Raw genomic sequence first — 453,846 nt, 5'->3', positions numbered from 1 at the left:
CCGCCGAGTCGCCGAGCCAGGAAACCTTCGCCGCGGCCCGGGAACGGTTCGACCGGCAACTGATCAGCGCCACCCTGGCGCAATGCGCCGGCAAGGTGGACGAAGCGGCGCGACGCCTGGGGCTGGGCCGTTCGACGCTGTACAAGAAGATGGCGGCCTTGGGGATTGCTGAGTCTCCATAAAGAGACATCAATCTCTATTTAGAGAAGTTACCGGCGTGCTCCGCGCTTTTCGCTGGCAAGCCAGCTCCTACGGCGCTCCGAACGATCTCTGTAGGAGCTGGCTTGCCAGCGAAGCGGCCGACCAATCCAAAAAAGTCTCAAAAAAGAGACAATCAACTCCGAACCGCCTCTAGAAAAATAAAAATACTCATACATTTCAACAACTTAAGTAGATGGCACAGTTCTCGCTATAACGCTCTCCACACGCAACACCCGACAACAATAACAATCCTGGAGAGACACACCATGAGTGTGATCATTGCCTTGGCAGCCCTGGCGCTGCTGATGCTGGCGGCCTACCGTGGCTACAGCGTCATCCTCTTTGCCCCCATTGCCGCCCTCGGCGCAGTGCTGCTCACCGATCCGTCCGCCGTGGCGCCCGCCTTTACCGGGGTGTTCATGGAGAAGATGGTCGGCTTCATCAAACTGTATTTCCCGGTGTTCCTGCTGGGCGCGGTGTTCGGCAAGCTGATCGAGCTGTCGGGCTTCTCGCGCTCCATCGTCGCCGCGGCGATCCGCCTGCTCGGCACTCGCCAGGCGATGCTGGTGATCGTGCTGGTCTGCGCCTTGCTGACCTACGGCGGCGTCTCGCTGTTCGTGGTGGTGTTCGCCGTCTACCCCTTCGCTGCCGAGATGTTCCGCCAGAGCAACATCCCCAAGCGGCTGATCCCGGCGACCATCGCCCTGGGCGCGTTCTCCTTCACCATGGACGCCCTGCCCGGCACCCCGCAGATCCAGAACATCATCCCCAGCACCTTCTTCAACACCACCGCCTGGGCCGCGCCCTGGCTGGGCGTGATCGGCACCATTTTCGTGTTCTGCGCCGGCATGCTGTTCCTGCAGCGCCAGCGCAACAAGGCGCACAAGGCCGGTGAAGGCTACGGCACCGAACTGCGCAACGAACCGGAAACCGCCGAGGACCTGAAGCTGCCCAACCCCTGGCTGGCGCTGTCGCCGCTGCTGCTGGTGGGCATCATGAACCTGCTGTTCACCCACTGGATTCCCCAGTGGTACGGCAAGACCCACAGCCTCAGCCTGCCGGGCATGGCCGCCCCGGTAACCAGCGAAATCGCCAAGCTCACCGCCATCTGGGCGGTGCAGGCGGCCTTGCTGGTGGGCATCCTGATGGTGCTGGTGTGCGGCTTCTCGGCGATTCGCAGCAAGCTCGCCGAGGGCAGCAAGAGCGCGGTCAGCGGTGCCTTGCTGGCGGCGATGAACACCGCTTCGGAATACGGTTTCGGCGCCGTGATCGCCTCCCTGCCGGGCTTTCTGGTGCTGGCCGACTGGCTCAAAAGCATCCCCAACCCGCTGGTCAACGAAGCCATCACCGTGACCCTGCTGGCGGGCATCACCGGCTCGGCCTCGGGGGGCATGAGCATCGCCCTGGCGGCCATGTCCGAAAGCTTCATCAGCGCCGCCCATGCCGCCAACATTCCCCTGGAAGTGCTGCACCGGGTGGCGTCCATGGCCAGCGGCGGCATGGACACCCTGCCGCACAACGGCGCGGTGATCACCCTGCTGGCGGTCACCGGGCTGACCCACCGCGAAGCCTACAAGGACATTTTCTGCATCACCCTGATCAAGACCCTGGCGGTGTTCGTCGTCATCGCCACTTTCTACGCCACCGGCATCGTGTGAGGTATTCATGAGCACTCTTTCTGGCAAGACCGCCCTGGTCACCGGCTCCACCAGCGGCATTGGCCTGGGCATCGCCCGAGTCCTGGCCAAGGCCGGGGCCAAGCTGATTCTCAACGGCTTCGGCGATGCCTCGAAGGCGATCGCCGAGGTCGCACAATTCGGCGGCCAGGTCGGCCATCACCCGGCGGACGTCAGCGACCCGGCGCAGATCGCCGAGCTGTTCGCCTACGCCGAACGGGAGTTCGGCGGCGTCGACATCCTGGTCAACAACGCCGGCATCCAGCACGTGGCGGCGGTGGAGGAATTCCCCGTGGAGCGCTGGGATTCGATCATCGCCATCAACCTGTCCTCGGTGTTCCACAGCACCCGCCTGGGGCTGCCGGGAATGCGCGCCAAGGGCTGGGGGCGGATCGTCAACATCGCCTCGGTGCACGGCCAGGTCGGTTCCGTGGGCAAGGCCGCCTATGTGGCGGCCAAGCACGGGGTCATCGGCCTGACCAAGGTGGTGGGCCTGGAAACCGCCACCAGCAACATCACCTGCAACGCCATCTGCCCCGGCTGGGTGCTGACCCCGCTGGTGCAGAAGCAGATCGACGACCGCGTCGCCGCGGGCACCGATCCGCAACAGGCCCAGCATGATCTGCTGGCGGAAAAGCAGCCGTCCCTGGAGTTCGTCACCCCGTCGCAACTGGGCGAGCTGGTGCTATTTTTGTGCAGTGACGCCGGCGCCCAGGTGCGCGGCGCGGCCTGGAACATCGACGGCGGCTGGCTGGCGCAATAACCCCGCCCCTGCCCCCCCACTCTTTCTGTGGCGAGGGAGCGTGCTCCCGCCGGGTCGCGTAGCGGCCCTAAAACCAGGCAACCGAGATTCAACGACAAAACGCGGTCGTCTGGTGGACGACCGCTACGCGGCCGAACGGGAGCACGCTCCCTCGCCACAATGAACGACAGCGCACACCGAACATAAGAAGAAATAGAGGCCTTGCATGTCCGACCTTCTCTGGCAACCCAGCGCCGAGCGCATCGGCAAGACGCGGATGGATGCCTTCCGCCGCTTCGTTAATCAGCGCCACGGTCTGAACCTTCACGACTACCCCAGCCTGCACCAGTGGAGCATCGACCAGCGCGAACGCTTCTGGCAGGCCATCGTCGACTTCTTCGAGGTCAGCTTCCACCAGAGCGCCGAATGCGTGCTCCGCGAAGGCCCGCAGATGCCCAGCGCGCAGTGGTTTCCCGGCGCCACCCTGAACTTCGCCGAGCACCTGCTCAAGCGCCGGGACGACGCAGTGGCGGTGGTGGCGATCAACGAAAGCCGCCAGCGCGAACAGCTGACCTACGCCGAACTGGCGGCCCAGGTCGCCGGCCTGCAACGCAGCCTGCGGGCGGCCGGGGTCGGCCTCGGCGACCGGGTCGCCGCCTGCATGCCCAACACCTGGCAAACCCTGGTGGCGATGCTCGCCAGTACCAGCCTCGGCGCGGTGTGGTCCAGCTGTTCGCCGGACTTCGGCACCCAGGGGGTGATCGACCGCTTCGGCCAGATCGAACCCAAGGTACTGATCACCTGCGCCGGCTATCGCTACGCCGGCAAGGACATCGACCAGACCGCCAAGGTCAATGAAATCCTCGAGCGCCTGCCGTCCCTGGAGCAGTTGCTCATCGTGCCCCATGCCCGTCCGCAAGCCCGGGTCGAGGACTTTTGCACCCAGGCCCGCGTCAGCGTGTGGGACGACTTCTACCGCCCCGGCGGCGAGCCCGAGTTCGTCCCGGCGCCCTTCGCCCATCCGCTGTACATCCTCTATTCCAGCGGCACCACCGGGGTGCCCAAGTGCATCGTCCACGGCACCGGCGGGGTGCTGCTGCAACACCTCAAGGAACACGGCCTGCACACCGACCTCGGCCCCGGCGAGCGGCTGTTCTACTACACCACCTGCGGCTGGATGATGTGGAACTGGCTGGTGTCGGCGCTGGCCACCGGCGCCAGCCTGGTGCTCTACGACGGCTCGCCCTTCCACCCGACCAATGAACACCTGATCGACCTGATCGATAGCGAATCCATCAATGTCTTCGGCACCAGCCCCAAGTACCTGGCCGCCCTGGAAAAGGCCGGCAGCCGGCCGCGCCAGAGTCACCGCCTGGACAGCCTGAAGACCCTGCTGTGCACCGGCTCGCCGCTGTCGCCGCAGAGCTACGACTACGTGTACCGCGAGATCAAGCGCGACCTGTGCCTGGCCTCGATGTCCGGCGGCACCGACATCGTCGCGTGCTTCGTCGCCGGTAACCCGATCCAGCCGGTACGCCGTGGCGAGATGCAGGGCAAGGGCCTGGGCATGGCCATCGAAGTGTGGAACGACCAGGGCCAGCCGGTGATCGGCGAGAAAGGCGAACTGGTGTGCACCCGGCACTTTCCGAGCATTCCGGTGGGCCTGTGGCACGACCCGGACCAGAGCAAGCTCAAGGCCTCGTACTTCAGCCTGTTTCCCGGGGTCTGGGCCCAGGGCGACTACGCCGAACAGCTGGCCGACGGCGGCTGGTTGATTCACGGCCGCTCCGATGCGGTGCTCAACCCCGGTGGCGTGCGCATTGGCACCGCGGAGATCTACCGCCAGGTGGAGAAGCTGGAACAGGTCCTGGAAAGCCTGGCCATCGGCCAGAGCTGGGAGCACGACGTGCGGGTGGTGCTGTTCGTGCGCCTGCAGGACGGCGTGGTGCTGGATGAGCCCTTGCGGGAACGGATCCGCCAGGTGATCCGCGACAACACCACCGCGCGCCACGTCCCGGCGAAGATCCTCGCGGTCACCGACATCCCCCGCACCATCAGCGGCAAGATCGTCGAACTGGCGGTGCGCAACCTGGTGCATGGCCTGCCGGTGAAAAACACCGACGCCCTGGCCAACCCCGAGGCCCTGGAGCAGTTTCGCGACCGCGAAGAACTGCGCCACTGACGACGGCCAACCGCCGCCGCCCCCTTCACGGCTCAGCACTGTAGCCGCTACCGAGCCCGCGAGGCTGCGCAAAGGGCCGCAGGACCTTCGACGATCTCAAGGGCAGCGCTTCATGCGACGCAGTGCCGCCCGGAGCGTTCGCAGCCTGCGGCAGCGGCTACAGGAACCGTTCAGCCCCTCTAGACTGGTCATCCGCCGCAAAAGCGGGTGAAAATGCCGGCGTCAGAAACGCCTACACTCCATCCGTTTGAATATGCACGGCATGTCCATGCGACTTTTTCAGTACGCGACCCATGACGTTGCCGCGTAACACCGCTGCGCCCAGGACCCACCCGACATGAATGCCCCCCATTCCGGCAGCGAAGCCGCCACCCTGATTGCCCGCCTGGACTGGTCGGCCACGGCCCTCGGTCACTCCGGCCAATGGCCCCAGAGCCTGCGCACCGCGGTGGACATCGTGATCCATTCACCGATGCCGATGTTGCTGCTGTGGGGCGGCGAGCTGACCCAGATCTACAACGACGGCTTCGCCCTGCTGGCTGGCAACAAGCACCCCCACGCCTTCGGCCAGCCGGCGCACCTGATCTGGCCGGAGCTGATGGACTTCACCGACCCGGTCTACCGCGCGGTGCTCAACGGCCAGGTGCGCAGCTTCAGCGAGCAGCGCTTCAGCCTGCAACGCAGCAACGGCAGCGAATACGACCTATGGCTGGACCTGACCTACAGCCCGATCCGCAACGAGCGCGGGGACGTCGCCGGGATCCTGGTGACCGCCATCGAAACCAACGAACGCCGGCGCATCGCCCTGGAGCTGCAGCAGCGCTCCGAGGCCAGCCTGCGGGCCCAGCACGAAACCGAAGAGCGCCTGCAACTGGCCCTGGCGGCCACCGACGCGGTGGGCACCTGGGACTGGGACATTGGCGAAGACCGCTTCATTGCCGACGCCCACTTTGCCCAGTTGCACAGCGTCGACCCGCAGCAATCCCGGCAACTGCCCATCAGTGAATACCTCAAGGGCGTGCACCCGGAAGACCGGGCCATGGTGGCCCGGAGCATCAAGCACTGCATCACCCAGGGCAGCGAATACGCCGAGGAGTACCGCCTGCAACTGGCCGACGGCCAGGTGCGCTGGGTGTTCGCCCGGGGCCGCTGCTACAAGGATCACCATGGCCGGCCCACGCGCTTTCTCGGCGCCGCCCTGGACCTGACCGAACGCAAGCAGATGGAGCAGGCCCTGCGCCAGAGCCAGACCGAGCTGCAACTGATCATCAACGCCATGCCGGTGCTGATCGGCTATGTCGACCACGAAGAACGCTTTCGCCTGAACAACAGCGCCTACCTGGACTGGTACGGCCTGACCCCGCAGGAGCTGTACGGCAGGACCATTCGCGAAGTAGTAGGAGACGAGATCTACGCCACCCGCGCCGAGAACATCAAGGCGGCCCTGGCCGGTACGCCCTGCAGCTTCGAGGCCAACTCGCCGCACCGCGACGGCCGTCCGCGCCATGCCCTGATGAAGTACCTGCCGCGCCACGGCGCCGACGGCGCGATCAACGGCTTCTACATCTTCGTGATCGATGAAACCGAGCGCAAACAGACCGAAGAAGCCCTGCGCAACCTCAACGAAACCCTGGAAGAGCGGGTCAATCGGCGTACCGAAGCCCTGGCCACCGCCAACCAGCGCCTGCAGAACGAGATGTTCGAGCGCGAGCGCGCCGAAGACGCCCTGCGCCATGCGCAGAAGATGGAAGCCGTGGGCCAGCTCACCGGCGGCATCGCCCACGACTTCAACAACATGCTCACCGGCATCATCGGCAGCCTGGACCTGATGCAGCGCTACATCGATAACGGGCGCGGCGACGAAATCGGCCGCTTTACCGAAGCCGCCATGTCCTCGGCCAAGCGTGCCGCCTCCCTGACCCACCGCCTGCTGGCCTTTTCCCGTCGCCAGTCCCTGGACCGCCGGCCCCTGGACCCAAACCAGCTGGTGCGCTCGCTGCACGAGCTGTTCAACCACACCAAGGGCGAGCACATCCAACTGCAGATGCAACTGGCCGACGATGTCTGGCCGGTGAACACCGACGCCAGCCAGTTGGAGAACGCCCTGCTCAACCTGGTGATCAACGCCCGCGACGCCATGCCCCACGGCGGCCGACTGCTGATCGAGACGGCCAACAGCTACCTCGACGGCAGCGACATCCGCACCCTGGAACCGGTCAAGGCCGGTGACTACGTGATGCTGGGGGTCAGCGACAACGGCGCCGGCATGAGCCCGCGCATTCTGGCCAAGGCCTTCGACCCGTTCTTCACCACCAAACCCATCGGCCAGGGCACCGGGCTGGGCCTGTCGATGATCTATGGCTTTGCCCAGCAGTCCGGCGGCCACGTGACCATCAGCAGCGAACCGGACCAGGGCACCTGCGTGCGCCTGTACCTGCCGCGCCTGCACAGCGCGCCCCCGGCAACGGCGGAACCGGTGGGCAGCCCGCCAGCGCCCCAGGCCATGGCCGGGGAAAGCGTGATGGTGGTGGAAGACGACCCGGCGGTGCGCATGCTGGTGCTCAATGTGCTCAACGAACTGGGCTACCGCGCCTTCGAGGCCGAGGACGCGCGTAGCGCCCTGCCCTTGCTGGAGTCGCCGACGCGCATTGATTTGCTGGTGACCGATGTCGGCCTGCCGGGCATGAACGGCCGGCAGCTGGCGGAGATTGCCCGCCAGCAGCGCCCGGGGCTCAAGGTGCTGTTCATGACCGGCTACGCGGAAAAGGCCGCCGAGCGCCAGGGCTTCCTGGAGCCGGGGATGGACCTGCTGGCCAAGCCGTTTTCCATTGAAGAACTGGCGCAGAAGATTCGTCAGATGATCGGTTGCGAGCCCTGAATTCAGGCATAATCCGCGGCCGCCGATTTCCCGCTACAAGGTCACCCGCCCATGAAAGCCCAAGCCCGCCACATCCTGGTGAAAACCGCCGAAGAAGCCGAACAGCTCAAGCAGCGCATCGCCAAGGGCGAAGCCTTCGACGTCCTGGCCAAGAAATACTCCACCTGCCCGTCCGGCAAGCGCGGCGGCGACCTGGGGGAAGTGCGTCCGGGGCAAATGGTCGGCGCCATCGACCAGGTGATCTTCAAGAAGCCCCTGCGCACCGTGCATGGCCCGATCAAGAGCAAGTTCGGCTATCACCTGGTGCAGGTGTTCTTCCGCGACTGACGCCCCAGCCCCGACCCGTACCTCCCCGCCGTAGGAGCTGGCTGGCCAGCGAACGCGCCCGCAAGCACAGCGCCGACTTCAAAGGCCTCTTCGCCGGCAAGCCGGTTCCTACAAACCGGCCTCCCGGGGAATCAATGCCCCGTGATGCTGAATCACCCGGCTCGCCAACCGGTGCCCGGCCTCGGCGGCCTGCACCGGGCTGCCGCCTCGCAAGCGACAGGCCAGATAAGCCGCGCTGAACGAATCCCCCGCCGCCGTGGTGTCCACCACCCGCTGCACCGGCAGCGCCGGCACCTCATAGCGCTCGGCACCGCAACGCACCAGGCACGAATCCGCCCCGCGCTTGATCACCACCTCGGCAATGTTCGGGTAGGCCGCAAACACGCCATGGGCATAGTCATGGCCAAACAGCGCCTGCTCGTCCTCCAGGGTCAACAGCGCCAGGTCCACATGCTCCAGCACTTGCACATAGGCCGTCCGCGCCTGCTCCACCGAGGCCCAGAGCCTTGGCCGGTAGTTGTTGTCAAACACGATCTGCGCCCGGCGGATGCGTGCTTCCACCAGCAGGTCAATCAGCTTCTTGCGCCCCGCCTCGCCGAGCACCGCCAGGGTGATGCCGCTGAAATACAGCACATCGTAATCGCACAGGTCCGCCAGGATCGGACCCGCCGCCGCGGTGTTGAAACAGTCCCGTACCGCCGCCTCATTGCGCCAATACAAAAAGCGCCGCTCCCCCCGGGCATCGGTCTGGATGCAATACAGGCCCGGCAACCGCCCCGGCAGGCGCTGGACCTTGCCCAGGCCGATCCCTTCCTCGGCCCAGCCCTGGCACATGGCATCGCTGAAACTGTCCAGGCCCAGGGCGGTGACGTAATCCACCTCGGCCAGCGGCCCGAGCTCGCGGCACAGATACACCGCCGCATTCAAGGTATCGCCACCAAAGCCCTGTTGCAGGCTGCCATCGTGATGCTGCTGCAGCTCGATCATGCATTCGCCGATGGCCGCGATGCGTTTCTTGTTATTCATGTTCATCTCCCTGTAGGAGCTGGCTTGCCAGCGAAAGCCATGCGCAAAACCTGCGCCCCATCCAAGGGCCGCTTCGCCGGCAAGCCGGCTCCTACAACATCGTGTATTGCACCCACCCTGCAGGCGCTGGCTCGCCAGCGAAGGCGTCAGAAGCAGGTTTCCAGGTTCTCGATCACGCGCAGGTGCTCATCCACCAGCAGCCCGACGCGCCACTTGTCGAAGGTCAGGCACGGGTGCGAGGTGCCGAAGGAAATAATGTCGCCAATGCGCAGTTCCACGCCCGGCGCCACGGTGAGAAACGCATGCTGATCCATCACCGCGGTGACCTTGCACGCCGTCACATCATCCCCGGCGCCCGCCTCGGCCCCGGCGCGATAACGCCGCAGCGGCACAGGCAAACCGGCGTCGTAGGCCACATCGCGCTTGCCCAGGGCCACCACGGCAAAACCCGGCTCCGGCAGCGACTGCACATGGGCCCAGACTTCCATGGCCGGGCGCAGGCCCTCGTGCAGATCGCTGCGTCGATCCAGCACGCAGCACTGGGCCTCTTTGTAGATACCGTGGTCGTGGGCGATGTAACTGCCCGGACGCAACACGCTGAGGAAGCGCCCCTTGGCGTTGTGGGTCTCGAACGACTCGGCGATCAGGTCGTACCAGGCCGACCCCGAAGCGGTGATGATCGGCCGCTCGATGGCGAACAGCCCGTCGCTCTGCAGATCCACCGCCAGGCGCACCAGGGAATCGGCAAATTGACGAATGCCGCTGATGGCCTGATCGCCATGGATCACCCCTTCGTAGCCTTCAATACCGCACAGGGCCAGGGCCGGCTGCGCCTGAATCGCCTTGGCCAGGGCCAGCACCTCCTGCTCACTGCGGCAGCCGCAACGCCCGCCGACCACGCCGTACTCGATCATCACCTTGAGGGTGACCCCGCGCTGGGCGAAAAACGCCCCCAGGTCGGCGACGTTGTCCGGGTGGTCGACCATGCAATAGAAATCGAAATCCGCGTCCGCCAGCAGCTCGGCGATCAGCGCCATGTTCGGCGCGCCCACCAGTTGGTTGGCCATCAATACCCGGCGCGCGCCATGGGCGTAGGCGGCGCGGGTCTGCACCGCGGTGGCCAGGGTGATGCCCCAGGCACCGGCGTCCAGCTGCCGCTGGAACAGCGCGGGCATCATGCTGGTCTTGCCGTGGGGCGCCAGCTCGGCGCCGCTGTCGCTGACGAATTTCTGCATCCAGCGGATGTTGTGTTCCAGCGCCTCGCGGTGCAGCACCAGGGCGGGCAGGCTGACGTCGCTGAGCAGGCTCGCAGCGTGGGCCGCGGCGCCCTTTTCCACCAGGGGCAGATTCAAAGCGGAAGACATGTTGGCACTCCTTATCAAGGCGGCTGCGCACAGCCGCGACACTGTCATCAATCGTTGATACGCCGGGCCAGGCGGTTGGCGCTGTCGATCAGCACCCGGCGGTATTCCTGGTAATGGCTCTGCGCATCGGCCCTCGGCGCGACGATGCACAGGGTGCAGATGCACACCCCGCGCTCATCGCGCACCGGCGCGGCAAAACAATGGGTGAAGGTGTCGGCGACACTGTCGAAGGAAAAGAACCCCTCCTCGGTGGCCTGACGGATTTCCTCAAGGAAGGTCGCCAGCGGCAGGCGCTGGCCATCGGGGAGGATGAAGTCGCGCTCATCGATCAGCTCGGCAATCTGCGCATCGCTCATGTGCCCCAGCAGCAAACGCCCGGAAGCGGTCCAGGGGATCGGTGCGTTCTCGCCGATGTCCGAGGAGATGCGAAAATGCCGCTCGCCTTCCTTCATCAGCGCCACGGTGTATTTGCGCCCGTTGAGCAGACACATCTGCGCGGTTTCCCCGGTCTGGCTGACGATCTCCTGCAAGGCCTGATCGGCCTCGCGGCTCAGATCGAAATGACGCAAGTGCGCCTGCCCGAGAAAATACAGCTGACGCCCCAGGTACACATGCCCGTCCTTGCCCACCGGCTCCAGCACCCGCCGCTCCAGCAAGGACGCCACCAGCTCGTAGACCGTGGACTTGGGGCTGCCGATGCCCTTGGCGATATCGTTGGGCCGCAACGGCTGGCCGATCTCCTTGAGGAAATCGAGAATATCGAACGCCCGATCCAGGCCCTTGGCCCGGCGCTTGATGCTGTCTTCGCTCATCTACCTGCGCTCCCTCTATCGACCCGTAGGAGCCGGCTTGCCGGCGAAGAGGCCCTCAAGCCTTGTGTCGCCCTCACGGGCGCCTTCGCTGGCAAGTCAGCTCCTACAGGCCGTGGCCATCAGGCCTTCTGCTTGTACGCCACGCAATCGATCTCGACCTTGCAGTCGACCATCATGCTGGCCTGCACACAGGCCCGGGCCGGCGCGTGTTCGGGCTTGAAGTACTCACCAAAGACCTTGTTGAAACTCCAGAAATCCCGCGGGTCTTCCAGCCACACGCCGACCCGCACCACATCCTCCAGGCCGTACCCGGCCTCTTCGAGAATGGCCACCAGATTGCGCATCGTCTGATGCGTCTGCTCGACGATCCCACCGTGAATGATCTCGCCATCCATAGCCGGCACCTGGCCGGACACATGCAGCCAGCCATCGGCTTCGACGGCGCGAGCGAAAGGACGCGGCTGGCCACCGCCTGCGGTGCTGCCGGTGCCGTAACGGGTGATGCTCATGAGCGATTCTCCTGGTTGAAGGTTGACCATCTGGCCGCCCTGCCCGAGCGTCACCCGACTCGCCGCGGACTTCTGCGCGAACTCTGCCGCAGCAACCCGCGATGGCCTGGAAACGCAAAGGCGTGGAACAAACACATTCCGCTACAACGGAATAAAATATCAAATAGCGGAACAGGCGCCAGAGTGTGCCATGGAGCACAAAGGAGATAACAGGGGGGATGGAAAAACTTTCCGGAACGAGGAATGGAGAGATGAGAAACGGCCATCAGCCAATGTCAGGCATTTCTGTATTTGCTGAAGGCACGCCCGAATGCCTGGTGATGCTGCTCTCCACCTTCTACATTCCGTTGCGTCGCAGCCGTCCGCGACCGGATTTGGCCGTCCGAATCTCCATGAGCACACCTCAATATTCCTTCATGGAGCGTCACTGCTATGGATCTCCAACCTTTCACCTGCACCACCGATCACCCCGTCGCCTTGATCAACCCACAAGCGCCGTTGCTCGACCTGCTGACCTACGCCGGCCTGCGCATCCGCGCCGCCCGGGACATGCTGGACAGCCTTGCCGACATGACCAGCCGCAACGCCGATCACCTCGACCTCAAGCGCTTCTCCAGCGTGGCGACCCTGTTGTTGCAGGACGGCTGCGATGTGTTGCATGCAGTTGAGCAACGGGCAATGGATCTGCCCCGGGAGTAATGGCCAGGCTTCGCAAAAAACAACACACAAGTGTTGTACAAAAATATGAATGTTGTACCGTGCAGAAATCCAAGCCATGAGGCGAGGTGATGAAATTCAGCGAATTCAGACGATGGTTGAAAGCTCAAGGCGTGGTCTTCGAGGCCGGTAAAGGCAGCCACTTCAAAGTTACGGCCCCAAACGGCAACCAGACCACCTTCGCGGATCACGGCAGCAAGGAAATGCCCGAACCCACCCGCAAGGCAATCATCAGGCAATTGGGGCTCTAGGACTCACATCCATTCTCTGCATGCTGAAACATCGCCTCCGAGGAGTGACCATGTACGACTACGCCCTTCGCTTCGAGCAAGACCGTGCACCGGGACTGGCGGTCTTCTGCCGCGATCTGCCCGAACTCAATAGCTTTGGCGATGATCCTGAGCACGCCATCAACCAGGCCATCGACGCGCTCGAAACCACTCTGTCCCTTTACGTCGACCAGCGCCGCGCCATTCCCCCAGCCTCCGCGCCGCTACCAGGGGAGCAGGTCATTCATTTGCCAATGGTGACCGTGGCCAAGATAGCGCTGTGGAACACGATGATGGAGCGGGACATGCGCAAGGCCGATCTATGCCGACTGCTCGGAATCCACCAGGCCCAGGGAGATCGCCTGGTGGACTTTCTACACAGCTCCAAAATGGAACAGCTGGAAAATGCCCTGGCAGCCCTAGGTAAACGTCTTGCAGTATCAGTGGAGGCGGCATAGCCCAAAATGGCCGAACGCAGGCATTGATCCGTGGGCAACCCGGCAGGAGGCCGGGTTAGCCGCACCGGGCCTCAATCAACATCAGCCACGCACAACACCCACCACAGATTCCGCGCCCCCTGGCAGGCGACATAGGCAGAAGAAATAGTCGAATCCCTGGTCAACTCACACCAATCAGGACTATCGAACCGATACACCACCAGCTCGGAAAACGGCGCCGGAAACACAGCATCCAGCGCTTCGAACACCACCTGGCGGGCATTGGCCACGGACCCTCCACGGCTGGACGGATGACACCCGCCCCGCAGCAACGCCGCCAGCAACGAGCCCTCGAACTCGTATCGATTGAGCATGGAAAAGGGCCCGAACTCAGGCTCGATCTGCCCGATGGCCGTCGACCTGGCGAGGCCGCTGAAACGTTCGAGAAACTCGGCCAGTCGCGGCCTCTCACCCAACACCTTGATGGCGGGATCAGGCTTGAAGAAGCAGGACACCACCTCGCCACACTGGGCAAGCACCGCAAGCAGTTCGGCAAGGGGCTGCTTGTCGACGACAAACTCGCTGGCAGCGGTCAATGGCGCTAGCGCATCGTGCTTCAGGTTTTCATCTTGATTCATGCTTAAACACCGAAGGTTGATCACAAACAGGCAAACACCCCAGCGGCTACCGCACCCTGGGCTTTTGCGACCGCAGACAACTGCAACGGCACCGCTCGGAGCGAACAGGCCGGGAGGGGCGACAATGTATCGGCCGTACCGTTGCACGGCAAACCCGAAAACCATCCCCCGCTTACGCCTTGAAGGTCAGAATCGGAGAAAACCGCGCCATCACCGACACCGTGCCCTCTTCCACCTGGGACTGGATCACCTGGCCGATTTCCTTGTAGGCCCCTGGCGCCTCTTCGATCATCCGCTCTTCCTTGGTGGTGATGCACTCCACGCCCTGCAAGCCGAGGAATGCCTTGTCCTTCTTGGCCTTGAACACAATCTCGCTGCGCGACATCGAGCGCCCGGCGCCGTGGCTGGCCGAACGCAGCCAGCGCTCGTTGCCCAGCCCGGTGAGCAGGTAGGAGTCATGCCCCATGCTCCCCGGGATCAGCAGCGGCTGGCCGGCATAGGCCGGTGTCGCGCCTTTGCGATGCACGTTGCCCTCTTCTTCGCGCAGCACGATGTTGTGCGGCACATCGACAATCAGCGGCGCCTCGATGCCCGCACCAAACACTTGCCGGGTGCGCTGGCGCACCATCTCGGCGATCAGCGCGCGGTTGGCGTCGGCGTAGTGGGCAGCGCTGTGCATGGCCAGCAGGTACTCGTCGGCCATCTCGCCAAACAGGGCGAAGATCTTCGAATCAGGGTGCTTGATCCCCGCCGGCCACAGGGCCTTGGCCTTGTCCATCCAGCGCCGCCCGACATAGAAGCCCACGTCGCGCGAGCCGGTGTGGATCATCATCACCACCTGCCCCACCGACAGGCCCTGAGCAAAACAGGCCTGACGATCCACCAACTCGGTGACCACCTGGATCTCGACAAAGTGGTTGCCGCCGCCCAGGGAACCCAGGCCCGGGTCGCGGAGGATTTTGCGCGAACGGTCCTGCAAGGCTTCCGGCGCGTAGTCGGCGCTACCGCGGGCGAACGACGACTCATGCAAACCCGACAGCTCACGTTGCAGCTGGGCGAAGTCCGCCCCGGCAAACAACCCGATCGGGTCCTGCTGCTGCACCTGGGCCCAGAAATCCCCGAGCCCGGCCTGAAACAGCGCGGTCATGGCCATTGGGCTGGTGGGAATGTTGCGCGTGCCCTCCAGCAGATCGCCGCGCACCAGGGCGGTCCACTTGGCTTTCTGCGCCATGAACTGCTCGTAGTTCAGCCCCAGCTTGTGCAGGCGCATGCCGCAATTGATGTCGGTGCCGATGGCCTGCGGTACCACCATGTCGTGACTGGTGACAATCACGCTGCCCACCGGAATCGGGCTGCCGGTGTGGAAGTCCGGCGTGGCGCAGGCGCACTTCACTTCGCCGCCATGGGGGTGAGCCACCTTGGCGAAATCCATTAGTTGCAGGACGGCTTTTTCTTCGATGGCAAAGCTTTCGGGCAGCAACAGATCCACCTTGAGCCCGGCGTCATTGATCGAAGAGATGGAGAGGGAATTGGAATTCAGGCGTTCGATGGCCACCCCGGAACGGGCGAGCTTGTGCTGAATTCTTTTCAGAGGAGTCTTGGTCATTTTCAACTGCTTTTCTTGGACGCAACAAAACAACCACCCTTTTGGTGGCTGGAATTGTCTGGTCAGCAGCGAAACTTAGACGGCGCGGATAATGGGGAATGACGCCGTGGATGTAAATAGCCCGGGGGAAATTATTTGACCAGGCACCTGGGGAGGTGCCTGCCGGACGGCGTGGCGTCAGTGCGGTGCCGGGCCGCCGCGCCACGGCATGTATTCCACCAGCACCTCACCGCGGCTCAGGCCATCGGGCTGACTGACAAAGCCCGGCATCTGCCGCAGATCCAGCTGCTGGCAACGCTGGGTCAAACGTTGGCGCAGGGCGGCGTCGCTCTTGAACGCTTCCGGCCGGAACGCGCTGCGCTCCAGGTTTACCAGGCATTCCTGGACCTGCCCCTGGGCATTGGCGGTGTAGTAAAAACTGGCCACGCCGATGCTGTCGATGCCTGGCCCGGCGACTGCCTGCTCCCAGAAAAACCGGCTTTGCTGGTAGAGGCTGGAACTGAGCCGATACACCTGCTGCTCACGGCTGGGCAGTTGGCTGAAGCGCGGAAACTCCAGGTTGGCAATCGCATTGATGATGTCCCCATCGCCAAAGGCCTCGGGCGCGGCGGCAGGAAACAGGGTGTTCCAGCACACCTGTCGGGCCAGGTGCAGCAGGGTTGGGGTGGCCAGGACCTGGGAAACATCAACGCTGCCGGGGCGTACCGTGCAGTCGAGCACGTCGTTCTGCCGATTGAGCTTGATCCGCAACTTCACCGCGCCACTTAGGCCCTGGTGGTTGGCGGCCATCATGTTGCGCCTCAGCACTTCGCTGATGGCGACAGAGAATTCCAGGCTTTTCTGGGTTTCCAGGGCCTGGGCGGCGCTCTGCTCCGGAGTCTTGCTCTGGCAGGCGCCCAGGGTCAGCACGGCCGGAGTCAGCAAGGCCAGGGTCGAGGTGCGCAAGAATGCTAATGACATGAATGGGGAACTCATTGATCAATGACCGGGCGCAAGGGACACGCCCCGCACCCCGGAAAGGGCCGGCTCAATCACTGAACGAACCAATAGCCGAAGCTTTAGTGAAATCTGCATCACCGATGCGCACCAGCCAGGCTCAAGGTTCGGCGCCGCTTGCCTGCACACGCTGCGTGACCTTGTTCGGCCCGCCTTTCCACGGCGTGTAAAACACGCTGGCATGGATCGGCTGCGCCTGGCCCTGCTCGGCCGCAAAACCCGGCATCTGCCGCAGGTCCAACTGCTCGCACAGTTGGGTGACGCGATTGCGCAATTGATTGTCGGGCTTGAATGACTCGGGTCGGTAGCGCACCGCCCGCAGGTTCACCCAGCATTCCTGCACCCGGCCCCGGGGATCGGCCTTGACCTCAAAACTGGCCACTCCGACGCTGTCCACCGGCAACTGGGCCAGGGTGTGCGTCCAGAAGAAATGGCCTTTGGCGTATTGAGCGGTATCGAAGGCAAACTCCTTCAATTGCTCGCCTTCCAGGGTCAAGCGAGGGAACATCAACGTCCCTTTGACCTCCAGCACGCCATCAGGCTCAAAGGCGGCGGCGGGCGCCAGAGGGAACACGGTGTTCCAGCAGACACCCTCGAGCATCTCGCCCAGTTTCGGGTTGTAGGGATAGGCCCGCGCGTCAGGCAAGGGGCTGCTCTGCGCCGCACAACCGATGACCTGATTCTGCCGATTGAACCGCATGACCAGCTCCACGCTGCCCATCAGTTGCTCGGCATTGGCCCTGAGGCTCTCGCGGTACAGCACCTGCTGCACCGCGTTGGCATAGAACTGCGTCTCCAGCTGTCGTTGCTGCTCGTCCTGGGACAGCGGGGTGCCCGGCAAGTCCGATTGGCAACCGGACAGTGTCAGCAGCAGGCCGACCAGGAACCCGCACTGCGCCGGGGTTCCGTTCAGACAGTTGTACATGTTCAGTTCCTTTGATGGGTTCACTCACGAACCGTCCTGTTCTGCATTCAACGACCTCAAGAGGCCGGATCCTAAAGCAACAGCCACGTTGAAAGCCAACGCCACGACCGTCGCTGCTCCAGGCTCGCGATTGGCAACGGTGCCGTAGAAGCTTCTCCGGTCGCCCGCCGAAAATCAGGTTACCCTGGCGCTCCCCACCCGCTCATCACCCCAAGGAAGGAAGCTCCATGACCCGCGCCATCACCCTGCTCAGTGACAACTTTGCCGACTGGGAAACCGCCCTGATCAACGCCACCGCTCGTGGTTTCTACGGTTTCGACTGCCGCTACGCGTCCCCCAAGGGCGCCGTCGTCACATCCATGGGCGGCCTGCGGGTGACCCCGGACCTGGCGTTGGAAGACATTCATCTGGATGAGATCGACCTGCTGATGGTCTGCGGCGGTAGCATTTGGCAAAGCGCCAACGCACCGGACATCGGCGACCTGCTGCGCGCCGCCCAGGCACGCCAGATCGTGATCGCCGCCATCTGCGACGGCACCCGCGAACTGGCCCGGGCCGGGGTGCTGGATAACCTCAAGCACACCTCCAATTCGGCGGACAACCTGCTGGCGGTGGGTTATGCCGGCGCCGCGCACTATGAGGATGTGCCACACGCCGTGGCGGACCAGCGCGTGATCACCGCCCCGGGCAGCGCCCCGGTGAGCTTCATGGCGCAGATTCTCGGCACCCTGGGCATCAGCGACGCCAACCTGACCGCCTACCTCGCGATGCACGCAGCGGAACACCGCGCATCGCAGTGAATCGGCGTGCCCGCACGCCTACTCTGGAGTCTGGGAGCTTAAGTTCGACTCATACCGACCGCTCTCAGGGGTAAAGCAGACGAAGCTGTTGACGCCTTTCTTCTGGACCCACAAGCGTCCACAGCACTCACACTCATACACCGTCGAAATAGAGGCCAGGTAGAGACTGGTGAACTTGTCCCCGAAGAACTCCGTGGGCCTGGGCCGCCAGCCCCCCCTGCCATAGTGCCGCTCAAGCAGTTCATCGACACTACCGGCACTTGCGGCGGCCAGCAGTTCATTGGCCAGTAGCGAGGCATCGGAAAAAAAACCTCTTCGTGCTGCTCACGCAGCAAAGCGGCTTTGTAAGGCAAATCATCGGTCTGATCGACAATGATATGACCGCATCTGCAGACTAGTTTGCTCACGGACCGACCTCATCATTGATTAGAAAACCCCATCGAGCCACAGCCATCAGCCCCAAGTCATTTGACCAAGCGAAAATCAGCATGCTGCAACCAGCGCTCGAAATCCCCAGCACTGAAAAGCGACTCACCCTCATGCTCCAGAACGGCAAGCCGTGACAAAAAAACCGCATCCGCCGTATACGCGCCGATTCTGCCGCCAAAGGCGACTACGCCATCCAAGCGCCGCGTCATGTCCAACGCCACTTCTCCGAGCCGTTGGTGATCCGGGAGGTCATTGCCCATGGCGGCCAGATTGAGGATGCCTCTGGGGTTCCAGTCCAGCAGTTTCAACAGCCCGGCGTAATGCGCAAGCTCTTCGGGATAGTCCGGGCCAAACGCATACAACAAGGCACAGCCGCCAACCGAAAAGGTGCGGCGACCTGGACGTAGGTGATCCGCGCGCTGGGCTAGATATGCCTGCACAAGCTCTTCGGTTGACTGATCAGACTCAAAACGCAGCAGCACACTGATGGTTGGTCCAGCCATTGCTTCACTTGCCTCCACCGCTCTGTTACCAGCCGATATTTCGCACCTTGCTCAAGGCCGCTTCGGCCCACCCCTCCAGGGGCTGTATTGCAGTTCGACGAGGAATCGATCGCCCACCGTCTCCGAGGCGAAAAAGCCGGGCATCTGCCGCACATCCAGGGCCGCGCAACGCTCTTGCAGGCGCTGCACCCGTTCAGGGTCCGGCTTGAAGTCGGAGGCTCTGGCGGCAATGGCGGACAGTCGCACCTGACAACCCTGCACCTGTCCCTGAGCGTTGGCGTGGCCCTCGATCCGGGCGCTGCCCAGGCTGTCGAGGGTCTCTTCAGCGAACAGGTGCTGCCAGAAATACTGCTCTTGGGCCTTATACTCGCGCACCGTTTCCCGAATCTTCTGTTCCTCCGCGGGCAAGCGACCGGGACGGGTGACAACCACCGGCAACACCACCTCAAGATTGGCTGCGGGCCGACCTGAGAACAGCGCCGGTTCGGCCCTGGGGAATATCGAGTCCCAACAGACCCGCTCCACCGCCGAGGCCAGTAGGCGGTTATCCGGGTAACGCGGCAACGGGTATTCGGGGAGTGCCTCGGTGCTGCAGGCCACCATCCGATTCAGCGGATCAATCACCGCTCGCAGCGACACGCCGCCGGACCAGCCATCGAGATCGGCGCTGCGCACGCCCTGGTCCAGCACCAGGCGGAAGGCGTCGAGAAAGTGTTCGTAGCGGCGCTGCTGCTGTTGCTCCGGCGTCTCTGGGGCGGCGTTCTTGCAGGCGCCCAGCGCCAGCAGGCCGGCAAGCATCAGCGTCGCCAGAACGGGACGGGTCAGGTCAGTCGTGAAGGGGGCGTGCACGGTTCACTCCATGAAAAAGGGCCTCGGCCCCTGGACCTGAAACAGGCTCTAGCGTCACAGGGGCGTTGAGCATAAAGGCCGGCGCGGGGCCTCACAAAATTTTCTGCGCAGGAAAACGCCAGCATGCCCCCAAGGCATCGACCTGATGGGCCCAACTGGTCCAACGCCTGGGGTATGCGCCAGGGAACCACCCCCGGGGCTGTGCCAGAGGCCAGATGACTGGGCATTTTTCGCGTCGTTTTCCGACCTGCCCCCATCTCCTTTGCCAGCCGCGCACCAGCAGCCCTCTTGTGCTTGGCTCTCGTGCTTGAGCGCGACGCTCTCGGTTTGCTGGTTGGACAAGAGCGGTTCCCACTGCTTTCATTCACAGCCTGGTCCGGCTGCAGTGCGCTCAGGGAGTGAGTCAATGCCTTTTAAGATCATGATGGTTTTTGGTACGCGCCCGGAGGCAATCAAAATGGCGCCGCTGGCCCGGGTGCTGCGGCACTGGCCCGGTCTGCAACTGCATATATGCTCCACCGGGCAGCACCGGGAAATGCTCAAGCAGGTCCTGGACGCCTTCGAACTGCAAGTCGACCAAGACCTGGAAGTGATGACCCACGGCCAATCCCTCAATGGCCTGTCGCAACAATTGCTGAAGCACCTGGACACCACCCTCGAACGCCTGCAACCGGATATCGTCCTGGTCCATGGCGACACCACCACCAGCTTCATCACCGCCCTCGCCGCCTTCAACCGCCAGTTGCCCATCGGTCATGTCGAGGCCGGGCTGCGCACGGGCGACCTCAGGACACCCTGGCCCGAGGAGGCCAACCGGCGCCTGACCGGGGTCATTGCCGACCTGCACTTCGCTCCGACCGCCGAAGCCAAAGCCAACCTGCTGCGGGAAAACGTGCCCGCGGACAGCATCGAGGTCACCGGCAACACGGTGATCGATGCGCTGCGGTGGATGCGGCAGCACCAGCAACAGAGCCAATGGAGCCCCGCCATCGATTCGCCTCTGGCGGTGCTGGAACACAACCGGCGCATGGTGCTGATCACCTGCCATCGCCGGGAAAACTTCGGCCAGGGTGTCCGCCATATCTGCCAGGCCCTGGCAATCCTGGCCCAGCGCTATCCGGATGTGCAGTTCGTCTACCCGGTACACCTCAACCCTCAGGTGCAGAGCGTGGTCGGTGACCTGCTCTCGGATACCCCCAACATCTACCTGATAGCGCCTCAGGACTATCAGCATTTTGTCTGGCTGATGGCGCGCTCGTACTTGATCCTCAGCGACTCCGGCGGGGTCCAGGAAGAAGCCCCGGCCATCGGCAAGCCGTTGCTGGTACTGCGGGACGTCACCGAACGGCCGTCAGTGCTGGAGGGCGGCACCGTGCGGCTGGTGGGCACCGATCGTGAGCGCATCGTGCACCATGTCTGTGAACTGCTGGACGACGCCCAGCTCCACGCCCGCATGAGCCAGGTACTCAGCCCCTACGGCGACGGCCACGCCAGCGAACGCATTGCCCGCCGCCTGTACGACTGGCTCAAGGCAAGGGCCCGGCCTGACAGGGCATGCGCCTTGCCTGCACAGGCAGAGAACGGCCCGCTCAAGCAGGTCAACGAAGCCTAGCCACGCGACAGCGGCGACGATAGGCGCCAGCACATCGCCGCCGACATCCCCTCACGGGCATGGCCAAGGCTCGCGCCCTCGCCATTTGCTCAGTCCGCGGCCTGCCGCGACAGCAGCACCTGGGTCACCCGGCGCTCTTCCACGGCCTTGACCTGGAGCGCCCAACCGTCCCACTCCACCCGGTCGCCCTTGACCGGCAAGCGGTCCAGCAGGCTCATCACCAGCCCGGCCAGGGTCTGGTAGTCCTCGGTGGGCTCGGCGCCAAAGCCGGTGCGCTGGCGCACCTGCGGCAGATTCAGCGCGCCGTTGACCAGAAAGCCGCCCTCTTGTTCCACCACGTCCGGCCCTTCGATCTCACTGGCATCCGGCAGCTCGCCAGCGATGGATTCGAGAATGTCGGTCATGGTCAGAATGCCCATGAAGTCACCGAATTCGTTGATCACGAAGGCAATGTGGGTCGACGCCTTGCGCATCTGCTCCAGCGCGTTGAGGATCGAAAAACTCTCCAGCAGGTTGATGGTCTTGCGCACCAGGTGCTCAAGGTTCGGCTCGTTGCCCGCCAGGTACTCCTTGAGCAGCTCCTTCTTGTGCACGAAGCCCAGGGGCTCATCCACCGCGCCGTCGCGAATCAGCGGCAGGCGCGAGTAGGACGAATGCATCAGCTTGGTCCGAATGCTTTCCGGGCTGTCGGTCAGGTCGATGCAGTCGACTTCGGCGCGCACCGTCATCAGGCTGCGGATCGGTCGCTCCGCCAGTTGCAGGACGCCGCTGATCATCACCCGCTCGCGGCGGTCGAACAGCTCGCTGCTGGGGGCCTCGCCATCTTCCAGCAGGTCGGCGATGTCCTCGCCCACCTCTTCCGCCGCCAGCTTGCGCCCGCCCAGCAGGCGCATCACCGCGTAGGCCGTGCGCTCACGCATCGGGCGCAGGCCCTGCATGGATTTCTTGCGCCGGGCCCGGGCGATCTGGTTGAACAGCTCGATCAGGATCGAGAAGCCGATGGCCGCGTACAGGTAGCCCTTGGGAATATGGAAGCCCAGGCCTTCGGCGGTCAGGCTGAAGCCGATCATCATCAGGAAGCCCAGGCACAGCATGATCACCGTCGGGTGGGCGTTGACGAAGCGGGTCAGCGGCTTGCTGGCGACGATCATCACACCGATGGACACCACCACCGCGATCATCATCACAGCCAGATGCTCGACCATGCCCACCGCGGTGATGACCGCGTCCAGGGAAAACACCGCATCGAGCACCACGATCTGCGCCACGATCGGCCAGAACAGGGCGTAGGTGCTGCTGCCCGCGCGCTGGCTGACATGGCCTTCCAGGCGCTCGTGCAATTCCATGGTGGCCTTGAACAACAGGAACACACCGCCGAACAGCATGATCAGGTCACGACCGGAAAAGCTGTGCTCGAACACCTCGAACAGCGGCTGGGTCAGGGTCACCATCCACGAGATGCTGGCCAGCAGGCCCAGGCGCATCAGCAATGCCAGGGACAGGCCGATCAAGCGCGCGCGGTCACGCTGCTCCGGCGGCAGCTTGTCCGCGAGGATGGCGATGAACACCAGGTTGTCGATGCCCAGCACCAGCTCCAGGACGATCAGGGTCAACAGGCCTAGCCAGGCCGTGGGGTCTGCAATCCATTCCATAACGACTCAAGTTCTCCGGAAAATTCAAACGGCCAGACGCAGGCCGGCGCCAGTATGCAGGGGCTGCAAACGCGGGGGGACGGACTGAGCGCAATAGGGAGCGGCAAATGCCAGGGAAGTGCGGCCAGGAGAATAGCAGCCTGAGGAATGGGACCTCAGAACGGCCGGCAGGCCTGAGAAATCATGGGGAAAAACCAGAAAAGAGCGCCGACTGGGGGGCTCCGAGAGCGTGTTCATGCAAGTCCTGAGTGAAAAAACGGACTTGGAGGTTACAGGGACGTCGGCGTATTTCCCCAGCGGGAAATCATTACAAAACTTTATCCGGCATTCCTGACGTCGACACTAGAGCCGCTCGGAAATCTCGATCAGGTTCAGGTCCGGGTCCCGCAGGTACACCGAACGGATCGGCCCCGTGGCACCGGTGCGCGGCACTGGCCCTTCGATGATCGGCCAGTTGACCTGTTGCAGGTGGGCAATCACCTGTTCCAGGGGCACGCAGGCGATAAAGCACAGGTCCAGCGCCCCCGGCACCGGCAGGTGGGCCTTGGGCTCGAATTCCTGACCGCGCACGTGCAGGTTGATCTTCTGATTGCCGTACTTGAAGGCCTTGCGCCCTCCGGCAAAGGTTTCCAGGCGCATCCCCAGCACCCGTACATAGAAGTCCTCGGCAGCCACAGGATCGACGGTGGTCAGTACCAGATGGTCCAGGTGATCAAGCATCAACGACATCACTCCTGAAGGGTAAGAAACGGCCCGGGGATTATGCGCGCCGGGCGAGCCCTTGAACATGCGCTATCAAGCCTTGCGCCGGTACTCGCGGCGCACCTGCTCGATGTAGCGCACCACCGCCGGCGCCTGTTCGAAACGCCGGTGAATCAACGACAGCCAGGAGGTTGCCGAGCTGCCGCCGATGGGCCGGTACAGAACGTTGGGCAGGTTCACATGGCCCACCACCGATTCGGGCACCACCGCCACCCCCTGCCCCAGGGAAACCAGGGCCAGCACCGCCACCAGGCCACCGGGCTGAGCGCCCAGCTTGGGGGCGTAGGCCCCCTGGGCCGCCACCTGCAAGGTGCCGCTGATCTGCTCCGGCAGGATGAAGGTTTCATTGAGCAGGTGCTCGGAGGCGATCTGTGGCAGGCGGCACAGCCAGGACTCGGCGGACAGCGCCAGGACGAAGCCTTCAGCGTCCAGGGCAATGGCCTCGACGCCTTCGGGCAGGGTCATGGGCGAGCGGATGTAGCCGACATCCAGGCGCCCGTCGGCGATCCGCGCCGGCAGGGTCGCCATCGGGCACTCCCGCACATTCAGGCTGACGTCCGGACAATCGCGGCTGAAACCCTGGACCTGCTTCTGCAGCAACCCGCCATACACCGCCGACGCTACATAACCCAGCTCGATATGACCGATCTCGCCCCGTCCGGCGCGCTGGGCATTGCGCTGGGCGAACTCGAACTGGCGTACCGTGGCTTCGGCCTCCAGGAGCAAGGTGGCACCGGCTTCGGTCAGGCTGACCTCGCGCTGCTGACGCACGAACAGGCGGGTGCCGAGGGCTTTTTCCATGTCCTGGATCTGCCGGCTCAAGGTCGGCGGGGCGATCCCCAACTGCTCGGCGGCCCGGGTGAAATTGCGTTGCCGGGCCACGGCGAGGAAGTAGCGAAAGTGACGAATTTCCATTAACGGCATTAGCTCAAAGGTAATGAACTGGCGCTTGGCGGCTAACAAAAGCCCGCAAAGCCCGGGATAAGCTGGGCGGACCTTCACAGTAGAGAGCCTCTGCCATGCCCGTCAAACCTCTATTTACGGCAATGACCGTCTGCTGCGGCCCACATAACGCTGTGGCCGGGCGCACTCAAGTCGGCATTGCCTACAAAGCAATCGCTACCCTGGCCACTCACCAGGACCTGCTCGATACCCTCCTCAACCGACGGACCGCGCCATGAACCGCCCCATCAACCCGCGCGCGACCCTGCTGACCGCCTCCGGGGTCTGCTCGCTGATCGTCCTGGATACCAACATCGTCGCCGTGGCCCTGCCGAGCATCGCCCGGGACCTGGGGGCCAACTTCGCCGATATCGAATGGGTGGTCAGTGCCTACATGCTGGCCTTCGCCGCCCTGCTGCTGCCGGCGGGCAGCCTGGCAGACCGCTTCGGCCGCCGAAAGACCCTGCTCTGCGGCCTCGGTCTGTTCATCCTCGCCTCCCTGGGCTGCGGCGCCGCGCCCAACGCCCTGCTGCTGGATATCGCCCGGGCCTGCAAGGGCGTGGGCGCGGCGCTGCTGCTGACCTCGGCCCTGGCCTCCATCGGCCACACCTTTCATGACGAGGCGGAACGGGCCAGGGCCTGGGCCTTCTGGGGCGCCTGCATGGGCATGGCGATGACCGCCGCGCCCACCGTCGGTGGGCTGATCACCGAATACTGCGGCTGGCGCTGGATCTTCTACTTCAACCTGCCGGTGGGCGCCCTGCTGTTGTGGAGCGTGCTGCGCAACGTGCCCGAATCCCGGGATACCCAGGCCGCCCGCCTCGATCCCTGGGGCAGCCTGGCCTTCAGCGCCAGCCTGCTGTGCCTGATCTGGGGCCTGATCGAAGCCAACCGCATCGGCTGGAGTCACCCGGCCACCACCACCCGACTGCTGGCAGGTCTGGCCCTGCTGGGCCTGTTCGTGCTGATCGAACGCCTGCAACGCCGGCCCATGGTGGATCTGCAGCTGTTCCGTCACCCGCGTTTCATCGGCGCCCTGCTGGGCATGTTCGCCTACGCCGGCTGCGCCCAGGTGATGATGACCCTGCTGCCCTTCTACCTGCAGAACGGCCTGGGCTTCTCGGCCATTGCCTCGGGCCTGGGCATGCTGCCCTTCGCCCTGACCATGCTGATCTGCCCCCGGATCGGCGCACGCCTGGCGGGGCGTTATGCTCCGGCAACCCTGATGGCCGCCGGGCTGACCCTGGTGGGCAGCGGCAACCTGCTCAGCGCCTGGGCGGTGCACAGCGGCGGCTACCTGAGCTTCGCCCTGGCGATCGCCGTGACCGGCGCCGGGGCCGGCCTGCTCAACGGCGACACGCAGAAAAACATCATGGCCTGCGTCCCCCGGGAACGCACCGGCATGGCGTCGGGCATGAGCACCACCATGCGTTTCAGCGCCATCATGCTGGCCATCGGCGTGTTCGGTGCGCTGCTGGCCAGCCATACCCAGCAACTGTTGCAAGGCAGCCTGCGGCAACTGCCCGGGAACTGGGCGCTACACGCGCCGGACATCGCCTCCCGGGTGGTGGCCGGGGACATGCAAGGCGCCCTGGCTGGCCTGCCGCCGGAAGCCCGGGACCTGGTTGAGCCCCTGGCGCAGCAGGCGTTCGTCGGCGGCTTCGGGCTGGTGCTGGCGGTAGCGGGCCTGCTGGCCCTGCTCGGCGCGCTGGTGGTCGGGCGCCTGATGCGCAATCCCCTGCCCCAGGCGCAAGGGCTGGCCCTGAAGCTGGAGTAGCCGCCCTGTACCCGCTGGCGCAGTGCGCCAGCGGGTACAAGGCCCGAGGCTCGCTTGCAATTTCATAACAGTGCGCCCATTGCTCCAGGGTTCAGTCCCCGACTAAGGTGCGCCCGGCCCCCCCTTCATGCCGTAACGAGGTGCACATGCCGCCTGCGACCGTGATTGTGTTGGGCGCCGGGATTGTCGGCGCGTCCATTGCCTACCACCTGGCCCGCCAGGGCATGGCGGTGACGGTATTGGAACAGGCCGGCCCCGGCTCCGGCGTCACCGCCCATTCGTTTGCCTGGATCAACCCCCATGGCGCGTTTCCCGCCGCCGCCCGAGCATTGCGCTCCCAGGCCCTGGCGGACTATCGACGGCTGCAGCAGGAACTGCCGGACCTGCAGATCCGCTGGTCCGGCGCCCTGTGCTACGACGCCGCCGAAGGTGCCGCCAGCCCCCTTGAGCCGTTGCCCGGCGGGTCGGCCCAGTGGATCGACCGGGCCCGGATCGCCGAGCTGGAACCCCACCTGCAACCATTGCCGGAGCGGGCCCGCTACGCCCCCGGCGAAGGCAGCCTGGACCCGGTCGCCGCCACCCGCGCCCTGCTGCAAGGCGCCCGTGACCTGGGGGCGCAGGTGTTCGAGCAGAGCCCGGGCCTGGGCCTGTGCGTCGAGAACCGGCGGGTGATCGGGGTCGCAACCGCCACCGGCGTGGTGCGCGCCGAACACCTGGTCCTGGCCACCGGCTGCTGGACCCCGGCCTTGCTCCAACCCCTGGGCATCCACCTGCCGGTACAGGCTTCGCCGTCGATCCTGATCCGTGTCGATGCCCCGCCAGGCCTGGTCAAGACCCTGATTTCCAACAACCAGCTGGAGATCCGCGAAGCGGCCGACGGCAGGCTGTTGCTGGCGGAAGACTACCTCGACGCCGACGGTCCCCGCGGGCCGCAAGCCATCGCGCAGCAGGCCATGGCCAGCCTGCGGCGCGCGTTCCGCGGCGCCGAGAGCATCGCCTTGCGCAGCGTTGAAGTCGGCCAGCGCCCCATGCCCCAGGACCAGTTGCCCATCATTGGCCGCTGTGCGTCCTACCCGGGCCTTTACCTGGCCGTGATGCACGCCGGCGTGACCCTGGCCCCCACCGTGGGGCGCCTGATCGCCCAGGAACTGGCACTGGGGCAAGACTGCGCCGAACTCGCCGGCTGCCGCCCGGCGCGTTTTGCCTGAGGGATCAACCAACGGGCGCCCGATGGCGGCGCGGGGCCCCGGCCATGGGCTGAAAGGCAGCAACTTCAGGGCCCGGCGCCGCCCTAAAGAGTTCGTAAAGAATGCCGCGGCGGCCCCCGTTGTGCCCGGCAAATGCGCTTCAATAACGCTCACGCCAAGCCTGAAACTCCCGGAGCACACCATGAGCAAGCTTGCCCGCTACCTGCAGGTCGAAGACATTCTCCTGGCCGTCAACGTCTCGAACAAACAGCGGTTGTTCGAACAGGTGGGCCGTCATCTTCAGGAGACGCGACAGTTACCGGGCGATGGGGTCACGACCAGTCTGTGGCGCCGGGAGCTGGCCGCCAGTACCGCGATCGGCGATGGCGTGGCGCTGCCCCATGCCCGGCTTGCAGAACTGGACGGCATCCACGCCCTGTACCTGCGGCCGCAGAGCCCCATGGCCTTTGCCGCCCCCGACCATCAGCCGGTGAGCGATATTCTCGTGCTGCTGGTGCCCGCCCCCGCCGATCAGCAGCACCTGGACTTGCTGGCGGACACGGCCCGGCTGTTTTCCAACCCGCGCTTTCGCCAGGCGCTGCTGCGCTGCAAGGAAGCGGTACAGGTCAAGCAGCTGTTCGATCACTGGTAGGGCCAGCGCCGCCGAGCAGGCGCGGGGTCGATGGACACCGGTGGAGATAGCTCCAGGCCACCGATTGCCGCGCCGCACAAGATTTCCTCTATTGGCGGTTAGTCCAGTCATCCATTAACGTTCATGGCACCTCGCGCAGCCTGCTGCGTGAGGGGGATGCCTGTCCTGCGGTTGGCCCGGCAGCCAGATGGTCGTTGAAACCACTCACCGTTCGATCCATTCGAGTGATTATGAAAGAGCGACAGCTGCCGCCCCCATCCCCCGGCGGCCGGCGACCGTGCAGCGGCCGCGCCGGTCGAGAACCCGCCCGACACCCTGCTCTGTTCGCCTTCGCCCTGCGGCCCTTGAGCCTGATCTGCTACGCCTGGCTGGCCGGCTGCGCGGTGGGGCCGGACTTCACTCGCCCCGAACTCGCGGCAGACGCCGGCTACAGCGCCACGCCCCTGCCCGCCACCACCGCCTCGGCGCAGATCGCCAGCGGTGGCGCGGCGCAGCGCTGGGTGGCCGGCATGGACATCCCCGGGCAATGGTGGACGCTGTTTCGCTCCCGGGAGCTCAATGCCCTGGTGGAGGAAGCGCTGCGGGCCAACCCGGATCTGAGCGCCGCCCAGGCCGCCCTGCGCCAGGCCAATGAGCAGTTGTATGCCGAGCAGGCTTCGCTGTTCCCGTCCCTCAGCGCCTCGGCGTCGAAAACCCGGGAAAAAGCCTCCGCCGCCAGCGCCCTGGGCACCGGCGGCGCGGCGGCGGCCGGTGGCTCGCCAGGGCAGATCTTCACCCTCAACTCGGCGTCGTTGACGGTGTCCTACGCGCCGGACGTGTTTGGCGGCAACCGTCGGCAGATCGAGGCCAGCGGCGCTCAGGTGGACTACCAGCGCTACCAGCTTGAAGCCGCCTACCTGACCCTGACCGCCAACCTGGTGAACAGCGCCATCAGCCTGGCCTCGGTGCGCGACCAGATCGCCGCCACCGAAACCGTGATCGGCCTGCAGAGCGATCAGCTCGACCTGCTGCGGGCGCAACGCCGGCTCGGGGCCATCGGCGACAGCGACCTGCTGACCCAGGAAGCGACCCTGGCCCAGACCCGCGCCACCCTGCCAGCGCTGCAGAAGCAATTGGCGCAAACCCGCAACCAGTTGCAGGCCTACCTCGGCCGCCTGCCCAGCCAGGACCGCGGCGAGCAGTTCCAGCTGGCGTCCCTGCACCTGCCCCAGGAACTGCCCCTGAGTCTGCCCTCGGCCCTGGTCGAGCAGCGCCCCGACGTGCGTGCCGCCGAGGCCCAGTTGCATCAGGCCAGCGCCAGTATCGGCGTGGCCATCGCCAATCAGTTGCCGCAGTTCAGCATCACCGGTTCCCTGGGCTCCACGGCGCTGGCCGGCACCCGGCTGTTTTCCTCGGGCACCGGGGTCTGGAGCCTGGCCGGTTCGATCGCCCAGCCGATCTTCGACGCCGGCGCCCTGGAGCATCGCAAGCGCGCCGCGGTGGCCGCCTACGATGAGGCCGCCGCGCGCTATCGCAGCACGGTGATCGCCGCCTTCGAAGATGTGGCCAATGCCCTGCGCGCCCTGGAAGCCGACGCCGAGGCCCTCAAGCAGCAAGTGACTGCCGAGAGCGCCGCGCGCCAGAGCCTGGACCTGGCCCAGGCCCAGTACCGCCTGGGCGCCGTGGGCTACCTGAACCTGCTCACCGCCCAGCAGACCTACCAGAACGCCATTGTCAGCCGGGTCCGGGCCCAGGCCGCCCGCTACAGCGACACCGCCGCGCTGTTTCAGGCCCTGGGTGGCGGCTGGTGGCAACGCCGCGATGTCGATCCCGCCAGCCTCGGCAGCCCCGACCGTTTCGGCTGGCCGTCGCTCAAGGAGATGTATCCGCCGGCCCCTGGGCACGACCGCGACCACGCTCAAGTCGCGCCCGCGGCACCCGCGCCGGCGGCCCCCACCCGACCTGCACCCTTGCCCTAAGTGAGATCCGCCATGGCCGACGTCAATTCCAGCCCCTCCACCGCGCACCCCGCCGCGGCCCCGCAGACGCCGCGCAAGCGCCGCCTGCTGTGGCCCATGCTGATCATGCTGGGTGGGGTGCTGCTGATTGTCGCGGTGATCGGCGGGGTCAAGTTCGTGCAGATTTCCAAGCTGATCGCCCAGGCCAAGGTGCCCCTGCCTCCCGCCGTGGTGACCGCGCTCAAGGCGCAGTACGAAGACTGGCAACCGAGCCTCTCGGCCGTCGGTTCGATGAAGACCGTGCGCGGGGTGGATGTCACCACCGAGGTCGGCGGCATCATTCGCAGCATCGGCTTCAAACCCGGCCAGGAAGTGGCGGCAGGTGACCTGCTGGTGCAATTGAATGCCGACGCCGACATCGCCCAGTTGCGCGCGCTGGAGGCCACGGCCAATCTGGCCGCCACGGTGCTCAAGCGCGACCGGGCACAGTTGGCGGTGAATGCGGTGTCCCAGGCCCAGGTCGAAGCCGACGAGGCGGACCTCAAGGCCAAGCTCGCGGCCGCCGAGCAGCAACGCGCGCTGGTGGCGAAAAAGAGCATCCGCGCGCCCTTCGCCGGCCGTATCGGGATCACCGGGATCAACCTCGGGCAGTACCTCAACCCCGGAGACAAGATCGCCAACCTGCAGACCTTCGACCCCATCTACATCGACTTCAACGTGCCCCAGACCCAGGTGCAGCAGATCGCCCTGGGCCAGAGCGTCACGGTCAGCGCCGACGGCCTGCCCAAGCAGCGCTTCAACGGTCGGGTCAGTTCCATCGACACCCAGTTCGATGCCAATACCCGCAACGTCACGGTGGAGGCCACCGTCGACAACCCCCGGCACAGCCTGGTGCCGGGCATGTTCGCCCGGGCCGTGGTCGCCTCCGGCGGCACCCAGCGCTACCTGACCCTGCCCCAGACCTCGGTCACCTACAACCCTTACGGCACCACGGTGTTCGTCGCCACCCAGAAGAACAACGAGCAAGGCGAGGCGCTGTTCACCGCGCAGCAGACCTTTATCGAAACCGGCCCGACCCGGGGCGACCAGGTGGCGGTGCTGTCCGGCGTCAAGGAAGGCGACCTGGTGATCACCAGCGGCCAGATGAAGCTCAAGAACGGTTCGCCGGTGAAGATCGTCGACCGCGACGCGCCCTTGAACGATCCCTCCCCGACGCCACAAGAACACTAGGGCCCGGCCATGAATTTCACCGACACCTTCATCAAGCGCCCGGTCTGGGCCGTGGTGGTCTCGCTGTTCATCCTGATCCTGGGTCTGCGCTCGATCTTCGAGTTGCCGGTCAACCAGTGGCCGCGCACGGAAAACACCGTGGTGACCATCAGCACCTACTACTACGGCGCGGATGCGGCGACGGTGGCCGGTTTCATCACCCAGCCCCTGGAAGCGGCGATCGCCCAGGCCCAGGGCATCGACTACCTGTCCTCCACCAGCATCACCGGGCTGTCCACCATCACCGCGACCCTGCGCCTGAACTATGACTCGAGCAAGGCGCTGACCGAGATCAACACCCAGGTCAACTCGGTGAAGAACCAGCTGCCGGCCCAGGCCCAGGAGCCGGTGCTGACGGTGGCGGTGGGCCAGACCACCGATGCCATGTACCTGGGGTTCTACAGCGACACCCTGGCCACCAACAACATCACCGATTACCTGGTGCGGGTGGTCAAGCCCAAGCTCGACTCCCTGGAAGGCGTACAGACTGCGGAAATTCTCGGCGGCCGCCAGTTCGCCCTGCGCGCCTGGCTCGATCCCGACAAGCTGGCGGCCCACAACGTCACCGCCCAGGACGTGGCCAGCGCCCTGGCCAACAACAACTACCTGTCCGCCGTGGGCTCGACCAAGGGCCAGATGATCACCGTGGACCTCACCGCCGGCACCGACCTGCACACGGTGGACGAATTCAAGCGCCTGGTGGTCAAGCACAACGGCGACGCCCTGGTCTACCTGGAAGACCTGGGCACCGTCACCCTGGGGGCCGAAAGCTACGACAGCAGCGTGGCCTTCTCCGGCAAGCGTTCGGTGTTCATCGGCATCAAGGCAGCGCCAACGGCCAACATCCTCAATGTCGCCGAGAACGTGCGCAAAGCCTTTCCCGACCTGCAATCGCAATTGCCCGCCGGGGTGCGCGGCGAGATCGTCTACGACTCCACGGCGTTCATCAACACCTCGATCTACGAGGTGGTCAAGACCCTGGTGGAAGCCATGGTCATCGTCTCGGTGGTGATCTACCTGTTCCTCGGTTCGTTCCGCGCGGTGATCGTGCCCCTGGTGGCGATCCCGCTGTCGCTGGTGGGCACCTTCTTCGTCATGTACCTGCTGGGCTACTCCATCAACCTGCTGACCCTGCTGGCCCTGGTGCTGGCCATCGGCCTGGTGGTCGACGACGCGATCATCGTGGTGGAGAACGTCGACCGGCACATCAAGGAGGAAGGCAAGGGAGCGCTGGAGGCCGCGCTGCTGGCGGCCCGGGAGCTGGGCGGCCCGATCGTCGCCATGACCGTGGTGCTGATCGCCGCCTACGTGCCCATCGGCCTGCGCAGCGGCCTGACCGGGGCGCTGTTCAAGGAGTTCTGTTTTTCCCTGGCCGGCGCGGTGACGGTGTCGGCGGTGATCGCCCTGACCCTGTCGCCGATGATGACCTCGCGATTGTTCAAGAACGGCCAGGAAGAAGGCCGCTTCGCCCAGCGCCTGGATCGCGGCTTCGACTGGTTGCGGGGGCACTATCACCGGGTGCTGGCCGCCGGGCTGAACATCTGGCCGGTGCTGGTGACCTTCGGCTTCCTGCTGTTCCTGCTGGTGGCCGCCAGCGGCATGACCGCCAAGAGCGAGCTGTCGCCCACCGAGGACCAGGGCCTGGTGTTCATGCAGATCAAGGGCGCGCCCACCGCTTCGCCGCAGCAGATGGAGCGGATTGCCGACCAGGCGTTCCAGATCGCCAACAAGGAGCCCGAGTACCTGCAGATGTTCCAGCTGACCGGGCTGCCGTCGCTGAACCAGGGACTGGGCGGGGTGTTGCTCAAGTCCTGGGAAGACCGCAGCCGCACCCAGGCGCAGTTGATCCTCGACCTGCAGCAGAAATGGAACCAGGTGCCCGGCGCCGCCATCGCCGCCTTCCCCCTGCCGTCACTGCCGGGGGCCCAGGGCCTGCCGGTGCAGTTCGTGATCACCACCACCGAGTCGGTGGAAAACCTCAACGAAGTGGCCCAGGCGGTGCTGGCCGAAGCCACCAAGCAGCAGCTGTTCTGGTTCTCCGACCTGGACCTCAAGCTCGACAAGCCCCAGGCCAAACTGGTGGTGGACCGGGAAAAGATCGCCGCCCTGGGCATGACCCAGGCCGACGTCGGCGCGGCGCTGTCGGCGGCCCTGGGGGGCAACTACGTGAACTACTTCTCCACCGCCGGGCGCTCCTACCGGGTGATCCCCCAGGTGCTGCAGGTGGACCGCCTGAACCCGCAGCAGATCCTCGACTACTACATCCGCACCCCATCGGGGAGCATGATCCCGGCCAGCACCGTGGCCCATATCGAGACGTCCACGGAACCGGAGTCGATCAACCACTTCCAGCAACTCAACTCGGCCACCCTGTCCGGCGTCAGCGGCCTGTCCCAGGGCGAGCTGCTGGCCAAGCTCAAGGGCATCCTGGAACAGGTGGCGCCTGCGGGCTACTCCAGCGACTACGCCGGCGAATCGCGGCAGTTCATCCAGGAATCCGGAGGCTTCGTCGGCCTGCTGCTGTTCTCGATCCTGATCGTCTACCTGGCCCTGGCGTTCCAGTTCGAGAGCTACCGCGACCCGGTGGTGATCCTGTTCTCGGTGCCGCCGGCGCTGTTCGGCGCCCTGGCCTTCATCACCATGGGCTTTGCCTCGATCAACGTGTACACCCAGGTCGGCCTGGTGACCCTGCTGGGGCTGATCACCAAGCACGGCATCCTCATCGTGCAGTTCGCCAACCAGTTGCAACTGGCCGGCTACAGCAAGCGCGAGGCCATCGAAGAGGCGGCGGCGGTGCGCCTGCGACCGATCCTGATGACCACCGCGGCCATGGTCCTGGGGGTGGTGCCGCTGGTCTGGGCTTCCGGCGCCGGCGCCGCGGGCCGCCACGACATGGGCCTGGTGATCTTCGCCGGGCTGTCCATCGGCACCCTGCTGACCCTGTTCATGGTGCCGGCCATGTACCTGTTCATCGGCACCACCCACTCTGCGGTCGCCCATACGGCACCTGGCCCAGTGACCGGCGAGGACGTTGCACACCGGGCCTGAGCCGGCAGCCGAAGTTGCTGCAGCCTTTTCCGCGCTCCGGGCCACGTAGCAAGGTGCCAAGCCTGGCGGGTTCGACAAAAGAACAAGAGGCCTGTTGTCAGCTCCAGGACCTGCGCCACGTTGAGCAAAGCGGTAAGCGCTTCCGGGCGCCGCCGCGCCAGGCATGGTGCTACTCCTGGCGGACCCTGCCGAAGCGCAGATTGCGCGCCAGGCTGCTGGTCAGCACCGCCCCTTGCTCGGCAAAGCTGAGCACCCCCAGTTCCCCGGCGCTGAAGCGCTCCGCGGTCAGCGGCTGCATCGGGTAGGTGTGCGGGCCGATACGCACGTAGAGCTTGCCTTGCCGGGCATAGACCTTGAGCTGCCCGGGGCTGGTTGTCAGGGCATAGAGGCCGACGTAGGGGCGGATGTCCGCCGGCTTCCAGGCCGGGGCCAGGGCATAGCTCGAAGCCGGGTTGTTGGCCACGATCCGCCCTGGCCCAGCCGCCGCCAGGTAGATCGGCGCGCCGTCGTTGTCTGCCGCCAGCACCCGGTCGCTGCGGCGGAGCAGCGGCAGGACATCGGGGAAGCTTTCCAGGGCCCACTCCTGGCCGCTGCGTTGCAACTGGAGTTGATGACCCGACGCATCCAGGTAGAGGCCGGCCACCAGGGTGTCCAGGGCAGCCTTGGGCACCGCCCTGATGCTGGGCGGCGGCACTGGAATATCACCCGGCGCGGGAGCGCCGGGCGAGCCCAGCAAGGTGTCCAGCAACCGATGAGCGCGCTCCGACGCCTGGCCGTCCTCCAGGTTGCACAAGACCGCCGTGGCGACATCCAGCGTGGGATACCAGGCCACGTCGGTGCTGAAACCGGCCCAGCTGCCGCTGTGGGACAGCTCCTGCAGGCCGCGGTAGCTGCGGTTGACCAGGCCCGCGCCGTAGTGGCCCGGGTCACCGTCGTTGAAGGGCGCGGTCTGGCGCATCTGCTGCACCAATGCCGGACCGGCGACCCGCCCGGTGGACAGGTTGCGCAGCCACAGCATGAGGTCCGCCACAGTGCTGTGCACCTGGCCGTCGCCGGTCTGTTCCCAGCGCGCATCCACCGCCACCAGGGCCTTGCCCTGCTCGTCCAGCTCATGGCCCTGCGCCAGGTTCGGCAACTGCACCGGGTACTGGTCGACGATGCTGGAGCGCTCCATGCCCAGGGGCAGGAAGATGTTCGCCCGCGCGTAGTGCTTCAGCGGCTGGCCGCTGACCCGCTCGACGATGCTCGACAGCAGCAGGTAGCCGCTGTTGCTGTAGCTGAATTCGCTACCGGGCGGGAACATCAAACTGTCCTGGCGCACCAGCAGGTCCAGCGCCTGTTGCTGGGTGAAGCGCTGGGTCAGGGGGATCCCCGCCAGCTCGGCCAGCAGCATGTAGTCCTGCAACCCTGAAGTGTGGTGCAGCAGATGGCGGATCCTGATGCCCTGGGCATAGGCCGGCAGTTCGGGCAGAAAACGCCGGATCGGGTCATCCAGGCTGAGGCGCCCCTGGGCCTCGAGCTGGAGGATCGCGAAGCCGGTGAACTGCTTGGACACCGAGGCCAGGTTGAACAGGGTGTCGGCCTGGATCGGCGCGCCGGTTGCCAGGTTGGCGCGGCCGTAGCCCGCGCTCCAGATCAGCTTGCCGCCACGCATCACCCCGGCGGCGCAACCGGGCTGGTCGGCCGCAATATCCTCGAACACCTTGTGGAACGCCGGGGGCGCGCCGGCATGGGCCAGGGGCAAGGCCCCCAGGGTCGAGATCAGCAAGCAGGTCAGCAGTGCGCGCATGTCGTTCGTCCTTCAGTCGCGTCGGGCCCGGGTGCTCCGGCGGAGCAGGCGCCAGTATCCCCAGCGCCTGCGTTGCAATCTGTGGCGCAGCGGTGATTTTCTGTGAACAAACGTGCAGGGATGTAAAACGCGCCCGGAGCGGTCTGCCGCACTGCTCGGCGCGCCCCGCTAAACGCCGTTCAGCGCAGCAAGCGCCGCAGCCCCGCCTCGAAGGCTCCGTCCAGTTCCGCCCCGGCCTCCCCGGCCAGGGCCAGCGCCAGGGCATGGCCGTGGCTGTAGTCCACCAGCAGGTCGAACAGCACCGGGTCGGTGTCGAAGGCGCGCACTTCCTCGCGCAGGCGCTGGCTGAAGGCCGCCAGGGAGCCGCCGAACAACCGCGGATCACCGAGAATGCACAAGGTCAGCGCCGGGTGACGCCGGACCCGGGCCATATAGGCGCCCAGCAGCGCCTGGATCCGTTGTCCCGGCGGCAACGACGCTGCCGGCTCGGGCAAGGGCTCTGCGTGCACCCGCTCCACCAGCAGGCGCATCAGGTTGTGCTGGTCGCCAACGTGGTAGGCCACCGACATCGGGGTAATCCCCAGTTGCCGCGCCAGGGCCCGGCCACCGAAGCCCTGGGGGCCCAGTTCCTCCAGCAATTCCAGACCGACGTCGAGGACCTGTTCCAGGCTCAGCTCGCGACCCGCCGCGGGGCGGCCGCTGCGCTTGGGGCGCTCAGTCATGGGCGACCTCGCCTTCGACCCGGTAGCGAGTGCTGACCAGCCCGTCGGGATAGCGCCGGGAGTCGATGCAACTCAGGCGCAGGTCCTGCGCCAGGGCGCCGAACAGCGGCCGGCCACTGCCGATCAGCAGCGGAACCCGGGTCAGGGTCATTTCATCGATCAGGCCGGCCTGGAGAAAGGCTTGGATCAGTGTGCCGCCATCGATATAGGCGCTCTTCCAGCCCTCGGCCCGCAACTGCGCGACCAGCTCCACAGGCTGCACGGCACTGATGCGCACCCGGCCCTCCAGGCGCTGGGGCACGTCCTGCTGGCCAAGGGTGCGGCTGAGCACCACCACCGGCTTGGCGAACGGCCAGGGGGTAAAACCCAGCACGCTGTCGTAGGTGCCGCGGCCCATGACGATCCCGTCCACCCCGTCCATGAACGCCGCGTAGCCATAGTCCTCGCCGGATTCGCCGCTGGGCAGCCAATCGATGGCGCCATTGTCGCGAGCGATGAAACCGTCCACCGAAGTGGCGATGAATACCTTGCCGAATGCCATGGGCGTTGCCTCCTGAGGGCTTAAACATACAGCGTATGATAAACCGCCGGCGGGGCCGCCTGACAACCCTTCTCAAGCTCGCGGCCGTCAGCCGCCTTCGGCGTAGGCCGCCAGCCCCTGCACCAGCGCGGCAAAGGTCACCGCGCAACGCGGGCTGTCCCGCAGGTCTTCGTGCATGGCCACCCAGGTTTCCAGGCGCGGTGCAAACTCCGCGGCCAGGACACGCACCAGCTGCGGGTCGGCGCTGGCCAGCCGGACCTGGCAGACACCAATGCCGAACCCGGCGCGCAGGGCCGCCAGTTGCGCCAGATCGCTGTCGCTGCGCAGGGCAAAACGACCGCGGGACAGCAGCGGGTACTGCTGTTGCATGCGTCGGATAAAGGCGCTTTCCCGGTCGAAGCCGATCAGCGCATGGCCGTCCAGCTGCTCCTGCGTCTGCGGCGTGCCCTCACGCGCCAGATAATCGCGATGGGCATGCAGGCCCAGTTCGATATCCCCGACACGGCGCACCAGCAACGCTTCCTGGGTCGGGCGAAACATCCGCACTGCGATGTCCGCCTCGCGCTGCAGCAAGTCGTCGGCACGGTTGGACAGCACCAGCTCGACCACCAGTTGGGGATGCTGCTGGCGCAAGCGGGCGAGCATCGGCGGCAACACCTCGACGCCTATGACTTCGCTGGCTGAGATCCGCACACAGCCCTGCACGCCCTGCCCGTGGCTGCTGGCCACCCGGCGCAAGGCCGCCTCCCCCGCCGCCAGCTGCAGCAGGTAGGGCTTGAGTTCCAGCGCCGCTTCGGTGGCGGCGTAACCGTCGAAGGAGCGGATGAACAGCTTCAGGCCCAGGGTGGCCTCAAGCTGGTCGATATGCCGGCCAACCGTGGGCTGGGTCAGGCCCATGGCGCGGCCGGCAGCGGAAAGCGAACCGGTTTCCAGCACCGCGAGAAAGCTGCGGTACCAATCCCAGTGGGGGGTGTTGTCTGTCTGGGTATGCATTTTTTTATAGAGACCATCAAGGAACAGGCAATTTTCATTTAGTCGAGGATTTTGCACCCTGCAAGCACTCGTCAACCAAAAGGAACCTCGCCATGCCAAAAATTGCCCTGTTGGGTGCCGTCGGCGCCATCGGTCAAAGTATCGCCAGCAGCCTGCGCAGCCAGGGACAGGCCTATCGGGTGGTGGGCCGCGATGCGGCCAGCCTGCAACAGGCGTTCGGCGCCGACCCGCTGGCCGAATGCGTAACCTGGAACCCCGAGCAGAGCGCCAGCATCGAAGCCGCAGCCGCCGGTATCGACACCCTGATCTATCTGGTGGGGGTCAACTACTGGCAGTTCGAACTGCACCCGCAACTGATGCGCAAGACCCTGGACGGGGCAATCGCCGCCGGGGTGCGCAAGATCCTGCTGATCGGCACCGTCTATCCCTACGGTCCGGCCCAGAGCAATCCCGTGACCGAAGATCACCCGCGCCGGCCCAACAGCTACAAGGGGCGCATGCGCCTGGCCCAGGAACAGGTGCTGTGGCAGGCCCATGCCGAGGGAAAAATCCAGGCCACGGTGCTGCGCCTGCCGGACTTCTACGGCCCGGGGGTCGATAAAAGCCTGTTGCACGGCGCGTTCCAGGCTGCCGTCCGGGGCGGTACGGCGAACCTGGTGGGCCCCCTTGATCGCCCTCACGAATTCGTCTTCGTGCCCGACGTCGGCCCGGTGGTCTGCCGCTTGATCGAGCAGCCCGACGCCTTCGGCAAGACCTGGCACCTGGGCGGCGCCGGGGTCACCAGCCAGCGCCAACTGCTGGAGCTGATCCGCCAACACGGCGCCGTGCCCTTCAAGCAACGGGTGATCGGCAAGACCCTGCTGCGCCTGCTGGGACTGTTCGACCCCTTGCTGCGGGAGATGGTGGAGATGCACTACCTGCTCAGCTCGCCGCTGATCCTCGACGACTCGGCCCTGCAACGCTTGCTCGGGCCGATCGCCAAGACCCGCTATGCCGACGGCGTGCGCCAGACCCTGGCCGCGGCGATGAATGCACCTCAGAAGGACAAGCGATAACCCAGGTTGGCCGCCCACGGCCGGTCGATGTTCGTGCCTTCACTGGTCTCCAGCTCGGCATACAGCTGGTGGCGGCGGCTCAGCTCGGCGCTGATGCCGGCGCCAGCGTACCAGCCGCCACCGCTGCCATCGGGGCGGCTGGCGATGCCGTTGGTGCGGACCTTGTTCTGCGCCGACAGGTCCTCGACCCAGCCGGCCTTGAGGTAAGGCTGCAAACGCGTGCCATTGTCCAGTTGCAGGTGGCGCCCGGCCCGGGCACCGCTGCGGATCTGGGTCGACAGGCCCTCGCCGGGCTGCACCTGCAGGCCGTTGTCCAGGCGGTAGTTGTCGGAGCGCGCATAGAGCATGGACACCTGCGCCTGGGGTTCGACGAACCAGCGATTGCCCAGGTCGATCTGCTTGCCGGCTTCCACCGACAGGCCCGCGCCCTTGCTGCGTGAATGCCCGGAAACCTTGGCGCCGTCGGTGCCCCACACATCCAGGCGGGTGGACCAGCGGTTCAGGGTCAGCAGGGTGTCGGTGTACCAGCCCGAATCATCCAGGTAAGTGGCGTAGCCGCCCAGGTGGTAACTGTCGAGCTTACCGCTGCCTTCGCGCTTGAAGTCGCGGTCGGTCTGGCTGTAGCCGGCCAGCGCGCCCAGCACAAGGGTGCCGCCGGCGGTGTCGAGCCGGGTATCCAGGCCCAACTGGGTGCCTTGCACCTGCTGGGAAAAATCGCGACCGACGCTGTTGTCCAGCGACTGCTGCTGGCCGAAGCCACGGATCCACAGGCCTTGGCGATCCGCGCCTTCGCGCAGGTCGCCCAGACGCTGTACCAGGGTCGCGCGCTCGGCGTCCCAGGTCGCCCGCAAGGTGGCGATGGCGCTGCTGTTGAGCGCCGCGCTGGCGCCGGTGGACAGGTTGTCCGGCCCTGGCGCCGGCTGGGTCCGGCCGACGTTGACCAGGTTCCAGTTGCCCTGGCTATCGGCCTGCAAGCCGTAGCGATAGGTCCCGGCATCTACCACGCCGCCACGGTTGGCCAGGCTGAACGAACCCGGGCCGCCCGCGCTTTGCACCAGGGTCAGGCTCTGCCCTTCAGCCCCCGGCTCACCGCCGGAGTTGCGCACCAGGATGTCGTTGTGGCCGGTGACCTGGCCGCCGACCTGCAACTGGTCGCCCTGCTGGCGCCCCAGGTCGGTGTTCATGATGTAGCGGCCATCGCCACTCAGATCGCCACTGATGTGCAACTGTTTGAAGGCGCCCGCCAGCCCGGGGTCGGCAAACTCCACCACGCCGTTGTTGCTCAGGCGCGTGAGCTGCGAGTCGCCACGCAGGGTCCAGGCGCTGCTGTCATCCAGGCTCAACTGAGTGTCCCGGCTGCCGCCCCTGATCGCCCCGTCCAGGCTGGAATGGTCGGCCAGGGACAGTTGCAGGCTGCCGCCGTCCACCTGCACGTCACCCACCAGCTGCGACCGGACAGCCTGCAGTTGCACGGCGCCGGCCAGCACCCCATCGGCACGGTCGGTGATCCACAAGGCGATGCCCGGCTCGCCGCCGCTGCGGGCGCTCAGGCTGCTGTCGGTGAAGCGCGTGGTCAGGCCGCCGCCGTTGACCAGGATGCCGGCGCCGTTCTGGGTCTGGATATGGCTGGAGGTGACCTCGACGTTGTTCACCACCCCGGCGCCCGTGGCGTAGCTGACGATGCCGTGGGCGTCGGTTCCGCCGGTCACCAGGGTCGAGCCCTGCAGCCGGGTGGTCGCGTTGTTGCTGATGGCCAGGCCGTGGGCCTGCGCGCCCGAGGTCTGCACGTCGCTGTCGAGCAGTTGCACGCTGGCGCCGCGGCCCGAGGCGAACAGGCCATAGCCCAGATCACCGTGGGTGACGATGCGGCTGTTGCTCAGGCTGATGTTCGCCCCCGACATCCGGGCCAATGCCCCTACGGCGCCACGCCCGCTGGTTTCGATCAGCACGCGGCTGACGTTGAACACCGCGCCGGGGCTGGCAGGGGTGTCCGGCGAGGCGTACAGCGCATGGGAGCTGTTGCCCTGGGTGATGATGGAGCCGCCGTCCATGCTGAACACGCCGCCACGGTTGTCGATGGCCACGGCCTGGGTGCCGCTGGTTTGCAGAATGCTGTTCTTGACGTCGACCCGGGTATTGCTGCCCGGCATCCAGATCGCCGAGCCATAGGCACCCAGAGTGGTGATGTGCACGTTGTCCAGGTCGGCGGCGGACTGGTCGGCGTTGACGTTGATGCCGTAGCCGTTCTGCGAGGTGATCCGGCTGTTGCTGACCACCGCTGTGCCGCCCGGCTTCTGGTACAGGCCGCTCAAGGTGATGCCGTCGCCCTTGGCGTTGATGGTGCCGTTGCTGAAGGTCAGCGAAGCACTGTTGACGCCCACGCCGCGCCCGTTGCTGGCACTGATGTTGACGCCATTGGCGTTGATGGACGACCCCACGCCATCGGCGGACAGCGCCGACGAAGAGCCCTGGTAGTTGATGTCAACCTGCTCCAGTTCGATGCTCGCGCCGTCCTGGGCCTGCACGATCGAGGAAAATCCGCTCGCGGTGCTGCTCAAGGTCAGGTTTGATGCCTTGATCGCCGAGCCCTTGCCAGTGGCCGACAACGCCGAGGCCTGGTTGCCCGAGGTGCTGATGGAGCCCCCGGACAGCTCCGCCTGACCACCGGCAGAGGCCACCACGCCGCGGCTCTGGTTTCCCTGGGTGGTGATGTTCACGTTGTTCAGGACCAAGCGGCTGCCGGCGCCAGCAGACGTGGCGCCAGTGGCGAAATCGGAGCCGCCGGTGGTGATGGTCACATCGGACAACTGGGCCTTGCCACCCGCCTCCACCTGCACGCCCACCACCGAGTTGCTCGGGCCACCCGCGGTGGCGCGGATATCGTAGCCGCTGCCCTGCAACTGATTTTGCGAACCGGTGACGCGCACCGCCGGGCCGCTGCCGGCGTGGTCGACGCGCGCGTCATCCAGCACCCGCGATTCACCTTCGGCGGAAGAAACATCGATGTTTTCATAGTCGGCAGCGGTGGCGAATGGAGCAACAAATGTCATCAACGACAACGCGGAGCTGACCGCGAGACTGATGGTTTTCTTAAGCACAACCATAACTTCCAAGCCTTTGTGTTAGAGCACAAGAGGCAGAAATGGTCGAGCCAATAGGCAAACTAACAAATGAGAATCTTCTTAAACCCCCCGGCATTAAGAATATTCTGAAGATGGGTATGGAAAGTTCTCCTTACCATAGAGCAATGCATACACCAGCCCATTTTCCAGCCCTTACCAGCCACTTTTCCGGGTCCTATATTCCGGTGGTCCTGCTGCGGCTGTTCATGTACAGCCTGCTGTTCTGCATCCTGATCATCGCCGGCTTCGTGATTCAATGGTCACTTAATGAAACACTTTCCAACTATCGCCGGCAGATGAACGCCGCGGCATTTAACGCCCAACAATTCTTCAATCAACGGGAAAGCCTGTTGAAGGCCATTTCTTCCTCGGCGGTACGCACTAGCGATGATCGCCTTAGTTCTTCCACCCGCAACTTTCTGGCAACTAACGAGCAACTGCGGGTATTGCCATTCGGCCGTGCCGAGTCACCGCGCTGGGCGCTGGTGCTCACCGCCCGCGATCTGGTCGAGGTCGACAACACCCACAGCCAACTGCTCTACCTGGCCCCGGAACAGGGTCTGGTCAGCACCCTCTACGAGCCGCCGGGCAGCCAACCCACCCCGCCATCCGACAACGCCAGCGCCGCCCCCTGGCTCAAGCAGCTTGACCAGCGCGCCGCGCAGAACCTGCTGACCCTGCACCCGGGGGCGCGCACCTTGTGGTACTGGGCCGGTGCCGACGGCAACAAGCAGGTGTACCTGCTGCGCCCGGTGGACGAGCATCACGCCAGCGAGGGCTGGCTCGGCCTGGAACTCACCGAGATCGACCTGGCGCTCGACCCGCTGGGCCTGCACCAGGGCAAATACCTGCTCTATGACGCCGAAGGCGCGCTGGTGCTGCACAGCGCCAACTGGCAAGTGCCCGGCAGCCTGGCGCGCCTGCAAGCCGACGAAGACTCCTTCGGCCTGCACCGCCTGGGCGGGCTGCCCGACTACATCGTGCTCAACAAATCCGTGGGCAACGCCGGCTGGCGCCTGGTGTACTACGCGCCGGTCAGCCAACTGCTGCAAGACAGTTCCGGCCCGCTGTACAGCACCCTGCTGGTGACCTTACTGCTGTTCGCGGCGATCTTTCTCGGCGCTCGCTATATCCGCCTGCGCCTGGTGGAACCGGCGATGCGCCACTACAGCGCCCTGGCGGACAGCGTCTCGCTCAACCGGCGCTTCATCGAGGTCGCGCCGGTGGGCCTGTGCCTGATGCGCCGCGACAATGGCCGGCTGATCCTCTGCAACGAGTCCGGACGGCGCTGGCTGACCTCGGTCCCCGGCTTGTGCGAGCGGATTCTCGGCGAGCCGCATAGCCGCGTGCACGCCATCGACCATGCCTTGGAGGATGGCACGTTCATCCAACTGACCTGCGCACCCACCGGCTACAACGGCGTGGCGGCGGTGCTGTGCTGCATCAGCGACGTCACCGACTTCAAGGTGGCCGAGCAGTCGCTGCTGCAGGCCAAGCTGCTGTCGGACCAGGCCAACCGCGAGAAAACCCTGTTCCTCAGTACCTTGAGCCACGAGATCCGCACCCCTATGTACGGCATCCTCGGCTCCCTGGAAATGCTCCGTACCACCGCCCTCAGCACCCAGCAGGGCGACTACCTGGAAGCCACCCAACAAGCCTCCTCGGCGTTGATGCGGACCATTAACGATACCCTCGACCTGTCGCTGATCGAGTCCGGCCGGCTGAGCCTGAACCACGCACCGTTCTCTGCGATCCGGCTGGTGGAGGAAGTGGCCTTCAGTTACTCGGCCCGGGCCCGCAGCAAAGGCCTGCGCCTGTACGTGACCCTGGACCCGAATGTTGCCGAGCAGGTGCTCGGCGACGGCGAGCGCATTCGCCAGATCCTCAACAACCTGGTGAGCAACGCCATCAAGTTCACCGAATCCGGCCATGTGGTGCTGCGCCTGCATGCCGAAGCACCGGCGGGCCAGGCTCCGCGCCTGCGTTTCCAGGTGGTGGACAGCGGCCCGGGAATCGCTCCGGAGTTCCAGGCCAACCTGTTCGAGCCCTATTACCGCGTCCCCAACTGGCTGGGCCAGAAGACCTCAGGCACCGGGCTCGGCCTGGCCATCTGCCAACGGCTGGCGTGCATGATGCAGGGTCAGTTGACCGCCATCAGCGAGCCGGGGCTGGGCTCCAGTTTCAGTTTCAGCCTGGCCCTGGAGCCCTGCAACGCGGCACCGGCGCCGGACCTGCTGCGCCTGGGGGTAACCCCGGTGTATGTGCGCGGTGATGTCCAGGAAGTGAACCTCAACCTCTGCCACTGGTTACGCCGCTGGGGCGCGCTGGCGACCCCCTATGTCGCCGAGCGCGACCCGCCGTCCCGCAAGGCGGTGCTGGTCGAGGCCTTTCTCGGCCCATCGCGGCCGGTGGCCTGGAGTGGCCCGCGAGTGATCATGCACGCGCCCGGCATGGGCCCGCCGCAGCGCCAGGCCAGCGACAGCTGGATCGCCCGCACCTTCAGCCTCGACAGCCTGCGCAATGCCGTGGCCCAGGCCCAGTCCGGCATCGTCGCCGAGCGCCGCTTCGCCTCCCCCGAGGCCCTGGCTCCGAGCCTGGACCTCAAGCTGCTGGCGGTGGACGACAGCCCGTTGTCGCTGCAGGTGATCTTTCAGCAGGGCCGCTACCTGGGCAACCACATGGTGGCCTGTGCCAGTGCCATCGACGCCCTGAAACGCGATGACCTGCTGTCCTTCGACGGGGTGCTGACCGACCTGCAGATGGAGCACATGGACGGCCTGGCGTTTGCCCGCACCCTGCGCGAGCGCGGGTTCTGCGGCCCCATCATCGGCATCACCGGTGAACTGTCACCGGTGCTGCGCAGCCGCTGCGAAGCGGCCGGGATCCGCCAACTGCTCCTCAAGCCGGTCCCCCTGGACGCCTTGAGCGAGGTACTGCAATCCATCAAGAGGAAAGTCATGTGAGCTTGCCCAAAACCCTGCGCGTCCTGGTGCTGGACGACCACCCGATACACTGCATGCAGGCCCGGCAACTGCTGCAGCAGGCAGGGTTCGGCCCGGTGGACAGCGCCCTGGACGCGCGCCAGGCCCTGGCCATGCTGCACCGCCAGGTCTATGACCTGGTGCTGGTGGACCTGCACATGCCGGAAATGGATGGGGTGCAGTTCATCCACGCCCTGACCGGCGTCGAGCAAGTGCCGATCCTGGCGATCGTTTCCTCCTGCTCGCGACGGCTGATGAACAGCGTCAGCCTGATGGCCAAGGAGAAAGGCCTGGCGGTGCTCGGGACCTTCCCCAAGCCACTGGAAGCGACCCACGTCGAGCAGATCAGCGCCATCATCGGCAACCACCAAGGCCACGGGGTCGTGCCCCGGCCCGAGCATGCGGCGGTGTTCGACCGCCAGGTGCTGGAGCGGGCCATCGAGCGTCGCGAACTCAAGGCCAGGTTCCAGCCCCGGCGCTCGCTGAGCAGTGGCCGGATCGTCGGCGCCGAGGCCCTGGTGCGCTGGGACAGCCCGTCTTTCGGCCTGCTGATGCCAAACTCGTTCCTGGCCTCGATCAGCCGCTGCCAACTGGACCATCAACTGTTGCTGCTGATGCTCGACGACGCGATCCAGGCGCAGCAGCACTGGCAGCGCCTGGGCTATCGCCTCAAGGTCTCGGTCAACCTGCCCACCGGGCTGCTGGACGACCCCGGCCTGCCGGACCAGTTGCAGCGCCTGACCGTTGCCGCCGGGCTGTCCACCAGCGACCTGTGCTTCGAGCTGCTGGAGACCGAACGGCCGCTGTCCCCAGGCCAGTACCACATGGGCGCCAGCCGCCTGCGCCTGAAAGGTTTCGGCCTGGCTCAGGATGACTTCGGCATGGGCTACAGTTCGATGTACGCGCTGATTTCCACACCATTCACCGAGATGAAAATCGATCGCCACTTCGTCCATGGCGCCGCCGCCGATGACGCCCGTGCCGCGGCCCTGGTAGCGGCGGTGCAACTGGGCCGGCAGTTAGGCCTGGAAGTGGTGGCCGAAGGCGTAGAATCGGCCCGCGACCTGGAGTTCTTGCGCTTGATTGGCTGCGATAGCGCCCAGGGCTATCTTATTTCGGCGGCATTGGAGCTGGACGCTTTTACACAATTGCTGGGATGCAGTGTCACACCCCTTCTTTCTTCACCCACCCGGCCCGTCTCTCCACATCCATGCCAGACATCCCGCTACGACGCATTGCACAAAACTTCCGACGACTGAATCTGGTTCTGTTCGTCATCCTGCCCTTGCTGCTGATCATGGGGGGCGCCCTGTTCTGGGGTGGCCAACGGATCATTCGCCAGGAGCAGGAACGGATCGCCGTGGACTTCAAACTGCTGACCCGCTACATGGGCGAGCAGAAAGCCCTGCTCGAACGCCTGAAGAACGAGCCGTTCGGCGACGACGACCCGCAGAGCACGGCGCGCATCTTTCGCCTGATGGACGAGCAGCAGGCGCTCGGCGCGACCCTGTTCCAGGGCAGCCCGTCGCCTGTGGAAACCCCCTTCACCCTGGTCTGCGAGGACATGCTCCATTGCCCCCTGGATAGCGCCCGGGCCGCAAGCTTCGGCCGCTACCTGGCGGACCTCTACTCCAGCTTCTGGGTCCGCTCCAGCTACCCGGCCTCGGCCTTGCTGGTGGTGGATGCCGGTACCGGCAGCAGTTTTACCGTGCCGACCGTCGGCGCGCACCAGCCGTCTCTGTCCGCCGCCCAGGTCATGGCCAGCATCCAGGCCATCCGCAACAGCGCCCGCGGCGGCGGCAACGATGAGGTTCGCTGGATCCGCCTGCCGGGGTTTGCCGGCCACCTGCTGGCCTTCAAAGCACTGCGCAACCCGCGCTTCAGCAACGGCGCCACCGACACCGGCACCTACGCCGCCACCCTGAGCTACCGCCAGCGCATCGATGTCTTTTCCCGGCCAAGGCAACCGACCTTCTATGACGCCTTCTGGCTGGAAAGCCCGCACGATGGCCTGCTGCTGGGGGAACGCCCGCAACCGGCGGACATGGACCGGGCGGTCAACCTGCGCAGCGACGGCCTGGTCTTTCGCGTCAGTGACGACAGTGCCACCTGGACCGGCTACTACCTGCTGAGCTACCGGACCCTGTTCCTCGGCCATTCCTGGCCCCTGGCGGGGATCCTCCTGCTGCTGGTGCTCAGCCCCGTGGCCGGCCGCGCCTACGCACGCTGGTATCAGCGCCGGGTCATCGTGCCGGCGCAGCGGGCCCACAGCGAGCTGGTGGAAAGCGACCAGTTCAACCGGACCTTGCTGGAAACCACCCCGGTGGCGCTGTGCGTGTTGCGCCGCGAGCGCAGCCTGATTGTCTTCGCCAACACCCTGGCGCTGAAGTGGTTCGACACCCAGGTCGGCCAGAGCCTGCAGGACAGCGGCTTGGAACCGGGGCTGCTGGAGCAGATCAGCCAGGCCAGGGAACCGGGGGAGATCGAGAACTATCAGAGCCACGATGGCCGCTCGTTCTACATCGCCTACGCACCGACCCGTTACCGCAACCAGGACGTGCTGGTCTGCGCCTTCGCCGACCTCAGCGTGCGGGCCCAGATGGAACAGCAACTGACCCAGGCAAAACAGGCGGCCGACAAGGCCAACGGCGCCAAGTCGGTGTTTCTGGCGACCATGAGCCATGAAATCCGCACGCCGCTGTACGGCGTGCTCGGTTCGCTGGAACTGATGGGGCTCACCGACCTGGACCGCGAGCAACGCCAGTTGCTCGAACGCATCCAGGTGTCCTCGGGCCTGTTGCTGCAGATCATCAGTGACATCCTCGACATCACCCGCATCGAATCCGGCCAACTGTCCCTCGGCGATCAGCCGTTCGACCCCAGGGCGCTGGTGCAGCGCTGTACCGCGGCGTTTGTCGACGCGGCCCGCAACAAGGGCCTGCTGCTGTTTGCCTCGGTCGACCCGGCGCTGCCGCCGTTGCTGGGCGACCCCGGGCGGATCAGCCAGATCCTCACCAACCTGATCAGCAATGCGGTCAAGTTCACCCATTCCGGGCATGTGATCGTACGGGCCCGCAGCGAGCCCGGCAGCCAGGGCCGGGTGCGCTTGTCACTGCAGGTAGTGGACACCGGGATCGGCATCGGCCAGGAGGAACAGCAGCAGCTGTTCATCCCCTTCTATCAGATCGACGCCCACTCCCACACGGTGCACGGCGCCGGGCTGGGCCTGTCGATCTGCGCCCGACTGGCGGCACTGATGGGCAGCCAGATCCACCTCACCAGCGAGCTGGGCCTGGGCAGCAGCTTCACCATGAGCCTGGAACTGCCGGTGGCGGACGAGGTGCCCGACGCGCCTGTGCCGGACCTCGGCGGCACGCAGATCCATGTCCACAGTCCGCACCACGAGCTGACCGACAACCTGTGCCTGTGGCTGCAAAAATGGGGCGCCCAGGCCAGCCCCCTGGACGCCGCGGCCGCCACGCCCCACGGCGAGGGCATCCTCCTGCGCCTGCTGGACAACGGCCCGCAAGCGCCGTCGCCGGCCACAGGCCTGCTGCGGATTGACCTCGGCGGGCAGCACCAGGCCCCGGGCACGAGCCTGGCCGAGGCCTGTGATTTCATGGCCATCGGCCGTTTGATCGAACGCCGCCTGGGGCGCGCACCGGAGCCCAGCGAGCCGTCGCCGAGTGACCTGAGCGGCTTGCCGGCCCTGGGCTTGAACGTGCTGGTGGCCGAGGACAACCCGATCAACCAGGCGACCCTGAGCCATCAGCTGCAGCAACTGGGCTGTCGCAACACCCTGGCCGCCGACGGCGCCGAAGCCCTCGACCTGTGGCGGGTGGGCGACTACGACCTGCTGCTGACCGACGTCAACATGCCACGCATGAACGGCTATGAGCTGACCTGCATCCTGCGGGCCTCGGGGGATGACCGGCCGATCATCGGCATCACCGCCAACGCCATGTGCGATGAAGAAGCCCGTTGCCAGGCCGCCGGCATGGACACTTGGCTGGTCAAGCCGGTGCCCCTGCAGACCCTGCGGGCCAGCCTGGCGCGGCTCACCCAGGTGGCCCCCGAGGACGATCAGGACCCGCTACCCGACGCACCGACGCCCCCGGATAGCGGCAGCCTGCCGCCCAACCTGCGACAGATTTTCACCCACACCATGAAGCTCGACCTCGAACACCTGCGCCGGGCCCTTGATCAACACGACTACGAACGCATCTTCCACCTGCTGCACCGGATTCGCGGGTCGCTGGCGGTCGCCGGCTACGAGCCCCTGATCCAACAGTTGGAAGCCTTGGGCCAGAGCCTGCGCGAAGCCGGTTTGACGGCCACCACGCGCACGAATAGCCTGACACTGTTGCACGCCTTGCAGGACATCAGCCAGCCCGACTAACCTCTCGCAGCCCCCGTATCCCTGCGCATCTCCTTTGACGAAAATGGATCGTGTCCACCATGAAAAAAATCCGAGTTGCCCTGGCTGACGATCATCCCCTGGTGCTCGCTGCCGTCAGCGACCTGTTGCACAAGACCGGTACATATGAAGTCGTGGCCGCCGTCACCACCCCGAGCGCGCTGGTCCAGCAACTGGCGGACGACCCGCGGATCGATGTGGTGATCACCGATTACTTCATGGAGGGCGACGAGAAGTTCGGCGACGGCATTCGCCTGGTGACCTACCTGATCCGCCACTTTCCCAGGGTCCAGGTGCTAGTGCTGACCATGATGTCCAACCCGATGATCGTGGCCGCGCTGTATGACATCGGCGTGCGCTCGGTGCTGCTCAAGCGCCACGACATGAGCGAACTGCTCAGTGCCCTGGAAAACGTCCGGCTGGGACGCATCCACCACCCGCCGAGCCTGGTGCCGAACGAATTCCACAGCAGCCCGGTGCGCTCCATGGCCGACGGCCTGAGCAGCCTCACGCCCAAGGAATACGAGGTGCTGCGGCACTTCGTACGCGGTGAGTCGATGATGCAGATTGCCGCCAACCTCAAGCGCAGCGTGAAGACCGTCAGCGCGCAGAAGATCTCGGCGATCCGCAAGCTCAACCTCGACAGCGACCAGGCGCTGGTCGCCTTCTGCCTGGAGTCCGGCGAGTTCCAGTAGGCGCTAGGGCTTGGACAACGACAGCCAGTGGCGTCGCTGCACCGGAGCAACGTCGCACTCGGCGCGCACATGGCTGTACAGATGGAGCTTCATGGCCCCACAGGGGTAATCACCTGGGAAATCACTGCCCTACCTGGGCAGCGGCTGGGAAATCGCCAGGCGGCTGGTGGCCTTGACCTCGCGCAGCGCCAGGCTCGACTGGATCGAGGCGATGCCCGGCTGGCGCCTGAGCACGTGTTCGACAAAGTCGCTGTAGCTGTCCAGGTCCTGGGCCAGCACTTGCAGCAGGTAGTCGGCATCGCCGGTGATCTTGTGGCAGGCCTGGACCTCGGGCAGACGCATGATCACCTTCTCGAAATCGTCCGGGGTCTGGTCAGAGTGGGTGGCGAAACGCACATGGACGAACGCCAGGATGTCCAGCCCCAGCAGGCGCCGGTCGAGGTTGGCCTGATAGTCCTTGATCACCCCCTCCTCTTCCATGCGCTTGCGCCGGCGCCAGCAGGGGGTAAGGCTCAGGGACAGGCGCTCGCTGAGCTCGGCATTGGAGATGCTCGCGTCCTGCTGCAAGAGGGCGAGGATCGCCAGGTCGGTGTCGTCGAGGGCGACGCGCTTGGGAGTTTTTTTCACTATCAGCCACTCACGGGGAAAATATTACCCAAAATTCTAGTTTCATCCGAAGACAAAGCAAAGAAATCGCCGCCATGCCGGAACAAACTATTTGCACCGGACAACAACAATGGATGCCTTCAGCATGCTTACCGTCTTCAGCGAATCCCACCGCCTGCACCACGGCACCGAATTGAAGGACGGGGTGCTCAAGCCCTCGTTCGAGCAGCCCAGCCGGGCCGATACGGTGCGTGACCGGGTCAGGCACGTGGGGCTTGGCGAGATCATCGGGCCTCGCGCCTTCGACCGCGCCTGCTACGTCGCCGCCCACAGCGAACGCTACGTGGCCTTTCTGGAAAACGCCTGGCACCAGTGGACCGCCACCGGCCGCCGCCACGACGCCCTGCCCCTGGTCTGGCCGGTGCGCGACCTGGCCAACCAGCAGGTGCCGGAGTTCATCGACGGCAAGCTGGGTTTCTTCGCCATGGACGCCGGCTCGCCGATCACCGCCAGCACCTGGGACGCGGCACGCACCAGCGCCGATATCGCCCTCACCGGCCTGGCGCTGATCGACGAAGGCCAGGACAGCGCCTTCGCCCTGTGCCGCCCGCCAGGCCACCACGCCGCGCGGGAATACATGGGCGGCTACTGCTACCTGAACAACGCCGCGATTGCCGCGCAGCAGGCCATCACCCGGGGCGCCGGGCGGGTGGCGGTGCTGGACGTGGACTTTCACCACGGCAATGGCACGCAGAACATTTTCTACGACCGCGGCGACGTGCTGTTCGTCTCGCTGCACGGTGATCCGGCGGTGTCCTATCCCTACTTTTCCGGGTTCGCCTCGGAGCGCGGCAGCGGTGCCGGCGAAGGCTGCAACCTGAACATTCCCCTGCCCCGGGGCACCACCTGGCAGCGCTACCGCGAAGCCCTGGTGCAAGCCTGTGCCCGGCTGCGCGCCTTCAGCCCGGAGCTGCTGGTGGTGTCGCTGGGGGTGGACACCTTCAAGGACGACCCCATCAGCCACTTCCTCCTGGAGAGCGAGGACTTCCTGGACATGGGCCAGGTCATCGCCAGCGTGGGCACGCCGACGCTGTTCGTCATGGAGGGCGGCTACATGGTCGACGAGATCGGCATCAACGCCGTCAACGTGCTGCACGGCCACGCCAACCGCTAGTGCGTCCGGGCTTCTCCAGACAGCCCTCAACCTACTGACCGAAAGGGAAAACACCATGACCTTGTTCATCGATGTGGATCACGCCGCGGCCCTGTATGCGCGCCTGGGCATCGCCCGGGCGATCCGGGAGATGGCCGGCTACATCCAGGCCGACTATCGACGCTGGCAGGCCTTTGAAAAGTCCCCGCGCACCGCCAACCATTCAGCCACCGGGGTGATCGAACTGATGCCCGCCGACGATGGCCGGCAGTACGCCTTCAAGTACGTCAACGGCCACCCCGGCAACCCGGCGAGGCAGTTGCTGACCGTGATGGCCTTCGGCGTGCTGGCCGACGTCGACAGCGGCTACCCGGTGCTGCTCAGTGAACTGACCCTGACCACCGCAGTGCGCACCGCCGCCACCTCGGCCCTGGTGGCGCAGTCCCTGGCCCGCGCGGACAGCCGAGTCATGGCGCTGATCGGCAATGGTGCCCAGAGCGAGTTCCAGGCCATCGCCTTCCACGACATGCTCGGCATCGACGAGCTGCGGATCTTCGACATCGACCCGGCCGCCTCGCACAAGCTGCAGCACAACCTGCAAGCCTGGCCGGGCCTCAAGGTGCACATCGCCGGTTCCGTGGCCGAGGCGGTCAAGGGTGCCGATATCGTCACCACGGTGACCGCGGACAAGGCCTACGCCACCATCCTCACTCCGGAGCTGATCGAGCCCGGCATGCACCTCAACGCCGTGGGCGGCGATTGCCCGGGCAAGACCGAACTGCACGCCGAGATCCTGCGGCATGCCCGGGTGATCGTCGAGTTCGAGCCGCAGACCCGTATCGAGGGCGACATCCAGCAACTGCCGGCGGACTTTGCGGTGACCGAATACTTCCGCATCGCCCAGGGCCTGGAGCCGGGCCGCGAGCAGGCCGAACAGGTCACGGTGTTCGATTCGGTGGGCTTTGCCCTGGAAGACTTCGCCTCCCTGCGCTACCTGCATGACCTGGCACGCGAGCATGGCATCGGCGAGCAGATCCAGCTGGTGCCCACCCCGACCAACATCAAGGACCTGTTCCAACTGATCGAGCAGTGCCACACAGCCGCTGCCGGCGCCCCGCGCCGGTTGGCCAGCGGCTGAAAGCACCGGGATCGCTGAACCGGGCCAGCGCCGCGTGCCCCGGTTCAGCGGCCCGCCCCGAACCGGCTGCGCCACTCCGACCTACAACCACAGCGCGCAGTCCCCAGCACCTTTCACTGCCAAAACTCGACAACTATAAAATCAAGAGGTTTTGAGATGACTCCAGATACCTTGGGCGCCGCCGAGCGTCCGGCGCTGCAGCGCACCCTGCACAACCGTCATATCCAGCTCATGGCCATGGGTGGTGCCATCGGCACCGGGCTGTTCATGGGCTCGGGCAAGATCATCGCCATGTCCGGCACCTCGATCATCCTGATCTACATGATCATCGGCCTGTTCGTGTTCCTGGTGATGCGCGCCATGGGCGAGCTGCTGCTGTCGAACCTGAAGTTCAAGAGCTTCGCCGATTTTGCCGGCGCCTACCTGGGGCCGCGGGCGGCCTTTTTTCTCGGCTGGTCCTATTGGCTGAGCTGGAGTGTGGCGGTGGTGGGCGACGCGGTGGTGGTGGGCGGCTTCTTCCAGTACTGGTTCCCCGGCGTCGCGGCCTGGATCCCCGCCATCGTCATGCTGCTGACCCTGTTCGCCCTCAACGTGCTCACGGTGAAGCTGTTCGGCGAGGTGGAGTTCTGGTTCGCCATCATCAAGATCATCGCCGTGGTCACCCTGATCAGCGTGAGCCTGGTACTGATCGCCACGGCCTTTGTCTCGCCGTCCGGCGTGAGCGCTTCGCTGAGCCACCTGCTGGACCGGCAAGCGGCCCTGCCCAACGGCCTGATGGGCTTCTTCGCCGGTTTCCAGATGGCGATCTTCTCCTTCGCCGGCACCGAACTGATCGGTACCGCCGCCGCGGAAACCCGCGACCCGGAGCGCACCCTGCCCAGGGCGATCAACGCCATCCCCCTGCGCATCATCCTGTTCTACGTGCTGGCCCTGGCCTGCATCATCGCCGTGACCTCCTGGCAGCAGGTGTCGCCGAACAAGAGCCCCTTCGTCGAACTGTTCCTGATCGCCGGCTTTCCCGCGGCGGCGGGCATCGTCAACTTCGTGGTCCTGACCTCGGCAGCCTCCTCGGCCAACAGCGGCGTGTTCTCTGCCAGCCGCATGCTCTTCGGCCTGTCCGACCAGGGCAACGCGCCGCGACTGTTCAAGCACCTGTCGCGGCACAGCGTGCCGGTGACCAGCCTGGCCTTCACCTGCCTGCTGATGCTGCTGGGGGTCCTGCTGTTGTACATCGTCCCCGAGGTGATGACCGCCTTCACCATCGTTTCCACGGTGTCGGCGATCCTGGTGATCTTCACCTGGTCGACCATCCTGGCGTCCTACATCGCCTACCGTCGCAAACACCCCGAACTGCACGCCCGCTCGCGCTACAAGATGCCCGGCGGCGTGCCCATGGCCTGGTTCGCCCTGGCCTTCCTGCTGTTCGTCCTCGGCCTGCTGGCCCTGCGCCCGGACACCCGCCTGGCACTGTGCGTGATGCCGGCGTGGTTTATCTGGCTGGGCATCGCCTATCAACTGGGTTGGCGCGGCAAGCGCAGGTTGATCCCCGCGCGCTCATGACCTCAACCGGCCCCCGCTAGCACCAAGGAACGGTGCTACCTGTTCGCCATCAAGATCAAGCGCCGCGCCCTGCTGCAAAGGCGCATTGATGGCGCCAAATGAATGACACAAATAAGTCACCAATTGCCCCCCCCAAACACCCCCCTCCCACGCCGCAAATATCAAATTAAATCCATATAAAACAACACGTTAAAACCAACAAAAGAAACCAAAAGAATTAACCGTTGACTTAGTAAGGCGCCAAGATAAACTGCGCCTTATGAATATTTTAGAGAACAAACATCACATCATGCTGCAGGCACTGGAGAACATTTCTCCCGACGCTCGCGAGAGCGTCAGACTGTGCTTCGAACTGCTTTCGGCCGCAGCGACCATCAACCGCGTCTGTGCTGTACGGCTTGCCCGCTACAGCCTTTCAGAGGGGCGCTTCGTGATCATGCTGACCCTCAAGAGTGCGGGCGGGAAACTCTCGCCACTGGAACTCGCGACGCGCTTGTCCATCACCACCGGCACCGTGACCGGACTGCTCGATGGCCTGCAAGGCGATGGTTTCATCAAGCGCAAGCCAGACCCGACGGATCGACGCAAGCTGATCATCAACCTGACCGCGGAAGGCAAGCAGGTGGTGGACGAAGTGTTCGCCGATCACACCGATTGGATCTGCAGCATTATCGAAGGCCTGAGCGCGGAACAACGCCAGGCGCTGACTGAAGCGATCTATTGCATTTCTGCAAGCCCCGCCCTGGCACTGCAACCTCCTGACGGGGATTAGCGCCGGGCGTCAATGGTAGTAGCAACACATGGAGGTGACTGATGTTGCAGAGTCAAAAGGTAATGACCAATTTCGGCAGGAAGCCGCGTCTTCACAGTAGCGTCGATACGCTCAGGCATAGCCTGGCCTCATTGGAGCGTTACATTCCTCCCCCGCTCTACCGCCACCTGTTTCTCACGCGCATCGCCCGCGCGCCCCTGGCCATCGAGGGCTTCGAGTTCCGCCCGATACAAAGCCTCTTCGAGCTGGAAGAAGCCCTGCGACTGGTCAACGAGAGTTATGCACGCCGGGGAATCTCCACCGTCTGCCGTGCCGGCATGCGTTTTTCTGCCTTTCACCTGCTACCTGGCACCACGACCTTCGTCGCGATCAAGGAACAGCAGGTCATCGGCACGGTGTCATTGATCGAAGACTCGATGCTGGGATTGCCGATGGAAGAAGTTCACGGCAACGAAGTCCTGCTGCAGCGTCTGTCGGGCCAGCGCCTGGCCGAAGTCGGGACCCTCGCGGTATCCGCGCATTACCGTGGCAAGGGTGTGCCGCTGATGCTCTACAACGCGATGTTCCGATGGGCAATGCACTACCGCGGGATTGAAAAGCTGCTGATTGCCGTGCATCCCAGGGCCAGCTCCTTCTATCGCAAGGTGCTGTTCTTTTCGCCGATTGGCCGTGTGGAGCGCTACACCAAGCTCAACGACGCCCTTTCCCAGCCTTTGTCACTGGGGCTGGCAGACGCCCAGGACAGCTTCAAGAGCGTTTATCAGTCCTCCGGGGTCAAATTGGCGGTCGCGGGAAAGAGCACCAACTTCTTCGAATTTTTCTGCCAGCGCGACTTCGATGCGATTCGCCTGCCGGCCGATGCTGGCGTGCATCGCTGGCAGCAACAGGACGTGCTGATCCACATGGCCCGCTGCGGGGTCCATGGCAGGCACCTGAGCAACCGCATCAAACGGGCGCTGGCCCTGGCGTAAACACGCCCTTCCCCTGCCGAATTTCACACATCATTTCATGGAGGATGAGTCATGGATACGGGATTGCTGCGGGCGATTTACAGAGAAATCACCACTAAACAGCCGTTCATTCGCACACCGGAACCGGAGCTGGTCATGGAGGCCCAGCCCAGCGTTGCGTCCTATGCCAACAGCGCCGGACAGGGCCAGGCCCTCTCTGGAACCTACCTGTATCACGCGGCGCAGATGTGCGCGCTGATCAAGCCCGGGGACGTTGTCCTGGATATCGGCTGCGGGCCCGCCAGCCTGCTGCTGCAGGTGGCGCGACTCAACCCGCGGGCCGAATTCGTGGGGGTCGACCTATCAAGAAACATGCTCGACATCGCCCGGGATTCGATTCGGCAACAAGGCATCGACAACGTTGAATTGATTGAGGACGACATGTCTCGCCTGGGCCGGATCGGCGACCGCAGTGTCGACGTGGTGATTTCCTCCATGGCCCTGCACCACCTGGCGAGCCTGGAACAGCTGGAGTCCACCTTCAGGAACATTGCCCGGGTGCTGCGTAACGATCGCGCCATTTACCTGAATGACTTCGGGCGACTGAAATCAACCGAATCGGTGGATTATTTCGTTCAGCGCGCCAGCGACGGCGCCGATCGGGAAACCCTGTTGGACTACCGCCACTCGCTGTTGGCGGCCTTCTCCCTGGAAGAGTTCCAGACGCTGGCGGCCAGCTACCTGGGACCTTGCGCCAAGGTCTACAGCACGGCACTGAGCCCATTGATGATGGTGATCCGCACGCCCAAGCGACGCTGCGTCAAGACCATGAAGCCGGAGTTCAAGCGCCGTTATGCCGCGCTGCCAGCCAGCCGCAAGGCCGATGTACAGCAACTGCGCCTGTTCCTGCGGTTGGGAGGGTTGGCCAGTGCTTTCTGAAAGCACCCGCCTGCAGGCCGCCCTGGAGCAGTGGCGCGACGTTCTGGGAGAGTCGCAAGTGCGCCTCGATCACGCCGGCATCGCCCACGTCCAGCACGACACCATGCATTCTCCGGCCTATGCCCAGGCGGTGATCGCGCCCCTTTCCAGCGAGCAAGTGGCGGCCTGTGTGGCCATTGCCCACCGGCACCGCATCGCCTTGCACCCCATCAGTACCGGTAACAACTGGGGCTACGGTTGTGCCGCGACCGGTCGCGAGCACTGCGTCGTCATGGATTTGTCGGGCATGACGCGGATTCTGTCGTTCGACCAGGAGCTCTCAGTCGTCACACTCGAGCCCGGCGTTACCCAAGGCGCGCTGGCGCAATACCTGCAAGAACGTGGCCTGCCCTACCTGACACCGGTGACCGGTGCCGGCCCCTCTTGCAGCCTGCTGGGCAACGCTCTGGAACGGGGTTACGGGATTACTCCGCAGACCGACCACTTCCAAGCCGTCCTGGCCCTGGAGGCGGTGCTGCCCGACGGCCAGATCTACCGCTCACCGCTGTCGATGGGAGCCGCCAGTCCGTGTTTCAAATGGGGCGTGGGCCCCTATCTGGACGGCCTGTTCAGCCAGAGCGGGTTGGGCATCGTGACCCAGATGAGCCTCGCCCTGGTGAGAAAACCCCAGGTCATTCAGCCGTTCTATTTCTGGATCGAAGACCCGGCCAGGCTTGGCCCGGCGCTGGAGGGTGTGCGGCGCATCCTCGAACAGGCCCAGGGCCAGGTGGGCGGCATCAACCTCATGAACCGCACTCGCCTGCTGACCATGGCCAGTGAAGGCCAGGGCCTCGCCGGACGCTCCGGCGAACAACTGCGCCAGGCCGCCGATAGCCTGGGGCTGCCGGCCTGGATGGGGGTTGGCTCGATCTATTGCCACGCGGACCAGCACGCATCGCTCAAGCGCATGATCCGGCGCGAACTCAAGGGCTTTGCCGATCGCTCGATGTTCAAGACCCACCGCCAATTGGACCTGGCGCACGGCCTGTTGCAGCGGCTGCCGGGGCGTTGGGCGCGGCGCTGGCAGCGGACCCTGGAAAAGATGTTGCTCGGCGTTGAACTGATGGAAGGGCGCCCCAACGAAGTCGCCCTGCCGCTGGCCTACAGCGCAGGGGCCAAGCCGCCTCCCGGGCCAGGATTGAACCCCGCGCGCGACCACTGCGGGCTGATCTGGTACGCCCCGGTGCTACCGTTCAAGAAGCAACTGATCGAAGACTTCCTGCAGGCCATGAACGAGCAGTGCCAGATGCAGGACATGCTCTGCCCGATCACCCTGACCACGCTCTCGACCCGGGCCATTGACTGCACCGTGCCGTTGCTGTTTGCGCGCAGCGACCCTCAGGCATCCGCACGGGCCCATGACTGCTATCAGCAACTGTTCCAACTGGGCAAGGCTCGGGGGATCGTGCCCTATCGCGTCCCGGTGGCATTCATGCCGTTGCTGGCGGACCGGCAACAACCCGCCTGGCAGCTGGGGGCTCGCCTCAAGCACGCCCTTGATCCCCATCATCTGCTCTCGCCAGGCCGCTACTGCCTGCCTGCCGACACCCGAGCGCCCCTTGCCAACCCCGAGCCGGTAGCCTGCCATGAGTGAAGACACCACCCACCTGATCAATCAGGGACTGATCGAGACCCGCAACCTGGCGCAGTGCCTGGCCGTTGACCAGACCGCGCTGGCCACGGCCATTGCCGGCCAGCTCGACGAGAGCCTGGGACAGGCGCTGGTCGCCGCCGCCCAGGCAACCGAGAAACAGGGCATTTCGAAAAGAATCGCCGCCCTGGGGCTGGCTCTCGGGCAATGGCTGGAGCTCGCCGCACCGCCCGCGCGCCAACAGGCCTGGACCCTGTTGCAGGCCCATCCATCGGACACCGTGCGCAGTTGGGCGGCCTTCGCCAATGCCTACCGCGAACGCAATCAATCCCTGGCCACGGCGATCCAGAGCCAGCTGCACTTTGCCTGCGACAGCCACTTCGGCGTGCGCGAATGGGCCTGGATCGCCTTGCGGCCCTTGCTCAGCCAGGACCTTGCGACGGCCCTGCCCCTGCTGCGCCAATACGCGCTCAGCGAAGACCCGCTGATCCGCCGTTTCAGCATTGAGATCCTGCGCCCCCGAGGCGTCTGGTGCGAGCACATCGCCGCCCTCAAGAACACCCCGGAATTAGCCGAGCCGCTACTGATCCCGCTGCTCGCCGAAAGCCAGAAATACCCCCAGGACTCTGTCGCCAACTGGCTCAACGATGCCAGCAAGACGCGCCCGGACTGGGTTCGCCAGCTGTTTCAACGTTACCCACCCGATTGCAAGGCCTCCCACAGGATTCACACCCGGGCTACCCGAAGCCTGTCTCACTAGAAAAAAGGAGTTACGCATGTCTCTCAAGGAAAAGCTGCAAGGCGCAAAACAGCAGATGGCCGAACAACTGCCGGGCGAGATCCTGCAGAAGTTCGCGGCCTCACTGCAGGCACTGGTCGACAGCGGCCTGGCAACCAAGGCCCTGAAAGCCCGGGACAAGGCGCCGCTGGCGGTGCTCAAGGACCCGGATGGCCAGGATGTCGACCTGCGCCAACTGCTCGACAAGGGCCCCCTGGTACTGGTGTTCTACCGCGGCCTGTGGTGCCCGTTCTGCAACCTGGCCTTGAGCGCCTACCAACAGATGGTCGGCGACCTGGCAGCCTCCGGCGCCACCCTGGTCGCGGTATCGGCGCAGACACCGCAATCCTCGGCCAAGACCCGTGAGGCGCTGGGCATTCGCTACTTGCTGCTCAGCGACCCGGAAAACCGCCTGGCCGAGCAATACGGCATCGTCTTCAAGCTTGAGGATGAACTGGACGCGGTCTACCGCTCGCTGGGCGCCGACTTGAAAGTCTTCAACGGCTCGGATGCCCTGACGCTGCCAATGGCCAGCGCCTTCGTGATCGGCCAGGACGGGGTGATTCGCCACGCCTTTGTCAATGTCGACTACTCGGAACGCGTCGAACCCGCGACCCTGATCGAGGCTGCTGGCCGCTAAACCGTTCACCCCCCGGCCGAAGGCCGTCGCACCTTCGGCCCTCCCTATTTGTTCACGGACTGAGCCAATGAAACGTATCGCTATCATGGGGGCCGGCGTTGCCGGTCACCTGGCTGCCCTGTACTTCAAGAAACGCCTCCCCGGAGTCGAGGTCATCCTGATCGGCCGCCCGGATCGAAAGCGCCCGATAGTGGGCGAGTCGACGGTTGAGTTGACCACCCACTTCTTCAAGGGCCTGGGACTGGGCAGCCTGCTGGAGGAGAAGCACTACCACAAGTACGGCCTGACCTATTACCTGAAGCTGCGCAACAACCCGGAATGCCGCAACTATGTGGTGCATGAGGCGCCGGGGGTGATTCGCATGCCGGCCTACAACCTCAACCGGTTCAGTTTCGACCGAGACCTGCGGCGGATCGTCGACGAGCATCAAGTGCAGATGATCGAGGCCGACGTCAGCGCGGTGGACCTGCACCAGGGCGAGCATGCCACTCACCTGTTGACCTTGCGCAGCGACAGCGACGCGCCCCAGCAATTGACCGCGGACTGGATCATCGATGCCACCGGACGCAACCGCTTCATGGCCAAGAAGCTCAAGCTGCACAAGGAACCCACCTACCAGCGCAGCACCTTCTGGTTCCGCCTCAAGGACTTCGACCGCACCCTGCTGTCCAACATCAACATCCACAAGGTCAAGCACCACTGCTACGACCCCTACTACGTCACCCATCACTTCTACGGGAAGGGCTACTGGATCTGGATGATCCCGATGCGCAGCGACGATGGCAAAGACATGATCAGCATCGGCATCACCTACCGTCCGGACATGATCGAACAGAAGATCGGCACCCTCGAACAGTTCACCGACAAGGTCATGGCCGATCATCCGGTGATCACCGAACTGATCGCCAGCGGCCAGGTGGTCGATGCCCACGCCATGTACAACTACATGTATGAAGCCCAGCAGTACTACTCCACCGACGGCTGGTTCCTGCTCGGCGACGCCGCGTTCACCTTCGATCCGGCCAACAGCGCCGGGCTGGCCTATGTGGCACAGCAGATTCCGCAGATCGCGGCCATGATCGAAAAGGACCTCCATGCCAGCTTGACCCCGGCCTACGTCAACTGCCTGGAGTCTCACATTCAGGCGCAACTGGCGCTGCAGGACACCTGGAGCAAATGGTACGAGGTCATGGACGACCCGTTCATGATGGGCTGGACCCTGTTGTTCGCCAACATGGCCTACTTCCACGTCGTGCTGCCGATGTATATGACCGGCGACTTCCTCGACGGGCACCAGGCCCAGCAGTTTGCCGACCTGCTGCCGCGCTACCCCCGGGAGTTGCAGCCTTCTCCCCTGCCCTTTGCCTGCCTGCTGCAGGAAGTCCGCCGTTCCAACCCGGGCCTGAGCCCGGAGATGATGCCGAACCTGTACTCGCGCACCATCAACTTCGACCTGTACAAAGCCGAACATCGCGCCCGGCCGCTGTATGCCGCGCATTACTACCTGCGTTCGGCCGCACTGCGGGTCCGCCTGATGAAGATGGTCAAGTGGTCAGCGACGCCGCGGCACTTGAAACTGTTGCTGCGCCACAGCTGCGGCGTGGTGCAGGATCTGGCGCGGTCTCTGAGCCTGAGGCTCAAGCCCTCGCTGTTCTACAAATATGGCGAGTCGCCGGAACTGCTGAAGTCGCCCTTTGGCAATGACGGCGGTTTTCTCGATCTGGCCCGCCATTGATGTCCGCGCTGACGCCGTCGGCCTCCTGCGGCCGCCCGCCCGCGTTGCTGGAGCTGAGCGCGGTACAACTGGCGCACCTGATCAAGCGCAAGGACATCTCGCCGGTCGAACTGGTGGAACAGTCCATCGAGCGCTGCCAAGAGATCCAGGCCCTGTGCAACCCGATAGCGGTCGAACTCTACCGCTGCGCCCGTAGCGCTGCGCGTCGGGCAGAAGCTGATGTCTTGCGGGGCCACCCCCTGGGACGCTTGCATGGAGTGCCCTTCTCGATCAAGGAAGGCCTGGGGCTCGCGGGGTGGCCACAGACCTGCGGCTCGACCTTGCGTCGGCAGGTTACGGCCTCCTCGACGGCCACGGTTGCCCAGCGCCTGATCAGCGCGGGGGGCATTCCCGTGGCGCTGGGCAACCAGGCGGAGATGGCCCTGTGGCCGGAAACCGACAATCTGCTCTATGGCCGCACGCTCAACCCGTATCGCGCCTCGCGCACCGCCGGAGGCAGCAGCGGCGGCGATGCGGTCATGGTGGCCAGCGCCTGCGTGCCCTTTGCCCTCGGCACCGATGGCGCTGGCTCAGTGCGCATTCCCGCCGCGTTCAATGGGGTCTTCGGTCTCAAGCCATCGCGCGGCCTGGTGCCCTTGAGCGGTCATTTGCCACTGGACGAGCGTGGTCGCGAGCAAGCGAACGCGCAGGCGGTATCCGCTCATTTTGCGGCTGGCCCACTGTGCCGACATGCCGAGGACTTGAGCGAAGTCCTGCAGATCATCGCCGGGCCCGATGGCATCGACCGCAATATCCATTCGCGGTTTGCGCCCGTTGCCGAACCCGCGCGCCTGAGGCGGGTACACCTGTACCTGCCTGAGAGGATGAAATGGAGCAGCCCGGTGTCCGAGGCTGTCTCCCAGGCCTTGAACGACGCCGGGCAATGCCTGGCCAGCCAGGGCGCCACGCTGCATGCCTGGCAGGAACCGGGCATGCACAACGCCTTTTTCATCTGGCTGGCGGTGCTCAAGCTTGAGGCGCAGGTCCGCCTGGCGGACTACCTGGGCGATGGGCAGCCGCTGAGCTATTGGCGGGCAGCCCGCGCCAGCCTTGCAGGGCGTGCGCGACATGCTACGGGGCCGTTGCTGGCGACCTGGCTGGACAGTGTCGGCGACGCCCTGGGCAATCCGGGGCTGGGACGTTTTCTTGCCCAGCGCGATCACTTGCAACGAGCCTTCGCCGAGCTCTTCGACGGCCATAGCGTGCTGCTGATGCCCGTCACGCCAGGCGTCGCGCCGGAACACGGGCATGCCCTCAAGCGCCCCTTAGACGTTGCTTACTGCGCCCTGTTCAACGCCCTGGGCCTGCCGGCCCTCAGCGTGCCAATGGGGCGCCTGGATCAAGGTTGCCCGGTGGCCGTGCAATTGGTCGCCGGCCCCGGCCAGGACGCTTTGCTGCTGGACGCCGCAGTATTTCTGCAAACTCAGTTTGGTGGCTGGCTCAAGCCAGCGCTTTCACACTTCAAGGGATAGGAAGTCTCTATGCAAACCACCAGTGCGACAACCCAACAGCCCGCCAGCCCACCCATGGGGCAATCGGCTGTGGGCTCCCAGGCCGAACACCTGACGTTGCTGTTCCTGATCCAGCTGATCGTGATCTTTTCCGTCAGCCGGGTGATCTCCTGGCTCAGCACCCGCTGCCTGGGACAAACCCCGGTGGCCGGTGAAATCCTTGCAGGCCTGGTGCTGGGCCCAAGCTTGCTGGGGTATTTTTTTCCAGAGCTGTTGCACAGCATCTTCGTGCCGCAGACCTCTACCGCATTCATCGCGACGGCTCAGGTCGGGCTGATTCTGCTGATGTTCCAGGTGGGCCTGGAGTTCGAATTTGGCGCGCACCTCAAAGGCCGCAAGCGTTCGATCATCTTCATCAGTCTTGGGGGCTTGCTGGTGCCCTTCGCCAGCGGCTTTTTCAGCGCCGAATTTTTCTGGCTGCAGATAACCGGTGAGCGGCCTCCGCTGCTGGCCTTTCAACTGTTCTTCGCCACAGCCCTGTCAATCACCGCCCTGCCGATTCTGGGGCGCATATTCATGGAACTGGGCCTGTCGCGATCACGGGTGGCGACCCTGACCATCGGTGCCGCGGCAATCGACGATGTCTGCGGTTGGCTGATCCTGGGCGGCGTGACCTCGATCATTGCCTCGAACTTCAACGTCTGGACCTCGCTCCTGAGGATGCTGGCCCTGGCGCTGTTCATCGTCGTGGTGCTGTGGCAGGTCCGCCCCTTGATCCTGCGCTGGATCATCGGCGACCTGGAGCGTCGGCCCCTGTCGGCACACGGCATTTCACTGATGCTGATCGTGCTCTTTGCCAGCGCCGTCATCACCAACCTGATAGGGGTGTTCTCGATCATTGGCGGCTTCATCATGGGCGTGGCGCTGCATACTCACCGGCCCTTTGTCGCCCAGTGGAACGCCAAGGTCGGCGGCTTGGTCAACGCGTTCTTCCTGCCGGTATTTTTCGCCTATACGGGCCTGCGAACCGACGTAGGTTCGTTGGAGGGCAGTAACGCCCTGCTCAACTGTCTGCTGGTGTGCCTGGTGGCATTTGCCAGCAAATTCTTCGGGGCCTACGGTTCCAGCCGGCTGCTGGGAGAAAGCCCGCGAAACTCGGCGCTGATCGGGGTCTGCATGAACACCCGCGCCTTGATGGAACTGGTGGTGCTCAACGTCGGTTATGACCTTGGCGTGCTGCCCAAAGAGTACTTCACCATCCTGGTGATCATGGCGATCATCAGCACCTTCATCGCCTCACCGCTGATCCGCCTGCTGACTGCCCGCGAGCGCCTGGGGCAGCCGATGCCGATAGCGGGCAATCAGCCCGCCCAGTTGTGACAGCTCGGATCTGGTCGGTCGCGCCACCGACCAGATCCGCGCTTGGCTCATGCGCCGACGGTGGGCAGGCTCAAGGCGGCGTCTGGCTGCCTTGCCGGGTGCTCCGCGGCACAGGCAACGAAGTCTTCCTTGCGCAGCACCACCAGGGCAATCAGCGACGCCACGCCGGTGGCCACGTAGAAGTACCAGGGCGCGGTGATGTCGCCGGTGAGCTTGATCAGCCAGGTGGAAATCAGCGGCGCGCTGCCGCCGAACACCGCCACCGGAATGTTGTAGGCCACGGCGATGCCGGTGGAGCGGATGCGGGTGGGCAGCAGTTCGCTCATCAGCGCGTAGGTCGACGACGCGTAGAGCCCGAACAGGATCGCCACCGCCATCAACGGCCAGAACAGCGTGGCCGGGGTGGCGTTGGGCGCGGTCTTGAAGAACCAGTACATGGCCAGGGTGGCCAGGGTGCCGATCACCATCAGGAACGGCTTGCGTCCGTAGCGGTCGGTGAAGGCTCCGCCCAGGGGCATGACCAGGGCCGCCGAGAGGCTGGCGACGAACACATAGAGCAAGGTGGTGCCGCTGTCGAACTTGAGGGTGTTGGACATGTAGGTCGAGGCGAAGGTCAGCACCAGGTAAAAGATCGAGCTGTGCAGGGTGATGATGAAAAACACCAGGGCAATCGAGCGTTTCCACTGCCAGACTTCGCGCAGCGGCGCCTTGGAGGTCTCTCCGGCCTGCACCAGGGCGAGGAACTCCGGGCTGTCTTCAAGCTTCAGGCGGATGTACAGGGAAATGAAGCCCAAAGGACCGGCGAGCAGGAACGGAATGCGCCAGCCCCAGTCCTGCATCACTTGCGCCCCCAGGCCCCAGGTCATGCCGTTGGCCACCGCGCCGCCCAGCAACAGACCGAGCACCGCGGTGACCATCAGCCAGCAAGTGGCGAAGCCGCGGCGCCCGGGGCCGGCGTATTCGGCAATGAAGCTGGTGATGGTGCCGATCTCGCCACCGGCGGAAAACCCCTGCACACAGCGGATCAGCACCAGGATGACCGGCGCGGCGATGCCGATGCTGGCGTAGGTCGGCAACAGGCCCAGGAGGAAGGTCGAGCCGGCCATCAGCACCAGCACCGTGATCAGGGTCCGGCGCCGGCCGATGCGGTCCGCCAACGGACCAAAGAACAGGCCGCCCAGGGGCCGGATGAAAAAGCTCAGGGCAAAGGCCGCGAAACTCGCCAGCAGGCTGCTGGTGGGGTCATCGGAGACGAAGAACGCCTTGCCGATGTACAGCGCCAGAAAGCCGTAGACGCCGTAGTCGTACCACTCGATCAAGTGGCCGGAGGTGGCGCCGATAAAGGCCCGGCGCCGCTGGCGCTGGGGGTTGCAAGAGGACACGTCCATGTTGGGAGACTCCTGTCGTACTGCGGTCCATGGGAAAGTGCGTTCAGCGGTCGGTAACGGCCCCGGTCGGGTCCTGCAGCCACTGACGCAAGCGGGTCTTGAGAATCTTGCCGTAGCTGTTCTTCGGCAGCTCGGCGCAAAACAGGTATTTGCGCGGTTTCTTGAACGACGCCATGCGCGTCACGAACCACTGGTTGAGCACCTGCGGGTCCAGGCCGTCGGGGTCGCGCGCAACCACGAAGGCCACCACCGACTCGCCCCATTCGGCATCCGCCTGGCCCACCACGCACACCTCGAACACCTGGGGATGCTGCATCAGCACCTCCTCCACTTCCCGCGGGTAGATGTTGCTGCCGCCGGAAATGATCACGTCCTTGGAGCGGTCGGTCAGGGTCAGGAAGCCGCGGCTGTCGAGGAAACCGATATCGCCGGTGAGCAACCATCCCTCCACCAGGGTCGCCCGGGTAGCGGCCGGGTTGTCCCAGTAGCCGTGCATCACCGGGGCGCCGCGCACGGCGATTTCCCCGGGCTCGCCGGCCGGCAGGGGCTGTCCCCGGGGATCGAGGATGCGCACTTCGACACAGGCATGCGGGCGCCCCACCGACGCCGCCAGCGCCGGCCAATCCGGGTGCTGGCGCTCGGCGATCAGCTCCCGGGACAGCGCGCTGATGCTCATCGGGCACTCGCCCTGGCCGTAGATCTGCACCAGCCGCGGGCCGAAGGTGTCCAGGGCCTGGGCCAGGTCCGCCCGGTACATCGGTGCCCCGCCGTAGACGATGGTCTTGATGCCCGTGCCGTCATAGCCTTGTTGCCGGGCCTGCTCAACCATGCGCTTGACCATGGTCGGCGCGGCAAACAGGCTGACCTGTCCCAGTTCCTGCGCCAGCCCGAACAGCTCTGGCGCATCGAACCCCCGGGATTGCGGCACCACGTGCCGGGCACCACAGCGCACGTGAATGAAGTTGTACAGCCCGGCACCGTGGGACATCGGCGCGGCATAGACCAGCGCATCGCCGGCCCGCACCGGATCGACATCCAGCGGGTAGCACAGCGACATGGCGATCAGGTTGCCGTGGGACAGCATCACCCCCTTGGAACGGCCGGTGGTGCCCGAGGTGTAGAACAGCCAGGCCAGCTCGTCGTCGGCGCACGGCCAGGGCTCGCGCAGTTCGCCGTCCGGGGCGCCCGCCGGCGCCGGCATGACTTCGCCGGGCAGCTCGCGGCAATCGGCGGGCAAATCCTGCAGCTCGAAGGTCCGGCCGCCGTCGGTGAAGATCAACCTGGCCCCGGCATTGCCGACGATCCAGGCCGCCTCCCGCGGATGCAGCTTGCTGTTGACCGGCACCGCCACCGCCCCGCTCCACCAGATGGCGTAGAGCAGTTCCAGGTAGTCGCAACTGTTCTTCATCAGCAAGGCCACCCGGTCCCCGGCGGCGATGCTGTGGTCGTGCCGCAGGTGCAGGGCGCGGGCCCGGACCCGCGCGGCAAAACCCTGGTAGTCGGCCACCTGGCGGCGGCCCTCGAACAGCGCCGGGCGCTGCGGCCAGCGTTGGGCCGCGTCCAGCAGCCAATGGGCGATGTTCATGCTCAGGCCCTGAGCGCTTGCAGGACCGTGGCGTAGTTGGCCACGGCCATCCCGCCCATGTTGAACAGCAGGCCGAACTCGGCCCGGGGCACGCCCAGGCCAATCGGCTCGCCGATCAATTGGCGAAAGCCCAGGGCATGCATCGACACGCCGGTGGCCCCCACCGGGTGGCCCTTGGCCTTGAGCCCGCCGGACAGGTTGACCGGCAAACGGCCGCCGTGGCGCACGATGCCCTCGTCCAGGGCCCGATGGCCTTCGCCCTTGGGCGCCAGGCCCATGGCTTCATAGATCAGCAGCTCGGCGATGGTGAAGCAGTCGTGGACCTCGGCAAAACTCATGTCTCCCAGGCTGACCCCGGCCTCGCGCAAGGCGCCGTGGATGGCCCGCTGCGGACCGTCAAAGGCCAGGATGTCGCGACTGGCCATCGGCAGCAGGTCATTGACCTGGCTCAGGGCGCGGATCGCCACTTCGCGCCGGAACAAACGCGCGCGCTGCGGCGAAGCCAGGACAATCGCCGCGGCGCCGTCACTGATCAGCGAGCAGTCGGTGAGGCGCAAGGACGGCGCGATCAGCGGATTGCTCTGGGACACCTGGTTGCAATGCTCGAAGTCCATCGCTCGGTGCATCTGCGCCAGCGGGTTGGCCATGGCATTGCTGTGGTTCTTCACCGCGATCGCCGCCATCGAGGCCAACGGGCTGTGGTAGCGCTCGGTGTACTGCTGGGCGACCCGGGCAAACAGCTGCGCAAAGCTCAGGCCGGCTTCCGCGGGATCGTTCTGGTAACCGGCACCGGCCAGGGCTTGGGTGACCTCGGCGGTGGAGTTGCTGGTCATCTTTTCCGCGCCCACCACCAGCACCAGCTCAGCGGCGCCACTGCGGATCGCATTGACCCCCGCGAGGATCGCCGCCGAGCCCGAGGCGCAGGCATTTTCGCAACGGGTGGCCGGTTTGAAGCGCAATTGCGGGTCGGCCTGGAGCATCAGCGAGGCGGGAAAACCGTCCGGCACCAGGCCTGCGTTGAAATGCCCGAGAAACAGTGCATCGATCTCGGCGGCATCGATCGCGGCATCCGCCAGGGCCTCGCGGGTGACCTGGACGATCAGGTCCTCCAGGGTCAGCCCCTGGAGACGACCGAACGATGTGTGGGCGGCAGCGACAATGGATACGGAAGCATGATTCATGGTGATTTTCTTCTGTGCTTGAAGCGGACGTTCCCTACAATGGCGAGCGCCACAATCAGACGCTAGTTGGGGCAACTACGTACAACAGTAAGTAGTGCCCCCCGCGCCAGAGCGGCGCAACGACTTCCACGAGGCAGGATGCCCCATGACCGTATATGCCCAGCAGCTCCAGGACCTAGAGCGCCTGGCCTTCCAGGTTTCCCCCGCACCGCAGTTGATCACCGGGCATCGGCGCATGCTCGATTGCAACCAGGCTTTCCTGCGCCTGTTCGGCTATGAGCGCGAACAGTTGCTCGATCACCTGACCCTGTTGCTGTACCCGTCCCAGGCCGACTACCAGAGCATTGGCGAGCGCAGCGAACACTGGCTGCGCAACGGCCAGGGCGCGTCCTACACGGACGAACGCTTTATGCAGCACCGCAATGGCGAAGTGTTCTGGGCCCGGGCCCATGGTTTTTCCCTGACCCCGGACGACCCGTTCGGGCTGATGATCTGGCACTTCGAACGCCTGGACCGGCAGCTGGCGCCCACCGTGCGCCTGACCCCACGCGAGCGCGAGATCTCGCTGCACATCGTCAACGGCCTGACCTGCAAGGAAGTGGCGCGCAAACTGGCGATTTCCCACCGCACGGTGGAGGTGCACCGCGCCCGCCTGATGAAGAAGCTGCAGGCCAAGAACAGCGCCGAGCTGGTGTCGAAGATCATCTACATCAGCTAGGGGCTTGCCCCAGCACCTCGCTGGCGCTCAGCCGCAGCAACTTCAAGGGCCCGATCGTCCCGCCCTCCAGGCTGCCGCCCTGGTTCAACACCTTGTTCGCCGCGTTCATCTCGGCGCTGTGTTGCGTCACGCTGACAAAGGTGCCGTGGGGCAACTCCTCGCTCCAACCCGCTTCGAGCGTGTTGTAGGCCAGCATCAGCGCGGCGGTGAAATAGTGCTGGCTGGAAACCGGGATCTGCACCTCCTGGTCATTGTCGTCGTAGGCGATGAAGTGACCGACGAAGGTCTCCACCCCCAGGCGCTTGAGCAGCGGCCAGCTCAGGGCCGAGGGCACGAAGGCGTTGAGCTTCTCGGCGACGATGGCCGAGTAGCCACGGGCCTGGAGCATCTGCACGATCTCGTCTTCGCTGGCCTTGGGGTGGGCGCCCATCACTTGCAGGGCTTCGACCACGGCCTGGTGGGCGGTCTGGTGGTCGGGGTAATCGGCGCAATGCGCGCAGTTGGGCGGGCAGGTATCGGTCACGGGAGGCGAAGGTCCATATCGGTCTCAAAAAAACAGCCGCAGGGTAACCCCATGACCTGCGGCCCGCCAGTGTCCGGGCGCTTACTCAAGCGCCGCCCTGGCATCCAGACGCAGCAGTTGCACGGGCTCCAGGGTGGACCCCTGCAGGGACTCCCCGGCATACAGCGCCTCGTTGGCCATGGCCATTTCGGCGCTGCGGCCAGCCACCATTTCGTAGGTCTTGCGCGGCAGCACCTCGCTCCAGCCGTTTTCGAAGGTGTTGTAGGCCAGGGTCAGCGCGGCGGTGAAGTAGTGCTGATCGGCCACCGGAACCCGGACCTCCTCGCCCGCCTCATCCAGGGCGATGAAGTGGTTGGGCAGGTGTTTCACCCCCAGGCGCTTGAGCACGATCCAGGCCAGGGCCGATGGCACGAAGGCGTTGAGTTTTTCCGCGGCGATGGCCGAGTAGCCACGCGCCTGCAGCAGTTGGACGATGTCGTCCTCGCTGGCCTCGGGGTGGTCGGCCATCAACTTCAGGGTATCGAGTACGCCCTGATGGGCATTGGCGTGATCCAGGCAGCAGCTGCAGTCCGGCGGGTGCGAATCGTCATGCATGATCGGTCGATGATCCCTATCGGTCTTGGTGAGGGGGCGCAGGATAAACCCTGCGCCCGCCTCTCCACCAGCAAGCGCCGGCTACTTGATGACGATGGGGTTCACCGGTGCCCCGCTGCCGCCGACGATCTTCAACGGCGCGGCGGTGTAGAGGAAGGTCCACTGGCCGTCGGCGGCGCAATCCTCGGCCAGGTCTTCGAGCAGCACGATCTCGGTGAAGGCGATCCCCAGGTTGCGCATCAGCGCGCAGTGCAGCGGGATCTGTACCCCGGACACTGGGTCGGTGATCACTTCGTTGGCGATGGTGTCGGTGACCAGGTTGGGGATCTCCATCTGGTTGAACCAGTCCACCAGTTCGCGGCTGTAGGTCAGCCCGGGCTCCACCAGGTCCTTGAAGAACTCGGTCTTGCCGTACTCGTAGAAGGCGCCCATGGAGCCGGTGCGGATGATCAGGATGTCGCGTTTCTCGATGGCCACGCCCTGGGCCTTGGCGGCGGCCAGCAGGTCCAGGTGATTGAAGGTCTCGCCGCGGCCCAGGTACTTCTTGCCGCGGTGCCGGGCCATGTCGATCAGCACCGCGCGGCCCACCACGCCGCGCTCGGCAATCGGCAGCACGCTGGCCTTGGCCATGCCGCCGACGGTGCTGCTGGCGTCGTAGCCGTTCCACAGCTGGTTGTCGTACCAGGCGTGGCCCAGGGCGTCGTACTGGGTCGAGCCCTGCAACTGCATGAAGATCACGTCGTCGCAGTACTCGGCACCGCCGGTCATCGACGGCTGCTTGCCGGCCTGATAGTGGCTGCGGTCCAGGGTGTTGAAGCGCATCGAAGGGTTGCGCGCCGGCCACATCGGGTCACCGCCGGGGTGGCCGATCTGCACCTGCAGGGTGAAGGTCTTGCCCTGGCGCACCGCGGCAACACCGCGCAGCACCTCGGCCTGTTGCAGGTAGTTGAGGGCGCCAACCTCGTCGTCCGGCCCCCATTTGCCCCAGTTCTTTGGCAGACCTTCAAGCAGCTGCCGGGTATTGGGGTGGTGCTTGTCGTTATCGATCCCACACATGTCGAATGCACTCCATTGATTGGGTTGAAGCGGGCGAAAATGCCCGCGGGGCCTTGCTTGGGAGATCAACCATCACCCCAGGCGCCCTCTGGAACTGTGCGGCCCTGCGGGCCGTTCGCAGCCTGCGGCAGCGGCTACACCAGCCCGGATTAACACTGGCTGTAGTCGCTGCCGAGCCACGGCGAGGCTGCGAAAAGGCCCGCAGGGCCTTGCCTGGCGATCAACCGTCAAGCCCAGGCGCCCGCCGGAACTGTGCGGCCCTGCGGGCCGTTCGCAGCCTGCGGCAGCGGCTACACCAGCCCGGATTGACACTGGCTGTAGCCGATGCCGAGCCTCGGCGAGGCTGCGAAAAGGCCCGCAGGGCCTTGCCTGGCGATCAACCGTCAACCCCAGGCGCCCGCTGGAACTGTGCGGCCCTGCGGGCCGTTCGCAGCCTGCGGCAGCGGCTACACCAGCCCGGATTGGCACTGGCTGTAGCCGCTGCCGAGCCACGGCGAGGCTGCGAAAAGGCCCGCAGGGCCTTGCCTGGCGATCAACCGTCATCCCCAGGCGCCCTCTGGAACTGTGCGGCCCTGCGGGCCGTTCGCAGCCTGCGGCAGCGGCTACACCAGCCCGGATTGGCACTGGCTGTAGCCGCTGCCGAGCCACGGCGAGGCTGCGAAAAGGCCCGCAGGGCCTTGCCTGGCGATCAACCGTCATCCCCCGGCGCCCGCTCGGGCTTTGCGGCCCTGCGGGCCGTTCGCAGCCTGCGGCAGCGGCTACACAAAGCACGGATTACCCGCGGGCCTGGAGGGTTTTACAGATCATCAGACGCAACGTCCACCATCCACTTCCAGGCAGGTGCCGGTGATGAACGCCGCTTCGTCGGAGGCCAGGTACAAGCAGGCGTTGGCCACGTCCTGGGGGGTGGAGAAGCGCCCCAGGGGAATGGTGGCCATGAATTTCTGGCGGTTTTCCGGGGTGTCCGGCACCCCCATGAACTCACTGAGCAGCGCCGTGGCGCCCACCACCGGGTTGACGCAGTTGACGCGGATGTTGTCCGGCCCGAGCTCGGCGGCCATGGTCTTGCTCATCACCACCACCGCGCCCTTGCTGCCGTTGTACCAGACCAACCCCGGGCGCGGGCGGATCGCCGCGGTGGAGGCAATGTTGATGAACACCCCGCCCCCCTGGCCGCGAAAATGCGGCACGAAGTGCTTGGCGCTGAGGAAGATGCTTTTCACGTTGACCGCGAACACCCGGTCGAACTCGGCCTCGTCGACTTCCAGCATCGGCCGGTTGCGGTGGGTGGTGCCGGCGTTGTTGACCACGATGTCCAGGCCGCCGTATTGCTCCAGGGTGTTGCGCAGCAAGGCGCCAACGCTGGCGTCCTGGGCCACGTTGACCTCGATGAAGTGAGCCTGGCCGCCGGCGGCGCGGATCTCGTCCACCACCCGCTGGCCGCCGTCGGGGTTCATGTCGGCGACGATGACGTTGGCGCCCTGCTGGGCGAAGGTCTTGGCGATGCCTTCACCAAAGCCGGAACCGGCGCCGGTGACGATGGCAGTCTTGTTGGCTAGACGCATGGAAGTGACTCCTGTTTTTGTTGTTATGGACCGCCGTGGCGGCCGTCAGTCGTGGCGAATGGCGATGGTCTTCAAGGTGGTGAAACCCAGCAGTGCCTCGAAGCCCTTCTCCCGGCCATACCCACTGGCCTTGACCCCGCCGAAGGGCAGTTCGACGCCGCCGCCGGCGCCGTAGTTGTTGATGAACACCTGGCCGCAGCGCAGCTTGTGGGCCATGCGCAATTGCCGCGCGCCGTCCCGGGTCCAGACCCCGGCCACCAGGCCGAAGGCGCTGTCGTTGGCCAGGCGAATGGCTTCGGCCTCGTCCTCGAAGGGCATCACCGCCAGCACCGGGCCGAACACCTCCTCCCGGGCCAGGCGGCTGTCTGGCGGCACATCGCGAAACAGCACCGCCTCGTGGAAGTAGCCGCCGCTGCCAGCCTCGGCCACCACCTGCCCGCGCGCCGCCACCGGGATGCCGGCGGCCTCGGCTTCGCGGACGAATTCGCGCACCTGGCGCAGCTGCTTCTGATTGATCAGCGGGCCCATGTCCAGGTCCAGCTCCGAGGGCCCGGCGCGCAGTTGGCCAAAGCACTGGGCCAGGCGTTCCAGCAGCGGTTCATAGAGGCTGCGCTGCACCAGCAGGCGGCTGCCGGCGGAACAGGTCTGCCCGCAGTTCTGCACGATGGCGTTGATCAGCACCGGCAGCGCGCGCTCCACATCGGCGTCGGCAAAGACGATCTGCGGCGACTTGCCCCCCAGTTCCAGGGTCACCGGGCAATGCCGTTCGGCCGCCGCCTTGGCCACCCGGGCGCCGGTGCCGGTGGAACCGGTAAAGGAGATATGCGCAATGCCGGGATGAGCGCACAGCGCCGCGCCGGCTTCATGGCCGTAGCCGCTGACCACGTTGATCGTGCCCGCGGGGAAGCCGACCTGGGCCGCCAGTTCCGCCAGGCGCAGCAGCGACAGGCTGGCGTCCTCGGCAGGCTTGACCACGCAGGCGTTGCCCGCCGCCAGGGCGGCACCGACGCTGCGGCCGAAGATCTGCATCGGGTAGTTCCAGGGAATGATGTGCCCGGTGACGCCATGGGGCTCGCGCACCGTGAGCACGGTGTAGCCGGCCTGATAGGGCAAGGTGTCGCCGTGCAGCTTGTCGGCGGCCCCGGCGTAATACTCGAAGTAGCGCGCCAGGGCCGTGGCGTCGGCCCGGGCCACCTTCAGCGCCTTGCCGGTGTCCCGGGCCTCGATCTGCGCCAGCTCTTCGTGGTGCTCCAGCACTGCCTGGCCCAGGCGCGCCAGCAAGCGCCCGCGCTCCAGGGCCGACAGGCCGCCCCAAGGCCCGTCGAAGTTGTCGCCCAGGGCCCGTTGCGCGGCCTGCACCGCCAGGTCGATGTCCTCGGCGGTGCCGCGGGCGATGCACGCGTAGGCGATGCCGGTGCTGGGGTCGAGTACCGGAATGTCCTCGGCCCAGGACGAGGCTTGCCATTGGTTGTCGATGTAGTGTTCGAGGCTCATTTTCATCAGCTCCTGTTGCCAGCCAGACACTCGGCAATCGCCCGCCCGACTTCCACGGTGCTGGCGTTGCCACCCATTTCCCGGGTGCGCGGGCCTTCGGCGAGCACCGTCTCGATGCTCTGGACAATCGCCGCCGCGGCCCGCTGGTAAAGCTCATCGCCCTGCCCCAGGTGCTCGATCATCAGCGCCGCCGACCAGATCTGGCCGATCGGGTTGGCCACCCCAAGGCCGGCGATGTCCGGCGCCGAGCCATGCACCGGCTCGAACAGCGAAGGGTACAGGCGCTCCGGGTTGAGATTGGCCGAGGGCGCGATGCCGATGGTGCCGGTGCAGGCCGGGCCGAGGTCGGAAAGGATGTCGCCGAACAGGTTGGAGGCCACCACCACATCGAACCAGTCCGGGTGCTGGACGAAGTGCGCGCAGAGGATGTCGATATGGAACTTGCGCGTGTCGACCTCGGGGTAGGCCTTGGCCAGCGCCTCCACTCGCTCGTCCCAGAACGGCATGGTGATGGCGATGCCATTGGACTTGGTGGCCGCCACCAGGTTGCGCCGGGGCCGGCGGCTGGCCAGCTCGAAGGCGTACTTCACCACCCGGTCGACGCCGTGGCGGGAGAACACCGACTCCTGCAGGGCTATCTCCCGCGGGGTGCCCTCCCACATGCGGCCGCCGACGCTGGAGTACTCGCCCTCGGTGTTTTCCCGGACCACGATGAAATCGATGTCCCCCGGCACCCGCCCGGCCAGCGGGCACGGCACCCCGGGCATCAGCCGCACCGGGCGGATGTTCACGTACTGGTCGAACTGGCGGCGGATCTTCAGCAATGAATCCCACACCGCAATGTGGTCGGGGACGATGTCCGGCGCGCCCACAGCGCCGAAGAAGATCGCCTCGTGGTCGCCGATCTGCTCGGCCCAGTCCTCGGGCATCATGCTGCCGTGGGCCTGGTAGTGCTCGCTGCACCAGTTGAAATGATCGAACTGCAAGGCGATGCCGAAGCGCCGGCTGACGGCTTCCAGCACGCGCAAGCCTTCGGGAACCACCTCGCGGCCGATGCCGTCACCGGCGATCACCGCGATGCGATGGGGAGGTTTTACAGCGGGATTGATCCTGGACAAGCCGTCTCTCCTGGTCTGACGTGTTGTTGTTATGGAGGCAGGTCAAGCGCACGGGCGAGCCCATTCTGGGCACGGGGAAGCGGCCAGGGGAATTGCTCATTGTGGAAACCGCCTTCGCAAAATTCGAAGGCGCGTCAGAAAGGTCCTGCCTTGAGCAACGACTAGCCAGCCTGCGCCTCGGCCTGCCCGCAGCCGGCCAGGTAGTCGAACAGCTCGCGACTGGCCAGGGACGGTTGCTCCCGGCGTCGGCAGAGGAACATCTGGCGGTCGGCCCAGGCATCGTCGATTTCGATAAAACGCAAGGCCATCTCCTTGCGGAAGATCTGCACCGCGCCCTGGGGCAGCACTCCCACGCCCTGCCCGGCGGCGATCAGCCGGCACACCGCCTCGAAGCTGCGCACCTGCACCCGCAGGCGCAAGGGCATGCTCACCGCGGCCGCGGCTTCGGTGATCAGCGAGGTGATGGCGGCATTGTCCTCCAGGCCGACGAAGTCATAGCCCAAGAGGTCCTGGAAGCGCGCATGGCTCATCCTGAACGGGTGCTCCCGGGGCACGATCAGGCACAGCCGGTCGCGGCAATAAGGGATGTAGTGCAGGTCCTGGCCCTGCGGGCGCGTGGTGACGATGCCCACATCGGCCACACCGTCACGCACGGCGAGGATGATCTCGCGGCTGCGCTCCTCGCGGATGTCCACGCGAATGCCCGGATGCAGGTCGCTCCACTGGGTCAGCTGCCGGGGCAGCTCCTGGCTCATCGCCGAGCTGTTGGCATAGAGGCTGACCCGGCCGGTGGCGCCCTTGGCGAAGTCGGCCAGGTCGGCGTGCATCACATCCACCGCCCGCAGGATGCTCCGCGCGTGCTCGGCCAGGGCCTGCCCCGCCGCCGTGGGCTGGACCCCGGTGGAAGTACGGATCAGCAGCGCCACCTTGAAATGCTGCTCCAGCAGCGACAGACGCCGGCTGGCCGCCGACAGCGACAGGTGCGACTGCTCGGCGGCCCGGGACAGGTTGCCCAGGGTCAGGGCCTTGAGAAACAGCTCGATGGAAGTCAGGTCCGGGGCCATGGCAGGTTCCTTGTGCGCGGTCGGTGGAAACTACCCAGTCGGGCCGCCCCTGTCCAACCTGCGCCGGCTTCAACGCCCGGAAAAACGCAGCCGCGACAGCTGGCGCAGATCCCCTTCCAGGTAGTAGGCGTTGCTCCAGCTGTCGTCCACCGCCAGCGGCTGCACCTGCTTGAGGGCCAGCTGTTTGGCGAAATAGCGGAACCGGTAGTGCTCGTAGAAACGCAGCAGCTCCAGGCCGTAGCGGTCCGCCAGGTCGGTGTCGCCACGGATGATCAGGAAGTTCTCGTCGTTGCTCTGGCTGGCGCCGACGCTGAGGTTGTGGCTGCCGCTGATGATCACCGGCGAGTCGCTGGTGAAGTCGGTGACGATGGCCTTGGTGTGCACCAGCAGGTTGCCCTTCTGGCCCTTGAGCCCCTCCTTGAGCCAGCCCTCCAGGCCGTTGTTGAGCAGCGCGGTGGCGGCGAACTCGGCGGTGCGATCGGCGTGGAAGCCGGTGATGCGGCTGGCGGTGTTTTGCAGGCCGTAGCGCAGCACATCGTCATGGGGCTGGCCGAGCAAGGCATCGAGAATGCTGTCGGGCAAGGCGAAGGCGGTGACGAACAGCAGGTCGCGGCGGGCGCCGTTGATGATTTCGACGAATTCGCTCAGGTCACCCTGGCCGCTGCGCGGGGAAAACCCGGCGAACAGCGGCGCATCGGCTTGCATGGGGTTGTGCCGGGTCAGCCATTGACGGGTGGCGCCGACGTCCGCGGGGGTCGCCCAGACCTGTTCGAACACCTCCAGGTAGCGCGCGGCAAGCTCGGCGCGGTCGAGGCTGTGCAGCACGTTGGCCTGGCGGTAGACGCCGTTGGCGGTGAAGTTGGTGCTGCCGCAGAGCACCGATTGCGGCTGGCGCTGGCCGGTGGCGTCGAGGCGGCTGAGGACGATGAACTTGTCGTGGAAGATCGCGTGGGTCACCCGCCCGCGTTTGTTGGCCTCGGGCAGGTGCTGCAGGCTGGCCTGGTTCTGCGTGGTGTCGTCGTCCCCGGGGCCAGCGTGGTACAGCACCCGTACTTGCACGCCACGGTCGAAGGCAGCGTTGACCGCGTCAACGACGGCCTGCAACTGGTACTCGTAGATGGCGATGTCCAGGCTCCAGCTGGCGTCCGTGGCACGCTGGATAAAGCCCAGCAGCTCCTCCAGCAGGCCGTTTTCCAGCCATTGCCTGGGCGCGTCCGGCCAGTCCTCGATGGCCAGGTTCCTGTTGGCGCTGAGCTGCGCATCGAGCTCGGGAAACTTGCGCGAGAAGGCCTGACTGGCGGCCACCGCGCGATTGAAGATCACCCGCTGCCCCGGCGGCTGGCCGTTGTCGGCGTCGATGCTCAGTTCCAGGGCCTCGCCCAGTTGCGGCGCCTCGGGGCTGCCATACACCAGGTGCACCCGGTAGTTGAGGGTGGTGCCGGGGTGGACCGCGTAGTCGGCCCAACGAAACTTCTGCAGCGGCGCCTGATCGCTGGGGGTGGCGTTGTATTGCGGGAAGCTGTGGGCCTTGCCGGGAAAGGTCAGGCTGTTGAACAGGAACAGCCAGGGCTTGCTGCCGGTCTGCTTCTCGATGGCGAAGCCCAGCAGCCCCTTGCGCCGTGACGCATCCAGATCCATGGCCAGCAACACCCCATTGGTCCCGGCATAGGCCTTGACCCGAAAATCGTCCTTATCGTTACGCACCAGTACCCGCATCGTTTCACTCCTGTGTTGGCGCAGGCAGTGTAGCCGCTGCCAAGCCTCGGCGAGGCTGCGTAAAGGTCCGCAGGACCTTGCCTGGCGATCGACCGACGAACCTCTGGCGCTCTCAGGGTTTTTGCGGCCCTGCGGGCCGTTCGCAGCCTGCGGCAGCGGCTACAACCTCGGTTTGGTGTAGCCGCTGCCAAGCCTCGGCGAGGCTGCGTAAAGGTCCGCAGGACCTTGCCTGGCGATCGACCGACGAACCTCTAGCGCTCTCAGGGTTTTTGCGGCCCTGCGGGCCGTTCGCAGCCTGCGGCAGCGGCTACAACCTCGCATTGGTGTAGCCGCTGCCAAGCCTCGGCGAGGCTGCGTAAAGGTCCGCAGGACCTTGCCTGGCGATCGACCGACGAACCTCTGGCGCTCTCAGGTTTTTTGCGGCCCTGCGGGCCGTTCGCAGCCTGCGGCAGCGGCTACATCCTCGGATTGGTGTAGCCGCTGCCAAGCCTTGGCGAGGCTGCGTAAAGGTCCGCAGGACCTTGCCTGGCGATCGACCGACGAATCTCTGGCGCTCTCAGGGTTTTTGCGGCCCTGCGGGCCGTTCGCAGCCTGCGGCAGCGGCTACAACCTCGGGTTGGTGTAGCCGCTGCCAAGCCTTGGCGAGGCTGCGTAAAGGTCCGCAGGACCTTGTCTGGTGATCGACTGACAAACCTCTGGCGCTCTCAGAGTTTTTGCGGCCCTGCGGGCCGTTCGCAGCCTGCGGCAGCGGCTACAGGTCGATGTGTTGGTAGGCGGCGTTGAGGCGTGTGGCCAGTTCGCGGGCGCGGCCCAGGCGGATCGGGCCGCGTTCGATGTCGAGCAGCAAGGTCGGGCAGTTCAGGGGCTGCAGCGGCGGCAGGCTTTTCAGGCGGCCGTCGGTGATCAGCAGTACGCGCTGCTGTTCCGCCGGCAGGCGCCGCTGGCGCTGTTCCAGCCACCGGGCCGCTTCGCTCAGGGCTTGTGGCAAGGGGGTGCCGCCAGCAGCACCGAGGCCGTCGAGCCAGTGCCGCAAGTCCTTGGAGGCCTTCAGGCCCTGGACCTGCCAGTTCGGCGCGCGGCCGCTGGCGGTGAGCAGGGCCAGGCGCGCGCGCTGGCGGTAGGCGTCGTCGAACAGTTGCGCCAGCAGGCCCTTGGCGTCGCTCAGGGCGCTGTGACGACGGGTCGAGGCCGAGGCGTCGACGATCACCAGCCACAGCTCATGGGGCGCGCGGCTGCGCAGGCGAAACAGCAGGTCTTCACGCAGCCGTGGCCGGCCCTTGAGCAAGGTGCCGGGCCAGTTGATCGCGCCGCTGCCGGCGGTGCGACTGGCGCCGTGCCGACCTTGATCCAGATGCCCCGCCCGGGGCTTGGCATCCGCCCCCCGGTCACTCTGGGGGCGGATGCCTAGGGCTTTTTTGGCCAGCTGGGCACTTCTCGACGGGCACCGGTGGGCAAGGCCTGGGCCGGCATTTCGCCCCATTGGCCCTGGCCTTCGCTGGGGTTGGCGTTGGTGGATGCCGGTGCCTGGGGGCTTGACCCCGATGCCGGCGCGCTGGGCGCAGTCTCCCGCCGCCGGTGGCGCAAGGCGAACTCGGCCACGGCGTCGATATCTTCCTCGGCAATCGCCGGAGCACCGCGCCAGGCCGCATGGGCGCGGGCCGCGCGCAGCCAGACCAGGTCGGCGCGCAGGCCGTCCACGGCAGCGGCAAAGCAGCGCTCGGTGATCAGCGCCAGGGCCTGGTCGTCCAGCGGGATGCCGGCCAGGGCCGCCCGCGCCTGCTGGCAACGCTCGCGCAATGCGGCCTGGGCCGGGGCCCACTGGGCGCAGAAGCCCAAAGGATCGCTGTCGAAATCCAGGCGGCGGCGGATGATCTGCCCGCGTTCTTCGGGGGCCGGCTGGCCGTTCAAGGCGACGTTGAGGCCGAAGCGGTCCAGCAGTTGCGGGCGCAGTTCGCCCTCTTCCGGGTTCATGGTGCCAATCAACACGAACTTCGCCGAATGGCGGTGAGAAATGCCGTCGCGCTCGATCAGGTTGGTGCCGCTGGCGGCCACGTCCAGCAGCAGGTCCACCAGGTGATCGGGCAGCAGGTTGACTTCATCGACGTAGAGCACGCCACCGTCGGCCTTGGCCAGCACGCCGGGGGAAAACTGTGCCCGGCCTTCGCCCAGGGCCGCATCCAAATCCAGGGTGCCCACCAGGCGCTCTTCGCTGGCGCCCAGGGGCAAGGTGACGAACTGGCCGCTGGCCAAGAGATCGGCCAGGCCCCGGGCCAGGGTCGACTTGGCCATGCCACGGGGGCCCTCGATCAGCACGCCGCCGATCTTCGGGTCGATGGCGGTCAGGCACAGGGCCAGTTTCAGCGCTTCGGCGCCGACCACGGCGGACAGCGGAAAATGGGGGGTGTCGCTCATGTCGGGGGCTCGCTTGGGTCGGGTCGGTGGTGTCCAGGAGGACGCTTTCGCGAGCAAGCTCGCTCCTACAGGCATCGCATTGCCGTTGTAGGAGCGAGCTTGCTCGCGATCGAGTGCGCAGCACTCGCCGCCTCAGGAATCTTCTTCAATATCCAGCAACAGGTGCTCCAGGGCCTCGCGGTACTCGCCGGGCTCTTGCCACAGGCCGCGCTGCTGGGCTTCCAGCAGGCGCTCGGTCATGTCGCGCAGGGCGTGGGGATTATGCTGGCGGACGAACTCACGGGTCGAGTCGTCCAGCAGGTAGGCGTCCGCCAGCAAGGCGTACTGGTGATCGTCGATCAGCTCGGTGGTGGCGTCGAAGGCGAACAGGTTGTCCAGGGTCGCGGCCATTTCGAAGGCGCCCTTGTAGCCATGGCGCTTGACCCCTTCGATCCACTTCGGATTGGCCGCCCGGGAGCGGATCACCCGGTTCAGCTCTTCCTTGAGGGTGCGGATCTTCGGCAGGTCCGGCTGGCTGTGGTCGCCGTGATAGCTGGCGGCCTTGGCTCCGCTGAGGCTTTCCACCGCCGCCAGCATGCCGCCCTGGAACTGGTAGTAGTCGTTGGAATCCAGCAGGTCGTGCTCGCGATTGTCCTGGTTCTGCAGCACCGCCTGCACTTGCCCCAGGCGGGTGGCGAACTGCTCGCGGGCGGCGGTGCCTTCATCCTGGCCGCCATAGGCGTAGCCGCCCCAGTTCAGGTAGACCTCGGCCAGGTCTTCGCGGCTCTGCCACAGGCGACCGTCGATGGCGCCCTGGACCCCGGCGCCATAGGCCCCGGGCTTGGCGCCGAAGATCCGCCAGCCGGCCTGACGCGCCGCGCTGTCCTGGTCCAGGCCGGAGGCGATCAAGGCTGCGCGCTCGGCGCGGACCCTGGCCGCCAGCGGGTTCATGTCCTCAGGCTCGTCGAGGGCCGCCACCGCCTGCACCGCCGCGTCGAACAGGCGGATCAGGTTGGCGAAGGCGTCGCGGAAGAACCCGGACACCCGCAGGGTCACGTCGACCCGCGGCCGGTCCAGCAGGCTCAGGGGCAGGATCTCGAAATCGTCGACCCGCTGGCTGCCGGTGGCCCACACCGGGCGCACCCCCATCAGGGCCATGGCCTGGGCGATGTCGTCACCGCCGGTGCGCATGGTGGCGGTGCCCCAGACCGACAGGCCCAGGTGCAGCAGGTGATCGCCGTGGTCCTGCAGGTGGCGTTCGAGAATCAGGTTCGCCGACTGAAAACCGATGCGCCAGGCGGTGGTGGTGGGCAGGTTGCGCACGTCCACCGAATAGAAGTTGCGCCCGGTGGGCAGCACGTCCAGACGCCCGCGGCTGGGCGCGCCGCTGGGCCCGGCGGGGACGAAACGCCCGCTCAGGGCCTCCAGCAGGCCGCGCATTTCCGCCGGGCCGCAGGCGTCCAGGCGCGGCGCGACCACCTCGCGCAGGCCATCGATAATGCTCTGCACCGGCTCCCAGCCGGGTTCATCCAGCTGCGCCAGCGGGCCCTGGAGCGCCGCCTCGATCAACTCGGCGGCATACAGCTCCAGGCGCTCGCGCGTATCGCCGGCGGTGCGCCAGAGCCCATCGCTGATCTGCCGCAACGGCTGCGGTCGGCGTCCGGTCCAGGGTTCGGCCAGGGCACAGTCCAGCGGATCGAAGCCCAGGCCGAAGGCCTTGGCCAGGGCCCGCAACAGACTGGCGTGGGCGCCCTTGCCATCGCCCCGGGGAATGCGCAGCAAGGCCAGCAGGGTGTCGAGGCGCAAGCGGCCCTCGGGGGATTCGCCGAACACGTGCAGGCCATCGCGGATCTGCGACTCCTTGAGGTCGCACAGGTAGGTGTCCAGCCGCGGCAGCCAGATGGCGGCGTCGGCGTCGCTGTCGAGCGCGCCCTCCAGTTGCAGCTCGCGGTCGATATGGGTTTCGCGCACCAGCTGCAGGATGTCCCGTTGCAGCTCGCGGGCACGACGTGGGTCCAGCAGCTGGGCTTCGTAGTATTCGTCCGCCAGCAGTTCCAGGTTGCGCAGCGGGCCGTAGGTTTCGGCGCGGGTCAGCGGCGGCATCAGGTGGTCGATGATCACCGCCTGGGTGCGGCGCTTGGCCTGGGCGCCCTCCCCCGGGTCGTTGACGATGAACGGGTAGATGTTTGGCAGTGGCCCCAGCAGCGCGTCCGGCCAGCAGCTCTCCGACAGGCCGACGCCCTTGCCCGGCAGCCACTCCAGGTTGCCGTGCTTGCCGACGTGGATCAGCGCATGGGCACCGTAGGCCTGGCGCAGCCAGAAGTAGAACGCCAGGTAGCCGTGGGGCGGCACCAGGTCCGGGTCGTGGTAGACCGCGCTGGGGTCCACCTGATAACCCCGGGCCGGCTGGATGCCGACAAAGGTCAGGCCAAAGCGCAGGCCGGCGATCATCATCCGCCCGTTGCGGAACATCGGGTCCTGCTGGGGGGCGCCCCAGCGTTGCAGCACCGCCTCGCGATTGGCAGGCGGCAGGGCCTGGAACATTGCCGCGTAGTCCTCCAGGGCCAGGCTTTGCAGGCACGGACGCTGGTCGAGGCTGTCCAGGTCGTTGCTGACCCCGCCGAGCAACTGCTGGATCAACTCGGTGCCGCTGGCGGGCAACTCGGCCGGCAGCGGATAGCCTTCGGCGTGCAGGGCCTTGAGGATGTTCAGCGCCGCCGCCGGGGTGTCCAGGCCGACGCCGTTGCCGATGCGCCCGTCCCGGGTCGGGTAGTTGGCCAGCACCAGGGCAATGCGCTTGTGGCCGTTGTCCAGGCGCCCCAGTTCGACCCAGCGCCGGGCCAGCTCGGCGACAAAATCCATGCGTTCGGGCTGGCCGCGGTAGCACACCACGTCCGACTGGCTGCGCTCGCTGCGCCAGGCCAGGTCCTTGAAGCTGATGGGCCGGCTGATGATGCGTCCGTCCAGTTCCGGCAAGGCGATGTGCATGGCCAGGTCCCGCGGGCCCAGGCCCTGCTCGCTGTCGCGCCAGCCCGGCTCGTTGTCCTGGGCGCAGATGGCCTGGATCACCGGGATATTGCGGCGGAACGGCCGCAAGTGCGGCGCCTCGGGGCTGGACTGGGCAAAGCCGGTGGTGTTGAGGATCACCCCGGCCGCGGTTTCATCCAGCCAGTCTTCCACCTGGCTCAGGCAGCCGGGCTCCTTGAGGCTGGCCACCGCTATTGGCAAGGGGTTGAGGCCCACCGCCAGCAAACGCTGGCAGAACAGGTCGATAAATCCGGTGTTGGCCGCCTGCAGGTGGGAGCGGTAGAACAGCAGCGCCGCCACCGCTTGACCAGGCTGCCAATCGGCCTGCCAGTCGCTGAGGGCGGCCTGGCTCTTGTGCGGGTGATAGATCGCCGTGCGTGGCAGGGTCTGCGGTTCGCTCCAGGGATAGTCGCGCCCCAGCAGGCCGCTGGCCAGGCAACGGTAGAAATTCAGCGCGTTGTCCCGCCCGCCCTGGCGCAGGAACTGCCACAGTCGATCGCGCTCGACGGGGCCCACGGTGCTCAGGTCGCTGAGTTCCGGGTCCGGGCGGTCGTCCCCCGGCACCAGGATCAGTTGCACCCCGCGCTGGGACAGCTCCACCAGCCGCTCGACGCCGTAGCGCCAGTAGCCGATGCCGCCGTGCAGGGAGATCAGGATCACCTTGGCGTGGCGCAGCACCTGGTCGACATACAGGTCCACCGAAGCGTGGTTCTGCACCTGCATCGGGTTGGCCAGGCGAAAGCTGGGGTAATCCTCGGGCAACTGCTCGGCGGCATCCGCCAGCAGCGCCAGGCTGGAGTCGCCGCTGCACAGGATCACCAGCTCGGCGGGGGTTTGTCCAAGGTCGGCAATGTTGTCATCCGACACGAAACCGCCGGGCTGGGTCCTGAGCAGGTGCATGGCTTACACGCTGAGGGCGGCGCGCAGTTGCGCTTCGAGTTGGGCGGCGTCCAGCTCCTGGCCGATCAGTACCAGGCGCGTGGTGCGGGCTTCGTCAGCGCCCCACTTGCGGTCGAAGTGCTTGTCGAAGCGGGTGCCCACGCCCTGGATCAGCAGGCGCATCGGCTTGTTGGGGATCGCGGCGAAGCCCTTGACCCGCAGGATGCCGTGCTTGACCACCAGCTGGGTCAGGGCGTCCAGCAGCAGGCTTTCGTCGGCCTGGGGCAGTTCGATGGAGATGGAATCGAAGGCGTCGTGATCGTGGTCGTCGTGATCGTCATCGCCGTCGTGGTGATGGTCGTGGTGGCTGTGACGGCTGTCGATGTGTTCCTCGGAACCGGCGCCCAGGCCCAGCAGCACGTCCAGCGGCAGGCGGCCGCTGCTGGCTTCGATGACTTTCACCGCCGGCGGCAGTTCTTCGGCCACTTCCAGGCGCACCTTGGCCAGGTCTGCGGGGTCGATCAGGTCGGTCTTGTTGAGGATCACCAGGTCGGCGCTGGACAGCTGGTCGGCGAACAGCTCGTGCAGCGGCGATTCGTGGTCCAGGTTGGGGTCGAGCTTGCGCTGGGCGTCCACTTGGTCGGGGAACGCGGCGAAGGTGCCGGCGGCCACGGCCGGGCTGTCGACCACGGTGATCACCGCGTCGACGGTGCAGGCGCTGCGGATTTCCGGCCACTGGAAGGCCTGGACCAGCGGCTTGGGCAGGGCCAGGCCGGAGGTTTCGATGAGGATGTGGTCCAGGTCGCCACGGCGCGCCACCAGTTCGCGCATCACCGGGAAGAACTCTTCCTGCACGGTGCAGCACAGGCAGCCGTTGGCCAGCTCGTAGACCCGGCCGCTGGCCTCTTCCTCGGTGCAGCCGATGGAGCATTGCTTGAGGATCTCGCCATCGATGCCCAGCTCGCCGAACTCGTTGACGATCACCGCGATGCGCCGGCCCTGGGCGTTGTCCAGCATGTGCCGCAGCAAGGTGGTCTTACCCGAGCCAAGGAAGCCGGTGACGATGGTGACGGGAAGTTTGGCCAGTGTTTTCATCGGATGCCCCTTGGCAAAGGTGGCGGGCATACGGGACGAGAGCCGCAGCGCAGAGGCGCGCGGAGATTTCGCCACCGGATCACCCCGCCCGGTTGTAGTGAGAATCTGGGATCGAGGCAGGTCTCCTGGCTGAGGGCTTGCCAGTCGTCGGACCGGCGGTTGCTGCGCCTTCCCGCCGGCGTTCTGGACGCGCAGGCAGTGGCCTTGCAGAAACGAAACCCTTCACAGTTGCGGGGGCAGCCGCGGCATCGACCGCGTTCCCTTCTTAGCTTCGACCGCCGGCCGAAGAACCTCGAACGCGCAAGGCTACGCAGAGCGCGGGGGACGGTCAATCGGCAATGCAGCGCCTCGCGCAATTGACGGCATCACCCCGCCCATGATTTGCTACGCGCCTTGTTACGGGTGCCCTTCACAGGGTGAAACGGGAAACCGGTGAATCACGTGCTTAACTAAAAAGCCGTGACCAGTCCGGTGCTGCCCCCGCAACGGTAAGCGAGCGAAGTGTCAGATCCACTGTGCCATGGCATGGGAAGGCGACACTTGCCGGCACGGTACGACATCAGTCGGCCCCTGCCCCTCGCGAGCCCGGAGACCGGCCCGCAACACACACATAACAAACCCGCGGTGGGCGGGCGCTGTTGCAAACCCTGCGTGCTCCTCACGCGGGGTTTTCCTGCGCTCCTCCCCCGCCGACACTCCAAAGGGAAGCGCCATGTCGATCATCAGCAGCACCAGCCATTCCGCCAGCAGCACCTCCACCCTGAGCCAGCGTCTGGTGGCCGCCATCGGCGCGTCGCTGCTGGGCGCCTGCCTGGTGTATTTCGCCGGTTTCTCCCATGTCGAAGCGGTGCACAACGCCGCCCACGACACCCGTCACAGCGCCGCCTTCCCTTGCCACTGAGACCTGCCGACATGATCAAGCGTATTGCGCAAACCGCAGGGTTCACCGGGCTGCTGGCGGCCCTGCTGCTGACCCTGCTGCAAAGCTTGTGGGTCGCTCCGCTGATCCTGCAGGCGGAAACCTATGAACAGGCCCCGGCCGCCCAACCCCATGAACACGCCGCCGGCGCCATGACCGCGCACAGCCACGATGCCGAGGCCTGGGAGCCGGAAGACGGCTGGCAGCGCACCCTGTCCACCACCGGCGGCAACCTGGTAGTGGCGGTCGGCTTCGCCCTGATGCTGGCCGGGCTCTACACCCTGCGCGCGCCCAACCGTGCCTCGCAAGGCCTGCTCTGGGGTCTGGCCGGGTATGCGACCTTCTGCCTGGCCCCCACTCTGGGCCTGCCTCCGGAATTGCCGGGAACCGCAGCCGCCGACCTGGTGCAGCGCCAGGTGTGGTGGATCGGCGCTGCCGCTTCTACTGCCGTGGGCCTTGCCCTGATCGCGTTCGCCGGCCACTGGCTGCTGAAACTGCTGGGCGTGGCGATTATCGCCGTGCCCCACGTGATCGGCGCGCCCCAACCTGAAGTGCACTCGATGCTGGCGCCAGAAGCCCTGGAAGCACAGTTCAAGATTGCCTCGCAGCTGACCAATGCCGCCTTCTGGCTGGCCCTGGGCCTGATCAGCGCCTGGCTGTTCCGGCGCAAGAACACGGACCTGTACCCGGCATGATCGAAAGGCGCGCGGCGCCGGCCCTGGTGGTCGGCCTGGGGTGCCAGAAGGGCTGCCCGGTGACCACGCTGCGCGCCCTGCTTGAGCAGGTGCTGCAAGCCCACGGCCTGGAGAGCGGGCAACTCCTGGCCCTGGCCAGCATCGACTTGAAGCGCAGCGAGCCCGGCCTGCTGCAACTGGCGGATCAACTGGCCCTGCCGCTGACCTGCTTCAGCAGCAGTCAACTGGCGCCTTTTGCCTCGCGCCTGAGCCACCGCTCGCAGATCGCCTTTGAACACAGCGGCTGCTACGGCGTTGCCGAAAGCGCCGCCCTGGCCCTGGCCGAACAGTTGCACCCCGGCCCGGCCCGGCTGTTGATCCCCCGCCAGAAATACGCCCAGGCCACCCTGGCATTGGCCGCCAGCCGGTAGACTGGCCGACAATTCCCCGTCGCGAACATGAACATCGTTCATCTGCGACCCTGTTCCCGCCCTTTTTTCACAGGAGACAGCCATGACTGTCTATTTCATCGGTGCCGGCCCCGGCGACCCGGAGCTGATTACCGTCAAGGGCCAGCGCCTGATCCATCGCTGCCCGGTGATCATCTACGCCGGCTCGCTGGTGCCCGCGGCCGTCCTCGAAGGTCACAGCGCGGACCGGGTGATCAACAGTGCCGAACTGCACCTGGAACAGATCATCGAGGCCATCAGGCACGCGCACGACCAGGGCCAGGATGTGGCCCGGGTGCATTCCGGCGACCCGAGCCTGTACGGCGCCATCGGCGAACAGATTCGCTGCCTGCGGGAGCTGGGCATTCCCTACGAGATCGTCCCCGGCGTCACCGCCACTGCCGCCTGCGCCGCCTTGCTGGGGGCCGAATTGACCCTGCCGGATGTGTCCCAGAGCGTGATCCTGACCCGCTATGCGGACAAGACCGCCATGCCCGCCGGTGAAGACTTCGCCAGCCTCGCGGCCCATGGCGCCACCATGGCGATTCACCTGGGGGTCAACCACCTGGAGAAGATAGTCACCGAGCTGCTGCCCCATTACGGCGCCGACTGCCCGATTGCCGTGGTACACCGGGCCACCTGGCCGGACCAGGACTGGGTCCTGGGCACCCTGGCGGACATTGCCGAGAAGGTTGCGGCCAAGGGCTTCCGGCGCACGGCGCTGATTCTGGTGGGCCGGGTGCTGGCCACGGACGCGTTCAGCGAATCATCCCTGTACCGCGCCGGACACGCGCACCTCTATCGCCCCTGAGCCCTTTGCGGGAACTGGCTTGCCAGCAAAGGCAATCTCGGCATTGGCCCAAGGCTTGAGGGCCCTTTCGCCGGCAAGCCGGCTCCTACGAAGGCTTATTTCGGGAGGCGCTGGTTTGCGGGCATAAAAAACGGCGCTCACGGGGCGCCGTTTTTTTGTTCGCAGCGAACGCCTTAGTAGTAGGCGTTTTCTTTCTGCGTGTGGTCGGTGACATCACGTACGCCCTTGAGCTCGGGGATGCGCTCGAGCAGGGTGCGCTCGATGCCTTCCTTCAAGGTCACGTCGGCCTGGCCGCAGCCCTGGCAACCGCCACCGAATTGCAGCACGGCGATGCCGTCGTCCACCACGTCGATCAGGCTGACCTGGCCGCCGTGACTGGCCAGCCCCGGGTTGATTTCGGTTTGCAGGTAGTAGTTGATGCGCTCGTTGATCGGGCTGTCGGCATTGACCATCGGCACCTTGGCGTTGGGCGCCTTGATGGTCAGCTGGCCACCCATGCGGTCGGTGGCGTAGTCGACCACCGCGTCATCGAGAAAGCCTTCGCTGAAGGCGTCGATGTAGGCGGTGAAGCTTTTCAGGCCCAGGGCCTTGTCTTCGGGTTTCTCTTCGCCCGGCTTGCAATAGGCGATGCAGGTCTCGGCGTACTGAGTCCCTGGCTGGGTGATGAAGATGCGGATGCCAATCCCCGGGGTGTTCTGCTTGGACAGCAGATCAGCCAGATAATCGTGGGCGGCGTCGGTAATGGTTATGGCGCTCATGGTGGTTCCTCGCAGACGTGGGCGCAGTTTACGCCAATCGACGCCGCTGACAAAGTCCTAGTATTTTTGTCGGGATAGACCTTGGTATAGGTCACCCCCGGGGCCCGCCAGCGGGCGTCCCGAGGGCCGATCACGGCGCTATGTCAGAGGTTTTCGTAACGGTTCATGTCCATGACCCCGGCTTCCAGCGGATCGACTTCCTGCAGGTAGCGGGTCTGATCGTGAAAGTACTGCCAGAACTGCGGGTGACTGCGCCGGATACCCCAGCGCTCGACCACCCTGTCGAAACTTGCGCCATCCCGGACCGCCTGCATCGCCTCGACAAAGGCCGGCACCTGATCGGCCGGAACGTTGAAGATGAAGTTCGGGTAACTGCTGAGAATGCCCGGGAAAATCGTCAAGGTGTCCAGCCCCGGCTGATAACGCAGGGATTCGCCGAGCATGAAGGCCACGTTACTGTGGGCGCGGTTGCGCAGCATGCTGTAGAACTCGCGCTTGCCACTGGCGGTCTGGACACGCAGCAACGTCGCCTCGGGCAGTTGCTCGATGACCTTGAGCCCCGCAGCAGGACGCGACGCCAGGCGACTCAGGGCCTGCTCGGCGTCCTGCAGCGCCGGGTCGATGTTCGGGCGCGAACAGTAGGCGCCGTTGCAGCGGTTGATCGGGTCCGGCTTGGCGTTGAGTTCGCCATAGCGAGTCAGCAACTGGTTGACGAAGTCCTTTTTCGGGTCTTGGGGGTCGAGCTTCAGCGCGCTGCGCTTGTCGTCGTCGATGGACTCGTAATCCAGCCACATCTTGAACTTGCCGCTGTTCTGGTACCAATCGTCGAGGAAGTCCTCACGGCTGCCGGCCGGCATCAGGCGCAGGAAGTTCTGCTCGGCGCCGTTGCGGATCAGGTCGAAATACAGCCGGGTCTGGGCCTGGTGGGAGACGTTGCCGAACACGTCGAAGTTCACCGCCAACTGATAGTAGGTGCGCTCCAGCAACGGGTAGTCGAACAGCCACATCGTCTGCGGCACTTCGCCGATCAGGCCCTTGGTCACCGAGGCGCTGTCGAAGTGGCGGAAGATGCTCAGCAGCGCGTTGTCGTTGCCGGCCCACAGGCTGGACCAGCTGGGCGCCGGGGCATGGGCATAGAAGTCGCGGCGCAAGGCTTCGTATTCGTTGCGCTTGTCGCGGTAGGCCAGCCACAGGCTGAGCACGCTGCCGACGTCGTCGTTCTGCCCGGGCATGGCCAGCAGCGGCGTGGCCTGGCCGCGATAGACCGGGTCGGTGATGTACAGGTCGTGTTCCGGAGCCTGGAACAGCGCCCAGAAGTTGTCGCGAATCACATCCGTGGCGATCTGCCCGCGGCACACCGGACCGCGAATGAAGGTCCGCACGAAGTATTCGGCGTTATCCAGCATGAACTGGTAGCGGGCCTTGGCCGGAATCGCCTCGAAGGTCTCGAACGGGTTGGCCCGGCGCGCCGGTCCGTAGCCCGGCAAGGCGGTGACCTGCCAGTCGCCGCTGTAGAACAGGGTCTTGACCCGGGCCATCTTCGCCGCGCTCAGCGGGTAGGTGATGTGGGTCTTGTGCACGATCACCCCCTGCACCGGCCATAGGCGGTAATACACCTGGGTGCCCGGATCGTCGTTGGGGCGTCGGGTGTTGATCAGGTCGATCGGCTGGCCGCTGGGGGTACGCGAGCGCACCCACTGGAAGAAGTGCCCCGGCTCGCCGCCTTCGAAATAGATATGGGCCAGGAACCAGTGCTCGTAGAGCCAGCGCGCCACCAGGCTTTCCCGCGCGCCGGGGGCGTTGAGCAGGTTCTCCCACTGGGCCACTTGCAGGCTTTCCCGGGCACTGGGGGCCAGGCCCTGTTCGTCGATCGGCGCGCCGGAGGCCAGCCAGCGTTGCAGGGTCTGGTACTGCTGGTCGGTGAGGCCGGTGACGGCCAGGGGCATGCCTTCCTTGGGATGAGCACCGGCATAGGCGTCGAACTCCGCCGGCTGCGGGCACATGTTCTCGCGGCTCAAGCCCAGCACGATCTCGCTGGGCAGCTTGGCATTGGGTTGCAAGGGGGTGCGGTGGCCGAGTTCGAGCATGCGCGCCATCAGCGCTGCCTGGCTGCCCTGGGCGTCGAGCACCGAATAGAAGCCCTGGCGCTGCCAGGCCGCCTTGCCGCTGGCGTCATAGAACAGCCGCGTGGGCGCCTGGGCCTTGCTGCGCTCACCGTCGTACACCGGAATCTTCGACGCGCCACGACCGGCCCCTTCGCCGCTGCCCAGGTTGAGCTGACAGGCGGAGTCGTAGCAGGCATGACAGGCCACGCACTTCTCGGTAAAGATCGGCTGGATGTCGCGGGTGTAGGAAATGGCCGGTGCGGGACCTTGGGCCATGCACAATGAACTGAGCAGCAGCAAAGCGCTGGCAACGACAAAACGGTACGGCATGTCCCTGGTCCCGAAAGTAAAAAAAACGCCGCGATTCTACCGATGTCGCCCGGCCACCAACATGAGCGATATTCATGCAAAACCCGCACATGCCGCAAAACCATGCAGGTTTGTTATGATCCACGCCCTTCGTAATGGCCCTACCAGGTAGTTCTCATGTCTGATCGCAGTGCTCGCCTCCACGCTCTCCAGCAAGCCCTCAAAGAGCGCATTCTGATTCTCGATGGCGGCATGGGCACCATGATCCAGAGCTACAAGCTCGAGGAGCAGGACTACCGTGGCAAGCGCTTCGCCGACTGGCCCAGCGACGTCAAGGGCAACAACGACTTGCTGGTGCTGACCCGTCCCGACGTGATCGGCGCCATCGAAAAAGCCTACCTGGATGCCGGTGCCGACATCCTCGAAACCAACACCTTCAACGCCACCCAGGTGTCCCAGGCCGACTACGGCATGGAAGAACTGGTCTACGAATTGAACGTAGAAGGCGCCCGTCTGGCACGCAAGGTGGCGGATGCGAAAACCCTCGAGACCCCGGACAAGCCGCGCTTCGTCGCCGGTGTCCTGGGCCCGACCAGCCGCACCTGCTCGCTGTCGCCGGACGTCAACAACCCCGGTTACCGCAACGTCACCTTCGATGAACTGGTGGAGAACTACACCGAGGCCACCAAGGGCCTGATCGAAGGCGGCGCCGACCTGATCCTGATCGAGACCATCTTCGACACCCTCAACGCCAAGGCGGCGATCTTCGCCGTGCAGGGCGTGTTCGAGGAGTTGGGTTTCGAACTGCCGATCATGATTTCCGGAACCATCACCGATGCCTCCGGCCGTACCCTGTCGGGCCAGACCACCGAAGCCTTCTGGAACTCCGTGGCCCACGCCAAGCCGATCTCGGTGGGCCTGAACTGCGCCCTGGGCGCCAGCGAGCTGCGCCCGTACCTGGAAGAGCTGTCGAACAAGGCCAGCACCCACGTTTCGGCACACCCCAACGCCGGCCTGCCCAACGAATTCGGCGAATACGACGAACTGCCGGAACAAACCGCCAAGGTCATCGAAGAGTTCGCCCAGAGCGGTTTCCTCAATATCGTCGGTGGTTGCTGCGGCACCACCCCGGGGCACATCGGCGCCATCGCCAAGGCCGTGGCCGGCTACGCCCCGCGGCAGATCCCGGACATTCCCAAGGCCTGCCGCCTGTCGGGCCTGGAGCCCTTCACCATCGATCGCAACTCGCTGTTCGTGAACGTCGGTGAACGCACCAACATCACTGGCTCGGCGAAGTTCGCCCGACTGATCCGCGAGGACAACTACACCGAAGCCCTGGAAGTCGCCCTGCAGCAGGTGGAAGCCGGCGCCCAGGTGATCGACATCAACATGGACGAGGGGATGCTGGATTCGAAGAAGGCCATGGTCACCTTCCTCAATCTGATCGCCGGCGAGCCGGACATCTCCCGCGTGCCGATCATGATCGACTCCTCGAAGTGGGAAGTGATCGAAGCCGGCCTCAAGTGCATCCAGGGCAAGGGCATCGTCAACTCCATCAGCATGAAGGAAGGCGTGGAGCAGTTCATTCACCACGCCAAACTGTGCAAGCGCTACGGCGCCGCCGTGGTAGTGATGGCCTTCGACGAGGTCGGCCAGGCCGACACCGAGGCGCGCAAGAAGGAAATCTGCAAGCGCTCCTACGACATCCTGGTCAACGAAGTGGGCTTCCCGCCGGAAGACATCATCTTCGACCCGAACATCTTCGCCGTGGCCACCGGCATCGAGGAACACAACAACTACGCGGTGGACTTCATCAACGCCTGCGCCTACATCCGCGATGAGCTGCCCTATGCCCTGAGCTCCGGCGGCGTGTCCAACGTGTCGTTCTCGTTCCGCGGCAACAACCCGGTGCGCGAGGCGATCCACTCGGTGTTCCTGCTGTATGCGATCCGCAATGGCCTGACCATGGGTATCGTCAACGCCGGCCAGCTGGAGATCTACGACCAGATCCCGCAGCAGCTGCGTGACGCCGTGGAAGACGTGGTGCTCAATCGCACCGCCAATGGCACCGATGCGCTGTTGGCCATCGCCGACCAGTTCAAGGGCGACGGCAGCGTCAAGGAAGCGGAAACCGAGGAATGGCGCAGCTGGGACGTCAACAAGCGCCTGGAACACGCCCTGGTCAAGGGCATCACCACCCACATCGTCGAAGACACCGAGGAGTCGCGCCTGAGCTTCAGCCGCCCGATCGAGGTCATCGAAGGCCCGCTGATGTCCGGCATGAACGTGGTCGGCGACCTGTTCGGCGCCGGCAAGATGTTCCTGCCCCAGGTGGTGAAATCCGCCCGGGTGATGAAACAGGCGGTGGCCCACCTGATTCCGTTCATCGAGCTGGAAAAGGGCGACAAGCCGGAAGCCAAGGGCAAGATCCTCATGGCCACGGTCAAGGGCGACGTGCACGACATCGGCAAGAACATCGTCGGCGTGGTCCTGGGCTGCAACGGCTACGACATCGTCGACCTCGGGGTGATGGTGCCGGCGGAGAAGATCCTCCAGGTGGCCAAGGAACAGAAGTGCGACATCATCGGCCTGTCCGGGCTGATCACCCCGTCCCTGGACGAGATGGTCCATGTCGCCCGCGAGATGCAGCGCCAGGATTTCCACCTGCCGCTGATGATCGGTGGCGCCACCACCTCCAAGGCCCACACCGCGGTGAAGATCGAGCCCAAATACAGCAACGACGCGGTGGTCTACGTCACCGACGCCTCGCGCGCCGTGGGCGTGGCCACGCAGTTGCTGTCCAAGGAGCTCAAGGCCGGCTTCGTCGAGAAGACCCGGGAGGAGTACGTGGAAGTGCGCGAGCGCACCGCCAACCGCAGCGCTCGTACCGAACGCCTGAGCTACGCCGCGGCCATCGCCAAGAAGCCGCAGTTCGACTGGGCCGGCTACCAGCCGGTCAAGCCGACCTTCACCGGCGCCCGGGTGCTGGACAACATCGACCTCAAGGTACTGGCCGAATACATCGACTGGACGCCGTTCTTCATCTCCTGGGACCTGGCCGGCAAGTTCCCGCGCATCCTCGAGGACGAAGTGGTGGGTGAAGCCGCCACCGCGCTGTACAAGGACGCCCGGGAGATGCTCGACAAGCTGATCAACGAGAAGCTGATCAGCGCCCGCGCGGTGTTCGGCTTCTGGCCGGCCAACCAGGTGCTGGACGACGACCTGGAAGTCTACGGCGACGACGGCCAGCCACTGGCCCGCCTGCACCACCTGCGCCAGCAGATCATCAAGACCGACGGCAAGCCGAACTTCTCCCTGGCGGACTTCGTCGCGCCCAAGGACAGCGGCATCACCGACTATGTGGGCGGTTTCATCACCACCGCAGGCATCGGCGCCGAGGAAGTGGCCAAGGCCTATCAGGACGCCGGCGACGACTACAACTCGATCATGGTTAAGGCCCTGGCCGACCGCCTGGCCGAAGCCTGCGCCGAGTGGCTGCACCAGCAGGTGCGCAAGGACTACTGGGGCTATGCCCAGGACGAGCAGCTGGACAACGATGCGCTGATCAAGGAGCAGTACAGCGGCATCCGCCCTGCCCCGGGCTACCCGGCCTGCCCGGACCACACCGAGAAGAGCACCCTGTTCGCCCTGCTCGACCCCGAGGCCAGCGAAGGCCGCGCCGGGCGCAGTGGCGTGTTCCTCACCGAGCACTTCGCCATGTTCCCGGCGGCGGCGGTCAGCGGCTGGTACTTCGCCCACCCGCAGGCGCAGTACTTCGCCGTGGGCAAGGTCGACAAGGACCAGGTGCAGAGCTACACCGAGCGCAAGGGCCAGGACCTGGCCGTGAGCGAACGTTGGCTGGCGCCGAACCTGGGCTACGACAACTGATCAGGCGCGGCAGGAGCCGGCTTGCCGGCTCCTGCACCCGTCCGCCATCACCGGCCGTATTGTCTATGCTCTGTTGACACCCCACCGTGTCGAGGGATTTATGGACGATCCAAGCAACGACCATCAGCCTCCAACCTTCCTGCAGATGCTGCAAAGCGTGCTGGCTGCGGCCTTTGGCGTGCAAAGCGGGAAAAACCGCGCCCGCGACTTCAGCCACGGCAAGCCCAGTCACTTCATCGTGCTGGGCATTGTCTTCACTGCCCTGTTCGTCCTGGTGCTGTTGGGCATCGCCAACCTGGCGATGCATCTGGCGGGGGTCTGAAAGCGGGTCAGTGCAGCAACAGCTGCAAACCGAAGGGATAGCGATAGCTGTCCGGCTTGCCCTGGGCGGACAGCCCGTGAAAGTCGACGCGGGCCCCGACCTGATCGCCAAAGCGCAAGAGCTGCTGGGCTTGAGCGCGGGTCAATGACTGGAACAGCGACAATTGCCAGTCGGGCCCTCCCAGGCGCCGGGGATCCAGCCCCAGCGCATCGTCATGCAGGGCCACCAGGGCCCAGCCACCGATCGTGAAATGCCCGGCCATCAGCACCGACAGTTGCCCGTCGATCAATGCCCGCAAGGCTTCGGGCGAACTGTTGAGCCCGCTGAACAGCAGGTCGATCCCCGGCTTGCGGCCCAATTCCCGGGCAGCCTGCATGGCCCCCAGGGCCATTTCATCGTTGGCCGACCAGACCAGTTGCGTCTGCGGATAACGCTGCAGCAGCTGCCGCGCCTGTTCGTGCGCCCGCTGCCGGTTCCATTCGCCATACACCATTTGCCGCAGACGCACCTGAGGATGCTCCGCCAGGGCCCGACGCAGCCCTTGCTCGCGCAACTGCGCCGCCGGCGTGACTTTGACCCCGGAGAACGCCAGCAAGTCGATGGTCTGCCCTTCAGGCACAGGGCCGTGCTTGCGCAGCAGCTCGTTGAGCATTCGATAGCCGGCCTCTTCGTCGTTGCCCATCATGCTGCCGATCCAATCGGAGTAGCTGCTGCGACTTTGGCTGATCAAAGCCCGCTGATCTTCGGTCAGCGGGCTGTTGACGATGAACAGCTTGACCCCGGTGCCCTGAGACATGCGCAGGATCTGTGGCGCGACATATTGCTCGTTGACCAACATCAGGTAATCGGGCTTCTGCTCTCGCTGAAACAGCTCCCGGGCCTGATCGAGAGAATTCTGGGGATTACGTTCGCCATAGAGAATCTGCAGATCCATGCCCAGGTCCCGAGCGGCGGCCTGCATGAATTGCGAATAGCTGACCCAGAAGGTTTCCGTCGAATTGCCGGGATTGAGAAACACCACGGTCGTCGCCTGAGCCGCTGCCCAGAACGGCAGACTCAGAAGCAGCAAGCACTTGAACAGAACCTTGAACATTACGAAAGGAGCCCCAGAATTATCCCAGGCAGTATAACTGGCAACGTACTGGCCAACGGCGGCAAATTGTCATGATTGTCCGACAATTCGGGCTCCTGGGTTGGACTCGACTACTGGTGACTGACCCAAAACACGGCCGTACCCACGACCAGTATGATCAGAAAAAGAATGGCCCAAGCATCAACGCTACTGTCACTTTTCCTTGTTTTGGTTGGATGGCTCATAGCATCGCCTCTAGTAGATTTTGTCGGTGACTGCTCAAAGACACGATCACAGTTAAGCTCAGGATTGCCCCTACCACAAATGGGGTTACTGCATCTCCCCTACCGTTAGTCGTTTTGGTTCTTTTCATATACTCAAACATCACTTTTGCGCATAACCACAAACTGGTATCGTTCGCCGGCTCCGAAGGGAGTGCGCGGCCGTGCGCGCAGATTTGCTTACATGGGTGGCGTTGAGCGTGTGCGCTGGTGTGCCACCTGTAGCCTGAGAACTGGACCTATATGTACGTATACGACGAGTACGATCAGCGGATCATCGAGGACCGCGTCAAGCAGTTCCGTGATCAGACCCGACGCTATCTGGCAGGCGAGCTGAGCGAAGAAGAATTCCGCCCCCTGCGTCTGCAGAATGGCCTCTATATCCAACGTTTTGCCCCGATGCTGCGGGTCGCCGTGCCCTACGGCCAACTGACTTCGCGCCAAGCGCGGATGATGGCCAAGATCGCCCGCGACTACGACAAGGGTTATGCGCACATCAGTACCCGGCAGAACGTGCAGTTCAACTGGCCGGCCCTGGAAGACGTGCCGGACATCCTCGCCGAGCTGGCCACCGTGCAGATGCACGCCATCCAGACCAGCGGCAACTGCCTGCGCAACGTCACCACCGACCAGTTCGCCGGTGTCGCCGCCGACGAGTTGATCGACCCGCGCCCCTGGTGCGAGATCGTCCGTCAATGGACGACCTTCCACCCGGAATTCGCCTACCTGCCGCGCAAGTTCAAGATCGCCATCAATGGCTCGACCTCCGACCGCGCGGCCATCGAAGTCCACGACATTGGCCTGGAGCCGGTGTACAACGCCGCCGGCGAGCTGGGCTTTAGGGTCCTGGTGGGTGGTGGCCTGGGCCGCACCCCGGTGGTCGGCGCCTTCATCAACGAGTTCCTGCCGTGGCAGGACCTGCTGAGCTACCTCGACGCCATCCTGCGGGTCTACAACCGCTATGGCCGTCGCGACAACAAGTACAAGGCGCGGATCAAGATCCTGGTCAAGGCCCTGACGCCTGAAGTGTTCGCCGAGAAGGTCGAGGCGGAAATGGTCCACCTGCGCGGCGGCCAGACCACCCTCACCGAAGCCGAAGTGCATCGGGTGGCCAAACACTTCGTCGACCCGGACTACAAGGCCCTGAGCAACCAGGACGCCGAACTGGCGGCCCTGGACAAGGAGCACCCGGGCTTTGCCCGCTGGCGTGCGCGCAACACCCTGGCCCACAAGAAGCCGGGCTACGTTGCCGTGACCCTGTCGCTCAAACCTACCGGCGTAGCGCCGGGTGACGTGACCGACAAGCAGTTCGACGCCATCGCCGATCTGGCCGACCGTTACAGCTTCGGCCAGTTGCGCACCTCCCATGAACAGAACGTGATTCTCGCCGACGTCGAGCAGAGCCAGCTGTTCACCCTGTGGGGCGAGCTGCGTGAAAACGGTTTCGCCACGCCGAACATCGGCCTGCTGACCGACATCATCTGCTGCCCGGGCGGCGACTTCTGCTCCCTGGCCAATGCCAAGTCGATCCCGATCGCCGAATCCATCCAGCGCCGTTTCGACGACCTGGACTACCTGTTCGACATCGGCGAGCTGGACCTGAACATCTCCGGCTGCATGAACGCCTGCGGTCACCACCACGTTGGCCACATCGGCATCCTCGGGGTGGACAAGAAAGGCGAGGAGTTCTACCAGGTGTCCCTGGGTGGCAGCGCCAGCCGCGACGCCAGCCTGGGCAAGATCCTCGGCCCGTCCTTCGCCCAGGACGACATGCCCGACGTGATCTCGAAGCTGATCGACGTGTACGTGGAACAACGTACCGAAGACGAACGCTTCATCGACACCTATCAACGTATTGGCATCGACCTCTTCAAGGAGCGCGTCTATGCAGCGAATCATTAAGAACAACGAGGTCATCGACGAGACCTGGCACCTGCTGCCCAAGGACGCGACCCTCGACGGCATCTCCAACTGCGACGACCTGATCGTGCCGCTGGCCCTGTGGCGTGATCATGCTCACGCCCTCAAGGCCCGCGATGGCGGTCTGGGCGTATGGCTGGATGCGGACGAAGAAGCCGAGGAAATCGGCGACGACGTCGAGCATTTCCAAGTCATTGCCCTGAACTTCCCGGCCTTCACCGACGGCCGCAACTACTCCAACGCCCGCCTGCTGCGTGACCGTTATGGCTACAAAGGCGAACTGCGAGCGATTGGCGACGTATTGCGCGACCAGCTGTTCTACCTGCACCGCTGCGGCTTCGACGCCTATGCCCTGCGGGCCGACAAGGACCCTTACGAAGCCCTGGAAAGCCTCAAGGACTTCTCGGTGACCTACCAGGCCGCCACTGACGAACCGCTGCCGCTGTTCCGTCGCCGCTAAGCCCTGGCGTCAACAAAAAGCCCTGAACCGGGAAACCGGTTCAGGGCTTTTTTGTATCCGCCTCTCCCATCGACCGCTGGAGCCGGCGCCTGGGACACCGGCTCCTGAAGCCGGGGCTTACCAGAACCGCTGCTGGGTCAGGCGACTCCACCAGGTCAGCAGCACGCGATCGATGGAACCGCTGGCCGCCAGACCGACACGCTCCTGCAGACTCTTGCGCTCGGCATAGTGCAGGTGGAACACCTCGGCATTCTTGGCTTTTTCCGCCAGGTACTCATCGCTGGTCTGCAACTCGTCCACCAGCAGTTTTTCCTGCGCGGCCACCCCCAGCCAGACTTCACCGGTGGCCACTTCATCAATGGCCAGTTGCGGGCGATAGCGGGACACGAAGTTCTTGAACAGTTGATGGGTCACGTCCAGGTCTTCCTGGAACTTCTCCCGGCCCTTCTCGGTGTTCTCGCCAAACACCGTCAGGGTGCGCTTGTACTCGCCGGCGGTGAGCACTTCAAAATCGATGTCGTGCTTCTTCAGCAGACGATTGACGTTGGGCAACTGGGCCACCACGCCAATGGAGCCGAGGATGGCGAACGGTGCGCTGATGATCTTCTCGCCGATGCACGCCATCATGTAGCCGCCACTGGCCGCCACCTTATCGATGCACACCGTCAGCGGCACCCCGGCCTGGCGAATACGCGCCAGTTGAGAGGAAGCCAGGCCATAGCCGTGCACCATGCCACCGCCACTTTCCAGGCGCAGCACCACTTCATCCTTGGGCGTGGCCAGGCTCAGCAAGGCGGTGATCTCGTGGCGCAGGCCTTCAGTGGCGGAGGCCTTGATATCGCCATTGAAGTCCAGCACGAACACCCGGGACTTGGCTTCGGCCGGTTGTTTCTTCTGCTTTTTCTGGCTCTTTTCGGTCTTGCTCTGGGCCTTGCGCAGGGCCTTGAGCTGATCCTTGTCCAGCAGGCTCTGCTCCAGGCGCTCGCGCAGGTCCTTGTAGAAATCATTCAGCTTGCTGACCTGCAACTGCCCGGCGCCCTTGCGGCGCCCCTTGCCGCGCAGGGCAGCGGCAGTGACCAGCACCACCAGAATGGCAACCACCAGGGTCACGGTCTTGGCCAGGAAACTGGCGTATTCGGTGAAAAACTCCACAGGGACTCCTCAAACATGAACCGCTGCCAACCAGCAGCGCAATGGGCTCAAGCATACCGGCGCGACCTGCCGGCCACCAGTCGCGAAACCTCGTGTTACGAGGCTCCAACAAGCATTTCAAACAAGCGTATGTTTTTTCATTGACAGCTCACCGGCATCCTCATAACCTCGCAAAACTTTCAACGTACCGGGACGACACGGACGTGGGCAGCATCTATTTGATTCGACATGGCCAAGCCTCTTTCGGTGCAGACGACTACGACGTGTTGTCCGCCACCGGCGTGCGCCAGGCTGCGGTGCTCGGCGAGCATCTGGCTGCGCTGGGCGTCAGCTTCGATCGCTGCCTGTCCGGCGACCTGCGGCGCCAGCAGCACACCGCGCAGGCCGCGATGGAACAGATGAGCGCCGCCGGGTTTGACCACCCGCCATTGGAAATCGATTCAGCCTTTAACGAGTTCGACGCCGATGCCATCATCCGCGCCCTGCTCCCCGACCTGTTGCCCCAGGAACCCGAAGCCCTGAACATCCTGCGCAACGCTGCGCAGAACCGCGCCGAGTTCCAACGCATCTTCGCCCTGATCATCCAGCGCTGGCTGGCCGGCACCTACGATCCTCCCGGGCTGGAAAGCTGGCTGGGCTTCGTCGAACGGGTCCAGGGCGGCCTGCAGCGGATTCTCGAAGCCGCGGACAACCAGCACAAGATTGCCGTGTTCACCTCCGGCGGCACCATCACCGCCCTGCTCCACCTGATCACCCGGATACCTGCCCAGCAGGCGTTCGAACTGAATTGGCAAATCGTCAACACCTCGCTCAACCAGCTGAAGTTCCGCGGGCGCGAGGTGTCTTTGGCTTCCTTCAACGGTCATGCCCATCTGCAACTGTTGAAGGCGCCGGAGCTCATCACTTTCCGTTGAGCCCGGCTTACTGTGACCCTTGCTGTAACCACCCATAAAAGGATCGAACCATGACCTCCGTAGCTGACGCCGTACAAGCCATGCAAGCCAAGTTCAACCCAGCTGCCGCTGCCGGCCTGGACCTGGTTTTCGGTTTCCGTATCGATGATTCCAAGCACTTCTCGCTGGTCGTCAAGGACAGCACCTGTGAACTCAAGGAAGGCGAAAACCCAGACGCCCAAGTCACCCTGGTGATGGACGGTGAAACCCTGGACGGCATCGTCAGCGGCGAAACCGACGGCATGCAAGCCTTCATGGGCGGCAAACTGCGCGCCGAAGGCGACATGATGCTGGCCATGAAACTGAGCGAGCTGTTCCCAGCCTAAGCCCCTACAAGGTCCGGCTGCATGCAAATCCCGCCCCTGTGGCGGGATTTGTCGTTTCTGCTCCCGGCAAAGGCTCTGGCGCAAGCTTTTGCCCCAGGTCAATACCACTGGGCGGAACGCCATTTCAGGCGGCACGCTTGATTGATCTCGGTCAGTTATCCCAGCGCGGCACCCCTCTACTCTTGCGCCTCCATCGCGGCCAGGGACGGCACAGCCGGAACCCTTTGCCACTGTGCTATCACTCACGGAAGAGTCTGCTTATGCGATCACTGAAGATCATCCTGCTGTCCACCGCCTTCAACGGCCTGACCCAACGCGCCTGGCTCGACCTGCGCCAGGCCGGGCACCGCCCCAGCGTGGTGCTGTTCACCGGAGAAGAAGACGTCTGCCGGCAGATCGAAGAAGCCGAGGCCGACCTGGTGATCTGCCCGTTCCTCAAGGACCGGGTGCCGCAACGGCTGTGGAGCAACACCAAGCGCCCGGTGGTGATCATCCATCCGGGGATTGTCGGCGACCGCGGCGCCAGCGCCCTGGACTGGGCCATCAGCAAGGAACTCAAGCGCTGGGGCGTCACCGCGTTGCAGGCGGTGGAAGAAATGGACGCCGGGCCAATCTGGTCGACCCACGAATTCAACCTGCCCGCCGGCCTGCGCAAGTCCGAGCTGTACAACGGCCTGGTCAGCGACGCCGCCATCCACTGCATCCGCGACGTGGTGGAAAAATTCCGCAACGGCTTTACCCCGGTCCCTCTGGACTACGACAACCCCGCGGTGCTTGGCCGCCTGCAACCGAACATGAAGCAGTGCGACCGCACCTTCAGCTGGCACGACAGCGCGCAATTCATCAAGCGCAGCATCGACGCCGCCGACGGCCAGCCCGGCGTCCTGGCCAGCCTCGCCGGCGGCCAGTACTACGTGTACGACGCCCACCTGGACTCGCGCACCGGCATGCCCGGGCAACTGCTGGCGGTGCATGACGATGCGGTACTGGTGGCCTGCGGCGACCACAGCCTGTGGATCGGCTCTCTGCGCCTCAAGCCCCAGCCCGGCGAGGAAACCTTCAAGCGCCCGGCCCGCCACGTGCTCGGCGAGCGCCTGGCCGAGGTACCGGTGCTGGACTGGTCGGTCTCCAGCAGCCCGTTCAGCACCGAGCCCTACCAGCCGATCCGCTACCGCGAGGCCGGCCGAGTCGGCGAGCTGACCTTCGAGTTCTACAACGGCGCCATGAGCACTGAGCAATGCCAGCGCCTGGTCAGCGCCCTGCGCTGGGCCAAGGCCCGAGACACCCAGGTGCTGCTGGTGCGCGGTGGCCGCGGCGCCTTCAGCAACGGCGTGCACCTGAACGTGATCCAGGCCGCCCCGGAGCCGGGCCTTGAGGCCTGGGCCAACATCCAGGCTATCGACGACGTCTGCCTGGAACTGCTCAGCACCCGCCAACTGGTGGTCAGCGGCCTGACCGGCAATGCCGGCGCCGGCGGCCTGATGCTGGCCCTGGCCGCGGACGTGGTCCTGGCCCGCGCCGACACCGTGTACAACCCGCACTACAAGAGCATGGGCCTGTACGGCTCCGAGTACTGGACCTACAGCCTGCCCCGCGCCGTCGGCCAGGCCATGGCCAAGCAACTGACCGAAGCCTGCCTGCCCATCAGCGCCCTCCAGGCCCTGCAGATGGGCATGGTGCAGGAGATCGGCCCACGCTGCCCGGACGAGTTCGGCCTGTGGCTGCTGCAACGGGCCAATGGCGTACTCACCGACCCGCGCTACCAGCACCTGCGCCAGCGCAAGCTGGACGCCGACCCGCAACTGATGCAGCACTGCCGCAACGCCGAGCTGGAAGAGATGCACATGGACATGGTGCAAAACCGCAAGGGCTTCGCCGAGAAGTGCAGCAACTTCGTCTACAAGCGCAAGACCTGCTGCACACCGGAGCGGCTGATCGAAGCCTGGGCCAAGCCCCAGGACATCGCCCTGGTGGGTTGATCCAAAGCCTCCCCTTCCGCAACCGTCGCCCGGCTCGCCGGGCGACGCCTTCAGCCTCGTGGCTGCAACAGCAACGCCACCAGCGCCGTCCACCCCGTCTGATGGGACGCCCCCAGCCCACGCCCGGTTTCACCATGAAAATATTCATGGAACAGCACCAGCTCGCGGTCCTCGGCCTCTACCTGCAACTGCGGATAGCCGCTCATGGACGGCCTGCGCCCTTCCTCGTCCAGCAGAAACAATCGCGTCAGGCGCTGGCTCAAGCCGTCGGCCACTTCCTCCAGCGACGCCAGATACCCCGAACCCCGCGGGTACTCCACCGAAAAGTTGACGTCGTAGTAGCGATGAAACTCGCGCAGGGATTCGATCAGCAAGTAGTTGATCGGCATCCACAGCGGCCCGCGCCAGTTGGAGTTGCCGCCGTACAGCCGTGAATCGGACTCCGCCGGCACATAGCGGGCGCACAGTTGCTTGCCATCCACCTGCATGGCGAACGGCTGCTCGAAGGCCTTGGACAGGGAGCGGATGCCGAAGTCCGAGAGGAACTCGTTTTCATCGAGCATGCGCTTGAGCAGGTCCTTGGTGCGCTCGCCGCGCAACAGCGACAGGAGCATGCGGTTGCCCTTGCCCGGCTCGTACCAGCGCGACACCAGACTCGCCAGGTCCGGTCGGTGATGCAAGAAGCCCAGCAGGCGCTGGGCCAGCCCCGGTAGATTCTGGTGCTCGTGCTGCTCCAGCACCTGCACCGCGAACAGCGGCATCAAGCCAACGATGGAGCGCAGGCGCAGAGGTTCGTTCTGCCCATCGGGACGGTGCAGCACGTCGTAGAAAAACTGGTCCTGTTCGTCCCACAGCCCCTCGGCGCTTTGATCCATGCGGTTGATGGCCCCGGCGATATAAAGGAAGTGCTCGAAGAACTTCACCGCAATGTCCACGTACACGCCATTGCGCTTGGCCAGCTCCAGGGCGATGCGCATCAGGTCCAGGGCGTAGGCCGCGACCCAGGCCGTGCCGTCGGCCTGATCCAGAGTGAAGCCATCAGGCAACGGCGCGGAACGATCGAACAGGGCGATATTGTCCAGGCCGAGAAAACCGCCCTGGAACAGGTTGCGGCCCTCGGCGTCCTTGCGGTTGACCCACCAGGAAAAATTCAGCAGCAGCTTGTGGAAGATGCGTTCGAGAAAGTCCAGGTCGCCCACGCCGGTCAGGGTCTTTTCCTGCTGATAGACCCGCCAGCAGGCCCAGGCGTGCACCGGCGGGTTGGCATCATCGAAGCGCCACTCGTAGGCCGGCAACTGGCCGTTGGGGTGCATGAACCGATCCTTGACCAGCAACAGCAGTTGCTGCTTGGCAAAGCCGGGATCGATCAGGGCGAAGGCCACCGCCTGGAAGCCCAGGTCCCAGGAGGCGTACCAGGGGTATTCCCAGGTATCGGGCATGGAAACGATGTCGCAGTTGGACAGATGGCGCCAATGAGTATTGCGCAAGTGCTTGCGCTCGCTGGGGGGCGCCGGCTGCCCGGGATCGCCGTCCAGCCACCGGTTGACGTCGAAGTCATACAGTTGCTTGGACCACAGCAACCCGGCCAGGGCCTGACGCTGCACATTGCGCGCGTCCGCGCTTTCAATGCCCTGCTGCAGCGCCGCGTAGAACTCATCGGCCTCGCGTCGCCGCTGCTCGAACAGGTGGCGGGCGCTGACCGGTTCACTGTCGGCCGGGGCAAAGCGCAGGAACAGCCGCTTGCTCTCGCCGCCCGCCAGCTCCAGGACGAAATGCGCCGCCGCCCGGGTGCCGCCATCGAAGGCCACCGCGCTGGCTTGCCCGTCCACCAGATAGTCGTTGATGCCGTCCTTGAACGGCCCCGGCGTCGCCAGCCCGTCCAGCTTGGGGAAGTTGCTGTCGTTGTTGCAGAACAGCCACTGGCAAGGCTCGGCGCCCCAGGCGGTGATCTGCCGCTCGGGCAGTTGCCCGTGCCGCGCCAGCACCCTGTCGCCCTCCAGGCGCAGGCTCGGTCGCGGCTCGTCGCCCCCCCAACTCCAGGTGTTGCGCGCCCAGACCTGAGGCAGCACCCGCAACCGCGCCGGCTGGTGGAAACGGTTGTGCACGGTGACGAGCATGAAAATGTCATCGGCCCTGTGCTTGGCGTACTCCACCGTCACATCAAAGTAACGGTTGTCCTCGAACACCCCGGTATCGAGGATCTCGTACTCGGCATCATTCAGGCCGCGCCGGGCGTTTTCCGCCACCAGGTCGGCATAGGGAAAGGCCGCCTGGGGGTACTTGTAGAGCATGCGCATGTAGGCATGGCTGGGCACGCCGTCGAGGTAGAAATACAGCTCCTTGACGTCCTCGCCGTGGTTGCCCTCGGCATTGTCCAGGCCGAACAGACGCTCCTTGAGAATGCTGTCGTGCTCGTTCCACAACGCCAGCCCCAGGCACCAGTGCTGGGCCTTGTCGGAGAACCCCGCCAGCCCGTCCTCGCCCCAGCGGTAGGCGCGGCTACGGGCATGCTCGTGGGGGAAGTAGCTCCAGGCATCGCCATCGGCGCTGTAGTCCTCGCGCACCGTGCCCCACTGCCGCTCACTCAGGTACGGGCCCCACTGGCGCCAGCGCTCGGCCTCGCTGCCTTGCAGGCGCTGGCCTTCAAGGGTGTCGAGAAGGCGGGGTGCAGACTTTGCCGGCATGGGAGGTGTCCTTGGCCACGAAGATGAGTTGCAGTGTAGGAGCGAGCGGTCCCCCTGCCCCGTGACAAATGTTTCACGGTGCAAACGTCCACGGCGACGAAAACCCCGCGCAAAGCCCGTTCCAGAGCCTGTGCGGTTAAATTTTCCGCCCCTGGCTCGTTATAATCGGCAACCCTTTTATGGCCATGCGGATTCGATGATGTTCAGTTGCAAAGCGTTTTTCCCCAGCCTGTTACTGATGGCAGCCTGTTCGGCCCAGGCCGCCGGCCTTGACCTGAGCTACCCGCAGCCTCCGTTGCCGGCCACCGCCCAGGCCCCGGCACCGGAGAGCGACACGCCGAAGCTCAAGTTGCAGTTCAAGCCGGCCATCCGCTATGAGCACCACTGCAGCGGCCAATGCACCTACGAAACCAATATCGACCAGCTGCACGAACGCGAAACCCGCCACAGCGCAAGCGTCGGCTTCGACTGAGCCCCACCATTGAACCTGCGGCACGCTTGATCCACACTCGCGCTCCTGAGTCCTACAGCAAACTCAGAAAGTCCTGTCCTGTCAGTGCCTTGTTCCGTTTTGGGGGGCATGCCTATAGTCCCGGGTCGTCCTGATGACGAACGGGTTTGGCGACCCTGTGAATGGAACGAAGCGAGGCGCTGGCAGATTGGTCAGGGCTTTTGTTATCGCATGACCGCTTGATGGCGGCTGTGCGCGGGAGACCTTCGGGTCTGTCGGTTCTTCCATTCCCGGCTCGCCAACCCGCGTACAGCTGCCACCCTTTTGTTTGGCGACGATTGAGTGACAGCGCTCACCCCTGAATGGAGTTGGACTCATGAATCGCTACATGCCGATCACCGGCCACGACTGCACCATTCCTTCCCTGCTGATCGATACCCAGGCCCCTGCCGATGTGCTGTACGAAGCAGCCGCCTATCGCATCCGCGCCGTCACTCAACTGCTGGAAAACTTCGCCACCCGCCCCGACATCCCCGGCGATGCGGTGGTGCTGCAAGAACTGGCGCTGATCTGCGCCATTCCGCTGCGCGATGGCTGCGATGTGCTGGATGTGCTGGGTCGTCAGTTGCGCACCCAGGCCATAAGTTGAACCCCGTCAACGGCGAGGGCAATGCCGCCCTCGCCATTGGCAACTGCATGGACGTCATATGCCCAATAGAGGTTTTTACCTGAGCTTTCTCTATCCAGGCATATAGAGAAACTGAAGAGCACCGAACTACCAGATCAATCGCCACATACAATAAGAGAATCCTCACAGACATAACGCTTTTTGAAAGATCTAATCATCCGAGCTTTTTCGATTTGCCTGGAGGACAAACACTGCACCCCGACTTAAAACCTCTCCTGCTAATTTGCCAAGCAGTCTGACCACACAGACAAAAAACCTAATTGCGACGAGCATTGAAGCTCAACACCTCACAATTGATACGAACATTAATAGATCGTTCAATAACAATCAGGAAGATTGTGCAATGGCCAATCCTTTATGGTCTCATACCGCTATAACGACCCCCTCTCGCGGCGCCCCCCAGAGAGTTACCGTTGATATAACTCGGTACGTCAATAAAATTCACAACGAAAGTGGCTGGCTGCTTGTTGGCATGGACAATGTCCCTCGCGAGAATTGGCCACAGCTTTTCAAGTATTGCAAGGTCACACTAATAAACAATAAAGACAATAAGACCTATTTCAAAGTCCTTGAAGGAGTTCACAAAGGAAAAGTTGCATTCCTATCAGAAACAAACGCAAAGGAATACCTTGGAAAAATCGCACCAAAACAGAAGCCTATCGAGCTTGTCATGAACTATGAACGCTTAGACCAAAACTGAAAATCAATAACTAGAAACGAATATCTCCCATAACAAATAGCAAATGGAAACATCAACAATATCAACTTCAAAGTAACGATGAATACAGTATGGAACGGTATATACTTCCCTATTCCACCTGGCACTTACAAGATATTGCCACCTGACTTCCCTCACTCGAAAAACTACACCCAACAATATAAAAAAGAGTTTCCCAACCTGTCTCACCATCAAGTATGGTTCCCCATTGATCATGGTGACAGGAGCAGATACGTTCACGTAGGTAATGTATCGGAAGGGTGCATCACTGTCATAAGCCTGGATAAATGGTCTGAAATTCAAGAAATGCTGATTAGCCATCGCTCCTCCGATGGGAAAAGCGTGGGCAACCTTATTGTAAAAGGCAAGCCAGAGAGAGCAAATTAATGCGCAAAAAAAATTTATACGCATGGTCCATCCTCACTGCATCGCTCGCCACCCTGCCTTATATAAATGCGTGCGCATCAGATACTAACGAACGCTACATAACCGACTGGGAATTTTTCAACCAGATCATAAAAAGATATAAATCCGGAATAAAAAACAAAAAAGATATTGAAAACTCAAGCAAAGCTGAAGCAAGGGGAAAAGAGGCATTTCTAAACAATGATTATGTAAAAGCTGAATTCCATGGCTATGGCGACGCACTGGCCTGGATTCCCAGGCCAGAGTACTATTTTATAATTGGTGACATACAACTACGCAGCAAGTTGCACCTTCATACTGAATCACCTTATTCCACTCCAGAATACAAAGCCTGCTGGGACAAATACCTGTTCGCCCTGGATGCACGCAGGAGCGTAATAGACCACTTTGAAAGAGGCTTTAGCTTAACTGCAGAGTTGGATTTATCTGCCACTAAAAACTCGAAAATCTACCAACAAGCCCTAACCAATGCAGCCTGCTTTGCCCGACTGACCAGCAAGTACTCCGAAGGCGTTGGCCCTCAGTGCGTGCCGGTCGAAGAAGTCAAAAGCTGCCTCGGTAGCCCCCTGCTGTTCTTGTATCACTAGAAAAATCTGAGGCCGGTATCCAACAGTCATCGTGCGCAGGGATCGGCTGGTCATGGGTAATTCTGAGGCCGCCTTCGCGGGCAAGCCAGCGCCCATGAAAGCCTTGCTTGCACTAGAAGTGTCGAGGCTCCGTTTGCGGGCGCTGACCTGGGCCGAATGACGGGTTTGCAAAACACTAGCCGGTATCAGGGCATACCTTATCTGGCCTTACATTTATCCAACTCATCTTGAGTGGTTAACGTTGTCGCCAAACCCAACCGATACTTACAGTAGGCAATAACTTTCCGCCTCTCCAGGTCGCTTAATTCGGAGAGCGACTTATCGTCTGATTCATAGGCAAAGATGTTTTCAAACGCCATTTGAAAAGTTGGATACCTCTTGATGAAAAAAACTTTTTCCGGATAGGCGTCCTCCATCTTTTCGTAGAAACCAATGTATAAATAAGCGACCACCAGAACAGACAATACAAAAAATAGATTTTTCATTTGGACAGCGGCGGTAATAGTTGGATTTTGACTCGTAGTTTTCGCACTGACTCAATTCCAATGTTACTAGGGCAAATTTTTCCTTCACTCCAAGCACAGCCCCACTGAACCGGTAGGAGCCGGTTTGCCGGCGAAGAGGCCCGTGAGCCTTGTGCAAACCCTGAGGCCCTCTTCGAGGGCAAGCCCGCTCCTACAGCGATCGGTCGCAGTAGTACCGATACAGGTCTTCGTCCGGCCAAACCTCTTCGTAAGCACTGATAAGTCCCGCCAAGGCATGACTGCGAGGATTGATGGACGGCTGGTAAAGCGCCAAGGCGAAGCACTTGACCTCCTCCCATTGCAGCTCCCGCATGCAGAACTCCACAACTTCCAAGGGCGTGACGCGGGAAGAAAGCATGATTTTGAATTTCTCGACAAACAGATCCCGGGCCTGTGGATGAGACTTCACCAATTTCAGGATATCCAGCAAACGCGACTCGAAGCCCCCGTCACCCGTCTCGTCATAGGACAAAGCGACCAGTACACAGAGCTGGTCGAAGGTATCACTGATGCTAGTCATTGCTGTTCTGCCCCATCCCTGAATCCGCTTGAATACCTGTCACGATGAAGCGCACAACTTGAGATGAACCGCCGCGCCGGCTTGCTGGCGAAAAAGGTCCGCGAACCTTGTACAGAAAAGCCGTCTTCGCTGGCAAGTCAGTGCTTACATAAGCAAGCGCTGAGCGAGGAGGTTGATTGCCTCGCCCTTGGCAACAGCACACAGGTTTTGCTGAAGCCGTTCCTCTCGTTCAGAGCACAAACTACCGGGAGACATGGAGCGGCCGAAAAAATAGCCTTCTAACAGACCAATCACCACTGACAATAAGAAAACTCCCACATACATCCTGCCTTCTGAAAGTTCTACTTGATCGCACGTTCTCTGTTCGAGACAAAGCAATGCGATAATTTTTTGAGCCAATAACAGATTCCAGCCAGCTATTAACTCAACCCGCGCAAACCATGACTTTCAATTGCCAGCAGCATTGAGTCTCAACAGTTCACGATCAGTCCAATCACCGATTAACCCATCAAAAAACACTCAGGGAGACTAGGCAATGACCAACCCTTTATGGTCAGGCAGCAGCACAACTACGACCACTCCAGGACATATCCAGCAAGTATTTGCGGATATCACGCGCTACATCAACAAAGTCCCCAACGAAAGTGGCTGGCTGCTTGTTGGCATGGACAACGTCCCTCGCGAGAACTGGCCATTTCTTTTCAAGTATTGCAAGGTCACATTAACGTTCACAAAAAATCAGAAAACATACTTCAGGATTCTGGAGGGCGCGCACAAAGGTAAAACCGCATTTCTATCTGAAGCCAATGCCAAGGAATACCTTGGCAAAATTGCGCCTAAAAAGAAGCCTATCGAACTTGTCATGGTCTACGGGCGCTTCAATGACAAGTGGATGTCAATCACCAGAGATAGAGCATTACCGCAACAGCTGGCCAATGGGACGCTCAATGGCATTCACTTCGAAGCTGCCATGAATACAGTCTGGGACCTTAGATACTCTCCCATACCGACGGGTACTTACAGCATCCTCTTACCCGATGTACCACACGCAAAAGACTATACCGAGCCATACAAGGCAGAGTACCCCAACCTGTCCCACCACCAAGTGTGGTTTCCAATTGATCATGGAGATAGGAGCCGGTACGTTCACGTCGGCAATGTCTCGGAAGGATGTGTCACCGTTGTCAGTTTGAATCGATGGTCTGCGATTCATGAAGCGCTTGTCAGTCATCGCAGTCCCGATGGCAACAGCGTGGGAACTCTTATTGTCAAAGGCAAACCAGCGAGAACACAATGATGAGAACTCTCACTCTTAACATCCTTTGTTTTTTTAGCATGTCCCTGGTTCCCCTCCACGATGCAACAGCATTCGCAATGGATGCTGACGACAGGTACATAACAAACTGGGAGGCGCTCAAGCGAGTTGTGAAGAATTATAAAAAAGGAATCAACAACCAGAAAAACATCAAATACGCAAAAGAAGCCGAGGCACGGGGCAAAGCCGCCTTTCTCAACGGCGACTATGCAAAAGCAGACTACCGCGGCTACGGAGACGCAATAGCCTGGATTCCTCGGCCAGAGTATTACTTCATCGTGGGCGATCTCAATATGCGCAGCAAGTTATCCCTCCATACCGACTCACCTTATTCCACCCCGCAATACAAGGCCTGTTGGGACAAATACCTGTTCGCGCTGGATGTCGAGAAAAGTGTCGGAAACCTCTTTGAAACAGGCTTTAGTCTGACCGCCGAGTTGGATTTATCTGCCACTAAAAACTCGAAAATCTACCAACAAGCCCTGACCAATGCAGCCTGCTTTGCCCGACTGACCAGCAAGTACTCCGAAGGCGTTGGCCCTCAGTGCGTGCCGGTCGAAGAGGTCAAAAGCTGCCTCGGTAGCCCCCTGCTGTTCTTGTATCACTAGAAAAATCCGAGGCCACCTTCGCGGGCAAGCCCGCTCCTACACAAGTTTCCGGCATTAGGTGGGATGCGTGGGGCCGCAATGGATGATGCAGGGAGACACCACCGCAGTGCTCACAAAAACGCAACACCACGCTGCGTCCTTTGTGATGGTTGGGCTAAGGTGCAAGCGCTACAGTCGGGTCATCAGCAACCCGACTGACGCCCGACACAAGGATGCGTTCGATGACTGATTTGCACGATCTATCCACCGCCCAGTTGCTGGCGCAGTTCGCCAGCCGCCAGCTCTCGCCCCTGGACTACTACGACCATCTGCTGGCCCATATCGGGCGCTGGGAGCCGCATATCCGTGCGCTCTACGCCTTCGATCCGGAGCAGGTACGCCTGCTGGCCCGGGCCTCCACCGAGCGCTGGAACAAAGGCACCCCCAATGGCCCGCTGGACGGGATTCCAGTGACGATCAAGGAACTGATCGCCACCCAAGGCACGCCGATTCCCCTGGGCAGCGCGGCCACCGCCCTGAAGCCGGCCCTGCAGGATGCGCCACCGGCCGCGCGGATGCGCGAGGCCGGGGCGATCATCCTGGCCAAGACCACGGTGCCGGATTTCGGCATGTTGTCTTCGGGGCTGTCGAGCTTCCACGGCATTACCCGCAATCCCTGGAACACTGCCTGCAATACCGGTGGCTCCAGTTCCGGGGCCGCGGCCGCAGCGGCCGCCGGTTACGGGCCGCTGCACATCGGCACCGACATCGGCGGCTCGGTGCGCCTGCCGGCCGCCTGGTGCGGGTTGGTGGGGTTCAAGCCGACCCTGGGGCGGATTCCCATCGATCCGTATTACACCGGGCGTTGCGCCGGGCCCATGACCCGCAGTGTCGAGGACACGGTGCTGCTGATGCGCTACCTGGCCAAGCCCGACGCCCGCGATGCCACCAGCCTGCCGCCCTTGACCGGCGACTGGAGCGATGAACCGGTGTCGGTCAACGGCTTGAAGATCGGCCTGATGCTGGAGCCCGGCGCCGGGCTGCAGCCGGAAGGTTTTGTCTGTGAGGCGGTGGAGCGCGCCGCGAAATGGTTCGAAAGCCACGGCGCCCAGGTCCGCACCCTGGCGCCGATCATGGACCGCACGCAACTGGACGGCCTGGACCGCTTCTGGCGCGCCCGGCAATGGGCGGAACTCTCGGCCCTGGGCGCCGAGCAGTTTGCCAAGGTGCTGCCCTATATCCGCGACTGGGCGGCGCCGGGGGCCGAGCTGTCCGGGGTCGAGGCGGTGCAGGGCTTCAACCAGACCTTCGAGATGCGCCGGCGCGCCGCCCAGGTGTTCAGCGAGTTCGACCTGGTGCTGTCGCCGACCAACCAGATCAACAGCTTTCCCGCGCAGTGGCCGTCGCCGAGCAACGACCCGCAGCAACCGTTCGAGCACATCGTATTCACCCTGCCCTGGAACATGGGCGAACAACCGGCGCTGTCGATCAACTGCGGTTTTGCCGCCGATGGCCTGCCCATCGGCCTGCAGATGATCGCCCCGCGCTTTGCCGATCAATGGCTGCTGCAAGTGGCCAAGACCTATGAGAGCTGGCGCGGAGCAATCCACAGCTGGCCGAATCCGCCGTCTCACTGACACACCGAAACTGCCACCTTCACCCCTGCCCCGGGCCTCGCCGCCCGGGGCCTGGGCAACCTATGAATAAAAATTCGAGGGGCCAGTATGCACAGCCAAGCGTCCAATCCATCCACCACACCCGAGCCCGAAACGCCCACCGCGGCGGGGGGCAAGCGCAGCGTGTTCGCGGTGATCCTCGGCAATGCCGTGGAGTTCTTCGATTTCGGGGTCTACGCCACCTTCGCGGTGATGATCGGCCACACCTTCTTTCCCTCCGACAGTGCCTTCGTCAGCCTGATGCTGTCGGTCACCGCCTTCGGCGTCGGCTTTATCGTGCGGCCCCTGGGGGCGGTGCTGATCGGTGCCTACGCCGACCGGGTCGGACGCAAGCCGGCGATGCTCCTGACCCTGGTGATGATGGCCGTGGGCACCGGCAGCATCGCCATCCTGCCCAGCTACGAGAGCATCGGCATCGCCGCGCCGATCCTGCTGGTGCTCACCCGGCTGATCCAGGGCCTGGCCTGGGGCGGCGAGGCCGGCCCCGCCACCACCTACATCCTCGAAGCCGCGCCGCCGCACAAGCGCGGCACCTACGCCTGCTGGCAGGTGGTGGCCCAGGGCGTGGCCGCCATGGCCGCCGGCACCGTGGGCTACACCCTGACCCAGGTGCTGTCCCCCGAGGACCTCAACACCTGGGGCTGGCGCGTACCGTTCGTGTTCGGCCTGCTGGTGCTGCCGATCGGCATCTACATCCGCCGCAACCTGGCGGAAACCTTCCACGGCCAGGGTGAGCAGGCCAGCACCGGCAGCCTGGTGCGCCAGGTGTTCGGCGAACATCGCCGGGCCCTGGTGCTGGGGTTGCTGATTCTCTCCGGCAGCACCATCACCCAGTACTTCATCAACTACATGACCACCTTCGCCCTCACCGAGCTCAAGCTGCCCACCAGCATCTCCATGCTCTCGACCCTGGTGGCCGGCGCGGCGATGGCGGTGTGCGCAATTGCCGGCGGCATGCTCTGCGACCGTTTCGGCCGCCGCACCATCCTCATGGCACCAAGAGTGGTGCTGTTGCTGGTGCTGTTCCCGGCCTTGCAACTGATGACCGAACACCCCAGCCCGGCCACCTTCCTCTTGACCCTGGCGGTGCTCTCCGGCCTGCACGGCATGAGCGGCGCGGCGCTGATCGTGCTGCTGGTGGAGAGCTTTCCCAAGGCGGTGCGCTCCACCGGTTTCTCCATCGTCTACGCCTTTGGCGTGGCGGCTTTTGGCGGCACCGCGCAGATCATCATCACCTGGCTGATCGGCACCACCGGCAACCCGATGTCGCCGGTGGGCTACCTGTTGGTGGCCAACCTGGTGTGCCTGACCGCGGCCTGGTTCGCCAAGGAAACCCGCCCGCAGACACCCGGGCGCAGCCACCCCGGCCAACGGCTCGCAGAAGCCCGCGCCCGCTGAGCATTCGCCTCACGGCCCGACACCCTTTTACGGCACCGCGTTTTTCTCTACCCTGCCGGCCGCGCATGACCGCGGTCGGGCGGAGGACCGACGCCTTTGATTTGTGGGGAAGCACCATGCAACAGCCTGTACTGTTCACCCTGGCACTGGCGGCCAGTAGCGCCGTCATCGCCCAGGACAACCCGCGCCCGAGCCAGCAGGACCAGGCGCCGGGGTTCATCGAGGGCAGCCACCTGGACCTCAACCTGCGCCACTACTATTCCAACCAGCACACCCAGCGCGACACCTACCTGAGCATCAAGAAGCCCGACGGCATCGATCGCACCCGGGTGCGGGAAACCTGGGTACAGACCGGCATGCTCAAGTACAGCTCAGGCTACACCCAGGGCCTGATCGGCCTGGGCGTGGATGCCGCGCTGTTCAGCGCGGTGAACCTGGAGCGCGGTCATGGCCGGGTGGCCAATGGCGGCGACCGGGTGCTGGTGGACAGCGACGGCGACGCCCTGCCCACCTGGAGCCGCCTGGGCGTCGGCGATGTGCGCTTGCGCCTGTCCAACACCGAGCTCAAGGCCGGGCGCCTGATGACCGACAACCCGGTGCTGCGTTTCAAGGACAACCGCGCCCTGCCCTCAAGCTTTCAAGGCGTGGGCCTGTACAGCAACGAGACCGACTGGTTGTCGGTGCAGGCCGGCAGTTTCGACCGGGCCATCCCGCGCACCGGCACCGGCAGCGAGCGCCTGACCACCACCTTCGGCAACCGCGCCTACAGCGGTGAGCGCATCAGCTACCTGGGGGCCACCGTGAAACCCGGTCTGGGCCTGGAAGGCAGCCTCTACGCCTCGCGCTTCGAAAACATGTGGGACCAGTACTACCTGGGCCTGACCCACCGCGCCGGGGACAAAAGCCAGCTGGCGCTGAAGACCGCGTTCAACTACTACCACACCCAAGACCAGGGCCAGCAGCGCCTGGGCTACATCGACAACGACGCCCTGAGCCTGGCCATCACCGGCAGCCATCAGGCCCATAGCCTGACCCTGGCCTGGCAGCAGGTGTTCGGCAACGAGTACTTCGACTATGTCTGGGAGTCCACCGGCAACTACATGGCCAACTCCCTGTACTCGGACTACAACGGCCCCAATGAAAAGTCCTGGCAACTGCGCTACGACCTGGATTTTGCCGCCTACGGCGTGCCCGGGCTGAGCGCCAGTCTGTGGCACGCCAAGGGCTGGGACATCGATGGCACGCACTACGACGGCGATCGCAACGGCCGCAACCGCGGCTACAACGTGCGCGGCCTGGACGGCGCCAAGCACGACGAAAACGGCCTGATGCTGGCGTATGTGGTGCAATCCGGGCGGCTCAAGGATGCAGTGCTGCGCACCATCGTCTACAACCACCGCGCCAGCGGCGGGCAGATCGACGGCAGCTATGACGAGTTCCGCCTGGTGGGCAACTTTCCGTTCAAGTTGTTCTGAGAAATGGGGCGGTGCGATGGCGGGTGATCGCCAGGCAAGGTCCTGCGGACCTTGTCGCAGCCTCGCCACAGGCTCGGCAGCGGCTACAGGGTCATGTATGCAGGGACTCAATCGACCAGGGCGTAGCGCTGCATCGCCCGGGCGAGCATGTCCTGGCATTTCAGGGTGGCCACCGACAGGGGGCGGTTGCGCACCACGCACAGGTCGACGCGGATCCGCTCCAGGGACTCGTCGTCGATCGGCACCGCCACCAGGCCATCCCCCAGGTCCCGGGCTTCGGCATCCACCTGGGGCAGGATCAGCACCGCCGCTCGCTGGCGGGCCAGGCTTTTCTGCACCTCCAGGGAACTGGTGGTAAACACCGGCAGAATGCTCACCCCGCGCTTCTTCGCCGCCCCTTCCAGGGCCTGGCGCACGCCGTAGGCCGAATCGGGAATCGCCAGGGGCTGGCCCTGCAGGTCCGCCAGGCGAATGCTCGGACACTGGGCAAACGGGTGCTCGGCGCTGACCAGCACCCGGTGCCACAACTGGCAATGGGCGGTCACGTCCACCTCGGCCCGCTCCGGCAGGTAGAAGGCCAACCCCAGGTCGGCCTCGCCACTGCACAGGGCATCCAGGGTGGCGCCGGCACTGGCGATGACGATATTGAAGGTGACTTTCGGATGGGCCCGGTTGAACGCCGCAAGCACCGGCGCCAGCACGCTGGAAACGATACTTTCCGACACATGGATGCTGACGTTACCCGCCACCTGGCTCTGGCGACTGGCGATCACGTCGCGCACCTGATCGAAGCCGCGCAAGGTCGAGCTGACCTGCTCGGCCAGGCACTCGCCTTCCACCGTCAGGCGGATGCCCCGCGGGCCGCGCTCGATCAGCGCAGTGCCGAAGAAGTGCTCCAGCTGCTCGATCTGCCGGCTCACGGCGGTAGGCGTCACGTACAGACGCTCGGCCGCCTGACGCAGGGAGGCACACCGGGCCACCTCGTGGAAGTAACGCAACGCTCGTAACTGCATGGCCACAGGCCCCCTCGCTGAACGGATCCAGCAGGCACGCAATTACTGCGCCAGCCCTTGGCCAATCGCTCCTGACTCCGCGGATGTCACACAAAAGATTGATCTGCACGGTGCCCCTGCCTAACCTGCTAGAGCGCCGACGCTCTCCTTCGGCAAGCACCATTCCCCGCGCCCTGGCCGGCCCGTTTGCAAGGAATTTCCATGAACACTCTGCCCCGCACCGCATCCCTAGCCTCACTTCTCGCCGCTCTGGCGCTGCTCGGCGCCTGCTCCAGCGTGACCCGGGAAATCAGGCAGGAACCCACCATCACCTCCGCCGGGATCCTGGCCTTTCGCGATATCTGCCTGAAATCCGCGCCGTCCTTCGCCGGTGCCGAAACCGCCGCCCGGGCCCATGGCATTCTTGAGCTCACCGATGCCGGCTTCGCCAAGATGGGCATGAACGAGGACCAGACCCTGGGGGTCCAGGTCCAGGCCGGCAAGGAGTGCGCGATCACCACCCCGAGCCAGAACGACAGCTCGCTGACCCAGCAGTTTCTGAGCATGGCCGGCAAGTTCTCCAGCACCCCACTGGCGCAGAGCGTGCCGACCAAGATCACCCTCGACGGGCAGACCTTCATCCTCATGCACGATCGCCGTGGCGGTGAGGCCTATGTGCTGCTGAAGGCGCCGTAACCCGTTGCCAGCCCTCGCAGACAGACCTCCGATCTGACGCCGGCCACCTGCCCTCGGTCCTTGAGCGGCAGGTGCAACAGCGCAAACTTCCCACTTGAGAACGACCCTCAAGGACAGCGCGAAGGCCCCGGCAAGAAGCTTCTTGGAAAGCGACAAGGCGTTTCTTGCACGAATCCATTGCCCGTTTTTCTGAACTAACATGCTGGCGCCGCTGGCAACGCCTTCGCGCCCCCGGGCCCATGCCGGCGCTCCTCGGCCAGGCAAACAATCCTTGATCCCCTGCAACGGGTCATCAGGCCCAGGCCCCCCACAACAAAGACAGTGACCGTCGAGTGACCCATTTTTCGCCAAGAAAACCACCTGCTCTCCCTTGCGTGTCTTCCGAGGGCCTCATGAAGAACAAACGTGTACTGATCGTCGACGACCACCCGATCATCTGCGCCGCCGTCACCGAGCTGCTTGAAGAACATGGCTACAAGCCGATCGGCGAATCCTCCGACGGCTTCGACGCGCTGGAGAAGATTCACCAGCTGCGCCCGGACTACATGCTGCTGGACATCAGCCTGGACAACCTGGACGGGCTCTCGGTGCTGCAACGCATTGCCATGGATCACCTGGAGGTCAAGACCCTGGTGTTCACCGCCAATCGCGCCAGCACCTACGGCGTGCGCTGCATGCAGGCCGGGGCCATGGGTTTCATCAGCAAGAGCGCCGGCTTGCAGGAACTGGTCAAGGGCCTGAATGCCCTGGCCGACGGCTATCTGTATTTCCCCAAGGAAGTCCTGGAGATGTACCGGGGAATCGGCCACGCCGCCAATGACGCACTGAACAACCTGACCAACAAGGAATTGGTGATCCTGCAATTGCTGGCCAGCGGCTACAGCAACCTGGAAATCGCCAGCAAGCTCAACCTGAGCAACAAGACCATCAGCGGGCACAAGATCAACGTGCTGAAGAAACTCGGGGTGCGCACCACCATCGAACTGGCCACCATCGCCAAGGAGATGGACCTGCTGTGAGCGGTGCCGGCCCGCAGTGGCACTAGCCCTGACGGATCAGCCGCAGCGGCGGGCTGTCCGTGGCCAGCAGCCGGGCCAGCGCCGCCCCCTTCATCGGCCTGTGGAACAGATAACCCTGAGCCGCATCGATTCCCAGGCGCTGCAGATGCCGGCGCTGCTTCTCGGTTTCGATGCCCTCGGCCACCAACTCCAGGTCGAGCGAACGGGCCAGCCCCACCAGGGCCTCGATGATCCGGGTTTCCTTGTGCCCCAGGGCACTGGCGACAAAGCCCGAGTCGAGCTTGATCTGGCCGAAGGGAATGTCCGCCAGACGCATGATCGACGAATGCCCGGTGCCAAAGTCGTCGAGGGACAGGCGTACCCCGCTGTTGAGCAGAACGCTGATGTTCTCGATGCTCTGCATGTCCAGGGTCAGGGCCTGGCGCTCGGTGATCTCCAGGGTGACCTGAGTCTTGGGCACCCCGGCGGCGTCGATCTGCTGCAACACCCGGGCGGCAAACTCGGGGTCGGTCAATTGACTGGCCTCGATGTTGTAGGAAAACACCAGGGCCTCGCCGCCCGGCGTGCCCTGCAATTGCCGTTGCACCTGCAGCCCCTGGTGCACCAGGCACTCGAACAACTGGCGATGCCGCGACGGACTGTCGAACAGGTCGAGGAAGAATTGCGGCCCCAGCACGCCCTTGTCGGGATGCTGCCAGCGGGCCAGGACCTCGACACCGGTGATGCGTCGGGTGCGCAGGCACACCTGAGGCTGGAAGTAGGGAATGAACTGCTGCGCGGCCAGGGCTTGAAACACATCCCGTTGCGCCACCCAGTCGTTGCTGGCGTGGGGGCGTTTCGGCGCGGCCAGGGTGCTGCTGCGGGTGTGCTTGTGCACCGCGCGCTTGACGGTCAGGGCCTTGAGCAGCAAGCCGCTGATCTGCGTGGTGTCCAGGTCGCTGTAGCTGCCGGCGCAGTACTTGCCCGAATGTGCGCGGAAATTCGCCAGCCCCCAGCGGATGGGCGCATCCAGGGCCTCGCATTCGATCATCGAGAAAAAGCCATAGTGCTCGCAGAGCCGGCGCAGGTAGTAGATGGCCGTCAGCGACTGCAGGGAATCGCAGATCACCAGGTCCAGTTCATCAAGCTCGGGCGGGAACTGCGCCCATTGGCTTTCCTGACCGATCACCTGAACCCGGGCAACCCCGGAGGCTGTGAGTATTCTTGAAAGGCGTCGAACCCGAAAAGCGTTCGAACACAACAGCAGTACGCTCAACGTCGACATCAAGACAGCTCCGGAAAAAAATCATCCTATCCAAAACAGCTTCGCTTGAACTCAGGACGCTTCCTGAATCGGAGCAAGAGCTTTCAGAGTTCATGCCCTTGCCGGCCCCACCGCCCCCAGGGGCGGGTGTGACCAGTCGCTGCGGTTACTTGTAGGTCAGGGTAAAGGCCGCCCGGGCATTGGCCTTGCCTGGCTCGGGGCCTGCCGCCGAATCGGAGGTCTGGATGTAGCGGGCCTTGAGTTCGATGTTCATTTGGCTGCCGCTGAGACGGGCCATCGATACCTCCTGCCCCAGGGGCAAGGGGGTGACGCCATCCTTGCGCAGGACCTGCACCGCCACGCCCTTGGCGGTGGAGTCCGACGTCAGGCCGAGAATGCCCCGATGGGCGTCGAGGATCGCCGAGCCCTGGACGCCCTCCAGGCGCAGGTGGGCGTTGGCGTTCTGATAGTAGTTCCAGCCCTGATCCGTCGGGTAGGTGCCCGCCGTACAGTTGGTCAGGGGAATGACCACATCCTTGCTGTCCATGTGGCTGTCCTTGCCGTTGAACTGGCGACGCATGACCTCGCCCATGGGCACTTCGATGACGGTGTTGGCCGATTCCAGAGAACACTCGGAACGCACCACGGTCCCCATCAGAAACACGCTGTGAAAACGTCGTTTGCCAGACCAGAAACCCAGTGCCGAGCTACTGCTTTTGATGGCCGAAGTGCCCATGGGAATCTCGTTGCTGATCTTGACCAGCGTAAACGTGGTAATCACCGGATCGACAATAGTCAACGGCTGGGTGTTGCTCAGCTTGAAGGGCACATAAGGACTCACTCCGCTGACGGCACTCCACTTGCTCATTGAACGTCCCGGCGCCGTCATCACCAAGCCCACGCCAGGCACATTAGTCTTGGAGATCATTGCATTGCTCATCTCCAGCCCAGTAATCGGCGGCAGAGTGATGCCCTTCACCTTTGGCCATCCATTGATCCTGACTTCCCACAAATCGCCGACATTGCAGACGATATCGCTGGAGTGCTGATAGGAATAACGGACATTGGCCGTGCCGATCACCGAACCGATGGGCGCATCACGGGGCACATACTGAGTGCCCATGTCGAAGTCCAGATAACTTTCAGTATCACCACCGGTGCAATCGGCCCAGGCGCCGCCACTTATGCAACAAAGCAAAAACAATAATCGACCGTGCATTAACTGCCTCTGATGCTCTTTTCCAGCACAACTAAAAGAGTCAACAGGCTAACAAAAGCACCCGCCAAAAAAACCAAGAAGCTTCTTGTAGAAAACCAAGAACATCCTTAAAAGTCCGTCAGCGCACTGCTCTTTAGAACCGTCCAAGAGGGTGCGCAGGTATAATTCGGATGTTAAACCGGAGCTTTATCCTATACCGCTATAAACACTCTCCAAGTAAGAATCAGAATGAGGAAACCATGACGAGAACCGTACTGATCGTGGATGATCACCCGATTATCTGCGGGGCGATCAGAGTCACGCTGGAGCAACATGGCTATCAGGTCGTTGCCGAATCCACCGATGGCCTGGACGCCCTCGCCAAGATCCGCAGCCTGGCCCCGGAGTACCTGCTGCTGGATATCGGCCTCGATAGCCTGGACGGGCTGTCGGTGCTGCAACGCATCCACTCGGAAAACCTCAAGATCAAGACCCTGGTCTTCACCTCGCAATTGGCCAGCACTTATGCGGCCCGCTGCATGCAAGCCGGAGCCCTGGGCTTCATCAACAAGAGCGCCAACATGGATGAACTGGTGAAGGGGCTCAACACCATCAATGACGGTTATCTTTACTTCCCCAAGGAAGTACTGGCCCATTACATGGAACACGGGCAGAACAACGAGTCGGCTTCGCAGAGACTCACCAATAAGGAAATCATCGTTTTGCAACTACTGGTCCAGGGACTGAGTAATGTGGCCATCGGTGAACGCCTGCACTTGAGCAACAAGACGGTCAGCGGACACAAGATCAACATTCTTCGCAAGTTGGGGGTACGCACTACCATAGAGCTGGCCAGCATAGCCAAAGAAATGAATCTGCTTTGACCTGCGCCCTATGAATTCCATCTACCTGACGCTACTCCTGACTCTGTTCACGGCCCTGCTGCCCGCCGTTGTCCAAGGTGCCGACCCCTTCCAGTTATCGTCACGGGGACAAGCCCTGCAGTTCTCCGCCCAGGTCACCGAGCAAGACCGGGCCTGGCTCAGCCAGCGCAAGCCGGTCAGAATCGGCGTGACCTACCCCGACTACCCGCCGCTGACCATCTTCACCGAGAAAAAACAGCTGGAAGGCATCCTTGCGGAAAACCTGCTGGCGCTGCAGAAAGTCCTCAACATCCGCTTCGAGATCAGCAGCTATCCGGACCGCATGAGCGCCTTCAAGGCACTGCAAGCAGGAGAAATCGATCTGGTGGATGCCGCCACCCAACCGGAGGCGGAAAAGTACGGCGTACAAATCTCCTCGCCCTACGCCTATACCCAGATCGCCCTGTATTCCACCACCGGCAGCCTGCTTGACGTGGACCTGCGCGACCCTGCGGCACAGATTTCCTCCACCCCCGACGGCTTCATCGACGAGAACACCTTCAAGATCTTCCGCAGCGCCACCATCAAGAACTACCAGTCGCCCTATGAAGCCATCGCCGCCGTGCTCAAGGGGCAGGCCCAGGCCTACCTGGGCGACACCGTCAGCACCAACTACCTGCTGAACCAGAGCTTCAACAATCAGCTGGTGACCAACATCAGCGTCAACGGCCTGGAGGCCTACATCGGCTTTGCCTACACCGGGCAAAACCGGCGCCTGGTCTCGATCCTCAACCAGCAGCTGCAGTCGCGCAGCCGCTGCCAGATCATCCGGATGGTCAACTGGTGGGTGGTGACCCTCAAGTGCAGCGATGACGAATTCGTCAGCGTGCTCAACAACGAGGAAAAGCAGCTGCTGCAGAGCAAGAGGCCCTTCCGGATCGCCGTCAGCGAAGACCTCGCGCCCTACGCGCTGTTCGACAACAGCGGCCAGTTCGGCGGCACCATGTCCGACATTCTGGAACTGGTGCGCCTGAACTCCGGACTGCGCTTCGAGATCGTCCGCACCCGCTCGGTGCACAAGGCCATGGAACTGCTCGACAAGGGCGAAGTGGACCTGGGAATCATGTCGGAAACCGACTCGCGGGATCGCAAGTACCTGTTTACCCGCCCGGTCATCACCACGCCCTATACCCTGATCACCCGAAACAACGGCCCCGAGGAATTCAACCTCAAGGACAGTCCCGAGCAGAGCATCGCCCTGCCCACCTCCGACGCCCTGCTGGAACACATCCGCCAGAACTACCCGCACCTGAAGATCCACACCACCGACAACGTCGCCGACTCCCTGAACCGGGTACGCGACGGCGGCAGCGACTTCACCCTGACCTCCACCAACCAGGCCCGCTACTACCTGTCCTACAAATACGAGGACGCGCTGAAAGTCTCGGGCCTGCTCAAGGGCGTCAACGCACGGATCGGCCTCGCCAGCCAGCCGCAGAACAAGGTGCTGATCTCCATCATCGAAAAGGCCCTGCTGCGCATTTCCCCGAGCGAGACCGCGGCCATTTCCGGACGCTGGCGGGCCAACGCCGCCACCGACAACAAGTACTGGGAACAGGTGACCCTGTGGGTCTATCAGGTGCTCAGCGTCTCCTTCGTCCTGCTTCTGGCCACCTGCATCTGGATCCTTTACCTGCGCAAGCTGATCTTCAAGAAATCCATCGTGCGCAAGCAATTGCAGGAGCGCCTGAGCCTGATCCAGAACATCGTCGACAGCATTCCCCACCCGATCTACGTGCGTGACCGTGACGGCGAGCTGTTGCTGTTCAACACCCCCTACGCCCAGACCTTCGCCCCTGGCGCCACCTCCAGCACCAACAGCAAGGTCCTCGACGCGCTGCTCAGCCGCACCGTGGTCAATCAATGGCAGCACGACTATGAGCAGGTGGTGCGATCGGGCAGCGCGATTGCCCGGGACCAGACCCTGCACCTGGGCGGCCAGAGCCTGGATATCTACCACTGGATCCAGCCGCTGCGCGACGATCAGCAGCAGGTGTTCGGCGTGGTCTGCGGCTGGCTGGATATCGGCGATCGCCTGCGCATCCTCGAAGAACTGCGCCAGGCCAAGGAGGCCGCCGACCGGGCCAACAGCGCCAAGTCGACCTTCCTGGCCACCATGAGCCACGAAATCAGGACCCCGATGAATGCCATCATCGGCATGCTGGAGCTGGTACTGACCCGCAAGGCGCCCCAGGGCAAGAACCTCGAATCGCTGCAATTGGCCCACGAGGCGGCCGTCAGCCTGCTGGAGCTGCTGGGGGGCATCCTGGATATCTCCAGCATCGAATCCGGGCAGACCCGCCTGCACCTGGAAACCTGCACCCTGCGGCAGATAGTGACCTCGATCCGCGGGATCTTCGACAGCCTGGCGACCCGCAAGGGCTTGTCGATCATCACCCACTTCGATGCCTGCGCCGACCTGCCATTGCGCCTGGACCGGCTGAAGATCAAGCAGATCCTCTCCAACCTGATGAGCAACGCGATCAAGTTCACCGACAGTGGCGACATCACCCTGCGGGTCCAGGGCGTGGCGCTGGGCGAACAGCGCTTCGCCTTCTCCATCAGCGTGCAGGACACCGGCCCGGGCATCGATCCGGCCGACATGGCCAGCCTGTTCACGCCCTTCTCCCGGGTCACCGTCAACCGCAACAGTGGCGCCGGCATCGGCCTGTGTATCTGCCAGTCGCTGAGCCGGATCATCGATGGCGACCTGCTGGTGGACAGCACCCCGGGCAAGGGCACCACCATGACCCTGACCGCCTGCGCCGAAGAAGCCCCCCCAGCGACACCCCACTGGCGCTGCCCAAGAGCGAACCGGCGGCGCCCATCCAGCGGCGCCTGAAGATCCTCATCGTCGAGGACCACCTGCCGAGCCTGACTCTGCTCAAGGAGCAGATCGAACTGCTCGGCCACCTGCCAATCCTGGCCCACGATGGGCTTGAGGCGCTGTTCATCTGGGAGGACAACGAGGTCGACCTGATCATCACCGACTGCAACATGCCGGAGCTGGACGGCATCGGCCTGACCGAAGAGATCCGCCGCCTGGAACAGCAGATGCGCATGCCCCCCTGCACCATCATCGGCACCACCGCCAGCGCCCGGGGCGAGGACATGCAGGCCGGCCTCGCCGCCGGCATGGATGCCTGCCTGCTCAAGCCCTTGAGCGTGTCGATGCTGGCCCGCTACGTGCCGCTGTTCAGCGAGAGCAGGACGCCGCAGGAAGTGGAAGACGGCAGCTCGGCGCTGTTGCTGTTCAACCTGCCGGAGGACAAGCGCCGCAGCCTGCTGGGCCACCTGATCGTCTGCAATCAGCAGGACCTTCAGGCCCTGGAGGAGGCCATGGCCCGCCTCGACTTCAAGACCCTGGCCAGCCAGGCCCACAAGCTGAAAAGCTCGGCGCAGATGATGCAGTCCGACGCCCTGCTGCGCTTGTGCGAAACCCTGGAGCAAGCCCTGGCGGACAACGCCGCCGTCGACGCCCTGGCCCATCTGTGCCAGGAGGTCAGGACCCTGATGGAACAGCTCAACAGCACCCTGGCCACTTCCGCCCAGCCGCATTGACCCCGGGCGCACCAAGCCCGGGTGCAGAGTCAAAAAAAGCCCGCAAGCCGAAGCTTGCGGGCCGGGTCTGACGCCGGGACCGGGCGCTAGTGGCCCAAGGGCGCGCAACGCAGGTTCGCCAGCTTGAAGCCTTCCTGTTCCCGGGTCTGTTGCAGGTCCAGGGTGAAGGCACATTGCTGACTGGCGGCGGTCCCCCAGACCAGGCGGAAGTCGCGACTCTCGCCCACCGCCAGCAACACCTGACCCATGGGTCCCACGGCATTGACCTTATGCCCGGCGGCATCCAGCACCGCCGCGCCGAACGGCACCACCGCGCCCCCGGGCAGGGTCACGCTGGCCAGCACCTTCTCGGTGTGCCGGGCCTTGAAGCGCGCCAGCACCACCGCACCGCGCCGCGGGGTCACGGTGCTCACGCCGCTGTCGATGTCGGTGTTGGCGTCCAGCTTGCTGGTGTCCAGGCTGATGCGGTTGCGCCGGTACGGCTGCACATAGGGCACCAGGCTGTAGCCCTTGGCATCGGTAAAGGTGCCCGGCGCATTGTTGACCCCCACATTGGGGGTGTCCTTGACCTCCACCAGGGCCATGGTTTCGCCCAGGCTCTGGCCCAGTTGCACACCACCGGGGTGGGCCAGTACCGAGCCGGAGATGCCGACGTTGGCAGTCTTGTAGGCGCTGCTGCTGCTCAGGCCGGCATTGAGGTTGGCCCAGGGCGCGCGATAGCCGACGGAGGCCGAGCCGGTGTTGGCCGAATGCTCGCTGCGCAGCATGTCCAGGTTGTAGTTGAGGTTGTGGTAGTCCCCCGCCAGGCCGCTCAGGCCCAGGCGCTGGTCGTGGCTGCCGTCGGCATTGCGCTCCAGGCTGACGCTGGCGTTCTGCCGACCCAGCGGGAAGCTCAGAGTCAGGCCCACCTGCACGCCCTGGTCATCGCTGTCGCTCAGGCTCTTGCTGGCGTACAGCGACAGGTTGACCCGCTGCACCTGGCCGCTGACCCCGAACTGCACCTGACGTTGCTGCCGGGACGAGTTCCAGTAGTCCTGTTGCGACAGGTTCAGGTACAGCGAGGTGCTGTCGGCAAAGGCCTGGGAAAGGTTGGCCTCCAGTCGACTGCGCCGGCTGACCCGCCGATAGCGGCCGTCCGCATCGTGATCGCTGTCCCAGGTGCTCTGGCTCACGGCCTCGCTGAAGTCCCGGTAGCCGGGGGTCGAATAGCGATAGCCGGCAAAGCGCAGGTTGGTGCCGGTGGCGAACGCCTTGCCGTAGCGCAGGCCATAACTCTGTCCACTGAGCGACCCCAGCGGGGTGTCGGTCATGGCCTGGGTCACGTCCAGGGACAAAGCGCCGAAGGTGCCCAGGCCCTTGCCCACACCCACTTGATAGGCGCGATAGCCCTCCCCCAGCAACCCGCCCAGGGACAGGGTGTAGTCCCGCGGCATGCCATAGGCCAGGGATGCCTGGGTGAAGGTCGGCTGCTCTACCTGCGAGCTCGGCTCATGGTACTGGCCGGCGCTGAGGCTGTAGCGCCAGGTGCCGTCGCGCAGCAGGTTGCCCAGGGTCGCGTAAGGCTGGATGAAACGCCGCTCGCTGCCATCGGCCTCGGTGATGATCACCTCCAGGTCACCACTGCCGGACGCGGCGTTGAGGTCGCGGATCTCGAAAGGCCCCGGGGAGACGAAGGTGCTGTACAGCGAATAGCCGTGCTGACGCACCTCGACCCGGGCCTGGCTCTGGGCCACGCCATGGATCACCGGCGCATAGCCCTGCAGCGAGTCAGGCAGCATCTGCGTGTCGCTGGCCAGTTGCACGCCACGAAACGGCACACTCTGGAAGGTGTCTCCCGGGGTCACGCTTTCACCCAGGGTCAGGCTGCCCAGGGTCCCCGGCAGGTCGCGTTGCACATAGCTGGCGGCACGCTCCCAGGTGCCGTCCTTGCGATAGGACGAACTGGAGCGCAGGCGCCAGTCGCCGAGGTTGAGACCGCCATTGAGGTAGAGGTAATAGTTGGCCGCGTTGCGCTGCGGGTTCCTGCTCTGGGATCCGGAGAACTGATAGTTGAGAAAGCCGGCATTGACCCCGCTGTCCCACTCTTCGGACGCCACATAGCCCCGAGCATCGCGGTTCATGGCAATCTGCGGCACGCTGATGTCCAGCCGGAGCTGGCGGCTGTCGAAATTCACGCTCGCGCCTTGCACCAGCCCGGGCAAGTCCAGGCATTGCTCATCGATGCCGGGGGCCTGCAAGGGAGGCAGCTTGACTCCCATTTCCGTCAGCAGTGCCTGCGGCAGGCAGGCCTTGAGGCCCTTGTCGCCGGGGACAAAGCTGAGGTTGCGCTGGGCAAAATAATCACGGTTGAGACTGATCTCCACCAGGTAGCGGCCCGGACCCACGTCCTGCTCATGGAGCATGGCTTCGAGATCGCTTTTCAGCGCACCGCTGCCGCCAAAATCCGCCACGAATCCGCTATCGAACTCTGCGGCGACACCTGCGCTGTTCTTGAGGGCGGCCAACAATAGCGATCCGGCCAAACAACCGACCCAGTTTTTCAAACACACACACATCCCGAACTTGACCCTCTGCATGACTGCGCTGGTTTCATTCCGTAGGCACGTCATCGGCTCAGAACGTCGCACTGGACTTCAACGGATCGCTGTACCCCCCGTAGTCATTGATGATCGAGAATTCCACAGTGGCGCTGCCGGACTTGAGCCGGCGTTTGAGAGGGAAGTCCTGGGTGGACTTGGGGGCCACCATGTCGACGTCCTGCAGCTCGATCGGGGTGTCGCCATCCATCACCCGGATAGCGATGAAAGTGATGTGATAGGCACTCGGGTTGGTCACCTGCAACACCGTTCCCGACGGTTGCGCCAGGAGTTTCCAGGTCAACTGGCCGGGCGCGTCCTGAGCGCTGCCCGGCAAGTGGCCGGGCCGATAGAACAGCTTGACCCGGGTGCGCACTGCCACTTTCAGGGTGTTCTCCTGCTTTTGCTCCAGCAGGGGAATTTCCTGGGCATTGAAATAGAACACCGACTCCCGATCCTCCGGCAGTTGCCCGGGCGTCTTGATGATCCGTACCACCTGCTCCTCGCCCGCGCGCACTTTGAACAGCGCCGGCATGGCGATGAACGGGCTGAGCGAGCCCTTGCTGTCCGCGGCGTCATTGACCCAGGTCTGCACCGCGTAATCGCTGCTGGTGAGGTTGGAGACGATGGTCGAGGCACTGCGTTCATCGGCGTTGAGGATGATCCGCGTGCCATTGAGCATGATGCCGGCGCTGGCCTGGGAGACGGGCCAGAGCAGCGCCAGGGACGCGTACAGCAGCGCGCCGCGAAAGCGAGGGAAAGTAGTCATATCGATCAGAACCTGAGGCAGGGAACAGGGCATGCCGAGGCCCCCAAGTCACAGGCAGGAGCCCCGGCCGGAACGCGCTTACTTGTAGTCGACGCTGAAGGACGCCTTGGCGTTGGCGGTGCCCGGCGTGGCTTCACCGGTGGCGATGTAGTTGGCGGTGAAACGCATCGGTTGGGTCAGGTCCGCGTACTCGCTGGAAGCCCGGCCCAGTTGCACGTCCACGCCCTTGGCGTCGCGAATCTGCACCGCGACATTCTTGGCCACCCCAGCGCCGCCTGCGCCCTCCAGGGCCAGCCACTCACCGTTGGGGCCGGCGGCACCGTTCATGCTGAGAAAGCGCACGGTGGCGGTCTTGCCGGTCAGCACACAATCCTTGTCGTCCTTCGGTGCCGTCATGGTCAGGGCAAAGGAACCGGCGCCAGCGGTATCGCCGGCCTTTTTCAGCGACAGGGCGGGCGCGTTGCCCAGGGAAACATTAACGCCGGCACCGCCGTTGAGGTCGCCGACACTCACCGAACAGGTATTGGCAGTGATCGAGCCGGTGAAGTTGATTTCGCCGTCGGCCGCCATGGCCTGGGCAGCGACACAGCACACAGCGACAGACAGTGCGGACTTGATGAATTTCATGGGTTTTATACCTATCTCGTGTTTGACGTTTGCCTTGCTCCTCAAGGCCTGGAAAGCCTACAAACGTTAACTTGTGAATGAGATAGGACGGCTCTCGGGCGTGACCGAGAAGATTCTTGATTGCAAACCGGAGGCCCATCAAGACGTTCGGCCTCGAGCCCCCCCGAAAGCCTTGGCCCGAAGGGCCTGCAACAACTAAGAAGCCCGCGCCGGGCGCTTTTTTTCGGCGCAGAGCCTGTGCGCGTGATGCCTGCCCAACGCCGATCGCCCTGCCCAGCTAGCGCCAGCCCGGCGCTGGATCCTGGCCGGACCCGACTAGACCCGAGCAGGCATCATGAACGCGGCTCCTGGAGGCGCGGCGGCAGAAACAGCCGCGCCGTCGACCAGCAGGTGACGAGGGCGGCCAGGAGCACCAGGAACAACCCTAGCCAGTAGTCGTCATAGCGGGCCCTTGCGCTGTGCGTGACCACCTCGCGGATAAACAGCGCTACCCAGCCGGTGGCGAGCACAGCGCCGAGCAGCGCCAGGGCATTGCAGCTGCGCGCCGAGCGCCTGACCTTGAGCAGGGACGCGCCCAGGGCCAGCCCGAGCAACGGCAGGAAAAACACCAGGACCGCCACCAGCGGCGTCAGCAACGGCATCAGCAGGATCTCGCCGCCACGCACCTCGCCAATCAGCCGTGGATGAGTGGCCATGTGCGCCACCAGCAGCACGCTATTGATCAGCCCGGCGACAAAACCCGGCACCAGGGGACACAGGATAAAGCTCATGAATACCTTGAAGCGCGGGTAACGAACCTCGGTCATGGGGCAGGTCCTTGCAAGCGTAAAAGGGCGGGATTGTGCACGGCCATCGATCTTCTTGCCTCATGAGTTTTTGCCCGTTGCCCCCTGCCCATTGGCCGGATAAAGCGCCGGCGGCTACGCTGCAGCCGACAAAAACAACAACAGGAACAGCGTCGTGCGAGACACCATCGAACACTTTCGCGAGCAGTATCGAGCCGCGGTCAGTCCGCGTTACAACCCCTGGCTGCATGGCGGTTTTGTCCTGGGCTATGGCTTGCTGTGCGTCGTCCTGCTGTGCAGCACCCTGCGCCAGGTGCAGCCCCTGGAATGGCTGGCGGTGCCCTTGGCGCTGCTGTTCTTCAACCTGTGCATCTACCTGGTGCACCGCTGGCTGGGGCATCACAAGCGCCGTTTCGCACGGCTGTTCTATGCCCGCCATACCGGCGACCACCACAGTTTCTTCGCCCCCGGGCTGATGAGCTATCAAGGCCGCAAGGACTGGCGGGTGATCCTGTTTCCGGCCTGGCTGATCGTGGTCCACAGCCTGCTCTTCGCCCTGCCGCTGTGGGCCTTGCTGCGCCTGTGGAACGGCAACGTGGCGGCGCTGTTCGCCAGCTGCACCCTGATCGGCTACCTGGCCTATGAAGTCTTCCATGCCTGCGAGCACTTGCCCGCCAGCCACCCGCTGGCGCGCCTGCCCTGGGTGCGGCAGATGCGCCGCCTGCACGAGCTGCATCACCGCCGGGAACTGATGCAGGAGCGCAATTTCAATATCGTCCTGCCGCTGATGGACTGGCTGTTCGGCACCTTGTACTGGCAGCCCGAGGAATCTTCGTCCGCGGCGACCGCCTTCGACCCGGCCAGGCCCATGACCCGCATGCAGCATCAGGTCGATATTCCGCGCAGCGCCGAGGCCACCCTGGCCTATGCCGCCAGTCCGCGCTGCTGGCCGCAATGGCACCCGTCCTCGTTGCAGGTGCTGGGCGACGCTGGCCCGTTGTTCGCCGGGCAGGGTTTCGAGGAAGACATCCATGCCGGCGGGCGCAGCGGCCACCTTAGCTGGCGGGTCGAGGAGTACCTGCCGGGGCAGCACTGGCGCGCCAGCGCCCGGGGCGAGCATGGCCTGGCATTGCGCCTGACCTATGAGTGCCAGACGCTGGCGGCCCAACACACGCGCTTTATCCGCACCCTGGAATATCGCTTCGAACCTCTGCTGATGCGCCCGGGCAATCAGCTGTTATTCAAGCGGCGGATTGAGCGAGAATCCGCCGCCTCATTGCTGGCATTGTGCGAAACGGCCCAGCACGCCATTCCACTGCCGCCCGCCCCGGCGCCAGGCCACCCGGCCTGAGGTCGCCCCCGACAGGAGTCATTGCATGAATCACATAGCCCCTCGACGTTTCAGCGCTGCGCGGATTGTCCTGCTGGTGCTGCTGGCAATCCTGGCCTTCCTGCTGCTGTGGCCGACCCGGGTCCAGCCGGTGGCCTGGCAACCGGCGCCAGCACCGTCCCTGAGCCAGGGCGCGTTCGCCGAGAACCAGAAACTCAAGGCGCTGCAAGCGGTGGGCGCCCGGGATATCGACGGCCCCGAAGCCCTGCTGCTGGAACAGGACCAACTGATCAGCGGCCTGCATGACGGCCGGGTGATCCAGACCCGCCTCGACGGCAGCACCCTCAAGGTGCTGGTCAACACCGGCGGCCGCCCCCTGGGGCTGGCCCGGCACCCGGATGGACGCCTGATCATCGCCGATGCCATCAAGGGCCTGCTGGCCCTGGACAGCCAAGGCCAGTTGCAGACCCTGAGCACCGCCGCCAATGGCCTGGCATTCGGTTTTACCGACGATGTGGCGGTGGAGGCCGCCGGGCGCTACGCCTATTTCAGCGACGCCAGCAGCCGCTGGGGCTACGGCCATGACGGTGAAGCGGTGATCGAGCACGGCGCCGATGGGCGCCTGCTGCGCTACGACTTCCAGAGCGGCAAGACCGAGGTGCTGCTGGAGGGCCTGGAGTTCGCCAACGGCGTCGCCCTGGGACCGGACGAGGCCTATGTGCTGGTCAATGAAACCGGCGCCTACCGCATCAGCCGCTACTGGCTCAAGGGCGATCAGGCCGGCCGGCACGACCTGTTCATCGACAACCTGCCGGGGCTGCCGGACAACTTGAGCTTCAACGGCACCGGGCGTTTCTGGGTGGCCCTGTATGCGCCGCGCAACCCGTTGCTCGACGGCACGGCGCCCTATCCGCTGGTGCGCAAGATGCTGGTGCGGGCGATGACGGTATTGCCCAAGCCGGTGGAAAAGCGCGGCTTTGTGCTGGGCCTGGACACCCAGGGCCGGGTGATCGCCAACCTGCAGGACGCCAGCAGTGGCAACTACTCGCCAATCACCACGGTGCGCGAATACGGCGATGCGCTGTACCTGGGGTCGCTGACGGCCCGGCACATGGCGCGCCTGCCGTTGCAGGAGGCACTGGCGCCTTGAGCGGATGAGGGATGGGATGCGCCGCGCCGGGGCGTGACAGCCCGGCGGGCGTCAGGGCGGCTGCGCCCGGTAGGAGCAAGCGCCCTGGCCACAGGGGAAGGTCAGGAACCGGCGGTGAGTTTCTCGGAGATCTCGTCCTTGATCAGCAGGCGCTTTTCCTTGAGTTTCTTCAGTTCGTCGTCGGCAGCAGCCGCCGCTTCGGCCTTGAGCACCTGATCATCGATGATGGTGTATTTGTCGAACAGAGCATTCAGGTGGGGGTCACTGGCCCGACGCTTTTGAATGTCTTCCTTACTGCAGCTCAGGTCCTGGTAAAGGTCGTGGGTCACCGGCATGGAACACCTCCGTGGTTGATGGCAGCAAGGGCCGGATAACGCCCCTGCCGGTGATCAGAATGGCCTTCGCGCCCCGGGTCTGTCGACCGCCAATCAGACCAGCGGTAACCGTTCGTCGCCCGCCCTGCCCTGGATCAATGCCCGGCCAGGGCCTGGGCCAGAAACGCGGCGGTACGGCTGTCGCGCTGCCGGGCCACCTGCTCCGGCGTGCCGCAGGCCACCAGGGTGCCGCCCTGGTCCCCCGCGCCCGGGCCGATGTCCATGACCCAGTCGGCCTGGGCCACCAGGCGCATGTCATGCTCGACCACCACCACGCTGTGGCCCGCCTCCACCAGCTTGTCCAACTGGGCAAGCAACCGGTCCACGTCCTGCGGATGCAGGCCGGTGGTGGGTTCGTCGAGCACGTACAAGGTCGCGCCCCGGGCATTGCGCTGCAGCTCGGTGGCCAGCTTGATGCGCTGGGCCTCACCGCCGGACAGCTCGGTGGCCGGCTGCCCCAGGCGCAGGTAATCCAGGCCGATGTCGCAGAGCACCTGCAGGGCGCGGCGGATGCCCGCTTGCTCGGCGAACACCGGCAAGGCCTGCTCGACACTCAGCTGCAGCACCTGGGCGATGTTCAGGCCCTGCCAAGTCACGGCCAGTGTCTCGGGGTGGTAACGGGCCCCCTGGCAAGTGGGGCATGGGGCGAAGACGCTGGGCATGAACAGCAGCTCGACGCTGACAAAGCCTTCGCCCTCGCAGGCCGGGCAACGGCCCTTGGCCACGTTGAAGGAAAACTGCCCGGCGTCAAAGCCGCGCTCCCGGGCCTCGGGGGTGGCGGCAAACAGCTTGCGTACCTGATCGAACAACCCGGTGTAGGTCGCCAGATTGGAGCGCGGGGTACGGCCGATGGGCTTCTGGTCCACCTGCACCAGGCGCTTGATCTGCTCCAGGCCGGCACTGACCCGACCGCTGCTGCTTGGCGGCGCGTCGTCTTCCAGGTCCAGCTCCGGCGCCTCCTCGCTGCCGCCCACCTTGCCCAGATGGGCCCCCACCAGTTCCAGCAGGGCCTGACTCACCAGGCTGGACTTGCCGGAGCCGGACACCCCGGTCACGGCCGTGAAGCAGCCCAGGGGAAACGCGGCATCCAGGTCCTTGAGGTTGTTGCGGCTGACCCCCTCCAGGCGCAGCCAGCCCCGGGGCTGGCGCGGGGTGCGCCGGGCCGGGGCCCGCTCGGCGAACAGATAGGCCCGGGTCGGGGAAGCCGTGACCGCCGCCAGCCCCGCCGGCGGCCCGCTGTACAGCACCTGGCCGCCCCGCTCCCCGGCCGCCGGCCCCACGTCCACCAGCCAGTCGGCACGGCGCAGGGTCTGCAGATCATGCTCCACCACGAACAGCGAGTTGCCGGCGGCCTTGAGCCGTTGCAAGGCCTGGAACAGCGCCTCGGCATCCGCCGGGTGCAGGCCCGCCGACGGTTCGTCCAGCACGTAGATCACCCCGAACAGCTGCGAGCCCAGCTGGGTCGCCAGGCGCAGGCGCTGCAACTCGCCGCTGGACAGGCTCGGCGTGCTGCGCTCCAGGGCCAGGTAGCCCAGCCCCAGGTCGGTCAGGGTGGCGACCCGCTCCAGCAGGTCCTGGGCGATGCGTTGCGCGGCCAGGCGTTTCTCCGGGGACAGGTTGGGGGTGTGCCGCACATCCGGCGCGCCGCGATGCTCCGGGGCGCCCCGGGCATGGCGCTGCTGGCGCGCGGCGCGGGTCTGGGCATGGCTCAGCACCGGCTCATCGGCGGTGGCCTGCTCCAGGTAAGCCGCGGCGGCCACCGGCCGCAGCACCTCGGCCAGTTGCAGCAACGGCAAGCGCGCCAGCTCGCCGATATCCAGCCCGGCAAAGGTCACCGCCAGGGCCTCGCGCTTGAGCCGCTTGCCCTCGCACAGCGGGCACGGGCTGCCGCGCATGAACTGCGCCACGCGCTTTTTCATCAGCGCGCTCTGGGTGTGGGTGAAGGTGTGCAGCACATAGCGCCGGGCACCGCTGAAGGTGCCCATGTAGCTCGGCTCCTGTTTGCGCTTGAGGGCCTCGCGGGTCTGCTCCGGGGTCAGCCCGGCGTACACCGGCACCGTGGGAGTCTCTTCGGTGAAGAGAATCCACTCGCGCTGTTTTTTCGGCAGTTCGCGCCAGGGAATGTCCACGTCGTAGCCCAGGGTTACCAGGATGTCCCGCAGGTTCTGCCCCTGCCAGGCCAGCGGCCAGGCGGCCACGGCGCGCTGGCGGATGCTCAGCGAAGGATCGGGGACCATGCTCGCTTCATCGACGGCATAGACCCGGCCCAGGCCGTGGCACTGCGGACACGCGCCCTGGGGGGTGTTCGGTGAAAAATCCTCGGCGTAGAGCATCGGCTGCCCCGGCGGGTAGCTGCCGGCCCGGGAATAGAGCATGCGCACCAAGCTGGACAAGGTGGTCACGCTGCCCACCGAGGAGCGCGTGCTCGGCGTGCCGCGCTGCTGTTGCAGGGCCACCGCCGGCGGCAGGCCGTCGATGCGATCGACATCCGGCACCCCGACCTGATCGATCAGGCGCCGGGCATAGGGCGCCACCGACTCGAAATAGCGCCGCTGGGCCTCGGCATACAGGGTGGAAAACGCCAGGGACGACTTGCCCGAGCCGGACACCCCGCAGAACACCACCAGGGCATCCCGGGGAATGTCCACGTCGACATTCTTCAGGTTGTGCTCGCGGGCGCCGCGCACCCGGACGAAACCGTCGCGATCAGAAGGTGGCGTGCTCGCCAGGGCGTCATGGGGGACATGGGACGAAGAAGTCATGAACCTGCCTGCAGTTGGAGATCGGAAGGGACGCAAACCCACCCTGGGCGAACCGCCGGTGCCGGGGCACGCCCTGGTGCGGCGGTGGGAATCGGCTCAGCCCCCCAGCAACGAGCGCACCATGGCGCTCAGGTCCTCGGGGGCGTAGGGCTTGCTCAGCAGGTGGGTGTCCGGGCTGAGCTGGTGATTGCGCGAGATCATGTCCCGGGTATGCCCCGAGGTGAACAGCACCGCGACCGGCGGCGCCTGGGTCCTGGCCCAGGTGGCCAGGTCGGTGCTCTTGATCAGCCCCGGCATCACCACGTCGGTGAAGATCAGGTCGACCGCCAGCCCCTGCAGCAGCAGTTGCATGGCGGCATCGCCGCTGGCCGCGGAGCACACCTGATAGCCCTCGTGCTTGAGCATCTCCACCGCGGCGCTGCGCACATCGGTGTCGTCCTCCACCACCAGGATCCGCTCCTGGCCCGCGTTCGCCCGCGGCACCGGGCCAACGGCCGGCAAGGCGGGCTGGGCGACACTGCGGGCAAAGTACATCTGCACCCTTGTGCCCTGCCCCGGGCGGCTGAGAATCTCGATATGGCCACCGCTCTGCTTGACGAAGCCGAACACCATGCTCAGCCCCAGGCCAGTGCCGTGGCCGTCGGCCTTGGTGGTGAAGAACGGCTCGAAGGCCTGCTTGAGCACCTCGGCGGACATGCCACCACCGCTGTCGGCCACCGTCAGCCGCAGGTACTGGCCGGGGCTCAGGTCCGTGCCGGCGCAGAACTGTCGATCCAGCAGCAGATTCTCCACGCTGATGCCGATGGTGCCCTCGCCGGCCATGGCATCCCGGGCGTTGATCGCCAGGTTGAGCACGGCATTCTCCAGCTGGTTGCGATCCACATGGATGCACCAGGGCTCGGCGGGCAGTTGCACCTGCAGGCGAATGGTTTCCCCCAGGGCCCGTCGCAGCAGTTCAGCCAGCCCCTGATCCAGCTCCCGGGGATCGTAGAGCGCCGGTGACAGCGGCTGGCGCCGGGCGAAGGCCAGCAACTGGGCCGACAGCTTGGCCCCCCGCTCCACCGCGGTCAGCGCGGCACGGGTGCGGCGCTGCACATTGCTGTTGTCCGGCTCGTGCCGGGCCAGCAGGTGCAGGTTGCCGGCGATCACCTGCAACAGGTTGTTGAAGTCATGGGCCACGCCGCCGGTGAGGCCGCCAATGGCTTCGAGCTTCTGTGACTGGCGCAGTTGCTCTTCGGCGGCCAGACGCGCATTGACCTCTTCCAGTACCCGCTGCTCGAGACTGCGCGCCATCTGCCGCAGGTTGTCCTCGGCGGCCTGCCGACGCTGTTCGGAAATCACGTGGCCGGTGGTTTCCACGACGATGGCGATCACCCCGGCCGGCGCCTGGTCGTCGCCGGCCACCGGGCTGTAATAGAGGTCCAGCCAGACGCTTTCCGGCTCGCCGTTGCGCAGCAGCACCAGCTCCTTGTTGCGGTAGGACAAGGTGCCGCCATTGAGGCAGGTGTTCATCACCCCGCGATTGAACTCGGCGACTTCCGGCCACCCCAGCTCCACCGCGCAGCCCAGCAGATAGGGATGGCGACCGCCGGCAAATACCGCGTAGGCATCGTTGTAGATCATGTAGCCCAGAGGGCCACAGAGCATCACCATCGGCACCGGCGAACCGAGCATCAGTTGCACCGTGCTGCGCAGGCTGTGGCTCCAGTTGCGCAATGAACCCAGGCTGGTGACGGACCAGTCGAAGGCCCGGATGCGTTCGGCCATCTCGCCTTTCCACCCCTGGCACCCGTGATGATCTGATAAGAACGGCATGAACGGACTCTGCGAAAAACGTGATACAGCATGGATTTTCAAGAGGTTGCAGCACAGCCTCCAGAGCCTTTGAGCACAGCCTCTGCCGATGGTTTCACGGAAATTGCCGCGGCCCCGTTGAACCGACCCGGGGCGGGCCTGAAACAACAGGATAGGCGATGCCGTCCGATCCGGGAGGACGCCCGCAGGCGCCCTCCCGGCCACAGGCGGATTGCCCGCCCGCCAGGACCTCAGTCGGTGCCGTATTTCGGCGAGCGCGGACCGTACAGCAGGCCGGTGCGTTGCCCGGCCGACAGCAGGCGCTGGCTGGTGATGCCGGCGATCGGGTGCCCGGCGTCGGTGGTGGTGTTGATGATCTGCTTCACCGCGGCGGTGATCAGCATGCCCACCAGGCCACCGTTGTTGCCGTTGTTGCCTTCCTCGCTGGAAGCCCGGGCGCTGCCGGTCCACAAGGTGGTGCCGGTCTTGAGATCGACCAGGGTGGCGCTGGCGGTGACCACCGTCTCGCTGCTGATCAGCATGTAGCTGGTGCCGTACTCCTTGACCGTGATGTACAGCCCGGCGTCGGCGCCGAAGATCTCGTTGAGCTTGGCCGGCGACAGGCCATGGATGTCCGCCGGGTTGGTCAGGCCGTTGTGGCGGAAGGTTTCATCCACCACGGCAATCGGCATCACGTAGTAACCGGCTTCGGCCAGGGGAAAGGTCACCTGGGACAGCATGCTGTAGGTGGCCTTGACGTCCGGCGATTCATTGAGCGGCGGCAGCACCAGGATCGACTTCGGCCGGGCCTGCTTGTAGGCCGAGTAGTCCACGGTCTTGGGCGCGGCGCAGCCCACCAGCAGGCTGACGCTCAACAGACCCAGGAGGTTGCGCAAGGTGGTGAAGTTCATTTAGCGGCTCCCTGCTTGGCGTTCTTCAACAGAAAGTCCATGTACGAGGCGGACTCGGGGAACAGCGCCTTCTCGGTATTGAACTGCTGCACCATCTGGTCATCCTTGCCCAGGCCCGCGTAGAGCATGCCCAGGTGCGCGTGGTAACCCGGCGGCACGGCCTTGCCGGTGGACTTGATCTTCTGCAGGTCACGCTCCAGCGCCTCGACCTGGGCCTCGCGGGCTTCCTCGCCCTTGAAATATTCGTAGGTCTGGGCCTGGTAGGTTTCCCACTGGTACAGCGTCTTCGGCCCGCTGCAGCCGGCCAGCAAAACGCTGCCCAGCAAGGCGCCGGCCAGCAGTGGCCGCACGGTGAAGGTCTTGAACATGCTTACATCTCCCTGTTAGCAGTATTGATCAGCGGCCGGGTTTCCAGGCCCCGGCATCGATGGCTTCGACCATGCGGTTGACCGCCTCGCGCATGGCCAGGTCCAGCACCTTGCCGTTGAGGGTCGAGTCGTAGGAAGCGGTGCCACCGAAGCCGATCACTTCACGGTTGGACAGGGCGTACTCGCCGGCACCCTGGGTCGAATAGACCACTTCGGAGGTGCTGATATTGACGATGTTCAACGCCACCTTGGCGTAGGCCACCTGGGTCTTGCCGCGGCCGAGAATGCCGAACAGCTGATGGTCGCCGGTTTCCTTGCGGCCGAACTCGGTGACGTCGCCGGTGACCACGAAATCCGCGCCCTTGAGCTTCTGCGCCTGGCCCTTGATCGCCGCTTCCTGCTGGATCTCGCCCATGTTGTCGCGATCCAGCACGTTGAACCGGTTGGTCTGCTGCAGGTGGGTGATGAGGATGGTCTTGGCCTGGCCGCCGAGGCGGTCGACGCCGTCGGAGAAAATCCCGCGCATGTAGCTGGAGCGGTTATCGAACTTGCCCACCGCCATCGGCACCCGGGCCCCGGTCCACACCTGGCTGGCGCTCTGGACCTTCTCCACCGGCAAGGCGCGGGAGCTTTCAGTGGCACAACCGCTCATGCCCGTCAGCACCGCCAGTGCTGCGCCGGACAACATCAACTTCGAGATCACTCTCACTCTAGGTTCCTTTTTGAGTATCCATTTGGGTGCACCGTCTCGATGCACTTTCGCCCTGCCGTAAGCCTCTGGCCCCAGTCTGTGGGGGCTGGAAAAGCATCGGCGGGACGTTCTGAAACTTGATGCAGGGGGCATCATCGGCGGCGATTATGCCAAAGCGCCACCATGCCGAAAAGGAATAAAAAATCATCAGCGTCCACCTGTCTCCGCTCGCAAAGCCTCGGGGCCGAGAGCTGTGTAGCCGCTGCCGCAGGCTGCGAACGGCTCCGCAGGAGACGCAAAAGTCCTGAGACCGCCAGAGGCTCGGCAGCAGATCGCCAAGCAAGGCCCTTCGGGCCTTTGCGCAGCCTCGCCAGGGCTCGGCAGCGGCTACAGGCCAGTGCCGAGCCAGGCTTTTGTAGCTGCTGCCGCAGGCTGCGAACGGCTTGGGCGGCATTCCGACGCAGGAGACGCAAAGTCCTGAAACCGCCAGAGGCTCGGCGGCAGTCAGCGAAAGTCCCGACTGCGCACGCTGATGCCAGCCAGCAACGGGCTCAGATCCGTCAGGCGTCCGGCAATCAGGTGGCGCACTTCGCCCTCGGTCTCCAGGGTGCCGTCGACCTTGAGCAACTGCGCCCCCACCAGCACCCGGCGCTGGCGCTCGGCCAGATCGCGCCAGACCACCACGTTGACGTTGCCGAACTCGTCTTCCAGGGTGACGAAGGTCACGCCGCTGGCGGTGCCCGGGCGCTGGCGCCCGGTGACCAGCCCGGCCACGCTCACCGAACGCCCGTGCTCCACCGCCAGCAACTCGCGGGAACTGCGGCAGCGCCGGGCCTTGAGCTGCGCGCGCAGCAACGCCAGAGGATGGGGCCCCAGGGTGGTGCCAAGGCTGTGGTAATCGGCCTGCAGGTCTTCACCGACACTCGGCCGGGGCAGGTTCACCGGGGCCTCCTCCTGGCGTGGCAAATCGGCGAACAGCCCCAGTTGCTTCTCCACCCCGGCCACTTCCCAGCGTGCCCGGTAGCGATCCCCGGCCAGCGCCCGCAGGGCGCCGGCGTCCGCCAGCAGCTCCTGGGCCCGGACATCCAGCCGGGCCCGCTCGGCCAGGTCGGCAATATCGACAAAGCCCCGCTGCCGGCGTGCGCTCTCGATGCGTTGGCCGTCCTCCTGGCGAAAGCCCTTGATCATGCGCAGCCCCAGGCGCAGGGCCGGCTGCCCGGACAGGCCCTGTCCAGCGTCCAGGCTGCAGTCCCAGTCACTGGCGCTCACCTCCACCGGCAAAATCTGCAAACCGTGGCGCCGGGCATCCTGGAGGATCTGGTCCGGGCTGTAGAAGCCCATGGGCCAGCTGTTGATCAGGGCGCAGGCGAAGGCCGCCGGCTCATGGCACTTGAGCCAGCAGCTGGCGTAGGTCAGCAAGGCAAAGCTGGCGGCATGGGACTCGGGAAAGCCGTAGCTGCCAAAGCCCTTGATCTGCTCGAAGATCTGCGCCGCGAACTCGTCGCTGTAGCCGTTCTTGCGCATGCCCTGGCGCAGCCGTTCGCGGTGCGGCTCCAGGCCGCCGTGGCGCTTCCAGGCGGCCATGGAACGGCGCAACTGGTCGGCCTCGCCCGGGGTGTAGTCGGCGGCGACAATGGCGATCTGCATCACCTGTTCCTGAAACAGCGGCACGCCCAGAGTTCGCTTGAGCACCGCTTCCAACTTCGGCGACGGGTACGTCTCCGGCTCTTCACGGTTACGCCGACGCAGGTAGGGATGGACCATGCCGCCCTGGATCGGCCCGGGGCGGACGATGGCCACCTCGATCACCAGGTCATAGAAGTTCTGCGGCTTGAGCCGGGGCAGCATCGACATCTGCGCCCGCGACTCGATCTGGAACACACCAATGGTGTCGGCGCGACCGATCATCTGGTAAGTGGCCGGGTCTTCGGCCGGAATGCTGGTGAGGCTGTAGCGCTGGCCGCGGTAGCCGTGGATCAGGTCGAAGCAACGGCGGATGGCACTGAGCATGCCCAGGGCAAGGATGTCCACCTTGAGCAGGCCGACCATGTCCAGGTCGTCCTTGTCCCACTGGATCACCGTGCGCTCGGCCATGCTCGCGTTCTCCACCGGCACCAGATGGTCCAGGGGTTGCTCGGAAATCACGAAGCCGCCGGGGTGCTGGGACAGGTGCCGGGGAAAGCCGATCAACTGCCCGGTCAGGCTCAGGACCCGGCGCAGCACCGGGCTCTCGGGGTCGAAGCCGGCCTCCTGCAGACGCTCGACACTGGGCGGCGTATCGCTCCAGTGGCCGCAGCAGTCGGCCAGGGCGTTGACCTGATCCGGCGGCAAGCCCAGGGCCTTGGCCACATCGCGCACCGCCCCGGCGCCGTGGTAGGTGCTGACCACCGCGGTCAGCGCCGCGCGGTGCCGGCCGTAACGCTGGAACACGTACTGCAGCACCTCTTCGCGGCGCTCGTGTTCGAAGTCGACGTCGATGTCCGGCGGCTCGTTGCGTTCCCGCGACAAAAAGCGCTCGAACAGCAGGGTCGAGCGGTCCGGGTCGATCTCGGTGATGCCGAGGACGAAACACACCACCGAGTTGGCCGCCGACCCCCGGCCCTGGCAGAGAATGTGCTGGCGCCGGGCAAAATCGACGATGTCGTGCACGGTAAGAAAGTAGCTCTCGTAGCCCAGGTCGCTGATCAACGTCAGCTCATGTTCGATCTGCTGCAGCACCTCGGCCCGGGCCCCGCCGGGCCAGCGCCGCAGAATGCCGCGCTGGGTCAGCACCCGCAGCCAGGAGCCGGCGTCATGGCCGTCGGGCACCAGCTCCCGGGGGTATTGGTAGCGCAACTGGCCGAGGTCGAAAGCGCAGCGTCCGGCGATGGCCAGCGATTCGTCGAGCAAGGCCTGCGGGTACAGGCCTTGCAGCACCTCGATGGGGCGCAGGTGACGCTCGCCGTTGGCGAACAGCCGCTGCCCGGCCTCGGCCACCGGCAGGTGATGGCGGATCGCGGTCATGGTGTCCTGCAAGGCCCGGCGCCCGCGCACGTGCATGTGCACATCGCCACAGGCCACGGCCGGCAGCCCCAGTTGCCGGGCCAGGGCCAGCCGGTGTTGCAGGTGCCGGGCATCGTCCTGGCCACAATGCAGCTCCAGCGCCAGCCATAGGCGCTCGGGGAATATCTGGCGCAGCCAGTGGCTGTGGTCCGTCGCCGGGCCATCGTCCGTCAGCCACAGGGCCAGCAGCCCCGGCAAGGGTTCGGCGAAGTCCTCGCGCAGCAGGCGATAGCTGCCCTTCTCGGCCCGGCGCCGGGCCCGGGTGATCAACCGACACAGGCCCTGGTAACCCGCCAGGTCCTCCACCAGCAGCACCAGGCGCGGGCCGTCCTCGACCTGCATTTCGCTGCCGATGATCAGCTTGAGGCCAGTATCGCGTGAGGCCTGCCAGGCACGGACGATTCCCGCCAGGGTGCACTCATCGGTGATCGCCAGGGCCTGGTAGCCCAGGGCCGTGGCGCGCTGGAACAACTCGGCGGCACTGGAGGCGCCGCGCTGAAAACTGAAGTTGGACAGGCAGTGCAGCTCGGCATAGGCGCTCATGCGAACCAGCCTTGCAGGAGCAAGGGCCCGGGTTCGCCCACCTGGCGATAGGCCCAGCCCTGCTGGCCGGCCGCGGTTTCGATCAGGTAGTAGTCACGGCGCACGTCGGCGCCGTCCCACCAGCCGGACTCGATGCGCTCCGGGCCCATGAGAATCCGCACGCTGCCTTCGTTCAAGGGCTGCACCTCGCTGAACAGCCAGCCGGGACGGCGCAGCCCGGGGTTGGCCGGACACGGCTGCGGGTCGGCCCGGGGTTGCCAACTGCGCTCCGGTCGATGATCGGCGCGGTGCCCCAGGCCCTGCACCGCGTCATCCCCCAGGCGCGCCCGCAGGCGTTCGCGCAACTGCTCCCAGGGCAGGTTCTGCTGCGGGCGCTCGTCGAACAGTTCCGTGTGCCGGGGCACGAACAGCGGCAGGTCCTCGGCCACCAGCCGCAGGTTGCGCACCGGCGCCGGCACCTGGATCTGCTCCAGGCGCCCACGGGCCAGTTCAAACAGCATCGCCGGGTCGCGCTCGGCACTGAGCAGCCCCACCGGGATCAGGGTGTCGGCGCCTTCGGCATGTTCCAGGTGCAGGGCAAAACGCTGCACCCCGCTGTCGCGGCCACAGAGAAAGGCCGCCAGATCGGCAGTCAGCCGGCGCAGGGGAAACAGCAGCGCCTGATGGGACAGCACATCGAAATTCAGCTCGATGCGCAGGTCGAAACGGTCCGGCGGCTGATAGAACGCCAGCCCCAGCGGACGCTCGCCGAGCAGGGTATCCAGGTGCTTGAGCAGGCTGCCGTCAAAACGCCGAGCCAGGCTGGGCCTGGGCAGCTCCCGCAACTGCTGGAAGCTGCGCACCCCCATGCGCGACAGGGCCGTGGCCTGCTCCGGGGCCAGCCCCAGGCGCTCGATGGGCATCGCTCCCAGGGCTCTGGCCAGGGCCTCGCCGTCGGCCACTGCCAAGCCGTCATAGGCATTGGCCAGGACCCGGGCCGCCGCCGGGTTGGGCGCGGCGACGATGCGATGGCGAAAGCCCAGGGCCTGCAACTCCCGGCGCAGACGCGCTTCCATCTGCGGCCAGGGGCCGAACAGGCCCAGGCTGGACTCGATCTCCAGCACCAGGGTACGGGGGTAGGCCACGCTGACCTGGGAGCTGAAGCCATAGGCCCAGGCGGCGAGAAACTGCTGCCAGTGCTCGATCTGCCGGGGGTCGTATTCGGCGCTGGCAAAGGCCTTGGTCAGGGCCTGGGCGGCGGTCAGGGACTGCCCCGGGCGCAGGCCCAGCTCGCGGGCGGCGCCATTCACCGCCTGGATCACCCGGCGCTGTGGGGTGCCACTGAGCAGCGCCAGGGGCGCCTCGGGTTCGGCGCGCTGACGCAGCACGGCGTCCAGCGCCAATTGCGGGAACAGGATACACACCCAGCGCATGCCAACCTCAGTGCCCGGCGGGCCAGGCAATCGGGGCCGGATGGGCCAGCCCGCCCCGGCACTTGAGTACCCGCAACTGCACGGGGCGGCCCTGCACGCTGATCCTCAGGGCCGCCGGCGACGGGTTGTGCGCGGCGTCCAGGGGCCGGTAGGCGAAAGCCAGGGTCTGGCCGCTTTCCGCCGCCACCTGCAAGCGCCGCAGGGCGCGGTCGTCGACTTGTTGCGGCCAGCACAGCACCGCGCCGCAACTGCCGGAACGCAGGCATTGCTCAGCGGCCCACAAGGCATCGCGCTCCCCGGCCTGGATGATCGACAGCTGGCGCACATCCACCCCGGCGTTCTGCCAGGCCTGGGGATAGGGCACGAAGGGTGGCGCCACCAGCACCACCCGCTCCCCCGCCGCGGTCAGCCGCGCCAGGCTCGGCCACAGCAACTGCAGCTCCCCCAGGCCCTGGGCGGCGATGAGAATTTCCGTCAGCGCCGCCTCCGGCCAGCCGCCGGTGGGCAGCACCGCATCCAGGGCGGCATGCCCCGTCGGCTGCAGGCTGGCCGGCGCGGCCGCCGGGCGGCCTTTCCATACCCGTCCGCCATTGAACAGGGTATCCAGTGCGACCACGGCGCCCATCAGCCTGGCCTCACCAGACCGCAGAACACACCTTCGATAAACAGTTCGTGGTCGTCGCTGACCTCGATCGGCTGATAGGCCGGGTTGCGCGGCAGCAGGCGGATGCTCTGGCCCTTGCGCTCGAAACGCTTGATGGTCACTTCGCCGTCCAGGCGGGCGATCACCGTCTGGCCGTTGCGCACCTCGCTGCTGCGGCGCACCGCCACCAGATCGCCGTCGAGGATGCCGTCATCGATCATCGAATCGCCCTGGACCCGCAGCAGGTAATCCGGAGTGCGGGAGAACATCCCCGGGTCCAGCCACAACTGGCCGTGTATGTCGGCATCGACACCGATCGGCGCACCGGCGGCCACCCGCCCCAGCACCGGGATCTCCAGCAGCTCCGGGCGGCGCGGCTGATTGAGCAGGCGAATGCCCCGGGCCTGATGCGGGTTGACCTCAATGAACCCGGCCTCGGTCAGCGCCAGCACATGCTTGCGCGCCACGCTGCGCGAGGCGAAACCGAACGCCTCGCTGATTTCAGCGAGGCTTGGGGACTGGCCATGATCGGCGATGCGTTCGCGGATAAAGGTCAGGATGGCACTGCGGCGGGGGGATAAAGTCGTCATGGAGTACATTTGTACTCCTCTCGGATTTATCTGACAAGAACCGCCAATCAGTCCTGCCAGAAAACCATCGTCGATGCCGATGAACGCCCGCAACCGCCTGTCGTCAGGCGCCCGTCAAGGCTGAATCAGCCCACCACTTGGCATAATATGCCAACGCCTTTCCTCACACGCCCAGCCCAGGAGCACGGCATGCCAACGCGAAACGTTGTCCTCACCGCCCATCAAGAGCAGCTCATCAACAACCTGGTCAAATCCGGTCGTTACCAGAACGCCAGCGAGGTCATGCGCGAAGGTTTGCGTCTGCTGGAACAACGGGTTGCCGAGGAAGCCGCGAAAATCGAGGCATTGCGCCAAGCCGCTGCGATCGGTATCGCGGACCTGCAACAAGGACGCTTCAGCCAGGTGCGGGAAGAAAACCTGCAGCACTACCTGGATGAGCTGGGACTGGAAGCCGTCGCCACGGATCAAGAGAAACACTGAGGTGGTCCAGTACCGGATTTCCAATGCGGCCCGAACCGACATCGTCGACGCACTGCGGTTTTCCCAAAGACACTTTGGCGAAGCTGCCCGGGTTCGCTATCAGGCCTTGATCCTGCGAGCCCTACACGATCTCGCCAGCAACCCCCAGCACGTTGGCAGCCAAGAGCGTGACGACATCGCACCGGGCCTTCGCAGCTACCACCTGTTCTATTCCCGCCAACACTCCAGGCCCCCTCAAGCCCAGGTCAAGAAACCACGACATGTCCTGTTTTATCGAGTGATCGATGACAGCCTAATCGAAGTGGTCAGGTTGCTGCATGACGCCATGGAGGTTCAGTTGCACCTGCCTGCCCAATGATCGGTGCCTCCTGCAGAGCCGGCTTGCCGGCGAAGCGGCCCGAAAGACCGCCGCCATTGGCTCAGCCGCGCTGCAGGATCCGATCCATCACCCAGTCGGTCTTCAACGCCTCGCAGGCCTGGGCCGGGTGCACTGCGTCGCCGCGGATATGGGCGTTCATGCCCTGCACGTGATGCCACTGGATGTGCTCGGGGTGCTCGATGACCAGGCTCAGGGGCTCTTCGGCGTCGAGTTGCAGCGGATGCTCGTCGAACACGGAAAAGGTGATGCGCCCCTGGCTGCCGATGATCTCCACCCGGTCCACCCGGCGGTCGGCGACGAAGTTCCAGGCGCCGCTGCCCAGTGCCCCGCAGGCGAAGCGCCAGCTGGCGCTGACCGCGTCCTCGGCGGCATACAGCCCGGCCTGGCGGCGGCTGATGCCGGCCACCTCGACGATGTCGCCCACAAGGTACTGGAACAGGTCCAGGCCATGACTGGCCAGGTCGGCGAAGTAACCGCCACCGGCAATCTGTGGGTCGGTCCGCCAGTTGGCCGCGCCGCTGCGGTCAGCCTCGGAGGCGGCCTTGCTCAGGCTCCAGTGCAGGTGCCGGACCTCACCGATGCGGCCATCCGCCAGCCATTGCCGCACCTGGGCAAAGCGCGGCAGGGAACGCCGGTAATAGGCCACGAACAGGTGCAACCCGGCCTGCTGGAACGCCTGCTGCATGGCCCGGCTCTGCCCGGCATGCATGGCCATGGGTTTTTCCACGCAGCAATGCTTGCCGGCGGCAGCCACTTGCAGGCTGTAGGCGTAATGGCTGTCGGGGGGCGTGGCGATGTACACCGCGTCCACCTCGGGGTCATCGATCAGGGCCTGGGCATCGGTGTAGTAACGGGCAATGCCGTGGCGCCGGGCATAGTCGCGCACCGCCTCGGGGCGGCGGCCCATCACCGCCACCAGCGCCGAACCCGGGACCTTGTAGAAGGCCGGGCCGCTCTTGCGCTCGGTGACGCTGCCGCATCCGATCATGCCCCAGCGCACGATGCGCAGCGGCCCGGCCTCGGTGCTCATTTCGCCGCTTGCAACGCGCGCAGGTCGAGCTGGCCGTTGTGCAGCGGCGGGCACCAGTAGTAGCCACCGGTGATCGGCCGGCTCATGCGGTACAGGCCATCGACGATGCCGTCTTCCAGGCCGCTCATGCGCCGCAGCTGGACTTCGAAGGCGTTCAGGCTGTGACCGAAGGCGAGGAACATCAGGCCGCCGTTCTCACCTTCGACCCAGGGCATCGAGCGGCGCACCATGAAGGCCTCCGGGGTGAAGCTTTCCTGGGCGGTGCGCTTGACGTGGGCCGACTCCGGCGCGTCGTCCAGCTCTTCGTTGTCGCTCAGGCGCCGGCCGATGATGTGGTCGCGCTCTTGCTGGTGCATCGCGGCAAAGCCCTTGAAGTCGTGCTGCCACTGCTGGATCGCGGCAAAGCTGCCACCGCGCAGGCCGTCTTCACCCTCGGCCAGTGCGGCGGCCACGGCGGCTTCATCCTCAGGGTTTTCGGTGCCATCTTCGTAACCGGTGAGGTCATGGCCGGTCTTGTGGCGGAAGGTTTCGTTCATCGCCACCAGGCGCAGGGCCGGGGCCAGGGCCGCCGCCAATTCGTTGCTGCGGTGCATCAGTTCGCCGCGCTCCTCACCGTGCAGCCAGACCCACAGCGCGTGCTGGGTCGAAGGGTTGTCGACACCGACGCCGGTCAGCGCCGGGAACGCCTTGAGCCCTTGCACCCGAGCGCCCAGGGCCTTGACCAGCGATGCGCCAAAGCCGGCCACCGCCGTTGCGCCGTCCACCCGTGCCTGCAACTGGTCGAGGGCCTGGGGCAACGCCTCGATGGATTCGAGGGCAAAGAACAAATGACGGGCCTGGGACGGAACGGGTGCAGCGAGGATGCCGGGCTGGTAGTAACTCATGGGAACTCCTGAATAAAGGCGGGGAGTTTACCGCTGTGCGACGCAGGCGTCAGTGCCGTTGCGCAACGGATTGGCAACCGGCGGCAACAGCACAGCTCCGGCCTGCGCCAAGGGACTGCCCGGCCCGCCCGGCAGCCGCTGGCGGGCGAAGCCGGGGCGCCCCTAGTGGATCCGATAGTGAAAGGTGTTGCGCACCGCCGGCACCGTCACCGCCCGACCGTCGATCAGCCGAGGCTGGTAGCGGAAGGTCGCCACCGCCGCCAGGGATGGGCGCATGAACAGCGGGTGGCAGCCGTCGATGACCTTGGGGTTCTCCACCCGGCCCTGGGGGTTGACGCTGTATTCCACGGTGCAGTCGCCTTCCAGGTTCTTGTCCAGGGCTCGCTGCGGGTAGTCCGGAGCCTCCTTGCTCAGGGGCTGGTACTGGCGGCTGTCGGCGGCGGCCTGGGCCGCCTGCTGGCGCGCGCGCTCGGCGGCCAGCCGCGACTGTTCGGCGCGCTGGGCCTGGGCTTGTTCCTGGGCCAGGCGTTGCTCGGCGTCGCGCTGGCGCTGTTCGGCCTCCAGGCGCTCGCGCTGCTGGCGTTGCTGCTCCTGCGCCTGCTCACGTTTCTTGTCGTCCACACGCTTGCGCGCCAGGGCCGCCTGTTCCAGCTTCTGCGCCTGCACCTGGGGGTCTACCTGGGGCTTGGGGGGCTCCAGCGGCGCCGTAGGTGCCGAAGGTGGTGGTGCGACTTCAGCCACCGCCGGCAACGGTTCCGCGGGGGCGGCCGGCGGCGCCAGCATCACCAGTTGGGTGGTCAGTACCGGCGGTGTCTCGACCTGCGGTTTGTCCACCGACCAGCCCAGCACCAGCGCCGCCAGCACCCCGGCGTGCAGGGCCAGGGCCAGGGTCGCCGCCAGGCTGTTGCGCCAGAAGCCGGAGGCCTCGGGCCCCATGGGCAGCACTGTGGGGCTGTGGATGATCATCGCCGTCATTGCGGGGCCTCGGTCACCAGCCCCAGGTTGTGCACCCCGCCCTGCTGCAACGCAGCCATGGCCGCCACCACGCTGGCGTAGGCGGCGTCCTGGTCAGCACGGATGTACACCTGGGTGTCGCCGCGCTGGGCAATCACCTGGGCCACCTTGGCGCGCATCTGCTCCAGGTCCACGGCGCTGTCGGTCTGGTGCCGGGTGTCGAGTTCGCTGCCCAGGTTCCAGTAGTAGCCGCCCTCGGCCTTCACCGACAGGGTGAGGATCTGCTGGCGGCTGTCGGTGGCCAGGGCCTGGCTGGCGACCTTGGGCAATTGGATCTTCACCCCCTGGGTGAGCATCGGCGCGGTGACCATGAAGATCACCAGCAGCACCAGCATCACGTCGATGTAGGGCACCACGTTCATTTCCGCCTTGGGTCCGTGCTTGCGTTGCGGCCTGACTAACATCGGCTTGCTCCTTCTCTCAGGCGGCCACGGCCAGGTGGCTCGGGGTGCCCTGCAAGGTGCGGTGCAGGCGCACCTGCAGTTCGTTGCCAAAGGCGTAGTAGCGGGTCAGCAGGGTCTGGCTGCGGGCCGAGAAACGGTTGTAGGCGATCACCGCGGGAATCGCCGCGAACAGGCCGATGGCGGTGGCGATCAGCGCCTCGGCGATGCCCGGGGCCACGGTGGACAGGGTCGCCTGCTGCACCTGGGACAGGCCGAGGAAGGAATTCATGATCCCCCACACGGTGCCGAACAGGCCGATGTAGGGGCTGACCGAGCCCACGGTGGCAAGAAACTGCAGGCCCTTTTCCAGGCGGGTTTCCTGCTCGCTGATGGCCACGTACAGGGCCCGTTCCACGCCCTCCAGCACGCCTTCAGCGGCGCCGCCGGCCGCGCCGTGCAGGTGGCCGAATTCCTCATAGCCGGCGACAAAGATCGGCTCCACGCCGCCTTCGCCGTCGGCCTTGCGGGCCACTTCGCGGTACAGCGGCAAGAGTTCGGGGGCGGCGCGAAAGCGCTGGATGAACGCGTTGCAACGGCGCTCACGGCCGTGCAGCACAGCGCCGCGCTGGATGATCAGGTACCAGCTGAGCAGGGATGCCAGGAGCAGGGTCAGCATCACCGCCTTGACCAACAGGCTGGCATCGCTGATCAGCCCCCAGATGCTCATGTGTTCGAGTGTGGCTTGCATGGTGAAACTCCTTCGCGGGTGCCCGCCGGGGCCTGAGCCGTGCCGGCGGGGCTATTCGATGACATGCCGATGACCGGGTGATGACAGCCGCTCAGGGCAGTTTCAGGGCCCGGGTGACGTCGGCCCAGGGCACGAACTTGAAGTTCTGGGTCTGCTCGGGCATGCGCTTGCGCCCGTCCTGGACCACCAGCAGGCCCTGGCTCCAGGGCCCGCCGAGGTTGGCCGAGGTGACTTCCAGGCCGTCGGTTTCCGAGGCGCCGTCGATCCCCGCCGCGGCGTTGAGGCCGACCCGGAAGGCACCGTGGGAAGCGAACGGCGGCTCGGCGTCCAGCACCAGGTAGCTGTCGTTGCCCTGGCTGGAAATCACCAGGTAGTCGCGGGCGTTGCTCTGGTACAGGGCCAGGCCCTCGACATCGGCCTGCAACAGGCCGCCGACCTTGATCACGCTGTGCAGGGTCGCCGGTTGTTCGGGGCGGGCGTCCAGGGCCCAGACCCCGACGTCCTCTTCCCCCAGGAACAGCCGCTGGCGCTGGTCGTCGGCGACGCAGCCCTCGGGCTGGCTGGCCACCTTGAACTGGCGCACCAGCTCGCCCTGGGCACTGCCGGACGGCGCACTCAGGCGGTACTGGACGAAGGTGCCGTCCTTGTCGTTGGCAATCGCATAGATCTCGCCGCTGGCGGGCTGGAACAGGCACAGGCCGTAGATCGCCTTGAGCGGCGTGGGGATCTCCCCGGCCTCGCGCAGCTCGCCGCTGGCACGGTCGATGGCGAACAGGCTGAGGCTGTTGCGGTCGCGGTTGCTGGCCACGGCCAGGTCCACGGTCTGCTGGCCCAGCTTGAAGTTGGGGCGCACGTCGACGTTGTTCAGGCGCCCCACCGCCAGTTCCTGCAACAGTTTGCCCTGCAGGTCGTAGGCCAGCAGGCCCTGCTTCTTGTTGGTGCCCAGCACCCGGCTCAGGGACGGCTGCTGCGGGTGGACCCAGATCGCCGGGTCATCGGCGGCATCGCCCTGGCGCCCCACCGGATCGCTCTGCACCGCCGCCTGCACGTTGGGCAATACCGGCGGCAGGGCCGGCGCGTGGGCCTGCCAGTCCAGCTGGCCCTGGTACAGGCGGCCATCCTCGTCATCGCGCAGCAACACTTGCAGGCCCTTGGCGCTGGCGCGCAGGGCGATGTTTTCCGGTTCCTTGAGGCCGCTCAGGGGCAAGCTGGCCTGGGCCGACCAGCCCTGCTCCTGCTGCTGATAGAGATGCAGTTGCGCGGCTTTCGGGTCCAGGCCCAACACCCCGCCCGGCACCAGGGCCATGGCCCCGGCGCTTTTCCTGATCTCGCCAAAGGGCGCGCGCAGGGCCACCGGCTGGCGCGCGGTGTCGGCTTCGGCGTGGGCCGGGTAGGCCCACCAGCCGACGTTCTGTTCATTGACCAGCAGTTGCTGGGCGGCGTCGTCCACCTGGCAGAACTTGGCCTCCGGCGGCAGCGGCAGGCCACGCACCCGTCGCGGCTCGGCGCTCAGTTGCGCGCCGTGGCCCACCAGCCACTGCTCGCCCTTGCCCTCCTCGCCCACCAGGAACAGGAACAGGTTGCTGGCCTCGTCGCGGTACAGGCACAGGCCGTTGACCGGGAAGTCGCGGGGCGGCAGGTACAGCGGCTGGCCCCAATGCCGGGCCTTCGGGTCGAGGCTCAGCAGCAGTGCCTGCTGGCGTTCGTTGTCCAGGCTGGCCACCAGCAGTTGCTGGCCGGCGGCGCGGCTGTCCAGGCCGTTGAACGAGCCCTTGAAGCGGGCCAACTGGCGACCCTGTTCATCCAGCAGCAACAGGCCTTCGCGCTCGCTGGCCAGCAGCCGGTCGGCGCCTGTGCCGGCGGGCACGAAGCCCAGCCCGGTGACGCCCGGGGTCTGCTCGGCCCAGGGTTTGAGGGTCAGGCCCGGCACGCTGGGGGCGGCCTGGGCAGCACTGCTGGCCAGGCCAATGCACAGCGCCAGCAGAGTGGTTTTCGCGATCGATACAGTGCTCATCACAATCCTTGGAGGTGCAGTCGGGCAGCGGCCCGGTACTTAGAAATGGGTGAAGGTCAGGCCGAGCTTGTAGGTCGGGCCGTATTCCTCGTACTGGGCGTTGTAGGAGCGGTTGCCGGTGTAGACGAAGTACGGCTGGTCGGTGAGGTTCTGCGCCTCGAAGCTCAACTGCAGGTTCTTGCTCAGGGAATACTTGGCGCTGAAATCGACGAAGGTCTGGGCGTCCACGTGCAGGTCGTGGGCCTTGTCGCCGATCGAGGCCAGCTCATAGAGGTAGGCCGACTTGTAGTTGGCCGACAGGCGCAGACTGAGCTTGTCGTCTTCCCAGCCGAGCATCAGGTTGCCCACGGTGTCCGACTGATTGGGCAGGTCGATGTCGCGCTTGCGGTTGACCCCGGCCTTCTGGTCGAAGCCTTCGATGCTCGCGCTGGAGCGGCTGAAGGTGCTGTTGGCGCCCAGCAGCAGGCCGTTCCACGGCGCCGGCAGCCAGTCGAACTTCTGCGAGTAGGCCAGCTCCAGGCCATACAGCTTGGCGCTGTCGCCGTTGGCGAAGGTGTGCGCCTCGGAGAACCCGCTCCAGGCGCCGGTGCCGGCCAGGTCGGTGTTGTAGACGAAGTTCTGGATGTCCTTGTAGAACACGAAGGCCGAGACGCTGCCGGCGCGGCCCATGTAGTGCTCGATGCCCAGGTCCAGGTTGCTCGACTCCAGGGGCTTGAGGTCGGGGTTGCCGAAGGTCGCCTCGTCGCCGTCGATGACAAAGCCCGGGGCCAGCTGGCCAAAGGTCGGGCGCACCACGCTCTTGGTCCAGGCCGCGCGCAGTTGGGTGTTCTTGTCCAGCTGGTAGCGCGCGTGCAGCCCGGGCAGCCAGTGCTGGTAGCGGCGCTTGGTGTCGGTGGCGGTGAAGGCGCCGTCGGTGACCCCGGTGCCCTTGGCCTCGAACTCGGTGCCCTCGTAGCGCAGGCCGGCAATGAAGCGCCAGTCGTCGATGTCCAGGGTGTTCATGAAGTAGCCGGCGTTGATGTCTTCGCGGATCTTGAAGTCGTTAACCCGGGATTCTTCCTCGTCGTAGAAGGCCGCCGGATTCAGGCCACCGATCAGTTGCTTGATGGCGCTGCCGCTGATGCCCGGGCCGAAGCGGCCCAGGGAATAGTCCACGCGGCCCTTCTGGAACTGCCCGAGGTTGAGCTGCTGGTCGGTGAAGCCCAGGGTGTCGAAGTCCTTGTAGACCCAGGCTTCCAGGTCGTTGTCCTTGTTGCGCCGGCTGACTTTGCCACCGAACTTGAACTGCGCGGCGTAGCCACTGAGGTCATAGTCCCGGGCCAGGTCCAGGCGCAGGTTCTTCTCGGTGTCGGTGGTGTTCTGCTTTTCCCAGTCGACCTTGTCCAGGGTGAAGTTGGCCGCGTCAAAGAAGCCCGAGTCGATCACCGGGCGCGGCTTGCCATTGTCGTAGAAGCCGCTGTCGGAAAAGTCGCTGTTGCCCTTGAAGGTGGCCCCGGCGATATGCGCCGGGCTGTCTTCGCTGGAGCGGCTGTAGCCGGTCTGGCCGCTGAGGGTCCACAGGCCCAACTGGCGCTCGCCGCCGAACACGTAGGACTGGATCTCCTGGGTTTCCTCGCGCTGCTTGAGCTTGCGCTTGGCCTCGGCGTCGCCGCGCTCCCCGGCCGCCAGCGGGTCGGCGAACTCGATGCTGGTGGAGTTGCGCGTCTCGCTGTCCTTGTAGCGGCTGTAGAGGGTACGCAGGTAGTAGCTGCTGCTGTCGTCGGGCTTGTAGTCGAAGTTCAGGCCGCCGCCGGCCCGCTCGCGGCTGATGGCGTAGTCGCGCTGCTCGAACTCCTGCAGCCTGGCGCCGCGCTCGAAGTCCCAGGCGCCGCCGGTCTCGACGTTGTCGGAGCCGAAATCGCGCTTCTGCCAGCTCAGGGCCGCGGCCACGCCGAAGTTGTCGATGCCGTCGCCGAGGCTGAAGCGGTTGCTCGCCGCGCCGGAGAATTTCGGGCTGGTCTGGCGGGTGTTCTGGTCATAGCTGGCCTCGCTGCTGCCGCTGTAGAACAGGCCCTTGTGGTCGAAGGCCGAGAGGCTTTTCACGTCCACGGTGCCGCCCAGGGAGTTGGCGTCCATGTCCGGGGTCAGGGTCTTGATCACCGACAGCGACTGCACCAGCTCCGAGGGCAGCACATCCAGGGCCACGGCGCGGCGCGCGCTTTCCGGGGACGGCACCAGGGTGCCGTTGATGGTCACGCTGTTGAGGTCCGGGCCCAGGCCGCGGACGCTGACAAAGCGCCCTTCGCCCTGGTCGCGCTCGATGCTGATGCCCGGCAGGCGCTGCGCCGCTTCGGCGGCGTTCTGGTCCGGCAACTGGGCCACGCCGTCGGCGTGTACCACGCTCTGGATGCTGTCCGAACGCCGTTGTTCCTTGAGCGCCTGATCGATGCTGGCCGCCTGGCCCACCACTTGGACGTGCTCGGTGGCGGCCGTTTCGGCGGCGCTCAAGCGTTCACTGGCGATGGCCATGGCCAGCGCGGTCAAGGTAAAGCTGACCAGCCCGGGACTGCTGCGCTTGTACATGAGGTTCCTCCCCAAGAGTCCGCCAACGCCGGGCAAGGGGCCCGGCAACTGGGAGGGCACGCTAGGGTTGGCGAATGACGGTTCTGTGACAGGCCTGGTCGACAGGTCGCCAAAACAGCCGTTTCCCCGGGTTTAGCCCCGGCAAATGAGCTGAATTGACCCCTGCGGGAGCGGGCCTGCCGGCAAAAGCCATCACCCGTCGGGCGCAGGTCTTGCGGGCCCCTTCGCCGGCAAGCCGGCTCCTACACATCCGTGGCGCCCCCGCCGCCCCGTAGGAACGGGCTTGCCCGCGAAGAGGCCCTCGAGGCGGCCCCATCCAGCAAAAAAAACGCCTGAACCCTGAGCTGATTCGACCCCTCGACGGTTTTTTCCGCTGTCACCCCACCGTCACAAACATCTGCTGTGCTGGCGCCCTCTCACTCCTGGCAAAAAGGATCGCGGCCATGTTCTGCGTGCTCAAACCCCACCGCTGGAAACTCGCCGCGCTGTTGCTGGCGGCCAATGCCGGGCTGTTGCTGCACCTGGCTTGCGGCAGCCTGAAATCGGTCAGCGAGTGGCAATGGCTGGACATCATCGGCGAAGGCGGCTCGGCGCTGCTGGCCCTGGTCTGGCTCGCACTGGTGCTCAAGAGCCGCCCCGCCGGCCGGGTCACCAACTACCTGGCCCTGGGCCTGAGCTGCATTTTCTTTTCCTGGTGGATCGACAGCCTCGACGAGTTCATCCGCCTGCCCGCCAGCATCACCTGGGACCACTGGCTGGAGTCCGGGCCGATGCCCATCGGCATGATCCTGCTGACCATCGGCATCTACCACTGGCACCGCGAACAGCTGGCCATCAGCGCGCAGATGGAAAAGAAGGAACGGCTGTTTCGCGAGCACCGGCAGTTCGACAAGCTCACGCCCCTGGCCGGCGCCGACTACCTCAAGCGCGAGCTGGCCGCCAGCCTGGAGGACAGTCGCCGCCAGCAGCAGCCGTTGTCGTTGCTGGCCCTGGACCTGGACCATTTCGCCGCGATCAACCAGCACTACGGCCACGCCGAAGGTGACGCGGTGCTGCAGGCCCTGAGCCATGTGCTGCTGCTCAACCTGCGGCGCCAGGACCTGCTGTGCCGGCTGGCCGGCGACCGCTTCGTGGTGCTCTTGCCCAACACCGGCGAGAGCCAGGCCCGGCTGCTGGCCCTGGAGCTGCAACAGGCAGTGCAGGGCCTGGCGCACAAGACCCGGCAACACGGCGAGCGCCTGTACCTGGCGGCCAGCACCGCGGTGGTGATGGCCCTGGAGGAAACCCCGGAGGTCCTGCTCAAACGCCTCAACCTGGCCCTGGCCCGGGCCAAGCAGCCCCTGGCAAAAACCGCCTGAGGCGCCGTCATGACCGTGAAGACCTGCTGGTACGAAAGCGATACCCGGTTCATCCCCGGGCACTATCAACCGGCGACACTGATCGACCTGGCGCTGTCCCGGGACATCGACAGCCACCGCCTGCTGCGCGGCACCGGGCTGTTCCACGAGGACATCCTGGCCGGACAGACCCGCCTCAGCCCGCAGCAGTTCCTGGCGCTGATCGGCAACAGCCGGCGCCTGCTGGACGCCGACGACAGCAGTTTCCTGTTCGGCCAGCGCCTGCTGCCCGGGCATTACGGCGCCGCCAGCCACGCCCTGCGCCATGCACAGAACCTGCAGCAGGCCCTGGACGCCCTGGTGCAGCAGCAGGCCCTGCTCAGCCCCCTGCTCAGCCCGCGCCTGGTGCTGGATGAACAGCATGCCTACTGCTACTGGCTGGACAGCTGCGGCGCCGGCGAGCACGGGCGTTTCCTGCTGGAGGCCAGCATGACCGCCCTGGTGGCCATGAGTCAGTGGCTCAGCGGCCAGCGCCTGCCCTGGGAATGCAGCTTCAGCCACGGCGAGCCGCGCTATGTCGAGCAGTACTGGGTGCACCTGGGGGAACAGACCCAGTTCCGGCGGCCCCTGGACCTGATGCGCATCCCCCGGCAATACCTGACCCGGCCCTGGCCCGGGGCCTCGGCCACCGCCGGCCAGGTGGCGCGCCTGGAAGCCGACGAACACCTGCGCCAGCTGGGTTTTTCCGGGAGTTTTCTCGATGCCCTGGACCGCTACCTGCAAGCCAACGTGCGGCATGCGCCGAGCCTGGAACAGACCGCCCAGGCCTTCGCCATGAGCCCGGCGACCCTCAAGCGCAAGTTGAGCAAGCACCACAGCGGCTACCAGCAGCAGGTGGACCGGGTGCGCAAGCAGGTGGCGCTGTACCTGTACCAGATCAGGGGCTGGAGCAACGAGGCGGTGGCCGAGTACCTGAACTTCAATGACCCGGCCAATTTCCGCCGCTCCTTCAAGCGCTGGACCGGCAGCACCCCGAGCCTGATCCGGCAGTTGCTGGGCAGCAGCTGAAACGTTTAATCTCGAACCGTGACCGCCTGCGCGCCGCCCGCAGAAACTGCTGAAGGCGCAGCCCATTCAGGCGTATAAACCTGGGAGCGATGGCGTCACTGTCATCCGCGCCGCCGCCATTTCCAACACGGGGTAGAGTCATGACCACAGCCAATGTCCTCACCAACCTGTTTCCCGCTGCCGCCGACATCCCCGAAGCCTATCGCCTGCCCGACCCGGTGGAGCAGCGCGACTACCTGGTGGACGGTGAACTGCGCACCTGGAGCGGCCCCCTGGCCCAGGTCCGCAGCCCGATCTACCTGAGCGGCGCCGACGGCGACCGGCAAGTGATCCTCGGCAGCACCCCGCTGCTGGACGCCGACACCGCCCTCACCGCCCTGGACGCCGCCGTGCGCGCCTACGACCGCGGCCAGGGCACCTGGCCGACGATGCGCGTGGCCGAGCGCATCCAGCACGTGGAAGCCTTCCTGGCGCGCATGCGCGAGCAGCGCACGGCGGTGGTCAGGCTGCTGATGTGGGAAATCGGCAAGAACCTCAAGGACTCGGAGAAAGAGTTCGACCGCACCTGCGACTACATCGTCGACACCATCGGCGCGCTCAAGGAACTGGACCGGCGCTCCAGCCGCTTCGAACTGGAGCAGGACACCCTCGGCCAGATCCGCCGGGTGCCCCTGGGCGTGGCCCTGTGCATGGGCCCCTACAACTACCCGCTGAACGAAACCTTCACCACCCTGATCCCGGCGCTGATCATGGGCAACACCGTGGTGTTCAAGCCGGCCAAGCTCGGCGTGCTGCTGATCCGCCCGCTGCTCGAAGCCTTCCGCGACAGCTTCCCGGCCGGGGTGATCAACGTCATCTACGGCAGCGGCCGCGAGACCGTCAGCGCGCTGATGGCCAGCGGCAAGATCGACATCTTCGCCTTCATCGGCACCAACAAGGCCGCCAGCGACCTGAAGAAACTCCACCCCCGGCCGCACCGCCTGCGCGCGGCCCTGGGCCTGGACGCGAAGAACCCGGGGATCGTGCTGCCCGATGCCGACCTGGACAACGCGGTCAGCGAGGCCGTTACCGGCGCGCTGTCGTTCAACGGCCAGCGCTGCACCGCGCTGAAGATCCTGTTTGTCCACGAAGCCGTGGTCGAGCGCTTCATCGAACAGTTCAACGCCAAGCTCAAAGGCCTCAAGCCGGGCATGCCCTGGGAGCCGGGGGTGGCCCTGACGCCGCTGCCGGAAAACACCAAGGTCGACTACCTGCACACCCTGGTGGCCGATGCCCAGGCCCACGGCGCCCAGGTGGTGAACCCCCATGGCGGCGAGTCGCGGGCGTCGTTCTTCTACCCGGCGGTGCTGTACCCGGTGACCCCGCAGATGCGCGTCTACCACGAGGAACAGTTCGGCCCGGTGGTGCCCATCGTTCCCTACCGCGACCTGGACACGGTGATCGACTACGTCCTGGAGTCGGACTTCGGCCAGCAACTGAGCCTGTTCGGCAGCGACCCGGCGGTGATCGGCCGGCTGGTGGACACCTTCGCCAACCAGGTCGGGCGGATCAACATCAACGCCCAGTGCCAGCGCGGCCCGGACACCTTCCCCTTCAACGGCCGCAAGAACTCCGCCGAGGGCACGCTGTCGGTGCATGATGCGTTGCGCACCTTCTCGATCCGCACCCTGGTGGCGACCAAGTTCCAGGAGCGCAACAAGGAGCTGATCAGTGACATCATCCGCAACCGCGACTCCAGCTTCCTGACCACCGACTACATTTTCTAAAAGCGCCTGGCCGGGGCTCGCCACGCGGCGAGTCCCGGCCACCGATCCTGCCACTCATGCCACTGGGAGAAACCAGCCTGGGCCCGTTCAAGTTCCTGCCAAGCCTCACCCTGCCCCCCTTGTTGCGCCGCCTGCTGCGTCCCGTGCTGGACCCGTACCGGCGCTACCGTCACGCCCGGCTGATCCACGCGGTGCGGGTCGCCCTCGGCCTGATCGCCACCATCCTCTTGACCACCGGCCTCAACCTGCCCCACGGCGAATGGGCCTCGGTGACCATGCTGGTGGTGATCGGCGGCCTGCAGCACCACGGCAACATCGGCAAGAAAGCCGCCGAGCGAGCCATCGGCACCCTGGTGGGCGCCGGGGTCGGCCTGGTGCTGGTGGTGCAGCAGGCGTACTTCGGCCAGCCCTGGCTGACCTACCTGGGGATGTCGGCGGTGTGCGGCTACTTTTCCTATCACGCCATCGGCAAGGGCGGCTACACCGCGCTGCTGGCGGCGATCACCGTGTTCATCGTCGCCGGCCACGGCGACAACCAGGTCAGCGACGGCCTATGGCGTGCGGTGGACATCCTCATCGGCATTGCCCTGGCCCTGGCGTTTTCCTTCGCCATTCCGCTGTACGCGGTGTACTCCTGGCGCTACAACCTGGCCAGCGCCCTGCGCGACTGCGCCCAGCTGTACGGACGGATCGTCCAAGGCCAGTCGGTGACCGACGACGAACACCTCAAGCTCCTGGGCCGGGTCAACGCCGCCATGCTGCAACTGCGTTCGCTGATGCCGTCGGTGTCCAAGGAAGTGCGGATTTCCATGACCGAGCTGGACGCCATCCAGCGCAATCTGCGGATGTGCATCAGCACCCTGGAGATCCTCGGCAACACCCGCCCCGATGCCGGCGACCGGCAGGCCATGGCGCAGATGCAACAGCTGCTCAAGGCCGAACACCGGCAGATTCGCGTACAGCTGATCGGCATGGCCCGGGCCCTGCAATCGGGGGTTACCCAGCGCCTGGAAAAAGCCGTGGAAGGCAGCCCCGAGAACGCCCTGGAAGCGCCGGTGTATTCGGCCCTGGACGGCTATCGACTGCTCACCCGGCAGCTGGCGGCGACCCTGGGCGAGATGCGCCAGCGCCTGGGCAAGAGCGCCCAGCATTGGAAGATCTAGGCCCTAGGCTTTGTACGAGAAGCCTTGATACTCGGTGATGCTGCGTTGAAAACGGTCTCGTGCGCGAGTCCGATCGGAATGCTCATTGACAACCCGTAAAGTCGAACGCGACCCCGGCCGTTCCTCGACCGTTTTCGCCTTGCCTGACCTTCGTCTCAAAACTTTTCGCACAGAGCCTAGAACAGCTCGCTGAAGGGAATGAAACGCGCCGAGTCGCCCACCTGCAGGGTGTGGCCCTCAAGCACCTCCACCAGGCCATCGGCCCAGCTGGCCCCCAACAGCACCCCGGAACTCTGGTTCGGATAGAGCACGGCGCGGCCGTGCTCCAGGCGCGCCCGCAGGTATTCCCGGCGGCTGCCGGCCTTGGGCCAGGCGAAGGCCACCGGCACTGCGACACTCAGCGGCGCCACCTCCTGCACCCCTTGAATCCGCAACAGGTAGGCCCGGGCCAGCAGGCCGAAGGTCACCAGGGCCGAGGCCGGGTTGCCCGGCAGGCCGATCACCGGCACCTGGCCGAAGTGGCCCACGGTCAGCGGCTTGCCGGGCTTGATCGCGAGCTTCCAGAACAGCGGTCGGCCGTTGTTCCTCAGCACCTGGCCCAGGCAATCGGCATCCCCCGCCGAGACCCCGCCAGTGGTCAGGATCAGGTCCGCGCCATGCTGCAACTGTTCCAGCCTGAGCCGGGTCTGCTGCGGCTGGTCGGGCAGAATCCCGGCGTCGATGACCTCGCATCCCAGGCTGTCGAGCCAGTGGCGGAGCAAGGTGCGGTTGCTGTTGTAGATGCAACCGGGGCGCATCGGCGTGCCCGGTTCCAGCAACTCATCGCCGGTGGACAGCAACGCCACCCGCGGACGGCGCACCACTTGCAGCTCGGTGCAGCCCTGAGCGGCGGCCAGCGCCAGCTCGAAAGGCCCCAGGCGCTTGCCGGCCGGCAACAGCACCTGGCCGACACGGTTTTCCTGGCCCTGGGGGCGAATGTTCTGCCCCGGCTTCAGGGCCTGGGTGAAGCGCACCCGGCCATCCTCCTGCCGCTCGACGTTCTCCTGCATCTCCACGCAATCGGCGCCGGCCGGCAGCGGCGCGCCGGTGAAGATCCGCGCACAGCTGCCCGGCTGCAAGGGATCGCCGGGCTGGCCGGCAAAGATCGTCTGCGACACCGGCAGTGGCTGGCCGTCCCAGTGCTGCAGGTTGAGGGCGTAACCGTCCATGGCGCTGTTAGGCCAGGGCGGCAGGTCCAGGGTCGCCACCAGGTCAGTGGCCAGCACCCGTTGCCGGGCTTTGTCCACGGCCTGGGTTTCACTCTCCGCCAGGCGCTGGGCATCGGCCATGGCCAGCAGGCTGGCCAATGCATCTTCCAGCGGCATCAGGGAACCCTGGCTCATCCGCGCGACTCGCAGGCCTGCACCGGCTTGAGGTGCGGCACGAAATTGCACGGCCGGTGGCGGGCATCCAGTTGCTCGGCGAGGATGCCTTCCCAGGCCGTGCGGCAGGCCCCGGTGGAGCCCGGCAGGCAGCACACCAGGGTGCCGTTGGCCAGCCCGGCCAGGGCCCGGCTCTGCACCGTGGAGGTGCCGATATCGAGAATCGAGATGGCGCGGAACAGCTCGCCGAAACCGTCGATGTGCTTGTCCAGCAGGCAGCTCACGGCTTCCGGGGTGCTGTCGCGGCCGGTGAAGCCGGTGCCGCCGGTGATCAGCACCACCTGGATGCGCTCATCGGCGATCCAGGCCGCCACCTGGGCGCGGATCTTGTACAGGTCGTCCTTGAGCAGGTTGCGCTCGCTCAGGGTGTGACCGGCTTCCAGCAGGCGACTGACCAGCAGTTGCCCGGAGGTGTCCGTGGCGTACTCCCGGGTATCGCTGACTGTCAGCACGGCTATGTTCAAGGGTACAAACAACGCATCCGACTTCACGCTCATGTCATTCTCCGACCGGCAAGATAAAAACCATGGGCTCAGGCTAAGGGCGCCAAAGCGCGGCTGTCTAATCGTTCTGGCTGACCGGATTATCGATCCGCTCTATCGTCACCGGGCCCCGGCGGCCCGGCCGATAAGCCGGATCGATCGGCCATTCAACATTTGCGATTGGACGCGCTCGAAAGACAATGCGATGGTTGCGCCACCCACCGGATATGCACCCGACCATGACCCCGACCCGCCCTGCCCCGACCCTCTCCCCGCCCTGCTCGATCCTGCTGCTGGCGGGAGGGCGCGGCTCGCGCATGGGCGGTCGCGACAAGGGCCTGGTGACCTGGCAGGGCCGGCCCTTGATTGCCCATGTGCAGGCCACGGTGCGGCCCTTCAGCGACGACCTAATCATTTCCTGCAACCGCAACGCCGAGCAGTACCGGCCCTATGCCGATCGCCTGGTGGCGGATGAGCAGGCAGACTTTCCCGGCCCCATGGCCGGCGTGCTGGCGGGCCTGGCAGTGGCCCGGCACCCCTGGCTGCTGGTGCTGGCCTGCGACGCGCCGCGGATCGACGGCGCGCTGATCCAGGCGCTGCTGGATGCCCGCCCGGCGGCCCCCCTCAGCCCGTTGATGGTGCAGCAGGACGGACAGTGGCAACCCATGTTCAGCCTGATACCCACGGCCCTGGCAGCCCGCTTGCGCACCGCCTGGGAGCGCGGCGAGCGCAGCCTGCTGCGGGCCCTCGCCGCCCATGGCCTGAAGCCTTTGCCCTGCGCCGCCGACGATCCGCGGCTGAGCAACTTCAACACCCCTGAACTACTGTCTGAAACAGACCAAGGGCCCGTGGCCTGAACGCCGACGGTGTGCCCCGAGGGTTCGGCCCGGGAAGACTGAACGTCTTTCCACGAACCGGACACCTGCGTTAATACTGACTCCGATTCCCTTCACCACAGGTGCCATTGTGGACATCAAGCAACTCAAGTTTCTGATCGCCCTGGAGCAGACCCGGCACTTCGGCCAGGCTGCCGCGCGCTGCCACATTACCCAGCCGACCCTGTCCATGCGCCTGCGCAACCTGGAGGACGAGCTGGACCTGATCCTGGTGACCCGCGGCCAGCGCTTCGAAGGCTTCACCGAGGCCGGCGAGCGGGTCCTGGCCTGGGCCAAGACCCTGCTGGCGGCCCATGACGGGCTGTTCGCCGAGGCCGCCGCCTGCCGCGGGCAACTGGTGGGTAACCTGCGCCTGGGCCTGGTGCCGCTGAGCGGCTTCAACCCCATCAGCTATGTGCAGAAGCTCTCGGCGAGCTTTCCCGAGCTCAAGTTCAGCCTGTCGTCCGCCAGCTCCGACCGGATCATCGAGGACATCGGCAACAACCAGCTGGACCTCGGGGTCTGCTACCTGGACCACGTCAACCCCAACTACCTGGACTTCTTCGAGATCGGCGAGACCCGGGTCGGCCTGCTCTACGACACCCGGCACTTTCATTTCGAAGGCAGCGAAATGAGCTGGGAAGACGCCGCCGAGCTGCCCCTGGGCATGCTCAGCACCGGCATGCACTATCGCAAGTCCATCGACCTGAGCTTTCGCAGCCGCGGCCTGAACCCGACGCCGATCCTGGAAAGCGATTCCACCTACCAGCTGTTCCAGGCTATCCACGAGGGCTTCTGCTGCTCGATCATGCCCCTGGACAGCGGCCTGGATTCGCCCATCGACAACCTGGCCTTTATCCAGCTGCCGGATGCCAGCGTGCTGGCGCCCCTGGGACTGGTGATGCGCAAGACCGAACCGCGCTCGGCGATTGCCGAAAAGTGCTTCGCCGAAGCCAGGAAACTCTTTGCCATCAAGGGCGAATGAACGCCCCCGGAGCCAGCGTGCCCCGGAGTGAATCGACTGTATTGAGGTGTCGTCATGGTTTGCCGTATCGAACAATCGGAGCAACAGCCCGAGGCCAATGCACCGGCCCCCGCGCCGCAGCGCGTGACCTATCGCGAATACAGCCCCGAGGGCGGAGTGGCCGAGGCGCCGCTGGCCGCCGAGATTGCTCTGGCCATCACCTACAACGGCCTGAGCCAGGCGGTGATGATGGTGTCTCCCGGCAACCTGGAGGATTTCATTCGCGGCTTCAGCATCACCAACGACATCGTCAGCGACCTCAGCGAAATCTACGACATCCGCCTGAGCCACTTTCCCCAGGCCTGCCAGGCCGATGTGCAGATTTCCAGCCGGGCCTTCTGGGCCCTCAAGGACCATCGCCGGCAGATGGCCGGGACCAGCGGCTGCGGGTTATGCGGCGTGGAGGCCTTGGAACAGGCGCTGCCGCAACTGCAGATACTCGAACCTTCGCCCCTGCCCCCCGCCGAACACCTGCAGGGCCTGCGCGAGCGCATCGAACAGGCCCAGCACATGGCCCGCAGCAGCGGCGCCCTGCACGCGGCGCTGTATATCGACGAACAGGGTGACGTGCGCCTGTGCCAGGAAGACATCGGCCGCCACAACGCCCTGGACAAGCTGATCGGCGCCCTGCTGAACGCCGGAATCGATGGCCGCCAGGGCTTCACCGTGGTCACCAGCCGCTGCAGCCTGGAGCTGATCCACAAGGCGGTGCGCGCCCGCCTCGGCACCCTGGTCAGCCTCTCTGCGCCCACCGCACTGACCGTGCAATGGGCCAACAAGCACCACCTGAACCTGATCCACGTGCCTCACCGCAATGCCCCGCGGATCTACAGCCCGATCTGAATCCCCCTCGGTGGCTCAAAACCTGAATCTGTGATCTAGCTGATAGACCGCGGATTCAGGCCTTGGGAAGGCTGCGCCTTCCAGCGGGAGCGAGCTCCCTCTCCACAAAAAAGCTTTTCGACATTGCCCTCGGTGTGAGTCCCCCAGCGTGGCGAGGGAGCTTGCTCCCGATCGGGCGCGCAGCGGCCGCAGAACCTGAATCCGCGATCCAGCTGACAGGCCGCGGACTCAGGGCTTGGGAAGGCTGCGCCTTCCAGCGGGAGCGAGCTCCCTCGCCACAAAAAAACCTTTCAACATCGCCCTCGGTGTAAGCCCCCCAGCGTGGCGAGGGAGCTTGCTCCCGATCGGGCGCGCAGCGGCCGCAGAACCTGAATCCGCGATCCAGCTGACAGGCCGCGGACTCAGGGCTTGGGAAGGCTGCGCCTTCCAACGGGAGCGGGCGTCCTCACCACAAAAAAGCCTTTCGACATCGCACTCGGTGTGAGTCCCTCGCCACAAGAAACGATGCAAACGATTACCAACGTTCGGCCGCCTGCCGGTCGCTCTCGCGCCCGTCGATCCAGCGTTCGCCGCAGGGGGTGACTTCGCGCTTCCAGAACGGTGCGCGGGTCTTGAGGTAATCCATGATGAAGGCGCAGGCCTCGAACGCCGCTTGGCGGTGGGCGCTGGCCACGCCGACGAAGACGATGGGCTCGCCCACCTGCAGCAACCCTACCCGATGCACCAGGCGCACCCGGTTCAGCGGCCAGCGCGCCTGGGCCTGTTGCACGATGCCCTGCAGCGAGCGCTCGGTCATGCCCGGGTAGTGCTCCAGGAACAGGCTCTGCACCGAGTCACCGAGGTTGAGATCGCGCACATAGCCAACGAAGGTCACCACGCCGCCGACACTGGAGTCGCCGGCCTGCAGGCCGGCAGTGAGTTGATCCAGGTTGAAGGCCTGGGTCTGCACCTGAATGCCCATGCCTCAGCCCCCGGTCACTTGGGGAAAGAAGGCGATTTCATCGAAGTCCTCGATCACCGCGTCGAGCTTGCACAAATCCTGGTTCAGTGCGCACATCAGGCTGTTCTCCCCCAGCACCGCGGCCCAGGTTTCACCCCGGGCCATCAGTCGCCGGCGCAGGTCATCGACAGTGCGCAAGCCGGCGTCCAGGGGCAGCTTCTCGCCGCCGCTGCCCAGTTGTTCGCGATAGCGGGCAAAGTAGTTGACCAGAATCATTGTGCTGCTCCTGCGATGAAAACCCCTGATTTGCCGCCCTGCTTGCTCAGCAGGTGCAGGCCCTCGATGACCATGCCGCGGTCCACCGCCTTGCACATGTCGTAGATCGTCAGCGCCGCGACGCTGGCGGCGGTCATGGCTTCCAGTTCGACCCCGGTGGCGCCGTTGAGCCGGCAGCAGGTGGTGATCTGCACTCGGTCCGGCGGCAGCGCCTGCAGCTCGACGTGGATACCGCTGAGCAGCAACGGGTGGCACAGGGGGATCAGTTCGTGGGTCTTCTTCGCCGCCATGATTGCGGCGATGCGCGCCACGGCGAACACGTCGCCCTTGGGGTGCCCCTGGTCCTGGATCAGCTGCAGGGTGGCCGGGAGCATGCGCACCCAGGCCCGGGCCTGGGCCTCGCGTTCGGTGGCCGGTTTGGCGGTGACATCCACCATGCTGGCCCGGCCCTGGGCATCCAGGTGAGTGAGTGGGTTCATGTGCAACCTCGGATAAGGACAGTGGTTCAGCTCAGGACATAGTCCACCGGCAACAGCACCGGCGGCAGTTCGGTGGCCCCCTGGGCCTCGAGGATCTCGCGCTCGATGTTGCGCACGATGGCGTTCAGCGGCAGGTCGTTCTCGTCGTGGCCAAAGGGGTCTTCCAGCTCGTCGCCAATGGCGTCCAGGCCGAAGAAGGTGTAGCTGACGATGGCGGTGAAAATCGGCGTCAGCCAGCCCAGGGGCTCGGCCATGGCAAAGGGCAGGAGGATGCAGAACATGTAGCTGGTGCGGTGCAGCAGCAAGGTGTAGGGAAACGGCAGCGGCGTGCTCTTGATCCGCTCGCAGGTGGTTTGCGCGCCGGTCAGCGCCGCCAGGTGGTTGGCCAGCAGCTGGTAGCGCCACTCGCTGATCCGGCCCGCCAGGGCCTGCTCCGAACACTGGCGCGCCACCTGGCGCAGGAGGCTGTCCGGCAGGTTGCTGGTGGTGGCCGGCGGCAGCTGGCTGAGCCAGGTTTCGGCAGCGCCCAGTTCATCTTCCTGGCGCAGCCGGGCCTTGAGGGCCTGGGCAAAGCCGCACAGGTCGCCGAGGATCGCGCGGCGCGCCCCGGCCTCCTCCAGCACCTGGGTTTCGCGGATCAGCGAGCGCACCTCGGTGACCAGCGTGCCCAGGGCCTTGCGCGCCTCATACCAACGGTCGTAGCAGGCGTTGTTGCGAAAGCTCATGAAGATCGACAGCGACAGGCCGAGCAAGGTGAAAGGCGTGGCGTTGACCTTGGAAAAGTACGCCGGGTGCAGGGTCTCGATCAGCACGATGGCCGAGGCCAGCAGGGTCACCAGCAGGCTGCGCAAGGCGATGCGCTTGGCAATCGAGCCCTTGAGGGAGATCAGCACGCTGATCAGGTTGGGTTTGGATCGGACGATCATCGCGGCGAAACCTGTGCACGAAGGAAAGCGGTAAAGACCGGGGTTTCAACCGCCGGTCATGTTCATAAAGCGCACCACTTGCAGCTCGTCGTTGAGTTCGAAGTGGTGGCGGTAGGGTTTGAGTTTCATCGCCTCGACCATGGCCCGCTGCAAACGCTCGGTATCGCCGGGATGGGCCCGCAGAACGGCCTTGAGGTCCACCGAGTGCTCGTTGCCCAGGCACAACAGCAAGCGCCCTTCCACCGTCAACCGGACACGGTTGCAGGTGCCGCAGAAGTTGTGGCTGTGGGGCGAGATGAAGCCCAGGCGGATCTGCGGCGCCTCGGCCAGGCGCCAGTAGCGCGACGGGCCCTGGGTCGACTCGGCGGACTCCATCAGGGTGTAGCGCTCGGCGATCCGCTCGCGGACCTGGGCACTGGAAAAGAACGCGTCGCGACGACTGTGCTCGCTGATGCTGCCCAGGGGCATCTCCTCGATAAACGAGATGTCCAGACCGCGGTCGATGGCAAAGGCCACCAGCTCGTTGATCTCGCGGTCGTTGCGGCCTTTCATCACCACGCAATTGAGCTTGGTGCGCGCAAAACCGGCGGCGATCGCCGCGTCGATGCCGGCGATCACCTGGCTCAGTTCGCCGGTGCGGGTCAGCTGGCGAAACAGCCCCGGGTCGAGGCTGTCGAGGCTGATGTTGAGGCGCTTGACCCCGGCCTCGAACAGCGGCGCGGCGAGCTTGCCCAGCTGCGAGCCGTTGGTGGTCAGGCACAGCTCCCGCAACCCGGGCAATTGCCCGATGCGCTGACACAATTGCACCACCCCGGGACGGATCAATGGCTCGCCACCGGTGAGGCGGATCTTGCGTGTACCCAGGGCGACGAAACCCGCGGCCAGCTGGTACAGCTCCTCCAGGGTCAGGATGCGTTGGCGCGGCAGGAACTGCATGTCCTCGGCCATGCAATACACACAGCGGAAGTCGCAGCGGTCGGTCACCGACATGCGCAAGTAGTCGATCCGTCGGGCAAAGCCATCCACCAATACTTGATCTGACATCACAGCCTCTGTCGACGGTTACGACCCTGGGGTCTTAGTTGCAGTTTTTGTCCATTAACGGCCATTGGACAAGTTGTTGGCGGCAAGACTAAGAGTGATTAAAAGTGGCGTCCAATCGCTATTAACAACCGATTGATCAATGCAATCTATCAGCGGCAAAAGCACCCTTTACCGGCATTCAAACAACAAGATAAATCGTTGATTTTTAATTAATTAAAGACTTGATAGAGGCTTTCGATCAACCGGTCATTAATTGCGATTAGACAGCCGACACAGGCGCCGAATAGGCTTTATTCGCGGCCCATGAAACGGGCCCTATAAGTGATTCCGTTGCCCCAAGCAGTCCGAACTTAAACGGCTTCACCACAAAACCGCATTTAGCCTGTGCAGTTAAACAATCACTGACATCGATTATTTGTCGGGCGGTTGCCTGCGTGCGCTGTATTGGAGAAATATCATGAGCGAAGTTGATCGATATAAACCCTACAAGGGGGCGGCCGCCGGTTGGGGGGCACTGATCGCGGTGACCAGGAACTGGCTGGGCAGCGAGAACGCCTTCAAGAACATCCGCGCCATGCTCAAGACCAACCAGAACGGCGGCTTCGACTGCCCGGGCTGCGCCTGGGGCGAGTCGCCGGAAAACGGCATGGTCAAGTTCTGCGAGAACGGCGCCAAGGCGGTCAACTGGGAAGCCACCGGGCGCCTGGTGAACCCGGCGTTCTTCAACAAGTACACGGTCTCGGCCCTGGCCGCGCAGAGCGACTACTGGCTTGAATACCAGGGCCGCCTGACCCACCCGATGCGCTACGACGCCACCCAGGACCGCTACGTGGAAACCACCTGGGACCAAGCCTTCGAGCTGATCGCCAGCCACCTCAAGGGCCTGGACTCGCCGAACCAGGCGGAGTTCTACACCTCGGGCCGGGCCAGTAACGAAGCGGCCTACCTGTACCAGCTGTTCGTGCGCGCCTATGGCACCAACAACTTTCCCGACTGCTCGAACATGTGCCACGAGGCCAGCGCCGTGGGCATGTTCGAAAGCGTCGGCGTGGGCAAGGGCACCGTGGTGTTCCATGACCTGGAAGAAGCCGACGCGATCTTCGTCATCGGCCAGAACCCCGGCACCAACCACCCACGGATGCTCGAACCCCTGCGCGAAGCGGTGAAGCGCGGGGCCCAGGTGATCTGCTTCAACCCGCTCAAAGAGCGCGGGCTGGAACGCTTCCAGCATCCGCAACACCCGCTGGAGATGCTCACCAACGGCTCCGAACCCACCTCCTCGGCCTACTTCCGTCCGGCCCTGGGCGGCGACATGGCGGCCTTTCGCGGCATCGCCAAGTTCCTCCTGCGCTGGGAGCGCGAAGCCCTGGCCAACAACGGCGAGCCAGTGTTCGATCGGGCCTTCATCGCCGAACACACCTCGGGGCTGGACAGTTACCTGGCCGAGGTCGATGCCACGTCCTGGAACCATATCCTCGAACAGTCCGGCCTGAGCATGGCCGATATCGAACTGGCGGCGCGCATGTACCGCAAGGCCAAGCGCACCATCATGTGCTGGGCCATGGGCTTGACCCAGCACACCCACTCGGTGCCGACCATCCAGGAAGTGATCAACGTGCTGTTGCTGCGGGGCAACATCGGTCGCCCCGGCGCCGGCCTGTCGCCGGTGCGCGGCCACAGCAACGTGCAGGGCGACCGCACCATGGGCATCAACGAACTGGCGCCCAGCGAGCTGCTCGATGCCCTGGAGGCGCGCTTTGGCTTCAAGCCGCCGCGGGAGCACGGGCACAACACGGTGATGGCGATTTCGGCCATGGAACAGGGCCGGGCCAAGGTGTTCATCGGCCTGGGCGGCAACTTCGCCCAGGCCACCCCGGACACCCCGCGTACCCACGCCGCCCTGCGCAACTGCGAGCTCACCGTGCACATCGCCACCAAGCTCAACCGCAGCCACCTGGTGACCGGGCGCGAGGCGCTGATCCTGCCGTGCCTGGGTCGTACCGATATCGATATCCAGGCCAACGGCCCGCAAGGCATCACCGTGGAAGACACCTTCAGCATGGTGCACATCTCCCACGGCCAGCTGAAACCCAAGTCGCCGCACCTGCGCTCGGAACCGGCGATCATCGCCGGCATTGCCAACGCCACCCTGGGCCGTCACCCCATCGACTGGCTGTGGGTGATCGAAGACTACGGGCGCATCCGCGACCTGATCGCCGACACCATCCCCGGGTTCGAGGACTTCAATCTCAAACTGCTGAACCCCGGCGGCTTCCACCTGGGCAACGACGCCAGCCAGCGGCGCTGGAACACCGCCACCGGCAAGGCGCGCTTCATTCCCAGCGTGCTGCCGGAGCACCTGGTCAGCGCCGGGGTGCGCAAGCTCAAGGTCAAGCCGGACCTGATCCTGCAGACCATGCGTTCCCACGACCAGTACAACACCACCCTGTATGGCCTGGACGACCGCTATCGCGGGGTCTACGGCATGCGCGAGGTGCTGTTCGCCAACGAGCAGGACATTCGCCAGCTGGGCTTCGAACCGGGGCAGAAGGTCGACATCGTCTCGCTGTGGGATGACGGTCGCGAGCGTCGGGTCAGCGGTTTCACCCTGATCGCCTACGACATTCCCGCCGGCCAGTCTGCCGCCTACTACCCGGAGACCAACCCCCTGGTGCCCCTGGAGAGCTATGGCGACCGCACCTATACGCCGACGTCCAAGTTCATCGCCATCCGCCTGGAGCCGGCGGCGGCCAGCAACCTGATCCAGTCCGTCAGCGCTTGACCCGGCCGGGGCGGCCAAGGCGCCGCTCCAGCCTGCCCCGCGCAGCCTTCTGCCGTACGCCGCGAACCCTGGTTCACGGCGGCGGCCGGCGCCTGCCCGGGCCCCCAGCCATCACGAGGGTTTCGTCATGTTTCATCTACAGGCGCTCGACCTGGCACGCATCCAGTTTGCGTTCACGGTCTCGTTCCACATCATCTTTCCCGCCATCACCATCGGCCTGGCCAGTTTCCTGGCAGTGCTCGAAGGGTTGTGGCTCAAGACCCACAACAACACCTACAAGGACCTGTATCACTTCTGGTCGAAGATCTTCGCCGTCAACTTCGGCATGGGCGTGGTCTCCGGCCTGGTCATGGCCTATGAATTCGGCACCAACTGGAGCCGCTTCTCGGACTTTGCCGGAAGCATCACCGGGCCCTTGCTGACCTACGAGGTGCTGACCGCGTTCTTCCTGGAGGCGGGCTTTCTCGGGGTCATGCTGTTCGGCTGGAACCGGGTCGGCCGCGGGCTGCACTTCTTCGCCACGGTGATGGTGGCCATCGGCACCCTGATCTCGACCTTCTGGATCCTCGCCTCCAACAGCTGGATGCAGACGCCCCAGGGCTTCTCCATCGTCGACGGGCGGATCATGCCCATGGACTGGCTGGCGATCGTGTTCAACCCGTCGTTCCCCTTCCGCCTGATGCACATGGCGATCGCCGCCTTTGTTGCCACGGCGTTCTTCGTCGGCTCCAGCGCCGCCTGGCACCTGCTGCGGGGCAATAACACGCCGCCGGTGCGCAAGATGCTGTCGATGGCGCTGTGGATGGCGCTGATCGTGGCGCCGATCCAGGCGGTGGTCGGTGACGCCCATGGCCTCAATACCCTGGAACATCAACCGGCGAAGATCGCCGCCATCGAAGGCCACTGGGAAAACCACGGCAACGAGCCGTCGCCCCTGGTGCTGTTCGGCATTCCCAACATGGACACGGAGAAAACCGACTACGCCGTGGAAGTGCCCTACCTGGGCAGCCTGATCCTGACCCACAGCCTGGACAAGCAGATCCCCGCGCTCAAGAGCTTCCCCAGGGAAGACCGGCCCAACTCGGCCATCGTGTTCTTCAGCTTCCGCATCATGGCCGGGCTGGGCATGTTGATGATCCTCACCGGGGCGCTGGGCCTGCTGCTGCGGCGCAACGGCGCGCTGTACCGCAACCGCCTGTTCCTGCGCCTGGTGCTGTGGATGGGCCCCAGTGGCCTGATCGCCCTGCTGGCGGGCTGGATCACCACCGAAGTCGGGCGCCAGCCCTGGGTGGTGTACGGCCTGCTGCGCACCAGCGACGCCGCGTCCAACCACAGCGTGGCGCAGTTGAGCATCTCCCTGGCGCTGTTCGTGGCGATCTACTTCTCGGTGTTCGCGGTGGGCATCGGCTACATGATGAAGCTGGTGCGCAAGGGCCCGCAGCCCCATCACGAGCATCCGCCGAGCGGCCCTGCCGGCCAGGAGCCGACCCCGCGCCGTCCGCTGTCCGCGATCGCCGAGACCTTTGCGTCCAGCGACCACCACCACTGATACAAGGGATATCGACATGACGATTCAAGGCATAGACCTGTCGTTGATCTGGGGCGTGATCATTGCCTTCGGGGTGATGATGTACGTGATCATGGACGGCTTCGACCTGGGGCTGGGGATTCTCTTTCCGCTGATCCCCGACGCCCGGGAACGGGACGTGATGATGAACACCGTGGCCCCGGTCTGGGACGGTAACGAAACCTGGCTGATCCTCGGTGGCGCGGCGCTGTACGGGGCCTTCCCCCTGGCCTATTCGGTGATCCTCGAAGCCCTGTACCTGCCGCTGATCTTCATGCTGGCGGGGCTGATCTTCCGAGGCGTGGCCTTCGAGTTCCGCTTCAAGGCCAGCCCCGAGCGGCGGCACGTCTGGGACTGGGCGTTCATCGGCGGCTCGCTGCTGGCGACCCTGTGCCAGGGCATCGTGATCGGCACTTACATTTCCGGCATCCCGGTGCTCAACCGGCAGTTCGCCGGCGGCGCCCTGGACTGGCTGGCGCCCTTCCCGCTGTTTTGCGGCCTGGGGCTGATCGTGGCCTACGCGCTGCTGGGCAGCACCTGGCTGCTGGTCAAGACCGAGGGCATGCTCGAAGCGCGCATGCGCCACTACACCCGGCCCCTGGCGTTCGCGCTGATGGCGGTGGTGGCGGTGTTGTGCGTCTGGACCCCGCTGCTGCACCCGGAGATTGCCACCCGCTGGTTCAGCCATGCCCATATCGTGATCTTCGGTGTGCTGCTGGTGCTGGGTCTGCTGGCGTTGTGCGGGCTGCTGGGGACCTTGCGCCAGCATCATTCCCACTGGCCGTTCGTGTTCACCCTGGTGCTGGTGTTCCTCGGCTACATCGGCCTGGCGTTCAGCATCTGGCCGAACATCGTGCCGCCGTCCATCAGCCTGTGGGACGCGGCATCGCCCCTGACCAGCCAGCTGTTCATCCTGATCGGCACCTTGTTCATCCTGCCGATCATCCTGATGTACACCTGCTGGAGCTACTACGTGTTCCGCGGCAAAGTGAGGATTGGCGATGGCTACCATTGATCGGGCAAAGCCCCTGCCCTGGCACAGGACGGTGGCGCAACTGAGCCTGCTGTTCATCGGCGCCTTGCTGATGCTCGCCTGCAGCGGCGCGCTGATGCTGGAGCTGGCCCATGGATAAACTCACCACACCCCCCGCGCAACCGGCACCCGGCTGGCAGCGCCTGCTGTGGATGCTCGGCATCTGGCTGGCCAGCGTCATCGGCCTGGGGCTGGTGGCCGGCCTGCTGCGCCTGCTGATGCAGGCCGCCGGCATGCACAGCCACTGATAATTGCCGGTCCCCCCTGAAACCCCGGCCCGCAGCAGCGGGTCGGGGTTTTGCGGTTATTGGCCGGTCGGCGCGCGCTCGGCCAGCTGTTCCAGCAGATCGGCGGAAGGCACAAAGAACAGCCCGCCGGTGACTGCGGTACTGAAGTCCAGCAGGCGATCGTAGTTGCCCGCCGGGCGCCCGACGAACATGTTTTCCAGCATCTGCTCCACCGGCCGTGGCGAACGCGCGTAGCCGATGAAGTAGGTGCCGAATTCCCCGGCACCCGGACGGCCGAAGGGCATGTTGTCGCGCAGGATCTTCACCTCCTCGCCGTTCTCTTCCAGGGTGGTCAGGGAACTGTGGGAGCAGCTGGGTTTCACCGATTCGTCGAGTTCGATGTCCGACAGCTTGGTGCGGCCGATGATGCGTTCCTGGGCTTCCACCGTCAGCGCGTTCCAGGCCGTCATGTTGTGCAGGTATTTCTGCACCAGCACGTAGCTGCCGTTGCAGAACGACGGGTCTTCGTCGCCGATCAGGGTGAAATCCACCGCCTCGCGGCCTTCCGGGTTCTCGGTGCCGTCGACGAAGCCGACCATGCTGCGCATGTCGAAATAGCGGAAGCCCTGGACCTCGTCCACCACCGTGACTGCATCGCCCAGGGGCTTGAGCAGTTGCGTGGCCAGCTCGAAGCACAGGTCCATCTGCTCGGCGCGGATGTGCAGCAACAGGTCGCCGGGGGTCGACGGCGCGCGCCGGCCCTCCACGCCCACCTCAATGAAGGGGTGCAGCGACGCCGGACGCGGGCCAGCGAACAGCCGGTCCCAGGCGGCGGAGCCAAAGCCGCAGACACAGGACAGATTGCCCCCCGGCACGCGCTTGCCCACCGAGCGGGTCAGCGCGGCGACGTCGGCGCACCACTCGCGCAGGGTGTGCGCGGCAGCGGCGCCGGGGGCCAGGGTGGCGACGATGAAAATTGCACTGCGGGTGATGGGGTTGCAGATGGCTTGCGGCTCGGGCTTGCGCTCGGCCAGGGAGGAAGACTGGGTCATTGTGGGGTCCACGGGCTGCGGTCGGAAAAGTCACCGACAGGAAATTAGCAGATTGTGGCGGTGGTGAGGGAAGCAGCTGCAAGCGGTGAGCTGCCAGCCGCAAGCTGTTTGCATCAGTTCTTGCGGCCTCCGGGTTGCCGCCTGCTGCGAGGCTGAACAAACAAGCAGCTGCAAGCGGCAAGCTTCCAGCCACAAGCTGTTTGCAGCAGTTCTTGCGGCCGCTGGGTTGCCGCCAGTTGTGAGGCTGAACAAACAAGCAGCTGTAAGCGGCAAGCTGTCAGCCACCAGCTGTGAGGTTGAACAAACCTTGTGACAAGAGCGCTTACTGTGGCGAGGGAGCTTGCTCCCGCTGGAAGGCGCAGCCTTCCCAATGCCTGAGTCCCCTTCCTATCAGGCAGACCGCAGATTCAGGTTTTACGGCCGCTGCGCGTCCGAGCGGGAGCGAGCTCCCTCGCCCATTGCCGGCTCAGGAGGCGGCGCTGCCCAAGGTCGAGCGCAAGACCCGCACCGGCACCGATTTGTAGGACGGCGTGCCGCTGTCCACATCCAGGTAGTCCAGGGGCACCAGGCGGTTGGCCTCGGGGTAATAGGCGCCCACAGTGCCCGGGGCGATCTTGTACTCGATAGCGGTGATGTTTTCGTAGCGCAGCCGCCGCCCGCCGATGACCGTCTCGATGTCCACCAGGTCACCGTGGGCCAGGCCACGGGCGGCCAGATCCCCGGGGCTGATGAACAGCACGTCGCGACGGCCGAAGACCCCGCGATAGCGGTCGTCCAAGGCGTAGATGGTGGTGTTGTACTGGTCGTGACTGCGCAGGGTGATCAGCCGCAGGACATCGGCGCCGTCCACTTCCTTGTCCTCGTGCAGCCCGGGGAAGACGAAGAACTCGGCCTTGCCCGAGGGGGTCAGCCATTGCCGCTGGGCCGCCGCCAGGGGCATGCGGAAGCCGCCGGGCACGCGGATCCGGGCGTTGTAGTCGTCGAAGCCGGGCACCGTCTGTTCGATCAGGTCGCGGATCTTGTCGTAGTCGGCCACCAGTTCCAGCCAGGGCACGCGGCTGTCGGGCAGCGTGGCCTTGGCCATGCCGGCGACAATCGCCGGTTCCGAGAGCAGAAGCGGCGACGCCGGGGTCAGCTTGCCCGCCGAGGCGTGGACCATGGACATCGAATCCTCCACGGTGATGGCCTGGCGCAGGCCGTCCTGCAGGTCCAGCTCGGTGCGGCCCAGGCAGGGCAGGATGAAGGTCTCCTTGGCCACCAGCAAATGGCTGCGGTTGAGCTTGGTGGCCACGTGCACGCTCAGGTCGAGCCGGCTCATGGCCGGGAAGCACTGGCCCGGGTCCGGCAGGGCCACGGCGAAGTTGCCCCCCAGGCACAGCAGCGCCTTGGCCCTGCCGTCGATCATCGCCTGCATGGCCTGCACCGCATCGTGGCCATGGGCCGAAGGCGGCGTGAAGCCGAAGGTCTGCTGGAGCTTGTCGAGAAAGGCCTGCGTAGGCTTCTCGGTGATGCCCACGGTGCGGTTGCCCTGGACGTTGGAATGGCCGCGCAACGGACAGATGCCGGCCCCCGGCTTGCCCAGGTTGCCGCGCAGCATCAGCAGGTCGCAAATCAGCCGCACATTGGCCGTGCCTTCGTTGTGCTGGGTGATGCCCATGCCGTAGGTGACGATGGTGGCATTGGACTTGGCGTAGGCTGCGGCGACCATTTCCAGGTCCGCCTGGTGCAGGCCGCTGGCCTGCTCGATGTCCGCCCAGGCGGTGGCGTGCAGGTCCGCCGCCAGGGCCTCGAAGCCCTGGGTGTGCTCGGCGATGAACTCATGGTCCAGCACCTGCCCGAGGCTGTCCTCCAGGGCCAGCAGGGCCTTCATGATGCCCTTGATCGCCGCCGCATCGCCGCCGGCCTTGACCTGGAAGTAGGACGAAGCAATGCGGGTCGAGCCGTAGGTGGCCATCTCCACCATGTTCTGCGGGTCGGCAAAGCGCTCCAGGGCGCGCTCGCGCAGCGGGTTGAAGACCATGATTGGCACCTTGCGCCGCGAGGCTTCATGCAGGGTGCCCATCATCCGCGGGTGGTTGGTGCCCGGGTTGTGGCCGATGGAAATGATCAGCTCGCAGAGGTCGAAATCCTCCAGGGACACCGTGCCCTTGCCGATGCCGATCGAGCGCGGCAAACCGACGCTGGTGGGTTCGTGGCACATGTTCGAGCAGTCGGGGAAGTTGTTGCTGCCGTATTCCCGAGCGAACAGCTGGTAAAGGTAGGCCGCTTCGTTGGAGGCGCGGCCGGAGGTGTAGAACTCCACCTGCTCGGGCTGCAGGCCCCGCAGGATCTGGCCAATACGGTCGAACGCCGCCTGCCACGCCAGCGGCTTGAAGGTATCGCTGGCGCGGTCATAGACCAGGGGCTCGGTGAGGCGGCCCAGGTCTTCGAGCTGATAGTCGGAACGCTGCAGCAGCGAGGTCAGCGGATGCTCGGCGAAGAAGGCCGGGGTCACCCGCTTGTTGGTGGCTTCCCAGGTCACCGCCTTGGCGCCGTTTTCACAGAACTGGAAGGTCGACTTGTGCTCCTTGTCGGGCCAGGCGCAGCCCGGGCAGTCAAAGCCATCGGGCTGGTTGGTGCGCATCAGGGTCAGGGGCGCCTTGAGCGCGTCCATCTGTTCGCGCACCGCCGTGGCGGTAGCCTTGAGCGCGCCCCAGCCACCGGCGGGACCATCGTAGTTGCGGATTCCGGGAACCTTGCGTCGAGTGCTCATGATCGCTCCAGGGCCGACCCGGCACGACGCGAGTCGGTGGTTGCGGATGGTCGAGGCGTACCCGGGCGGGTTGCCAGGGGCCTGGATCACAGGGGGTAGTGCGTGGCAACAGTGCCGACACTGGATAAAAGCTAGCGCTGCGCCCCGGCCTGTCAAGCTCAGGCGCCGACCGGCACAGACGCGACGCTGGCGCCCGGGCCCGCCAGCGTGGAACCTATTGCCGGTCCCTGCCCGGCCTCAGCCTGCGCTCATTGCAGAACGCTGCGCCGGCGCTTGAGCGTCCAGCCCTGCTGCATCCCGGCGGCAGCCAGCAGAATCGCGGCGACCCCCAGCCACTGCAACAGCCCCAGGCGATGCCCGAAGGCCAGCCAGTCGACGAAGATCGCCGCGATCGGATAGATGAAGGACAAGGCGCCGGTCAGCGCGGTCGGCAGCTTCTGGATCGCCCCGTACAACAGCACATACATCACCCCGGTATGCACGATGCCCAGGGTCAGCAGGCTGGCCCAGGCCGTGGCCTGCTGGGGTGGCTCGGCGAGGTTGGCCCAGGGCGCCAGCAGCAGGACCCCGGTGCAGACCTGGATCAGCGCGATCAGGTGCGGCGGCGTGCCGCTCAGGCGCTTGATCAGCAACGCGGCGAAGGCATAGAGCAATGCCGCGCCCAGGGCCAGGGCGATGCCCAGCAGATAGTCGCTGCCGGCGTCGCCCTCGGTGCCATGGGCGCTGACGATGGCCAGCATCCCGGCAAAGGACAGGCACAGCCAGAACAGCTTCTGCGGGGTGATCTTCTCTCCCAGGAACAACGCCCCCAGGGCCACCAGAATGAACGGCTGGACGTTGTACACCGCGGTGCCGATGGCGATCGAGGCCCGGGAGTAGGAACCGAACAGCAACACCCAGTTGCCGACAATCGCCACGCCGCTGAGCACCGCCAGAAACAGGCTGCGCCGAGTCAGAATATTCCTTCGCAAAAAACCGAAAGCGCCGCAAATCAGCAGCAACGCGCCGGCACCGAACAGACAACGCCAGAACACCACGTCCAGCACCGGTTGTCCGGACACCAGAACGAACCAGCCAATGGTTCCGGAAATCAGCATCGCGGCGGTCATTTCCAGTGATCCGCGACGGGTCAGTGCATCCATCATCAATCTCCTCTGACAAGGGCCAGATTATGCCCAGCGGCACACGGCCATCGCCAGTTCAAAACCTGGGCTAGTATGCACTCAGGCCTTTTTTATCAAGGCATAAACGCCCAATCACCTAACGAGGTTGCCATGCTCGATGCCATCGACCAGGCCCTGATCAGTGCCCTGATGCAGGACTCCCGCCGCTCCCTCAAGGCCCTGGCGCAGATCAGCGGGCTGTCCGCCCCCAGCGTGGCCGAACGCCTGAAAAAACTCGAAGAACGCGGGGTGATCACCGCCTATACCCTGGAAATCGACCCCAAGTCCCTGGGCTACCAATTGCAGGCCATTGTCCGGATTCGTCCGTTGCCGGGCCGCTTGCAGGAGGTGGAGCGGCAGATCCTGGCGATTGCCGAGTTCACCGAATGCGACAAGGTCACCGGTGAAGACTGCTTTATCGCTCGGTTGCAGGTGCGCTCCATGGAACAGTTGGACCGCTTGCTGGACCGACTCAACCATGACGCCGAAACCAACACCGCGATCATCAAGAAATCGCCGATCAAGCGGCGGTTGCCGCCCATGAACTGACCCCGTGAAATGGGCTTTTTCACCGCGGAAAAAGCCCCTGAAAACGGCCTGCAACTGTGGGGTGAAAAGGCCGTTCCAGAGGCGTTTCTTACGAAAAACCAGCTGACTTCTCGAGCACTTTTCAGAAAGTTTCCCCTTAGGCATAAGACGATTCTTAAAATCTCCCAGACGTCTTTTTGGCGTCAATTTCAGTGATACCCTGCGAATCCTCTGACGACCCCACTAGCAAAATGCCTGCTCCTTTGCGGAAGCTGCGCATTGTCGTGGGCTCATGCCTGTCGAAAAGCCGAGTACAAGAACCCATGCCGATCCGCGTGCAGATAGCCGATGACCATCCCTTGACCCTGATTGGGATACACACCCTGCTGGAAAACCGCGCCGAACTGGAAATCGTTGCCCAGGCCCACAGCGTGGAAACCCTGTTGGAGAACCTGCAGCGCCAGCCCTGCGACCTGCTGCTGACCGACCTGATGATGCCCGGTGGCGATCAGGTGGATGGGATTCGTCTGATCAGACGCCTGCGTTCACGCTACCCGGAGCTGGCCATCGTGGTGATCACCATGCTCGACAACCCGGCGCTGATCAGCAGCCTGCTCAAGCTCGGAATCCAGGGCCTGGTGAGCAAGCGCGGCCTGCTCAACGACCTGCCCAAGGCCATTGCCGCCAACCCCCGCGCGCCCTTCGTGTCGCCGTCGATCCAGCATCTGCTGGACACCAGCACCGCCCTGCATGGCAAACCGCTGCTGCAGCCCGAACAGTTGTCGGCCAGAGAGATCGAGGTGCTGCGCCTGTATGGCACCGGCATGAGCATCGGCGCCATCGCCCAGCACCTGTGCCGCAGCAAACAGACCATCAGCACGCAAAAGAGCAGCGCCATGCGCAAGCTTGGCCTGGACACCTCGGCCAGCCTGTTCCTGTACATCCAGGAACACGGCCTGAGCTGAGCGGTCCTCAAAACTCCGGAGCTTCCCCCCTATGCCCCTGATTTCCCGTCCCCCCCAGTTCTGGAGGCTGATCCGTGTCTGCCTGCTGTTCAGCTTCATGGTCCTGGTCAGCCTGTTTTTCAGCCTGCCCGCCCACTGCGCCGAGTCGCAAGAGCCGGGCAATCCGTCTTTGGCCCGGCTACTGGACATGCGCAGCACCCTGCCCCACAAGGTGCTGCGGGTAGCGACCATCGTGCCCCCCGAGCGGCCCCTGGAAAGCGCCGGCAACCAGGTGCTCAAGGTGATCTCCGACGAATACCTCAAGCTGATCGGCAAGCAGCTGGGCCTGCGCTTCGAGTACGTCGAGCTGGCCTCGCCCCAGGACGCGATCCGCGCCCTGCTCGAACACCGTATCGACCTGCTGCCCCGGGCCACCGCGCTGGAAGCGCAGACCCCCGGCCTGTCCCTCAGCCGTCCGTACCTGAACAACCAGCCGATCATCGTCGGGCGCATCAACGACCAGAGCCTGCCACCGGACCTGGAAGATAAGCGGGTGCTGGTGCTGGACAACTACCTGGACCTCAAGACCGTCAGCAAGACCTATCCGCGGGCCGACATCAGCGGCGTGCACACCACCGCCCTGGCCCTTGAGCAACTGGCCGGCAAACAGGCCGACGCCTTTATCAGCGACCGCTTCCGCACCACCCTGTACATGCAGGCCCGCCCCGACCTGCGGCTGCACAGCAAGTTCTATCCACAGTTGCCCGACGCCGGCTTCGCCTTCGCCGTGCGGCGCGAGGATGCCACCCTGCGGGCGCTGATCGACTACGTGCTCAACGCCATTCCCGAGGAGCACAAGCGGCGGATCCAGAACCAGTCGAGCCAGGAGCCCTTTCCCTTCGCCCCGACCGAGTCGTTTTCCCTGACCCCCGGCGAACTGAACTGGCTCACCGCGCACCGGCAGATCAATCTGCTGGCGGAGGAAGCGCCGCCCTACATCTACCGCAATGCCGAGGGCCAGTGGGCCGGACTGAGCATCGATATCCTGCGCACCCTGGCCAGCTCGTTCCGCCTGCAACTCAACATTCAGCCCAGTCTGTCCAGGGCCGGCGACCTGGAACAACTGGCCGCCGGCAACGCCGACCTGACCACCCGCGACCTGGGCCTGCCCGACAACGCCCGGGGCATCGGCCTGAGCCAGAGCTACGGCACCCGCAACTGGGCGTTTGTGGTGCGTCATGGCGACAGTTCTCCCAGTTCCCTGGACGCCATGCTGGGACGGCACCTGGCGCTGCCGCGCAACCACCCGCTGCTCGAACACCTGAAACAGCGCTACCCGGACATCCATCTGGTGCTCACCGAGGATCATCGCCAGGCCCTGAACCTGGTGCTGCAACGTCAGGTCGACGCCACCCTGGACACCCCGGTGGGCACCGAGGCGCTGTCCGGTTCCGGGCTGCAGTTCGGCCTGGCCTTCGACGCCCTGCCCACGCCCCACCGCTTTGCCGCAGCCCCTGGTGCCAGGGAGTTGCTGAGCGTGCTCGACAAGCTGCTGGACTCCATGGCCAGGAACCCGCAAAGCGACATCCAGCTGATCGCCAAACAACAGTCCAGCGCCGCGCTCTGGAGCTGGGTCGCCGAGCAGGCCTGGCATGTGGGCGTGGTGATCCTGATCATCTTCGTGCTGTCGCTGATCTGGAACTGGCGCCTGAAGATCCAGGTGCGGGAAACCATCTGCGTGCAGACCCGCCTGCAGGACAAGCTGGCCTTCCAGTTCTCCCTGCTCAACGGCCTGCCGACGCCGCTGTATGTCTGCGACCTGGACGGCCGATTGAGCACCTGCAACCGCGCCTATGAGGAGTTCTTCGCCACCTCCCAGGAGCAGGTCGAGGGCTGCCTGCCCACCGAGCAGCCGAACATGCCGCGCGACTTCGCCGAGGTGCTGCAAGAGGAGCATCAACTGCTGCTGGCCAATCACCGGCCGCGCTTTCTCGACACCAGCCTGTGGATCAAGGAGCAGCAGTACTGCCTCTATCAGTGGCTGGTGCCGTTCTACAACGCCCGCGGAGTCCTGCAAGGCTTGCTGGGGGGCTGGCTGGACATCTCCGAGCGCAAGAACCTGGAACTCAAATTGCGCGAAGCCAAGCAGATCGCGCAGAAGGCCAGCGCCGCCAAGAGCGAGTTCCTCGCCTCCATGAGCCACGAGTTGCGCACCCCGCTCAACGCCCTGGTCGGTCTGCTGGAGCTGGAAACCAGCGCCAGCCAGGCGCCCTCGCACAATCTGCGGGTGGCCCAGCAATCGGCGACCTCGATGATCGACCTGATCGGCAACATCCTGGATCTGGACAAAATAGAGAGTGGCCTGATGCAACTGGCACCCCACCCCACCGCCCTGGAACCCCTGCTCGCCAACGGCCTGGGACTGTTTGCCGTGCAAGCCCGGGAGAAACGCCTGCAACTGAACTTCGACTATCAGGCCAGCCCCAACCGGCTGTACTGGGTCGACTCGCTACGCCTGCAGCAGATCCTGCACAACCTCTTGAGCAACGCCTTGAAGTTCACCGACCGCGGCCACATCCAGGTCACCCTGCGCGAAACCCATGTGCAGGACAGCAACAGCCTGCTGACCCTGAGCGTGCGCGATACCGGCATCGGCATTCCCCTGGCCAACCAGGCGGGGATTTTCGAGCCCTATCGCCAGGCCACCGCGCGCACCGCCCACCTGTACGGCGGATCGGGCCTGGGCCTGAGCATCTGCCACCAGCTGGTGCAACTGATGGGCGGCCGCATCTGGCTGGAAAGCGAACCCGGACAAGGCTGCTGCATCCACGTCGAACTGCCGGTGAGCTGGCAGACGGCAAACGCGGAAGTGACGGAAAAACCGGAAGTGCCGCCGATCACCGGCAAAGCCTTGCGGGTGCTGGTGGTGGACGACGTCTCCACCAACGGCCTGGTGCTGACCCTGCAGCTGGAGCGCATCGGTCACGTGGCCGAACACGTCAGCAGTGGCGAAGAAGCCCTGCAGCTGCTGCGCCACCGCCACTACGACGTGTTGATCAGCGACTGCAACATGCCGGGCATGGACGGCTACAGCCTGGCCCGGGCGGTGCGTGAGGCCGAACAACAGAGCGGGGCCAAGCCGCGGCTGATCGTCGGCTACACCGCCAGCGCCCTGAGCAACGAAGCGACCCAATGCTCCAACGCCGGGATGAACGATCTGATGATCAAGCCGGTGACCCTGGCCCGGCTGCAGGAAGTCCTGGGCAGCCACACTGGCGCTGGCGAAGAGCGGGTGCGCGCCTTCGACATCGACCACCTCAAGGACCTGGGGGAAAACAGTCCGACCCTGCACCGGCGCATCCTCAACGAACTGACCAAGAACCTGCAGCAGGAAATCGCCGAACTGCGCACCTGCGTCCTGGCCAATACCCCGCACCTGATCAACGACCTGACCCATCGCCTGAGCGGCGTGGCCTGCCTGATCAACGCCCAGGACATGGCCAGGACCTGCGACGCCCTGAGAAAGGTCGACGTGAGCCATCCGCCGTCCGTGCGCAACTGCCAGCAAGCGCTGCTCAGCGCCATGGAGCAGGTTTACGCAGAGGCCCGGAACCAGCTGGCCAGCTTGCGCGACCCCCTTGGCAGCGACAGCCCGCCCCTGGCCCAGAGCGCACAGACCCAAGGCTCGCCACCCTGAACCGCACCTCGGTGCGCCGAGTGCCTGGGCCGGGCCCGGCCAACAGGCCCTGGCGCCACTCTCGTACTTGTCTCATTCAACCGCCGCCCCCTGCTGCCTAACCTTGCGCTGGCTTTCGAGCACAGACAGTCAATGGCGCCAGACTCCCGACGAGTCGCTACGCCAGCTCTCGATTGCTTGTTGAATCCAATCACGTCCAATCAGGGAACAATCGATGATCACGCGGCATACCTTCCAATCATTCCTCAAACTTCCGCTGGCGATGGCTATCGGCATGGCGGCGCTCAGTGCGCAACAGGCGGCCGCGCACGGCTATATCGAAAACCCCAAGTCCCGCGCCTACATGTGTAGCGCCAAGGGCGGCAACCTGAACACCAACTGCGGCCCGGTGATCTACGAGCCACAGAGCGTCGAATACCTGGCCAACGCCAGCCGCGACGGTTTCCCCAGCACCGCCCAGGCCTGCCACGGTGAGTTCACCCGCTGCGGCCCGGCCAACGGCACCATTGCCGCCGGTGGCCTGCGCCATTTCGCCAAACTCAACGAACAGACCGCCAGCCGCTGGACCAAGATGAGCATCAAGCCCGGGCTGAACACCTTCGACTGGCGCTACACCGCGGTACACGCCACCCGCAACTGGCAGTTCTACATCACCAAGAAAGACTGGAACCCCAACCAGCCACTGACCCGTGATTCGTTCGAAGCGACGCCGCTGCTGACCGACAACTGGAACAACACCCTGCCGACCAAGACCGGCGGCCTCACCAGCCACAAGGTCAACATTCCGGCCGACCGCAGCGGCTACCACATCGTCCTGGCCACCTGGATGGTGAGCGACAACACCAACACCTTCTATCAGGTGGTGGACGTGAACATCGAGAACAGCGAAGTCGCGCCGTCGAGCTGGAAGAATATCGGTGCCGTTCAGCCCGAGGCCCTGAGCATCGGCGACAAAGTCATGACCCGGGTGTTCAACGACCAGGGCGAACTCTCGGCCAAGCAGGTCACCCTGAACATCGACAGCGCGGAACTGGCCAAGGAAAGCAACTGGCCCAAGGCGCTGGCGGAAAAGGTCAACCGGGCCAAGCTCGGCTATCAGATCGGTGAGCTCAACGACAAGGACCAGGTGGTGCCGCAGTTCGGCAAGAACAGCATCTTTGTCGACAAGAACAGCGACATCAACAGCGTGCTGATCGCCAAGGAACAAGCCGCCAAGCCGGCTGAACTCAAGGTCTCCGGCATGCAGTCCGAGTACAGCCTGAAGGACGGCAAGGTCGACCTGCACTTCAATGCCATCGCTCTGAACGGCGACTTCACCATCACCGCCAGCGTGGTCAATGCCAAGGGCGAAACCGTTGCTCACCAGCAAGCCGACAGTGGCAACAATACGCCGCACTTCAGCCTCGCGCTCAAAGGCGTGACAGCGGGCCAGTACGATCTGGTGGTGGTGGCCAAGTCGAAGAAAGGCGAGCTGCTGCAAGAGACCATCAGCTTCAAGCTCAAGGCCGAGCCAGAGGTTGAGGAAACCCCGGGCGGCGGTGGCAACGAGGGCGGCACCACTCCCGAGACACCGGCCAAGTACGACCACGTGTTCCCTGAAGGCCTGAAGTCCTACAAGGCCGGCACCCTGGTGCTGCAGCCCAAGGACGGCAAGACCTACCAGTGCAAGCCGTTCCCGTACAGCGGCTACTGCGTGCAGTGGAAGGCCGGCGTGACCCAGTACGAACCCGGCACCGGCTCTCACTGGCAGATGGCCTGGATCCTCAAGTAACCCGGCAACTCCCCAGTTGCTCCTTGGGGCGTGACGCGCAAGCGTCACGCTCATTTTTTTATCCGGCCGGCGCGCTTTTGCACGCCTGCAAAGGCCCGTCAGACGGGTCGCGCCGATCCGCCAAGAATCCAGCAAAAGCTTGTTCTAGAGCCCTTTGACTCTCGTACTCGTCCCATGGGAACACCCGGGAGCAGCACGTAGCCTGTGCTCGCTGGCAAGGCTGCCGGAACAGCGGACCTCCAAGGTGTCCCATTCCCCCATCACCGGCTCCTCGCAGCGCTTCAACACTCATTTTTCAATTGCTCAAGGCATACAGCATGATCAACTCCAACCGGACTCGCTCCTTCCTCAAACTGCCGATCGTCATCGCCATGGCGACGGCGGGACTGGCCGCCCAGCAAGCCTCGGCCCACGGTTACATCGAAAGCCCCAAGTCCCGCGCCTTCATGTGCAGTTCCGATGGCGGCAGACTGAACGTCAACTGCGGTCCGGTGATGTACGAGCCACAAAGCACCGAGTACATCGGCGTGCCTGGCCGTAACGATCTCGAGCACTTTCCAAGCAACGCCCAGGCCTGCACCGGCGACTTCAAGGTATGCGGCCCGGCTAACGGCACCATCGCCGCCGGCGGCCTGGTGCGTTTCTCCCCGATCAACGAGCAGAGTGCTACCCGCTGGGCCAAGACCACCATCAAGCCGGGCCCGCAGAACTTCACCTGGCACTACAAAGCCGGTCACGCCACCCGCTACTGGCAGTTCTACATCACCAAAAAAGACTGGAACCCGAACCAGCCGCTGACTCGTGACTCGTTCGAGATGACCCCGCTGCTGGATCAGCCATGGCCGTCCGGCACCGTCCCAGCCCCGTCCGAAGGCAAAACCCATCACACCGTGGACATCCCGTCTGATCGCTCCGGTTACCACGTGCTGCTGGCCACCTGGAAAGTCAACGACACCGACGCCACCTTCTACAGCGTGGTCGACCTGAACATCGACAATGGCGCGGTCATCCCGTCGAACTGGAACACCGTGGGCGCGGTACAACCTGAAGCCCTGAGCATCGGCGACAAGGTCAAGACTCGCGTCTTCAACGCACAGGGCGAGCTCCACGCCAAGCAAGTGGTGCTGAACATCGATAGCGCCGAACTGGCCAAGGCCGACGTCTGGCCGCGCGAGCTGGCGAAGAAGGTCAATGCCGCCAAGCAGGGCTACCAGATGGGCCTGCTCAACGACAAGGACGAAGTGGTGCCGAACTTCGGCAGGAACGAAATCCTGGTCAAGAAAGGCAGCGACATCGTCAACGTGATGATCGACAAGGAACAGGCTGCCAAACCGGGCGAGCTGTCCATCACCGGCATGCAGTCCGAATACACCCTGAAAGACGGCAAGACCGAACTGCACTTCAACGCCATCGCCAAGAACGGCGACTACACCGTGAAGGCCACCGTGTTCAACGCCAAAGGCGAAAGCGTGACCTTCCAGCAAGCGCCGGCCGGCAACACCCCGCACTTCTCCATGCCGCTGAACAATGTCAGCCCCGGGGTCTACGACCTGGTGGTCGTGGCCACCTCGAAGAAAGGCGAAGTGCTGCAAAAGTCCGCCCGCTTCACCCTCAAGGCCGAAGCCGGCGGTGGTGAAGGTGGCAACGAAGGCGGCAACGGCGGTGAAGGCGGCGCCAAGTACGACTACGTGTTCCCCAATGGCCTGAAATCCTACAAGGCCGGCACCGTGGTCCTGCAACCCAAGGACGGCAAGACCTATGAGTGCAAGCCTGGCGCCGTCGCCGGCTGGTGCACCCAGTGGACCAGCGGCTCCAACGCCTACGAGCCGGGCGTAGGTTTCGCCTGGCAGTCGGCCTGGAACGCCAAGTAAGTCATAGCGTCAACCACCCGAGCGTGGCGCCACGGCGCCACGCTCCTTGTTAGCGGTCAAGCCCCCCATGAGCTCAACCCCCTATTCAAGAACCCTGCTCTGGCAGGGTGAAAACCTGCCGAGGCGCCTGTGCTTATGAGCGCCCTTCGCCCCTCGCTTCGCGCTGGCCTGCTGGTCGGCGCCTTGTCGTTTCTGGCGGCCTGGCTGGCGTGGCTGGCGTACGGCAGCTGGCAGTTCCGGCAAAGCCTGAACCCGGCGAGCCAGCAGGCGCCCGCCGTGGTGCCGGCGCCCCCCCGGTCCCAGCCCGACCCGCAAGCCATCGCCCGGCTGTTCGGCGTCCAGTTGCAAGAGCACCCAAGCGACCTGCCCCGGGTGCCGCTGAGCCTGCTGGCCAGCTTGGTGGCCGCTCACCCGGAGCAGTCCCGGGCCCTGATCGAATCGCCGGAAGGCAGCCGCTTCTATGGCATCGGCGAGCCCCTGCCGGGCGGGGGCAGCCTGCGCCAGATCGGCACCGGCCAAGTGCGGGTGCAACGCTTCGGCGAGGAACTGATCCTGAGCCTGCCCCAGCACGCAACGCCGTTGCTGACCCCGCAGGCAGAGGACGCCGCCGCGGCCCAACCCCATCCACAGCCAGGCAGCGGGAGCCTGCTGCAACCGTCTGTGCAATCCCCTGGAGCATCATGAATCGAGCCTTTATCGCCGGGTCCCTGCTGACCCTGGGCACCCTGATCAATCCCGTGTACGCCACGGAAAAAACCGCCGCGGCCCAGCAATGGACCCTGAACATGAAGGACGCCGAGCTGCGCGACCTGGTCAACGAAGTGGGCCAGATCACCGGCAAGACGATGATTCTGGACCCGCGCCTGAACGGCAAGGTCACGGTGCAATCGAGCACCGCCATGGATCAGCAGGGCATCTACTCGCTGTTTCTCACCGCCCTGCGCAGCCAGGGTTTTGTCGCCATGGACCAGGGCGATCGGGTGCTGATCCTGCCGGTGGCCGAAGCCAAGACCAAGGCCCACGCCGAGCCCAGCGGCGCCAGTGAAGAGTTCGTGACTCAGGTCATCGAACTGAACAACGCCAACGCCAGCGAAGTGGCCAGCGCGGTACGCCCGCTGGTGGCCGCGGACGCCTACATGGCGCCCTCCACCACCTCCAATGCCCTGGTGATTTCCGACAGCGCCAACAACGTCGAGCGGGTGCGCCTGGTGATCAACGAGCTGGATAACGCCGGTGGCCGGCAGTTCAGCATCGTGCAGCTCAAGCACGCCTGGGCCACCGAAGTGGCCAAGACCCTGACCGACAGCCTGGCCGACAGCAACAGTGCCATGACCAGCGCCAAGGCCATTGGCGACTCGCGCAGCAACCGCCTGATCCTGGTGGGGCCCGCGCCGGTCCGCCAGCAGATGCAGCGTCTGGCGCAGAGCCTGGATGTGCCGACCAATGTCGGCGACACCGCGCGGGTGCGCCGGCTCAACCACAGCGATGCGAAGAAACTCGAAGAACTGCTCAGCGGCATTGGCAAGCGCATGGAGTCCGGCAACCGTGGCGGCGACAGCCAGAAGCCCGACAGCCCGGTGCTGGTCAGCGCCGACACCAGCCAGAACGCCCTGGTGCTGATGGCCTCGCCGGCCCAGCTGGCGACCTTCGAAAGCATCATCAACGAGCTGGACCGGCCCCGGGCCCAGGTGCTGGTGGAAGCGGCGATCGTCGAAGTCAGCGGCGACATCAACCAGGCCCTCGGCGTGCAATGGGCCGGCAACCGCGGCAAGCTGTCCGCCGCCGCCAACTTCAATAGCGCCGGCCTGTCCATCGGCACCCTGCTCAACAGCCTGCAGGACGAAAAGCGCCCGAACCTGCCCGATGGCGCGATCATCGGCATCGGCGGCAGCAACTTCGGCGCGCTGATCACCGCCCTGTCCAGCGACTCCAACAACAACCTGCTGTCCACCCCGAGCCTGCTGACCCTGGACAACGAGGCGGCGGAAATCCTCGTCGGCCAGAACGTGCCGTTCCAGACCGGCTCCTACACCACCGACACCGCCGGCGCCAGCAACCCCTTCACCACGGTGGAGCGCAAGGATGTGGGGATCACCCTCAAGGTCACGCCGCATATCAATGAGGGCAACTTCCTGCGCCTGAATGTCGAACAGGAAAGCTCCGAGCTGGCCGCCGCGCCGCCGGGCATCAACACCAGCGACGTGATCACCAACAAGCGCTCGGTCAAGAGCACCATCCTGGCCAACGACGGGCAGATCATCGTCCTCGGCGGGCTGATCAAGGACAACGTCAAGGTCCAGGTCAGCAAGGTGCCGCTGCTGGGGGACATTCCCTGGGTCGGCCGTCTGTTCAGCAGCAGCAAGGAAGTCAACGAGAAGACCAACCTGATGGTGTTCCTGCGTCCGACCCTGCTGCGCAACGCCGCCAGCACCGAGCAGATGAGCCAGCACAAGTACAACAACATGCGCTCGCTGCGCAGCCCGGATGGCAAGACCGGCGGCCAGTTGCCTGCCGACGCCCACCGCCTGTTCGACGCCCAGCGCGATGGCGATGCAGGCCTGATCGACATGCGCGCCCCCGGCGCCCAGCGCCAGCCATGATCGCCACCCACGAAGACGCGCGTCTGGCCTTTGCCTACGCGCGCCGCCACGGCGTGGTGCTGGACCATCAGGCAGACGGCGCGGTGCTGTATTGCCGCGCCAGTACGCCGCTGTCGGTGGTGGCCGAAGTGCGCCGTTTCAACGGCGCGTTGCTGCGCAGCCAGGTGCTGGACGACGAGGCCTTCGCCCAGCGCCTGGCCGCCCACTACCGCGACGGGCAGAACGGCGCCAAACAGGTGGCCGACGGCCTGGGCGAACAGTTCGACGAAGAGTTCGATCTCAACAGCCTGGCCGAGCAACTGCCCAAGACCACTGACCTGCTGGAGCAGGAGGATGACGCGCCGATCATCCGCCTGATCAACGCGATCCTCAGCGAGGCGGTCAAGAGCAAGGCCTCCGACGTGCACCTGGAAGCCTTCGAAGAACACCTGTCGGTGCGCCTGCGGGTCGACGGCCTGCTGCGTGAAGTGCTGCGCCCACGGCGCGAGCTGGCGACCCTGCTGGTGTCGCGGATCAAGGTCATGGCCAAGCTGGACATCGCCGAGAAGCGCATTCCCCAGGACGGGCGGATTGCCTTGCGCATCGCCGGTCATGAGGTGGATGTACGGGTTTCGACCCTGCCCTCCAGTCACGGTGAACGGGTGGTGATGCGCCTCCTGGACAAGCAGGCCGGGCGTCTGAATCTCAGCCACCTGGGAATGAACGACAGCGTGCGCCAGCGTCTGGAGCTCGCCCTGCACAAGCCCCACGGCATTCTCCTGGTCACCGGCCCCACCGGTTCCGGCAAGACCACCACGCTGTACGCCGGGCTGGCCAGCCTCAACAGCCTGGAACGCAACATCCTGACCATCGAGGACCCGGTGGAATACCACCTGACCGGGATCGGCCAGACCCAGGTCAACGCCAAGGTCGACATGACTTTCGCCCGGGGCTTGCGGGCCATCCTGCGCCAGGACCCGGACGTGGTGATGGTGGGCGAGATCCGCGACCGCGAAACCGCGGAAATTGCCGTGCAGGCCTCCCTCACCGGGCACCTGGTGCTCTCGACCCTGCACACCAACAGCGCCATCGGCGCGGTGACCCGCCTGGTGGACATGGGCATCGAGCCCTTCCTGCTCTGCACCTCGCTGCTGGGGGTGTTGTCCCAGCGCCTGGTGCGCCTGCTGTGCCCGGAGTGCAAGGAGCCCCACAGCGCCGATGCCGCCGCCTGCGAACGCCTGGGCCTGAGCGCCGACGCCGCGCCGCAGCTGTACCGGCCCAAAGGCTGCAGCGCCTGCCAGCACTCGGGGTATCGCGGACGTCGCGGCATCTATGAGCTGGTGCTGTTCGACGACACCTTGCGCCAGCTGATCCACACCGGCGCCGGCGAGCACCAACTGCTGGAGCATGCGCGCAAGCACAGCGCCAGCCTGTTCGACGACGGCCAGGCCATGGTGCTGCAAGGGCAGACCAGCCTGGAAGAACTGCTGCGCGTGACCCAGAGGGACTGACCATGGCCGCCTACGAATACCTGGCCATGTGCGCCGCCGGCAAGAAATCCACCGGGGTGGTGGAGGCCGACAGCCCGCGCCATGCCCGGCAACTGCTGCGCGAGCGCCAGTTGGTGATCCTCAAGCTCAGCGCCGCGCAGAGCAAGCGCGTGCGTGGCAAAGGCTTGCTGCAGATGTCCGGAGGCGGCTTGAGCAGCGCCGAACTGGCCTTGCTCACCCGCCAGCTGTCGACCCTGGTCCAGGCCGCCCTGCCCCTGGAGGAAGTGCTGGCCGCGGTCGCCGCGCAGTGCGAGAAGCAACGGATCAAAAGCATGCTGCTGGCCATCCGCTCGCGGGTGCTGGAAGGCTACAGCCTGGCGGTGGCCCTGGCCGCCTACCCGCGGGCCTTCCCGGATCTGTACCGGGCCACGGTAGCCGCCGGCGAACGCTCCGGACACCTGGGTCAGGTGCTGATGAACCTGGCCGACTACACCGAAGCCCAGCAGGCGGCCCGTCAGCAGATCCAGCTGGCCATGCTCTACCCGAGCATCCTGATGCTGGCGGCGGTGAGCATCGTCGGCTTCCTGCTGGGCTTCGTGGTGCCCGACGTGGTCAAGGTGTTCATCGACAGTGGCCAGGAACTGCCACTGCTGACCCGGGGCCTGATCGCCAGCAGCGCCTTCCTCCAGGACTTCGGCCTGCTCCTGCTGCTGTTGGTGGCGGCCCTGGTGCTGACCGCCCGCGCCGCCGTCCGCAACCCGGCCACCCGCGAGCGCTGGCATGCCCTGGTGCTGCGCCTGCCGCTGCTGGGCCGGCTGATCCGGGCCAGCAACTGCACGCGGTTTGTCAGCACCCTGGCGATTCTCGGGCGCAGCGGCGTGCCACTGCTGGACGCCCTGTCCATCGCCAGCGAAGTGGTGGCCAATCAGAAAATTCGTACCGGTCTGAAAGACATCGTCCGGGGGGTGCGCGAAGGTATCAGCCTGACCCGGGCCCTGGAACTCAACGGCAGTTTCCCGCCGATGATGCTCTACATGATCGCCAGCGGTGAACGCTCCGGCGAGCTGGACAGCATGCTCGAACGCGCCGCCAAGCAGCAGGAAGAACAACTAGCCAACCGCATCGCCTTGCTGGTGGGCCTGTTCGAGCCGGCCATGCTGGTGTTCATGGGGGCCTCGGTACTGATCATCGTGCTGGCGATCCTGATGCCGATCCTCAGCCTGAACCAATTGATTACCTGAATCCGGAACCCCCTACGTGCAGACTCAGAACCAGCAACGCGGCTTTACCCTGATTGAAATCATGGTGGTGGTGGTCATTCTCGGGGTCCTCGCGGCCCTGGTGGTGCCGCAGATCATGAGCCGTCCCGATCAGGCCAAGGCCGCCGCCGCCCAGAGCGACATCAAGGCCATCGCCATGGCCCTGGACATCTACAAACTCGACAACCACCAGTACCCCAGCAGCCAGCAAGGGCTCGACGCCCTGGTCAGCAAGCCCAGCGGCAACCCGCCGGCACGCAACTGGAACCCCGACGGCTATCTCAAGCGCCTGCCCATCGATCCCTGGGGCAACGCCTATCAGTACCGCGTGCCGGGCGCCCGCGGCACGGGCTATGACCTGTTCTCCTTCGGCGCCGACGGCAAGCTCGGCGGCGACGGCCTGAACGCCGAGATCGGCAACTGGGACCGCTGAGCGGTGCAACGCTCCCACAGCAAGGGCTTCACCCTGATCGAAGTGTTGGTGGTGGTGCTGATCATCGCCCTGTCCGCGGGCATGATCGGCCTGATCAACCCCGACTCCGCCAGCCGTCAGGCACGCCGTGAAGGCGATCGCCTGCTGGCGCTGCTGCAACTGCTGCGCCAGCAGGCGGTATTGAGCAACAGTGACTACGGCCTGCGCATCGAACCCGACGCCTACAGCGTGATGCGCCTGGATGACCAGGGGCAATGGCTGGCCGACCGCGACTGGCGTGCCCAGAACCTGCCCGGCAGCCTGCGCCTGCGCCTTGAGATTGCCGAAGCCGGCCCGGCCCTGGGCCAGGCGGTTAGTCGCAGCGCCCTGCCCCAGCTGCTGGTGCTGTCCAGCGATGAAACCAGCGCCTTCACCCTGTGGATCGAGCACCGCAACAGCGCGCTGCTGACCCTGTCCAGCGACGGCATACAGGAGCCCCGACTTGAAACCGCGAACTGAGCGGGGTTTTACCCTGCTGGAAGTGATGGTGGCGCTGGCGATTTTCGCCACGGTGTCGATTGCGCTGTTCAGTGCGATCCAGCATGTGGCCATCAACAGCGGCAATCTGGCCGAACGCACCCAGGCCACCTGGATTGCCGACAACTACCTCAATGAACTGCGCAGCGGCATGCAGCCGCGCAGCAGCGGCCGCCAGCAACGACAGGTCGAGTTTGGCGGGCGCCGCTGGTGGCTGTTCAGCGAGATCGAAGCGGCGCCGGACTCGCGGCTGCTCAAGGTCAGCCTGCGGGTGTCGGCCGAGCAGGACCCGCAACGGGCCCGGCAGTACAGCCGCGCGCAGCTGCTGGGTTACATCGAGGCCAGCCCATGAACCAGCGCGGTTTCACCTTGCTGGAAGTGGTGGTGGCCATCGCCATCTTCAGCCTGCTGGGCCTGGCGACCTATCAGTTGCTGGACCGGGTGATGCGCAGCGACCAGCGCATCCAGACCCAGGAACTGCAATTGCGCCAACTGCAACGGGCCCTGAGCCTGCTGGAACGCGACCTGGTGCAGGTGCAACGTCACGCCCTCAAGGACGACCACAGCCATAGCCAGGCGCTGATCAGCCAGCCCCAGGGGCTGCGCCTGCTGCGCGGCGGCTGGCGCAACCCCCTGGACTATCCCCGCAGCCACCTGTTGCAGGTCAGCCACCGTTTCAGCGACGGCCAGTGGCTGCGCGAAGCCCAGGGCCTGGAACAAGGCAGCCTCAGTCAGGTGCAACCCTTGCTCAGTGGGGTCGAGCTGATCCATTTGCGCTTCATCGACGCCCTGGGCCAGCCCCATGACAGCTGGCCCATCGGCAGCGAGGCCCTGAGCCTGCCGGCCGCCGTGGACATTGAGCTCAGCGCGCCGGGCTTTCCCCAGATCCGCAGGGTCATGCTGCTGCCCGGCGGCGCTGAAGTGGACGAGGAACCGCCCCGTGAATAGGCCTCGCGCCCAACGCGGCGTCGCCCTGCTCAGCGTATTGCTGATCACCGCACTGGTGACCCTGGTGGTCAGCAACATGCTTGCCCGCCAGCGGCTCAGCCTGGCCAGCAGCAGCCACCTGGTGCAGCACCAGCAGCTCTGGCAACTGGCCCTGAGCGGCGAGAGCTGGGCCCGCAGCCAGTTGCTGGAAGATGCCCGCAGCGAAGGCGGCCTGCTGGTGACCCATCTGGGCCAGCACTGGGCCCGGCCGGCCCCGGCGTTCCCGATCGAAGGTGGCCGGCTGCAGATCCGGATCAGCGATCTGGGCGCCCGGCTCAACCTCAACAGCACGCTGGTGCCGGATGATGTGATCCCCCGGGCTCGCTACCAGCGGCTGCTGGCCCTGGCCGAGATCAAGCCCCACGACCCGGCGGCGCTGCTGCGCCCCCGGGATCGCCTGGGCCGCCCTCTGCCCCTGAGCGATATCAGCGAACTGCGGCCACTGCCAGAGGTGGGCGCCGACACCCTGCAACGCCTGGCGCCGCTGGTGGCGGCCTACGATCAGGGGCACATCAACCTCAACACCGCCGACGCCCTGGTGCTGGCCAGCATCGAAGGCATCGATCTGCCGACCGCACGGACCCTGGCCCAGACACGCCCGGCCAAGGGCTACCCGACGGTCGCCGCGTTTCTCGCCAATCCCATGCTGCAGGGCCGGGACATCACCGCGCGCGGGCTGAGCGTCAACAGCCGCCAGTTCCGCGCCACCATCGACGTTGAGCTGCATGGCCGACGCCTGCGTCTGGTCAGCGACCTGCGGGTCATGAGTGCCGACCAGGTCCGCGTGCAGCAGCGCACCTTGCTGCCCTTGCCGCTCAACGACCATTCGCTTACCGAGTAACCATTGATGAGCCACTGGCTTTACCTTTCACCCCATACCCCGGGCGACCGCCCCTGGCATTGCCACTGGTGGTCTGCCGACAGCGCCCCCCGGGAAGGCGATCTGCAGCAGGCCGCCAAACACCTGCGCGGGCAGGCCTTCGCCCTGCTGCTGCCGATGGAGATGGCCAGCTTTCATCAGGTCAGCGTCCCGGCCCGCAGCGGTCGCTGGTTGCGCCAGGCCCTGCACAGCGCCCTGGAAGAACACCTGATCGACGACGTCGAGCATCTGCACCTGGCCCATGGCCCGTTGCGCGAGGGACGTCACTGCTCGGTGCTGGTCATCGACCGCGAGCGCCTGCAGCGTTGCCTCAAGCGCCTGGCCGAGCATGGGCTGCAACCGTCACGCATGCACATCGACGCCGACTGCCTGCCCCAGGACCGGCCACGCGCCCTGGCCTGGGACGGCCGCTGGCTGCTGGGCGGCAGCGCTGCGCTGCGCCTGACGCTCAACCCGCAGGAGCTCGGCGAACTGGGCCGGCTGCTGCCGGACGGGCTGCTGTGGCAGGGCGCCGAGGCCCCCACCCTCGACGGTGTCGAACCGCCGCACTGGCAAGCCGAAGCGCAGCCCTGGCAAGTGCTCGGCCAGGGCAGCCTGCAGGCGATCGACCTGTGCCATGGCCAGTTCCAGCGCCGTACCCGGCAGAGCGCCCCCTGGCGCGTGGTCCTGCTGGTGCTGGCGATGGCCGGCGGCGCGCAACTGCTGCAGAACGTCGGACACCGACTCTACCTGGAGCAGCGCAACGACCAGTTGCACGCGGCCAGCCGCAGCCTCTGGCAAGAACGTTTCGCCGATGAACCGGCCAGCGCCGATCTGGCGCATCAGGTGCGGCTCAAGCAACGTCAGCACGTGCAGGAAGCCCCCGGCGTGGCCCTGCGCCTGTCGCAACTGGCACAACACTGGAGCGCCAGCGGCGGCGCCCTGTCTCAGATCCAGCGCCTGGATTACCAGGCCGAGGACGGCTGGAGCCTGCAAGTCAGCGCCCCGGCCTTTGCCGATCTGCAACTGCTGCGCGAGGGCCTGATCAACCAGGGCCTGAACGTCAGCACCGACTCATCCGTGCGTGACGCGCAAGGCGTCTCCGCGCGTTTTCAAATCAAGGAGTAAGCGATGAAGCGCCCCATCGCCTCGATCCCGGCTCGAAACGCCCTGACGAACCCACTCCGGCAAAGCTGGCAGCGTCTGGCAAAACGCGAACAACGGGCGTTGCAGGCCCTGACCGTCTTCGCCGGCCTGACCAGCCTCTACCTGCTCTGGCAACCGCAACAACAGGCTCTGGCCCAGGCCGAGCAACGCTATACCGAGGAAACGCAATTGCTTCACGATCTACAACAGCTACCCGCCAGCCCCTCCTCCCTTCGAGGCCCAGCCATTTCCGGCGATGCCCTGCCCGGCATGCTGGCCCGCTCCAGCAGCCAGGCCGGACTCAACCTCGAACGCATGGACCAGGAGGATCAGGGCCGGGTCAACCTCAGCCTGGAAGGCCCGCTCAACGGCCTGATCAGCTGGATCGACCAGCTGGAACAGCAGCACGTCTCGGTCCTGTCGTTCTCCATCGAAGTCGACAAGGACGCCATGGCCAGCGCGCGCTTGCAGCTGCACAGCCCATGAAACCTCGTCACTCCTGAAACCCGGACAACAAAAAGCCCGCCGAAGCGGGCTTTTTTAGCGGTTCAACCCGCAGGATCAGTCATCGCGACCCATGATGCCGAACAGCTGCAGCAGGCTGACGAACAGGTTGTAGATCGATACATACAGGCTGATGGTGGCCATGATGTAGTTGCGTTCGCCGCCGTGGATGATGGCGCTGGTCTGGAACAGGATGCACACCGAGGAGAACAGCACGAAACCGGCGCTGATCGCCAACTGCAGACCGCTGATCTGGAAGAACAGGCTGGCCAGCACGGCACCCATCAGGACGAAGAAACCAGCGGTGATGAAACCACCGAGGAAGCTCATGTCCTTGCGGGTGATCAGCACATAGGCCGACAGACCGCCAAACACCAGGGCAGTCATGGCGAAGGCCGAGCTGACCACTTCAGCACCGCCCTGCATGCCCAGGTAACGGTTGAGGATCGGGCCGAGCAAAAAGCCCATGAAACCGGTCAGCGCGAAAGCCGACACCAGGCCCCAGGCCGAGTCACGGAGTTTGTTGGTGAGGAAGAACAGACCGTAGAAGCCGATCAGCACCACGAAGATGTTCGGGTAACCGACCCGCATCTGCTGCGCCACATAAGCCATGACACCGCTGAACGCGAGGGTCAGGGCCAGCAAGCCGTAAGTGTTGCGCAGGACGCGGCTAACCTCTAGCTGCTCGGCCTGCACGCCGTTGTTAACTGCGTAATCCTGTTCGCGCATGGCGACACTCCTGTTGGGGGAAACATTTAGTGGCAAGGATGATAACAGAGGCTCTGTAACTCGCGACGCAGAGAGTTTGACAGTGTGTTTCATTCGGGTATTATGGCGCCCGCAATGCGATCTGGAGGTGTGGCCGAGTGGTTTAAGGCAGCGGTCTTGAAAACCGCCGACTGTAACAGGTCCTAGAGTTCGAATCTCTACGCCTCCGCCAAATCTCAACGAGAAAGCCCTGATTTTTCAGGGCTTTTTTGTTTCTGCTGCTCACGGGCGCTTACCGTCACCACCCGACCGTTTCCGCATCATTTCTTTAGTTTCCGCAACTACCCTCCTACGGCACCTTGCCGACAGAACGCCAGAACCTATGGTCCGGCCTGGAAGCTGTCCTGCATGTTCCTAACCTCAGGATGGCCGATTATTGCCACGCACCACAGCTTGCAGTTACTGGACGGAAGTAGTTGCTGCATCGCTCCGATGGTGGGTTGGGCCTAGGTTTCTCGTAAATCCTACAAAACCTACTATCTAGCCTATTGCAAGGGGGTGCGTACCAATTTTGTACTACTATCCCCTTGTCGGCGCCTGAATCCGAACCGGCCGTCTTGGGGATGTGTCATACCAGATTTCAGGGATAACGCCGACCCCGCCCCCTAGCCGTGTTGACAAGACCAAACGAAATTCCCATGTTTTTTCACGCTACCGTGCCCGCTTGATTGACTAAAAACGGCAATTTGCCATACGTTGTCGCATCACTATTCGAGGCGTGACAGGGAACGACCATGGCCGCAGCTACTGCAGATCAAGACTTGCTACTTATACCTGACAGCCAACAGGAGGATGAAAGCGATCTCTCAGACAGCATTTCATTCAAAGACGCAATCGTAATGAACGCTGACTGGACTATTGAAACCATCGTTGGTCAAATATCCAAAAAAAACATTGACTTGCAGCCAGGATTTCAGCGCCGCGCAGCTTGGGACGATGTAAGAAAAAGTCGTTTAGTTGAATCCATTATTGTAGGTATGCCCGTACCGAATATTGTTTTAGCGGAAAACAAGGATCATCGAGGACGCTTCATCGTTATAGATGGAAAACAGCGACTGCTGGCAATCAACGATTATCTCAACGGAGGCTACGCATTGCGAGGGCTGGACATTCGTCCGGACCTCAATGGATTGAAATACAATGATCTCGCCCAGGAAGATCGCGAATATCTTGAAAATAGCACTCTACGTTCAACGGTCATAAGAAATTGGAAAGACGAAAATTTTCTTTACGCCATTTTCTTTAGACTTAATAGCGGTAGCCTGCCCCTCTCACCACAAGAGCTTCGTAAAGCCTTGGTGGGCGGAAATCTGCTTGATCGCATTGAGGAATATCTCGAATCTAGCGCACCCTTCCAAGCACTTTTCGGGGAAACGCTTGATAAACGCATGAGAGACTCTGAGCTAGTTCTTCGATTCATTGCTTACGACCGAGCACTTGAAGAGTATCGAGGGGACTTCAAAGACTTCCTAGACCAGACCGTTGAATACTATGAAGCCAGCTGGGAGGCTAGGAAAGGTGAGGCGGAGCAGGCCTTGATTAGACTTGACCGCGCACTCATAACTACAATGAATATATTCAGTAAGGATTCATTCAAGAAATGGATCGGTGATAAGTTTGAGCGCGTGATCAACCGCGCGGTATTCGACTGCATCACACGCTATTTTGCTGACGAGCACGTTGCGTTGGCGGCACGGAGCAAACAGCATGAAATTTACGACGCTTTTAAAGATATTTGCAAAACTCAAGAATTCCGAGACGCCATCGAAAAGACGCCTAAAACCGTAGGCGCTACTAAAACGCGAATCAACATGTGGGGTAGCGTCCTCGCACAGACTTTGAATTTGACTTACGATCAATGCGCTCAGAGAATTCAGCCATGAGTGTACCAGATCCATTAGTCACAGCTTTGGAAGCGCGCATAAACGAACTCATCAATAAATTCATTCAGGATCAAATTAATGATGAGCAAGCAGAGCCGCTAACTTACACACCCGACCCTGATAAGCTGGCTGCCTTTAGGCTGCTAGCCCATGCAGAACTAGAAGAGTTTATTGAAACAAAAGCAAAACACTCTTTGATTGCGAAACGACAAACAATCACTGCGGGAAACTTTAAAACCCGAGAACACCCCGAAATTTTTGCCATATCAAACATTCTCGATTATAAGCTTCCCACAGAACATCCATTTGACACTGCGAAGTTTTTAAAAAGCATTGAGGATCTAATAAAAGCTGCAGAGCGGACGATCTCTGACAACAACGGCATCAAGGCATCATCATTCCAAAAACTGTCTATCTTCAGTGGAAAAATGATAGATGAGATTGATGAAACCTTAGCGGCAAGCCTCTCGAGCTACGGAAAGTTCAGAGGAGATGTCGCACACAAAAGTGCAAGTCGCGTGAGCAATTTCCTAGCTCCGTCGATTGAGGCGAAATCTGCTGTCGATTTGGTAGCGGGTCTTAAATTATTCTTTGCTGCTCCTGCACAGCAGCCTAACGGAACTGCGAACTGAAACGGGTGGAAACTGACCTAGCGCTCAAAAACTGCTTATACATTTACTGAGATAGACGCGCAAGCTCTTTTCAACCGCGCGCCTATCTCAGATTCACTATTTAAAAGCCTAGATACTACTCTCAGAAAAACCTCTCATCCTATTAATTTAGAGAACATGGAGTTCCAATAAAAGCAACAGCGTTAACTGGTTTGATTCTACAAATCAACAGCCTGATAGACTCCCAAAAATATAATCACATCCAAATTTCCGACATCCATAAAGCTATTAAAACTGGAAGAGTTCTCCGTTTCATTAAGGAAAAGTGTGGCTCAGACGTTGATTTGAGCATCCACTTAGAGAGCAGGGATTATGGCGACTTTGAAAGCTTTTTTTGAAGAAAAAATGAACCAGCTCTATAACGCATACGCTGGTGATGAACGAAGGAAATGGGGGGTGACTAATCTTGGGCTGTGCTTGGTCCTAGCTTGGACAAACGAGATTATCCAATGGGGTGAAGGAGTGGACTTCTTCTAATTCCATAGTATTACAACAGATTAGCCATCCGGTTCGCACACTGCCCGAAACGGCCTAACGCGGTCCATTTTTTGCGCTACGCAATAACCGGACAGCACGACTAGTAGCCGGATGCCATAGAAAAGCTACTATGAGGAATCCCAACCGGGTGCATCAGCACAGGAGATAACAATGGAAATGGCCAACCCACACGACGGAATGGTGTCGTTTCAAGAATGGCTAACTCGTGGAATGTTGGAGATCGGCCCCGTAGAAGGCTTTCAGGATTTGTATAGCCACATAGATGAACCTACTCCAGGGGAGCCTCGCCTCACTTATGTACACCTGACACCTGATAGACAATGGGTAACAGCGTTCCTGACCTGCGTTATGAATGGGTATATCGACGATAGCCCATGCGTCTCTGTTGGCTACGCCGTCCCTGAAGAGCTTCGAAATGATGGTCGCGCCAAAAGTATTCTAAAGGACGTGATCAGCGATCAACTTTCAAATGCCAGGCGGGCGGGGCATCAGTCTGTGTACTTTGAAGCTGTGGCCGATGTCACCAATCTTGCGTCTCAGCGCGTGGCGTCAGCCGTGCTGGGGGGCATCATAGAGAGCATCGTAGATACTGCCTCGGGTCGTCCAGCATATCGGTACACCGCGCACTTCGATACCAGCAGCGGAGCAAGGATCTAACTCACCTCGATTGTGCTCGGGTATTAACGCAAAACGCCCTACAGCCCCGAAGAACAAGGGTTGTAGGGATTTTTCTACAGAGCATGAGATCGCGCCGTTTGGCATTAAATGGCATTGATTGGCGTACAGATTGCCCCATTTTTGCCCCACGTCCACGCCTCACTAGTCAACAACCGGCTCGGCAAATGCACGCCAGGGTAGCGAGAACAGGGATTCGAATCCCTTCACATCTATGATCAGGCCGCTTTAGGCTCGCAACTACGGTAAAACGCACAGCACCAGAAGGCTCCTAGCGGCCCCTGTTCTACCCTAAATTTGCCCTAAGTCTACGACCAACAATCAGCAGCTCGTCGGCACGGCTCGCAAAAATTACAGACTCTATATACTGTACATAAATACAGTACAAATTATAGCAGTCTGATCTCATGAACACATTCTCTAAAGCCGAGTGGTTTGCCCACTGGCGTCGCAGCTTGGACGATCACGAGCTACGCATGAGTTACCCTGAAGCTTACCGTCAAGGCTGCCTGGCCATCAGCCAGGACATGGCAGATGCAAAAGTCATTGATCAAGCTCAGAAGCTAGACTTGGACGAGTTCGCAAATGCTGCATACTGGCACGCGGTCGAAACCCTGATCGATTGTGAGCCCGAATTCATGTCGTCTGCCTTCTATGACTTGCTCCCACAGCGCGGAGGGCCGCGCCTGGGCACACTCTCGGGACGAATTTACTACCCGGAAGGCTCGACAGAATGGGCAGCTCAGGTGATCGATGGGAAAGGAGGTCGTCGGCTTGAGTTCCGAATCAGTTCAGAGGTGTGGGCAATGTGTGGATTGACGATCACAACTGCCGACGGCAGCCTTTATAACCTGGTGATTACGGGCCAACGCATCAACGGTCACGAGTACTCGAACATTGATGATCCAGATGCATACCGAACGCTCGCGGATCAGGCGCTGGTCGCCCTAGAAAATCAAGACTTCGAAACATACCGCCGGGCTCGCCCTCTTCTTCTCGCTGCGGCATTTAGAAAGTGCACCGTGTGCCTGGACCGTTTCTCCATGCGGGAAGACTGCCAAATCTGCAATGGGCGCGGATTTGTCACTAGAAATGAAGGGCTGACCTACAGCTAGAGATCGCCGACTTACAAGCTTTATTTAAAGACCTCTCAACTTTCCTGCTTCTTACAAATAGATGGGTGATCCTCAGAATAACGCGCACGCCCCTCAGCAACTAAATTTGCCAACTCCCCCCTATGGAGCGCCTCAATAAACAACTCGCCATCCAAAAGCTTCTGCCCCCCGCGAAACACAACACCTCGGCCCTCCGGAACCTTCATTCTAGGCACACCAGAGAAATCACATAAATTGTCGTAGTACCCTTTTACAAAACGTATTGCCGCCAAAACCTCAAGGGTCGTAGTCCCTATTGTTATAGAACCAGACTCACCACTATCTGACTTAACCTCGACCCCTTTTGCAACTAAAGAATTACAGACCTCCTTAATAGCCAAAGCCTTAGCCGCCAGATATATGTTATCACACGCATTCAAATAAGAATTCAGCAAACCAATTCCACCCCCCTCCCCTAACAATACTGAAGCAAGCAATTTCGAGGCGAATAAAATCTTCCCTTCAACATAATCAAAAGACTCTCTATTAACTAAAGGCAACCCTTTATCTGGCGCCCCTTCAAAAAAACGCAAATGTAAAACAGGATGAATACCATAAACAAATTTTACACTTTTCAGATATTCAATCTCCCCCATTGAAGAAAAATAACTAATCATTTCTTTTCTGTGCGAATAAAATGCATCCAAGTTATTTTTTGCACTTACAACCTCAATTTGCCTGGCTGTCTGCTGAGTTGAATGAAAGCGAGCTACCAACCCTGTCAAAGGAAGCGATATTGACATCATACCCAAGGGCAACAAGCTGACCTCAATAAACTTCCTATAACCTTCTAAAGATAAGTCAACTTGATAATTCGGCCAAACCCAAAACCCAAGAGACAAAGCCAAAAACAGAGGTATAAAAATAGATAACCACAACAGCCCCTGCCCAATAAGCCCCTTACTAGAATCAAGTTTAAATATTGACTTAATTTTTTCAACCCTACAATCTCCAACACCAACAACAAAAACAACAATACTTACCGCCAATACAACTGGAACTATTACAGTCAGCAATAGCAAAAATCCATCAAACATAAACACACCCCCTCCAAACGACACTTACACAGAGAAAAACCCAAAATACTCACAACTAGACTCTAAAATAAGCCACCAAATCTTCCAGGCGCCCAGTTCATTATTACCAGTTCCTGACTAAGATCGCTATTACCACTACGTTGATTTTTAGTGCTGTAGCGAATAGAGACGTTTTCGAAATGAAAGCCGGTGAAAACCCGACGAATGTCTGGATGGTCGTTGATACTAACCATCACCTTACCTTTGCAGCGGCGCATGAAATCAGCCATGCGTTCGTAGTTCTCAAAAGGGAAATCGACACCATAGCCGGCAGTCTGCCAGTAAGGCGGGTCCATGTAATGAAAGGTATGGGCTCGGTCGTAGCGCTCGGCGCACTCCAGCCATGAAAGATTCTCGACGTAGGTGCCAGACAGTCTCTGCCAAGCCGCCGAAAGGTTCTCCTCGATCCGAAGCAGATTGATGGCCGGGCCGGTGGTCGCAGTGCCAAAGGTTTGCCCAGTGACCTTACCGGCGAACGCGTGATGCTGCAGGTAAAAGAAGCGGGCGGCCCGCTGGATATCAGTAAGGGTTTCAGGACGAGTCATCTTCTGCCATTCGAAAACCTGCCTTGAACTGAGCGCCCACTTGAATTGGCGCACAAACTCCTCGAGGTGGTTCTGCACGACCCGGTACAGCGTCGCCAGGTCACCATTGATGTCATTGAGGACTTCAACTGGTGCGGGCTGAGGCCGCAGGAAGTACAACGCGGCACCGCCGGCGAAGACTTCGACGTAACACTCATGGGGTGGAAAGAGAGGAATGAGGCGATCTGCCAGGCGACGTTTGCCGCCCATCCAAGGGATGATAGGAGTAGACATTAAAAGCAAGACCTTTGCTGTAGAGAGAAACAGGTGCTAGGCTCGCCGCGCTTTGTGCACAGAGCAGGAGCCTTGGCTGGACTTGCAGGGACGTTCTGCGGGGACAGCGGCTAGGCTAGATGTTGACGCATCTGGCCCGGCCGCTCCTTTTCACTTCGTTGAAACGATTTCTTTGATATAGCTCTGGCAGGCCGCCAAAGCGATCAATCCTTGGTCACCGTCTCCGGCGATGGCGACAACTCGTTGAGCAGCCGCTGGATCAAGTTCGGCTCGCGCTCCTCCATGAACCACGCCGCAGGTGCCGGCGGGGGCTGACACCCCACCGCTACCACCCGAGGCGGCGGTGTTGAGTAGGACTGACAGCCGCAGGTCAGCAGTAGCAAGCCGATCACGCAGGCGAGCCTGGTTCGTTTGAGCATCGCGCAATTCCTTGTAGTGGTTTTCGTCATTCGCCTGCAGGCGATCCTCCAGGGCCCGGCGGGCGTCCTGCTGCTCTTCCTGCCAATTGATCACCGCCGTAGCGGCCTGCTCGCGATCCGTGCTGTACGCCTCGGCCTGATCAGCGAGATCCTTGCCGTAGGCGTTGGCCTGCCACGTCCAGGCCAACCAACCACCCAGGGCGAACCCCAGCACCAGGGCCAGGACCGGCAACAGCCAGCCCGGGGCCTTCAAGGCAGCACCTTCAATGCACGCTCATACAGCGCCTCGCGATCCGCCAAGCCGTTGGTTCCGCCGTTGATGCGCTTGGTGATGGTGAGGAAGTCGCCCTTATCGGCCAGGCTGTTCAACCCCGCCCGCTGCCAGAACCAACCCGCAGACAGCGCGGCATATACCGGGTTTTCCAGCAGCTCTGGGGCATTGAGCAGCCGGGCATCGCTGAACAGAGCTTCACTGCAGGCTTCGTAGTTGGCCCGGCCCGTGATCTGAATCAGCCCCCGGCCCCGATACTTCTGGCCGTCTCCATCCGCTTCGGGAGTATTGCCCAGGCGCTTGGCCAGGGTGCCGGTGTCGTACTTGCTCAGGTACTGATTGCTGCCCAGCTCGCGCACCCATTGCAGCTGGCCGGACTCGTGGCCGATCTGCGCGATGAACGCCGCCATGCGCAGGCGGGTGATGATTGCGTACTTGCTCATGGCTGCATTGAGAGCAGGAACAAAAACGCCGGCTTTAGCGCCGGCGTTGGGGAGGATCTGCAGCAGTTGCTGCGTTGTGATGGGCATAAGTAAAACCTCGTAGGTCAGAAATGAAAACGCCCCGTCAATGCGGGGCGTCTACTCGACTTGCTCAGCGATCCAGGGCGGCGCTGCAGGGCGGTGCTGAACATCAGGAAAGTCCGGCGACTGCGGCCAGTCCCGCAGGGCCTGCATGTACAGCAGCAGCTCTTTGAACTGCTCAGCCGCAAGCGTGGTTTCCACCTCGATCTCCACCTGGTCGCGGTGACGCTCGCGCAGCCAGACAGCTGATGCAAGCTCACCGTCGCGCCAGGCTCGTTCCGCTTCTATCAATTGCTCATGAGAAGGCGGGCCGGGTCTGGCAGCAATCGGAAATCCTCGCTCGTCCGGCACGATAACTTTTGACTCACGTTGAGCGGCAAGAAGCGACACTAGGGCCTCACGCGTAATCTCAACAGCGTCCGACGGCATGCTCTTGCCGTTTACAGCAGACGTGTAAAAGCTGTGCGCTGTTGCAGAGTAGAAATGTGCCATCAGTACCCCCATGCCCACCAGAAATCGGTTTCTATAATTGTTCCGCTTGAATGCCGGAAAGTGGCGCTCGAATTGGTATGTGGAGTGTTTTGACTGAGCGTCAACGCATACGCCGTCGGGCCGTCAGTGACACGTTGCGCAGAAATAAAAACCACGCGCGATGGGAATGCAGTCGGGAAAAGCACAGTGGCGGAGTTGCCGTTGATCGAGAATCGACCCCACTGCAAGATAAATCCGCCGAGCCAGGTCGGAAGCGCAACATAGCCGTCAGTACCGAACATGCATGAAAAACCAAGGCGCTGCTTTTTCGGAGTGACGATTGTCGCGTCATTCGTGCCAGCGTTGATCTGCGTGTCAGTTGCGATTTTCGCTGTACCTTGATTTGCCTCTGTCGCCTGAGCAGCAAGCGGGGCCAGCGCCGCAACGTCGATATTTCCCTGATTGACCGGGGCGTTCCAGGCCTTGATACACCACATGACCGCTAGGTTACGCGGACGGGTTTCTGTTGATGTCCTGGCTACTCGCGACGCATCGAAGCTGAAAACCCCATACGGAAGATTGCCCCCATCGGCGCCGTTGTTTGAACTGATTGTTGTCCCAACAACAGCGCCGGTAGCGTTCACACTTGTTCCGCCCACGCCACGCGGCATATCACCCCATGTCGCCTGTATGTTTTGCAGCGCATCAAGCTGATAGCTACCCAGCGCACGCCCAGCATCCACACCGCGCCCATGGTCCCAGCCCCGCAAGAACTCACCACGCGACTCAGGCAGTCGAAAGTTACCGGCGCCTTCGTCGCCCTTGTTGAATGTGGTCCCCAGGTACGCCGCCAGGTCGGGATAGGTCGCCGCACTCTGCACGCTGCCATCAACCTCCAGAAAACCCGCCGGCACAGCCCCCTTTGGAAACGGCACCATGGCCCCCACAGGCAGCGCTGACATGTTCTTGAGCAGCGCCTCGATCTCTGCCTTGGTGTACGTCACCGACTTGGTGTAAGCGTCGGTAATGCCGTACTCAGCAAGCGTGGTGCGGATCTTCTCCGGCGGGATCGAGTCCCGCACGATGGCCTTGATCGCCGCCAGCAACTGGTCATTCTGGTTTTCAGCAGGCTGCTGACCGCCGGCCCGGATAACGTTCAACATCTCATCAGTGACCCCATTACCCCAGGTCGAGGGAATCAACGAACCGACTTGCCCGGTACTGGTGTTCTCGTCAACAAACTTGCCATTGACCAGCCCCACATTCGGTACGCTTTTCGGATAGTCCATCTACACACCCACCCCATAATTGATTGATTCCAGTGCATGCGCCGGGGCGCTGCGACGAATGACGCATTCAAGGGCACCGCTCGGGTTGACCCCGAAGCGCTCACCCCAATAGCTGGCACCGAAGCGCCGACCCAGGCGGCGGCGCGGGCCGGTGTTGAGCGTCCACATAAACTGCGCGGACCAGGTGCCGAAGTGGGCTGCGCCAAAGCGGGCGCGGCCAAACCGTGGTGCCCGGCGCTCCGTAATGGTCGCCTCGGGGTAGCCGAGGCGCACCGCGATCTCGATGAAGTAGCTACAGGATTGTCCGCCGACTGCCGTCAGCCGTTGGCGCACTGCCAGACGGCGGTCCTCAAATACGGGCTCAAGCCCGATGCAAGTATCTGGCAGCCCCATGACGCGCTCCCAGTCAGGCACCAGCTCATTCACGCCGCCGGCATCCATCTCATTCAGCAAAGCGAAAGCCCGGGACTCAATGCGCGCCAGCTCCTGCGATAAGCCCGTCAGCACTAACGCCAACTCAGGGACACGCTCAGGCTCCCAGGCCGGGCCCGCGGGAAGCAACGCCCTCAACTGGGCGCGGTACTGCTGCGCCGTTCTTAAGCCAGCCATACGCAGCCCCCATACGTCAGCAACTCGTTAGGTGCCGCCGCTACATCAGTAACCGGCGCCACCAGTCGGTGGTCCCATTCACCAGCGGCTCCGCTGATGGCCTCGGCGATGTGAGTCAGCAAAAGGGGCTCACCCAAGGTCGCCTCCCGCGCATGCAGGTCACGCAACTGCGCCTCGACGGCCGCCCGAACAGCAGAGGTATCCGGGTTCAGCCGGATGCTGTACACCACCGATTTGCGCGTGGGGGCCAGGACATACACTTCAGCCGTTACTGGTCGCCGCGGTTCGATGTACTGCTTCACCTCGGCCAGCTGTTCAGCCGTTGGCACCGGATCGGTATCGTCGTCGCGCATTACGAACACCGCCACGGTGCCCGGCCCCAGGTAAAGCCGTCGGGTCCAGGCCCGGGTAATACCAGGGCACTCCAAGGCCCAGGTTTCATAGTCATCCGCCGAACCGCCATGAGGTATTACGCGATAGGACTGAATGACCCGGGCTCGCAATGACTCAACGCTTTCCTGGGCAACACCGCCCAGCAGACCTGGAGCCAGGATGGTGAACGAACCGGCCACCCCCTGGACCGGCTGAATGAGGTTTAGCACCAGACCGACGTCCGCATTGCCCAGCGTTCCAGCGTCCACCGCTTCAAGCGTCGCGGTGTTGGCACCGGCAACCGTGGTTACTCCTGCTGTGATGCGGTAGGCCCGGCCATCGCTGGCGTGCAATACGGTGTCCGCGTCCAGTACTGCGCCGGCGGCCGCGGTAAAGCTGGCCGTACCTTGGGCCGGCTGGGCAGCTTTCCTTGGCTGATTGAGGCGAAGGGAGGCGATCCGCTCCAGTGTTTCGACTTCAGCCGTGTCCGGCAGAATCTGCTCGGCGATCCAGCCCAGGTAACCGTACAGGCCGAATGCGGCACCGCTCAGCGTTCGGGCCAACACCTGAGCATCGGAGCGCCGCAACGCATCGCCGGCCAGGTCGCTTTGCGTGCGATTGACCAGCACGGGAAGCGTGGGGGTTTCAAACGGCATAAATCACCTGCCATAGCTCTGTTGGGTGGATCTCCAGGCGTTCGCCCGTGGAGATGGTCAGGATTACACCGAGGTTCAGGCGGCTGTCCGTGGCCCGCTCGCTGCGGATCTCGATGCGAATGACCTCGCCGTCGTCGAGCAGCCATTGCAAGGCCTCCCGGGCATAGAACTCGGCATCGAGCTGGGTTTCTCGGGTGAGCTTTACCCGGCGCAACAACCAGAGGCGGGAGCCAATCCGGTCATCGACCACCGCCGGGAAGCTATCGCCCCACCAGCCGAAGCGCTCTTCATCGTCAATCGGGTCATCGGTCGCGGCGCGGCGCCAGGTAAACAGGCTGATCACCACCGCCCGAACAAGCGAGGTTTCAAGGGTTCCCGATATGATCATCGTCAGCCCCCTGGAACAGGCGCGGTGGTCTGGCCTGGGCCCGCCATGACGCCGCCGTGAACGTGATTGATCTGGCTGACCCCGCCGGCAATCTGGTCACCCTGTGAAACGATCTTCCCTGTCTGGGTGAGCAGCGGCGTATCGATGTTCACGGCGCTACTGGCGGTGATGTTCAGCGTCTCGGTGGCCACCTCGATCACCCGCCCGCGCTTGAGGTGTACCTTGTCGCCTTCGTCGCTGTAGATGGCGACCTCGCCGGGCTTCAACTCCTGCACCCGGTAGCGACGATCCGAGGCCACCAACACCACCCCATGGGACCGATCCCCACCCAGGAACGCGGTCAACACCTCAGCGCCCGCCAGCGGGTTACTGGTGAGGCCATAGGGTTCGAAGTGTTCAACCTTGTCCTTCACCTCTCCAGCCGTCAGCCGCACCTGCAGGGTTTGCAGCTTCTTCGCCGCGTCGGCCAGAACCACCGTGCCGCGGGCAAACATCTTCATCAGGCTCATTTTTTAGGCTCATAGTCAGCAGGAATCAGGTATTCGAAGTTGTCGCCCTTGCCGCCCTTCTTCAGCTTGCGGTTCTTGTGGGAGTCGTCCGGCTCGGGCTCGAAACCATCCGGCGGGCCGACCAGCATTTTCGTGGTCATGCCCTGGTCGCTCAGGCTGTAGGTGATCTCGGCGATCAGCATGTCACGGTCGAAGCCAATGATCGGATCCACAACACGGACGATCATGTTGTGCTTCCACAACTGGCCGTTCGACTGCCGCCAGCCCTGCACCGTGTAGGTCGCGGAGAGCGCCTTGCCCATCCGCGTGCTGCGCTCCCAGTTGGCCCGGGCCTGGGCCAGCTCCTGGGTGACCTGCCCCGACTCCTGAATGATCTTCACGCGCCGTCGGGTCGTTCGTTCGTCCGTGACCTTGGCCGACACCTCCGCCGCGGCTTCACCGAACTCTTCATCGGTGCCGGTCTTTTGCCCCAGCACCTGGTACTCCGAATACACCCCAGAGAAGTCGAGCGGAGCATCGCCGGCTTTGATGTTCCGCCCCACGGCCAGGGCATCGAAGGCCCGCCCCTCGCTGCCCGGTTTCGCGAGCACCGCCATACCGCGGGCGTCATCGGTGGAGAACACCCGGAACAGCGTCAACAGCCGGTCAATGGACTCAAACGCCGACTCGCCAGGCTCGATGGTGTGGTCGGACAGCTTCGAGCTTTCGGGGATCTCGCTGCGCACGGCGATCTTGTAGGGCGCGGCCAGCGCCTTGACGATCGACAGCACGCCCTGGCTATTCCACTGCCCCGGCTTGTTCACCGCGGCGCAGTCCACCAGATCCGCCGGCAGCGACCGCCCGGTGACCGACCGAGTGATCTGCTTGTCGTCATAGCTGATCGGCGTACCGAACACCCAGCCGGTTAGCACCAGGTCATCACCGATGCTCACCTGACACTTTGCACCCTGTTTGATCGGCACCTCGATCTTCTGATCGCCCCACTTCCAGGTAATACCCAGGTTGAAGTCCCGGGCCTGGCGCTCCAGCCCTGCCGAGATTTCCACTGATTTCCAGCCGCTGTAATCCACACCGTCAACCGTGAGGCTGACGACGTTCTGTGTATCGAGCATGGGTTACTCCCGTGCGATCTTGAGCGGGACCGGCGGCACAAAGCCGGGGTGTTGAATGCGGTTGCGCTGCACCACCTCCCCGGCCCGCGTGGCGTCGCCGAAGCGCCGATACGCCAGCACCAGGGCCGGCAGCGCTTCGGCGGGGGTGATCTCCACCAGGCGCACGCCAGACTGGGCTACGGCGGTCAGGTGCTTCACCAGCGTCTGGCGTAGGTTGGTCAGGGCCTGATAGTGCTGCGGGGCCGCCTTGAGGGAGGCTTCATAGATCGCCTCGCTCAGGCTGTCCCGCAGCTCAATGACATCATCCGCCACGGGCACCTCGGGCCGTTCAACTGGCTGCACAGCCTGCTGATCAACCGATGGGGTGGAGTCGTTCGATACCGGCTGACTCGCCACCGGCATCTCGCTGACGATCAGCGCCACCTGCACCAGCAGCGCGTCCTGCACCAGATCAGCCGTAGCCTGTGCGGCTGCGTTTGTGTCAGCCCCTGCGGCCTGGCTCACCGTGTTGATGCCCGCCACCGCTTCGCTGTGCTGCGTCGCCGAAGCAATGGAACCGCGATAACTTGATCCAGGGCTTGAGAAGTCCAGACCGGTGAAGTCGCTGAAGTAGCTGGAGAACAGCGCCCCCAGCGCTCCGGGCGAATTGATCAGCGACTGCACAAAACCACTGAGGCTCGTGAACAACCCTACCAGCGGCGCGAACTGCTGCTGAATCACGCTGTAAACGCTCGACAAACTATTGCGCAAACCGATGATGCCCAGACGAGCCTGGTCAACTTTCGCCATCGCCGCCTTGTACCGGGCCAGCGCGGAGTCCAGCAGACCTTCCGACGACTTGACCACCTGCTGCTGGGTGTTGACCCGGGCCACCGGGAATTGCAGCGGCTTATCCGGATAAAACACCACGTCGAAGGCGACCAGGCCGCCCTCGCGCCGGCTGTGGTTCATCTCACATTCGCCGGCCTTGACCTGCATTCGCCCGAGCCAGGGGTGCACCAGCTCGCCAGCGCCCCGGGTCTGGACTGCCTCAAGAAACTTATCCCGCCGCTCAAAACAGTCGTCACCGATGATCCACACCGTCAGGGCGTGAACCTGCGACTGCCGGCCCAACTGTTCAAAGTACGGATCATCCCGCTGTGGGAATTCATGCAACTGGCCTTTCATGCCCACCGGCACCGCGGCCCGGTCAACCAGAAAGCTAATGCCCCTGAATGACGCCGGCAGCAGTTCGTCGCGCCATGTCCTTTCCATTCTGCTACCTCTCTGCACCGACAGTGCGCCGCCCAACGTTCGGCTTGATGTTCAGGCCGCGCTGGTTGGTCTTCGACTCTTCGACCGTGGATCCGGGCGGTGCCCCGTTGAGGTTGATATCGATCTGGCCCTTCAGGCTTTGGGCGTTGGCTGCGGCAGTCTGCTGCAGCAGGCTACCCGGTGGCGGAACCTGGCCCGGCGCCCGCAACAGATCGCCGGCACTGGCCCCGCCCTGGGTCTTGTTCAAGAACGATTGCCGCTCTTGCATGACCTTCGCAGCGTCCGAGCGCAGGAAGTCACCGGTACCGCCGCCCTCCCCTGCATTGCGCTTGCGCTGTTCCTCAGCGAAGGCGTTGGCCTTATCGGTCGCGGTCTTGATGATTCCGTCGCCACCCTCCCCGGCGCCCATGAAGTTGAGGATTGGCTCAATGATGGGTTTGATTTTTTCCCACAACCCCTTGAACCAAGCGGTGATCGGCTCCCAGTTCTGGATGATGATTCCCAACGGGGACCAGTCGAACATGTGCTTTATGAAATCCCAGGCAGGACCCGAGATCGCAACCAACACCCCCCAGATGGCCTTGAAGAACTCGGTCAGCGGCCCCCAGTTTTCGATCACCAAGCCAAGCGGAGTGAAGGCGAAGGCTTGTTTAAACCAGCCCCACAACACCATGGCCGGGCCTTTGATCTTTTCCCACAGCGCCTGGAAATACGGCCCGACGGTGGACCAATTGGCGATCAACAACCCCGCTGCCAACGCAATCCCCCTCACGATCAGTCCCACGGGAGACATGGACGTAACGGCACCAAAGACCTTCATAGCGACCGTACTGGCCAACACCGCCAAGCGAAGGACACCAAAGGCAATACCCGCCCCGAGAACGCCCTTGATCACCTCGGGATGTTCCGCCGCCAGGGCGGACACCTGGGAAATCAGCGGGCCTATCACTTTCAAAGTATCGTTGAGCGGCGGCACCAACGCGCCACCGATCTCAATACCCAACCGGGTAGCGCGGTTCTGCAACTGAATGAGCGCGTTTTCAGTAGTCGCCGCCCTTGTCTTGAACTCCTGCTCCATCGATTTCGCATAGATCTTCGAATCCCCGACGGCAGCAAAGTTGACCTTGAGAATGTCGAGACTGGTGAGCAACTGAGAGATCGGCCGAATCGACTCTTTACCGAACAGTTGAGTAAGTAGGCCCGCCTGCTTTGAAGGATCGACCTTGGCAATGCGGTCCAGAACGTCTTCGATAGTGCCCTGTGCATCTTTCTGCATACCTTTGGCAAGTGCCTTGGTATCAAGCCGCAACGCCTTAAACGCTTGCTGCTGTTGCTTTGTCGCAGCCGCTCCGGCCGTCAAAGTCAACATGAAGTTCTGCAAGCCTGTACCAGCAACGTCCTGAGATACACCTACCTTGTCGAGCGTCGCCGCCATAGCCGCAACTTGCCCAGCGGCTAAACCGGCAACACCACCCAACGCACCGACAGAGGTAACAATATTGGCGACCGTACTAGCCTTGGCACCAGTATTGCCCAGGTAGTTAACCTGATCCGCCAGAGCAACAACCTCGGTCTGGTTCATCTTGAAGGCAGCTCGCCACTTAGCCATCATTTCGCCCGATTGCTCAGCGGTTTGATCAAACGCGATCCCCATCTTCACTGCATCGGCCGCGAACGCCATCAGTTCCGCACGCGGGATCTTCGACTGACCACCTGCAGCAACAATGGCAGCAATACCATCAGCAGCCATTGGCAACTGTTCAGACAGGTCAAGCACATCCTTAGTCATCTGCTTGAACTGCTCAGGTGTATCGAAGTCAACAACCTTGTTGACGTCGGCCATAGCTGACTCAAGCTTGATCGCGGCCCTGGCGCCTGCGATAAAAGGGGCAGCGAAAGCGCCACCCTGCAACAAGTCCTGAAAGCCAATCTTGCCCAGGCCGGAGCTTTCCATCTGTTTGCGAAAGCCCGCGACGTTCTTTTTGATCCCGGTGAGCGTCGGTGACAGCTTGTCAACGCCCGTGATCAACGCCTTGAGCTGGAACTTGTCACCCATCACTGCACCTGCTGGGATTGGTTTATCCGCTGGGCGTGGCTCAGCGATTCAAGAATGAGATCCAGGGGCCTGGCCATCATCTGTTCGGGGTCGATCTTCCAGAACCAGGCCAGGTCGTAGGCCAGCGCGATCAGGTCGTCGATGGCGCGGACGCCGCAGTCATGAAAAAACTGGCCACCGCCCAGCTCAAAGCGTTCAGATCGACCAGATCCAACTGATTGACCGACGAAGGCGGAATGCCTGCGCACACCGCGATGTATTTGGCGGCGACATCCATGTCGAGGCCGACCTCTTCGGCTTTGTCGATCTTGTAGGGCAGCGCCTTGATGGCCCGCACCTCCTGTACCGTCGGGCGGCGCAGAGTCAGCTCTGCCAGCGTTTCACCGTGCGCCTCAATCGGCACCTGCAGCTTGATTGGTTGACTCATTGCCAGGTCCCCTTGATGCCGTTGAATTCGAATTCGGCGGTACCGTCATCGCCCTTGTAGGAGGGCTCCCCCACCAGATAGGCCCCTGCCAGCACGAACACCTTGCCGTTCTTGAACTCGCAGGTGACCGTCATGTCTCGCCCGTTGACGATCTTCTTGAAGTCCAGATCCGGGGACAGGATCGCTGTCATCTTCAGGTACGGCGGCAGGTCTTCTTCCTTGTAGAAACCCGTCGCGACCGTCTCTCGCTTCACCGTCATCAACGGAGCCTCAGCCCCGCCAGTGATGGTGAGCTGCGCACCGTCGACTTTGACGTAGGCGGTACCCGCCACTAATTGACCCATGGTCTTCTCCCGAATGAAAAAGCCCGCTCATGGCGGGCTGTAGGTGCAATGACTGCGTTACGCCGCCGCGTCGTACTGCAGGCGGAACTGATTGAGCAGCGCAAAGATGCGCAGGCCGTTGATGTAGTCCGGCGGGAACAGAACGTTTACGCGGCTCGGGTCACGCGAATCACGCTCGACCACCAGGTGCTCGGCAAACAGCTCGGCGTTTTCCACGTGCCCTTCCAGCTCCAGCTTGGCGTACTGGGCAATCAGCTCACCGCGGATAGTGCTCGGCGTGACAATCGGCTGGCCGGCGCCAAACCGGGTACCGTCGTTCGCCAGCTTGTGGCGCCCATACTTACTGGTGATCACGCTTTGCATCCGGCGGATGATGAACGCCGACTGGTGCATGGTTTCGCTGTCCAGGTAGGAGTTATCCGCCTGGCCGTAGGCGTTCTTCTGGTAGGTGGTGATCGAACGCTGAATACGGACATAGCCCCCCTCGTAGTACGCCGTAGCGATCCCATAGCTCAGCAGCGACTGACGCTCAGTGAGGGTGAAACGCTCACTGGCCGGGGCCGGATCCAGGCCCGGCAGCGACCCGCTTTGCGTGGGGCGGCTGGCATCGGCGGAAATGAAGACTGACGTCCGTGCCGCCAGGGCCGCGGCCTGGACCCACACCGGCTGTGGCACACCGTTTTCCAGGGCCTGAATGGTGATGTGCTGATCGTTGCGCGCCTGGCCGGCTGCCACCAGGGTGCCGACGGTGCCCCGCTTCGCGCTGTATACGTGACCAAACAACTGCTTGGCCCAGCTCCAGCGCCCCACGTTGTCATCCATGACCGCCTGCCACTGGTTCAGCGTGGTGGTGTCGGACCAGGGCACACAGATAAATTCGAAGGGTTCATCACCCAACGCGGCAATGGCGTCTACCTGATCCGGAACGCCCGCGCCGCCCAGCATCTGGGTCAGCTCAACGGTCAACCCCGCCGGGGTAAACTCGCCATTGGTCTTGCCCAGGCGGTTCAGGACGATGCCGATATCGTTGCCGCTCTCGCCCGACCATTTACAGGTCAGCGTCACGACGCCGGCAGCAGCGCTGGCAGTCACTGGCAGATCGGCGGCGGCATTGATTTTTACCGCGAGTGCCGAGGCGGCCACCGCGGCAGTTGCTGCCGCTGTGACGGTGGCCTGAACACGAACACCGCCTACATACAGACTCAACAGACCGGCCTCGGTGGCAGTGCCGGACAGAGTGACCTTGGCCGCTGCCTTGACCCCCTCGGTGCTCAGCAGCGGCAAACACCAGATCTCGCCAATGGGATCTGCCTTGCGCCAGGTGTCGTACATCGCGGCGAGCATCGAACCCTGGCCGCCGATGCTTTTCGCCAATGCCACGCTGGGCACCAGCACCAACTTGCCGGCACCTTCGCTGGGTGCGTTGTCGTTCACCTGGGCAACGATCAAGCGGCGCATGGCCGAAGCGGCGGTGTTTGCTGCGGAGTTGTCCATTTCCGCATAGAACAGCGGAACGCGGATATCCGCGGGGATGTTGCTGAATCCGATAGCCATTACTTCGGCCCCTCTTGATTCGCCGCGGCGACGGCCTTGGCGGGTTTGGTTGGCTTGAGCGTTACGTCGCCATCCAAAAAGCGACGTCGCCACCAGGCGTTATCCGGAACTTCCCGCCCCTCAGCCGGCAACAGATCACCGGCTTCTGGGTCAGGCACTGCGCGGCCCGAGGCCGGTACCACTGTAATGCGCTGGGTCATGGTGTTGCGTCTCCTGAAAATTTGACTTCGATGCGCCCATCCGGGCCGGGCCGCTTCAGGTTCGGATCCGCCGGATCGATGCAGTCCATGTTGAAAGTCGCCCCCTCAAACGGCACCAGGCCATCCGCTGCCAGCTCGACCCAGGTTTCGCCAGGCTCTTGGGGAAGGTTGCGGCCAAGCTGGAAGGACGCGACGAAGGTCATCTGATACACGACCCGAGCGCGGCTGATGTGGAGCAAGGCGCCCTTGCCGTACTCCAGGGGCGTGTACTCGGGCGCCGGCTTCCAGCCAATCAGCGAACGCCACAACTCGGCCCTGATGTCGTGCAACAGGTCGTTGGCTTCCTGCCCTCGTTCGTCCGTGGCCTCAAGAACGACAACAACAGCGAACTGGTCCGTGATCCGCTGAACCACGGTGTTCTGTGCCTCGTTGTCATCCGCCGCATCGGCGGAAGCGATCACGTAGGCGGCAGGCAAATCCAACTTGGCGCTTTCCGCCACAGCATCCCAATCAATGCCGCCCGTGACCCGATGGGCAAAGGTCGGACAGGTCGCCCGCAACTGGGCAACAACAGGGTTTAATTTCATGTGGGATATTCCAGGCATAAAAAAACCCCGCATTTGCGAGGTTTTCAGATGTTCATTTAACCGAACTTAGAGGCGAGTCGATCAACCGCTCCATGCGTGACCTGAACCGCGACTCTCGGGGCTTTTCCTGCGAGATGTTCCGGGCCAATGCCCTGTTCAGTCTGGATCACAAGATGACCAGGCCCAAGCCGAAACGGGAATCTCTTTTCGCGGGCTACACGGTGATAAAGGACATCTTTCGCCTGGACGAGTCCGAGTTACCTATCGATCACGGCGTGCCCATCTAGGCAGTTATCCGGGCTATCCAAGGCCTGCGGTAAATTGCTGGTGGGGATTCCCCACCAGCCTCAGATTCACGCCATCAGCGCATTGAGCTCTTTCGTCAGCTCAGCCATGGCCTCAACCTTGGTCATAGTCTTCCACTTCCAGTAGCTGCCTCGATCAATTGCCGACACCTGCTGATTGGTGAGGCAATCGTAGAAATACTGCACGTCAGCGACCAAGGCGCTGGTTTCTGCCGGCGGAACCAGCTTGAAATCCATGTTGATGTTAGTGACGACATGATTCAGATCCAAGCCACCTGCTTGGCTCTCCAGAGCAATGCAGTAATTGGCGATATGCATTTTTGCCAAGTTCAGGCGCTGGCCTTCGATTTTTCCAAACACGGGCATTTCCTCACAGATTGTCGGGATACAGCCCGTTTGAGATGGGGGCTAGGCGCTCCGATTCAAGGCTCGCATCAACACAAACCCTTAATTGAGAACTGCTGGCACTCCCATCGCCCTATCAACAACCTTTTCCGAATGCCCAAAAACTGCAGCTCGCAGCCCTACTACCGCAAGGCATCAGCGAAGGCTGCCGAGAGGATCCCCCTCACATCAGAACTTGAATCCTGCAGCGCATCAGCCATGTAGTTGTCACGCGGCTTGATACGCCACTCACCCGCTGCACGCTCTGCCAGAGCCGCCGCACGCGCGCCAACAGCTCGCCGGTTGGACTTGCCCTTGCCCTTTCCTGGCGCCAGCTTGCCCAGGCGCCTGCCGCGCTTCACCCCGTAGTGCAGGTAGGCCGGGTAAAACTCAGCCATGGCCGCAGTTTTCCGAGGCGCAATCTTCACCAGGAAGCCGGAGCGGGACACCTTGAAAGAAATCGACTCCAAGGTCGCCCCGGTACGATTGACCGGGTAGCCTTCCTGGCCCTTTCCTAGGGCGAGGTTCATCTGCGCCCGCTGGGTGACCAACCGGCCAACCTTGCGCATCCCGGAGCGGATCGCCTTCTTATCGAAGGCATCGCGCTGGAATTCGTCGAAGCCCTCGAAGTGCAAGTAGCCATCAACTGAAGCCGAGTTAGACATAGATGTTGCCTCCTGCCTGAGCCTCGCCCAGTTCCTCCACCTGCAGCAGCGTAAAGCGATGGCTGCCATTCATATCGGCACTGCGCTTGACCCGGTAGAGAGTGCTGCCGTGCACCACCTCGTGGTCACTGGTGATCCCCTTTAGGAACCGCAGGGTTATCCAGTGGGTAAATTTATTGTCGGTCTGGATGCCATCGACATACACACCCGTCCCTGCCGGAACGATCATCGCCCAGCGCCATTTGCTTTCAGAGAAAACAGAGTCGAGTCCAATATTTTCGGCGGGCAAATCCGACCGGCGACGGACTCGCACACGCCGATTCAGCTCGCCCGCCCCGGGTTCGCGTAAGGCCATATCAGATCCTCGGCGGAACGGTGATACCCGCCAGCAAGGTCAACAGGTAACGGTCTGGCAACTCGTTGAGGGTTTGCCCAAGTACCAGCAACTCGCGATGCCGGTAAGCCCAGGCGGCGGCCAGGAGTAGATAGTGCCGCACAGAGGGGTGGTCCTCGATCTCGATGCCCGCCTGATAGGTGACCATCAATCCTTGAGGGCAGCTACCCACCACATCCCGCCACGGCAGGCCCTGCTGGGTGTAAACCAACGACTCCTTACCACCGTTGACCAGGTAGGCCGCAGCAGGATCAAGCAACGCCGCCCCCGCCGTGGCACCAAGGGCAATACTCTGCAACTCGAAAGCCTGGCCCTTGGTGGCAGCAAAAGCACTGCCTGCAGGGACTTTCGGCAGATGGTCGCGATACTGCCCCTTGCGGATCGCTGCACCGGTTGCCTCCTCTGCCAGTCCACGGGCCGCAGGGATAACAATCCGTTCGATCAGATCACGCTCGGCGGTGTCATCGTCGTCGGGATCCAGCCGGCACTGAGCGACCACATCGTCATACGTCAGCGGCTCCGGCCCGGTGTAGCTGATCAGCAGGGCCATGACTAGGGCTTCTCATCGTCGGCAGACTCATCCTTCTCAGGATGAGCATCGCCAGCGTTGTCAGCCCCGCCTGCCCCCTCAGTACCAGACTCTGCACCGGGGGCTGGTGAGTCGGGAGCGCCTTCAAGCTTGTCCTTGGTCTGAGGCTTGGACTTCGCCGGGGCTTTGGCCCGAGTAGAAGACTTGCCACTGGTGGCGGGCGACCGACCCTCCGCGCCGGTATATTCCTCTGCAAAACCGCCCTGAATCAGCCCCTCGGCAGTCTCTTCATTGAAGCCGGCAATTTCGCCTGGGGCGTAGCCGCGCCAAGCCTTGATGAACAACACGATGATTAATGCTGCAACGGACATCAGCTGAACCTCTAATCGGGAAAAGGGTTGGCCCGGCACGCCGGGCCGAGAGGGTTAAAGGGTGCTGCCCCATTTGACCTTGGTCATGACCGCTACCGACTCGACATGACGCGGGCCGAAGTCGTGCTTGGCAATCACCCGCACCAGGGTCTGATCCCGCTGGAAGGCGCTCACCAGGTTGCCGCCGGCATCCTTGTAGGTAGCCTCCTTGCTGAAGTCGATGACCATCGCGTCATCCTCACCAATGAAGCAGTCGGCGAAGTCAGCAAAATGGATTTCCGACTCATCACCGCCAGCCCCCAGGTTGATCGGCACTTGAGTGGTAGTCGCCACCGGGAAGCCCTTGAGCTTGCCTTCTTCCAGCTCCGGATAGGCTTTGGCACCCTTGCCGTCGTCACCTACACGCAGCGCCGACAGCCAGCGTTTGGTGCGAGGCGCCATCACAAAACCCGGCGCCAGCATGTTGGAGTTGGCGTTTTCCAGACGCAGGATCAGGGCGGAAAGCGCCAGCTCGACCGCAGCGAGGGTCTGATCAGTGGGTGCATCAAACACGTTGAAAGCAGGCGCCCAGAACCGCAGCCCTTTGGGCAGGTTGCCGGTGCCGGCACCTCGCAGGAAAGAGAGATCCTCGGCCAGGCCCACGGCGCTGGTCAGGTCGTTCACCACCAGGCGATCCACATTCGGGTTTACGCCCGAGTAGCTCAACAGGTCGTTGCTGATGGGCACCAACGCGGCCAGCTTTTTCGCCGACAGTTTGAGGTCATCGAACTGCATGCCGGAGGCCGGCATATCCTCTTCACTGCCGATATAGCCGACGATTGCGCCGCCCTTGATGCGCGGAATAGTCAGGCTGCCGTTCTGCAGCGGCAGCGAAACCGCACCCATGCTGCGCACCACCGACTTCGGCCGCAGCAGTTCAATCACCTCGCTGGAGAAGCCCTGCGGCACCAGTACACCGCCAGCCCCCGGAGTCACAGTGCTGAGGGCCATGGCGATTTCAGGGTTCATCCCGGAGTCGTGAGCCATCTTGGCCGCGGCGTGCTGATCGCCCCGAGTGGCGGCCAGTACCCGCACCATTTGCGCCATGTTGGCCCCAGGGACAGGCTTGGCTGCATAGGGGCCAGCGACACGGGGCGGCCCGTTGATGCCTTGAGCACCCTCCTCGACCGGTTTCGCACTGGCCGCGGCGGCACGTTCGGCCGACTCGGCGCGAGCGATCTTGTCGCCCAGGGCATTGAATTCGGCCCCGAGCTGAGTGAACTGAGCGAGCTGCTCGACAGACAGCGAACCACCGTCGGCTTCGATCTTGGCCAGCGCCTGGATCTCGCCGTTGAGCCGGGCGCGTTCGCTACGCAGTTGTGTGACTAAAGACATGCTGTTGCCTCCTGGGCAATAAAAAACCGCCGATTGGCGGTTGGGTATCACTGCCGCGAACGCGGTCAGAGTGAGCGAAACTCAAGCCTGGGCTTGGATTGCAAAGGCCGCGGCCTGTACGGCGATGCGTTGCCGCGCTTGGGCGACGGGCGAGCGCTGGGCACGGCTGAGCGCAACCGCACGGGCGATGCCATCCACCGTCATCTGCGGCGACTCCAGCCGATCCGCAAGCCCGACCTCGACAGCGGCCTGCCCCCAGTAACAAGCGGCCTCTGTGGCAATGACCTGGGCCACGTCGAGGTTGCGGTACTGGGCAACCGCCCCCGTGAACAGTTGATAGTTTTCCTGTACCACGGCATTGAGAAACGCCAGCGATTGCTCGCTCAGCGGCTCGTTGGGGTTCAGGTCGTTCTTGTGGGCGCCGGCATAAACCGTGGTCACTTTCACCCCAGCCCCTTCAAGCATTCGCGAGCGGTCCATGTGGCTGGCAATCACGCCAATCGAACCCACCCCCGAGGTCTGGCTCACAACCACCTCGGTGCAAGCCGCTGCGATGAAATAGGCCGCCGAGTACGCCGAGAAGTTGACCAGGCCCGTGATGGGTTTGATCAGACTGGCAGCGCGGATATCAGCGGCCAACTCGAAACAGCCCACCGCACTGCCGCCAGGGCTGTCGATGTCCAGCACGATGCGCTCGACCATAGGGTCGGCAACGGCTTGTTTGATCGAGGCGCTCAGCCCCTCGTAGCTGGTCATGGTTTCGCACACATTCAGGTGATTGGCGCGACTGACCAGAAAGCCGTGAACCGGAATCACCTCAACGCCAGTCTGAGCAACGGCTGAACGCCGCTGTTCTTCAAGCCGCTCGGCAGGACTCGGCCCGTCGTCATCGTCGTAGAAACCCAGCTTCGGGCGCGGATCTGCTCCAGCACCGGACAGGTTGAGGTTGACGATATTCAGGCTCATGGTTTGGTTGGCCCAGCGGACAGCCAGATCGAGCATGTCCGGGGTAATCAACAGCGGCTGATTGAACAGCAGACTGGCGGCGCGCAGATGTTGTTTCATGCGGCAAGCATCCTCACTATGTCGTCGCGCTGCTGTTCAAGCTGGGCACGGACGTCGGGGTTGTGCAGATTCGGCAGCCCGTGGGCCACGTCGGTCATGTTGAGTGGTTGCAGGTAGCTGTCACCGTTGGCCACTGGCGGCATGTTTTCCAGGCGGCGGATGTCATTGATCGACAGCCAGCCCCACTGGCGCCCCACTGCGTAGGAGTCGTAGCGACTCTTCTGGTCGCCGCGCAGCAGGCCGGACAGGTTGTGTTCAATGAAGTATTCGCGGCGCTCGGCAGGCAGCAGGAAGTCGCGCATCATCGCTTCCTCATGCCGCTTGACCCAGGGCAGCAAGGCGAAGATCACATACTGGATCAGCAACTGCTCCAGGCTGTTGTAGCTGGCCTTCTCCAGGTCGTTGATCATGTGCGGGGGTATCTTGTAGATCCGCGCCAGATCCGTACCTGTCACCTTGAGGATGCCCAGCAGCTCGGCATCGACGTTGTTCATGGACACCGGTTTGAAGGTCATCCCCTCCTGAAGCATCGCGACCTTTTTGGCGTTGTCGATGCCAGAGAACTTGCTCCCCCACTGATCAAGGATGTGATCAATTGCAGCCTGACTCTTGATGGCTACGGCCTCCTTGGGCCGCTCGATCACGCCGCTGACAGCCGTGCCGTTTTGGAAGGATTTGCCGGCGTACTGCCGTACTGCCTGGGCCAGCCCCACAGCATCGGCATGCAGCTCAATCGGCGACATGCCCGTGTAGTGGTTCTTGGTGTGCCAGCGAACATGGTGAATCAGTCGCATGGGCACCGGGTCCTGCGCCCCGACCCGGTAATACGGCATCAGGTCAGCCCCTTTCAGCACACTGACCTTATCGTTGTGTAGGGGGTAAAGCCCCTTCACCGATCCGTCGTCGTGCCGGTCAATGAAGCTATAGGCATTGCCCCGCAAACCCACCGCAAGCTGACTGCACTCCCGGTATTCATAAGGCGTCTGCCAGGGGTTGGGCTGGTAGCGCAGCACGTCATACAGCGGATGATTCAAGGCGGCTTCACGCTTGCCCTCCCCCATGCGCCGGTACATCTCCAGCGGCAGCTGCGCCACACTCTCGGCCAACAGCGTGACGCAGTTCTGCAGAACGGTAATCGCCAGCGCGCTCTCCGCGGTGACCTTCACCCCCGCCGCAGACCGGACAGAGCCAATGAGGCTGCTCCACAATCCGGCACCGTCATTGACAGTAAGCCCGTCACGGGGCCCCAGCAAATTGCTGAAGAACATGATCAGCCACCTCCGGGGGATTGTTTGTTGTGCAAGGCCGCGGCGGCCTTATCGGCAATGTAGGCCCAGACCAGCAGGCAGAGCCCGGCCGCGATGAACGCCGCCGGAATGTGGATCAACGCGATACCGGCAATGAACAGGCCGAAGCCCAACGCGCCAGCGAGCCAAGCGGCCCATGCGATAAGAGTCAAATGCTTACTCCTTCGTCGTAGATGGATTTACCCGAGGAAGCCACCGGGACCGACCCACTGATGCCCGTCGCCATGATGCTGGCGACAATGCCGTCAATGCGCCCGATGGCCTTGGACTTGTCCGCCTTGCGGTTGTTGGCCGGGTCGGCGGTGATGACCGCGTTGCTCGCGCACCAGGTCATGACCGGGTTGTCGTCGTGCCGGAGTGGCTCAACCAGATCGGCCACCGTGGCATCGCTGATCAACTCGGCGTCTTCGGCGTCCGGATCAAGCACAGGTGGCGCACGCTCGATGTTGCCCAGCAGACGCCGCTCGAACTCGTCCACCGCGGGGCCCATGTCCTTGTAGCCCTGACCAAAGGGCGCGATCTCCGGCAAGCAGATGTCATGTTCATCCATCAGTTGCTGGAGATCCTCGATACGCCAGCGGTCATAGGCGATCTTGCGCACGTCGAAGTAGCCGCAGATGGTCTGCAAGCGCCGCAGCACAAACAGCTTGCTGATGGCCTTGCCCGGCGTGGTTTCCAGCTCCTTGGCCTTGATCCAGGCCAGGTACGGCACCTTGTCGCGCTTCTCGCGATCAGCCAGCTGGAAATCTGGTATCCAGAAATACGGCAGCAACCGCCAGTGCGGATCCTCGTATGTCGGGAAGAACAGCAGCACAAAAGCCGTCAGGTCCGTGGTACTGGACAGGTCAAGTCCGCCCACACAAGGGCGGTTACGCAACACCGACATCCGCACCCGCTGCGCGGCCTGACTCCAGACGTCCCACGAGATCCACGGCGCAGAGGCTTGGGTCCACTCGCAGAAATTGAGCCGCCGGACCACCGCCTCTTTCGACGGCATACCGCGGGCTTCGGCGACCTGTTCACGCAAGTACTTGCGACCCGGGATGCCATCGACCTGACCGTCTAGGGCAAACTCCAGGCTTGGGTTCACCTTGGGCCAACAGCTTTCGTCCTTGAACGGATCGTCGCCCTTGTCCAGGCTGCAGATGAAGGCGAAGACACTGTCGTTGTCTTCCTTGCCCGCACAGATACGCGAGCCCAGTTCGTGGTGCTCCCAGCACACGCTGGTCTTGTCCGAGCCGCTGTTGGTGATCATCACGATCAGCGCCTGTTTCCGGTGCTTGGTACCAGCGCGCAGCATGTTGATGACCGTCGCGGTCTTGTGCTCGTGCACCTCATCCAGCAACCCGATGTGCGGACGCGGGCCGGATTGGCCATCGTCGGCACTGATCGGTTTGAAGAACGAACCCGCGTTCGGGTAGTACAGGTTCCAGACCTTGTCCCCGGTACCCGACCGATGCAGCCGAGCGTTGAGGTGCGGCGACATGTCGACCATCGACACCGCATCACGGAACAGGACCATGGCCTGATCCTTTTTCGTGGCTGCAGCGTAGATTTCAGCCCGGGCCTCACCGTCCGCAACCAACCCATACAGGCCGATGCCCGCCGCCAGGGGCGACTTGCCACTACCTTTGGCCGTCTCGATGTAGGCGATCCGAAAGCGCCGGTAGCCGTCCTCAGTCTTCCAGCCAAACAGGCTGCCCACGACGAAGGCTTGCCACGGGGCCAGGATGAAGGGCAGCCCTTCATACTCGCCGCCGTTGAGGCAGAGGACCTCCTCAAAAAAGCCGATGGCCCGATTGGCTGACTCCAAGTCGAAGACCAGGCCACGCTTGTGCCCGCTACGCAGGTCTCGCATGTGCCGGCGACAGGCATTGCGAACATCGGGGCCAGCAACGATTTGCTTGGCAATGACCGCCCGAGCGAACTCGGTGGCGCGGTCCAGATCAGCTGAAGTACTTGCTGGCGGCGTCTTTTGGCTCATTAGGGAACAGCTCACCTTGTGGCGCCGTGACTTTCAGATTGCGACGCGCCATAGGCGAGAATCCGAATTGCGCCCCGGCGGCGTTGGCACGTTTCTCGGCGTCGTTCGCCAACTGGCGCCAGATGGATATCTGCTTGGCTCCAGTGGCGAACGTTTGGATGTCGCCTTGTTCCAGGCCTGCGTGCTGGGCATTGACCTCTGCAATCCGGCGACGGAAGCCCTGCCAATCGGCGACGGCTTCGCAGTAACTGGCGAGCGCCATCATGTCGAGCTTGGTCACCAGCCCGAGGACCAGCAGGTCTGGAACCAGGCGTTCCCACTCGGCGACCGCACCATCAGAAAGGCAGTCGGGCATCGGCGGGGCCTGAACCGGAATCGCCGGGGATGTCAGGTCATCCATCAAGGCGCTGAAATTCTTCTTGCTCTTGTTGCCGTCCAACACATGCAGCACTGTCGGCTTGGGCGTCCGACCTGAATTGCCGTTTCCAGCCATGTGAACCTCCTTGAAAATCGGACCTTAACCCCCGAACCTCTTCATACCCCCCCTTGCCATTTTTCCCGGCGTTGCACAGAGAGAGGGGCGAACGGTCTAGAACGTTTTCGGGAAAGGATTTTTTGCCCCCCCTCCCCGAAAAATGGTCATTTTTTGCACAGTTTTGGTGCGCGCTCACCGATTCCAGTGATGGCCCGGATCTAGGGGCTTTCCGCCCTGATCGCAGCCAACCTCGCGCCCGGATTTCTCCAGTCGCTGCTTGTAGGAGTTGTGGCAAGGGATGCAGAGCGACTGCCAGTTGTTGCGGTCCCAGAACAGGGTCATGTCACCGCGGTGAGGAACGATATGGTCAACCACACCGGCCGCCTCGACGATGCCCCTCCGCTCGCAGTTGCGACATAGCGGATGCTTGCGCAGAAAACCTTCACGCGCTCGCTGCCACCGGTAGTTGTAGGGGCTGATGACCTTCGCTGGCATTGCAGGTGCGGGCATCAGTTCATCCTCCTTTACCAACTCAAGTCGGAAAGCCGCGGTTATGGACCCCTGCGACGTTCAGACCGCTCCATCACCGGAGGGCGGTTGCGAAACTCCAATCCGCCTAGCAGCCCAGCGCTCGTAAAGGCCAATCGCGACATCGGCGCCAGCCATTGCTGTCAGGCAGCCAAAGGCACCCGCAGTCCAGACCGACACACCGGCGCCGATCAACAGCATCATTGCTGCCATTCCGCAGACGATGCAGGCACCGGAACGCAGTGCCAGGCGCCGCAGCAGTACCCAGCCCCGGGCGCCATCCTTGTCCGCTCGCCACATCTCGCCGGACACGCCTCCGACCAGGGCCAGGACGATTACCAACCAGATCGGCATTTCTGCCAGCGCTTGCTGCTCGTTTGTCATAACGGGTCTCAAATGAGGGAGCGCGGCGAACGCCGGAAAAAGAAAACCCCGCCAGGGTGACGGGGTTTTCAATGTCCTGGTCAAAGCCAGGGCGAGGTGCACAGCACGTGCTCAGGTGAAGCGCCAAGGCGCAGATTGCATATCGTGGGGACTTTTTACCCCCTGAGTACGGAACCGAAAAGGGGGCGTTTTCGGTTAACTCGCTCGACGCAACTTTGACGCAACTTTGACGCAGGTTTGAGGTAAATCGCCCCGACGAACGGTAAGCCACTTACGGCCTGCCGCTCTCGTCGTCAGCACCTCCAACAGACGCAGATGAAGCGCATGCACGTGGTCGTAGTACGTTTGCTTGGCCCCCGAGGTAAGCCCAATCAAATGCATCTGCATCGAAACGGTTGGCGCTGGGTCATCCCCATAACGCAGGCCGGCCAAACGCATCAACCGTTCCCCCCGAGCATCTTGTCTACCGATCTCAGCCAAAGCGGCAGTGATCTCTTGAGCAACACCATCAGGGCCGGAACCAGAACCCAGGAGAATCCGAGATCCAGGCGTTCCACGTGGGGCACAGCCGCCCCACTCCATGATGGTCCCCATGGGGCTCCCCATGCTGCCGCTATCACCATTCAAGCGGCATTGCTGCCCCCAGTGCCGCAACAGATATTCGATTTCGTCGATCACGGTGATTACCTCAGTCCTTCATTTCGCCTTACATACGTGACCTTGCCCGCTCTCTCTGCAGCGTTTTATCCAACTCACGCTCCACCGCTTCTGCACGATTGACCAAAGGCTCAAGCAGTTTGAGAGCTTGCAGGTACTCCGGCAGCCGGTTGCTCACCAGAATGTAATCAATGTTCGACTCATCGATATTCACGTCGAACATATACGCAACACCGGGCAGATGCCCCTCTGGCAAATCGTTCTCTGAGTCATAACGGCGGTAGAACTTGTACGCACCCGAGACCTCGTCATAAAGACTGAAGCCCAAGCCACGCATCAGATCGTCCCAGTCCTCCCAGTTGGCCAGTTCTGGCGTCAACATGCTCTCCAAAGTCTCAGCGACCAGTACCAGTTCCCCATTTTCAACTTTATAAACAGCCATTTTTTACTACTCCTTGCTTCTGTCGGTTTGTCGGAATTTTGTCGGATTACTGTCGGAATACTTTTAACCATTAAAAACAGCTACTTAAGCTCATATTCCGACAATCCGACAGGTATTTAGAGATTTTCTCGCCTGTGTATACGCGCACATGAGCAATCCTAAAAAGCCTGTCGGATTGTCGGAATGCCAATATCCATTGGGCAAACCCCGTGTTTTTTGATTGTCGGAATGTTGTCGGAATGTCGGAATCAGAAATCCCCCGGCATAGGCAGTGATCGCCTGTCGAAAGCCGTCGCAAACTTCCGGCATTCAAGCCCAGCCTTACCTGCCCAATCGCGCCCCAAGGTCTGTTTCTCCGCAAGGAACGCGGGCGTCACGTAGATTCGCGTCGTCTTGAAGTCATCACTCTTGGTCGGATAACGAATGTCCGGCCGAGCTTGCTTCAAGTCCCGCACAGCCTCCTGGGTGAAGTCACGTTGTCGTCGCTTGAACTCATTGGCCCCATCACACCATTTGCAGAACGCCCGCCAGAGGTCCTCTTGGGTAACAGCGGCGGTCACAGGGAACTCAGTCTCGCCAGCCAGCCATCGCCGCACGAAATACCGCGGCGCAGGCAAACTGCCATCGATCAGGCCCTGCTTCTCCTCGTTCAAGGGAGGCTTGGAGTGCGGACCGAAACCAGTCAAGTCCAGGTTCATCAGGTAGTGGTAAAACGCCTCAATGCCGCCGTTATCAATCTCATCCACCAAGGCTATGAAGTAGTCCGGCGGCGGTACTCGATCAACATAAAGCACCAGGTATCGCCGATCCCCGTCATCCAGTGCCAGAGGCACCGTCGAGTTGGACAGGAACACGAAATTGAGGTGGTTGCGCTCCTCCCTGACCGGCATGTTCTTCTCGTTGATCTGCAGCGTCTCGCCCGTCACAAGGTGCTTGAGCACGCCCTTGTAGTGACGCATCTCCTCACGACTGACAACCTCCTCGGCCAGGGCAAACAGCTTGCGGCTCTGCCAGCCTGTGAACTGGCTTTCCAACTGAGCCTGACCAATGGTGGTGCCGTAGTCGCCGTAGATTCGACGCAGAACCTTTTCCCACAGCAAGCTCTTACCTGGGCCCTCGGCACCGAACATCACCACAGCGGTCGCCATTTTTGTCCCCGGATGCTGGAGCGGATAAGCAATCCACTTCAACAGGAATAGGTATTCGTCAGTCCGGTTGTTGCAGAGCAGCCCCAAGTGCTTGCGAATCAGCAAACACCCATCCGCCCCCCGAGGATCAGGTTTTGCGTGAAAGCCGTCGTAGAGATTCAGCATGAGCGGCCCGCATTGCTCGGTGGGATCGAATACGACGTCTTGAGCCATGCGCCGATGCTCGCTTTCCTGCCACCACTTGTAGCGCGTCCGCCCAACGGCCTCACGGATAGCCGACAGCTTGATCATCCGCGAGCGTGCGCAATCCCACGCCACGTCCATTCCATAGATCACTACGAAGTCACGAAGCAGCTCCTGCTCACTGATGCGGAACCCTCCTCCCTCCCCGGGGGTGTGAGTAAGCGCTTTTTCGCCTGGCACTTCGCACTCAGAAGAAGGGGCGCGGGGAAGAAGCTCGGGGGACGTTGCGTAAATATCACCAGAGTCATCGGGAGGCTGTGCGCATGCTCCAGGCTTCAAAGACCCCAGCAACTGCTCACGTACTGCATCCAAACCAGACTTGCAGTGCAGGTCGTTCCAGTCGATTGCCATTTATGCCTGCTCCAATGAAATCGGAAAGGCCGCGAAGCCACCATTGGCCGAGGCAGCCGCTTCGGCCTTGGTCCTACCTGGATTGCCTTTCGCATCGGGATCATCGTCACCGGCCACCAGCAAACGAGCAGCGGGAAACTGGCCACGAAGCGCCCGAGCAACAGGAGGAAGGTTGCCCGAGTCGACAGCCATCGCCACGGGCCAGGCCAAAGCCATATGCACACTGGCAGACGTGGCGTATCCCTCAGCAAGCGCGATATCTAGCGGGTCATCGACAGGGCCAAGAACATGGAAGCATCCAGACTTACGCCCGTACTTGGGAAACAGCTTGGTGCCCTGTGCGTTGATCGCCTGCAAGCTCCAGAGCTTTCCTGAAGCATCCCGTAATGGCACAGCAACTGTGCCCGGCTTGAATACAAGGAAGCTCAGCGAGTCAGGTCGAGGCTTGGGCAAGCTATTGAAGAACTGCATGGCGTTGCTGCCCGACCAGATGTGGCAGCGCTTGTTGTGATCGTCAATCGACAGAATCACGGTGTTTTTGAAAAAGCCGATACCGAACGCACCGACCTGTTTCCGATCCAGGTAAGGGCTGTGGCCTTCCGGCTGGCAATGTTCTGTCCAGATCTTCTGGCAGCAATCGGCGACAAGTGCCCGCATCTCCTCAAGCAAAGCCTCGTCGGCTTCAACCTCGGCCTGGCGCTGCTTACGCCGCAACTCTGCTTCAGCTGCGAACCGCCGCTTTTCCTCAGCGCTCATTTCAGTTTTCTCGGGTCGCCAGCCAGCATCGAGCGCCATCTTGAGGACTGTGCCCATACCAGTGCCGGCTTTCTTGAACGACTTCCACACTGATAAAGCGGCCTTGCCGTCGTATGCCTTGCTGCTCTGGCTCCAGATATTCCAGGGCCCGTAACCCTCCTGACCGAACTCTGACTTCAAGCCCATTCCAACCTCGACCCAGGTATCACGCTGGTCAGGGCTGATGTACTGCAAAAGGGCTGGAAGGTCGCAGAGTTGAAGCGGGATTTTATCGCCGCTCATCGCCGCGCCTCCCGCAACTCCTGGCAACTGACACACGTCTGGCAACCCGGGACCATCTGCTGGCGAAGTAAGGGGATCGGATCGTCGCAGTCTTCACAGAACTCCGCGCTTGCGGCGGTCGTTGTTTGCCGCTGGCGGCGGTCCAGCGCCACCTGTAAGAAGTAGTCGGCCTGGTCGTTGGCAAGATCGATCACGTCAGCCATGGACGTGTCCCTCCATAGCTGCGCGTGCGCCCGCCATGATCCCCAGCACAGCCCGGATCACATCGACGCCATGCTTATCCAGGGTCGCCACTTCGTGCGGCTCCCAGATGCTGTCAGCCGCCCCGGCGTGCATGCTTGAAACGAACTCACCGGTTTCCGCGAGCAACTTGCCGACAGCCTTGAGCGCCTCCCCCGTAGCTGGCACCGGGATCGGTTTGTACCAAACCACACCGGCCGGACGCATCAGCGCATCGAGCAATGGCGGGTACTGAGTGAGCCTAATGACCTCTTCAAGGTCGTCAGGGGTCAGCCAGCGGCGCTCCTCATTGAATTTCAGCTTCTTCTGCAGCTCGTCGTACTCCATGACCATGTCATGGGCCAGCGAGGTGATTCCGCCGTGATAGTCGCGCCCGGCACGATAAAGTGCCTCGCGCAGAGAAAGGACCGGACCCGCGTCCGGCAACAGATCTGTGCGACTCATAACCGTAAATGCCCCTGTTACGGTGTAGCCAGACGTTAGGGCACGCCCTATCATCCAACCCACGACCGGTGTGCTGTGCGAATCGTGCTGTGCAGCACGGCTCATCGTTCCAGTCGATCCGGGGAGTTCTTGTGGTGAGAGGCCCCGACCGACGCGCCTTGTAGCGAATTGCATGTAACTGTGTAGCTCGCTGCAGCCGACCTGTTTTGGCCGGTGTTTCAAGTGGCGGCATGTATGTGCTGGTGCTGCCACCGCTGGGCCGGGGAAATCTTGTGGTGAGAGGCCCCGGACCAGCACCCTTACTGCTAGCCGTGCAGACCTATACGTTTATGCGGCACTTTTCCTAGGCTGCATTGCTCGCTCGGCATAAAACCGTTCGATAGCCTTGCCAAGCTCGTGCCTGACATCCGCCCCCTTGATAGCCCTGCTGATAGTGGGCTGAGTCGTTCCAACCTCAAGAGCAATAGCCTGTTGAGATAAGCCAAGGGCTAATAGCGCTTTCAGCATTTCTTGGATGGACATGTTGTTCACCATGCGTTTGCCTGCAACAAATCATACGCAAACGAATAGACCCATGCAATACAATCACTAATGTATTCAAACATCAGGGTCCTAAAATGATTGGTAAACGAATAGCCGAACGCATGGCCGAGCAAGGATTTTCTGAATCTGAACTAGGTCGCCGGGCTGGAGTACCACAACCGACCGTCCATAGGATCATCACCGGGGAGTCCTTAAGCCCACGGCAGCTAAATATTGAAAAGATTGCCAAAGCACTTGGAGTGAGCGCGAACTGGCTGTGGACAGGAAAAAAGGACCTTCCTTTCCCGAAAAACTCCTCCGTGGAAGAACCGCTCCTTATTGCTTCAGAGTCAGCAAAAACAGGCTCTAGCGCTAAACGACGTAGGGCACGAGCTAACACGACAAAGCTTGAAATCAAGGTCGTTAAGAACTCTGAATCTAGTAGTACATTCACTTCCCTTGAACCCGAAAAACTACTCAGGAACGCGGTTCAAGAACTCCTAGACGACTACATCAGTGAGATTTATCAAGAAGAGCCTATGCTCATTGAGGCCCTAAAAACCTACCGAATTACTGAGCTGAAGCTGCTGTTGACCCACCCCCTCCCCGAGTAAGGCACAATCCGACGGAAGGACATACTTCCTATCGCCACATCTATACGGAATGCCCTAAACGCATAATTTATTCGATAACGTATAGACAACACAAAAACGTATGTATAACCTCATTCGTACTCCTCTCACCACGAGTACGAATCATGCAAACGACTCCACAGCACAGCACCACCCGCTGCCCGGTGTACCTCCACCCCGCAGCCTGCACCAGCCCCGCTGCCGTCGCAGCCATCCAGCGCCAGACCGGCCTGCTGGTGATCGCCACCACCCGCCGCACTGCCGCCGCTAAACCAGCAGACCTGGGCCCATTCGGGGGTGATGCAGCATGAAACCATTGCTGATTGGCCTTGCCGGCCCGGCTCGCTCGGGTAAATCGACTGCTGCCGACCACCTGGTGCGCAACCACCTGCTGGAGCACTACGCCTTCGCCGACCCACTGCGCTCTGGGCTCATGGAGATCTTCAACCTCGACCCGGACGACTTCGAAGGCGAGCGCAAAGAGCAGACCCTGGCCTGGCTTGGCCGGTCCCCGCGTGAACTGATGCAGTCGATGGGCACCGAGTGGGCGCGCCAGATGGTGCACCCAGACGTGTGGGTGAGGATCGCCGAGCAGAACCTCAACTACCTACAAAACTCGCTGTCGAGCGTGGTCGGCTTCGTCGTCAGCGACGTCCGCTTCGAGAACGAAGCCGAATTTATCCGCCAGCGCGGCGGCACCATCATCCACATCAGGCGGCACGACGCTCCCCCAGTGAACCCGCATATCAGCGAGGCCGGCGTCCAACACCGTCAGGGTGACCTGAGCATTTACAACAACCGCTCCTTGGAAGCCTTCCGCCTCCAGCTCGACGGCTGCGTGATAGCCGTTCGACGCGGAACAAAGGCCCAGTCAGCAGCCTGAGGTGACCACCATGAACCGCACCCTGGACGAAACAGCGGCAGTGCTCGGGATCAAGCCCCGGGCCTTCCGCGCCAAGCTCCGTGAACTGCGAGTGCTGGCAAAGGACGGGACCCTGGCCAGCCACCACCGCGACCAGGGCCACCTGTACTCCGACCCACGCTCTGTGCAGATCGGCAAGTCCGGCCAGTACAAGCACTACGCCGTGGTGATGGTCACCGAAAGCGGCGTGAAGTATCTGGCCAAGAAACTGGGCATCACCATCGCGAACAAGGAAGCCGCCGCATGAAGACCAACTACTTCAACGCCTACACCCAAGCACTCGGCGCTCTGGCCCTGATCCCGATCTACCTGACCAGCCCCGGCACCGTGAGCAAGGCCACCCTGATCGGCACCGCCAACGAGGCCACGCTGGCTCTGGCGAGCATGCCCGCCTGTGCGGTCGAGCTGGCGGAGGTTTATCGGTGCGTCAGCAGCGTGATTCAACCCAGTCAGATTGCCTACGTCACCCCGACCAATGTCCCCGAGACACCCTTCGGCGCTGTCGTGGCGGATGAGCGCGGCCTGATCTGCGCCGCCGCCCGAGGCGCCAGCAAAGAGGGGCTGGCGGAACTGATCCGCCTCAAGCTGCAGCCCGCCGACGTGGGGGCCGGGGAGGCAAGCACATGAGCGACACCCTCGACCAACTGAGGCGACAGTTCGCCACGCCCTGCCCCACCCTGGCAGCGGTGCGGGAGCAGTATTTCGCGCACATCCGCACTGACCGGCATCTGCTCAGCGAAATCAAAAAGGGCCGGGTGAAGCTGATCGTGACGCGCCTTCACGGGTCTGCACGCGCCAAACCCGTGGTTTATCTGCACAACCTGGCCGCCTACCTCGACGCCCAAGCGGAGAAAGCGGCGGCCTGACAACGGTGGCCCCTGCCGTCCAGAGGCGAACATCCAGTGAGACACAGCACATGAAACCAACCGACACCGCCGAATTCATCGGCGAACTCAACGCCGGAGTCTTCGCCAGCCAGATCGGCCACGCGCTTTCAGAAGTCGCAGCAGGCGTGGTCGACCACAGCAAGGTCGGCACCGTGACCATCACCTTCACCTTGAGCCAGATCGCATCCAGCCATCAGGTAACCGTCAACCACAAGCTGGCCTACAAGGTGCCAACCAAGCGCGGCAGCCGCAGCGAGGACACCACCCTCGATACGCCGATGCATGTCAACGAAGGCGGGCGCCTGACCCTGTTCGCCGAGGCCCCAGGCCCTGGGCAGTTGTTCGACCGGAACGACGCACCGATTCACGCCAAGTCCTAAACCACCCTGCTCCAAACCTCTCACCACAAGGAACAGATCCAATGGAAGCCAAAGCAATTCAACTGCTCCAAGACACCGCCATCCTGGCCCACGCCAAGCGCCTGGACACGCACACCCCAACCCTGGTGCTGCCGTCCGACCAGAAGATACACAGCATCGAAAAGTTCCAGCCTCTGCGCAGCCGCTTCCGCGGTGAGCTGGTCACCCATTCGCTGCACGACTTCGGCAACTACGTGCAACACCACAGCTCCGAAGCTGCAGCCGCCGGTTTCGTTGACGCCGAACAGATGCGCTGCACCGTGTACTTCAACCTGGGTGACATCACCGCCCCCGGGCACGGCGACTTCACCGCAACGCTGAACCTGCGCAAGACCGCCGGGTTTCAGGCCCTGGAGCGCGCAGCCGGCACGACGTTCCAGCAGAAAGACCTGAGCGACTGGATCGAAGACTGGGCCCCTAACCTGGCCTGCCTGGCCGCCGACGACTCCCCCATCGACTTGCGCAAAGCAGCGAGCGCCATTCGCTCGATCAGCATCGAGCAGGCCCGCAAGAGTGAGCACGTCGTGGGCGACCTGAGCGCATCGCGCTCCGCCATGGATCAGATCGAGGCCAAGTCGTCCGAAGGGCTGCCCGCCGAATTCCGCTTCACCGTCGAGCCCTACGAAGGGCTCACGGCGAGAACCATCCGCTTGCGTGTGGCGGTACTGACCGGCGGCGACAAGCCACTGCTCAAGCTGCGCTGGATAGGCGAGGAACAACTGCGCGAAGACCTGGCCCAGGAATTTAAGGAAGTCGTCCAGGCCGATGTGGGCACCGCAGCCACGCTGACCATCGGCAGCTTCAAGCTGGCGTAACCACCTGCAACACCCCGCCGCCGTCCTCTCACCACGTTACACATCCGGCGGCGGGCTCTAACGAGGATCACAGCACATGCAAACTCAACACCTGATCATCATCGCAGTGGGCCAACTGACTGGGCTGGCGTTTATGGCCTACTTAATCCGGCGAGCGTTCCTGCGCGCCTTGGCTCGCGCCACAGCAGACGACCGCGACCGGATCCATGCACTGAACAACGATCTGGCCCGAGCTGTCGAGGCCCACGAGGAACTGAAAAAGCAACTCGCCGACCACAACACCCGCCAGCGCCAGCTCAAGGCACAACCCTTCTCCCTGGAAGACCACCAGACCCTGATCAGCATCGCCCAGGCCCTGGGTCTTGCTGCCTCGACGTACAAGGCAATCCCAGGGACTGCCCCCGTACAGGCGAAAGCAGACGCCCTTGCCGCCCAAGCCCGTGCCCTGGCCTATCGAGTCTTCCACACTGTCACCGCTGCTACCGCGCACAACGGCGAATCGCTGGACACCCGACTCATTGAATGGCTCAACACCCACGGCGATCTCTGGGGCGGTCATGAAAACAGCACCATCACCTTCCCGCATGAAGCGGACACCGAGGGCTATCCGCACCTACGCGAAGCACTGAGGGAAGCCTACGAACTGCATCAGCAGCGCGAAGCTGGCGAGCTGGGCCAGGAGGACGCGGCATGACCTCCCTGAAATTGCCTCCTTTCAACTTCAAGACCCAGTACTCCCTTGGACTGAACACTCAAGACGATGAGATCGTCGTTGACTTCTTCTGCGGTGGCGGGGGAGCCGGAACCGGCCTGGAGATGGGCCTGGGCCGCGCAGTGAAAGTCGCGAAGAACCACAGCCCTGCAGCGATCAGCATGCACACCGTGAATCACCCGGGCGCCGTGCACTACACCACCGACGTGTTCGACGGTGATCCGGACACCGAATGCGGCGGCAAGGCCGTAGGCTGGTTCCACATGTCGCCGGACTGCACACACCACAGCCAGGCCGCTGGCGGACAACCGCGCAAGCGCGAGATCCGAAACCTGTCGTGGATCGGCCTCAAGTGGGCGGGCAAGAAGAAGCCCCGGGTGATCAGCCTAGAGAACGTGAAGCAGATCCTGCAGTGGGGCCCTCTCGTTGCAAAGCGCGACAAGGCTACAGGCCGGGTAGTGAAACTCAGTGGCAGTGTGGCTGCGCCGGGCGAGGTTGTGCCGGTCCACCAGCAGTTCCTGGTGCCAGATCCAGCCCGGCGCGGGCGAACCTGGGCCGTGTTCGTCGCCGAGCTGCAACGCCTTGGCTATGCCGTCGAGTGGCGCGTGATCAAGGCGTGCGACTTCGGCGCGCCGACAAGTCGGGAACGCCTGTTCATGATCGCCCGCTGCGACGGCCAGCCCATCGTGTGGCCAGAGCCAACCCATGCCAAGAACCCAGCAAAAGGCCAGAAGAAGTGGCGCACTGCTGCCGAGTGCATTGACTGGACGATCCCAAGCAAAAGCATCTTCGACCGGCCCAAGCCTCTGGCACCAGCCACACTGCGCCGGATCGCCAAGGGCATGAAGAAATTCGTCCTCGATGCCGCTGACCCGTTCATCGTGCCGATTGCGAACTGGTCCGGCGATAGCGTGCAATCATCCCATGAGCCGCTACGGACCGTGACGTCCTGGCCCCGCGGCGGATCATTCGCAATCGCCAGCCCGATCATCGCGCCAGCAACGCACCAGGGCAGCGATCGCATCAACGACCCGTCCGCCCCGCTGCCGACTGTGACCTGCGCGAATCGCGGCGAGCTGACGTTGATCAGTCCGGTGATGGTCACTGCTGCGCATGGCGAAGGGAAGCCTGGCGGTGTTCAACGCTGGGGCGACGGCAGCAAGTTTGCCGGCGCCCCGCTGGGGACGGTGACAGCCAGCGGCGGGCATTCAGTTGCAGCCGCTCACCTGGTGAAGTTCCGGTTCGCGGACGAAGGCAAAGCGCTCGACGAACCGCTGCCGACCATTACCAGCGGCGGCAACTACCAGCGCCCGGCCGGCGCCGCCCACGCTATGGGTATCTCAACGGTGTTCATGGCCCAGATGAATGGCGGCTTCAACGCCACGCATGCCAAAAGCGTCGAAGCCCCAATGACCACGGTTACCAACACAGGCAGCCAGCAACAGCTGGTGACGGCAAACCTGCTGCACCTGCGCGGCAACTGTGATGCGAAGGACTGTGCCGAACCACTGCACACCGTCAGCGCAGCTGGCACTCATCACGGCGTGGTCGAGTACACCCTATCGCCGGAACACGAAGAGGGAGCCTTGCGCGTCGCGGCATTCCTCATCAGCTACTACGGCACCGAGAATGTGAGCGCTGCCGGCGATCCAACCCCGACGATCACCACCAAGGATCGCCTGGGCCTGGTCACCGTCACGATTAAGGGAACGCCGTATGTGATCGTCGATATCTGCCTGCGGATGCTGCAACCCTCCGAGCTGTACAAGGCTCAGGGCTTCCCCGACGACTACATCATCAGCCACGGCGCCGACGGCAAGCCATTCACCAAGACCCAACAAGTTCACATGTGCGGCAACAGCGTCAGCCCACCGCCAATGGCAGCCCTCGCCCGCGCAAATGACCCTTGGCGCCAAGCCGAGCAGTTAAAGGAGGCCGCATGAGCAAGCGCGATGATGTATTGGCATGCCAGAACGCCGTCGAGGAAGCGAATCTCGCACTAGCAACGGCCGTGAAAAAAGCATGGCCGACAGGTTGCCTCGTGCGCGTGAGTGTCGGTCGCGGGAAAAGCGATATCGAGGTGATCGGTCACGGCAACCATTGGTCACGTCCCGGGGAGCTGCGCGGGATCAACCACAAGACACAGAAAAATCGGTGGTTCCACTACCGCATGATCATCGAGGGGCACCAGCCATGAGAAGCAACATGGAAATTCCAAGCGAAACACTCGCCGAGGAAGAACTGGCAGCTATCACTGGATACCAGATTCCATCAAAGCAACTGGACTGGCTCAATCAAAACGGATGGAAGTTCGTCCTAACGGGGGCAAGACGCCCCGTGGTTGGCCGAGTCTATGCCCGAATGAAGCTGGCAGGAGTCAAGCCGTCCGCCGAAAACGTGGCCGCCGAAACCTGGTCACTTGATCTTTCGCGTGTGGGGTAAGGAATGCGCCCAAGAAAGGCAGAAAACAGAGACCTGCCGCCGCGGATGCTGCGGCGGGTTAGGACGCTCAAAGGCGGGAAGCAATGGGTGGGGTACTACTACGACGGGAGAGATGAATCAGGAAGGCGCAAAGAAATCCCCCTGGGCGGGGACCTGGACATTGCGAAAGCAGAATGGGCGAAGCTTGATTGCAAGCCACTGCCGAAGAAAACCACCAGGCTTGGGCTGGTTTTCGATCGATACGAAGCAGAGATCATCCCGGCAAAAAAACCAAGAACTCAGCGCGACAACCTCCTCTCGCTTACCCAGCTTAGGAAGGCATTCAGCGACGCCCCGATAGACGCCATAACGCCGCAAGTGATCGCCCAATACCGCGACAAGCGAACAGCGAAAGTCAGGGGGAACCGTGAGATATCGCTCCTATCTCACATCTACAACATCGCGAGGGAATGGGGGATCACTGACAAGGAGAATCCGGCGGCCGGTGTACGCAAGAACAAAGAAACACCTCGAGACTTTTATGCCGACGCCTCGATCTGGAACGCCGTCTACGGCGTTGCTGTATCAGAGCTGAGAGACGCCATGGATCTTGCTTACCTTACCGGCCAGCGCCCGTCTGACGTGCTCTCGATGCGAGAAACGGACGTGGCAGGCGGATTTCTACAGGTTGCCCAGGGCAAAACATCGAAAAAGCTTCGAATCCGACTTGGGGTAGAAGAGGAAAGCAATGACCTGGGCAAGCTCATAGGCAGGCTTGTTGAGCAACGCAAAGCGCGAGCAGTGCGAAATCCCTACCTGGTTGTCACGGAGGACGGTCGCAAGGTCACTACAGCCATGCTGCGCCTGCGGTTTGATGATGCTCGCAACGTCGCGATCTCGAGGGCGCTCGAAGTAGAAGACGCTCACCTGGCGGCAAGCATCAGGCAGTTTCAGTTCAGAGACATCCGCCCTAAGGCTGCAAGCGAAATTGACGACCTTGGGCAAGCGAGCCGCCTGCTTGGGCACACCGACAAGCGCATCACTGAAACGGTGTATCGCCGGGTCGGAGAGATCGTGAAACCCACTCGATGACAGCAAAATTCGTTTCCGCAACCCGGCCAGCCCCCCTTGAATTTAGCGGCTTACACGGCATAGATTTGAAGCAGCATGCGGAAACGAATAACCAATAACTCATTGATTTATATAGATTATTCTACAGACTTGAAAACCGCCGACTGTAACAGGTCCTAGAGTTCGAATCTCTACGCCTCCGCCAAATCTCAACGAGAAAGCCCTGATTTATCAGGGCTTTTTTGTGTCTGGCGTCCAGGTTTGGTGCCATTCCACTCAAAGCGTTCCATCACTATTGTGGACGTGTTCCCTAACCAGCCCTCCTCCGGCGTCCTGCCGAACAAAAAAACACACCACATCGCTACTCGACGCGGTATCACCACGCTGGCGCATAGAGGGCCCCGTCAACCTCCTCAACGCCATTGAAGTTCAAGCCAAGCTGCGCCATGCCAAATCTCTTCACCACTGAACGCGCTGATGAATAGAAGCCCACAGGCGGCGCTATGCTTACGCTCCTAGCGTGAGGGCACAGCAATGTGCGGAAGACTTTCTCAGTATCGCGGTATCCACGACTTCGTCGCTGCCCTGAGCATGCCAGGGGCACTGGTCAACAGCGTTGGCGACCAGCCCCTGGGGCGCTACAACGCAGCGCCGACAATGCAGCTTGTCCTCTTCCATGTTGCCGGCGAAGCATTGCATGCCGACGCCGTGCGCTGGGGCTGGCGGCCGCACTGGGCGGATGATCGCGCAACCCCGGTCAATGCCCGGGTCGAAAAAGTGGCCCACGGTCCGTTCTTCCGCCAGATCTGGCCGCACCGAGCCCTATGCCCGATCGACAACTGGTTCGAGTGGGTGGATGAAGGCGGCGCGAAGAAGCAGCCCTACCTGATCCGGCACCGCGACGGCTCCCCCATCCTCTGTGCCTCGATCGGACAACTTCCGGATCCAGAGCGAGGCCGCGCAGAGCACGACGGCTTTGTGATCATCACTGCCGACGCCCAAGGTGGCATGGTCGATATTCACGACCGCCGGCCGGTGGTCCTGGCGCCAGAGCAGGCCCGGGAATGGCTCGATCCAACCACGCCAAAGGAGCGCGCCGAACAGATGGCCTTGTACCAGGGCGAGCCCGCCGACGCCTTCGAATGGTTCAGAGTCAGCATCGCCATCGGCAACGTCAGGAACCACGGGGCGGACCTGATAGAACCTACGACCAAACCCGCCGGGGGCGATGTGGTGAACAACGGCTGATGATTGACAGGCCTCCGTATCGAGCCCCGCCCGGCACCGGGATTCTTCTATCTATACAGCGACCCACCTTGGTATCGTTGCGCCACTATTCGGCAGGCAGCAAGGAAGCGGTGAGGAATGCATAAATGGAAAACTCTAGTGTTCGTCATCCTGGCATTGACCGGTGCTCAAGCCGCGGCGGAAAACAAGGACTCCTATCAAAACTCGATGATGATGATAACGCTGGCTCCAACCTTGCTTCTTTCAGGAACAACCGGACTATCTGAGCTGGCGGTGAAGCAATTCCAGCCTGCCAAGGCTGATGCACTGGCATTCGTAGGCTCAAATGGCGAGATTCGCGGCGCTCAATTCGAGCAAGCCGTTCGCTACTACCACTCGGCCTATGGCCAGCCGTACATGACCGACGAACAACTGGCCCTGGCAATCGCTACTACGCTCTGAAGTCTGTTCTCCTGGCATCACGTGCAGCGGCACAGGACTTCATCAAAGTCATGCCTGAAATAAAATCAGCCTCCCCACAGCACTTTCCTCAAGTTCCAGCGAACGGTTAGCGAAGCCGCGTTAGCGTAATTCAGCAGGCGCCTTCATGAGTTCTGTCAGTGGCCGAACAGGATTGGCCTGCACGCGTTCAAAAAGAGGCGGGGTTTTACCTTCCATTCGATAGATGCACGCCTTGATCAGCCGCCCCTGTCTGTTGTCCTTCGGTAGCTCAACAAAATGTCCGAATTTGCAGTTTTCTTCGTTGACGACATAGGCAGGATCCTCCGCCCATAGCGAGAGAACCATCATTAGCAGAAACATTGATTGCAGCCCTTGGCGACACTTTGGGCCGGCGTTCTAACAGGCGTCGGATTCAACGGCAACCCTGCTCCCATCTTTGCGCATACAGGGCTCCTGTCGACCTGCCCAACGGACAGGATGCTGGACTTGGAATCGGCAGCCCTTATCATGCGGCGCTCTACTCGGCCCTCAGGGAAATAGACGCTGATGAACAAGGCCCGTGCCTGGTTACGCCGACCCGTTCCAACCTTGCCCGCTTGGTGCTCCGATAACGGCTTTCCAGCAACCCATCAGAGAAGTCCATATGACCCCCAATCCGATAATCGATAACGGATTACGCGTCGCGTTGGTGACAGGATCCACTTCCGGCATCGGTGCAGCCATTGCACGTGCACTCAGCCAGGCAGGCTATGCGGTGGTGCTCCATTCGCGAAGTTCTGCGGATACGGGACGCGCTATGGCCGCTGAACTGAAACAGGCTGTTTATGTACAAGCCGATCTTGCTGTCGAAGCTGACAGGGTCAGGCTTGTTAACGAGGCGATCGCCGCGTGGGGGCAGCTCGATGTATTGGTCAATAACGCTGGTATTAGCAGAGTCATTCCCCACGGCGACCTTGCTCGACCGCATCGACACTTCACGGATGGTCTTGGCAAGGTCAACCACCGGCGGGCAACGCCAGGCATCAGGGCTGATCGAGGGTATGGCCTATTCACTCAGCGGCGACCCCCGTCATCCCCTGGGCCCGGCTTTTGAACAATGGCGATCCCGCTTCGAAGCCTGGCAGGCCGGCCTGGGTGCGCAAGACCTCTGGAAGGCCGCCCGCAGCGTGCATTGAACAACCAAGAGACGCCGCGCACAGGCTGCTCGACAAGTGGCGTCCTCTTTTCCTTCAAGGCTCAAGTTGCACTTAATTGAACTGACGACACCTCAGCCAGGTTGCCGTTCACTGCCTTGCCGACAGCAAGAAACTGTCTGGACGCCAATGCGCTTCACCCTCATTGGCCGGCCGTTCCAGTCAGGTCGCATGAAACAACGCCTCCCCTATCAAGTCCCCCATAACACCCTCACCCCAATCAACCACGCGGCCATGAATTCAAGGATCATGTACCTCCTCCCCCAATGCCTCGAACGGATAAACGCCCGAAGAAGTGGCGGGATGGGCGCGCTTCGTTCATTTGTCCAGATCCGCCAGGTTATGCATCCGTTCGCCTAACGCTCCTCGCAACCACGCCGAATGAAACTCCATTTCTTCCAGAGAAGTACCCTCGGCCAATCGGTATAGCGACTGCTTGCCCCTTGGCCCCTGACACAAAACGCTGAAATGGCCATCGCGGTCATAACTGGCGAACACGTAAGGGTAGATGCCAATGATGTCGCTATATGGCACCCGTACTTCGGTGGGCTTACGGCCGCGCCGGCTGACGGTAAGGGTCAGCAGTTGCTGGTTTTCGTCGAACGTGAAGGCCAGCACTCTGGGCACAGAGAAAATCCACGCGAAGACCAGTCCCATGAGCACGGTAAAGCCCAGCAGGAACTGGATGAGAAGCGCCGTTGTGAAACTCGACCCATCGCTGCGCGGTTCGCCTAGCATCGCTTCGGCCCCCAGAAGGAGCAATATCGTCAGCACCAAGACCGGGAAAGACCAAAGCACCAAGAAGCAGAACCCCATGATGGCCGCTGCAGCGCTGCCCATGATCGGCAAGTCCGGATCTTGCTGCCAAATAGGTGGGTGAGGAGCAAAATCGTCGTTGCCCGGCACAGCTGGAGGCGTTGTGACAAGGCGAGATGGGCATTGGCGATTCATTGAGGAAGCTCCAGGAGTGCAGCGTAGACGGTACCACTACTGCCAGACAGTCGCCCTGGGATCGTCGGGCTTTTTCAGCGCATTGATTGTTCAACGCCCTTCCCAGGGCCCACTGGCCAACGCCAGACGCAGGTACAGCCCGGGCCGCAAGGTGGCTCTGCGACCTTCCCGTCCAGGAACGGCTCATGAAAAAGCCCCGCACGATGGCGGGGCTCGGTAACGTTCATGGTCAAATGCGTCAGGCTGAAACCCGGGAGACAGTGAAGCCGATCCGGGACCTCATTTCACGTCGGTGCTCACGACAGGCGCAAGCGCATCACCAGCTCCCCATCAATCACCTCGCCTGTCTCCAGAAAGCCTTCCGAAGCATATAGATTGCGCGCCTCCCTGTTGTCCGGCGCAACGCCGAGAGTGACCCAGGGACCGCCCGGCAATGGCCTCAGATAGGCCAAAAGTGCACGCAACGCGGCACGCCCATAGCCCATCCCCTGATAGCGTCGATCGACCATCAGCCGATAGATCCATCGGCCATTATCATCAGGGTCCAGGGCATGCATGAGGAAGCCAACCAGTTCACCGGAATGGCTAGCGCGCACCGCCAGGGGTTCACACCAAGGGCTTTGGTCGGCCTGTTCCAATGATTCTGCGTTGCTGGCAATGAAGTCACTTTGCTCGTCGCGCACTTGCAGCGCGCAACATTGCGCTTCTTCATCGCAAGTAGATACGGGGGTGAGGGTTACCGAGGGATAAAGCATTTGCATGTGGGTGTCTCCGCGGAGCAGTGATTGCCCCTCCAGAATTTTGTTGATGGTTCAGTAGTGGAAACATCGTTGGAAACTGGCTCATAGGGCACCTCCTTGTGTCTCGCGGAAAAACAAGCGCTTACTGGTCCGGCTCAAGCGGCGGCAAAATTCTAGAAAGCTGGCCTTATCGAATCAAGCGGCAACGCTGTGATTGTTCTGACAAGCAATAAAAAAACCGGCGAATATTCGCCGGTTTTCATCCCTCGCCGCACGCCGCTGCAGAGCCCTTGAGCGGCCCTGCCCGGCGATCGGCTCAATGCGGTGCGTTGAGGGTCAGGCGCATCTGGCGGTTCACATCCTTGTACAGCAGGTAGCGGAAGCGACCCGGGCCGCCGGAGTAGCAGGCCTGCGGGCAGAAGGCGCGCAGCCACATGAAGTCACCGGCCTCGACTTCGACCCAGTCCTGGTTCAGGCGATACACCGCCTTGCCTTCCAGGACATACAGGCCGTGCTCCATGACATGAGTCTCGGCGAACGGAATCACGCCGCCCGGCTCGAAGTTGACGATGTTGACGTGCATGTCGTGGCGCATGTCGCTCATGTCGACAAAACGCGTGGTGCTCCAGCGACCTTCGGTGTCCGGCATCACCCGCGGCTCGATGTCCTGCTCGTTGGTGACGAACGCGTCCGGGTACGGCACGCCGTCGACTTTCTGGTAGTGCTTGCGGATCCAGTGGAAACGCGCCTCGGTGCCGCTGGTGTTGCGCAGCTTCCAGTCGGCCGCCGGCGGGATGAAGGCATAACCGCCGGGCTTGAGGACGTGCTCCTGGCCCTGCAGGGTCAGGTTGACTTCGCCTTCGACGACGAACAGCACCGCTTCGGCGTTGGGGTCCTGCTCGGGCTTGTCGCTGCCGCCATTGGCGCCCACTTCGACGATGTACTGGGAAAAGGTTTCGGCAAAACCCGACAGCGGACGGGCAATCACCCACATGCGCATGTTGTCCCAGTGCGGCAGGTGGCTGGTGACGATGTCACGCATCACGCCCTTGGGGATCACGGCATAGGCTTCGGTGAACATGGCACGGTCGGTGAGCATTTCGGTCTGCGCCGGGTGCCCGCCGTGGGGTGCGTAATAAGTGGTTTTGGACATCGAGACTCTCCTCATTGTTGTTTTGCTGCCCCGTGCAGCAGCGCCGCCAGGGTCAACAAAGCTGCGGGTCGACGCGCCACGAAGGGCGGCGCGGACCTCTGCTGTGCACCACGATATCCAGCGCCGCTTTCATGCACAAATTAAATACCGGAATCCGGCATATTCATTTATCAAATACCAAACAGACTCAGCCCCGGGTGTCCTGGGCCAGCACCCGAGACAATACCCGGGCTAGCTCCTTGACCATGGGATCCGCCGCCGGACGGTGCAGCAACGCCACCTCGAACACATCCACCGACGGCAACCCGCTGCTGCGGGCCAGGACCTGATGCCCCGCCGTCACCGCGCGCATCGGCAGCAGGCCGATGCCCATGCCATCGGCAATCGCCGACTGCAGGCCACTGAGGCTGGAACTGGTGAAACTGATGTGCCAGCGCCGGCCGATGGACTCCAGGGCATTGATCATTTCATCGCGGTACACCCCACGCGGCGGGAAGGTGACGATGGGCAGCGGGTCGAGGTCGATGCAGGGGTTTTTCGCGCTGTCCACCCAGCGGGTCTTCTCCGGCCAGCAGCCCAGGGCCTCGCGGCTGTTGCGCAGTTGCTTGAGCACCACCAGGTCCAGTTCGCCGCGGTCATAGCTGGCGCTCAGGTCGCGACTCATGCCGCTGGTGACTTCCAGCTTGACCTGGGGATAGCGGCGATTGAAGGCGGCCAACTGCTCGGTGGTGCGCCCCGCGGCAAAGTCATCCGGTACGCCGATCCGCACCGTCAGCGCCACCGTGGCGCCGGACAGCGCCTCAAGCATCTCGTCGTTCAGCGCCAGCAGGCGCCGGGCATACCCCAGCAGCGTGGCGCCGGCATCGGTGGGCAGGACATCGCGATTGCCACGCTCCAGCAGGCGGTGCCCGGCCATCTCCTCCAGGCGGCGGATCTTCTGGCTGACGGTGGACTGAGTCGAATGCAGACGACTGGCCGCCGTGGTGAAACTGCCGCAATCGGCCACCGTGACAATGGCCCGCAGCAAGTCGAGGTCGAACAGGCGGCTATTGGGTTTCTCGATGTTGCTCATGCAGGTATCTGTTTTCTGAATGCGAGGGCTCTTTCTACCGGTTCTTGTCCCGCGAGACAAATCCATGCAGCGGCCGTGGATATGCCATCATGCGCCACCACCGCTTACCCATCCGAGAAGGACATCAGGATGCAGTTCATCCCCCTGGTCGATGCCGACCCCGCCACCCAGGCCCACGTACGCACGCTGCGCAACCAGAAAGAGGTGCGCCAGTACATGTACACCGCCCACGAAATCAGCGAGCAGGAACACCAGCGCTGGCTGGAGTCGCTGCGGGGCAATCCGGCCCAGGCGGTGTTTGTGGTCATGGGGCACGGCCGGGCCCTGGGCATCGTGTCACTCAACGCCATCAATGCCCGCCAGAAAACCGCCGACTGGGCGTTCTACCTGGACGCCGAACAGCAAGGCAAAGGCCTGGGCAGCCAGATCGAATTCTGGATGCTGGACTACGCCTTCAACGAAGCCGGCCTGGAAAAGCTCAACTGCGAGGTGCTGGCCAGTAATCCGGCCGTCATCAACATGCACCTGAAATTCGGCTTCCAACAGGAGGGGCTGCGGCGCCAGAACATCCTCAAGGATGGCCAGCGCATCGACGTGGTCCTGCTGGGCATCACCAAGGCGGAGTGGCAGAGCAAACGTCCGACGCTCGAGCCCCTGATCGCCCGCCTGGGCCGCTAAGCCAGCAAGGGGCCCGGCAGTACTTGCGGGGTATCGGGCGCCCTGAACCCAACGGGAGCAGGTACTGGATCACCCCTTGTGGCGATTGCTTGCCCCGCCCCGGCGCGCCTTGAGGGGTGGATTGGATTTGCCGATCACATAGACCCGCCCTCGACTGGCGATCTAGAGCATCGGCTCTAAAGATCGGCACAAGACGGCCGTTATCTCTTATTCACCCCCCACTGAAGGATGCAGTGACATGGAAATAAACAACCGTCCCCTTCCCCCCCTGACCGCCGGCGGCTCTCTGCCCGGCATCAAGCTGCCTGACTCGGGCAAGGTGCTGACCCCACCGCCCCTGACGGCGGAACAGAAAGAGGCGCTGGAAAAACTCAGAGACAAGGCCAAGGAACAGCCTCAGCCACCGGTCACGGTCACGGCGCCAAAAACCTCGTTGATCGACGAAGTCGTCTGATCCACAAACTCGGACGGACACGGCAGCGCCTGGGCCGGTCCGTCCGCCATGGGAAAGGCCAACAGGCGAATCACCAACTGCCCGACGCTCCACCGCCGCCACTGGAACCGCCGCCTCCGGAGAACCCGCCTCCCGAGCTCGAACTGCCGGCACTACCGCCACCACTGGCACCACCACTGGCGCCGCCGCTGGTCCAGTGAAAACCGCCGGTACTGGCAAACAGCATGAAACCGAGGAAGTAGGCGAACGGCAACAGCGTCAGCCACTGCCGAGCCGTACTCCAGGCGTCGACACCCCAGGCCATCAGCAGGATCAGCACCAGCAGCGCCCCCAGTCGCCACGCAAAGCCCTTGGGGCTCTTGCGCCAGCGGTTGCGCATCATGCGATAGAGCAGCCAATGCCCTCCCAGCACCAGCAGCACGCCGGCCGGCCAGGCCAGCCCGTAGAGGAAGGTCGAGCGGCCCAGGAACTGACTGACCAGGGTCAGCACAGCGATGTACAGCAGCAGCCCCAGCACCCCGTAGAACACCCGGCGCGCCTGCCACAACCCGGCGAACGTCGCCCCACCCACCAGCATGCACAGCGGCACCAGGAACAATTGCACCAGCCACTCGCGACCGCCGACCGCGCCCACCAGCAACGCCACCAGCAGCACCAGAGCGGCCAGGACCCGGCGCCACTTCCAGCCCGCGGCCAGCATCACTCCCGCCACCGCCCCGATGATGAAGGCCAGCAGCAAGGCATAGACTTCGAGGGGGATCTGCAAGGGCACCTGCAAGGGCGCCGGTTCCGCCAGTTCGCCACCGTCCACCAGCACAATCAGGTCATCCAGGGCCTGTTCGATGCCTGCGGCGAAATCCCCCCGGCGAAAGGCCGGGGTCAGGTCCCGGGCGATGATCTGTCCGGCCAGCAGGTCGGTGACCACCGGCTCCAGGCCATAACCCACCTCGATGCGCACCTGGCGATCGTTCTTCGCCACCAGCAGCAGGAGGCCGTCATCGATCCCCTTGCGCCCCAGCTTCCAGGCGCGAAACAGCTGGTTGCTCAGGGCTTCGATGCTTTGCTGGCCGAGGCTGGGCACCAGCATCACCGCGATCTGCGCACCGCGGCGCTGCTCCAGGGCCGCAAGTTTCTCGCTCATGCGCTGCTGCGCCGCGTCCAGCGTGCCGCTCAGATCGATGATCCGCCGGTCCAGCTCAATTCTCGCCAACCCCGGTGGCACCGGCTCGGCGTAGCCCTGCGCCGGCAGCAGCAGCCCGAGAAACAGCGCCAGCCACAGCCCGCGCCCTTGTTGCCACAACAGCTTGATCATTCGCGCTTCCCGCATCCTTCATCCTGGGTGGGCGGACTCTACCACCCCCGCTCCCCGGGTCGATTCGATCCGCTGCCGCGCAGACAAAAAAACACCGGGCAGGTGACCAAACCTGCCCGGTGCCCGACGACCTGTCGTGTTGCTGCAATCGGCCTCAGCTCAGGCTGTTGAGGCACACCACCTTGGGCTGGGTCATTTCCTCATAGGCGAAACGCACCCCTTCGCGGCCCAGGCTGCCGTACTTGAAGCCACCAAACGGCATGGCATCGAAACGGTAATCGGACGAATCGTTGATCATCACCCCGCCCGCCTCGATCCGCCGCGCGGCATCCATAGCGGTGCGCAGATCGTTGGTGAAGATCCCCGCATGCAGGCTGTATTCGGGTTGGTTGGCCAGGGCGATGGCCTGATCCAGATCGTCGAACGACTGCAAGACCACCACAGGCGCAAAGACCTCGTCCTGCCACAGCCGACTGCCATGGTCGACATTCTCCAGCACCGTGGCGGCGTAGCACGAACCCCGGCGTTGATGCCCGCAGAGCAACCGCGCGCCCTGCTGCAGTGCTTCATCCACGACATTCTGCGCGTTCTGCGCGGCCTGCAGGCTGATCATCGGCCCGATATCCGTGCTGTCGGCCGATGGATCGCCACTGACCTGCTCCCGGGCCAGGCGCACAAAGGCTTCGCGAAACGCCTCGTAGATCGAGGCCTGGACCAGCAGGCGCTGGGTGCCGATGCAGTTCTGCCCCGCCGCCCAGAACGCCCCGGACACACAGCTTTCCACCGTCGCCGCCAGGTCGCAGTCGGCCATGACGATCACCGGCGCGTTGCCCCCCAGGTCCATGGCCAGCTTCTTCAGGCCGGCGCTGCGGGCGATCTGCTCGCCGGTGACAAAGCCGCCAGTGAAGGAAATCATCCGCACCTCGCGGGCCGCCACCAGGGCCTTGCCCAATTCCGCGCCGCCGGTGGCCAGGGTCACCACCGAAGTCGGCAGCCCGGCATCGCGCAAGTAGTCCACCAGCTTGATGGCCGACAGCGGCGCCAGCTCCGACGGCTTGAGGATCACCCCGTTGCCCCCGGCAATGGCCGGGCCCAGCTTGTGCGCCACCAGGTTCAGCGGATCGTTGTAGGGGGTGATCGCCAGGATCAACCCCAGAGGCTCGCGAGAGAACCAGCCCTGGCGGTTCTCCGAACCTTCGTAAGCATCGAAGGGCAGCACCTCGCCGGCATTGCGCTTGGCCTCTTCGGCCGAGAGCTTGAGGGTGTTGACGCAGCGCTTGACCTCCTTCTGCGCCTGTTTCAGGGTCTTGCCCGCTTCATCGACGATCAGCCGGGCAAAATGCTCGGCGTCGCGCTCGATATTCAAGGCCGCCCGCTCCAGAATCCGTGCCCGCTGATGGCGCGGCATCGCGGCGCAGTCGTTCACACCCTGGCGCGCCTGCTGCAACAGGTAGGGCACGGCACAGGCGTCAAGGCGTGGCACGGTCCCGACCAGGCGACCATCGAAGGGGCTGCAGACGTCAATCGAATCGGCGACCGGCGCCAGACGTGACAGATTCATGGACAGGCTCCTAGCGGCTGGTGCGCGACTGGTGGATGTGGATGATGTCCGAGAGCAAGGCAAAGGCCGTCTCGATGCGCCCGGCGCCCGGCCCGGACACCGTCACCGCGCCCAGCAGTTCGGTGTTGAACGACACCGCGTTGATCGCCCCGCCAATACCCGCCAGCGGATGAGCCAGGGGCAACAGCCGCGGCTCGACACTGGCCTGCAGCGAGCCATCGGCCAGGCGCCGGGCCGAACCGATCAGCTTCCAGCGTGCGCCCTCGGCCCGGGCCTGCTCCAGGTCCGCCGCCGTCAGGCCGGAGATGCCGCGGCAGCTGACGTCGCTGACGGTCAGCTGAGCACCGAGCAGTTCATTGGCCAGGATCACCACCTTCAAGCGCACGTCAAAACCTTCGACATCCGCGGTTGGATCGGCCTCGGCGTACCCCAGGGCCTGGGCCTCGGCCACCGCCTCGGCAAAGCCCAGGCCGGCGTCCATGCGGGTCAGCACAAAGTTGGAGGTGCCATTGAGAATGCCCTCGAAACCCAGCAGCTCGCTGCCCGCCAGGGACTGCTTGGCCATGCGGATCACCGGGGTGCCGCTCATCACCGCGCCTTCGTACTCGAACGCCGCCTGATTGCGCTGGGCCAGGGCCTTGAGCTCGGCGCCGTGCAGGGCAATCGGCCCCTTGTTGGTGGTCACCACGTGCTTGCCCTGCTCCAGGGCCCAGCGACAGAAGGTGCTGGCCGGCTCGCCGTCCACCGGATTGGTGAAGGTGGCCTCGGCGATGATGTCGGCGCCGGAATCCTTGATCACCTGTTCATTGAGCGCCTCCACCTGACCGCCCGGCAGTTGCGCCAACGCGCCTTTGGTTGCCGGCAGCTTGCTCAGCAGACCGGCATCCAGCCCCTGGGGAGCCACGATGGAACCGAGGAACAGATCGCTGATGCCGACGATTTTCAAACTGAAACCCAGCTGTTTTTTCCATGCCTGATTGCGCTCGGCAATCAGTTGCGCCAGGGCCCGATTGACCCCGCCGAAGCCCACCAGGGCAATGTTGTATTCAGTCATTTTTGTTGTGTTCCATCCGGGTTGAAGAAGCTGATGGAGACAAGGTTAGGGGCCGGGGCCGGGCAGTGAAATATGCCGTTTTGCTGTATTTGCTGAGCATTTTGCTCAACCCTGGAGCCGGGTGAGCGGGCACGGAACATGGTGGGTAGCGCAGGGACGCCTTCGGGAGTGCCAGGTCCTATATCCCTGGTCCGCCAACCTTGTGTAATCCGTCACCCTTACTCTGTTTGGCGGCAGAAGGTGATGGCTCAGATTGATATAGGAGTAAGATCCATGACGACTCTGAATCGATACATGCCGATTACCGGTCACGACTGCAACATTCCCTCCCTGCTGATCGATACCCAAGCCCCCATTGACGTCCTGCACGATGCAGCGGCTTACCGCATTCGCGCTGTGACTCAACTACTGGAAAACTTCGCGGTTTCTGATGACGCGCCCAAAGGTGCAGTTGTTCTGCAGGAACTGTCGCTGGTGTGCTGCATTCTGCTACGCGATGGGTGTGATTTGATGGATGTGACGACAAGGCGAATGCAAGAGCAAGTGCTTCAGTGAGCAAAAAGGGGCGGCTTGAAGGTCGCCCTTTTTCTCTCGTGATTGACCATACACCTATAGTTCAAAAACTGACCTGCTCTCTTAGTAATAGCGCTCAATAATGCATCCTTGACGCAAATAACGGCCAACAACATCCATTTCTACCACGGCCTTGGATAATCTAAACATGGATCTTGAGCCTATGTTTTTTTCAAAACATTCTAAAAGCTAAACTACCCTATCCCTCACTGGCTCATTCAACTTCAGGAAAATTAAGTCAAGAACGTCTTCCAGCTCGAAACAATTCATAACAAGGCCCCACCCTCTTATCTCGTGAGCCACTTAATGTTCGTGGTGCAAATATAGCCGCCAAATCTCATCCAAAGTCATTACACCACCTGAGAATCGAAACCCAAAGATCGATAGCGGCAGCAAATAATAACTCGACCATCTTTTCTGACCACCCCCTCACCACCAACAACGTTCTATAGATCGCCCTTAAAAACCATACTCAAACCTTAGAAACAGCCAGCATATAAGCATCTTGAGCCGAGTACTCCACATCTAAATCCACAGCCATTAACGCTTCAATAAATTCATCCGGCGGCTTATATCCATGTACTTCTATATAGTGAACTATCATCGTAGGGGAGGCAAAATACCCATCAGCACAAGCATACGGCACCCAAATCTCAGAGCTACCAATATATATATTTTTACTACCTACAGAGACCTCAATATTTCGCTCGCCGCATAAATTACACGGATGAATACCTCGTATCTTATTTACATGAGCATCAAATACAGCAGAGCCAGCTATCAGCTGATGCAGCTTATCAACAACCGCCTTTGGAACATCACCTCGTTCAAAATAATGCCTTGAATCTATCCAACCGACATTCTTTACACTAGGTAGCCCACTATTTAAATAGTAAGAATAATCACTCAAATCCTTAAAATACATAAATCACCTCACGAATTCTGTACATGCAGCCCATTGTACACACCCTGCGTAGGACTTTAGCAATTCAGAAAGCGATGTGCGCTGTTCCACCGTTGATGAGTTTTTCAAAATCATCAGATTTGTAGGCGCACTAAGAGAGTAATTAAGAACTTTAGCACCTGGCAACCAAGTTGCCATGCCTTCAATATCGTTAGCAATACGAGGATTTTTTAACCCTGCTGCGAATAATCCCTCCCAATCACCACGCTCGATAAATTGCCCAGTTGCGTCTGTGATACGAATGCCCTCTCGGGGCAAAGTTATAGCTGTTCCTTCAGGAACAATAGTTTCCCCGACTCCATATCTATACTGACCATGACCAGCATATGCGGTACCAGTTCCTCCCTCAAGAACCCCACCAGCATAGTCGTGTCCCGCAGCGCTCCCGAGAGACCTCTCCTTCCCAAGTAGGTTGCCCGTGACTTTCAGGCCTGCCGCTTCCCCTCCAACAATTACACTTCGACCAAATAGTGCACCCAATAGCTTCCCTAACCAAGTAGCTGGTACGGGAGCTAAACTTCCCATAGTAGTTACATCGCTAATAGCCTTTCGATTTAATGCATCATTCCAGCGAATAGTTTCTAGATCAGACGTATCAGCATTGCCGCCTAGGGATACGCATGAAACATCTCCACATGAAAAAAAACGGGGACTAAAAGCTTCGTCTCCCACCATAACAGGTAAACGATAGCCACCATCACCATCTAATACATGCCCAGAAAGCCGATCTCGCCTCTCATCACTAATACTAGGAGATTTGCTCCAGTCTGTATTTGGACTCGAAGGAAAATTCGCCCAACTGTATGCGTTTGTTTGCTCATTTATATAAGCAACGATATTCAGATCAAGTTTGGCAAAATCTTGAAAATACTGACCATTCCCCAATGGTAACCACTTACCCGACTCATCATACCGTCCCTCCTTAGTCGCAACAGTATCGGTTCCAGGGCCGATATCAGTACCATTTACACTAGACAGGCGCAGTTGATCTTCAATCTGTTCAGCTGAGTACTTACCGCCACTCCGAGCCGCCAAACGCTTCGCTAACTCTTTTTCATCTGGATGTAGTTGGCGGTTATATGCGGTGGCATTTTTAGCTATCCACCCTCCTTTTTCTATAGATTTTGCATCTGCGTCCTTCTGGCTAGCAGCAGCCAAAACTCCTACAATTTGCGAGCTCATACCCAATAGTACTTTGTCATCTTGGACAAGAAGATTGAGATGTTCGATCAGGGCTTCATTGGCCCCAGCTGCCAATGCCCCGGTCTTGAAGTCACCACCAGTCGCTTGCGAGAGCAGTCCTCCCACCATCGCGTGAATAGCGATTTTCGGCAGGGTGCCATCCTTGATCCCCCATTTTTTGGTGTAATCCCCAACAGCGTTAAAACTCGCAGCCGCCAAAGTGTTGAACAAGGCACTTTTCAGAGCATCACTTGCACTGCCGCCCTGCCCCAACGCTTTGCTCAACAGCATGGAGGTACCATTCTGCAGTGTTTGGCTCGCAGCAAATTGCCCAACACCTGTCCAAGTGCTGAGGTTCGGCCCAATAACCTGATTCGTTACTGGGTTGGTGTAAGTACCTGTCCACTCATTGAAATAACCAGATGTAAGCCCCGCAGTAACACCGGAGATCACATACCCTTTCATGGCGCTGGAAGAGGTCACATCCTTAAATACCGCCCCCAGATTTCCGCCATTGTTGATAAAACTAACGGTTGCATTAGTCGCGGCGCCTGTAGCGATAGCTCCCGCACTCGACACCAGCACTCCAGCAGTCCCCGAACTCATGGTCCCCGCAGCAACCGCTCCACCGGTGGCGGTCCCCATAGCGCCCATGGCCATAGGCCCAACCACCGCCGCCATTACAATCGCAATAATGATCTGCGAAGCCGGCCCCAGCCCGGAGCTGCTGTACTTGTAGGAGTCGTGGATCTCCTTTACCAGCCGCCAATCAACATCGCCACGCTTCTCGGCCTCCTTGAGCCAAGCCAATTGCGGGTCGGCCTTGACCATCGCGTCGATGCTCTGGCTAACGGTTTGCTGGTTGACCTGCCTCACATCGATCTTCAGGCCATCAACGGCTTTGATCACGATGTTGCCGGCCGCCACCATCTGGGTCTGGCGCAAGGTTTCGTCGGTATTGCCCTTGCCTTTGGAGGACACCCAGAAGGAGTTGTTATTGGTCTTCTCGTGACTCTCCTGATGCAGATCCTTCACCCCTTCGAAGGTGATGGCGCCGCCGCTGTCCAGGGTGATGTCCTTGCCGCTTTGCAACTTGGCGACCTGATACTTCTGGTCGCCCTCGCTCTTGAGCGTCAGGTTGCCTCCGGCACTGATTTCACTGCCGATATGGGTGGTGCGGGTGACTTCGTCACGCTGGGTCTTGAGGTTGCCAAAGCCCCCCTTCTTCTTCATGTCATACAGCGAATGTTCACTGTCCTGCTCCGCCAGCAGGTTCAGTTCGCCACCGGCCACCAGATAGGCTTCATCCCCAGCCTTGACCTTGCTGGAAATCAGGGTCATGTCCTGGCCGGACTTGAGCATCACATCCCCGCCCGCCGTCACCGTGGTGGCTTGCTGGTGGACGCGATCCTCTTCGCTCTTGGTGGTACCGGTCTTGCTGGCCCAGTGTTGTTCATTGGCGGCCGAGGCCAAGGTCAGGTGGTCCTTGGCCGTCATCGAGACGTCGCCCTTGGCGTCGATCTGGCTGGCGACGGCGGTGACGTTGCCTCCGGCCTCAATGCTCAGGTCGCCGCCGCTCTCCAGGGTGGCGCCGTGCTGGGTTCTGCTCTGGTCGAGGTTGCCGATGCCGCGGTCGTTACTGACCACTTGTTCGACGGCGGTGAGGCTGACGTTGCGACCGGCCTTGATGCGGGTGTCGCCACCGCTGTGCAGGACGCTACCGTTGCTGTCGAAGTCTCGTTCGGCGTCGATGCTCAGGCTGTTGGCTTCGATGCGGGCGGCGCTGTCGAGGAAGTCGCGACGCTGTTCGCGGACGTAGTCGTCGCTTTTGCTCTGGTGGGTGGTCAGGGTGCGGTCGTTGATCACGTCGCCCTGGGTGGTGGTCAGGGTCACGTCGCGCCCGGCGATGATGCCGCCGGCGCGGTTGACCAGATGGTTGCCCGCCAGCAGGTCCTGGCGGTTGCCCGCCTCCACCAACCCACTATTGACCAGGTTCGCCCCCGCCACCGCCGACAGGTCATTAGCCGCGCGCAGGGTGCCGACGTTGTTCAAGTCCTTGCCGGCAATCAGGCTCACGTCCTTGCCGGCGATAAGGGAGCCGTTGGGCGCCAGGCGGTTGTTGGCCTGGGCCAGGTACAGCACTGGCACCAGCACTTGTTCGCCGTTCACTTCATGGCTTTCCAGCCAGACGATGTCGTGGGTCAGGGCGGCGATTTGTTCGGAGGTCAGGGTCACGCCCACCGACAGGTCAAGCTGTTGCTTGCTCTGGAGGGCGTTGTCCATCAGGTGCTTGAAGAGCTTTTCGTTGCTGTCCTGGCCGTCGATAAAGCGCTGGCCGGTGCGGGCCACCATGGCTTGCTGGATGAGTTTCTGTTCGTAGAAACCGTCCCCCAGGCGTTTGGCGCTTTCATCGGGGTTGTAGCCGAGATTGGACAGCAGGTAGTCCGAGCTCATGAACTGCTTGAGGTTGGTCAGCGCCGGGTTGGTTTCGATCAGGTACTTGTGCGGCCGGGACAGGCTCGCGGCGTCCGGCAGGCCGGCGATCTGCGCGGGCGTCGGGGCCTGGGCCAAGGTGCTGCCCTGGCCGCTGAGGCGGAACAGGCCGTTGCCGCTGGTGGGCAGGGTGAAGCCCGGCAGTACCAGGGGGTTGACCTGTTGCTGGGCCAGTTCCGGGGGCAGTTGCGGGTTGATCCGGATCGGCGTCGAGTAGCCGTTGCCAACGCCGGTGTCGGTCAGAGTCTTGCCGGCGCCGACGTACTCGTAGAAGGAGCGGATCACGCTGTTGTCGAGGGTTTTGTCAGCCTTGAGGTTGACCTTGCCGCCAGCCTGGATGGTGGCGGCGAAGGATTGGTCGCCGTCCACCACTTTGCTGCTGGAGGACAGCATTACCCCGGTCCAGGCGATAAAGGCGCTGAGATCGGAGGCAAAACTGGCAGACGGAGTCGGGTTGTTGCGGGCGTTGAACGCGGCGGCATGGGCTGCGGCGTTGCCGGTTTCGTTGACGAAGCTCCAGTAGCGCCGCAGGGTGGTGATTTCCTGGGGTTGCAGGCCCTGGTTGTGGACGGTCTCGGCCTTGACGTTGATGTCGCCGGCCGCGGTGATCAGGCTGCTGGTGTTGGTCAGGGTCTGGGTGTCGATCTGCAGGTCGGCGCCGCTGTTGAGGCTGGCGGCGGCGCTGCTGTTGGTCACCCGCAGGCGGTCGGTCTCGGCCACTTCCCACAGGCCGTTGATACGACCGCCGCCACGGTCGTCGCAGCCGGCGCCGGGAATCAGGGTGCAGGACAAACGGGTAATGCTGGCGGCGCTCTTTTCGTGCTCGGTGTACTGCAGCACGTCCATGACGTTGTTGACGGTGCTGGCGGCGATGCTCAGCTTGCCCTGGCTTTCGATATCCCCGGAGCGATTGTCCAGCAGGTCGGCGCGGGTTTGCTGGTCGTCCTTGGCGATCAGCGCAGTGCCCAGGCTGTACACCTGGGCGTAGCGGTTGGTGAAGCTGGTGGTCAGCAGCTGCATATTGCCGCCGCTGGAGATCAGGCCATGGTCGTTGAGCAGAGTGGCAGCAGTGAGGCTCAGGTCTTCACCGCTGCCCAGGGTGCCAAGGTTGTGGATGTTGGCGGCGTTCAACCGCAGTTTCTGGCTGGCGGTGATGCGCCCGGCGCTGTTCAGCGCGCCATCGATTTTCAGAATGCTGTTGGCGCCACCGGCAATGCTGGCGCTGTCCGCCAGATCCAGCTGGGCGGCGTGCAGGTCCAGCTGGCCGAGGCTGCTCAGGCGGCCCTTGCCGCTGTAGTTGCCGCTCAGGTCGAGGTTGAGCGCGGCGTCGCTGCCGATCAGGCCGTCGTTGCTCCAGTGGCTGCCGCTGCCGGTCAGGCCCTTGCCCGCCAGGAGCTGGCCGTCGGCGGTCTGGGTCAGGTGGTCGACCTTAATCAGCAACTGATCGGCCTGGATTGCACTGCTGTTGGTCCAGCGCTCGGCTTCCAGGGTCAGTTGGCCGGCGGTCTTCAGGCGGCCACCAACGTCTTCGAGGTTGGCCATGGAGATGCCGAACACCCCGCTGCCGCTGTGCAGCAGGCTGCCGCCGCGGTTGTTGAAGCCCCCGGCGTCGAAGGCCAGGTCGTGGTTGGCGGTTTCCAGGAAGCCGTCGCGGTTGTCGAAAGTGCCGCCAATATCGAAGCGGGTCTTGCTCGCCAGGCCCAGGGCCCGCAGTTGCCCGCGCTGGTTGTCCAGGCTGGCGGCGGCGGTGGCCAGGGTGCTGCGGCTTTCGATCAGGCCCTGGCGGTTGTCCAGGGCGCCAGCCAGTTCCAGCTCGATCTGCCGGGCGCTGATCTGGCCAGCACTGTTGTCCAGGTCCTTGGCGCTGATATGCAGCGCCTGCTGGGCGAAGAGCGCGCCGTCGCGGTTGTCGAGGCGGCCATCGGCGGCGGTTTTCAGGGTGGCGCCGCCGCTGAGGGCCGAGACCTTGCCCGCGCGGTTGTCGAGGTGGCCCGCCTTGAGCGTCAGGTCGCCCTGCTGGGCAATGATCTGCCCGCCCTGGTTGCCGGCCACGGAGGCAACTTCAAGGGCCAGGCGGGTCTTGGCCTGCAGCAGGCCCTTGGCGCTGTCCAGACGCTCGGCATTGAGTTGCAGGTCGGCTTCGCGGCTGAGGATCTCGCCGCCATCGCTGTTCTGCACTTGATCAGTGGCGCTGATCAACACTGAATCATTGGCCGCGACCCGGCCCTTCTGCCGGTTGTCCAAGCGTTCGGTGAACAGCCGCAGCCACTGCTGGCTGGAGAGCTCACCGCCCTGGTTTTCAACCGCCGTGCTGCGCTTGAGCAGCAAAGGGCCCGCGGCGGACAGGGTGCCCTGGTTGTTGATCAAGCGTCCCAGCAGTTCGAGGGTGACGCCCTGCTTGCCGGTGAAGGTGCCGTGGCTGTTGTCCAGGTCGCTGCCGATGAACTCCAGGTCGCCGGCGGCGTTGACGGTGCCGCCCTGGTTGCCCAGGGTCATGGCGCGCAGGGTCAGGGTCGCGGCGCTGTCGATGGAGCCGCCCTGGCTGTTGTCCAGCAGGTCGCGCAGCTTGAGGCTTTGCTCGCCGGCGCTGGAGATCACGCCCTTGAGGCTGTTGTCGAGGCTCGCGGCCTTGACGTCCAGGGCCTGCTGGCTGACCAGGGCGCCGCCCTGGCTGTTGTTCAAGTCGTCGCTGAGGGTGATGTCGACACCGCCCTTGAGGCTGGAGACGGTGCCTTTGTTGCTGTTGTTCAGGCCGGTGCCCTTGAGGGTCAGGCCCTGCCAGCCCGACAGCAGCCCGCCCTGGTTGTCCAGTTGCTCAGTAGCGGTGATCTCCAGGGTCTGTTGCGCCAGTACCACGCCGGTGAGGTTGTCCATGCCGGCCAGCACCAGGGTGCTGCTGCCCTGGCTCGACAGCTCGCCGCCGCTGTTGCCCAGGTGGCCCAGGGTGGCGTTGAGGGACTGCTGACTCTTTATCAGGCCGCCCTGGCCGTTGCGCACTTGCCCGGCATTGAGTTGCAGGCGTTCGGCGCTCAGAACCTTGCCTTGGTGGCTGTTATCCAGAGTGGCGGCGCTGACCGTCACCTGGCGCTTGCCACTCAAGGTACCGCCCTGGTTGTCCAGGGTCTGGGTGGTGGTGACGTTCAGATCACGACTGGCCACCACGCTCTGGCCACGGTTGTTCAGGTTTTGCGCCGTCAGGGTGACATCGCCGCGCTGGTTGCGGCTGTTGTCGGCATTGACCCCGGCTTCGATGATGCCCTGATTGTTCAGTTGCCCGCCGCTGCCCAGGTTGATGCTGTTGGCCGCCGCCAGGGTGCTGTGGTTGTTCAGGTCGTCTTGGGTTTGCACCTTGAGATCGGTGCCGGCGTAGACCGCGCCCTGGGCCTCCAGGCTTTGCGCCTTGATCGCCACGGCACCCTTCTCGGCGCTCGCCTCCACCATGCGCAACTGACCGTTGGCATCCATCTGGATATCACCGCCACTGGCGATCAGCTTGCCGTCGAGTTTCACCCCCACCCCGGCTTCAGTGCCCACCAGCTTGATCGCCCCGGCGTACATACCGCCCAGGGCCGAGGAGTCGATCGCCAGTTGCGGCGCATCCGCCGGGTTGGCGGTGCGTGCCTTGGCGTTCAAGGTCTTGGCGTCGACATCGTTGGCCCCGGCGATCACCGCCAGGTGCTTGGCCTGGATCTCGGCGTTGATCTTGGCGCTGCGGGTGATGATTTCGAACCGGTCGATATTGCTGGCGTTGAGCCCCGCGCCTTCGATGGCGACGCTGCCCTGGTCCACCTGGTAACGCTGGATCTGGCCGTTCTCGATCACCGGTTTGCCGGTGGTCAGGGTGGCTTTGGGGGTGTTGATGAAGCCGCAGCCGTTGCAGCTGACGCCGTAGGGGTTGGCGACGATGACATGGGCCGATTGCCCGGCCACTTCGGTGTAACCCTTGAGCTGGCTGGGGCTGCCGCCATTGACCTCGTTGAGGATCACATTGGCCGCACGGCCACCCAAGTTGGGGTTGCCGAGGATGATGCCGCCAAGCTGGGTTTCCTGAGTGCGGTTGGTGGCGTTATTGAGGATCACGCCCTGCTGGCCGACGTTGTAATCGCTGAACTGGTTGTGGGACAGCCCACTGCCATTGGGCGCGGCGATGTTGACGATGGGCACGCCATTGCCGGCCTGGCCGAGACTGGTGCCGCTGCCGTTGACCACGATGCCGTCGGCCATCGCCACTACCGGCTGCCAGAACATCATGTTGGCGAGGATGAACGCCAACCCGCGTTTCGACAGTCCCCAGAAGGTGTCGCGTGGTTGCAGGGCAGCCGAAGGCTGGCGGGCCAGGAAGGCGAGTTGGCGAACGTCCATGTCGAGAATCTCGGGCAAAAAGCGGAATTAGAGGAACAGGTCCAAACGCAAGTAGATCGGTGCTTCGCGCTCACTCAGGGCATCTGGCCGCTCGAGGGAGTGGGCGAAGGTCAGGCTGGCGGCGAGGTGCTTGCCGCGGGCAGGTCCTTGAGCTCTTCGAGACGCCGCTGCTGTTCCTCCTGCAGGCGATTCTGCAGGTCGTGGATCAGGTCCTGGTCGTCGGGATTGAAGGTCAGCAAGGGGGCGGCAATCGCCATGTGCAATGGACCGACCAGCAGCAGGCAGGACAGTACACAGCACAACCTCATCCTGAGGGTGGAGATGGACATACTCGATCCTTCGAAAGGGCAGTAAGGTCATGACAAAGCGGGCGATGTTAATGTGCCACTATCTTGGCGTCAAACAAGCACTCAACACCCCGACAAACTGCACATCTCCACCAAAAGCCAGGCCCTGCAGCGGGTGCCGATACTAAAATTGCACCGGTAACCGACACATCAGACGCTTCTGAATCTTCAGGAAGGATTTCCTGGTTGCGGACTGTTGATACGCCAGCGCCGCCTCTTCGGGCCATCGGCTTTCATCGCCTGTTTCCCCTTGAGCCATTTCAACGTGTACCACCCCCTGTTCATAAGGCATGAACAGGCACAACCTGCGGCTCCGAAAAGGCAAAAAAACCAGCCATGGCTGGTTTTTCAAGCAGGCAGACGGCCCCTAACTCACCGACGACAAGACAAAGGACGTCACGGTGTTTTCCACTCCGGGCAAGGCGGCGATGTCATTCCACACCCGGTGCACCCGCTCCGCGGTGGCGGCGCTGACCCGCACCAGCACGTCGAACTCGCCACTGAGCACTTCGCACTGGACGATCTCCGGCATCGCCCGCAGGGCCTGCAACACCTCGGCGCCACGCATGCGGTCGTAGCGGTAGACGAAGATCAGCGCGTTGATCCGGGTATCCGCGCCGCGCCCTTCGCCCACGCGAATGGTGTAGCCCTGGATCGCGCCGTCGCGCTCCAGGCGTTCGATGCGCTGGCGCACGGCATTGCGCGACAGGTTGACCTTGGCCGCCAGCTCGGCATGAGCCGCCCGGGCATTGACGCTCAGCTCGGCCAGGATGCGCTCGTCCAGAGGATCCAGAATCCGCTTCATACAGCCCCCTTGAACCGGTCCATCACAGTGCCTTCAGGCAATGCAGCAATGCGGCAAAATCATCCGCCGCCAGGGTCTGCCACTGCTGCGTCGAGGGCGCTGCCACCGGTGGCGGGACCACCCCGGGGATGCCCAGCGAGCCCAGCAGCCGCGCCGACTTGGCCGGTGCGATTTCCCCCAGGGTGACCATCGGTGCCACCAGACTGCGGCGGTACAGGCGCGCCGCCAGCACCCCGGTGGCGGCGTGGGGATCGATGACGTAGCCGGTGTCCCGATACAGGCTGACGATCTCCTTGCCGGTCTCTTCGTCGCTGACCGAATAGGAGTCGATGATCATCCGCGCCTGCAGCCAGGCCTCGTTGTTCAGGCTCATCTCGCCGCTGTCCTCGAAGCCCTGCATCAGCGCCGCCACCGCCTGCGGGTCCTGGCCATACAGCTCCCAGACCAGGCGTTCGAGGTTGGCGAACAGCGACAGGTCCATGGCCGGCGACAGGCTCTGGCGAGCCTGCCCGCGGGAGTAGCGGTTCTTCAGGAACAGCTGATGCAGCGCGTCATTGCTATTGGTGGCGACAATCATCTGGGTGATCGGCAGGCCCATCTTCTGCACGATGTAGCCGGCATAGACTTCGGCGAAACTCGCCGCCGGCACGCTGAAGCCGATGGGCCGCTGACCGCCGCCCAGTTGCAGCACGGCATGGAAATACAGCACCAGCTGGGCCATGACCCCCACCCAGTTGCTGGAGTTGAAGCCGATCGCCTCGTGCTCGGGCAAAGGCCACTGGCGCAGCAGGCGGCTGACCAGGGTCTGGCAGTCGTCGAAACTGCCCTGCACCGTAAAGCGCCACAACCCCGGGTGATGCGCCGCCTGCAACTGCCGCCCCTGCTGCTCGGGCACGCCGTGCTGCGGGTAGAACACCAGCACCTGGGTCTGCGGGCAGTCCTTGAAGGCGTCGATCGCCGCCAGCCCGGTGTCGCCGTTGCTGGCGCCCACCAGCACCCCGCGACGCTGCCGGCGCTGGAGAAAATAGCTCACCAGTTGGGCCTGCAGGCGCGCGGCAAAATCCTTGGCCGAACCGCTGGGACCGTGAAACAGCTCCAGCAGCCATTCGTTGCGATCGATCTGCCGCAAAGGCGCCACCGCACGGTGGCCAAAACCGCTGTAGGCCCGGTGCAGCAACGCCTTGAAGTCGGCCTCGGGCAGGCTGTCGCCGACAAAGGGGCTGAGCACGCGAAAGGCCAGTTCGGGGTAATCCAGGGTCGACCAGTTGGCGATTTCCTGGGGGCTGAAACACGGCAGCCGCTGCGGCACATACAGCCCGCCATCGGCGGCCACGCCGGACAAAACCACGGTTGCAAAATCCACCTGTTCGGCGGCACTGCGGGTACTCACATAGCGCATGCTTGGCTCCGGCCAGTCATTTGTAGCGATGGGCCTGCTCCACCAGCCAGGTGGAGAACTTCAGCGCATCGGGGTGTTGCTCGGCATCGGCGCCGCGCACCAGGTAAAAGGATTCGCTGGCCTCGATACGCTGCTCGAAGGGCTCCACCAGACGCCCGTCGGCCAGCATGTCGGCGACCATCGAGGAACGGGCCAGGGCCACGCCCTGCCCCAGTTCGGCCATGCGCAGGGTCGAGATCAGGGTGTCGAACTGCATGCCCCGGGACGAGTCCACGCCTCTGGCGCCGGCCCGTTCAAGCCAGTAGCCCCAGCCCTCTTCGTAGCCCAGCACGTGCAGCAGTTGATGGCGGGCCAGATCGTCCGGCACCTGCAGCGGCAGGCGCGCCAGCAGCGCCGGTGCGCAGACCGGGACCAGGCTGTCCCAGGTCAGGCGCTGGGCCACAAGCCCCGGCCAGTGACCGCGACCCCAGCGGATTTCCAGGTCGTCTTCGCCATCCAGTTCCTTGACCCAGATATTGCTGATGTACCGAATGTCCACCTGGGGCTGGGCCTGCTGAAAGGTCAGCAGCTTGGGCGCCAGCCAGTGGACGAAGAACGCCAGGCTGCCGCGCACCTTGATCGGCCGGTGCTGGTGCTGGCCGAAAATCTCGTTGGTGCCCACCGCCAGCCGGGTGATGGCGTCCTGCACCACCGGCAGGTAGGAGCGGCCCTCCTCGGTCAGGTCCAGGCCCCGGGGCAGGCGCTTGAACAGCGCCACCCCGAGGTGGCTTTCCAGCTGGCGGATCTGCTGGCTCACCGCCCCCTGGGTGAGGAACAGCTCCTCGGCGGCGTGGGTGAAGTTCAGGCAGCGGGCGGACACTTCGAAGGCGCGCAGCCAGTTCAGCGGGGGCAAGCTTTTCTGCTTCATGGCCTGGCTCTCATGAACACCCTGGATGCCGTTGCCGTCCGTCAGCCCGGCAGGGCATCGGACGAGCGTGCCAGAGGTGCCAGGGCCAGGCGCCGCTGGCGGCTACTGCGGGTAATGTAATACACGAAGTAGCACCAGGCGATGAACGGCACACCGAAGTACAGGGCCACCCGCTGCTCGGGATCGAAGCCGATGCCGACACAGGCCAGGGCGCAGCACAACAGCGCCCCCAGCGGCACCCAGGGGTAGCCACGGACACGGAATTTCAGGTCGCGCACATCGCCGCCGTTGGCCACGAAGTGCCGGCGGAAGGCGATCTGGCTGGCGGCGATGCTCATCCACACCACCACCACCGCCAGCCCGGAAATCGACACCAGGGCCAGGTAGATGGTGTCCGGGGCGAACACGCTGCTGAGCAGCGAGGCGGCGCCGCCGGCCATGCTCACGATGATCGCGTTGAGCGGCGTGCCCATGCGGGTCAGGGCCGAGAACTGCTTGGGCAGATGGCCCTGGTCGCTCAGGGTCCAGAGCATCCGCGAGGCGGCGTACAGCCCGGAGTTGGCGGCGGACAGCAGCGCACTGATGATCACGAAGTTCATGATGTCGGCCGAGTACGGAATGCCGATGTAGGTGAACACCGTGACGAACGGACTTTCCACCAGGCCGGCCTGCTCTCGGGGCAACAGGGTGGCGAGGACGAAGATGGTGCCGACGAAGAAGATCGCCAGGCGCAGCACCGTGGTGCGGATCGCCCGTGGCACGTTGCGTTGCGGGTCACGGGTTTCGCCGGCGGCGATACCGATCAGCTCGGTGCCGGAGAAGGCAAAGGCCACCGCCAGCAAAGTCATGGCGATCGGCATGAAGCCGGTGGGGAACAGCCCCTCGCGGGTGAAGTTGCTCAGGCCAATGCTGTGGGCCTGGTCGATGTGTAAAAGACCGAGGATCGCCCCGCCCCCCACCGCCAGGAAGGCCAGCACGGTGACCACCTTGACCAGCGACAGCCAGAACTCGGTTTCGGCGAACAGCCGCACCGACACCACGTTGGACAGGAACACCACCATGGCGAACAGCGCGCTCCAGATCCACACCGGGGTGTCGGGGAACCAGCGGGCCATGAGGATCCCGGCGGCGGTGAACTCCGAGCCGATGGCCACGGTCCAGGTCAGCCAGTACAGCCAGGCCACGGTGTAACCGGTGCCGGGGCCGAGAAAGCGTGTGGCGTAGGTGCTGAAGGAGCCGGTCTCGGGCATCTGCACCGCCAGTTCGCCCAGGCACATCATCACCAGGTACACCATCAGCGCGCCGATGATGTAGGCGATCACCGCGCCCAGCGGGCCGGCCTGGTTCACCGTGTAGCCGGAAGTGAGGAACAGCCCGGTGCCGATCACCCCGCCAAGGGCGAGCATGACAATGTGCCGGGTCTGCATTTCTTGCTTGAAGCCGCCGCGCAAGTCGGCCTGTTGTTCTTGTAGGGACATGATGGTTCTCATGAAAGTTGTCAGGGCAAGTCTCAATTTCTGCGACTGTGGAAATGGGCAGAAAACAAATCGGATGCCACCAGGTTTTTATTGTTATTCCTCTTCATGAAGCCCCCACTGGCTGCCTTGCTGTGGGGGTATTGCGCGCTCTTTCAGTGGGCCACCTCGACCCGGACATTCAGGGAAGGGACGGCGCCGGGCGCCGGGTTGTGCTTGAGGGATTGGCGCAGCCAGGCAAAGGCTTGCTGCAGGTCCGCCAGCAGATCATCGGTGTCTTCGATGCCCACCGAGATCCGCACCAGGCCTTCGGAAATGCCCAGGGCCTGACGCTCTTCCAGGGTGTTTTCGACATGGCTGGTGGTGCGCGCCGGACCGTAGATGGTTTCCACCGCGCCCAGGTTGCCGGCGCAGTGGGCATAGCGCAGGCGCGGCAGGAGCAGCTTGACGCTGTCCATGCCGCCCACCAGGACAAAGCTGACGATGGCGCCGAAACCGCGCATCTGCGCACAGGCCACGGCGTGGTTCGGGTGGCTCGGCAAGCCCGGGTAGTTCACCGACTCCACCAGCGGTTCGTTAAGCAGGAACTGCGCCAGCTGCGCCGCGCTGTGCTGTTGCTGGCGCATGCGCAGGGCCAGGGTCTTGATCCCGCGGATGATCAGGTAGGCCGAGAACGGATCGAGGCTGGCACCGTTGATTTCCCGGTAGTGACGCACCTGGCTCATCAGCGCCTCGCTGCCGCAGGCCACGCCACCCAGCACATCGCCGTGGCCACTGAGGAACTTGGTGGCGCTGTGGATCACCACGTCCACGCCCAGGGCCAGGGGATTCTGGTTCAGCGGCGTGGCGAAGGTGTTGTCCGCCACCACCAGGGCGCCGACCTGTTTCGCCGCGGTGACCAGACGCTGGATGTCGACGATCTTCAGGGTCGGGTTGGTCGGGGTTTCCAGGTACAGCAGGTCGCAACCCTTGGCAATCTCGGCTTCGATCTGCTGCTGGTCGAAGGTTTCGCAGAGGGTCACGGCCACGCCCATGCGCGGCAGGAACTCTTCGAAAATCTTGTTGGTGCCGCCGTAGCTGTCCTTGGTCGACACCACCCGCTGGCCGTGGCGCAGGAAGCTGTAGAGCACCCCGCTGATGGCCGCCATGCCGCTGCTGAAGGCCACCGCCGATTCGGCGTTTTCCAGGTCGCACAATTTGGCTTCCAGGGTTTCCACCGTGGGGTTGCTCATGCGGCTGTAGATGAAGCCCGGGGCCTTGCCCAGGGCCACGTCGTACCACTGGTCGATGTCGTCGTAGCCGTAGGCGGCGCTGGCGACAATCGGGGTTTGCGTGGCGTTGTAGGGGTGACGGACTTGCTCTCCGCCCCAGACCACGCGAGTGGCGGTCCCGGGATTTTCCAGCCCTGTGCGTTCAGGTTTTTTATTCATTGCAACGGCTCACCATAAAGGGTGCGCGGCGTGTTGCCGCGCTGGATCTGGTGGCCAATATAGAGAAAAGCCCAAGCCCCGAGAAACGATGTTATCGGGGCCAAAGGGGCGGTTTTTTTAATGGCTGCAAGGCCCTGCAAACAGCCGGCGCGCAAGGCTTTCGTCGCGACCCTTGCCGGCGTGCAGCGAGACTTGCGAAGCTGCTGCCCCCCGCCCGCAAAAACCCAGAGGAACCACAATGCAGCGCACCAAGCACCTGTGCCTGATGGCCCGCTACAACCAATGGATGAACACCAAGCTGTACCACGCCGCCATGACCCTGCCCGAGGCGCAGATCGTCCTCGATCGCCAGGCTTTTTTCGGCTCGATCCTCGGCACCCTCAATCATTTGCTGGCCGGCGACACCATCTGGCTCAAGCGTTTTGCCCAGCACCCGGCGCGGTTTGCGGCCCTGGCGCCGCTGCAAGGGGTGGCCCTGCCCCAGGACCTCAAGACCCTGCTGTTCCCAAACCTGGGCGGGCTCTGGCAGCAACGCCAGTGGCTGGACCAGTTGATCCTCGATTTCAGCCAATCCCTGAACGACACCGACCTGGACAGCAGCCTGCATTACACCAACACCCAAGGCGTGGTCGCCGAGCGCGATTTCTATAGCCTGCTGGTGCATTTCTTCAATCACCAGACCCATCACCGGGGCCAGGCCAGCACCCTGCTGACCCAGGCCGGGGTGGATGTCGGCGATACCGACCTGCTTATGCTGATCCCCAGCGAAATCTGATCAGGCTTGCGCCCAACGGGCGCGCAACAGGGGCAGGCCGTGCTCGTGCCAGAAGACCATGGAAATCCCGCCGCTGGACATGCCGCCATGGGCAAAGGCCTCGACGAAGAAATGCCCTGCCGAGCTCCAGGCACTGCCGGTCAATTGCTCGAAGGCCTGGACGATCAGGGCTTCCAACTGCTGCGCCGTGGCCGGCCAGGGCGTGTGGGCCAGATGCGCGGCCATGGCTCGCCACAGATAGGGGTCACCCCGCAACCCCCAAGACAGCGGTTCCTCGGCAAACAGCCGTGCGACGCTGCGCTCTCCCCTCATCGAACCCTCCCGGCACTGCGCCCAGTATTTATTCAGCGCCCAATCTAGCGTCTGCACCGCGCTTCTGCGACCATGCGCGCGAAAAAATCCGCTTGCTAAGGAATGGCGCCATCAAAGCCCTCAATGCCCTGTTCGTTGTGTCCATGCTGTCCCTGGCGGGCTGCGGCACCCTGATCGCTCGCACGCCCAATGCCCATAGCGGCTACGACTACTACAAAGGCACCCAGGCCAATATCGAACTGCTGACCATGCGCGGCGCCAGCGGCTACGACGGCTATGCCACGCTCTTCTGCTGGATGAGCATCGTCTGCCCGGTGGTGGCCATCGTCAGCCTGCCGGTGGACGCCGTGGCCGACACCGCGCTGCTGCCCCATGACGCGATGAATCACTGATTCTCGCCGGCCCCTGCCTCGACCCTGCGTGGAAGCCTGATCATCCGAATCCTCCATTACCTGTTGCTGCTCAACACCCTGCTGCTGTCCGGCTGTGGCACCTACATGACTCGCGGCAATGCCCTGGACTTTCGCGACGATCGCTACTACCGCAGCGTCAAGACCAACGCCCAAGTGCTCACCGGCTACGACATGGGCTACGCGCGCATGATCACCGGCGGCTGCTGGGTGACGGTGGTGTGCCCGATCCTGATGATCGCCAGCCTGCCCCTGGATGCGGCGCTCGACACCGTGCTGCTGCCCTACGACGCGTTCCAGCCGGAACGGCCCAAGCGCAACCTGCACGTGGACATGAAGGAGATTCCCGAGGAAGAGCTGCCGGCATTGCCCATCAGTGCCGAGGTGCAAGACCCGACGGCCCACACCCCGCCCATCACCCCGCAGGCTGATTGAACCCCGTCAGGCGGGCTCGCGCCGTGCCTTGGCGCCACCGGGCTAGGCCTGATCCAGCGCACACCGCGGCGCCATCTGCTGCTCCAGGCAGCAGCGCCGGCCGAGGCGATCGACTTGCGGGCGCCCGAACAGATAGCCCTGCCCCCACTCGCCGCCACAGGCCGTGGCCAGGTTCTGGTCGGTGCTGGTCTCGATGCCTTCGATGATCACGCAGGGCGCCAGGGTCTTGCACAGCTGCACCAGGTGGCTGAGGGTCTGGGCGCTGTTGAGTTCGCCACGGGCGCGCTGGATGTAGCCCTTGTCGATCTTGACGATGTCCGGCCGGGTCTGGCGGATGAATTCCAGGGTGCCCAGGCCCGCGCCGAAATCGTCGATGGCCACCCGGCAGCCCAGTTCCCGCAGGCACAGGACGAACTCGCTGGCCGCCTCGATGCTCGGCGGCGTGGCGCTTTCGGTGATCTCGATCACCAGGCGCGCGGCCACTGAGGGTGAGTCGCGCAGCACCTGCAGAATCGGCGACCAGAAGCCGTCGATGATCGCGCTCTGGGCGGAAATATTGCACCCCAGGCGCAGGCGTTCATCACGGTGCAGCGCATCGATCACGCAGCGCACCACGCTTTGATCGAGCTCGCGCATCAGTTGGTGTTTTTCCAGCAGCGCCAGAGGATAGACTTCGCCGCCCTGAGCATCGATGTGGCGCAGCAAGCTTTCGTGGTACAGCACGCGGCTGCTGTCGGGCAGCCACACCACCGGCTGGAACGCCAGCATCAGGCGGCCCTGGGCCAGTTCACGATAAAAGTCTCTGACGCTTTGCATGACAACTCCCCGGGCAAGACAACGGCACCCTCGCGGCGAACCGGATGCGACGCGCTGGCCGTCACCCTTTCCAAGGGCCCTGGCCGAACATGATCGACCCCGGCACAGGCCTTGAGGAAGTGTTCCTGGATACCTTTCGCTTGTCCTCGGAAACGCGCGGCACTGCTGAATCGTCTGTGGCCCCGTGTTTATTGCAATCATGCCAACGGCCTCTCCGATATCACTAAGCCATCAGTCCAGGAAGACCTATGCATAGAATGACCAGCGCCAGCTTTAGGGTGCTTGCCGATGTCATGAATGAGGGCGGCGCCCACGTCGAAACCTTGCTCAAGCAATTGGGCAGCAGCCTGCGGGATGTGTATGAAAACCCCAAGGGCGTGAGGCTGGAACTGGTCTATCAGGTGATACAGGAAGCGGTGCGCCGCACCGGCAAGCCGGACCTGGGCCTGCTGGCCTACAGCAAGGCCCATCCGGCCAACCTGGAGGCATTGGGGTATGCGGTAATGTCCTGCGCCACCCTGGGCATCGCGCTGCAACGCCTGGTGGATTACCACGCGCTGATCAGCAACGGCTTCTGCATGTGCCTGGAGCGCAAGCCGCAGATGCTGACCCTGATCGGCTTCGACGTGGCCAGCGAACCCTCGATGATGCCCCGGGCCTTTATCGACGCCGGCGCGGCCCAGACCCTGGGCCTACTTCACTGGCTGTTGCCGCAGCACAAAGTGCGGCCCCTGACAGCCACCTTCACCTACCCGGAGCCGCTGGACACCGGGTCCCTGCGCCAGTTGCTGGGAGACAACCTGCAGTTTTGCGCGCCCTACAACAGCTTGTCCTTCAGCAGCCAGGATTGCGCCATTGCCCTGCCCACCGCCGACCCGGCCCTGGATGTGCTGCACCTGGAGTACGCGCGTAACCGCCTCAACCTGCTGCACAACGGTTCGATGACCGCCCGGGTCCGTCGAGCGTTGTCCGAACGCCTGGCCCAGGGTGCACCGAGCGACCTGCCGAACATCGCCCAGATCGTCGGGGTCAGCACCCGCAGCCTGCAACGCCGCCTGGGACACGAAGACGTGCATTTCTCGGCCTTGCTGGATGAAGCCCGCTTGATGCTGGCCCACAGCTTCCTGCGCAACTCCATGCGCAGCGTCAAATACATCGGCGCCCTGCTGGGCTTTCGCGACCAGAGCAGCTTTCACAAGGCCTGCCTGCGCTGGTTCGGCATGACCCCGGGGCGCTACCGCGAGCAGTGAGCCGCGGGAACGACAACGCCGAGCACAGGCTCGGCGTGAAGGGAACGCAAGGTGGATCAGTGAGCGGCCAGCTGCGACTGGACTTCCGGCATGGCCGAGGAGTGATGGTTGAGGATCTTCCACTGACCGTCGATACGCTCGTACAGGAAGGTGTAGCGCGCCTGGACCTTCTCGCTCTTGCCGGACGCGTCGGTCAGGGTGAAGGTGTAGACGCCGCTGTCCAGGGCGGCATCCGGGCCCAGGTGACGGATTTCACGGTAGTTGATCTGCCCCACCGGCTTGGACGCCAGGAAGTGCTCGAAGTAGTCCTGGATCTGGGCGTGAGTGCTGCGCACCTGGTTGGACACGGTCGGCTGCAACACTGCGTTCGGCGCATACAGGCTCACCACCGACTGCGGGTTGCCGGTCTGCAAGGCGCTGTTCCAGCGATCGAACAGGCCGGCGATCTCGCGGTCCTGAGCCGCTTGCGGCTGCTCGGCAACGGCGCTGTAGACATAGGGCTTGACCTCGGCGGCCACAGCCAGTGGAGCGGTGAAGGCGAAAAACAGGGCCAGGGCAGTGGTTTTCAGTTTCATACGATTTCTCCAGTGGGTTTCAATGAGCCACACTTTGCCCATCGCCGTCGTCCGCGCCATCGGCCAACTGGAGCTTTCGGCCTATGCCATTCGGCAGATAGGCGTGACGTGCAGCAGCGGGTCTAATGCCCGCTTTTGTTCAACCGCAGCGCCGCCGCACTGGAGCAACGCCATGTCCACCCCATCCTTCGACCCCGCCAGCGCCCTGGCCCTGCGCAGCCAGTATCGACAGTCCCAGAGCCGCGCCGCGCGCCTGCGACTGCTGGTGGACACCGGCCAGGAGCTTTTGCAACTGCCCCCCGAGCAGATGCGCCAGCGGGTGGTGCAACGGGCCTGCGCCTTCGCCGCCATGGACCACGGACTGCTGCTGGAATGGGCCGAGGATGGCGTGATCCACACCCGCGCCGCCCTGGGTCATGAAGAACGCCTGCAAGGCCTGCGCGCCCTGGCCGATCACCCGCAATGGCCGGAGCCGCCGCCGGACAGCGCCGTGCTGCGCGTACTGTTGCACCGCGCCGACGGCCGCGCCTTTGGCGCCCTGCTGCTGGCCAACAGCGTGCCCATCAGCCCGCCGGACAGCGAAGACCTGGAATCCCTGCAACTGCTGGCCACCCTGCTGGCGGCGCACCTGGAAAACCATCGTCTGCTGCGCGACCTGCAAGCCCGGGAGCGCAGCATGTCGGAGCTGGTGCAACGCCTGTTCAGCGCCCAGGAAGACGAACGCAAGCGGGTCGCCTATGACCTGCACGACGGCCTGGCGCAAACCCTGGCCGGGCTGCACCAGCGCCTGCAGGGCTTCGCCGGGCGTTGTCCGCCGTTGCCCGCCGAGCTGCACCAGGACCTGCAGACCATCCTGCAACTGGCACAGGGCTGCGTCGGCGAAGGCCGGCAACTGATCGGCGGCTTGCGCCCCCACGTGCTCGACGACTTCGGCCTGCTGCGGGCCATCGACCGCGAGGCCGACCGCCTGCGCGACGCCGGTCTGCTGGTGTACTGGGGGCAGCGCGCGCCGCAGCGCCTGCCCGATGCGGTGGAGATCGCCCTGTTCCGCATCGCCCAGGAAGCCATCAACAACATCCTCAAGCACGCCCGGGCCTCGCAGGTGCACCTGAGCCTGGCCCTGGAAGACGGCCTGGCGCTGCTCGGGGTCAACGATGACGGTTGCGGATTCGTCAGCTCGCCGGCCCCGGTGGCCGAGCAGCTGGGTCAGGTCGCCATGCATGAGCGCGCCCATCTGCTGGGCGGCCATTTCAGCTGCGACAGCCGGCCCGGCAGCGGCACCCGGCTGCTGGCCAGCGTGCCCGTGCAACCCTTGGAGCAAGCGCCATGAGTAGCCTGATACGCCTGGTCCTGGCGGACGACCATGAAGTGACCCGCACCGGCTTCGTCGCCCTGCTGGCGGGCAACCCGGAGTTCGAGGTGGTGGGCCAGGCCAGGGACGGTGAAGAAGCCCTGGCCCTGTGCGAGCAACTGCGCCCGGACATCGCCATCCTCGACATCCGCATGCCCCAGCTCAATGGCCTGGGGGCCGCGCGCCTTCTGCAGCAGCGCCAGCCCGAGGTCAAGGTGGTGATCTTCACCATGGACGACAGCCCCGATCACCTGGAAGCGGCCATGACCGCCGGCGCCGTGGGCTACCTGCTCAAGGACGCCAGCCGCGACGAAGTGATCGGCGCCCTGCAGCGGGTGGCCCAGGGCGAGGAAGCCCTCAACAGTGCGGTCAGTGCGCGCCTGCTGCGGCGCATGACCGAACGCGGCAGCGGCCAGATACCCCAGGCCCAGGCCCTGACCGCCCGCGAGCGCCAGGTGCTGGGGCTGGTGGCCGGCGGCTTCAGCAACCGCGAGATCGGCGAAAAGCTCGGCATCACCACCGGCACCGCCAAGGCCCACGTCGAGCGGGTGATCGGCAAGCTCGGCGCCTCCGACCGCACCCAGGCGGCGGTGCGTGGCATCGCCCTGGGACTGGTGGCCCAGCCCAGCGGGCAGTGGCCATGAACCTGCGCAGCGCCCGGCGCTGGGCCGACCTGCCGCTGCGGGGCAAGGCGCTGGTGGTGATCTCCCTGCCCCTGGTGATCCTGCTGCTGTCCCTGGTGCTGATCTACAGCGCCGAACGCCAGACCGCCCGCGCCGAAGAAGACGTGCGCCGGGTGCTGCTGGTGCAGGGCGACATCCAGACCGTGCACACCCTGCTGGCCGAGGCCGCGGCCAGCGTGCGCGGCTACCTGCTGACCCGCAGCGAGGACTTCCTGCCCGCCTACCTCCAGGCCCGTCCGCAGATCGAAGCGGCCCTGCAACGCCTGGACCGCAACGTGCGCGACACGCGCATGCGCGAGTACCTGCACACCATCACCCCGCTGATCCAGACCAAGCTCGAAGGCCTGGTGGCCCTGCGCAACGGCAGCCGCGACGACAGCGCCACGGTGACCGCGATCCTCATCGACAACAAGCAGGTGCTGGACGTGCTGCGTGAGCAGATCAGCGCCATGCGCATCCACGAGGACGCGCTGCTGGCCGAACGCACCGCGGCCGCGGCGGCAACCCGCATGCGCCTGCTGTTCGCCACCCTGCTGGCCGCCGGTTGCGGGCTGTTTGGCGCCATCGTCGCGGTGCTGCTGCTGTCCCGGGGCATCGTCACCCGGGTGCAGCAGGTCCAGGGCAACGCCCAGCGCCTGGCCCTGGGTCAGCCGCTGCTGCCGCAAGCCCCGGAACTGGATGAGATCGGCCAGTTGGGCACGCGCCTGGTGGAAGCCGGGCAACTGCTGGCCGAACGCGAGCGCGCCCTGCGCGACAACGAAGAACGCCTGCGGCTGATCATCGACGGGGTCAAGGACTACGGGATCTTCGCCCTGGACACCACCGGCATGGTCACCACCTGGAATTTCGGCGCCGAGCGGATCAAGGGCTACCGCGACCAGGAAATCATCGGCCGCCATTTCTCCCTGTTCTACCTGCCGGAAGAATGCCCGCAGCACCCGGACATGGCCCTGCGCGAAGCCACCGCCCACGGCCACTACATGGAAGAAGGCTGGCGCTGCCGCAAGGACGGCAGCCGCTTCTGGGCCAGCGTGGTGATCACCGCGCAATACGACGCCAGCGGCGCCCTGCGGGGGTTCTCCAAGATCACCCGGGACATCACCGACCGCCGCGCCGCGGAAATCGCCCTGGGCACCGCCCGCGAAGAAGCCGAAAGCGCCAGCCGCGCCAAGAGCGAGTTCCTCTCGCGCATGAGCCACGAACTGCGCACCCCGCTCAATGCCATCCTCGGTTTCGCGCAATTGCTCGACATGGACTCCAGCGCCGGCCAGCGGCCCCAGGTCGGGCACATCCTGCGGGCCGGCCAGCACCTGCTGGGGCTGATCAACGAGGTGCTGGACATCGCCCGCATCGAAGCCGGGCGCCTGCCGCTGAACGTCGAACCCATGCCCCTGGCGGCGGTGCTGCATGAGGCCCTGACCCTGGTGTCGCCGATGGCCACCGACGCCGGCATCCAGCTCAGCGCCTTGCCGGAACTGCCCGCCGACAGCGGGGTGATTGCCGATCGCCAACGCCTGATCCAGGTCCTGCTCAACCTGCTGTCCAACGCCATCAAGTACAACCGCGCCCAGGGCCGGGTCAGCATCGAGGTGACCCTGGAAGAAGCGCGCCTGCGCATTGCCGTGATCGACACCGGGGCCGGGATTGCCGCCGACCAGTTGCAACGCCTGTTCAAGCCTTTCGAACGCCTGGACGCCGATCCCAAGGTCGAAGGCACCGGCCTGGGCCTAGCCCTGAGCAAGAGCCTGCTGGAGATGATGGACGGCAGCCTGGAGGTGCACAGCACAATGGGCAGCGGCAGCCGCTTCATCCTCGAACTGCCCTGTGTGCGCCTGCCCGATGCCCCGCTCGCAACGCCCCTGGCCACCCCGGCGCTGAAGCCGCCGACGCTGCCCACGCCCAGCCCCTATCGGGGCAAGATCCTCTGCATCGAAGACAACCTGCAAAGCCTGGCGCTGATCGAAACCCTGCTGCAGCGCCGTCCGGGTATTCAGTTGCTGTCGAGCATGCAGGGCCAGCTGGGCCTGGACCTGGCCCGCCAGCACTCACCGCAGATGATCCTGCTGGACGTCAACCTGCCGGACCTGCAAGGCCTGGAAGTGCTGCAACGGCTGCGGGCCTCCGGCAGCACCGCCAGCACGCCGATCCTGATGATCACCGCCGACGCCAGCGAGCTGACCCAGCGCAGCCTGCTGGAAGCCGGCGCCACGGCGATTCTCACCAAGCCCATTCACATCCCGGCGTTCTTCGCCCACCTGGACGCCTGTTTAGCGGAGCCCCTATGACTGCCGATATGCGCATCCTCATCGTCGATGATCAGCGCCCCAACCTCGACCTGATGGAACAGCTGCTGGCCCGCGAAGGCCTGCACAACGTCCTGAGCAGCACCCAGCCGCTGCGCACCCTGGAGCTGTTCAACAGCTTCGAGCCGGACCTGGTGATCCTCGATCTGCACATGCCCGAGTTCGACGGTTTTGCCGTGCTCGAACAGCTCAATCGGCGGATTCCGGCCCACGACTACCTGCCGATCCTGGTGCTCACCGCCGACGCCACCCGCGACACCCGCCTGCGGGCCCTGGCCCTGGGCGCGCGGGACTTCATCAGCAAGCCGCTGGACGCCCTGGAAACCCTGCTGCGGATCTGGAACCTGCTGGAAACCCGGGCCCTGTACAAGACCCTGCGGACCCTGGTGCCGCCGGAGCAGATCGCACTGCTGCGCCCATCAAAGGCCTGACCTGTCGCGTCTGTCGCGTCTGTCGCGCCTGCCGCATCGTCGTATCGTCGTATCGTCGTATCGTCGTATCGTCGTATCGTCGTATCGTCGCACCGTCGCACCTGCCGCACCGTCGCACCTGCCGCACGTCGCATCGTCGCATCGTCGCACCGTCGCACCCTGTAGCCGCTGCCGCAGGCTGCGAACGGCCCGAAGGGACGTAGGGTTCTTAAGATCGATAGAGGTTCGACGGGAGGTCGCCAAGCAAGGTCCTGCGGACCTTTGCGCAGCTTCGCGGGCTCAGCAGCGGCTACAGGAATTGCGGGGGTTCAGAGGTCGTGGAAGAACTCGCCGGGGGTGGCGTCGAACTGTTGGCGAAACGCGGCGATAAACGCCGAGGTCGAGTCATAGCCGCAGGCCAGGGCCACATCGGTGACCCGCTCGCCCTGCTCCAGGGGGGTCAGGGCGCCGAGCAGGCGCAAGCGTTGGCGCCAGGCGCGAAAGGTCAGCCCGGTGTCCTTGAGAAACAGGCGGCTGAGGGTCTTCTCCGTGACCCCGAGCTTCTGGCTCCATTGACCCAGGGTGGTCGGCTGCTCCGGGTGCGCCTGCAGGCTGCGGTAGATCGTGCGCAAGCGCGCGTCCAGGGGCAGCGGCAGCATCAGGTCCAGTTGCGGCGCGGCAGCCAGCTGGTCCAGCAGCACCTGGGCCAGGCGCCCGTCGGCGCTGTCCTCGACATACTCCACCGGCAATTCGCTGAAGGCGCGGATCAGTTCCCGCAACAGGCTGCTGACCGCCAGCACCTGGCAGCTGTCGGTGGCCGCCCAGGCGGTGACGCTGCAATCCAGGTACAGGCTGCGCATTTCGGTGCGCGGCGAGCTGAACACCCGGTGCGGCACCCCGGCGGGAATCCACACCGCGCGCTGTGGCGGGGCAACAAAGCGTCCGCCAAGGGTCTGGATCTCCAGCACGCCCTGGATCGCATAGGACAATTGCACCCAGGGGTGACTGTGGCGCCGGGTCAGGGCCCGGTTGGGCAAGGATTCGGTGCGCCCGTACACCGGTCGCGGCAGACTCGGCAGCCCGGGAATACTGCGGCGGACGATCTTTTCATGTCCTTTAGGCGGCATTAATGGGCTCCTTGGCGTTAGTCGGTAAACCGCAGCCACGTTAGAGTCGCCCCACTGCACTTGGCAACCCCCGGATGAAACCGCTATGACTCGCTCACGTCTTTTGCCCGACAACTTCACCCTGACCCTGATCGGCGTGGTCCTGCTGGCCAGCTTCCTGCCGGCCAGCGGCCAGGTGGCGGTCGGTTTCGGCTGGCTGACCAACCTCGCCATCGGCCTGCTGTTCTTCCTTCACGGCGCCAAGCTGTCGCGGGAGGCGATCATCGCCGGGGCCGGTCACTGGCGCCTGCACCTGTTGGTGTTCAGCCTGACCTTCATCCTGTTTCCGGTCCTGGGGCTGGCACTCAAGCCGCTGCTGTCGCCGCTGGTGGGCAACGACCTGTACCTGGGCATGCTGTATCTGTGCGCGCTACCGGCCACGGTGCAATCGGCCATCGCCTTCACCTCCCTGGCCCGGGGCAATATCCCGGCGGCCATCTGCAGCGCCGCGGCGTCGAGCCTGTTCGGCATCTTCCTCACCCCGCTCCTGGTCACCCTGCTGCTGAACGTGCACGGCGATGGCGGCTCGACCCTGGATGCGATCATCAAGATCAGCGTGCAGTTGCTGCTGCCCTTTATCGCCGGGCAGATCGCCCGGCGCTGGATCGGCGCCTGGGTCGGGCGCAACAAGCACTGGCTGCGCTTCGTCGACCAGGGCTCGATCCTGCTGGTGGTCTACGGCGCCTTCAGCGAGGCGGTGAACGAAGGCATCTGGCACCAGATCCCGCTGTGGGAACTGGGCGGGCTGGTGGTGGCCTGCTGCATCCTCCTGGCCCTGGTGCTGCTGGCCTCGAGCTTTCTCGGCAAGCTGTTCGGCTTCGACCAGGAAGACCGCATCACCATCCTCTTCTGCGGCTCGAAAAAGAGCCTGGCCACCGGCGTGCCCATGGCCCAGGTGCTGTTCGCCGGCAGCACCATGGGCGTGCTGATTCTGCCCCTGATGCTGTTCCACCAGATCCAGCTTATGGTCTGCGCGGTGCTGGCCCAGCGCTACGCCAAGCGCCCGGAATCGGTGGCCGAGCTGATGGGCCAGGTCGACCCGTAACCTTGGCTGCCAGGCGGCCCGGCAATTGGCCGGGTCGATGGCCGTGAGGATTGCGCAATGGCATGATGCCGCGGCGAAAATCATCAAGGACCGCTGATGTTTCCCCATCGAATTCAAGCCCCCAGCCAGGCCGACCTGAAACAGCAGGTGAGCGCCCGCCTGGAGGCCGATGACCAGGCCCAGGTCATCGTCCAGTTCGCCAAGGCCGAACAGTACGACGGCGAGCTGATGAATGAGCTCGACACGCTCTGCGCCCGTTTCGGTGAACGCCTCAAGGTGCGTTTCTATAGCCATTACCCAGGCAGCGCGTTCGATGCCCGGGTGTTGCTGGCCCTGCCCCATGTGCAGTCCCTGAGCCTGGATTGCCTCGACAGCCTGGAGCACTTCGAGGCCATTGGCAGCCTGCACCGGGTCAAGGACTTTGCCCTGCAGGTCATCAGCGCCGAACTGCCGGGCCTGTTGGCCCTGCCCAACTTGAGGCGGTTGCAAACACTGCGCCTGTCCCTGGACAAAGGCCCGGCCATCGACCTGGCGCCACTGGCCGCCATGCCCGAGCTGCACACCCTGTCCCTCAGCGTACAAACCCATCACCTGGACGTGCTCAGCCAGTGCCCGGGCATCAGCCACCTGGACCTGCACCGCATGCCGGCCAAGGCGCCCCTGGGGATGGTCGCCGGCATGAGCGGCCTGCGCAGCCTCTCGGTGACCTTCGGCAGCCGCGAGCAGATGCCGGAGCTGCGCAACCCGCAGGTCAAGGAGCTGGAGATCATGCGGGTGCGCGGCCTCAACCGCCTGGACCTGGACGGCTTTCCACAGCTTGAAGCGCTGAAGATCGAGGACCAGGCGCAACTCGGCCAACTGGACCTGAGCGGTGCGCCGCAGTTGCGCAAGCTGAGCCTGATCAACCTCAAGAACCTGGGAGTGATCAACCACCTGCACACCTCGACAATCGCCGACCTGCGCCTGATCAAGATCCCACAGGTGGACCTGCTGGCCCTGATCGAGCAACAGCTGCCGCCCAGCGTGCAGTACCTGAAGTTGCACAGTGGCAAACGCGCCATGGACCAACAGATCGAGGCCCGGCAACAGCAACTGGGCATCCCGGAACCCCGTGGCCCATACTGAACACCGGCTGCCCTTGCTCGCGAAGGACGTCAACGATAACCCGCACTCACAGGAAACCTGCGGCGCTTTGGAGATCATCGCGAGCAAGCTCGCTCCTACAGAACAGCATCAACCTCACCGCTCCACCCTTTCGGACCTGATAAGGAGATCTCATGTCCTTTGTTCCCGGCTTTACCGAACTGCTGCTCAATCACCTGAAAAAAGACGAGCGCCAGCGCATCCTCAAATCCATCATGGTCAGCGCCGCTCCCGAACTCTGGTTGAGCCTGGAATCGGCGGCGTTGCTGGACATCAATCGCGAGCACTTCGGCCTCGGCGGCCAGCTGGATCAACGCGATGACTACCGCCCCAGCAACATCAGCGTTGCGCGCAGCAACGTCCCGCGCTGGCTGATCGCCGCCGAGCGGCGCAAGGTGGATATCTGGGTCGAGGACAGCTACGGCGAAGAGGCGGCAACCGCCATCGAGTTCAAGGTGGTGCACAACAACAAGAATGCCTATTACAAGATCTGGGAAATCCGCAAGGACCTGGTCAAGCAGATCCCCCGCACCAGTCCCGATGAGCGCATCGAGCGCTGGGGCATCGTGCTGCTGAGCTACTCACGCTTCTACAGCGACCAGCAAGGCAACTACAGCTACGGCAAGTTCGACAGTTGCCCGGCGTTTCTCGCCGCTTTCGAGAATGGCCTGAACGACAACAACGAATGGTATGCCGGCGCACCGGAGCTGGAACTGGTGATGAAACCAACCCGGATAGCCGACCTGGACGACGCGCATTACATCGAACCCGGGAAAGGCTCGGGGGTGTATCTGGCGCTGGTCCGGTGCAAGGCCTGAGGCTGGCCTGCAGTGCACCCATCGCCCCTGCACAGAAATCGAAAGCGCGGCGACAGTGGCCAGACGCTCAGCGTGGCGTAGCCGGGCATGCTGTATGACATGATGCCGCGCGACAAGCTTCAAGGACCGCTGATGTTTCCCCATCGAATCAAAGCACCGACCCAGGCCGACCTGCGCCTGCAGGTCGGTGCCCGGCTAGAGGCCGATCCGCGGGCCCGGGTCATCGTCCAGTGGCACAGCGTCGAGCAATACGATTGCCAACTGCTGGAACAGCTCGATGCCCTCTGCGCACGTTATGGCGAGCGCCTTACCGTGCGTTTCTACAACCACTATTCGAGCAGAGGTTTTGATGGCCGGACCTTGCTCGCCCTGCCCAACGTCCACTCGCTGAGCCTGGACGGCCTCGAAACCCTGGAACATGTCCAGGCCATTGGCAGCCTGCACCTGCTCAGGGAGCTTGCTCTGGAAGTCTTCCGCGCCGAGCTACCCGGGCTTCTGGCCCTGCCCAACCTCGAACGCCTGCACAGCCTGCGGCTCTCCCTGGACCAGGGCCCGGCCATCGATCTGGCGCCGATTGCCCGCATGCCCGAGTTGCAGAGCCTGCACATCAGCCCGCAGAGCCATGACCTGGAGATTCTGAGCCAGTGTCCGAGCATCAGCACCCTGAGTCTGCATCGCCTGCCGGCCGAGACAACCCTGGGGATGGTCGCCGGCATGAGCGGCCTGCGCAGTCTGTCGGTGGAGTTCGGCAGCCGTGAGCAGATGCCTGAGCTACATAATCCCTACGTCAGGGAGCTTGAGATCATGCGGGTTCGCGGCCTCAACCGCCTGGACCTGGACGGCTTTCCACAGCTTGAAGCGCTGAAGATCGAGGATCAGGCGCAATTGAGCCGGCTGGACCTTGGCGGGGCGCCGCAGTTGCGCAAGCTGAGCCTGAGCAACCTCAAGACCCTGGGGGAAATCAGCGGCCTGAAAACCTCGAACATCGCTGACCTGCGCCTCATCAAGGTTCCTCAGGTGGATGTACTAACACTGATCGATAGCCAACTGCCGCCCAGTGTGCAGCACCTCAAGCTACTCAGTGGCAAACAAAGCCTGGACAAACAGATCGCAGCCCGGCAACAGCAACTGGGCATCCCAGAACCCCGCTGCCCGTATTGACCCACCCTTGTGGGAGCGCGCTTGCTCGCGAAGGACGCCAACGATAATGCGCACTCGTTGGGAATAGGCGGCGCTTTGGCAAGCATCGCGAGCAAGCTCGCTCCCACAAACATGACCACACTCGTGGCGCGCATCAGTACTCCGCGGCTGTGCTAACGTTCGCCAACGTCCCGGCCTGAAACCCTGCCCATGTCGATCACTGAAAATCTCTTGGCCTTCACCCTGGCCGCCACCCTGCTGACCCTGACCCCGGGCCTGGACACCGCCCTGGTGCTGCGCACCGCCACCGTGGAAGGCAAGCACCAGGCCCTGCGCGCGGCCTTGGGCATCAACGCCGGTTGCCTGCTCTGGGGCGCGGCCGTGGCTTTCGGCCTGGGGGCCGTGATTGCAGTGTCGGAACTGGCCTTCAACCTGTTGAAGTACTGCGGCGCCGCCTACCTGGCCTGGCTGGGGCTGAACATGCTGTTGCGCCCGCGCCGCTCGTTTGCTCCGGCCAACCCGGACGGCAATCCCGGCACCCACTGGTTTCTCAAGGGCCTGCTGGGCAACGTGCTCAACCCCAAGGTGGGGATCTTCTACGTGTCCTTCCTGCCGCAGTTCATTCCCCAGGGACAGCCGCTGGTGCTCTGGACCTTCGGTCTGGTGAGCATTCACGTGGTGCTGGGGCTGGTCTGGTCCCTGCTGCTGATTGGCGCCACCCGCTCCCTGAGCGGGGTGCTGCAGCGGGAAAAGGTGATCCAGTGGATGGACCGCACCACAGGGATGATCTTCGTGCTGTTCGCCGCGCGCCTGGCCTTGAGCAGGCGTTGAACATCGCGCCCCTCAAACCTCGGCCAGCACCGCCCCACGCTCCTCCAGCAACTTCACAAAACTGCTCAAACTCTGGGACACGGTGCCGCGCCGCCAGACCAGCCAGGTGCGCAGGAAGCGAAAGCGCGGGGACAGCGGCCAGACGCTGACCGTGGCGCAGCCGGGCATGCTTTCCAGCATGCTGCGGGGCATCAGCGCCAGCCCGGCGCCGGCGCTGACGCAGGCCAGCATGCCGTGGTAGGACTCCATTTCGTGGATCTTGCCCGGCACCGCGGCGTCCTGGGTGAACCAGCTTTCGAAGTGATGGCGGTAGGAACAGTTGGCGCGAAAGGCGTAGATGCTTTCGCCGTTGACCTCCCGCGCCCGGGTGATGGGCGCGTGCCCCAGGGGCGCGATCAGGACCATTTCTTCCTCGAACACCGGCAGCCCTTCCAGGGCCGGGTGGCGCACCGGGCCGTCGACGAAGGCCGCCACCAGACGCCCGGAGAGCACGCCGTCGATCATGGTCCCCGAAGGGCCGGTGGACAGGTCCAGCTCGACCTTGGCGTATTGCTGGTTGTAAGCCGCCAGCAGCGCCGGGATGCGCACCGCCGCCGTGCTCTCCAGCGAGCCCAGGGCAAACGGGCCTTGGGGTTCCTCGCCGGCCACGGTCAGGCGCGCTTCGGCCACCAGATCGAGAATGCGCCGGGCGTAGTCGAGGAAGTTCCACCCGGCGGGCGACAGGCGCAGGCGGCTTTTTTCGCGGATGAACAGCTCCACCCCCAGGTCCTGCTCCAGTTGCTTGATCCGGGTGGTGAGGTTCGACGGCACCCGGTGGATCAACTGCGCGGCGGCGCTGATGCTGCCCTGCTCGGCAACGGCCTTGAAAATTTCCAGCTGGACCAGATCCACAGCATTCTCCAAACGTGAACGACTAGCTCAATATTATTCAGTTTTCAGTAAAGAGCCAGCACCGTAACCTGCCGTCATTCCCACCTTGCAGGACGGTGCCATGAACCTTGTTTCCAGCCACACCCACGCCTTGTCGATCAACCCCGCCAGCGGTGAGCAGATCGGCGCCTATCCCTACCAGTCCGAAGCTGAAAGCGACGCCACCCTGGAGCGCGCCGCCCGCGGTTTTGCCCTGTGGAAGCGCCAGAGCGTCGCCGCCCGCGCCGCGCACCTGACCGCCCTGGCCCAGGCCCTGCGGGACAACAGCGACGCCATGGCGCGGATGATCAGCCAGGAAATGGGCAAGCCCTTGCCCCAGGCCCGCGGCGAAATCGAAAAGTGCGCCCAGCTGTGCCTGTGGTACGCCGAGCACGGCCCGGCCATGCTGGCCCCGGAAGCGACCCTGGTGGAAAACAACAAGGCGCGCATCGAGTACCGCCCCCTGGGCCCGCTGCTGGCGGTGATGCCGTGGAACTTCCCGATCTGGCAGGTGCTGCGCGGCGCGGTGCCGGCGCTGCTGGCCGGCAACACCTACGTGCTCAAGCACGCGCCGAACGTCATGGGCAGCGCCTACCTGCTGCTGGACGTCATGCAGCGCGCCGGTTTCCCTGAAGGCGTGTTCGAGCTGCTCAACGTCACCCCGGACGGCGTGTCCCGCGCCATCGCCGACCGCCGCATCGCCGCCGTGACCCTGACCGGCAGCGTGCGCGCCGGCATCGCCATCGGCGCCCAGGCCGGCGCCGCGCTGAAGAAATGCGTACTGGAACTGGGCGGTTCCGACCCCTTTATCGTGCTCAACGACGCCGACCTCGACGAAGCGGTCAAGGCTGCGGTGATCGGCCGCTACCAGAACACCGGCCAGGTCTGCGCCGCCGCCAAGCGCCTGATCATCGAGCAAGGAGTAGTCGCGAAATTCACCCGCAAATTCGTCGAGGCCACCCGCGCCCTGGTGATGGGCGACCCGCTGGCCAGCGACACCTACCTCGGCCCCATGGCCCGCTTCGACCTGCGTGACGAGCTGCACCAGCAAGTCCAGGCGACCCTGGCCGAAGGCGCCACCCTGCTGTTGGGAGGCAACAAGGTCGAAGGCGCCGGCAACTACTATCAGCCCACGGTGCTGGCCGACGTCACCGAGCAGATGACCGCCTTCAGGCAGGAACTGTTCGGCCCGGTGGCCGCCATCATCAGCGCCCGGGACGCGCAACACGCCCTGGCGCTGGCCAACGACAGCGAGTTCGGCCTCACCGCGACGATCTTCACCCAGGACCTGGAACGGGCCCGGCAGATGACCGACGAACTGGAAACCGGCGGCGTGTTCATCAACGGCTACAGCGCCAGCGACCCCCGGGTGACCTTCGGCGGGGTGAAGAAAAGCGGCTTCGGCCGCGAGCTGTCGCACTTCGGCGTGCGCGAGTTCTGCAATGCGCAGACGGTGTGGCTGGATCGGCGTTAAGGTCGATCACCGGGCTTCAGCCAGCGGCCAGAGGCCCGGTTACCAACGGCCGTTCAGCGCTGGCGAGGGCCTGGCGGCCTCGCCCCCGACTCTTGATTGAGGGGCCTGGCTTGATGGGGCGCAATGCCTGGATGCGGCCCGGCGGATCGCCAAGCCTGCTCAGCGAAACTAAGCCCGATCTTGCTGTTTTTTCAGAATTTTCTTGAAGCCCTGCCTGCCCCGACCTTTCTATGATGTTTCTTTTTGATATCACCCGAGGTCCGGCATGTGCGCCCCCGCTCAAAAGTTCATCGTTCGCTTGCCTGGTGAGCTCCACACGCAAGTCAAGCGCATCGCCAAGCAGGAAAACCGCAGCATGAACAATGAAATCGTCGACCGCCTGGAAAAGTCGCTGGTCGCTTCCGAAGCCCGCAGCCACGACGAAAGACTCATCACTATCCTGCTGGGCAAGATTGCAACCCTGGAACAGCAGATCGAGTCCCTGCAAATGAACCCTCCCGAGTCCAACCCGTAACCCCTGCCTTTTCCCTCCAGCAGGGCCGGTATCCACCACACGCCCCCCGGCCCTGTGCCTGTGTGCCTTTACCCCCGCGCCGCAGCTTGTATGATGGCGCCCGCCCGACCGCGCATACCTGCAACCGCCCCGGACAGCCGGATGCTCGCCGCACGGCCCCGATACTCCCCACGTCCGTCATCCGCTGCTTCAAGGGCCTGCCCGGGCCTGCGCTAGAGAGCGCGTTGCCCTCAAGGAATGTTCATGAACCCCGCTCACTCGATGTCCCGCTCACCCGCCCCCAGCGCCGGCTTGCCGCGCCATCGCCTGACCCTGGGCCTGCTGCTGGCCGGCAGCCACGCCGTGGCCAACGCCGCCACCGAACTGCCAAGCCAGACCGTCAGCGCGCAAGCGCCTTCCGGCTACCAAGCCGACAGCGCCTCGGTGGGCGGCTTCAGCGAAACACCGTTGCTGGACACCCCGGCCGCCATCAGCGTGATCAACGAAGAGATGATCCTCGACCAGCAGGCCCGCCTGCTCAGCGATGTACTGAAGAACGACGCCTCGGTGGGCCAGAGCTACGCGCCAGTGGGCTACTACGAAAACTTCGAGGTGCGCGGCTTCTCCCTGAACGCGGCCAGCAGCTACAAGATCAACAACCGCACCATCACCGGCGAGCAGAACGTCGCCCTGGAAAACAAACAGCGGGTGGAACTGCTCAAGGGCCTTTCCGGCCTGCAAAGCGGGGTCAGCGAGCCCGGCGGCCTGGTCAACTACGTGACCAAGCGGCCCACGGACATTCGTTCGGTGACCGTCTCCACCGACGACCGCGGCAGCGGTTACCTGGCCACCGACGTAGGCGGCTGGTTCGGCAGCGAACAGCAGTTCGGCCTGCGCGCCAACCTGGCCCATGAAGACCTGCACTCCTATGTCGAACACACCAATGGCCAGCGCGACTTCGCCTCCCTGGCCTTCGACTGGAACATCAGCCCCGATGCCCTGCTGCAACTGGATATCGAATACCAGAACAAGCAGCAGCGCTCGGCCCCGGGTTACCAACTGCTGGGCGGCTCCAGCCTGCCCCACCACGCCTCGCCGAAAAGACTCCTGGGGCATCAGAGCGGATCGAAGCCGGTGACCAATGAATCACTAAACATCGGTGGCAACTTCGAGTACCGCTTCAACGACAACTGGACCGGCAACCTCAGCGCGTCCCGCAGCAAGGTGGTGATCGATGACTACAGTTCGTTTGCCTGGGGCGGCTGCACCACCGGCTGCATCAATGCCAACGGCAACTACTTCAGCCCCGAAGGCAACTACGACATCTACGACTTTCGCAGCCCCGACGACACCCGGCGCAACGATGAAGTGCAGGCGCTGCTCAATGGCCGCTTCGACGCAGCGGGCCTGGGCCATGAGTTGAGCGTGGGGACCAGTGCATTTCGCCGCGTAGTGGATCGGCGCGAGTCCATCAACCAATGGATTGGCACGGGCAATATCCAGAGCGAGCCGGAAAACTTCGACCGCTACAACGGCGCCCTCAACGACTCCCACAAACGCCTCGACAGCCGCCAATACGGCCTGTTCCTCAGCGACCGCATCAGCTTCAACGAACAGTGGCAGACCATTCTCGGCGGACGCGAAGTACGCCTCGACGAAGAGAGCTTCGACAAGGACGGCGTGCGCGATCGCCACACCCAGCGCTATGTATTCCTGCCCCAGGCCGCGCTGATCTACAAACCGATCAGCGAACTGTCGCTGTACACCCAATACAGCAAGGGCTTGAGCCTGGGAGGTCAGGCCCCCTGGTTCGCCAGTAACAGTGGCGACACCCTCGCCCCCACTGTCTCGCGGCAGATCGAAGCCGGGGTCAAGTACGACTGGCAGCGCATGAGTTTTAGCGCCGCGCTGTTCCAGATGCGCCAGGCCTACCAGTACTCGCGCCCGGATGCCTCCGGCGGTTTCACCTACGTCCAGCAAGGCCAGCAAAAGAACACCGGCCTGGAGCTCTCCGCCAACGGCTGGGCCACCCAGCGCCTGCAGATTGCCGCCAGCGTCGCGGCGATTCGCTCCCGGGTCGAGGACACCGGCACCCCGGCCTACGAAGGCCACCAAACCCTCAACGTCCCACGCCTGCGAGCCAGCCTCCAAGGCGACTACGCCCTGCCCTGGCTCGACGGCCTGGCCCTGCTGGGCGGCATGCAGTACAGCGGCAGCAAGCACGCCGACCGCCAGGGCAACGTCGCCACCGGCGCCTACGCCATCTTCAACATCGGCAGCCGCTACAGCACCCGCATTGACGGTTACGAGACGGTGTTCCGCCTGACCGTGGACAACCTGTTCGACAAACGCTACTGGCGCGATGCAGGGGAATACATGGGCGACGACTACCTGTTCCAGGGCGCGCCGTTGACGGCGCGGTTGAGTGCTTCATTGAGTTTCTGATGCAGACGGCCCCTACGGGGCCGATCGCAGCCTGCGGCAGCGGCTACAACGCCCACGAAATCCCGGGCGTTGTGGCTTGCCGGAAAAACTGCAGCGCCGGCACAGGCCAGCCATCAAAATCTCGACAAACACACCTTGCGCGCCTCCCGCCAGTCCTTGACGACGAGTCGCCATGAACAGCGTCACTGAACGCACAGCCTTACCGGCGTTCATATCGGCAACCGCCTTAAGCAAGTCCTCCTGAAACAGCCGCATTTCCTGGCCCATGGCTACGACCTCTCTGCGTGGGATACGCCCTGGTATCGATCAGTACGTCCAGGGTTGCGCTGATGGTTATCCCACAGAACAGCAGCGCAATCAGCGCCTCCAGCCTGCCTTACAGAAAAGACAGACCCTTCCTACATCCACCGCAGAAGCCGGCTTGCCGGCGAAGGCGTCCTCAAGCACGCTCTCGCCGGTAAAAAGCACACCCAACGATTGAGCAAACAAAAGGTCGGCCCGCCTTTTTCCAATGCCAGTACAAAAGTCTCAATCGTCCAACACGCCGTTGGACGATTAGCGCTCCCCCACGCCCATGCAGGCCCACACCACAGAACGGCCGCTGGAGCACTACCGGGTGCTGACTTGGTCGCTACTTGGTCGGTTTGTTGGGTGGCATGCCCAGGCCCCGGGAAAGATCAGCAGTCCAACCACCAGTTCAACAGTGTCTCGTCCTCATCGTCGTCGAGGTTTTTATAGACATTGGCGTAGTACCACTCAATCCCGGTTTGCTCGCGGAAGCGATCGAACACCGCATTGATACGGTCCATGCCATTCCTCGCGGGAACAGCGAATGACAGGTTCCCCTCGAACAACCCGTCCAGGGTTCCACTCAGTTCACCAGCGACCTCGTTTTCAAGCGCACTGATCACCGAAGGATCAATGTAATCGGCATAGATCTGAATGCAGAAATTCCCGCCGCGCTTCAGCACTTGCGCCGGCGCATCGGGATTGCGGATGGAAACGATATCGCCCCGCGCCAGGTTTTGCGCCAGGCCCGGTGAGGAGAGCAACTCGTAAATATCCTCATCGATGCGCCGCGCCAGCAACTCCTCGCGAACGGCGCCATCGTCATCGGACATGTACACCTGGATCAGCACAGGGGCTTGCTTGTCATCCATACGAGGCTCCACAGTTTCCAGGTTCAACACCTGATCCTTGTTCTGCTACCCAACGCTTCCATCCCCTGCCTCAAGGCAACGGCGCAAAGCTCCCACCGCCCTCATTCCACCGAAACCCCGGAAACGTGCAGTCCTTGAAAGCAATCCGCAGTTGCTCCCCCTCACCCTGCAACTGCAAGGTATCCACCCCCTGATTCGGACAGCCCGGTGCCGCGATCGCCAGGCTCACCAGCAACTTGCCGGTGGCCTTGTCCATCACCTCCACCGTCGTGATCCGCTGATCATTGCCCGGCATCGGCACCTGGAAATACCAGCGTTTAGTGGAAGCACTCTGCAACAGCGTGGTGACCGGCTGCGGCCACGAGCGATCCGAATCCACCAGGCCCACCAGCTTCAGCGCAATGGGCAAGGTCTTGCCCGTGCGATAACTGGTCCAGGTGCCGCGCACCTGCTCCTGCTGGCGGGAGTTCAGCAAGTCATTGAACTGCAGACGCGCCACCGGCAAGCCCTGCTCGTCCAGCTCATCCATGGCCAGCGTCTTGTTGCTGTAGCTGAAGGTCGGCTTGAGGCGGATCGGCGTGCGATAGCGCTGATAGGCATAGGTGCCCTGGTAGACCGCATTCTGGCTGCCCAGGGTCAAGACAATCGCCTGCTTGCCCAAGGTCCCCTCATACACCCCATGGGACGCCTGCGCCGGCAACAGCCACAGCGCCAACACCAGCACCGCCAGCCCCCGAGCAAAATCAAACCCACGCATCAGAAACGCTCCTCGCCCGACGACAGATATTCCAAACGCTCAGGGGTGATCACCCGGTAATAATCCCAACGCCGAGTGCGCTGGTCGTAATTGATGAAGTCCTGCTTGCTGAACTCCATCTGCCCACTGGGGGAAAAGCGCAGATCACCGTCCGCCGCGAACTGCTCCAACTGCGGATGACGCCGATAGGTCCGCAGATCCCGGTTGTACAGGTAATACTGCGTGGGCGAGCACCACACCCGGCCATCCGCCTCCCCCACGCGATAGCCCTGGACCTGAAAGTCCATCCGCGCCTCGTCATGAAAATGCCCGAAGGTCAGCGTCCTGGTACCCACGGACGACAGACACCACTGCCCGCCAATCTCCTGCACCCGCTTACCGGTGGCCCGGCTGATCACCCGGATGCTGTCCACCTGCGCCACCTCCTCCCCAGCCTTGCGCGCGGCATGCACACTGAAATAGAAATCCCGATCGAACACCGGCTGCAGCAACTCCCCCTCAAACGCCTCCCGCTGACTGCCGCCAAAACGCATCACCCGCTGCAACTGCAACGGCTGCTGCGTGCCCGTGCGCAGATCCACCAGACTGCCCTGCAACGCCTCCGCGCCCTCGGCGAACGGCTGCAACGACACCGCCGTCGCCGGCAGGGTCGGGTTGTCCATGATGTTGATCAAGAGCGCGGAGCCGGGATGGAAAGGCGTGGATTCCAACGCCATGGGCAGTCGCTCGGACTCGGAAAACCAATAGCCGGACATGCCACCGCCGTATTGGGAGTCGTAGGTGAGCGCCAGTTCAACCGGGGTATCGCCGAGGGTGCCGCGGTAGGTGGTGGTGGGGTTGGCTTGGGCGGTGGGGGTGATGAGCCCGAGGCCTAGCAGGAGTGCTGTGGTCAGACGGAACAGGAGGTGTGGCAGGTGACGCTGTTGGCCAGCCCTTGTTTGTGGACTGCTGCCAATGGGCTGGGTCATGCCTGCGTTCCTTGCGGTGGGGAAAAGGGGCGCAGGATAGCAAAGGTTAGGACGTTAGCACCGGAGTGGGTTGGTTTTCACGCTGCTAAAACCTTTACAGGTTAGATAGCGCTGTATTCAGACAGCACAATCATTTTTAGCCAACATCATCTAACAGTACTGTTCAATTTGGTTTTGATTGTTTTAAAAGAAAACGGATGCGTTTTGGACGCGAAATAAGCTCCGAGCCGTAATTCAACGAGTACCGGCAAAAAACCTTACTCAAAAGTCGAAATCTCTTACAATCTGCCTTCCCATTTCTGACACAGCTCTCAGTCGCGCCAGCTGTAGTCAAACTACGAGGCAAGATTGTGAGCACTGTAGTTGCCACCACTGAAACACTAATCGACACCCATCGCCTAGCAACTGCTCTACAGCGCTTCGCAGACGATCGCGACTGGCAGCAGTTCCACTCCCCCAAAAACCTGCTCCTAGCCCTCACCGGTGAAACCGGTGAACTCTGCGAAATTTTCCAGTGGATGAGCGAAGCCGACGCCAAGGACGCAGCCAAACGTCCAGAAACCGCTCAAGCCGTGAAAGATGAATTGGCCGACGTACTCATGTACCTCGTACGACTAAGCACGGTGCTGGGAGTCGATCTAAACGAGGCGGTGACAAACAAACTCGCGTTGAACGGCCAGAAGTACCCCGTCGACAAAGCCAAAAGCACCAGCAAGAAGTACGACCAACTCTGACCCCTTGGGCTCTAAGGACCACTTGTGATCGTTTATTCGGCGACCAAACAACAATTCCTCGATGTTTGCGACAACAACGATATTGAAGAGGTGATCCTCAAGCACTTTAAAGAAGCCACTGGCAAGAAAGTGGCGGCTTCAGAGATCCGATCTTGGCAGGGATCGCTCACTTACATGGCCAAGGTTCTACGGGATAAGGATCTGCCGGAGGATGCCGGAGTGGCCATTGAGCTACATATTCCGCAATCCATGAAACGCATCGATTTCTTGCTGACAGGCCACGACCAGAACCAAGGTAAAAATGCCGTGTTGGTGGAACTGAAGCAATGGAGCAAAGCCAGCGCCACCAGTAAAGATGCGATCGTAAAAACCGCGCTGGGTGGCAGTCATGTTGAAACCATTCATCCTTCCTATCAGGTGTGGTCTTACGCCACTTTGCTGGAAGGCTTCAATGAAGCCGTCTATGACCAAGGCATCAAAATCCACCCATGCGCTTACCTACATAACTATGTCAGCGATGGTGTTATCAACTCGGCTCACTACGACGCCTATACCAGCAAGGCGCCTTTATTCCTAAAAGGTCCTGACGAGTTGACGAAACTGAGAAGTTTCCTCAAACAGCACATCTATTACGGCGACAACCAAGACGTTCTTTACGAGCTTTCTAGCGGTAAGAGCCGCCCCTCCAAAGCGTTGGCTGAAGCACTGAGCGGGCTGATGGAGGGCAAGCCTGAGTTCGTTTTGATTGATGATCAAAAGACCGTCTTCGAGTCGGTACTTGAAGCAGTCGCAGAGGCCTCTGCCGATGCTCCAAAGGTGCTGATCATTGAAGGTGGCCCAGGTACTGGAAAGACAGTAGTGGCCATCAATCTGTTGGTTAGGCTCACGGCCTTACGGCTGATGAGTAGGTATGTCTCAAAAAATGCCGCCCCACGTGCCGTGTATGAGAAGAAACTGGTTGGCACTGTCAAGCCCACCAAGTTCTCCAGTCTTTTCTCCGGCTCGGGGGCCTATACCGAGATCAAGCCTGACTTTTACGACGCGCTGATCATTGATGAAGCCCACAGGCTGAATGAGAAAAGCGGCTTTTATGGCAACGAGGGTGAAAACCAGATCAAAGAACTAATTGGGTCCGCTAAATGCTCAGTGTTTTTTATCGACGAGGATCAACGCGTAACCCTTAAGGATATTGGCAGCAAACAAGCAATCCGAGAGTTTGCTGAGGCCCGAGGGGCAACGGTGGAGGAATACACCTTGTCTTCCCAGTTCCGTTGCAGTGGCTCCGATGGTTACTTGGCATGGCTAGATGACGTGCTGGGCATTCGCAAAACCGCGAACCCAATACTCGATGCCAGTGAGTACGAGTTCAAAGTGTTCGACTCGCCACAAGCAATGCATGAGGCAATCGAACAAAAGAACCACGGAAACAAGGCGCGTGTCGTCGCAGGTTACTGCTGGCCATGGAGCAGCAAGAAAGACCCTAAAGCCAAAGACATTGAAATCGGTGAACACTACGCCCGCCAATGGAACCTGGATCAAGACGGCAGTCTGTGGATCATCGCGGATAAATCCGTGGATCAGGTCGGCTGTATTCACACCTGCCAAGGGTTAGAGGTGGATTATATCGGTGTGATCATCGGGCCAGATTTGATCGTGCGCGATGGAAAGGTAGTGACATCCCCCAAAGCGCGAGACAAATACGACAAGACAATTCGTGGCTGGAAAAGGCTGATGAAGGAACAACCCGACTTCGCACAGCAAGAGACTGATCTCATCATCAAGAACACCTACCGGACCTTGATGACCAGAGGAATGAAGGGCTGCTACTTGTACTGTACCGACCCAGAGACGGCGCAATATTTTGCCAACCGACTGGCAGAAGGCGAGTCAGCTTTGTAGGTGCCATTAGTTACGTTTCCTCTACCAGTGATGGCGTACTCAATCCTGCCATCACTGGACGGCTAACGAAGACTAACCACCTTCATCTCTACCCTTCAGGTGCCATATTCCCTACTCAGTTCACAACTCCGTGTAAGGCTAGTCCCTTTCTATTGAGCGACTTTTCCTAGAGAATCCAACCCGCTTGCGCCTGATACTTCGGCTGTCTAGGCTCGGTTCATCACTGCATATCAGTGATCGGGTTTAGCAGCTCGATTCATCACATTGGGCGCATCGACGTCACCTGTTGGCAGAGTTTTTCTTCTGCTTTTTATGGTGGCTGTGCGCAGGGCACCTTCGGGTGCGCCGGTTTCCAATGTGACCGGTCTGCTAACCTGCGTACAGCTGCCACTCCTTCGTTTAGCAGCGATCGCTGGCAGCTCCATTCACATTGGAGATGCACCATGAAAAAGCTCGTTCCCGATCCACCCCTGTCCTTACCTGGACAATTCAGAACCCCCGAACACGATATCGACACCCAGCGAATTCGCTTGGCCTTGGCCGCGCATAGCGCCGAAACCTCAATCCTGAATAGTCTGAAAGACACCGTACCTACGTCCGTAGGTCATCAATCCATGTTCAGTGTCCGCCCCGGCATCAATGCCGAAGAAGCCTTGGTGCATGTGTCGTTGCTGCTGGACTGTGCGGTACAGGTCAGCGATGAAATCACCGAGCGCGCCAGCGGTGTGGAACGTGGTTTGATTTGGTCAATGATCCATTCGGTGGAGATGGCGAGAGCGGTGGTGGATTCGTTGCTGGATGCCAATAGACCGGTGCCCCCTCGGTAATCGACCAGATACTCAGAAGTCCGAAAAATGTGGAAGCGGGGTGAAGAATGATTTGCCCCGCTTCTGTTAGGCCGCTTTCGCTGGCAAGCCCAACTCCTAGAGATGCAGTAGCCCTTCGATATTGCTCAAACACTCTCACTGCCCCGCCACGGTCATAGCCACGTGGTGAAAGGCAACGCGTCCCTCCCCTACTACGCCCCCTTTCCTACTCACTACTGAACTCCCAAACCTGTTGGGAAAAGAATATCCTTACGGCCTCTTACGCTGTTTCGTACAGCGAATCGGGAAACCTACGGATAGCCCCCCCGCATGACCTCTGCACCTATCAGCAATCAATCCAACCCTGCTTGGAGCCGCGACGAGCTCGTTCTTGCCCTAAACCTGTATCTCCTTCACCGCAACGGTTTACCCGGTGTGAATCATCCGGATGTTTTGGCGTTATCACAGGCTCTCAATCTCATTGGTAATGCCACCGGAGTGAGCAAGAACCAGAGTTTTCGCAATGCCAACGGTGTGTGCATGAAGCTCAACAACTTCCGGCGTTGGGACCCGAGCTACACCAACAACGGGCGTACGGGGCTTGCGAAAGGCAATAAGGATGAGCAGTTGGTGTGGCTGGAATTTGCCAATGACCCGGAGCGTCTTGCTGAGGTTGTGGCGGCGATCAATGCCAACGTTCAGACGATTCCAGCTAGCCCTATCGATTTAAGTGCAGCGGATGACCCGGGCTTCTTCGAAGCAGAGGAAGGCAAAGTGCTCACCCGGGTGCATCGGGTACGGGAAAGAGACAAGAAAATCGTTAAGCGCAAAAAGGAAGAGGCGCTGAAGCAACATGGGGCGCTTCAGTGTGAGGCGTGTGGTTTTAACTTCAGCCAAACCTATGGTGCAGATGTGGAGGGAGTGATTGACGTCCACCACACTAAACCTCTGCACACGCTCCAGCCGGGTGACAAAACTAAGCTCGCTGATTTGGCGTTGTTGTGTGCCAATTGCCATCGGGTGGTGCATTCGCAACGCAAGTGGCTGAGCGTGGCTGAAGTGAAGGAGCGGTATCAGGCCAATCTGAAGCAGACGTAAATGTGATGTTGTGACTCCCTGGTTTAGGGAGTCAGAGTGGCTGGTTAGAAGGTTTGGCGGCGATCTTTCGGCCGCCTTCGCTGGCAAGCCAGCTCCTACACGGGCTGGCGTCAACCGATGGCTGTGCGGTGTCAGCGAACGTTGCGATACAACATCAACCGCGCCCCCTCATGCATCCCCCGGGTCAACTCCAGTAACCGTTCAAACTCCTGCGGATGCTCCTGCGCCACATCCTCCCGCGGGGTGCTCGACGCCAAATCATGCAAGGTCGCACCACTGCCGTCGTGCTGCATCTGCAGCAGAAAATCCTTGGTCACACCGCCAATCACCGGAAAGGTCCCTTCCCTCAATACCAGCGGCACCACCCGCTCCCCTTCCGGCGCTGGCTGCTGAATATCCCGCCCCATGGCGCCATTGGTGAAGGGCATCCCGGCCATGCCGGCCACGGTGGGCAGCAGGTCGGCGAGGCCGACGGCTTCTTCGATCACTCTGGGCTGCAACATCCCCGGGGCATGAATCAGCAGCGGTACGTTGTTGCTTTCCAGCCCTAGCTGTTCAAACGCGGGAGCCATGTGGGGGATCTGGCTGATGCGGGTGTTGTGGTCGCCGAAGAACACGAAAATCGTGTTGTCGTAGTAGCCGCCCGCCTTGGCGATCTCCATTAGCCGGCCGATGTTGAAGTCCAGCAGGCGCACGGCGTTGTATTGCGCAAGGCTGCGGGAACCGGCGGCCTGGACCTGTTCCAGGGGCAGGTCCTGGGCTTGGAAGCCGTCGTTGTCCTTGGGAATGGTGAACGGGCGGTGGTTGCCGGAGGTTTGCAGGTAGGCGAAGAACGGTTGGTCCTGGGGGATGGCGCGCAGCAGGCGGTCGCTTTCCTTGAACAGGTCGAGGTCGGAGATGCCCCAGACGTCCACCAGGGGCGATTGCCAGTGGCTTTCGTCGTACAGGCGCACGTTGTCGATGCTCTGGCGGATCAGGCCGTTGATGTTGGCCCAGCCGGCGTTGCCGCCGATCAGGTAGAGCTTGTGGTAGTCGCTGAAGGCGTTGATCAGGCTGTGTTGGCGGGTGATCAGGGGCTGGCGGGTGGCGGTCTCTTGGCGGGTGACGTCGGGCACGCCGGTGATGCTGGCCCACACGGTCTTGGCGGTGCCGGTGACCGGGACGTAGAAGTGTTTGAAGAACCAGCTCTGGCGGGCCAGGCGGTCGAGGTTGGAGGTGGGGTTGAGCGGGTTGCCGTAGGCGCCCACGGCGCTGGTGCCGAGGGATTCGAGCATGACGAAGATGACGTTGGGCGGCCGGGGGCGGTCGATGCGGTACGGCTGCACGCCTTGTTGGCGGGTGAAGTTCAGGCGCTGTGGGTCCGGGTGGTCGACGCCGAGGTAGCGGGCCAGGGCCGGGTAGTGTTGGCGCACTTGGGCTTCGTCGTACTGGGCCTGGCCAGCCTTGAGGGTGTCGTAGAAGAACAGCACGGGGTTCAGGCCCAGGGCGGCGATCTGGCTGTTGCCGGAGAAGTAGGCGTCGCTCCAGCGCAGGGGCACGGGGTTTTCCAGGTTGAGGTTTTCCACCCGGCCCAGCAGGGCGAGGAACACAGCGGCAATGCCCAGGGCGCTGACGCTGGCCAGGGACCAGCGGCCCAGGGGTTGCGCCGGGCGGTCGAGGGTCAGGCGTTCCAGGCGCAGCAAGGCATAGCAGCACAGGGCCAGGGCGCTGCCCCAGGCGAGGACGATCCACAGCACCGGGTAGCTTTCCCAGAGCATTTGCCGGGAGATCTGTGCGTCGTCCAGGTAGCGCAGCACGGTGGCGTTGATGCGCACGCCCAGGTAGGCGTAGTGGCCGAAGTCGATGATGTACAGCAGCCCTACCCCGCCCAGCACCAGCAGCAGGTAGGCCCGGGCCAGCCAGCGCAGGGCCGGCAGGCGCAGCAGGTTCCAGCGCGGCAGCCAGGCCAGCAGGGCCAGGGGCAGCAGTAGCAGCAGGGTCAGGCGCAGGTCGAAGCGCAGGCCGATACCGAGGGTCTGGAGGATGGCCTCGCGCTGGTCGGCGGCGCTCAGGTCCACCCCGGAAAACCCCACGGCGAACAGCAGCCGCAGCAGTGCCAGCAAGCCGAATACCAGCCCGATTGCGCCCACGCCGTAGCGCAGGCGGCGTGATTGCAACCCGCCCATCATTGACCTCTGTGTGGTGTTATCGAAGGCCGCGGCGCGGCCGGTTGGTTTACCCGGCAAGGGGCTGCCCGCGGCGGCGCTGGTTGACGCGGCGCCACAGCCACAGCAGCAGCCCGCCGCTGCCGGCAATCAGGCAGTAGCCCGCCAGCAGCGGGTCCAGCAGGTAGTCCCAGTAGTTTTCCGAAGGCTTGAGACGCAGGGCGAAGGCCAGGGTCCCGGCCGCCAGCATCAGCACCCCCAGCAGGTTGCGCTGCCACAGCAGCACCAGCGCCGCCAGGCCCATCAGCACGATCATCGGCCGTGGGTTGTAGCCCCAGCGGTAGGGATCGAGGTAGGTCAGGCCCAGGGTCGCGGGGTACAGGCTCAGGGTCAGGCCGATAAACAGCAGCAGGACCTGCGCCCGGTGTTTGGCTGGCAAGGGCGCAATCACCCCCAAGTGCCGCAGGCTGACCCAGCCCAGCAGCACCAGGGTGCTGATGGCCAGATCATCGGTGAAGCTGCGCACATAGGCCGCCAGCGGCAGCTGGTTCAGCGGGATGAAGCTGACCAGGGCCAGCACGGGCAGCAGCCAGGGGCGCCAGGGCGCGGTCAGGCGCAGGCTGCCAAGCAGCACGAAACCCAGGAGGATAAAACTCAGGTGGGCTTGCCACAGGGACAGCATCACAGGCGCTCCGCCAGCCACGCCGCGTTGAAGCTGACGTGCTTGATAAAGGTGTTGTTCCAGGAATAGACCAGGTGGTACAGGCCGTCCGCCCCGCGACTGAAGTAGGGGTACTCGTACTCGAAGTCGCAGCCCTGGGGCTTGCACACCCGGTAGTCGAGGTTGCTCAGGAAGCGCTGTTCCAGGGGCAGGCGCCGGGCACCGCTGGAAGCGCGGAAGCCTTCACCGATGATGTCCTTGTAGGCCTCGTGGGAAAACGGCTGGCCCAAAGGGTCGGGTGACTGGTCCAGTTCCACCAGGGGGCGCCATTGGCTGAGGCCGGCGTCGGTGCCGTACAGGCTGAGTCTGAAGCGCCCGTCCTGCAGGTCGTTGAGGGCCACCAGCAGGCCCTGGTCGTCGGTGCCCACCGCCGCCAGGGACGAGTTGGGGTTGGACGGTTGCAGCGGATAGGGCTCGCTCCAGGTCTGCCCGGCGTCTTCGGTGCGGCTGGCCAGGACCTTGTGGTGGGTGTCGCCGGCGTAGCGCAGCATGGCCACGGCGCGGCGTTCGTCCAGGGGCACGATGGTCGGTTGCAGGGAGTGCTTGCCGCGGCTGATGCGGAATTTGTCGATCACCGCGCCATCGGCGCTCAGGTACAGGTACTCGGCGAACTTGCCCATGAACTCGTGGTACACCGGCAGGCCGATGGCGCCGTCGGCATGGAACACCGGCGCGGCGCGCACCAGGGTGCTGATGTTGAAGAACGGCGAGGTCACCAACTGCCGCGGCGCCGACCAACTGCGCCCCAGGTCATCGGAAACCATCAGGTTGATGGCGCTGGTGGCCCAACCGCCCACCGACACCGAAACGTAGAACATCCACAGGCGCTGATCCGGGCCCAGGGCGATCACCGGGTTGCCGAGCTTGCGGATGTAGCGCCCGGTGCCGTCACGGGTCGATTCGCGGGTGGCCAGCACCTGCTCGGCGCCCCACTCGCCACTCTGGGCGTCAAAGCGTGCGCTGCGCACCTGGACGTCGGCGGCGCCTTCCCGGGAGCCGGCGAACCACACGGCCATCAGGTCGCCGCCGGGCAAGGCGGTCACCGAGGACGAATGCACGAAGTCATCCAGGTCCGAGGAGACGAAGCGGCTGGTGTATTGCGGCGTGCTGCTGGCCTTGGCCGCGTCGCTGTTCACGGCCGCCTGGGCGAACGGCGCCAGTTGGTGAGGCGGATGGCTGCGCCAGGCGGCGATAAAGACGGCGGCCAAGACCAGGCTGCTGCAGATGAAGCTCAGGCGAAAGGACAGCGCACGCATAAAGGGGCCCGTGGCAAGTGCCGGTTGGGAACAAGGGAAAACGTCAGCGCCGCTCAGGACCCGGCAAGGGTCGGCGGCGGCCGGTGAGCATCGACAACGGCAGGTTGTCGCGCACTTGGAAGCTTTCAAAAATCGCCGCGCACACATGCAGCAGCACCAGGCCCAGCAGCACATCGGCGCTGGTTTCGTGCACTTGCAGCGGCCAGTCGGCGCCCCACAGGGCATCGACCTCCTCCATCAAGAAACCGCTGACGCCGATCAGCACCAGGGCCAGCAGCATCAGCAGCATCACCAAAGCCCCGAGGGGTGAATGCCCCAGGCGGTGCTCGGGGCGCCCGGCCCACAGCGAGCGCAGGTGCCGCGCCAGCCGGGCCCGGGTCGGCCAGAAGTCGGACCAGCGCGCACTGCGCGGCCCGACAAATCCCCAGACTGTGCGCAGCAGCAGCCAGGCCATGGCGTAGTAGCCGAGCCAGACGTGCCAGTCGTCACCGGCTTCATTGAAGAAGTAGTTGCCGATAAAGACCCCGGCGATGGACAGGTGAAACAGTCGCACCAGCGGGTCCCACAGCCGCAGGGACGCGTGCGGCATCAGCCTTTGATCTCGGTCTTCACCGCCTTGCCGGTCACCGGGTCGTGGTAGATCTCGACCTTGCGCTGGTCCTTGTCGAAGCCGTAGATCTCGTAGCAATTGCCGTCGGTGACCTTGAACTTGCTGATCTGGTAGCCCTGGGCCTTGAGCTGGTCCTGGAAGGCTTGCGGGTCTTGCCATTGCGAGCGTTCGGCGGTGGTGCATTGCGGGCCGGCAATGGCCAGGGGGCTGGCGAGAACCAGGGACAGCAGCAGGACTTTGCGCATAGAGAAACGCTCCGGTAATGGGGGAGATTGCACTGTGCAAAACCAAGCTTAGTGAAAGCTTAGTTGGCAACGCGCGGTAACATTTTCCCCGCCTAAAACCCCTGCCGGCAGCCCCTGGCCGGCGTCATCATGCGCCCCTTCCCTGCCCCCCGCCCAACCGAGAACACCCCATGCGCCTGCTGCTTGTCGAAGATGATCGTGCCCTCGGCCAGGGCATCCGCGTGGCCCTGAGCGCCGAAGGCTACACCCTGGACTGGCTGCAGGATGGCGCCAGCGCCCTGCATGCCCTGCGCACGGAAAGCTTCGACCTGTTGCTGCTGGACCTGGGCCTGCCGCGGCTCGACGGCCTGGAATTGCTCCAGCAATTGCGCGCCGCCCGCCAGGACCTGCCGGTGCTGATTCTCACCGCCCGCGACGGCACCGCCGAGCGCATCGCCGGGCTGGATGCCGGGGCCGACGACTACCTGGTCAAGCCCTTCGATGTCGAGGAATTCAAGGCCCGGGTCCGCGCCCTGCTGCGCCGCAGCCAGGGCCGTGCCCAGCCACTGCTGGAGCACGCCGGTATCTGCCTCGACCCGGCCAACCAGCAGGTGCATTACCAGGACGCCGAGGTGGTGCTCACCCCCATGGAATACCAGTTGCTGCATCAGCTGATGGTGCGCCCGGGCAAAGTGGTGACCCGCGAACGCCTGTCCCGGGCGCTGTACGGCTGGCAGGACCGGGTCGAGAGCAACACCCTGGAAGTGCTGATCCACAACCTGCGCAAGAAGCTCTGCAGCGAGCTGATCCGCACCGTGCGCGGCGTCGGTTATGTGCTGGAGCTCAAGCCATGAACTCGGTGCGCACGCGGATTCTGCTGCCGGTCCTGGTCCTGGTGCTGCTGGGGGATTTGCTGATCAGCTGGCTGGTGCTGCGCGACAGCCACCATGAAATCGAAGAGGTCTACGACGCCCAGCTGGCCCAGAGCGCGCGGCTGCTGCAAGGGGTGCTGCGCCAGCGCGACCCGGCTCAACAGACGGACGCGGCGGACTGGGAACGCCTGCACCAGGCCTTCGACCAGGCCATGAGCCGGGTCGGCGTGGACGGCGCCGCCCACCCCTATGAAACCCGCCTGACCTTCCAGGTGTGGCGCGACGACGGCCAGTTGCTGATGCGCTCCGCCGAGGCCCCGCTGCTGGACGCGCCACCCACCACCCTGGGGGCCCACGACATCCTGGAAAACGACAAGGACTGGTGCGCCTTTCTCCTGGCCGACCCGCAGCAGGGCCTGCTGATCTGGGTGGGCGAACGGGATGACATTCGCCAGGACCTGATCCAGCGCATCGTGCGCCATACCCTGTGGCCGACCCTGATCGGCGTGCCGCTGCTGGCGCTGCTGATCTGGCTGACCATCGGCTGGGGCCTGGCGCCGCTGCGGGCCATGGCCCGGGCCATTCGCGGGCGCAGCAGCGACACCTTGCAGCCGCTCGGGCTCAAGCCCCTGCCCCAGGACCTGGAACCGATGCAGACCGCCCTCAACCAGTTGTTGGCCCAGATCGACAGCCTGCTGGAACGCGAGCGGCGCTTTATCGCCGACGCCGCCCATGAACTGCGCACGCCCCTGGCGATCCTGCGGATTCATGCGCAGAACGCCCAGAGCGCCGGCAGCCCCGAGCAGCGCCAGGAAGCCCTGGACTTTCTGGTGAGCGGCGTCGACCGCGCCACCCGTATCGCCAGCCAGCTGCTGACCATGGCCCGCATCGAACCGCAACTGAACAGCCCGCGCCTGAGCCGCATCGACCTCAGCGCCCTGGTGCGCGAAGAGCTGGCGGAACTGACGCCTTTGGCCCTGGAGAAAGAGGTCGAACTGGTGCTGGAAGGCGAGGAAGGCTGCCTGATTGATACCGACCCGGTGGCTTTGGCCATTGCCCTGCAGAACCTGGTGACCAACGCCCTGAACTTCGCCCCCGCGGGCAGCGAAGTGCGGGTCGGCCTGCGGCCCCAGGCGGATGGCGCGATGCACCTGTGCGTGGAAGACGCAGGACCGGGTATCGACGAAAAGGATCGCGGACGTTTGCTGGAGCGTTTCTACAGCCAGGGCAACGCCCATGGCGCTGGGCTGGGGCTGGCGATTGTGCAGATGATCGTCAGCAAGATCGGTGGCCGTCTGGAGTTGCGCAATCGGCCTGAGGGCGGGTTGTGTGCGTTGTTGCGGCTGGGGCCGGTGCTTTAGTCGGCGGCGCAGAGGGACTATTCTGTGCGCCGCTCGGGAATGGGGGGGCTGGCGGGCGTCTTCGCTGGCAAGCCAGCTCCTACACAGGCAGGCACCATCCCTCGTAAGAGCGGGCTTGCCAGCGAAGGCAATCTCGCGCCCCCCTCTCCAGCCACCTGCAATGACAATCAGGGAGATACCCATGGCCATGCCGGAACGGCTGAAACCAACACCACCGACGCCGAAAACAAATGCGTTGATGAAGGACCTGCTGGAGCAGATCCTCGACCGGATCTGGGACAACCAGGGCCGGGAAAGCCCCGAGATCAGTGCGCTGATCGAGCAGTGGAACAGCCACGCCGGCCGGCCTTTCGAGTTCCACGAGTTTCTCGTGATGCACAGCCATACCAGCGCGGAGAACTTTCTGCGCACTGCCTTTCATCAAGAGCGCTACGTTGACGACCTGAGCTTCGACGAAGCGTGTGCCCTGGCGGGTTTCATCTGTCAATGCGAGGGCACGGAGTCTGATATGGACTACGCCTTGAGCCTGCTGGAAACCAACTTCCCCGAGGCCAATGCCTCGGACCTGATCTTCTGGCCCAACGAGTGGTTTGGCGAGCCGGACATGTTGCAGGTGGACATGACTGCGCCGCAGATCATCGGCTATCTGATGGGCAAATCCTCGCGGCAGTTGCCGGACGCCCCGCCAATCGACTTGCCCTACCCCATGCCTGTAAACCCTTAGCGGCGACGGAGACGGTCGCCGCTAAGGGCGGAGGATTGCCCAGCCATCAGAAACCGGCCCGGTGAAGTCTCACCGGGGTATCGCAGCGTCTGGTTTAGCGAGCGCTTTGCGCCCGTGCGCAGCCTGCGGCAGCGGCTACAGGGTTGCGTGAGCGCCGCACTCAGCAGCGCCCCCCTTCCCTTACAGGTTGCGCACGACATTCAGCGCCGCGCTGCTCTGCGCCACGGGCATGATTTCGATGGAGTTGATGTTCAGATGCTCCGGCTGCTGGGCGATCCAGCACACGGTGTTGGCGATGTCCTCGGGGCGGATGGCTTCAACATCCTTGTACAAGGCGTGCACCGCTTCCATGTCGCCGTTAAGCCGCACCACCGAGAAGTCGGTGCCGGAACACAGGCCCGGTTCGATGTTGGTTACCCGCACCCGGGTGCCGGCCAGGTCCGCGCGCAGGTTCAGGCTGAACTGCTTGACGAAGGCCTTGCTGGCGCCATAGACGTTGCCGCCCGGATAGGGATAGGTGCCGGCAATCGAGCCGATGTTGATGATCAGCCCGCTGTTGGCCTCGACCATGCGGGGCAGGACGCGCTGGGTAATCAGCGCCAGGCCGGTGATGTTGGTGGCGATCATGCGCTCCCAGTTCTGCGCGCTGCTTTGCTGGGCACGTTCGATGCCCAGCGCCAGCCCGGCGTTGTTGACCAGCAGATCGATGGCCAGGGACGCCTCATGGATCTGTTCCACCGCCCGTTCCAGGGAGGTCTTGTCGGTGACATCCAGCTCCAGGGCGATGAAGTTCTCACCCAGCTCCTGCTCCAGGCGCTGGAGCTTGTCCATGCGCCGCGCGCCACCGATCACGCGATAGCCTTCGGCGATCAGTCGGCGACAGATCGCTTGGCCAAAGCCGGCCGAGGCGCCGGTCACAAATGCGGTTTTCATGGGTTTCTCCTTTGTCTGGCGATCAGGCCAGGTATTTCACGCCGAGGCTGGCGAACAGACACATCATCGAGAGCACCAGCACCTTGCGCACCACGTCGTTGCCCTTGCGAATGGCCAGGGCACTGCCCAGGTGGTTGCCCAAAATGTTGCAGGCCACCAATGGCAGGGCCAGCAGGTAGATCACCTTGCCGGCCATGATGAACGCCACCAGGGCGCCGATGTTGGACGCGAAGTTGAAGGTCTTGGAGTTGGCCGAGCTGGAGACCAGGTCCATTTTCAGCAGGTAGTGAAAGGCGATGATGAACATGCTGCCGGTGCCCGGGCCAAAGAAGCCGTCATAGAAGCCGATGACCAGGCAGGTCAGGGGCACCACGGTAAACAGCATGGCATCGGACAGCACGTGCTCCTGCACGGGCCGGTCCTTGGGGGTGAGGAAAATCAGGATGCCAAAGGGGATCAACGCCAGGATGATCTTGCCCACGGTTTCCTGCGAGATCGACACAATCAGGTGCGCCCCCAGGTAGGCACCGAGCAGGGAAAAAGGCACGCCGACCAGCGCCACTTTCCAGACCATCTTGCTGTTGACCAGAAAGTTTCTGATCGCCGCCAGGGTGCCCAGGGTGCTGACCAGCTTTTCCTGGCCCAGCGCCACCTGCGGCGGCAGGCCCACCAGCAAGAATCCCGGTACCAGGAACAGCCCGCCCCCGCCGGCAATGCTGTCGACAAAGCCGGCGACGAAAGCAATGGCGCCCAGCAGCAGAATCGCCAATACCCAGTGTTCAGCCCAATAGGCTCCTAACAGTTCCATAGCGTTACCCCACGAAGAAAAAAAGAATCAGCAAAGGACTTCATACAGATGGTCGGCTCGCGCAAAGCGCACGCGGTTCAGGTCATTGACCGCAAACACGCGCAACAGCCAGCGGTCGGCGCCGTCGTTTTGCGGCTCGAAACCGTCCCGGGCGTGAAGCACTCGCTGGTTCTTGAAGATCATGAAATCCCCGGGCAGCAGCAGGTGCGGTTCATCGAAGCGACGGGTTTCCAGCAGCGTGCGCAGGGCATTGAGCGCCAGCTCGGCGGTGGCGTTCATGCCGTAGGTGTTTTCACTGTCGAAACGGCACAGCCACTCGTTGGCCGCGCCGCGCACCAACACCGCCAGGTTGGGCGTTGAACGGCGTTGGCTGGCGAACGAGTCCGGGCGGCGCACTTCGAACTGCGGCAGGCTCAGTTCGCGCACGGTGGCCGCCGGCAGTTGCTCGATCACGTCGTCCAGATTGACCAGCGTGGTGTTGATCCGCGGGTCGCAACGCATGCCGAAGAACGACAGGTATTCCGGGCAGCAGGAAAGCTCGCCGAGCGCTTCGGAGGACAGCGGCAAGTCCGGGTTGTCGACGTGGTAGGAGAAGCGCAGGCGCGAACCGTGCGAGCTTTTCTGACTGGAGGAAGTGCGTGAAGGAATCACATGGCGAAACAGGCGCCCGTCATTCTCTCCTTCATAGACCACCGGATGGATACCCAGCAGGCTTTGCAGCGAAAGGCTGACCAGGCAGGCGATGGGGGTGCTCTTGGGGCTCAACACGCCGGAGTAAGGCGTCGGCGGAATGTCCCGGTCTCGCGGGCAGTTGCGAATCACCATCGAGGTGATGTCGGGGTCTTCGACAAATGCCCGGATCTGTCGGGTCAGGGCGGCCCCCAGTACATCCTGGGCCTGTTCCTTGAGCTGAAAGTAAATGTCTTTGGTGGCCTCGAATTCCAGAGGCGTCTGACTCAAGACGGTTTGCCATGCGCTGGAAATAACCCACGGCAAGCGGATTTCCAACGTTGCCACGGCCTCGACTGCCTGCTTGTGCTGTGCGCTTTCCATTTCAGTTGAATTCCATAGTTCGATGCGCGTTGCGCCTGACCCGGGAGGCGGCACAACCTGTTGTATTTTTGTGATTCAGCTCACACGACACCCGTGTAATGCCGGGACAAACCCGCCAATGCCTCGATAACATCTCGAAACAACATCGACGTAATCATTGTAATTACACAAATAGACTCGATTCAATTTATTTCTGCCGATCGGCGCTACAGCCCGCGCACACGGCTTTAAAGTCATTGAATTTATTGAAATTTCTCGTGAAAGAAAATTTCAGCGCGACAAAACCGACGGAAAAACTGGGTTACTCGAAAGAATTAAATCGCATCAATTAGGTGCAATATCCTCGATTACCACAGGATTACGCCCCTTCACAGGTTCATGTTAGGCTTGCGTGCTTGTGCAGACTCTGGTGCTTTACCTATGTGGGTTCCTCAATACAGCGGCCACGCGCAGCCGGTTTACCTAATGATTGCCGACGCCCTGGAGCAAGACATTCGCTCCGGGCGCCTGAGCCCTGAAGATCGGCTGCCCACCCTCAAGGAGCTGGCCGAGGCCTTGAAAGTCACGCCCGGCACCGTGGGTCGTGCCTATGACGAAGCGGCCAAGCGCGGGCTGGTGGTGGGGGAAGTCGGACGCGGGACCTTTGTCCTGCCGGCCAAGACCAGGACGGCACCTGCCGCAGCACAAACCGCCGCCGATAGCCACAGCGCGCAGATCGATCTGTCGATCATCAAGCCCAATGACGCCAACGTCGGGATGTGGCTGCGCGATTCCATTGGCGAGCTGGCACAGTCGACCGACCTGAACCGGGTTCTGGACTACGCCACCGATGGCGGGCACGCCGTGCACAAGCAGGCCGGCGCCCGCTGGGTGCAGCGCAGCCTGCCCGAGGCGCGCTGGCAGCAGATCGTGCTCACCAGCGGCGCACAGCACGGCCTGCTGGTGGCCATCAACAGCCTGTCCAACACCAACGACCTGATTCTCTGCGAAGAGCATTGCTATCCCGGGATCATCTCCCTGGCCCACAGCCTGGACAGGCGCCTGATGGGCGTGCAGATCGATGAATACGGGCTGGTGCCCGAGGCCTTCCGCGCCGCGTGCCAGGAACACCGTCCGGCCCTGCTGGTGTGCGTGACCACTCACCAGAACCCGACCAACTCGATCATGCCGCCGGAGCGCCGCGAAGCCATCGCCCAGATCGCCCGCGAATACGATGTGTTCATCATCGACGATGACATCTATGGTTTTCTGGAAACCCACACGGTGCACAAGCCGATCTCGGCCTACGCCCCCGAGCGTTCGATCTACCTGACCAGCCTGTCGAAAAGCATCCTGCCGGCCCTGCGCATCGGTTACCTGTACGCCCCGCCCGAAACCCTCTCGCGCCTGTCGTCCATGGTCCGCAGCAGTGTATGGATGCCCTCGCCGATGATGGCGCAACTGGCCAGCAACCTGATCAACAGCGGCACCGGCGAGCAGTTGATCAAGGTCCAGCAGCAAGAAGCGGCGGTGCGCCAGCAAATGGCGCGGGAGATTCTCGGCAACTATCAGATCAGCAGCCAGCCCAACAGCTTTCACATCTGGCTGGTATTGCCCGAGCCCTGGAACTGCGATGAGTTTGCCAACCTGGCCCGTGCCCAGGGGGTCACCGTGGTCAGCGGCAGCCAGTTCCTGGCTCAGCGCACCACCGCCAGCCGCGGCGTGCGCATTGCCTTGATGTCGCCGAGCCGCGCCGAACTGAGCTTTGCCCTGACCAAGCTGGCCAGCCTGCTCGCCTCACCCGAGCCGCGGCTGTTCTACTGACGGGTTCAGGAGCTCAGCCTTCAGCCCTGGTCGCCGCCGCCCACCGGCAGCACCGTGCCGGTGATGTAGGAAGCTTCGTCGGAGGCGAGGAACAGGATCGCCGCGGCCTGCTCGTCCATGTTGCCGTAGCGTTTCATCAGGCTGCTGTCCAGGGTCTGCTCGACGATCTGCTGATACCAAGCCTGCTCCTCGGCGCTCGGCTCGGCGCTGTTGCGCGGGATGCGCCGCGGCGGGGCTTCGGTGCCACCCGGGGCGGTGGCATTGACCCGCACGCCGCGGCCGGCGGTTTCGAAGGCCAGGCAGGCGGTCAGCGCGTTGATCCCGCCCTTGGCCGCGCCGTAGGGCACGCGGTTGAGGCTGCGGGTGGCGATGGACGAGACGTTGACGATGGCCCCGCTGCCCTGCTCCAGCATCTGCGGCAAGGCGGCGTGGCAGCACCACAGGGTCGGGAACAGCGAGCGACGCACTTCGGCTTCGATCTGCGCGGGTTCGTAGTGTTCGAAGGGCTTGGCCCAGATGGTGCCGCCGACGTTGTTGATGAGGATGTCCAGGCGGCCGAAGTGGGCGATGCCCGCCGCCATGATCCGACTGCATTCGCTGTACTGCTCCAGGTCGGCGGTCAGGGCCAGGACCGGGTAGCGGGGGCTCAGTTCGGCGGCCAGTTCGAAGACCAGCTCGGAGCGGTCCACCAGCACCACGCGGGCGCCCTCTTCGGCCAGGCGTTCGGCAACGCGACGGCCGATGCCTTGGGCGGCGCCGGTGACCAGGGCGACTTGGTTGTGGAAACGGTTCATGGAAACCTCGTGAATGCAAAAAGATAAGGAGAACACCACCCGACGTAGGAGCCGGCTTGCCGGCGAAAAGGCCCTTGAGCCTAGCAGCGCCCTGATGGACGCCTTCGCTGGCAAGCCAGCTCCTACAAGACCAGGCTTGCCGCGTGGGACTTCGTAGGAGACGGCTTGCCGGCGAAAGGGCCCTTGAGCCTTGCAGCGCCCTGATGGACGCCTTCGCTGGCAAGCCAGCTCCTACAAGGCCAGGCTTGCCGTGTGGAACTTCGTAGGAGCCGGCTTGCCGGCGAAAGGGCCTTGGGGCCTTGCCGCGCCCTGCTGGACGTCTTCGCTGGCAAGCCAGCTCCTACAAGGCCGGGCTAGCCGTGTGGAACTTCGTAGGAGCCGGCTTGCCGGCGAAAGGGCCCTTGAGCCTTGCAGCGCCCTGATGGACGCCTTCGCTGGCAAACCAGCGCCTACACAAGAGTGCAATGCCCTTCAGGCGGCGCTGGCGGCGAACTTCTCGTAGTAGAAATTTGCCGGGGCAATGCCCTGCTCGCGGATGAACTGGCTCACCGCCTCGACCATCGGCGGCGGGCCGCACAGGTACACGTCCACATCACCCTGGTTGAGGTGCACCGGCTCGATGTGCTGGGTCACGTAGCCCTTGCGCGGATAGTGGCTTTCGGGGTTGGCCACGCAGGCGCTGAAGCTGAACTGCGGGATGCGCGCGGCAAAGTCTTCCAGGCGCTCCAGCTCCACCAGGTCGAAATCGTTGGTCACGCCGTAGATCAAATGCAGCGGGTGCTCGCTGCCCTGCTCGGCAATTTTCTCCAGCATGGCGGTGAACGGCGCCAGCCCGGTGCCGCCCGCCAGCAACAGCAGGGGCCGGCGGATATCCCGCAGGTAGAAGCTGCCCAGGGGCCCGGCCAGGGTCATGCTGTCGCCGGCTTTGGCAAGACCGGTGAGGAAGCTGCTCATCAGGCCGCCGGGCACATTGCGGATCAGGAAGCTGACCTCGCCGTCGCGCTGCAAGGAGCTGAAGGAATAGGCCCGGGTCTGTTCGCTGCCGGGCACCCCGAGGTTGACGTATTGCCCCGGCAGGAACGCCAGCTGGCTCAGGGCCTCGCCCTTGATCGACAGGGCAATGGTGCTGGCGGACAGCTGGCGCACGGCGCTGATGCTGGCCTGGAAACTGCCCTGCCCGGCGCGGCAGACCTGGGACGAAGCCGGCACCCGCACCACGCAATCGCTCAAGGCGCGCATCTGGCAGGTGAGGACAAAACCCTGCTCGGCCTCATCGGCGCTCAGGGCGTCTTCGATGTAGTCCTCGCCCAGCTCGTAGCGCCCGGCCTCGGCCAGGCACTTGCAGGTGCCGCACGCACCGTCGCGGCAGTCCAGGGGGATGTTGATGCCTTGGCGGTAGGCGGCGTCGGCCACGGTTTCGCCCGGATTGGCGTTGACGAAGCGGGTCACGCCGTCTTCGAAATTGAGTGCGATTTGATGGCTCATGACAGTCGCCTCAGAGGTGGTAGATATCGACGACCTGGCGAACGTAGTCGTTCTTCAGGATGACTTTCTTGGCCAGGATCAACGGGTTTCCGCCGCGCAGGTCGAGGGTGTAGAAGCTGCAGCCGAAGTAACTGTCCACGGTCTTGTAGCGAAAGCTCAGGGTGTGCCAGTTGAAGCGCAGCTTGCACAGGCCGTCGCCCTGCTCCAGCAGCTCGATATTGCTCAGGTTATGGGAGGTGCGGGTGTCGGGAATGCTGGCGCTGGAGCGCTCGGTCTTGATGCGGAACACCCGGTCTTCCAGGCCGCTGCGGTTGCCATACCAGATCAGCGAGATTTCCCGCTGCGGGTCTTCGGTCAGCTGGTCGCTGTCGTCCCAGGACGGCATCCAGAAGGTCGCGTCCGGGGCGTAGAGTTCCAGCCAGTTGTCCCAGTCCTTGTCGTCCAGGTAGCGGGCTTCGCGGTACAGGAAATCGCGCACGGTGTCGTAGGAAACAGTCATTGCACGGCCTCCACCGCGATCTGCCGTGAGGCTTCACGCTCCAGGGCCGCCAGCAGGGTTTGCTGCCAGTACTTGTGCTGCATCACGAACAGGCCTTCGTCCTCGGTGCGCACGCCGCTGAGGATCGGCTGCAGGTCGATTTCTTTGGCGGCCTCGTCCGCCCCGCGGACCCAATGCTCGGCACCGCGGGACATGTCGTTCCAGGCCGTGCTGCTGCCCTGGTAGCCGAGCTGGCAGGAACGGAACTCCTCCAGGTCGTCCGGGGTGGCCATGCCGCTGACGTTGAAGAAATCTTCGTACTGGCGGATGCGCCGGGCCCGGGCTTCGTCGCTCTCGCCCTTGGGCGCGATGCAGTAGATGGTGATTTCGGTGCGGTCCACGGAGATCGGCCGGGCGATGCGGATCTGCGAGCTGAACTGGTCCATCAGGTAGACGTTGGGGTACAGGCACAGGTTGCGCGAGTTCTCGATCATCCAGTCGGCCCGGGCCTGGCCGAAGTCACGAGCCAGCTCGTCGCGGCGTTCGTACAGCGGGCGGTCCTCGGGGTTGGACCAGCGGGTCCAGAGCAGCATGTGGCCCTTGTCGAAGGAGTAGAAACCGCCGCCCTGCTTGGCCCAGGTGCCGGCGCTCATGGTGCGGATGTCTTCCCCGGCTTCGCGCTGCTTGCGCTGGTTCTGGGTGGCGGCGTAGTTCCAGTGCACCGAGCTGACGTGGTAGCCGTCGGCGCCGTTCTCGGCGGTGAGCTTCCAGTTGCCTTCGTAGATGTAGCTGGAGGAGCCGCGCAGCACTTCCAGGCCGTCGGCGGACTGGTCGACGATCATGTCGATGATCTTCGCCGACTCCCCCAGGTGCTCCACCAGGGGCAATACGTCGGGGTTGAGGCTGCCGAACAGAAAGCCGCGATAGGACTCGAAGCGCGCGACGCGGGTCAGGTCGTGGGAGCCGTCGCAGTTGAAGCTGGCCGGGTAGCCGGCAGCGGCCGGGTCCTTGACCTTGAGCAGTTTGCCGGTGTTGTTGAAGGTCCAGCCGTGGAACGGGCAGGTGAAGGACGCCTTGTTGCCGGTCTTGTGCCGGCAGAGCATGGCGCCGCGATGGCTGCAGGCGTTGATGAAGGCATTGAGTTCGCCGTTCTTGTTGCGCGCGATGAACACCGGCTGCCGGCCCATGGTGGTGCTGTAGTAGTCGTTGGGGTTGGGGATCTGGCTGTCGTGGGCCAGGTACAGCCAGTTGCCTTCGAAGATGTGCTGCATCTCCAGGTCGAACAACCGGGGGTCGGTGAACATCTCCCGCTTGCAGCGGTAGACGCCCTGGTCGGGGTCTTCTTCAAGCAGGGAATGCAGGTATTCGGGTCGCAGGGACATGGCCGCCGCCTCCATTGTTTTTATTCAGGCAGGGCCATGCTAGGACGGGGGTTGGCAGGGCAATAGCCGATGCGTGCAGACCTGTATCCGTTTTCTGCAGATTGCCTTGTAGCCGCTGCCGCAGGCTGCGAACGGCCCGAAGGGACGCAAGGATCTCAAGGCCGCTAAAGGCTCGGCTGGCGATCGCCAGGCAAGGTCCTGCGGACCTTTTCGCAGCCTCGCACGCTCGGCAGCGGCTACAGGGGTGTAGCCGCTGCCGCAGACTGCGAACGGCCCGAAGGGACGCAAGGATTCCAAGGCCGCTAAAGGTTCGGCTGGCGCTCGCCAGGCACAGGTCGGAAGGGCCGGTCAGTGGCGACGCTTGAGGGTGTCGGACGGCCGTTCGCCGTATTCCTGGCGGTAGCTCTGGGCGAAGCGACCCAGGTGGGAAAAGCCGAAGTCCAGGGCCAGTTCGGTGACGTTGCGCACCGGGCTGTGCGGGTCGCTGAGGCAGGCGTGCACCCGTTGCAGTTTCTGCTGGCGGATGTAGTGCTTCGGCGTGGTGCGGACGTTGCGTTCAAACAGCGCGTACAGCGAACGCAGGCTCATGCACGCCTGTTGCGCCAGCTCTTCGCAACCGATGTCGCGCTTGAGGTTGCGCTCGATGTAGTCGGCTATGCGTTCGAAGGTCGCCGCCGAGGCACTCAGGGTGCCGCGCTGGACATTGGTCTGCATCAGGCCCAGCAGTTTGCTCACCAGGATGTGCGCGTAGTGCTCTTGCACCTTGGGCATGGCCTCCAGGGCTTCGGACTCCTGGCACAACAGGCTCAGCAGGGGCACGAAGCCTTCCAGTTCCTGCAGTTGGTAACGCTGGCGCAGAAAGCGCACGCCCTGCCCCGGGTACTGCCAGCGCTGTTCCTGGCAGGCGGCTTCCAGCAGGTGCGTGGGAATCTTGATGATGAATTTTTCGCAGTCGTCGGAATAGGTCAGGTCCACCGGGTCGTCCGGGTTGATCAGCAGCAGTTCCCCCGGGGCGAAGCAGTGTTCCTGGTCGCGGCTGCGCCACAGGCAGTGGCCGCGCAGCAGCACCTGCAGGTGGTAGATGCTTTCCAGCGCCGGCGAGGTGACGCGTACGCTGCCGCCATAGCTGAGGCTGCACAGGTCCAGGCTGGCCAGGGCCCGATGGTTGAGGCTGGCCTGGGGATGGCCCGCCCGGGGCAAGCGGATGCAGTGGCTGCCCACGTGCTGATTGACGTAACCGGACACGGCATGGGGATCGGCTTGAACAAACACGCGGCTGCGTTCACTCAACAGATGCATTTGCATGATCGGGTCACTCTGATGGTGCTTATCAGGTCTGCGTTTCAGGCACGCAACGCAGTCTCGTCAGGCCAGGCATAACGGCAAAAGCCACGGGCACCTGGGTCGGTGCTCCGTGGCCGGGTCAAGCAGGGTCGGCTTTTCAGTCCTCCAGGGCACGCACCCGTTCGTGGCGCTGCTGTTCTTGCGGCTGGGCCGAGGACTGCAGGGTGAAGTCGAAGTGAATTTCCGCGAAGCGGCCGCTCACGCCCAACTCCTTGGCCCGGGCCTGGTCCTCGCTGAAGGTGATCTTGGCGATCAGCTCGTCGCGGGTGGCGTAGGCGAAGTCGTCGTGCAGGTAGGGGTCGCCGTCCAGGTTGATCTGGGTGGTCAGGTGGCGATGGTCATCGGCGGAGATGAAGAAGTGGATGTGCGCCGGGCGCTGGCCGTGACGCCCCAGTTGATCCAGCAGTTGCTGGGTCGGGCCTTCCGGCGGGCAGCCGTAGCCGGACGGCACGATGCTGCGAAAACGGTAGCGGCCCTCGGCGTCGGTGACGATGCGCCGGCGCAGGTTGAACTCCGATTGGCTGCCGTCGAAGTAGGAATAGGTGCCGCCGGTGTTGGCGTGCCAGACATCGACGACAGCCCCGGCCAGGGGATGGCCGGCGGTGTTGGTCACCTGCCCTTGCATGAACAGCACCACGCCCGGGTCGAGGCCGTCGTCCAGGCGCGCCTCGCCCTGGCTGAGGGGCGCGCCGGCGACGTACAGCGGGCCTTCGATGGTGCGCGGGGTGCCGCCGGTCTTGCCGGCCTGTTCGTCGGCGGCGTCCATCAGCAGGTCCAGGTAGTGCTCCAGGCCCAGGCCCGCGGCCAGCAGGCCGGCTTCCTGGCGGGCACCGAGCACGTTGAGGTAGTTGACGGCTTTCCAGAATTCTTCCGGGGTGACGTTCAGGTCTTCGATGATGTTCACGGTGTCCCGCAGGATGCGGTAGACGATGGCCTTGGCCCGGGGGTTGCCGCCTTCGGTGAACTGGCCGCTGGCTTCTTCAAGAAAACGCTGGGCGCTGGCAGTCTGGGAAATTCTGACGTTCATGATTAATCCTCATCTTGTATTTATTAGAGTGGTGAACGGGCTGATGCGAGCTCAGCGGTCATCCTCATGAATGGACGAAGGATGCCTGCACAGGGCGTTAACTTCGATGGCCATGTACGGGTACAACGGCAATTGCATCAGGGTGTCGTGCAGTTCCTGCACGCTGTCGACGTCGAACACGCTGTAGTTGGCGTACAGCCCGGCAATGCGCCACAGGTGGCGCCACTTGCCTTCGGCCTGCAGGCGCTGGGCCAGGGCCTTTTCCTCGGCCTTCAGTTGCGCGGCGCGTTCGGGGTTCATGTCGACCGGCAGGTTCACGGTCATTTTCACGTGGAATAGCATGCAGCCCTCCTCAGGTGTGATGCAGCACGGGGGTGGTTTTGTCACGACGGAAGAACGCCAGGCGCTCTTCGTCCAGGCTCAGGCCAAGGCCCGGTGCCCGTGAGACATGCAGGTGGAAATCCCGGTACACCGGCGCCTCGGCGAGGATGTCCTCGGTCAGCAGCAGCGGGCCGAACAGCTCGGTGTCCCAGCTCAGTTTGTTCAGGGTCAGGAAGGCGTGGGCCGAGGCCAGGGTGCCGATGCCGCCTTCGAGCATGGTGCCGCCGTACAGGCCGATGCCCGCTGCTTCGGCAATCGCCGCGGTGCGCAGGGTGGCGCGGGGGCCGCCGTTCTTGGCGATCTTCAGGGCGAACACCGAGGCCGCCCCTTCCCGGGCCAGGTTGAAGGCGTCTTCCACGCATTCGATGGATTCGTCGGCCATGATCGGCGCCGGGCTGCTGGCATTCAGGCGCACCATGCCGGCGCGATTGTTGCGTGAGATAGGTTGCTCGATCAGGTCGATGCCGTTGCTGCCGAGGATGCGGCAGGCGCGCAGGGCCACGGCTTCGTCCCAGGCCTGGTTGACGTCGACCCGAACGCTGGCGCGGTCGCCCAGGGCATTCTTGATGGCGATCACATGGGCCAGGTCGCGGTCCACTTCACCGGCACCGATCTTCAGCTTGAAGATGCGGTGGCGACGCAGGTCGAGCATCTTCTCGGCTTCGGCGATGTCCTTGGCGGTGTCGCCGCTGGCCAGGGTCCAGGCCACGGGCAGCGCATCGCGCACCCGGCCGCCCAACAGTTCGCTGACCGGCAGCCCGAGGCGCTTGCCCTGGGCGTCGAGCAAGGCGCTTTCGATCCCGGACTTGGCGAAGGTGTTGCCGCGGATGCTCTGCTCCAGGCGCAGCATGGCGGCGTTGATGTTGCTGGCATCCTGGCCGAGCAGCAGCGGGGTGAAGAAGCGGTCGATATTGGTCTTGATGCTGTCCGGGCTTTCGTTGCCATAGGCCAGGCCGCCGATGGTGGTGGATTCCCCCAGGCCTTCGATGCCGTCGGCGCAGCGCAGGCGGATCAGCACCAGGGTCTGGTTCTGCATGGTGTGCATGGCCAGCTTGTGGGGGCGAATGGTCGGCAGATCGACGATGATCGTTTCGATCGATTCAATGGCAGAAGCGTGCATGTCCATACCCGTGAGGTTCTTGAAGTTCTGCGCTCGATTCTGTCCCGGCTTTTTCCGGGGTTCCAATATAGAATTGGTCTGGCTTGATACCTTTAAGGTATGCACATCACCACTGGAGAGCTGTCATGGAACTGCGTCATCTGCGCTACTTCCAGGTGCTGGGGGAAACCCTCAACTTCACCCGCGCCGCCGAGCGCCTGCACATTGCCCAACCGCCCTTGAGCCGGCAGATCCAGCAACTGGAAGACGAGTTGGGGGTGTTGTTGCTGGAGCGCGGCCGGCCGCTGCGCCTGACCGCCGCCGGGCGGTTTTTCTATGAGCATTCCAACCGAGTGCTGGAGCAGTTGGGCAAGGTCTGCGACAACACCCGGCGCATCGGCCTGGGGCACAAGACCTGGCTGGGCATCGGCTTTGCCCCTTCGACCTTGTACGGCGTGCTGCCGCAACTGATCCGCCGCCTGCGCAGCAACGAAACCCTGGAGCTGGAACTGGGCCTGTCGGAAATGACCACCCTGCAACAGGTGGAGGCCTTGAAGGCCGGGCGCATCGATATCGGCTTCGGGCGGATCCACATCGACGACCCGGCCATCGTGCAGAGGGTGCTGACCGAGGACCGGCTGGTGGTCGCCCTGCCCGCCGGCCATCCGCTGCTGGGGCAGGCACTGACGCTTGAGCAACTGGCCAAAGAACCCTTCGTGCTGTACCCGGCCAACCCGCGCCCGAGCTACGCCGACCATGTGATCGCACTGTTCAATGCCCGTGGCCTGAACCTGAAGATCGCCCAGTGGACCAACGAATTGCAGACCGCCATCGGCCTGGTGGGCGCCGGCATTGGCGTCACCCTGGTGCCGGCCTCGGTACAGGTGCTGCACCGCGACGACATCGGTTTTTGCCCGCTGCTGGAAACCGCTGCCACCTCGCCGATCATCCTCAGCCGCCGGGTCGGCGAGCCGTCGCCGGGGCTCACCCATTGCCTGCACCTGATTGCCCAGTTGCGCAGCGAGATCGGTCGCGAACAGCCCGTGGTCAGCTGACTCGGTGCGGGTGCAGTAGGCCCCCGCCAAAACCACTGCTACTCCCCGCCCTGCGGGGATTACACTGCGCCCGACATGATGGAAAAAACTCTGGAATCGACCATGGAAGTCTCAAGAACCCGACTGATCCTGCGCCGCGCCGCCGCCTTCATGCTCGACCAGGTGCTGGCGCTGGCGGTGTATGTGCTCCTGTCGCTGAGCCTGCACGGGGTGCTGGCGTTGCAGCCGGTCAGACGCTTGCTCGACCTCGCGCAACAGACGGGGCTGGAGCCCTACCTGCACTCAATGCTGTTCATGCTGGTCTGGCCCTTGTACTTCGTGGCCTGGGAGTATTTCTTCAAGGGCCGCACGCCCGGCAAGTGCGCCCTGGGCCTGGTGGTGATCAACGCCGCCGGGACGCCGCCGACGCTGATCCAGGTACTGATCAGAAGCGCCACCCGCTATCTGGAGGCCGCGTTCGCCTTTGTCCCGCTGATGGCCTGCGTGGAATCAAGCCGCTGCCAGCGAATAGGCGATATGCTCGCCCGCACCTACGTGATCCCGCACAGGGATCTGCAGCAGATACGCAGTGAAATGCCAGCACACCCTCTGTCCCGGGCTTGATGCCTGAAGACTGCCCGTTCCCCTCAAGGAGCCCCGATGCCCGCCGATGCCCTGCACCACGAAATAGCCTTGGAAAGATTTCTCGCCGCCCGCCCCGAACTGCGCGAAGCCCTGGACAAGCTCAATCCGCTGGAGGCCCAGGTCAAGGGCGAGACGCCCGAGCAGTACCGCAACGAACGCCTGCATGAAGCCTTTGAAGCCGAAGCCGAGCGCCTGGGGCTGTTCGCCTGGGAGTTGAGCCTGCAACTGACCGCCGCCAGCCCCGAGGAATTCCACGCCCAGCGCCTTGAAGTGCACAAGGAGGTGGCGGAAATGGCCGGCATGCCGTGGGATGAATACTGCGCCCTGCATCATCTCGCCCCATAGCCTTGACCCGCACGCGTCCCCCGCAGTCCCTGTTCAGGAGAACCGACGATGTTGCCTTCGACTTCCACACAAGCGGCCAGCGCCGCCCTGCAGCACACGCAGAAATGGCGCGGGCGGGTCGGCCTCGGGCTGGTGGCCTGCCTGTCCGTGCTGGCCGGGATGACGGACGCCATCGGCTTCATGGCCACTGGCGATTTCGTCTCCTTCATGAGCGGCAACACCACGCGCATGGCGGTGGCCATCAGCGATGGCGAACCGGCCCTGGTGCTGCGCCTGATGCTGCTGGTGGCGACCTTTGTCGTCGGCAACGCCCTGGGCGTGGTGGTCAGCCGCCTGGCCGGACACCGCGCCCTGCCCTTGCTGCTAAGCATTGGCGCGTTGCTCTGCGCCTCCGCCGCCTGGCCCTTCGAGCAGCAACTGCCGGCCCTGCTGGCGGCCATCATCGCCATGGGCATGCTCAATGCGGCGGTGGAGGAAGTGAACGGCCTGCCCATCGGCCTGACCTACGTCACCGGGGCCCTGTCGCGCTTTGGCCGCGGGCTGGGGCGCTGGGTGCTCGGCGAACGGCGCAACGGCTGGCGGGTACAGCTGGTGCCGTGGAGCGGGATGTTCGCCGGAGCGGTGCTGGGGGCCTTGCTGGAACAGCACCTGGGGCTCCAGGCGCTGTATGTCAGCGGGTTGCTTGCCGCCCTGCTGGGCATCGCGTCACTGAAGATTCCGCGCCGCTGGCAACTGGGCTACAAGACCCGATGAACTGCGCCGCCTTCAGTCGAACAGACCGCCGCTGTCGGTATCGATAACGATCGACGACAGGCTGATGTGCCGTGGTCGAGTCAGGGCGAAGACCACCGCTTCCACCACGTCGCGGTTGGTGCCCTGCTCGCCCTTCTGTCGTGCCGGAACCTGCTGCCAGGCCGGGTCCAGCGGCGAGATGTCTTCCAGATACGGCGGATGCACGCAAAGCGAGCGCACCGGCGTGCCCTTGAGCACCTGGCGCAGACCGTCGGCCAGGGCCAGTTGCCCGTGCTTGGCCGCGTAGAACGGCAGCGACACGCTGTGCAGCGGTGCATTGGGCAGGCCGCTGATGGAGCCGATGGTGACGATGTCCGGGCGCTGCGAGGCCTTGAGCGCCGGCATCAGGCCCTGGGTCAGGAGGAAGGTGCCCGTCAAGGCCGCATCGATCACTCCGGTGACCTCGGCCGCGCTGTGGGGCTGCTCGCTGGCCTCCAGCCACATGGCGCCGTTGTTGATCAGGATGTCCACCCGGGGCTGACGCACATGAATCTCCGCCAGCGCCGCCTTGACGCTCTCGCTGCTGGCCAGATCCACCACCACGCAATCGGCGGCCTGGCCGGTGCGCGTCTCGATCGCCGCGCTCACTTGCGCCAGGGCCTCGGCGTTGCGCCCACAGAGAATCAATTTGCAGCCCAGGTCCGCCAGGCTGATGGCCAGCGCCGCGCCCAGACCACGACCGGCACCGGTGACCACCACCACCGCCGAATTCAACTCCATCATCCCTTGCTCCTTGTCCCAGGTTGATTGAAGGCGCGAGTCTATCCCTCGCCCCTGGGTTTGGGGCCAGGCAAAGCTTTACCCGATATGTCCCGGGCTTGCCACGCCTGAGCCTTCGGGGCGAAAGGGGTTTAGCCGATCCACGGAGAAAGCTTTATCATGGCCGCAGTTTTATCCATCGAGTCCGTCATGAAGTTCGCCATCGCCCTGTTCTCTGCCGCTCATGCGCCTTCCTCGCGCCGCGCCCTGCTGTTCGCCCAGGCGGCGCTGGCGGGCGGGCATGAGATTGTCCGGCTGTTTTTCTATCAGGACGGCGTGCACAACGCTGCCAACAGTGTCGTCACGCCCCAGGACGAACAAGACCTGCCCCGGGAATGGCGCGAATTTGTCGAGCAGCATCAGCTCGATGGCGTGGTGTGCATCGCCGCCGCCCTACGCCGGGGTGTGTTGAACGCCGACGAAGCCCAGCGCTATCAGCGCACGGCGGTGAACGTCGAGGCGCCCTGGGAACTGTCGGGGCTCGGCCAGTTGCATGACGCGGTACAGGCCGCCGACCGCCTGATCTGTTTTGGAGGGGCGTGAGATGGCCAAATCCCTGTTGTTGATCAGCCGTCAGGCGCCCTGGTCCGGCCCTGGTGCCCGGGAGGCCCTGGACATCGTCCTGGCCGGCGGCGCCTTCGACCTGCCGATCGGCCTGCTGTTTCTCGACGATGGCGTGCTGCAACTGGCGCCGGGGCAACAGGCTTCGCTGCTGCGGCAAAAGGACCTGAGCGCCAATCTGCAGGCGCTGTCGCTGTTCGGCGTCGACGAACTGTTTGCCTGCAGCGCCAGCCTCGCTGCTCGTGGTCTGGACCCGGCAACCTTGAGCCTTGACGCGGTGCAGTTGCTGGACGCCCCGGAAATGGCCGGGATCATCGACCGTTTTGACCAGGTGATTACCCTCTGATGTCGACCTTGCATGTGTTGTCCCACTCACCCTTCACCGACACCCGCCTGAGCAGCTGCCTGCGCCTGCTGGGCAGCAGCGACGGCCTGCTGCTGTGCGGCGATGCCGCCTATGCGCTGCAGCCGGGCACCACTCTTTACGGCGAACTGGGCGCCCGCAGCGGCCTGATGCTGTATGTGCTGGAAGAGGACTTGCAAGCCCGGGGCCTGGCCCTGCCGACCTGGGCCAAGGCGGTGGATTACCCAGGCTTCGTCGACCTGTCGATTGAGCATGACAAGGTCAATACCTGGCTATGAGTACCCTGACTGTGGGCGCTCGCGCCATCGAACTGGACAAGGACGGTTACCTGGTCAATCTCGACGACTGGTCCGCCGACGTAGCCCAAGCCCTGGCCGCCAACGAAGAGCTGGAGCTGAGCGCGGAGCATTGGGAAATCCTCGAACTGCTGCAGGGCTTCTATAAAGAGTTCCAGCTGTCCCCGGCCACCCGCCCGCTGATCAAGTACACCGCCCTCAAGCTGGGCCCGGACAAGGGCAACAGCCTGCACCTGAACCGACTGTTCAAGGGCACCCCCGCCAAACTTGCCGCCAAGCTGGCGGGCCTGCCGAAGCCGACCAATTGCCTATGAACGATTTCGCCCCCCTGCTCACCCAGACCCCGCCAGAGCATCCCTTCGCCCAGTTCGTGCGCATCCTTGGCAAGGGCAAGCGTGGTGCGCGCAACCTGACCCGGGAAGAAGCCCGGGAGGCCATGGGCATGCTGCTGGACGACAAGGTGGAGGACACCCAGCTGGGCGCCTTTCTCATGCTGCTGCGGCACAAGGAAGAAAGTCCGGAAGAGCTGGCAGGCTTCACCGAGGCCTTGCGCCAGCGCCTGAACGCCCCTGCGATCCAGCTAGACCTCGACTGGCCGACCTACGCCGGCAAGAAGCGCCATCTGCCCTGGTACCTGCTGGCGGCCAAGTGCCTGGCGCAGAACGGCGTGCGCATCCTGCTCCACGGCGGCGGCGCCCATACCGCCGGGCGCCTGTACACCGAGCAGTTGCTCGAGCCCCTGGGGATTCCCCTGTGCCGTGACTGGCCATCGGTCAGCCAGGCACTGGACCAGGGCAACCTGGCCTTCATGCCTCTGGGCGACTGGGCGCCGCAACTGCAGCGCATGATCGATTTGCGCAACATCCTCGGCCTGCGTTCGCCAATCCACTCCCTGGCGCGCCTGCTAAACCCCCTGGGCGCCCGTTGCGGCCTGCAGAGCATCTTCCACCCCGGTTACCAGGCAGTGCACCGCGATGCCAGCGGCCTGCTGGGGGACAACGTCATCGTGATCAAGGGCGATGGCGGCGAGATCGAGATCAACCCGGACACCACCAGCCATCTGTACGGCAGCACCGGCGGCGTCAGTTGGGACGAGGAATGGCCGGCGCTGTCGGCCCAGCGCCATGTCAAACCGGCCAGCCTGGATCCCGAGAACCTCAAGGCGCTGTGGCGCGGTGATGTTGAGGACAGTTACCCGCAACTGGCGCTGCTGGCCACTATGGCTCTGGCCCTGCGCGGCCTGGGCGCGCCGCGGGAGCAGGCCTTCGCGCTGGCCCAGCAGTATTGGGATGCCCGGGACAGATCGATTTAATCGATCAAAACCGCCCACGCTTTGCGCTTTTTGTTCGAACCCAGGGGCATAGACTGCACTCCAACGCACAATAGCTGAGGAGCATTCCATGGGACTGCTGATCGATGGGCGCTGGCATGACCAGTGGTACGAAAGCGGCAAGGACGGCGCCTTCCAACGGGAACAGGCGCAACGCCGGCACTGGGTCACCGCCGATGGCCGCCCGGGCCCCAGCGGCGAAGGCGGCTTTGCCGCCGAGGCCGGGCGCTACCACCTGTATGTCTCCCTGGCCTGCCCCTGGGCCCACCGCACCCTGATCCTGCGCAAGCTCAAAGGGTTGGAACAGTTGATCGACGTCTCGGTGGTCAGCTGGCTGATGCGCGAGCACGGCTGGACCTTCGACAGCGCCTACGGCTCCAGCGGCGACGCACTGGATCACTTCGACTACATGCACCAGCGCTACACCGCCGACAGCGCTGACTACACCGGCCGCGTCACCGTGCCGGTGCTGTGGGACAAGCAGCAACAGCGCATCGTCAGCAACGAGTCGGCGGAGATCATCCGCATGTTCAACAGCGCCTTCGACGGCCTGACCGGCAACGCCCTGGACTTCTACCCGCAGCCGTTGCGCGCACGCATCGATGAACTCAACGCACGCATCTACCCCGCGCTGAACAATGGCGTGTACCGCGCCGGGTTCGCCACGTCACAACAGGCCTATGAGATGGCGTTCGATGATGTCTTTGCCGAGCTGGATGCTTTGGAAGCGTTACTGGGAAAACAACGCTACTTGGCTGGCGAGTACCTGACCGAAGCCGATGTGCGGCTGTTCACCACGCTGATCCGTTTCGATGCGGTGTACCACGGCCACTTCAAGTGCAACCTGCGGCGGATGGCCGATTACCCCAACCTGTCGAACTGGCTGCGGGAGCTGTATCAGTGGCCGGGAATTGCCGAAACGGTGGATTTCGCCCATATCAAGGGGCACTACTACGCCAGCCATCGCACCATCAATCCGACCGGGATCGTGCCAAAGGGGCCGTTGCAGGACTTCAGTCGCGGCCATGATCGGCAACGGTTGAGCGGGATGGGGGTGTGGTGCAGGGGGTGAGGACGCTTTCGCCGGCAAGCCGGCTCCTACAACAGTGGGATCTGTAGGAGCCGGCTTGCCGGCGAAGCTTTTCAGACCTCGGACTGGGCGCCTTCGAACCAGGCCAGCTTCTCGCGCAGCTGGACCACTTCGCCAACGATCACCAGGGTCGGCGCGTGCACTTCGTGCTCCGCCACCAGCGCCGGCAGGTTGGCCAGGGTACCGGTGAACACTCGCTGGTTGCTGGTGGTGCCCTGCTGAACCAGCGCTGCCGGCGTGTCGGCGCTGCGCCCGTGCTGGATCAGTTGCTCGCAGATGGTCGGCAGACCTACCAGGCCCATGTAGAACACCAGGGTCTGGGCCGGTGCCACCAGGTCGCTCCAGGGCAGGTTGCTGGTGCCGTCCTTGAGGTGACCTGTGACGAAACGCACCGACTGCGCGTAGTCGCGGTGAGTCAGGGGAATCCCGGCGTAGGCCGAGCAACCGCTGGCTGCGGTAATCCCCGGCACCACCTGGAACGGAATGCCGTGGGCCGCCAGCTCTTCGATCTCTTCGCCGCCCCGGCCAAAGATGAACGGATCGCCACCCTTGAGCCGCACCACACGCTTGCCTTGCCGGGCCAGGTTCACCAGTTGCTGGTTGATCTGCTCCTGAGGCACGGCGTGGTCGGCGCGACGCTTGCCGACGTAGATGCGTTCGGCGTCGCGGCGGCACAGGTCGAGAATCGCCGGCGCCACCAGACGGTCGTAGAGCACCACGTCGGCCTGTTGCATCAGGCGCAGGGCGCGGAAGGTCAGCAGGTCCGGATCACCCGGGCCCGCGCCGACCAGATACACCTCGCCCGGCGCGTGGGGCGCCTTGCCGGCAATCTTGGCCTGCAACAGACGCTCGGCTTCAGCGCCCTGCCCCGCCAGCTGGCGATCAGCGATGGGGCCCTGGAATACATCCTCCCAGAACGCCCGGCGCTGCTGCACATCCGGAAACAGGCCTTTGACCTGAGCCCGAAAACGCGCCGCCAACCCGGCCAACTGGCCGTAGGTGGAAGGAATCCAGGTTTCCAGCTTGGCCCGGATCAACCGCGCCAGCACCGGCGCATCGCCGCCGCTGGACACCGCGATGACCAGCGGCGAACGGTCGACGATGGCGGGAAAGATCACGCTGCACAGGGCCGGCGCGTCCACCACGTTGACCGGGACGCAACGCCGACGGGCATCGGCGGAGACCTGGGCATTGAGGGATTCGTCGTCGGTGGCGGCGATGATCAGGGTGCAGCCGTCGAGGTCGGCCTCGACATAACCGCGCAGCAGGGACTCACCGCCGCTGGCGACGATCAGTTCCTGCAATTGCGCTTCTATTTCAGGCGCGACCACTCGCAGCTGCGCACCGGCATCGGCCAGCAGACGGGATTTGCGCAAGGCAATCTCCCCTCCACCGACCACCAACACACGACTGCCGCGAAGGTTGTGAAACAGCGGCAGATATTCCATTTAGCCGATGACCTCAAGACCACCCATGTATGGCTTCAGTACGTCCGGCACGCGGATCGAACCGTCGGCCTGCTGGTAGTTCTCCAGCACCGCCACCAGGGTGCGGCCCACGGCCAGGCCGGAACCGTTGAGGGTGTGCACCAGCTCAGGCTTGCCGGTTTCCGGGTTACGGAAGCGCGCCTGCATGCGCCGGGCCTGGAAGTCGCCGCAGTTGGAGCACGAGGAGATCTCGCGGTATTTGTCCTGGCTCGGCACCCAGACTTCCAGGTCGTAGGTCTTGAGCGCGCTGAAGCCCATGTCGCCGGTGCACAGGGCCAGTACGCGGTACGGCAGTTGCAGCAGTTGCAGGACCTTTTCGGCGTTGGCGGTCAGGCCTTCCAGGGCTTCCATGGAAGTCGACGGCTCAACCACCTGGACCATCTCGACCTTGTCGAACTGGTGCTGGCGGATCATGCCGCGAGTGTCGCGACCCGAAGCACCGGCTTCACTGCGGAAGCACGGCGTATGGGCGACGAACTTCAGCGGCAGTTGCTTGGCGTCGAGGATCTCGCCGGCGACGATGTTGGTCAGGGACACTTCGGCGGTCGGGATCAGGTACAGATCGGCTTCGCCTTCGCGAGTGATCTTGAACAGGTCTTCCTCGAACTTCGGCAGCTGGCTGGTGCCCACCAGGGCCGGGGCCTGTACCAGATACGGGGTGTAGGCCTCTTCGTAGCCGTGCTCGCCGGTGTGCAGGTTGATCATGAACTGCGCCAGGGCGCGGTGCAGACGGGCGATCGGGCCGCGCAACAGGGCGAAGCGCGCGCCGGACAGCTTGGCGGCGGTCTCAAAGTCCAGCCAGCCGTGGGTTTCGCCCAGGGCCACGTGATCCTTGATCGGGAAGTCGAAGGTGGTCGGAGTGCCCCAGCGGCGCACTTCAACGTTGCCGTCCTCGTCTTCACCGACCGGCACCGATTCGTGAGGCAGGTTGGGAATGCCGAACAGGATCGAGTCCAGTTCGCTCTGGATGTTTTCCAGCTCGGCCTTGCCGGTGCTCAGCTCGTTCCCCATGCGCTCAACGTCGGCCATCAGCGGGGCGATGTCTTCGCCGCGTTGCTTGGCCTGACCGATGGACTTGGAGCGCGCGTTACGTTCAGCCTGCAGTTGCTCGGTGCGGGTCTGCACGGTCTTGCGCTGTTCTTCCAGCGCTTCGATGCGTGCCACATCCAGGGCAAAGCCGCGGGATGCCAGACGATCCGCTACGTCCTGGAGGTTGCTACGTAACAGTTTGGAATCGAGCATGTCGTTCTCTCGTTTATCAAAGTTTGGTCAAGGACAGGCCGGCCCAGGTAGCAAGCAGCCCGCCGAATACGCTCAGTGCCGCGTAGCCCAGGGCCAGCGCCACTTGTCCGCTTTCCAGCAGACGCACGGTATCCAGTGAAAAGGATGAAAAAGTCGTCAGGCCACCGAGGAAGCCCACTATCAATCCGGCACGCACTTCGATCGGCACTTCCGGACGGACCAGGAACAGTCCGTACAACACGCCGATCAGCAGGCAGCCCACGATATTAACGGCCAGCGTCGCGGTATAGAAGTGCCGCGGCCAATTGGCGTTGATCCAGTTGCCCGTGGTGAAACGCAACAGGGTACCGGCCACGCCACCGGCGGAGACTGCGAGGATCAGGGGGATCACGGTTTTCTCCGCTGCAAGGGGCTGGCCCGGTCCAGGGCGGCCAGGTGCTTGAGCTTCTCGCCGATCTTCAGTTCCAGGCCACGGGGCACCGGCTGGTAGAGCGGCAATGGCTCCAGCTCTTCAGGAAAATAGTCTTCGCCAGCGGCGTAGGCATCCGGCTCGTCATGGGCGTAGCGGTATTCGTCGCCGTAACCCAACTGCTTCATCAGCTTGGTCGTGGCGTTGCGCAGGTGAATCGGCACCTCCAGCGAACCGTGTTCGGCAGCGGCGCGCATGGCGGCCTTGAAGCCCATGTACACGGCGTTGCTCTTCGGCGCGCAGGCAAGGTAGGTGATGGCCTGGGCCACCGCCAGCTCGCCTTCGGGGCTGCCCAGGCGCTCCTGCACATCCCAGGCCGCCAGGCACAGGCTCAGCGCCCGCGGGTCGGCGTTGCCGATGTCCTCGCTGGCCATGCGCACCACGCGCCGGGCCAGGTACAGCGGGTCGCATCCGCCGTCGAGCATGCGCGCAAACCAGTACAGGGCGCCGTCGGGGTTGGAGCCGCGCACCGATTTGTGCAACGCGGAAATCTGGTCGTAGAAGGCTTCGCCGCCCTTGTCGAAACGCCGACGGGTATCCCCCAGCAGGCTTTGCAACAGATCAACGCCGATCTCGCCGCCGTCTTCGGCCAGGTCCGAGGCGTTTTCCAGCAGGTTGAGCATGCGCCGGCCATCGCCATCGGCCGCCGACAGCAGCATCTGGAAGCCTTCATCGCTGAGCCTCAACTGGCGCTTGCCCAGCCCCCGCTCTTCAGTCAGGGCACGCTGTACCAGGCTGCCCAGGGCGGTTTCATCCAGACTCTTAAGCACATACACCCGCGCTCGGGAGAGCAAGGCATTGTTGAGTTCGAAGGATGGGTTTTCCGTGGTGGCGCCGATAAAGATCAACGTGCCGTCTTCCACGTAGGGCAGGAAGGCATCCTGTTGCGACTTGTTGAAACGATGCACTTCATCGACAAACAGAATGGTCCGCCGACCGTATTGCCCGGCCTGCTGCTTGGCGATTTCCACCGCCTGGCGGATCTCCTTGACCCCGGCCAGCACCGCCGAGACGGTTTCGAAGTGAGCATCCGAGACTTCCGCCAGCAGCCGCGCCAGGGTGGTCTTGCCGACCCCGGGCGGGCCCCAGAAGATCATCGAATGCAGGGCGCCCTGCTCCAGGGCCTCGCGCAGCGGCTTGCCCCGGGCCAGCAGGTGCTGCTGACCGACGTACTCGTCCAGGTTGGTGGCACGCAAGCGTGCGGCCAGTGGCTGGGCGATCGGGGCACTACGAAACAGGTCCATGGACTACCTTCGAAACCTTGCGGTTGCGGCTGCTTACTCTTGGATCACATCGGCACCCTTGGGGATGTCGAACTTGAACTTGGACGCCGGGATCGCTTCGTTGGCCTTGACCCCGGTGAACAGGATATTGGTGCGCTGGCCGACGCTGTCGATCAACTGCATGTCGTTGATCATGCCGTTGCGGAACGACAGGCGCAGGCTGTCGAACAGGGTGTCGCGGGTTTTCGGCTTGAGGGTGAAGTCCATCACGCCACCGGCTTCCTTGGAGGTGATGTCGAAGCTTTCGCTGATCTTCGACACGTCACCGGACAACAGCAGGGCCGGAGTCTGGGTCAGGCGCTGGTCGAGTTTCTTGATGGTCACCTGCTCCAGGTCCGGGTCCCACAGCGAGACTTTCTGACCATCGGAAACCATCAGCTGCTCTTGCGGCGCATCGGTGTGCCAGTAGAACAGGCCAGGACGCTGCAGGGACATCTCGCCAGCGGTTTCCTGCAATTGGGTGCCGCTGCCGTCCAGGGTCAGCTGTGAGAAACGCGCAGTCAGGGTCTGGGACTTTTCCAGCAACTGGGTCAGGCGCGCCACGTCTTTGGGGTCGGCGTGGGCCGACAAGGTGGTCACAGCCAGTACCGGCAGCAGCAACATGCGAATCAGGCGCATGGAATTCCTCATAAATTGAATGGGTAGGCGAGCGGCGTGACCTCACGCCGCTGAAAACGAAACGGGATCAGTCGCGCATCGGGCCCGGCGCCAGCACTTCGCGGGAGCCGTTGGTGTTCATCGCCGTCACCACCCCGGCCATTTCCATGGCCTCGATCATCCGGGCGGCACGGTTGTAGCCAATCTTCAGCTTGCGCTGTACCGCCGAGATCGAGGCCCGGCGGCTTTCCAGGACGAACTGCACGGCTTCGTCGTACAGCGCGTCGGCTTCCGGATCATCACCGTCGCCACCGCCGCTGCTGCCTTCGAAGCCACTGCCCGCCTCTTCGACACCGTTGAGGATGTCGTCGTTGTATTCCGGCGCGCCGCGCAGTTTCCAGGCTTCCACCACGCGGTGCACTTCATCGTCGGAGACGAAGGCGCCGTGGACGCGGATCGGCAGGCTGGTGCCAGGCGGCATGTAGAGCATGTCACCGTGACCCAGCAGCTGTTCGGCGCCGCCCTGGTCGATGATGGTCCGCGAGTCGATCTTGCTCGACACCTGGAACGCCATGCGGGTCGGGATGTTGGCCTTGATCAGGCCGGTGATCACGTCCACCGACGGCCGCTGGGTCGCGAGGATCAGGTGGATACCGGCGGCCCGGGCCTTCTGGGCGATACGGGCGATCAGCTCTTCGACCTTCTTGCCGACGATCATCATCATGTCGGCGAATTCGTCCACCACCACGACGATGGTCGGCAACTTGGTCAGCAGCGGCGCTTCGTCGTGGATGCTTTCGCGGTTGTACAGCGGATCGGCCAGTGGTGTGCCGGCGTCGATGGCTTCCTTGACCTTGGCGTTGAAGCCCGAAAGGTTGCGCACCCCCATCTTGGCCATCAGCTTGTAGCGCCGCTCCATCTCCGCCACGCTCCAGCGCAGGGCGTTGGCTGCGTCCTTCATGTCGGTGACCACCGGGCACAGCAGGTGCGGAATGCCTTCGTAGATCGACAGTTCGAGCATCTTCGGGTCGATCATGATCAGCTTGGCGTCTTCCGGGCCGGACTTGAACAGGATCGACAGGATCATCGCGTTGACCCCCACCGACTTACCGGAACCGGTGGTACCGGCCACCAGCAGGTGAGGCATTTTCGCCAGGTCGGTGATGATCGGCTTGCCGCCGATGTCATGGCCCAGGGCCAGGGTGACCGGGGATTTGAAGTTGTCGTATTCCGGGGTCGAGAGCACTTCGGAGAAACGCACGATCTGCCGGTCTTCGTTGGGAATCTCGATGCCGACGGTGGTCTTGCCGGGGATCACTTCCACCACCCGCACGCTGGTCACGGCCAGGGAACGGGCCAAGTCCTTGGCCAGGTTGGCGATACGGCTGACTTTCACCCCCGCTGCCGGCTGGATTTCGTAACGGGTAATCACCGGGCCCGGATGGATCGAGTCCACCGCGACCTCGACGCCGAATTCCTTGAGCTTGATTTCCAGCAGGTGACCGACGGCGGCCAGGGATTCGGGCGAATAATTGAGCTGCTTCTTTTCCGCCGGATCAAGAATCGAGATCGGCGGCAAGGTGCCTTCCACCGCGCTGTCGACGAACAGCGGCGCCTGCTTTTCTTTCTGCACGCGCTTGCTGGGCTCGGGCGGTTTGACCGCTACCGGCGTGATCACCGGCGGCACCTGCTTCTCGCGCTCGGACATGTGCTTGCTCAAGGCCTGCTCGCGCTCAATCAGACGCTCCTTGACCTTGGCCTGCTCGCGCTTGTCGGCGATGTTCGGGGTCACGACTTCATCGACCCGAGCATCCACCTCGCGCAGCTGCGCCACCAGTTGCTTGCGCTCCACGCGGGCATCCCACCAGCGATTGGCCGCGCCCTGGAACAGCTCGAACAGGTCGAGAGTGATCTTGCCGGTGACGTCCATCACCTTGAACCAGGACAGGTCGGTAAATACCGTCAGACCGAACAGGAACAGGGCAATGAACATCAGGGTACTGCCCTGCACGTTCAGGGCATTCTTGGCCAGGTCACCCAGGCTTTCGCCCAGGGCACCACCGGCACCGGCAGGCAGGCCGGTGGGGGCATGAAAATGGATATGGGCCAGCGCAGCGCCGGACAGCACCAGGAACACCAGGCCGATCAGTCGCCAGGAAAACAGCCAGCCGCTCCACTGCCAGGGCTCATGACGCTGACGGAAGATCTGATAGGTCTTGATCGCCAACAGCAGCGGGAAGATATAAGCGAAATAACCCAACACCATAAACAGGATATCGGCGCTGTAAGAACCGGCGGGCCCACCGAAGTTCTGCACATCTTCGATCTTGCTGTTATGACTCCAACCCGGATCATCTTTACCGTAGGTCAGAAGTGCCATCATCAAAAACAGGCACAGGGCTCCAATGGCGATCAATGCACCTTCCTTGAGCCGGTAGTGCAATTGCTGACGCCAGAGCGGAACAACAGGTTTAGGTGCTGCGGTGGATTTCTTCAAAACGCGTCTTTTCCTGCGCCATAAGCGCGTCCAACGGGTGATTGACTAACAAGATACTGCTCAATCCGAGCAGGTAAATAAAGTTGACCGGCCTAACTGGGGCTACTTTTAACACTCTGCCCCTTGCTTCTGAAACGGTGCAATTCTGAATAAGCCTGGTACATCGTCGTATTGTACGGGTTTGTTCACACCATGCCACGTCAGAACAGTCTGTTAAGCATAGTCAATTGCGTGATACGCACTGTTCAATTGGAGCATGCATTCTCTTTTGTGACAAAGGCTTATGAGGTGTTTTTATGAACCAAGCACAGCATTCCCGCCTGATCATTCTGGGCTCCGGTCCAGCCGGTTACAGCGCCGCCGTCTACGCCGCCCGCGCCAACCTCAAACCCACGGTTATTACCGGCCTGCAAGCCGGCGGACAACTGACCACCACCACCGAAGTGGACAACTGGCCCGGCGATGTCGAAGGCCTGACCGGACCCGTATTGATGGAGCGCATGCAGAGGCACGCCGAGCGCTTCGATACCCAGATCGTCTATGACCACATTCACACCGCTCAGTTGCAGCAGCGCCCCTTTATCCTCATCGGCGACAGTGGCACCTACAGTTGCGACGCGCTGATCATCGCCACCGGCGCATCGGCGCAGTACCTGGGCCTGCCCTCGGAGGAAGCGTTTGCCGGCAAAGGGGTTTCCGCCTGCGCCACTTGCGACGGCTTCTTCTATCGCAATCAGGTGGTGGCAGTGGTCGGTGGCGGCAATACCGCCAAGGAAGTGCATCTGGTGCACCGCCGCGACAAGCTTCGCGCGGAGAAAATCCTTCAGGACAAGCTGTTCGACAAGGCCGCCAACGGCAATATTCGCCTGCACTGGAACCAGCACCTGCAGGAAGTGCTGGGGGATGCCAGCGGCGTGACCGGTGCCCGCCTCAAGGACAGCCACAGCGGAGCCACCAAGGACCTGGCGTTGGCTGGGGTATTTATCGCCATCGGTCACAAACCCAATACCGACCTGTTCCAGGGGCAACTGGAAATGCGTGACGGCTATCTGCTGGTCAAGGGCGGCAACGAAGGCGACGCCACCGCTACCGGCATCCCGGGAGTATTCGCTGCCGGCGACGTGGCCGATCACGTCTATCGCCAAGCCATTACTTCTGCGGGCGCTGGCTGCATGGCAGCCCTGGATGCGGAAAAATTCCTCGACGACCACTAACCCCTCGCCCTACGCTTGTGGCGGGCCAACATTGACCCGCCACCGCCCTCCCCTGCCACAAGTCTGGATACCATGCTGACCTGGTTACAACGCAACAACCTTGCCTTCCCCCCTCTGGAAAAAGCCATGCGCGAGCCCAACGGGCTGCTGGCTGCGGGCGGTGATCTATCGGCCGACCGCCTGGTCCAGGCCTATCGTCATGGCTGTTTTCCCTGGTTTTCTGAAGGCCAACCCATCCTCTGGTGGTCTCCTGATCCGCGCACCGTACTCTTCCCTGATGAGCTGCATGTGTCCCGCAGCCTGGGCAAGCTGCTGCGCAAACAGCGCTATGAAGTGACCTTTGACCAGGATTTCGCTGCCGTGATCAGCGCCTGTGCAGCCCCCCGCGCCTATGCCGACGGCACCTGGATCAGCGAAGCCATGCAGCAGGCTTATCAGCAACTGCACCAACGCGGCCACGCTCACTCGGTGGAAGTCTGGGATCAGGGCGAGCTGGTAGGCGGCCTTTATGGTCTGGCCATGGGGCAGTTGTTCTTTGGCGAGTCGATGTTCAGCCGCGCCGATAATGCTTCGAAATTCGGCTTCGCGACCCTGGTACAACACCTGAAGGCGTGGGGTTTTGTGCTGATCGACTGCCAGATGCCCACCGAGCACTTGCACAGTCTGGGGGCGAGATCCATTACCCGAGCGGAATTCGCCGACTACCTCAAGCGGCATCTGGATCAGCCGAGCCGCGCCACATGGGTTTCCTAGGCGGGTTTGACGGCGGTGGCTTACACTTAATTTCAAAGCTTATTCCGAGGGTTGACTCATGACCGAGTTGGCGCGCCTGAAGTTTTATGCCACTCAACCCCACTCTTGCAGCTACCTGCCCGACGAACAGGCCACTACCCTGTTCCTCGATCCCAGCCAGCCCATGGACGTGCACGTTTATGCGGACCTGTCGGAAATGGGCTTTCGCCGCAGTGGAGATCACCTGTACCGGCCGCACTGCCAGAATTGCAACGCTTGTGTGCCGGCGCGCATCCCCGTGGCGCAATTCCTGCCCAACCGTCAACAAAAGCGCATCCTCAAACGCAACAGCGATCTGCGGGTACAAGCGGCCAAACCGGCATTCAGCGAAGAATATTTCGAGCTGTATCAACGCTATATCGAGCAACGTCACGCCGATGGCGACATGTTCCCTCCCAGCCGCGACCAGTTCTCGACCTTTCTGGTACGCGACCTGCCCTTCTCGCGCTTCTATGAATTCCGCCTGGACGGTCGCCTGCTGGCAGTAGCGGTCACCGACCTGCTGCCCAATGGCCTTTCTGCGGTCTACACCTTCTATGAGCCCGACGAAGAGCGCCGCAGCCTGGGGCGTTATGCGATTCTCTGGCAAATCGGCGAAACCCTGCGCCAGGGCCTGGACGCGGTGTACCTCGGCTACTGGATCAAAAACTGCAAAAAGATGAGCTACAAGACCCAATATCGCCCCATAGAGCTACTGGTTAACCAGAGATGGGTGATCCTCAACTAGAAGGTCTTGGCTTAAACCCCACTTTTCGGGCACAATGCACGCCGCTTTTGCCTGGCGCAGTTGCACCGGGCCATTCATTGGATACCGAGGGCTTTACTGCATGTCGAAAGAAGACAGCTTCGAAATGGAAGGCACTGTCGTCGACACCCTGCCCAACACCATGTTTCGCGTGGAGTTGGAAAATGGGCACGTCGTAACCGCGCATATTTCCGGCAAGATGCGCAAGAACTACATTCGTATTCTTACCGGTGACAAAGTGCGCGTCGAGCTGACGCCCTATGACTTGAGCAAAGGTCGGATCACTTACCGCGCTCGCTAAGCAAGTCAATACAAGACGCCCGGTTATGCCGGGCGTTTTTGTTCGTCTCGAATAAACCGGCAAACCCCAGATAGCACAAAGGCACCCTCCGGTGCCTTTGGCGGTACTGCTGCGTTATGCGGCCATCAAGCCATTTCCGCCGTGGTTTCGAAATCGAAGGTCAACTCGCCATCCTTGATGTCGATGTGCACCACACCGCCATGGTCGGACAATTCGCCAAACAGGATCTCCTCGGCCAGGGGACGCTTGATCTTGTCCTGGATCAAACGCGCCATCGGACGCGCACCCATCGTCACGTCGTAACCACCGGCAGCCAGCCAGCTGCGAGCGGCATCGGTCACTTCCAACTGCACGCGCTTGTCTTCCAGTTGCGCTTGAAGCTCGGTAAGGAACTTGTCCACCACGCTCTTGATCACTTCATGGCTCAGGCGACCGAACTGGATAATGGTGTCCAGACGGTTGCGGAACTCCGGCGTGAAGCTCTTCTTGATCACTTCCATGGCATCGGAAGAATGATCCTGATGAGTGAAACCTATGGAGGCTCGCGCCGCGGTTTCAGCACCGGCGTTGGTGGTCATGATGAGGATGACATTGCGGAAATCCGCCTTGCGCCCGTTGTTGTCGGTCAGGGTGCCGTGATCCATCACCTGCAGCAGCAGGTTGAAAACTTCCGGATGAGCCTTCTCGATTTCATCGAGCAGCAACACGCAATGTGGCTGCTTGGTGATCGCTTCGGTCAGCAAACCGCCCTGATCAAAACCAACATAGCCGGGAGGCGCACCAATCAGACGCGAGACTGTGTGCCGCTCCATGTACTCGGACATGTCGAAGCGCACCAACTCGATCCCCATGGCCTTGGCCAATTGCCGGGCCGCCTCGGTCTTGCCGACACCGGTAGGACCGGCGAACAGGAAGGAACCGACTGGCTTGTCCGGGGATTTCAGGCCGGCACGGGACAGCTTGATCGCCGTGGACAGCGAATCAATCGCCGCATCCTGACCGAACACCGTCAACTTGAGATCGCGCTCAAGGTTGCGCAGCAACTCTTTATCGGAGCTGGTGACGTGTTTTGGTGGAATCCGGGCAATTTTCGCCACGATGTCTTCAACCTGGGCCACTTCAATGCGCTTCACGCGCTTATCAACCGGCTGCAGGCGCTGATAGGCACCCGCCTCGTCAATCACATCAATGGCCTTGTCAGGCATGTGCCGGTCATTGATGTAGCGCGAGGCCAGCTCCGCAGCGGCACGCAGCGCCTCATCACTGTATTCGATACTGTGATGCTGTTCGAAACGCCCCTTGAGACCGCGCAGGATGCCGATGGTGTCTTCAACCGAGGGCTCGGACACGTCGACTTTCTGGAAGCGCCGCGCCAGGGCGCGATCCTTCTCGAAAATGCCACGGAACTCCTGAAACGTGGTCGAACCGATGCAGCGGATGTCACCCGAAGACAGCAATGGCTTGAGCAGGTTCGAGGCATCCATCACCCCACCGGACGCCGCACCGGCACCGATGATGGTATGGATTTCATCGATGAACAGGATCGCCTGAGGGCGTTTTTTCAACTCGCTCAGCAACGCCTTGAAGCGCTTCTCGAAGTCGCCACGGTATTTGGTACCCGCCAGCAATGCCCCGAGGTCCAGGGAGTAGACCACGCTGTTGGTCAGCAGGTCCGGAACCTGATTGTCGACGATACGCTTGGCCAGGCCTTCGGCAATCGCGGTCTTGCCCACGCCCGCTTCACCCACCAGCAACGGGTTGTTCTTGCGCCGACGAGCCAGGATCTGGGCTACACGCTCCACTTCCTGCTCACGCCCTACCAGCGGATCAATGCGCCCCTGACGGGCCAGCTCGTTGAGATTGCTGGCATAGGCATCCAGGGGATTACTCGAAGAAGACGACTCACCACCCTCTTCATCCTGCATATCCTGTTCACCTTCAGAATGATCGCCATGCCCAGGCACCTTGGAGATGCCGTGGGCGATGTAATTGACCACATCGATACGGGCGACGCTCTGCTGCTTGAGCAGGAACACCGCCTGACTCTCTTGCTCACTGAAGATGGCCACCAGCACATTGGCGCCAGTGACTTCACGCTTGCCCGAGCTCTGGACGTGAAAGACAGCACGCTGCAGCACACGCTGGAAACCCAGGGTCGGCTGAGTCTCGCGATCCTCGTCATGGACCGGGATCAGCGGCGTGGTGGAGTCGATGAACTCCTGCAGGTCGTGCTTGAGTTTGTCGAGGTTTGCTCCGCAGGCACGTAAAACGGTGGCGGCGGCCTCATTATCCAAAAGAGCCAACAGAAGGTGCTCGACGGTCATGAACTCATGACGCTTCGAACGGGCCTCCTTGAAGGCGAGATTGAGGGTGACTTCGAGCTCGCGGTTTAACATAGCTTCACCTCATACCCAAGTGGTCGGCGTTAACCGTCCTTCTCGATTTCACAGAGTAGCGGATGCTGGCTTTCCCGGGCGTACTGGTTGACCTGCATGGCCTTTGTCTCGGCGATGTCGCGGGTAAACAATCCACACACTGCCCGCCCTTCTGTATGGACGGCCAGCATGACCTTGGTCGCCAGCTCGCGATTCAGGTTAAAAAACATCTCGAGCACTTCGACGACGAAATCCATCGGGGTGTAGTCATCGTTGAACAAAACCACCTTGTACATCGGCGGCGCCTGTAATGCAGGCTTAGCTTCCTGTACAGCCAAGCCAGCGGAATCGTCGTCGTGCAAGTCCGGGCGATCCTGATTGAATGTTAGTCGAATCTGGCTGATTGCATGCATGGAAAGAAAGGTTCGTCAGTTGTGCAAATACAGTGGTGGGGGCGCTCTGGATGGAATTCAACTCCGACCGCCGGGTCACCTTGACTATCGGCAAAACGGTGTTACAACCAATAGGGCCCACATTGGGTAATAAACGTCCGCGGCGTCAACCTTTTTACCAAGCTTGGCGGCGGATGAACTGGATGATACTCCAGTGATGGAGTCTGTTGCAGAGGGATATGAGTATGGCTAGCGGTAAGGTCAAGTGGTTCAACAATGCCAAGGGTTATGGCTTTATTAATGAGGAGGGCAAGACGGATGATCTGTTTGCCCATTACTCGGCCATCGAGATGGATGGCTACAAGACCTTGAAAGCCGGACAGGCTGTGAGCTTCGAGATCATCCAGGGCCCCAAGGGCCTGCATGCGGTCAAAATCAGCGCCTTGAAGGTGCCCGGTGAAATCATCCCCGCCGAGGCGCAACCTGAAAGCGCCTTGAGCTGATACACCCAACATCCAGTGATAAAAAAACCGGCCGACTCAAGGGATTGAGTCGGCCGGTTTGCTTTGCGCGCGGTTGCGCTTACATATGCGAGATCAGCGCATCGCCGAAGGCCGAGGAAGACAGCAGGGTCGCACCCTCCATCAGACGCTCGAAGTCATAGGTCACAGTCTTGGCCGAAATCGCGCCGTTGGTGCCCTTGATAATGAGGTCCGCCGCCTCGGTCCAACCCATGTGACGCAACATCATCTCCGCAGAGAGAATCAGCGAGCCCGGGTTGACCTGATCCTTGCCGGCATACTTGGGCGCAGTACCGTGGGTTGCCTCGAACATGGCCACGGTATCGGACAGGTTGGCACCTGGAGCGATACCAATGCCGCCCACTTCCGCCGCCAGGGCGTCGGACAGATAGTCACCGTTGAGATTCAGAGTGGCGATCACATCGTATTCCGCCGGACGCAGCAGGATCTGCTGGAGCATGGCATCGGCGATGGCATCCTTAACGATGACGTTCTTGCCGGTTTTCGGGTTCTTGAACTGCATCCACGGACCGCCGTCCAACAGGGTTGCGCCGAACTCTTCGGCCGCCACTTCATAGGCCCATTCTTTGAAGGCACCTTCGGTGAACTTCATGATGTTGCCCTTGTGGACGATGGTCAGCGAATCACGATCGTTATCCACTACATATTGCAGCGCCTTGCGCGCCAGACGCTTGGTGCCCTGCAGGGAAACCGGCTTGACACCGATGCCGCAGTTTTCGTCGAAACGGATCTTGGTGACACCCATTTCTTCTTTAAGGAACTTGATGACCTTGGTGGCTTCTGCCGAACCGGCCTTCCACTCGATACCGGCGTAAATGTCTTCGGAGTTTTCACGGAAGATGGTCATGTCCACATCACCCGGCTTTTTCACCGGGCTGGGCACGCCTTCGAACCAGCGTACCGGGCGCAGGCACACGTAAAGATCGAGTTGCTGACGCAGGGCCACGTTCAGGGAACGGATACCGCCACCGACCGGAGTGGTCAGCGGGCCCTTGATGGAAACCACGTAATCCTTCACTGCGTCCAGGGTTTCCTGAGGAAGCCAGGTGTCCTGGTCGTACACTTGAGTCGCTTTTTCCCCGGCATACACTTCCATCCAGGAAATCTTGCGTTCGCCGCCGTAAGCCTTCTTAACCGCAGCATCGACAACCTTGATCATGACCGGGCTGATATCAACACCAATACCGTCGCCTTCGATGAAAGGAATAATCGGGTTGTTAGGAACATTGAGAGAATGGTCTGCGTTGACGGTGATTTTGTCGCCGACTGCTGGAACCTGAATCTTCTTGTATCCCATGCTGAACTCCGTTGTGTGGATTGAACATCTGGCTGCGTTCGAGCGTAACCCAGTTGAATCTGGACGGGAACCTCATGTTCCACCCATATGCCGTGAAAGCTTTACGGTTCGCGGCCTACAAGCCTGAATGCAAAGGGAAAAGTGCCAAATTCGAGCACAGCCAGCGACTCTACGCCTGCACCCCGCCTGCGACCTTTAGACCAATGGACGAGCACCGGTACCTATGAAGCAACGGCGCTTTGCTAGCTACCTATGTATAATGCCGCCGCTGACCATAGAGTCACGACGGCCGAACGCTCTGCTACCGAAGAAAACAAGCCGAGACCGGCCGCCCAAAGCCGGGTTGTTACCGCAGCCCACCCGCTTGACGCTCGACTGATGCACCCAACATCACCGCGAAGAAACCTCGACATTCGGCTCATGGATGACCTTTGAACGAAAGCGCTTACCCGGCGCACCTCGAGTTTCTGCGCACGCTTTAGCAAAGAAGAGAGTTAATCCGAATATGCCCACCCGCTCGAAGATCATCTATACCTTCACCGACGAAGCTCCGGCCCTCGCCACCTATTCCCTGCTGCCTATCGTAGAAGCCTTCACCGCTTCGGCTGATATCGCCGTGGAAACCCGCGACATCTCCCTGGCCGGCCGCATCCTCGCCAGCTTCCCTGAGCAGTTGGGTGCCAAAGCGGTGCCGGACCACCTCGCCGAACTGGGCGAACTGGCCGTCACCCCAGAAGCCAACATCATCAAGCTGCCGAACATCAGCGCCTCGGTACCGCAGCTGCAAGCCGCGATCAAGGAACTGCAGGCCCAGGGCTACGCCCTGCCGGACTACCCGGAAACCGTGACCAGCGACGCCGACAAAGACGCCAAGGCGCGCTACGACAAGGTCAAGGGCAGCGCCGTGAACCCGGTCCTGCGTGAAGGCAACTCCGACCGCCGCGCTCCGCTGTCGGTGAAGAACTACGCGCGCAAGCACCCGCACAAGATGGGCGCCTGGGCCAAGGACTCCAAGTCTCACGTTGCCCACATGAGCAACGGCGACTTCTACGGCAGCGAAAAAGCCGCGCTGATCGAAGCCGCAGACAGCGTCAAGATCGAGCTGATCGCCCAAGACGGCACCGCCACCGTCCTGAAACAAAAGACCACCGTGCAAGCTGGTGAGATCCTCGACTGCGCCGTGATGAGCAAAAAGGCCCTGCGCGCCTTCATCGCCGCTGAAATCGAAGACGCCAAGAAACAAGGCGTACTGCTGTCGGTGCACCTCAAGGCCACCATGATGAAGGTCTCCGACCCGATCATGTTCGGCCAGATCGTTGCCGAGTTCTATCAGGACGCCCTGAGCAAGCACGCCGCCGTGCTGCAGGAAATCGGCTTCAACCTGAACAACGGCATTGGCGACCTGTACGCCCGCATCAAGGCCCTGCCAGCCGAGCAGCAAGCCGCGATCGAAGCCGACATCCAGGCGGTCTACGCTGCACGCCCTGCCCTGGCCATGGTCAACTCCGACAAAGGCATCACCAACCTGCACGTACCGAGCGACGTGATCGTCGACGCCTCGATGCCGGCCATGATCCGTGACTCCGGCAAGATGTGGGGCACCGACGGCCAACTGCACGACACCAAGGCCGTGATCCCGGACCGTTGCTACGCCACCATCTACCAGGCCGTGATCGAAGACTGCAAAGCCAATGGCGCGTTCGATCCGACCACCATGGGCAGCGTGCCAAACGTCGGCCTGATGGCGAAAAAAGCCGAAGAATACGGCTCCCACGACAAGACCTTCGAAATCAAGGCTGACGGCGTGGTTCGCGTGACCGACAGCCAAGGCAAGCTGCTGCTGGAGCAGAAAGTCGAAGCCGGCGACATCTTCCGCATGTGCCAGACCAAGGACGCGCCGATCCAGGACTGGGTCAAGCTCGCCGTCAACCGCGCCCGTGCCAGCAGCACCCCGGCGATTTTCTGGCTGGACCCGATGCGCGCCCACGACGGCGTGATGATCGAGAAAGTTCAGGCCTACCTGAAGGATCACGACACCAGCGATCTGGACATCCGCATCATGTCCCCGGTCGAAGCCATGAAGTTCACCCTGGCCCGCACCCGCGACGGCAAGGACACCATCTCGGTGACCGGCAACGTACTGCGCGACTACCTGACCGACCTGTTCCCGATCATGGAGCTGGGCACCAGCGCCAAGATGCTGTCGATCGTGCCGCTGATGAACGGTGGTGGCCTGTTCGAAACCGGCGCCGGCGGTTCGGCTCCGAAGCATGTGCAACAGCTGCTGGAAGAGAACTTCCTGCGCTGGGATTCCCTGGGTGAGTTCCTGGCCCTGGCCGCCTCCCTGGAGCACCTGGGCAACACCTACAACAACCCGAAAGCCCTGGTACTGGCCAAGACCCTGGACCAGGCCACCGGCCAGTTCCTCGACAACAACAAGTCGCCATCGCGCAAAGTCGGCAACATCGACAACCGCGGCAGCCACTTCTACCTGGCGCTGTACTGGGCACAAGCCCTGGCCGCCCAGACCGAGGACGCTGCCCTGCAAGCGCAGTTCAGCCCTCTGGCCAAGACCCTGACCGAGAACGAAGCGACCATCGTCGCCGAGCTCAACGCCGTACAGGGCAAGCCCGTGGACATCGGCGGCTACTACAGCGCCAACCCTGAGCTGGTGAGCAAGGCCATGCGCCCGAGCGCCACCCTCAACGCGGCCATCGCTGCGCTGGTGTAAGCACGAGCGAACACACAAACCCCGGCCTAGCGCCGGGGTTTGTGCTTCTGGGCCCACTAGGAGCCAGCTTGCCGGTGAACGCCTCTACGCCGGACATGCGGCGCTCGCTTCGCCGGCAAGCCGGCTCCTACAATGCTTCCCCCTTATAAAGGAGTGCCTTTATGGAATGGCAACCCCATATCACTGTCGCCACCATCGTCGAGGACCAGGGCCGCTTCCTGTTCGTCGAGGAGTACTCGGGCGAACACGCCGTGCTCAACCAGCCCGCCGGGCACCTGGACGCCAATGAAAGCCTGCTCCAGGCGGCCATCCGCGAAACCCTGGAGGAAACCGGCTGGGACGTGGAGTTGACCGGCGTGGTCGGCATCTACCTGTACACCGCCCCCAGCAACGGCGTGACCTACCAGCGCGTGTGCTTTGCCGCCAAAGCGCTGCGCCACCGTCCGGACTATCAGCTGGATGACGGCATCATCGGCCCACGCTGGCTGAGCCGCGAGCAACTGCTGGAACAGCGCGCCCACTGGCGCAGCGAGCTGATCCTGCAATGCCTGGACGATTACCTGGACGGCCAGTTGCACAGCCTGGCGCTGATCCGACCAATGCTTTAACCGCAGTTTTAGCCTTGCAGGCCTCAGCCTGTTAGAATCGCGTCCTTTTTCAAGACACCCGTTGAATTCCTATGCGTGATCCAGCCTCTTCTGACACCCAAAAGAAACGCGTCATTGTCGGCATGTCCGGCGGCGTGGATTCTTCCGTTTCCGCCCTCCTGCTGATGGAACAGGGATACCAGGTGGAAGGCCTGTTCATGAAGAACTGGGAGGAAGACGACGGCACCGAATACTGCACCGCCATGGATGACCTGGCCGACGCCCAGGCCGTGTGCGACAAACTTGGCATCAAGCTGCACACCGCCAACTTCGCCGCCGAGTACTGGGACAACGTGTTCGAGCACTTCCTGGCCGAATACAAGGCCGGCCGCACGCCGAACCCGGACATCCTGTGCAACCGCGAAATCAAGTTCAAGGCGTTCCTCGACTACGCCATGATGCTCGGTGCCGACCTGATCGCTACCGGCCACTATGTACGCCGCCGCGACATCGACGGCCGCACCGAACTGCTCAAGGGCCTGGACCCGAACAAGGACCAGAGCTACTTCCTGCACGCCGTGGGCGGCGAGCAGATCGCCAAGACCCTGTTCCCGGTAGGCGAGCTGGAAAAACCCGAAGTGCGCGCCATCGCCGAGAAACATGACCTGGCCACCGCCAAGAAGAAAGACTCCACCGGCATCTGCTTTATCGGTGAGCGGCGCTTCAGCGACTTCCTCAAGCAATACCTGCCGGCCCAGCCCGGCGAGATCAAGACTACCGAAGGTGAAGTCATCGGCCGCCACCACGGCCTGATGTACCACACCATCGGCCAGCGCCAGGGCCTGGGCATCGGCGGCCTGAAAGACGCCGGCGAAGAACCGTGGTACGTGCTGATCAAGGACCTGGAGCACAACGAGCTGATCGTCGGCCAGGGCAATGACCATCCGTGGCTGTTCTCCCGCGCCCTGCTGGCTTCCGACATCTATTGGGTCAACCCCATCGACCTGAGCCAGCCACGGCGCCTGACCGCCAAGGTGCGCTACCGCCAGAGCGACCAGCCCTGCACCCTGGAGCGGACCGCCAACGGCTACCGCGCTACCTTCGACGACCCGCAGCGCGCGGTGACTCCCGGCCAGTCCGTGGTGTTCTACGACGGTGAAATCTGCCTCGGCGGCGGCGTGATCGAAGTGGCCGAACCCTGGAGCAGCAAGGACGCCCGCCCATGAGCCCGATTCAGGAGCAACTGACGGCGCTGGGCGGTGTATTCCTCGCAGCGGTGCTGGTGGACCGCATCGCCAAGACCGGCCAGGTCAGCGAAGCGGCCTTGAGCTGCATGCTCGGCAGCCTGCTGATCCGTGACCCCAAGGACACCCTGGAGGTCTACGGTGGCGACGACCTCAACCTGCGCGAGGGCTACCGCGCCCTGATCGGCGCCCTGGAGCGCGACCCCAGCACCCTGCAACGCGAGCCCCTGCGCTACGCCTTGTCGATGCTCGGCCTGGAACGCCAGTTGGCCAAGCGCGATGACCTGCTGGAAACCATCGGCAAGCGCCTGCCGCAGATCCAGTCCCAGGTCGAACACTTCGGCCCGGCCCACGAAAACGTCATTGCCGCGTGCGGCGGGCTGTACCAGGACACCCTGAGCACCCTGCGCCAACGCATCCAGGTGCACGGCGACATGCGCAACCTGCAGCAGCCGAGCAACGCCTCGAAGATCCGCGCCCTGCTGCTGGCCGGCATTCGCTCGGCGCGCCTGTGGCGCCAGTTGGGCGGCCATCGCTGGCAACTGGTGATCAGCCGGCGCAAATTGCTCAAAGAGCTGTATCCATTGATGCGCAGCAGCTGAGCTGCGCCTGATTTTTCAAGAGCTGCGCGTAAGACGCTGGTCAGTTGGCAACGGACCTGCGGATATTTTCATGTATGATACGCGCCCCATTTCGTTGCCCGACTGTCCGAGAACACCCCATGCAGCTCTCTTCGCTCACTGCGGTTTCCCCTGTTGACGGCCGCTACGCCGGCAAAACCCAGGCCCTGCGCCCCATTTTCAGCGAATACGGCCTGATCCGTGCTCGCGTCCTCGTTGAAGTGCGCTGGCTCCAGCGCCTGGCCGCCCACAGCGCCATCAGCGAAGTGCCGGCGTTCTCCGCCGAAGCCAACGCCGTCCTCAATGCCCTGGCAGAGAACTTCTCCCTGGAGCACGCCGAGCGCGTCAAAGAGATCGAGCGCACCACCAACCACGACGTCAAGGCCATCGAGTACCTGCTCAAGGAACAAGCCGCCAAGCTGCCTGAACTGGCCAACGTCAGTGAGTTCATCCACTTCGCCTGCACCAGCGAGGACATCAACAACCTGTCCCACGCCCTGATGCTGCGCGAAGGCCGTGATGACGTGATGCTGCCGCTGATGCGCCAGACCGCCAACGCCATCCGCGAACTGGCGATCCGCTTCGCCGAAGTGCCGATGCTGTCGCGCACCCACGGTCAGCCGGCCTCGCCGACCACCCTGGGCAAGGAACTGGCCAACGTCGTGTACCGTCTGGAGCGCCAGATCGCTCAGGTCGCCGCCGTACCGCTGCTGGGCAAGATCAACGGCGCCGTGGGCAACTACAACGCCCACCTGTCGGCCTATCCGGACATCGACTGGGAAGCCAATGCCCGCGCCTTCATCGAAGACGAGTTGGGCCTGGCCTTCAACCCCTACACCACGCAGATCGAGCCGCACGACTACATTGCCGAGCTGTTCGATGCCATCGCCCGCTTCAACACCATCCTGATCGACTTCGATCGCGATATCTGGGGCTACATCTCCCTGGGCTACTTCAAGCAACGCACCATTGCCGGCGAAATCGGTTCCTCGACCATGCCGCACAAGGTCAACCCGATCGACTTCGAAAACTCCGAAGGCAACCTGGGGATCGCCAACGCCCTGTTCCAGCACCTGGCGAGCAAGCTGCCGATCTCCCGCTGGCAGCGCGACCTGACCGACTCCACCGTCCTGCGCAACCTGGGCGTGGGCTTCGCTCACAGCGTGATCGCCTACGAAGCCAGCCTCAAAGGCATCAGCAAGCTGGAGCTCAACGCCCAGAAGATCGCCGAAGACCTGGATGCCTGCTGGGAAGTGCTGGCCGAGCCGATCCAGACCGTGATGCGTCGCTACAACATCGAAAATCCGTACGAAAAGCTCAAGGAACTGACCCGCGGCAAGGGCATCAGCCCTGAAGCGTTGCAGACTTTCATCGACGGGCTGGACATGCCTGCCGCGGCCAAGGCCGAGCTCAAGCAGCTCACCCCAGCCAGCTACATCGGCAATGCCGCGGCCCAGGCCAAGCGCATCTGAGCCACCGCCCGACCTTTTGACGCCCGGCCGCGCCGGGCGTTTTTATTCCTGCTAGAAAAGTAAACTTTTTCAATAGGTTACACATGAATCCTGACATTCCACTTCAACTTCTGGGCGGCATCACTGCACGGGAATTTCTGCGTGACTACTGGCAGAAAAAGCCCCTGCTGATCCGTCAGGCCCTGCCTGACTTCGAAAGCCCGATCGAACCCGACGAACTGGCCGGCCTGGCCCTGGAAGAAGAAGTCGAATCGCGCCTGGTGATCGAGAACGGCGAGCGCCCCTGGGAACTGCGTCGCGGCCCGTTCGCCGAAGACGAGTTCAGCAAGCTGCCGGAGCGTGACTGGACGCTGCTGGTGCAGGCCGTGGACCAGTTCGTCCCGGAAGTCGCCGAACTGCTGGAGCATTTCCGCTTCCTGCCGAGCTGGCGCATTGATGACGTGATGATCAGCTTCGCCGCACCGGGCGGTAATGTCGGCCCGCACTTTGACAACTACGACGTGTTCCTGCTGCAAGGCCACGGCAAGCGCAACTGGAAGATCGGCCAGATGTGCGACTCCGAAAGCCCGCTGCTGCAGCACGCGGACCTGCGCATCCTCGCCGAGTTCGAAGAGACTGAAAGCTGGGTCCTGGAACCCGGCGACATGCTCTACCTGCCGCCGCGCCTGGCCCACTACGGCGTTGCGCTGAATGACTGCATGACCTATTCGGTGGGCTTCCGCGCCCCGAGCGCCGCTGAAGTCCTGACTCACTTCACCGACTTCCTCGGTCAGTTCCTGCCGGACGAAGATCGCTACACCGACGCCGACGTACAGCCGGCCAGCGACCCGCACCAGATCCAGCAGGACGCCCTCGACCGCCTCAAGCGCCTGCTGGCCGAGCACATGAGCGACGAGCGCCTGTTGCTGACCTGGTTCGGCCAGTTCATGACCGAGCCGCGTTATCCAGAACTGGTGGTCGGCCCGGAACTGGAAGAAGACGACCTGCTGGGCAGCCTGGAACAGGGCGCGATCCTGATCCGCAACCCGAGCGCGCGCCTGGCCTGGTCGGAAGTGGATGAAGACCTGTTGCTGTTCGCCAGCGGCCAGAGCCGCCTGCTTCCCGGTAAACTGCGCGAGCTGCTGAAAATGATTTGCGCCGCCGATGCCCTGCATATCGACAACCTAGGCCCCTGGCTGGCGGATGACGATGGGCGCGGCCTGTTGTGTGAACTGGTCAAGCAAGGGAGCCTGGGGTTCGCCGATGAATAAGATTCGCGTACGTGTCGCAGACTGGCAAAAGGATAACGCCGAGATCCGGCGTATTCGTGAAGCGGTGTTCATTGCCGAGCAAGCGGTTCCACCGGAACTGGAATGGGACGCCGACGATGACAGTGCCGTGCACTTCCTGGCCTTCGAGGGCGATTTTCCGATTGGTACCGCGCGCCTGCTGCCCGACGGACATGTCGGCCGGGTTTCGGTACTCAAGGACTGGCGCGGCCTGAAGGTCGGCGATGCGCTGATGCATGCGGTGATCGACGAAGCCGAGAAACGCGGCCTCAAGCAGCAGATGCTCAGCGCCCAGGTCCAGGCCACGCCGTTCTACGAGCGCCTGGGCTTCTCGATAGTCAGCCAGGAGTTTCTCGAAGCAGGGATTCCTCACGTTGACATGGTACGCGGCGCCTGACCGACATGCCCTGGCGGCAATAACCCAAGCCAACGCCCCGCCATCCCCTTGCCCCGACCGGCGCAAGACCAGGATGCCGGGGCGTTTTGCCGTCTAGGATTCAACTTGCCCCACCCAAAGCCGACAAAGTGTCAAACTCAAGGCTTTACGCCAGCTACTCGCGGAGATAACGGATATGTCCCTACGCACCTTGCTCACGACGCTGCTGCTGACCTTCAGCTGCTCGGTCATGGCCGCCACCGAGATCGTGCCCCTCAACAACCGCACCAGCGCCGACCTGCTGCCGGTGGCGCAGAATTTTCTCGGCAAGGACGGCAAGGTCAGCGCCTATGGCAACCAACTGATCGTCAATGCCGAGCCGGGCAAGATCGCCGAACTGCGGGCTTTCATTGCGCAATTGGATACGGCGGCCAAGCGCCTGCTGATCACCGTCGACACCAACGAGAACAACTTCCAGGACAACCAGGGTTATTCGGTCAACGGCGCGCCGCAAACCCGGATCATCAATCGCAGCACCGAGAGTCGCGATGGCGGCATCCAGCAGATCCAGGCCAGCGAAGGCGTGCCGGCCCTGATTCAGGTCGGTCAGAGCGTGCCCCTGACCACGACCCAGACCGATCCCTACGGTCGCCCGCAAAACCAGACCCAGTACCGCAACGTCACCCAGGGCTTCTATGTCACGGCCAGCGTGACCGGCGAGACCGTGCACCTGAGCATCAGCACCAATCGTGACCGCATGAGCCAGGAACGTCCCGATGTAGTGAACGTGCAAAGTACCGACACAACCGTCAGCGGTCGCCTTGGCGAGTGGATCACCCTGGCGGGCGTCAATCGCCAGACCCAGGCCGACAAGCAGGCTCTGGGCCGCAGCTATTCGACCCAAGGCCGGGATGACATGACCTTGCGGGTCAAGGTCGACACATTGGACTAAAGCACCAAAAACTGACTGATTAGTCGTATTAGACCAAAGATGTAGTGGCGCAAAAAAAGCACTACAAAACATTTGACGGGCCAAAAAACCGCGGGCATGATGGCCTCGCTCCCGCTAATCAGGGGCCCTGGCAAGGGCCTTCGGATCGCCGCTCCAACCTACCCAACCGAGCCGATTCGTGTCTGTACTGCCCACAAGGTGTGTTTGACGAGATTGCGACTGGAACGAAGTTGTCCCGAGGGACGGAAGCGTAATTAGGTCGATCGGCAACACACTGTTGGAACGCACCCAGGCCCACGACGCCCGAATGCGCACCGCAGCTCGCCTTCACCTGCTCACTTTTCCCCTCGAGCTCATCGTTCACCCGTCGCCATCCCCGCCATACACCCTCGACCGCCTAAGCTTCCTGGTCAGCGAGCAGCCTTCCACGCAACGTTATGACGCGTGATCGGCGGAGCCGGAATTTTCCAACCAAGAACGACTTTTTACACAAGACGCGACGAGGTTTATCTCCATGGCACTGACACGCGAACAGCAAATTGCAGCCCTTGAAAAAGACTGGGCTGAAAACCCGCGCTGGAAAGGCGTGACTCGCACCTACTCCGCTGCCGACGTGGTCCGTCTGCGTGGTTCGGTTCAACCCGAGCACACCCTGGCACGCATGGGCGCCGAGAAGCTCTGGAACCTGGTCACCCAAGGTGCCAAGCCGTCCTTCCGTCCTGATAAAGATTTCGTCAACTGCATGGGCGCCCTGACCGGCGGCCAGGCTGTTCAACAGGTCAAAGCCGGTATCCAGGCCATCTACCTGTCGGGCTGGCAAGTGGCTGCGGACAACAACTCCGCAGAATCCATGTACCCCGACCAGTCGCTGTACCCGGTGGACTCGGTTCCAACCGTGGTCAAGCGCATCAACAACTCGTTCCGTCGTGCCGACCAGATCCAGTGGAAAGCCGGCAAGAACCCGGGCGACGAAGGCTACATCGACTACTTCGCACCAATCGTGGCCGACGCTGAAGCCGGTTTCGGCGGCGTGCTGAACGCCTACGAACTGATGAAGAGCATGATCGAAGCAGGCGCCGCCGGCGTTCACTTCGAAGACCAGCTGGCTTCCGTGAAGAAGTGCGGCCACATGGGCGGCAAGGTACTGGTGCCGACCCAGGAAGCCGTACAGAAGCTGACCGCTGCCCGTCTGGCGGCCGACGTTGCCGGCGTACCGACCATCATCCTGGCCCGTACCGACGCCAACGCTGCTGACCTGCTGACTTCGGACTGCGACCCGTACGACCAGCCGTTCGTGACAGGCACTCGCACCCAGGAAGGCTTCTACAAAGTGAAAGCCGGCCTGGACCAGGCAATTGCCCGCGGTCTGGCCTACGCGCCTTACGCCGATCTGATCTGGTGCGAAACCGCCAAGCCGGACCTGGACGAGGCCCGTCGTTTCGCCGAAGCGATCAAGAAGGAATACCCGGACCAGATCCTGTCGTACAACTGCTCGCCTTCCTTCAACTGGAAGAAGAACCTGGACGACGCCACCATCGCCAAGTTCCAGCGCGAACTGTCCGCCATGGGCTACAAGCACCAGTTCATCACCCTGGCCGGTATCCACAACATGTGGCACAGCATGTTCAACCTGGCGCATGACTACGCCCGCAACGACATGACTGCCTACGTGAAACTGCAAGAGCAAGAGTTCGCCGACGCGGCCAAAGGCTACACCTTCGTGGCTCACCAGCAGGAAGTGGGCACCGGCTACTTCGACGACATGACCACCGTGATCCAGGGCGGCTCGTCCTCGGTAACCGCCCTGACCGGCTCCACCGAAGAAGAGCAGTTCCATTGATTACAGGCCTCGCGCCTTGATCGAGCGGCCAATGCAGATCCGGTAAAAACAACTGCATTGCTGTAAAGCTGACGCCCCGACTGGTTCGGGGCGTTTTTTTGCCCGCACTCCCAGCAGGAGCCAATTTGCCGGCGAAACAGGCCTGCGCATTTCCCAATCCGCCTGCCTCCAGCAAAATTCGCCGACAAGTCGGCGCCGCCCAAAAAGCCGACGAAATATTGATCCAGAGCGGTGTTACCCAGAGCGAAACAGGTTAAAAGGTGCGCCCCTGCTACTTGCAGTAACATGGATATATCCGACAACTTTCCCACGCCTCCAAGGGGAGCAGAATAAAACAGCCGCTAAATAATATTGATTATCATTTAGAGGCAAAAACTTTCATTACAGCAGGGACAAAACATAATTAACAAAACCTCCCCTAATGCCCGCAGGCTGCGGCTTACGGGGCTACAGGGGTGAGCTATGTCCTTATTACGATAAACAATTTCGCTTTAGAAATTTTACTTGCCCGGTGTTTAGCCATAAAATCAGCGCGATTGATTGCGCTGCGACATATCGTCACTGCTTTATTTCTTTATCAAGCTCAGAGACTCTTGCTCTCTGTTAAGGATTACCAGCATGCCCGAAGCGACAGGACTCATGGCCCACAACTGGGGCTTTGCCATTTTCCTTCTGGGTGTTGTCGGCCTCTGCGCCTTCATGCTCGGCGTCTCCAGCCTCCTCGGGTCAAAAGCCTGGGGCCGCAGCAAAAACGAACCGTTCGAGTCCGGCATGCTACCTACCGGTGGCGCCCGCTTGCGGCTCTCAGCCAAATTCTATCTGGTCGCGATGCTCTTCGTGATCTTCGATATCGAAGCCCTCTTTCTCTTTGCCTGGTCTGTGTCCGTCCGCGAAAGCGGCTGGACCGGATTCGTCGAAGCTCTCGTTTTCATAGCAATTCTGTTGGCAGGTCTTGTCTACCTTTGGCGAGTGGGGGCTCTTGACTGGGCTCCGGAAGGTCGTCGTAAGCGGCAGGCGAAGCTAAAACAATGAGGCTTTGGCGATGCAATACAATCTCACCAGGATCGACCCCGATGCTCCTAACGATCAGTACCCGATCGGCGAACGTGAAACCGTTTCCGATCCGTTAGAGGATCAGGTCCACAAAAACATCTTCATGGGCAAGCTGGAAGACGTGCTGAGCGGCGCGGTCAACTGGGGGCGTAAGAACTCCCTGTGGCCGTACAACTTCGGTCTGTCCTGCTGCTACGTGGAAATGACCACCGCCTTCACGGCGCCCCATGACATCGCGCGCTTTGGCGCCGAGGTTATCCGGGCATCGCCGCGTCAGGCGGACTTCATGGTTATCGCCGGTACCTGCTTCATCAAGATGGCGCCGATCATCCAGCGTCTCTACGAGCAAATGCTTGAGCCCAAGTGGGTCATCTCCATGGGTTCGTGCGCCAACTCCGGCGGCATGTACGACATCTACTCCGTAGTTCAGGGGGTGGACAAGTTCCTGCCCGTGGACGTCTACGTACCTGGCTGCCCGCCCCGCCCCGAAGCGTTCCTGCAAGGCTTGATGCTCTTGCAAGAATCCATTGGCCAGGAGCGTCGCCCACTGTCCTGGGTCGTCGGTGATCAAGGCGTGTATCGCGCCGAGATGCCGTCGCAAAAGGAGCAGCGCCGCGAACAGCGTATTCAGGTCACCAACCTGCGCAGCCCTGACGAAGTCTGATCCAGATCTGTTCTGACAAAGAAACGACACTGGCTTCACTCTTTACGTTGACCGAAAGCGATAAAAAACCATGACTACAGGCAGTGCTCTGTACATCCCGCCTTATAAGGCTGACGACCAGGATGTGGTCGTCGAACTCAATAACCGTTTTGGCCCTGAGGCGTTCACCGCCCAGGCCACCCGCACCGGCATGCCGGTGCTGTGGGTTACCCGCTCCAAACTCGTCGAAGTCCTGACCTTCCTGCGCAACCTGCCCAAGCCGTACGTCATGCTCTATGACCTGCACGGCGTGGACGAGCGCCTGCGCACCAAGCGCCAGGGCCTGCCGGGTGCCGACTTCAGCGTGTTCTACCACTTGCTGTCGATCGAACGTAACAGCGACGTGATGATCAAGGTGGCCCTCTCCGAAGGCGACCTCAGCCTGCCCACCGTCACCGGTATCTGGCCCAACGCCAACTGGTACGAGCGTGAAGTCTGGGACATGTTCGGTATCGACTTTGCCGGCCACCCGCACCTGTCGCGAATCATGATGCCGCCGACCTGGGAAGGTCACCCGCTGCGCAAGGACTTCCCGGCTCGCGCCACCGAGTTCGATCCGTTCAGCCTGAACCTGGCCAAGCAGCAGCTGGAAGAGGAAGCCGCGCGCTTCCGTCCGGAAGACTGGGGCATGAAGCGTTCCGGCGCCAACGAGGACTACATGTTCCTCAACCTGGGTCCGAACCACCCTTCGGCTCACGGTGCCTTCCGTATCATCCTGCAACTGGATGGCGAAGAGATCGTCGACTGCGTACCGGACATCGGCTACCACCACCGTGGTGCCGAGAAGATGGCCGAGCGTCAGTCCTGGCACAGCTTCATCCCCTACACCGACCGCATCGACTACCTGGGCGGGGTGATGAACAACCTGCCGTACGTGCTGTCGGTCGAGAAGCTGGCCGGCATCAAGGTGCCGGAGAAGGTCGACGTCATCCGCATCATGATGGCCGAGTTCTTCCGCATCACCAGCCACCTGCTGTTCCTGGGCACCTACATCCAGGACGTCGGCGCCATGACCCCGGTGTTCTTCACCTTCACCGACCGTCAGCGTGCCTACACCGTGATCGAAGCCATCACCGGTTTCCGTCTGCACCCGGCCTGGTACCGCATCGGCGGCGTTGCCCACGATCTGCCCCGCGGCTGGGAAAAGCTGGTCAAGGACTTCGTCGAATGGCTGCCCAAGCGCCTCGACGAATACACCAAGGCTGCCCTGCAGAACAGCATCCTCAAGGGCCGGACCATCGGTGTCGCCGCCTACAACACCAAGGAAGCCCTGGAATGGGGCGTCACCGGTGCCGGCCTGCGCTCCACCGGTTGCGATTTCGACCTGCGCAAGGCCCGTCCGTACTCCGGCTACGAGAACTTCGAGTTCGAGGTCCCGCTGGGTGCCAACGGTGACGCCTACGACCGTTGCATGGTTCGCGTGGAAGAAATGCGCCAGAGCATCAAGATCATCGATCAGTGCCTGCGCAACATGCCGGAAGGCCCGTACAAGGCGGACCACCCGCTAACCACGCCGCCGCCGAAAGAGCGCACCCTGCAGCACATCGAGACCTTGATCACGCACTTCCTGCAGGTTTCGTGGGGCCCGGTCATGCCGGCCAACGAATCCTTCCAGATGATCGAAGCGACCAAGGGCATCAACAGTTATTACCTGACGAGCGATGGCGGCACCATGAGCTACCGCACCCGGATCCGTACCCCGAGCTTCGCCCACCTGCAGCAGATCCCTTCGGTGATCCGCGGCAGCATGGTCGCGGACTTGATCGCGTACCTGGGTAGTATCGACTTCGTTATGGCCGACGTGGACCGCTAAGCATGAACAGCACGCTTATCCAGACAGACCGTTTCGCCCTGAGCGAAACCGAGCGCTCGGCCATCGAGCACGAGATGCATCACTACGAAGACCCGCGCGCGGCGTCGATCGAAGCCCTGAAGATCGTCCAGAAGGAACGTGGCTGGGTGCCTGACGGCGCGGTCTACGCCATCGGCGAGATCCTCGGCATCCCCGCCAGCGACGTGGAAGGCGTGGCGACGTTCTACAGCCAGATCTTCCGCCAGCCGGTGGGCCGCCACATCATTCGCGTCTGCGACAGCATGGTCTGCTACATCGGCGGCCATGAGTCCGTGGTCAGCCAGATCCAGAGCGAGCTGGGCATCGGCCTCGGCCAGACCACCGCCGACGGCCGCTTCACCCTGCTGCCGGTGTGCTGCCTGGGCAACTGCGACAAGGCCCCGGCGCTGATGATCGACGACGACACTTTCGGCGACGTACAGCCCGCTGGCGTGGCCAAACTGTTGGAGGGCTACGTATGACCCTGACCTCTTTCGGCCCTGCGAACCGCATTGCGCGCACCGCAGAAACCCACCCCCTGACCTGGCGTCTGCGTGACGACGGCGAGCCGGTATGGTTCGACGAGTACCAGGCCAAGAACGGCTACGCTGCAGCGCGCAAGGCCTTCGCCGACCTGTCCCAGGACGATATCGTCCAGACCGTGAAGGACGCCGGCCTCAAGGGCCGCGGCGGTGCGGGCTTCCCCACCGGCGTGAAGTGGGGCCTGATGCCCAAAGACGAATCCATGAACATCCGCTACCTGCTGTGCAACGCGGATGAAATGGAACCCAACACCTGGAAAGACCGCATGCTGATGGAGCAACTGCCCCATCTGCTGATCGAAGGCATGCTGATCAGTGCCCGTGCACTGAAGACCTACCGCGGCTACATCTTCCTGCGCGGCGAGTACACCACCGCCGCCAAGCACCTGCGCCGTGCCGTGGAAGAAGCCAAGGCTGCTGGCCTGTTGGGCAAGAACATCCTGGGCAGCGGTTTCGATTTCGAACTGTTCGTGCACACCGGCGCCGGCCGCTACATCTGCGGTGAAGAAACCGCACTGATCAACTCCCTGGAAGGCCGTCGCGCCAACCCACGCTCCAAGCCGCCCTTCCCCGCCGCCGTAGGCGTGTGGGGCAAGCCGACTTGCGTGAACAACGTCGAGACCCTGTGCAACGTGCCGGCGATCATCGGCGACGGCGTGGAGTGGTACAAATCCCTGGCCCGCGAAGGCAGTGAAGACCACGGCACCAAGCTGATGGGCTTCTCCGGCAAAGTGAAGAACCCTGGCCTGTGGGAGCTGCCCTTCGGCGTGACCGCGCGCGAGCTGTTCGAGGACTACGCCGGCGGCATGCGCGATGGCTACAAGCTCAAGTGCTGGCAGCCCGGCGGCGCCGGTACCGGCTTCCTGCTGCCGGAACACCTGGATGCGCAAATGTACGCCGGCGGCATCGCCAAAGTGGGCACCCGCATGGGTACCGGCCTGGCCATGGCGGTGGACGAAAGCATCAACATGGTGTCGCTGCTGCGCAACATGGAGCAATTCTTCGCCCGTGAATCCTGCGGCTTCTGCACCCCTTGCCGTGATGGCCTGCCATGGAGCGTCAAACTGCTGATGGCCCTGGAAAAAGGCCAGGGCCAGCAGGGCGACATCGAGACCCTGCTGGGTCTGGTGGGTTTCCTCGGCCCGGGCAAGACCTTCTGTGCTCACGCACCGGGTGCCGTGGAGCCTTTGGGCAGTGCCATCAAGTATTTCCGTCCAGAGTTCGAAGCCGGCATCGCGCCTACCAGCGCCGCCGTCCCGCCTCTGGCCCGACCGATCGTAGTCGGCGCGTAACGCTTAGATGAGGGCGCAGGGTCCGTGCCCTGCGCTCGACGTGCGATGACGCCGTGAACGGCTGTGTTGATTCGCACGCATAACAAGATTCCATTAGCCACGCCCGCTGACACCGGGCCAACGAAGAACTTTGAACCATGGCCACTATCCACGTAGACGGCAAAGCGCTCGAAGTCGATGGGGCGGACAACCTGTTACAGGCGTGTCTGTCACTAGGCCTCGACATCCCTTATTTCTGCTGGCACCCCGCTCTCGGTAGCGTCGGTGCCTGTCGCCAGTGCGCGGTCAAGCAGTACACCGACGAGAACGACACCCGTGGTCGTATCGTCATGTCCTGCATGACCCCGGCCACCGACAACACCTGGATCTCCATCGACGATGAAGAATCCAAGGCCTTCCGTGCCAGTGTTGTCGAATGGCTGATGACCAACCACCCTCACGACTGCCCGGTCTGTGAGGAAGGCGGTCACTGCCACCTGCAAGACATGACGGTGATGACCGGCCACAACGAGCGCCGTTATCGCTTCACCAAGCGCACCCACCAGAATCAGGACCTCGGCCCGTTCATCGCTCACGAGATGAACCGCTGCATCGCCTGCTACCGCTGCGTACGCTTCTACAAGGACTACGCCGGAGGCACCGACCTGGGCGTCTACGGCGCCCACGACAACGTGTACTTCGGTCGCGTTGAAGACGGCACCCTGGAAAGCGAGTTCTCCGGCAACCTCACCGAGGTCTGCCCGACCGGTGTGTTCACCGACAAGACTCACTCCGAGCGCTACAACCGCAAATGGGACATGCAGTTCTCGCCAAGCATCTGCCATGGCTGCTCCAGCGGTTGCAACATCTCCCCGGGCGAGCGCTATGGCGAACTGCGCCGCATCGAAAACCGCTACAACGGTTCGGTGAACCAGTATTTCCTCTGCGACCGTGGCCGCTTCGGTTATGGCTACGTGAACCGCAAGGATCGTCCACGCCAGCCACGCCTGGCCGACGGTACCCAGCTGACCCTGGACCAGGCCCTGGACCAGGCCGCCGACCTGCTGCGCGGTCGCAACATCGTCGGTATCGGCTCGCCTCGCGCCAGCCTGGAAAGCAACTACGCGCTGCGTGAACTGGTCGGTGCCGAGCACTTCTACAGCGGCATCGAAGCGTCTGAACTGGAGCGCATCCGCCTGGTTCTGCAGGTGCTGAACGACAGCCCGCTGCCGGTTCCGAACCTGCGCGAGATCGAAGACCACGACGCGATCTTCGTCCTTGGCGAAGACCTGACCCAGACCGCTGCCCGCATGGCCCTGGCCCTGCGCCAGTCGGTCAAGGGCAAGGCCGAAGAAATGGCCGACGCCATGCGCGTCCAGCCTTGGCTCGACGCTGCGGTGAAGAACATCGGCCAGCACGCGCTGAACCCGCTGTTCATCGCCAGCCTTGCTGAAACCAAGCTCGACGACGTCGCCGAGGAGTGTGTACACGCCGCTCCCGACGACCTGGCGCGCATCGGTTTCGCCGTGGCCCATGCCATCGACGCCAGCGCCCCTGCCGTGGAAGGCCTGGACAGCGAAGCCCTGGAACTGGCCAAGCGTATTGCCGACGCCCTGTTGGCGGCCAAGCGCCCACTGATCATTTCCGGTACTTCCCTGGGTTCCAAGGCGCTGATCGAAGCCGCAGCGAACATCGCCAAAGCCCTGAAGCTGCGCGACAAAGCCGGCTCCATCAGCCTGATCGTGCCAGAGGCCAACAGCCTCGGCCTGGCCATGCTCGGCGGCGAATCCGTGGACGCCGCCCTGCAGGCGGTAGTCGACGGTAAAGCCGACGCCATCGTGGTGCTGGAAAACGACCTGTACACCCGCACCGACGCGGCCAAGGTGGATGCGGCCCTCAGCGCGGCCAAGGTGGTGATCGTTGCCGATCACCAACAGACCGCGACCGTCGAGCGCGCGCACCTGGTGCTGTCGGCGGCCAGCTTCGCCGAAGGCGACGGCACCCTGGTCAGCCAGGAAGGTCGTGCCCAGCGTTTCTTCCAGGTCTTCGATCCGACCTACCTGGACGCCAGCATCATGGTCCACGAAGGCTGGCGCTGGCTGCATGCCCTGCGCAGCACCCTGCTGAACAAGCCGGTGGACTGGACCCAGCTGGACCACGTGACCGCTGCCTGCGCCGCGAGCACCCCGCAACTGGCCAGCATCGTCGATGCCGCACCTTCCGCAGCATTCCGCATCAAAGGCCTGAAACTGGCCCGCGAACCGCTGCGCTACAGCGGCCGTACCGCCATGCGCGCCAACCAGAGCGTGCACGAACCGCGTACCTCGCAAGACCCGGATACCGCCTTCGCCTACTCCATGGAAGGTTACTCGGGCTCCGCCGAGCCGCGCTCGCAAGTGCCATTCGCCTGGTCGCCGGGCTGGAACTCGCCGCAAGCCTGGAACAAGTTCCAGGACGAAGTCGGCGGCCACCTGCGTGCCGGTGACCCGGGTACTCGCCTGATCGAAAGCCAGGGCGACCGTCTGAACTGGTTCGCCAGCGTCCCGCGGGCCTTCTCTCCGGCCCAGGGCACTTGGCAAGCGGTGCCGTTCTATCACCTGTTCGGCAGCGAGGAGAACTCTTCGAAGGCCGCTCCGGTGCAGGAGCGCATTCCGGCGGCCTACGTGGCCCTGGCCAAGTCCGAAGCCGATCGCCTGGGCGTCAACGACGGTGCCCTGCTCGCAGTGAGTCTGGCTGGTCAGACCCTGCGTCTGCCGCTGCGCATCAACGAAGAGCTGGGTGCCGGCCTGGTGGGCCTGCCTGCCGGTCTGGCGGGCATTCCTCCGGCATTCTTTGGCAAATCCGTTGACGGTCTGCAGGAGGCGGCGCAATGAGTTGGTTTACCCCTGAAGTGATCGACGTGATCCTGACGGTCGTCAAGGCCATCGTGATCCTGCTGGCGGTGGTGATCGCCGGTGCGCTGCTGAGCTTCGTCGAACGTCGCCTGCTGGGCTGGTGGCAGGACCGTTACGGTCCGAACCGCGTTGGCCCGTTCGGCATGTTCCAGATCGCGGCCGACATGCTGAAGATGTTCTTCAAGGAAGACTGGACCCCGCCGTTTGCCGACAAGGTGATCTTCACCCTGGCACCGGTGGTCGCCATGTCCGCCCTGCTGATCGCCTTCGCGATCATCCCGATCACCCCGACCTGGGGCGTCGCGGACCTGAACATCGGCCTGCTGTTCTTCTTCGCCATGGCCGGTCTGTCGGTCTACGCGGTGCTGTTCGCCGGCTGGTCGAGTAACAACAAGTTCGCCCTGCTGGGCAGCTTGCGGGCTTCGGCCCAGACCGTGTCCTACGAAGTGTTCATGGGCCTGGCGCTGATGGGCATCGTGGCTCAGGTCGGTTCCTTCAACATGCGCGACATCGTCGAGTACCAGGCGCAGAACCTGTGGTTCATCATTCCGCAGTTCTTCGGCTTCTGTACCTTCTTCATCGCTGGCGTGGCCGTGACTCACCGTCACCCCTTCGACCAGCCGGAAGCGGAGCAGGAACTGGCCGACGGTTACCACATTGAATACGCCGGCATGAAATGGGGCATGTTCTTCGTTGGTGAGTACATCGGCATCATCCTGATCTCGGCACTGCTGGTCACCCTGTTCTTCGGTGGCTGGCACGGTCCGTTCGGCATCCTGCCGCAACTGTCCTTCGTCTGGTTCGCCCTGAAGACCGCGTTCTTCATCATGCTGTTCATCCTGCTGCGCGCCTCTATCCCGCGCCCGCGCTATGACCAGGTGATGGACTTCAGCTGGAAATTCTGCCTGCCGCTGACCCTGATCAATTTGCTGGTGACCGCTGCGGTTGTGTTGTTGAACACGCCTGCGGGCGCGGTTCAGTGAGGATTTGACCCATGTTCAAATATATTGGCGACATCGTTAAGGGTACCGGTACCCAGTTGCGCAGCCTGGTGATGGTGTTCGGTCACGGCTTTCGCAAACGCGACACCCTGCAATACCCCGAAGAGCCGGTGTACCTGCCGCCACGCTACCGTGGCCGTATCGTCCTGACTCGCGACCCCGATGGCGAAGAGCGTTGCGTTGCCTGCAACCTGTGCGCCGTGGCCTGCCCGGTGGGTTGCATCTCGCTGCAGAAAGCTGAAACGGAAGACGGTCGCTGGTACCCGGAGTTCTTCCGCATCAACTTCTCGCGCTGCATTTTCTGCGGTCTCTGCGAGGAAGCCTGTCCGACCACCGCAATCCAGCTGACACCGGATTTCGAGATGGCCGAGTTCAAACGTCAGGACCTGGTTTACGAGAAAGAGGATCTCTTGATCTCCGGTCCCGGAAAGAACCCTGACTACAACTTCTATCGTGTTGCAGGTATGGCCATTGCCGGCAAGCCAAAAGGCGCCGCGCAGAACGAAGCCGAACCGATCAACGTGAAGAGCTTGCTGCCTTAAGGAAGAACGATGGAATTCGCTTTCTATTTCGCATCAGGTGTTGCCGTTGTTTCCACGCTGCGCGTGGTTACCAACACCAACCCTGTGCACGCCCTGCTCTACCTGATCATTTCGCTGATCGCCGTGGCCATGACCTTCTTCAGCCTCGGCGCGCCGTTCGCCGGCGCCCTGGAAGTGATCGCCTACGCCGGCGCCATCATGGTGCTGTTCGTGTTCGTGGTAATGATGCTGAACCTCGGCCCGGCCGCGGCTCAGCAAGAGCGCATCTGGCTCACGCCGGGCATCTGGATCGGCCCGGTGATCCTCGCCGCGCTGCTGCTGGCTGAACTGCTGTACGTACTGTTCAGCCACCAGAGCGGTGCCGGTATCGGTCAAACCACCGTCAGCGCCAAGGCCGTGGGCATCAGCCTGTTCGGCCCTTACCTGCTGGTGGTCGAACTCGCCTCGATGCTGCTGCTCGCCGCAGCCGTCACGGCGTTCCACTTGGGCCGCAACGAGGCGAAGGAGTAATACGATGCCTACTATCCCTCTCGGTACTATCCCGATGGAACATGGCCTGGCAGTTGCCGGCATCCTGTTCTGCCTCGGTCTGGTCGGCCTGATGGTCCGCCGTAACATCCTCTTCGTGTTGATGAGCCTGGAAGTGATGATGAACGCCTCGGCATTGGCCTTCATCGTTGCGGGCGCCCGCTGGGCGCAGCCGGATGGACAAGTGATGTTCATCCTGGTGATCAGCCTGGCAGCCGCCGAGGCCAGTATCGGCCTGGCGATCCTGCTGCAGCTGTACCGCCGCTTCCACACTCTCGATATCGATGCAGCCAGCGAGATGCGCGGATGAACCTTCTCTTTCTGACTTTCGTATTCCCCCTGATCGGTTTCCTGCTGCTGTCGTTCTCTCGGGGACGCCTCTCGGAAAACCTCTCGGCCCTGATCGGCGTCGGCTCCATTGGCCTGTCGGCCATCGTGGCCGCCTACGTGATCTGGCAATTCAACGTCGCGCCACCAGCGGATGGCCACTACACCCAGGTGTTGTGGCAGTGGATGTCGGTGGACGGTTTTGCGCCGAACTTCGCCCTGTATCTGGACGGCCTGTCCGTGACCATGCTGGGCGTGGTAGTGGGCGTGGGCTTCCTGATCCACCTGTTCGCGTCCTGGTACATGCGTGGTGAGGCCGGCTACTCGCGCTTCTTCGCCTACACCAACCTGTTTATCGCCAGCATGCTGTTCCTAGTCCTGGGCGATAACCTGCTGTTCCTGTACTTCGGCTGGGAAGGCGTGGGCCTGTGCTCCTACCTGTTGATCGGTTTCTACTACAGCAACCGCAACAACGGTAACGCCGCACTCAAGGCCTTTATCGTCACCCGGATCGGCGACGTGTTCATGGCCATCGGCCTGTTCATCCTGTTCCAACAGGTGGGCACGCTGAACGTCCAGGAACTGCTGGTGCTGGCTCCGCAGAAATTCCAGGCCGGCGATTTCTGGATCACCCTGGCGACCCTGATGCTGCTGGGCGGCGCCGTGGGCAAATCCGCGCAACTGCCACTGCAGACCTGGCTGGCGGACGCGATGGCTGGTCCGACCCCGGTTTCGGCACTGATCCACGCCGCAACCATGGTGACCGCCGGTGTCTACCTGATCGCCCGTACCCACGGCCTGTTCACCCTGGCGCCGGAAATCCTGCACCTGGTGGGCCTGGTAGGTGGCGTGACCCTGGTACTGGCCGGCTTCGCCGCGCTGGTGCAGACCGACATCAAGCGGATCCTCGCCTACTCCACCATGAGCCAGATCGGCTACATGTTCCTGGCCCTGGGCGTTGGCGCCTGGGACGGCGCGATCTTCCACCTGATGACCCACGCCTTCTTCAAGGCCCTGCTGTTCCTGGCCTCCGGTGCGGTGATCGTTGCCTGCCACCACGAGCAGAACATCTTCAAGATGGGCGGCCTGTGGAAGAAACTGCCTCTGGCCTACGCCAGTTTCATCGTCGGCGGCGCCGCACTGGCGGCCCTGCCTCTGGTGACCGCAGGCTTCTACTCCAAGGACGAGATCCTCTGGGAAGCCTTCGCCAGCGGCAACCACGGCCTGCTGTACGCCGGCCTGGTGGGTGCGTTCATGACCTCGCTGTACACCTTCCGCCTGATCTTCATCACCTTCCACGGTGAAGCCAAGACCGAAGCCCACGCCGGCCACGGGATTTCCCACTGGCTGCCGCTGGTGGTGCTGATCGTGCTGTCCACCGGGATCGGCGCGATGATCACTCCGCCCCTGCATGGTGTGCTGCCGCTGAGCGCCGGTCATGCCGGTGGCGAAGCCAAGCACAGCCTGGAAATCGCCTCGGGTGCCATCGCCCTGGCCGGTATCCTGCTGGCCGCCCTGTTGTTCCTTGGCAAGCGTCGCGTTGTGACCGCCATCGCCAACAGTGGCATCGGGCGTCTGCTCTCGGCCTGGTGGTTCGCCGCCTGGGGCTTCGACTGGATCTACGACAAACTGTTCGTCAAGCCATACCTGGCCATCAGCCATGTACTGCGCAAGGACCCGCTCGATCAGACCATCGGTTTGATCCCGCGTATGGCCAAAGGGGGTCACAACTCCCTGAGCCGTACCGAGACCGGTCAACTGCGTTGGTACGCCGCCTCGATGGCAGCCGGTGCCGTGCTGGTCATCGGCGCCATTGTGCTGGTAGCGGTCTGATATGAACCTTGCGAACTTGCGAAAGGAATTGAGCCCGTCATGATTCTGCCTTGGCTAATCCTGATCCCCTTCATCGGCGGCCTGCTGTGCTGGCTGGGTGAGCGCTTCGGCGCCACCCTCCCCCGCTGGATTGCGCTGTTGACCATGACCCTGGAACTCGCCCTCGGCCTCTGGCTGTGGGCCCACGGTAACTATTCATATGCTCCGGCGCCTGGCGTCGATCCGACTTGGGCCATCGAGTTCAAGCACCAGTGGATCGAGCGCTTTGGCATCAACGTGCACCTGGCCCTCGACGGCCTGTCGCTGTTGATGGTGCTGCTGACCGGTCTGCTGGGTATCCTCTCGGTACTCTGCTCCTGGAAAGAGATCCAGCGCCATGTGGGCTTCTTCCACCTGAACCTGATGTGGATCCTGGGCGGTGTGGTCGGCGTGTTCCTCGCGCTGGACCTGTTCATGTTCTTCTTCTTCTGGGAAATGATGCTGGTGCCGATGTACTTCCTCATCGCGCTCTGGGGTCACAGCTCGGCAGACGGCAAGAAAACCCGGATCTACGCAGCGACCAAGTTCTTCATCTTCACTCAGGCTTCCGGCCTGATCATGCTGGTGGCGATCCTGGGCCTGGTGCTGGTCAACTTCAACAACACCGGGGTCATCACCTTCGATTACGCCCAGTTGCTGAAGACCAAGATGTCCACCGCCACCGAGTACATCCTGATGCTCGGCTTCTTCATCGCCTTCGCGGTGAAGCTGCCGGTGGTGCCGTTCCACTCCTGGCTGCCTGACGCTCACGCCCAGGCACCGACTGCCGGTTCCGTGGACCTGGCGGGCATCCTGCTGAAGACCGCGGCCTATGGCTTGCTGCGTTTCGCCCTGCCGCTGTTCCCCAACGCCTCGGCAGAGTTTGCACCGATCGCCATGACCCTGGGTCTGATCGGGATCTTCTACGGTGCCTTCCTGGCCTTCGCCCAGACCGACATCAAACGCCTGATCGCCTTCTCCAGCGTTTCCCACATGGGCTTCGTGCTGATCGGTATCTACTCCGGCAGCCAGCAAGCCCTGCAGGGCGCGGTGATCCAGATGCTGGCCCACGGTGTTTCGGCAGCCGCGCTGTTTATCCTCAGCGGCCAGCTGTACGAGCGCACCCATACCCGCGACATGCGTGAAATGGGCGGTCTGTGGTCGCGTATCGCCTACCTGCCGGCCATCAGCCTGTTCTTCGCGGCCGCCTCCCTGGGCCTGCCGGGCACCGGCAACTTCGTCGGCGAGTTCCTGATCCTGATCGGTACCTTCGTCAGCGCTCCTTGGATCACCGCGATCGCAACGTCCGGCCTGGTGTTCGGTTCGGTGTACTCGCTGATCATGATCCACCGTGCCTACTTCGGCCCGTCCAAGTCGGATGCGGTGCTCCATGGCATGGATGCTCGCGAACTGATCATGGTGCTGGGACTGGCGGTCCTGCTGATCTACATCGGCGTGTACCCGCAACCGTTCCTCGATACCTCTGCCGCCACCATGCATGGCGTGCAGCAATGGCTCAGCACCGCCTTCACTCAACTCGCTTCGGCCCGGTAAGAGCGCTATGGACTTTACGATTCAACACTTTATAGCCCTGGCGCCGCTGCTGATCACCAGCGCCACCCTTGTGGTGGTGATGCTGGCGATCGCCTGGCGGCGCAACCACGCCCAGACCTTCCTGCTGTCGGTGGCCGGTCTGAACCTGGCATTGCTGTCGATTTTCCCGGTGCTGAAAGTGGCACCGCTGGCAGTGACCCCGCTGTTGCAGATCGACCAGTTCGCCTGCCTGTACATGGCCCTGATCCTGGTGGCCACCCTGGCCTGCGTCACCCTGGCACACGCCTACCTGGGCGACGGCAGCAGCGGCTACCCGGGCAACCGTGAAGAGCTGTACCTGCTGATCCTGCTGGCCGCCGCTGGTGGCCTGGTACTGGTCAGCGCGCAGAACCTGGCCGGCCTGTTCATCGGCCTGGAGCTGCTCTCGGTACCGGTCTACGGCTTGGTGGCCTACGCCTTCTTCAACAAGCGCTCCCTGGAAGCCGGCATCAAGTACATGGTGCTGTCGGCCGCCGGTTCGGGCTTCCTGTTGTTCGGCATGGCCCTGCTCTACGCCGAAGCCGGCAGCCTGAGCTTCAGCGGCATCGGCCAGGCCCTGGCCGCCACCGGGCTGCCAAGCCCGCTGGCACAACTGGGCCTGGGCATGATGCTGATCGGCCTGGCCTTCAAGCTGTCGCTGGTGCCGTTCCACCTGTGGACCCCGGACGTCTATGAAGGCGCTCCGGCTCCGGTTGCAGCGTTCCTGGCAACCGCCAGCAAGGTGGCGGTGTTCGCGGTGCTGGTGCGTCTGTTCCAGCTCTCGCCAGTGGCCAGCAGCGGCGTCCTGAGCAACGTGCTGACGGTGATCGCCATTGCCTCGATCCTGGTGGGCAACCTGTTGGCGCTGACCCAGAGCAACCTCAAGCGTCTGCTGGGTTACTCGTCCATCGCTCACTTCGGTTACCTGCTGATCGCCCTGGTGGCGAGCAAGGGCCTGGCCATGGAAGCCATCGGCGTGTACCTGGTCACCTACGTAATCACCAGCCTTGGCGCCTTCGGCGTGATCACCCTGATGTCCTCGCCGTACAAAGGCCGTGATGCCGACGCCCTGTACGAGTACCGTGGCCTGTTCTGGCGCCGTCCGTACCTGACCGCCGTGCTCACCGTGATGATGCTGTCCCTGGCCGGCATCCCGCTGACCGCGGGCTTCATCGGCAAGTTCTACATCATCGCTACCGGTGTCGAAGCGCACCAATGGTGGCTGGTCGGTTCCCTGGTCATGGGTAGCGCCATCGGCGTCTTCTACTACCTGCGCGTGATGGTCACCCTGTACCTGATCGAGCCGAACCTGCGCCGCGTCGACGCCCAACTGCACTGGGAACAGAAAGCCGGTGGCGTCATGCTGCTGGCCATCGCGGTCCTGGCGTTCTTCCTCGGCGTCTACCCACAGCCGCTGCTGACCCTGGTCCAGCACTCCGGCCTGGCGGGTTGATCGCTTAGGTTTCAACGCAACAAACAAAACGGCACCTTCGGGTGCCGTTTTGCATTTCAGGGCCCTGCCCTCCCCTCTTCCCAGCGAAACTCGGAATCGCCCTTCCTGTCACGTCGACCCGGTCCGACATTCAGCCCGACGCCACGGGCATAAACTGTTGCCAGATCAAACGCGGCGCTCAGCGGGCCTTGACCAAAGCTGTAGCGTCATCCAATTTATACGCAGGAAGCGTATGAAATGAATGCTCTGTTTATTGAACTGCCGGCATTTGCACGATACCGAAGGGACTTCCTTGACGACGAGTTGTTCTGCGAACTGCAGATCGAATTGCTGCGCCACCCGCACGCGGGAGTGCTGATTCAGGGCACTGGCGGCTTGCGCAAGATGCGTTTCATCGATGAGCGACGCAACAAGGGCAGGCGTGGCGGGCTGAGGGTGATCTATTACTGGTGGTCCGGAGGGGCGCAGTTCTGGCTCTTCACCCTGTTCGACAAGGAGCAGATGGACGACCTGCTACCGCAGCAGCGACAACAGCTCAAACAACTGCTGGAACGTGAAATCGAGGCCAGAAGACATGACCAAACGTGACATCTTTTCCGAACTGGTAGAAGGCATCGACGCCCTCACCCAGGAGCGCCAGGGCAAGATCACCCTGCGCAGCCATAAAGTGAAGCTGGACAAGCTGCCCCCCATCACTGCCACCGAGGTGATGAACATCCGCCAGCAACTCAATCTCTCGCGCTCGGTATTCGCCATGTACCTGCGCACCAACACCCGCACCCTGGAGAACTGGGAACAGGGCCGCGCCACACCCAATGCCCAGGCCACCACCCTGATCCGCCTGGTGCAACGCTACCCCGATACCGTGGAGCGCCTAGCCTCGCTGGCCTGAGCACGCTGGTACTGATCTACGGGCAACAAAAAACCCGCACCAGGCGGGTTTCTTGTTGCAGCAAACGCCAACTTAGTCAGCCAGGCGCCAGGTCGTACCGCCCTTGCCGTCTTCCAGGATCACGCCCATGGCGGTGATCTGATCGCGAATACGGTCGGACTCAGCCCAATCCTTGTTGGCACGGGCTGCCAGACGGGCCTGGATCAGCGCCTCGACTTCTGCCGCATCAACCCGGCCTTCGGCGCCGGCCTGCAGGAAGTCGTCGGCTTCCAATTGCAGCACGCCCAGCACGCTGGCCAGTTCTTTCAGACGTGCCGCCAAACCCGCCGCCGAGTCGATATCGCTTTCGCGCAGGCGGTTGATCTCACGCACCATCTCGAACAACACGGCACAGGCTTCCGGAGTACCGAAGTCGTCGTTCATCACCTGGGTGAAACGTTCGACGAAGGCTTCGCCACCGGCCGGAGCGACTTTTGGCAGGCCCTTGAGCGCATGGTAGAAGCGCTCCAGCGCGCCCTTGGCGTCCTTGAGGTTGTCTTCCGAGTAGTTGATGGCGCTGCGGTAGTGGCTGGCCACCAGCAGATAACGCACCACTTCCGGATGGTATTTGTCGAGCACGTCGCGAATGGTGAAGAAGTTGTTCAAGGACTTGGACATCTTCTCGCCATTGATGCGGATCATGCCGCAGTGCATCCAGGCATTGGCGTAGGTCTTGCCGGTCGCCGCCTCGCTCTGGGCAATCTCGTTCTCGTGGTGCGGGAACTCCAGGTCGCTGCCGCCACCATGAATGTCGAAAGTCTCGCCCAGGCAGCAGGTGGACATCACCGAGCACTCGATATGCCAACCCGGACGACCGTCCCCCCAAGGCGACGGCCAGCTTGGCTCACCCGGCTTGGCAGCTTTCCACAGGACGAAGTCCAATGGATCCTGCTTTGACTCGCCCACTTCGATCCGCGCGCCGATGCGCAGGTCTTCGATCTTCTTGCGCGACAGCTTGCCGTAGCCCATGAACTTGCCGACGCGGTAGTACACGTCGCCATTGCCCGGCGCATAGGCGTAGCCCTTGTCGATCAGGGTCTGGATCATCTTCAGCATGCCCGGAATATGATCCGTGGCACGCGGCTCCATGTCCGGCTTGAGGATGTTGAGGCGCGCTTCATCCTCGTGCATCGCCGTGATCATGCGTTCGGTCAGGACATTGAACGGCTCGCCGTTCTCCTTGGCCCGGTTGATGATCTTGTCTTCGATGTCGGTGATGTTGCGCACGTACGTCAGGTCATACCCGCTGAAACGCAGCCAGCGGGTAATCAGGTCGAAGGCCACCATGCTGCGGCCGTGCCCCAGGTGGCAATAGTCGTACACGGTCATGCCGCACACGTACATGCGCACCTTGTTGCCATCCAAAGGTTTGAAGACTTCTTTGCTCTTGGTGAGCGTGTTGTAGATCGTTAGCACGTTAGTTCCTTGACTGAATCACTGACCCCAGGAGTCGCGCAGGGTCACGGTACGGTTGAATACCGGAGCACCGGGCTTCGAGTCCTTGATATCCGCGCAGAAGTAGCCTTCGCGCTCGAACTGGAAACGGTCTTCCGGCTGTGCGTTGCCCAACGAGGGTTCGGCACGACAACCAGTGAGCACTTGCAGGGAGTCAGGGTTGATGTTGTCCAGGAAACTCGCGCTGTCCTCGGCCTTCTCCGGGTTCGGAGAACGGAACAGACGATCGTACAGGCGCACTTCGCACTCGATGCTGGCAGCAGCCGGCACCCAGTGGATCACGCCCTTGACCTTGCGGCCTTCAGGGTTCTTGCCCAGGGTGTCCGGATCGTAGGAGCAACGCAGCTCGACGATATTGCCCTCGGCATCCTTGATCGCTTCGTCGGCGCGGATCACGTAGCTACCGCGCAGACGCACTTCACCGTTCGGCTCCAGGCGCTTGTAGCCTTTGGGCGGCTCTTCCATGAAGTCATCACGGTCGATGTAGATTTCACGAGCGAACGGCAGCTGGCGCACGCCCAGTTCTTCTTTCTGCGGATGACGCGGCAGTTCGAGGTTCTCGACCTGGTCTTCCGGGTAGTTGGTAATCACGACTTTCAACGGACGCAGCACGCACATGGCGCGCGGGGCATTCGCGTCGAGGTCCTGGCGGATGCTGAATTCCAGCATGCCGTAGTCGACCACGCCGTCGGAGCGGTTGGTGCCAACCATCTCGCAGAAGTTGCGGATCGACGCCGGCGTGTAACCACGACGACGGAAGCCCGACAGGGTCGACATGCGCGGATCGTCCCAGCCATTGACGTGCTGCTCGTCCACCAGTTGCTTGAGTTTGCGCTTGCTGGTGATGGTGTAGTTCAGGTTCAGGCGGCTGAATTCGTACTGACGCGGGTGCGTCGGTACCGGCAGGTGCTCGAGGAACCACTCATACAGCGGACGATGGCTTTCGAACTCCAGGGTGCAGATCGAGTGGGTGATGCCCTCGATGGCGTCCGACTGACCGTGGGTGAAGTCGTAGTTGGGGTAGATGCACCACTTGTCACTGGTCTGGTGGTGATGAGCGTGACGGATCCGGTACATGATCGGGTCGCGCAGGTTCATGTTCGGCGAGGCCATGTCGATCTTGGCCCGCAGCACGCGGGCGCCGTCCGGGAACTCGCCGGCGCGCATGCGGGCGAACCAGTCCAGGTTCTCTTGCACCGAACGCTCGCGGAACGGGCTGTTCTTGCCAGGCTCGGTGAGGCTGCCGCGGTATTCCTTGGCCTGTTCAGGGGTCAGGTCGCAGACATAGGCCTTGCCCGCCTTGATCAGTTCCACGGCCCAGTCGTGCAGCTGGTCGAAGTACTGCGAGGCATAACGCACTTCGCCGGACCACTCAAAACCCAGCCACTTGACGTCGCTTTCAATGGCGTCGATGTACTCCTGGTCTTCCTTGGCCGGGTTGGTGTCGTCGAAACGCAGGTGCGTGACGCCGCCGAACTCCTGGGCCAGACCGAAGTTCACGCAGATCGACTTGGCGTGACCGATGTGCAGGTATCCATTGGGCTCCGGAGGGAAGCGGGTCACGATCTGTGTGTGCTTACCCGAGTCCAGATCCGCCTGGATGATCGGGCGCAGGAAGTTGACCGGCACGGCCGGTCCAGTCTTGGAATTCGAGGTAGGGTCGACAGTGGGCTTGCTCATAGGATCCTTGAACGTACAAGTGCGCGGCCGGACGCGGCCTGATAAATCAAAACGGGTATCATAGCCGATGCTGTCAAGCGCCTGACAGAGCGCAGCTTTAAAACTGCGGCGATTAATGGCCCGGCAGTGAAAAAACAGCCTCGAATTTCGCGGTTGTCACGCTAAACTGCGCTCCTTGGCTGCAGGATGGCCAAATCGGTGCGGACCGCATGCGTGCCCCGCCCCCCAGGATTTTCTTGAAATCGCTTTTCCTTATAAAGAGTACCGACCATGACCCAAGTCAAACTGACCACCAACCACGGCGAGATCGTGCTGGAACTGAACGCCGAGAAAGCCCCGTTGACCGTGGCCAACTTCGTCGAATACGTGAAAGCCGGTCACTATGAAAACACCGTATTTCACCGCGTCATCGGTAACTTCATGATCCAGGGCGGCGGCTTCGAACCTGGCATGAAAGAAAAGAAAGACAAGCGTCCAAGCATCCAGAACGAAGCGGACAACGGCCTTTCCAACGACAAGTACACCGTCGCCATGGCCCGCACCATGGAGCCGCATTCGGCTTCCGCGCAATTCTTCATCAACGTTGCCGACAACAGCTTCCTCAACCACAGCGGCAAGACCGTTCAAGGCTGGGGCTACGCAGTATTCGGTAAAGTGATCGCCGGCACCGAAGTGGTCGACAAGATCAAAGGCGTGGCCACCACCATGAAAGCCGGCCACCAGGACGTACCCGCAGAAGACGTGATCATCGAGAAAGCCGAGATCATTGAGTGATACTGCTGATTTCAGATTTGCATCTGATTGATACACGCCCGGACATTACCCGGGCGTTTCTGGATTTACTCGGTGGGCGCGCTCGCGCCGCCGAGGCGCTGTACATCCTCGGGGATTTTTTCGAGGTATGGATCGGCGACGATGCCATGACCCCCTACCAACTTTCCATTTGCCAGGCACTGCGGGAGCTGAGCGACAGCGGTACGCAGGTTTTCCTCATGCACGGCAATCGCGATTTCATGCTTGGCCAAGCCTTTTGCAAGGCGGCCGGCGCCACCCTGCTCAAGGACCCCAGCGTCGTCGACTTTTACGGTGAACCGGTATTGCTGATGCATGGCGATAGCCTGTGTACCCGCGACGAAGCCTACATGCGCATGCGCCGCTACCTGCGCAACCCGCTGAGCCTGTGGATTCTGCGGCACCTGCCGTTGCGCACCCGGCGCAAGCTGGCGCGCAAGCTGCGCAACGAAAGCCAGGCCCAGACCCGCATGAAGGCCAACGACATTGTCGACGTGACCCCGGACGAAGTACCGCGGATCATGCGCGAACATGGAGTCGGCACCCTGGTTCACGGCCATACCCACCGTCCGGCGATTCACAAGCTGCAGATTGGCGAGCAGGCCGCCAAGCGCATTGTGCTGGGGGATTGGGACCGTCAGGGATGGGCGTTGCAGGTGGACGAGCAAGGCTTCCAACTGGCTGCGTTCGATTTCGTGCCCACCCAGTTGGCGTTGCCGGACTCGCCTTGAGCGGCGCTTCTTTCGCTGGCACGCCGGCTCCTGCAACAAGGTCATTAGTGTAGGAGCCGGCTTGCCGGCGAAGCAGCCAGCCGGTCTTGCATGCCCCTTGCGGACGCCTTCGCTGGCAAGCCCGCGCCTACGGCAATGGGCGTCAATGCCCCGCCGAAGCCGGGCCGGCCTTGGCGGCGAAGGGTGGCTTGGCCAGCCACACCAGCAGAATCAGGCCCATGAAGCCCCAGCCCAGCAAGGTGAAATAGTCCACGGTCGAGAGCATGTACGCCTGGCTGGTCAGGACTTGATCCAGTTGCGCGTAAGCCTTGCTGCTCGCCCCGCCCAGATTATTCAGCGCATCCCGAGTCACCGGATCGAAGATGCTCATGCTCTCACTCATGTAGGCATGGTGCTGATCGGCCCGGCGAATCCAGATCCAGGTCGTCAGCGACGCCGCAAAGCTACCCCCCAGCGTCCGCAGGAAAGTCGCCAGGCCAGCGCCGTCGGCGATCTGGTGCGGCGGCAGATCGGACATCAGGATGCTCAGGGTCGGCATGAAGAACAGCGCCACGCCAATCCCCATGAACAGCTGCACCAGGGCGATGTGCTGGAAGTCCACCTCATTGGTGAAACCGGCACGCATGAAGCAGCTCAGGCCAATGGCCAGGAACGCCAGCCCGGCCAGCAGGCGCAGGTCGAACCTGTGGGCGTACTTGCCGACAAAGGGCGACATCAGCACCGGCAGGATGCCGATCGGCGCCACTGCCAGCCCGGCCCAGGTGGCGGTATAGCCCATCTGGGTCTGCAACCATTGCGGCAGGATCAGGTTGATCCCGAAGAACCCGGCGTAACCACCCACCAGCACAATGGTGCCGATGCGAAAGTTGCGATGGGCGAACAGCCGCAGGTTGACCACCGGATGACGATCGGTCATTTCCCAGATCACGAACACCGCCAGGGCAATCACCGAGATCAGCGTGCCGACGATGATGAAGTTGGACTCGAACCAGTCCAGGTCATTGCCCTTGTCGAGGACGATCTGCAAGGCCCCCACCCCGACGATCAGGCTCAGCAAACCGATGTAGTCCATCGGCTGTCGGCTGGTGACCACCGGCCGCGCCTTCAATTGCTGCTGCACCACCCAGGCGGCGAACAGACCAATCGGCACGTTGATGAAGAAGATCCACGGCCAGCTGTAGCTGTCGGTGATCCAGCCACCGAGTATGGGCCCGGCAATCGGCGCCACCACCGTGACCATCGCCAGCAGCGCCAGGGCCATGCCCCTCTTCGCCGGTGGGTAGACGGCAATCAGCAAGGTCTGGGTCATCGGGTACAGCGGGCCCGCCACCACCCCTTGCAGCACGCGAAAACCGACGAGCTCGGGCATCGAGGTGGAAATGCCGCACAGGAACGAGGCCAGCACGAACAGCAGCGTGGCCCAGATAAACAGCTTCACCTCGCCGAAACGCCGGCTCAGCCAGCCGGTCAGCGGCAAGGCGATGGCGTTGCTCACGGCGAACGAGGTAATCACCCAGGTGCCCTGTTCCGAACTCACCCCGAGGTTGCCGGAGATGGTTGGCAACGCCACGTTGGCGATGGTGGTATCGAGCACCTGCATGAAGGTCGCCAGGGACAGGCCGATGGTGCTCAGCAGCAGGCTGGGCGGCTTGAAAGATGCGTTATTGCTCATCGCGAATCCTTTGGAACAGGGCAGGCACCCCGGCCGTCAGGCAGGCCGGGGTCGACGGATTGGCGAATCAGCGCTGGGCGGTCTTGCCGATGGCCGCGCTGTTGTCGTGGATCAGGCGGGCAATCAGCGTATCGGCCTCACCCAACTGACGGTCGTAGACATTGGTGCTAAAAGACGCCTTTTGCGGAGGCTGCTGGGCCAATACCGGGCCGCTCTGGTCCCGCAGGTTGACGTTCACCAGAGTCGACAGGCCAACCCGCAGCGGATGCTTGGCCAGCTCTTCGGCATTCACGTGGATACGCACCGGCACCCGCTGCACGATCTTGATCCAGTTGCCGGTGGCATTCTGTGCCGGCAGCAAGGCGAAGGCGCTGCCCGTACCGGCACCGAGGCTATCGATGGTGCCGCTGTACTTCACATCGCTGCCGTAGATGTCCGCTTCGATCTCGACCGCCTGACCGATGCGCATGTCCCGCAGCTGGGTTTCCTTGAAGTTGGCGTCGATCCACAGCTGGTCGAGGGGAATCACCGCCATCAGCGCGGTGCCCGGCTGGACCCGCTGTCCCAGTTGCACGGTGCGCTTGGCCACATAGCCGGTCACCGGCGCAATCAGGGTACTGCGGGCATTGTTCAGGTAGGCCTGACGCAGTTGCGCAGCCGCGGCCTGCACATCCGGATGGTTGGAAACCACGGTGTCATCCACCAGCGCGTTGGTGGTGTTGAGTTGCTGCTGGGCATTGGCCAGGGCGTTTTGCGCCGAGGTCAGGTCATCGCGAGCGTGGGACAGTTCTTCCTGGGAAATCGCTCCGCTGGCCGCCAGGTTCTTGCGCCGACTGAAGTTCTCCTGAGCCTTCTGCACTTCGGCTTTCTGCGCCGCCACCTGGGCCCGCATGCCATCGACATTGCTGTACAGGCCGCGCACCTGGCGCACCGTGCGCGCCAGATTGGCCTCGGCACTCTGCAGGCCGACCTGGGCGTCGTTGGGGTCGAAATTGATCAGCACCTGGCCTTCATGCACCAGGTCGCCGTCGTCGGCACCGATGCTGACCACGGTGCCGGTGACCAGCGGGGTGATCTCCACCACGTTGCCGTTCACGTAGGCATCGTCGGTGCTTTCATTCCAGCGCCCGTAGAGTTCATGCCAGGCGAACACGCCCAGGCCACCCAGGATGACCAGGGCCGTGAGCCCCAGCAACATGACTTTGCGCTTGCGCGATTGAGCGCCGTCCGGGGTGTTTTCGGTTGTTTGAGTGTCGGCAGTGGCCATGACGAATACCTCGAATTATTTAGTCTGCGGGGCTGGGGTCGGGTTGGCCGAAGCCAGGTTCTGGGCGCCGAAGCCGCCCCCCAACGCCTGCATCAGTTGGATCGACAGATCAATCTGCTGGGCGTTCAGCGTGGCCAGCTGACGCTGGGCCTGGAGCAACTGCTGCTCGATGCTCAGCACATCCAGGTAGTTGCCGATACCGGAACCGAAGCGCTGGACCACGGTGTTGTAGGAGTCCCGGGCAATGTCCGTGGCATGTTGCTGGGCGACGATCTGCCGCCCGATATCCCGCAGCTGCGAGATGCTGTCGCTGACATCCCCCAGGGCGGTCACCAGGGTCTTGTTGTACTGCGCCACCGCCAGGTCGTAGTCGGCGTCCCGGGCATCCAGGTCCGCGCGCAGGCGCCCACCGTCGAAAATCGGCAGCGAAACGGTCGGCGCAATGCTGAAGAAGCGGCTGGCGGAGCCGAACATCGCATCCCCCAGCAACGACTCGGCGCCGGCGCTGGCACTCAGGTTGAGGTTGGGATAGAAGCGGGTCTTGCTGGCGTCGATGTTCTTGCTCGCCGCTTCCACCCGCCAGCGCGCCGCTACCAGATCGGGCCGGCGTCCCAACAGTTCGGCGGGCAAGGTCGAAGGCAGGGCCACGGCACTGGCCTGCAGAACCTTGGGCCGGACGATGTCGTCGGCCCGACCCGGGCCTTTGCCCAGGAGCACCGCGAGGGTGATCCTGGCGCTCTGCAGCTGCTTCTCGGCGTCGATCAGACTGGCCTGGGCACTGGCCTCCAGGCTTTCGGTCTGCTGGTACTGGTACTGGCTGTCGATCCCGGAATCCAGGCGGCGCCGACTCAGATCGAGCATCTGCCGGGTCCGCTTGAGGTCTTCGTCAGCCAGGTCATGGACGATATGTGCCCGCCCCAGGTCGCTGTAGGCCCTGGCCACATCGGCGGCCAGGGTGAGGCTGGCGGCCTGGCGGTCGATCTCGGCGGCGCGGGCCTGACCCAGCGCGGCCTCCCAGGCCGCACGCTGGCCGCCCCAGAGATCGAAGTTGTAATTGAAGGTGGCGCTGATGTTGCGCACCGTGGAATAGGCACCGCCCTGACCCAGCGGGTCCTGGTCACGGGCCAGACGCGAACGGCTGACGCCGGCGCTGGCATCCAAGGTCGGCATCCGCTCGGCATCGGCGGCATAGGCCGCGGCGCTGGCCTGATGGGCCCGGGCGCTGGCGATCTGCATGTCCGGGCTGTCCCGCAGGGCTTCCAGGATCAGGCCATCGAGCTGGCTATCGCCCAGGCTTTTCCACCAGTCGCGTTGCGGCCAGGCCGCCGGCGAGAGCTTCACGCCATTGAGCGACTGACCGGTTGCCAGGCTGTGTGCCTCAAGGTTGACGCCGGAAGTCGCCAGGCCACTGTAATTGGCACAACCGGCCAGGCTCATGGCCAACAGCACCAGGCTGACACGTGTACGCAAGGTTTTACTGCTCATTTTTCACCTAAGCGCAGGACAGTGATCGGGTCACCGGCTGCCAGCAAAATTTTCTTGAGGATCTGTTCCAGGGTGCGCAACTCGTCGGGCGTGATGGCACCGGCCAGCTGGTTCATTGCATTGGCGCCGATGTAGGGCAGCCGATCGGCGAGCTTCTGCCCCTCCTCGGTCAGCACCAGGCGCACTTGGCGCCGGTCGCCTTCCGAGCGTTTGCGGGCAAGGAAATCCTTCTGTTGCAGACGATCGAGCATGCGGGTCATCGAACCGCTGTCCAGGGACAGGTGACGACACAACTCGGCCGGGGTATCGACCCCGAACTGGGCCATGATGATCAGCACCTTGAACTGCGCCGCCGTGATGCCGTGGGGCTCCATGTGCGTGTCGATGATCCGGTCCTTGAGCAAGGCGGCACGCCCCAGCAACAGGCCGAGATGGCAATTGTGAAAGTCGTCGGGTTCGAAATGCTTCATCTGACCACCAATTAGCTGCCTAGGCAGAGAGTGTGTGTCGAGATATTACTGCCTAGGCAGAGAATGTCAACGCAGTAGTTAGCTTGCTCTTTATTTGTTTGATAAACGGCACAGCACGCCGCCTTGAACGCGGCACAGGTCCGGAGCGAGGAAAGAAGCCAGGTGAACGGGAGGCGTTGCACCTCCCGGCGGCAGGACTTAGAAGTCGCGCTTGTAGAAGATGTCCAGGGAGCTGGCAAAGCCGCTGGCCGCTTCCAGGTAGACCTTCTTACTCAGTTTGTAGCGCAGGGCGATGGTGCTGGCCGGCTCGAACACCCCGACGCCATAGCGCAGGCTGAGCTTCTCGGAAATATTGCCGCTGGCCACCACGCTGGTGCTGTTGCCGCTGCCCTGGGTATCGAGCTGGAAGTCCTGAATCCCCAGGTTCTTGGCAATACTGCCGGTGAGTTCGGAGCTGCCCATCAGCCCCAGCCCCAAGGCGGCCTGGGCCAGCATGTTGTTGTCCTCGCCGGTGGAGCTCAGCGGCCGTCCCAGCACCAGATAGGACAACGCCTGCTCCTGGCTCATGGCCGGTTCGGAGAAGATCTGCGTCGCCGGTTGCTCGGCACTGCCGCTCAGGCGGATGCCGGCGATCACGTTGTCGGTCTGGCGCACCGCTTCGATGTCCAGGTACGGCTGGTCGATGGGACCGGCGAACAGCAACCGCGCCCGCCGTACCGTCAGGCGCTGGCCATAGGCGCGGTAGCGGCCATCGTTGAGCCACAGCTCGCCGCGGGTGTCCATGTTGTCGCCGATATGCACGTGGCCCTGCAGGTTGGCGGTCAGACCGAAGCCGGCAAAACTGAGTTTGTCCTGCCCCACCTCAACATCGATGTTCATCGCCATGGCCATGGGCTTTTGCCCCTCTTCGGTCTGCTGACCGACGATGACCGTGTCGTCGGACACCTTGACCGTGGACGGCGGCAGTTCACGCACGGTGATCTGGCCCCTGGGAATCAACACCTTGCCATCGATCGCCAGCTTGTCGTCGCGCAGCGAGATCTTCAGATCCGGCGCCACTTCCAGCGCCGCATAGGGCTCGACCGTCACCGGCAGCTGCGTGCCCTTGAGACTCAGGTCCACCATCAGCGCCCGGCCCCAGGCCAGGTTGCCAGTGAGGCTGCCCTGCCCGGACTTGCCGCTTTTCCAGCCGCCATCCAGGCGCACGCTCTCGCCCATGATCTGTGCGGTCAATTGCAGGTCTTCGAGGCTGGTGGGCAGCTCCGAGCCGGACACCAGTCCGTCACTGAGCTGCAGGTTGCCATTGACCTGAGGCGCCAACAGCCCGCCCGACAGGCGACCACTGCCATTCAGGTTGCCGCCAAGCTTCTCCACCATGGGCACGAAGGGCCGCGCCACCGACAGGTCCAGGCCCGTGAGACGAAACTCCCCGGACAGGGGTTTGTTCCTCGCCAGCGGATTGATCTGCGCCTGCACCATCAATTGCCCCAGCTTGCCGCCCTCGAACTGCAACTGGGTATCGATGCGCCGCGGGTTGAGGCGGGTATCGAGCTTCAGCGCCTGATAGGGGAAGTCCAGCCACTGATCCTTGTCCTTGACCCGCAAGGTGCCACCACTGGCGTCCAGGACGACCTGCCCCTTGGGCCCGCTGGCCGGCAGATCCAGCTGCACCTCGGCATTGAGCAGGCCTTTCCAGGCGAAATCCTTGGGCAGCCATTGGGCCAGGCTGTCGATGGGGAAGCGCTTGAGGTGATAACGCAGCCTCGGATCAGGCATCAAGCGCTGGTCTTCACCGCACAGGCTGGCATCGCCACTGACCCAGCAGTGGGCACCGAAGTTGAGAGTGCCACTGGCCAGCCGCTCGAGTTTGGCCGGGCCTTGCAGCTTCCAGTCCTGGCCGCCGGACTGCACCTCGCCATTGGCCAGGCGCCCACGCCAGTTGCCCTGGTCCAGGGTGCCGTCCAGTCCCAGGGCCAGCTTCAGCAAGGGGCCTTGCAGGTCCAGCTGCAGGGCCTGTTGCTTGATATCGCCCTGGCCGGCCAGGGTCAGGGTGCCAAGCTGAGTGTCCCCCGCCTGAATCCCACTGCCCTTGAGCTCCACCCGAGCCTTTTGTGCACCATCGAGCGTGGCATTCAGCTTGAGGTTTTGCAGGCGGTTCTCGGCAAAGGCCAATTGCTGCCCCGCAAGATCCACCTTGCCCTGGGGCGCCTTGAGCGTCCCTGCCAGCTCCACCCGACCAGTGAGCTGCCCGCGCAACTGCGGCCAGAGCTGGCCCAGCCGTGGCAGCTTGATGTCCAGTTGTCCGGCGAGCTTCTGCTGTAGGCTACCCGTCCCCTTGATGCTGTTGTCACCGAGGCGGATGTCCAACGCACTCAACTGCCACTGCTCTCCCGCGCCGTCGGCCTTGGCCTGCAACAGCGCCGGCTGCCCTCGCAGGCGGCCCTTGAGGTCAAGGTCGGCAGTGAGCTTGAGCTGTTCATTCTTCATTTCACCCTGACTGCGCAACGGGCCGGCCAGGGTCCCGGGCAACTCCGCCAGCCAATAGGCCGGATTGATCGCCGACAGGTCCAGCGCCGTGTCCCAGGCCACGCCATCGGCAAATTGCAGGTTCAGGTGACCTTCGGCCTTGCCTTGCCCCGCCACCAGCTTGAACTGCGGCAGGAAGATTTTGCTCAGGTCGCCACTGAACGGGCTGCTCAGGCTGAAGGCGCCGGCCGGACCGTCCAGGTCGCCCTTGAAGTTGCCCAGGTAATGACCGTCGCGATAAGCCACCTCGGCGTCGAAGCTGCGGACCCGCACGGCCGGCTCATCGATCAGCGGATACAGGCGGTGCCAGGGGAAATCCAGCCAGGCGAGCTTGGCCTCGGCGGAAAAACCTTCGCTCCAGTCCAGTTGCCCGCTGAGCTTGAGGTGCTGCTTGTCGCTGACATTCAGGTCCAGAGCGGCAATCTGCGCCCCCTTGGCGTCGACCTTGCCCGAAAGCACCAGGGCCACCGGCCCCTGCTCCGCTGGCAGGCTGGCCTTGCCAGCAAGCTGGTAGCCGCTTTTCAGGTCGCCGTTGCCGGTCAGTTCCAGCTGATCCAGCTGCAGGGTGTCCGGCAGATCGGCGCTGGCCTTGAAACCATCGGCAGTGATCCGCACCTCTGCCGGCAGATTCTCCGCCAATGGCTGCAATTGACCGCTCAATTGCCCTTGCAGGTAGCCGCTGCTGTCGGCATGCAGCTTCAGGGTCTTGAGCAGGTCGCCTTCCACCTTCAGCGCCAGGGACCAGGGGCCGCCACCGGGAGCCGGCAAAGCGAGGGTGCCCTGGGCGGTCAACGGCCAGTCGCCAGCCGGTTGCAACAGCCCGGAAAGGGTCAGGCTCAAGTCATCGCGCTGCAACTGCAGCGAGTCGATCTGCAGGCCTTGCGCGGTCCAGTGCGCCGCCAGTTGCAAGCCCTTGAGCTGTTCGCTGCCGTTGAGCAGCAGGCTGCCGATCTGCACCTGGCCCAGTTCGATGGCCAGTGGCAGTTTCAGCTGCGGCAGGCTGATGGGAGCGGAATCTGTTTCTTCTTCGGCACCGGGCGGCAATTGCAGGCTGACCTGCTCGGCCTGCAATTGTTCGATGCACAGGGTGCGGCGCAGCAGGCAGGCCGGAGACCAGGCGAACTTCACCAGGCTGAGCTCGACTCGATTGTCGCCCTGTTGCCAGAGCAGGTGATCGGCGCTCCATTGGCCGCCGAGGCGGCCATCGAAATGCACCAGGGTCAGCCCCGGCACCCGCGCCAGGGCCCAGCGACTGCCGGCCTGGGTCCCCAGCACGGTGGTTACCGCCAGGATGATCAGGATCACCAGCGCAAGGACCGCCAGCAGCGTTATCTTCAAACCACGCTTCAAAGCTCTGGCCCCATGGAAAAGTGCAAACGAATACCGCCGTCATCATTCATCGCGTGGGCCAGGTCGACCCGGATCGGCCCGACCGGCGACACCCAGCGCAGGCCCACGCCCACCCCGGTCTTGAGGTTCGGCAGTTCCAGTTTATTGAAGGAGTTGCCCTGATCGACGAAGGTCGCGATCCGCCATTTCTCGGCAATGGAGTATTGGTACTCGACACTGCCGGCCACCATGTAGCGGCCACCGATGCGATCGCCTTCGGCGTTTTCCGGCGACAGGGTCTGATAGTCGTAACCGCGCACACTCTGGTCGCCACCGGCAAAGAAGCGCAGGGACGGCGGAATCGACTTGTAGCCGTTGGTGGCGCTGCCCCCGAACTGCACCCGGCCAAGAAACCGGTGATTATCCCAGGCCGTGGTCAGGCCCTTGAGCAGCACCGTGCCGTACAACAGATTGGTGTCGGAACCCACGCCTTCCTTGGCCAGCTTGGTGTCGAACTGGATGCGATAGCCGTTGTGCGGATCGATGCGGTTGTCGCTGCGCAGGTAGGAATAGGTCAGACCGGGCATCAGCAGATTACTCAGACCCGAGTCGTCTCCGAGGCGGTATTCCTCGCGTTGATACTTCAGCGACACCACCCGCTGCCAGCCGCTGGGCAACTTGCTGTGCCACTCGGGGCCCACCGTGAGCAACTTGCTCAGGGTGTCGGTGCCGGCGAGCTCTTCGTTCTGGTAACCCCCGGCGAAGCGCAACTTGTCGGTCAGCGGCGGATCCAGGGGAATGTCGTACCACAGGCCGACGTTCTGCCGGGGCGCCGAGACTTCCGCCTCCCAGCCGTAACTGTGGCCCTGGGGATTGACCCAGTGTCGAGTCCAGTTGGCCTTGACCCGGGGACCGACGTCGGTGGAGTACCCCAAACCCAGTCCCATGGTCCGCGGCTTGCGCGTCTCCAGCTGAACCGCCACCGGAATCACTTGGTGTTCGGCGGCCGAGGGGGCGGCGTCCACCCGCACGCCTTCGAAATAGCCGCTGGACTGTAGCGCCTGGTTGAGTTCGGCGATCAGCTCCGAGTCATAGGGGGCTCCGCTCTTGAAGGGCACCATGCGCCGCAGCAGGTCTTCATCGAACAGCGAATCCCCGGTGAAGCTGACCTTGCCCAGGGCGTAGCGCGGGCCGCTGTCGTACACCAGCTCGATGTCGGCGACGCCGGCCAGCGGGTCCACCGAGAGTTGCTGGCGAGTAAAGCGCCCGCTAAAGAAACCGTAGCGCGAGGCCTGGTTCTGGATCAGGCGCTTGGCGTCTTCATAATGGCCATGATTGAGCACCGCGCCCGGTTTGAGCTGCTCGCTGTCGGGGGTGCGAAAAGACTTGAGGGAAGCCGCCGGGCCTTCGACGCGGATCGTGACATTGCGCAGATGCACCGGCTCGCCGGGATCGATGCGCAGCTGCAGACGGGGCTTGTCGCCACCGCGCACTTCGCTCTGGATATGGGGCTGGTAGTAGCCCAGGGCCTGGGCGGCTTTCTTCGCCTGCTCCTCGGCTCCCCGGCTGAACCGCAGCAGGGCTTGCTCATCGCGATCACCGACGTCGCCAATGTAACCCTCCACATTGGCCTTCAGCTCATCATTGGCGGGCTTTACCCTGACATCCAATTCGCTCTGCGCCAGCGCCGCACAACTTGTGAACAACAGCAAAAAGCCGCTGGTAAATCTTCCTGGAAACTTCATAGGCGCGGATGCTATCACGAGCTTGGGAGGGCGATAGAGCGCTCAAACGCACGGAAAGTTCTATATCAGCCTGTTGCACTTTGTAAGAGCTGGGGATTGGGGTGGAAGAACACATGCTCGCGCACCGGTCCCACGGCCACCTCGCCGACTTCGGCGTACCCCTGACGCTTGTAGAACTCCAGATAACGGGGATTGCCGGTGTCCAGCACCACCCCTTGGGAATGCTCGTCCACCGCGCACCAGTTGTGCACCGCCGCGAGCAGTTGCTCGCCAAAATGCTGCCCCTGGAACTGCGGATGCACCCCGAGCAACGGCAATACATGGACCGCGTCACTGGGCAGACAGGCCTGCACCGCCTGGTGGTACTCCAGGTAACGCCGGGTGCAGCGAAAACCGGTGCTGAGCACCATGCGCAGGCGCCAGGCCCAGCTTTCGGTGATCCCCAGGCGCCGTTGCGGCGGAGCGATCAAGGCAATGCCGATCAGCCGGTCGTTGACCAGCAGGCCAATGGCCGGCAGATCCTGAAGAAAATGCTGCTTGACCAGCTCGCGCACCGTGGCCCGTACCCGTTGTTCGTAACCGGCGCGCTCGGACTCGAAAATGAACGCGAAAGTCGGTTCATGCCGGTAGGCCTGGTACAGCAACGACCGCGCTTCGCGGGAATAACCGCTGTCGAGCATGTGGATATCGGCAATGGTGTTGGAGGTATCAGGCATGACGGTCACTCTCCCCTGGCCCCGGCTCAAGTGGCCGCGCTCTTGTTATTACGAGCCCTGCACGGCGCTGATCGTTCCCCGCGCCCAAGGACATTAGCAGCGCATCCACGGCGCTGCCACGCTGGTCGACCCGGGCGTTGTCAGCTAGCATCGCTGTTTTGCCAGGACCGCCGACCATGAAGATCGTCTCGTTCAATATCAACGGGCTGCGCGCCCGCCCTCATCAGTTGGCGGCGCTGATCGACAAACACCAGCCGGACGTGATCGGCCTGCAGGAAACCAAGGTCGCCGACGAGCAGTTCCCCCTCGCCGACGTCCAGGCCCTGGGCTACCACGTGCACTACCACGGCCAGAAAGGCCATTACGGCGTCGCCCTGCTCTCGCGCCAGGCGCCGCTGGCCCTGCACAAAGGTTTCGAAGGCGATGACCAAGACGCCCAGCGACGCTTTATCTGGGGCACCTTCGCCGACGCCCACGGCACACCGGTGACCATCATGAACGGCTACTTTCCCCAGGGCGAAAGCCGTGAGCATCCGACCAAGTTCCCGGCCAAGGAGCGCTTCTACAGCGATCTGCAACACCTGCTGGAAAGCCGCTTCAGCAAAGAGCAGCCCCTGGTGGTCATGGGCGACGTGAACATTTCCCCGGAAGACTGCGACATCGGCATCGGCGCCGACAACGCCAAGCGCTGGCTCAAGACCGGCAAATGCAGCTTCCTGCCGGAAGAGCGCGAGTGGATGGCCCGCCTGAAGAACTGGGGCCTGGTGGACAGCTTCCGTCACCTCAACCCCGAGGTGAACGACCGCTTCAGCTGGTTCGACTACCGCAGCCGCGGCTTCGAGGACGAACCCAAGCGTGGCCTGCGCATCGACTTGATCATGGCCTCCCAGGGCCTGTTGCCGCGCATCAAGGATGCCGGCGTCGACTATGAACTGCGCGGCATGGAAAAACCTTCGGATCATGCACCGATCTGGCTCGAACTGAGCTGATCGACAGGCATGAAAAAGCCCATCGTCAGATGGGCTTTTCTTGCTACCGCTTACATGTGGACCACTTCAACCCGTTCAGTGGTGCCGGCTGCCGCGATGGCGTTGATGGCGCTCTCGAGAGTGGGCTCCGAGTCGTACAAATGGCTGACCAGGATCACTTCCTTGCCGGCCTTGAGCTTGAAATAAGGTTTGCCGCCCGATGAAATTTTCTTGACGTAACGCTCGGGAGAAGCGCAGTGTGCGCGGAACAGGCCGAGAGCCGCCTCGGCACTGTCCCGGCAGGGGAATCGTTCGCTTTGAAGCATGGTCTGCGCCTCCTTTGTCTTCAGCAAGAATCTGCATGCACCACTGCCATACTGCTTCAGCTCGAACCAGGCACTCATTTGTAACTCCTTTGCTTACCACGAAATAGCAGCACAACACTGCCGAGGCATCCGCGGGGATGAAGCGTTGGCAGTCGCCCCAATCCCCGCCAGACAAAGTTGCCCACTCTACGCATCGATCAGAGGCCGGTCTTTAGGACAAGTCTCAAAAAATCTAGAGAAAACAGCTATTTACGATGTAGGACTTTCGCCATTTATTGCCGAAAAGCGCCATCGGTCACATGTTTGTCACCTCCCTGACTTAATCTCGCCCGCACTTCCCCTCTTCCTATATAGAAGGCCAGTGCCGCCATGCCCCGCGCTTCCACCGCCAGTGAACGAGATATCTGGTGCCGGACCATCAGCCTGTTTCTGATCGGCTTCGTCTGCTACGCCCTGCCCTGGTCGGTGTTCGCCGCCCTGCCCCTGGCGACCGACAATGCCGCCGTGCTGCGCATCCAGGGCTCCAACACCATCGGTGCCAGACTCGGTCCGGCGCTGGTCAAGGGCTTGCTGGAGCAACAGGGCCTGCGCGACATCCGTATCGAGCCCAGCGGCAAGGACAATGAGCAACGGGTTCTGGGACAAAGCCCCCAGGGCCGGACAGTCAGAGTGGAGGTGGCCGCCCACGGCTCGAGCACCGGCTTCAGTGCTCTGAAAAACGCCCAGGCCGATGTGGCTGCGGCTTCCCGCCCCATCAAGGACAGCGAACTGGTGGACCTGGAAAGCCTGGGCGACCTGAAGAGCCCCGGCGCCGAACAGGTCATCGCCATTGATGGCTTGGCCATCATCCTGCATCCGCACAACCCGCTGAACCAGCTGAGCACCGAGCAACTGGCCCGCCTGTTCAGCGGCGAGATCAAGACCTGGGAAGAGCTGGGGAGCACCGGCGGCGCGGTCCATCTGTATGCCCGGGATGATCAGTCCGGCACCTACGACACCTTCAAAGAGCTGGTCCTCAGCCGTCGTGGCAAGACGTTGAACCCGGCAGCCAAGCGTTTCGAGTCCAGTGAGCAGCTGTCCGACGCCGTCAGTCACGACCCGCAAGGCATCGGTTTCATCGGCCTGCCCTATGTGCGCCAGGCCAAGGCGGTGGCGATTGTCGATGGCGAATCCCAGCCCATGCAGCCCCTCAACAGCCTGATCGCCACCGAGGACTACCCGCTGTCGCGGCGTCTGTATCTGTACCTGCCCCCCAACGGCCAGAATCCCTGGGCCACAGCCTTGGTGAATTTTGCCCAGAGCGCCAAGGGCCAGGCCATCGTCGCCGCCAACGGTTTTGTTGCCCAGACCGTACAAGCCATGCGGGTAACGCCCAGCCCACAGATGCCCGAGGCCTACCAGCAACTGAGCCGGGACGCGCAACGCCTGAGCGTGAACTTTCGCTTCGAGGAGGGCAGCGCCAATCTGGACAACAAGGCGCGCCAGGACCTGAATCGGGTCCTGGACTACCTGCGCCAGCACGGCAAGCTGGACCGCCAAGTGACCCTGGCCGGATTCGGCGATGCCAAGAGCGACCCGGCACGTGCCGCCCTGCTGTCCAGGTTGCGAGCCATGGCGGTACGTCGGGAACTGGTGAAAAGCGGCGTGGTGTTCCGCGAGATCCGCGGTTTTGGCGCCGAGCTGCCGGTGGCGGCCAACAACGCCGACGAGGGCCGGATCAAGAACCGGCGAGTGGAAGTCTGGGTCTATTGAGCCCACAACCGCCGACCGGCCGGACGCTTGCCCGACCGGCCGGCAGCGATCTCATCAATGCCCGCTGCGCAGCAGCTCCCTGGGCACGTACTTGCCGATTTCGTACTTGCCGATGGCCGCACGGTGCACTTCATCCGGGCCGTCCGCCAGGCGCAAGGTGCGTTGCATGGCGTACATGTAGGCCAGGGGGAAGTCATTGGACACGCCCGCCCCGCCGTGAATCTGGATCGCCCTGTCGATCACCCGCAGCGCTACGTTTGGCGCCACGACCTTGATCTGGGCAATCTCGCTCTTGGCCACCTTGTTACCCACGGTGTCCATCATGTACGCGGCCTTCAGGGTCAACAGCCGAGCCATGTCGATCTCCATTCGCGAGTCGGCGATCTTGTCGATGTTGCCCCCCAGGCGAGCCAGGGGCTTGCCGAACGCGGTGCGATTCACCGCACGCTTGCACATCAGCTCCAGCGCACGCTCGGCCATGCCGATCGAGCGCATGCAGTGATGAATGCGCCCCGGGCCAAGACGCCCCTGGGCAATCTCGAAACCGCGACCCTCGCCCAGCAGCACATTCTCGTAGGGCACCCGAACGTTGTCGAACAGCACCTCGGCGTGGCCGTGAGGCGCATCGTCGTAGCCGAACACCGGCAGCGGACGGACGATCTTCACCCCGGGGGTATCCACCGGCACCAGGATCATCGAGTGCTGCTGGTGGCGTGGCGCATCGGGGTTGCTCAGGCCCATGAAGATCAGGATCTTGCACCGCGGATCACAGGCGCCGGAGGTCCACCACTTCTTGCCGTTGATCAGCCACTGGTCGCCGTCGCGCACCGCGCGGGCGGCCATGTTGGTGGCGTCGGACGAAGCCACGTCCGGCTCGGTCATGGCGAACGCGGAGCGGATCTCGCCGCGCAGCAGCGGCTCCAGCCAGCGCTGCTTCTGCTCTTCATTGGCATAGCGCACCAGCACTTCCATGTTGCCGGTATCCGGCGCCGAGCAGTTGAACGGCTCGGGGCCCAGCAGCGAACGGCCCATGATCTCCGCCAGTGGCGCGTACTCAAGGTTGGTCAGACCGGCACCCAGTTCCGACTCAGGCAGAAACAAATTCCACAGACCTTCAGCCTTGGCCTTGAGTTTGAGCTCTTCCATGATGGCGGTCGGCTGCCAGCGATCGCCTTCGGCAACCTGACGCTCGAAGACCGCTTCAGCCGGATAAACATAGGCATCCATGAACGCGGTGACGCGCTCACGCAGCTCCTGAACCTTGGGGGAATAGGCGAATTCCATGGGCAGTTCTACCTTTTTGAAGAACGGGTGTTGGGGGACTGAAATCGATGCTAGATCAGCTACGAAAATTTACCTAGCCTATTCTCGGCGTGTATTAACATTCATCACCGATATATGATCGGCTGATCCGAAAGGCTTCCGAGCCTCCCTCACAGGCCCTAACAATAAGAGTGCAGCGCCATGAATCTGAGCAAGGTCGACCTCAACCTCTTCATCGTTTTCGACGCGATCTACACCGAAGCCAACCTGACCCGCGCCGGGCAGATCGTCGGCATCACCCAGCCGGCGGTGTCCAACGCCCTGGCGCGTCTGCGCGAGACCTTCAACGATCCGCTGTTCGTCAGGACCGCCCAGGGCATGGTGCCCACCCCCATGGCACAGAACATCATCGGTCCGGTGCGCAATGCCTTGTCGCTGCTGCGGGTTTCAGTCCAGGAAAGTCGGATCTTCAACCCTCTGCAAGCGGTCAAGACCTACCGCATCAGCATGACCGACCTGACCGAGGCGGTGATCCTGCCGCCGCTGTTCCAGCGCCTGCGCCGCCTGGCACCGGCGGTGATCATCGAAAGCTTTCTGTCCAAGCGCCGGGAAACCACCAAGGAACTGGCGGCCGGGCGCCTGGACTTTGCCGTGGACGCCCCCCTCAACACCGACCCGCAAGTGCGCCATGTCAAGCTCATGGAAGACCGTTATGTGTGCGCCATGCGCAAGGGCCACCCCCTGGCCGGCAAGGAAAAATTCACCCTGGACGATTACCTGTCCCTGACCCACATCCATATCTCCAGCCGTCGCAGCGGCCTGGGCCATGTCGACCTGGCCCTGGGCAAGATGGGCATCCAGCGCAAGATCGCCCTGCGCTCCCAGCACTACCTGATGGCCTCCCAAGTGCTGCAACAGACCGATATGGTGATGACCGTGCCGGAGCGCTTTGCCCGGCGCCATGACCTGCAGGCATTCAATCTGCCGGTCCATGACGTACCGCCCGTGGAAACCCACTTGTATTGGCACGAAAGCACCGACCAGGACCCGGCCAACCGCTGGATGCGCGAGCAGATGATCGAGTTGTGCCAGCAGGTGACCGCCTACGAGAAGAAGCTCGACCAGCAGACCGCCTGACCCCTTCGCCGGCAAGCCCTCACGGCAGCAGCCGGCTTGCCGGCGAACGGGATAGACGCGGATTGCTTGACGTATACGTAAACCTGCCTTTAGCTTAGCGCCAAGTCCCACCTTGAGCGCCTCCATGAGCAGCCAGACCTACAGCATCTCCGACCTCGCCCGCGAGCTCGACATCACCACCCGGGCCATCCGCTTCTATGAAGAGCAGGGCCTGCTGGCCCCCGAGCGCCGCGGCCAGGAACGCATCTACTCGCCCCGGGACAAGGTCAGCCTGAAGCTGATCCTGCGGGGCAAGCGCATCGGCTTTTCCCTGGCCGAGTGCCGTGAACTGATCGAACTCTATGACCCCAGCAGCGGCAACCTCAAACAGTTGCACAGCATGCTGGCCAAGATCAGCGAGCGCCGTGAGCAGCTTGAACAGCAGTTGCTCGACATCGAACAGATGAAGCTGGAACTGGACACCGCCGAAGAGCGCTGCACCCAGGCACTGCAACAGACCCTCCAGAACCAGAACAACCCCGTCCAATAATCCCCGGGACACCTGCGCGGCTCGTGCCGGCACCCGCCCTCCTCCATAGAAGGTGAACCTGTATGTCACTCCCCAGCCATGTACGCCTGATCGAAGTCGGTCCCCGCGATGGCCTGCAGAACGAAGCCCGGCCCATCAGCGTCGACGACAAGGTGCAATTGGTCGATGCCCTGACCGCAGCGGGCCTGGGCTATATAGAAGTCGGCAGTTTCGTCTCGCCCAAGTGGGTGCCGCAGATGGCCGGCTCGGCCGAGGTTTTTGCCCGCATCCAGCGCAAGCCGGGGGTGGTCTACGGCGCGCTGGCGCCGAACCTGCGGGGCTTCGAGGACGCTCTGGCGGCCGGGGTCAAGGAAGTCGCGGTGTTCGCCGCCGCGTCGGAATCGTTCTCCCAGCGCAACATCAATTGCTCCATCAGCGAAAGCCTGGAGCGCTTCGTGCCGATCATGGACGCCGCCAAACAGCACGGGATCAGCGTGCGCGGCTACGTGTCCTGCGTACTGGGCTGTCCCTATGAAGGCGAAGTGGCTGCGGAACAAGTCGCGCTGGTTGCCCGCGAACTGTACGCCATGGGCTGCTACGAGGTGTCCCTGGGCGACACCATCGGCACCGGCACCGCCGGCGCCACCCGCCGCATGTTCGACGTGGTAGGCGCCCAGGTGCCACGGGACAAGCTCGCCGGTCACTTTCATGACACCTATGGCCAGGCCCTGGCCAACGTCTACGCCAGCCTGCTGGAGGGCATCGCGGTGTTCGACAGCTCGATCGCCGGTCTCGGCGGCTGCCCCTATGCCAAGGGCGCCAGCGGTAACGTCGCCACCGAAGACGTCCTCTACCTGCTCAATGGCCTGGGCATTCACACCGGTATCGACATGGACCGCCTGATCGATGCCGGTCGGCAGATCTGCGCGGTACTGGAGCGTCCGAGCGGCTCCCGGGTGGCCAAGGCGCGTAACGCCGGCTGAGTCAGTGTGCGGCCGGGTGTTACCGGTCGCTCTGAACCGCGGCTGGAACGAGTAACACGGAAACAGTTTGTCGATTTTCTTGTGGTACAGGTTGTCCTACAAAATCATCAACTCATTGATTTAAAAGAACTTTAAAAAGTTGGCACGGCTTCTGCTATCTCTATGGCATAACAAGAATAAAAAGCAGCAAACCTAATAAAAATAAGACGTAACGACTCTGACATAACAAAAACAACACGACAGAGACGCAGCTAACAGATTTTTTTGGAGAGGATGTAGTGTGCAGGAGGGCTTGCAAGAGCCACCCGCAACCGGTCAGAGAACAATAAAACTACCCTGAGGTAGCTCCCGAACTGGTTGGATCGCCCTGGCGACACATTAGATCAGCGCTCAAAAAAATACGTTTGCTCTTGATCCCGGATGGGGATCGCCCAAAACAGCAGCAAAGGGCCACGGTTGCCAAAAACAACAACAGACCGCCCCTCAATAATAAAAAAAGAGCACGCAACGACAAATTAAAGGGGAGCTTCGGCTCCCCTTTGTGCTTTGCGCGATTCGACTTGACCTGTCCTTCCTCGCCCCTGAAGCGTGCACCCGTACAGATGCACGCCCCAGCAACGCTCAGACCTTGGCCACCTGCTCGCGCAGCTCCTCGATGCTGATTTCCCGCATGCGGAATTTCTGGATCTTGCCGGTCACCGTCATCGGAAACTCCTCGACGAACTTGAAGTAGCGCGGCGTCTTGAAATGGGCAATGCGCTCCTTGCACCAGGCCTGCAGCTCCACTTCATTGGCGCAATGCCCGGGGTGGAATTTGATCCAGGCGACGATCTCCTCACCGTACCTGGCGCAGGGAATACCGATCACCTGCACATCGGCCACGGCAGGATGAGTGAAGAAGAACTCTTCCAGCTCCCGCGGGTAAATGTTCTCGCCACCGCGAATGATCATGTCCTTGTTGCGCCCGGCGATGCACACATAGCCCTGCTCGTTCATGGTCGCCAGGTCGCCGGTGTGCATCCAGCCGGCCTGATCGATGGACTCACTGGTGCCCTGGGGATTGTTCCAGTAGCCGAGCATCACGCTGTAACCGCGGGTACAGAGCTCGCCGATAGTGCCCCGCGGCACCACATTGCCGGCCTCGTCGATGATCTTGCTCTCCAGATGGGGCTGGGTACGCCCCACCGTGGTGACCCGCAACTCCAGATCGTCGGCAGGACCGGTCTGCAACGACACGGGACTGGTTTCGGTCATGCCATAGGCAATCTGCACTTCGCTCATGTGCATCTCGCTGATGACCCGGCGCATTACCTCGATCGGGCAAGTGGCGCCGGCCATGATCCCGGTGCGCAGGCTCGACAGGTCGAACTCGCCACGCCGGGGCTGATCGAGCAGGGCGATGAACATGGTAGGCACCCCGTACAAACCGGTCGCCCGCTCCTCGGCCACCGCGTTCAGGGTCAGCAATGGGTCGAAGGCGTCGTTGGGGTAGATCATGGTGGTGCCGTGGGTGATACAGCTCAGGTTGCCCATGACCATGCCAAAGCAGTGGTACAGCGGCACCGGGATGACCAGGCGATCCGCCGCTGTCAGGCCCAGGCTCTCCCCCACCATGTAACCGTTGTTGAGGATGTTGTAGTGACTCAGGGTCGCGCCCTTGGGAAAGCCCGTGGTGCCCGAGGTGTACTGGATATTCACCGGCTGGTCGAAATCCAGGCTGTCCTGGCGCGCCTGCAGTTGCTCGGCAGTGGTCCCGGCGGCCAGGTCGGTCAACTGCGACCAGGGCAGAAAGCCGGAGGGCGGCTGCGCGTGCAGGCTGATCACCCCACGCAACTCGGGCAGGCGCTCACAGTGCAATTGGCCGATGGATTGCTCCGCCAGTTCGGGGATCAGGCCCTGGAGCATGCCGTGGTAATCGGAAGTCTTGAACGCCCCGGCACAGATCAGCCACTGGCAGCCGGACTGCTTGAGCACATATTCCAACTCGGAACTGCGATAGGCCGGGTTGATGTTCACCAGGATCGCGCCGATCTTGGCGCTGGCCAGTTGCGCGATGCACCATTGAGCGCAGTTGGGTGCCCAGATTCCCAGGCGATCCCCCGTGTCCAGCCCCAAGGCCAGCAGCGCCCGGGCATGCAGATCCACGGCCTCGCGCAACTGCTGCCAGGTGTAACGCAACTGCTGATGACGCACCACCAGAGCCTCGCCCTGAGGATAGGCGGCGACAGTGTTGTCGAAAGCCTGGCCGATGGTCAGCGCGAGCAACGGCTTGTCTTGCGTACCACAGGTGTAGCTGCGATCCGGCTGGAAACCCGAGTGTTCCATGACGACCCCTATTGTCTTTATTAGTGGGTGTTCAGGAGCCAGGCGAAAGGTGCAAAAAAGCCTGGCTCCAATCGAAAGCCCTGTTACTCTGGCGCAAGTTGACGTTTACGTAAAGGGCGATTGACAGCCTTCGGTCGCAGGTTTACGTTAACGTAAAGGTGAGAGCCCGACAGCGCCGCTCTCCACGTCCTCCTCTCAATAAAAACAAGTGTGAAGGTGCCCACGCCATGAGTTATCCGACCCTGAACTTCGCCCTCGGTGAAACCATCGACATGCTGCGCCAGCAGGTCCAGGCCTTCGTCAAGGCCGAACTGGCACCGCGGGCCGCCCAGATCGATGTCGACAACCTGTTTCCCGCCGACATGTGGCGCAAGTTCGGTGACATGGGCCTCTTGGGCATCACCGTGGCGGAAGAGTACGGCGGCGCCGGCCTGGGCTACCTGGCGCACGTGGTGGCCATGGAAGAGATCAGCCGCGGCTCGGCCTCGGTGGCGCTGTCCTACGGCGCGCACTCCAACCTCTGCGTGAACCAGATCAACCGCAACGGCAACCACGAGCAGAAGAGCAAGTACCTGCCCAAGCTGATCAGCGGCGAACACATCGGCGCCCTGGCCATGAGCGAACCCAACGCCGGCTCCGACGTGGTGTCGATGAAGCTGCGGGCCGACAAGCGCGGCGACCGCTTCGTCCTCAACGGCAGCAAGACCTGGATCACCAACGGCCCCGACGCCAACACCTATGTGATCTACGCCAAGACCGACCTGGAGAAAGGTCCCCACGGCATCACCGCCTTCATCGTCGAGCGCGACTGGAAAGGCTTCAGCCGCAGCAACAAGTTCGACAAGCTGGGCATGCGCGGCTCCAACACCTGCGAGCTGTTCTTCGATGACGTGGAAGTACCGGAGGAAAATATCCTCGGCGTGCTCAACGGTGGCGTCAAAGTGCTGATGAGCGGCCTGGACTACGAGCGCGTGGTGCTCTCCGGCGGCCCGACCGGGATCATGCAGGCCTGCATGGACCTGGTGGTGCCCTACATTCACGACCGCAAGCAGTTCGGCCAGAGCATCGGCGAATTCCAGCTGATCCAGGGCAAGATCGCCGACATGTACACCCAGCTCAACGCCAGCCGCGCCTACCTGTACGCGGTGGCCCAGGCCTGCGAACGCGGCGAAACCACCCGCAAGGACGCCGCCGGGGTGATTCTCTACAGCGCCGAACGCGCAACGCAGATGGCCCTGGATGCGATCCAGATCCTCGGCGGCAACGGCTACATCAATGAATTCCCCGCCGGCCGCCTGCTGCGCGACGCCAAGCTCTACGAGATCGGTGCCGGCACCAGCGAGATCCGGCGCATGCTGATCGGTCGCGAACTGTTCAACGAAACCAAGTAAGAGCAGCCGCACGTTGCGAGCGACAAGCGGCAAGCCAAAGCTGCCGTAATACCGACTTACTTTTGCAGCTTGAAGCGTGTCGCTTGAAGCTGCCGTAGGCCCTCCGATGATTCTGAAGTCTCAGCTCAACCCGAAATCCCCCGAGTTCGCGCAGAACGCGGCCAGCATGCTGGCCCAGGTCGACGCCCTGCACACCCTGCTCGCCCAGGTCCAGCAAGGCGGTGGCGCCAAGGCCCAGGAGCGCCACACTTCCCGGGGCAAACTGCTGCCGCGCGAACGTATCAACCGCCTGCTCGATCCTGGCTCGCCCTTCCTTGAACTCAGCCCCCTGGCCGCCTACGAGGTCTATGGCGAAGACGTGCCGGCCGCCGGGCTGATTGCCGGCATCGGCCGGGTGGAAGGCATCGAGTGCATGATCGTGGCCAACGACGCCACGGTGAAAGGCGGTTCCTACTACCCACTGACGGTGAAAAAGCACCTGCGGGCCCAGACCATCGCCCAGCAAAACCGCCTGCCCTGCATCTATCTGGTGGACTCCGGCGGCGCCAACCTGCCACGCCAGGACGAAGTATTCCCGGATCGCGAGCACTTCGGCCGCATCTTTTTCAACCAGGCCAACATGAGCGCCCAGGGCATCCCGCAGATCGCCGTGGTCATGGGGTCCTGCACCGCCGGTGGCGCCTACGTACCGGCCATGGCAGACGAAGCCATCATGGTTCGTGAACAGGCGACCATCTTCCTTGCCGGCCCGCCCCTGGTGAAAGCCGCCACCGGTGAAGTGGTGAGTGCCGAAGACCTGGGCGGTGCCGACGTGCACTGCAAGGTTTCCGGAGTCGCCGACCACTACGCCGACAGCGACGAACACGCCCTGGCCCTGGCACGGCGCAGCGTGGCCAACCTCAACTGGCACAAGCAGGGGCAATTGCAGCAACGCACCCCGATCGCTCCGCTGTATGCGGGCGATGAGCTCTATGGTGTGGTGCCGGCCGATGCCAAGCAGCCATTCGATGTCCGCGAAGTCATTGCCCGGCTGGTGGACGGCTCGCTGTTCGATGAATTCAAGGCCCTGTTCGGCACCACCCTGGTCTGCGGTTTTGCCCATCTGCATGGTTATCCGGTGGCCATTCTCGCCAACAACGGCATCCTGTTCGCCGAAGCCGCGCAAAAAGGCGCGCACTTCATCGAACTGGCCTGCCAGCGCGGCATTCCCCTGCTGTTCCTGCAGAACATCACCGGCTTCATGGTGGGGCAGAAATACGAAGCCGGCGGTATCGCCAAGCACGGCGCCAAGCTGGTGACCGCGGTGGCCTGCGCCAAGGTGCCGAAACTCACCGTGATCATCGGCGGCAGCTTCGGCGCCGGTAACTACGGCATGTGCGGCCGCGCCTATGACCCGCGCTTTTTGTGGATGTGGCCCAATGCGCGAATTGGCGTGATGGGCGCCGAACAGGCGGCCGGGGTGCTGGTTCAGGTCAAGCGCGAGCAGGCCGAACGCAGTGGACAGCCGTTCGACGCCGCCCAGGAAGCCGAGATCAAGCAGCCGATCCTCGATCAGTACGAGCACCAGGGGCACCCCTACTACTCCAGTGCACGACTGTGGGACGACGGCGTCATAGACCCGGCGCAAACCCGTGACGTACTGGCCCTGGCCCTGTCCGCGGCCCTCAACGCCCCCATCGAACAGAGCCGCTTCGGCGTGTTCCGCATGTAATCCTGCGCGAGAAGAACATGAGCGACTTCAATACCCTGGAACTGCTGCGCGACCCCCGTGGCTTCGCCACCCTGTGGCTCAGCCGCGAAACCAAGAACAACGCCTTCAACGCCGAGATGATCCGCGAGCTGATCCTCGCCCTGGATCAGGTCCAGGCCGACCCGAGCCTGCGTTTCCTGTTGCTGCGCGGACGCGGCCGGCACTTCAGCGCCGGCGCCGACCTGGCCTGGATGCAGCAGTCGGCCGAACTCGACTACCAGACCAACCTCGACGACGCCCGGGAACTGGCGGAGCTGATGTACAACCTGGCCAAGCTGAAAATCCCCACCCTGGCGGTGGTGCAAGGCGCAGCCTTCGGCGGAGCCCTGGGCCTGATCAGTTGCTGCGACATGGCGATCGGCACCGACGACGCCCAGTTCTGCCTGTCGGAAGTGCGCATCGGCCTGGCACCGGCGGTCATCAGCCCATTCGTGGTCCAGGCCATCGGTGAACGCGCCGCCCGGCGCTATGCCCTCACCGCCGAGCGCTTTGGCGGCCAACGCGCGCGGGACATCGGCTTGCTGGCGGAAAGCTACCCGGCTGCCGAGCTGGAGCAGCAGGTCGAGTATTGGATCGACAATCTGCTGCTCAACAGTCCCCAGGCCATGCGCGCCAGCAAGGACCTGTTGCGGGAAGTCGGCAACGGCGCCCTGACCACGGCCCTGCGTCGCTACTGTGAGAACGCCATTGCGCGCATCCGGGTCAGCGCCGAAGGCCAGGAAGGCCTGCGGGCGTTCCTGGAGAAACGCCCGCCCAGCTGGCAGCCCACGACCACCACCAAGGAGCCCCGCTCATGAGCGCCCCTGTTCTAGACACCCTGCTGGTGGCCAACCGCGGCGAGATCGCCTGCCGCGTGATGCGCACCGCCAAGGCCCTGGGCCTGACCACCGTGGCCGTGCACAGCGCCACCGACCGTGACGCCCGGCACAGCCGCGAGGCGGATATCCGTGTTGATCTGGGCGGCAGCAAGGCCGCCGACAGCTACCTGCAGATCGATAAGCTCATCGCTGCCGCCAAAGCCAGCGGCGCCCAGGCCATTCACCCCGGCTACGGCTTTCTCTCGGAGAACGCCGGTTTTGCCCGAGCCATTGAAGCGGCGGGCCTGATCTTTCTGGGGCCGCCCGCCTCGGCCATCGACGCCATGGGTAGCAAATCGGCGGCCAAGGCACTGATGGAAACCGCCGGGGTGCCGTTGGTGCCGGGTTATCACGGCGAAGCCCAGGACCTGGAAACCTTCCGCAGCGCCGCCGAGCGCATCGGCTACCCGGTGCTGCTCAAGGCCACCGCAGGCGGCGGCGGCAAGGGCATGAAGGTGGTCGAGGACGTCAGCCAGCTGGCTGAAGCCCTGGCCTCGGCGCAGCGCGAAGCCCAGTCGTCCTTCGGCGACTCGCGGATGCTGGTGGAAAAGTACCTGCTCAAGCCACGACACGTGGAGATCCAGGTATTTGCCGACCAACACGGCAACTGCCTGTACCTCAACGAGCGCGACTGTTCGATCCAGCGTCGCCACCAGAAAGTGGTCGAGGAAGCCCCCGCTCCGGGCCTTGGCCCTGAGCTGCGCAAGGCCATGGGCGAAGCGGCCGTGCGTGCCGCTCAGGCCATCGGCTATGTCGGCGCCGGCACCGTGGAGTTTCTCCTGGACGCCCGCGGCGAATTCTTCTTCATGGAGATGAATACCCGCCTGCAGGTGGAGCATCCGGTCACCGAGGCCATTACCGGGCTGGACCTGGTGGCCTGGCAAATCCGCGTGGCCCGGGGCGAAGCCCTGCCCCTCAGCCAGGAACAGGTGCCGCTGCTGGGACACGCCATTGAAGTACGCCTTTACGCCGAAGATCCGGGCAACGATTTTCTGCCGGCCACCGGCCGCCTCGACCTGTATCGGGAGTCCGCCGCGGGACCGGGGCGCCGGGTGGACAGTGGAGTCGAGGAAGGCGACAGCGTGTCGCCCTTCTACGATCCGATGCTGGGCAAACTGATCGCCTGGGGCGAGAACCGCGAGCAGGCCCGCCTGCGTCTGTTGAGCATGCTCGACGAGTTCGCCATCGGCGGCCTGAAAACCAACCTGGCGTTCCTGCGGCGCATCATTGCCCATCCGGCATTTGCCCAAGCACAACTGGATACCGGATTTATCCCACGCTATCAGGAGCAACTCCTGCCAGCGCCAGGCGAATTGACCACGGACTTCTGGCAGGCGGCGGCCCAGGCCTTTGCGCAAAGTCAGCCGCAGCGCACGCGCGCTGACGATCCCCAATCGCCCTGGTCGACGCTCAACGGCTGGCGCAGTGGCCTGCCGGCCCAGACCAGCCTGCACCTGAGCTGCGCCGGCCAGGACCGGGCCATCAGCCTTGGGGCTCATTCCCCCGCCTATCAGTTGCAAAACGAGCGCCTGTGGGTCGAGCAACAGGGACTGCGTCGTGAACATCGCGCCATTCGCCGTGGCGACACCCTGTACCTGCACTGGCACGGCGACATGCACGCCATCACCGCCTACGATCCGATCGCCGCGGCCGATGCCAGTCACAGTCAGCATGGCGGGCTCACAGCACCGATGAACGGCAGCATCGTGCGGGTGCTGGTCGCTGTCGGACAAAGCGTCGAGGCCGGTGCGCAACTGGTGGTACTGGAAGCCATGAAGATGGAGCACAGCATCCGCGCGCCCCAGGCCGGGATCATCAAGGCCCTGTACTGTCAGGAAGGTGAAATGGTCAGCGAAGGCAGTGCCTTGGTGGAGTTGGAGTAACTCTATCAATAAGAAAGCCCCTTCCTACTTGTAGGAAGGGGCTCTTTAACGAAGTTAAAACTTCGCAGTTGCTTGTACGACTACACCAATAACCCGGCACTCATCGCTGTAGAGCATCTTTGGATAAGTGGGATTGAGTGGTACCAGATAACGCTGACCGCCCTCTTGTACCAACTTGCGGAAGATCGCCTCGTCATTCCCCGGACACTGCACGACCAGCAACTTCCCAGGCTCGGCAGCAACGGCCGGATCCACCAGGATCAGCATGCCCTGGCTGATGCTCAGGCCGCTTGGCGCGATCATCGCGTCACCGACCACCACCAGCCAGAAGGCTGCCCCCTGCGCCTGATAATCGGAAAGCTCATAACGCTCGGGGACATAGGCCGACTGGCCACTTTCCCGGACTTCTCCGACCACCCGCCAGTCACTGACCGGATAACGGAAATACGGGTTGTACTTGTGCTGCAAGGACGGCTCGTCCACCAAGGGTTCGCCATCATCGCCGAGCATGGGTTTCTCGCGGACCACCAGGGCAACTTCAAGAAAGCCCATGCCGATCTCTTCGAGCACCCGATTCATGTCTTCGATTTTCGGCTGGCGACGCTTGCTCAGCCAATGACCGATACCACCTTGAGACATGCCCAGACGCTCGGCGAGTTTTTCCTGTGTGACCTTGCGGCCTTTCATGTTGGCTTTAACCAACTCGATCCATTTGTCCATGGGCCGAACAATACGTTGTGTATTTCCCGCCTCAACACACAAGTTGTAGTATTTGAAATCTCGTCACAATTACAATACGTATTAACATCGTTCCTACCCCTCTCTCCTAATCTCAATCAGGGCAGAACACTTCATGAACACAAGCAGCAAGGATGTGCAGGAATTCGATACAGAGGCCACATTGAACGCGCTCAAGGATAGCGATGCGGCACGACGAGCGATGGACTACTACTTGAAACCCGCCATTAGCGGACCAAGCAAGGAGGAAAAGTTTTTCGAGATCAGGCGCAGCCTGAGCAGTGAGGAAGCCATGATCCACGCATCCGATCTATTGCGCTGCGCAGCGGCCACCGCGTATGACGCCGCCAACCATCTGCAAGGCGCCAACCGTGACCTGGCGTTTTCGGTGGTGCACATGATCGACCTGGCCAAGGCCCTGGTGGACAAGTGCCTGGAGTGCCAGCGTTGTGGGTCAAGCTAGGAGGCATGCGCCCTTCCCCACAGGAGGGTGGACAAGAGGGCAAGGCAAAAGGGGAGGATTATTTAACGAGACACGAGGAAAATCATTTGACTTGCAAATGATAATGATTATTATTGCAGGCAACTGATCGCGAGATCGGTCGATAACCCAAAGGACCTTAGGTCGGACCTTTGGATTATCTCCTCATCAGGCTAATCACGGTTTTTGACCCGGCTTTTTGCCGGGTCTTTTTTTTGCCAGTTTTTCTGGCTTGGCTTCAGGCTAATGAAGACGTGGGTGCTGCTAAAAATAATGGCGGCGATGATAGCAAAAGAATGTCCTTTTGCAAGTCAGCACCTGGCGCCATGCTCCGGGTAAAGAAAAAAGTAGCGCTTGAGAATCAATCGCATAGCCACTAAGCTGCTTCGGCGTCAAGGACGACGCCCCCCCTTCTATTACCCTCTCCAGTGTGTAGAGTGACGGTCATAACAATCCTGTACAGGAGCCGAACATGACCGTGGGCAATCACGCTTCGTTTCAAATCACTGCCGATTTCGACAGTGGCAACATCAAGGTGCTGGACATCAGCAATCCATTGCAGGCCCTGCTGGCCATCCGCCCGGATACCCAGAGCCCGCATTTCCAGTGGTTTCACTTCAAGGTCAGCGGCCTGCATGTCGGCCAGGAACACTGGTTCCGCCTGACCAATGCCAGCCAGTCCTCCTACAACAAGGCCTGGACCGGCTACCAGACTGTCGCCTCCTATGACCATGTGAACTGGTTTCGCGTACCGACGATCTTCGAAGGCGACGCGCTGCGCTTCAATCTGGAAGCCACCCAGACCCACGCCTGGTTCGCCTATTTCGAACCCTACAGCCGCGGGCGCCACGACTGGCTGATCGACCAGGCCTTGAGCAAGGCCGGGGCCCAATTGCTGGCGGTGGGCAAAAGCGTCGAGGGCCGGGATATCCAGCTGCTGCGCAAGGGCAGCGGCGAGCAAGGCCGGCGCAAGCTGTGGATCATCGCCCAGCAGCACCCCGGCGAGCATATGGCCGAGTGGTTCATGGAAGGCGTGATCGAGCGCCTGCAGCATCGGGACGACCCGCAACTCAATGCACTGCTGGCCAAGGCCGACCTGTACCTGGTGCCGAACATGAACCCGGATGGCGCGTTCCATGGCCACCTGCGGACCAACGCCAAGGGCCAGGACCTGAATCGCGCCTGGCAGGACGCCAGTCAGGAGCTCAGCCCCGAAGTGCTGTTCGTCCAGCAGCAGATGGAAAAGTACGGCGTCGACCTGTTCCTCGATGTGCACGGCGATGAAGAGATTCCCTACGTGTTCACCGCCGGCTGCGAAGGCAACCCGGGCTACACACCACGCCTGGCGGCACTCGAAGAGCAGTTCCGCAGCCACCTGAAGCACCAGACCCGGGATTTCCAGACCACCCACGGTTACGCCCGGGACAATCCCGGAGCGGCCAACATGACCCTGGCCTGCAACGCCGTCGGGGAAAAATACGACTGCCTGTCATTGACCCTGGAGATGCCCTTCAAGGATCACGACGATGCCCCCAACCCGGTAACCGGCTGGTCGGGCAAGCGCTCCATGCAACTGGGCAAGGATGTACTGAGTACCCTCGCCGATCTGGTAGACAGCCTGCGCTAGGCCATCCCGACGACTGCGGGAAGCGCTCCCGCAGTCGTCATGCGCTCACGACGCCGGCACCCGCAGGCAATCGTCGGGCCCCAGCAAGCGCCCATCCGCCGTACGCAGTTCCAGTGCCGGCAGCGGTTGCCCGGTTTCCCGGTCGACCATTCGCGAATGCGCCTCGCCTTCCTTGTAGAAAAACGCCTCGCCCCATTGGCGCAAACCGATGATCAGAGGAAACAGCCCCCTGCCCTTCTCCGTCAGCACGTACTCCTGATAGGCACTGCCATCGGAGGCCGGCACAACCGCCAGCACCCCATGTTCCACCAAGGTCCGCAGGCGCGTGGCGAGAATGTTCTTGGCCATGCCCAGATTGCGCTGGAACTCGCCAAAACGGCGGATGCCGTCAAAGGCATCACGCACGATCAGTAACGACCACCAGTCACCAATGGCGTCCAATGAACGAGCCACCGGGCACTCGGCATCTTGCAGGCTAGTGCGTTTGACCATGCTGGGAGTTCTCCAAACGGGCAGCGGAAAAGTGGTTGCAATATAAAACCACGATCACTACCGTACAACTGGTTTCATAACAAAACCACATACGGAGTCCGCCATGTCATCTGAATCCTCAACCCCTTCGCCACTTTCAGCCAAGGTGGTGCTGTTGTTCGCCGTGGCCTGCGGGCTGGCGGTGGGCAACGTGTACTACGCCCAACCGCTGCTGGACGCCATGGCCCAGGCCTTCGACCTGGCGCCGGCCACGGTGGGCATCGTCATCACCCTGACTCAGGTGGGTTACGGCCTGGGCCTGCTGTTGCTGGTGCCCCTGGGCGACCTGCTCAATCGCCGGCGCTTGATCGTCAGCCAGACCCTGCTGTCGGTCCTGGCCCTGTCGACGGTGGCCTTGGCCCCCAACAGTGCCTGGCTGTTGCTGGGCATGACCTGCACCGGCCTGCTGGCGGTCGTGACCCAGGTGCTGGTGGCCTATGCCGCCCACCTGACGCCGGTCGCTCAGCGCGGACGGGTGGTGGGCATGGTCACCAGCGGCATCGTGGTGGGCATTCTCCTGGCCCGTACCGTGGCCGGGACCATGGCCGATCTGGCGGGCTGGCGCTCGGTGTACCTGCTCTCGGCCGGACTGACCCTGCTGGTGGCCCTGGCCTTGTGGAAAGTGCTGCCGACCGCGGAACAGCCACCCACGGTGCAACGCTACGGGCAACTGCTCGGCTCCCTGTTGCTGTTGTTCAAGGAGGAAAAGGTCCTGCGCGACCGGGCGGTCCTGGCCATGCTGATCTTCGCTGCCGGCACGGTGCTATGGACCCCACTGGTGCTGCCCCTGAGCGCCCCACCGCTGTCGCTGTCACACACCCAGATCGGCCTGTTTGGCCTGGCCGGCGCCGCAGGCGCCCTGGGCGCGGCACGGGCCGGGCACCTGGCGGATCGCGGGTTGGCGCAATGGACCAGCGGCCTGGCCCTGACGCTGATGCTGCTGTCCTGGTTGCCCCTGGCCTTGACCCAATCCTCCCTGTGGGCCCTGCTCCTGGGGGTGATCACCTTCGACCTGGGCCTGCAGGCGGTACACGTCACCAGCCAGAGCCTGATCTACAGCGTGCGGCCCCATGCCCAGAGCCGCCTGGCGGCCGGTTACATGCTGTTCTACTCGGCCGGCAGCGCCGGCGGCTCCATCGCCGCCACTGCCACCTATGCCTGGGCCGGCTGGACCGGAGTGTGCCTGCTGGGCGCGGCCATCAACGGCGTGGCACTGCTCTACTGGTTGTGGAGCCTGAACCCCGGACAACACCCGGCCACGGCGCCCGATGCCCGCTCGGCGCGCCCATAGCGGGTTCGCCCGAACGTGCTTTCCCCTTCAGCCCCGCGGCTGCTTTGCACCAGCTCGTCAGCATGGCGCGGCCGGCCCGGGCAAGACCGAGCAACAGCGCCTCGGACGGACGGCGAAATCAGTGGCGCGACGGTTTCTAGAACCCCACATCCAGCACCACGTTGTCGACATAGGTGCCGGCTGGCGGGGTGCTCTGGTCGGTATAGATCCGGGCGTTGTAGTTGAAGATCTGGCTGCCGGTGCCCAGGCCGTTGCCCGGGTTGACCTCGGCATCGGTACTGGAGCGCCGGGCACTGCCGACACTGCCCCAGCGAGTGTTGCCGGCACTCTTGAAGATGTCATAGGCCAGGTAGTTGCCACTGGAAATCATCCGCCGCCGACCACCCGCGCTCACCGGCTGCTGGCCATCGCTCAAACCCACGGTATAGGCACTGCCCTTGGTGCAGGCCAGGTTGATGGTCTGCCCGGTCACCGTGGCAAAGGCGCTGACCACCGGCGCACTGCCGAAGCTGATGTTGGGCGCGGTGATCACGCAATCGTTGGACACCGTCATGTTGACCGTCAGGGCCTGGGTGCCGCTGCCGATGTCGCGGCCCAGGCAGGCCCCCAGGGCGCCGATCCCGGCGCAGTAGTTCCAGCTCCAGAAGATGCTCAGGTTCTCGGTGTAGATCCCGGCCGCCACGTTGCTGCCGGTGATGGTCCCCATGTAGATCGGCACGGTCTTGGCCACGGTCGGGCTGCCCAGCAGACCCAGCAGATCGATGATCGAGTTGCGGGCAAAGTCGAACTGCACCCCCCGAGTAATCGGGTAGCTGGTGCTGTTGTTGGCGTACAGGGTGTAGCCGATGACATCGCCGGTGGGGCCGACCAGGCCGCTGGTGGTGGACGTGATGGTGGCGTAGAAATGGTCGCTGCTGGCCAGCAGGCTCAGCAGCGAGCCGGTGCAGCTCAGGCCGGCATTGGTGGTGGAGGCCGGCTGCGAAGTGGTGCGCACCAGGATCGAGCTGAGCGTGCCGAACCCCGCCGGCGCGGTACTGACCGTGGTGCACAGCGCCTGGGCCGACAGCGCCAGCATGCTGGCCAAGAGTCCTGTCATTGCCTGTCGCCAGCCCTTGAATCTGCCCACGCCTCGCCCTCCCTTGCGCCTTGATCCTGCCGTTACTGACAGACCAGCGGGCCGATCAGCGGCACCTGCTGCTGTTGCAGATCCATGTCGAACTGCGCATGACAGCGCTGGCCATCGGCCAGGCCGACTTCCAGGCTGTTGTGTTGCGCAAGGTTCTCCAGATACACCAGCCCATCCCAGCCAACCACCGCCCGGGCCCCGCTCGGCTGGTGCGTCACGCTGCTCCCCAGAGGCAACTCCCGTTGCTGGGCATCCACCAGCACCACGCTGGCGGCGATCACCCGGGCCAGGGGAAATTCCAGCAGATAGCCGCTGCCCCGGCGTACCGCCACCCGCTGCTCGACATTCGGACTCTGCACGTTGGCCGGCAGGTTCAGCGGATCGATCTCGTACTTGCCCCGGTAGTAGGCGCTGCTCCAGGGCACCAGCAGGTGGCCGCTGGCGTCGGTCCGGCCCACCAACTGGTTTTCATAGCGCACCGGTATGTCCGGGTAGCCGCCGGTACTGACCACCACGAAGGCGTCGTCGATCTGGTTGGCGGCGAACACCTGACGGTCCATCCACACCAGCGAACCACTGGCATCGGCCCAGCGAGTCTCGGCTTCGCGGGTGCCATAGACCCCGGCTTGCAGGCGCACCGACTGCAGGCGCCAGGTGGCATCCGCCTGCCGATAGTCGGCGCCGTCGCCGGTGGCATACCCCAGGTTGTAACCAACACCGCCGTCAAGCGGCACCGAGCGACTGAAATTGACCCGCTGGCGGTTTTCCCCGGTCTTGCTGCGCTCGTTGCTCAGGCTCAGGCTGCCGTGCAGATCGAAGGGAATCACCAGTTGTGCCTGCATGGCCCACTGGCTGTCGCCGATTTCCCGGTTGGCCGACAGGTAGAAACTGCTGTTGTGCCACAGCGGTTTGCTCCAGGTCAGATTGAGCAAGCGGGTGCGGCTCGAATCGGCGGCCAGCACATCGAAATAACCGGCCCCCAGGCTGCCGTAACGCTCCAGATTGAGGCTCAGGGTCAGTTGCTCGCTGCGCTGGCTGAGGCGGGTGTAGGGGCTGTCGAGCAGACTCAGGTCGGCGTACTGGTCGCGACGCTGCATGCGCTGGTAGGCCAGGCTGAAACGCTGGTTGTTGTACTGGTAGCCGAAGCTGAACTGCTGGCCGCCACTGCCGTCGAAGCGGCTCTGGCTGAGCGCGGTATTGAGCACGCCGAACTGCCCCAGGCGCAGGTTGCCGCCCAATCCGCCCAGCGTCAGGGAGTCCGCGGCTTCGGCATGGGCCTCCAGGGTCAGGCTGTCGCTCAGGCCATGGCGCAGGCTGCCGGAAGCGACGCCCGGGCCATAGCCGAAATCACGCAAGCTGTAGTCGCGACGCAGGTTGCCTGCGGCCAGCGAGAAATCCGTCAGGCCCTGGTGCAGCAAGGTGCTGGTGACGTAGAACGGCACCGTGGTCGACACCTGCCGTCCCAGGGCATCGGTGGTCACCACCACCGCCTCTCCCGCGCCGTTGATGAAGGGAATGTTGGTCAGGGTATAGGGACCGGGTTGCAACTCGCTGCTGCTGGCCTTGTAGCCGTTGATGAACAGGTCCAGCGAGGACGGCACCGCCGCTTCCCCGGCAAACTGCGGCAAGGGATAGGTCACCAGGTCCGGACGCACGGCAAAGTCCCGCGACAGCTGGACCCCGCCCAGGCGCACCGAACTGCTCCAGGGCAAGGCGCTGCTCACCACGTCACCCGCCTCGTAGGTCAGCAGGCGCTCCTCATCGGAAAAACGCCAAGTGGTGTCGTAGCGCCGATAGCCATTGTTCAGCGAAGCGCTTTCAACCCCGGACAGGGTCCGCCGGTACTGCCCGGTATTGGACAAGGTGCCCCAGGTGTCGAACAGCCGCACTTCGTTCCAGGCCGCCAGGTACGTGCCGCCGTCGTCGGTGTCATTGAGGTACAGGTCATAGTTGAGCAGCGCGCCGAAACTGCTCAGCGCCGGGGTGCGCGGATAGGCCTGGCGACTGCCGATGAACTGCTCCGGCAGCCAGTCCGGCGGCACATCCAGCAGCAAGCGCTGGCCCTGGCTGTCGTAATCGCTGTGCAGCTGCGGCAGGCTCTCCAGATCCACCTCGCTGCCCAGCCCCTGCGGCAGCTTGATCCCGGCCTCCTGCAGCGTCTGCAGCGGCATGAACAGTCGTCCGGCGCGCTGCTCCACCGCCACCACCTTGCCCGTGTTCATCCGATTGATCACCAACTCCAGAAACAACTGCGCATCGGCCATCGACTCCAGGCTGCTGGGCGGCGGCGGTAACTCGCCGGCCTGGAGCGGACCACTCAGCATCACGCCCCACAGACCGGCCAGCAGCCCTTGCAAGCGCCAGAAACGACGAGCCGGATCCCGGCTCATGGCGGATTCAAGTCCATCTATGGACATCTCCATCCCAAGGCGAATGCGCCATCGCGCTCACAGCCGTGCGTAGCTCTGCCCGATCGCCCTCTTGCCGAGCGCCACGCCGCGGCTGTGGATCAGCGAGCAGGCGCCAGAGCCTGTACCTGCGACGCACCGTTGATCCGCAGCTGCAGGGTCGCGTCGGCCGCCAGGGGCTCCGTCAGCGGCCAGCGCATCACCGCGCCGGGCAAGACATAGCCCAGCAGGCCCGGCGCCAGCGGCCGGGTCTGTGTCCCCTGCCTGAACCCGACATCGGTCAGGCGCGCATGCACCGCGCCCTGATTGCGCAATTCGAGGAACGTCTTGCCGTCCACCGCCACCTTGCGCCAGCTCAGGTCGGGTACGCCGGCGCCCTTGGGATCGCGCTGGCGGGTGGTGTCTTCCTTGCTCCAGAGTCCTGCGCCATAGGCGAACAGCGGCACCGAGTAGCGCATCTGGAAACGAATCGCCGCAGCGCTCTTGGCACCGTCCTGGGGGGTGATGGGTTGGGCCGAGGGAATCTCGTCGATGATGATCCGGTACGCCAGCTCCTGCCCCGGCGGTACTTCGCGGGTGCGGGTCAGGCGCACCAGTTGCTTCTGCCCGGGCTCGATCTTCGCCAGCGGCGGGCTGCCGATGACCTCGCGCTGATTCTGGTACTGATCGGCAAAGCCGCTCTGACTCCAGGCAAAGACCCGGATCTGCAGGTTGGCAGTCTCGGTGCCGCGGTTTTCCAGCCATAGGGCGCTGGCCTGCTGATCCGCCTCCAGCACCGGATCGATCGGCCAGATCAGCACCGAGCTGGCGGCCTGTACCGCGGGCACACCGGACAACAGCCCGGCCAGTGTCAAGTAACGGGTGGCCTGCAGGCCCCGCAAAAGTAAATGCATACTGCTACTCCTTGTCCGCCTGCCGGCTGATGGTCGATTCGCCCCTTCACCACGACAGCTGCACCTGCAGCACGTCGCTGTACGTCCCCCCAGGCTGATTGCCCGGCAACTGCACCTGTCCGTAGATCGGCAGGCTGATGTTATTGGCATCGCTATACGCCACGGCCACGCTCTGGCCGATCCCCAGGCTCTGGCTGTACCCCGCATCGCGGAACAGCTCATAGGCGACCAGGGAACTGCCGCTGCTGATCCGCATGTGCCGCCCGCTGCTGTTGTACTGGCCGCCGTCCACCGTCATGTTCAGGGTCACCCCCGGGGTGCACTGCAACTGCACGCCAGCGCTCAGCGCCACCCTGACCGTGCTGGTGGACAACGCCGACTGGCTGCCGAACGCCAGACTGCCGTAGTTGCTGACACCGCCCACCACCAGGCAGCCGGCGGTGATGGTGGCGCTGACCTGGAAGCTCTGGCTGGTGGCGGCACTGGTCCACACCGGCCAGGCACCGGCACAGATCAGGGCCAGCAGCGCACATCCGGGGCGGGCCATGGCATCAGAAGGTCAGTTGCACGGACACCGTATCGGTGTAGGTGCCGGCCGGCAGCCCGGCCTTGCCCACTGCCTGGCCGTAGAGGTTGACGGTCTGCGCCACCCCGGTGCTCGGTGCCAGGTTGATCACCCCATTGATCGCCACGATCTGCGAGTGCCCGGAGTCGGTGTACAGGTCGTAAGGCACGTAGTTGGCCACGCCGTCGAACAGCGCCCGGGTGCCGCCGCTGGACTCGCCGTCATTGCTGCCGCCCTGGATGGTCAGGCTCGGGGTGGTGCCGCTGGAGCAGAGAATCGACAGCGCCCCGCCACCCCCGCCCAGCACCTGGCCGGTGGCCGTGGTGAACAGGCTGTTGGTGGTGCCGAAGTTCAAGGCGCCGAAGTTCAGGCCGGTGCTGCCGCCGACGCCGTTGACCTGGCAGCTGCTGGTGAGGATCAGGGTCGAGCTGATCTGCCCGGTGACCGTGGTGGCGGCGTTGACCGTTGAGGCCATGACCAGCCCCAGCAAGGGCCAGCCGATTCTCGATACAAGCGCGTGCATGATGTACGTCCTCTCATGGTTACCAATCCAGCGTGATGGTCAGGGTGTCGGTGTAGACCCCTGCCGGAACCGCGCGGGTATTCGCGACCACCGAGCCGAACACCGGAATGGGAATCCGCCTGCCGCTGCTCACTGCGAAATTGCGCTGCTGACCGATGCTGTAGCTGTCGCTACCGGATGCATCGACGAACAATCGATAGGGAATGGTCTGGCGCCCGTTGCTCAGGCGCCGGGTCGTGCCGTCGCCATTGAGGCCGCCATTGATGGTCACGGTGAACCCGGTGACCGAGGGATTGCAGGCCACCTGCAAGCGGCCTTCGGCGCTGTCGGTCAGGCTGGCCTTGATCGGGTTGACCCAGGTCGGACCTTGCCGGCCGAAATCGAGCAGACCCAGGTCGCTGACAGGCGCGGCAACGGGATCGCTGCCGGCACTGCTCACCTGGCAACTGGCCAGGATCACCAGGCGCGCCTGAATCTGTCCGCTGATCGCCGCCTGGGCGTCATCGGCCAGCAGGCACAGCGAACCCAAGGCGATGATCGTCCAGTTCCTGCCCTTCATTGCTGCCATCCCGGTTCCATCAGGACTCCCACCTGAGCCGTCCATCGTCGACGGCTTTCCCTGTTCTGCCCGGGATCCCCCGCAGCAGTCGTCATGGCCCTGCCTTCACCAGCTCAGGGTCACCTTCAATAGATCGGAATAGCCTCCGGCCCGGGGTATCTCGGCCAGGGGCTCGATGCGCCCGTAGAGGGGCAGATCCACGCTGCCGGAATCCGGCACGCGGCCGCTGACCGGGACATTCACCGGCAAGGGTATGCGCCGGGCCGGGTCCTGGTACAGACGATAAGGAATGGGTTTGCCCGGCCAGCGGTTGCTGGCCAGATAACGCACGTCGCCGATGCCGCCATGCAGGCCGCCATCGACGCGCAGTTGATAGGGCGTATCGGGATTGCACTCCAGCCGCGGTCGGCGGCCACTGGGCAGCGCAGCGGTCAAGGGCCCCGCGGCGTCATCCAAACGCGCGCTGCTGCCGAAATCCAGGGTGCCGAGCTGTTCGATACCGGCCTCGCGCTGTTGCCCCAGCAACTGGCAGCCACGCAGCACATCAACCCGGACCTGCACCTGCAGATCCGCGGCCCCTGCCGTCGCGCAGAGCAACGCGCTCATGACTGCCATCCCCTGGTATCCATTCAAGGCCTCAATCCTTGTGAGAAGCATTTGCTGCAATCAGGTTAGCAAGCAGCAGGGAAACCGCCAGTTTGCGTATTAATTGGCCGGACTCCGGTCCATCCGCCCCTCGCATCCAAGCGATGCTCTTTAGAGATCGCTGGTCGACAGGTTTCCTATTGGTTAAATTGTCGCGCCGCTTTTAAGGTGAGCGGCCCGGAATCATCGAGGTAACCGCTCTTGGCCGCTCTACCGCCAAAACCTGCATCGACCCGCTCTCCCTGGCGTCGCCTGTTCGCCAGGCCCGCGCACCGTCAGAGCGCTGCCGGTGCGGTCATCCGCGACTACTTTCGCCACAGGGCCCAGGACCTGGGCTACACCCTGAGCCACAGCCAGCTGCGGGTGATCGACTGCATGGCCCAGCAGGCCGAAGGCCTGGCGCACTCCCCCGGCAAGGCCCAGAGCCTGTACCTGTACGGCGCCGTCGGCCGAGGCAAGAGCTGGCTGCTGGACGGCTTCTTCCGCGCCCTGCCCATCGCGGAAAAACAGCGCCTGCACTTCCATGACTTCTTCGCTCAACTGCACCAGGGCATGTTCCGCCACCAGCAACAGGCCGATGCCCTGGAGACCACCCTGGACGAGCTGCTCAACGAGTGCCGGGTGCTGTGTTTCGATGAGTTCCATGTCCACGACATCGGCGACGCCATGCTCATCACCCGGCTGTTCAAGGCCTTGTTCAAACGCGGCATCACCCTGCTGGTCACGTCCAACTACGCGCCCGAAGGCCTGCTGCCCAATCCGCTGTACCACGCCCGTTTCAAGCCGGTGATCGAGCTGATCCAGCAGCGCATGCACGTCATGGAAGTCGGCGGCCCCCACGACTACCGCAGCCAGGCCAGGACCCACGAGCAGCAGGTCTTCACCCAGGGATGCTATGTGTGGCCCGGCACCCCGGCCCAGCGCCAGGCCCTGGAACTGCCGGACCGCCACGCCCCGGCGCAGCCACTGAGCGTGGGCGCGCGACAATTGACCGTGCGCCAGATCCAGCAGCGCAGCATCCGTTTTGAATTCAACGATCTGTGCGAACAGCCCACGGCCGTCATGGACTACCTGGAACTGAGCCGCCGCTTCGATACCTGGATCATCGACGAACTGCCCGAGCTGGGAGAATGCTCGATCGCCGCCCAGCAGCGCTTCATCAACCTGATCGACGTGCTCTACGACCAGGACAAACGCCTGCTGCTGATCGGCCAGCGCCCCCTGCGCGACAGTCTGGGCGGCCACGCCATCGACCTGGCCCGCACCCGCAGCCGTCTCGGGCAACTGCGGGAAATCGGTCCCGAACATGCACTGGGCTGAACCGCCACCGATAGGTAGGAAAATGTTGCCCATCACCTTTTTCGCGCTCTTAGAGCGGCACCTGAACGACTCAACGCTCGAACATCCGCCGTTGTTCGGCCTGGAGGCGTTCTCTGCCGACGAGCTCGCGGCAAAGGGCTATGAACTGATCGGCGATCCGGCGGACTTTCACTTCTACGAAAAAAGCCATACGACGGTTTACCACCGACGGGCGCAGGAAGTGATCCTCAAGTGCTACTTCTTCAACCAGCAACGGCTGGGCAGCGGCTTCAGCATTGTTCGCGGCGTACGCCTTGGCTCCTTGCTCAGGCACTGCAAACGTCTGGAGCAAAAAGGCAAGGGCATCCGCCCGAACCTGGCCTGGTATTTCTCGGACGACAAGCAAGAAGGCGCCGTGATCCTCAATGACCGGCATGTCATGCGTTTCAACCAATGGAGCCACAAGGGCGCCTATCAGGTGGCAACCCTGGAGAGCGACTTTGACTCCGGCAACCCGCTGGGCCGAGCCGCCACGCGTTCGGTCAAGCACACCTTTGAGCACCACAGCCTGGAGTCGATGCGCAAAGAGGCCCGCAACGCCAGGCAACCGGGTGCATTTCGCAGGCTGCTCGGAGCGATTCACAATGGCATTTGATCGCGATGAGCTCTATCGACTGGCTGCTGGTCTTTTGCGGGCCCTGCAGGATGGAGACCCGGTAGGGTTGTCGGCGTTTGGTGTCAGCCGGGCCATGTATGAGGAGATCACCGAAGAGCTGGAACACTCGGGGGAACAGCTTGCGCACCTGTCGATGCCTCCTTGTGAGATCGCCGGCCAAGCGGACCGCACCGGCAGGGTTGCACTGGACATTTACCCGCTGCATACCGATCCGCACACCCTGAGAATGGCCTGCCAGCTGTGGTCCAAAGGCCAGAAGACCGAGCTCACGCTGATTGCCGACTACTGGGAACAACAGCGGCAGGCCGCCCTGACCTTCAGGCTGCTGGAAACCCAGTAACCCTCGCCCCAGGACAACCCACCGCCCAGGCAGCAAAACCGGCCGATCTGCTTTATCCTCCCCGCCCTTGTCCTTCATTCGAGTGTTGACGCTGTTCATGGATACCCTTGCTCAACTGCGGGCCGGCCAGCTGGCCGGAATCAAGCGCCTGGACCTGTCCTGTGGACTGACCGAGTTCCCCCGGGAGATCTTCGATCTCGCCGACTCCCTGGAAATCCTCAACCTCAGCGGCAACGCCCTGGACAGCCTGCCCGATGACCTGCATCGCCTGAGGCGCCTGCGCATTCTGTTCTGCTCGGACAACCAGTTTCGCGAAGTGCCGGTCTGTGTCGGCCAATGCGCGCAACTGAGCATGATCGGCTTCAAGGCCAACCGTATCGAGCGGGTGCCGGCCGCCGCGCTGCCGCCGCAGTTGCGCTGGCTGATCCTCACCGACAACTGCATCAGTGAATTGCCGCACGAGCTGGGTAACCGTCCGATGTTGCAAAAGCTCATGCTCTCCGGCAACCGCCTGACCGGGCTGCCCGAAAGCCTGAGCCAGTGCCATCGCCTGGAGCTGCTGCGGATCGCCGCCAACCAACTGAGCGAACTGCCGCCGTTCCTCCTGGCCCTGCCGCGCCTGACCTGGCTGGCCTACGCCGGCAACCCGCTGGAGTCGGAAGCCGACGCCACGGCGCTGGCCTCCACGCCGAGCATTCCCTGGAGCGAACTGAGCCTGCAACAGCGCCTGGGCGAAGGCGCCTCGGGGGTGATCCACCAAGCCCAATGGCAACCCGCCGGGCAACCGCCACGCGCGGTGGCGGTCAAGCTGTACAAGGGCGAGATGACCAGCGACGGCTCGCCGCTGCACGAAATGAACGCCTGCATCAGCGCCGGACTGCACCCGAACCTGATCCGCGTCGAAGGCCGGGTCCAGGATCATCCCCAAGGCCAGAACGGCCTGGTGATGCAGTTGATCGACACACGCTTTGCCAACCTGGCGGCGCTGCCGAGCCTGGACTCCTGCTCCCGGGACATCTACCCGGACAACGCCTGTTTCAACGCCGAGGTGACCCTGGGCATCGCCCGGGGCATCGCCTCGGTGGGTGCGCACCTGCACGCCCAGGGCATTACCCATGGCGATCTGTATGGCCACAACACCCTGTGGAATGCCCAGGGCGACTGCCTGCTGGGGGATTTTGGCGCGGCATCCTTCCATGCCCAGGACGACACCGTGCAAAGCCGCGCGCTGCAACGCCTGGAAGTGCGGGCCTTCGGCATCTTGCTGGAAGAACTGCTGGAACGTGGGGATGGTTCGCTGAGCCTGGGGCAACAGCAGAAACTGACGGCGCTGGGGCAGCGCTGCTGTCAGCCAGAGGTACTGGCGCGACCGGACTTTGCCCGGGTCTGCGAGGAATTGGCGGGGCTTTAAAACAGCTTCGCCGGCCAGCCGGCTCCTACAGAGGTGTGCAGGAGCCGGCTGGCCGGCGAATCGCGGTCTTAACCCGCCAGGCCGACGAACATGTCCTGCACGTCGTCATGGTTGTCCAGGCCTTCGAGGAAGGCTTCGACTTCAGCCATCTGCTCATCGCTCAGGCCGCTGACCGGGTTCTTCGGCTGGTAGCCGAGCTTGGCCGACAACACGGTGAAACCCTGCTCGGGCAAGGCCTTCTGCACCGCGTCCAGATCCGCAGGCTCGGTGAGGAACAGGGTCGCGCCCTCCTCCCCCGGCTCGAAATCCTGGGCACCGGCCTCGATGGCGGCCAGTTCCGGATCGGCGTCCGGGCTGTCCGGCGAGGCTTCGATCATGCCCACGTGGTTGAAGTCCCAGGACACCGAACCCGAAGCGCCCAGCTGGCCCTTGCGGAAGGCCACGCGGATTTCCGCCACGGTGCGGTTGATGTTGTCGGTCACGCATTCAACGATCAGCGGCACCTGGTGCGGGGCAAAACCTTCGTAGGTAACGCGGTGGTACTGCACGGTCTCGCCGAGCTGGCCCGAGCCTTTCTTGATGGCACGCTCAAGGGTCTCACGCGGCATCGAAGCCTTTTTCGCCTGTTCCACCACCAGCCGCAGGTGGGCGTTGGTGGCGACGTCAGCGCCGTTACGTGCGGCGATGGTGATCTCTTTCACCAGCTTGCCGAAAATCTTGCCCTTGGCGTTGGCTGCCGCTTCTTTGTGTTTAACCTTCCACTGTGCGCCCATTACTCACTCTCTTGATCTATGGCGTCGAGTTGGATTTGGCCGACGCGATGGGCAAGTTTATACGTCCTCAAGGCCCTGATCGACCAAAAAGTCAGTATCCGACCGCCGCTCTGCCGGCCTCAGCCCCGGTCGGCCTGAGCGGTGCAGGCGATCACTCGGGTCTGTGCCCTGACAAGCCGGTGCCAACCCGCGGGGGACAGATCAGGCAGGAGCCAGGGCGAAAAAGGCCTGGATCAGGCGCAGGTCACGCCGTCGCTCGATGCAGCCGAGCATGTGCCGGTTGACCAGGCCCGCGCCGCGAATCGGCACGGTTCGCACCCGCGGGTCGTGGCCGACTTCCGCCGAGCTGACGACGCCCACCCCCAATTGCGCCGCCACCGCCTCGGTCACCGCTTCGCGGCTGTCCAGCTCCAGCAGCACCCGCGGCTGGACCTTGGCCAGCGCGCAGGCTTCATCGAAGGTCCGGCGGGTGATCGAACCGGGTTCGCGCAGCACCATGATCACCTGGTCCAGTTGTTCGAGGGCGATGCCGTCGGCCAGCGCCAGCCAGGGGTGGCCTGCGGGCACCAGGACACAGACTCGCGACTCTCCCAGGCTTTGCAGGTACAGGCCCTTGCGCGGTTCGACCTCGGTCAGCACCGCCACGTCGGCGTGCTCGGACAGCAAGGCGGCCAGGGTTTCCTGGGCATTGCCCAGGCGCAGGTTGACCGTCACCCCCGGATATCGCGCCCGCAGGCTGGCCAGCATCGGCATCACCAGGTGCGGGCCGTCGGCCGCCACCTCCAGGCGCCCGGTCAGCAATTGCCGGTTGGCCTCAAGCAGCGCCTGGGCCTCCTCCGCCAGGCCGAACATGGCACGGGTGATGGCCGCCAGCTTGATGCCTTCCTCAGTCAGTTCCACCCTGCGCGCAGTGCGCCGCAGCAGGGTGATCTGGTAATGCTCTTCCAGGGCCTTGATATGCCCGGTCACCGCCGGCTGGCTGATGAATAGCCGCCCGGCGGCCCGGGTGAAGCTGCCTTCACGGGCCACGGCGTCGAATGCACGCAGTTGAAACAGGTTCATAGCTATCGGCCTCACTGATGGCTGGCATAACAACAAACAATTTGATTGATGACAAGGCAAACTGCAATTTAGTCCCCGTAGCGTCACCCCCATCTTTTCGAGGACACCCCATGAGCGTCGCCGAGCCCATCCTGCTGACCCCCGGTCCCCTGACCACCTCCGCCCGCACCCGCCAGGCAATGCTGGTGGACTGGGGCTCATGGGATGAGCGCTTCAACCAACTGACCGCCAGCCTGTGCCGGCAACTGCTGGCCATCGTCAACGGCGCCGAGAGCCACCACTGCGTGCCCCTGCAGGGCAGCGGCACGTTCGCCGTGGAAGCGGCCATCGGCACCCTGGTGCCCCGCGACGGCAAGGTCCTGGTGCTGATCAACGGCGCCTACGGCAAGCGCCTGGCGAAGATCTGCGAAGTGCTCGGCCGGGATTTCAGCACCTTCGAAACCGCCGAAGACCAGCCCACCACCGCCGCCGACGTCGAGTGCCTGCTCCAGGCCGACCGCGCCATCAGCCACGTGGCACTGATCCACTGCGAAACCAGCACCGGCATCCTCAACCCGCTGCCGGAGATCGCCCGGGTGGTGGCCGACCACGGCAAGCGCCTGATCATCGACGCCATGAGCTCCTTTGGCGCGCTGCCCATCGATGCCCGGCACCTCCCCTTCGACGCGCTGATCGCCGCCTCCGGCAAATGCCTGGAAGGGGTGCCCGGCCTGGGCTTTGTCCTGGCCGACAAACACTCCCTGGCCCAGGCCGCCGGCAACGCCCACTCCCTGGCCATGGACTTGCACGACCAGCACGACTACATGGCCAGGACCGGCCAGTGGCGCTTCACCCCGCCGACCCACGTGGTGGCCGCGCTGCACGAAGCCCTGCTGCAATACAACGAGCAAGGCGGCCTGCCGGCGCGTCACGCACGCTACGCCGACAACTGCCGGGCGCTGCTGCAGGGCATGGGCGCACTGGGCTTGCAGCGCTTTCTGCCGGAGGCGATCCAGGCGCCGATCATCGTCACCTTCCACGCCCCGAAAGACCCGCGCTATCAGTTCAAGGACTTCTACGAACGGGTCAAGCGCAAGGGATTCATCCTCTACCCGGGCAAGCTGACCCAGGTCGAAACCTTCCGCGTGGGCTGCATCGGCCATGTCGACCGCCACGGCATGCAGGCCGCGGTGAGCGCCATCGGCGAAGTCCTGCGGGAGATGCAAGTCCTCGACCTCTGACGCCACCGCGTCTCTGGAGAAGCGAGCGTGCTCGCGAATCAGGCGCCGCGATCCCCAAACCTTTTTTCGCGAGCACGCTCGCTCCTACAACAGGCACTGCAACCATGAACTACAGCACCCCCACCCAGCTGCAAGCCGCCATCCTCGACTGGGCCGGCACCGTGGTCGACTTCGGCTCCTTCGCCCCGACCCAGATCTTTGTCGAAGCCTTCGCCGAGTTCGATGTGCAGGTGTCCATTGAAGAAGCCCGCGGCCCCATGGGCATGGGCAAGTGGGACCACATCCGCACCTTGTGCGACCTGCCGCAGGTGGCCGAACGCTATCGCCAAGTCTTCGGCCGCACCCCGAGCGACGCCGACGTCACCGCCATCTATGAGCGTTTCATGCCGCTGCAGATCGACAAGATCGCCGAACACTCGGCGCTGATCCCCGGGGCCCTGGAGGTGATCGCCACGCTGCGCGAGCAGGGCCTCAAGATCGGTTCCTGCTCCGGCTACCCCAAACAGGTGATGGACAAGGTGGTGGCCCTGGCCGCGACCAAGGGCTACGTCGCCGACCACGTGGTGGCCACCGACGAGGTGCCCAACGGCCGCCCCTGGCCGGCCCAGGCCCTGGCCAACGTGATCGCCCTGGGCATCGACGATGTCGGCGCCTGCGTGAAGATCGACGACACCGTGCCAGGCATTCTCGAAGGCCGCCGCGCCGGCATGTGGACCGTGGCCCTGATCTGCTCGGGCAACGCCCTGGGCCTGACCTATGAAGCCTACCGGGCCCTGTCCAGCGACGCCCTGGCCTGCGAGCGCCAGCGCATCCATGCGCTGTTCGAGGCCTCGCGCCCGCACTACATGATCGACACCATCGCCGACCTGCCCGAGGTCATCGCCGATATCAACCGGCGCCTGGCCCGAGGGGAAATGCCCCAGAACCATTGATCAGGCGCTGGGGCGGGCCTGGACGGCGGTGCCAGGAGCATCGCCGTTCTTTTTCGGTCCTATGGGCGCCAACGCTCTGGCACGGGCCACAAAAGCCACAAGCGGCTCAGGCAAACCCGGGGAAAGCGGATTACAGTTACAGCACTCCGTCATTAAGAACGGAGGCTTCAGACCTGATGACCGAGGATGTCCCGTATGCCCTGGAAAAACACTGAGTCGCGCTACAGCACCATGACGATCACCTTGCACTGGCTGATGCTGGTGTTGCTGGCGGTGGTTTACGCCTGTATCGAATTTCGCGGCATCTTTCCCAAGGGCAGTGGTGGTCGCACGCTGATTGTCGAAGCCCACTTCATGCTCGGCCTGACCGTGTTTGCGCTGGTCTGGCTGCGTCTGTTCGCCCGTGCCCAAGGCGTGGCGCCGAAGATCCTGCCCACCCCGCCGCAGTGGCAACGGCTGTTGTCGACCCTGATGCATTGGGCGCTGTACCTGTTCATGATCGCCATGCCGATCCTCGGCTGGCTGACCACCAGCGCCAAGGGCCATCAAGTGATGTTCTACGGTTTCGACCTGCCGCTGCTGGTGCAAGAGAACAAGACCCTGGCCAAGCAGTTCCAGGGCTGGCACGAACTGCTGGGCAGCGTCGGTTACTGGCTGATCGGCCTGCATGCCCTGGCCGGGCTCTATCACCACTACGTGATGCGCGACAACACCCTGCAACGCATGTGGCGTCAGCGCGGTCAGGCCTGAGCCTGCAGCGCGCGGCGGCCCTGCAAGCCGCCGCTGTGCACGAAGACCAATCGGCAACCCGGCGCAAAGCGCCCGGCCATTACCTGCTCCTGCAAGGCCAGCAGGGCCTTGCCGGTGTACAACGGCTCCAATGGCAGCGCGCACTGCTGCTCGGTGAGCCGGATAAACCCGCGCAACGCGTCGTCGACCCTGGCAAAACCGCCACGGCTGCTGTCCAGCAACTGATAACCGCCGCGCCCCTGTCCGGCCTCCTGCAAAATGCCCTCGACCTGCTGCGCCACACCGTGATCCTCGGGCACCGCCAGCGCGCCATACACCCGGTGTGCCCCGGCCTCCGCCAGCACCAGCCCGGCCAGGGTGGTGCCGGTCCCGGCGGCCAGCCACCAAGCGTGATAGTCGTTCCAGCCCAGGCTCGGCAACTGCCGCTGCACCTGATCGCGCAAGGTCATGCAGCCCGTGGCACCGGCCAGCCCACCGCCGCCTTCAGGCACCGGGTACAACGCCGGGTAGCGGGCCTGCCAGGGCGCCCAGAAGCCGGGCGCGTGGCGTTCGCGGTAACCGGCGTAGCCCAGCCAGTGCAGGCGCATGCCGAACGCCTGCAGGTCGAGCACCGTTGGCGTGTCCTGTGGATGGCCACGCAACAGGCCCACGGTGGGAAAGGCAAAACGCCGGCCGGCGGCGGCCAGCGCATGCAAGTGATTGGAATGGGCGCCGCCGAGGCTGATGACGCCCTGAGCGCCCAGGCTGCGGGCCGTCGCCAGGTGTTCGGTGAGCTTGAACCATTTGTTGCCGCTGATCAGCGGATCGATCAGGTCCAGGCGCAATACCGCCACCTCGACCCCGGCCCGGGACAGCCAGTCCAGCTCCAGCCGTTGCAGCGGAGCCTGGGGTAACCAGTCGAAGGATTCGGGGAAGGACATCGGTAGCGGGTTCGGCAAAGAAGGGAGCGCAGTCTACCAGCCCGAAACGCTGGCAGACTGCCCCCCAGGGCGTTACAGCTCGGCCGCCAGACGCGAACCCTGGTTGATGGCGCGCTTGGCGTCCAGCTCGGCGGCCACATCGGCACCGCCAATCAGGTGCACGTTCTGCCCTGCCGCCAGCAGACCGTCCTGCAGCTCGCGCAGCGGGTCCTGACCGGCACAGATGACGATGTTGTCCACCGCCAGCACCTGGGGCTCACCCGCTTCGCCGATCCGAATGTGCAGGCCGGCATCGTCGATCTTCAGGTACTCGACGCTATTGAGCATCTGCACCTGCTTGTTCTTCAGCCCGGTGCGGTGAATCCAGCCGGTGGTCTTGCCCAGGCCGTCGCCGACCTTGGATTTCTTGCGCTGCAACAGGAACACCTGACGCGCCGGTGCGTGGGGCTCGGCCTTGATTCCGGCCACGCCGCCACGGGCCTGGAGCTGGGTATCGATGCCCCACTCCTTCCAGAACGCCTCGCGGTCCTGGCTGGTGGCCACGCCCTGATGCACCAGGAACTCGGAAACGTCGAAGCCGATACCCCCTGCCCCGATCACCGCCACGCTCTTGCCCACCGGCTTGCGCTCCAGCAGCACGTCCAGGTAGCTGAGGACCTTGGGGTGCTCCACGCCCGGGATCGCCGGTGTGCGCGGAGCAATGCCGGTGGCGAGGATGATGTCATCGAAACCGCCGGCCACCAGCTGCGCCACATCCACCCGGGTGTCGAGGCACAGCTCGACATGGGTGGTCTGCAGCTTGCGCTTGAAGTAACGCAGGGTTTCGTAGAACTCTTCCTTGCCCGGCACCCGCTTGGCGATGTTGAACTGGCCGCCGATCTCGCTGGCGGAGTCGAACAGGGTCACCTGATGCCCGCGTTCGGCGGCCACGGTGGCGGCGGACAGGCCCGCCGGGCCGGCACCGACCACGGCAATCTTCTTGATCTGCGTGACCGGCAGGTAGTTCAGCTCGGTCTCGTGGCAGGCCCGAGGGTTGACCAGGCAACTGGTGAGCTTGCCGCCGAAGGTGTGGTCCAGGCAGGCCTGGTTGCAGCCGATGCAGGTGTTGATCTCGTCGGCGCGGCCTTCAGCGGCCTTGTTGACGAAATCCGGGTCGGCGAGGAACGGCCGGGCCATGGACACCATGTCGGCATCGCCCTCGGCGAGGATCTGCTCGGCGATGTCCGGGGTATTGATGCGGTTGGTGGTGATCAGCGGAATGCTCACCGAACCCCGCAGCTTGGCCGTGACCTTGCTGAACGCGGCCCGCGGAACCTTGGTGGCGATGGTCGGGATCCGCGCTTCGTGCCAGCCGATCCCGGTGTTGATGAGGGTCGCGCCGGCCCGCTCGATGGCCTGGGCCAGTTGCACGATCTCTTCCCAGGTGCTGCCGCCTTCCACCAGGTCAAGCATCGACAGGCGGAAAATGATGATGAAGTTCGGGCCTACCGCCTCACGCACCCGGCGGACGATTTCCACCGGCAGGCGCATGCGATTTTCATAGCTGCCGCCCCAGCGGTCGGTGCGATGGTTGGTGTGGGCGGCCAGGAACTGGTTAATGAAATACCCTTCCGAACCCATGATCTCGACACCGTCGTACTCGGCCTTCTGGGCCAGGGTCGAACAGGTGACGAAGTCGCGGATCTGCTTCTCGATGCCTTCCTCGTCCAGCTCCTTGGGCTTGAACGGGTTGATCGGCGCCTGGATCGCGCTGGGTGCCACCTGCTTGGGGCTGTAGGCATAGCGCCCGGCGTGGAGGATCTGCATGCAGATCTTGCCGCCGGCCTCGTGCACTGCGCGGGTCACGATCTGGTGCTTGAGCGCCTCTTCTTCGGTGGTCAGCTTGGCGGCGCCGGAATACACCCCGCCCTCATCGTTGGGGCCGATGCCGCCGGTGACCATCAGGCCCACGCCGCCCCGGGCGCGCTCGGCAAAATACGCCGCCATGCGCTCGAAGCCGCCGGGTTTCTCTTCCAGACCGGTGTGCATGGACCCCATCAGGGTGCGGTTGCGCAGGGTGGTGAAACCCAGGTCGAGGGGGGCCAGCAAATGCGGGTAAGGTGCTCCAGCCATGGTGTCACTCCAGATCGGGCAATCACGGGAAAATGCGGAAGCTCTACGGCCTCCATCAGTAGTGCTGCACAGACTAAGAGCACCGTACCCGGCACTCAATGACCGTAACTGACAACTTATTGATCCAAACGCGCAGCGCCCCTTGGCAAGTGCCGGCACGGGCCCTACCCTAGTCGGCGAATCCTGCACACGGCCGCCGACTGTTTTCCCATGCGCAAACTTCTTTACCTCACCTTGTCCCTGGCCCTGCTTGCCGTCATCACCCGTTATGCGCTCTGGACCCACGACCGTCCGGGGGCGCATTACCTGTCGGACCTGCGCATCGAGCTGGCAGTGGACCAAGGCGTACCTGCCGATCACGGCAACCTGCTGGCGATCCAGCCGGAGTTGTTCCCCACCGACTACCAGAGCCCCGAGCGCCTGCACCGCAAGCTTGCCGCCTACCTGCAACAGGCCCGGGACAAGGGCCTGGTGAATGCCAAGACCATCGTGGTGCTGCCGGAACACATCGGCACTTGGCTGATGGTCAGCGGCGAAAAGAACGAGCTGTACCAGGCCGTGTCCTTGAAAGAAGCAATGAACTGGCTGGCGGTGAGCAATCCACTGCCATTCCTCAAGGCCCTGATCAGCGCCAAGGGATCAAGCCGCCTGGCCGATGCGCACCTGCGCATGAAGGCGAAGAAGATGGCCAAGGAGTACCAGGTGCTGTTCGGTGGCCTGGCCCGGGAGTTCCAGGTGACCCTGGTGGCCGGCTCGATCATTCTGCCCGAGCCCAGCGTCAGCCAGGGCAGCCTGCAGATTGGTAGCGGCGCCCTGTACAACAGCAGCCTGGTGTTCGGCAGCGACGGCCTGCCTATCGGCCAGCCCCAGCGCCAGCTCTATCCCACCCATGCCGAGAGCGGCTATGTGCGCGGCGATGCCGGACAGGGGGTGCAGGTCGTCGACACTCCCGCCGGGCGCCTCGGGGTGCTGATCGGCAGCGACAGCTGGTACCCGGACAACTATCGCCAGCTCAATGACCAGGGCGCCCAACTGGTCGCGGTCCCGGCCTTTGTCATGGGCCGCGATGGCTGGGAGCGACCCTGGCGCGGCTTCAAGAGCATCACCACCCCCAGCGAGGTCAGCCTCAAGCCGGAAGAAACCAGCGAGGGCGATGCCTGGCATCGCCTGACCCTCACCGCCCGCCCGCCCAGCAGCCTGGCCAGCGCCGGCGTCAGCGTATTCCTGCGCGGCCAGTTCTGGGACCAGCGCAGCAGCGGCCAGAGCTTCATCAATAGCCACGGCCAGACGTTTGCCGATCAGGGCACAACGGGCGCCCGCCTGCTGAACCTGTGGCTGTAAAGCATGAAGACCACGCCAATGCGCCTGGGGGACCTGTCGGTGGGCTTTGTCCACAGCCTGGCGGACGCGGTCCGCAGCCACGGCCAGGACCCAACCCCCTTGCTCGAGCAATACGCACTGGATCCCGCCCGACTGGGCGAAGCAGGAGCACGCCTGTCGATCCCCCGCTACATGCGCCTGGGCCACGGCGCGATCCAGCTCACCGGCGACCCGGCCCTGGGTCTGCGCATGGGCCGTCTGAGTCGGCTGAGCCAGCTCGGTCTGGCCGGCGTCACAGCCGCCCAAGCCCCCAGCGTTCGTGAAGCGGCCCGTTGCCTAACGCGCTTCGAAGCGCTGTACGGCTCCAACTATCGCGGTCAGTCGAGCTTTCATGAAGATGCCGGCGGCGCCTGGCTGCGCTTCTATTCCATCAGCCCGTACAACGCCTACAACCGCTTCGTGGTGGACTCGATCATCTCCGGCTGGTTGCAACAGCTGTCCAGCCTCTGCGGTCAGACCCTGCTGGCCGAGCAGATCGACATCGAGTTCGAGCGCCCGGACTATCAAGATGCCTACGCCATCCTCGGCCCCACGCCCATCCAGTTCGCCGCCGAACAGAACCAGTTGCGCCTGAGCCAGGCCAGCCTGGCCCTGCGCAATCCGGAACACTGTCCGAGCACCTGGCGGCATCTGCTGCAGTTATGCGAAAGGGAGCTGGAGCAACTGACCCGCACTCGCAGCCTGCGCGAGCGCATCATTCAATTGCTGGGACCTTTGCTCAATGGTGGCCGTGAGCCCGACCTGGAAGAAGTGGCGATGCGCCTGAAGCTGCCGACCTGGACGTTGCGGCGCAAGCTGGCGGAAGAAGGGACGCAGTTCCGGGCCATTCTCAATGACACCCGGCGCGACCTGGCCATGACCTATATTCGCGATACCGAACTGGCGTTCGGCGAGATTGCCTATCTGCTGGGCTTTGCTTCAGCCGAGGCGTTTCAGCGGGCCTTCAAGCGCTGGAACGGCCAGACGCCAGGAGAGTTCCGCCGCTGCCACCGACAGTTCGGCTAAAAAAAAACGCCACCGGCGTTACAGCTCGGTGGCGTCTTCTGCTGGTTCCAGAGGATCGAGCTCGAAAGCTTGATACTCCAGCAGTTCCTCTTGGTATTCGTCCATCGCGGACTCCTTTCTCGGTTGATTGAATAGTGCTGTGTCCATTGACCGTCGGCACCAGCATAAAGTGCCGGGATGACAGAAAAAATACTACCCCCTCGGTCAGGATTTCTACAATGAAAACGTAACAGGCCATGAGGAATTTAGCCTCCGGTTGATACCCACAGTTGCGGCCCACCCACTAACCGGAGAAAACCTGCGAGCATTTTTCGAAATGGCCACCGACACCTCATTGGCTTGGCAGCGTTGAGAGCCCTGGTCAATGAACGGGAGATTTCTTACAGCCCGATCAGCGATGCCTTGAGCCGTTATCGGATCGACATTGAACGCGTCGACCCGAGCTCGGTGTAGGTGCCTTAGTGCCCGCTGCTCGGCAGGGCCGGAATCGGCTCGCTCGGCGGCGGCAGGTGGCTGGCCGGTGGTGGGGTGATGGTTTCGCTGGCGGGGGCTGGTTCAGTGCTGGTGGCCGGCACGATCGGCGCGGCCTCGGCTGGCGGCGCCAGCGGTTGCGAGACCGTAGGCTCCGGTTCAGCGACGGCAGCCGGCGCAGCCACCGCAGCAGGCTCGACCACTGGCTGCGAAGCCTTGGGCTCGGGCTTGGGTTCCGGTTTGGGTTCCGGCTTGGCCTGGGGCTCGGGCTTGCTCTCGGGCACCCCGAGGTCGGCCTTGGGCTTCTCTTCGATATGGGCCGCCTTCTTCGCCTCCGGCGGCAGGAACAGCTCCACCAGGGCGAAGTAGCGCTCATAGAACTTGGCCGAGGACACCGTCTCGCTGGCCACCTTGACCATCGAATCATCGGTTGAACCGATCGGCATCGAGACCGAGCCGAGCACCCCAACGCCGAGGCTGGCCGAATTGTTGACCTTCTTCAGCGCATAGCGGTCCTGCAGGGCGTTGGCGAACACTGTCGAGCGCTGGTCGCCGCTGCCATCCCGGGCGCAGACCACGTTGAAGCTGATTTCCAGGTGGGTTTCGCCGGTCTGCTGGAAGCTCTTGTGACCGCTGACCAGCTTCGGATCATTGCTGGTGATGATGTAGCCCTGGCTGAGCAGGGCCCGTCGCGCGGCCTCGCAGGAAGCGGCGTCGCTCACCGGATAATTGCGCGAGAAGGTGCCGGAATCATCGAAGCTTTCATGCTCGTAGATAGCGGTCTTGTGCGAGGAACAACCGGCGATTGCGGACAACAGCAACCAGCCGGCCGCCGCGCGCAGATGAAATGATCTAAACATCGAAAATCCTGAGGAAAACGCTCCGGGGCGTATTGTGCAACAGATCAATGCCCCGCAGCGCAGGTAATTGGTGTCTTAAATTTCACACAAGTTTAATGACCGCTGTTTGCCGGAAAAAGTCGCTCGCTCAAATGCTCGATCAGCACCCGCAGCTTGGCTGCGGTGTGCCGGCTCGATGGCCACAGCACCCAGAATGCCCCGTTGTGCTGCAGATACTCGTCGAGCACGACCTGCAACTCTCCCCGGCGTACCGCGGCCTGAACCATGAAATCCGGCAGGCAGGCAATGCCCAGTCCGCTGCGGGCCGCGTGCTCCACCGCTTCGATGGAGCTGCTGGTGAGGCGCGTGGGCAACAACGGCTCCGGCTGCTGGGCCTGGGGCTTGAATGGCCAGGGCTCGAGTTTGCCGGTGTGGTGAAAGGTGTGTCGCAGACAGGCGTGCTCCCGCAGGTCCTGGGGGCTGCGGGGCAAGCCGCGCTGCTCGAAATACCCGGGGCTGCCCACCAAGAGCATGCGAAAGCACCCCAGTTGCCGGGCCAGGAGCCGGGAATCCTTGGGATTACCGGTACGCACTACCAGATCGAAGCCCTCCTCCACCACATCCACCAGGCGATCGGAAAGGTCCACATCCAGTTCGATCTGCGGATAGCGCTGCATGAACTCGGCCAGCACGGGCATCAACAGGCCATGGACCTGCGGCGCACTGATGCGCAATTTGCCCACCGGCGCACTGGAGGAATCGCACAGCTGGAACTCGGCGGCCTCGACCTCGGCCGCGATCCGCCGACAGCGCTCAAGAAAGCCCGCGCCTTCGGCGGTGAGGCTGATACTGCGGGTCGTTCGATGGAACAGCCGAGTCTTCAAGCGCTCCTCCAGGCGGGCGATGCTTTTGCCCACCGCCGAGGACGACACCCCCAATAACCGCCCTGCCTCGGTGAAGCTGCGGGTTTCCGCCACCTGCACAAACACCGGGATACTGCCCAGCCAGTCCATTGCGCACTCCCGAACTAAGGATATCTGTGTCCGATAAGTTCGGAACCTTAGCCTATTTTTCCGCCATGCACAGCGCCCTACCCTAGGCCCCTCACTTTTGAGCCAACCCAACGGGACCTGCCCATGAACAATTCCGTCAATGCCTGCGAGCTGTTGCAAGCGCCTGGCCAAACCCGCGAGCGACTGCCTGTCGGCGGCCTGCTGGCCCTGGCGACTGCCGGGTTCATCACCCTGATGACCGAGACGCTGCCCGCCGGCCTGCTGCCGCTGATGAGCGTCGACCTGGGCGTTTCTCCCGCCCTGATCGGCCAGCTGGTGACCTTCTACGCCCTGGGATCGCTGCTGGCCGCCATCCCCCTGATCATCCTGACCCAGGGCTGGCGACGACGACCGCTGCTGTTGATCGCCATCGGCGGCTTCGCCGTGGTCAACAGCGTGACCGCCCTGTCCACCAACTACAGCCTGATCCTCGTGGCGCGCGGGTGTGCCGGCGTCTTCGCCGGCCTGCTTTGGGCCCTGCTGGCCGGTTACGCCAGCCGAATGGCGGCGCCCCACCTGCAGGGACGGGCGATTACCCTGGCCATGCTCGGCGCGCCGTTGGCGTTGTCCGTGGGCATGCCCGCCGGAACCTGGCTGGGCGGCCTGCTGGGCTGGCGCATGAGCTTCGCCTGCATGACTCTGCTGACCCTCGGGCTGATCGGCTGGGTGCTGGTTCAGGTACCGGATTTCCCCGGACTGCGGATGCACAAGCGCCTGCCGCTGACTCGGGTCCTGACCTTGCCAGGGATCCGATCGGTGCTGTTCGTGACTTTCGCCTATGTGCTGGGGCACAACATTCTCTACACCTACATCGCGCCCTTTCTCGAGTCGGCCGGGCTTGGCAACGCGATTGAACGGGTGCTGCTGGTGTTCGGTCTGGCGGCGTTGCTGAGCATCTGGCTGGTCGGTCTTTTGATCGACCGCTGGCTGCGTGAGCTGGTGCTGCTCGGTTGCCTGCTGTTTATCGGCGCCACCCTGGTGCTGGGGCTGCAGGGCGATCAGCCGCTGGCGATCTACGGGGCCACCGCAATCTGGGGGTTGTCCTTCGGCGGCATGGCCACCCTGTTGCAAACCGCACTGGCCAAGACCGCAGGCGAGCACGCCGACACCGCGCAGTCGATGCTGGTGACCCTGTGGAACCTGGCGATGGCCGGCGGCGGCCTGGGTGGCGCCTTGCTGCTGCAGGGACCTGGGGTGGCAACCTTCCCCTGGGTAATCGCCACCCTGTTGCTGCTGACCCTGCTGGTGGTGGTGAACGCCCGGCGCCAGGGCTTTCCAGCCAGCGCTTGAAACGGGTCCAAGGCGTTCGCGACCGCCAACTCTCCCCGGCATGGACCCTGGCGGTGACTGGCATACCTGCAAGCGCCGGAACCGTCGTCACCTGAGCCAGATCCGCCCCAAAAAAAAGACCCCGGCCTTGCGGACGGGGTCTTTTCAACACAGCAGATCAGGCATCAGTAGCGCTTGATGTCCGCCTGGTTTTCCAACTGCTTGCGATAGGCAGAGAAGTCCTGCTGGCCGATACGCGAGGCCAGGAAACGACGGTATTGAACCTTCTCTTCCTCGGTCGGCGCCGCGGCTTCGTTGACGTTGTTGAGTTGCAGCACCATCAAGTTGCCGTTGGGCAGAGTCACGCTGGCGAAGGTCGGCTTGTCCTTGGACTCAGGCTTGCTCATGCGGAACAACGCCTGCAGCACGGTCGGATCGACACCTTCCTGGGCACGGGTCACGGCTTGCATGACTTTCCAGTTCTGACCGTCCACCGGCTTGTTCAGCGCGGTCTTGCCATCACGCAAGCTGGCGATCAGTTCTTCGGCCTTGGTCTTGGCCGCAGCACTGGCGTGCTCTTTGGCCAATTGCGCGCGAATGGCGGTAGCAACCCCTTCCAGCGGCAGTTGCTCAGGCTTGTGGTGCTCTTTGACACGCAGCACCACCACGGTTTCCGGGTCCAGTTCGATTGCGGTGCTGTTGGCACCCTCATCGAGCACCTCGGTGCTGAAAGCAGCCTGCACCACGTTACGGTTGGCGGCGATGCCGTCACCACCCTCACGGCCAAACGGCGCGGAGGTGTGAACAGTCAGTTTCAGATCCTGAGCCGGCTGTGCCAGATCGGATGCCTCGAACGACGAATCCTCAAGCTGCTTGGTAGCCTCGACGAAACGCTGCTCAACCTGCTGGGTTTTCAGATCGCGGGTCAGCTTTTCCTTGAGGCTGGCGAAGCTCGGCACTTGCGGTGCCTCAATGCCCAGCAGCTTGATCAAGTGGAAACCGAAACCGGTACGTACCGGCGCCGAGACCTGATCCTTGTCCAGCGCATACAGCGCTTTTTCGAAGATCGGGTCATAGACACCTGGGCCGGCGTAGCCCAGGTCACCGCCGTTATTGGCCGAACCTGGATCCTGGGAGAACTCCTTGGCCAGTGCCTCGAAGCTATCACCCTTGGCCAGGCGAGCCTGGATTTCTTCGATCTTGGCCTTGGCCTGAGCCTCGTTCACCTTGTCGTTGACTTCGATCAGGATGTGCGCGGCACGACGCTGCTCGGACAGGTTGGCGACTTCTTTCTGATACAGCGCTTGCAGGTCTTCGTCCTTGACGCTGACCTGGTCGAAGAATGCGGCCTTCTTCAACTCGATGTAATCGATGACCACCTGGTCAGGAGTCATGAACTCCTTGGCGTGCTGATCGTAGTAGGCCTTGACCTCTTCGTCGGTCAGCTTGACTGCCGCCGGATCGGCCTTGATGGTCAGGGAGGCGAAATCCCGGGTCTGCTTTTCCAGACGAGCGAAGGCCAGCACCTGGGCGTCGGTTACAAAACCGCTGCCGGCAAGACCAGCACGTACCTGGCCGATCAGCATTTCCTGAGCCAGCATCTGGCGGAATTGCAGACGGGTGTAACCCAGTTGACGGATGACCTGGTCGAAACGCTCGGGGCTGAATTTGCCGTCCACCTGGAATTCAGGTGTCTGCAGGATCACTTGATCCAGTGCGCCTTCGGAAAACGCGAACTTGGAATCCTTCGCCCCTTGCAGCAACAGCTTGCGATCGATCAGCCCTTTCAGAGCGGCTTCACGCAGCATCTTCTCATCCAGCAGGGAGGCATCGAAGTCTTTGCCCAACTGTTGCATCAACTGACGGCGTTGCATGTCGACGGCCTGGCTCAGCTCGTTCTGAGTGATTTCCTCGCCGTTGACCTTGGCCGCGTCCTGGTTGTGGGTGGTGGCCTTGAAAATGGCATCGAAACCGGTCAACGCCAGCAGCGCGACGATGACCCCGATGATGGTTTTGGCAATCCAGCCTTGTGAATTGTCCCTGATATTCTGCAGCATACGTCCCCCAAAAACGGCTGTAATTCAATTTGAGCAGCCGTGGAGCGTGGGTAGAATCCGGATAGAAGAAAGGCGCATCCGAGGATGCGCCTTCTCGTAACTGGCGGAGCGGACGAGAGTTGAATCTGCAACCCTCTGCGTAAACCGATGGTCTATCGGTCGACTGGCGCCCCGCTGCCAGATCAGGCATGACCCCGACCCGGATGGGCAAAGACCCTGAAGAAACTTAGTTAACGGCTTCTTTCAGTGCTTTACCGGCTTTGAAACCTGGCTTTTTAGCAGCGGCGATTTCCAGAGTCTTACCGGTCTGTGGGTTGCGGCCGATACGAGCTGGGCGATCAGTTACGGAGAAGGTACCGAAACCAACCAGAACAACAGAGTCACCGGCCTTCAGAGCGCCAGTAACGGATTCGATAACTGCGTCCAGCGCACGGCCAGCAGCAGCTTTCGGGAGATCAGCAGATGCAGCGATAGCATCAATCAGTTCCGACTTGTTCACTCTAAGTCCCCTTATATATCTATGAGTATGATTCTAAGTTTTTTGGTGAAAGCAAAAACGAGTGCTGAATGGCCTACAGACACTTAAGAGCCGCTTTATAACAAGGGCTCTAAAAAGCTGTCAAGGAAGCCCCCCAGGCTAATGCGTACTAATGCGTGCTAATTCTTTCCTTAGAGTCAGACTCGCGTTTTTCGTCCTTTGCAACTATCTCGGGAGCCACATCCGGCAAGGGCTCCGGCGCGTATTGCAGCGCAATTTGCAGGACTTCGTCAATCCATTTAACCGGTTTAATCTGCAGATCCTGCTTGATATTGTCAGGAATTTCTTTCAAATCGCGAACATTCTCTTCAGGAATGATCACCGTCTTGATTCCACCACGATGAGCTGCGAGTAATTTCTCTTTCAGTCCACCGATGGCCAACACCTGACCACGCAGAGTGATCTCGCCAGTCATCGCCACGTCAGCCCGTACCGGGATCCCGGTCAGCGCGGAAACCAGCGCCGTGCACATGCCTATGCCTGCGCTAGGGCCGTCTTTGGGGGTTGCCCCTTCAGGCATATGGATATGGGTATCGCGCTTCTCGTGGAAGTCCAGGGGAATGCCCAAACTCTTCGCCCGACTGCGTACCACGGTCAGTGCTGCAGTGATCGACTCGACCATGACATCGCCCAGGGAGCCGGTCTTGATCAACTGGCCCTTGCCTGGCACCACCGCAGCTTCGATGGTCAGCAATTCGCCGCCGACCTGAGTCCAGGCCAGACCCGTTACCTGGCCGATCTGATCTTGCTGCTCTGCCAGGCCGTAGCGGAACTTGCGCACACCAAGGAAGTGTTCCAGCAACTCGGAAGTCACTTTCACCGAGAAGCGTTTTTCCATCGCGTGCTCTTTCACTGCCTTGCGGCAGACCTTGGCAATCTGGCGCTCCAGGCCCCGCACACCGGCTTCGCGGGTGTAGTAACGAATGATGTCGCGGATCGCATCCGGATCGAATTCCAGCTCACCCTTCTTCAGGCCGTTGGCCTGGATCTGCTTGGGCGACAGGTACTTGATCGCGATGTTGATCTTCTCGTCCTCGGTATAGCCGGGCAGACGAATCACCTCCATCCGATCCAGCAATGCCGGAGGGATATTCATCGAGTTGGAGGTGCACAGGAACATCACATCGGACAGGTCGTAATCGACTTCCAGATAGTGATCGTTGAAATTATGGTTCTGCTCGGGATCCAGAACCTCTAGCAAGGCAGACGCCGGATCGCCGCGCATATCGCTGCCCATCTTGTCGATTTCATCGAGCAGGAACAGCGGGTTGCGCACCCCCACCTTTGTCATCTTTTGAATCAATCTTCCTGGCATCGAACCGATGTAAGTCCGACGATGGCCACGGATTTCCGCTTCGTCCCGAACACCACCCAGCGCCATCCGCACAAACTTGCGATTGGTTGCGTTGGCGATCGATTCGGCCAGGGAGGTTTTCCCTACCCCTGGAGGCCCGACGAGGCACAACACCGGACCACGGATTTTCTTAACCCGCTTTTGTACGGCGAGGTATTCGAGAATCCGCTCTTTGACTTCTTCCAGACCGTAGTGGTCGGCATCAAGGATGTCTTCGGCACGTGCCAGGTCCAGGCGCACCTTGCTCTGAGCCTTCCACGGCACCTGCACCAACCAGTCGATGTAGGAGCGAACCACGGTGGCCTCGGCAGACATCGGCGACATCTGCTTGAGCTTGTTCAGTTCGGCCTGAGCCTTGGTCATGGCGTCTTTGGGCAGGCCGGCGGCATCGATGCGCTTCTTCAGCTCTTCGATTTCGTTGTGGCCTTCGTCACCGTCACCCAACTCTTTCTGAATGGCCTTCATCTGCTCATTCAGGTAGTACTCACGCTGGCTACGCTCCATTTGTTTCTTGACGCGGCCACGAATGCGCTTTTCCACTTGCAGCAGATCAATCTCGGCGTCCAGCAATGCCAGGACGTGCTCGACTCGGGCTGACAGATCAATGATCTCGAGGATTTCCTGCTTCTGCTCGATCTTCAGCGCCATGTGCGCAGCCATGGTATCTACCAGGCGGCTTGGCTCGTCGATGCTGTTGAGAGAAGACAACACCTCGGCAGGGACTTTCTTGCCCAGTTGCACATACTGCTCGAACTGGGACAGCAAACTGCGGACGAACACTTCTGACTCACGATCAGGAGCATCGACCTCGTCAATCAGAGAGACTTCAGCACGGCAGTGACCATCAACTTCACTGAAGCGTTCTACAGCGCCGCGCTGTTCGCCTTCAACCAGCACCTTGACGGTGCCATCAGGCAATTTGAGCAACTGCAAGACAGTCGCAATGGTGCCTACGCGATAGAGTGCATCTTCACCGGGATCATCATCAGCAGGATTTCTCTGTGCCAGCAGAAGAATCTGCTTGTCGCCCGTCATCGCTGCCTCGAGGGCTTCGATCGACTTCTCGCGCCCCACGAACAGCGGGATAACCATGTGCGGATAAACCACGACATCACGCAATGGCAGGAGAGGCAATTCGATGGTTGTCTTCATGATTTCGCCTCTACGGCGGCCGTACGGCCGTAAACAGATGGAAGTAAGCTTGAAACCAAGATGGGGGCTGCCTGCAAAAAAAACAAGCTTAAAGACAGCACTTTAAGACGCTAAAAGGAAAGGGGCCCGAAGGCCCCTTCTTTTAAGCAACACCACAACACTTACGCGTCTGGCGCAGCCTTGGCCGTCGGCTCACTGTTCTCATAGATGTACAGTGGCTGGGACTTGCCTTCAATAACGCTTTCATCGATCACTACTTTACTCACCTCGGATTGCGAGGGGATCTCATACATAGTGTCGAGCAGAACACCTTCGAGAATCGAGCGCAGACCACGAGCACCAGTCTTGCGTTCAAGCGCTCGCTTGGCGACCGACTTCAATGCGTCAGTACGGAACTCCAAGTCCACACCTTCCATCTCGAACAGCTTGGCATACTGCTTGGTCAGGGCATTCTTCGGCTCAGTGAGAATCTGAATCAAGGCAGCCTCGTCCAGCTCATCCAGCGTCGCAAGAACCGGCAGACGACCGACGAACTCCGGGATCAGACCGAACTTGACCAGATCGTCAGGTTCAACTTCACGCAGGGACTCACCGACCTTCTTGCCCTCTTCCTTGCTGCGAACTTCGGCGTTGAAACCGATACCGCCGCGGGTGGAGCGGTTTTGAATAACCTTCTCCAGACCCGAGAAAGCGCCGCCGCAGATAAACAGGATGTTGCGAGTGTCGACTTGCAGAAACTCCTGCTGCGGGTGCTTGCGACCACCTTGAGGAGGAACGGAAGCGACGGTGCCCTCGATCAACTTCAACAGGGCCTGCTGAACGCCCTCGCCGGAAACATCCCGAGTAATCGAAGGGTTATCAGACTTGCGGGAAATCTTGTCGATTTCATCGATATAGACAATGCCCATCTGAGCTTTTTCTACGTCGTAGTCGCACTTCTGCAGCAATTTCTGAATGATGTTCTCAACGTCCTCACCCACATAACCGGCTTCGGTCAGGGTGGTTGCGTCGGCAATGGTGAACGGCACATTCAACAGACGAGCCAAGGTTTCCGCCAAAAGCGTCTTACCCGAACCTGTAGGTCCGATCAGCAAGATATTGCTCTTGCCGAGCTCGACATCGTCGTTCTTTTTGTCACGCTGATTCAGACGCTTGTAGTGGTTGTATACCGCTACCGCCAGAACCTTTTTCGCACGCTCCTGACCAATCACATACTGATCAAGGATGCCGCTGATTTCTTTAGGCGAAGGCAATTTATGCGCGCTGCTTTCGGCCTGTGCCTCCTGCACCTCCTCACGGATGATGTCATTGCACAAGTCGACGCACTCGTCGCAGATAAAGACCGAGGGGCCGGCAATCAATTTGCGTACTTCATGCTGGCTTTTGCCACAGAAGGAGCAATAAAGCAGTTTGCCGTTGTCCTCGCCGTTGCGGGTGTCAGTCATTCGATCGATCCAAATCCGATAGGCTTGCAACACAAGATGAAGGCAATTGCGGGCTTTTTCAAGTCCGCAGGCGGCCAGTTAAATAAGCCGCCTACATTTGAGTTGCTTAGGCAGGCATTTGACGCTTGTTGATCACGGAGTCGATCAGACCGTACTCCGCGGCGCGCTCGGCGCTCATGAAGTTGTCACGCTCGGTGTCACGCTCAATGGTTTCAAGGCTCTGACCAGTGTGGTGAGCCAGCAGCGAGTTCAGGCGCGAACGAATGTGCAGGATTTCCTTGGCATGGATGTCGATATCCGACGCCTGGCCTTGGAAACCGCCGAGCGGTTGGTGAATCATCATCCGCGAGTTAGGCAGGCAATGACGCTTGCCCGCGGCACCACCAGCGAGCAGGAAGGCCCCCATGCTGCATGCCTGACCAATGCAGATAGTCGAAACGTCAGGCTTGATGAATTGCATGGTGTCGTAGATCGACATGCCTGCAGTCACCGAGCCACCTGGCGAGTTGATATAGAGATGGATGTCCTTGTCCGGGTTTTCCGCTTCAAGGAATAGCAGTTGCGCCGCAACCAGGTTGGCCATGTAGTCCTCTACCGGGCCAATCAGGAAGATCACTCGCTCCTTCAAGAGGCGCGAATAGATGTCATAGGCGCGTTCGCCGCGGGCGGACTGCTCGATAACCATCGGGACCAGGCCGCCTGCGGCCTGGATGTCAGAGCTCTGCTGATAATAAGAATTGCGGGACATGTCCTGCAGTCACTCCCAAATAGTCATGTCTTGAATACGCATAAGCCAGCACGAAGGCTGGCTTATGGTGTGTGCTTCGAACGAAAAGAGGATCAGTCGGCTTGAGGTGCTTCTACCGGCTTGACCGCTTCTTCGTAAGAGACCGTTTTGTCGGTCACGCTAGCTTTCTGCAGAACAGTATCCACAACTTGCTCTTCCAGCACAACCGAACGGACTTCGTTCAACTGCTGCTCGTTCTTGTAGTACCAGGACACGACTTGCTCTGGCTCTTGGTAAGCCGAAGCCATTTCCTGGATCAGCTCGCGAACGCGGGCTTCATCAGGCTTGAGGTCGAATTGCTTAACCACTTCAGCGACGATCAGACCCAGCACTACGCGGCGCTTAGCCTGCTCTTCGAACAGCTCAGCCGGCAGTTGATCCGGCTTGATGTTGCCACCGAACTGCTGAACAGCCTGAACGCGCAGACGATTGACTTCGTTGTCCAGCAGCGCTTTTGGCACTTCGATCGGGTTGGAGGCCAGCAGACCGTCCATAACCTGATTCTTCACTTTGGACTTGATAGCCTGACGCAGTTCGCGCTCCATGTTTTTGCGAACTTCGGCACGGAAGCCATCCAGACCCGCTTCCTTGATCCCGAATTGAGCGAAGAACTCTTCGGTCAGCTCTGGCAGCTTAGGCTCGGAAACGCTGTTGACAGTAACAGTGAACTCGGCGGCTTTGTTGGCCAGGTCCAGGTTCTGATAGTTCTCAGGGAAGGTCAGGTTCAGAACACGCTCTTCGCCAGCTTTAGCGCCAACCAGACCGTCTTCGAAACCAGGAATCATGCGACCGGAACCCAACACCAGCTGAGTGCCCTTGGCCGAGCCACCTGCGAAAGCTTCGCCGTCGACCTTGCCAACGAAATCGATGTTCAGTTGATCATCGTTCTGCGCAGCGCGATCAACCACTTCGAAGCGAACATTCTGCTTGCGCAGGATTTCCAGCATGTTGTCCAGGTCAGCATCAGCCACTTCAGCGCTCAGACGCTCAACAGCGATGCTTTCGAAACCGGCGACAGTGAACTCTGGGAAAACTTCGAAAGTGGCAACGTATTCCAGATCCTTGCCCTTCTCCAGCACTTTAGGCTCGACCGAAGGAGCGCCAGCCGGGTTCAGCTTCTGCTCAACAACAGCTTCATAGAAAGAAGCCTGGATCACGTCACCCACTGCTTCTTGACGCGCGTCAGCCTCATAACGCTGACGAATCACGCTCATTGGAACCTTGCCAGGACGGAAGCCTGGGATTTTGGCCTTTTGGGCAGTCTGCTGCAGACGCTTGTTGACCTGGCTCTCGATGCGCTCAGCCGGCACGGTGATGCTCATGCGGCGCTCAAGAGCAGAAGTATTTTCAACAGAAACTTGCATGGATATTCCTCGTTGCACAGACGTTAGCCGGCCGTTTTCCGACCCCAGAATCAAGGGCATGCATTCTAGTGGGTCAAACTCAAGAAGTCACCCTACTGAAAAAGGGTGAAATACGACCGACAATGTGAAGGCGGGGACAAAGGGTTGAGCCTCGCCATGAGAGCAATTACTACAAATCCAGCCAGGGGCTCTAAACCAATCCTTCTATATATAGAAGGGATCGACCAACCCACCCCCGACAAACACCAGCCAACAGCTGAAACTCAAACACACGACGACCAAGAGCGAATCTGGCGCCACCGGCCAACCCACTACATGCAGCCAGACCACAGCATCGAGTCCAGAAACGAAAACGGCGCAGCCCCTTTCAGGTGCTGCGCCGTGATCTGCTATTAACTAGCTACTTTAATGGTGCGGACGAAGAGACTCGAACTCTTACACCTTGCGGCGCTGGAACCTAAATCCAGTGTGTCTACCAATTCCACCACGTCCGCTTAACAAGCTTTTAAAGCAAAGGCGCCAGACTATTAATCTGGCGCCTTCTTCGAATATGGGGTGGACGATGGGGATCGAACCCACGACAACAGGAGTCACAATCCTGTGCTCTACCAACTGAGCTACGCCCACCATATTGCGTTACTTGTGCCAAAGCTGCCTAATGGCGCACCCGGCAGGACTCGAACCTGCGACCATCCGCTTAGAAGGCGGATGCTCTATCCAGCTGAGCTACGGGCGCCTTATTAATCTGTATTCTTTAATGACTACAAACTAATTGCTTTCAGTCGTTACGAGTTAAACATCAACTCTGCCCGACCTTCTTAACCAGTGCTAGGCTGTGCCCGACAAGTGCGACGAATGTTATAGACGAGCCGTTAGGTCGTCAACTCTTTTTTAAAAAAAATTCATTTAATTAAAGGAGTTAGGGGAATTTGCAGACCAAGCGCCTTTGCCCTCACGTCCCGACATGCGAGAATGCGTTCTCTTTTTCTCTCCCTCTCGATGGTTAATCACGCGTCATGACTGCACAACTAATCGACGGCAAAGCGATCGCCGCTAGCCTGCGCCAGCAGATCGCCAAACGTGTCGCCGAGCGTCGCCAGCAAGGCCTGCGTACTCCGGGCCTCGCGGTGATTCTGGTCGGCAGCGACCCGGCCTCTCAGGTTTATGTCTCGCACAAGCGTAAAGACTGCGAAGAGGTCGGCTTCCTTTCACAAGCCTATGACTTGCCCGCCAACACGACTCAAGAAGATCTGGCCGGCCTGATCGACAAGCTCAACGATGACCCGAATATCGACGGCGTCCTCTTGCAATTGCCTCTGCCCGAGCACCTGGACGCCTCCTTGTTGCTTGAGCGCATTCGCCCGGACAAAGACGTGGATGGCTTCCACCCCTATAACGTCGGTCGCCTGGCCCAGCGCATTCCCCTGCTGCGCCCCTGCACCCCCAAGGGCATCATGACCCTGCTGCAAAGCACCGGCGCCGATCTGTATGGCATGGACGCAGTCGTAGTGGGCGCCTCCAATATCGTCGGTCGTCCGATGGCCATGGAGTTGCTGCTGGCGGGCTGCACCGTGACCGTGACTCACCGCTTTACCAAGGACCTGGCCGGCCACGTCGGCCGCGCCGATCTGGTCGTGGTTGCCGCTGGCAAGCCGGGCCTGGTCAAGGGCGAATGGATCAAGGAAGGCGCCATCGTCATCGACGTGGGCATCAATCGTCAGGAAGACGGCAAACTGGTGGGCGACGTCGTGTATGAGACCGCCCTGCCCCGCGCCGGCTGGATCACGCCGGTACCTGGCGGCGTCGGTCCCATGACCCGTGCCTGCCTGCTGGAAAACACCCTGTACGCCGCGGAAACGCTGCACAGCTGAGTTTGCCAGCCTGCTTCAATCAGCCCGCCATTGGCGGGCTTTTTTATGCCGCCGCAACACACTCCCTGCGCCCGACATATAGCTCCTGAATCTTAGCGCTCCAGGTCAAGCCGGGCCTATCCTGACGAACACCTGCCACTCAGGGAAAACCGGTGTTTTTTCTTGGTTTTTAAGGGTTTTCGACTGACCGCTGAAGAACAATCGACAGTTCCTCAGCTATATTCATAAAATGTAACGTTTTCCCGAAAAAACCCGTTGCCAGACGGCATATCCATCTTTATCGAGTCCGCCCGCGTGAAAATTCGTCTCTCCATCCTCAGCTTGTTGTTTGCTGTGTCCGGCACCTTGATCGCACACAGCGTCGACGCCAGCGAAACCACCGCGGCGCCAAGAGACACTTCACAGTTGCATATCGCCTCCGGCAGCGCCCTGCTGCTGGATCTGCAGACCAACAAAGTCATCTACTCCAGCAACCCGGACGTCGTGGTGCCCATCGCCTCAGTCACCAAGCTGATGACCGCCATGATCGTGCTGGACGCCAAGCTGCCGCTGGATGAGCACATCTCCATGAACATCAGCGACACCCCGGAGATGAAGGGCGTGTTTTCACGGGTCAAGCTCAACAGCGAGCTGAGCCGTCGCGATACCTTGCTGATCGCCCTGATGTCCTCGGAAAACCGCGCCGCTGCCAGCCTCGCCCATCACTATCCAGGCGGCTACTCGGCGTTCATTGCCGCCATGAACGCCAAGGCCAAGTCCCTGGGCATGACCCATACCCACTATGTCGAGCCCACCGGCCTGTCGATCCACAACGTCTCCACTGCCCGAGACCTGAGCAAGCTGTTGGTGGCCGCTCGCAAATACCCGCTGCTGAGCGAACTGAGCACCACCAAGGAAAAGACCGTGGCGTTCCGTAAACCCAACTACACCCTGGGCTTTCGCAACACCGACCACCTGGTCAACAAGGAAAAATGGGACATCAAGATCACCAAGACCGGCTTCACCAACCAGGCCGGCCACTGCCTGGTGCTGGTCACCAGCATGGGCAACCGCCCGGTAGCCCTGGTGATTCTCGACGCTTTCGGCAAGTACACCCACTTTGCCGACGCCAGCCGTATCCGCAACTGGGTCGAAACCGGCAAAAGCGGTTCGGTACCGGACGTGGCCCTGCGCTACAAGGCCGACAAGAACCTCAAGAACCACCAGAGCGCAGCCCCGCAAGCCTCACATTGATCCCCAGCAACAACAACGGCGCCCTGAGGCGCCGTTGTTGTCTATAGAGCGTTCAATGACCGTCGAGTGCCTTGCCGGCCCGAGCCGCCGCCTGCTCCTGGCCGGCCTGGGCCAGCTCATTGGCCGCTTTCAGCCAACGCTGGCGATCGACCTTGGCCGGTAGCTGGTTGGGCGCCTGAATCAATACCGCGAAACTGCCGGCGTCTTTCCAGGACGACTCGAACGCACTGAAGCTCATCAGTTGCCGACGGCTTTTCGCCCCCCGCAACAGCACCGTCTGCTTGTCCCGGTTATATCCGGCCAGGACCGCATAACGCGGCTGCGCCCACAAGCTTGAACCCTCGGTAAAGCGCACCAGCACCGGATAACCTGCAGCCACCTGCGTCAGCAAGGCCGACAGATGATCATCCAGGGGATAGACCACCATGCCGTATTGCCGGGCCAGGCCCTGCAGGTTCTGCTGCAACTGCGCCTCGGCTCCCGGCAGGTGCAAAGGCTTGTCCAGCAACCCGGGGGTAATCACGATGCCCTGTTGCGACAACATGCTGGCCAAGGCTCCGGGAGCGCTCTGGTACATCTCGCCACGGAAGAACGGCACGCTGTTGAGCTCCACCCGCTCCGGCAGACGCTGAATCTCCGGTGCCACGCTGCCGGCACATCCGGCCAGGCCCAGAACACAGGCGCTGGCCAGCAGCGCCGCTCGAAATCGAGGAAATACCCGCACCATCATTGCTCTCTAATAGACAGACGCCGGACGACCCTGCTCCGGCTGGGGCCTTGATCATAGGGCCCTCACGGGCGAGGGTATAGCGTTAGGCAACAGTTAATTGCAAACCATAGAGCGAAGTGTTCGAAGACTCGCGACTATTGGTCAATAGCCTGAAACACAGGGGCTACTAGACTGTCCATTGGCAAGTGTGTGTGCCCTGTACAGGGCATATAAGGAGGCACTGATGAGCCTGACAACGACAATCCTGATGCTGATCCTGGGCTGGCTGGCCGTCGCCGGCGCCATGCTCTGGGGCGTGCTGCGTATCACTCGCCGCCACCACGCTCAGCCCCGCAAGCCAGGCATCGAAAGCGAAAAGACCGCCCGGCGCCCCGCCACTGTGCACTGATCTCCGCTTTCCCTTCCCGTAAAACGACACGGCCGCCTGACTCCAGCGAGTACAGACGGCCGTTTGCCTTGGTGGCGAATCAGACCTCGGGGTGCTGCGCCTGGCGCTTCTGCCGAGCCCGACGGGCCAACATGTTCAAGCTTTCAATGGCCGCCGAGAACGCCATGGCCGCATACACATAGCCCTTGGGCACATGGGCGCCAAAACCTTCGGCGATCAGGGTCATGCCGATCATGATCAGGAAGCCCAGGGCCAGCATGACCACAGTCGGGTTGTCATGGATGAACTTGGCCAGCGGTTCGGCGGCCAGCAACATCACCAGCACCGAGATCACCACGGCAATGATCATGATCGGCAGGTGCTCGGTCATGCCCACCGCCGTAATGATGCTGTCGATGGAAAACACCAGGTCCAGCATCAGGATCTGCCCGATCGCCGCCGCAAACCCGATGCTCACCTTGGAAGTCGCGGTAGCCGGCTTCTCGGGCTCAGGGTCCATGCTCTGGTGGATCTCGGTGGTGGCTTTCCAGACCAGGAACAGGCCACCGGCAATCAGGATCATGTCCTTCCAGGAGAAACTCTGCCCCAGCACGTCGATCACCGGCTCAGTGAGCTGGACAATGAAAGCGATGGTGCTGAGCAGCGCCAGACGCAGGAACAACGCCATGCTGATCCCGATGCGTCGCGCCTTGGCCCGGTGCTTTTCCGGCAGCTTGTTGGTGAGGATGGAAATAAAGATCAGGTTATCGATGCCAAGCACGATCTCCATCACCACCAGAGTGGCCAGAGCCACCCAGGCGGTGGGGCTGGCGGCGAGCTGTAAAAGGTAATCCATGGGTCAATCCTGAATCGGTGATATGAAAAGTCAGATTTCCTGGGAAGAATCGGGCTTCTTGGCCGCGTCGTCCTCTGGTTTTTCCTTGCCGGTCACGCTTTGCGTGGCCTCGCTCAGGGCCTGCTCGGCAGCCTTGTGGGTGTCATCGATGGCCTGCTTGGCCGTCTCGGCGGCCTTGTCCAGCACCTGTTGAGCGCTTTTTTCCGCCTGATCACACCCCGCCAGGGTCAGCATAGACAGGGCCAGCAACGAGGCCGCGCCCAGGGTTTTGAATGACATGCCGTATTCCTCGATAGAACGGACAGGGCCAATGCGGGCCCCGTCGATAGCGGGGCATTCTAAGGAGACGAATACTTCAGGAAAATTCGTATTTTTGGCAGTTATACTTCGGTTTTTACGAACTGGTAAGCGCCATGCTCAACTACCGCCAACTGCATTACTTCTGGGTTGTGGCCAAGACCGGCAGCATCGTGCGCGCCTGCGAGCAGCTCAACCTGACCCCACAAACCATCAGCGGGCAGATCAGCCTGCTGGAACAGACCTACGGCATCGAACTGTTTCGCCGGGTCGGGCGCCAGCTGGAACTGAGCGAAGCCGGACGCCAGGCGCTGCCCTACGCCGAACAGATGTTCCAGCTCGGCGGCGAACTGGAAGCCATGCTCCGCGCCCGCCCCGACGAGCAGCAGATCCAGTTCCGGGTAGGCGTGGCGGATGTGGTGCCCAAGTCCATCGTCTATCGCCTGATCGCCCCGACCATGGAGCTCAGCGAACCGATTCGCCTGACCTGCCGCGAAGACAAACTCGAACGGCTGCTGGCGGATCTGGCCATCCAGCGCCTGGACCTGGTGATCTCCGACAGCCCGATGCCCTCGCACCTGGACATCAAGGGCTACAGCCAGAAGCTCGGGGAGTGCGGCATCAGCTTCTTCGCCACCGCCGAACTGGCCCAGCAGCACGGCGCCGACTTCCCTCGCGGCCTGCACGGCGCGCCACTACTGATTCCCGGGCAGGAAACCGTGGTGCGCAGCCGCCTGCTGCGCTGGTTCGCCGAACAGCAACTGCAACCGCGGATCATCGGCGAATTCGACGACAGCGCCCTGATGCAGGCCTTTGGCCAATCCGGCAGCGGGATCTTCATCGCCCCCAGCGTAATTGCCGAGGAAGTCCGGCACCAGTACGGCGTCCAGCTGATTGGCCAGACCGACGCCGTGACCGAATCGTTCTATGCCATCTCGGTGGAGCGCAAGGTCAAGCACCCGGGCATCCTGGCCATCACCGAGGGCGCGCGCCGCGAACTGTTCACGCCCCTGGCGCATTGACAGAGGCGCAGGCCTGCGGCGTCTTGAGGTTCATCAGCAGCAGGGCCAGGGCAATCGACAGCAGGATGAACGCCGACGCCGCCATCCCCAGGCTGCCCAGGCCCAGGGTGTCGATTACCCGCCCGCCCACCATCGCCCCCAGGCCGATCCCCAGGTTGGCCCCGGCGATGTTCAGCGACGCGGCGAATGCCGGCGCTTGCGGCGCAGCCTTGATCAGGCGCACATGGCTGACCAGGAACAGCGCGGCCTGGGTCACGCCCCAGAGGCCCATCGCCGCCGCCAGCCCCAGGGTCGAATCGATACTCGGCACCAGGGCCAGCATGCCGCCCATCATCAAGGCGCAGAACACCATGGAGGCGATCAGCGGATGGCGGTCCACGGCCCGGCCACCCAGGGAGTTGCCGATCAGCCCCACGGCGCCGAAGCCCATCAGGCACCAGCCCACCAGGGTGCCGTCGAAACCGGCCAGGCGTTCGAGGATGTCCGCCAGGTAGGTGTAGGCGGTGAACATGCCGCTGAACACCAGGATCGACAGCAGCACATGCCCCTGCATCAGCGGGCTGCGCAGGATGCGAAACTGCGCCCGCAGGCTCGCCTGCGGGTTGTGCGGCCTGGTTTTCGGCAGATAGACCCACAGCAACAGGGCCTTGGCGAAGGCCACCAGGGCCAGGATGCCGAAGGCGCTGCGCCAGCCGAACGCATCGGCGATCAGGGTGCCCACGGGAATCCCGAACACCGTGGCACAGACGATGCCGAAGCCGATCTTGGCAATGGCCCGCCCGGCATGATCCGGGCCGACGATATCCACCGCCGTTTCACTGGCCAGGGCCCAAAACACCGGCAACCCCAGGGCCGGCACCAGGCGTGCCAGGGCCATCACCCAGATGTTCGGCGCCAGGGCCGCCAGGGTGTTGGCCAGGCCAAACATCAACAACACGCCGATAAACAGCTGCTTGCGCGGAAAACGCGCGAAATAGGCCGTGAGGAAGGGCCCGAACGCGGCGACGGTAAAGGCGAACAGGGTCACCAGCAAGCCGGCCTGCGACACGCTGACCTGCAAGTCCCGGGCTATCGACGGCAACAGGCCGACGATGACGAACTCCGTGGTCAACACGGTAAAACCCGCGGCGGACAACAGCAGGATGGGCAACAACATCGCAAACTCCAGAAACAACGACAGCAGCGACAGCCCGAAGGGCCCGCTGACTGGATAGAAAAGGGGGTGACGGATCTTAACAGAGAGGGCACGGGTCTGGGCAACCGCCCCGTCCCCGGCACCGGACATCAGCGGTGGCAGATCGTCACATCGACGCAGGAAGCCCGGGCGCCTGTGATAAAGTCCGCCCCCTGCCAAAAACAGTGGTTGTCGTACTGGCTTGCCTGTCAGGCCACCCGATCGCCCGTTGCCCTTTGCCACCGCATCCCTGGATGCCGGCTCAGCCCCGGCATGCACTGCACATTAAAAAAAACAGAGATACCGCTATGAGCGCTGCACCTCCTTCCTTCCTGCACACCCTCAAACGCCTGAGCCTGGTGACCCAGATCGTCATCGGCCTGATTGCCGGGATCGCCCTGGCCCTGCTGGCCCCCGAAGTGGCGAAGTCCACCACCTTCATCGGCAAGGTCTTCGTCTCGGCGCTCAAGGCCGTGGCGCCGATCCTGGTGTTCGTGCTGGTCATGGCCTCGATCGCCAACCACAAGCACGGCCAGGAAACCCATATCCGGCCGATCCTGGTGCTCTACCTGCTGGGCACCTTCGCCGCGGCGGTGGTTGCGGTGATCGCCAGCAGCCTGTTCCCCTCGTCCCTGGTCCTGGCCACCCACGACGTCGCCGTGAGTGCCCCCGGCGGTATCAGCGAAGTGCTGCAAAGCCTGCTGCTGAGCGTGGTGGACAACCCGGTCAGCGCCCTGATGAACGCCAACTTCATCGGCATCCTGGCCTGGGCCATCGGCATGGGCGTGGCCATCCGTCATGCCGGCGAGACCACCCGCGCCGTGCTCGATGACCTGTCCAACGGGGTCACCGTCATCGTGCGCGTGGTGATCCGCTTCGCGCCCCTGGGGATCTTCGGCCTGGTGGCCTCGACCCTGGCCACCTCCGGCTTCGATGCCCTGCTCGGCTACCTGCACCTGCTGGCGGTACTGATCGGCTGCATGCTGTTCGTGGCGCTGGTGATGAACCCGCTGATCGTGTTCTGGAAAATCCGCCGCAACCCCTTCCCGCTGGTGCTGACCTGCCTGCGCGAGAGCGGCATCACCGCCTTCTTCACCCGCAGCTCGGCGGCCAACATTCCGGTCAACCTGGAGCTGAGCAAGCGCCTGGGCCTGCATGAAGACACCTACTCGGTGTCCATTCCCCTGGGCGCCACCATCAACATGGCCGGCGCGGCGATCACCATCACCGTGCTGACCCTGGCCGCCGTGCACACCCTGGGCATTGCCGTGGACCTGCCGACCGCCGTGCTGCTCAGCGTGGTGGCGGCGATCTGCGCCTGCGGCGCTTCCGGCGTTGCCGGCGGCTCGCTGCTGCTGATTCCCCTGGCCTGCAGCCTGTTCGGCATCCCCAGCGAAATCGCCATGCAGGTGGTTGCCGTGGGCTTCATCATCGGCGTGCTGCAGGACTCGGCGGAAACCGCGCTGAACTCCTCCACCGACGTGCTCTTCACGGCCGCCGCGTGCATGGCCCAGGAAGACAAGGCGCAAGCCGCCGCCTGATCCAACGCCCACTAAAAAGCCCGGCCAGGGTCAACCTGGCCGGGCTTTTTTATCACCTGGGGTTTTAGAACGCGCCCATGTAGTCGCGCTTGCCCACTTCCACACCGTTGTGACGCAGGATCGCGTAGGTGGTGGTGACGTGGAAGAAGAACTGCGGCAGGCCGTAGGTCAGCAGGTAGGACTGGCCAGTGAAGCGCTTCTCTTTCGGGGTGCCCGGACGGGTGACGATCTCGATGCCTTCCTTGCCATCGATCTGCGCCGGCTGGATGCCGTCGATGAAGGCCAGCACCTTGGCGATCAGCGCCTGCAGGTCGGCGAAGGTGGTTTCGCTGTCGTCGTACTTGGGCAGCTCGACCTCGGCCAGGCGGGCCGACACGCCCTTGGCGAAGTCCACGGCGATCTGCACCTGACGCACCAGAGGGAACATGTCCGGGTACAGGCGGGCCTGAAGCAGGGCATTGGGCTCGATGTTCTTCGCCGTGGCGTGAGCTTCGGCCTTGTGCAGGACATCGCTCAGGGCATTGAGCATTTGCTTGAAGACGGGAACGGAAGCGGCATACAGGGAAATAGTCATGACAGTCTCGACACAGATGGCGGGAATACAACGAGCAGCGATTATAGCCACTGCGGCCCGGTGCGGGGCCTTTATCCCGGAGGCCCCCGGCGATAGGCGCTGGGGGCGACGCCGAACCAGCGCTTGAAGCTCTGGGAAAAACTCGACAGATCGCTGAAACCCAGCTCTTCCGCGATCCGGGTCAGGCTCAAGGCGCGATTGCCCAACAGTTCCAGGGCCCGGGCGCCGCGCTGCTCGGCCAGCAACTGGCGATAGCTGGTGCCCTCTTCCTGCAGGCGTCGTTTCAGGGTGCGCACACTGGTCCGACTCAGACGAGCCATGCCCGGCAGATCCGCGACCCTGCCGGCCGGCAGGGCCTCGAGGTGCTGGCGGACCAGGGCCGCCATGCCCTGATGAGCCTGTCGGCGCTCAAGCAACTGCCGGCACATCTGCTCGCACATCGCCACCGTCAGCGGGTTGGCCTGGGGCAAGGCGCGATGCAGGAAGCGCCGGTCGAACGCCAGGCTGTCGAGCGCCGCCCGGTACTCGGGCACCCGGCCCAGCACCCGCGGCGCATCGCTGGCAGCGCGATCCGCGGGAGGCGCTGCGCGACGGGTCAGGCGGGCCAGACAAAAATCCTCACCGACAATCTCCTGCATCAAGACCGCGGCAGCGGCCATGTCCCGTTCCAGCAGAAACGCCGCCACCTGCGGATCGGCCACCGGCGGCGCACCGAACGTCAGCACGCCCAGATCCCGCTCCAGTCGGTAGCCGATGGAAGCAAAGGCATAGGTCAGCGGCAGAAAGCGCAGGGCCAGGTCCAGCGCATCCGCCGGCGTCGCGCTGCTGATCAGGCCATAGCCGAACAGGCCGTAGGTGGAGAAGTGATAACGCGCCCCCACCTCATAGCCCAGCCCGGGAGGATGGCCCAGGAGCTGCAGCAGATTGCTCGCCAATCGCAGCTCCTGGGCCGCCAGCAGCACCGTATTGGGGTCCTGCAACACCTCCAGGGACACCGCGCAACCGGCCAGCAGGCGCGTCGGCGACAGGCCCCTTTCAAGCGCAAAATTCACCAGCAGCAAGGCGCTGGACGGTCCCCGGGTGAATGCTTGAACGTTCATGGCCTGACTCATGGGCGGCGGATTTGGCCCAAATACTAAAGCACTTGTCCCGTTGCAGCATGGGGTCCCCGGATGTTTGCCCCCATGCTTCACTCAACGGGGCCGCGCCACCGTCGGCAGAGCCCGGCCCCGGATCGATCCATCCTGCGTCCACAACAATAACAACGAGGTCGTCATGCCCGAATCCACCGCCCCTGAAAACCTTCGCTCCAGCCCCTGCGCGCCCCTGGAAGCCCTGATCATCGGCAGCGGCTTCGGCGGCCTGGGCATGGCCATCGCCCTGCGCAAGGCCGGGGTCAGCCAGTTCATCCTGCTTGAGAAAGGCCAGGACGTCGGTGGCGTCTGGCGCGACAACACCTACCCCGGCGCCGCCTGCGACGTGCCTTCGCACCTGTATTCATTTTCCTTCGAGCCCAACCCGCACTGGTCCCGGGTGTTCGCGCCCCAGGCCGAGATCCACGACTACCTGCAGCATTGCGCCCGCACCTACGACCTACTGCGACACATTCACTTGGGCAGCGAAGTGCGCCACGCCCGATTCGATGAAACCGGCCAGTACTGGCAGGTCGTCTGCGACGATGGCCAGGAGCATTTCACCCGCTTGCTGATCAGCGCCGTCGGCCAGCTCAGCCGCCCCGCCCTGCCCAAACTGCCGGGCATGGACAACTTTCGCGGCAAGGTCTTCCACTCCGCCCACTGGGACCACGACTACCCGCTGGCCAACAAACGGGTGGCGGTGATCGGCACCGGCGCCTCGGCCATCCAGTTCGTGCCGCAGATTGCCGATCAGGTGGCGGCGCTCAAGGTCTTCCAGCGCTCGCCGGCCTACATCATGCCCAAGGCCGACCGGGCCTACAGCGAGCAAGAAAAACAGCGCCTGGCCCGCCAGCCCTGGCGGATGAAACTGCTGCGCGCGGCCCATTACCTGCATTTCGAATCCCGGGCCCTGGGCTTCACTCGCCTCAAGGGCCTGACCAAATGGGTGGTCGGCATCCCCTTTCGCCAACTGCTGGAGGCTTCGGTGCCCGCCCCCGAGCTGCGCCGCCAGATGACCCCGGACTACCCCATCGGCTGCAAGCGCATCCTGCTGTCCAATGACTACCTCAAGACCTTTGCCCGCCCCCATGTGGAGCTGCTGACCCAGGGCATCGCACGCATCACCGAACACGGCATCGAGACCCTCGACGGCCAGCAGCATCCGGTGGACGCGATCATCTACGGCACCGGCTTCGCCGCCACCGAGTTCCTTGCGCCCATGCGCATCAGCGGCCGCAACGGCCTGGAACTGAACCAGGCCTGGCAAGCAGGCGCCAGCGCCTACCTGGGGCTCAGCGTCCCCGGCTTCCCCAACTTCTTCATGCTCTACGGACCCAACACCAACCTGGGTCACAACTCCATCATCCACATGCTGGAAAGCCAGATCAGCCACGTGCTCAAGGCTCGCCAGGCCCTACAGGCCAGCGGCGCGCGGACCCTGGAAGTGCAGGAGGCCCCGCACCGGCGCCTGCAACAGCGGATCCAGCGGCGCCTGGCCGATTCGGTCTGGAGCGGATGCACCAGCTGGTACGTCGACGCCCGCGGCCACAACAGCACCAACTGGCCCGGATTCACCTGGACCTACAGGTGGTTGACCCGCTATGCCGGGCTTGCCGCCTATCGTTTCGCCAGCCCCCTGGAGCCGCACTCGGCAGCGGCCGACGGCCTGCGCGTGGCGTCACCGCGGGATTGGCTGGAACGGGGACACGCGGCCTTGCTGCGGCTGTTGCTGCGGGCCAGCTTCCGCGCCCTGATCGGCCCGCCCCGGGAGCTGGTGCGCCAACGCCAGATCGTCAACGCCCTGGCCTGGCTGATGCCCGGTTGCGCCGGGGTCCGGCGCCGGCAGCATTGGCTGGGCAGCCTGCCGGTGCAGAAAGTCGACGCCGGTGCCACGCCCGACCAGGGCGTGATCCTCTACCTGCACGGCGGCGCCTTCTGCCTGGGCAGCCCGCGCAGCCACTTCAGTGTCACCAGCCGCCTGGCCCGGGACAGCGGCTGCAGCGTCTGGGTGCCCGACTACCGGCTGGCACCGGAGCACCCCTACCCCGCCGCGCTGGAGGACTGCCTGGCCTGTTACGACGCCATCCGCGCCCAGGGCTGCCCGGCCGAACGACTGCTGATTGCCGGCGACTCCGCCGGGGGCGCCCTGGTCCTGGCCCTGGCATTGGCCTTGAAGCAACGCGGCGAGACGATTGCCGCCGGGCTGATCCTGCTGTCGCCGGTCACCGATCCGGATCTGCGCGGCGCCAGCCTGCAATCGCGCCAGGAGGCCGACCCGATGATTCGCCGCGACTGGCTGGAGCAAGCCCTCAAGGCCTACGCGGCGCCGGCGCCCAGCCATCGCCCCCTGGAGGCGGACCTGCGTGGCCTGCCGCCGATGCTGATCCAGGTGGGCGACCAGGAGCTGCTGCTGTCGGACTCGGTTCGCCTGGCCGAGCGCGCCCGGCAGGCCGGGGTGAGCTGCCGCCTGGAAATCCATGAGGATCGCTGGCACGTCTTCCAGTTGCAGGCGTTCTACCTGCGTTCCGCGAGAAACGCCCTGCTCGCCGTCGCCCGCTTCAGCCGCCAGTGCCTGGAAGCATCGGGCGAGCCCGCAGCCGCCGCGGACTCGACGCCGGCGACACAGCCGGCCACAGATCCGCAACCGAGCTGAGCGGGCCGCCCTCGCCCGGATCACCAGGGCGGGGGCGCTGCGGCAAGCAGGGTGTTTGTCCGGGTCCGACCAAGTTCTGATGGCAAGATCCGGGTTCTGAAGGTAAAACAGAGCCCCTCCAAGGTGGCCCACCCGGCCACGGAAAAACCGCGGCGCCGATCCGGCGCCCTGTTGCGGTTTTTCACGACCCACCCATCAGTGACCAAGGGACCAGCACTTATGAGCAGCGAGCACGACACCCCCGGCGAAGAACTGCGCTTGAGCAGCAGCGACATCCGCATCCTGGGTTCGTTGATCGAAAAGCAGGCCACCAGCCCGGAAACCTACCCCCTGACCCTCAACGCCCTGGTACTGGCCTGCAATCAGAAAACCAGCCGCGAACCGGTGATGAACCTGACGCCAGGCCAGGTTGGCCAAAGCCTGCGCGCCCTCGAAGCCCGGGGCTTCACCCGGCTGGTCATGGGCAGCCGCGCCGATCGCTGGGAACAGCGCCTGGACAAGGCCCTGGAACTGGTGCCGGCGCAGTTGATCCTCTGCGGCCTGATGTTTCTACGCGGTCCGCAAACCGTCAACGAGCTCCTGACCCGCAGCGGACGCATGCATGATTTCGAAGACAGCGAGCAAGTCCTGCACCAGCTCGAACGCCTGATCGCCCGGGGCCTGGCCCTGCACATTCCGCGTCAGGCCGGTCAGCGCGAAGACCGCTACACCCACGCCCTGGGCGACCCGGCGGACATCGAGGCGATTCTCGCCGCCCGTGGCAACCCGGTGGAACGCAGCACGAGCGGCGGCGTTTCAGTGGAACGCATCGAAGAACTGGAAGCGCGGATTGCCGCCCTGGAAGAGCGCCTGGCCCAGCTCGAGGGCTGATCCTGGTAGCCGCTGCCGCAGGCGCTGATCGCCCCCGAGGAGGCGCCGCACCTAAGCACGCCCAATGCCCTGCGGGCCTTGTCGCAGCCTGCGGCAGCGGCTACAGCGTTGCGGTTTCAGGGCCGGGCGAAGGCCAC

General features: G+C 63.3%; 412 protein-coding genes, 4 tRNA genes, 2 pseudogenes and 2 riboswitches (2 of these 420 cut by a window edge). Of the genes and pseudogenes, 212 read left to right on the top strand and 206 right to left on the bottom strand.

The genetic code is table 11. The features are described 5' to 3' along the window. From ACMGG8_RS16610 to ACMGG8_RS16585, 6 genes are all read left to right on the top strand, one after another. Window positions 1-182 carry the final stretch of a sigma-54 interaction domain-containing protein gene (locus ACMGG8_RS16610; protein ID WP_414157946.1) on the top strand. 1,237 nt of this gene lie to the left of the window's left edge, so the window shows 182 of its 1,419 coding nt (coding positions 1,238-1,419); the start codon falls outside the window, past its left edge; its stop codon occupies window positions 180-182. A 285-nt stretch (window positions 183-467) separates the two neighbouring features. Further along, the gene (locus ACMGG8_RS16605) at window positions 468-1,859 is read left to right on the top strand and encodes a GntP family permease (RefSeq protein ID WP_414157945.1); all 1,392 of its coding nucleotides are present in this window, start codon (window positions 468-470) and stop codon (window positions 1,857-1,859) included. Between the two features lie 7 nt (window positions 1,860-1,866). Continuing rightward, a complete protein-coding gene (gene hbdH / locus ACMGG8_RS16600; protein ID WP_060839901.1) occupies window positions 1,867-2,640 on the top strand; it encodes a 3-hydroxybutyrate dehydrogenase in 774 nt (257 codons plus the stop codon). Between the two features lie 205 nt (window positions 2,641-2,845). Further along, window positions 2,846-4,801: an acetoacetate--CoA ligase gene (locus tag ACMGG8_RS16595; protein WP_414157944.1), complete on the top strand. Its 1,956-nt coding sequence runs from the start codon at window positions 2,846-2,848 to the stop codon at window positions 4,799-4,801. Window positions 4,802-5,138: 337 nt separating this feature from the next. Beyond that, entirely contained in the window at window positions 5,139-7,679 is a 2,541-nt protein-coding gene (locus ACMGG8_RS16590; RefSeq protein WP_414157943.1) for a PAS domain-containing protein, read from the top strand. Window positions 7,680-7,730: 51 nt separating this feature from the next. After that, a complete protein-coding gene (locus ACMGG8_RS16585; protein ID WP_011061856.1) occupies window positions 7,731-8,006 on the top strand; it encodes a peptidylprolyl isomerase in 276 nt (91 codons plus the stop codon). Between the two features lie 108 nt (window positions 8,007-8,114). Here the strand turns inward: ACMGG8_RS16585 and ACMGG8_RS16580 are convergent, their stop codons facing one another. The 4 genes from ACMGG8_RS16580 to ACMGG8_RS16565 all read right to left on the bottom strand — a co-directional run bounded on the left by ACMGG8_RS16580 (window position 8,115) and on the right by ACMGG8_RS16565 (window position 11,717). Beyond that, entirely contained in the window at window positions 8,115-9,032 is a 918-nt protein-coding gene (locus ACMGG8_RS16580) for a sugar kinase (protein ID WP_060839904.1), read from the bottom strand. A gap of 146 nt (window positions 9,033-9,178) precedes the next feature. Beyond that, window positions 9,179-10,396 carry an amino acid deaminase gene (locus ACMGG8_RS16575; protein ID WP_235760020.1) on the bottom strand — a complete coding sequence of 406 codons (1,218 nt, stop codon included), beginning with the start codon at window positions 10,394-10,396 and terminating at the stop codon, window positions 9,179-9,181. Between the two features lie 47 nt (window positions 10,397-10,443). Further along, window positions 10,444-11,208, bottom strand: a complete 765-nt coding sequence (locus ACMGG8_RS16570; protein WP_060839906.1) for an IclR family transcriptional regulator — start codon at window positions 11,206-11,208, stop codon at window positions 10,444-10,446. A 119-nt stretch (window positions 11,209-11,327) separates the two neighbouring features. Further along, on the bottom strand, window positions 11,328-11,717 hold the full coding sequence (locus ACMGG8_RS16565) for a RidA family protein (RefSeq protein WP_414157942.1): 390 nt from the start codon (window positions 11,715-11,717) through the stop codon (window positions 11,328-11,330). A 432-nt stretch (window positions 11,718-12,149) separates the two neighbouring features. On the opposite strand from ACMGG8_RS16565, the gene ACMGG8_RS16560 reads away from it, so the two are divergent. From ACMGG8_RS16560 to ACMGG8_RS16550, 3 genes are all read left to right on the top strand, one after another. Continuing rightward, complete coding sequence (locus ACMGG8_RS16560) at window positions 12,150-12,416, top strand: hypothetical protein (RefSeq protein WP_414157941.1); 267 nt, start codon at window positions 12,150-12,152, stop codon at window positions 12,414-12,416. An 89-nt stretch (window positions 12,417-12,505) separates the two neighbouring features. Next, window positions 12,506-12,685, top strand: a complete 180-nt coding sequence (locus tag ACMGG8_RS16555; RefSeq protein ID WP_060839909.1) for a type II toxin-antitoxin system HicA family toxin — start codon at window positions 12,506-12,508, stop codon at window positions 12,683-12,685. Window positions 12,686-12,735: 50 nt separating this feature from the next. Beyond that, window positions 12,736-13,161, top strand: a complete 426-nt coding sequence (locus ACMGG8_RS16550) for a type II toxin-antitoxin system HicB family antitoxin (protein WP_102864927.1) — start codon at window positions 12,736-12,738, stop codon at window positions 13,159-13,161. A 71-nt stretch (window positions 13,162-13,232) separates the two neighbouring features. Here ACMGG8_RS16550 and ACMGG8_RS16545 read toward each other — a convergent pair whose 3' ends face one another. From ACMGG8_RS16545 to ACMGG8_RS16530, 4 genes are all read right to left on the bottom strand, one after another. Beyond that, window positions 13,233-13,778 carry a hypothetical protein gene (locus ACMGG8_RS16545; protein WP_414157940.1) on the bottom strand — a complete coding sequence of 182 codons (546 nt, stop codon included), beginning with the start codon at window positions 13,776-13,778 and terminating at the stop codon, window positions 13,233-13,235. A 172-nt stretch (window positions 13,779-13,950) separates the two neighbouring features. Next, window positions 13,951-15,384, bottom strand: coding sequence for an RtcB family protein (locus ACMGG8_RS16540; protein WP_060843959.1), 1,434 nt, complete (start codon window positions 15,382-15,384; stop codon window positions 13,951-13,953). 177 nt (window positions 15,385-15,561) lie between these two features. After that, complete coding sequence (locus tag ACMGG8_RS16535) at window positions 15,562-16,344, bottom strand: hypothetical protein (protein WP_414157939.1); 783 nt, start codon at window positions 16,342-16,344, stop codon at window positions 15,562-15,564. Between the two features lie 136 nt (window positions 16,345-16,480). Next, window positions 16,481-17,305 carry a hypothetical protein gene (locus ACMGG8_RS16530; protein ID WP_414157938.1) on the bottom strand — a complete coding sequence of 275 codons (825 nt, stop codon included), beginning with the start codon at window positions 17,303-17,305 and terminating at the stop codon, window positions 16,481-16,483. 227 nt (window positions 17,306-17,532) lie between these two features. On the opposite strand from ACMGG8_RS16530, the gene ACMGG8_RS16525 reads away from it, so the two are divergent. Next, window positions 17,533-18,105, top strand: a complete 573-nt coding sequence (locus ACMGG8_RS16525; protein WP_414157937.1) for a type 1 glutamine amidotransferase family protein — start codon at window positions 17,533-17,535, stop codon at window positions 18,103-18,105. Between the two features lie 464 nt (window positions 18,106-18,569). Here the strand turns inward: ACMGG8_RS16525 and ACMGG8_RS16520 are convergent, their stop codons facing one another. Both ACMGG8_RS16520 and ACMGG8_RS16515 read right to left on the bottom strand, forming a co-directional pair. Beyond that, a complete protein-coding gene (locus ACMGG8_RS16520) occupies window positions 18,570-19,037 on the bottom strand; it encodes a DUF6368 family protein (protein ID WP_414157936.1) in 468 nt (155 codons plus the stop codon). Between the two features lie 51 nt (window positions 19,038-19,088). Beyond that, entirely contained in the window at window positions 19,089-19,886 is a 798-nt protein-coding gene (locus ACMGG8_RS16515) for a hypothetical protein (protein WP_414157935.1), read from the bottom strand. 406 nt (window positions 19,887-20,292) lie between these two features. On the opposite strand from ACMGG8_RS16515, the gene wecB reads away from it, so the two are divergent. Beyond that, window positions 20,293-21,498: a non-hydrolyzing UDP-N-acetylglucosamine 2-epimerase gene (gene wecB, locus ACMGG8_RS16510; RefSeq protein ID WP_414157934.1), complete on the top strand. Its 1,206-nt coding sequence runs from the start codon at window positions 20,293-20,295 to the stop codon at window positions 21,496-21,498. 89 nt (window positions 21,499-21,587) lie between these two features. Here wecB and ACMGG8_RS16505 read toward each other — a convergent pair whose 3' ends face one another. From ACMGG8_RS16505 to ACMGG8_RS16495, 3 genes are all read right to left on the bottom strand, one after another. After that, complete coding sequence (locus ACMGG8_RS16505; RefSeq protein WP_414157933.1) at window positions 21,588-23,150, bottom strand: TerC family protein; 1,563 nt, start codon at window positions 23,148-23,150, stop codon at window positions 21,588-21,590. A gap of 342 nt (window positions 23,151-23,492) precedes the next feature. Next, window positions 23,493-23,870, bottom strand: coding sequence for a VOC family protein (locus tag ACMGG8_RS16500; protein WP_414157932.1), 378 nt, complete (start codon window positions 23,868-23,870; stop codon window positions 23,493-23,495). 75 nt (window positions 23,871-23,945) lie between these two features. Beyond that, window positions 23,946-24,827 (bottom strand): LysR family transcriptional regulator, encoded by an 882-nt coding sequence (locus tag ACMGG8_RS16495; RefSeq protein ID WP_129405704.1) that lies wholly within the window; start codon window positions 24,825-24,827, stop codon window positions 23,946-23,948. Between the two features lie 262 nt (window positions 24,828-25,089). Between ACMGG8_RS16495 and ACMGG8_RS16490 the strand changes: the two genes are divergently transcribed. The 6 genes from ACMGG8_RS16490 to ACMGG8_RS16465 all read left to right on the top strand — a co-directional run bounded on the left by ACMGG8_RS16490 (window position 25,090) and on the right by ACMGG8_RS16465 (window position 34,724). Beyond that, window positions 25,090-26,631, top strand: coding sequence for an MFS transporter (locus ACMGG8_RS16490; protein WP_060839923.1), 1,542 nt, complete (start codon window positions 25,090-25,092; stop codon window positions 26,629-26,631). 146 nt (window positions 26,632-26,777) lie between these two features. Further along, the gene (locus ACMGG8_RS16485) at window positions 26,778-27,839 is read left to right on the top strand and encodes an NAD(P)/FAD-dependent oxidoreductase (protein WP_414157931.1); all 1,062 of its coding nucleotides are present in this window, start codon (window positions 26,778-26,780) and stop codon (window positions 27,837-27,839) included. Between the two features lie 181 nt (window positions 27,840-28,020). Beyond that, complete coding sequence (locus ACMGG8_RS16480) at window positions 28,021-28,470, top strand: PTS sugar transporter subunit IIA (protein WP_060839925.1); 450 nt, start codon at window positions 28,021-28,023, stop codon at window positions 28,468-28,470. Window positions 28,471-28,700: 230 nt separating this feature from the next. Beyond that, entirely contained in the window at window positions 28,701-30,428 is a 1,728-nt protein-coding gene (locus ACMGG8_RS16475; protein WP_414157930.1) for an efflux transporter outer membrane subunit, read from the top strand. 12 nt (window positions 30,429-30,440) lie between these two features. Further along, window positions 30,441-31,637 (top strand): efflux RND transporter periplasmic adaptor subunit, encoded by a 1,197-nt coding sequence (locus ACMGG8_RS16470; RefSeq protein ID WP_060839927.1) that lies wholly within the window; start codon window positions 30,441-30,443, stop codon window positions 31,635-31,637. Window positions 31,638-31,646: 9 nt separating this feature from the next. Next, window positions 31,647-34,724, top strand: a complete 3,078-nt coding sequence (locus tag ACMGG8_RS16465; RefSeq protein WP_060839928.1) for an efflux RND transporter permease subunit — start codon at window positions 31,647-31,649, stop codon at window positions 34,722-34,724. Window positions 34,725-34,893: 169 nt separating this feature from the next. Here ACMGG8_RS16465 and ACMGG8_RS16460 read toward each other — a convergent pair whose 3' ends face one another. From ACMGG8_RS16460 to ACMGG8_RS16445, 4 genes are all read right to left on the bottom strand, one after another. Then, window positions 34,894-36,513 (bottom strand): serine hydrolase domain-containing protein, encoded by a 1,620-nt coding sequence (locus ACMGG8_RS16460; protein WP_414157929.1) that lies wholly within the window; start codon window positions 36,511-36,513, stop codon window positions 34,894-34,896. 179 nt (window positions 36,514-36,692) lie between these two features. Next, complete coding sequence (locus ACMGG8_RS16455; RefSeq protein ID WP_060839930.1) at window positions 36,693-37,235, bottom strand: TetR/AcrR family transcriptional regulator; 543 nt, start codon at window positions 37,233-37,235, stop codon at window positions 36,693-36,695. Next, window positions 37,228-37,776, bottom strand: coding sequence for a dihydrofolate reductase family protein (locus ACMGG8_RS16450; RefSeq protein ID WP_060839931.1), 549 nt, complete (start codon window positions 37,774-37,776; stop codon window positions 37,228-37,230). Before ACMGG8_RS16450 ends, ACMGG8_RS16455 begins: the two co-directional genes overlap by 8 nt. Before the next feature lie 87 nt (window positions 37,777-37,863). Then, window positions 37,864-38,769 carry a LysR family transcriptional regulator gene (locus ACMGG8_RS16445; protein ID WP_060839932.1) on the bottom strand — a complete coding sequence of 302 codons (906 nt, stop codon included), beginning with the start codon at window positions 38,767-38,769 and terminating at the stop codon, window positions 37,864-37,866. Between the two features lie 92 nt (window positions 38,770-38,861). On the opposite strand from ACMGG8_RS16445, the gene ACMGG8_RS16440 reads away from it, so the two are divergent. Next, window positions 38,862-39,824, top strand: a complete 963-nt coding sequence (locus ACMGG8_RS16440; protein WP_060839933.1) for an SDR family oxidoreductase — start codon at window positions 38,862-38,864, stop codon at window positions 39,822-39,824. Here ACMGG8_RS16440 and ACMGG8_RS16435 read toward each other — a convergent pair. Beyond that, the gene (locus ACMGG8_RS16435; RefSeq protein WP_060841973.1) at window positions 39,806-42,874 is read right to left on the bottom strand and encodes an autotransporter outer membrane beta-barrel domain-containing protein; all 3,069 of its coding nucleotides are present in this window, start codon (window positions 42,872-42,874) and stop codon (window positions 39,806-39,808) included. The genes ACMGG8_RS16440 and ACMGG8_RS16435 overlap by 19 nt on opposite strands. Before the next feature lie 197 nt (window positions 42,875-43,071). On the opposite strand from ACMGG8_RS16435, the gene ACMGG8_RS16430 reads away from it, so the two are divergent. The 4 genes from ACMGG8_RS16430 to ACMGG8_RS16415 are packed head-to-tail and all read left to right on the top strand — an operon-like array spanning window position 43,072 to window position 51,039. Beyond that, a complete protein-coding gene (locus tag ACMGG8_RS16430) occupies window positions 43,072-45,909 on the top strand; it encodes an ATP-binding protein (RefSeq protein WP_060839934.1) in 2,838 nt (945 codons plus the stop codon). Next, on the top strand, window positions 45,906-47,186 hold the full coding sequence (locus ACMGG8_RS16425) for an EAL domain-containing protein (protein WP_082729908.1): 1,281 nt from the start codon (window positions 45,906-45,908) through the stop codon (window positions 47,184-47,186). Before ACMGG8_RS16430 ends, ACMGG8_RS16425 begins: the two co-directional genes overlap by 4 nt. After that, a complete protein-coding gene (locus ACMGG8_RS16420; protein WP_235760003.1) occupies window positions 47,138-50,326 on the top strand; it encodes a hybrid sensor histidine kinase/response regulator in 3,189 nt (1,062 codons plus the stop codon). Before ACMGG8_RS16425 ends, ACMGG8_RS16420 begins: the two co-directional genes overlap by 49 nt. A gap of 59 nt (window positions 50,327-50,385) precedes the next feature. Continuing rightward, entirely contained in the window at window positions 50,386-51,039 is a 654-nt protein-coding gene (locus ACMGG8_RS16415; RefSeq protein WP_060839935.1) for a response regulator, read from the top strand. Between the two features lie 129 nt (window positions 51,040-51,168). On the opposite strand, the gene ACMGG8_RS16410 is transcribed toward ACMGG8_RS16415, so the two are convergent. Next, a complete protein-coding gene (locus ACMGG8_RS16410) occupies window positions 51,169-51,666 on the bottom strand; it encodes an Lrp/AsnC family transcriptional regulator (protein WP_060839936.1) in 498 nt (165 codons plus the stop codon). A 124-nt stretch (window positions 51,667-51,790) separates the two neighbouring features. On the opposite strand from ACMGG8_RS16410, the gene ACMGG8_RS16405 reads away from it, so the two are divergent. From ACMGG8_RS16405 to ACMGG8_RS16350, 12 genes are all read left to right on the top strand, one after another. Then, window positions 51,791-52,819, top strand: coding sequence for a histone deacetylase family protein (locus tag ACMGG8_RS16405; protein WP_414157928.1), 1,029 nt, complete (start codon window positions 51,791-51,793; stop codon window positions 52,817-52,819). A gap of 55 nt (window positions 52,820-52,874) precedes the next feature. Beyond that, a complete protein-coding gene (locus ACMGG8_RS16400) occupies window positions 52,875-53,936 on the top strand; it encodes an ornithine cyclodeaminase (protein WP_414157927.1) in 1,062 nt (353 codons plus the stop codon). Window positions 53,937-54,092: 156 nt separating this feature from the next. After that, the gene (locus ACMGG8_RS16395; protein ID WP_060839939.1) at window positions 54,093-55,496 is read left to right on the top strand and encodes an amino acid permease; all 1,404 of its coding nucleotides are present in this window, start codon (window positions 54,093-54,095) and stop codon (window positions 55,494-55,496) included. Window positions 55,497-55,755: 259 nt separating this feature from the next. Continuing rightward, window positions 55,756-56,268: a MarR family winged helix-turn-helix transcriptional regulator gene (locus tag ACMGG8_RS16390; RefSeq protein ID WP_060839940.1), complete on the top strand. Its 513-nt coding sequence runs from the start codon at window positions 55,756-55,758 to the stop codon at window positions 56,266-56,268. A gap of 41 nt (window positions 56,269-56,309) precedes the next feature. Beyond that, window positions 56,310-57,239, top strand: a complete 930-nt coding sequence (locus ACMGG8_RS16385; RefSeq protein WP_060843980.1) for a GNAT family N-acetyltransferase — start codon at window positions 56,310-56,312, stop codon at window positions 57,237-57,239. Window positions 57,240-57,290: 51 nt separating this feature from the next. Next, window positions 57,291-58,157, top strand: a complete 867-nt coding sequence (locus ACMGG8_RS16380) for a class I SAM-dependent methyltransferase (protein WP_108545593.1) — start codon at window positions 57,291-57,293, stop codon at window positions 58,155-58,157. After that, a complete protein-coding gene (locus tag ACMGG8_RS16375) occupies window positions 58,147-59,790 on the top strand; it encodes an FAD-binding oxidoreductase (RefSeq protein WP_414157926.1) in 1,644 nt (547 codons plus the stop codon). Before ACMGG8_RS16380 ends, ACMGG8_RS16375 begins: the two co-directional genes overlap by 11 nt. Continuing rightward, complete coding sequence (locus ACMGG8_RS16370; RefSeq protein WP_414157925.1) at window positions 59,783-60,547, top strand: DNA alkylation repair protein; 765 nt, start codon at window positions 59,783-59,785, stop codon at window positions 60,545-60,547. The genes ACMGG8_RS16375 and ACMGG8_RS16370 overlap by 8 nt, the downstream gene beginning before the upstream one ends. A gap of 16 nt (window positions 60,548-60,563) precedes the next feature. Further along, complete coding sequence (locus ACMGG8_RS16365; RefSeq protein WP_414157924.1) at window positions 60,564-61,205, top strand: peroxiredoxin-like family protein; 642 nt, start codon at window positions 60,564-60,566, stop codon at window positions 61,203-61,205. 67 nt (window positions 61,206-61,272) lie between these two features. Then, window positions 61,273-62,940, top strand: a complete 1,668-nt coding sequence (locus tag ACMGG8_RS16360; RefSeq protein ID WP_414157923.1) for an NAD(P)/FAD-dependent oxidoreductase — start codon at window positions 61,273-61,275, stop codon at window positions 62,938-62,940. Next, window positions 62,940-64,451, top strand: coding sequence for an amidase (locus ACMGG8_RS16355; protein ID WP_060843986.1), 1,512 nt, complete (start codon window positions 62,940-62,942; stop codon window positions 64,449-64,451). The genes ACMGG8_RS16360 and ACMGG8_RS16355 overlap by 1 nt, the downstream gene beginning before the upstream one ends. Window positions 64,452-64,460: 9 nt before the next feature. Further along, entirely contained in the window at window positions 64,461-65,810 is a 1,350-nt protein-coding gene (locus ACMGG8_RS16350; protein WP_060839948.1) for a cation:proton antiporter, read from the top strand. 47 nt (window positions 65,811-65,857) lie between these two features. On the opposite strand, the gene ACMGG8_RS16345 is transcribed toward ACMGG8_RS16350, so the two are convergent. From ACMGG8_RS16345 to ACMGG8_RS16335, 3 genes are read right to left on the bottom strand one after another with little or no spacing between them, the layout of a single operon-like run. Beyond that, complete coding sequence (locus ACMGG8_RS16345) at window positions 65,858-67,198, bottom strand: MFS transporter (protein WP_414157922.1); 1,341 nt, start codon at window positions 67,196-67,198, stop codon at window positions 65,858-65,860. Between the two features lie 43 nt (window positions 67,199-67,241). Then, a complete protein-coding gene (locus ACMGG8_RS16340; RefSeq protein WP_414157921.1) occupies window positions 67,242-68,783 on the bottom strand; it encodes a class I adenylate-forming enzyme family protein in 1,542 nt (513 codons plus the stop codon). A 2-nt stretch (window positions 68,784-68,785) separates the two neighbouring features. Continuing rightward, window positions 68,786-69,964 (bottom strand): acetyl-CoA acetyltransferase, encoded by a 1,179-nt coding sequence (locus ACMGG8_RS16335; protein WP_060839951.1) that lies wholly within the window; start codon window positions 69,962-69,964, stop codon window positions 68,786-68,788. A 145-nt stretch (window positions 69,965-70,109) separates the two neighbouring features. Here ACMGG8_RS16335 and ACMGG8_RS16330 point away from each other — a divergent pair, with 145 nt between their 5' ends. Then, window positions 70,110-70,682, top strand: coding sequence for a LuxR C-terminal-related transcriptional regulator (locus tag ACMGG8_RS16330; protein WP_016967597.1), 573 nt, complete (start codon window positions 70,110-70,112; stop codon window positions 70,680-70,682). On the opposite strand, the gene ACMGG8_RS16325 is transcribed toward ACMGG8_RS16330, so the two are convergent. The 12 genes from ACMGG8_RS16325 to cobW all read right to left on the bottom strand — a co-directional run bounded on the left by ACMGG8_RS16325 (window position 70,675) and on the right by cobW (window position 87,204). After that, window positions 70,675-71,205, bottom strand: a complete 531-nt coding sequence (locus ACMGG8_RS16325; protein WP_060839952.1) for a hypothetical protein — start codon at window positions 71,203-71,205, stop codon at window positions 70,675-70,677. The genes ACMGG8_RS16330 and ACMGG8_RS16325 overlap by 8 nt on opposite strands. Before the next feature lie 81 nt (window positions 71,206-71,286). Next, a complete protein-coding gene (locus ACMGG8_RS16320) occupies window positions 71,287-71,799 on the bottom strand; it encodes a hypothetical protein (protein ID WP_414157920.1) in 513 nt (170 codons plus the stop codon). 81 nt (window positions 71,800-71,880) lie between these two features. Beyond that, window positions 71,881-72,855, bottom strand: coding sequence for a cyclase family protein (locus ACMGG8_RS16315; RefSeq protein ID WP_060839954.1), 975 nt, complete (start codon window positions 72,853-72,855; stop codon window positions 71,881-71,883). Window positions 72,856-73,661: 806 nt separating this feature from the next. Beyond that, window positions 73,662-74,420, bottom strand: a complete 759-nt coding sequence (locus ACMGG8_RS16310; RefSeq protein WP_060839955.1) for an SDR family oxidoreductase — start codon at window positions 74,418-74,420, stop codon at window positions 73,662-73,664. A 45-nt stretch (window positions 74,421-74,465) separates the two neighbouring features. Beyond that, window positions 74,466-75,914 carry an aldehyde dehydrogenase family protein gene (locus tag ACMGG8_RS16305; RefSeq protein ID WP_414157919.1) on the bottom strand — a complete coding sequence of 483 codons (1,449 nt, stop codon included), beginning with the start codon at window positions 75,912-75,914 and terminating at the stop codon, window positions 74,466-74,468. Window positions 75,915-75,919: 5 nt separating this feature from the next. Then, window positions 75,920-77,032, bottom strand: a complete 1,113-nt coding sequence (locus ACMGG8_RS16300) for a tartrate dehydrogenase (protein ID WP_060839957.1) — start codon at window positions 77,030-77,032, stop codon at window positions 75,920-75,922. A 161-nt stretch (window positions 77,033-77,193) separates the two neighbouring features. Beyond that, window positions 77,194-78,096 carry a LysR family transcriptional regulator gene (locus ACMGG8_RS16295; RefSeq protein ID WP_060839958.1) on the bottom strand — a complete coding sequence of 301 codons (903 nt, stop codon included), beginning with the start codon at window positions 78,094-78,096 and terminating at the stop codon, window positions 77,194-77,196. A gap of 69 nt (window positions 78,097-78,165) precedes the next feature. Beyond that, window positions 78,166-79,812: a phospholipase D-like domain-containing protein gene (locus ACMGG8_RS16290; protein ID WP_414157918.1), complete on the bottom strand. Its 1,647-nt coding sequence runs from the start codon at window positions 79,810-79,812 to the stop codon at window positions 78,166-78,168. 751 nt (window positions 79,813-80,563) lie between these two features. Then, window positions 80,564-81,292: a vWA domain-containing protein gene (locus ACMGG8_RS16285; protein ID WP_414157917.1), complete on the bottom strand. Its 729-nt coding sequence runs from the start codon at window positions 81,290-81,292 to the stop codon at window positions 80,564-80,566. After that, window positions 81,217-82,224 (bottom strand): ATP-binding protein, encoded by a 1,008-nt coding sequence (locus tag ACMGG8_RS16280; RefSeq protein WP_414157916.1) that lies wholly within the window; start codon window positions 82,222-82,224, stop codon window positions 81,217-81,219. Before ACMGG8_RS16280 ends, ACMGG8_RS16285 begins: the two co-directional genes overlap by 76 nt. 132 nt (window positions 82,225-82,356) lie before the next feature. Further along, a complete protein-coding gene (gene cobN, locus ACMGG8_RS16275) occupies window positions 82,357-86,130 on the bottom strand; it encodes a cobaltochelatase subunit CobN (RefSeq protein WP_414157915.1) in 3,774 nt (1,257 codons plus the stop codon). A gap of 3 nt (window positions 86,131-86,133) precedes the next feature. Next, window positions 86,134-87,204 carry a cobalamin biosynthesis protein CobW gene (gene cobW / locus ACMGG8_RS16270; RefSeq protein WP_060843996.1) on the bottom strand — a complete coding sequence of 357 codons (1,071 nt, stop codon included), beginning with the start codon at window positions 87,202-87,204 and terminating at the stop codon, window positions 86,134-86,136. A gap of 97 nt (window positions 87,205-87,301) precedes the next feature. Next, window positions 87,302-87,514, bottom strand: a riboswitch (cobalamin riboswitch). Window positions 87,515-87,587: 73 nt separating this feature from the next. Beyond that, window positions 87,588-87,820, top strand: a riboswitch (cobalamin riboswitch). Between the two features lie 96 nt (window positions 87,821-87,916). Between cobW and ACMGG8_RS16265 the strand changes: the two genes are divergently transcribed. The 4 genes from ACMGG8_RS16265 to cobM all read left to right on the top strand — a co-directional run bounded on the left by ACMGG8_RS16265 (window position 87,917) and on the right by cobM (window position 90,057). Beyond that, entirely contained in the window at window positions 87,917-88,105 is a 189-nt protein-coding gene (locus ACMGG8_RS16265) for a CbtB domain-containing protein (protein ID WP_414157914.1), read from the top strand. Window positions 88,106-88,116: 11 nt separating this feature from the next. After that, window positions 88,117-88,818 carry a CbtA family protein gene (locus ACMGG8_RS16260; RefSeq protein WP_414157913.1) on the top strand — a complete coding sequence of 234 codons (702 nt, stop codon included), beginning with the start codon at window positions 88,117-88,119 and terminating at the stop codon, window positions 88,816-88,818. Further along, entirely contained in the window at window positions 88,815-89,228 is a 414-nt protein-coding gene (locus ACMGG8_RS16255) for a cobalamin biosynthesis protein (RefSeq protein WP_060839966.1), read from the top strand. Before ACMGG8_RS16260 ends, ACMGG8_RS16255 begins: the two co-directional genes overlap by 4 nt. An 82-nt stretch (window positions 89,229-89,310) precedes the next feature. Further along, window positions 89,311-90,057, top strand: coding sequence for a precorrin-4 C(11)-methyltransferase (gene cobM, locus ACMGG8_RS16250; RefSeq protein ID WP_108545603.1), 747 nt, complete (start codon window positions 89,311-89,313; stop codon window positions 90,055-90,057). Window positions 90,058-90,230: 173 nt separating this feature from the next. Here cobM and nfuA read toward each other — a convergent pair whose 3' ends face one another. Further along, complete coding sequence (gene nfuA, locus ACMGG8_RS16245) at window positions 90,231-90,815, bottom strand: Fe-S biogenesis protein NfuA (RefSeq protein ID WP_047305029.1); 585 nt, start codon at window positions 90,813-90,815, stop codon at window positions 90,231-90,233. Between the two features lie 143 nt (window positions 90,816-90,958). Next, on the bottom strand, window positions 90,959-93,250 hold the full coding sequence (locus ACMGG8_RS16240; protein WP_060844000.1) for a fatty acid cis/trans isomerase: 2,292 nt from the start codon (window positions 93,248-93,250) through the stop codon (window positions 90,959-90,961). Between the two features lie 156 nt (window positions 93,251-93,406). On the opposite strand from ACMGG8_RS16240, the gene metH reads away from it, so the two are divergent. Then, window positions 93,407-97,117 carry a methionine synthase gene (metH, locus tag ACMGG8_RS16235; protein WP_414157912.1) on the top strand — a complete coding sequence of 1,237 codons (3,711 nt, stop codon included), beginning with the start codon at window positions 93,407-93,409 and terminating at the stop codon, window positions 97,115-97,117. A 100-nt stretch (window positions 97,118-97,217) separates the two neighbouring features. Then, complete coding sequence (locus ACMGG8_RS16230) at window positions 97,218-97,439, top strand: DUF2970 domain-containing protein (protein ID WP_060844002.1); 222 nt, start codon at window positions 97,218-97,220, stop codon at window positions 97,437-97,439. Window positions 97,440-97,446: 7 nt separating this feature from the next. Here ACMGG8_RS16230 and ACMGG8_RS16225 read toward each other — a convergent pair whose 3' ends face one another. Continuing rightward, window positions 97,447-98,532: an ABC transporter substrate-binding protein gene (locus tag ACMGG8_RS16225; RefSeq protein ID WP_414157911.1), complete on the bottom strand. Its 1,086-nt coding sequence runs from the start codon at window positions 98,530-98,532 to the stop codon at window positions 97,447-97,449. A gap of 503 nt (window positions 98,533-99,035) precedes the next feature. Between ACMGG8_RS16225 and ACMGG8_RS16220 the strand changes: the two genes are divergently transcribed. Together ACMGG8_RS16220 and ACMGG8_RS16215 are read left to right on the top strand one after the other, a co-directional pair. After that, window positions 99,036-100,694: a nitrite/sulfite reductase gene (locus ACMGG8_RS16220; protein ID WP_047305033.1), complete on the top strand. Its 1,659-nt coding sequence runs from the start codon at window positions 99,036-99,038 to the stop codon at window positions 100,692-100,694. Then, window positions 100,678-101,172, top strand: a complete 495-nt coding sequence (locus ACMGG8_RS16215; protein ID WP_016966421.1) for a DUF934 domain-containing protein — start codon at window positions 100,678-100,680, stop codon at window positions 101,170-101,172. Before ACMGG8_RS16220 ends, ACMGG8_RS16215 begins: the two co-directional genes overlap by 17 nt. A gap of 117 nt (window positions 101,173-101,289) precedes the next feature. Here the strand turns inward: ACMGG8_RS16215 and sohB are convergent, their stop codons facing one another. Next, on the bottom strand, window positions 101,290-102,324 hold the full coding sequence (gene sohB / locus ACMGG8_RS16210) for a protease SohB (RefSeq protein ID WP_414157910.1): 1,035 nt from the start codon (window positions 102,322-102,324) through the stop codon (window positions 101,290-101,292). 203 nt (window positions 102,325-102,527) lie between these two features. On the opposite strand from sohB, the gene ACMGG8_RS16205 reads away from it, so the two are divergent. From ACMGG8_RS16205 to ACMGG8_RS16195, 3 genes are all read left to right on the top strand, one after another. Next, complete coding sequence (locus ACMGG8_RS16205; RefSeq protein WP_110653261.1) at window positions 102,528-103,238, top strand: histidine phosphatase family protein; 711 nt, start codon at window positions 102,528-102,530, stop codon at window positions 103,236-103,238. A gap of 50 nt (window positions 103,239-103,288) precedes the next feature. Beyond that, window positions 103,289-103,603 carry an SCP2 sterol-binding domain-containing protein gene (locus tag ACMGG8_RS16200; RefSeq protein WP_011061945.1) on the top strand — a complete coding sequence of 105 codons (315 nt, stop codon included), beginning with the start codon at window positions 103,289-103,291 and terminating at the stop codon, window positions 103,601-103,603. A 260-nt stretch (window positions 103,604-103,863) separates the two neighbouring features. Continuing rightward, entirely contained in the window at window positions 103,864-105,582 is a 1,719-nt protein-coding gene (locus ACMGG8_RS16195; RefSeq protein WP_414157909.1) for a hydrogenase maturation protein, read from the top strand. A 50-nt stretch (window positions 105,583-105,632) separates the two neighbouring features. On the opposite strand, the gene ACMGG8_RS16190 is transcribed toward ACMGG8_RS16195, so the two are convergent. Then, window positions 105,633-108,266, bottom strand: a complete 2,634-nt coding sequence (locus ACMGG8_RS16190) for an MGH1-like glycoside hydrolase domain-containing protein (RefSeq protein WP_414157908.1) — start codon at window positions 108,264-108,266, stop codon at window positions 105,633-105,635. A gap of 199 nt (window positions 108,267-108,465) precedes the next feature. Here ACMGG8_RS16190 and ACMGG8_RS16185 point away from each other — a divergent pair, with 199 nt between their 5' ends. From ACMGG8_RS16185 to ACMGG8_RS16170, 4 genes are all read left to right on the top strand, one after another. Beyond that, window positions 108,466-108,738, top strand: a complete 273-nt coding sequence (locus ACMGG8_RS16185; RefSeq protein WP_232513171.1) for a hypothetical protein — start codon at window positions 108,466-108,468, stop codon at window positions 108,736-108,738. A gap of 355 nt (window positions 108,739-109,093) precedes the next feature. Further along, the gene (locus ACMGG8_RS16180; RefSeq protein WP_060839977.1) at window positions 109,094-109,366 is read left to right on the top strand and encodes a hypothetical protein; all 273 of its coding nucleotides are present in this window, start codon (window positions 109,094-109,096) and stop codon (window positions 109,364-109,366) included. A gap of 382 nt (window positions 109,367-109,748) precedes the next feature. Beyond that, complete coding sequence (locus ACMGG8_RS16175; protein WP_414157907.1) at window positions 109,749-110,105, top strand: hypothetical protein; 357 nt, start codon at window positions 109,749-109,751, stop codon at window positions 110,103-110,105. A gap of 404 nt (window positions 110,106-110,509) precedes the next feature. Then, on the top strand, window positions 110,510-111,136 hold the full coding sequence (locus tag ACMGG8_RS16170) for a hypothetical protein (protein ID WP_414157906.1): 627 nt from the start codon (window positions 110,510-110,512) through the stop codon (window positions 111,134-111,136). Window positions 111,137-111,811: 675 nt separating this feature from the next. On the opposite strand, the gene ACMGG8_RS16165 is transcribed toward ACMGG8_RS16170, so the two are convergent. Then, window positions 111,812-112,180, bottom strand: coding sequence for a hypothetical protein (locus ACMGG8_RS16165; protein WP_060844009.1), 369 nt, complete (start codon window positions 112,178-112,180; stop codon window positions 111,812-111,814). 535 nt (window positions 112,181-112,715) lie between these two features. Here ACMGG8_RS16165 and ACMGG8_RS16160 point away from each other — a divergent pair. From ACMGG8_RS16160 to ACMGG8_RS16140, 5 genes are all read left to right on the top strand, one after another. Next, complete coding sequence (locus tag ACMGG8_RS16160; RefSeq protein ID WP_414157905.1) at window positions 112,716-113,477, top strand: hypothetical protein; 762 nt, start codon at window positions 112,716-112,718, stop codon at window positions 113,475-113,477. Window positions 113,478-113,554: 77 nt separating this feature from the next. Further along, window positions 113,555-114,103: a hypothetical protein gene (locus ACMGG8_RS16155; RefSeq protein WP_148654984.1), complete on the top strand. Its 549-nt coding sequence runs from the start codon at window positions 113,555-113,557 to the stop codon at window positions 114,101-114,103. Window positions 114,104-114,324: 221 nt separating this feature from the next. Continuing rightward, entirely contained in the window at window positions 114,325-115,719 is a 1,395-nt protein-coding gene (locus tag ACMGG8_RS16150; protein WP_414157904.1) for an amidase, read from the top strand. An 87-nt stretch (window positions 115,720-115,806) separates the two neighbouring features. Continuing rightward, the gene (locus tag ACMGG8_RS16145) at window positions 115,807-117,156 is read left to right on the top strand and encodes a citrate-proton symporter (protein WP_235759983.1); all 1,350 of its coding nucleotides are present in this window, start codon (window positions 115,807-115,809) and stop codon (window positions 117,154-117,156) included. A gap of 116 nt (window positions 117,157-117,272) precedes the next feature. Continuing rightward, the gene (locus tag ACMGG8_RS16140; protein ID WP_414157903.1) at window positions 117,273-118,631 is read left to right on the top strand and encodes an OprD family outer membrane porin; all 1,359 of its coding nucleotides are present in this window, start codon (window positions 117,273-117,275) and stop codon (window positions 118,629-118,631) included. 107 nt (window positions 118,632-118,738) lie between these two features. On the opposite strand, the gene ACMGG8_RS16135 is transcribed toward ACMGG8_RS16140, so the two are convergent. Continuing rightward, on the bottom strand, window positions 118,739-119,644 hold the full coding sequence (locus ACMGG8_RS16135) for a LysR family transcriptional regulator (protein ID WP_060839985.1): 906 nt from the start codon (window positions 119,642-119,644) through the stop codon (window positions 118,739-118,741). 201 nt (window positions 119,645-119,845) lie between these two features. Between ACMGG8_RS16135 and ACMGG8_RS16130 the strand changes: the two genes are divergently transcribed. Then, on the top strand, window positions 119,846-120,319 hold the full coding sequence (locus ACMGG8_RS16130) for a hypothetical protein (protein ID WP_060839986.1): 474 nt from the start codon (window positions 119,846-119,848) through the stop codon (window positions 120,317-120,319). Between the two features lie 392 nt (window positions 120,320-120,711). Then, window positions 120,712-121,338: a response regulator transcription factor gene (locus ACMGG8_RS16125; protein WP_060839987.1), complete on the top strand. Its 627-nt coding sequence runs from the start codon at window positions 120,712-120,714 to the stop codon at window positions 121,336-121,338. A 22-nt stretch (window positions 121,339-121,360) separates the two neighbouring features. On the opposite strand, the gene ACMGG8_RS16120 is transcribed toward ACMGG8_RS16125, so the two are convergent. Continuing rightward, window positions 121,361-122,602, bottom strand: coding sequence for an EAL domain-containing protein (locus ACMGG8_RS16120; protein WP_108545613.1), 1,242 nt, complete (start codon window positions 122,600-122,602; stop codon window positions 121,361-121,363). Between the two features lie 145 nt (window positions 122,603-122,747). Continuing rightward, window positions 122,748-123,704, bottom strand: coding sequence for a fimbrial protein (locus ACMGG8_RS16115; RefSeq protein ID WP_060839989.1), 957 nt, complete (start codon window positions 123,702-123,704; stop codon window positions 122,748-122,750). Window positions 123,705-124,039: 335 nt separating this feature from the next. Between ACMGG8_RS16115 and ACMGG8_RS16110 the strand changes: the two genes are divergently transcribed. The 3 genes from ACMGG8_RS16110 to ACMGG8_RS16100 are packed head-to-tail and all read left to right on the top strand — an operon-like array spanning window position 124,040 to window position 128,263. Then, window positions 124,040-124,663 carry a response regulator transcription factor gene (locus tag ACMGG8_RS16110; RefSeq protein ID WP_060839990.1) on the top strand — a complete coding sequence of 208 codons (624 nt, stop codon included), beginning with the start codon at window positions 124,040-124,042 and terminating at the stop codon, window positions 124,661-124,663. Window positions 124,664-124,673: 10 nt separating this feature from the next. Next, window positions 124,674-127,544: a transporter substrate-binding domain-containing protein gene (locus ACMGG8_RS16105; protein WP_414157902.1), complete on the top strand. Its 2,871-nt coding sequence runs from the start codon at window positions 124,674-124,676 to the stop codon at window positions 127,542-127,544. After that, the gene (locus ACMGG8_RS16100; protein ID WP_414159943.1) at window positions 127,463-128,263 is read left to right on the top strand and encodes a response regulator; all 801 of its coding nucleotides are present in this window, start codon (window positions 127,463-127,465) and stop codon (window positions 128,261-128,263) included. Before ACMGG8_RS16105 ends, ACMGG8_RS16100 begins: the two co-directional genes overlap by 82 nt. Before the next feature lie 86 nt (window positions 128,264-128,349). Here the strand turns inward: ACMGG8_RS16100 and ACMGG8_RS16095 are convergent, their stop codons facing one another. From ACMGG8_RS16095 to ACMGG8_RS16080, 4 genes are all read right to left on the bottom strand, one after another. Continuing rightward, on the bottom strand, window positions 128,350-130,767 hold the full coding sequence (locus tag ACMGG8_RS16095) for a fimbria/pilus outer membrane usher protein (protein WP_414157901.1): 2,418 nt from the start codon (window positions 130,765-130,767) through the stop codon (window positions 128,350-128,352). Window positions 130,768-130,876: 109 nt separating this feature from the next. Next, window positions 130,877-131,608: a molecular chaperone gene (locus ACMGG8_RS16090; protein ID WP_414157900.1), complete on the bottom strand. Its 732-nt coding sequence runs from the start codon at window positions 131,606-131,608 to the stop codon at window positions 130,877-130,879. Between the two features lie 78 nt (window positions 131,609-131,686). Beyond that, window positions 131,687-132,235 (bottom strand): fimbrial protein, encoded by a 549-nt coding sequence (locus tag ACMGG8_RS16085; RefSeq protein ID WP_060839994.1) that lies wholly within the window; start codon window positions 132,233-132,235, stop codon window positions 131,687-131,689. A 332-nt stretch (window positions 132,236-132,567) separates the two neighbouring features. Continuing rightward, window positions 132,568-133,041, bottom strand: coding sequence for a hypothetical protein (locus tag ACMGG8_RS16080; protein ID WP_414157899.1), 474 nt, complete (start codon window positions 133,039-133,041; stop codon window positions 132,568-132,570). Between the two features lie 154 nt (window positions 133,042-133,195). On the opposite strand from ACMGG8_RS16080, the gene ACMGG8_RS16075 reads away from it, so the two are divergent. Beyond that, a complete protein-coding gene (locus ACMGG8_RS16075) occupies window positions 133,196-134,371 on the top strand; it encodes a sterol desaturase family protein (protein WP_414157898.1) in 1,176 nt (391 codons plus the stop codon). 25 nt (window positions 134,372-134,396) lie between these two features. After that, the gene (locus tag ACMGG8_RS16070) at window positions 134,397-135,500 is read left to right on the top strand and encodes an SMP-30/gluconolactonase/LRE family protein (protein WP_414157897.1); all 1,104 of its coding nucleotides are present in this window, start codon (window positions 134,397-134,399) and stop codon (window positions 135,498-135,500) included. A 101-nt stretch (window positions 135,501-135,601) separates the two neighbouring features. On the opposite strand, the gene ACMGG8_RS16065 is transcribed toward ACMGG8_RS16070, so the two are convergent. From ACMGG8_RS16065 to lexA, 10 genes are all read right to left on the bottom strand, one after another. Further along, the gene (locus tag ACMGG8_RS16065; RefSeq protein WP_060839997.1) at window positions 135,602-135,835 is read right to left on the bottom strand and encodes a DUF465 domain-containing protein; all 234 of its coding nucleotides are present in this window, start codon (window positions 135,833-135,835) and stop codon (window positions 135,602-135,604) included. A 134-nt stretch (window positions 135,836-135,969) separates the two neighbouring features. Further along, window positions 135,970-138,636, bottom strand: coding sequence for an ATP-binding cassette domain-containing protein (locus ACMGG8_RS16060; RefSeq protein WP_235759977.1), 2,667 nt, complete (start codon window positions 138,634-138,636; stop codon window positions 135,970-135,972). A gap of 96 nt (window positions 138,637-138,732) precedes the next feature. Then, on the bottom strand, window positions 138,733-140,451 hold the full coding sequence (locus ACMGG8_RS16055) for an ATP-binding protein (RefSeq protein ID WP_060839998.1): 1,719 nt from the start codon (window positions 140,449-140,451) through the stop codon (window positions 138,733-138,735). A gap of 230 nt (window positions 140,452-140,681) precedes the next feature. Next, window positions 140,682-141,341: a DUF799 domain-containing protein gene (locus ACMGG8_RS16050; RefSeq protein WP_060839999.1), complete on the bottom strand. Its 660-nt coding sequence runs from the start codon at window positions 141,339-141,341 to the stop codon at window positions 140,682-140,684. Beyond that, window positions 141,338-141,709: a DUF4810 domain-containing protein gene (locus ACMGG8_RS16045; protein ID WP_129405732.1), complete on the bottom strand. Its 372-nt coding sequence runs from the start codon at window positions 141,707-141,709 to the stop codon at window positions 141,338-141,340. The genes ACMGG8_RS16050 and ACMGG8_RS16045 overlap by 4 nt, the downstream gene beginning before the upstream one ends. Window positions 141,710-141,737: 28 nt before the next feature. Then, window positions 141,738-142,397, bottom strand: a complete 660-nt coding sequence (locus ACMGG8_RS16040; RefSeq protein WP_162492856.1) for a CsgG/HfaB family protein — start codon at window positions 142,395-142,397, stop codon at window positions 141,738-141,740. A 507-nt stretch (window positions 142,398-142,904) separates the two neighbouring features. Next, on the bottom strand, window positions 142,905-145,985 hold the full coding sequence (locus ACMGG8_RS16035) for an error-prone DNA polymerase (protein ID WP_414157896.1): 3,081 nt from the start codon (window positions 145,983-145,985) through the stop codon (window positions 142,905-142,907). Beyond that, on the bottom strand, window positions 145,982-147,397 hold the full coding sequence (locus tag ACMGG8_RS16030; RefSeq protein ID WP_414157895.1) for a Y-family DNA polymerase: 1,416 nt from the start codon (window positions 147,395-147,397) through the stop codon (window positions 145,982-145,984). The genes ACMGG8_RS16035 and ACMGG8_RS16030 overlap by 4 nt, the downstream gene beginning before the upstream one ends. Before the next feature lie 7 nt (window positions 147,398-147,404). Further along, window positions 147,405-148,022 (bottom strand): translesion DNA synthesis-associated protein ImuA, encoded by a 618-nt coding sequence (gene imuA / locus ACMGG8_RS16025; RefSeq protein WP_060840004.1) that lies wholly within the window; start codon window positions 148,020-148,022, stop codon window positions 147,405-147,407. After that, window positions 148,022-148,639, bottom strand: a complete 618-nt coding sequence (gene lexA, locus ACMGG8_RS16020) for a transcriptional repressor LexA (protein ID WP_129405735.1) — start codon at window positions 148,637-148,639, stop codon at window positions 148,022-148,024. Before lexA ends, imuA begins: the two co-directional genes overlap by 1 nt. Before the next feature lie 180 nt (window positions 148,640-148,819). Here lexA and ACMGG8_RS16015 point away from each other — a divergent pair, with 180 nt between their 5' ends. Both ACMGG8_RS16015 and ACMGG8_RS16010 read left to right on the top strand, forming a co-directional pair. Next, window positions 148,820-149,110: a type II toxin-antitoxin system ParD family antitoxin gene (locus ACMGG8_RS16015; RefSeq protein WP_207166156.1), complete on the top strand. Its 291-nt coding sequence runs from the start codon at window positions 148,820-148,822 to the stop codon at window positions 149,108-149,110. Window position 149,111: 1 nt separating this feature from the next. Then, on the top strand, window positions 149,112-149,468 hold the full coding sequence (locus tag ACMGG8_RS16010) for a type II toxin-antitoxin system RelE/ParE family toxin (RefSeq protein WP_102864839.1): 357 nt from the start codon (window positions 149,112-149,114) through the stop codon (window positions 149,466-149,468). A gap of 61 nt (window positions 149,469-149,529) precedes the next feature. On the opposite strand, the gene ACMGG8_RS16005 is transcribed toward ACMGG8_RS16010, so the two are convergent. The 7 genes from ACMGG8_RS16005 to ACMGG8_RS15975 form a co-directional block, all read right to left on the bottom strand. After that, window positions 149,530-150,498, bottom strand: a complete 969-nt coding sequence (locus ACMGG8_RS16005) for a Gfo/Idh/MocA family protein (RefSeq protein ID WP_060845153.1) — start codon at window positions 150,496-150,498, stop codon at window positions 149,530-149,532. A 17-nt stretch (window positions 150,499-150,515) separates the two neighbouring features. Further along, window positions 150,516-151,403, bottom strand: a complete 888-nt coding sequence (locus ACMGG8_RS16000) for a Dyp-type peroxidase (RefSeq protein WP_414157894.1) — start codon at window positions 151,401-151,403, stop codon at window positions 150,516-150,518. A 162-nt stretch (window positions 151,404-151,565) separates the two neighbouring features. Continuing rightward, the gene (locus tag ACMGG8_RS15995; protein ID WP_414157893.1) at window positions 151,566-152,378 is read right to left on the bottom strand and encodes an energy transducer TonB; all 813 of its coding nucleotides are present in this window, start codon (window positions 152,376-152,378) and stop codon (window positions 151,566-151,568) included. Next, window positions 152,375-152,821: a protein TolR gene (gene tolR / locus ACMGG8_RS15990; protein WP_060840012.1), complete on the bottom strand. Its 447-nt coding sequence runs from the start codon at window positions 152,819-152,821 to the stop codon at window positions 152,375-152,377. The genes ACMGG8_RS15995 and tolR overlap by 4 nt, the downstream gene beginning before the upstream one ends. 16 nt (window positions 152,822-152,837) lie before the next feature. Next, a complete protein-coding gene (gene tolQ, locus ACMGG8_RS15985) occupies window positions 152,838-153,548 on the bottom strand; it encodes a protein TolQ (protein ID WP_414157892.1) in 711 nt (236 codons plus the stop codon). A gap of 91 nt (window positions 153,549-153,639) precedes the next feature. Beyond that, window positions 153,640-155,562 carry a phytase gene (locus tag ACMGG8_RS15980; RefSeq protein WP_414157891.1) on the bottom strand — a complete coding sequence of 641 codons (1,923 nt, stop codon included), beginning with the start codon at window positions 155,560-155,562 and terminating at the stop codon, window positions 153,640-153,642. Between the two features lie 39 nt (window positions 155,563-155,601). Next, entirely contained in the window at window positions 155,602-158,124 is a 2,523-nt protein-coding gene (locus tag ACMGG8_RS15975) for a TonB-dependent receptor (RefSeq protein ID WP_414157890.1), read from the bottom strand. A 443-nt stretch (window positions 158,125-158,567) separates the two neighbouring features. Between ACMGG8_RS15975 and ACMGG8_RS15970 the strand changes: the two genes are divergently transcribed. From ACMGG8_RS15970 to ACMGG8_RS15955, 4 genes are all read left to right on the top strand, one after another. Next, window positions 158,568-159,482, top strand: coding sequence for a GGDEF domain-containing protein (locus ACMGG8_RS15970; RefSeq protein WP_108545630.1), 915 nt, complete (start codon window positions 158,568-158,570; stop codon window positions 159,480-159,482). 9 nt (window positions 159,483-159,491) lie between these two features. After that, window positions 159,492-160,529 (top strand): AraC family transcriptional regulator, encoded by a 1,038-nt coding sequence (locus ACMGG8_RS15965; RefSeq protein WP_060840017.1) that lies wholly within the window; start codon window positions 159,492-159,494, stop codon window positions 160,527-160,529. 140 nt (window positions 160,530-160,669) lie between these two features. Further along, window positions 160,670-162,295 (top strand): NADP-dependent glyceraldehyde-3-phosphate dehydrogenase, encoded by a 1,626-nt coding sequence (locus ACMGG8_RS15960; protein ID WP_414157889.1) that lies wholly within the window; start codon window positions 160,670-160,672, stop codon window positions 162,293-162,295. A gap of 122 nt (window positions 162,296-162,417) precedes the next feature. After that, window positions 162,418-163,458 carry an FUSC family protein gene (locus ACMGG8_RS15955; RefSeq protein ID WP_414159942.1) on the top strand — a complete coding sequence of 347 codons (1,041 nt, stop codon included), beginning with the start codon at window positions 162,418-162,420 and terminating at the stop codon, window positions 163,456-163,458. Window positions 163,459-163,634: 176 nt separating this feature from the next. Here ACMGG8_RS15955 and glp read toward each other — a convergent pair whose 3' ends face one another. Both glp and moaB read right to left on the bottom strand, forming a co-directional pair. Continuing rightward, complete coding sequence (glp, locus tag ACMGG8_RS15950; protein ID WP_414157888.1) at window positions 163,635-164,840, bottom strand: gephyrin-like molybdotransferase Glp; 1,206 nt, start codon at window positions 164,838-164,840, stop codon at window positions 163,635-163,637. Further along, window positions 164,837-165,376, bottom strand: a complete 540-nt coding sequence (gene moaB, locus ACMGG8_RS15945; protein ID WP_060840020.1) for a molybdenum cofactor biosynthesis protein B — start codon at window positions 165,374-165,376, stop codon at window positions 164,837-164,839. Before moaB ends, glp begins: the two co-directional genes overlap by 4 nt. A gap of 224 nt (window positions 165,377-165,600) precedes the next feature. On the opposite strand from moaB, the gene mobA reads away from it, so the two are divergent. The 3 genes from mobA to fdhD all read left to right on the top strand — a co-directional run bounded on the left by mobA (window position 165,601) and on the right by fdhD (window position 168,103). Beyond that, window positions 165,601-166,218, top strand: a complete 618-nt coding sequence (gene mobA / locus ACMGG8_RS15940; RefSeq protein WP_414159941.1) for a molybdenum cofactor guanylyltransferase MobA — start codon at window positions 165,601-165,603, stop codon at window positions 166,216-166,218. A gap of 109 nt (window positions 166,219-166,327) precedes the next feature. Beyond that, window positions 166,328-167,221 (top strand): LysR family transcriptional regulator, encoded by an 894-nt coding sequence (locus tag ACMGG8_RS15935; protein ID WP_102864827.1) that lies wholly within the window; start codon window positions 166,328-166,330, stop codon window positions 167,219-167,221. A gap of 54 nt (window positions 167,222-167,275) precedes the next feature. Further along, the gene (gene fdhD, locus ACMGG8_RS15930) at window positions 167,276-168,103 is read left to right on the top strand and encodes a formate dehydrogenase accessory sulfurtransferase FdhD (RefSeq protein WP_414157887.1); all 828 of its coding nucleotides are present in this window, start codon (window positions 167,276-167,278) and stop codon (window positions 168,101-168,103) included. A gap of 514 nt (window positions 168,104-168,617) precedes the next feature. Here the strand turns inward: fdhD and moaE are convergent. The 5 genes from moaE to moaA are packed head-to-tail and all read right to left on the bottom strand — an operon-like array spanning window position 168,618 to window position 171,768. After that, window positions 168,618-169,064: a molybdopterin synthase catalytic subunit MoaE gene (gene moaE, locus ACMGG8_RS15925; protein ID WP_060844034.1), complete on the bottom strand. Its 447-nt coding sequence runs from the start codon at window positions 169,062-169,064 to the stop codon at window positions 168,618-168,620. A 3-nt stretch (window positions 169,065-169,067) separates the two neighbouring features. Further along, the gene (locus ACMGG8_RS15920) at window positions 169,068-169,319 is read right to left on the bottom strand and encodes a MoaD/ThiS family protein (RefSeq protein ID WP_060840024.1); all 252 of its coding nucleotides are present in this window, start codon (window positions 169,317-169,319) and stop codon (window positions 169,068-169,070) included. Continuing rightward, window positions 169,316-169,798 carry a cyclic pyranopterin monophosphate synthase MoaC gene (gene moaC, locus ACMGG8_RS15915; protein ID WP_060840025.1) on the bottom strand — a complete coding sequence of 161 codons (483 nt, stop codon included), beginning with the start codon at window positions 169,796-169,798 and terminating at the stop codon, window positions 169,316-169,318. Before moaC ends, ACMGG8_RS15920 begins: the two co-directional genes overlap by 4 nt. Before the next feature lie 26 nt (window positions 169,799-169,824). Continuing rightward, window positions 169,825-170,724, bottom strand: coding sequence for a bestrophin family protein (locus tag ACMGG8_RS15910; RefSeq protein WP_060840026.1), 900 nt, complete (start codon window positions 170,722-170,724; stop codon window positions 169,825-169,827). Window positions 170,725-170,769: 45 nt separating this feature from the next. After that, window positions 170,770-171,768, bottom strand: coding sequence for a GTP 3',8-cyclase MoaA (gene moaA, locus ACMGG8_RS15905; protein WP_060840027.1), 999 nt, complete (start codon window positions 171,766-171,768; stop codon window positions 170,770-170,772). Between the two features lie 457 nt (window positions 171,769-172,225). On the opposite strand from moaA, the gene ACMGG8_RS15900 reads away from it, so the two are divergent. From ACMGG8_RS15900 to ACMGG8_RS15880, 5 genes are all read left to right on the top strand, one after another. After that, a complete protein-coding gene (locus ACMGG8_RS15900) occupies window positions 172,226-174,550 on the top strand; it encodes an FdhF/YdeP family oxidoreductase (RefSeq protein WP_060840028.1) in 2,325 nt (774 codons plus the stop codon). Window positions 174,551-174,677: 127 nt separating this feature from the next. After that, window positions 174,678-176,099, top strand: a complete 1,422-nt coding sequence (locus ACMGG8_RS15895; RefSeq protein WP_060844036.1) for a cytochrome ubiquinol oxidase subunit I — start codon at window positions 174,678-174,680, stop codon at window positions 176,097-176,099. A gap of 16 nt (window positions 176,100-176,115) precedes the next feature. Further along, window positions 176,116-177,132 carry a cytochrome d ubiquinol oxidase subunit II gene (gene cydB / locus ACMGG8_RS15890; RefSeq protein WP_414159909.1) on the top strand — a complete coding sequence of 339 codons (1,017 nt, stop codon included), beginning with the start codon at window positions 176,116-176,118 and terminating at the stop codon, window positions 177,130-177,132. Then, on the top strand, window positions 177,119-177,250 hold the full coding sequence (locus ACMGG8_RS15885; protein ID WP_258230369.1) for a hypothetical protein: 132 nt from the start codon (window positions 177,119-177,121) through the stop codon (window positions 177,248-177,250). The genes cydB and ACMGG8_RS15885 overlap by 14 nt, the downstream gene beginning before the upstream one ends. Further along, window positions 177,243-177,398 (top strand): DUF2474 domain-containing protein, encoded by a 156-nt coding sequence (locus tag ACMGG8_RS15880; protein ID WP_082729275.1) that lies wholly within the window; start codon window positions 177,243-177,245, stop codon window positions 177,396-177,398. Before ACMGG8_RS15885 ends, ACMGG8_RS15880 begins: the two co-directional genes overlap by 8 nt. A gap of 56 nt (window positions 177,399-177,454) precedes the next feature. Here the strand turns inward: ACMGG8_RS15880 and ACMGG8_RS15875 are convergent, their stop codons facing one another. The 3 genes from ACMGG8_RS15875 to ACMGG8_RS15865 all read right to left on the bottom strand — a co-directional run bounded on the left by ACMGG8_RS15875 (window position 177,455) and on the right by ACMGG8_RS15865 (window position 182,323). Beyond that, window positions 177,455-178,429, bottom strand: a complete 975-nt coding sequence (locus tag ACMGG8_RS15875) for a Dyp-type peroxidase (RefSeq protein WP_060840031.1) — start codon at window positions 178,427-178,429, stop codon at window positions 177,455-177,457. Window positions 178,430-178,895: 466 nt separating this feature from the next. Further along, window positions 178,896-181,181, bottom strand: a complete 2,286-nt coding sequence (locus tag ACMGG8_RS15870; protein WP_414159908.1) for an FdhF/YdeP family oxidoreductase — start codon at window positions 181,179-181,181, stop codon at window positions 178,896-178,898. A gap of 248 nt (window positions 181,182-181,429) precedes the next feature. Beyond that, window positions 181,430-182,323 (bottom strand): DMT family transporter, encoded by an 894-nt coding sequence (locus ACMGG8_RS15865; protein WP_414159907.1) that lies wholly within the window; start codon window positions 182,321-182,323, stop codon window positions 181,430-181,432. 132 nt (window positions 182,324-182,455) lie between these two features. Here ACMGG8_RS15865 and ACMGG8_RS15860 point away from each other — a divergent pair, with 132 nt between their 5' ends. From ACMGG8_RS15860 to gspM, 16 genes are all read left to right on the top strand, one after another. Beyond that, window positions 182,456-182,893, top strand: a complete 438-nt coding sequence (locus ACMGG8_RS15860; RefSeq protein WP_060840034.1) for an Lrp/AsnC family transcriptional regulator — start codon at window positions 182,456-182,458, stop codon at window positions 182,891-182,893. Between the two features lie 302 nt (window positions 182,894-183,195). Next, window positions 183,196-183,837, top strand: a complete 642-nt coding sequence (locus ACMGG8_RS15855; RefSeq protein WP_060840035.1) for a response regulator transcription factor — start codon at window positions 183,196-183,198, stop codon at window positions 183,835-183,837. A gap of 31 nt (window positions 183,838-183,868) precedes the next feature. Further along, window positions 183,869-187,513 carry an ATP-binding protein gene (locus tag ACMGG8_RS15850; RefSeq protein ID WP_060844040.1) on the top strand — a complete coding sequence of 1,215 codons (3,645 nt, stop codon included), beginning with the start codon at window positions 183,869-183,871 and terminating at the stop codon, window positions 187,511-187,513. Window positions 187,514-187,727: 214 nt separating this feature from the next. Next, window positions 187,728-189,284, top strand: a complete 1,557-nt coding sequence (gene gbpA, locus ACMGG8_RS15845; protein WP_060844041.1) for an N-acetylglucosamine-binding protein GbpA — start codon at window positions 187,728-187,730, stop codon at window positions 189,282-189,284. A gap of 317 nt (window positions 189,285-189,601) precedes the next feature. Then, a complete protein-coding gene (gene gbpA / locus ACMGG8_RS15840; RefSeq protein WP_115580436.1) occupies window positions 189,602-191,155 on the top strand; it encodes an N-acetylglucosamine-binding protein GbpA in 1,554 nt (517 codons plus the stop codon). A gap of 135 nt (window positions 191,156-191,290) precedes the next feature. Further along, the gene (locus ACMGG8_RS15835) at window positions 191,291-191,839 is read left to right on the top strand and encodes a type II secretion system protein N (RefSeq protein ID WP_414159906.1); all 549 of its coding nucleotides are present in this window, start codon (window positions 191,291-191,293) and stop codon (window positions 191,837-191,839) included. Next, window positions 191,836-193,755, top strand: a complete 1,920-nt coding sequence (gene gspD / locus ACMGG8_RS15830) for a type II secretion system secretin GspD (RefSeq protein WP_060844044.1) — start codon at window positions 191,836-191,838, stop codon at window positions 193,753-193,755. The genes ACMGG8_RS15835 and gspD overlap by 4 nt, the downstream gene beginning before the upstream one ends. After that, window positions 193,752-195,245 (top strand): type II secretion system ATPase GspE, encoded by a 1,494-nt coding sequence (gspE, locus tag ACMGG8_RS15825; RefSeq protein ID WP_060840041.1) that lies wholly within the window; start codon window positions 193,752-193,754, stop codon window positions 195,243-195,245. The genes gspD and gspE overlap by 4 nt, the downstream gene beginning before the upstream one ends. A 2-nt stretch (window positions 195,246-195,247) precedes the next feature. After that, window positions 195,248-196,465: a type II secretion system inner membrane protein GspF gene (gene gspF, locus ACMGG8_RS15820; protein WP_414159905.1), complete on the top strand. Its 1,218-nt coding sequence runs from the start codon at window positions 195,248-195,250 to the stop codon at window positions 196,463-196,465. 16 nt (window positions 196,466-196,481) lie between these two features. After that, window positions 196,482-196,916 (top strand): type II secretion system major pseudopilin GspG, encoded by a 435-nt coding sequence (gene gspG, locus ACMGG8_RS15815; RefSeq protein WP_060840043.1) that lies wholly within the window; start codon window positions 196,482-196,484, stop codon window positions 196,914-196,916. A 3-nt stretch (window positions 196,917-196,919) separates the two neighbouring features. After that, window positions 196,920-197,414, top strand: a complete 495-nt coding sequence (gene gspH / locus ACMGG8_RS15810; protein ID WP_414159904.1) for a type II secretion system minor pseudopilin GspH — start codon at window positions 196,920-196,922, stop codon at window positions 197,412-197,414. Beyond that, a complete protein-coding gene (gene gspI / locus ACMGG8_RS15805) occupies window positions 197,398-197,784 on the top strand; it encodes a type II secretion system minor pseudopilin GspI (RefSeq protein ID WP_231978971.1) in 387 nt (128 codons plus the stop codon). Before gspH ends, gspI begins: the two co-directional genes overlap by 17 nt. Further along, entirely contained in the window at window positions 197,781-198,380 is a 600-nt protein-coding gene (gspJ, locus tag ACMGG8_RS15800; RefSeq protein ID WP_060840045.1) for a type II secretion system minor pseudopilin GspJ, read from the top strand. Before gspI ends, gspJ begins: the two co-directional genes overlap by 4 nt. After that, complete coding sequence (gene gspK / locus ACMGG8_RS15795; protein ID WP_060844049.1) at window positions 198,373-199,260, top strand: type II secretion system minor pseudopilin GspK; 888 nt, start codon at window positions 198,373-198,375, stop codon at window positions 199,258-199,260. Before gspJ ends, gspK begins: the two co-directional genes overlap by 8 nt. Window positions 199,261-199,266: 6 nt before the next feature. Next, a complete protein-coding gene (gene gspL, locus ACMGG8_RS15790) occupies window positions 199,267-200,406 on the top strand; it encodes a type II secretion system protein GspL (RefSeq protein WP_414159903.1) in 1,140 nt (379 codons plus the stop codon). A 3-nt stretch (window positions 200,407-200,409) separates the two neighbouring features. Next, window positions 200,410-200,910 (top strand): type II secretion system protein GspM, encoded by a 501-nt coding sequence (gspM, locus tag ACMGG8_RS15785; protein WP_414159902.1) that lies wholly within the window; start codon window positions 200,410-200,412, stop codon window positions 200,908-200,910. Window positions 200,911-200,985: 75 nt separating this feature from the next. Here gspM and ACMGG8_RS15780 read toward each other — a convergent pair whose 3' ends face one another. Continuing rightward, window positions 200,986-201,657, bottom strand: a complete 672-nt coding sequence (locus ACMGG8_RS15780) for a Bax inhibitor-1/YccA family protein (RefSeq protein WP_011062013.1) — start codon at window positions 201,655-201,657, stop codon at window positions 200,986-200,988. 123 nt (window positions 201,658-201,780) lie between these two features. Between ACMGG8_RS15780 and ACMGG8_RS15775 the strand changes: the two genes are divergently transcribed. The 5 genes from ACMGG8_RS15775 (at window position 201,781) to ACMGG8_RS15755 (ending at window position 206,538) form a co-directional block, all read left to right on the top strand. Continuing rightward, window positions 201,781-201,868, top strand: a tRNA-Ser gene (locus ACMGG8_RS15775). Window positions 201,869-202,430: 562 nt separating this feature from the next. Then, window positions 202,431-203,579 (top strand): DUF262 domain-containing protein, encoded by a 1,149-nt coding sequence (locus tag ACMGG8_RS15770; protein WP_414159901.1) that lies wholly within the window; start codon window positions 202,431-202,433, stop codon window positions 203,577-203,579. Next, the gene (locus ACMGG8_RS15765) at window positions 203,576-204,211 is read left to right on the top strand and encodes a hypothetical protein (RefSeq protein ID WP_414159900.1); all 636 of its coding nucleotides are present in this window, start codon (window positions 203,576-203,578) and stop codon (window positions 204,209-204,211) included. Before ACMGG8_RS15770 ends, ACMGG8_RS15765 begins: the two co-directional genes overlap by 4 nt. A gap of 687 nt (window positions 204,212-204,898) precedes the next feature. Further along, window positions 204,899-205,405 (top strand): hypothetical protein, encoded by a 507-nt coding sequence (locus ACMGG8_RS15760; RefSeq protein ID WP_414159899.1) that lies wholly within the window; start codon window positions 204,899-204,901, stop codon window positions 205,403-205,405. 494 nt (window positions 205,406-205,899) lie between these two features. Next, entirely contained in the window at window positions 205,900-206,538 is a 639-nt protein-coding gene (locus tag ACMGG8_RS15755) for a hypothetical protein (protein WP_414159898.1), read from the top strand. A gap of 35 nt (window positions 206,539-206,573) precedes the next feature. Here the strand turns inward: ACMGG8_RS15755 and ACMGG8_RS15750 are convergent, their stop codons facing one another. The 18 genes from ACMGG8_RS15750 to ACMGG8_RS15665 all read right to left on the bottom strand — a co-directional run bounded on the left by ACMGG8_RS15750 (window position 206,574) and on the right by ACMGG8_RS15665 (window position 221,513). Further along, a complete protein-coding gene (locus ACMGG8_RS15750) occupies window positions 206,574-207,620 on the bottom strand; it encodes a hypothetical protein (protein ID WP_414159897.1) in 1,047 nt (348 codons plus the stop codon). A gap of 56 nt (window positions 207,621-207,676) precedes the next feature. Next, entirely contained in the window at window positions 207,677-208,471 is a 795-nt protein-coding gene (locus tag ACMGG8_RS15745) for a DNA adenine methylase (RefSeq protein WP_414159896.1), read from the bottom strand. A 150-nt stretch (window positions 208,472-208,621) separates the two neighbouring features. Continuing rightward, entirely contained in the window at window positions 208,622-209,143 is a 522-nt protein-coding gene (locus tag ACMGG8_RS15740) for a lysis system i-spanin subunit Rz (protein ID WP_414159895.1), read from the bottom strand. Continuing rightward, window positions 209,140-209,691: a glycoside hydrolase family 19 protein gene (locus ACMGG8_RS15735; protein ID WP_414159894.1), complete on the bottom strand. Its 552-nt coding sequence runs from the start codon at window positions 209,689-209,691 to the stop codon at window positions 209,140-209,142. Before ACMGG8_RS15735 ends, ACMGG8_RS15740 begins: the two co-directional genes overlap by 4 nt. 51 nt (window positions 209,692-209,742) lie before the next feature. After that, the gene (locus ACMGG8_RS15730) at window positions 209,743-210,177 is read right to left on the bottom strand and encodes a phage tail assembly chaperone (protein ID WP_414159893.1); all 435 of its coding nucleotides are present in this window, start codon (window positions 210,175-210,177) and stop codon (window positions 209,743-209,745) included. Continuing rightward, a complete protein-coding gene (locus tag ACMGG8_RS15725) occupies window positions 210,177-211,445 on the bottom strand; it encodes a tail fiber protein (RefSeq protein WP_414159892.1) in 1,269 nt (422 codons plus the stop codon). Before ACMGG8_RS15725 ends, ACMGG8_RS15730 begins: the two co-directional genes overlap by 1 nt. Next, entirely contained in the window at window positions 211,446-212,054 is a 609-nt protein-coding gene (locus ACMGG8_RS15720) for a YmfQ family protein (RefSeq protein ID WP_414159891.1), read from the bottom strand. Continuing rightward, window positions 212,042-213,082 (bottom strand): baseplate J/gp47 family protein, encoded by a 1,041-nt coding sequence (locus ACMGG8_RS15715; RefSeq protein ID WP_414159890.1) that lies wholly within the window; start codon window positions 213,080-213,082, stop codon window positions 212,042-212,044. Before ACMGG8_RS15715 ends, ACMGG8_RS15720 begins: the two co-directional genes overlap by 13 nt. Continuing rightward, window positions 213,072-213,470, bottom strand: coding sequence for a phage GP46 family protein (locus ACMGG8_RS15710; protein WP_025128913.1), 399 nt, complete (start codon window positions 213,468-213,470; stop codon window positions 213,072-213,074). The genes ACMGG8_RS15715 and ACMGG8_RS15710 overlap by 11 nt, the downstream gene beginning before the upstream one ends. A gap of 2 nt (window positions 213,471-213,472) precedes the next feature. After that, a complete protein-coding gene (locus tag ACMGG8_RS15705; RefSeq protein WP_414159889.1) occupies window positions 213,473-213,979 on the bottom strand; it encodes a phage baseplate assembly protein V in 507 nt (168 codons plus the stop codon). Then, window positions 213,976-215,091 (bottom strand): phage baseplate assembly protein, encoded by a 1,116-nt coding sequence (locus ACMGG8_RS15700; RefSeq protein ID WP_110774636.1) that lies wholly within the window; start codon window positions 215,089-215,091, stop codon window positions 213,976-213,978. The genes ACMGG8_RS15705 and ACMGG8_RS15700 overlap by 4 nt, the downstream gene beginning before the upstream one ends. 3 nt (window positions 215,092-215,094) lie before the next feature. Then, entirely contained in the window at window positions 215,095-216,345 is a 1,251-nt protein-coding gene (locus tag ACMGG8_RS15695) for a DNA circularization protein (protein WP_414159888.1), read from the bottom strand. A gap of 4 nt (window positions 216,346-216,349) precedes the next feature. After that, the gene (locus ACMGG8_RS15690) at window positions 216,350-218,401 is read right to left on the bottom strand and encodes a phage tail tape measure protein (RefSeq protein WP_414159887.1); all 2,052 of its coding nucleotides are present in this window, start codon (window positions 218,399-218,401) and stop codon (window positions 216,350-216,352) included. A 130-nt stretch (window positions 218,402-218,531) separates the two neighbouring features. Further along, complete coding sequence (locus ACMGG8_RS15685) at window positions 218,532-218,828, bottom strand: phage tail assembly protein (RefSeq protein ID WP_250329176.1); 297 nt, start codon at window positions 218,826-218,828, stop codon at window positions 218,532-218,534. Further along, on the bottom strand, window positions 218,825-219,172 hold the full coding sequence (locus ACMGG8_RS15680; protein ID WP_077934303.1) for a phage tail tube protein: 348 nt from the start codon (window positions 219,170-219,172) through the stop codon (window positions 218,825-218,827). Before ACMGG8_RS15680 ends, ACMGG8_RS15685 begins: the two co-directional genes overlap by 4 nt. A gap of 57 nt (window positions 219,173-219,229) precedes the next feature. Further along, entirely contained in the window at window positions 219,230-220,726 is a 1,497-nt protein-coding gene (locus ACMGG8_RS15675) for a phage tail sheath subtilisin-like domain-containing protein (RefSeq protein ID WP_025128906.1), read from the bottom strand. Next, window positions 220,726-220,926: a DUF2635 domain-containing protein gene (locus ACMGG8_RS15670; RefSeq protein ID WP_414159886.1), complete on the bottom strand. Its 201-nt coding sequence runs from the start codon at window positions 220,924-220,926 to the stop codon at window positions 220,726-220,728. The genes ACMGG8_RS15675 and ACMGG8_RS15670 overlap by 1 nt, the downstream gene beginning before the upstream one ends. After that, the gene (locus tag ACMGG8_RS15665; protein ID WP_414159885.1) at window positions 220,923-221,513 is read right to left on the bottom strand and encodes a hypothetical protein; all 591 of its coding nucleotides are present in this window, start codon (window positions 221,511-221,513) and stop codon (window positions 220,923-220,925) included. The genes ACMGG8_RS15670 and ACMGG8_RS15665 overlap by 4 nt, the downstream gene beginning before the upstream one ends. 92 nt (window positions 221,514-221,605) lie before the next feature. On the opposite strand from ACMGG8_RS15665, the gene ACMGG8_RS15660 reads away from it, so the two are divergent. Then, a complete protein-coding gene (locus tag ACMGG8_RS15660) occupies window positions 221,606-221,800 on the top strand; it encodes a hypothetical protein (protein ID WP_414159884.1) in 195 nt (64 codons plus the stop codon). Window positions 221,801-221,866: 66 nt separating this feature from the next. On the opposite strand, the gene ACMGG8_RS15655 is transcribed toward ACMGG8_RS15660, so the two are convergent. The 19 genes from ACMGG8_RS15655 to ACMGG8_RS15565 form a co-directional block, all read right to left on the bottom strand. Then, window positions 221,867-222,178, bottom strand: coding sequence for a hypothetical protein (locus tag ACMGG8_RS15655; protein ID WP_232888030.1), 312 nt, complete (start codon window positions 222,176-222,178; stop codon window positions 221,867-221,869). Between the two features lie 167 nt (window positions 222,179-222,345). Further along, window positions 222,346-222,867: a hypothetical protein gene (locus ACMGG8_RS15650; protein ID WP_414159883.1), complete on the bottom strand. Its 522-nt coding sequence runs from the start codon at window positions 222,865-222,867 to the stop codon at window positions 222,346-222,348. Beyond that, entirely contained in the window at window positions 222,860-223,222 is a 363-nt protein-coding gene (locus ACMGG8_RS15645) for a head-tail adaptor protein (protein WP_414159882.1), read from the bottom strand. The genes ACMGG8_RS15650 and ACMGG8_RS15645 overlap by 8 nt, the downstream gene beginning before the upstream one ends. 1 nt (window position 223,223) lies before the next feature. Then, a complete protein-coding gene (locus ACMGG8_RS15640; RefSeq protein WP_414159881.1) occupies window positions 223,224-223,811 on the bottom strand; it encodes a hypothetical protein in 588 nt (195 codons plus the stop codon). Between the two features lie 2 nt (window positions 223,812-223,813). Beyond that, entirely contained in the window at window positions 223,814-224,161 is a 348-nt protein-coding gene (locus tag ACMGG8_RS15635; RefSeq protein ID WP_414159880.1) for a hypothetical protein, read from the bottom strand. 54 nt (window positions 224,162-224,215) lie between these two features. Further along, window positions 224,216-225,535, bottom strand: a complete 1,320-nt coding sequence (locus tag ACMGG8_RS15630) for a phage major capsid protein (protein WP_414159879.1) — start codon at window positions 225,533-225,535, stop codon at window positions 224,216-224,218. Between the two features lie 81 nt (window positions 225,536-225,616). After that, complete coding sequence (locus tag ACMGG8_RS15625) at window positions 225,617-226,600, bottom strand: S49 family peptidase (RefSeq protein WP_414159878.1); 984 nt, start codon at window positions 226,598-226,600, stop codon at window positions 225,617-225,619. Further along, the gene (locus tag ACMGG8_RS15620; RefSeq protein ID WP_123473523.1) at window positions 226,597-227,868 is read right to left on the bottom strand and encodes a phage portal protein; all 1,272 of its coding nucleotides are present in this window, start codon (window positions 227,866-227,868) and stop codon (window positions 226,597-226,599) included. Before ACMGG8_RS15620 ends, ACMGG8_RS15625 begins: the two co-directional genes overlap by 4 nt. Before the next feature lie 2 nt (window positions 227,869-227,870). Beyond that, complete coding sequence (locus tag ACMGG8_RS15615; RefSeq protein ID WP_102879060.1) at window positions 227,871-228,059, bottom strand: hypothetical protein; 189 nt, start codon at window positions 228,057-228,059, stop codon at window positions 227,871-227,873. After that, window positions 228,056-229,765 (bottom strand): terminase large subunit, encoded by a 1,710-nt coding sequence (locus ACMGG8_RS15610; RefSeq protein ID WP_414159877.1) that lies wholly within the window; start codon window positions 229,763-229,765, stop codon window positions 228,056-228,058. The genes ACMGG8_RS15615 and ACMGG8_RS15610 overlap by 4 nt, the downstream gene beginning before the upstream one ends. Before the next feature lie 88 nt (window positions 229,766-229,853). Further along, a complete protein-coding gene (locus ACMGG8_RS15605) occupies window positions 229,854-230,384 on the bottom strand; it encodes a P27 family phage terminase small subunit (protein WP_102879058.1) in 531 nt (176 codons plus the stop codon). 174 nt (window positions 230,385-230,558) lie between these two features. Then, a complete protein-coding gene (locus ACMGG8_RS15600; RefSeq protein WP_414159876.1) occupies window positions 230,559-230,876 on the bottom strand; it encodes an HNH endonuclease in 318 nt (105 codons plus the stop codon). 60 nt (window positions 230,877-230,936) lie between these two features. After that, window positions 230,937-231,278 carry a phage holin family protein gene (locus ACMGG8_RS15595; RefSeq protein WP_414159875.1) on the bottom strand — a complete coding sequence of 114 codons (342 nt, stop codon included), beginning with the start codon at window positions 231,276-231,278 and terminating at the stop codon, window positions 230,937-230,939. Window positions 231,279-231,984: 706 nt separating this feature from the next. Further along, the gene (locus ACMGG8_RS15590) at window positions 231,985-232,377 is read right to left on the bottom strand and encodes a hypothetical protein (protein WP_414159874.1); all 393 of its coding nucleotides are present in this window, start codon (window positions 232,375-232,377) and stop codon (window positions 231,985-231,987) included. Window positions 232,378-232,625: 248 nt separating this feature from the next. Next, window positions 232,626-234,119 (bottom strand): DUF5906 domain-containing protein, encoded by a 1,494-nt coding sequence (locus ACMGG8_RS15585; RefSeq protein ID WP_414159873.1) that lies wholly within the window; start codon window positions 234,117-234,119, stop codon window positions 232,626-232,628. Continuing rightward, window positions 234,120-235,157, bottom strand: coding sequence for a PriCT-2 domain-containing protein (locus tag ACMGG8_RS15580; protein WP_414159872.1), 1,038 nt, complete (start codon window positions 235,155-235,157; stop codon window positions 234,120-234,122). Continuing rightward, entirely contained in the window at window positions 235,154-235,360 is a 207-nt protein-coding gene (locus ACMGG8_RS15575; protein WP_414159871.1) for a TraR/DksA C4-type zinc finger protein, read from the bottom strand. Before ACMGG8_RS15575 ends, ACMGG8_RS15580 begins: the two co-directional genes overlap by 4 nt. After that, window positions 235,353-235,841: a phage regulatory CII family protein gene (locus ACMGG8_RS15570; protein ID WP_414159870.1), complete on the bottom strand. Its 489-nt coding sequence runs from the start codon at window positions 235,839-235,841 to the stop codon at window positions 235,353-235,355. Before ACMGG8_RS15570 ends, ACMGG8_RS15575 begins: the two co-directional genes overlap by 8 nt. A 327-nt stretch (window positions 235,842-236,168) precedes the next feature. Then, the gene (locus tag ACMGG8_RS15565; RefSeq protein WP_265532294.1) at window positions 236,169-236,363 is read right to left on the bottom strand and encodes a helix-turn-helix domain-containing protein; all 195 of its coding nucleotides are present in this window, start codon (window positions 236,361-236,363) and stop codon (window positions 236,169-236,171) included. 95 nt (window positions 236,364-236,458) lie between these two features. Here ACMGG8_RS15565 and ACMGG8_RS15560 point away from each other — a divergent pair, with 95 nt between their 5' ends. From ACMGG8_RS15560 to ACMGG8_RS15490, 15 genes are all read left to right on the top strand, one after another. Continuing rightward, the gene (locus ACMGG8_RS15560; protein ID WP_414159869.1) at window positions 236,459-236,977 is read left to right on the top strand and encodes a helix-turn-helix domain-containing protein; all 519 of its coding nucleotides are present in this window, start codon (window positions 236,459-236,461) and stop codon (window positions 236,975-236,977) included. Window positions 236,978-237,120: 143 nt separating this feature from the next. Further along, window positions 237,121-237,306 carry a hypothetical protein gene (locus tag ACMGG8_RS15555; RefSeq protein WP_414159868.1) on the top strand — a complete coding sequence of 62 codons (186 nt, stop codon included), beginning with the start codon at window positions 237,121-237,123 and terminating at the stop codon, window positions 237,304-237,306. Next, on the top strand, window positions 237,303-237,878 hold the full coding sequence (locus tag ACMGG8_RS15550) for a deoxynucleotide monophosphate kinase (protein ID WP_414159867.1): 576 nt from the start codon (window positions 237,303-237,305) through the stop codon (window positions 237,876-237,878). Before ACMGG8_RS15555 ends, ACMGG8_RS15550 begins: the two co-directional genes overlap by 4 nt. A gap of 10 nt (window positions 237,879-237,888) precedes the next feature. Beyond that, window positions 237,889-238,164 carry a phage antirepressor KilAC domain-containing protein gene (locus ACMGG8_RS15545; RefSeq protein WP_414159866.1) on the top strand — a complete coding sequence of 92 codons (276 nt, stop codon included), beginning with the start codon at window positions 237,889-237,891 and terminating at the stop codon, window positions 238,162-238,164. Next, complete coding sequence (locus tag ACMGG8_RS15540; protein WP_414159865.1) at window positions 238,161-238,544, top strand: hypothetical protein; 384 nt, start codon at window positions 238,161-238,163, stop codon at window positions 238,542-238,544. The genes ACMGG8_RS15545 and ACMGG8_RS15540 overlap by 4 nt, the downstream gene beginning before the upstream one ends. Continuing rightward, a complete protein-coding gene (locus ACMGG8_RS15535) occupies window positions 238,541-238,783 on the top strand; it encodes a pyocin activator PrtN family protein (protein WP_058434352.1) in 243 nt (80 codons plus the stop codon). The genes ACMGG8_RS15540 and ACMGG8_RS15535 overlap by 4 nt, the downstream gene beginning before the upstream one ends. A gap of 50 nt (window positions 238,784-238,833) precedes the next feature. After that, entirely contained in the window at window positions 238,834-239,184 is a 351-nt protein-coding gene (locus tag ACMGG8_RS15530) for a hypothetical protein (RefSeq protein WP_102879044.1), read from the top strand. Between the two features lie 41 nt (window positions 239,185-239,225). Further along, window positions 239,226-240,038 (top strand): DUF2303 family protein, encoded by an 813-nt coding sequence (locus ACMGG8_RS15525; RefSeq protein ID WP_414159864.1) that lies wholly within the window; start codon window positions 239,226-239,228, stop codon window positions 240,036-240,038. Window positions 240,039-240,114: 76 nt separating this feature from the next. Beyond that, window positions 240,115-240,732 (top strand): hypothetical protein, encoded by a 618-nt coding sequence (locus ACMGG8_RS15520; RefSeq protein ID WP_414159863.1) that lies wholly within the window; start codon window positions 240,115-240,117, stop codon window positions 240,730-240,732. Then, window positions 240,729-242,693 carry a DNA cytosine methyltransferase gene (locus ACMGG8_RS15515; RefSeq protein WP_414159862.1) on the top strand — a complete coding sequence of 655 codons (1,965 nt, stop codon included), beginning with the start codon at window positions 240,729-240,731 and terminating at the stop codon, window positions 242,691-242,693. Before ACMGG8_RS15520 ends, ACMGG8_RS15515 begins: the two co-directional genes overlap by 4 nt. After that, window positions 242,690-242,947, top strand: coding sequence for a hypothetical protein (locus tag ACMGG8_RS15510; protein ID WP_414159861.1), 258 nt, complete (start codon window positions 242,690-242,692; stop codon window positions 242,945-242,947). Before ACMGG8_RS15515 ends, ACMGG8_RS15510 begins: the two co-directional genes overlap by 4 nt. 8 nt (window positions 242,948-242,955) lie before the next feature. Beyond that, the gene (locus ACMGG8_RS15505) at window positions 242,956-243,192 is read left to right on the top strand and encodes a DUF4224 domain-containing protein (protein ID WP_414159860.1); all 237 of its coding nucleotides are present in this window, start codon (window positions 242,956-242,958) and stop codon (window positions 243,190-243,192) included. Window positions 243,193-243,195: 3 nt separating this feature from the next. Further along, window positions 243,196-244,263, top strand: coding sequence for a tyrosine-type recombinase/integrase (locus tag ACMGG8_RS15500; protein ID WP_414159859.1), 1,068 nt, complete (start codon window positions 243,196-243,198; stop codon window positions 244,261-244,263). Window positions 244,264-244,776: 513 nt separating this feature from the next. Then, window positions 244,777-245,490 (top strand): SOS response-associated peptidase family protein, encoded by a 714-nt coding sequence (locus ACMGG8_RS15495; RefSeq protein WP_414159858.1) that lies wholly within the window; start codon window positions 244,777-244,779, stop codon window positions 245,488-245,490. Between the two features lie 117 nt (window positions 245,491-245,607). Continuing rightward, the gene (locus ACMGG8_RS15490) at window positions 245,608-245,931 is read left to right on the top strand and encodes a DUF2388 domain-containing protein (RefSeq protein ID WP_414159857.1); all 324 of its coding nucleotides are present in this window, start codon (window positions 245,608-245,610) and stop codon (window positions 245,929-245,931) included. A 120-nt stretch (window positions 245,932-246,051) separates the two neighbouring features. Here the strand turns inward: ACMGG8_RS15490 and ACMGG8_RS15485 are convergent, their stop codons facing one another. Next, entirely contained in the window at window positions 246,052-246,279 is a 228-nt protein-coding gene (locus tag ACMGG8_RS15485; RefSeq protein ID WP_414159856.1) for a hypothetical protein, read from the bottom strand. A 295-nt stretch (window positions 246,280-246,574) separates the two neighbouring features. Here ACMGG8_RS15485 and ACMGG8_RS15480 point away from each other — a divergent pair. Continuing rightward, window positions 246,575-246,931: pseudogene (locus tag ACMGG8_RS15480) on the top strand (SDR family NAD(P)-dependent oxidoreductase); the annotation flags it as partial. A gap of 511 nt (window positions 246,932-247,442) precedes the next feature. Here the strand turns inward: ACMGG8_RS15480 and ACMGG8_RS15475 are convergent. The 4 genes from ACMGG8_RS15475 to ACMGG8_RS15460 form a co-directional block, all read right to left on the bottom strand. Further along, window positions 247,443-248,075, bottom strand: coding sequence for a hypothetical protein (locus ACMGG8_RS15475; RefSeq protein WP_414159855.1), 633 nt, complete (start codon window positions 248,073-248,075; stop codon window positions 247,443-247,445). 296 nt (window positions 248,076-248,371) lie between these two features. Continuing rightward, entirely contained in the window at window positions 248,372-248,836 is a 465-nt protein-coding gene (locus ACMGG8_RS15470; protein ID WP_235759893.1) for a GNAT family N-acetyltransferase, read from the bottom strand. 295 nt (window positions 248,837-249,131) lie between these two features. Next, entirely contained in the window at window positions 249,132-249,968 is an 837-nt protein-coding gene (locus ACMGG8_RS15465; RefSeq protein ID WP_047305085.1) for a bifunctional allantoicase/(S)-ureidoglycine aminohydrolase, read from the bottom strand. Between the two features lie 187 nt (window positions 249,969-250,155). After that, window positions 250,156-251,040: a LysR family transcriptional regulator gene (locus tag ACMGG8_RS15460; protein ID WP_060840054.1), complete on the bottom strand. Its 885-nt coding sequence runs from the start codon at window positions 251,038-251,040 to the stop codon at window positions 250,156-250,158. A 129-nt stretch (window positions 251,041-251,169) separates the two neighbouring features. On the opposite strand from ACMGG8_RS15460, the gene pseH reads away from it, so the two are divergent. Beyond that, complete coding sequence (pseH, locus tag ACMGG8_RS15455) at window positions 251,170-251,718, top strand: UDP-4-amino-4,6-dideoxy-N-acetyl-beta-L-altrosamine N-acetyltransferase (RefSeq protein WP_060840055.1); 549 nt, start codon at window positions 251,170-251,172, stop codon at window positions 251,716-251,718. A gap of 69 nt (window positions 251,719-251,787) precedes the next feature. Here pseH and ACMGG8_RS15450 read toward each other — a convergent pair. Beyond that, a pseudogene (locus ACMGG8_RS15450) lies at window positions 251,788-251,880 on the bottom strand (50S ribosomal protein L36); the annotation flags it as partial. 76 nt (window positions 251,881-251,956) lie between these two features. On the opposite strand from ACMGG8_RS15450, the gene ACMGG8_RS15445 reads away from it, so the two are divergent. Continuing rightward, the gene (locus tag ACMGG8_RS15445; protein ID WP_414159854.1) at window positions 251,957-252,172 is read left to right on the top strand and encodes a hypothetical protein; all 216 of its coding nucleotides are present in this window, start codon (window positions 251,957-251,959) and stop codon (window positions 252,170-252,172) included. A 70-nt stretch (window positions 252,173-252,242) separates the two neighbouring features. On the opposite strand, the gene ACMGG8_RS15440 is transcribed toward ACMGG8_RS15445, so the two are convergent. The 3 genes from ACMGG8_RS15440 to ACMGG8_RS15430 form a co-directional block, all read right to left on the bottom strand. Further along, entirely contained in the window at window positions 252,243-253,484 is a 1,242-nt protein-coding gene (locus ACMGG8_RS15440) for a TPM domain-containing protein (protein WP_414159853.1), read from the bottom strand. 154 nt (window positions 253,485-253,638) lie between these two features. Further along, window positions 253,639-255,045, bottom strand: coding sequence for an aldehyde dehydrogenase family protein (locus tag ACMGG8_RS15435; protein WP_414159852.1), 1,407 nt, complete (start codon window positions 255,043-255,045; stop codon window positions 253,639-253,641). A 10-nt stretch (window positions 255,046-255,055) separates the two neighbouring features. Then, window positions 255,056-256,099, bottom strand: coding sequence for a homoserine dehydrogenase (locus ACMGG8_RS15430; protein ID WP_108545707.1), 1,044 nt, complete (start codon window positions 256,097-256,099; stop codon window positions 255,056-255,058). Between the two features lie 273 nt (window positions 256,100-256,372). Here ACMGG8_RS15430 and ACMGG8_RS15425 point away from each other — a divergent pair, with 273 nt between their 5' ends. Next, a complete protein-coding gene (locus ACMGG8_RS15425; RefSeq protein WP_060840060.1) occupies window positions 256,373-256,654 on the top strand; it encodes a hypothetical protein in 282 nt (93 codons plus the stop codon). A gap of 490 nt (window positions 256,655-257,144) precedes the next feature. Here ACMGG8_RS15425 and ACMGG8_RS15420 read toward each other — a convergent pair whose 3' ends face one another. From ACMGG8_RS15420 to ACMGG8_RS15385, 8 genes are all read right to left on the bottom strand, one after another. Continuing rightward, on the bottom strand, window positions 257,145-257,597 hold the full coding sequence (locus tag ACMGG8_RS15420) for a hypothetical protein (RefSeq protein WP_129405751.1): 453 nt from the start codon (window positions 257,595-257,597) through the stop codon (window positions 257,145-257,147). 3 nt (window positions 257,598-257,600) lie between these two features. Continuing rightward, a complete protein-coding gene (locus ACMGG8_RS15415) occupies window positions 257,601-265,673 on the bottom strand; it encodes a DUF637 domain-containing protein (RefSeq protein WP_233789226.1) in 8,073 nt (2,690 codons plus the stop codon). A gap of 110 nt (window positions 265,674-265,783) precedes the next feature. Further along, window positions 265,784-266,002 (bottom strand): hypothetical protein, encoded by a 219-nt coding sequence (locus ACMGG8_RS15410; protein WP_060844063.1) that lies wholly within the window; start codon window positions 266,000-266,002, stop codon window positions 265,784-265,786. Window positions 266,003-266,387: 385 nt separating this feature from the next. After that, window positions 266,388-266,825, bottom strand: coding sequence for an Lrp/AsnC family transcriptional regulator (locus ACMGG8_RS15405; protein ID WP_060840062.1), 438 nt, complete (start codon window positions 266,823-266,825; stop codon window positions 266,388-266,390). A 22-nt stretch (window positions 266,826-266,847) separates the two neighbouring features. Continuing rightward, window positions 266,848-268,224 (bottom strand): threonine synthase, encoded by a 1,377-nt coding sequence (gene thrC / locus ACMGG8_RS15400; RefSeq protein WP_414159851.1) that lies wholly within the window; start codon window positions 268,222-268,224, stop codon window positions 266,848-266,850. Window positions 268,225-268,240: 16 nt separating this feature from the next. Further along, the gene (locus ACMGG8_RS15395; protein WP_060840064.1) at window positions 268,241-269,131 is read right to left on the bottom strand and encodes a LysR substrate-binding domain-containing protein; all 891 of its coding nucleotides are present in this window, start codon (window positions 269,129-269,131) and stop codon (window positions 268,241-268,243) included. A gap of 41 nt (window positions 269,132-269,172) precedes the next feature. After that, window positions 269,173-270,609 (bottom strand): amino acid permease, encoded by a 1,437-nt coding sequence (locus ACMGG8_RS15390; protein WP_060840065.1) that lies wholly within the window; start codon window positions 270,607-270,609, stop codon window positions 269,173-269,175. 152 nt (window positions 270,610-270,761) lie between these two features. Beyond that, the gene (locus ACMGG8_RS15385; RefSeq protein ID WP_414159850.1) at window positions 270,762-272,036 is read right to left on the bottom strand and encodes a cystathionine gamma-synthase family protein; all 1,275 of its coding nucleotides are present in this window, start codon (window positions 272,034-272,036) and stop codon (window positions 270,762-270,764) included. Between the two features lie 238 nt (window positions 272,037-272,274). Here ACMGG8_RS15385 and ACMGG8_RS15380 point away from each other — a divergent pair, with 238 nt between their 5' ends. Further along, the gene (locus tag ACMGG8_RS15380) at window positions 272,275-272,811 is read left to right on the top strand and encodes a DinB family protein (protein ID WP_414159849.1); all 537 of its coding nucleotides are present in this window, start codon (window positions 272,275-272,277) and stop codon (window positions 272,809-272,811) included. Here ACMGG8_RS15380 and ACMGG8_RS15375 read toward each other — a convergent pair whose 3' ends face one another. Further along, window positions 272,812-273,123 (bottom strand): hypothetical protein, encoded by a 312-nt coding sequence (locus tag ACMGG8_RS15375; protein ID WP_047305198.1) that lies wholly within the window; start codon window positions 273,121-273,123, stop codon window positions 272,812-272,814. 92 nt (window positions 273,124-273,215) lie between these two features. Here ACMGG8_RS15375 and ACMGG8_RS15370 point away from each other — a divergent pair, with 92 nt between their 5' ends. Together ACMGG8_RS15370 and ACMGG8_RS15365 are read left to right on the top strand one after the other, a co-directional pair. Continuing rightward, on the top strand, window positions 273,216-273,515 hold the full coding sequence (locus ACMGG8_RS15370) for a YceK/YidQ family lipoprotein (protein ID WP_414159848.1): 300 nt from the start codon (window positions 273,216-273,218) through the stop codon (window positions 273,513-273,515). A gap of 63 nt (window positions 273,516-273,578) precedes the next feature. Continuing rightward, entirely contained in the window at window positions 273,579-273,968 is a 390-nt protein-coding gene (locus ACMGG8_RS15365; protein WP_233789229.1) for a YceK/YidQ family lipoprotein, read from the top strand. 42 nt (window positions 273,969-274,010) lie between these two features. On the opposite strand, the gene ACMGG8_RS15360 is transcribed toward ACMGG8_RS15365, so the two are convergent. Beyond that, window positions 274,011-274,784: an EAL domain-containing protein gene (locus ACMGG8_RS15360; protein ID WP_108545712.1), complete on the bottom strand. Its 774-nt coding sequence runs from the start codon at window positions 274,782-274,784 to the stop codon at window positions 274,011-274,013. A 248-nt stretch (window positions 274,785-275,032) separates the two neighbouring features. Here ACMGG8_RS15360 and ACMGG8_RS15355 point away from each other — a divergent pair, with 248 nt between their 5' ends. Continuing rightward, window positions 275,033-276,034 (top strand): AraC family transcriptional regulator, encoded by a 1,002-nt coding sequence (locus ACMGG8_RS15355; protein ID WP_060840071.1) that lies wholly within the window; start codon window positions 275,033-275,035, stop codon window positions 276,032-276,034. A gap of 56 nt (window positions 276,035-276,090) precedes the next feature. Here the strand turns inward: ACMGG8_RS15355 and ACMGG8_RS15350 are convergent, their stop codons facing one another. After that, entirely contained in the window at window positions 276,091-276,609 is a 519-nt protein-coding gene (locus ACMGG8_RS15350; RefSeq protein WP_060840072.1) for an SgcJ/EcaC family oxidoreductase, read from the bottom strand. Between the two features lie 172 nt (window positions 276,610-276,781). Between ACMGG8_RS15350 and ACMGG8_RS15345 the strand changes: the two genes are divergently transcribed. The 4 genes from ACMGG8_RS15345 to ACMGG8_RS15330 are packed head-to-tail and all read left to right on the top strand — an operon-like array spanning window position 276,782 to window position 281,377. Continuing rightward, a complete protein-coding gene (locus tag ACMGG8_RS15345; protein WP_129405754.1) occupies window positions 276,782-277,939 on the top strand; it encodes a sensor histidine kinase in 1,158 nt (385 codons plus the stop codon). Then, on the top strand, window positions 277,936-278,604 hold the full coding sequence (locus ACMGG8_RS15340) for a response regulator (RefSeq protein WP_129405755.1): 669 nt from the start codon (window positions 277,936-277,938) through the stop codon (window positions 278,602-278,604). The genes ACMGG8_RS15345 and ACMGG8_RS15340 overlap by 4 nt, the downstream gene beginning before the upstream one ends. Further along, window positions 278,601-280,928, top strand: coding sequence for an ATP-binding protein (locus ACMGG8_RS15335; RefSeq protein ID WP_129405756.1), 2,328 nt, complete (start codon window positions 278,601-278,603; stop codon window positions 280,926-280,928). The genes ACMGG8_RS15340 and ACMGG8_RS15335 overlap by 4 nt, the downstream gene beginning before the upstream one ends. Beyond that, window positions 280,925-281,377 carry a response regulator gene (locus tag ACMGG8_RS15330; protein WP_060840076.1) on the top strand — a complete coding sequence of 151 codons (453 nt, stop codon included), beginning with the start codon at window positions 280,925-280,927 and terminating at the stop codon, window positions 281,375-281,377. The genes ACMGG8_RS15335 and ACMGG8_RS15330 overlap by 4 nt, the downstream gene beginning before the upstream one ends. Window positions 281,378-281,685: 308 nt before the next feature. On the opposite strand, the gene ACMGG8_RS15325 is transcribed toward ACMGG8_RS15330, so the two are convergent. Beyond that, window positions 281,686-282,483 (bottom strand): AraC family transcriptional regulator, encoded by a 798-nt coding sequence (locus ACMGG8_RS15325; protein ID WP_414159847.1) that lies wholly within the window; start codon window positions 282,481-282,483, stop codon window positions 281,686-281,688. An 85-nt stretch (window positions 282,484-282,568) separates the two neighbouring features. Here ACMGG8_RS15325 and ACMGG8_RS15320 point away from each other — a divergent pair, with 85 nt between their 5' ends. From ACMGG8_RS15320 to ACMGG8_RS15300, 5 genes are all read left to right on the top strand, one after another. After that, window positions 282,569-283,567 (top strand): bile acid:sodium symporter family protein, encoded by a 999-nt coding sequence (locus ACMGG8_RS15320; RefSeq protein WP_060840078.1) that lies wholly within the window; start codon window positions 282,569-282,571, stop codon window positions 283,565-283,567. Window positions 283,568-283,663: 96 nt separating this feature from the next. Beyond that, complete coding sequence (locus tag ACMGG8_RS15315) at window positions 283,664-284,692, top strand: hypothetical protein (protein ID WP_414159846.1); 1,029 nt, start codon at window positions 283,664-283,666, stop codon at window positions 284,690-284,692. Window positions 284,693-284,844: 152 nt separating this feature from the next. Beyond that, window positions 284,845-285,528 carry a hypothetical protein gene (locus tag ACMGG8_RS15310; protein ID WP_129405759.1) on the top strand — a complete coding sequence of 228 codons (684 nt, stop codon included), beginning with the start codon at window positions 284,845-284,847 and terminating at the stop codon, window positions 285,526-285,528. Between the two features lie 132 nt (window positions 285,529-285,660). Further along, window positions 285,661-286,689, top strand: a complete 1,029-nt coding sequence (locus ACMGG8_RS15305; protein ID WP_414159845.1) for a hypothetical protein — start codon at window positions 285,661-285,663, stop codon at window positions 286,687-286,689. 189 nt (window positions 286,690-286,878) lie between these two features. Next, the gene (locus ACMGG8_RS15300; protein ID WP_414159844.1) at window positions 286,879-287,499 is read left to right on the top strand and encodes a LysE family translocator; all 621 of its coding nucleotides are present in this window, start codon (window positions 286,879-286,881) and stop codon (window positions 287,497-287,499) included. A 12-nt stretch (window positions 287,500-287,511) separates the two neighbouring features. Here the strand turns inward: ACMGG8_RS15300 and ptrR are convergent, their stop codons facing one another. Then, window positions 287,512-288,390: a putrescine utilization regulator PtrR gene (gene ptrR, locus ACMGG8_RS15295; RefSeq protein ID WP_060841982.1), complete on the bottom strand. Its 879-nt coding sequence runs from the start codon at window positions 288,388-288,390 to the stop codon at window positions 287,512-287,514. 100 nt (window positions 288,391-288,490) lie between these two features. On the opposite strand from ptrR, the gene ACMGG8_RS15290 reads away from it, so the two are divergent. The 3 genes from ACMGG8_RS15290 (at window position 288,491) to ACMGG8_RS15280 (ending at window position 292,820) form a co-directional block, all read left to right on the top strand. Then, the gene (locus tag ACMGG8_RS15290; RefSeq protein WP_414159843.1) at window positions 288,491-289,882 is read left to right on the top strand and encodes an aldehyde dehydrogenase family protein; all 1,392 of its coding nucleotides are present in this window, start codon (window positions 288,491-288,493) and stop codon (window positions 289,880-289,882) included. A 265-nt stretch (window positions 289,883-290,147) separates the two neighbouring features. Next, window positions 290,148-290,396, top strand: coding sequence for an Arc family DNA-binding protein (locus ACMGG8_RS15285; RefSeq protein ID WP_060840083.1), 249 nt, complete (start codon window positions 290,148-290,150; stop codon window positions 290,394-290,396). A gap of 261 nt (window positions 290,397-290,657) precedes the next feature. Continuing rightward, window positions 290,658-292,820, top strand: coding sequence for a TonB-dependent siderophore receptor (locus ACMGG8_RS15280; RefSeq protein WP_414159940.1), 2,163 nt, complete (start codon window positions 290,658-290,660; stop codon window positions 292,818-292,820). 677 nt (window positions 292,821-293,497) lie between these two features. Here the strand turns inward: ACMGG8_RS15280 and ACMGG8_RS15275 are convergent. The 3 genes from ACMGG8_RS15275 to ACMGG8_RS15265 form a co-directional block, all read right to left on the bottom strand. Continuing rightward, complete coding sequence (locus ACMGG8_RS15275) at window positions 293,498-293,980, bottom strand: DUF4265 domain-containing protein (protein WP_414159842.1); 483 nt, start codon at window positions 293,978-293,980, stop codon at window positions 293,498-293,500. A gap of 70 nt (window positions 293,981-294,050) precedes the next feature. Then, a complete protein-coding gene (locus ACMGG8_RS15270; RefSeq protein WP_207166197.1) occupies window positions 294,051-294,737 on the bottom strand; it encodes a hypothetical protein in 687 nt (228 codons plus the stop codon). Continuing rightward, complete coding sequence (locus tag ACMGG8_RS15265) at window positions 294,737-295,705, bottom strand: hypothetical protein (RefSeq protein WP_414159841.1); 969 nt, start codon at window positions 295,703-295,705, stop codon at window positions 294,737-294,739. Before ACMGG8_RS15265 ends, ACMGG8_RS15270 begins: the two co-directional genes overlap by 1 nt. A 350-nt stretch (window positions 295,706-296,055) precedes the next feature. On the opposite strand from ACMGG8_RS15265, the gene ACMGG8_RS15260 reads away from it, so the two are divergent. The 4 genes from ACMGG8_RS15260 to ACMGG8_RS15245 all read left to right on the top strand — a co-directional run bounded on the left by ACMGG8_RS15260 (window position 296,056) and on the right by ACMGG8_RS15245 (window position 300,242). Further along, window positions 296,056-296,439 (top strand): nucleotide pyrophosphohydrolase, encoded by a 384-nt coding sequence (locus ACMGG8_RS15260; protein ID WP_060844083.1) that lies wholly within the window; start codon window positions 296,056-296,058, stop codon window positions 296,437-296,439. Between the two features lie 24 nt (window positions 296,440-296,463). Further along, window positions 296,464-298,338, top strand: coding sequence for a DNA/RNA helicase domain-containing protein (locus tag ACMGG8_RS15255; protein WP_414159840.1), 1,875 nt, complete (start codon window positions 296,464-296,466; stop codon window positions 298,336-298,338). A 443-nt stretch (window positions 298,339-298,781) separates the two neighbouring features. Next, window positions 298,782-299,165, top strand: coding sequence for a DUF6124 family protein (locus tag ACMGG8_RS15250; RefSeq protein WP_414159839.1), 384 nt, complete (start codon window positions 298,782-298,784; stop codon window positions 299,163-299,165). Between the two features lie 309 nt (window positions 299,166-299,474). Further along, on the top strand, window positions 299,475-300,242 hold the full coding sequence (locus tag ACMGG8_RS15245; RefSeq protein ID WP_173664417.1) for an HNH endonuclease: 768 nt from the start codon (window positions 299,475-299,477) through the stop codon (window positions 300,240-300,242). Window positions 300,243-300,373: 131 nt separating this feature from the next. On the opposite strand, the gene ACMGG8_RS15240 is transcribed toward ACMGG8_RS15245, so the two are convergent. From ACMGG8_RS15240 to ACMGG8_RS15220, 5 genes are read right to left on the bottom strand one after another with little or no spacing between them, the layout of a single operon-like run. Then, entirely contained in the window at window positions 300,374-302,407 is a 2,034-nt protein-coding gene (locus tag ACMGG8_RS15240; RefSeq protein WP_414159838.1) for an LTA synthase family protein, read from the bottom strand. Between the two features lie 49 nt (window positions 302,408-302,456). Then, complete coding sequence (locus ACMGG8_RS15235) at window positions 302,457-303,068, bottom strand: hypothetical protein (RefSeq protein ID WP_414159837.1); 612 nt, start codon at window positions 303,066-303,068, stop codon at window positions 302,457-302,459. Beyond that, window positions 303,068-304,363, bottom strand: coding sequence for a sialidase family protein (locus ACMGG8_RS15230; protein ID WP_414159836.1), 1,296 nt, complete (start codon window positions 304,361-304,363; stop codon window positions 303,068-303,070). Before ACMGG8_RS15230 ends, ACMGG8_RS15235 begins: the two co-directional genes overlap by 1 nt. Before the next feature lie 43 nt (window positions 304,364-304,406). After that, window positions 304,407-304,952, bottom strand: coding sequence for a cytochrome b/b6 domain-containing protein (locus tag ACMGG8_RS15225; RefSeq protein ID WP_115580476.1), 546 nt, complete (start codon window positions 304,950-304,952; stop codon window positions 304,407-304,409). Then, on the bottom strand, window positions 304,952-305,218 hold the full coding sequence (locus tag ACMGG8_RS15220) for a PepSY domain-containing protein (protein WP_060840094.1): 267 nt from the start codon (window positions 305,216-305,218) through the stop codon (window positions 304,952-304,954). The genes ACMGG8_RS15225 and ACMGG8_RS15220 overlap by 1 nt, the downstream gene beginning before the upstream one ends. Before the next feature lie 170 nt (window positions 305,219-305,388). Here ACMGG8_RS15220 and ACMGG8_RS15215 point away from each other — a divergent pair, with 170 nt between their 5' ends. The 3 genes from ACMGG8_RS15215 (at window position 305,389) to ACMGG8_RS15205 (ending at window position 308,154) form a co-directional block, all read left to right on the top strand. After that, entirely contained in the window at window positions 305,389-306,051 is a 663-nt protein-coding gene (locus tag ACMGG8_RS15215) for a response regulator (protein ID WP_060840095.1), read from the top strand. Next, a complete protein-coding gene (locus ACMGG8_RS15210; RefSeq protein WP_414159835.1) occupies window positions 306,048-307,430 on the top strand; it encodes an ATP-binding protein in 1,383 nt (460 codons plus the stop codon). Before ACMGG8_RS15215 ends, ACMGG8_RS15210 begins: the two co-directional genes overlap by 4 nt. Window positions 307,431-307,611: 181 nt before the next feature. Further along, on the top strand, window positions 307,612-308,154 hold the full coding sequence (locus ACMGG8_RS15205; protein ID WP_414159834.1) for a hypothetical protein: 543 nt from the start codon (window positions 307,612-307,614) through the stop codon (window positions 308,152-308,154). Between the two features lie 180 nt (window positions 308,155-308,334). Here the strand turns inward: ACMGG8_RS15205 and ACMGG8_RS15200 are convergent, their stop codons facing one another. The 3 genes from ACMGG8_RS15200 to ACMGG8_RS15190 are packed head-to-tail and all read right to left on the bottom strand — an operon-like array spanning window position 308,335 to window position 310,855. Further along, complete coding sequence (locus ACMGG8_RS15200) at window positions 308,335-309,087, bottom strand: SDR family NAD(P)-dependent oxidoreductase (protein WP_060840098.1); 753 nt, start codon at window positions 309,085-309,087, stop codon at window positions 308,335-308,337. A gap of 22 nt (window positions 309,088-309,109) precedes the next feature. Continuing rightward, on the bottom strand, window positions 309,110-309,895 hold the full coding sequence (locus ACMGG8_RS15195; protein ID WP_047305291.1) for a sulfite exporter TauE/SafE family protein: 786 nt from the start codon (window positions 309,893-309,895) through the stop codon (window positions 309,110-309,112). Between the two features lie 27 nt (window positions 309,896-309,922). Next, window positions 309,923-310,855, bottom strand: a complete 933-nt coding sequence (locus ACMGG8_RS15190; RefSeq protein WP_231978974.1) for a TauD/TfdA family dioxygenase — start codon at window positions 310,853-310,855, stop codon at window positions 309,923-309,925. Window positions 310,856-311,368: 513 nt separating this feature from the next. Here ACMGG8_RS15190 and ACMGG8_RS15185 point away from each other — a divergent pair. Continuing rightward, complete coding sequence (locus ACMGG8_RS15185) at window positions 311,369-312,751, top strand: PLP-dependent aminotransferase family protein (protein ID WP_414159833.1); 1,383 nt, start codon at window positions 311,369-311,371, stop codon at window positions 312,749-312,751. 20 nt (window positions 312,752-312,771) lie between these two features. On the opposite strand, the gene ACMGG8_RS15180 is transcribed toward ACMGG8_RS15185, so the two are convergent. The 8 genes from ACMGG8_RS15180 to ACMGG8_RS15145 form a co-directional block, all read right to left on the bottom strand. After that, window positions 312,772-313,545 carry a 1,6-dihydroxycyclohexa-2,4-diene-1-carboxylate dehydrogenase gene (locus ACMGG8_RS15180; RefSeq protein WP_060844092.1) on the bottom strand — a complete coding sequence of 258 codons (774 nt, stop codon included), beginning with the start codon at window positions 313,543-313,545 and terminating at the stop codon, window positions 312,772-312,774. Between the two features lie 471 nt (window positions 313,546-314,016). Further along, complete coding sequence (benC, locus tag ACMGG8_RS15175; RefSeq protein ID WP_060840102.1) at window positions 314,017-315,030, bottom strand: benzoate 1,2-dioxygenase electron transfer component BenC; 1,014 nt, start codon at window positions 315,028-315,030, stop codon at window positions 314,017-314,019. 10 nt (window positions 315,031-315,040) lie between these two features. Beyond that, entirely contained in the window at window positions 315,041-315,529 is a 489-nt protein-coding gene (benB, locus tag ACMGG8_RS15170; protein ID WP_414159832.1) for a benzoate 1,2-dioxygenase small subunit, read from the bottom strand. Beyond that, on the bottom strand, window positions 315,526-316,890 hold the full coding sequence (gene benA / locus ACMGG8_RS15165) for a benzoate 1,2-dioxygenase large subunit (protein ID WP_414159831.1): 1,365 nt from the start codon (window positions 316,888-316,890) through the stop codon (window positions 315,526-315,528). The genes benB and benA overlap by 4 nt, the downstream gene beginning before the upstream one ends. Window positions 316,891-317,238: 348 nt before the next feature. Continuing rightward, the gene (locus ACMGG8_RS15160) at window positions 317,239-318,195 is read right to left on the bottom strand and encodes an AraC family transcriptional regulator (protein WP_060844094.1); all 957 of its coding nucleotides are present in this window, start codon (window positions 318,193-318,195) and stop codon (window positions 317,239-317,241) included. A 136-nt stretch (window positions 318,196-318,331) separates the two neighbouring features. After that, a complete protein-coding gene (catA, locus tag ACMGG8_RS15155; protein ID WP_414159830.1) occupies window positions 318,332-319,261 on the bottom strand; it encodes a catechol 1,2-dioxygenase in 930 nt (309 codons plus the stop codon). A 51-nt stretch (window positions 319,262-319,312) separates the two neighbouring features. Continuing rightward, the gene (gene catC, locus ACMGG8_RS15150) at window positions 319,313-319,603 is read right to left on the bottom strand and encodes a muconolactone Delta-isomerase (protein ID WP_016966965.1); all 291 of its coding nucleotides are present in this window, start codon (window positions 319,601-319,603) and stop codon (window positions 319,313-319,315) included. A 10-nt stretch (window positions 319,604-319,613) separates the two neighbouring features. Further along, complete coding sequence (locus ACMGG8_RS15145) at window positions 319,614-320,762, bottom strand: muconate cycloisomerase family protein (RefSeq protein WP_414159829.1); 1,149 nt, start codon at window positions 320,760-320,762, stop codon at window positions 319,614-319,616. A 125-nt stretch (window positions 320,763-320,887) separates the two neighbouring features. Here ACMGG8_RS15145 and ACMGG8_RS15140 point away from each other — a divergent pair, with 125 nt between their 5' ends. The 4 genes from ACMGG8_RS15140 (at window position 320,888) to ACMGG8_RS15125 (ending at window position 323,518) form a co-directional block, all read left to right on the top strand. Further along, window positions 320,888-321,796 (top strand): LysR family transcriptional regulator, encoded by a 909-nt coding sequence (locus tag ACMGG8_RS15140; protein WP_060840108.1) that lies wholly within the window; start codon window positions 320,888-320,890, stop codon window positions 321,794-321,796. A gap of 102 nt (window positions 321,797-321,898) precedes the next feature. Further along, entirely contained in the window at window positions 321,899-322,399 is a 501-nt protein-coding gene (locus ACMGG8_RS15135; RefSeq protein ID WP_414159828.1) for an RDD family protein, read from the top strand. Between the two features lie 36 nt (window positions 322,400-322,435). Next, window positions 322,436-322,765 carry a DUF6388 family protein gene (locus ACMGG8_RS15130; RefSeq protein WP_060844097.1) on the top strand — a complete coding sequence of 110 codons (330 nt, stop codon included), beginning with the start codon at window positions 322,436-322,438 and terminating at the stop codon, window positions 322,763-322,765. Between the two features lie 48 nt (window positions 322,766-322,813). After that, the gene (locus ACMGG8_RS15125; protein WP_060840111.1) at window positions 322,814-323,518 is read left to right on the top strand and encodes a YoaK family protein; all 705 of its coding nucleotides are present in this window, start codon (window positions 322,814-322,816) and stop codon (window positions 323,516-323,518) included. A gap of 12 nt (window positions 323,519-323,530) precedes the next feature. Here ACMGG8_RS15125 and ACMGG8_RS15120 read toward each other — a convergent pair whose 3' ends face one another. After that, complete coding sequence (locus ACMGG8_RS15120) at window positions 323,531-324,280, bottom strand: SDR family oxidoreductase (RefSeq protein ID WP_060844098.1); 750 nt, start codon at window positions 324,278-324,280, stop codon at window positions 323,531-323,533. A 186-nt stretch (window positions 324,281-324,466) separates the two neighbouring features. Between ACMGG8_RS15120 and tusD the strand changes: the two genes are divergently transcribed. The 6 genes from tusD (at window position 324,467) to ACMGG8_RS15090 (ending at window position 327,939) form a co-directional block, all read left to right on the top strand. Next, complete coding sequence (gene tusD / locus ACMGG8_RS15115; RefSeq protein ID WP_060840113.1) at window positions 324,467-324,859, top strand: sulfurtransferase complex subunit TusD; 393 nt, start codon at window positions 324,467-324,469, stop codon at window positions 324,857-324,859. A gap of 1 nt (window position 324,860) precedes the next feature. Then, complete coding sequence (tusC, locus tag ACMGG8_RS15110) at window positions 324,861-325,223, top strand: sulfurtransferase complex subunit TusC (RefSeq protein WP_414159827.1); 363 nt, start codon at window positions 324,861-324,863, stop codon at window positions 325,221-325,223. Next, a complete protein-coding gene (tusB, locus tag ACMGG8_RS15105) occupies window positions 325,223-325,519 on the top strand; it encodes a sulfurtransferase complex subunit TusB (RefSeq protein WP_414159826.1) in 297 nt (98 codons plus the stop codon). Before tusC ends, tusB begins: the two co-directional genes overlap by 1 nt. Then, window positions 325,516-325,851, top strand: coding sequence for a TusE/DsrC/DsvC family sulfur relay protein (locus ACMGG8_RS15100; protein WP_016966956.1), 336 nt, complete (start codon window positions 325,516-325,518; stop codon window positions 325,849-325,851). Before tusB ends, ACMGG8_RS15100 begins: the two co-directional genes overlap by 4 nt. Beyond that, the gene (locus ACMGG8_RS15095; protein WP_414159825.1) at window positions 325,848-326,849 is read left to right on the top strand and encodes a glycosyl transferase family protein; all 1,002 of its coding nucleotides are present in this window, start codon (window positions 325,848-325,850) and stop codon (window positions 326,847-326,849) included. The genes ACMGG8_RS15100 and ACMGG8_RS15095 overlap by 4 nt, the downstream gene beginning before the upstream one ends. Window positions 326,850-326,937: 88 nt before the next feature. Beyond that, complete coding sequence (locus ACMGG8_RS15090; protein WP_414159824.1) at window positions 326,938-327,939, top strand: glutathione S-transferase family protein; 1,002 nt, start codon at window positions 326,938-326,940, stop codon at window positions 327,937-327,939. 71 nt (window positions 327,940-328,010) lie between these two features. Here ACMGG8_RS15090 and cysG read toward each other — a convergent pair whose 3' ends face one another. From cysG to ACMGG8_RS15060, 6 genes are all read right to left on the bottom strand, one after another. Beyond that, window positions 328,011-329,405 (bottom strand): siroheme synthase CysG, encoded by a 1,395-nt coding sequence (cysG, locus tag ACMGG8_RS15085; RefSeq protein WP_414159823.1) that lies wholly within the window; start codon window positions 329,403-329,405, stop codon window positions 328,011-328,013. Beyond that, the gene (serS, locus tag ACMGG8_RS15080) at window positions 329,406-330,686 is read right to left on the bottom strand and encodes a serine--tRNA ligase (RefSeq protein WP_060840119.1); all 1,281 of its coding nucleotides are present in this window, start codon (window positions 330,684-330,686) and stop codon (window positions 329,406-329,408) included. A gap of 16 nt (window positions 330,687-330,702) precedes the next feature. Further along, window positions 330,703-331,077: a fluoride efflux transporter CrcB gene (gene crcB, locus ACMGG8_RS15075; RefSeq protein WP_041119048.1), complete on the bottom strand. Its 375-nt coding sequence runs from the start codon at window positions 331,075-331,077 to the stop codon at window positions 330,703-330,705. Further along, entirely contained in the window at window positions 331,074-332,399 is a 1,326-nt protein-coding gene (locus ACMGG8_RS15070; protein WP_414159822.1) for a replication-associated recombination protein A, read from the bottom strand. The genes crcB and ACMGG8_RS15070 overlap by 4 nt, the downstream gene beginning before the upstream one ends. A gap of 33 nt (window positions 332,400-332,432) precedes the next feature. Continuing rightward, the gene (lolA, locus tag ACMGG8_RS15065; protein WP_011062167.1) at window positions 332,433-333,056 is read right to left on the bottom strand and encodes an outer membrane lipoprotein chaperone LolA; all 624 of its coding nucleotides are present in this window, start codon (window positions 333,054-333,056) and stop codon (window positions 332,433-332,435) included. 67 nt (window positions 333,057-333,123) lie between these two features. Beyond that, window positions 333,124-335,532: a DNA translocase FtsK gene (locus ACMGG8_RS15060; RefSeq protein WP_060840121.1), complete on the bottom strand. Its 2,409-nt coding sequence runs from the start codon at window positions 335,530-335,532 to the stop codon at window positions 333,124-333,126. Window positions 335,533-335,828: 296 nt separating this feature from the next. On the opposite strand from ACMGG8_RS15060, the gene trxB reads away from it, so the two are divergent. The 4 genes from trxB to infA all read left to right on the top strand — a co-directional run bounded on the left by trxB (window position 335,829) and on the right by infA (window position 338,584). Next, window positions 335,829-336,746 (top strand): thioredoxin-disulfide reductase, encoded by a 918-nt coding sequence (gene trxB / locus ACMGG8_RS15055; RefSeq protein WP_414159821.1) that lies wholly within the window; start codon window positions 335,829-335,831, stop codon window positions 336,744-336,746. 72 nt (window positions 336,747-336,818) lie between these two features. Beyond that, a complete protein-coding gene (aat, locus tag ACMGG8_RS15050) occupies window positions 336,819-337,499 on the top strand; it encodes a leucyl/phenylalanyl-tRNA--protein transferase (protein WP_060844103.1) in 681 nt (226 codons plus the stop codon). A 58-nt stretch (window positions 337,500-337,557) separates the two neighbouring features. Then, on the top strand, window positions 337,558-338,265 hold the full coding sequence (locus ACMGG8_RS15045; RefSeq protein ID WP_060844104.1) for an arginyltransferase: 708 nt from the start codon (window positions 337,558-337,560) through the stop codon (window positions 338,263-338,265). Between the two features lie 100 nt (window positions 338,266-338,365). Beyond that, entirely contained in the window at window positions 338,366-338,584 is a 219-nt protein-coding gene (gene infA, locus ACMGG8_RS15040; RefSeq protein WP_002553999.1) for a translation initiation factor IF-1, read from the top strand. Window positions 338,585-338,709: 125 nt separating this feature from the next. On the opposite strand, the gene clpA is transcribed toward infA, so the two are convergent. After that, window positions 338,710-340,980, bottom strand: coding sequence for an ATP-dependent Clp protease ATP-binding subunit ClpA (gene clpA / locus ACMGG8_RS15035; RefSeq protein ID WP_060840125.1), 2,271 nt, complete (start codon window positions 340,978-340,980; stop codon window positions 338,710-338,712). A gap of 29 nt (window positions 340,981-341,009) precedes the next feature. Next, window positions 341,010-341,372: an ATP-dependent Clp protease adapter ClpS gene (gene clpS, locus ACMGG8_RS15030; RefSeq protein WP_011062173.1), complete on the bottom strand. Its 363-nt coding sequence runs from the start codon at window positions 341,370-341,372 to the stop codon at window positions 341,010-341,012. 224 nt (window positions 341,373-341,596) lie between these two features. Between clpS and cspD the strand changes: the two genes are divergently transcribed. After that, window positions 341,597-341,854: a cold shock domain-containing protein CspD gene (gene cspD, locus ACMGG8_RS15025; RefSeq protein WP_016964814.1), complete on the top strand. Its 258-nt coding sequence runs from the start codon at window positions 341,597-341,599 to the stop codon at window positions 341,852-341,854. A 79-nt stretch (window positions 341,855-341,933) separates the two neighbouring features. Here the strand turns inward: cspD and icd are convergent, their stop codons facing one another. Continuing rightward, complete coding sequence (gene icd / locus ACMGG8_RS15020; RefSeq protein WP_016964815.1) at window positions 341,934-343,190, bottom strand: NADP-dependent isocitrate dehydrogenase; 1,257 nt, start codon at window positions 343,188-343,190, stop codon at window positions 341,934-341,936. Window positions 343,191-343,695: 505 nt separating this feature from the next. Here icd and ACMGG8_RS15015 point away from each other — a divergent pair. From ACMGG8_RS15015 to ACMGG8_RS14900, 24 genes are all read left to right on the top strand, one after another. Then, a complete protein-coding gene (locus tag ACMGG8_RS15015) occupies window positions 343,696-345,921 on the top strand; it encodes an NADP-dependent isocitrate dehydrogenase (RefSeq protein WP_108545745.1) in 2,226 nt (741 codons plus the stop codon). Between the two features lie 161 nt (window positions 345,922-346,082). Next, window positions 346,083-346,529, top strand: a complete 447-nt coding sequence (locus ACMGG8_RS15010) for an NUDIX hydrolase (RefSeq protein WP_060840127.1) — start codon at window positions 346,083-346,085, stop codon at window positions 346,527-346,529. A 71-nt stretch (window positions 346,530-346,600) separates the two neighbouring features. Beyond that, window positions 346,601-347,734, top strand: a complete 1,134-nt coding sequence (mnmA, locus tag ACMGG8_RS15005; RefSeq protein ID WP_060840128.1) for a tRNA 2-thiouridine(34) synthase MnmA — start codon at window positions 346,601-346,603, stop codon at window positions 347,732-347,734. After that, window positions 347,731-348,354: a high frequency lysogenization protein HflD gene (gene hflD, locus ACMGG8_RS15000; RefSeq protein WP_060840129.1), complete on the top strand. Its 624-nt coding sequence runs from the start codon at window positions 347,731-347,733 to the stop codon at window positions 348,352-348,354. Before mnmA ends, hflD begins: the two co-directional genes overlap by 4 nt. Before the next feature lie 119 nt (window positions 348,355-348,473). Continuing rightward, window positions 348,474-349,844 carry an adenylosuccinate lyase gene (gene purB, locus ACMGG8_RS14995; protein WP_060840130.1) on the top strand — a complete coding sequence of 457 codons (1,371 nt, stop codon included), beginning with the start codon at window positions 348,474-348,476 and terminating at the stop codon, window positions 349,842-349,844. A gap of 83 nt (window positions 349,845-349,927) precedes the next feature. Then, window positions 349,928-351,094, top strand: a complete 1,167-nt coding sequence (locus ACMGG8_RS14990) for a JmjC domain-containing protein (RefSeq protein WP_414159820.1) — start codon at window positions 349,928-349,930, stop codon at window positions 351,092-351,094. Further along, a complete protein-coding gene (locus tag ACMGG8_RS14985; protein ID WP_060840132.1) occupies window positions 351,087-351,509 on the top strand; it encodes a GNAT family N-acetyltransferase in 423 nt (140 codons plus the stop codon). Before ACMGG8_RS14990 ends, ACMGG8_RS14985 begins: the two co-directional genes overlap by 8 nt. A 175-nt stretch (window positions 351,510-351,684) precedes the next feature. Next, a complete protein-coding gene (locus ACMGG8_RS14980; protein WP_414159819.1) occupies window positions 351,685-352,440 on the top strand; it encodes a secretin N-terminal domain-containing protein in 756 nt (251 codons plus the stop codon). 514 nt (window positions 352,441-352,954) lie between these two features. After that, window positions 352,955-354,280, top strand: a complete 1,326-nt coding sequence (gene aceA / locus ACMGG8_RS14975; RefSeq protein ID WP_016964777.1) for an isocitrate lyase — start codon at window positions 352,955-352,957, stop codon at window positions 354,278-354,280. 618 nt (window positions 354,281-354,898) lie between these two features. Continuing rightward, on the top strand, window positions 354,899-355,312 hold the full coding sequence (locus ACMGG8_RS14970) for an NADH-quinone oxidoreductase subunit A (RefSeq protein ID WP_011062185.1): 414 nt from the start codon (window positions 354,899-354,901) through the stop codon (window positions 355,310-355,312). A gap of 10 nt (window positions 355,313-355,322) precedes the next feature. Next, the gene (locus ACMGG8_RS14965; protein ID WP_011062186.1) at window positions 355,323-355,997 is read left to right on the top strand and encodes a NuoB/complex I 20 kDa subunit family protein; all 675 of its coding nucleotides are present in this window, start codon (window positions 355,323-355,325) and stop codon (window positions 355,995-355,997) included. A 70-nt stretch (window positions 355,998-356,067) separates the two neighbouring features. After that, entirely contained in the window at window positions 356,068-357,849 is a 1,782-nt protein-coding gene (nuoC, locus tag ACMGG8_RS14960) for an NADH-quinone oxidoreductase subunit C/D (RefSeq protein ID WP_016964778.1), read from the top strand. 2 nt (window positions 357,850-357,851) lie between these two features. Further along, window positions 357,852-358,349, top strand: a complete 498-nt coding sequence (gene nuoE / locus ACMGG8_RS14955) for an NADH-quinone oxidoreductase subunit NuoE (RefSeq protein ID WP_011062188.1) — start codon at window positions 357,852-357,854, stop codon at window positions 358,347-358,349. Further along, window positions 358,346-359,701, top strand: coding sequence for an NADH-quinone oxidoreductase subunit NuoF (nuoF, locus tag ACMGG8_RS14950; protein WP_414159818.1), 1,356 nt, complete (start codon window positions 358,346-358,348; stop codon window positions 359,699-359,701). The genes nuoE and nuoF overlap by 4 nt, the downstream gene beginning before the upstream one ends. A 137-nt stretch (window positions 359,702-359,838) precedes the next feature. Beyond that, on the top strand, window positions 359,839-362,553 hold the full coding sequence (gene nuoG, locus ACMGG8_RS14945) for an NADH-quinone oxidoreductase subunit NuoG (protein ID WP_060840136.1): 2,715 nt from the start codon (window positions 359,839-359,841) through the stop codon (window positions 362,551-362,553). Then, a complete protein-coding gene (nuoH, locus tag ACMGG8_RS14940) occupies window positions 362,550-363,557 on the top strand; it encodes an NADH-quinone oxidoreductase subunit NuoH (protein WP_060840137.1) in 1,008 nt (335 codons plus the stop codon). Before nuoG ends, nuoH begins: the two co-directional genes overlap by 4 nt. Window positions 363,558-363,568: 11 nt before the next feature. Then, window positions 363,569-364,117, top strand: a complete 549-nt coding sequence (nuoI, locus tag ACMGG8_RS14935) for an NADH-quinone oxidoreductase subunit NuoI (protein WP_060840138.1) — start codon at window positions 363,569-363,571, stop codon at window positions 364,115-364,117. Window positions 364,118-364,126: 9 nt separating this feature from the next. Then, window positions 364,127-364,627 carry an NADH-quinone oxidoreductase subunit J gene (gene nuoJ / locus ACMGG8_RS14930; protein ID WP_011062192.1) on the top strand — a complete coding sequence of 167 codons (501 nt, stop codon included), beginning with the start codon at window positions 364,127-364,129 and terminating at the stop codon, window positions 364,625-364,627. Window positions 364,628-364,631: 4 nt separating this feature from the next. Beyond that, entirely contained in the window at window positions 364,632-364,955 is a 324-nt protein-coding gene (nuoK, locus tag ACMGG8_RS14925; RefSeq protein ID WP_016964784.1) for an NADH-quinone oxidoreductase subunit NuoK, read from the top strand. Continuing rightward, window positions 364,952-366,805 carry an NADH-quinone oxidoreductase subunit L gene (nuoL, locus tag ACMGG8_RS14920; RefSeq protein WP_060840139.1) on the top strand — a complete coding sequence of 618 codons (1,854 nt, stop codon included), beginning with the start codon at window positions 364,952-364,954 and terminating at the stop codon, window positions 366,803-366,805. The genes nuoK and nuoL overlap by 4 nt, the downstream gene beginning before the upstream one ends. A gap of 39 nt (window positions 366,806-366,844) precedes the next feature. After that, complete coding sequence (gene nuoM / locus ACMGG8_RS14915; protein WP_016965722.1) at window positions 366,845-368,377, top strand: NADH-quinone oxidoreductase subunit M; 1,533 nt, start codon at window positions 366,845-366,847, stop codon at window positions 368,375-368,377. Between the two features lie 7 nt (window positions 368,378-368,384). Next, complete coding sequence (gene nuoN, locus ACMGG8_RS14910; RefSeq protein WP_015636299.1) at window positions 368,385-369,848, top strand: NADH-quinone oxidoreductase subunit NuoN; 1,464 nt, start codon at window positions 368,385-368,387, stop codon at window positions 369,846-369,848. 237 nt (window positions 369,849-370,085) lie between these two features. After that, the gene (locus ACMGG8_RS14905; protein ID WP_060840140.1) at window positions 370,086-370,436 is read left to right on the top strand and encodes a hypothetical protein; all 351 of its coding nucleotides are present in this window, start codon (window positions 370,086-370,088) and stop codon (window positions 370,434-370,436) included. Next, window positions 370,423-370,740, top strand: coding sequence for a helix-turn-helix domain-containing protein (locus ACMGG8_RS14900; RefSeq protein ID WP_060840141.1), 318 nt, complete (start codon window positions 370,423-370,425; stop codon window positions 370,738-370,740). Before ACMGG8_RS14905 ends, ACMGG8_RS14900 begins: the two co-directional genes overlap by 14 nt. A 72-nt stretch (window positions 370,741-370,812) precedes the next feature. Here ACMGG8_RS14900 and cysS read toward each other — a convergent pair whose 3' ends face one another. Continuing rightward, the gene (gene cysS / locus ACMGG8_RS14895) at window positions 370,813-372,195 is read right to left on the bottom strand and encodes a cysteine--tRNA ligase (RefSeq protein WP_414159817.1); all 1,383 of its coding nucleotides are present in this window, start codon (window positions 372,193-372,195) and stop codon (window positions 370,813-370,815) included. A gap of 18 nt (window positions 372,196-372,213) precedes the next feature. Further along, entirely contained in the window at window positions 372,214-373,914 is a 1,701-nt protein-coding gene (locus ACMGG8_RS14890) for a glutamine--tRNA ligase/YqeY domain fusion protein (RefSeq protein ID WP_414159816.1), read from the bottom strand. Window positions 373,915-374,184: 270 nt separating this feature from the next. On the opposite strand from ACMGG8_RS14890, the gene ACMGG8_RS14885 reads away from it, so the two are divergent. After that, window positions 374,185-374,688, top strand: coding sequence for a peptidylprolyl isomerase (locus ACMGG8_RS14885; RefSeq protein WP_060840144.1), 504 nt, complete (start codon window positions 374,185-374,187; stop codon window positions 374,686-374,688). Continuing rightward, window positions 374,685-375,437, top strand: a complete 753-nt coding sequence (locus tag ACMGG8_RS14880; protein ID WP_414159815.1) for a UDP-2,3-diacylglucosamine diphosphatase — start codon at window positions 374,685-374,687, stop codon at window positions 375,435-375,437. The genes ACMGG8_RS14885 and ACMGG8_RS14880 overlap by 4 nt, the downstream gene beginning before the upstream one ends. A gap of 142 nt (window positions 375,438-375,579) precedes the next feature. On the opposite strand, the gene ACMGG8_RS14875 is transcribed toward ACMGG8_RS14880, so the two are convergent. The 7 genes from ACMGG8_RS14875 to ACMGG8_RS14845 all read right to left on the bottom strand — a co-directional run bounded on the left by ACMGG8_RS14875 (window position 375,580) and on the right by ACMGG8_RS14845 (window position 386,647). Continuing rightward, window positions 375,580-377,109, bottom strand: a complete 1,530-nt coding sequence (locus ACMGG8_RS14875) for a DHA2 family efflux MFS transporter permease subunit (protein ID WP_060840146.1) — start codon at window positions 377,107-377,109, stop codon at window positions 375,580-375,582. A gap of 67 nt (window positions 377,110-377,176) precedes the next feature. Next, a complete protein-coding gene (locus ACMGG8_RS14870) occupies window positions 377,177-378,376 on the bottom strand; it encodes an HlyD family efflux transporter periplasmic adaptor subunit (RefSeq protein WP_060844111.1) in 1,200 nt (399 codons plus the stop codon). Window positions 378,377-378,391: 15 nt separating this feature from the next. Beyond that, window positions 378,392-379,861, bottom strand: coding sequence for an efflux transporter outer membrane subunit (locus ACMGG8_RS14865; RefSeq protein ID WP_060840148.1), 1,470 nt, complete (start codon window positions 379,859-379,861; stop codon window positions 378,392-378,394). Then, window positions 379,858-380,331 carry a MarR family winged helix-turn-helix transcriptional regulator gene (locus ACMGG8_RS14860; protein ID WP_016965731.1) on the bottom strand — a complete coding sequence of 158 codons (474 nt, stop codon included), beginning with the start codon at window positions 380,329-380,331 and terminating at the stop codon, window positions 379,858-379,860. Before ACMGG8_RS14860 ends, ACMGG8_RS14865 begins: the two co-directional genes overlap by 4 nt. 198 nt (window positions 380,332-380,529) lie before the next feature. After that, window positions 380,530-384,207 carry a translocation/assembly module TamB domain-containing protein gene (locus ACMGG8_RS14855; protein WP_414159814.1) on the bottom strand — a complete coding sequence of 1,226 codons (3,678 nt, stop codon included), beginning with the start codon at window positions 384,205-384,207 and terminating at the stop codon, window positions 380,530-380,532. Then, window positions 384,204-385,931, bottom strand: a complete 1,728-nt coding sequence (locus tag ACMGG8_RS14850) for an autotransporter assembly complex protein TamA (protein ID WP_414159813.1) — start codon at window positions 385,929-385,931, stop codon at window positions 384,204-384,206. The genes ACMGG8_RS14855 and ACMGG8_RS14850 overlap by 4 nt, the downstream gene beginning before the upstream one ends. A gap of 65 nt (window positions 385,932-385,996) precedes the next feature. Further along, window positions 385,997-386,647 carry a GNAT family N-acetyltransferase gene (locus ACMGG8_RS14845; protein WP_060840151.1) on the bottom strand — a complete coding sequence of 217 codons (651 nt, stop codon included), beginning with the start codon at window positions 386,645-386,647 and terminating at the stop codon, window positions 385,997-385,999. 176 nt (window positions 386,648-386,823) lie between these two features. Here ACMGG8_RS14845 and xthA point away from each other — a divergent pair, with 176 nt between their 5' ends. Further along, window positions 386,824-387,636, top strand: a complete 813-nt coding sequence (gene xthA, locus ACMGG8_RS14840) for an exodeoxyribonuclease III (protein WP_414159812.1) — start codon at window positions 386,824-386,826, stop codon at window positions 387,634-387,636. A 50-nt stretch (window positions 387,637-387,686) separates the two neighbouring features. Here the strand turns inward: xthA and ACMGG8_RS14835 are convergent, their stop codons facing one another. Then, window positions 387,687-388,019: a YegP family protein gene (locus ACMGG8_RS14835; RefSeq protein ID WP_016965736.1), complete on the bottom strand. Its 333-nt coding sequence runs from the start codon at window positions 388,017-388,019 to the stop codon at window positions 387,687-387,689. A gap of 291 nt (window positions 388,020-388,310) precedes the next feature. Between ACMGG8_RS14835 and ACMGG8_RS14830 the strand changes: the two genes are divergently transcribed. Continuing rightward, window positions 388,311-389,693 (top strand): substrate-binding domain-containing protein, encoded by a 1,383-nt coding sequence (locus ACMGG8_RS14830; RefSeq protein WP_108545752.1) that lies wholly within the window; start codon window positions 388,311-388,313, stop codon window positions 389,691-389,693. 54 nt (window positions 389,694-389,747) lie between these two features. Here ACMGG8_RS14830 and ACMGG8_RS14825 read toward each other — a convergent pair whose 3' ends face one another. Next, window positions 389,748-390,977, bottom strand: coding sequence for an acyl-CoA dehydrogenase (locus tag ACMGG8_RS14825; RefSeq protein ID WP_060844115.1), 1,230 nt, complete (start codon window positions 390,975-390,977; stop codon window positions 389,748-389,750). 180 nt (window positions 390,978-391,157) lie between these two features. On the opposite strand from ACMGG8_RS14825, the gene ACMGG8_RS14820 reads away from it, so the two are divergent. The 3 genes from ACMGG8_RS14820 to ACMGG8_RS14810 all read left to right on the top strand — a co-directional run bounded on the left by ACMGG8_RS14820 (window position 391,158) and on the right by ACMGG8_RS14810 (window position 393,584). After that, window positions 391,158-392,093, top strand: coding sequence for a LysR family transcriptional regulator (locus ACMGG8_RS14820; RefSeq protein ID WP_060840155.1), 936 nt, complete (start codon window positions 391,158-391,160; stop codon window positions 392,091-392,093). A gap of 124 nt (window positions 392,094-392,217) precedes the next feature. After that, window positions 392,218-392,622, top strand: a complete 405-nt coding sequence (locus tag ACMGG8_RS14815) for a MerR family transcriptional regulator (RefSeq protein ID WP_060840156.1) — start codon at window positions 392,218-392,220, stop codon at window positions 392,620-392,622. A gap of 62 nt (window positions 392,623-392,684) precedes the next feature. Beyond that, complete coding sequence (locus tag ACMGG8_RS14810) at window positions 392,685-393,584, top strand: hydroxymethylglutaryl-CoA lyase (protein ID WP_060840157.1); 900 nt, start codon at window positions 392,685-392,687, stop codon at window positions 393,582-393,584. A 621-nt stretch (window positions 393,585-394,205) separates the two neighbouring features. On the opposite strand, the gene ACMGG8_RS14805 is transcribed toward ACMGG8_RS14810, so the two are convergent. Further along, entirely contained in the window at window positions 394,206-395,909 is a 1,704-nt protein-coding gene (locus ACMGG8_RS14805; RefSeq protein WP_414159811.1) for an AMP-binding protein, read from the bottom strand. Window positions 395,910-396,136: 227 nt separating this feature from the next. On the opposite strand from ACMGG8_RS14805, the gene ACMGG8_RS14800 reads away from it, so the two are divergent. The 4 genes from ACMGG8_RS14800 to ACMGG8_RS14785 all read left to right on the top strand — a co-directional run bounded on the left by ACMGG8_RS14800 (window position 396,137) and on the right by ACMGG8_RS14785 (window position 401,790). Continuing rightward, window positions 396,137-397,300: an isovaleryl-CoA dehydrogenase gene (locus ACMGG8_RS14800; RefSeq protein ID WP_060840159.1), complete on the top strand. Its 1,164-nt coding sequence runs from the start codon at window positions 396,137-396,139 to the stop codon at window positions 397,298-397,300. A gap of 106 nt (window positions 397,301-397,406) precedes the next feature. Further along, entirely contained in the window at window positions 397,407-399,011 is a 1,605-nt protein-coding gene (locus tag ACMGG8_RS14795; RefSeq protein ID WP_060840160.1) for a carboxyl transferase domain-containing protein, read from the top strand. Window positions 399,012-399,028: 17 nt separating this feature from the next. Beyond that, the gene (locus ACMGG8_RS14790) at window positions 399,029-399,847 is read left to right on the top strand and encodes a gamma-carboxygeranoyl-CoA hydratase (RefSeq protein ID WP_060840161.1); all 819 of its coding nucleotides are present in this window, start codon (window positions 399,029-399,031) and stop codon (window positions 399,845-399,847) included. Continuing rightward, window positions 399,844-401,790, top strand: a complete 1,947-nt coding sequence (locus tag ACMGG8_RS14785) for an acetyl/propionyl/methylcrotonyl-CoA carboxylase subunit alpha (RefSeq protein WP_414159810.1) — start codon at window positions 399,844-399,846, stop codon at window positions 401,788-401,790. Before ACMGG8_RS14790 ends, ACMGG8_RS14785 begins: the two co-directional genes overlap by 4 nt. A 54-nt stretch (window positions 401,791-401,844) precedes the next feature. Here ACMGG8_RS14785 and ACMGG8_RS14780 read toward each other — a convergent pair whose 3' ends face one another. Further along, complete coding sequence (locus tag ACMGG8_RS14780) at window positions 401,845-402,510, bottom strand: LexA family protein (protein WP_060840163.1); 666 nt, start codon at window positions 402,508-402,510, stop codon at window positions 401,845-401,847. Between the two features lie 133 nt (window positions 402,511-402,643). On the opposite strand from ACMGG8_RS14780, the gene ACMGG8_RS14775 reads away from it, so the two are divergent. The 3 genes from ACMGG8_RS14775 (at window position 402,644) to ACMGG8_RS14765 (ending at window position 404,636) form a co-directional block, all read left to right on the top strand. Next, window positions 402,644-402,991: a DUF6124 family protein gene (locus ACMGG8_RS14775; protein WP_060840164.1), complete on the top strand. Its 348-nt coding sequence runs from the start codon at window positions 402,644-402,646 to the stop codon at window positions 402,989-402,991. Window positions 402,992-403,161: 170 nt separating this feature from the next. Continuing rightward, the gene (locus ACMGG8_RS14770) at window positions 403,162-403,389 is read left to right on the top strand and encodes a hypothetical protein (RefSeq protein ID WP_158552878.1); all 228 of its coding nucleotides are present in this window, start codon (window positions 403,162-403,164) and stop codon (window positions 403,387-403,389) included. A gap of 92 nt (window positions 403,390-403,481) precedes the next feature. Beyond that, window positions 403,482-404,636, top strand: coding sequence for a M14-type cytosolic carboxypeptidase (locus ACMGG8_RS14765; protein ID WP_414159809.1), 1,155 nt, complete (start codon window positions 403,482-403,484; stop codon window positions 404,634-404,636). 45 nt (window positions 404,637-404,681) lie between these two features. On the opposite strand, the gene ACMGG8_RS14760 is transcribed toward ACMGG8_RS14765, so the two are convergent. Beyond that, window positions 404,682-405,128: a winged helix-turn-helix transcriptional regulator gene (locus tag ACMGG8_RS14760; protein ID WP_060840166.1), complete on the bottom strand. Its 447-nt coding sequence runs from the start codon at window positions 405,126-405,128 to the stop codon at window positions 404,682-404,684. A gap of 103 nt (window positions 405,129-405,231) precedes the next feature. Between ACMGG8_RS14760 and ACMGG8_RS14755 the strand changes: the two genes are divergently transcribed. After that, window positions 405,232-406,458, top strand: a complete 1,227-nt coding sequence (locus ACMGG8_RS14755; protein WP_060840167.1) for an MFS transporter — start codon at window positions 405,232-405,234, stop codon at window positions 406,456-406,458. 136 nt (window positions 406,459-406,594) lie between these two features. Here ACMGG8_RS14755 and ACMGG8_RS14750 read toward each other — a convergent pair whose 3' ends face one another. The 7 genes from ACMGG8_RS14750 to ACMGG8_RS14720 form a co-directional block, all read right to left on the bottom strand. After that, on the bottom strand, window positions 406,595-407,554 hold the full coding sequence (locus ACMGG8_RS14750) for a spore coat U domain-containing protein (protein ID WP_414159808.1): 960 nt from the start codon (window positions 407,552-407,554) through the stop codon (window positions 406,595-406,597). A gap of 62 nt (window positions 407,555-407,616) precedes the next feature. Next, window positions 407,617-409,974, bottom strand: coding sequence for a fimbria/pilus outer membrane usher protein (locus tag ACMGG8_RS14745; RefSeq protein WP_060840169.1), 2,358 nt, complete (start codon window positions 409,972-409,974; stop codon window positions 407,617-407,619). Between the two features lie 119 nt (window positions 409,975-410,093). After that, the gene (locus ACMGG8_RS14740) at window positions 410,094-410,885 is read right to left on the bottom strand and encodes a molecular chaperone (protein ID WP_414159807.1); all 792 of its coding nucleotides are present in this window, start codon (window positions 410,883-410,885) and stop codon (window positions 410,094-410,096) included. A 46-nt stretch (window positions 410,886-410,931) separates the two neighbouring features. Continuing rightward, complete coding sequence (locus tag ACMGG8_RS14735; protein ID WP_060840171.1) at window positions 410,932-411,432, bottom strand: spore coat U domain-containing protein; 501 nt, start codon at window positions 411,430-411,432, stop codon at window positions 410,932-410,934. Between the two features lie 4 nt (window positions 411,433-411,436). Next, window positions 411,437-411,973, bottom strand: a complete 537-nt coding sequence (locus ACMGG8_RS14730) for a spore coat U domain-containing protein (protein WP_414159806.1) — start codon at window positions 411,971-411,973, stop codon at window positions 411,437-411,439. A gap of 19 nt (window positions 411,974-411,992) precedes the next feature. Next, the gene (locus tag ACMGG8_RS14725) at window positions 411,993-412,532 is read right to left on the bottom strand and encodes a spore coat U domain-containing protein (RefSeq protein ID WP_060840173.1); all 540 of its coding nucleotides are present in this window, start codon (window positions 412,530-412,532) and stop codon (window positions 411,993-411,995) included. Window positions 412,533-412,637: 105 nt separating this feature from the next. Continuing rightward, a complete protein-coding gene (locus ACMGG8_RS14720; RefSeq protein ID WP_108546373.1) occupies window positions 412,638-413,138 on the bottom strand; it encodes a spore coat U domain-containing protein in 501 nt (166 codons plus the stop codon). A 240-nt stretch (window positions 413,139-413,378) separates the two neighbouring features. Here ACMGG8_RS14720 and zapE point away from each other — a divergent pair, with 240 nt between their 5' ends. The 4 genes from zapE (at window position 413,379) to ACMGG8_RS14700 (ending at window position 416,903) form a co-directional block, all read left to right on the top strand. Further along, window positions 413,379-414,497, top strand: a complete 1,119-nt coding sequence (zapE, locus tag ACMGG8_RS14715; RefSeq protein ID WP_414159805.1) for a cell division protein ZapE — start codon at window positions 413,379-413,381, stop codon at window positions 414,495-414,497. After that, a complete protein-coding gene (locus tag ACMGG8_RS14710) occupies window positions 414,484-415,131 on the top strand; it encodes a hypothetical protein (protein WP_173664418.1) in 648 nt (215 codons plus the stop codon). The genes zapE and ACMGG8_RS14710 overlap by 14 nt, the downstream gene beginning before the upstream one ends. Next, window positions 415,121-415,492 (top strand): hypothetical protein, encoded by a 372-nt coding sequence (locus ACMGG8_RS14705; RefSeq protein ID WP_414159804.1) that lies wholly within the window; start codon window positions 415,121-415,123, stop codon window positions 415,490-415,492. The genes ACMGG8_RS14710 and ACMGG8_RS14705 overlap by 11 nt, the downstream gene beginning before the upstream one ends. Before the next feature lie 97 nt (window positions 415,493-415,589). Then, window positions 415,590-416,903, top strand: coding sequence for a leucine-rich repeat-containing protein kinase family protein (locus ACMGG8_RS14700; protein WP_414159803.1), 1,314 nt, complete (start codon window positions 415,590-415,592; stop codon window positions 416,901-416,903). Window positions 416,904-416,971: 68 nt separating this feature from the next. On the opposite strand, the gene ACMGG8_RS14695 is transcribed toward ACMGG8_RS14700, so the two are convergent. Both ACMGG8_RS14695 and ACMGG8_RS14690 read right to left on the bottom strand, forming a co-directional pair. After that, window positions 416,972-417,676, bottom strand: coding sequence for a YebC/PmpR family DNA-binding transcriptional regulator (locus ACMGG8_RS14695; protein WP_060840179.1), 705 nt, complete (start codon window positions 417,674-417,676; stop codon window positions 416,972-416,974). Between the two features lie 201 nt (window positions 417,677-417,877). Then, window positions 417,878-418,738: a LysR substrate-binding domain-containing protein gene (locus ACMGG8_RS14690; RefSeq protein WP_414159802.1), complete on the bottom strand. Its 861-nt coding sequence runs from the start codon at window positions 418,736-418,738 to the stop codon at window positions 417,878-417,880. Window positions 418,739-418,848: 110 nt separating this feature from the next. On the opposite strand from ACMGG8_RS14690, the gene ACMGG8_RS14685 reads away from it, so the two are divergent. The 3 genes from ACMGG8_RS14685 (at window position 418,849) to ACMGG8_RS14675 (ending at window position 421,640) form a co-directional block, all read left to right on the top strand. Continuing rightward, window positions 418,849-419,958: a 2-aminoethylphosphonate--pyruvate transaminase gene (locus ACMGG8_RS14685; protein ID WP_414159801.1), complete on the top strand. Its 1,110-nt coding sequence runs from the start codon at window positions 418,849-418,851 to the stop codon at window positions 419,956-419,958. Window positions 419,959-420,062: 104 nt separating this feature from the next. Further along, entirely contained in the window at window positions 420,063-420,890 is an 828-nt protein-coding gene (gene phnX, locus ACMGG8_RS14680; protein WP_414159800.1) for a phosphonoacetaldehyde hydrolase, read from the top strand. A gap of 195 nt (window positions 420,891-421,085) precedes the next feature. Further along, on the top strand, window positions 421,086-421,640 hold the full coding sequence (locus ACMGG8_RS14675) for a cytochrome b (protein WP_108546363.1): 555 nt from the start codon (window positions 421,086-421,088) through the stop codon (window positions 421,638-421,640). Here the strand turns inward: ACMGG8_RS14675 and ACMGG8_RS14670 are convergent. Together ACMGG8_RS14670 and ACMGG8_RS14665 are read right to left on the bottom strand one after the other, a co-directional pair. Continuing rightward, window positions 421,631-422,560, bottom strand: a complete 930-nt coding sequence (locus ACMGG8_RS14670) for a 1-aminocyclopropane-1-carboxylate deaminase/D-cysteine desulfhydrase (RefSeq protein WP_414159799.1) — start codon at window positions 422,558-422,560, stop codon at window positions 421,631-421,633. The genes ACMGG8_RS14675 and ACMGG8_RS14670 overlap by 10 nt on opposite strands. A gap of 72 nt (window positions 422,561-422,632) precedes the next feature. Further along, window positions 422,633-424,672, bottom strand: a complete 2,040-nt coding sequence (locus tag ACMGG8_RS14665) for an FAD-dependent oxidoreductase (RefSeq protein WP_414159798.1) — start codon at window positions 424,670-424,672, stop codon at window positions 422,633-422,635. A gap of 210 nt (window positions 424,673-424,882) precedes the next feature. On the opposite strand from ACMGG8_RS14665, the gene ACMGG8_RS14660 reads away from it, so the two are divergent. Together ACMGG8_RS14660 and ACMGG8_RS14655 are read left to right on the top strand one after the other, a co-directional pair. Beyond that, window positions 424,883-426,013: a carbon-nitrogen hydrolase family protein gene (locus tag ACMGG8_RS14660; protein ID WP_414159797.1), complete on the top strand. Its 1,131-nt coding sequence runs from the start codon at window positions 424,883-424,885 to the stop codon at window positions 426,011-426,013. Between the two features lie 3 nt (window positions 426,014-426,016). Next, window positions 426,017-427,057: an AraC family transcriptional regulator gene (locus ACMGG8_RS14655; protein ID WP_414159796.1), complete on the top strand. Its 1,041-nt coding sequence runs from the start codon at window positions 426,017-426,019 to the stop codon at window positions 427,055-427,057. A gap of 458 nt (window positions 427,058-427,515) precedes the next feature. Here the strand turns inward: ACMGG8_RS14655 and ACMGG8_RS14650 are convergent, their stop codons facing one another. Continuing rightward, window positions 427,516-428,388 (bottom strand): DUF2242 domain-containing protein, encoded by an 873-nt coding sequence (locus ACMGG8_RS14650; protein ID WP_060840188.1) that lies wholly within the window; start codon window positions 428,386-428,388, stop codon window positions 427,516-427,518. A gap of 92 nt (window positions 428,389-428,480) precedes the next feature. Next, the gene (locus tag ACMGG8_RS14645) at window positions 428,481-429,380 is read right to left on the bottom strand and encodes a LysR family transcriptional regulator (protein WP_414159795.1); all 900 of its coding nucleotides are present in this window, start codon (window positions 429,378-429,380) and stop codon (window positions 428,481-428,483) included. Window positions 429,381-429,503: 123 nt separating this feature from the next. Here ACMGG8_RS14645 and ACMGG8_RS14640 point away from each other — a divergent pair, with 123 nt between their 5' ends. Then, window positions 429,504-430,709 carry an MFS transporter gene (locus ACMGG8_RS14640; protein WP_060840190.1) on the top strand — a complete coding sequence of 402 codons (1,206 nt, stop codon included), beginning with the start codon at window positions 429,504-429,506 and terminating at the stop codon, window positions 430,707-430,709. 164 nt (window positions 430,710-430,873) lie between these two features. Here ACMGG8_RS14640 and ACMGG8_RS14635 read toward each other — a convergent pair whose 3' ends face one another. The 9 genes from ACMGG8_RS14635 to ACMGG8_RS14595 form a co-directional block, all read right to left on the bottom strand. Then, window positions 430,874-432,745, bottom strand: coding sequence for a SurA N-terminal domain-containing protein (locus tag ACMGG8_RS14635; RefSeq protein ID WP_414159794.1), 1,872 nt, complete (start codon window positions 432,743-432,745; stop codon window positions 430,874-430,876). A 226-nt stretch (window positions 432,746-432,971) separates the two neighbouring features. Then, window positions 432,972-433,244 (bottom strand): HU family DNA-binding protein, encoded by a 273-nt coding sequence (locus ACMGG8_RS14630; RefSeq protein WP_011062271.1) that lies wholly within the window; start codon window positions 433,242-433,244, stop codon window positions 432,972-432,974. Between the two features lie 148 nt (window positions 433,245-433,392). Beyond that, the gene (gene lon, locus ACMGG8_RS14625) at window positions 433,393-435,789 is read right to left on the bottom strand and encodes an endopeptidase La (protein ID WP_060840192.1); all 2,397 of its coding nucleotides are present in this window, start codon (window positions 435,787-435,789) and stop codon (window positions 433,393-433,395) included. A gap of 161 nt (window positions 435,790-435,950) precedes the next feature. After that, window positions 435,951-437,234: an ATP-dependent Clp protease ATP-binding subunit ClpX gene (clpX, locus tag ACMGG8_RS14620; RefSeq protein ID WP_016965273.1), complete on the bottom strand. Its 1,284-nt coding sequence runs from the start codon at window positions 437,232-437,234 to the stop codon at window positions 435,951-435,953. A gap of 106 nt (window positions 437,235-437,340) precedes the next feature. After that, entirely contained in the window at window positions 437,341-437,982 is a 642-nt protein-coding gene (gene clpP / locus ACMGG8_RS14615) for an ATP-dependent Clp endopeptidase proteolytic subunit ClpP (protein WP_016965272.1), read from the bottom strand. A gap of 92 nt (window positions 437,983-438,074) precedes the next feature. Continuing rightward, the gene (tig, locus tag ACMGG8_RS14610; RefSeq protein WP_414159793.1) at window positions 438,075-439,385 is read right to left on the bottom strand and encodes a trigger factor; all 1,311 of its coding nucleotides are present in this window, start codon (window positions 439,383-439,385) and stop codon (window positions 438,075-438,077) included. 409 nt (window positions 439,386-439,794) lie between these two features. Then, window positions 439,795-439,879 (bottom strand) — tRNA-Leu (locus tag ACMGG8_RS14605). A gap of 57 nt (window positions 439,880-439,936) precedes the next feature. Next, a tRNA-His gene (locus tag ACMGG8_RS14600) sits at window positions 439,937-440,012 on the bottom strand. Window positions 440,013-440,044: 32 nt separating this feature from the next. Further along, window positions 440,045-440,121: transfer RNA gene (locus ACMGG8_RS14595), tRNA-Arg, on the bottom strand. A 280-nt stretch (window positions 440,122-440,401) separates the two neighbouring features. Here ACMGG8_RS14595 and folD point away from each other — a divergent pair. Further along, window positions 440,402-441,256: a bifunctional methylenetetrahydrofolate dehydrogenase/methenyltetrahydrofolate cyclohydrolase FolD gene (folD, locus tag ACMGG8_RS14590; protein WP_016965270.1), complete on the top strand. Its 855-nt coding sequence runs from the start codon at window positions 440,402-440,404 to the stop codon at window positions 441,254-441,256. 294 nt (window positions 441,257-441,550) lie between these two features. Continuing rightward, window positions 441,551-442,489 (top strand): D-alanyl-D-alanine endopeptidase, encoded by a 939-nt coding sequence (gene pbpG / locus ACMGG8_RS14585; protein WP_108546355.1) that lies wholly within the window; start codon window positions 441,551-441,553, stop codon window positions 442,487-442,489. 52 nt (window positions 442,490-442,541) lie between these two features. Here the strand turns inward: pbpG and ACMGG8_RS14580 are convergent, their stop codons facing one another. Next, on the bottom strand, window positions 442,542-443,216 hold the full coding sequence (locus ACMGG8_RS14580; protein ID WP_060841985.1) for a peptidase C39 family protein: 675 nt from the start codon (window positions 443,214-443,216) through the stop codon (window positions 442,542-442,544). A gap of 226 nt (window positions 443,217-443,442) precedes the next feature. Between ACMGG8_RS14580 and ACMGG8_RS14575 the strand changes: the two genes are divergently transcribed. After that, window positions 443,443-443,607: a hypothetical protein gene (locus ACMGG8_RS14575; protein ID WP_164990722.1), complete on the top strand. Its 165-nt coding sequence runs from the start codon at window positions 443,443-443,445 to the stop codon at window positions 443,605-443,607. 79 nt (window positions 443,608-443,686) lie between these two features. Here ACMGG8_RS14575 and ACMGG8_RS14570 read toward each other — a convergent pair whose 3' ends face one another. Both ACMGG8_RS14570 and ACMGG8_RS14565 read right to left on the bottom strand, forming a co-directional pair. Further along, entirely contained in the window at window positions 443,687-444,442 is a 756-nt protein-coding gene (locus tag ACMGG8_RS14570; protein WP_414159792.1) for a TerC family protein, read from the bottom strand. 30 nt (window positions 444,443-444,472) lie between these two features. Next, window positions 444,473-444,721: a hypothetical protein gene (locus ACMGG8_RS14565; RefSeq protein ID WP_060840196.1), complete on the bottom strand. Its 249-nt coding sequence runs from the start codon at window positions 444,719-444,721 to the stop codon at window positions 444,473-444,475. Window positions 444,722-444,855: 134 nt separating this feature from the next. On the opposite strand from ACMGG8_RS14565, the gene nhaR reads away from it, so the two are divergent. Beyond that, on the top strand, window positions 444,856-445,761 hold the full coding sequence (gene nhaR, locus ACMGG8_RS14560; RefSeq protein WP_060840197.1) for a transcriptional activator NhaR: 906 nt from the start codon (window positions 444,856-444,858) through the stop codon (window positions 445,759-445,761). Here the strand turns inward: nhaR and ACMGG8_RS14555 are convergent. Then, window positions 445,742-446,917: an MFS transporter gene (locus tag ACMGG8_RS14555; protein ID WP_060840198.1), complete on the bottom strand. Its 1,176-nt coding sequence runs from the start codon at window positions 446,915-446,917 to the stop codon at window positions 445,742-445,744. The two genes, nhaR and ACMGG8_RS14555, sit on opposite strands and share 20 nt — an antisense overlap. A 326-nt stretch (window positions 446,918-447,243) precedes the next feature. On the opposite strand from ACMGG8_RS14555, the gene sstT reads away from it, so the two are divergent. Then, window positions 447,244-448,476, top strand: coding sequence for a serine/threonine transporter SstT (gene sstT / locus ACMGG8_RS14550; protein ID WP_108546352.1), 1,233 nt, complete (start codon window positions 447,244-447,246; stop codon window positions 448,474-448,476). 64 nt (window positions 448,477-448,540) lie between these two features. Here the strand turns inward: sstT and ACMGG8_RS14545 are convergent, their stop codons facing one another. Together ACMGG8_RS14545 and ACMGG8_RS14540 are read right to left on the bottom strand one after the other, a co-directional pair. Next, on the bottom strand, window positions 448,541-449,050 hold the full coding sequence (locus ACMGG8_RS14545; RefSeq protein ID WP_060840200.1) for a DUF1993 family protein: 510 nt from the start codon (window positions 449,048-449,050) through the stop codon (window positions 448,541-448,543). 71 nt (window positions 449,051-449,121) lie between these two features. Then, window positions 449,122-450,150, bottom strand: a complete 1,029-nt coding sequence (locus tag ACMGG8_RS14540) for an AraC family transcriptional regulator ligand-binding domain-containing protein (RefSeq protein ID WP_414159791.1) — start codon at window positions 450,148-450,150, stop codon at window positions 449,122-449,124. Between the two features lie 175 nt (window positions 450,151-450,325). On the opposite strand from ACMGG8_RS14540, the gene ACMGG8_RS14535 reads away from it, so the two are divergent. Then, a complete protein-coding gene (locus ACMGG8_RS14535) occupies window positions 450,326-452,839 on the top strand; it encodes a flavin-containing monooxygenase (protein WP_414159790.1) in 2,514 nt (837 codons plus the stop codon). A 219-nt stretch (window positions 452,840-453,058) separates the two neighbouring features. Next, window positions 453,059-453,709 carry a YceH family protein gene (locus ACMGG8_RS14530; RefSeq protein WP_060840203.1) on the top strand — a complete coding sequence of 217 codons (651 nt, stop codon included), beginning with the start codon at window positions 453,059-453,061 and terminating at the stop codon, window positions 453,707-453,709. A 116-nt stretch (window positions 453,710-453,825) separates the two neighbouring features. Here ACMGG8_RS14530 and ACMGG8_RS14525 read toward each other — a convergent pair whose 3' ends face one another. Continuing rightward, window positions 453,826-453,846, bottom strand: partial view of a shikimate 5-dehydrogenase gene (locus ACMGG8_RS14525; RefSeq protein WP_414159789.1) — the 3' end only. It continues 798 nt past the right edge of the window; the window shows 21 of its 819 coding nt (coding positions 799-819); its start codon lies off the right edge, out of view; its stop codon occupies window positions 453,826-453,828.

This window comes from Pseudomonas sp. BNK-45 (assembly GCF_047456255.1).
In the GTDB taxonomy this organism is placed as follows: Bacteria; Pseudomonadota; Gammaproteobacteria; order Pseudomonadales; family Pseudomonadaceae; genus Aquipseudomonas.
The sequence above is the reverse complement of the archived record's forward strand: the minus strand, read 5'-3'. Positions and strand labels throughout refer to the sequence as shown.

Excerpts from the sequence above, each read along its gene's own strand:
- ACMGG8_RS15520 (WP_414159863.1), top strand. The coding sequence starts at position 240,115 with ATGCAAACTCAACACCTGATCATCATCGCAGTGGGCCAACTGACTGGG.
- ACMGG8_RS15920 (WP_060840024.1), bottom strand. The coding sequence starts at position 169,319 with ATGATTCTGGTCAACTACTTTGCCCGCTATCGCGAACAACTGGGCAGC.
- gbpA (WP_060844041.1), top strand. The coding sequence starts at position 187,728 with ATGATCACGCGGCATACCTTCCAATCATTCCTCAAACTTCCGCTGGCG.
- ACMGG8_RS15875 (WP_060840031.1), bottom strand. The coding sequence starts at position 178,429 with ATGACCCAGTCTTCCTCCCTGGCCGAGCGCAAGCCCGAGCCGCAAGCC.
- ACMGG8_RS15430 (WP_108545707.1), bottom strand. The coding sequence starts at position 256,099 with ATGACTGAATACAACATTGCCCTGGTGGGCTTCGGCGGGGTCAATCGG.
- ACMGG8_RS16305 (WP_414157919.1), bottom strand. The coding sequence starts at position 75,914 with ATGAGCCTCGAACACTACATCGACAACCAATGGCAAGCCTCGTCCTGG.
- gspD (WP_060844044.1), top strand. The coding sequence starts at position 191,836 with ATGAATCGAGCCTTTATCGCCGGGTCCCTGCTGACCCTGGGCACCCTG.
- ACMGG8_RS15625 (WP_414159878.1), bottom strand. The coding sequence starts at position 226,600 with ATGAAACAACATCTGCGCGCCGCCAGTCTGCTGTTCAATCAGCCGCTG.
- ACMGG8_RS15505 (WP_414159860.1), top strand. The coding sequence starts at position 242,956 with ATGGAAATTCCAAGCGAAACACTCGCCGAGGAAGAACTGGCAGCTATC.
- nhaR (WP_060840197.1), top strand. The coding sequence starts at position 444,856 with ATGCTCAACTACCGCCAACTGCATTACTTCTGGGTTGTGGCCAAGACC.
- ACMGG8_RS15340 (WP_129405755.1), top strand. The coding sequence starts at position 277,936 with ATGAGTAGCCTGATACGCCTGGTCCTGGCGGACGACCATGAAGTGACC.
- catC (WP_016966965.1), bottom strand. The coding sequence starts at position 319,603 with ATGCTATTCCACGTGAAAATGACCGTGAACCTGCCGGTCGACATGAAC.
- ACMGG8_RS16550 (WP_102864927.1), top strand. The coding sequence starts at position 12,736 with ATGTACGACTACGCCCTTCGCTTCGAGCAAGACCGTGCACCGGGACTG.
- ACMGG8_RS14860 (WP_016965731.1), bottom strand. The coding sequence starts at position 380,331 with ATGAAGCATTTCGAACCCGACGACTTTCACAATTGCCATCTCGGCCTG.
- ACMGG8_RS14570 (WP_414159792.1), bottom strand. The coding sequence starts at position 444,442 with ATGGATTACCTTTTACAGCTCGCCGCCAGCCCCACCGCCTGGGTGGCT.
- ACMGG8_RS16355 (WP_060843986.1), top strand. The coding sequence starts at position 62,940 with ATGTCCGCGCTGACGCCGTCGGCCTCCTGCGGCCGCCCGCCCGCGTTG.
- cysG (WP_414159823.1), bottom strand. The coding sequence starts at position 329,405 with ATGGAATATCTGCCGCTGTTTCACAACCTTCGCGGCAGTCGTGTGTTG.
- ACMGG8_RS15675 (WP_025128906.1), bottom strand. The coding sequence starts at position 220,726 with ATGGCTATCGGATTCAGCAACATCCCCGCGGATATCCGCGTTCCGCTG.
- ACMGG8_RS15730 (WP_414159893.1), bottom strand. The coding sequence starts at position 210,177 with ATGGCACATTTCTACTCTGCAACAGCGCACAGCTTTTACACGTCTGCT.
- benA (WP_414159831.1), bottom strand. The coding sequence starts at position 316,890 with ATGTCCCTGCGACCCGAATACCTGCATTCCCTGCTTGAAGAAGACCCC.
- ACMGG8_RS15265 (WP_414159841.1), bottom strand. The coding sequence starts at position 295,705 with ATGACCCAGCCCATTGGCAGCAGTCCACAAACAAGGGCTGGCCAACAG.
- ACMGG8_RS14730 (WP_414159806.1), bottom strand. The coding sequence starts at position 411,973 with ATGCACGCGCTTGTATCGAGAATCGGCTGGCCCTTGCTGGGGCTGGTC.
- ACMGG8_RS16200 (WP_011061945.1), top strand. The coding sequence starts at position 103,289 with ATGACCTCCGTAGCTGACGCCGTACAAGCCATGCAAGCCAAGTTCAAC.
- ACMGG8_RS15360 (WP_108545712.1), bottom strand. The coding sequence starts at position 274,784 with ATGCAAAGCGTCAGAGACTTTTATCGTGAACTGGCCCAGGGCCGCCTG.
- ACMGG8_RS16230 (WP_060844002.1), top strand. The coding sequence starts at position 97,218 with ATGGACGATCCAAGCAACGACCATCAGCCTCCAACCTTCCTGCAGATG.
- sstT (WP_108546352.1), top strand. The coding sequence starts at position 447,244 with ATGAGCGCTGCACCTCCTTCCTTCCTGCACACCCTCAAACGCCTGAGC.
- ACMGG8_RS15850 (WP_060844040.1), top strand. The coding sequence starts at position 183,869 with ATGCCCCTGATTTCCCGTCCCCCCCAGTTCTGGAGGCTGATCCGTGTC.
- ACMGG8_RS15275 (WP_414159842.1), bottom strand. The coding sequence starts at position 293,980 with ATGGATGACAAGCAAGCCCCTGTGCTGATCCAGGTGTACATGTCCGAT.
- ACMGG8_RS15185 (WP_414159833.1), top strand. The coding sequence starts at position 311,369 with ATGTGGGTTCCTCAATACAGCGGCCACGCGCAGCCGGTTTACCTAATG.
- ACMGG8_RS14875 (WP_060840146.1), bottom strand. The coding sequence starts at position 377,109 with ATGAGCAATAACGCATCTTTCAAGCCGCCCAGCCTGCTGCTGAGCACC.
- ACMGG8_RS16050 (WP_060839999.1), bottom strand. The coding sequence starts at position 141,341 with ATGAACTTCACCACCTTGCGCAACCTCCTGGGTCTGTTGAGCGTCAGC.
- ACMGG8_RS16315 (WP_060839954.1), bottom strand. The coding sequence starts at position 72,855 with ATGTGTGGGATCGATAACGACAAGCACCACCCCAATACCCGGCAGCTG.
- ACMGG8_RS15565 (WP_265532294.1), bottom strand. The coding sequence starts at position 236,363 with ATGTCCATCCAAGAAATGCTGAAAGCGCTATTAGCCCTTGGCTTATCT.
- ACMGG8_RS14835 (WP_016965736.1), bottom strand. The coding sequence starts at position 388,019 with ATGAGTGCCTGGTTCGAGCTGAAGCAGTATGGCAGTGGTGCATGCAGA.
- ACMGG8_RS16260 (WP_414157913.1), top strand. The coding sequence starts at position 88,117 with ATGATCAAGCGTATTGCGCAAACCGCAGGGTTCACCGGGCTGCTGGCG.
- ACMGG8_RS15780 (WP_011062013.1), bottom strand. The coding sequence starts at position 201,657 with ATGCGCGAACAGGATTACGCAGTTAACAACGGCGTGCAGGCCGAGCAG.
- ACMGG8_RS14985 (WP_060840132.1), top strand. The coding sequence starts at position 351,087 with ATGAATAAGATTCGCGTACGTGTCGCAGACTGGCAAAAGGATAACGCC.
- ACMGG8_RS15555 (WP_414159868.1), top strand. The coding sequence starts at position 237,121 with ATGCAAACGACTCCACAGCACAGCACCACCCGCTGCCCGGTGTACCTC.
- ACMGG8_RS14555 (WP_060840198.1), bottom strand. The coding sequence starts at position 446,917 with ATGTTGTTGCCCATCCTGCTGTTGTCCGCCGCGGGTTTTACCGTGTTG.
- ACMGG8_RS16500 (WP_414157932.1), bottom strand. The coding sequence starts at position 23,870 with ATGCTTGATCACCTGGACCATCTGGTACTGACCACCGTCGATCCTGTG.
- ACMGG8_RS16335 (WP_060839951.1), bottom strand. The coding sequence starts at position 69,964 with ATGAATCATGCTTCCGTATCCATTGTCGCTGCCGCCCACACATCGTTC.
- ACMGG8_RS15645 (WP_414159882.1), bottom strand. The coding sequence starts at position 223,222 with ATGGCCTTACGCGAACCCGGGGCGGGCGAGCTGAATCGGCGTGTGCGA.
- ACMGG8_RS15770 (WP_414159901.1), top strand. The coding sequence starts at position 202,431 with ATGGCCGCAGCTACTGCAGATCAAGACTTGCTACTTATACCTGACAGC.
- ACMGG8_RS16420 (WP_235760003.1), top strand. The coding sequence starts at position 47,138 with ATGCCAGACATCCCGCTACGACGCATTGCACAAAACTTCCGACGACTG.
- ACMGG8_RS15250 (WP_414159839.1), top strand. The coding sequence starts at position 298,782 with ATGAAAAAGCTCGTTCCCGATCCACCCCTGTCCTTACCTGGACAATTC.
- ACMGG8_RS14830 (WP_108545752.1), top strand. The coding sequence starts at position 388,311 with ATGCCCCGCGCTTCCACCGCCAGTGAACGAGATATCTGGTGCCGGACC.
- nuoE (WP_011062188.1), top strand. The coding sequence starts at position 357,852 with ATGAACAGCACGCTTATCCAGACAGACCGTTTCGCCCTGAGCGAAACC.
- cspD (WP_016964814.1), top strand. The coding sequence starts at position 341,597 with ATGGCTAGCGGTAAGGTCAAGTGGTTCAACAATGCCAAGGGTTATGGC.
- ACMGG8_RS15610 (WP_414159877.1), bottom strand. The coding sequence starts at position 229,765 with ATGCGAGACCTGCGTAGCGGGCACAAGCGTGGCCTGGTCTTCGACTTG.
- ACMGG8_RS14845 (WP_060840151.1), bottom strand. The coding sequence starts at position 386,647 with ATGCCTGATACCTCCAACACCATTGCCGATATCCACATGCTCGACAGC.
- ACMGG8_RS15220 (WP_060840094.1), bottom strand. The coding sequence starts at position 305,218 with ATGCGCAAAGTCCTGCTGCTGTCCCTGGTTCTCGCCAGCCCCCTGGCC.
- ACMGG8_RS15045 (WP_060844104.1), top strand. The coding sequence starts at position 337,558 with ATGACCGAGTTGGCGCGCCTGAAGTTTTATGCCACTCAACCCCACTCT.
- ACMGG8_RS15235 (WP_414159837.1), bottom strand. The coding sequence starts at position 303,068 with ATGCTGTCCCTGTGGCAAGCCCACCTGAGTTTTATCCTCCTGGGTTTC.
- ACMGG8_RS16400 (WP_414157927.1), top strand. The coding sequence starts at position 52,875 with ATGACCTTGTTCATCGATGTGGATCACGCCGCGGCCCTGTATGCGCGC.
- ACMGG8_RS15135 (WP_414159828.1), top strand. The coding sequence starts at position 321,899 with ATGGAAGTCTCAAGAACCCGACTGATCCTGCGCCGCGCCGCCGCCTTC.
- ACMGG8_RS16470 (WP_060839927.1), top strand. The coding sequence starts at position 30,441 with ATGGCCGACGTCAATTCCAGCCCCTCCACCGCGCACCCCGCCGCGGCC.
- ACMGG8_RS15885 (WP_258230369.1), top strand. The coding sequence starts at position 177,119 with ATGGCTACCATTGATCGGGCAAAGCCCCTGCCCTGGCACAGGACGGTG.
- ACMGG8_RS15445 (WP_414159854.1), top strand. The coding sequence starts at position 251,957 with ATGGAAATAAACAACCGTCCCCTTCCCCCCCTGACCGCCGGCGGCTCT.
- ACMGG8_RS15690 (WP_414159887.1), bottom strand. The coding sequence starts at position 218,401 with ATGGGTGACAAGTTCCAGCTCAAGGCGTTGATCACGGGCGTTGACAAG.
- ACMGG8_RS14690 (WP_414159802.1), bottom strand. The coding sequence starts at position 418,738 with ATGAACCTGTTTCAACTGCGTGCATTCGACGCCGTGGCCCGTGAAGGC.
- ACMGG8_RS16035 (WP_414157896.1), bottom strand. The coding sequence starts at position 145,985 with ATGAGCGCCTATGCCGAGCTGCACTGCCTGTCCAACTTCAGTTTTCAG.
- hbdH (WP_060839901.1), top strand. The coding sequence starts at position 1,867 with ATGAGCACTCTTTCTGGCAAGACCGCCCTGGTCACCGGCTCCACCAGC.
- ACMGG8_RS15240 (WP_414159838.1), bottom strand. The coding sequence starts at position 302,407 with ATGGGCGGGTTGCAATCACGCCGCCTGCGCTACGGCGTGGGCGCAATC.
- ACMGG8_RS15330 (WP_060840076.1), top strand. The coding sequence starts at position 280,925 with ATGACTGCCGATATGCGCATCCTCATCGTCGATGATCAGCGCCCCAAC.
- nuoH (WP_060840137.1), top strand. The coding sequence starts at position 362,550 with ATGAGTTGGTTTACCCCTGAAGTGATCGACGTGATCCTGACGGTCGTC.
- ACMGG8_RS15210 (WP_414159835.1), top strand. The coding sequence starts at position 306,048 with ATGAACTCGGTGCGCACGCGGATTCTGCTGCCGGTCCTGGTCCTGGTG.
- ACMGG8_RS16545 (WP_414157940.1), bottom strand. The coding sequence starts at position 13,778 with ATGAATCAAGATGAAAACCTGAAGCACGATGCGCTAGCGCCATTGACC.
- nuoC (WP_016964778.1), top strand. The coding sequence starts at position 356,068 with ATGACTACAGGCAGTGCTCTGTACATCCCGCCTTATAAGGCTGACGAC.
- ACMGG8_RS15100 (WP_016966956.1), top strand. The coding sequence starts at position 325,516 with ATGAGTACCCTGACTGTGGGCGCTCGCGCCATCGAACTGGACAAGGAC.
- cobN (WP_414157915.1), bottom strand. The coding sequence starts at position 86,130 with ATGCACCTGCTCAGGACCCAGCCCGGCGGTTTCGTGTCGGATGACAAC.
- tusD (WP_060840113.1), top strand. The coding sequence starts at position 324,467 with ATGAAGTTCGCCATCGCCCTGTTCTCTGCCGCTCATGCGCCTTCCTCG.
- ACMGG8_RS15380 (WP_414159849.1), top strand. The coding sequence starts at position 272,275 with ATGCAGCGCACCAAGCACCTGTGCCTGATGGCCCGCTACAACCAATGG.
- ACMGG8_RS16520 (WP_414157936.1), bottom strand. The coding sequence starts at position 19,037 with ATGGCTGGACCAACCATCAGTGTGCTGCTGCGTTTTGAGTCTGATCAG.
- moaA (WP_060840027.1), bottom strand. The coding sequence starts at position 171,768 with ATGTCAGATCAAGTATTGGTGGATGGCTTTGCCCGACGGATCGACTAC.
- ACMGG8_RS14810 (WP_060840157.1), top strand. The coding sequence starts at position 392,685 with ATGTCACTCCCCAGCCATGTACGCCTGATCGAAGTCGGTCCCCGCGAT.
- ACMGG8_RS16485 (WP_414157931.1), top strand. The coding sequence starts at position 26,778 with ATGCCGCCTGCGACCGTGATTGTGTTGGGCGCCGGGATTGTCGGCGCG.
- ACMGG8_RS15585 (WP_414159873.1), bottom strand. The coding sequence starts at position 234,119 with ATGGCAATCGACTGGAACGACCTGCACTGCAAGTCTGGTTTGGATGCA.
- ACMGG8_RS16130 (WP_060839986.1), top strand. The coding sequence starts at position 119,846 with ATGAACACTCTGCCCCGCACCGCATCCCTAGCCTCACTTCTCGCCGCT.
- ACMGG8_RS15230 (WP_414159836.1), bottom strand. The coding sequence starts at position 304,363 with ATGCGTGCGCTGTCCTTTCGCCTGAGCTTCATCTGCAGCAGCCTGGTC.
- ACMGG8_RS15385 (WP_414159850.1), bottom strand. The coding sequence starts at position 272,036 with ATGAATAAAAAACCTGAACGCACAGGGCTGGAAAATCCCGGGACCGCC.
- ACMGG8_RS16450 (WP_060839931.1), bottom strand. The coding sequence starts at position 37,776 with ATGGCATTCGGCAAGGTATTCATCGCCACTTCGGTGGACGGTTTCATC.
- ACMGG8_RS15460 (WP_060840054.1), bottom strand. The coding sequence starts at position 251,040 with ATGAGCAACATCGAGAAACCCAATAGCCGCCTGTTCGACCTCGACTTG.
- serS (WP_060840119.1), bottom strand. The coding sequence starts at position 330,686 with ATGCTCGATTCCAAACTGTTACGTAGCAACCTCCAGGACGTAGCGGAT.
- ACMGG8_RS16365 (WP_414157924.1), top strand. The coding sequence starts at position 60,564 with ATGTCTCTCAAGGAAAAGCTGCAAGGCGCAAAACAGCAGATGGCCGAA.
- ACMGG8_RS15290 (WP_414159843.1), top strand. The coding sequence starts at position 288,491 with ATGAACCTTGTTTCCAGCCACACCCACGCCTTGTCGATCAACCCCGCC.
- ACMGG8_RS14785 (WP_414159810.1), top strand. The coding sequence starts at position 399,844 with ATGAGCGCCCCTGTTCTAGACACCCTGCTGGTGGCCAACCGCGGCGAG.
- ACMGG8_RS15860 (WP_060840034.1), top strand. The coding sequence starts at position 182,456 with ATGCTCGATGCCATCGACCAGGCCCTGATCAGTGCCCTGATGCAGGAC.
- ACMGG8_RS15500 (WP_414159859.1), top strand. The coding sequence starts at position 243,196 with ATGCGCCCAAGAAAGGCAGAAAACAGAGACCTGCCGCCGCGGATGCTG.
- ACMGG8_RS16445 (WP_060839932.1), bottom strand. The coding sequence starts at position 38,769 with ATGCATACCCAGACAGACAACACCCCCCACTGGGATTGGTACCGCAGC.
- ACMGG8_RS15525 (WP_414159864.1), top strand. The coding sequence starts at position 239,226 with ATGGAAGCCAAAGCAATTCAACTGCTCCAAGACACCGCCATCCTGGCC.
- ACMGG8_RS14665 (WP_414159798.1), bottom strand. The coding sequence starts at position 424,672 with ATGGCTGGAGCACCTTACCCGCATTTGCTGGCCCCCCTCGACCTGGGT.
- ACMGG8_RS15375 (WP_047305198.1), bottom strand. The coding sequence starts at position 273,123 with ATGAGGGGAGAGCGCAGCGTCGCACGGCTGTTTGCCGAGGAACCGCTG.
- ACMGG8_RS16145 (WP_235759983.1), top strand. The coding sequence starts at position 115,807 with ATGCACAGCCAAGCGTCCAATCCATCCACCACACCCGAGCCCGAAACG.
- lexA (WP_129405735.1), bottom strand. The coding sequence starts at position 148,639 with ATGTACTCCATGACGACTTTATCCCCCCGCCGCAGTGCCATCCTGACC.
- ACMGG8_RS16065 (WP_060839997.1), bottom strand. The coding sequence starts at position 135,835 with ATGCCGGTGACCCACGACCTTTACCAGGACCTGAGCTGCAGTAAGGAA.
- ACMGG8_RS16595 (WP_414157944.1), top strand. The coding sequence starts at position 2,846 with ATGTCCGACCTTCTCTGGCAACCCAGCGCCGAGCGCATCGGCAAGACG.
- nuoI (WP_060840138.1), top strand. The coding sequence starts at position 363,569 with ATGTTCAAATATATTGGCGACATCGTTAAGGGTACCGGTACCCAGTTG.
- ACMGG8_RS15755 (WP_414159898.1), top strand. The coding sequence starts at position 205,900 with ATGAGTTACCCTGAAGCTTACCGTCAAGGCTGCCTGGCCATCAGCCAG.
- ACMGG8_RS14545 (WP_060840200.1), bottom strand. The coding sequence starts at position 449,050 with ATGACTATTTCCCTGTATGCCGCTTCCGTTCCCGTCTTCAAGCAAATG.
- thrC (WP_414159851.1), bottom strand. The coding sequence starts at position 268,224 with ATGCGCTATGTGAGTACCCGCAGTGCCGCCGAACAGGTGGATTTTGCA.
- ACMGG8_RS16435 (WP_060841973.1), bottom strand. The coding sequence starts at position 42,874 with ATGACATTTGTTGCTCCATTCGCCACCGCTGCCGACTATGAAAACATC.
- ACMGG8_RS16055 (WP_060839998.1), bottom strand. The coding sequence starts at position 140,451 with ATGCCGTTCTTATCAGATCATCACGGGTGCCAGGGGTGGAAAGGCGAG.
- ACMGG8_RS14865 (WP_060840148.1), bottom strand. The coding sequence starts at position 379,861 with ATGAGCAGTAAAACCTTGCGTACACGTGTCAGCCTGGTGCTGTTGGCC.
- nuoN (WP_015636299.1), top strand. The coding sequence starts at position 368,385 with ATGGACTTTACGATTCAACACTTTATAGCCCTGGCGCCGCTGCTGATC.
- ACMGG8_RS15960 (WP_414157889.1), top strand. The coding sequence starts at position 160,670 with ATGACCACAGCCAATGTCCTCACCAACCTGTTTCCCGCTGCCGCCGAC.
- ACMGG8_RS16385 (WP_060843980.1), top strand. The coding sequence starts at position 56,310 with ATGTTGCAGAGTCAAAAGGTAATGACCAATTTCGGCAGGAAGCCGCGT.
- ACMGG8_RS15310 (WP_129405759.1), top strand. The coding sequence starts at position 284,845 with ATGTCCTTTGTTCCCGGCTTTACCGAACTGCTGCTCAATCACCTGAAA.
- ACMGG8_RS15205 (WP_414159834.1), top strand. The coding sequence starts at position 307,612 with ATGGCCATGCCGGAACGGCTGAAACCAACACCACCGACGCCGAAAACA.
- pseH (WP_060840055.1), top strand. The coding sequence starts at position 251,170 with ATGCAGTTCATCCCCCTGGTCGATGCCGACCCCGCCACCCAGGCCCAC.
- ACMGG8_RS16310 (WP_060839955.1), bottom strand. The coding sequence starts at position 74,420 with ATGCGTCTAGCCAACAAGACTGCCATCGTCACCGGCGCCGGTTCCGGC.
- ACMGG8_RS16590 (WP_414157943.1), top strand. The coding sequence starts at position 5,139 with ATGAATGCCCCCCATTCCGGCAGCGAAGCCGCCACCCTGATTGCCCGC.
- ACMGG8_RS15010 (WP_060840127.1), top strand. The coding sequence starts at position 346,083 with ATGGAATGGCAACCCCATATCACTGTCGCCACCATCGTCGAGGACCAG.
- ACMGG8_RS14980 (WP_414159819.1), top strand. The coding sequence starts at position 351,685 with ATGTCCCTACGCACCTTGCTCACGACGCTGCTGCTGACCTTCAGCTGC.
- gspE (WP_060840041.1), top strand. The coding sequence starts at position 193,752 with ATGATCGCCACCCACGAAGACGCGCGTCTGGCCTTTGCCTACGCGCGC.
- ACMGG8_RS16175 (WP_414157907.1), top strand. The coding sequence starts at position 109,749 with ATGGCCAATCCTTTATGGTCTCATACCGCTATAACGACCCCCTCTCGC.
- phnX (WP_414159800.1), top strand. The coding sequence starts at position 420,063 with ATGAACTACAGCACCCCCACCCAGCTGCAAGCCGCCATCCTCGACTGG.
- ACMGG8_RS16380 (WP_108545593.1), top strand. The coding sequence starts at position 57,291 with ATGGATACGGGATTGCTGCGGGCGATTTACAGAGAAATCACCACTAAA.
- ACMGG8_RS16120 (WP_108545613.1), bottom strand. The coding sequence starts at position 122,602 with ATGTCGACGTTGAGCGTACTGCTGTTGTGTTCGAACGCTTTTCGGGTT.
- metH (WP_414157912.1), top strand. The coding sequence starts at position 93,407 with ATGTCTGATCGCAGTGCTCGCCTCCACGCTCTCCAGCAAGCCCTCAAA.
- ACMGG8_RS14775 (WP_060840164.1), top strand. The coding sequence starts at position 402,644 with ATGAACACAAGCAGCAAGGATGTGCAGGAATTCGATACAGAGGCCACA.
- ACMGG8_RS16540 (WP_060843959.1), bottom strand. The coding sequence starts at position 15,384 with ATGACCAAGACTCCTCTGAAAAGAATTCAGCACAAGCTCGCCCGTTCC.
- ACMGG8_RS16220 (WP_047305033.1), top strand. The coding sequence starts at position 99,036 with ATGTACGTATACGACGAGTACGATCAGCGGATCATCGAGGACCGCGTC.
- ACMGG8_RS14635 (WP_414159794.1), bottom strand. The coding sequence starts at position 432,745 with ATGCTGCAGAATATCAGGGACAATTCACAAGGCTGGATTGCCAAAACC.
- ACMGG8_RS15630 (WP_414159879.1), bottom strand. The coding sequence starts at position 225,535 with ATGTCTTTAGTCACACAACTGCGTAGCGAACGCGCCCGGCTCAACGGC.
- ACMGG8_RS15635 (WP_414159880.1), bottom strand. The coding sequence starts at position 224,161 with ATGTCCGTTGCAGCATTAATCATCGTGTTGTTCATCAAGGCTTGGCGC.
- ACMGG8_RS14745 (WP_060840169.1), bottom strand. The coding sequence starts at position 409,974 with ATGAGCCGGGATCCGGCTCGTCGTTTCTGGCGCTTGCAAGGGCTGCTG.
- ACMGG8_RS16030 (WP_414157895.1), bottom strand. The coding sequence starts at position 147,397 with ATGCGCTGGGTGTGTATCCTGTTCCCGCAATTGGCGCTGGACGCCGTG.
- ACMGG8_RS16430 (WP_060839934.1), top strand. The coding sequence starts at position 43,072 with ATGCATACACCAGCCCATTTTCCAGCCCTTACCAGCCACTTTTCCGGG.
- ACMGG8_RS15580 (WP_414159872.1), bottom strand. The coding sequence starts at position 235,157 with ATGAGCGGCGATAAAATCCCGCTTCAACTCTGCGACCTTCCAGCCCTT.
- infA (WP_002553999.1), top strand. The coding sequence starts at position 338,366 with ATGTCGAAAGAAGACAGCTTCGAAATGGAAGGCACTGTCGTCGACACC.
- ACMGG8_RS14535 (WP_414159790.1), top strand. The coding sequence starts at position 450,326 with ATGCCCGAATCCACCGCCCCTGAAAACCTTCGCTCCAGCCCCTGCGCG.
- ACMGG8_RS14565 (WP_060840196.1), bottom strand. The coding sequence starts at position 444,721 with ATGTCATTCAAAACCCTGGGCGCGGCCTCGTTGCTGGCCCTGTCTATG.
- ACMGG8_RS15485 (WP_414159856.1), bottom strand. The coding sequence starts at position 246,279 with ATGATGGTTCTCTCGCTATGGGCGGAGGATCCTGCCTATGTCGTCAAC.
- ACMGG8_RS16105 (WP_414157902.1), top strand. The coding sequence starts at position 124,674 with ATGAATTCCATCTACCTGACGCTACTCCTGACTCTGTTCACGGCCCTG.
- ACMGG8_RS15440 (WP_414159853.1), bottom strand. The coding sequence starts at position 253,484 with ATGATCAAGCTGTTGTGGCAACAAGGGCGCGGGCTGTGGCTGGCGCTG.
- cobM (WP_108545603.1), top strand. The coding sequence starts at position 89,311 with ATGACTGTCTATTTCATCGGTGCCGGCCCCGGCGACCCGGAGCTGATT.
- ACMGG8_RS15695 (WP_414159888.1), bottom strand. The coding sequence starts at position 216,345 with ATGGAAAGGACATGGCGCGACGAACTGCTGCCGGCGTCATTCAGGGGC.
- ACMGG8_RS15425 (WP_060840060.1), top strand. The coding sequence starts at position 256,373 with ATGACGACTCTGAATCGATACATGCCGATTACCGGTCACGACTGCAAC.
- ACMGG8_RS16140 (WP_414157903.1), top strand. The coding sequence starts at position 117,273 with ATGCAACAGCCTGTACTGTTCACCCTGGCACTGGCGGCCAGTAGCGCC.
- clpA (WP_060840125.1), bottom strand. The coding sequence starts at position 340,980 with ATGTTAAACCGCGAGCTCGAAGTCACCCTCAATCTCGCCTTCAAGGAG.
- catA (WP_414159830.1), bottom strand. The coding sequence starts at position 319,261 with ATGAACGTCAGAATTTCCCAGACTGCCAGCGCCCAGCGTTTTCTTGAA.
- lolA (WP_011062167.1), bottom strand. The coding sequence starts at position 333,056 with ATGCGCCTGATTCGCATGTTGCTGCTGCCGGTACTGGCTGTGACCACC.
- ACMGG8_RS16340 (WP_414157921.1), bottom strand. The coding sequence starts at position 68,783 with ATGAACATCGCCCATTGGCTGCTGGACGCGGCCCAACGCTGGCCGCAG.
- ACMGG8_RS15595 (WP_414159875.1), bottom strand. The coding sequence starts at position 231,278 with ATGACAAACGAGCAGCAAGCGCTGGCAGAAATGCCGATCTGGTTGGTA.
- ACMGG8_RS14990 (WP_414159820.1), top strand. The coding sequence starts at position 349,928 with ATGAATCCTGACATTCCACTTCAACTTCTGGGCGGCATCACTGCACGG.
- ACMGG8_RS15665 (WP_414159885.1), bottom strand. The coding sequence starts at position 221,513 with ATGAAATTAAACCCTGTTGTTGCCCAGTTGCGGGCGACCTGTCCGACC.
- ACMGG8_RS15600 (WP_414159876.1), bottom strand. The coding sequence starts at position 230,876 with ATGCCCGCACCTGCAATGCCAGCGAAGGTCATCAGCCCCTACAACTAC.
- nuoL (WP_060840139.1), top strand. The coding sequence starts at position 364,952 with ATGAACCTTCTCTTTCTGACTTTCGTATTCCCCCTGATCGGTTTCCTG.
- nuoK (WP_016964784.1), top strand. The coding sequence starts at position 364,632 with ATGCCTACTATCCCTCTCGGTACTATCCCGATGGAACATGGCCTGGCA.
- ACMGG8_RS16280 (WP_414157916.1), bottom strand. The coding sequence starts at position 82,224 with ATGAGCGACACCCCCCATTTTCCGCTGTCCGCCGTGGTCGGCGCCGAA.
- ACMGG8_RS15495 (WP_414159858.1), top strand. The coding sequence starts at position 244,777 with ATGTGCGGAAGACTTTCTCAGTATCGCGGTATCCACGACTTCGTCGCT.
- ACMGG8_RS15355 (WP_060840071.1), top strand. The coding sequence starts at position 275,033 with ATGCATAGAATGACCAGCGCCAGCTTTAGGGTGCTTGCCGATGTCATG.
- ACMGG8_RS15745 (WP_414159896.1), bottom strand. The coding sequence starts at position 208,471 with ATGTCTACTCCTATCATCCCTTGGATGGGCGGCAAACGTCGCCTGGCA.
- ACMGG8_RS16170 (WP_414157906.1), top strand. The coding sequence starts at position 110,510 with ATGCGCAAAAAAAATTTATACGCATGGTCCATCCTCACTGCATCGCTC.
- ACMGG8_RS15760 (WP_414159899.1), top strand. The coding sequence starts at position 204,899 with ATGGAAATGGCCAACCCACACGACGGAATGGTGTCGTTTCAAGAATGG.
- nuoG (WP_060840136.1), top strand. The coding sequence starts at position 359,839 with ATGGCCACTATCCACGTAGACGGCAAAGCGCTCGAAGTCGATGGGGCG.
- ACMGG8_RS15640 (WP_414159881.1), bottom strand. The coding sequence starts at position 223,811 with ATGGCCCTGCTGATCAGCTACACCGGGCCGGAGCCGCTGACGTATGAC.
- imuA (WP_060840004.1), bottom strand. The coding sequence starts at position 148,022 with ATGGGCGCCGTGGTCGCACTGGATACCCTGTTCAATGGCGGACGGGTA.
- ACMGG8_RS15530 (WP_102879044.1), top strand. The coding sequence starts at position 238,834 with ATGAAACCAACCGACACCGCCGAATTCATCGGCGAACTCAACGCCGGA.
- ACMGG8_RS15575 (WP_414159871.1), bottom strand. The coding sequence starts at position 235,360 with ATGGCTGACGTGATCGATCTTGCCAACGACCAGGCCGACTACTTCTTA.
- ACMGG8_RS16580 (WP_060839904.1), bottom strand. The coding sequence starts at position 9,032 with ATGAATAACAAGAAACGCATCGCGGCCATCGGCGAATGCATGATCGAG.
- ACMGG8_RS14750 (WP_414159808.1), bottom strand. The coding sequence starts at position 407,554 with ATGACAGGACTCTTGGCCAGCATGCTGGCGCTGTCGGCCCAGGCGCTG.
- ACMGG8_RS16560 (WP_414157941.1), top strand. The coding sequence starts at position 12,150 with ATGGATCTCCAACCTTTCACCTGCACCACCGATCACCCCGTCGCCTTG.
- ACMGG8_RS15320 (WP_060840078.1), top strand. The coding sequence starts at position 282,569 with ATGACTCGCTCACGTCTTTTGCCCGACAACTTCACCCTGACCCTGATC.
- benB (WP_414159832.1), bottom strand. The coding sequence starts at position 315,529 with ATGACTGTTTCCTACGACACCGTGCGCGATTTCCTGTACCGCGAAGCC.
- ACMGG8_RS16290 (WP_414157918.1), bottom strand. The coding sequence starts at position 79,812 with ATGCGGGTACTGGTGCGTAACGATAAGGACGATTTTCGGGTCAAGGCC.
- lon (WP_060840192.1), bottom strand. The coding sequence starts at position 435,789 with ATGAAGACAACCATCGAATTGCCTCTCCTGCCATTGCGTGATGTCGTG.
- ACMGG8_RS16185 (WP_232513171.1), top strand. The coding sequence starts at position 108,466 with ATGTTCAGTTGCAAAGCGTTTTTCCCCAGCCTGTTACTGATGGCAGCC.
- moaB (WP_060840020.1), bottom strand. The coding sequence starts at position 165,376 with ATGAGCGTGAAGTCGGATGCGTTGTTTGTACCCTTGAACATAGCCGTG.
- ACMGG8_RS15215 (WP_060840095.1), top strand. The coding sequence starts at position 305,389 with ATGCGCCTGCTGCTTGTCGAAGATGATCGTGCCCTCGGCCAGGGCATC.
- hflD (WP_060840129.1), top strand. The coding sequence starts at position 347,731 with ATGAGCCCGATTCAGGAGCAACTGACGGCGCTGGGCGGTGTATTCCTC.
- ACMGG8_RS15700 (WP_110774636.1), bottom strand. The coding sequence starts at position 215,091 with ATGCTCGATACACAGAACGTCGTCAGCCTCACGGTTGACGGTGTGGAT.
- nuoJ (WP_011062192.1), top strand. The coding sequence starts at position 364,127 with ATGGAATTCGCTTTCTATTTCGCATCAGGTGTTGCCGTTGTTTCCACG.
- ACMGG8_RS15195 (WP_047305291.1), bottom strand. The coding sequence starts at position 309,895 with ATGGAACTGTTAGGAGCCTATTGGGCTGAACACTGGGTATTGGCGATT.
- ACMGG8_RS14815 (WP_060840156.1), top strand. The coding sequence starts at position 392,218 with ATGAGCAGCCAGACCTACAGCATCTCCGACCTCGCCCGCGAGCTCGAC.
- ACMGG8_RS16505 (WP_414157933.1), bottom strand. The coding sequence starts at position 23,150 with ATGGAATGGATTGCAGACCCCACGGCCTGGCTAGGCCTGTTGACCCTG.
- ACMGG8_RS15245 (WP_173664417.1), top strand. The coding sequence starts at position 299,475 with ATGACCTCTGCACCTATCAGCAATCAATCCAACCCTGCTTGGAGCCGC.
- ACMGG8_RS16525 (WP_414157937.1), top strand. The coding sequence starts at position 17,533 with ATGACCCGCGCCATCACCCTGCTCAGTGACAACTTTGCCGACTGGGAA.
- ACMGG8_RS14825 (WP_060844115.1), bottom strand. The coding sequence starts at position 390,977 with ATGGAATTCGCCTATTCCCCCAAGGTTCAGGAGCTGCGTGAGCGCGTC.
- ACMGG8_RS15660 (WP_414159884.1), top strand. The coding sequence starts at position 221,606 with ATGCGTGACCTGAACCGCGACTCTCGGGGCTTTTCCTGCGAGATGTTC.
- ACMGG8_RS15725 (WP_414159892.1), bottom strand. The coding sequence starts at position 211,445 with ATGGACTATCCGAAAAGCGTACCGAATGTGGGGCTGGTCAATGGCAAG.
- ACMGG8_RS16110 (WP_060839990.1), top strand. The coding sequence starts at position 124,040 with ATGACGAGAACCGTACTGATCGTGGATGATCACCCGATTATCTGCGGG.
- ACMGG8_RS14965 (WP_011062186.1), top strand. The coding sequence starts at position 355,323 with ATGCAATACAATCTCACCAGGATCGACCCCGATGCTCCTAACGATCAG.
- ACMGG8_RS15510 (WP_414159861.1), top strand. The coding sequence starts at position 242,690 with ATGAGCAAGCGCGATGATGTATTGGCATGCCAGAACGCCGTCGAGGAA.
- moaE (WP_060844034.1), bottom strand. The coding sequence starts at position 169,064 with ATGGGCATTCAGGTGCAGACCCAGGCCTTCAACCTGGATCAACTCACT.
- ACMGG8_RS15070 (WP_414159822.1), bottom strand. The coding sequence starts at position 332,399 with ATGGACCTGTTTCGTAGTGCCCCGATCGCCCAGCCACTGGCCGCACGC.
- ACMGG8_RS14655 (WP_414159796.1), top strand. The coding sequence starts at position 426,017 with ATGAAGACCACGCCAATGCGCCTGGGGGACCTGTCGGTGGGCTTTGTC.
- ACMGG8_RS15835 (WP_414159906.1), top strand. The coding sequence starts at position 191,291 with ATGAGCGCCCTTCGCCCCTCGCTTCGCGCTGGCCTGCTGGTCGGCGCC.
- ACMGG8_RS15435 (WP_414159852.1), bottom strand. The coding sequence starts at position 255,045 with ATGAATCTGTCACGTCTGGCGCCGGTCGCCGATTCGATTGACGTCTGC.
- ACMGG8_RS15765 (WP_414159900.1), top strand. The coding sequence starts at position 203,576 with ATGAGTGTACCAGATCCATTAGTCACAGCTTTGGAAGCGCGCATAAAC.
- ACMGG8_RS16605 (WP_414157945.1), top strand. The coding sequence starts at position 468 with ATGAGTGTGATCATTGCCTTGGCAGCCCTGGCGCTGCTGATGCTGGCG.
- ACMGG8_RS16265 (WP_414157914.1), top strand. The coding sequence starts at position 87,917 with ATGTCGATCATCAGCAGCACCAGCCATTCCGCCAGCAGCACCTCCACC.
- ACMGG8_RS16125 (WP_060839987.1), top strand. The coding sequence starts at position 120,712 with ATGAAGAACAAACGTGTACTGATCGTCGACGACCACCCGATCATCTGC.
- ACMGG8_RS16080 (WP_414157899.1), bottom strand. The coding sequence starts at position 133,041 with ATGACCGAGGTTCGTTACCCGCGCTTCAAGGTATTCATGAGCTTTATC.
- ACMGG8_RS15145 (WP_414159829.1), bottom strand. The coding sequence starts at position 320,762 with ATGCACGCTTCTGCCATTGAATCGATCGAAACGATCATCGTCGATCTG.
- ACMGG8_RS15965 (WP_060840017.1), top strand. The coding sequence starts at position 159,492 with ATGACCGTGAAGACCTGCTGGTACGAAAGCGATACCCGGTTCATCCCC.
- ACMGG8_RS15705 (WP_414159889.1), bottom strand. The coding sequence starts at position 213,979 with ATGAGCCTGATGAAGATGTTTGCCCGCGGCACGGTGGTTCTGGCCGAC.
- ACMGG8_RS15315 (WP_414159846.1), top strand. The coding sequence starts at position 283,664 with ATGTTTCCCCATCGAATTCAAGCCCCCAGCCAGGCCGACCTGAAACAG.
- tolQ (WP_414157892.1), bottom strand. The coding sequence starts at position 153,548 with ATGCAAGCCACACTCGAACACATGAGCATCTGGGGGCTGATCAGCGAT.
- ACMGG8_RS15160 (WP_060844094.1), bottom strand. The coding sequence starts at position 318,195 with ATGCAAATGCATCTGTTGAGTGAACGCAGCCGCGTGTTTGTTCAAGCC.
- ACMGG8_RS15515 (WP_414159862.1), top strand. The coding sequence starts at position 240,729 with ATGACCTCCCTGAAATTGCCTCCTTTCAACTTCAAGACCCAGTACTCC.
- nuoM (WP_016965722.1), top strand. The coding sequence starts at position 366,845 with ATGATTCTGCCTTGGCTAATCCTGATCCCCTTCATCGGCGGCCTGCTG.
- tusB (WP_414159826.1), top strand. The coding sequence starts at position 325,223 with ATGTCGACCTTGCATGTGTTGTCCCACTCACCCTTCACCGACACCCGC.
- ACMGG8_RS15015 (WP_108545745.1), top strand. The coding sequence starts at position 343,696 with ATGCCCACCCGCTCGAAGATCATCTATACCTTCACCGACGAAGCTCCG.
- ACMGG8_RS14905 (WP_060840140.1), top strand. The coding sequence starts at position 370,086 with ATGAATGCTCTGTTTATTGAACTGCCGGCATTTGCACGATACCGAAGG.
- ACMGG8_RS16295 (WP_060839958.1), bottom strand. The coding sequence starts at position 78,096 with ATGGCCCCGGACCTGACTTCCATCGAGCTGTTTCTCAAGGCCCTGACC.
- ACMGG8_RS16330 (WP_016967597.1), top strand. The coding sequence starts at position 70,110 with ATGACCGTATATGCCCAGCAGCTCCAGGACCTAGAGCGCCTGGCCTTC.
- ACMGG8_RS15180 (WP_060844092.1), bottom strand. The coding sequence starts at position 313,545 with ATGAACCGTTTCCACAACCAAGTCGCCCTGGTCACCGGCGCCGCCCAA.
- ACMGG8_RS14740 (WP_414159807.1), bottom strand. The coding sequence starts at position 410,885 with ATGCATTTACTTTTGCGGGGCCTGCAGGCCACCCGTTACTTGACACTG.
- ACMGG8_RS14805 (WP_414159811.1), bottom strand. The coding sequence starts at position 395,909 with ATGGAACACTCGGGTTTCCAGCCGGATCGCAGCTACACCTGTGGTACG.
- aceA (WP_016964777.1), top strand. The coding sequence starts at position 352,955 with ATGGCACTGACACGCGAACAGCAAATTGCAGCCCTTGAAAAAGACTGG.
- ACMGG8_RS15650 (WP_414159883.1), bottom strand. The coding sequence starts at position 222,867 with ATGTCTAACTCGGCTTCAGTTGATGGCTACTTGCACTTCGAGGGCTTC.
- ACMGG8_RS15870 (WP_414159908.1), bottom strand. The coding sequence starts at position 181,181 with ATGAGCACTCGACGCAAGGTTCCCGGAATCCGCAACTACGATGGTCCC.
- ACMGG8_RS16165 (WP_060844009.1), bottom strand. The coding sequence starts at position 112,180 with ATGACTAGCATCAGTGATACCTTCGACCAGCTCTGTGTACTGGTCGCT.
- ACMGG8_RS16215 (WP_016966421.1), top strand. The coding sequence starts at position 100,678 with ATGCAGCGAATCATTAAGAACAACGAGGTCATCGACGAGACCTGGCAC.
- ACMGG8_RS15680 (WP_077934303.1), bottom strand. The coding sequence starts at position 219,172 with ATGGGTCAATTAGTGGCGGGTACCGCCTACGTCAAAGTCGACGGTGCG.
- ACMGG8_RS15225 (WP_115580476.1), bottom strand. The coding sequence starts at position 304,952 with ATGCCGCACGCGTCCCTGCGGCTGTGGGACCCGCTGGTGCGACTGTTT.
- ACMGG8_RS15540 (WP_414159865.1), top strand. The coding sequence starts at position 238,161 with ATGAAGACCAACTACTTCAACGCCTACACCCAAGCACTCGGCGCTCTG.
- ACMGG8_RS15335 (WP_129405756.1), top strand. The coding sequence starts at position 278,601 with ATGAACCTGCGCAGCGCCCGGCGCTGGGCCGACCTGCCGCTGCGGGGC.
- ACMGG8_RS16000 (WP_414157894.1), bottom strand. The coding sequence starts at position 151,403 with ATGAGTTACTACCAGCCCGGCATCCTCGCTGCACCCGTTCCGTCCCAG.
- ACMGG8_RS14670 (WP_414159799.1), bottom strand. The coding sequence starts at position 422,560 with ATGTCCTTCCCCGAATCCTTCGACTGGTTACCCCAGGCTCCGCTGCAA.
- ACMGG8_RS14530 (WP_060840203.1), top strand. The coding sequence starts at position 453,059 with ATGAGCAGCGAGCACGACACCCCCGGCGAAGAACTGCGCTTGAGCAGC.
- ACMGG8_RS14765 (WP_414159809.1), top strand. The coding sequence starts at position 403,482 with ATGACCGTGGGCAATCACGCTTCGTTTCAAATCACTGCCGATTTCGAC.
- ACMGG8_RS15670 (WP_414159886.1), bottom strand. The coding sequence starts at position 220,926 with ATGACCCAGCGCATTACAGTGGTACCGGCCTCGGGCCGCGCAGTGCCT.
- ACMGG8_RS15090 (WP_414159824.1), top strand. The coding sequence starts at position 326,938 with ATGGGACTGCTGATCGATGGGCGCTGGCATGACCAGTGGTACGAAAGC.
- ACMGG8_RS15855 (WP_060840035.1), top strand. The coding sequence starts at position 183,196 with ATGCCGATCCGCGTGCAGATAGCCGATGACCATCCCTTGACCCTGATT.
- ACMGG8_RS16415 (WP_060839935.1), top strand. The coding sequence starts at position 50,386 with ATGAAAAAAATCCGAGTTGCCCTGGCTGACGATCATCCCCTGGTGCTC.
- ACMGG8_RS16440 (WP_060839933.1), top strand. The coding sequence starts at position 38,862 with ATGCCAAAAATTGCCCTGTTGGGTGCCGTCGGCGCCATCGGTCAAAGT.
- clpP (WP_016965272.1), bottom strand. The coding sequence starts at position 437,982 with ATGTCCCGCAATTCTTATTATCAGCAGAGCTCTGACATCCAGGCCGCA.
- ACMGG8_RS16045 (WP_129405732.1), bottom strand. The coding sequence starts at position 141,709 with ATGTTCAAGACCTTCACCGTGCGGCCACTGCTGGCCGGCGCCTTGCTG.
- ACMGG8_RS15095 (WP_414159825.1), top strand. The coding sequence starts at position 325,848 with ATGAACGATTTCGCCCCCCTGCTCACCCAGACCCCGCCAGAGCATCCC.
- ACMGG8_RS15715 (WP_414159890.1), bottom strand. The coding sequence starts at position 213,082 with ATGCCGTTTGAAACCCCCACGCTTCCCGTGCTGGTCAATCGCACGCAA.
- ACMGG8_RS15475 (WP_414159855.1), bottom strand. The coding sequence starts at position 248,075 with ATGAATCGCCAATGCCCATCTCGCCTTGTCACAACGCCTCCAGCTGTG.
- ACMGG8_RS14790 (WP_060840161.1), top strand. The coding sequence starts at position 399,029 with ATGAGCGACTTCAATACCCTGGAACTGCTGCGCGACCCCCGTGGCTTC.
- ACMGG8_RS16360 (WP_414157923.1), top strand. The coding sequence starts at position 61,273 with ATGAAACGTATCGCTATCATGGGGGCCGGCGTTGCCGGTCACCTGGCT.
- ACMGG8_RS15350 (WP_060840072.1), bottom strand. The coding sequence starts at position 276,609 with ATGAAACTGAAAACCACTGCCCTGGCCCTGTTTTTCGCCTTCACCGCT.
- ACMGG8_RS14710 (WP_173664418.1), top strand. The coding sequence starts at position 414,484 with ATGCACTGGGCTGAACCGCCACCGATAGGTAGGAAAATGTTGCCCATC.
- ACMGG8_RS14700 (WP_414159803.1), top strand. The coding sequence starts at position 415,590 with ATGGATACCCTTGCTCAACTGCGGGCCGGCCAGCTGGCCGGAATCAAG.
- aat (WP_060844103.1), top strand. The coding sequence starts at position 336,819 with ATGCTGACCTGGTTACAACGCAACAACCTTGCCTTCCCCCCTCTGGAA.
- wecB (WP_414157934.1), top strand. The coding sequence starts at position 20,293 with ATGCCTTTTAAGATCATGATGGTTTTTGGTACGCGCCCGGAGGCAATC.
- purB (WP_060840130.1), top strand. The coding sequence starts at position 348,474 with ATGCAGCTCTCTTCGCTCACTGCGGTTTCCCCTGTTGACGGCCGCTAC.
- ACMGG8_RS16405 (WP_414157928.1), top strand. The coding sequence starts at position 51,791 with ATGCTTACCGTCTTCAGCGAATCCCACCGCCTGCACCACGGCACCGAA.
- ACMGG8_RS14660 (WP_414159797.1), top strand. The coding sequence starts at position 424,883 with ATGCGCAAACTTCTTTACCTCACCTTGTCCCTGGCCCTGCTTGCCGTC.
- ACMGG8_RS16475 (WP_414157930.1), top strand. The coding sequence starts at position 28,701 with ATGAAAGAGCGACAGCTGCCGCCCCCATCCCCCGGCGGCCGGCGACCG.
- ACMGG8_RS15605 (WP_102879058.1), bottom strand. The coding sequence starts at position 230,384 with ATGGCTGGAAACGGCAATTCAGGTCGGACGCCCAAGCCGACAGTGCTG.
- xthA (WP_414159812.1), top strand. The coding sequence starts at position 386,824 with ATGAAGATCGTCTCGTTCAATATCAACGGGCTGCGCGCCCGCCCTCAT.
- ACMGG8_RS16085 (WP_060839994.1), bottom strand. The coding sequence starts at position 132,235 with ATGAAATTCATCAAGTCCGCACTGTCTGTCGCTGTGTGCTGTGTCGCT.
- ACMGG8_RS15720 (WP_414159891.1), bottom strand. The coding sequence starts at position 212,054 with ATGGCTGGCTTAAGAACGGCGCAGCAGTACCGCGCCCAGTTGAGGGCG.
- gspF (WP_414159905.1), top strand. The coding sequence starts at position 195,248 with ATGGCCGCCTACGAATACCTGGCCATGTGCGCCGCCGGCAAGAAATCC.
- ACMGG8_RS15980 (WP_414157891.1), bottom strand. The coding sequence starts at position 155,562 with ATGAGCACTGTATCGATCGCGAAAACCACTCTGCTGGCGCTGTGCATT.
- mobA (WP_414159941.1), top strand. The coding sequence starts at position 165,601 with ATGACCCCGACCCGCCCTGCCCCGACCCTCTCCCCGCCCTGCTCGATC.
- benC (WP_060840102.1), bottom strand. The coding sequence starts at position 315,030 with ATGAGCCATCAAATCGCACTCAATTTCGAAGACGGCGTGACCCGCTTC.
- nfuA (WP_047305029.1), bottom strand. The coding sequence starts at position 90,815 with ATGAGCGCCATAACCATTACCGACGCCGCCCACGATTATCTGGCTGAT.
- ACMGG8_RS15570 (WP_414159870.1), bottom strand. The coding sequence starts at position 235,841 with ATGAGTCGCACAGATCTGTTGCCGGACGCGGGTCCGGTCCTTTCTCTG.
- ACMGG8_RS15345 (WP_129405754.1), top strand. The coding sequence starts at position 276,782 with ATGTCCACCCCATCCTTCGACCCCGCCAGCGCCCTGGCCCTGCGCAGC.
- ACMGG8_RS16350 (WP_060839948.1), top strand. The coding sequence starts at position 64,461 with ATGCAAACCACCAGTGCGACAACCCAACAGCCCGCCAGCCCACCCATG.
- glp (WP_414157888.1), bottom strand. The coding sequence starts at position 164,840 with ATGAGCCAGGGTTCCCTGATGCCGCTGGAAGATGCATTGGCCAGCCTG.
- ACMGG8_RS15285 (WP_060840083.1), top strand. The coding sequence starts at position 290,148 with ATGTGCGCCCCCGCTCAAAAGTTCATCGTTCGCTTGCCTGGTGAGCTC.
- ACMGG8_RS14850 (WP_414159813.1), bottom strand. The coding sequence starts at position 385,931 with ATGAAGTTTCCAGGAAGATTTACCAGCGGCTTTTTGCTGTTGTTCACA.
- ACMGG8_RS15545 (WP_414159866.1), top strand. The coding sequence starts at position 237,889 with ATGAACCGCACCCTGGACGAAACAGCGGCAGTGCTCGGGATCAAGCCC.
- gbpA (WP_115580436.1), top strand. The coding sequence starts at position 189,602 with ATGATCAACTCCAACCGGACTCGCTCCTTCCTCAAACTGCCGATCGTC.
- cydB (WP_414159909.1), top strand. The coding sequence starts at position 176,116 with ATGACGATTCAAGGCATAGACCTGTCGTTGATCTGGGGCGTGATCATT.
- folD (WP_016965270.1), top strand. The coding sequence starts at position 440,402 with ATGACTGCACAACTAATCGACGGCAAAGCGATCGCCGCTAGCCTGCGC.
- cobW (WP_060843996.1), bottom strand. The coding sequence starts at position 87,204 with ATGAAAACACTGGCCAAACTTCCCGTCACCATCGTCACCGGCTTCCTT.
- ACMGG8_RS16135 (WP_060839985.1), bottom strand. The coding sequence starts at position 119,644 with ATGCAGTTACGAGCGTTGCGTTACTTCCACGAGGTGGCCCGGTGTGCC.
- ACMGG8_RS14580 (WP_060841985.1), bottom strand. The coding sequence starts at position 443,216 with ATGGTGCGGGTATTTCCTCGATTTCGAGCGGCGCTGCTGGCCAGCGCC.
- ACMGG8_RS14800 (WP_060840159.1), top strand. The coding sequence starts at position 396,137 with ATGAGTTATCCGACCCTGAACTTCGCCCTCGGTGAAACCATCGACATG.
- ACMGG8_RS15395 (WP_060840064.1), bottom strand. The coding sequence starts at position 269,131 with ATGAAGCAGAAAAGCTTGCCCCCGCTGAACTGGCTGCGCGCCTTCGAA.
- ACMGG8_RS16490 (WP_060839923.1), top strand. The coding sequence starts at position 25,090 with ATGAACCGCCCCATCAACCCGCGCGCGACCCTGCTGACCGCCTCCGGG.
- icd (WP_016964815.1), bottom strand. The coding sequence starts at position 343,190 with ATGGGATACAAGAAGATTCAGGTTCCAGCAGTCGGCGACAAAATCACC.
- ACMGG8_RS15125 (WP_060840111.1), top strand. The coding sequence starts at position 322,814 with ATGTTGCCTTCGACTTCCACACAAGCGGCCAGCGCCGCCCTGCAGCAC.
- ACMGG8_RS15900 (WP_060840028.1), top strand. The coding sequence starts at position 172,226 with ATGAGCGAAGTTGATCGATATAAACCCTACAAGGGGGCGGCCGCCGGT.
- trxB (WP_414159821.1), top strand. The coding sequence starts at position 335,829 with ATGAACCAAGCACAGCATTCCCGCCTGATCATTCTGGGCTCCGGTCCA.
- ACMGG8_RS16180 (WP_060839977.1), top strand. The coding sequence starts at position 109,094 with ATGAATCGCTACATGCCGATCACCGGCCACGACTGCACCATTCCTTCC.
- ACMGG8_RS16575 (WP_235760020.1), bottom strand. The coding sequence starts at position 10,396 with ATGTCTTCCGCTTTGAATCTGCCCCTGGTGGAAAAGGGCGCCGCGGCC.
- ACMGG8_RS15550 (WP_414159867.1), top strand. The coding sequence starts at position 237,303 with ATGAAACCATTGCTGATTGGCCTTGCCGGCCCGGCTCGCTCGGGTAAA.
- ACMGG8_RS16150 (WP_414157904.1), top strand. The coding sequence starts at position 114,325 with ATGACTGATTTGCACGATCTATCCACCGCCCAGTTGCTGGCGCAGTTC.
- ACMGG8_RS14705 (WP_414159804.1), top strand. The coding sequence starts at position 415,121 with ATGGCATTTGATCGCGATGAGCTCTATCGACTGGCTGCTGGTCTTTTG.
- ACMGG8_RS15200 (WP_060840098.1), bottom strand. The coding sequence starts at position 309,087 with ATGAAAACCGCATTTGTGACCGGCGCCTCGGCCGGCTTTGGCCAAGCG.
- ACMGG8_RS14900 (WP_060840141.1), top strand. The coding sequence starts at position 370,423 with ATGACCAAACGTGACATCTTTTCCGAACTGGTAGAAGGCATCGACGCC.
- tusC (WP_414159827.1), top strand. The coding sequence starts at position 324,861 with ATGGCCAAATCCCTGTTGTTGATCAGCCGTCAGGCGCCCTGGTCCGGC.
- ACMGG8_RS16555 (WP_060839909.1), top strand. The coding sequence starts at position 12,506 with ATGAAATTCAGCGAATTCAGACGATGGTTGAAAGCTCAAGGCGTGGTC.
- ACMGG8_RS14650 (WP_060840188.1), bottom strand. The coding sequence starts at position 428,388 with ATGTTTAGATCATTTCATCTGCGCGCGGCGGCCGGCTGGTTGCTGTTG.
- gspJ (WP_060840045.1), top strand. The coding sequence starts at position 197,781 with ATGAACCAGCGCGGTTTCACCTTGCTGGAAGTGGTGGTGGCCATCGCC.
- ACMGG8_RS15560 (WP_414159869.1), top strand. The coding sequence starts at position 236,459 with ATGATTGGTAAACGAATAGCCGAACGCATGGCCGAGCAAGGATTTTCT.
- ACMGG8_RS15140 (WP_060840108.1), top strand. The coding sequence starts at position 320,888 with ATGGAACTGCGTCATCTGCGCTACTTCCAGGTGCTGGGGGAAACCCTC.
- ACMGG8_RS14820 (WP_060840155.1), top strand. The coding sequence starts at position 391,158 with ATGAATCTGAGCAAGGTCGACCTCAACCTCTTCATCGTTTTCGACGCG.
- fdhD (WP_414157887.1), top strand. The coding sequence starts at position 167,276 with ATGGTTTGCCGTATCGAACAATCGGAGCAACAGCCCGAGGCCAATGCA.
- ACMGG8_RS15865 (WP_414159907.1), bottom strand. The coding sequence starts at position 182,323 with ATGGATGCACTGACCCGTCGCGGATCACTGGAAATGACCGCCGCGATG.
- ACMGG8_RS14540 (WP_414159791.1), bottom strand. The coding sequence starts at position 450,150 with ATGAACGTTCAAGCATTCACCCGGGGACCGTCCAGCGCCTTGCTGCTG.
- ACMGG8_RS14780 (WP_060840163.1), bottom strand. The coding sequence starts at position 402,510 with ATGGACAAATGGATCGAGTTGGTTAAAGCCAACATGAAAGGCCGCAAG.
- ACMGG8_RS15325 (WP_414159847.1), bottom strand. The coding sequence starts at position 282,483 with ATGCCGCCTAAAGGACATGAAAAGATCGTCCGCCGCAGTATTCCCGGG.
- ACMGG8_RS16155 (WP_148654984.1), top strand. The coding sequence starts at position 113,555 with ATGGATGCTGACGACAGGTACATAACAAACTGGGAGGCGCTCAAGCGA.
- ACMGG8_RS16530 (WP_414157938.1), bottom strand. The coding sequence starts at position 17,305 with ATGTACAACTGTCTGAACGGAACCCCGGCGCAGTGCGGGTTCCTGGTC.
- ACMGG8_RS16190 (WP_414157908.1), bottom strand. The coding sequence starts at position 108,266 with ATGCCGGCAAAGTCTGCACCCCGCCTTCTCGACACCCTTGAAGGCCAG.
- ACMGG8_RS16370 (WP_414157925.1), top strand. The coding sequence starts at position 59,783 with ATGAGTGAAGACACCACCCACCTGATCAATCAGGGACTGATCGAGACC.
- ACMGG8_RS15305 (WP_414159845.1), top strand. The coding sequence starts at position 285,661 with ATGTTTCCCCATCGAATCAAAGCACCGACCCAGGCCGACCTGCGCCTG.
- ACMGG8_RS16015 (WP_207166156.1), top strand. The coding sequence starts at position 148,820 with ATGCCAACGCGAAACGTTGTCCTCACCGCCCATCAAGAGCAGCTCATC.
- ACMGG8_RS15975 (WP_414157890.1), bottom strand. The coding sequence starts at position 158,124 with ATGTACAAGCGCAGCAGTCCCGGGCTGGTCAGCTTTACCTTGACCGCG.
- ACMGG8_RS15995 (WP_414157893.1), bottom strand. The coding sequence starts at position 152,378 with ATGACGGCGATGATCATCCACAGCCCCACAGTGCTGCCCATGGGGCCC.
- ACMGG8_RS14755 (WP_060840167.1), top strand. The coding sequence starts at position 405,232 with ATGTCATCTGAATCCTCAACCCCTTCGCCACTTTCAGCCAAGGTGGTG.
- clpS (WP_011062173.1), bottom strand. The coding sequence starts at position 341,372 with ATGCATGCAATCAGCCAGATTCGACTAACATTCAATCAGGATCGCCCG.
- ACMGG8_RS15620 (WP_123473523.1), bottom strand. The coding sequence starts at position 227,868 with ATGTTCTTCAGCAATTTGCTGGGGCCCCGTGACGGGCTTACTGTCAAT.
- ACMGG8_RS14675 (WP_108546363.1), top strand. The coding sequence starts at position 421,086 with ATGCCCTGGAAAAACACTGAGTCGCGCTACAGCACCATGACGATCACC.
- ACMGG8_RS14685 (WP_414159801.1), top strand. The coding sequence starts at position 418,849 with ATGAGCGTCGCCGAGCCCATCCTGCTGACCCCCGGTCCCCTGACCACC.
- ACMGG8_RS16040 (WP_162492856.1), bottom strand. The coding sequence starts at position 142,397 with ATGTTGTCCGGCGCAGCACTGGCGGTGCTGACGGGCATGAGCGGTTGT.
- tolR (WP_060840012.1), bottom strand. The coding sequence starts at position 152,821 with ATGTTAGTCAGGCCGCAACGCAAGCACGGACCCAAGGCGGAAATGAAC.
- gspL (WP_414159903.1), top strand. The coding sequence starts at position 199,267 with ATGAGCCACTGGCTTTACCTTTCACCCCATACCCCGGGCGACCGCCCC.
- ACMGG8_RS16070 (WP_414157897.1), top strand. The coding sequence starts at position 134,397 with ATGAATCACATAGCCCCTCGACGTTTCAGCGCTGCGCGGATTGTCCTG.
- ACMGG8_RS16395 (WP_060839939.1), top strand. The coding sequence starts at position 54,093 with ATGACTCCAGATACCTTGGGCGCCGCCGAGCGTCCGGCGCTGCAGCGC.
- ACMGG8_RS15685 (WP_250329176.1), bottom strand. The coding sequence starts at position 218,828 with ATGAGTCAACCAATCAAGCTGCAGGTGCCGATTGAGGCGCACGGTGAA.
- ACMGG8_RS15270 (WP_207166197.1), bottom strand. The coding sequence starts at position 294,737 with ATGCGTGGGTTTGATTTTGCTCGGGGGCTGGCGGTGCTGGTGTTGGCG.
- ACMGG8_RS16060 (WP_235759977.1), bottom strand. The coding sequence starts at position 138,636 with ATGACTTCTTCGTCCCATGTCCCCCATGACGCCCTGGCGAGCACGCCA.
- ACMGG8_RS15590 (WP_414159874.1), bottom strand. The coding sequence starts at position 232,377 with ATGGCTGTTTATAAAGTTGAAAATGGGGAACTGGTACTGGTCGCTGAG.
- ACMGG8_RS16255 (WP_060839966.1), top strand. The coding sequence starts at position 88,815 with ATGATCGAAAGGCGCGCGGCGCCGGCCCTGGTGGTCGGCCTGGGGTGC.
- ACMGG8_RS16240 (WP_060844000.1), bottom strand. The coding sequence starts at position 93,250 with ATGCCGTACCGTTTTGTCGTTGCCAGCGCTTTGCTGCTGCTCAGTTCA.
- ACMGG8_RS16585 (WP_011061856.1), top strand. The coding sequence starts at position 7,731 with ATGAAAGCCCAAGCCCGCCACATCCTGGTGAAAACCGCCGAAGAAGCC.
- ACMGG8_RS15470 (WP_235759893.1), bottom strand. The coding sequence starts at position 248,836 with ATGCAAATGCTTTATCCCTCGGTAACCCTCACCCCCGTATCTACTTGC.
- ACMGG8_RS15130 (WP_060844097.1), top strand. The coding sequence starts at position 322,436 with ATGCCCGCCGATGCCCTGCACCACGAAATAGCCTTGGAAAGATTTCTC.
- tig (WP_414159793.1), bottom strand. The coding sequence starts at position 439,385 with ATGCAAGTTTCTGTTGAAAATACTTCTGCTCTTGAGCGCCGCATGAGC.
- ACMGG8_RS15970 (WP_108545630.1), top strand. The coding sequence starts at position 158,568 with ATGTTCTGCGTGCTCAAACCCCACCGCTGGAAACTCGCCGCGCTGTTG.
- ACMGG8_RS16390 (WP_060839940.1), top strand. The coding sequence starts at position 55,756 with ATGAATATTTTAGAGAACAAACATCACATCATGCTGCAGGCACTGGAG.
- ACMGG8_RS14645 (WP_414159795.1), bottom strand. The coding sequence starts at position 429,380 with ATGGACTGGCTGGGCAGTATCCCGGTGTTTGTGCAGGTGGCGGAAACC.
- ACMGG8_RS15300 (WP_414159844.1), top strand. The coding sequence starts at position 286,879 with ATGTCGATCACTGAAAATCTCTTGGCCTTCACCCTGGCCGCCACCCTG.
- ACMGG8_RS15735 (WP_414159894.1), bottom strand. The coding sequence starts at position 209,691 with ATGCCCATCACAACGCAGCAACTGCTGCAGATCCTCCCCAACGCCGGC.
- ACMGG8_RS15410 (WP_060844063.1), bottom strand. The coding sequence starts at position 266,002 with ATGTCCATCTCCACCCTCAGGATGAGGTTGTGCTGTGTACTGTCCTGC.
- moaC (WP_060840025.1), bottom strand. The coding sequence starts at position 169,798 with ATGAACCCACTCACTCACCTGGATGCCCAGGGCCGGGCCAGCATGGTG.
- ACMGG8_RS15490 (WP_414159857.1), top strand. The coding sequence starts at position 245,608 with ATGCATAAATGGAAAACTCTAGTGTTCGTCATCCTGGCATTGACCGGT.
- ACMGG8_RS14695 (WP_060840179.1), bottom strand. The coding sequence starts at position 417,676 with ATGGGCGCACAGTGGAAGGTTAAACACAAAGAAGCGGCAGCCAACGCC.
- ACMGG8_RS14575 (WP_164990722.1), top strand. The coding sequence starts at position 443,443 with ATGAGCCTGACAACGACAATCCTGATGCTGATCCTGGGCTGGCTGGCC.
- nuoF (WP_414159818.1), top strand. The coding sequence starts at position 358,346 with ATGACCCTGACCTCTTTCGGCCCTGCGAACCGCATTGCGCGCACCGCA.
- ACMGG8_RS14870 (WP_060844111.1), bottom strand. The coding sequence starts at position 378,376 with ATGGCCACTGCCGACACTCAAACAACCGAAAACACCCCGGACGGCGCT.
- ACMGG8_RS16115 (WP_060839989.1), bottom strand. The coding sequence starts at position 123,704 with ATGGGCACTCAGTATGTGCCCCGTGATGCGCCCATCGGTTCGGTGATC.
- ACMGG8_RS15535 (WP_058434352.1), top strand. The coding sequence starts at position 238,541 with ATGAGCGACACCCTCGACCAACTGAGGCGACAGTTCGCCACGCCCTGC.
- ACMGG8_RS14760 (WP_060840166.1), bottom strand. The coding sequence starts at position 405,128 with ATGGTCAAACGCACTAGCCTGCAAGATGCCGAGTGCCCGGTGGCTCGT.
- ACMGG8_RS16225 (WP_414157911.1), bottom strand. The coding sequence starts at position 98,532 with ATGTTCAAGGTTCTGTTCAAGTGCTTGCTGCTTCTGAGTCTGCCGTTC.
- ACMGG8_RS14795 (WP_060840160.1), top strand. The coding sequence starts at position 397,407 with ATGATTCTGAAGTCTCAGCTCAACCCGAAATCCCCCGAGTTCGCGCAG.
- ACMGG8_RS14720 (WP_108546373.1), bottom strand. The coding sequence starts at position 413,138 with ATGAGCGCGTTGCTCTGCGCGACGGCAGGGGCCGCGGATCTGCAGGTG.
- ACMGG8_RS15420 (WP_129405751.1), bottom strand. The coding sequence starts at position 257,597 with ATGTATTTTAAGGATTTGAGTGATTATTCTTACTATTTAAATAGTGGG.
- ACMGG8_RS16480 (WP_060839925.1), top strand. The coding sequence starts at position 28,021 with ATGAGCAAGCTTGCCCGCTACCTGCAGGTCGAAGACATTCTCCTGGCC.
- ACMGG8_RS14970 (WP_011062185.1), top strand. The coding sequence starts at position 354,899 with ATGCCCGAAGCGACAGGACTCATGGCCCACAACTGGGGCTTTGCCATT.
- ACMGG8_RS16285 (WP_414157917.1), bottom strand. The coding sequence starts at position 81,292 with ATGGGGCGAAATGCCGGCCCAGGCCTTGCCCACCGGTGCCCGTCGAGA.
- ACMGG8_RS14885 (WP_060840144.1), top strand. The coding sequence starts at position 374,185 with ATGACCCAAGTCAAACTGACCACCAACCACGGCGAGATCGTGCTGGAA.
- ACMGG8_RS14640 (WP_060840190.1), top strand. The coding sequence starts at position 429,504 with ATGAACAATTCCGTCAATGCCTGCGAGCTGTTGCAAGCGCCTGGCCAA.
- ACMGG8_RS15710 (WP_025128913.1), bottom strand. The coding sequence starts at position 213,470 with ATGATCATATCGGGAACCCTTGAAACCTCGCTTGTTCGGGCGGTGGTG.
- ACMGG8_RS16495 (WP_129405704.1), bottom strand. The coding sequence starts at position 24,827 with ATGGAAATTCGTCACTTTCGCTACTTCCTCGCCGTGGCCCGGCAACGC.
- ACMGG8_RS14890 (WP_414159816.1), bottom strand. The coding sequence starts at position 373,914 with ATGAGCAAGCCCACTGTCGACCCTACCTCGAATTCCAAGACTGGACCG.
- ACMGG8_RS14735 (WP_060840171.1), bottom strand. The coding sequence starts at position 411,432 with ATGGCCCGCCCCGGATGTGCGCTGCTGGCCCTGATCTGTGCCGGTGCC.
- ACMGG8_RS15390 (WP_060840065.1), bottom strand. The coding sequence starts at position 270,609 with ATGTCCCTACAAGAACAACAGGCCGACTTGCGCGGCGGCTTCAAGCAA.
- clpX (WP_016965273.1), bottom strand. The coding sequence starts at position 437,234 with ATGACTGACACCCGCAACGGCGAGGACAACGGCAAACTGCTTTATTGC.
- ACMGG8_RS16465 (WP_060839928.1), top strand. The coding sequence starts at position 31,647 with ATGAATTTCACCGACACCTTCATCAAGCGCCCGGTCTGGGCCGTGGTG.
- ACMGG8_RS15895 (WP_060844036.1), top strand. The coding sequence starts at position 174,678 with ATGTTTCATCTACAGGCGCTCGACCTGGCACGCATCCAGTTTGCGTTC.
- ACMGG8_RS15465 (WP_047305085.1), bottom strand. The coding sequence starts at position 249,968 with ATGTCCAAAACCACTTATTACGCACCCCACGGCGGGCACCCGGCGCAG.
- ACMGG8_RS16160 (WP_414157905.1), top strand. The coding sequence starts at position 112,716 with ATGACCAACCCTTTATGGTCAGGCAGCAGCACAACTACGACCACTCCA.
- ACMGG8_RS15280 (WP_414159940.1), top strand. The coding sequence starts at position 290,658 with ATGTCCCGCTCACCCGCCCCCAGCGCCGGCTTGCCGCGCCATCGCCTG.
- ACMGG8_RS15405 (WP_060840062.1), bottom strand. The coding sequence starts at position 266,825 with ATGAAGCGGATTCTGGATCCTCTGGACGAGCGCATCCTGGCCGAGCTG.
- ACMGG8_RS16455 (WP_060839930.1), bottom strand. The coding sequence starts at position 37,235 with ATGACTGAGCGCCCCAAGCGCAGCGGCCGCCCCGCGGCGGGTCGCGAG.
- ACMGG8_RS15910 (WP_060840026.1), bottom strand. The coding sequence starts at position 170,724 with ATGATCGTCCGATCCAAACCCAACCTGATCAGCGTGCTGATCTCCCTC.
- ACMGG8_RS16535 (WP_414157939.1), bottom strand. The coding sequence starts at position 16,344 with ATGTCATTAGCATTCTTGCGCACCTCGACCCTGGCCTTGCTGACTCCG.
- mnmA (WP_060840128.1), top strand. The coding sequence starts at position 346,601 with ATGCGTGATCCAGCCTCTTCTGACACCCAAAAGAAACGCGTCATTGTC.
- ACMGG8_RS16195 (WP_414157909.1), top strand. The coding sequence starts at position 103,864 with ATGCGATCACTGAAGATCATCCTGCTGTCCACCGCCTTCAACGGCCTG.
- gspM (WP_414159902.1), top strand. The coding sequence starts at position 200,410 with ATGAAGCGCCCCATCGCCTCGATCCCGGCTCGAAACGCCCTGACGAAC.
- ACMGG8_RS16345 (WP_414157922.1), bottom strand. The coding sequence starts at position 67,198 with ATGGACGTGTCCTCTTGCAACCCCCAGCGCCAGCGGCGCCGGGCCTTT.
- ACMGG8_RS16570 (WP_060839906.1), bottom strand. The coding sequence starts at position 11,208 with ATGAGCGAAGACAGCATCAAGCGCCGGGCCAAGGGCCTGGATCGGGCG.
- ACMGG8_RS15880 (WP_082729275.1), top strand. The coding sequence starts at position 177,243 with ATGGATAAACTCACCACACCCCCCGCGCAACCGGCACCCGGCTGGCAG.
- ACMGG8_RS14725 (WP_060840173.1), bottom strand. The coding sequence starts at position 412,532 with ATGAAGGGCAGGAACTGGACGATCATCGCCTTGGGTTCGCTGTGCCTG.
- ACMGG8_RS16565 (WP_414157942.1), bottom strand. The coding sequence starts at position 11,717 with ATGAGCATCACCCGTTACGGCACCGGCAGCACCGCAGGCGGTGGCCAG.
- ACMGG8_RS16320 (WP_414157920.1), bottom strand. The coding sequence starts at position 71,799 with ATGCATGACGATTCGCACCCGCCGGACTGCAGCTGCTGCCTGGATCAC.
- ACMGG8_RS15120 (WP_060844098.1), bottom strand. The coding sequence starts at position 324,280 with ATGATGGAGTTGAATTCGGCGGTGGTGGTGGTCACCGGTGCCGGTCGT.
- ACMGG8_RS15415 (WP_233789226.1), bottom strand. The coding sequence starts at position 265,673 with ATGGACGTTCGCCAACTCGCCTTCCTGGCCCGCCAGCCTTCGGCTGCC.
- ACMGG8_RS16460 (WP_414157929.1), bottom strand. The coding sequence starts at position 36,513 with ATGCGCGCACTGCTGACCTGCTTGCTGATCTCGACCCTGGGGGCCTTG.
- ACMGG8_RS16090 (WP_414157900.1), bottom strand. The coding sequence starts at position 131,608 with ATGACTACTTTCCCTCGCTTTCGCGGCGCGCTGCTGTACGCGTCCCTG.